403 protein-coding genes, 5 tRNA genes, 4 pseudogenes and 3 riboswitches (2 of these 415 only partly in view) are annotated in these 456027 nt (G+C 69.6%); of the genes and pseudogenes, 240 read left to right on the plus strand and 172 right to left on the minus strand.

The features are described 5' to 3' along the window. The 3 genes from CLV54_RS08630 to CLV54_RS08640 all read right to left on the minus strand — a co-directional run. Positions 1–1961, minus strand: the 5' portion of a protein-coding gene (locus tag CLV54_RS08630) for a cell wall-binding repeat-containing protein (RefSeq protein ID WP_245861605.1). The gene continues 1123 nt to the left of window position 1, outside the view; the window shows 1961 of its 3084 coding nt (coding positions 1–1961); its start codon is at positions 1959–1961; its stop codon lies off the left edge, out of view. A 475-nt stretch (positions 1962–2436) separates the two neighbouring features. Continuing rightward, entirely contained in the window at positions 2437–2928 is a 492-nt protein-coding gene (locus CLV54_RS08635; RefSeq protein WP_100344575.1) for a DUF1269 domain-containing protein, read from the minus strand. Between the two features lie 97 nt (positions 2929–3025). After that, positions 3026–3763, minus strand: coding sequence for a YoaK family protein (locus CLV54_RS08640; protein ID WP_100344576.1), 738 nt, complete (start codon positions 3761–3763; stop codon positions 3026–3028). Positions 3764–3879: 116 nt separating this feature from the next. Between CLV54_RS08640 and CLV54_RS08645 the strand changes: the two genes are divergently transcribed. Then, positions 3880–4887, plus strand: a complete 1008-nt coding sequence (locus CLV54_RS08645) for a DMT family transporter (protein WP_100344577.1) — start codon at positions 3880–3882, stop codon at positions 4885–4887. 93 nt (positions 4888–4980) lie between these two features. Next, the gene (locus CLV54_RS08650; protein WP_100344578.1) at positions 4981–5352 is read left to right on the plus strand and encodes an ArsR/SmtB family transcription factor; all 372 of its coding nucleotides are present in this window, start codon (positions 4981–4983) and stop codon (positions 5350–5352) included. 58 nt (positions 5353–5410) lie between these two features. Here the strand turns inward: CLV54_RS08650 and CLV54_RS08655 are convergent, their stop codons facing one another. After that, entirely contained in the window at positions 5411–5962 is a 552-nt protein-coding gene (locus CLV54_RS08655; protein ID WP_100344579.1) for a nitroreductase family protein, read from the minus strand. A 7-nt stretch (positions 5963–5969) separates the two neighbouring features. Continuing rightward, positions 5970–6407, minus strand: a complete 438-nt coding sequence (gene msrB / locus CLV54_RS08660) for a peptide-methionine (R)-S-oxide reductase MsrB (protein ID WP_100344580.1) — start codon at positions 6405–6407, stop codon at positions 5970–5972. 67 nt (positions 6408–6474) lie between these two features. Between msrB and CLV54_RS08665 the strand changes: the two genes are divergently transcribed. Beyond that, complete coding sequence (locus CLV54_RS08665) at positions 6475–6978, plus strand: GNAT family N-acetyltransferase (protein ID WP_100344581.1); 504 nt, start codon at positions 6475–6477, stop codon at positions 6976–6978. Positions 6979–7140: 162 nt separating this feature from the next. Next, positions 7141–11955, plus strand: a complete 4815-nt coding sequence (locus tag CLV54_RS08670; RefSeq protein ID WP_100344582.1) for an HtaA domain-containing protein — start codon at positions 7141–7143, stop codon at positions 11953–11955. A gap of 188 nt (positions 11956–12143) precedes the next feature. Here the strand turns inward: CLV54_RS08670 and CLV54_RS08675 are convergent, their stop codons facing one another. Continuing rightward, entirely contained in the window at positions 12144–13259 is a 1116-nt protein-coding gene (locus CLV54_RS08675) for a heme/hemin ABC transporter substrate-binding protein (RefSeq protein ID WP_100344583.1), read from the minus strand. A 173-nt stretch (positions 13260–13432) separates the two neighbouring features. On the opposite strand from CLV54_RS08675, the gene CLV54_RS08680 reads away from it, so the two are divergent. The 4 genes from CLV54_RS08680 (at position 13433) to groL (ending at position 16578) form a co-directional block, all read left to right on the plus strand. Beyond that, positions 13433–13729 (plus strand): DUF3263 domain-containing protein, encoded by a 297-nt coding sequence (locus CLV54_RS08680; RefSeq protein WP_100344584.1) that lies wholly within the window; start codon positions 13433–13435, stop codon positions 13727–13729. A 36-nt stretch (positions 13730–13765) separates the two neighbouring features. After that, on the plus strand, positions 13766–14329 hold the full coding sequence (locus CLV54_RS08685) for a LytR C-terminal domain-containing protein (RefSeq protein WP_100344585.1): 564 nt from the start codon (positions 13766–13768) through the stop codon (positions 14327–14329). 178 nt (positions 14330–14507) lie between these two features. Beyond that, entirely contained in the window at positions 14508–14711 is a 204-nt protein-coding gene (locus CLV54_RS08690) for a cold-shock protein (protein ID WP_100344586.1), read from the plus strand. Between the two features lie 247 nt (positions 14712–14958). Further along, positions 14959–16578: a chaperonin GroEL gene (gene groL, locus CLV54_RS08695; protein ID WP_100344587.1), complete on the plus strand. Its 1620-nt coding sequence runs from the start codon at positions 14959–14961 to the stop codon at positions 16576–16578. 330 nt (positions 16579–16908) lie between these two features. On the opposite strand, the gene CLV54_RS08700 is transcribed toward groL, so the two are convergent. The 3 genes from CLV54_RS08700 to CLV54_RS08710 all read right to left on the minus strand — a co-directional run bounded on the left by CLV54_RS08700 (position 16909) and on the right by CLV54_RS08710 (position 19828). Further along, positions 16909–17196, minus strand: coding sequence for a WXG100 family type VII secretion target (locus CLV54_RS08700; protein WP_245861523.1), 288 nt, complete (start codon positions 17194–17196; stop codon positions 16909–16911). A gap of 161 nt (positions 17197–17357) precedes the next feature. Next, a complete protein-coding gene (locus tag CLV54_RS08705) occupies positions 17358–19070 on the minus strand; it encodes a sensor histidine kinase (protein WP_100344589.1) in 1713 nt (570 codons plus the stop codon). Positions 19071–19129: 59 nt separating this feature from the next. Continuing rightward, positions 19130–19828 carry a response regulator transcription factor gene (locus CLV54_RS08710; protein WP_100344590.1) on the minus strand — a complete coding sequence of 233 codons (699 nt, stop codon included), beginning with the start codon at positions 19826–19828 and terminating at the stop codon, positions 19130–19132. Between the two features lie 227 nt (positions 19829–20055). Here CLV54_RS08710 and folP point away from each other — a divergent pair, with 227 nt between their 5' ends. Together folP and CLV54_RS08720 are read left to right on the plus strand one after the other, a co-directional pair. Continuing rightward, the gene (folP, locus tag CLV54_RS08715; protein WP_245861525.1) at positions 20056–20961 is read left to right on the plus strand and encodes a dihydropteroate synthase; all 906 of its coding nucleotides are present in this window, start codon (positions 20056–20058) and stop codon (positions 20959–20961) included. Next, positions 20954–21934 (plus strand): pyrimidine reductase family protein, encoded by a 981-nt coding sequence (locus CLV54_RS08720; protein WP_245861527.1) that lies wholly within the window; start codon positions 20954–20956, stop codon positions 21932–21934. Before folP ends, CLV54_RS08720 begins: the two co-directional genes overlap by 8 nt. Positions 21935–22139: 205 nt before the next feature. On the opposite strand, the gene CLV54_RS08725 is transcribed toward CLV54_RS08720, so the two are convergent. Genes CLV54_RS08725 through CLV54_RS08735 form a run of 3 tightly spaced genes read right to left on the minus strand, consistent with a single transcriptional unit; the run spans position 22140 to position 26036 of the window. Beyond that, a complete protein-coding gene (locus CLV54_RS08725; RefSeq protein ID WP_100344592.1) occupies positions 22140–23780 on the minus strand; it encodes a DNA repair helicase XPB in 1641 nt (546 codons plus the stop codon). 36 nt (positions 23781–23816) lie between these two features. Further along, entirely contained in the window at positions 23817–25691 is a 1875-nt protein-coding gene (locus tag CLV54_RS08730) for a helicase-associated domain-containing protein (protein ID WP_100344593.1), read from the minus strand. A 54-nt stretch (positions 25692–25745) separates the two neighbouring features. After that, the gene (locus CLV54_RS08735; RefSeq protein WP_100344594.1) at positions 25746–26036 is read right to left on the minus strand and encodes a hypothetical protein; all 291 of its coding nucleotides are present in this window, start codon (positions 26034–26036) and stop codon (positions 25746–25748) included. 227 nt (positions 26037–26263) lie between these two features. Between CLV54_RS08735 and CLV54_RS08740 the strand changes: the two genes are divergently transcribed. Beyond that, on the plus strand, positions 26264–26647 hold the full coding sequence (locus CLV54_RS08740) for a cold-shock protein (protein WP_100344595.1): 384 nt from the start codon (positions 26264–26266) through the stop codon (positions 26645–26647). Further along, positions 26640–27308, plus strand: coding sequence for a DUF3027 domain-containing protein (locus tag CLV54_RS08745; RefSeq protein WP_100344596.1), 669 nt, complete (start codon positions 26640–26642; stop codon positions 27306–27308). Before CLV54_RS08740 ends, CLV54_RS08745 begins: the two co-directional genes overlap by 8 nt. 89 nt (positions 27309–27397) lie before the next feature. Here CLV54_RS08745 and CLV54_RS08750 read toward each other — a convergent pair whose 3' ends face one another. Both CLV54_RS08750 and serC read right to left on the minus strand, forming a co-directional pair. Further along, a complete protein-coding gene (locus tag CLV54_RS08750) occupies positions 27398–27649 on the minus strand; it encodes a DUF2530 domain-containing protein (RefSeq protein WP_100344597.1) in 252 nt (83 codons plus the stop codon). A 13-nt stretch (positions 27650–27662) separates the two neighbouring features. Continuing rightward, positions 27663–28778, minus strand: a complete 1116-nt coding sequence (serC, locus tag CLV54_RS08755) for a phosphoserine transaminase (RefSeq protein WP_100344598.1) — start codon at positions 28776–28778, stop codon at positions 27663–27665. Between the two features lie 112 nt (positions 28779–28890). Here serC and CLV54_RS08760 point away from each other — a divergent pair, with 112 nt between their 5' ends. The 15 genes from CLV54_RS08760 to CLV54_RS08830 all read left to right on the plus strand — a co-directional run bounded on the left by CLV54_RS08760 (position 28891) and on the right by CLV54_RS08830 (position 45978). Continuing rightward, positions 28891–29583, plus strand: coding sequence for an iron-dependent transcriptional repressor DtxR (locus CLV54_RS08760; protein ID WP_100344599.1), 693 nt, complete (start codon positions 28891–28893; stop codon positions 29581–29583). A 420-nt stretch (positions 29584–30003) separates the two neighbouring features. Then, on the plus strand, positions 30004–30756 hold the full coding sequence (locus CLV54_RS08765) for a C40 family peptidase (protein ID WP_211294499.1): 753 nt from the start codon (positions 30004–30006) through the stop codon (positions 30754–30756). Positions 30757–31048: 292 nt separating this feature from the next. After that, positions 31049–32293, plus strand: a complete 1245-nt coding sequence (locus tag CLV54_RS08770; protein ID WP_157802885.1) for a CHAP domain-containing protein — start codon at positions 31049–31051, stop codon at positions 32291–32293. Positions 32294–32681: 388 nt separating this feature from the next. Next, positions 32682–33185: an HNH endonuclease gene (locus CLV54_RS08775; protein ID WP_100345016.1), complete on the plus strand. Its 504-nt coding sequence runs from the start codon at positions 32682–32684 to the stop codon at positions 33183–33185. Between the two features lie 134 nt (positions 33186–33319). Next, positions 33320–33391: transfer RNA gene (locus CLV54_RS08780), tRNA-Arg, on the plus strand. Between the two features lie 161 nt (positions 33392–33552). After that, positions 33553–34266 carry an MFS transporter gene (locus tag CLV54_RS08785; protein ID WP_157802886.1) on the plus strand — a complete coding sequence of 238 codons (714 nt, stop codon included), beginning with the start codon at positions 33553–33555 and terminating at the stop codon, positions 34264–34266. Positions 34267–34331: 65 nt separating this feature from the next. Next, a complete protein-coding gene (locus CLV54_RS08790) occupies positions 34332–36020 on the plus strand; it encodes a cation:proton antiporter (protein WP_245861529.1) in 1689 nt (562 codons plus the stop codon). A 199-nt stretch (positions 36021–36219) separates the two neighbouring features. Beyond that, complete coding sequence (locus CLV54_RS08795) at positions 36220–37569, plus strand: alpha-L-fucosidase (RefSeq protein WP_100344602.1); 1350 nt, start codon at positions 36220–36222, stop codon at positions 37567–37569. A 109-nt stretch (positions 37570–37678) separates the two neighbouring features. After that, entirely contained in the window at positions 37679–38926 is a 1248-nt protein-coding gene (locus tag CLV54_RS08800) for an ABC transporter substrate-binding protein (RefSeq protein ID WP_100344603.1), read from the plus strand. 7 nt (positions 38927–38933) lie between these two features. Further along, the gene (locus CLV54_RS08805; RefSeq protein ID WP_245861531.1) at positions 38934–39926 is read left to right on the plus strand and encodes a carbohydrate ABC transporter permease; all 993 of its coding nucleotides are present in this window, start codon (positions 38934–38936) and stop codon (positions 39924–39926) included. After that, the gene (locus CLV54_RS08810; RefSeq protein ID WP_100344604.1) at positions 39916–40803 is read left to right on the plus strand and encodes a carbohydrate ABC transporter permease; all 888 of its coding nucleotides are present in this window, start codon (positions 39916–39918) and stop codon (positions 40801–40803) included. Before CLV54_RS08805 ends, CLV54_RS08810 begins: the two co-directional genes overlap by 11 nt. Beyond that, on the plus strand, positions 40800–41939 hold the full coding sequence (locus tag CLV54_RS08815) for a mandelate racemase/muconate lactonizing enzyme family protein (RefSeq protein WP_100344605.1): 1140 nt from the start codon (positions 40800–40802) through the stop codon (positions 41937–41939). Before CLV54_RS08810 ends, CLV54_RS08815 begins: the two co-directional genes overlap by 4 nt. After that, positions 41936–42937, plus strand: coding sequence for an aldo/keto reductase (locus CLV54_RS08820; protein WP_100344606.1), 1002 nt, complete (start codon positions 41936–41938; stop codon positions 42935–42937). Before CLV54_RS08815 ends, CLV54_RS08820 begins: the two co-directional genes overlap by 4 nt. Before the next feature lie 94 nt (positions 42938–43031). Then, positions 43032–43745: a GntR family transcriptional regulator gene (locus CLV54_RS08825; RefSeq protein ID WP_100344607.1), complete on the plus strand. Its 714-nt coding sequence runs from the start codon at positions 43032–43034 to the stop codon at positions 43743–43745. Between the two features lie 55 nt (positions 43746–43800). Then, positions 43801–45978, plus strand: coding sequence for an alpha-galactosidase (locus tag CLV54_RS08830; protein ID WP_245861532.1), 2178 nt, complete (start codon positions 43801–43803; stop codon positions 45976–45978). A 10-nt stretch (positions 45979–45988) separates the two neighbouring features. Here CLV54_RS08830 and CLV54_RS08835 read toward each other — a convergent pair whose 3' ends face one another. Beyond that, the gene (locus CLV54_RS08835) at positions 45989–46981 is read right to left on the minus strand and encodes an aldo/keto reductase (RefSeq protein ID WP_100344608.1); all 993 of its coding nucleotides are present in this window, start codon (positions 46979–46981) and stop codon (positions 45989–45991) included. Between the two features lie 191 nt (positions 46982–47172). On the opposite strand from CLV54_RS08835, the gene CLV54_RS08840 reads away from it, so the two are divergent. After that, positions 47173–47388: a helix-turn-helix domain-containing protein gene (locus CLV54_RS08840; RefSeq protein WP_100344609.1), complete on the plus strand. Its 216-nt coding sequence runs from the start codon at positions 47173–47175 to the stop codon at positions 47386–47388. After that, on the plus strand, positions 47381–48649 hold the full coding sequence (locus CLV54_RS08845) for a type II toxin-antitoxin system HipA family toxin (protein ID WP_100344610.1): 1269 nt from the start codon (positions 47381–47383) through the stop codon (positions 48647–48649). Before CLV54_RS08840 ends, CLV54_RS08845 begins: the two co-directional genes overlap by 8 nt. 67 nt (positions 48650–48716) lie before the next feature. Here CLV54_RS08845 and CLV54_RS08850 read toward each other — a convergent pair whose 3' ends face one another. Continuing rightward, positions 48717–49073 (minus strand): L-rhamnose mutarotase, encoded by a 357-nt coding sequence (locus CLV54_RS08850; protein WP_100344611.1) that lies wholly within the window; start codon positions 49071–49073, stop codon positions 48717–48719. Between the two features lie 249 nt (positions 49074–49322). Between CLV54_RS08850 and CLV54_RS08855 the strand changes: the two genes are divergently transcribed. From CLV54_RS08855 to CLV54_RS08905, 11 genes are all read left to right on the plus strand, one after another. Further along, positions 49323–50117 carry a FadR/GntR family transcriptional regulator gene (locus CLV54_RS08855; protein ID WP_100344612.1) on the plus strand — a complete coding sequence of 265 codons (795 nt, stop codon included), beginning with the start codon at positions 49323–49325 and terminating at the stop codon, positions 50115–50117. Positions 50118–50258: 141 nt separating this feature from the next. After that, positions 50259–53609: a discoidin domain-containing protein gene (locus CLV54_RS08860; protein ID WP_211294500.1), complete on the plus strand. Its 3351-nt coding sequence runs from the start codon at positions 50259–50261 to the stop codon at positions 53607–53609. A 58-nt stretch (positions 53610–53667) separates the two neighbouring features. Further along, on the plus strand, positions 53668–54765 hold the full coding sequence (locus tag CLV54_RS08865; RefSeq protein WP_100344613.1) for an enolase C-terminal domain-like protein: 1098 nt from the start codon (positions 53668–53670) through the stop codon (positions 54763–54765). 85 nt (positions 54766–54850) lie between these two features. Continuing rightward, positions 54851–56230 (plus strand): ABC transporter substrate-binding protein, encoded by a 1380-nt coding sequence (locus CLV54_RS08870; RefSeq protein WP_100344614.1) that lies wholly within the window; start codon positions 54851–54853, stop codon positions 56228–56230. Next, complete coding sequence (locus CLV54_RS08875; RefSeq protein WP_100344615.1) at positions 56227–57162, plus strand: carbohydrate ABC transporter permease; 936 nt, start codon at positions 56227–56229, stop codon at positions 57160–57162. The genes CLV54_RS08870 and CLV54_RS08875 overlap by 4 nt, the downstream gene beginning before the upstream one ends. Continuing rightward, positions 57159–58073 carry a carbohydrate ABC transporter permease gene (locus CLV54_RS08880; protein ID WP_100344616.1) on the plus strand — a complete coding sequence of 305 codons (915 nt, stop codon included), beginning with the start codon at positions 57159–57161 and terminating at the stop codon, positions 58071–58073. Before CLV54_RS08875 ends, CLV54_RS08880 begins: the two co-directional genes overlap by 4 nt. Before the next feature lie 4 nt (positions 58074–58077). Further along, positions 58078–58950 (plus strand): fumarylacetoacetate hydrolase family protein, encoded by an 873-nt coding sequence (locus CLV54_RS08885; RefSeq protein WP_100344617.1) that lies wholly within the window; start codon positions 58078–58080, stop codon positions 58948–58950. After that, a complete protein-coding gene (locus CLV54_RS08890) occupies positions 58947–59705 on the plus strand; it encodes an SDR family NAD(P)-dependent oxidoreductase (RefSeq protein WP_100344618.1) in 759 nt (252 codons plus the stop codon). Before CLV54_RS08885 ends, CLV54_RS08890 begins: the two co-directional genes overlap by 4 nt. After that, positions 59702–60580, plus strand: a complete 879-nt coding sequence (locus CLV54_RS08895; protein ID WP_100344619.1) for an amidohydrolase family protein — start codon at positions 59702–59704, stop codon at positions 60578–60580. The genes CLV54_RS08890 and CLV54_RS08895 overlap by 4 nt, the downstream gene beginning before the upstream one ends. Beyond that, positions 60577–61557 (plus strand): aldo/keto reductase, encoded by a 981-nt coding sequence (locus CLV54_RS08900; protein ID WP_245861534.1) that lies wholly within the window; start codon positions 60577–60579, stop codon positions 61555–61557. The genes CLV54_RS08895 and CLV54_RS08900 overlap by 4 nt, the downstream gene beginning before the upstream one ends. Before the next feature lie 2 nt (positions 61558–61559). Further along, positions 61560–62543, plus strand: a complete 984-nt coding sequence (locus tag CLV54_RS08905; RefSeq protein WP_100344620.1) for an acetylxylan esterase — start codon at positions 61560–61562, stop codon at positions 62541–62543. Here CLV54_RS08905 and CLV54_RS08910 read toward each other — a convergent pair. Together CLV54_RS08910 and CLV54_RS08915 are read right to left on the minus strand one after the other, a co-directional pair. Beyond that, positions 62534–62809: a hypothetical protein gene (locus CLV54_RS08910; RefSeq protein WP_100344621.1), complete on the minus strand. Its 276-nt coding sequence runs from the start codon at positions 62807–62809 to the stop codon at positions 62534–62536. The two genes, CLV54_RS08905 and CLV54_RS08910, sit on opposite strands and share 10 nt — an antisense overlap. Next, complete coding sequence (locus tag CLV54_RS08915; protein WP_100344622.1) at positions 62806–63276, minus strand: hypothetical protein; 471 nt, start codon at positions 63274–63276, stop codon at positions 62806–62808. Before CLV54_RS08915 ends, CLV54_RS08910 begins: the two co-directional genes overlap by 4 nt. Positions 63277–63453: 177 nt before the next feature. Here CLV54_RS08915 and CLV54_RS08920 point away from each other — a divergent pair, with 177 nt between their 5' ends. Beyond that, the gene (locus tag CLV54_RS08920; RefSeq protein WP_100344623.1) at positions 63454–63942 is read left to right on the plus strand and encodes a MarR family winged helix-turn-helix transcriptional regulator; all 489 of its coding nucleotides are present in this window, start codon (positions 63454–63456) and stop codon (positions 63940–63942) included. Positions 63943–63946: 4 nt separating this feature from the next. On the opposite strand, the gene CLV54_RS08925 is transcribed toward CLV54_RS08920, so the two are convergent. Next, positions 63947–64414 (minus strand): heme-binding protein, encoded by a 468-nt coding sequence (locus tag CLV54_RS08925; protein ID WP_100344624.1) that lies wholly within the window; start codon positions 64412–64414, stop codon positions 63947–63949. 81 nt (positions 64415–64495) lie between these two features. Beyond that, complete coding sequence (locus CLV54_RS08930) at positions 64496–64858, minus strand: ArsR/SmtB family transcription factor (protein WP_100344625.1); 363 nt, start codon at positions 64856–64858, stop codon at positions 64496–64498. A gap of 87 nt (positions 64859–64945) precedes the next feature. Here CLV54_RS08930 and CLV54_RS08935 point away from each other — a divergent pair, with 87 nt between their 5' ends. Both CLV54_RS08935 and mgrA read left to right on the plus strand, forming a co-directional pair. Next, a complete protein-coding gene (locus CLV54_RS08935; RefSeq protein WP_100344626.1) occupies positions 64946–66184 on the plus strand; it encodes an MFS transporter in 1239 nt (412 codons plus the stop codon). Between the two features lie 35 nt (positions 66185–66219). Then, positions 66220–67245 carry an L-glyceraldehyde 3-phosphate reductase gene (gene mgrA, locus CLV54_RS08940; protein WP_100344627.1) on the plus strand — a complete coding sequence of 342 codons (1026 nt, stop codon included), beginning with the start codon at positions 66220–66222 and terminating at the stop codon, positions 67243–67245. Positions 67246–67339: 94 nt separating this feature from the next. Here mgrA and CLV54_RS08945 read toward each other — a convergent pair whose 3' ends face one another. Next, complete coding sequence (locus CLV54_RS08945) at positions 67340–68515, minus strand: AI-2E family transporter (RefSeq protein ID WP_100344628.1); 1176 nt, start codon at positions 68513–68515, stop codon at positions 67340–67342. 216 nt (positions 68516–68731) lie between these two features. On the opposite strand from CLV54_RS08945, the gene CLV54_RS08950 reads away from it, so the two are divergent. Continuing rightward, entirely contained in the window at positions 68732–69646 is a 915-nt protein-coding gene (locus tag CLV54_RS08950) for a DUF2252 family protein (RefSeq protein ID WP_100344629.1), read from the plus strand. Beyond that, complete coding sequence (locus CLV54_RS08955) at positions 69595–70260, plus strand: GAP family protein (protein WP_100344630.1); 666 nt, start codon at positions 69595–69597, stop codon at positions 70258–70260. The genes CLV54_RS08950 and CLV54_RS08955 overlap by 52 nt, the downstream gene beginning before the upstream one ends. 171 nt (positions 70261–70431) lie before the next feature. On the opposite strand, the gene CLV54_RS08960 is transcribed toward CLV54_RS08955, so the two are convergent. Beyond that, the gene (locus tag CLV54_RS08960; RefSeq protein WP_100344631.1) at positions 70432–70848 is read right to left on the minus strand and encodes a nitroreductase/quinone reductase family protein; all 417 of its coding nucleotides are present in this window, start codon (positions 70846–70848) and stop codon (positions 70432–70434) included. A gap of 91 nt (positions 70849–70939) precedes the next feature. Continuing rightward, positions 70940–71722, minus strand: a complete 783-nt coding sequence (locus tag CLV54_RS08965) for a hypothetical protein (RefSeq protein WP_100344632.1) — start codon at positions 71720–71722, stop codon at positions 70940–70942. A 169-nt stretch (positions 71723–71891) separates the two neighbouring features. Between CLV54_RS08965 and CLV54_RS17480 the strand changes: the two genes are divergently transcribed. Next, entirely contained in the window at positions 71892–72032 is a 141-nt protein-coding gene (locus tag CLV54_RS17480; RefSeq protein ID WP_157802887.1) for a hypothetical protein, read from the plus strand. 20 nt (positions 72033–72052) lie between these two features. Here CLV54_RS17480 and CLV54_RS08970 read toward each other — a convergent pair whose 3' ends face one another. Both CLV54_RS08970 and CLV54_RS08975 read right to left on the minus strand, forming a co-directional pair. Beyond that, the gene (locus CLV54_RS08970; RefSeq protein WP_100344633.1) at positions 72053–73519 is read right to left on the minus strand and encodes an MFS transporter; all 1467 of its coding nucleotides are present in this window, start codon (positions 73517–73519) and stop codon (positions 72053–72055) included. 29 nt (positions 73520–73548) lie between these two features. After that, positions 73549–75117, minus strand: a complete 1569-nt coding sequence (locus tag CLV54_RS08975; RefSeq protein ID WP_245861537.1) for a M20/M25/M40 family metallo-hydrolase — start codon at positions 75115–75117, stop codon at positions 73549–73551. Between the two features lie 138 nt (positions 75118–75255). On the opposite strand from CLV54_RS08975, the gene CLV54_RS08980 reads away from it, so the two are divergent. Continuing rightward, positions 75256–75762 (plus strand): cupredoxin domain-containing protein, encoded by a 507-nt coding sequence (locus tag CLV54_RS08980; RefSeq protein ID WP_100344634.1) that lies wholly within the window; start codon positions 75256–75258, stop codon positions 75760–75762. A gap of 59 nt (positions 75763–75821) precedes the next feature. Beyond that, positions 75822–76226: a RidA family protein gene (locus CLV54_RS08985; RefSeq protein WP_100344635.1), complete on the plus strand. Its 405-nt coding sequence runs from the start codon at positions 75822–75824 to the stop codon at positions 76224–76226. Positions 76227–76339: 113 nt separating this feature from the next. On the opposite strand, the gene CLV54_RS08990 is transcribed toward CLV54_RS08985, so the two are convergent. Next, complete coding sequence (locus CLV54_RS08990; protein WP_100344636.1) at positions 76340–76843, minus strand: methylated-DNA--[protein]-cysteine S-methyltransferase; 504 nt, start codon at positions 76841–76843, stop codon at positions 76340–76342. A 215-nt stretch (positions 76844–77058) separates the two neighbouring features. On the opposite strand from CLV54_RS08990, the gene CLV54_RS08995 reads away from it, so the two are divergent. From CLV54_RS08995 to CLV54_RS09015, 5 genes are all read left to right on the plus strand, one after another. Further along, positions 77059–78639 (plus strand): HNH endonuclease signature motif containing protein, encoded by a 1581-nt coding sequence (locus tag CLV54_RS08995; protein ID WP_100344637.1) that lies wholly within the window; start codon positions 77059–77061, stop codon positions 78637–78639. A gap of 152 nt (positions 78640–78791) precedes the next feature. Continuing rightward, on the plus strand, positions 78792–81668 hold the full coding sequence (locus CLV54_RS09000) for a helix-turn-helix transcriptional regulator (RefSeq protein ID WP_100344638.1): 2877 nt from the start codon (positions 78792–78794) through the stop codon (positions 81666–81668). Between the two features lie 237 nt (positions 81669–81905). Continuing rightward, on the plus strand, positions 81906–82541 hold the full coding sequence (locus CLV54_RS09005; protein WP_100344639.1) for a hypothetical protein: 636 nt from the start codon (positions 81906–81908) through the stop codon (positions 82539–82541). Positions 82542–82843: 302 nt separating this feature from the next. After that, entirely contained in the window at positions 82844–83263 is a 420-nt protein-coding gene (locus tag CLV54_RS09010; protein WP_100344640.1) for a BP74-related protein, read from the plus strand. Positions 83264–83422: 159 nt separating this feature from the next. Beyond that, the gene (locus tag CLV54_RS09015) at positions 83423–83857 is read left to right on the plus strand and encodes a hypothetical protein (protein WP_100344641.1); all 435 of its coding nucleotides are present in this window, start codon (positions 83423–83425) and stop codon (positions 83855–83857) included. Positions 83858–83873: 16 nt separating this feature from the next. Here the strand turns inward: CLV54_RS09015 and CLV54_RS09020 are convergent, their stop codons facing one another. Together CLV54_RS09020 and CLV54_RS17910 are read right to left on the minus strand one after the other, a co-directional pair. Next, positions 83874–84581 carry an NUDIX domain-containing protein gene (locus CLV54_RS09020; RefSeq protein WP_100344642.1) on the minus strand — a complete coding sequence of 236 codons (708 nt, stop codon included), beginning with the start codon at positions 84579–84581 and terminating at the stop codon, positions 83874–83876. Between the two features lie 168 nt (positions 84582–84749). Then, positions 84750–87137, minus strand: a complete 2388-nt coding sequence (locus CLV54_RS17910) for a PT domain-containing protein (RefSeq protein ID WP_245861539.1) — start codon at positions 87135–87137, stop codon at positions 84750–84752. 419 nt (positions 87138–87556) lie between these two features. Between CLV54_RS17910 and CLV54_RS09030 the strand changes: the two genes are divergently transcribed. Further along, positions 87557–91393: a DUF4011 domain-containing protein gene (locus CLV54_RS09030; RefSeq protein ID WP_100344643.1), complete on the plus strand. Its 3837-nt coding sequence runs from the start codon at positions 87557–87559 to the stop codon at positions 91391–91393. A gap of 176 nt (positions 91394–91569) precedes the next feature. Further along, positions 91570–92061, plus strand: coding sequence for a hypothetical protein (locus tag CLV54_RS17485; RefSeq protein WP_157802888.1), 492 nt, complete (start codon positions 91570–91572; stop codon positions 92059–92061). A gap of 25 nt (positions 92062–92086) precedes the next feature. On the opposite strand, the gene mscL is transcribed toward CLV54_RS17485, so the two are convergent. After that, a complete protein-coding gene (gene mscL / locus CLV54_RS09040; protein ID WP_100344645.1) occupies positions 92087–92521 on the minus strand; it encodes a large conductance mechanosensitive channel protein MscL in 435 nt (144 codons plus the stop codon). A gap of 49 nt (positions 92522–92570) precedes the next feature. Between mscL and CLV54_RS18185 the strand changes: the two genes are divergently transcribed. Beyond that, complete coding sequence (locus CLV54_RS18185) at positions 92571–92864, plus strand: hypothetical protein (RefSeq protein ID WP_342745278.1); 294 nt, start codon at positions 92571–92573, stop codon at positions 92862–92864. A gap of 14 nt (positions 92865–92878) precedes the next feature. Here CLV54_RS18185 and CLV54_RS18190 read toward each other — a convergent pair. Continuing rightward, positions 92879–93019 (minus strand): annotated as a pseudogene (locus CLV54_RS18190) (FmdB family zinc ribbon protein); the annotation flags it as partial. A gap of 100 nt (positions 93020–93119) precedes the next feature. Further along, positions 93120–93698 (minus strand): 5-formyltetrahydrofolate cyclo-ligase, encoded by a 579-nt coding sequence (locus tag CLV54_RS09050; RefSeq protein ID WP_100345023.1) that lies wholly within the window; start codon positions 93696–93698, stop codon positions 93120–93122. Between the two features lie 144 nt (positions 93699–93842). Here CLV54_RS09050 and galU point away from each other — a divergent pair, with 144 nt between their 5' ends. The 4 genes from galU (at position 93843) to CLV54_RS09070 (ending at position 96703) form a co-directional block, all read left to right on the plus strand. Continuing rightward, entirely contained in the window at positions 93843–94739 is an 897-nt protein-coding gene (gene galU, locus CLV54_RS09055) for a UTP--glucose-1-phosphate uridylyltransferase GalU (protein WP_100344647.1), read from the plus strand. Between the two features lie 18 nt (positions 94740–94757). Next, a complete protein-coding gene (locus CLV54_RS09060) occupies positions 94758–95414 on the plus strand; it encodes a GNAT family N-acetyltransferase (RefSeq protein ID WP_100344648.1) in 657 nt (218 codons plus the stop codon). A 151-nt stretch (positions 95415–95565) separates the two neighbouring features. Beyond that, on the plus strand, positions 95566–96552 hold the full coding sequence (locus tag CLV54_RS09065) for a hypothetical protein (protein ID WP_100344649.1): 987 nt from the start codon (positions 95566–95568) through the stop codon (positions 96550–96552). Positions 96553–96630: 78 nt separating this feature from the next. Further along, positions 96631–96703 (plus strand) — tRNA-Ala (locus tag CLV54_RS09070). A 218-nt stretch (positions 96704–96921) separates the two neighbouring features. Here the strand turns inward: CLV54_RS09070 and CLV54_RS09075 are convergent. Beyond that, a complete protein-coding gene (locus CLV54_RS09075) occupies positions 96922–97818 on the minus strand; it encodes a LysR family transcriptional regulator (protein WP_100344650.1) in 897 nt (298 codons plus the stop codon). 103 nt (positions 97819–97921) lie between these two features. On the opposite strand from CLV54_RS09075, the gene CLV54_RS09080 reads away from it, so the two are divergent. Beyond that, positions 97922–98788, plus strand: a complete 867-nt coding sequence (locus CLV54_RS09080) for an aldo/keto reductase (RefSeq protein ID WP_100344651.1) — start codon at positions 97922–97924, stop codon at positions 98786–98788. Between the two features lie 30 nt (positions 98789–98818). Next, entirely contained in the window at positions 98819–99754 is a 936-nt protein-coding gene (locus tag CLV54_RS09085; protein WP_100344652.1) for an aldo/keto reductase, read from the plus strand. Positions 99755–99775: 21 nt separating this feature from the next. On the opposite strand, the gene CLV54_RS09090 is transcribed toward CLV54_RS09085, so the two are convergent. The 5 genes from CLV54_RS09090 to CLV54_RS09105 all read right to left on the minus strand — a co-directional run bounded on the left by CLV54_RS09090 (position 99776) and on the right by CLV54_RS09105 (position 106769). After that, positions 99776–100309, minus strand: a complete 534-nt coding sequence (locus CLV54_RS09090) for a TetR/AcrR family transcriptional regulator (protein ID WP_245861607.1) — start codon at positions 100307–100309, stop codon at positions 99776–99778. Between the two features lie 194 nt (positions 100310–100503). Continuing rightward, positions 100504–101397, minus strand: a complete 894-nt coding sequence (locus CLV54_RS09095) for an SDR family oxidoreductase (protein ID WP_100344654.1) — start codon at positions 101395–101397, stop codon at positions 100504–100506. A gap of 52 nt (positions 101398–101449) precedes the next feature. After that, positions 101450–102193 carry an SDR family oxidoreductase gene (locus tag CLV54_RS09100; protein WP_100344655.1) on the minus strand — a complete coding sequence of 248 codons (744 nt, stop codon included), beginning with the start codon at positions 102191–102193 and terminating at the stop codon, positions 101450–101452. A gap of 165 nt (positions 102194–102358) precedes the next feature. Next, positions 102359–102481, minus strand: coding sequence for a hypothetical protein (locus tag CLV54_RS18130; protein WP_281258169.1), 123 nt, complete (start codon positions 102479–102481; stop codon positions 102359–102361). Between the two features lie 169 nt (positions 102482–102650). Further along, positions 102651–106769 (minus strand): SdrD B-like domain-containing protein, encoded by a 4119-nt coding sequence (locus tag CLV54_RS09105; protein WP_100344656.1) that lies wholly within the window; start codon positions 106767–106769, stop codon positions 102651–102653. 364 nt (positions 106770–107133) lie between these two features. Here CLV54_RS09105 and CLV54_RS09110 point away from each other — a divergent pair, with 364 nt between their 5' ends. Next, complete coding sequence (locus CLV54_RS09110) at positions 107134–110613, plus strand: family 78 glycoside hydrolase catalytic domain (protein WP_211294501.1); 3480 nt, start codon at positions 107134–107136, stop codon at positions 110611–110613. Positions 110614–110792: 179 nt separating this feature from the next. Here CLV54_RS09110 and CLV54_RS18135 read toward each other — a convergent pair whose 3' ends face one another. Further along, positions 110793–111941: an ice-binding family protein gene (locus CLV54_RS18135; RefSeq protein ID WP_281258170.1), complete on the minus strand. Its 1149-nt coding sequence runs from the start codon at positions 111939–111941 to the stop codon at positions 110793–110795. 345 nt (positions 111942–112286) lie between these two features. Between CLV54_RS18135 and CLV54_RS09120 the strand changes: the two genes are divergently transcribed. The 3 genes from CLV54_RS09120 to CLV54_RS09130 all read left to right on the plus strand — a co-directional run bounded on the left by CLV54_RS09120 (position 112287) and on the right by CLV54_RS09130 (position 114938). Further along, on the plus strand, positions 112287–112766 hold the full coding sequence (locus CLV54_RS09120) for a hypothetical protein (RefSeq protein WP_100344659.1): 480 nt from the start codon (positions 112287–112289) through the stop codon (positions 112764–112766). An 85-nt stretch (positions 112767–112851) separates the two neighbouring features. Next, complete coding sequence (locus CLV54_RS09125) at positions 112852–114300, plus strand: ice-binding family protein (protein WP_157802889.1); 1449 nt, start codon at positions 112852–112854, stop codon at positions 114298–114300. Beyond that, on the plus strand, positions 114297–114938 hold the full coding sequence (locus CLV54_RS09130; RefSeq protein ID WP_100344661.1) for a hypothetical protein: 642 nt from the start codon (positions 114297–114299) through the stop codon (positions 114936–114938). The genes CLV54_RS09125 and CLV54_RS09130 overlap by 4 nt, the downstream gene beginning before the upstream one ends. 6 nt (positions 114939–114944) lie before the next feature. Here the strand turns inward: CLV54_RS09130 and CLV54_RS09135 are convergent, their stop codons facing one another. Beyond that, a complete protein-coding gene (locus CLV54_RS09135) occupies positions 114945–115418 on the minus strand; it encodes a hypothetical protein (RefSeq protein ID WP_100344662.1) in 474 nt (157 codons plus the stop codon). A 53-nt stretch (positions 115419–115471) separates the two neighbouring features. On the opposite strand from CLV54_RS09135, the gene CLV54_RS09140 reads away from it, so the two are divergent. Then, on the plus strand, positions 115472–116581 hold the full coding sequence (locus tag CLV54_RS09140) for an AI-2E family transporter (RefSeq protein ID WP_100344663.1): 1110 nt from the start codon (positions 115472–115474) through the stop codon (positions 116579–116581). A 91-nt stretch (positions 116582–116672) separates the two neighbouring features. Here the strand turns inward: CLV54_RS09140 and CLV54_RS09145 are convergent, their stop codons facing one another. Next, the gene (locus tag CLV54_RS09145; RefSeq protein ID WP_245861542.1) at positions 116673–117350 is read right to left on the minus strand and encodes a DnaJ family domain-containing protein; all 678 of its coding nucleotides are present in this window, start codon (positions 117348–117350) and stop codon (positions 116673–116675) included. 147 nt (positions 117351–117497) lie between these two features. On the opposite strand from CLV54_RS09145, the gene CLV54_RS09150 reads away from it, so the two are divergent. Further along, positions 117498–118652 carry an acyltransferase family protein gene (locus CLV54_RS09150; RefSeq protein ID WP_100344664.1) on the plus strand — a complete coding sequence of 385 codons (1155 nt, stop codon included), beginning with the start codon at positions 117498–117500 and terminating at the stop codon, positions 118650–118652. A 26-nt stretch (positions 118653–118678) separates the two neighbouring features. On the opposite strand, the gene CLV54_RS09155 is transcribed toward CLV54_RS09150, so the two are convergent. Next, positions 118679–119569 carry a putative protein N(5)-glutamine methyltransferase gene (locus tag CLV54_RS09155; RefSeq protein ID WP_100344665.1) on the minus strand — a complete coding sequence of 297 codons (891 nt, stop codon included), beginning with the start codon at positions 119567–119569 and terminating at the stop codon, positions 118679–118681. A gap of 94 nt (positions 119570–119663) precedes the next feature. On the opposite strand from CLV54_RS09155, the gene CLV54_RS09160 reads away from it, so the two are divergent. Further along, entirely contained in the window at positions 119664–120914 is a 1251-nt protein-coding gene (locus tag CLV54_RS09160; protein WP_100344666.1) for an amidohydrolase, read from the plus strand. Positions 120915–120919: 5 nt separating this feature from the next. Here the strand turns inward: CLV54_RS09160 and CLV54_RS09165 are convergent, their stop codons facing one another. Next, on the minus strand, positions 120920–121162 hold the full coding sequence (locus CLV54_RS09165) for a hypothetical protein (RefSeq protein ID WP_100344667.1): 243 nt from the start codon (positions 121160–121162) through the stop codon (positions 120920–120922). Next, the gene (locus CLV54_RS09170; protein ID WP_245861544.1) at positions 121125–121643 is read right to left on the minus strand and encodes a winged helix-turn-helix transcriptional regulator; all 519 of its coding nucleotides are present in this window, start codon (positions 121641–121643) and stop codon (positions 121125–121127) included. Before CLV54_RS09170 ends, CLV54_RS09165 begins: the two co-directional genes overlap by 38 nt. A 64-nt stretch (positions 121644–121707) precedes the next feature. Here CLV54_RS09170 and CLV54_RS09175 point away from each other — a divergent pair, with 64 nt between their 5' ends. After that, entirely contained in the window at positions 121708–123978 is a 2271-nt protein-coding gene (locus CLV54_RS09175; RefSeq protein ID WP_100344668.1) for an LLM class flavin-dependent oxidoreductase, read from the plus strand. A 315-nt stretch (positions 123979–124293) separates the two neighbouring features. Here CLV54_RS09175 and CLV54_RS09180 read toward each other — a convergent pair whose 3' ends face one another. From CLV54_RS09180 to CLV54_RS09200, 5 genes are all read right to left on the minus strand, one after another. Continuing rightward, on the minus strand, positions 124294–124785 hold the full coding sequence (locus CLV54_RS09180) for a glutathione peroxidase (protein WP_100344669.1): 492 nt from the start codon (positions 124783–124785) through the stop codon (positions 124294–124296). A 135-nt stretch (positions 124786–124920) separates the two neighbouring features. Next, complete coding sequence (locus CLV54_RS09185) at positions 124921–126069, minus strand: DNA alkylation repair protein (RefSeq protein ID WP_245861546.1); 1149 nt, start codon at positions 126067–126069, stop codon at positions 124921–124923. 114 nt (positions 126070–126183) lie between these two features. Beyond that, the gene (locus tag CLV54_RS09190) at positions 126184–127701 is read right to left on the minus strand and encodes an MFS transporter (RefSeq protein ID WP_100344671.1); all 1518 of its coding nucleotides are present in this window, start codon (positions 127699–127701) and stop codon (positions 126184–126186) included. A 120-nt stretch (positions 127702–127821) separates the two neighbouring features. Next, a complete protein-coding gene (locus tag CLV54_RS09195) occupies positions 127822–129573 on the minus strand; it encodes a class I adenylate-forming enzyme family protein (RefSeq protein ID WP_100344672.1) in 1752 nt (583 codons plus the stop codon). 49 nt (positions 129574–129622) lie between these two features. Beyond that, complete coding sequence (locus tag CLV54_RS09200) at positions 129623–130489, minus strand: SDR family oxidoreductase (protein ID WP_245861547.1); 867 nt, start codon at positions 130487–130489, stop codon at positions 129623–129625. 173 nt (positions 130490–130662) lie between these two features. Between CLV54_RS09200 and CLV54_RS09205 the strand changes: the two genes are divergently transcribed. Next, positions 130663–131061 (plus strand): gamma-glutamylcyclotransferase family protein, encoded by a 399-nt coding sequence (locus CLV54_RS09205; RefSeq protein WP_100344674.1) that lies wholly within the window; start codon positions 130663–130665, stop codon positions 131059–131061. A gap of 22 nt (positions 131062–131083) precedes the next feature. Here CLV54_RS09205 and CLV54_RS09210 read toward each other — a convergent pair whose 3' ends face one another. Both CLV54_RS09210 and CLV54_RS09215 read right to left on the minus strand, forming a co-directional pair. Continuing rightward, complete coding sequence (locus CLV54_RS09210; RefSeq protein WP_100344675.1) at positions 131084–132247, minus strand: acyl-CoA dehydrogenase family protein; 1164 nt, start codon at positions 132245–132247, stop codon at positions 131084–131086. Between the two features lie 77 nt (positions 132248–132324). Continuing rightward, on the minus strand, positions 132325–133629 hold the full coding sequence (locus CLV54_RS09215; protein ID WP_100344676.1) for a DUF4349 domain-containing protein: 1305 nt from the start codon (positions 133627–133629) through the stop codon (positions 132325–132327). Positions 133630–133779: 150 nt separating this feature from the next. On the opposite strand from CLV54_RS09215, the gene CLV54_RS09220 reads away from it, so the two are divergent. Next, on the plus strand, positions 133780–133995 hold the full coding sequence (locus tag CLV54_RS09220) for a hypothetical protein (RefSeq protein ID WP_100344677.1): 216 nt from the start codon (positions 133780–133782) through the stop codon (positions 133993–133995). 234 nt (positions 133996–134229) lie between these two features. Further along, on the plus strand, positions 134230–135213 hold the full coding sequence (locus CLV54_RS09225) for an aldo/keto reductase (RefSeq protein ID WP_100344678.1): 984 nt from the start codon (positions 134230–134232) through the stop codon (positions 135211–135213). A gap of 103 nt (positions 135214–135316) precedes the next feature. Here CLV54_RS09225 and CLV54_RS09230 read toward each other — a convergent pair whose 3' ends face one another. Further along, complete coding sequence (locus tag CLV54_RS09230) at positions 135317–136147, minus strand: aldo/keto reductase (protein WP_100344679.1); 831 nt, start codon at positions 136145–136147, stop codon at positions 135317–135319. A 209-nt stretch (positions 136148–136356) separates the two neighbouring features. On the opposite strand from CLV54_RS09230, the gene CLV54_RS09235 reads away from it, so the two are divergent. From CLV54_RS09235 to CLV54_RS09285, 11 genes are all read left to right on the plus strand, one after another. Continuing rightward, positions 136357–136917 carry an NADPH-dependent FMN reductase gene (locus tag CLV54_RS09235; RefSeq protein ID WP_100344680.1) on the plus strand — a complete coding sequence of 187 codons (561 nt, stop codon included), beginning with the start codon at positions 136357–136359 and terminating at the stop codon, positions 136915–136917. Positions 136918–137168: 251 nt separating this feature from the next. After that, the gene (locus CLV54_RS09240) at positions 137169–138323 is read left to right on the plus strand and encodes an ROK family transcriptional regulator (RefSeq protein WP_170061973.1); all 1155 of its coding nucleotides are present in this window, start codon (positions 137169–137171) and stop codon (positions 138321–138323) included. A 166-nt stretch (positions 138324–138489) separates the two neighbouring features. Then, entirely contained in the window at positions 138490–140511 is a 2022-nt protein-coding gene (locus CLV54_RS09245) for a beta-galactosidase (RefSeq protein ID WP_100344682.1), read from the plus strand. Between the two features lie 127 nt (positions 140512–140638). Next, complete coding sequence (locus tag CLV54_RS09250; RefSeq protein WP_157802890.1) at positions 140639–141919, plus strand: ABC transporter substrate-binding protein; 1281 nt, start codon at positions 140639–140641, stop codon at positions 141917–141919. Positions 141920–142068: 149 nt separating this feature from the next. Further along, the gene (locus CLV54_RS09255) at positions 142069–142923 is read left to right on the plus strand and encodes a carbohydrate ABC transporter permease (protein ID WP_245861609.1); all 855 of its coding nucleotides are present in this window, start codon (positions 142069–142071) and stop codon (positions 142921–142923) included. Next, entirely contained in the window at positions 142920–143834 is a 915-nt protein-coding gene (locus CLV54_RS09260) for a carbohydrate ABC transporter permease (protein WP_100344685.1), read from the plus strand. Before CLV54_RS09255 ends, CLV54_RS09260 begins: the two co-directional genes overlap by 4 nt. Then, positions 143831–144610 (plus strand): hypothetical protein, encoded by a 780-nt coding sequence (locus CLV54_RS17680; RefSeq protein WP_100344686.1) that lies wholly within the window; start codon positions 143831–143833, stop codon positions 144608–144610. The genes CLV54_RS09260 and CLV54_RS17680 overlap by 4 nt, the downstream gene beginning before the upstream one ends. Then, the gene (locus CLV54_RS17685) at positions 144607–145530 is read left to right on the plus strand and encodes an aldo/keto reductase (RefSeq protein ID WP_211294503.1); all 924 of its coding nucleotides are present in this window, start codon (positions 144607–144609) and stop codon (positions 145528–145530) included. Before CLV54_RS17680 ends, CLV54_RS17685 begins: the two co-directional genes overlap by 4 nt. Next, positions 145520–148138, plus strand: a complete 2619-nt coding sequence (locus tag CLV54_RS09275) for a glycoside hydrolase family 2 protein (protein WP_157802892.1) — start codon at positions 145520–145522, stop codon at positions 148136–148138. Before CLV54_RS17685 ends, CLV54_RS09275 begins: the two co-directional genes overlap by 11 nt. 14 nt (positions 148139–148152) lie before the next feature. Next, the gene (locus CLV54_RS09280) at positions 148153–148902 is read left to right on the plus strand and encodes a ThuA domain-containing protein (protein ID WP_100345027.1); all 750 of its coding nucleotides are present in this window, start codon (positions 148153–148155) and stop codon (positions 148900–148902) included. Next, a complete protein-coding gene (locus tag CLV54_RS09285) occupies positions 148902–150113 on the plus strand; it encodes a Gfo/Idh/MocA family protein (protein WP_100344688.1) in 1212 nt (403 codons plus the stop codon). Before CLV54_RS09280 ends, CLV54_RS09285 begins: the two co-directional genes overlap by 1 nt. A 35-nt stretch (positions 150114–150148) precedes the next feature. On the opposite strand, the gene CLV54_RS09290 is transcribed toward CLV54_RS09285, so the two are convergent. After that, complete coding sequence (locus CLV54_RS09290; protein WP_100344689.1) at positions 150149–151357, minus strand: MFS transporter; 1209 nt, start codon at positions 151355–151357, stop codon at positions 150149–150151. A gap of 932 nt (positions 151358–152289) precedes the next feature. Here CLV54_RS09290 and nrdH point away from each other — a divergent pair. Together nrdH and CLV54_RS09300 are read left to right on the plus strand one after the other, a co-directional pair. After that, the gene (gene nrdH / locus CLV54_RS09295; protein WP_100344690.1) at positions 152290–152520 is read left to right on the plus strand and encodes a glutaredoxin-like protein NrdH; all 231 of its coding nucleotides are present in this window, start codon (positions 152290–152292) and stop codon (positions 152518–152520) included. Between the two features lie 109 nt (positions 152521–152629). Further along, positions 152630–153169, plus strand: a complete 540-nt coding sequence (locus CLV54_RS09300) for a GNAT family N-acetyltransferase (protein WP_100344691.1) — start codon at positions 152630–152632, stop codon at positions 153167–153169. A gap of 96 nt (positions 153170–153265) precedes the next feature. On the opposite strand, the gene hrpA is transcribed toward CLV54_RS09300, so the two are convergent. Further along, positions 153266–157525 (minus strand): ATP-dependent RNA helicase HrpA, encoded by a 4260-nt coding sequence (gene hrpA / locus CLV54_RS09305; protein WP_157802893.1) that lies wholly within the window; start codon positions 157523–157525, stop codon positions 153266–153268. 41 nt (positions 157526–157566) lie between these two features. Here hrpA and CLV54_RS17920 point away from each other — a divergent pair, with 41 nt between their 5' ends. Together CLV54_RS17920 and CLV54_RS09315 are read left to right on the plus strand one after the other, a co-directional pair. Further along, the gene (locus tag CLV54_RS17920) at positions 157567–158175 is read left to right on the plus strand and encodes a DUF805 domain-containing protein (protein WP_245861549.1); all 609 of its coding nucleotides are present in this window, start codon (positions 157567–157569) and stop codon (positions 158173–158175) included. Next, positions 158175–159383, plus strand: coding sequence for an Acg family FMN-binding oxidoreductase (locus CLV54_RS09315; RefSeq protein WP_100344693.1), 1209 nt, complete (start codon positions 158175–158177; stop codon positions 159381–159383). Before CLV54_RS17920 ends, CLV54_RS09315 begins: the two co-directional genes overlap by 1 nt. Positions 159384–159541: 158 nt before the next feature. On the opposite strand, the gene CLV54_RS09320 is transcribed toward CLV54_RS09315, so the two are convergent. Continuing rightward, a complete protein-coding gene (locus CLV54_RS09320) occupies positions 159542–160156 on the minus strand; it encodes a PadR family transcriptional regulator (RefSeq protein ID WP_100344694.1) in 615 nt (204 codons plus the stop codon). Between the two features lie 312 nt (positions 160157–160468). Then, positions 160469–161029 (minus strand): bifunctional (p)ppGpp synthetase/guanosine-3',5'-bis(diphosphate) 3'-pyrophosphohydrolase, encoded by a 561-nt coding sequence (locus tag CLV54_RS09325; protein ID WP_157802894.1) that lies wholly within the window; start codon positions 161027–161029, stop codon positions 160469–160471. 150 nt (positions 161030–161179) lie between these two features. Between CLV54_RS09325 and CLV54_RS09330 the strand changes: the two genes are divergently transcribed. Next, positions 161180–162073 (plus strand): hypothetical protein, encoded by an 894-nt coding sequence (locus CLV54_RS09330; RefSeq protein ID WP_157802895.1) that lies wholly within the window; start codon positions 161180–161182, stop codon positions 162071–162073. Between the two features lie 24 nt (positions 162074–162097). Here the strand turns inward: CLV54_RS09330 and CLV54_RS09335 are convergent, their stop codons facing one another. From CLV54_RS09335 to CLV54_RS09345, 3 genes are read right to left on the minus strand one after another with little or no spacing between them, the layout of a single operon-like run. Continuing rightward, positions 162098–162553 (minus strand): hypothetical protein, encoded by a 456-nt coding sequence (locus tag CLV54_RS09335; RefSeq protein ID WP_100344696.1) that lies wholly within the window; start codon positions 162551–162553, stop codon positions 162098–162100. Continuing rightward, positions 162543–165131 (minus strand): hypothetical protein, encoded by a 2589-nt coding sequence (locus CLV54_RS09340; protein ID WP_100344697.1) that lies wholly within the window; start codon positions 165129–165131, stop codon positions 162543–162545. Before CLV54_RS09340 ends, CLV54_RS09335 begins: the two co-directional genes overlap by 11 nt. After that, positions 165131–165469, minus strand: a complete 339-nt coding sequence (locus tag CLV54_RS09345) for a DUF6507 family protein (RefSeq protein WP_100344698.1) — start codon at positions 165467–165469, stop codon at positions 165131–165133. Before CLV54_RS09345 ends, CLV54_RS09340 begins: the two co-directional genes overlap by 1 nt. Positions 165470–165565: 96 nt before the next feature. Between CLV54_RS09345 and CLV54_RS09350 the strand changes: the two genes are divergently transcribed. Then, complete coding sequence (locus tag CLV54_RS09350) at positions 165566–166621, plus strand: DUF6177 family protein (protein ID WP_100344699.1); 1056 nt, start codon at positions 165566–165568, stop codon at positions 166619–166621. Positions 166622–166749: 128 nt separating this feature from the next. On the opposite strand, the gene CLV54_RS09355 is transcribed toward CLV54_RS09350, so the two are convergent. The 4 genes from CLV54_RS09355 to CLV54_RS09370 are packed head-to-tail and all read right to left on the minus strand — an operon-like array spanning position 166750 to position 169444. Further along, positions 166750–167502 (minus strand): ABC transporter permease, encoded by a 753-nt coding sequence (locus CLV54_RS09355; protein ID WP_100344700.1) that lies wholly within the window; start codon positions 167500–167502, stop codon positions 166750–166752. Then, positions 167502–168479 carry an ABC transporter ATP-binding protein gene (locus tag CLV54_RS09360; protein WP_100344701.1) on the minus strand — a complete coding sequence of 326 codons (978 nt, stop codon included), beginning with the start codon at positions 168477–168479 and terminating at the stop codon, positions 167502–167504. Before CLV54_RS09360 ends, CLV54_RS09355 begins: the two co-directional genes overlap by 1 nt. Then, positions 168476–168772 (minus strand): transcriptional regulator, encoded by a 297-nt coding sequence (locus CLV54_RS09365; protein ID WP_100344702.1) that lies wholly within the window; start codon positions 168770–168772, stop codon positions 168476–168478. Before CLV54_RS09365 ends, CLV54_RS09360 begins: the two co-directional genes overlap by 4 nt. Before the next feature lie 6 nt (positions 168773–168778). Then, on the minus strand, positions 168779–169444 hold the full coding sequence (locus CLV54_RS09370; RefSeq protein ID WP_100344703.1) for a hypothetical protein: 666 nt from the start codon (positions 169442–169444) through the stop codon (positions 168779–168781). Positions 169445–169731: 287 nt separating this feature from the next. Here CLV54_RS09370 and CLV54_RS09375 point away from each other — a divergent pair, with 287 nt between their 5' ends. Together CLV54_RS09375 and CLV54_RS09380 are read left to right on the plus strand one after the other, a co-directional pair. After that, positions 169732–170565, plus strand: coding sequence for an ABC transporter ATP-binding protein (locus CLV54_RS09375; RefSeq protein ID WP_425430274.1), 834 nt, complete (start codon positions 169732–169734; stop codon positions 170563–170565). Beyond that, positions 170547–172118, plus strand: coding sequence for a transporter (locus CLV54_RS09380; RefSeq protein ID WP_100344705.1), 1572 nt, complete (start codon positions 170547–170549; stop codon positions 172116–172118). Before CLV54_RS09375 ends, CLV54_RS09380 begins: the two co-directional genes overlap by 19 nt. 27 nt (positions 172119–172145) lie before the next feature. Here CLV54_RS09380 and CLV54_RS09385 read toward each other — a convergent pair whose 3' ends face one another. Both CLV54_RS09385 and CLV54_RS09390 read right to left on the minus strand, forming a co-directional pair. After that, positions 172146–172403: a hypothetical protein gene (locus CLV54_RS09385; protein ID WP_157802896.1), complete on the minus strand. Its 258-nt coding sequence runs from the start codon at positions 172401–172403 to the stop codon at positions 172146–172148. Positions 172404–172436: 33 nt separating this feature from the next. Continuing rightward, complete coding sequence (locus CLV54_RS09390; RefSeq protein ID WP_100344707.1) at positions 172437–173336, minus strand: DNA/RNA non-specific endonuclease; 900 nt, start codon at positions 173334–173336, stop codon at positions 172437–172439. A 120-nt stretch (positions 173337–173456) separates the two neighbouring features. On the opposite strand from CLV54_RS09390, the gene CLV54_RS09395 reads away from it, so the two are divergent. The 8 genes from CLV54_RS09395 to CLV54_RS09430 all read left to right on the plus strand — a co-directional run bounded on the left by CLV54_RS09395 (position 173457) and on the right by CLV54_RS09430 (position 182605). Continuing rightward, positions 173457–175142, plus strand: a complete 1686-nt coding sequence (locus CLV54_RS09395) for a CYTH and CHAD domain-containing protein (protein ID WP_100344708.1) — start codon at positions 173457–173459, stop codon at positions 175140–175142. Between the two features lie 181 nt (positions 175143–175323). Continuing rightward, positions 175324–175743: a hypothetical protein gene (locus tag CLV54_RS09400; RefSeq protein WP_100344709.1), complete on the plus strand. Its 420-nt coding sequence runs from the start codon at positions 175324–175326 to the stop codon at positions 175741–175743. Positions 175744–175975: 232 nt separating this feature from the next. Beyond that, complete coding sequence (locus CLV54_RS09405) at positions 175976–176239, plus strand: hypothetical protein (protein WP_100344710.1); 264 nt, start codon at positions 175976–175978, stop codon at positions 176237–176239. A gap of 275 nt (positions 176240–176514) precedes the next feature. After that, positions 176515–177339, plus strand: a complete 825-nt coding sequence (locus CLV54_RS09410) for an aldo/keto reductase (protein ID WP_100344711.1) — start codon at positions 176515–176517, stop codon at positions 177337–177339. A 91-nt stretch (positions 177340–177430) separates the two neighbouring features. Next, entirely contained in the window at positions 177431–178057 is a 627-nt protein-coding gene (msuE, locus tag CLV54_RS09415) for an FMN reductase (RefSeq protein WP_100344712.1), read from the plus strand. 121 nt (positions 178058–178178) lie between these two features. Next, entirely contained in the window at positions 178179–179648 is a 1470-nt protein-coding gene (locus CLV54_RS09420; protein WP_100344713.1) for an NtaA/DmoA family FMN-dependent monooxygenase, read from the plus strand. A 29-nt stretch (positions 179649–179677) separates the two neighbouring features. After that, a complete protein-coding gene (gene msuE, locus CLV54_RS09425) occupies positions 179678–180346 on the plus strand; it encodes an FMN reductase (RefSeq protein ID WP_245861552.1) in 669 nt (222 codons plus the stop codon). A gap of 72 nt (positions 180347–180418) precedes the next feature. Next, positions 180419–182605, plus strand: a complete 2187-nt coding sequence (locus tag CLV54_RS09430) for a thioredoxin domain-containing protein (RefSeq protein WP_170061974.1) — start codon at positions 180419–180421, stop codon at positions 182603–182605. Between the two features lie 128 nt (positions 182606–182733). Here the strand turns inward: CLV54_RS09430 and CLV54_RS09435 are convergent, their stop codons facing one another. The 3 genes from CLV54_RS09435 to CLV54_RS09445 form a co-directional block, all read right to left on the minus strand. Further along, the gene (locus CLV54_RS09435) at positions 182734–183621 is read right to left on the minus strand and encodes a sulfurtransferase (protein WP_100344715.1); all 888 of its coding nucleotides are present in this window, start codon (positions 183619–183621) and stop codon (positions 182734–182736) included. A gap of 142 nt (positions 183622–183763) precedes the next feature. Further along, a complete protein-coding gene (locus CLV54_RS09440; RefSeq protein WP_100344716.1) occupies positions 183764–185176 on the minus strand; it encodes an L-serine ammonia-lyase in 1413 nt (470 codons plus the stop codon). A gap of 71 nt (positions 185177–185247) precedes the next feature. Further along, positions 185248–185613, minus strand: a complete 366-nt coding sequence (locus CLV54_RS09445) for a DUF5997 family protein (RefSeq protein WP_211294521.1) — start codon at positions 185611–185613, stop codon at positions 185248–185250. A 164-nt stretch (positions 185614–185777) separates the two neighbouring features. On the opposite strand from CLV54_RS09445, the gene CLV54_RS09450 reads away from it, so the two are divergent. Continuing rightward, positions 185778–186554, plus strand: coding sequence for a LysR family substrate-binding domain-containing protein (locus tag CLV54_RS09450; RefSeq protein WP_100344718.1), 777 nt, complete (start codon positions 185778–185780; stop codon positions 186552–186554). Between the two features lie 21 nt (positions 186555–186575). Here the strand turns inward: CLV54_RS09450 and CLV54_RS09455 are convergent, their stop codons facing one another. Next, entirely contained in the window at positions 186576–186869 is a 294-nt protein-coding gene (locus tag CLV54_RS09455; RefSeq protein WP_100344719.1) for a hypothetical protein, read from the minus strand. 238 nt (positions 186870–187107) lie between these two features. Between CLV54_RS09455 and CLV54_RS09460 the strand changes: the two genes are divergently transcribed. Together CLV54_RS09460 and CLV54_RS09465 are read left to right on the plus strand one after the other, a co-directional pair. Continuing rightward, the gene (locus CLV54_RS09460) at positions 187108–188112 is read left to right on the plus strand and encodes an ATP-binding cassette domain-containing protein (RefSeq protein ID WP_100344720.1); all 1005 of its coding nucleotides are present in this window, start codon (positions 187108–187110) and stop codon (positions 188110–188112) included. Next, positions 188109–188954 (plus strand): ABC transporter permease, encoded by an 846-nt coding sequence (locus CLV54_RS09465; RefSeq protein ID WP_100344721.1) that lies wholly within the window; start codon positions 188109–188111, stop codon positions 188952–188954. Before CLV54_RS09460 ends, CLV54_RS09465 begins: the two co-directional genes overlap by 4 nt. A 76-nt stretch (positions 188955–189030) precedes the next feature. Here the strand turns inward: CLV54_RS09465 and CLV54_RS09470 are convergent, their stop codons facing one another. After that, positions 189031–192324, minus strand: a complete 3294-nt coding sequence (locus CLV54_RS09470) for an ATP-binding protein (RefSeq protein WP_170061975.1) — start codon at positions 192322–192324, stop codon at positions 189031–189033. 151 nt (positions 192325–192475) lie between these two features. Between CLV54_RS09470 and CLV54_RS09475 the strand changes: the two genes are divergently transcribed. Genes CLV54_RS09475 through CLV54_RS09485 form a run of 3 tightly spaced genes read left to right on the plus strand, consistent with a single transcriptional unit; the run spans position 192476 to position 196033 of the window. Then, positions 192476–193312 (plus strand): DUF1684 domain-containing protein, encoded by an 837-nt coding sequence (locus tag CLV54_RS09475; protein ID WP_100344723.1) that lies wholly within the window; start codon positions 192476–192478, stop codon positions 193310–193312. Between the two features lie 28 nt (positions 193313–193340). Then, positions 193341–194651 (plus strand): LLM class flavin-dependent oxidoreductase, encoded by a 1311-nt coding sequence (locus CLV54_RS09480; protein WP_211294504.1) that lies wholly within the window; start codon positions 193341–193343, stop codon positions 194649–194651. Continuing rightward, positions 194648–196033 (plus strand): NtaA/DmoA family FMN-dependent monooxygenase, encoded by a 1386-nt coding sequence (locus CLV54_RS09485; protein WP_100344724.1) that lies wholly within the window; start codon positions 194648–194650, stop codon positions 196031–196033. Before CLV54_RS09480 ends, CLV54_RS09485 begins: the two co-directional genes overlap by 4 nt. A gap of 105 nt (positions 196034–196138) precedes the next feature. On the opposite strand, the gene CLV54_RS09490 is transcribed toward CLV54_RS09485, so the two are convergent. The 4 genes from CLV54_RS09490 to CLV54_RS09505 form a co-directional block, all read right to left on the minus strand. Further along, positions 196139–196459, minus strand: a complete 321-nt coding sequence (locus CLV54_RS09490) for an acylphosphatase (protein WP_100344725.1) — start codon at positions 196457–196459, stop codon at positions 196139–196141. After that, positions 196449–196838 (minus strand): TraR/DksA family transcriptional regulator, encoded by a 390-nt coding sequence (locus CLV54_RS09495; protein WP_100344726.1) that lies wholly within the window; start codon positions 196836–196838, stop codon positions 196449–196451. The genes CLV54_RS09490 and CLV54_RS09495 overlap by 11 nt, the downstream gene beginning before the upstream one ends. A 363-nt stretch (positions 196839–197201) precedes the next feature. Continuing rightward, on the minus strand, positions 197202–197798 hold the full coding sequence (locus CLV54_RS09500) for a CoA-binding protein (protein WP_100344727.1): 597 nt from the start codon (positions 197796–197798) through the stop codon (positions 197202–197204). Continuing rightward, a complete protein-coding gene (locus CLV54_RS09505) occupies positions 197795–199090 on the minus strand; it encodes an O-acetylhomoserine aminocarboxypropyltransferase/cysteine synthase family protein (protein WP_100344728.1) in 1296 nt (431 codons plus the stop codon). Before CLV54_RS09505 ends, CLV54_RS09500 begins: the two co-directional genes overlap by 4 nt. A 103-nt stretch (positions 199091–199193) precedes the next feature. Beyond that, positions 199194–199258, plus strand: a riboswitch (guanidine-III (ykkC-III) riboswitch). 11 nt (positions 199259–199269) lie between these two features. On the opposite strand from CLV54_RS09505, the gene CLV54_RS09510 reads away from it, so the two are divergent. Then, positions 199270–199587, plus strand: a complete 318-nt coding sequence (locus tag CLV54_RS09510) for a DMT family transporter (RefSeq protein ID WP_100344729.1) — start codon at positions 199270–199272, stop codon at positions 199585–199587. Positions 199588–199701: 114 nt separating this feature from the next. On the opposite strand, the gene CLV54_RS09515 is transcribed toward CLV54_RS09510, so the two are convergent. From CLV54_RS09515 to CLV54_RS09530, 4 genes are all read right to left on the minus strand, one after another. After that, positions 199702–200574 carry a DUF1254 domain-containing protein gene (locus CLV54_RS09515; RefSeq protein WP_157802897.1) on the minus strand — a complete coding sequence of 291 codons (873 nt, stop codon included), beginning with the start codon at positions 200572–200574 and terminating at the stop codon, positions 199702–199704. Beyond that, positions 200499–200987, minus strand: coding sequence for a DUF1254 domain-containing protein (locus CLV54_RS09520; RefSeq protein WP_157802898.1), 489 nt, complete (start codon positions 200985–200987; stop codon positions 200499–200501). The genes CLV54_RS09515 and CLV54_RS09520 overlap by 76 nt, the downstream gene beginning before the upstream one ends. A 167-nt stretch (positions 200988–201154) precedes the next feature. Continuing rightward, positions 201155–202207, minus strand: a complete 1053-nt coding sequence (locus CLV54_RS09525; RefSeq protein ID WP_100345031.1) for a YeiH family protein — start codon at positions 202205–202207, stop codon at positions 201155–201157. Between the two features lie 41 nt (positions 202208–202248). Further along, positions 202249–204012: a dolichyl-phosphate-mannose--protein mannosyltransferase gene (locus CLV54_RS09530; protein ID WP_245861554.1), complete on the minus strand. Its 1764-nt coding sequence runs from the start codon at positions 204010–204012 to the stop codon at positions 202249–202251. A 39-nt stretch (positions 204013–204051) separates the two neighbouring features. Here CLV54_RS09530 and rsmI point away from each other — a divergent pair, with 39 nt between their 5' ends. Continuing rightward, positions 204052–204882: a 16S rRNA (cytidine(1402)-2'-O)-methyltransferase gene (gene rsmI, locus CLV54_RS09535; protein ID WP_100344732.1), complete on the plus strand. Its 831-nt coding sequence runs from the start codon at positions 204052–204054 to the stop codon at positions 204880–204882. A 220-nt stretch (positions 204883–205102) separates the two neighbouring features. Here rsmI and CLV54_RS09540 read toward each other — a convergent pair whose 3' ends face one another. Continuing rightward, positions 205103–205963, minus strand: coding sequence for an aldo/keto reductase (locus CLV54_RS09540; RefSeq protein ID WP_100344733.1), 861 nt, complete (start codon positions 205961–205963; stop codon positions 205103–205105). A 236-nt stretch (positions 205964–206199) separates the two neighbouring features. Here CLV54_RS09540 and metG point away from each other — a divergent pair, with 236 nt between their 5' ends. The 3 genes from metG to rsmA are packed head-to-tail and all read left to right on the plus strand — an operon-like array spanning position 206200 to position 209610. Then, positions 206200–207795, plus strand: a complete 1596-nt coding sequence (gene metG, locus CLV54_RS09545; RefSeq protein WP_100345033.1) for a methionine--tRNA ligase — start codon at positions 206200–206202, stop codon at positions 207793–207795. Between the two features lie 4 nt (positions 207796–207799). Further along, positions 207800–208747 (plus strand): TatD family hydrolase, encoded by a 948-nt coding sequence (locus tag CLV54_RS09550; RefSeq protein ID WP_100344734.1) that lies wholly within the window; start codon positions 207800–207802, stop codon positions 208745–208747. Then, the gene (gene rsmA / locus CLV54_RS09555) at positions 208744–209610 is read left to right on the plus strand and encodes a 16S rRNA (adenine(1518)-N(6)/adenine(1519)-N(6))-dimethyltransferase RsmA (protein WP_100344735.1); all 867 of its coding nucleotides are present in this window, start codon (positions 208744–208746) and stop codon (positions 209608–209610) included. Before CLV54_RS09550 ends, rsmA begins: the two co-directional genes overlap by 4 nt. Here the strand turns inward: rsmA and CLV54_RS09560 are convergent. Then, positions 209590–210111, minus strand: coding sequence for a hypothetical protein (locus CLV54_RS09560; protein ID WP_157802899.1), 522 nt, complete (start codon positions 210109–210111; stop codon positions 209590–209592). The genes rsmA and CLV54_RS09560 overlap by 21 nt on opposite strands. Before the next feature lie 4 nt (positions 210112–210115). Continuing rightward, positions 210116–210370 (minus strand): hypothetical protein, encoded by a 255-nt coding sequence (locus CLV54_RS17495; RefSeq protein ID WP_157802900.1) that lies wholly within the window; start codon positions 210368–210370, stop codon positions 210116–210118. A gap of 263 nt (positions 210371–210633) precedes the next feature. Between CLV54_RS17495 and CLV54_RS09565 the strand changes: the two genes are divergently transcribed. Next, positions 210634–211569: a 4-(cytidine 5'-diphospho)-2-C-methyl-D-erythritol kinase gene (locus CLV54_RS09565; RefSeq protein ID WP_245861556.1), complete on the plus strand. Its 936-nt coding sequence runs from the start codon at positions 210634–210636 to the stop codon at positions 211567–211569. A 113-nt stretch (positions 211570–211682) separates the two neighbouring features. On the opposite strand, the gene CLV54_RS09570 is transcribed toward CLV54_RS09565, so the two are convergent. Further along, positions 211683–212303: a TetR/AcrR family transcriptional regulator gene (locus CLV54_RS09570; RefSeq protein ID WP_100344738.1), complete on the minus strand. Its 621-nt coding sequence runs from the start codon at positions 212301–212303 to the stop codon at positions 211683–211685. Between the two features lie 119 nt (positions 212304–212422). On the opposite strand from CLV54_RS09570, the gene CLV54_RS09575 reads away from it, so the two are divergent. Continuing rightward, on the plus strand, positions 212423–213124 hold the full coding sequence (locus CLV54_RS09575) for an SDR family oxidoreductase (RefSeq protein ID WP_100344739.1): 702 nt from the start codon (positions 212423–212425) through the stop codon (positions 213122–213124). Between the two features lie 115 nt (positions 213125–213239). Here CLV54_RS09575 and CLV54_RS09580 read toward each other — a convergent pair whose 3' ends face one another. Then, a complete protein-coding gene (locus CLV54_RS09580; protein ID WP_100344740.1) occupies positions 213240–215054 on the minus strand; it encodes an ABC-F family ATP-binding cassette domain-containing protein in 1815 nt (604 codons plus the stop codon). Between the two features lie 114 nt (positions 215055–215168). Beyond that, positions 215169–215663, minus strand: a complete 495-nt coding sequence (locus CLV54_RS09585; RefSeq protein ID WP_100344741.1) for a MarR family winged helix-turn-helix transcriptional regulator — start codon at positions 215661–215663, stop codon at positions 215169–215171. A 159-nt stretch (positions 215664–215822) separates the two neighbouring features. On the opposite strand from CLV54_RS09585, the gene CLV54_RS09590 reads away from it, so the two are divergent. From CLV54_RS09590 to CLV54_RS09600, 3 genes are all read left to right on the plus strand, one after another. Then, a tRNA-Gln gene (locus CLV54_RS09590) sits at positions 215823–215894 on the plus strand. Between the two features lie 170 nt (positions 215895–216064). Continuing rightward, positions 216065–217489: a bifunctional UDP-N-acetylglucosamine diphosphorylase/glucosamine-1-phosphate N-acetyltransferase GlmU gene (gene glmU / locus CLV54_RS09595; protein ID WP_100344742.1), complete on the plus strand. Its 1425-nt coding sequence runs from the start codon at positions 216065–216067 to the stop codon at positions 217487–217489. Continuing rightward, a complete protein-coding gene (locus CLV54_RS09600; protein WP_100344743.1) occupies positions 217490–218467 on the plus strand; it encodes a ribose-phosphate diphosphokinase in 978 nt (325 codons plus the stop codon). Positions 218468–218714: 247 nt separating this feature from the next. Here the strand turns inward: CLV54_RS09600 and CLV54_RS09605 are convergent, their stop codons facing one another. The 4 genes from CLV54_RS09605 to gndA form a co-directional block, all read right to left on the minus strand. Continuing rightward, on the minus strand, positions 218715–219083 hold the full coding sequence (locus CLV54_RS09605; protein WP_100344744.1) for a hypothetical protein: 369 nt from the start codon (positions 219081–219083) through the stop codon (positions 218715–218717). Positions 219084–219325: 242 nt separating this feature from the next. Further along, on the minus strand, positions 219326–219658 hold the full coding sequence (locus CLV54_RS09610; RefSeq protein ID WP_211294505.1) for a DUF202 domain-containing protein: 333 nt from the start codon (positions 219656–219658) through the stop codon (positions 219326–219328). 31 nt (positions 219659–219689) lie between these two features. Further along, a complete protein-coding gene (locus tag CLV54_RS09615; RefSeq protein ID WP_100345035.1) occupies positions 219690–220046 on the minus strand; it encodes a YidH family protein in 357 nt (118 codons plus the stop codon). A gap of 147 nt (positions 220047–220193) precedes the next feature. Then, complete coding sequence (gndA, locus tag CLV54_RS09620; protein WP_245861614.1) at positions 220194–221597, minus strand: NADP-dependent phosphogluconate dehydrogenase; 1404 nt, start codon at positions 221595–221597, stop codon at positions 220194–220196. A 134-nt stretch (positions 221598–221731) separates the two neighbouring features. On the opposite strand from gndA, the gene CLV54_RS09625 reads away from it, so the two are divergent. The 4 genes from CLV54_RS09625 (at position 221732) to mfd (ending at position 227621) form a co-directional block, all read left to right on the plus strand. Next, positions 221732–222280, plus strand: coding sequence for a gluconokinase (locus CLV54_RS09625; RefSeq protein WP_100344746.1), 549 nt, complete (start codon positions 221732–221734; stop codon positions 222278–222280). A 186-nt stretch (positions 222281–222466) separates the two neighbouring features. After that, on the plus strand, positions 222467–223078 hold the full coding sequence (locus tag CLV54_RS09630) for a 50S ribosomal protein L25/general stress protein Ctc (protein WP_100344747.1): 612 nt from the start codon (positions 222467–222469) through the stop codon (positions 223076–223078). A 47-nt stretch (positions 223079–223125) separates the two neighbouring features. Then, positions 223126–223713: an aminoacyl-tRNA hydrolase gene (pth, locus tag CLV54_RS09635; protein ID WP_100344748.1), complete on the plus strand. Its 588-nt coding sequence runs from the start codon at positions 223126–223128 to the stop codon at positions 223711–223713. Between the two features lie 275 nt (positions 223714–223988). Next, the gene (gene mfd, locus CLV54_RS09640) at positions 223989–227621 is read left to right on the plus strand and encodes a transcription-repair coupling factor (RefSeq protein WP_100344749.1); all 3633 of its coding nucleotides are present in this window, start codon (positions 223989–223991) and stop codon (positions 227619–227621) included. A gap of 24 nt (positions 227622–227645) precedes the next feature. On the opposite strand, the gene CLV54_RS09645 is transcribed toward mfd, so the two are convergent. The 4 genes from CLV54_RS09645 to CLV54_RS09660 form a co-directional block, all read right to left on the minus strand. Beyond that, the gene (locus tag CLV54_RS09645; protein ID WP_211294507.1) at positions 227646–228686 is read right to left on the minus strand and encodes an ABC transporter permease; all 1041 of its coding nucleotides are present in this window, start codon (positions 228684–228686) and stop codon (positions 227646–227648) included. Next, entirely contained in the window at positions 228683–229801 is a 1119-nt protein-coding gene (locus tag CLV54_RS09650; protein WP_342745269.1) for an ABC transporter ATP-binding protein, read from the minus strand. The genes CLV54_RS09645 and CLV54_RS09650 overlap by 4 nt, the downstream gene beginning before the upstream one ends. Before the next feature lie 75 nt (positions 229802–229876). Then, positions 229877–231052, minus strand: coding sequence for a Na+/H+ antiporter NhaA (locus CLV54_RS09655; protein WP_100344750.1), 1176 nt, complete (start codon positions 231050–231052; stop codon positions 229877–229879). 135 nt (positions 231053–231187) lie between these two features. Further along, positions 231188–232102 (minus strand): SDR family oxidoreductase, encoded by a 915-nt coding sequence (locus CLV54_RS09660; RefSeq protein ID WP_100344751.1) that lies wholly within the window; start codon positions 232100–232102, stop codon positions 231188–231190. A gap of 133 nt (positions 232103–232235) precedes the next feature. Here CLV54_RS09660 and CLV54_RS09665 point away from each other — a divergent pair, with 133 nt between their 5' ends. The 9 genes from CLV54_RS09665 to CLV54_RS09705 all read left to right on the plus strand — a co-directional run bounded on the left by CLV54_RS09665 (position 232236) and on the right by CLV54_RS09705 (position 240994). After that, positions 232236–232982 carry a TetR/AcrR family transcriptional regulator gene (locus CLV54_RS09665; RefSeq protein WP_211294508.1) on the plus strand — a complete coding sequence of 249 codons (747 nt, stop codon included), beginning with the start codon at positions 232236–232238 and terminating at the stop codon, positions 232980–232982. Between the two features lie 84 nt (positions 232983–233066). Beyond that, positions 233067–233786 (plus strand): nucleoside triphosphate pyrophosphohydrolase, encoded by a 720-nt coding sequence (locus CLV54_RS09670; RefSeq protein ID WP_100344752.1) that lies wholly within the window; start codon positions 233067–233069, stop codon positions 233784–233786. Between the two features lie 344 nt (positions 233787–234130). Beyond that, complete coding sequence (gene hisS / locus CLV54_RS09675) at positions 234131–235429, plus strand: histidine--tRNA ligase (RefSeq protein WP_100344753.1); 1299 nt, start codon at positions 234131–234133, stop codon at positions 235427–235429. A 251-nt stretch (positions 235430–235680) separates the two neighbouring features. Next, the gene (gene eno, locus CLV54_RS09680) at positions 235681–236961 is read left to right on the plus strand and encodes a phosphopyruvate hydratase (RefSeq protein ID WP_100344754.1); all 1281 of its coding nucleotides are present in this window, start codon (positions 235681–235683) and stop codon (positions 236959–236961) included. Between the two features lie 81 nt (positions 236962–237042). Further along, positions 237043–237549 carry an FtsB family cell division protein gene (locus CLV54_RS09685; RefSeq protein ID WP_245861558.1) on the plus strand — a complete coding sequence of 169 codons (507 nt, stop codon included), beginning with the start codon at positions 237043–237045 and terminating at the stop codon, positions 237547–237549. Continuing rightward, positions 237546–238028 (plus strand): DUF501 domain-containing protein, encoded by a 483-nt coding sequence (locus CLV54_RS09690; RefSeq protein ID WP_100344756.1) that lies wholly within the window; start codon positions 237546–237548, stop codon positions 238026–238028. Before CLV54_RS09685 ends, CLV54_RS09690 begins: the two co-directional genes overlap by 4 nt. Before the next feature lie 26 nt (positions 238029–238054). Further along, positions 238055–239323, plus strand: coding sequence for a S8 family serine peptidase (locus CLV54_RS09695; protein WP_245861559.1), 1269 nt, complete (start codon positions 238055–238057; stop codon positions 239321–239323). A gap of 42 nt (positions 239324–239365) precedes the next feature. Next, positions 239366–240829 carry an NAD(P)/FAD-dependent oxidoreductase gene (locus CLV54_RS09700; RefSeq protein ID WP_100344758.1) on the plus strand — a complete coding sequence of 488 codons (1464 nt, stop codon included), beginning with the start codon at positions 239366–239368 and terminating at the stop codon, positions 240827–240829. 91 nt (positions 240830–240920) lie between these two features. Continuing rightward, positions 240921–240994: transfer RNA gene (locus CLV54_RS09705), tRNA-Leu, on the plus strand. A 40-nt stretch (positions 240995–241034) separates the two neighbouring features. Here the strand turns inward: CLV54_RS09705 and CLV54_RS09710 are convergent. Continuing rightward, positions 241035–242168: a tyrosine-type recombinase/integrase gene (locus tag CLV54_RS09710; protein WP_100344759.1), complete on the minus strand. Its 1134-nt coding sequence runs from the start codon at positions 242166–242168 to the stop codon at positions 241035–241037. After that, positions 242161–242820, minus strand: a complete 660-nt coding sequence (locus CLV54_RS09715) for a helix-turn-helix transcriptional regulator (RefSeq protein WP_157802901.1) — start codon at positions 242818–242820, stop codon at positions 242161–242163. Before CLV54_RS09715 ends, CLV54_RS09710 begins: the two co-directional genes overlap by 8 nt. Before the next feature lie 96 nt (positions 242821–242916). Between CLV54_RS09715 and CLV54_RS09720 the strand changes: the two genes are divergently transcribed. The 10 genes from CLV54_RS09720 (at position 242917) to CLV54_RS09765 (ending at position 250474) form a co-directional block, all read left to right on the plus strand. Further along, positions 242917–243150: a helix-turn-helix transcriptional regulator gene (locus tag CLV54_RS09720; protein WP_157802902.1), complete on the plus strand. Its 234-nt coding sequence runs from the start codon at positions 242917–242919 to the stop codon at positions 243148–243150. Positions 243151–243234: 84 nt separating this feature from the next. Further along, the gene (locus CLV54_RS09725) at positions 243235–243819 is read left to right on the plus strand and encodes a hypothetical protein (RefSeq protein WP_157802903.1); all 585 of its coding nucleotides are present in this window, start codon (positions 243235–243237) and stop codon (positions 243817–243819) included. After that, positions 243816–244739 carry a tyrosine-type recombinase/integrase gene (locus tag CLV54_RS09730; RefSeq protein WP_100344763.1) on the plus strand — a complete coding sequence of 308 codons (924 nt, stop codon included), beginning with the start codon at positions 243816–243818 and terminating at the stop codon, positions 244737–244739. The genes CLV54_RS09725 and CLV54_RS09730 overlap by 4 nt, the downstream gene beginning before the upstream one ends. A gap of 534 nt (positions 244740–245273) precedes the next feature. Then, positions 245274–245525: a hypothetical protein gene (locus CLV54_RS09735; RefSeq protein ID WP_157802904.1), complete on the plus strand. Its 252-nt coding sequence runs from the start codon at positions 245274–245276 to the stop codon at positions 245523–245525. Beyond that, entirely contained in the window at positions 245518–245763 is a 246-nt protein-coding gene (locus CLV54_RS09740; protein WP_157802905.1) for a hypothetical protein, read from the plus strand. The genes CLV54_RS09735 and CLV54_RS09740 overlap by 8 nt, the downstream gene beginning before the upstream one ends. Continuing rightward, positions 245760–245954, plus strand: a complete 195-nt coding sequence (locus CLV54_RS09745; protein WP_100344766.1) for a hypothetical protein — start codon at positions 245760–245762, stop codon at positions 245952–245954. Before CLV54_RS09740 ends, CLV54_RS09745 begins: the two co-directional genes overlap by 4 nt. A gap of 268 nt (positions 245955–246222) precedes the next feature. Continuing rightward, entirely contained in the window at positions 246223–247374 is a 1152-nt protein-coding gene (locus tag CLV54_RS09750) for a phage major capsid protein (protein WP_157802906.1), read from the plus strand. 187 nt (positions 247375–247561) lie between these two features. Next, positions 247562–248005: a terminase small subunit gene (locus tag CLV54_RS09755; RefSeq protein ID WP_100344768.1), complete on the plus strand. Its 444-nt coding sequence runs from the start codon at positions 247562–247564 to the stop codon at positions 248003–248005. Between the two features lie 83 nt (positions 248006–248088). After that, positions 248089–250215, plus strand: a complete 2127-nt coding sequence (locus CLV54_RS09760; RefSeq protein ID WP_100344769.1) for a phage tail tape measure protein — start codon at positions 248089–248091, stop codon at positions 250213–250215. 25 nt (positions 250216–250240) lie between these two features. Continuing rightward, positions 250241–250474, plus strand: coding sequence for a helix-turn-helix domain-containing protein (locus CLV54_RS09765; RefSeq protein ID WP_100344770.1), 234 nt, complete (start codon positions 250241–250243; stop codon positions 250472–250474). A gap of 138 nt (positions 250475–250612) precedes the next feature. Here the strand turns inward: CLV54_RS09765 and CLV54_RS09770 are convergent, their stop codons facing one another. The 4 genes from CLV54_RS09770 to CLV54_RS09785 all read right to left on the minus strand — a co-directional run bounded on the left by CLV54_RS09770 (position 250613) and on the right by CLV54_RS09785 (position 253188). Beyond that, positions 250613–251026, minus strand: a complete 414-nt coding sequence (locus CLV54_RS09770) for an arsenate reductase ArsC (RefSeq protein ID WP_100344771.1) — start codon at positions 251024–251026, stop codon at positions 250613–250615. A gap of 107 nt (positions 251027–251133) precedes the next feature. Further along, positions 251134–251787 carry a hypothetical protein gene (locus tag CLV54_RS09775; RefSeq protein WP_100344772.1) on the minus strand — a complete coding sequence of 218 codons (654 nt, stop codon included), beginning with the start codon at positions 251785–251787 and terminating at the stop codon, positions 251134–251136. Further along, positions 251780–252670, minus strand: a complete 891-nt coding sequence (locus tag CLV54_RS09780) for an ATP-binding cassette domain-containing protein (protein WP_100344773.1) — start codon at positions 252668–252670, stop codon at positions 251780–251782. The genes CLV54_RS09775 and CLV54_RS09780 overlap by 8 nt, the downstream gene beginning before the upstream one ends. Before the next feature lie 11 nt (positions 252671–252681). Further along, positions 252682–253188 carry a hypothetical protein gene (locus CLV54_RS09785; protein WP_100344774.1) on the minus strand — a complete coding sequence of 169 codons (507 nt, stop codon included), beginning with the start codon at positions 253186–253188 and terminating at the stop codon, positions 252682–252684. A 90-nt stretch (positions 253189–253278) separates the two neighbouring features. Here CLV54_RS09785 and CLV54_RS09790 point away from each other — a divergent pair, with 90 nt between their 5' ends. Continuing rightward, positions 253279–254589, plus strand: coding sequence for an MFS transporter (locus CLV54_RS09790; RefSeq protein WP_157802907.1), 1311 nt, complete (start codon positions 253279–253281; stop codon positions 254587–254589). Positions 254590–254623: 34 nt separating this feature from the next. On the opposite strand, the gene CLV54_RS09795 is transcribed toward CLV54_RS09790, so the two are convergent. Beyond that, on the minus strand, positions 254624–255079 hold the full coding sequence (locus CLV54_RS09795) for a DUF4440 domain-containing protein (protein ID WP_100344776.1): 456 nt from the start codon (positions 255077–255079) through the stop codon (positions 254624–254626). Between the two features lie 86 nt (positions 255080–255165). Here CLV54_RS09795 and CLV54_RS09800 point away from each other — a divergent pair, with 86 nt between their 5' ends. Further along, positions 255166–255372 carry a hypothetical protein gene (locus CLV54_RS09800; protein WP_100344777.1) on the plus strand — a complete coding sequence of 69 codons (207 nt, stop codon included), beginning with the start codon at positions 255166–255168 and terminating at the stop codon, positions 255370–255372. Positions 255373–255477: 105 nt separating this feature from the next. Here CLV54_RS09800 and CLV54_RS17500 read toward each other — a convergent pair whose 3' ends face one another. The 3 genes from CLV54_RS17500 to CLV54_RS09810 form a co-directional block, all read right to left on the minus strand. Beyond that, entirely contained in the window at positions 255478–255672 is a 195-nt protein-coding gene (locus tag CLV54_RS17500; protein ID WP_157802908.1) for a hypothetical protein, read from the minus strand. A 137-nt stretch (positions 255673–255809) separates the two neighbouring features. Continuing rightward, entirely contained in the window at positions 255810–256148 is a 339-nt protein-coding gene (locus CLV54_RS09805; RefSeq protein ID WP_157802909.1) for a hypothetical protein, read from the minus strand. 365 nt (positions 256149–256513) lie between these two features. Continuing rightward, positions 256514–258805: a hypothetical protein gene (locus CLV54_RS09810; protein WP_100344779.1), complete on the minus strand. Its 2292-nt coding sequence runs from the start codon at positions 258803–258805 to the stop codon at positions 256514–256516. Positions 258806–259025: 220 nt separating this feature from the next. On the opposite strand from CLV54_RS09810, the gene CLV54_RS09815 reads away from it, so the two are divergent. From CLV54_RS09815 to CLV54_RS09855, 9 genes are all read left to right on the plus strand, one after another. Continuing rightward, on the plus strand, positions 259026–259682 hold the full coding sequence (locus CLV54_RS09815) for a TetR/AcrR family transcriptional regulator (RefSeq protein ID WP_100344780.1): 657 nt from the start codon (positions 259026–259028) through the stop codon (positions 259680–259682). Next, the gene (locus CLV54_RS09820; protein WP_100344781.1) at positions 259679–260980 is read left to right on the plus strand and encodes an MFS transporter; all 1302 of its coding nucleotides are present in this window, start codon (positions 259679–259681) and stop codon (positions 260978–260980) included. Before CLV54_RS09815 ends, CLV54_RS09820 begins: the two co-directional genes overlap by 4 nt. Then, positions 260980–262224, plus strand: coding sequence for an alanine racemase (locus tag CLV54_RS09825; RefSeq protein ID WP_100344782.1), 1245 nt, complete (start codon positions 260980–260982; stop codon positions 262222–262224). Before CLV54_RS09820 ends, CLV54_RS09825 begins: the two co-directional genes overlap by 1 nt. Further along, positions 262221–263534, plus strand: coding sequence for a D-arabinono-1,4-lactone oxidase (locus CLV54_RS09830; RefSeq protein WP_100344783.1), 1314 nt, complete (start codon positions 262221–262223; stop codon positions 263532–263534). The genes CLV54_RS09825 and CLV54_RS09830 overlap by 4 nt, the downstream gene beginning before the upstream one ends. Before the next feature lie 44 nt (positions 263535–263578). After that, the gene (locus CLV54_RS09835) at positions 263579–264961 is read left to right on the plus strand and encodes a GH1 family beta-glucosidase (RefSeq protein ID WP_100344784.1); all 1383 of its coding nucleotides are present in this window, start codon (positions 263579–263581) and stop codon (positions 264959–264961) included. Positions 264962–265163: 202 nt separating this feature from the next. After that, positions 265164–265949 carry a hypothetical protein gene (locus tag CLV54_RS09840; RefSeq protein ID WP_157802910.1) on the plus strand — a complete coding sequence of 262 codons (786 nt, stop codon included), beginning with the start codon at positions 265164–265166 and terminating at the stop codon, positions 265947–265949. Between the two features lie 76 nt (positions 265950–266025). After that, a complete protein-coding gene (locus CLV54_RS09845; protein ID WP_157802911.1) occupies positions 266026–266562 on the plus strand; it encodes a DUF1990 domain-containing protein in 537 nt (178 codons plus the stop codon). A 114-nt stretch (positions 266563–266676) separates the two neighbouring features. Beyond that, the gene (locus CLV54_RS09850; RefSeq protein WP_100344787.1) at positions 266677–267243 is read left to right on the plus strand and encodes a LemA family protein; all 567 of its coding nucleotides are present in this window, start codon (positions 266677–266679) and stop codon (positions 267241–267243) included. Between the two features lie 12 nt (positions 267244–267255). Beyond that, entirely contained in the window at positions 267256–268131 is an 876-nt protein-coding gene (locus tag CLV54_RS09855) for a M48 family metalloprotease (RefSeq protein ID WP_100344788.1), read from the plus strand. 76 nt (positions 268132–268207) lie between these two features. On the opposite strand, the gene CLV54_RS09860 is transcribed toward CLV54_RS09855, so the two are convergent. Then, the gene (locus tag CLV54_RS09860) at positions 268208–269344 is read right to left on the minus strand and encodes a diguanylate cyclase domain-containing protein (protein WP_157802912.1); all 1137 of its coding nucleotides are present in this window, start codon (positions 269342–269344) and stop codon (positions 268208–268210) included. Positions 269345–269360: 16 nt separating this feature from the next. Then, positions 269361–270629, minus strand: a complete 1269-nt coding sequence (locus CLV54_RS09865; RefSeq protein WP_100344790.1) for a winged helix-turn-helix domain-containing protein — start codon at positions 270627–270629, stop codon at positions 269361–269363. Between the two features lie 159 nt (positions 270630–270788). Between CLV54_RS09865 and CLV54_RS09870 the strand changes: the two genes are divergently transcribed. The 6 genes from CLV54_RS09870 to ilvA all read left to right on the plus strand — a co-directional run bounded on the left by CLV54_RS09870 (position 270789) and on the right by ilvA (position 277407). After that, positions 270789–271916, plus strand: coding sequence for an ABC transporter substrate-binding protein (locus CLV54_RS09870; RefSeq protein ID WP_100344791.1), 1128 nt, complete (start codon positions 270789–270791; stop codon positions 271914–271916). 5 nt (positions 271917–271921) lie between these two features. Next, the gene (locus tag CLV54_RS09875; RefSeq protein WP_100344792.1) at positions 271922–272881 is read left to right on the plus strand and encodes an ABC transporter permease; all 960 of its coding nucleotides are present in this window, start codon (positions 271922–271924) and stop codon (positions 272879–272881) included. Next, positions 272878–273708 (plus strand): ABC transporter permease, encoded by an 831-nt coding sequence (locus CLV54_RS09880; protein ID WP_100344793.1) that lies wholly within the window; start codon positions 272878–272880, stop codon positions 273706–273708. The genes CLV54_RS09875 and CLV54_RS09880 overlap by 4 nt, the downstream gene beginning before the upstream one ends. Then, positions 273705–274766, plus strand: a complete 1062-nt coding sequence (locus tag CLV54_RS09885; RefSeq protein WP_100344794.1) for an ABC transporter ATP-binding protein — start codon at positions 273705–273707, stop codon at positions 274764–274766. The genes CLV54_RS09880 and CLV54_RS09885 overlap by 4 nt, the downstream gene beginning before the upstream one ends. A 99-nt stretch (positions 274767–274865) precedes the next feature. Further along, positions 274866–276173, plus strand: a complete 1308-nt coding sequence (locus CLV54_RS09890) for an AI-2E family transporter (protein WP_100344795.1) — start codon at positions 274866–274868, stop codon at positions 276171–276173. Beyond that, positions 276166–277407 carry a threonine ammonia-lyase gene (gene ilvA, locus CLV54_RS09895; RefSeq protein ID WP_100344796.1) on the plus strand — a complete coding sequence of 414 codons (1242 nt, stop codon included), beginning with the start codon at positions 276166–276168 and terminating at the stop codon, positions 277405–277407. Before CLV54_RS09890 ends, ilvA begins: the two co-directional genes overlap by 8 nt. A 42-nt stretch (positions 277408–277449) precedes the next feature. Here ilvA and greA read toward each other — a convergent pair whose 3' ends face one another. Next, on the minus strand, positions 277450–277941 hold the full coding sequence (gene greA, locus CLV54_RS09900; protein WP_100344797.1) for a transcription elongation factor GreA: 492 nt from the start codon (positions 277939–277941) through the stop codon (positions 277450–277452). Positions 277942–278017: 76 nt separating this feature from the next. Beyond that, entirely contained in the window at positions 278018–278419 is a 402-nt protein-coding gene (locus CLV54_RS09905; RefSeq protein ID WP_100344798.1) for a DUF4307 domain-containing protein, read from the minus strand. 102 nt (positions 278420–278521) lie between these two features. Here CLV54_RS09905 and mca point away from each other — a divergent pair, with 102 nt between their 5' ends. From mca to CLV54_RS09920, 3 genes are all read left to right on the plus strand, one after another. Then, positions 278522–279388: a mycothiol conjugate amidase Mca gene (mca, locus tag CLV54_RS09910; protein WP_211294509.1), complete on the plus strand. Its 867-nt coding sequence runs from the start codon at positions 278522–278524 to the stop codon at positions 279386–279388. After that, on the plus strand, positions 279385–279699 hold the full coding sequence (locus CLV54_RS09915) for a hypothetical protein (protein ID WP_100344799.1): 315 nt from the start codon (positions 279385–279387) through the stop codon (positions 279697–279699). The genes mca and CLV54_RS09915 overlap by 4 nt, the downstream gene beginning before the upstream one ends. Before the next feature lie 137 nt (positions 279700–279836). Continuing rightward, on the plus strand, positions 279837–281429 hold the full coding sequence (locus CLV54_RS09920) for a hypothetical protein (protein ID WP_170061967.1): 1593 nt from the start codon (positions 279837–279839) through the stop codon (positions 281427–281429). Positions 281430–281442: 13 nt separating this feature from the next. On the opposite strand, the gene trhA is transcribed toward CLV54_RS09920, so the two are convergent. Continuing rightward, positions 281443–282246 (minus strand): PAQR family membrane homeostasis protein TrhA, encoded by an 804-nt coding sequence (gene trhA / locus CLV54_RS09925; RefSeq protein ID WP_100344801.1) that lies wholly within the window; start codon positions 282244–282246, stop codon positions 281443–281445. A gap of 72 nt (positions 282247–282318) precedes the next feature. Between trhA and CLV54_RS09930 the strand changes: the two genes are divergently transcribed. From CLV54_RS09930 to CLV54_RS09945, 4 genes are all read left to right on the plus strand, one after another. Beyond that, a complete protein-coding gene (locus CLV54_RS09930; RefSeq protein WP_100344802.1) occupies positions 282319–283104 on the plus strand; it encodes an isoprenyl transferase in 786 nt (261 codons plus the stop codon). Positions 283105–283316: 212 nt separating this feature from the next. Further along, positions 283317–284441, plus strand: a complete 1125-nt coding sequence (locus CLV54_RS09935; protein WP_100344803.1) for an aminotransferase class V-fold PLP-dependent enzyme — start codon at positions 283317–283319, stop codon at positions 284439–284441. A 211-nt stretch (positions 284442–284652) separates the two neighbouring features. Further along, positions 284653–286077 (plus strand): RNA 5'-3' helicase PhoH2, encoded by a 1425-nt coding sequence (gene phoH2 / locus CLV54_RS09940; RefSeq protein ID WP_100344804.1) that lies wholly within the window; start codon positions 284653–284655, stop codon positions 286075–286077. 195 nt (positions 286078–286272) lie between these two features. Next, the gene (locus CLV54_RS09945) at positions 286273–286827 is read left to right on the plus strand and encodes a prepilin peptidase (protein WP_100344805.1); all 555 of its coding nucleotides are present in this window, start codon (positions 286273–286275) and stop codon (positions 286825–286827) included. Positions 286828–286916: 89 nt separating this feature from the next. Here CLV54_RS09945 and CLV54_RS09950 read toward each other — a convergent pair whose 3' ends face one another. The 5 genes from CLV54_RS09950 to xseA form a co-directional block, all read right to left on the minus strand. Beyond that, on the minus strand, positions 286917–288326 hold the full coding sequence (locus CLV54_RS09950; RefSeq protein WP_100344806.1) for a class II fumarate hydratase: 1410 nt from the start codon (positions 288324–288326) through the stop codon (positions 286917–286919). A 109-nt stretch (positions 288327–288435) separates the two neighbouring features. Then, positions 288436–289074, minus strand: a complete 639-nt coding sequence (locus CLV54_RS09955; RefSeq protein WP_100345040.1) for a carbonic anhydrase — start codon at positions 289072–289074, stop codon at positions 288436–288438. 5 nt (positions 289075–289079) lie between these two features. Continuing rightward, positions 289080–289721: a DUF4245 domain-containing protein gene (locus CLV54_RS09960; protein ID WP_100344807.1), complete on the minus strand. Its 642-nt coding sequence runs from the start codon at positions 289719–289721 to the stop codon at positions 289080–289082. Continuing rightward, positions 289718–289954 (minus strand): exodeoxyribonuclease VII small subunit, encoded by a 237-nt coding sequence (locus tag CLV54_RS09965; protein WP_100344808.1) that lies wholly within the window; start codon positions 289952–289954, stop codon positions 289718–289720. Before CLV54_RS09965 ends, CLV54_RS09960 begins: the two co-directional genes overlap by 4 nt. Before the next feature lies 1 nt (position 289955). Next, positions 289956–291197 carry an exodeoxyribonuclease VII large subunit gene (gene xseA, locus CLV54_RS09970; RefSeq protein WP_245861560.1) on the minus strand — a complete coding sequence of 414 codons (1242 nt, stop codon included), beginning with the start codon at positions 291195–291197 and terminating at the stop codon, positions 289956–289958. Between the two features lie 94 nt (positions 291198–291291). On the opposite strand from xseA, the gene CLV54_RS09975 reads away from it, so the two are divergent. Continuing rightward, positions 291292–292359, plus strand: coding sequence for a 4-hydroxy-3-methylbut-2-enyl diphosphate reductase (locus CLV54_RS09975; protein ID WP_100345041.1), 1068 nt, complete (start codon positions 291292–291294; stop codon positions 292357–292359). A gap of 42 nt (positions 292360–292401) precedes the next feature. On the opposite strand, the gene CLV54_RS09980 is transcribed toward CLV54_RS09975, so the two are convergent. Next, positions 292402–293091 (minus strand): DUF6264 family protein, encoded by a 690-nt coding sequence (locus tag CLV54_RS09980; RefSeq protein WP_100344810.1) that lies wholly within the window; start codon positions 293089–293091, stop codon positions 292402–292404. 3 nt (positions 293092–293094) lie between these two features. Beyond that, a complete protein-coding gene (gene fbaA, locus CLV54_RS09985) occupies positions 293095–294120 on the minus strand; it encodes a class II fructose-bisphosphate aldolase (RefSeq protein ID WP_100344811.1) in 1026 nt (341 codons plus the stop codon). A gap of 169 nt (positions 294121–294289) precedes the next feature. Between fbaA and glpX the strand changes: the two genes are divergently transcribed. Beyond that, positions 294290–295282: a class II fructose-bisphosphatase gene (gene glpX / locus CLV54_RS09990; RefSeq protein ID WP_425430275.1), complete on the plus strand. Its 993-nt coding sequence runs from the start codon at positions 294290–294292 to the stop codon at positions 295280–295282. A gap of 104 nt (positions 295283–295386) precedes the next feature. On the opposite strand, the gene CLV54_RS09995 is transcribed toward glpX, so the two are convergent. The 3 genes from CLV54_RS09995 to CLV54_RS10005 all read right to left on the minus strand — a co-directional run bounded on the left by CLV54_RS09995 (position 295387) and on the right by CLV54_RS10005 (position 298303). Continuing rightward, a complete protein-coding gene (locus tag CLV54_RS09995; RefSeq protein WP_100344812.1) occupies positions 295387–296775 on the minus strand; it encodes a DNA recombination protein RmuC in 1389 nt (462 codons plus the stop codon). A gap of 79 nt (positions 296776–296854) precedes the next feature. Next, positions 296855–297616, minus strand: coding sequence for a GntR family transcriptional regulator (locus CLV54_RS10000; RefSeq protein ID WP_100344813.1), 762 nt, complete (start codon positions 297614–297616; stop codon positions 296855–296857). Positions 297617–297700: 84 nt separating this feature from the next. Beyond that, the gene (locus CLV54_RS10005; protein WP_100344814.1) at positions 297701–298303 is read right to left on the minus strand and encodes an exonuclease domain-containing protein; all 603 of its coding nucleotides are present in this window, start codon (positions 298301–298303) and stop codon (positions 297701–297703) included. Between the two features lie 133 nt (positions 298304–298436). Between CLV54_RS10005 and ychF the strand changes: the two genes are divergently transcribed. The 3 genes from ychF (at position 298437) to CLV54_RS10020 (ending at position 300649) form a co-directional block, all read left to right on the plus strand. After that, positions 298437–299510, plus strand: a complete 1074-nt coding sequence (gene ychF, locus CLV54_RS10010) for a redox-regulated ATPase YchF (protein WP_100344815.1) — start codon at positions 298437–298439, stop codon at positions 299508–299510. Between the two features lie 96 nt (positions 299511–299606). Then, positions 299607–300251 carry a Pr6Pr family membrane protein gene (locus CLV54_RS10015; protein WP_100344816.1) on the plus strand — a complete coding sequence of 215 codons (645 nt, stop codon included), beginning with the start codon at positions 299607–299609 and terminating at the stop codon, positions 300249–300251. Positions 300252–300289: 38 nt separating this feature from the next. Next, positions 300290–300649 (plus strand): nuclear transport factor 2 family protein, encoded by a 360-nt coding sequence (locus CLV54_RS10020; RefSeq protein WP_100344817.1) that lies wholly within the window; start codon positions 300290–300292, stop codon positions 300647–300649. Positions 300650–300725: 76 nt separating this feature from the next. On the opposite strand, the gene CLV54_RS10025 is transcribed toward CLV54_RS10020, so the two are convergent. Continuing rightward, positions 300726–301991 carry a cell wall-binding repeat-containing protein gene (locus CLV54_RS10025; RefSeq protein WP_170061976.1) on the minus strand — a complete coding sequence of 422 codons (1266 nt, stop codon included), beginning with the start codon at positions 301989–301991 and terminating at the stop codon, positions 300726–300728. A gap of 194 nt (positions 301992–302185) precedes the next feature. On the opposite strand from CLV54_RS10025, the gene CLV54_RS10030 reads away from it, so the two are divergent. Then, complete coding sequence (locus CLV54_RS10030) at positions 302186–303673, plus strand: CoA-acylating methylmalonate-semialdehyde dehydrogenase (protein WP_100344819.1); 1488 nt, start codon at positions 302186–302188, stop codon at positions 303671–303673. A gap of 57 nt (positions 303674–303730) precedes the next feature. On the opposite strand, the gene CLV54_RS10035 is transcribed toward CLV54_RS10030, so the two are convergent. The 5 genes from CLV54_RS10035 to CLV54_RS10055 all read right to left on the minus strand — a co-directional run bounded on the left by CLV54_RS10035 (position 303731) and on the right by CLV54_RS10055 (position 309410). Then, positions 303731–304861, minus strand: coding sequence for a cysteine desulfurase family protein (locus CLV54_RS10035; RefSeq protein WP_100344820.1), 1131 nt, complete (start codon positions 304859–304861; stop codon positions 303731–303733). After that, the gene (gene nadC, locus CLV54_RS10040; protein WP_100344821.1) at positions 304858–305721 is read right to left on the minus strand and encodes a carboxylating nicotinate-nucleotide diphosphorylase; all 864 of its coding nucleotides are present in this window, start codon (positions 305719–305721) and stop codon (positions 304858–304860) included. Before nadC ends, CLV54_RS10035 begins: the two co-directional genes overlap by 4 nt. After that, positions 305715–307325, minus strand: coding sequence for an L-aspartate oxidase (gene nadB / locus CLV54_RS10045; RefSeq protein ID WP_100345043.1), 1611 nt, complete (start codon positions 307323–307325; stop codon positions 305715–305717). The genes nadC and nadB overlap by 7 nt, the downstream gene beginning before the upstream one ends. A gap of 17 nt (positions 307326–307342) precedes the next feature. After that, positions 307343–308614 (minus strand): quinolinate synthase NadA, encoded by a 1272-nt coding sequence (nadA, locus tag CLV54_RS10050; protein WP_100344822.1) that lies wholly within the window; start codon positions 308612–308614, stop codon positions 307343–307345. 67 nt (positions 308615–308681) lie between these two features. Further along, positions 308682–309410 (minus strand): NUDIX hydrolase, encoded by a 729-nt coding sequence (locus tag CLV54_RS10055; protein WP_100344823.1) that lies wholly within the window; start codon positions 309408–309410, stop codon positions 308682–308684. Between the two features lie 246 nt (positions 309411–309656). Between CLV54_RS10055 and CLV54_RS10060 the strand changes: the two genes are divergently transcribed. From CLV54_RS10060 to gcvP, 4 genes are all read left to right on the plus strand, one after another. Then, positions 309657–310835, plus strand: a complete 1179-nt coding sequence (locus tag CLV54_RS10060) for a hypothetical protein (RefSeq protein WP_211294510.1) — start codon at positions 309657–309659, stop codon at positions 310833–310835. 60 nt (positions 310836–310895) lie between these two features. Next, positions 310896–310996, plus strand: a riboswitch (glycine riboswitch). 1 nt (position 310997) lies between these two features. Further along, positions 310998–311131, plus strand: a riboswitch (glycine riboswitch). Between the two features lie 82 nt (positions 311132–311213). Next, positions 311214–312458: a glycine cleavage system aminomethyltransferase GcvT gene (gene gcvT, locus CLV54_RS10065; RefSeq protein ID WP_100344824.1), complete on the plus strand. Its 1245-nt coding sequence runs from the start codon at positions 311214–311216 to the stop codon at positions 312456–312458. Between the two features lies 1 nt (position 312459). Continuing rightward, positions 312460–312846: a glycine cleavage system protein GcvH gene (gcvH, locus tag CLV54_RS10070; protein ID WP_100344825.1), complete on the plus strand. Its 387-nt coding sequence runs from the start codon at positions 312460–312462 to the stop codon at positions 312844–312846. After that, positions 312847–315774, plus strand: coding sequence for an aminomethyl-transferring glycine dehydrogenase (gene gcvP / locus CLV54_RS10075; RefSeq protein WP_100344826.1), 2928 nt, complete (start codon positions 312847–312849; stop codon positions 315772–315774). Positions 315775–316085: 311 nt separating this feature from the next. Here the strand turns inward: gcvP and CLV54_RS10080 are convergent, their stop codons facing one another. Both CLV54_RS10080 and CLV54_RS10085 read right to left on the minus strand, forming a co-directional pair. Further along, positions 316086–316919 carry a CPBP family intramembrane glutamic endopeptidase gene (locus tag CLV54_RS10080; RefSeq protein ID WP_425430276.1) on the minus strand — a complete coding sequence of 278 codons (834 nt, stop codon included), beginning with the start codon at positions 316917–316919 and terminating at the stop codon, positions 316086–316088. Then, on the minus strand, positions 316901–317287 hold the full coding sequence (locus CLV54_RS10085) for a thiol-disulfide oxidoreductase DCC family protein (RefSeq protein ID WP_245861561.1): 387 nt from the start codon (positions 317285–317287) through the stop codon (positions 316901–316903). The genes CLV54_RS10080 and CLV54_RS10085 overlap by 19 nt, the downstream gene beginning before the upstream one ends. Positions 317288–317570: 283 nt before the next feature. Between CLV54_RS10085 and CLV54_RS10090 the strand changes: the two genes are divergently transcribed. From CLV54_RS10090 to CLV54_RS10115, 6 genes are all read left to right on the plus strand, one after another. Next, positions 317571–319190, plus strand: coding sequence for a peptide ABC transporter substrate-binding protein (locus tag CLV54_RS10090; RefSeq protein ID WP_245861562.1), 1620 nt, complete (start codon positions 317571–317573; stop codon positions 319188–319190). Between the two features lie 171 nt (positions 319191–319361). Further along, the gene (locus tag CLV54_RS10095; protein WP_100344829.1) at positions 319362–320291 is read left to right on the plus strand and encodes an ABC transporter permease; all 930 of its coding nucleotides are present in this window, start codon (positions 319362–319364) and stop codon (positions 320289–320291) included. Then, positions 320281–321282: an ABC transporter permease gene (locus tag CLV54_RS10100; RefSeq protein WP_100344830.1), complete on the plus strand. Its 1002-nt coding sequence runs from the start codon at positions 320281–320283 to the stop codon at positions 321280–321282. Before CLV54_RS10095 ends, CLV54_RS10100 begins: the two co-directional genes overlap by 11 nt. Further along, positions 321279–323063: a dipeptide ABC transporter ATP-binding protein gene (locus CLV54_RS10105; RefSeq protein ID WP_170061977.1), complete on the plus strand. Its 1785-nt coding sequence runs from the start codon at positions 321279–321281 to the stop codon at positions 323061–323063. Before CLV54_RS10100 ends, CLV54_RS10105 begins: the two co-directional genes overlap by 4 nt. Before the next feature lie 159 nt (positions 323064–323222). Next, a complete protein-coding gene (gene typA, locus CLV54_RS10110; RefSeq protein WP_100344831.1) occupies positions 323223–325124 on the plus strand; it encodes a translational GTPase TypA in 1902 nt (633 codons plus the stop codon). A gap of 67 nt (positions 325125–325191) precedes the next feature. Then, positions 325192–325629 carry a hypothetical protein gene (locus tag CLV54_RS10115; protein ID WP_100344832.1) on the plus strand — a complete coding sequence of 146 codons (438 nt, stop codon included), beginning with the start codon at positions 325192–325194 and terminating at the stop codon, positions 325627–325629. A gap of 40 nt (positions 325630–325669) precedes the next feature. Here CLV54_RS10115 and efeB read toward each other — a convergent pair whose 3' ends face one another. Genes efeB through efeU form a run of 3 tightly spaced genes read right to left on the minus strand, consistent with a single transcriptional unit; the run spans position 325670 to position 329187 of the window. After that, entirely contained in the window at positions 325670–327019 is a 1350-nt protein-coding gene (gene efeB / locus CLV54_RS10120) for an iron uptake transporter deferrochelatase/peroxidase subunit (protein WP_100344833.1), read from the minus strand. A gap of 44 nt (positions 327020–327063) precedes the next feature. Next, positions 327064–328251 carry an iron uptake system protein EfeO gene (efeO, locus tag CLV54_RS10125; protein ID WP_100344834.1) on the minus strand — a complete coding sequence of 396 codons (1188 nt, stop codon included), beginning with the start codon at positions 328249–328251 and terminating at the stop codon, positions 327064–327066. Positions 328252–328311: 60 nt separating this feature from the next. Continuing rightward, on the minus strand, positions 328312–329187 hold the full coding sequence (gene efeU / locus CLV54_RS10130) for an iron uptake transporter permease EfeU (protein WP_100344835.1): 876 nt from the start codon (positions 329185–329187) through the stop codon (positions 328312–328314). Positions 329188–329777: 590 nt separating this feature from the next. Between efeU and CLV54_RS10135 the strand changes: the two genes are divergently transcribed. From CLV54_RS10135 to CLV54_RS10155, 5 genes are all read left to right on the plus strand, one after another. Then, positions 329778–331166, plus strand: coding sequence for a glycosyltransferase family 39 protein (locus CLV54_RS10135; RefSeq protein WP_157802914.1), 1389 nt, complete (start codon positions 329778–329780; stop codon positions 331164–331166). Between the two features lie 266 nt (positions 331167–331432). After that, entirely contained in the window at positions 331433–332629 is a 1197-nt protein-coding gene (locus CLV54_RS17690; protein WP_170061978.1) for a DUF6113 family protein, read from the plus strand. Positions 332630–332764: 135 nt separating this feature from the next. Beyond that, positions 332765–333085, plus strand: a complete 321-nt coding sequence (gene fdxA / locus CLV54_RS10145) for a ferredoxin (RefSeq protein ID WP_100344838.1) — start codon at positions 332765–332767, stop codon at positions 333083–333085. Positions 333086–333098: 13 nt separating this feature from the next. Continuing rightward, positions 333099–334196, plus strand: a complete 1098-nt coding sequence (dapC, locus tag CLV54_RS10150) for a succinyldiaminopimelate transaminase (protein WP_281258171.1) — start codon at positions 333099–333101, stop codon at positions 334194–334196. A 232-nt stretch (positions 334197–334428) separates the two neighbouring features. Next, positions 334429–335763: a citrate synthase gene (locus tag CLV54_RS10155; protein WP_100344839.1), complete on the plus strand. Its 1335-nt coding sequence runs from the start codon at positions 334429–334431 to the stop codon at positions 335761–335763. 263 nt (positions 335764–336026) lie between these two features. On the opposite strand, the gene dapD is transcribed toward CLV54_RS10155, so the two are convergent. Beyond that, positions 336027–336992, minus strand: coding sequence for a 2,3,4,5-tetrahydropyridine-2,6-dicarboxylate N-succinyltransferase (dapD, locus tag CLV54_RS10160; protein ID WP_100344840.1), 966 nt, complete (start codon positions 336990–336992; stop codon positions 336027–336029). Positions 336993–337055: 63 nt separating this feature from the next. Here dapD and dapE point away from each other — a divergent pair, with 63 nt between their 5' ends. From dapE to CLV54_RS10175, 3 genes are all read left to right on the plus strand, one after another. Beyond that, a complete protein-coding gene (gene dapE / locus CLV54_RS10165) occupies positions 337056–338168 on the plus strand; it encodes a succinyl-diaminopimelate desuccinylase (protein ID WP_100344841.1) in 1113 nt (370 codons plus the stop codon). Next, entirely contained in the window at positions 338168–339343 is a 1176-nt protein-coding gene (locus CLV54_RS10170) for a hypothetical protein (protein ID WP_100344842.1), read from the plus strand. The genes dapE and CLV54_RS10170 overlap by 1 nt, the downstream gene beginning before the upstream one ends. 93 nt (positions 339344–339436) lie before the next feature. Beyond that, the gene (locus tag CLV54_RS10175) at positions 339437–339610 is read left to right on the plus strand and encodes a DUF3117 domain-containing protein (RefSeq protein WP_100344843.1); all 174 of its coding nucleotides are present in this window, start codon (positions 339437–339439) and stop codon (positions 339608–339610) included. 112 nt (positions 339611–339722) lie between these two features. Here CLV54_RS10175 and CLV54_RS10180 read toward each other — a convergent pair whose 3' ends face one another. Further along, the gene (locus CLV54_RS10180; RefSeq protein ID WP_100344844.1) at positions 339723–340355 is read right to left on the minus strand and encodes an O-methyltransferase; all 633 of its coding nucleotides are present in this window, start codon (positions 340353–340355) and stop codon (positions 339723–339725) included. A 108-nt stretch (positions 340356–340463) separates the two neighbouring features. Here CLV54_RS10180 and CLV54_RS10185 point away from each other — a divergent pair. Next, a pseudogene (locus CLV54_RS10185) lies at positions 340464–340751 on the plus strand (twin-arginine translocase TatA/TatE family subunit); the annotation flags it as partial. A gap of 381 nt (positions 340752–341132) precedes the next feature. Next, positions 341133–342737, plus strand: coding sequence for an MFS transporter (locus CLV54_RS10190; RefSeq protein ID WP_100344845.1), 1605 nt, complete (start codon positions 341133–341135; stop codon positions 342735–342737). A gap of 78 nt (positions 342738–342815) precedes the next feature. Here the strand turns inward: CLV54_RS10190 and CLV54_RS10195 are convergent, their stop codons facing one another. Next, the gene (locus tag CLV54_RS10195; RefSeq protein ID WP_100344846.1) at positions 342816–344366 is read right to left on the minus strand and encodes a succinic semialdehyde dehydrogenase; all 1551 of its coding nucleotides are present in this window, start codon (positions 344364–344366) and stop codon (positions 342816–342818) included. A gap of 140 nt (positions 344367–344506) precedes the next feature. Then, a complete protein-coding gene (locus tag CLV54_RS10200; protein ID WP_157802915.1) occupies positions 344507–345487 on the minus strand; it encodes a hypothetical protein in 981 nt (326 codons plus the stop codon). Between the two features lie 227 nt (positions 345488–345714). Here CLV54_RS10200 and CLV54_RS10205 point away from each other — a divergent pair, with 227 nt between their 5' ends. After that, positions 345715–346032, plus strand: coding sequence for a pyrophosphohydrolase domain-containing protein (locus CLV54_RS10205; protein ID WP_100344848.1), 318 nt, complete (start codon positions 345715–345717; stop codon positions 346030–346032). A gap of 28 nt (positions 346033–346060) precedes the next feature. Here CLV54_RS10205 and CLV54_RS10210 read toward each other — a convergent pair whose 3' ends face one another. The 3 genes from CLV54_RS10210 to CLV54_RS10220 are packed head-to-tail and all read right to left on the minus strand — an operon-like array spanning position 346061 to position 349095. Beyond that, positions 346061–347221 carry an Mrp/NBP35 family ATP-binding protein gene (locus CLV54_RS10210; protein WP_100344849.1) on the minus strand — a complete coding sequence of 387 codons (1161 nt, stop codon included), beginning with the start codon at positions 347219–347221 and terminating at the stop codon, positions 346061–346063. Next, positions 347211–347780: a DUF1003 domain-containing protein gene (locus CLV54_RS10215; RefSeq protein WP_100344850.1), complete on the minus strand. Its 570-nt coding sequence runs from the start codon at positions 347778–347780 to the stop codon at positions 347211–347213. Before CLV54_RS10215 ends, CLV54_RS10210 begins: the two co-directional genes overlap by 11 nt. Further along, entirely contained in the window at positions 347767–349095 is a 1329-nt protein-coding gene (locus CLV54_RS10220) for a magnesium transporter MgtE N-terminal domain-containing protein (protein WP_100344851.1), read from the minus strand. Before CLV54_RS10220 ends, CLV54_RS10215 begins: the two co-directional genes overlap by 14 nt. An 82-nt stretch (positions 349096–349177) precedes the next feature. Between CLV54_RS10220 and CLV54_RS10225 the strand changes: the two genes are divergently transcribed. After that, positions 349178–349711, plus strand: coding sequence for a YflT domain-containing protein (locus CLV54_RS10225; RefSeq protein ID WP_245861566.1), 534 nt, complete (start codon positions 349178–349180; stop codon positions 349709–349711). Positions 349712–349814: 103 nt separating this feature from the next. On the opposite strand, the gene CLV54_RS10230 is transcribed toward CLV54_RS10225, so the two are convergent. Then, entirely contained in the window at positions 349815–351356 is a 1542-nt protein-coding gene (locus CLV54_RS10230; RefSeq protein WP_100344853.1) for an aminopeptidase P family protein, read from the minus strand. 133 nt (positions 351357–351489) lie between these two features. Here CLV54_RS10230 and CLV54_RS10235 point away from each other — a divergent pair, with 133 nt between their 5' ends. Then, positions 351490–352359 carry a PHP domain-containing protein gene (locus CLV54_RS10235; RefSeq protein ID WP_100344854.1) on the plus strand — a complete coding sequence of 290 codons (870 nt, stop codon included), beginning with the start codon at positions 351490–351492 and terminating at the stop codon, positions 352357–352359. 444 nt (positions 352360–352803) lie between these two features. Here the strand turns inward: CLV54_RS10235 and CLV54_RS10240 are convergent, their stop codons facing one another. After that, complete coding sequence (locus CLV54_RS10240) at positions 352804–354255, minus strand: DEAD/DEAH box helicase (protein WP_100344855.1); 1452 nt, start codon at positions 354253–354255, stop codon at positions 352804–352806. Between the two features lie 196 nt (positions 354256–354451). On the opposite strand from CLV54_RS10240, the gene CLV54_RS10245 reads away from it, so the two are divergent. Further along, positions 354452–355168, plus strand: coding sequence for a ferritin-like fold-containing protein (locus CLV54_RS10245; protein WP_245861568.1), 717 nt, complete (start codon positions 354452–354454; stop codon positions 355166–355168). Positions 355169–355214: 46 nt separating this feature from the next. Here CLV54_RS10245 and CLV54_RS10250 read toward each other — a convergent pair whose 3' ends face one another. Together CLV54_RS10250 and CLV54_RS10255 are read right to left on the minus strand one after the other, a co-directional pair. Beyond that, entirely contained in the window at positions 355215–355523 is a 309-nt protein-coding gene (locus CLV54_RS10250) for a hypothetical protein (RefSeq protein ID WP_100344856.1), read from the minus strand. Between the two features lie 9 nt (positions 355524–355532). After that, the gene (locus CLV54_RS10255) at positions 355533–355757 is read right to left on the minus strand and encodes a DUF3107 domain-containing protein (RefSeq protein ID WP_100344857.1); all 225 of its coding nucleotides are present in this window, start codon (positions 355755–355757) and stop codon (positions 355533–355535) included. A gap of 150 nt (positions 355758–355907) precedes the next feature. On the opposite strand from CLV54_RS10255, the gene CLV54_RS10260 reads away from it, so the two are divergent. Both CLV54_RS10260 and CLV54_RS10265 read left to right on the plus strand, forming a co-directional pair. Then, complete coding sequence (locus tag CLV54_RS10260; protein ID WP_100344858.1) at positions 355908–359024, plus strand: ATP-dependent helicase; 3117 nt, start codon at positions 355908–355910, stop codon at positions 359022–359024. Further along, positions 359021–362449: an ATP-dependent DNA helicase gene (locus tag CLV54_RS10265; RefSeq protein WP_100344859.1), complete on the plus strand. Its 3429-nt coding sequence runs from the start codon at positions 359021–359023 to the stop codon at positions 362447–362449. Before CLV54_RS10260 ends, CLV54_RS10265 begins: the two co-directional genes overlap by 4 nt. Before the next feature lie 290 nt (positions 362450–362739). Here the strand turns inward: CLV54_RS10265 and CLV54_RS17925 are convergent. After that, positions 362740–363480 (minus strand): annotated as a pseudogene (locus tag CLV54_RS17925) (phosphotransferase); the annotation flags it as partial. A gap of 87 nt (positions 363481–363567) precedes the next feature. Here CLV54_RS17925 and nudC point away from each other — a divergent pair. Then, on the plus strand, positions 363568–364518 hold the full coding sequence (gene nudC / locus CLV54_RS10275) for an NAD(+) diphosphatase (RefSeq protein ID WP_100344861.1): 951 nt from the start codon (positions 363568–363570) through the stop codon (positions 364516–364518). Further along, positions 364511–366379 carry an ATP-dependent helicase gene (locus tag CLV54_RS10280; RefSeq protein WP_100344862.1) on the plus strand — a complete coding sequence of 623 codons (1869 nt, stop codon included), beginning with the start codon at positions 364511–364513 and terminating at the stop codon, positions 366377–366379. The genes nudC and CLV54_RS10280 overlap by 8 nt, the downstream gene beginning before the upstream one ends. Here the strand turns inward: CLV54_RS10280 and CLV54_RS10285 are convergent. Both CLV54_RS10285 and CLV54_RS10290 read right to left on the minus strand, forming a co-directional pair. After that, the gene (locus tag CLV54_RS10285) at positions 366327–367127 is read right to left on the minus strand and encodes a hypothetical protein (protein ID WP_100344863.1); all 801 of its coding nucleotides are present in this window, start codon (positions 367125–367127) and stop codon (positions 366327–366329) included. The genes CLV54_RS10280 and CLV54_RS10285 overlap by 53 nt on opposite strands. A gap of 322 nt (positions 367128–367449) precedes the next feature. After that, entirely contained in the window at positions 367450–368799 is a 1350-nt protein-coding gene (locus CLV54_RS10290) for a zinc-dependent metalloprotease (RefSeq protein WP_211294512.1), read from the minus strand. 124 nt (positions 368800–368923) lie between these two features. On the opposite strand from CLV54_RS10290, the gene CLV54_RS10295 reads away from it, so the two are divergent. The 3 genes from CLV54_RS10295 to CLV54_RS10305 all read left to right on the plus strand — a co-directional run bounded on the left by CLV54_RS10295 (position 368924) and on the right by CLV54_RS10305 (position 375169). Beyond that, the gene (locus tag CLV54_RS10295) at positions 368924–370045 is read left to right on the plus strand and encodes a YlbL family protein (RefSeq protein WP_100344865.1); all 1122 of its coding nucleotides are present in this window, start codon (positions 368924–368926) and stop codon (positions 370043–370045) included. A gap of 93 nt (positions 370046–370138) precedes the next feature. Continuing rightward, positions 370139–373072, plus strand: a complete 2934-nt coding sequence (locus tag CLV54_RS10300; protein ID WP_245861569.1) for a UPF0182 family membrane protein — start codon at positions 370139–370141, stop codon at positions 373070–373072. 111 nt (positions 373073–373183) lie between these two features. Continuing rightward, the gene (locus tag CLV54_RS10305; RefSeq protein ID WP_157802916.1) at positions 373184–375169 is read left to right on the plus strand and encodes a hypothetical protein; all 1986 of its coding nucleotides are present in this window, start codon (positions 373184–373186) and stop codon (positions 375167–375169) included. A 32-nt stretch (positions 375170–375201) separates the two neighbouring features. Here CLV54_RS10305 and CLV54_RS10310 read toward each other — a convergent pair whose 3' ends face one another. The 3 genes from CLV54_RS10310 to CLV54_RS10320 all read right to left on the minus strand — a co-directional run bounded on the left by CLV54_RS10310 (position 375202) and on the right by CLV54_RS10320 (position 381959). Beyond that, entirely contained in the window at positions 375202–377418 is a 2217-nt protein-coding gene (locus tag CLV54_RS10310) for an alpha-galactosidase (RefSeq protein WP_245861571.1), read from the minus strand. 72 nt (positions 377419–377490) lie between these two features. Further along, on the minus strand, positions 377491–380892 hold the full coding sequence (locus CLV54_RS10315; RefSeq protein ID WP_100344868.1) for a DUF5107 domain-containing protein: 3402 nt from the start codon (positions 380890–380892) through the stop codon (positions 377491–377493). A gap of 158 nt (positions 380893–381050) precedes the next feature. Next, complete coding sequence (locus CLV54_RS10320) at positions 381051–381959, minus strand: AraC family transcriptional regulator (RefSeq protein ID WP_100344869.1); 909 nt, start codon at positions 381957–381959, stop codon at positions 381051–381053. 157 nt (positions 381960–382116) lie between these two features. Here CLV54_RS10320 and CLV54_RS10325 point away from each other — a divergent pair, with 157 nt between their 5' ends. The 6 genes from CLV54_RS10325 (at position 382117) to CLV54_RS10350 (ending at position 387761) form a co-directional block, all read left to right on the plus strand. Then, the gene (locus tag CLV54_RS10325; RefSeq protein WP_211294513.1) at positions 382117–383073 is read left to right on the plus strand and encodes a carbohydrate ABC transporter permease; all 957 of its coding nucleotides are present in this window, start codon (positions 382117–382119) and stop codon (positions 383071–383073) included. A 13-nt stretch (positions 383074–383086) separates the two neighbouring features. Continuing rightward, entirely contained in the window at positions 383087–384025 is a 939-nt protein-coding gene (locus CLV54_RS10330) for a carbohydrate ABC transporter permease (protein ID WP_100344871.1), read from the plus strand. Positions 384026–384113: 88 nt separating this feature from the next. After that, entirely contained in the window at positions 384114–385460 is a 1347-nt protein-coding gene (locus tag CLV54_RS10335) for an ABC transporter substrate-binding protein (protein ID WP_100344872.1), read from the plus strand. A 93-nt stretch (positions 385461–385553) separates the two neighbouring features. After that, positions 385554–386555 (plus strand): hypothetical protein, encoded by a 1002-nt coding sequence (locus tag CLV54_RS10340; RefSeq protein WP_100344873.1) that lies wholly within the window; start codon positions 385554–385556, stop codon positions 386553–386555. Between the two features lie 63 nt (positions 386556–386618). After that, entirely contained in the window at positions 386619–387608 is a 990-nt protein-coding gene (locus CLV54_RS10345) for an NAD-dependent epimerase/dehydratase family protein (RefSeq protein ID WP_100344874.1), read from the plus strand. A 76-nt stretch (positions 387609–387684) separates the two neighbouring features. Further along, positions 387685–387761, plus strand: a tRNA-Met gene (locus CLV54_RS10350). A 177-nt stretch (positions 387762–387938) separates the two neighbouring features. Here the strand turns inward: CLV54_RS10350 and CLV54_RS10355 are convergent. The 4 genes from CLV54_RS10355 to CLV54_RS10370 all read right to left on the minus strand — a co-directional run bounded on the left by CLV54_RS10355 (position 387939) and on the right by CLV54_RS10370 (position 390328). Continuing rightward, positions 387939–388907 (minus strand): NAD(P)-dependent alcohol dehydrogenase, encoded by a 969-nt coding sequence (locus tag CLV54_RS10355; RefSeq protein WP_100344875.1) that lies wholly within the window; start codon positions 388905–388907, stop codon positions 387939–387941. Beyond that, on the minus strand, positions 388904–389128 hold the full coding sequence (locus CLV54_RS10360; protein WP_100344876.1) for a helix-turn-helix transcriptional regulator: 225 nt from the start codon (positions 389126–389128) through the stop codon (positions 388904–388906). The genes CLV54_RS10355 and CLV54_RS10360 overlap by 4 nt, the downstream gene beginning before the upstream one ends. Beyond that, positions 389122–389550 carry a hypothetical protein gene (locus tag CLV54_RS10365; RefSeq protein WP_100344877.1) on the minus strand — a complete coding sequence of 143 codons (429 nt, stop codon included), beginning with the start codon at positions 389548–389550 and terminating at the stop codon, positions 389122–389124. Before CLV54_RS10365 ends, CLV54_RS10360 begins: the two co-directional genes overlap by 7 nt. 154 nt (positions 389551–389704) lie before the next feature. Continuing rightward, the gene (locus tag CLV54_RS10370) at positions 389705–390328 is read right to left on the minus strand and encodes a TetR/AcrR family transcriptional regulator (RefSeq protein WP_100344878.1); all 624 of its coding nucleotides are present in this window, start codon (positions 390326–390328) and stop codon (positions 389705–389707) included. Between the two features lie 142 nt (positions 390329–390470). Here CLV54_RS10370 and CLV54_RS10375 point away from each other — a divergent pair, with 142 nt between their 5' ends. Further along, entirely contained in the window at positions 390471–390866 is a 396-nt protein-coding gene (locus CLV54_RS10375) for a zinc-binding dehydrogenase (protein ID WP_245861572.1), read from the plus strand. Positions 390867–390905: 39 nt separating this feature from the next. Here CLV54_RS10375 and CLV54_RS10380 read toward each other — a convergent pair whose 3' ends face one another. Next, entirely contained in the window at positions 390906–392279 is a 1374-nt protein-coding gene (locus CLV54_RS10380; RefSeq protein ID WP_100344879.1) for an MFS transporter, read from the minus strand. Between the two features lie 115 nt (positions 392280–392394). On the opposite strand from CLV54_RS10380, the gene CLV54_RS10385 reads away from it, so the two are divergent. Then, positions 392395–393135 (plus strand): hypothetical protein, encoded by a 741-nt coding sequence (locus CLV54_RS10385; RefSeq protein ID WP_157802917.1) that lies wholly within the window; start codon positions 392395–392397, stop codon positions 393133–393135. A 3-nt stretch (positions 393136–393138) separates the two neighbouring features. Here CLV54_RS10385 and CLV54_RS10390 read toward each other — a convergent pair whose 3' ends face one another. Continuing rightward, on the minus strand, positions 393139–393726 hold the full coding sequence (locus tag CLV54_RS10390; protein WP_100344881.1) for a PASTA domain-containing protein: 588 nt from the start codon (positions 393724–393726) through the stop codon (positions 393139–393141). 282 nt (positions 393727–394008) lie between these two features. Between CLV54_RS10390 and CLV54_RS10395 the strand changes: the two genes are divergently transcribed. Further along, the gene (locus tag CLV54_RS10395; RefSeq protein ID WP_100344882.1) at positions 394009–394287 is read left to right on the plus strand and encodes a hypothetical protein; all 279 of its coding nucleotides are present in this window, start codon (positions 394009–394011) and stop codon (positions 394285–394287) included. Here CLV54_RS10395 and CLV54_RS10400 read toward each other — a convergent pair. After that, positions 394284–394937 (minus strand): VOC family protein, encoded by a 654-nt coding sequence (locus tag CLV54_RS10400; RefSeq protein ID WP_100344883.1) that lies wholly within the window; start codon positions 394935–394937, stop codon positions 394284–394286. The two genes, CLV54_RS10395 and CLV54_RS10400, sit on opposite strands and share 4 nt — an antisense overlap. Positions 394938–395296: 359 nt before the next feature. Here CLV54_RS10400 and CLV54_RS10410 point away from each other — a divergent pair, with 359 nt between their 5' ends. Then, positions 395297–396094: a siderophore-interacting protein gene (locus tag CLV54_RS10410; protein ID WP_211294514.1), complete on the plus strand. Its 798-nt coding sequence runs from the start codon at positions 395297–395299 to the stop codon at positions 396092–396094. A 43-nt stretch (positions 396095–396137) separates the two neighbouring features. On the opposite strand, the gene CLV54_RS10415 is transcribed toward CLV54_RS10410, so the two are convergent. Together CLV54_RS10415 and CLV54_RS10420 are read right to left on the minus strand one after the other, a co-directional pair. Beyond that, complete coding sequence (locus CLV54_RS10415) at positions 396138–396731, minus strand: hypothetical protein (protein ID WP_100345049.1); 594 nt, start codon at positions 396729–396731, stop codon at positions 396138–396140. A 48-nt stretch (positions 396732–396779) separates the two neighbouring features. Beyond that, entirely contained in the window at positions 396780–397232 is a 453-nt protein-coding gene (locus CLV54_RS10420) for a MarR family winged helix-turn-helix transcriptional regulator (RefSeq protein ID WP_100344886.1), read from the minus strand. Between the two features lie 84 nt (positions 397233–397316). Here CLV54_RS10420 and CLV54_RS10425 point away from each other — a divergent pair, with 84 nt between their 5' ends. From CLV54_RS10425 to CLV54_RS10450, 6 genes are all read left to right on the plus strand, one after another. After that, positions 397317–397886: an isochorismatase family protein gene (locus tag CLV54_RS10425; protein WP_100344887.1), complete on the plus strand. Its 570-nt coding sequence runs from the start codon at positions 397317–397319 to the stop codon at positions 397884–397886. 41 nt (positions 397887–397927) lie between these two features. Next, positions 397928–399304: an MFS transporter gene (locus tag CLV54_RS10430; protein ID WP_211294515.1), complete on the plus strand. Its 1377-nt coding sequence runs from the start codon at positions 397928–397930 to the stop codon at positions 399302–399304. Positions 399305–399488: 184 nt separating this feature from the next. Further along, positions 399489–400787, plus strand: coding sequence for a cysteine desulfurase (locus CLV54_RS10435; RefSeq protein ID WP_100344889.1), 1299 nt, complete (start codon positions 399489–399491; stop codon positions 400785–400787). Then, positions 400784–401230, plus strand: coding sequence for a Fe-S cluster assembly sulfur transfer protein SufU (gene sufU, locus CLV54_RS10440; protein WP_100344890.1), 447 nt, complete (start codon positions 400784–400786; stop codon positions 401228–401230). Before CLV54_RS10435 ends, sufU begins: the two co-directional genes overlap by 4 nt. Positions 401231–401345: 115 nt before the next feature. After that, on the plus strand, positions 401346–401726 hold the full coding sequence (locus tag CLV54_RS10445) for a rhodanese-like domain-containing protein (RefSeq protein WP_100344891.1): 381 nt from the start codon (positions 401346–401348) through the stop codon (positions 401724–401726). Between the two features lie 8 nt (positions 401727–401734). Beyond that, positions 401735–402865 carry an FAD-dependent oxidoreductase gene (locus tag CLV54_RS10450; RefSeq protein WP_100344892.1) on the plus strand — a complete coding sequence of 377 codons (1131 nt, stop codon included), beginning with the start codon at positions 401735–401737 and terminating at the stop codon, positions 402863–402865. A 43-nt stretch (positions 402866–402908) separates the two neighbouring features. Here the strand turns inward: CLV54_RS10450 and CLV54_RS10455 are convergent, their stop codons facing one another. From CLV54_RS10455 to CLV54_RS10475, 5 genes are all read right to left on the minus strand, one after another. Further along, entirely contained in the window at positions 402909–403940 is a 1032-nt protein-coding gene (locus CLV54_RS10455) for an ABC transporter substrate-binding protein (RefSeq protein ID WP_100344893.1), read from the minus strand. Between the two features lie 104 nt (positions 403941–404044). After that, positions 404045–404881, minus strand: a complete 837-nt coding sequence (locus CLV54_RS10460) for an amino acid ABC transporter ATP-binding protein (protein ID WP_100344894.1) — start codon at positions 404879–404881, stop codon at positions 404045–404047. Further along, positions 404878–406035: an amino acid ABC transporter permease gene (locus CLV54_RS10465; protein WP_100344895.1), complete on the minus strand. Its 1158-nt coding sequence runs from the start codon at positions 406033–406035 to the stop codon at positions 404878–404880. The genes CLV54_RS10460 and CLV54_RS10465 overlap by 4 nt, the downstream gene beginning before the upstream one ends. Beyond that, on the minus strand, positions 406032–406547 hold the full coding sequence (locus CLV54_RS10470) for a GNAT family N-acetyltransferase (protein WP_245861574.1): 516 nt from the start codon (positions 406545–406547) through the stop codon (positions 406032–406034). The genes CLV54_RS10465 and CLV54_RS10470 overlap by 4 nt, the downstream gene beginning before the upstream one ends. After that, positions 406534–407655, minus strand: a complete 1122-nt coding sequence (locus tag CLV54_RS10475; protein WP_100344896.1) for an LLM class flavin-dependent oxidoreductase — start codon at positions 407653–407655, stop codon at positions 406534–406536. Before CLV54_RS10475 ends, CLV54_RS10470 begins: the two co-directional genes overlap by 14 nt. Before the next feature lie 160 nt (positions 407656–407815). Here CLV54_RS10475 and CLV54_RS10480 point away from each other — a divergent pair, with 160 nt between their 5' ends. Together CLV54_RS10480 and CLV54_RS10485 are read left to right on the plus strand one after the other, a co-directional pair. Then, positions 407816–409789 (plus strand): FAD/NAD(P)-binding protein, encoded by a 1974-nt coding sequence (locus CLV54_RS10480; RefSeq protein ID WP_100344897.1) that lies wholly within the window; start codon positions 407816–407818, stop codon positions 409787–409789. Between the two features lie 14 nt (positions 409790–409803). Continuing rightward, on the plus strand, positions 409804–411108 hold the full coding sequence (locus tag CLV54_RS10485) for an O-acetylhomoserine aminocarboxypropyltransferase/cysteine synthase family protein (RefSeq protein ID WP_100344898.1): 1305 nt from the start codon (positions 409804–409806) through the stop codon (positions 411106–411108). Here CLV54_RS10485 and CLV54_RS10490 read toward each other — a convergent pair. Further along, positions 411087–412349: a MalY/PatB family protein gene (locus tag CLV54_RS10490; RefSeq protein ID WP_100344899.1), complete on the minus strand. Its 1263-nt coding sequence runs from the start codon at positions 412347–412349 to the stop codon at positions 411087–411089. The genes CLV54_RS10485 and CLV54_RS10490 overlap by 22 nt on opposite strands. A gap of 238 nt (positions 412350–412587) precedes the next feature. On the opposite strand from CLV54_RS10490, the gene CLV54_RS10495 reads away from it, so the two are divergent. The 7 genes from CLV54_RS10495 to CLV54_RS10530 all read left to right on the plus strand — a co-directional run bounded on the left by CLV54_RS10495 (position 412588) and on the right by CLV54_RS10530 (position 420034). Beyond that, a complete protein-coding gene (locus CLV54_RS10495; protein WP_100344900.1) occupies positions 412588–413511 on the plus strand; it encodes a methylenetetrahydrofolate reductase in 924 nt (307 codons plus the stop codon). Continuing rightward, a complete protein-coding gene (metE, locus tag CLV54_RS10500) occupies positions 413508–415847 on the plus strand; it encodes a 5-methyltetrahydropteroyltriglutamate--homocysteine S-methyltransferase (RefSeq protein WP_100344901.1) in 2340 nt (779 codons plus the stop codon). Before CLV54_RS10495 ends, metE begins: the two co-directional genes overlap by 4 nt. Positions 415848–416299: 452 nt before the next feature. After that, positions 416300–416695, plus strand: a complete 396-nt coding sequence (locus tag CLV54_RS10510) for a DUF2255 family protein (protein ID WP_100344903.1) — start codon at positions 416300–416302, stop codon at positions 416693–416695. Between the two features lie 32 nt (positions 416696–416727). Beyond that, the gene (locus CLV54_RS10515; protein ID WP_100345051.1) at positions 416728–417579 is read left to right on the plus strand and encodes an aldo/keto reductase; all 852 of its coding nucleotides are present in this window, start codon (positions 416728–416730) and stop codon (positions 417577–417579) included. Positions 417580–417628: 49 nt separating this feature from the next. Beyond that, entirely contained in the window at positions 417629–418564 is a 936-nt protein-coding gene (locus tag CLV54_RS10520) for an alcohol dehydrogenase catalytic domain-containing protein (RefSeq protein ID WP_100345052.1), read from the plus strand. A gap of 107 nt (positions 418565–418671) precedes the next feature. Further along, the gene (locus CLV54_RS10525) at positions 418672–419112 is read left to right on the plus strand and encodes a VOC family protein (protein ID WP_211294516.1); all 441 of its coding nucleotides are present in this window, start codon (positions 418672–418674) and stop codon (positions 419110–419112) included. 205 nt (positions 419113–419317) lie between these two features. Next, the gene (locus CLV54_RS10530; protein WP_100344905.1) at positions 419318–420034 is read left to right on the plus strand and encodes a hypothetical protein; all 717 of its coding nucleotides are present in this window, start codon (positions 419318–419320) and stop codon (positions 420032–420034) included. 254 nt (positions 420035–420288) lie between these two features. On the opposite strand, the gene CLV54_RS17930 is transcribed toward CLV54_RS10530, so the two are convergent. Continuing rightward, positions 420289–420852, minus strand: a complete 564-nt coding sequence (locus tag CLV54_RS17930; RefSeq protein ID WP_245861578.1) for a hypothetical protein — start codon at positions 420850–420852, stop codon at positions 420289–420291. Here CLV54_RS17930 and CLV54_RS17935 point away from each other — a divergent pair. Continuing rightward, complete coding sequence (locus tag CLV54_RS17935) at positions 420842–421210, plus strand: hypothetical protein (protein WP_245861580.1); 369 nt, start codon at positions 420842–420844, stop codon at positions 421208–421210. The two genes, CLV54_RS17930 and CLV54_RS17935, sit on opposite strands and share 11 nt — an antisense overlap. Here the strand turns inward: CLV54_RS17935 and glmS are convergent. From glmS to CLV54_RS10550, 3 genes are all read right to left on the minus strand, one after another. Beyond that, positions 421197–423008, minus strand: a complete 1812-nt coding sequence (glmS, locus tag CLV54_RS10540; RefSeq protein WP_100344907.1) for a glutamine--fructose-6-phosphate transaminase (isomerizing) — start codon at positions 423006–423008, stop codon at positions 421197–421199. The two genes, CLV54_RS17935 and glmS, sit on opposite strands and share 14 nt — an antisense overlap. Continuing rightward, positions 423008–424066 (minus strand): dTDP-glucose 4,6-dehydratase, encoded by a 1059-nt coding sequence (locus CLV54_RS10545; RefSeq protein ID WP_100344908.1) that lies wholly within the window; start codon positions 424064–424066, stop codon positions 423008–423010. Before CLV54_RS10545 ends, glmS begins: the two co-directional genes overlap by 1 nt. Positions 424067–424133: 67 nt before the next feature. Then, positions 424134–425489 (minus strand): nucleotide sugar dehydrogenase, encoded by a 1356-nt coding sequence (locus CLV54_RS10550; RefSeq protein ID WP_100344909.1) that lies wholly within the window; start codon positions 425487–425489, stop codon positions 424134–424136. 230 nt (positions 425490–425719) lie between these two features. Here CLV54_RS10550 and CLV54_RS10555 point away from each other — a divergent pair, with 230 nt between their 5' ends. Next, the gene (locus CLV54_RS10555; RefSeq protein ID WP_245861582.1) at positions 425720–426991 is read left to right on the plus strand and encodes a glycosyltransferase family 2 protein; all 1272 of its coding nucleotides are present in this window, start codon (positions 425720–425722) and stop codon (positions 426989–426991) included. A gap of 94 nt (positions 426992–427085) precedes the next feature. On the opposite strand, the gene CLV54_RS10560 is transcribed toward CLV54_RS10555, so the two are convergent. Then, the gene (locus CLV54_RS10560; protein WP_100344911.1) at positions 427086–429734 is read right to left on the minus strand and encodes a helix-turn-helix transcriptional regulator; all 2649 of its coding nucleotides are present in this window, start codon (positions 429732–429734) and stop codon (positions 427086–427088) included. Positions 429735–430163: 429 nt separating this feature from the next. Between CLV54_RS10560 and CLV54_RS10565 the strand changes: the two genes are divergently transcribed. Beyond that, the gene (locus CLV54_RS10565) at positions 430164–432035 is read left to right on the plus strand and encodes a sensor histidine kinase (RefSeq protein WP_157802918.1); all 1872 of its coding nucleotides are present in this window, start codon (positions 430164–430166) and stop codon (positions 432033–432035) included. Positions 432036–432182: 147 nt separating this feature from the next. After that, positions 432183–432986 carry a carbon-nitrogen hydrolase family protein gene (locus CLV54_RS10570; RefSeq protein WP_100344913.1) on the plus strand — a complete coding sequence of 268 codons (804 nt, stop codon included), beginning with the start codon at positions 432183–432185 and terminating at the stop codon, positions 432984–432986. Positions 432987–433632: 646 nt separating this feature from the next. Here CLV54_RS10570 and CLV54_RS10575 read toward each other — a convergent pair. Beyond that, the gene (locus tag CLV54_RS10575) at positions 433633–434853 is read right to left on the minus strand and encodes an aminotransferase class I/II-fold pyridoxal phosphate-dependent enzyme (RefSeq protein ID WP_100345053.1); all 1221 of its coding nucleotides are present in this window, start codon (positions 434851–434853) and stop codon (positions 433633–433635) included. Between the two features lie 173 nt (positions 434854–435026). Between CLV54_RS10575 and CLV54_RS10580 the strand changes: the two genes are divergently transcribed. The 7 genes from CLV54_RS10580 to CLV54_RS10610 all read left to right on the plus strand — a co-directional run bounded on the left by CLV54_RS10580 (position 435027) and on the right by CLV54_RS10610 (position 443013). Continuing rightward, a complete protein-coding gene (locus tag CLV54_RS10580; protein WP_100344914.1) occupies positions 435027–435596 on the plus strand; it encodes a hypothetical protein in 570 nt (189 codons plus the stop codon). A 122-nt stretch (positions 435597–435718) separates the two neighbouring features. Next, positions 435719–436456 (plus strand): hypothetical protein, encoded by a 738-nt coding sequence (locus CLV54_RS17510; protein ID WP_157802919.1) that lies wholly within the window; start codon positions 435719–435721, stop codon positions 436454–436456. A gap of 131 nt (positions 436457–436587) precedes the next feature. Beyond that, positions 436588–438645: a S1C family serine protease gene (locus CLV54_RS10590; RefSeq protein ID WP_100344916.1), complete on the plus strand. Its 2058-nt coding sequence runs from the start codon at positions 436588–436590 to the stop codon at positions 438643–438645. A gap of 121 nt (positions 438646–438766) precedes the next feature. Continuing rightward, positions 438767–439822 carry a glycosyltransferase family 2 protein gene (locus tag CLV54_RS10595; protein WP_100344917.1) on the plus strand — a complete coding sequence of 352 codons (1056 nt, stop codon included), beginning with the start codon at positions 438767–438769 and terminating at the stop codon, positions 439820–439822. Positions 439823–439828: 6 nt separating this feature from the next. Further along, positions 439829–440689: a CDP-alcohol phosphatidyltransferase family protein gene (locus CLV54_RS10600; RefSeq protein ID WP_100344918.1), complete on the plus strand. Its 861-nt coding sequence runs from the start codon at positions 439829–439831 to the stop codon at positions 440687–440689. Between the two features lie 70 nt (positions 440690–440759). Continuing rightward, positions 440760–441623 carry a glycosyltransferase family 2 protein gene (locus tag CLV54_RS10605; protein WP_100345054.1) on the plus strand — a complete coding sequence of 288 codons (864 nt, stop codon included), beginning with the start codon at positions 440760–440762 and terminating at the stop codon, positions 441621–441623. Positions 441624–441732: 109 nt separating this feature from the next. Then, a complete protein-coding gene (locus tag CLV54_RS10610) occupies positions 441733–443013 on the plus strand; it encodes a CDP-glycerol glycerophosphotransferase family protein (protein WP_100344919.1) in 1281 nt (426 codons plus the stop codon). A gap of 142 nt (positions 443014–443155) precedes the next feature. Here the strand turns inward: CLV54_RS10610 and CLV54_RS10615 are convergent, their stop codons facing one another. After that, positions 443156–446095 (minus strand): DEAD/DEAH box helicase family protein, encoded by a 2940-nt coding sequence (locus tag CLV54_RS10615; protein WP_100344920.1) that lies wholly within the window; start codon positions 446093–446095, stop codon positions 443156–443158. After that, positions 446092–448152 carry a site-specific DNA-methyltransferase gene (locus tag CLV54_RS10620; protein ID WP_245861620.1) on the minus strand — a complete coding sequence of 687 codons (2061 nt, stop codon included), beginning with the start codon at positions 448150–448152 and terminating at the stop codon, positions 446092–446094. Before CLV54_RS10620 ends, CLV54_RS10615 begins: the two co-directional genes overlap by 4 nt. A 58-nt stretch (positions 448153–448210) precedes the next feature. On the opposite strand from CLV54_RS10620, the pseudogene CLV54_RS17940 reads away from it, so the two are divergent. Then, positions 448211–448372 (plus strand): annotated as a pseudogene (locus CLV54_RS17940) (helix-turn-helix domain-containing protein); the annotation flags it as partial. Between the two features lie 6 nt (positions 448373–448378). Further along, complete coding sequence (locus CLV54_RS17945; RefSeq protein ID WP_245861628.1) at positions 448379–448516, plus strand: hypothetical protein; 138 nt, start codon at positions 448379–448381, stop codon at positions 448514–448516. Between the two features lie 328 nt (positions 448517–448844). On the opposite strand, the gene CLV54_RS10630 is transcribed toward CLV54_RS17945, so the two are convergent. The 5 genes from CLV54_RS10630 to CLV54_RS17950 all read right to left on the minus strand — a co-directional run bounded on the left by CLV54_RS10630 (position 448845) and on the right by CLV54_RS17950 (position 453781). After that, complete coding sequence (locus CLV54_RS10630; protein ID WP_245861584.1) at positions 448845–449897, minus strand: hypothetical protein; 1053 nt, start codon at positions 449895–449897, stop codon at positions 448845–448847. 201 nt (positions 449898–450098) lie between these two features. Further along, positions 450099–450887, minus strand: coding sequence for an ABC transporter ATP-binding protein (locus tag CLV54_RS10635; protein WP_100344923.1), 789 nt, complete (start codon positions 450885–450887; stop codon positions 450099–450101). Next, positions 450887–451687 (minus strand): ABC transporter permease, encoded by an 801-nt coding sequence (locus CLV54_RS10640; RefSeq protein WP_245861586.1) that lies wholly within the window; start codon positions 451685–451687, stop codon positions 450887–450889. The genes CLV54_RS10635 and CLV54_RS10640 overlap by 1 nt, the downstream gene beginning before the upstream one ends. 38 nt (positions 451688–451725) lie before the next feature. Beyond that, a complete protein-coding gene (locus CLV54_RS10645) occupies positions 451726–452418 on the minus strand; it encodes a phosphocholine cytidylyltransferase family protein (RefSeq protein ID WP_100344924.1) in 693 nt (230 codons plus the stop codon). Between the two features lie 253 nt (positions 452419–452671). After that, positions 452672–453781, minus strand: a complete 1110-nt coding sequence (locus tag CLV54_RS17950; RefSeq protein WP_245861630.1) for a hypothetical protein — start codon at positions 453779–453781, stop codon at positions 452672–452674. Positions 453782–453797: 16 nt separating this feature from the next. Between CLV54_RS17950 and CLV54_RS17955 the strand changes: the two genes are divergently transcribed. Both CLV54_RS17955 and CLV54_RS10660 read left to right on the plus strand, forming a co-directional pair. Continuing rightward, on the plus strand, positions 453798–454493 hold the full coding sequence (locus tag CLV54_RS17955) for an ABC transporter ATP-binding protein (RefSeq protein WP_245861622.1): 696 nt from the start codon (positions 453798–453800) through the stop codon (positions 454491–454493). Beyond that, positions 454469–456027 carry the 5' portion of a hypothetical protein gene (locus tag CLV54_RS10660; RefSeq protein WP_100344927.1) on the plus strand. The gene runs 13 nt beyond the window's last position, so 1559 of the gene's 1572 nt are visible here — the first part of the coding sequence; the start codon lies at positions 454469–454471; its stop codon lies off the right edge, out of view. Before CLV54_RS17955 ends, CLV54_RS10660 begins: the two co-directional genes overlap by 25 nt.

Here is a 456027-nt window from a genome sequence, read left to right on the forward strand (position 1 = left end):
GCTCCGATCTTCGCGAGCCCCGAGATCACCGGCGTGCCGGGCGTGATCGTGCCGGGCGCGACCGTAGCGGTCGGCGTCGAGGTCGCCGTGGCGGTGGCGTAGCCGGGCGCCGAGCCGGTCACCCGCACCGAGACGGCGGTGGCGACGTCGGCCGGGGTGAGGGCATAGGTGGCGGATGTCGCGCCGGCGATGTTCGCGCCGCCCCGCAGCCACTGGTAGGCCAGGGCCGCCGTGGGCGGGGTCCAGGAGCCCGGTGCGGCCGTCAGGGTCGACCCGACCTTCGCGAGGCCGGAGATCGACGGCGTGCCCGGCGTGATCGTGCCCGCCGCGACGACCGCCGTGGGCAGCGAGGTCGCGGAAGCGGACGCCGGCACGAAGCCGGGCGCCGAACCGGTCACGCGTACCGAGACCGCTGCCGCGGCATCCTCGGCCGTGAGCGTGTAGGTGGCGGAGGTGGCGCCCGCGATGTCGGCCCCGCCGCGCAGCCACTGGTAGGCGAGCGTGGCCGTCGGGGGAGCCCAGGTGCCGGGAACGGCCGTGAGCACCGAGCCGACCTGCGCGGTTCCGGTGATCGTGGGGGTCGCCGGCACGAGGTCGCCCGGAGCGCCCACGGTGTCGTAGAGCGCGTAGTCGTCGGTGGTCAGCTGGCCGTTCTGGAAGAGGTTGAGCCCGAAGCTGATGCCGGTGGTGCCGGCGGGCACGGGGCCGGTCGTCCACACGGCCTGGGTGTATGCGGGGCTCGCGGCGAACCAGGGGCTCGAGGTCCAGTAGGTCCAGGCGCCGAGGCTGTTGCGGATGTGCACGTCGAACTGGGTGGGCACCGTCGAGGTGTACCAGGCGCGCAGCGAATAGCTGTGGCCGGGCGTCACCGTCGGGGCGCAGTCGCCCTGGTCGAAGGTGGGAAGGAGCTTGCCGTCGCCGCTGGCCCAGTTCGTCACGACGAGCTGCTCCGCGGCGTTGCCCGTGCGGCCGGGGGAGACGGTCGTGAAGGTGCGGGTATTGTCGCCGAAGCCGGCCGTCGACCAGCACTGCGGCACACCGTTCACGCCCGCCGTCTCGAGGCCCGGGTTGTTGACGCCGTTGACGCCGGGGCCGGGGGCCGGGGGCACGGGGGAGCCGACGAGATCCTTGACCGGGCCGCCGATCACCTGGCCGACCGTCTTGACCACCGTGTTCTCGGCCGCGGCGCGCGGCGCCAGCCAGGCGGCGAACTCCTGGAAGAGCTCCGGGGTGATGGCGAGCGTGTCGCAGCCTGCGGCGCACACCCGGTGGAAGGTGAGCTGCACCCAGCCGCCGCCGTCGTTCTCGGCGTTCATGACGGTGTTCTGCAGGTCGGCGAGGGTCCAGGTGGAATCGACCTGGTCGGCGGCCCGGGTGTAGAAGGGGTCTTCGGGGGTGAAGGACTCGGAGTAGCCGCAGCCGGAGCATCCGAACCGGGTGTCGAGATCTCCGAGGCCGCGGCCGCTGTTGTAGCCGCAGTTCTCGACGGCGGTCTCGGCGGCATCATTGATCGATGCATAGGGGTAGGCGAAGCTCGTGACGGATGTGAAACCCCAGTCGAACAGGGTCGCCCGGCTCATGCACGCCTCGCGCGCGGCCTCGGTGGGGGAGATGAGCGTCATGTCGGGGTGGGTGACGGTGTGGCTGCCGATCTCGTGCCCGCTCGCGGCGAGGCCGGTGAGCTGGGCCCTCGTGAAGTAGCCGGGGGCATCCACGTAGCCGGTGATCGTGTAGAACGTGCCCTTCATGCCGAAGTCGTCCATGATGTCGACGGCGGCCATCTGGTCTTCGTTGGAATCGTCGAAGGTCAGGCTCACGACGGTCTGCGGATCGGTGATGGCGGTTTTCACCACCGAGGTCGCGGCCTGGGCCGCCACGGGCGCGAGCGACATCGCGATGACGACTCCGGCCAGAAGTGCTGTGCTGCGCAGCAGGATGCCGCGTCCGTTTGACGATTGCATGTTCACGGGTCTCGCTCCTCGGCTGCCTCGGGTCGGGCTGCAGCGGGCCTGAGCGCACTGCGAGCCGGTCGGGTACCGGCTCCGTGCGTTCGGCATCAGTCTTGAACCTGGCCTCGGCACCGGCAACGATTCGTGACGACTGTGCGGCTTCGCGCAGGGCTGCGCCGTAAAGGATGCGGTTAACCGCGGCGGGCCGCTCGCGGCTCGCGGTTTGCCCCGGCCGGTGGTGTGCCCAGCACGAGGGTCACGGCCTCACCCCCTCGTGCTGGGCTCACAACGACGGAGATTCCGCCCGATTTCCGGGTTTTGAGGGCGAAAAGGTGCTCTGTGAGCGATTTCTCCGTCGTTTTGAGTGGAGGTGAGGTGGGGTGGGGTGGGAGCGGGGGTGGGGCGGGAGCGAGTGAGGAGAGCGGCCGGGACGACGAAGGGTGCGCTCCCCAGCGGGGAACGCACCCTTCGTGTGGTGCTCGAGGCTCTAGTTGCCCGAGAGGTCGTGCGCGAGCTCGCGCTCCTCTTCGGCCGAGAGCGAGGTCTTGATGACCTCTCCGCCGAACGGCGCGAGGGCCGCGGCGAACTTGTCCTCGGTGAGCTTGGTCGCGTAGACGACGACGGCCGACTTGCCGGCGCTGACGGTGCTCTTCACCTGGTTGCGGAACTCCGAGTCGACACCCGTCTTGTCGAGGCCGGCGAAGAGCGCGCCGAACGCGCCGCCGATGACGAGGCCGGCGAAGGGGATGAAGAACAGGAGGCCGAGCAGGGTGCCGAAGAGGGCGCCGGTGGCGGCGCTCAGGCCGATGATGCTGCCGGAGTTGGGGGTCGAGACGTGCGTCTTGCCCTCCGCGTCGACCTTGACGAGAGCGAGCCCGGCGAGCTCGACGACGAGATCGGTCTGCAGCTTCTGGATCTCGTTGTACGCGCTCTCCGCGTTGCTCTCCTCGTCGTAGGCGATGACGATCAGATCGGCCATGTGAGTGGTCCCTTCGTGGTTGATTCCCCTGTACTCGAAAGAGCATAGGCGAATCGCGAGCCCGCGTCAGGGGGCCTCGGGTGAATGTTTCCGTGCGCTACGGAGCCGTCGGAGGGGCCGTGTCCGGAGCCGTCGGGGAGGCGTCATCCGCGTCGTCGACGGTGTCGCGCCGCACGTGACCGACCACGGCGACGGTGAGGGTGATGGCGGCCGCGATGCCGAGGCCCAGGGCGATGTGCACGTGCAGCGCGGCGGCCCCGCAGAGCGCGCCGAGGCCGATCAGCAGGACGGCGGCCGCGCGGCGCCTCCACGGCTGCTTCTTGTCGCCGCCGAGCACCGAGTCGGCGGCGAGGCCGGTGAGGGTCGACGTCACGACGACGGTCGTGACATCCTTCACCGCGATGTGCCGCGCGGTGCCGGCCTGCATGCCCATCGCGAAGCCGAGCGCGCCCGTCACGATGTACTGCAGGGTCTGCGGCATGTCGCCGACGACTGCCGTCATGACCGTGAGTGCGAGGATGATGGCGGCCACGGCCGTGAAGAGCCAGGTCGAGTGGATGGTCCAGCCCGCGGCGATGGGCCGAAGCACCCGCCCGGCCACCGTCGCGCCCAGCATAAAGCAGAGCAGCGCGATGACCGGGCCGACGACGGGCAGGTCGTCGGCGCCGAGAAGGCCCATGCCGAGGATGACGACGTTGCCGGTCATGTTGCCGGTGAAGACCCGGTCGAGGCCGAGATAGCCGACCGCGTCGACGAGGCCCGTCGAGAAGGTCAGCGCGAGCATGAGCGTGAGGTGCAGCCGCTCGGGGGGCTTGACGGCAAGGGCCTGATCCATGCGAGTTTCCTTCCGGCCGGCGACACCGTGCCGTGCCCCGGCGACCGTAACGGGCGGGGCCGAGGGTGCTCCCCCTCGCGTCGAACCGCCTGTTCCGCCGACCTAAGCTTGAGGATATGACCAATCCCCCCTCCGCCGGGGCTTCGCCGGCGGCCCGGCGTCGGCGCGTGCCTTCGGCCTGGCTCGGCCTCGTGTTCGCCGTCGTCTGCGGAGCCCTCGTCGCCCTGCAGACGCGCATCAACGGCGAGCTCGGCGTGCGGCTCGACGACGGGTTCACGGCTGCGGTCATCTCGTTCGGCAGCGGTCTGCTCATCCTGGCCGTCGTGATGGCGTTCTGGCCGGCCGGTCGTCGCGGTCTGGGGGTCGTGGCGTCGGAGCTGCGCCGGGGCCGCCTGCCGTGGTGGTCGGTGCTCGGCGGCGGCGCCGGAGCGTTCCTCGTGCTCTCGCAGGGCATCGTGGCGGCGGCTCTCGGCGTCGCCCTCTTCACCGTCGCGATCGTCGCGGGGCAGACCGTGAGCGGGCTCGTGCTCGACCGTGTCGGCTTCGGCCCGGGTGGCCGGCGGCCTGTCACGCTGCCGCGACTGCTCGGCGCCGTGCTCGTGCTCGTGGCGGTCGGCTGGGCGGTCTCCGATCAGCTGCAGCACGACGTGCCGTTCTGGATGCTCCTGCTCCCGCTCATCGCGGGCGTCGGCCTCGCCTGGCAGCAGGCCGTCAACGCCCGGGTGCGCATCGTCGCCGACAGCGCCCTGACGGCGACGTTCATCAACTTCCTCGTGGGCACCGTCGTGCTCGTGATCGCGATGCTCGTGCACGCGCTGTCGGCCGGCTGGCCCGACGCCCTGCCGAGCGACCCCTGGTTGTATCTGGGCGGTGCGATCGGCACGGTCTTCATCGCGGGCGCGGCCGTGCTCGTGCGGTCGACGGGCGTGCTGCTCTTCGGCCTGGCCTCCGTCGCGGGGCAGCTCCTCGCGGCGCTGCTGATCGATGCGACCTCGCCGACGGCGGCGCAGGCGATCGATGGCGCGACGATCGGCGGCACCCTTCTCGCCGTCGTCGCGGTGGTGATCGCCGGCATCCGGTGGAGGCGGCGGGCGAGCCCCGCTGCCGGCAGTGCGCCTCGCTGATCCGTATGCCCCGCTGATCCTCGGGGAGCCCTTGACATGCCGCGGGCCTGCGCTAATCTATAACCATTCGCTTCCAAAACGAAATGGTTATGAATGTCGAACGATGAACTGAGCAGCGTCTTCGCCGCACTCGCCGATCCGACCCGCCGCGCCATCCTGCACCGGCTCACGCAGGGCGACGCGAACGTGGCCGAGCTCGCCGAGCCCTTCGCGATGAGTCAGCCCGCCGTCTCCAAGCACCTCCGGGTGCTCGAGGGCGCCGGGCTCATCTCGCGCAGCAAAGTCGCCACCGCCCGGTACAGCCACCTCGAGGCCCGGCCGCTGAAGGAGGCGACGGACTACATGGAACGGTTCCGCCGCTTCTGGAACAGCAGCTTCGACGAGCTCGACGCCGCCCTCGCCGCCCACACGGCCGACGAGGCCGAGCGCGCAGGGGCAACCGATGGGGAGAAGAACGACGACTGAGCAGGCCCCGCCGACGTGACCGACCGCGACGTCTACATCACCCGCCGGGGAGACCGAGCTAGTCGAGCACGGTCAGGAACTTGGCGGCGTCGACGGTCTTGACGCGCGTCTCGCGGTCGCGTTCGGGCACGCCGCCCACGTAGAGCCAGCCGAGCAGCTGCTCGTTCTTCGCGAGGCCGTGCATCTTCTCGACCGGCTTCGTGCGCGTGTACTCGCCGGTGCGCCAGAAGACGCCCCAGCCGGCCTCGTCGAGCAGCAGGCTCAGGGTGTGGGCGACGCCGGAGGCGACGGCCGACTGCTCCCACTTCGCCACCTTGCGGCTGGGGTGGTGCGAGACGACGATCGCGAGCAGGAGCGACGCTCGCAGCGGTTTCGCCGCGAGCTTCTCGGCCTCCGAGCCGCGGGCGTGGGCACCCTTCGCGAGCGCCGCGCCGAGACGATTGCGCGCGTCGCCGCGCAGCTCGATGATGCGCCACGGCTCGAGCGAGCTGTGGTCGGCGACACGGCCGGCCGCCGCCACGAGGGGCAGCAGCTCCTCGTGGCTCGGGGCGTCGTCTGTCACCCGCGAGTGCGAGCGACGGCGTGCCGCGGCATCCAGGGCCGATGTCACCGTGCGCCTACTCCGCCGGCGTGAAGCCGAGGGCGAGGGAGTTCATGCAGTAGCGGTCGCCCGTGGGGGTGCCGAAGCCGTCGGGGAAGACGTGGCCGAGGTGGGAGTCGCAGTTCGCGCAGCGCACCTCGGTGCGCACCTCGCCGAGCGAGTGGTCTTCGAGCAGGCGGACAGCGGTGGGGTCGACCGACTCGTAGAAGCTCGGCCAGCCGCATCCGGAGTCGAACTTGGTGCCGCTCTTGAAGAGCTCGGTGCCGCACGCCGCACACGTGTAGAGGCCGGCGCGGCTCTCGTCGAGCAGTTCGCCCGTCCACGGGCGTTCCGTCGCGGCCTCGCGCAGCACGGCGTATTGCTCGGGGCTGAGCTCTTCGCGCCACTGCTCGTCGGTCTTCGACGCGGGGCTAGCCTGGGCCACGGAGCTGTCCGGAGACACGGAGTCGTTCATCGGGGTTCCCTTCGGGAGACGTTTCGGACGCACGGCAGCGACCACCTATAAGACTAAACTCGCACGGGTGCCGCACAATTCCGTTTTTCGAAAGTCGTGGAGCGAACTCACGACCGACGAGGTCTACGAGATAGCCCGGCTTCGCACGAACGTGTTCTATCGCGAGCAGCACGTCGACGACGACGAGCTCGACGGCCGGGACCGCGAGTCGCACACCGTGCACGTCTGGATCGGCGACGAGCGCGGTGCCGCCGCGTATCTGAGGGTGCTGCGCGATGCGGTTCCCGAGCACCGGGACGCTCGCACCGTCATCGGTCGCGTCGTCGTCCGCGCCGATCGCCGAGGCGAGGGGCTCGCCCAACTCCTGATGGACGAGGTGCTGCGGACCATGGGGGAGTCGCCCATGCTCCTGCACGCCCAGGAGTACATCACGCCGCTCTACGCGAAGTTCGGCTTCGTGCCGTTCGGCGAGGTGTACGAGGAGGCGGGGATCCCGCATCTCTCGATGTACAGGGGCGGCGCGGCATCCGACGCGCGCGGTGCCGGAACACATACCGGGAAGCAACCCTAAGGTTAGCCTTACCAATTCTTTGACATCGGCCGAGGCTGTCGCATAGGGTCAGAGGTAAGCCTAGCCTTAGCTGGGTTGATCCCCCATTGTTCCTGCGGCCGTCTGCGCGGTCTGTTCTGCGCGCGCCCGTGAGGAACGCTCGACCTGGAGTGCCCCAGACCCGTGAAGAAGACCGCCACATATCGTTCCCTCGTCCGTCGTGCCGTCGCTGCGGTCGTCGCTTCGCTGCTCGTCGTGGGGGGCTCCGCTCTCGCGGCCCCCGCAGCGTTCGCCGACGAACTCGCCCCGACCGCGACATCCGCTCCTGCTCCCGACTCGGCCGTGCCCGACGAACCAGCGCAGGATGTCGCGGAGCAGCCCGCGCCCGAGGAGACGCCGGTAGCCGAGGCTCCGCCCGAGGAGACGCCGGTCGCCGAGGCTCCCGTTCAGGCCACCGAGGCCCCGATCGAGGCAGCCGAGCCCGAGGCTCCCGCTGCTGTCGAGGCGGCTCCCGCCCCGACCGTGCAGGCGCTCGTCGCCGATGCGGCTCCGGTTGCCGAGTTGACCGTGTCGAAGACGTCGGGTCTGGATCCTGCGGGTGAGGAGATCACCGTTTCGGGTACGGGTTATGAGATCAACACGGGTGGTATCTACGCGCAAATCGGGTGGCTGAAGGAGGGCGAGTGGACGCCCGTCTCCGCTGATGACACGCGTGCGGCGAACCGGACGAACGCTTATGCGGCTTTGGTGGGTTCCGGTTTCCCGGGTCAGCCTGAGTGGACGGTGGCGCCGGATGGTTCGGGTTCGTTCACCTGGACGGTGACGGTCACGAAGGCTGCGCTCGATGCGAAGAAGAAGGACGGCTACGTCCTGGCGGCGTTCACCTTGGGGTCGCATTCGAACTGGATTCAGCCGGCGAACGAGCGTTTCGTCGCGCTGAGCTTCGCCGAGCCGGCGCCGGTTGCCGAGCTCTCCGTGTCGAAGACATCCGGTCTGGACCCTGCGGGTGAGGAGATCACGGTTTCGGGTACGGGTTATGAGATCAACACGGGTGGTATCTATGCGCAGATCGGGTGGTTGAAGGCCGGCGAGTGGACGCCCGTCTCCGCTGACGACACGCGTGCCGCCAACCGGACGAACGCTTATGCGGCGTTGGTGGGTTCTGGTTTCCCGGGTCAGCCTGAGTGGACGGTGGCGCCGGATGGTTCGGGTTCGTTCACCTGGACGGTGACGGTCACGAAGGCTGCGCTCGATGCGAAGAAGAAGGACGGCTACACGCTCGCGGCATTCACCCTGGGTTCGCACTCGAACTGGGTCCAGCCGGCGAATGAGCGTTTTGTGCCGCTGAGCTTCGCCGATGCGGCTCCGGTTGCCGAGTTGACCGTGTCGAAGACGTCCGGTCTGGATCCCGCTGGTGAGGAGATCACCGTTTCGGGTACGGGTTATGAGATCAACACGGGTGGTATCTATGCGCAGATCGGATGGCTGAAGGCGGATGCCTGGACCCCGCTCTCGGCGGACGATACCCGTGCTGAGAACCGGACGAATGCCTATGCGGCTTTGGTGGGTTCTGGTTTCCCGGGTCAGCCCGAGTGGACGGTGGCGCCCGATGGTTCGGGTTCGTTCTCGTGGACGGTGACGGTCACGAAGGCGGCTCTGGATGCGAAGAAGAAGGACGGCTATACGCTCGCGGCATTCACCTTGGGGTCGCATTCGAACTGGATTCAGCCGGCGAACGAGCGTTTCGTCGCTCTGAGCTTCGCCGAGCCGGCCCCGGTTGCCGAGTTGACCGTGTCGAAGACGTCCGGTCTGAATCCTGCGGGTGAGGAGATCACGGTCTCGGGTACGGGTTATGAGATCAACACGGGTGGTATTTACGCGCAGATCGGATGGTTGAAGGCGGATGCCTGGACCCCGCTCTCCGCGGACGATACCCGTGCTGAGAACCGCACCAATGCCTATGCGGCGCTGATCGGGTCCGGCTTCCCGGGTCAGCCGCTGTGGGTGGTCGCTCCGGATGGTTCGGGTTCGTTCTCGTGGACGGTGACGGTCACGAAGGCGGCTCTGGACGCGAAGAAGAAGGACGGTTTCGTCCTGGCGGCGTTCACGCTCGGGTCCCACATGAATTGGATTCAGCCGGCGAACGAGCGCTTTGTGCCGCTGAGCTTCGCCGAGCCCGCCCCGACTGCCGAGCTCTCCGTATCGAAGACATCCGGCCTGAATCCTGCGGGTGAGGAGATCACCGTTTCGGGTACGGGTTATGAGATCAACACGGGCGGCATCTACGCGCAGATCGGGTGGCTGAAGGCGGATGCCTGGACCCCGCTCTCCGCGGACGATACCCGTGCTGAGAACCGCACCAATGCCTATGCGGCGCTGATCGGGTCCGGCTTCCCGGGTCAGCCGCTGTGGGTGGTCGCGCCGGATGGTTCGGGTTCGTTCTCGTGGACGGTGACGGTCACGAAGGCTGCGCTCGATGCGAAGAAGAAGGACGGCTACACGCTCGCGGCATTCACCCTGGGTTCGCACTCGAACTGGGTCCAGCCGGCGAATGAGCGTTTTGTGCCGCTGAGCTTCGCCGATGCGGCTCCGGTTGCCGAGTTGACCGTGTCGAAGACGTCCGGTCTGGATCCCGCTGGTGAGGAGATCACCGTTTCGGGTACGGGTTATGAGATCAACACGGGTGGTATCTATGCGCAGATCGGGTGGCTGAAGGCCGATGAGTGGACCCCGTTGTCCGCTGATGACACGCGTGCTGAGAACCGCACCAATGCCTATGCGGCCCTCATCGGCTCCGGTTTCCCTGGTCAGCCTGAGTGGACGGTCGCCGAAGACGGCTCCGGTTCGTTCTCGTGGACGGTGACGGTCACGAAGGCTGCGCTCGATGCGAAGAAGAAGGACGGTTTCGTTCTGGCGGCGTTCACGCTGGGTTCGCACAGCAATTGGATCCAGCCGGCGAATGAGCGTTTTGTGCCGCTGAGCTTCGCCGAGCCGGCTGCGACGCCCCGCATCACGGTCAGCCCGGCCACGGGTGTGAACCCGGCCGCCGCCACGACCTTCACGGTCACCGGCTCGAACTTCACGGGTCCGGGCGCCGCGAACGGCGTCTACGTCAATGTGGGCGCGAAGAGCGCGTGGCAGCCCGGGCAGGTGCCGGACGCCTCGGGCTTCCTCGCGACCACGTGGGTCATGCCGAACCAGGTCGTGGGCGGCTCGTTCACGACGACCGTCACGGTTCCCGCCGGCACCTTCGACAAGAACCTGAGCTACGGCGTCTCGACCTTCGCAGCTCACGGTCTGTCGATCACGAACCGCTCGCTGGACACCTACACGCCGATCTCCTTCCGCGACGTCACGCAGCCGACCGATCCGCCGACCACGCCTCCCACGACCCCGCCGACGGCACCGCCCGTGCCGCCGACCGACCCCGTGGTCAACCCGGTTCCCGTGCCGTCGGGCTCGCTGAGCTGGGGCGTCAAGGACAGCTTCCGCAGCTACATCCCGACGATCGCCAAGGGCACGATCACGGTGGGCAACGGCGCGACGAGCTCCGGCGACTCCTACCAGTTCGGCCAGATCGAGGGCGGCGACTACAACGCGGCCACCGGAACGGGCACCGCTCGCTACACCGGCTCCGTGCGCTTCTACGGCCACGCCGGTGCGCTCGACCTCACCTTCTCCTCACCGCAGGTGCGGGTGAGCTCGGCGTCGTCGGCCGATCTGCTCTTCACGGTCAACGGCTCGCAGGTCACGCTCGCATCCATCGACCTGTCGAGCGCGAGCAGGTCCGGCAGCGACGGCGCGGTGCGCTACTCGGGCGCGCCGGTCACGCTCACCGCCGCAGGCTCGACGGCTTTCGCGGGCTTCTACCCCGCGGGCCAGTCCCTCGACCCGATCAGCTTCACGATCGGCTCGCCGGGCGCCGCGCCCTCGGGCACGACCGGCACCGTGACATCCGCTGCGGTCGTCACGACCGTGACGCCCCCGGCGACCCCGCCCGCCTCGACCGGCATCGAACTGGATGCCGCGACGATGCAGACGCTCGTCACGGGTGGCGAGGTCACGATCAGCGTCGACGGCTTCCAGCCGAACGAGGAGGGCATCATGGTCGTCGTCTACTCGACGCCCACCGTGCTCGCCCGCGACCTCGTGGCCGACGCGAACGGCGTCGTGACCTGGACGGGCAAGCTGCCCTTCGACCTGAGCGGGCAGCACACGCTCACCTTCCAGGGCTCGATCAGCAAGGGCGTCGTGCTCGACATCCCGGTCAAGGTGCTCAAGAACGCGAGCGCCTGCGCCGTCACGGGCGGCACCCTCACCTGGGGCTTCAAGGAATCGTTCCGCTCGTACATCAGCGGCTCGATCGCCAACGGCGAGTGGACGGTCACCGACGGCGCGAGCTACGAGACGCCCGACTTCTCGTGGGCGAACGGCACGGGCGGCATCGACCCGGCCACGGATGCCGGCAACGTCGCGTTCACCGGCGCGATCACCTTCACCGGGCACGGCGGTGTGCTCAACACGACCGTCGCCAACCCGCGCATCGAGCTCGTCGACGAGAGCATCGGATACATCGTGCTCGACGTGACCGGAACGACCCAGGAGGGCGCCCCGGTCTCGGCGACCGGCGTGCGCTTCGTCGAGCTCGACCTCGCATCCGGCGAGCCCGGCGGCGAGGGCGAGGGCGCCACGTCGCTCTCGAACGTGCCCGCGACGCTCACGGCGGAAGGCGCCGCCGCGTTCGGCACCTACCCCGAGGGTGAGGCGTTCGACCCGGTGAGCTACACGATCGAGACCGCGGACTGCGCGACGACGGTCGTCGATGACGACCCCGAGGCACAGGATGCCGCGAGCAGCACCACGACCGCGTCGCCCGAGCTCGCCTCGTCGACCGATCTCAGCTGGCTGATCTGGCTCATCGTCGCCTTCGTCGTGGTGGTCGCCGCGATCGTGGCCCTGCTCGTGGTGCGCAACCGCCGCAAGGGCGCCGCCGAGTAGCACACGCACGGCGGAGGGCGGGCATCCATTCGGGTGCCCGCCCTCCGCCGTGCCCGCACTTCGACGCCGCGAGTCGCGCCACATCGTCCCAAACCGTCGCAACTTGCGAAGGTTTGGGACGATGTGGCGCGACTCGCATCGCGGAACGGAAACCGGCGCCGGAACCGGCGTCGCGACAGAGCCGCGTGCTACTGCGGGGCGTAGATCGCGCGGGCGAGCGCGTCGAGCACGGCGGGGGTGCGCGGGCCGAAGCTCAGGATGTCGCCGTCCGCCATGTCGACGAAGCGCTTGTTGACACCCGCCGTCGTGATGCCGATCGCCGGCTTCGTCTCGATGAGGCCGTCGACGCCGCCCGCGCTCTCGAGGCCGTCGGTCATCACGAGGATGAGGTCGGGGTCGGCCGCGACGAGCGCCTCGTCGGTCATGGGCTTCATGCCGTCCCAGCCGATCTCCTTCGCGACGTCGATGCCGCCGAGCGCGTCGATGAGCACGTCGGCCCCCGACTCCTCGCCGAAGAGGTAGTAGATGCCGGAGCTGCCGCGCAGGTAGAGGAAGACCATCCGCAGCCTGTCGGCCGGGTCGGTCGGAACGATGGCGGCGATCTCGGCGATCTTGTCGTCGATCTGCTGCTGCAGCGTGCCCGCGAGCTCCTCGCCCGCCTGGGGGGCGCCGAGCGCAGCGCCCACCTGCCGCGCGAGCTCGCCGACGCCCTCGATCGACGGCTCGTTCTGCACGTAGACCACGTCGATGCCGGCGTCGCGCAGCTGCAGCATCACGTCGAGCGGGCCGATCGTGCCGTCGGTGATCACGAGCGAGGGCTTGAGCGCGACGACGCCCTCGGCGTTGACCGAGTGGCCGCCCGAGGTCACGAGGGGCAGATCCTCGGTGCCCGGGAAGGTCGTCGACACGTCGCGGCCGACGACGCTGTCGCCGAAGCCCAGCCCGAAGATCGTGGCCGCGATCGAGCCCGACATGTCGAGGCCGAGCACGCGCGAGGTGTCGGCGACGGTCACCGGATGGTCGCCGTCGCGATCGTGGGAGACGACGGTGGCGGGGAGCGTCTGAGCGGTGTCGGAGACGAGCGGGGTGACCGCGGCATCCTGCAGCACGGCCGTGCTCGGGCCGACGAAGCTCTTGGGGTCGTCGAGCACGGTCAGGTCGCCGAGCGGGATCTGCCGGCCGGCGTTCGCGGCCGTGTGCTCGGGCTGCGTCGCCTGCGGGCTGCATGCGCTGAGAAGAATGGATGCCGCGACGGCGACGAGAGCGGAGGCGACAACGAGTCGCGGCGTGCGGGCGTGGTTCATCGGGGTCCGTATCCTGGCTGGGGATGATGCTTAGGCTATCCTAAGCTGATTGCCTGGGCACCCGCAGAGTCGCCCGGCGAGGCTGCGGTGCGCCTGGGCGAACACACAGCGCCTGCCACCTAGGATGTGATCACCAATACGGCCGCATGATCTGTCGAACGAGGAGGTAACTCGTGGAACACGCCAAGCGCGTGGGTTCGGAGCAGTCGTCCCTCGCGGACTCCCTGACCGAACGCGACATCCGCATCCTCGCCTTCGAGCGCCAGTGGTGGCGTCACGCAGGAGCCAAGGAGGAGGCTATTCGGGCCGAGTTCGGAATCTCCTCGGCGCGCTACTATCAACTCCTGGGCACGCTCATCGACTCGCCGGCCGCCCTCGTCCACGACCCCCTGCTCGTCAAACGTCTCCTGCGTATGCGTGACGCCCGCACCGCAGCACGAGCGGCCAGGTCGTTGCGCAACAACGACTGACCCGACAGCGACACGAGAGAACCCCCCGACACACCCATGGCAGCTTCCTTCCCGAAAGACCGATTCGACCTCCCCACCGAGCACGTGCTCCGCGTCGGGGCGCACCGGACTCCCCGTAAGAAGGGCCGTGGTTGGATCGCCTTCGCCTGGGCGGCCCTCGCGACCGTCATCCTCATCGCCGTGGGGGTCGTCGGCATCTTCGTCATCAACGACCGCGTGAGCTTCGACCTTCCGTTCACCGGTTCGGGCACGCCGACGCCCACCGAGAGCGCGACGCCGACGCCGACGATCGTGCCCGTCGTCGATCCGGCGCTCGCGGTCACGGTGCTCAACGGCACCGCGACAGAAGGCCTCGCCACCCGTGTCGGCGACACGCTCACGGCCGCCGGCTGGACCGTCGGCTCGCGCACGAACGCGAGCGCTCAGGATGTCGCGACCACGACCGTCTACTACTCCGATCCGGCCAACGCGGGCGCCGCTCTCGGGCTCGCCCAGTCCCTCGGGCTCAGCACGATCGTGCAGTCCGACGACTTCGCCGACTCGGGCGCGAACCTCGTCGTCGTCATCGGCGCCGACTACGTCGAACCGGTCACCGGATAGGCCCGTTTCCGTACCCCGATTTTCGGGAGTGTTACGCGCGTGTTTAATTCTCGATGCATTGGGCCGATTCCGCCCGAAAGCGCCGCTTTTGGGGGTTCACCGGGGTATCCGTCGAGCTAGTATCGGGCTGTCGCTTCGGCGGCACAGCCGCACTACACACAGCACTGGGGAGTAACACATGGCGAACGGAACCGTGAAGTGGTTCAACGCTGAGAAGGGCTACGGCTTCATCACCGTCGATGGAGGAGGGCAAGACGTGTTCGTCCACTACTCCGCCATCGAGATGGGCGGGTACAAGGTTCTCGAGGAAGGCCAGCAGGTCGTATTCGAGGTCGGCACGGGGGCCAAGGGCCCGCAGGCCGAATCGGTGCGCTTGGCCTGATTCAGCGCGATCCGAGGGTGCGCCCTCCCCGACGCCGCCCGGTTCGCCGGGCGGCGTCGGTGCGTCTACGGGGGCGGTTTCGAGTCGCGGTCGCCGCGACATCCTGTGCGGTTGTCGTGTGTGCGGTGCGGTGGCCCGCGCCCGCTTGCACTCAGCGGGGCAGAGTGCCAGAATCGTCTTAGCACTCTCTGTATTTGAGTGCTAACCAGAAATCTTTCAGGACGTCCGGGAGGGACGAGAAACACACATGTCTAAGATCATTGCTTTTGACGAGGAAGCGCGCCGCGGCCTCGAGCGTGGACTGAACATCCTGGCCGACACGGTCAAGGTCACGCTCGGCCCGCGTGGTCGTAACGTCGTGCTCGAGAAGAAGTGGGGCGCTCCCACCATCACGAACGATGGTGTGTCGATCGCCAAGGAGATCGAGCTCGACGACCCGTACGAGAAGATCGGTGCCGAGCTCGTCAAGGAGGTCGCGAAGAAGACGGATGACGTCGCCGGCGACGGAACCACGACTGCTACCGTTCTCGCCCAGGCGCTCGTTCGCGAGGGCCTGCGCAACGTCGCAGCCGGCGCCGACCCGATCAGCCTCAAGAAGGGCATCGAGAAGGCGACCTCGGCCGTCATCGCGGAGCTCATCGTCAACGCCAAAGAGGTCGAGACCAAGGAAGAGATCGCGGCCACCGCGTCCATCTCCGCGGGCGACACCGAGATCGGCTCGATCATCGCCGAGGCCATCGACAAGGTGGGCAAGGAAGGCGTCGTCACCGTCGAGGAGTCGAACACCTTCGGCACCGAGCTCGAGCTCACCGAGGGCATGCGCTTCGACAAGGGCTACCTGTCGGCGTACTTCGTGACCGACCCCGACCGTCAGGAAGCGGTCTTCGAAGACCCCTACATCCTGATCGTCAACGGCAAGGTCTCCAACATCAAGGATCTCCTGCCGATCGTCGACAAGGTCATCCAGACCGGCAAGCAGCTCCTCATCATCGCCGAGGACGTCGACGGCGAGGCTCTCGCGACGCTCGTCGTCAACAAGATCCGCGGCATCTTCAAGTCGGTCGCCGTCAAGGCTCCCGGCTTCGGCGACCGCCGCAAGGCGCAGCTGCAGGACATCGCGATCCTCACCGGCGGCCAGGTCATCTCCGAGGAGGTCGGACTCAAGCTCGAGAACGCCACCCTCGACCTGCTCGGCAAGGCTCGCAAGGTCGTCATCACCAAGGACGAGACCACGATCGTCGAAGGCGCGGGAGACCCCGAGGCCATCGCCGGACGCGTCGCTCAGATCCGTGGCGAGATCGAGAACACCGACAGCGACTACGACCGTGAGAAGCTCCAGGAGCGTCTCGCGAAGCTCGCCGGTGGCGTCGCCGTCATCAAGGCCGGAGCAGCGACCGAGGTCGAGCTCAAGGAGCGCAAGCACCGCATCGAAGACGCCGTGCGCAACGCGAAGGCAGCCGTCGAAGAGGGCATCGTCGCCGGTGGTGGCGTCGCCCTCATCCAGGCCGGCAAGACCGCGTTCGAGAAGCTCGAACTCGTCGGTGACGAGGCCACGGGCGCGAACATCGTCAAGGTCGCCATCGAGGCTCCGCTCAAGCAGATCGCCCTCAACGCCGGCCTCGAGCCGGGCGTCGTCGTCGACAAGGTGCGCAACCTGCCCGTCGGCCACGGCCTCAACGCCGCGACCGGTGAGTACGTCGACATGCTCGCCGCCGGCATCAACGACCCGGTGAAGGTCACCCGCTCGGCTCTGCTCAACGCAGCGTCGATCGCCGGCCTGTTCCTCACCACCGAGGCCGTCGTCGCCGACAAGCCCGAGAAGAACCCGGCTCCGGCCGGCGACCCCACGGGTGGCATGGACTTCTAGGTCTGAAACCGTTCTTCGGAACGGCTGTTCTTCGGAACGAGAACGATGGGCGTCTCCTGCGGGAGGCGCCCATCGGCGTTTCCGCAGGTGTGCGGTTGGGCACCCCGGCACCCGGATGCCGCTGCCGTATCTCGCTGCCGTATCTCGCTGCCGTATCCCGCTCTCGCATCCCGCGCTCGTGCCGGAGCCCGCCGAGCGCGGGTCTGTTCGCGAGCGCGGGTTTGTTCGCGAGCGCGGGTTTGTTCGCGAGCGCGGCTCTTCGGCGCTCGTCGCTCGCGAACAAACCCGCGCTCGACGCACAAGCCGCGCAGCGGCGCCGCGCCGCGGGGCTCAGCGCCCGAACAGGCGCGTGTTGGCGGCCTCGGCGTCGGCGTACTGGGTGCCCGCGCGGTCGAGGGCCTCGACGATCGAGGTGAGCGACTGCTCGACCTGCTGCTGGGTGGCCCGCCACTCCGAGACGACGCCCTGGAACGCAGTCGCGGCCTCGCCGCTCCAGCTCCCCTCCAGACTCGTCAGGAGGCTCAGCAGCCCGCTCACCTCGGACTGGATGCGCGGGATCAGGCTGCGCGCCGATGCCGTCGCATCCCACACCGCCTGACTGTCGACCTGGTAACGCATGACGTTCTCCTCTCGTGGTTGTGCTGAGAGGCTAGAGCCGGGCCGGCGAGCGGATGTCGCGGCATCCGGCATCCTGTCGGCGACGGCCGTCGGGCGGCCCCTGTGCAGGGCTCGAGGCGAGCTGCGCGTCGGATCGACTGCGCGCCGGGTGAAGGGACGAGCTACACGCCCTGGGGCGCCGCCGGGCTGCCGTAGAGGGGCAGGGAGACGCGGAAGGTCGCGCCTCCGCCGGGTGTCTCCACGACATCCACCGTGCCGTTGTGCGCGGCGACGATCGAGGAGACGATGGCGAGGCCGAGTCCGCTGCCGCCAGTCTCACGGGTGCGGGAGGTGTCGGCGCGCCAGAAGCGCTGGAAGATCTTCTCGCGGATCTGCGGAGGAATGCCCTCACCGTGGTCGATGACCTCGAGCAGGGCGCGCTGCGACGGCCGGTCGACGACGACGCCGATCTCGATGGGGCTGTCGTCGGGGGTGAAGCGCATGGCGTTGCCCATGAGGTTGGTGATGACCTGCCGGATCTTGTTCTCCTCGGCGTTCACCATGGCCGCCGTCTCGGGGCCGGAGGCCTTGAGAGCGACGGTGGTCATCGGGGACTCGGCGGTCGCCGGCTTCTTGGGGCGGCGCGAGCGCAGGCGGGCGAGAGTCGCGCCGGCGAAGGCGATGGGCCCCGTGGCGTTGGCCGAGGCGGCGTTCGCCGCGTCGCGGTCGTGAGGCGTCGGCAGGATGTCGAGTTCCTGCGTGTCGGGAAGCAGCTCACCCGGGTCGACGACCGCGTTCTCGATCACGGAGGTGACGACGCTCACGGTTCGCGCGGGGGAGGAGGCCATGGCGTCGAGGGCGGCGTCACGGGCGAGGGGCACGAGGTCGACGGGTGCGAGGGTGAGCGGCTTCGTCTCGTCGAGGCGTGCCAGCTCGAGGAGGTCCTCGACGAGGCCGCCCATGCGGATGGCCTCCTTCTCGATGCGCTCCATGGCCTGCGCGACGTCCTCGGGGGTCTGCAGCGCGCCCATACGGTACAGCTCGGCGTAACCGCGCACCGAGACGAGCGGGGTGCGGAGCTCGTGGCTCGCATCGCCCACGAAGCGCCGCATCTGGTCGATCGACTTCGCGCGGTCTTTGAAGGCGCGGTCGATGCGGCTGAGCATGGTGTTGAGGGAGCGGTTGAGGCGCCCCACCTCGGTGTTGGGGGTGGCATCCGGCATCCGCTGGCTGAAGTCGCCGTCGGCGATCGCGGCCGCCGTGCGCTCGACGTCGCGCAGCGGCCCGAAGGTCGTCGTCACGAGAAGCCGGGTGAGCAGGGCGCCGAGCACGACGATGCCGAAGCCGAAGCCGAGGTAGATCGAGATGAACGCGGCCATGATGTTCTCGGCCGGGCGCAGCGAGACCGCGAGGATCACCGTTCCGGTCTCGAACTGGTTGATCGAGACCGGGACGAAGACCGCGTGGAAGGAGGTCTGCTTCGAGGTGTCGTAGATGGGGAACGGCTGCGGGGCCTGGCTGAGCTGGATGCCCTTGGCGACCGTGAGGGTGGCCGGGATGATCGGCAGCGTCGAGCTCGCCCGATCGCGCCAGTTGTGGTCGATGAGCTTGCCGTTGCTGTCGTAGACGGCCATGAAGTAGTCGGAGCCGCCCGAGTCGTCCATGAGCGAGGTCGAATTGCCGTCGGCGTCGCTCTTGAGGATGTCGTTGAGCCGTTCGCCCTGGGCATCCTGCTTGAGCTGCGTGTCGATCTGGTCGATCAGGTACGGCTTCAGCAGCGCCATGGTCCCCACGCCCGTGATCGCGAGGCCGGCCGTGAGCACCAGCACCGTCACTCCCGTGATCTTGGTGCGGAGGGAGATCCCCGCCCACCAGGTTAAGAGTGACGCGTGCATTCAGTGATGATCTCAGATGACTCGGTGAAACGACTGGACGACTGCCGGGTGGCAGCCGACTACTGGGCGACCTTGGCGACCTTGAGCATGTAGCCGAAGCCGCGCTTGGTCTGGATGAGCGGCTCCGAGGAGTGCGCGTCCAGCTTGCGGCGCAGGTAGGAGATGTAGGACTCGACGATGCCGGCGTCGCCGTTGAAGTCGTACTCCCAGACGTGGTCGAGGATCTGCGCTTTGCTCAGCACCCGGTTGGGGTTGAGCATGAGGTAGCGCAGGAGCTTGAACTCGGTGGGGCTCAGCTCGATCGGCTCGTCGCCGACGAGCACCTCGTGGGTGTCCTGGTCCATCGTCAGCTCGCCGGAGCGGATGACGGCGTCCTCGTCGGCGTGCATCGTGCGACGCAGGATCGCCTTGATGCGCGCCACGATCTCGTCGAGGCTGAACGGCTTGGTCACGTAGTCGTCGCCGCCGACGGTGAGACCGGTGATCTTGTCCTCGGTGTCGTCCTTCGCGGTGAGGAAGAGGATCGGGGCCGTGTAGCCGGCGGAGCGGAGGCGCTTGGTGACGCCGAAGCCGTTCATGTCGGGGAGCATGACGTCGAGGATGATGAGGTCCGGCTCCTCCTCGAGTACTGCGGAGATGGCCTGGGCGCCGTTGCCGACGGCTCGCACGGCAAAGCCGGCGAAGCGGAGGCTCGTGGTGAGCAGGTCGCGGATGTTGGGTTCGTCATCGACGATGAGGATACGGGGGCCATCAGTCATAAAAGATATTATCTGCGCGTTAGCTGGAAGCAATCTGGGAGTTTTTGGCGTGCCACCCGACCGCGAGCTGGCGTTACCGTGCGCTGCGCCCCTCGATATGCCGCGAAAGCGTCGGTGCTTGCCGCGAAAGCGCCGGTGTTCTGTGGATTCGGATGAATTCTCGGGGGTTTCCCACAGGCGCGTGACCACGGGCGGATGCGGATGAGCGGGCGTGGGAGCATGGACGGGTGACCGGCTTCCTCCTGCCCCCGATCGTCGCCCCCGTGCGCCGGATCGCCGGGCGCAGCATCGACTTCTCGCGTCAGGTCGCCGTGATGGCGATCGTCAACCGCACCCCCGACTCCTTCTACGACAAGGGCTCCACCTTCGCCTTCGACAAGGCCGTCGCCGCGGGGGATGCCGCGGTCGAGCTCGGCGCCGACTGGGTCGACATCGGGGGAGCCCCCTTCGCGCCCGGGCCGGAGGTGCCGGTCGGCGACGAGGTCGAGCGGGTCGTTCCCGTCGTCGAGGCGATGCTGCGGCATCCGGGCGTCGTCATCTCGGTCGACACCTACCAGCCGGATGTCGCGGCGGCGAGCATCGCCGCCGGAGCCCACGTGATCAACGACACCACGGGCCTGCGCGACCCGCGGATGGCAGAGGTCGTGGCCGCGAGCGATGCCCAGATCGTGATCACGCACAGCCTCGCCGAGCCGCGCACGGTCTACCCGCGGCCTCAGTACGACGACGTGGTCGCCGAGGTAGCCGCCTTTCTGCGCGAGCGGGTGCAGCGGGCGCTCGACGCGGGCATCCCGTCGGAGCGGATCATCGTCGACCCGGGCCACGACCTCAACAAGAACACCCTGCACTCCCTCGAGATCACGCGGCGGCTCGACGAGATCGCGGCCATCGGCTATCCCACCCTCGTGGCGGTCTCGAACAAGGACTTCATCGGCGAGACGCTCGACGCCGAGCGCACGGAGCGGCTCGAGGGCTCCATCGCCGCGGCCGTGCTGTGCATCGCCCAGGGCGCGCGCATCGTGCGGATGCACAACGTCGCGGCCACCGTCGCGGCGGTGCGGATGACGGAGGCGGTGCTCGGGCTGCGGCAGCCGGCGTACCTGAGGCACAACATGGGGGAGCGCAATGCCTGAGGCACGGATCGAACGGCTGTGGGGCGCGGGGTGGGTCGGCGCGGGCGAGCCGGGTGGCTCGGGTGGCTCGGATGGTGCGTCCGGCTCGGGTGGTGCGGGCGGGCAGGATGGTGCGCCCGGCGCGGGTGTCTCGGATGGTGCGTCCGGCGCGGATGATTCGCGTGGCCCGGGTGGTGCGCCTGGCTCGGATGGCAACGGCACGGGTGCCGCCCGCGCCGCAGCCGGTTCGGGGTCGCTGAGCGATGAGCAGATCCTCGCGCTTTACGCCGCCGATCCGCGCGACATGAGCGGCCGGCGCGACACGGGCGAGCAGGGCGAGCCCTGGCTGCGGGTCAACTTCGTGTCGAGTCTCGACGGGTCGGCGACGCACGCCGGGCTCTCGGGCGGCCTCGGCACGCCCGCCGACAAACGCGTCTTCGACCTGCTGCGGCGGCTGTGCGACGTCGTCGTGGTCGGCGCGGGAACCGTGCGTGCCGAGGGCTACGGCGCCATGCGGGTGGATGCCGCGGCGAGCGCCTGGCGATCCGCCCACGGTTTCCAGCCGCAGCCGGTCTTCGCCATCGTCTCGGGCAGCCTCGATCTCGACCCGGCCGGCTCCGTGTTCGCCGAGGCTCCCGTGACCCCGATCGTCGTCACCGCGGCCAGCTCGTCACCGGAACGCCGTGCGGCGCTCGCCGAGGTCGCCGACGTCGTGGTGTGCGGCGACGAGGCGGTCGACACCGTGCTCATGCGGCAGTTGCTCGCCGAGCGCGGCCTGCTGCGGCAGCACGGGGAGGGCGGCCCCTCGCTCTTCGGGCGCATGATCGCGGAGCGCAGCGTCGACGAGCTGTGCCTGACGCTGAGCCCCCGGCTCGAGGCGGGCTTCGGCCCGAGGATCAGCGGGGCCGTCGCCAACTCCGAGGCGCTCGACATGCGCCTCGCGCACGTGCTGCACGGCGACGGCACCCTGCTGCTGCGCTACATCCGCGCCTGACGGGCGCCCGCCCTCGAGCGTGGGCGAACAGGCTCGACTCCGCGACATCCCGCCCCGGATGCCGCTGCGCCGGGGTGTCGGGTCGTCCGACCTGTTTCGCGCCGACGTGGCACGCCTGCCGTCGCGGAGGCTCACCGTCTGGCGCCATGCCGGTCTGCGCCCCGCGTGCGCGGCGGACGATCCCGCCGCGGCGGGCGACCGACCTCTACGCGGCGAGGGCGTGCGAGTCGAGGATCGTGTAGCTGTAGCCCTGCTCGGCGAGGAAACGCTGGCGGTTCTGGGCGAAGTCCTGGTCGACGGTGTCGCGCGCGACGAGCGTGTAGAAGTTCGCCGACAGCCCGGACTCCTTGGGGCGCAGCAGCCGCCCGAGACGCTGGGCCTCCTCCTGGCGCGAGCCGAACGAGCCCGACACCTGGATGGCGACGGTCGCCTCGGGCAGGTCGACCGAGAAGTTGGCGACCTTCGAGACGACGAGCACGGTGAGCGAGCCCTCGCGGAACGCCTGGTAGAGCCGCTCCCGTTCGTCGATGGGCGTCGAGCCGGTCAAGGCCGGTGCGTCGAGGGCCTCGGCGAGCTCCTCGATCTGGTCGAGGTACTGGCCGATCACGAGGATGCGCTCGCCCTCGTGCTTGGCGACGAGCCGCTTCACGACGTCGAGCTTGGCGGGGGCCGTCGCGGCGAGGCGGTAGCGCTCGTCGTCGGCCGCGGCCGCGTAGCTGAGGCGCTCCGACTGGGGCAGGTCGATGCGCACCTCGTAGCAGGCGGCGGGGGAGATGAAGCCCTGCGCCTCGATCTCCTTCCACGGCGCGTCGAACCGCTTGGGCCCGATGAGGCTGAAGACGTCGCCCTCGCGGCCGTCCTCGCGCACGAGGGTGGCGGTGAGGCCGAGGCGGCGCCGGGCCTGCAGCTCGGCGGTGAGCTTGAAGACGGGCGCGGGCAGAAGGTGCACCTCGTCGTAGACGACGAGACCCCAGTCCATGGCGTCGAGCAGCGCGAGGTGCGCGTATTCGCCTTTCCGCTTGGCGGTGAGGATCTGGTAGGTCGCGATCGTGATCGGCTTGATCTCCTTGACCTGGCCCGAGTACTCGCCGATCTCCTCCTCGGTGAGGGTCGTGCGCTTGAGCAGCTCGGCCCGCCACTGGCGGGCCGAGACGGTGTTGGTCACGAGGATGAGCGTGTTCGTCTTCGCGGTGGCCATGGCCCCGGCGCCCACGAGCGTCTTGCCGGCGCCGCAGGGCAGCACCACGACACCCGAGCCGCCCTCGAAGAAGTTCGACACGGCCTTGTTCTGGTAGTCGCGCAGAGCCCAGCCGTCCTCCACGAGGGAGATCGGATGCGGCGTGCCCGGCGTGTAGCCGGCGAGGTCTTCAGCCGGCCATCCGAGCTTCACGAGCTCCTGCTTGAGCTGACCGCGGGCCCACGCCGCCACGAGGAAGGTGTCGGGGGTGGGGTGGCCGACGAGCAGCGGCGAGATGCGCTTGGCGTTGGCGATCTCGGCGAGCACGGCCTCGTCGCGGCTGCGCAGGATGAGCTCGCCGTCATCCGTTCGCTCGATGACGAGCCGGCCGTAGCGGCCGACGGTCTCGGCGATGTCGACGGACACCGTCTGCGGGATCGCGAACTTCGAGTACCGTTCGAGGGTCGCGAGCATGTCGTCGGCGGTGTGGCCGGCCGCACGGGCGTTCCACAGGCCGAGTCGCGTGATGCGGTAGGTGTGGATGTGCTCGGGCGCGCGCTCGAGCTCGGCGAAGACGGCCAGATCGTGGCGGGCGTCTTCGGCGAGCGGGTGCGCGACCTCGAGCAGCACGGTGCGGTCGCTTTGAACGATCAGTGGGCCATCAGACACAGCGAGCCAGCCTACTCTCCCTCGCGATGAGGGCTCTCAGGATCGCGCCCCTGCCGGCGTGATGGAGCTGATGCTCGCGAGGGGCAGGGTGCGTTCGATGTCTGCTCGCCGGTCGCGTGCCCGCAGGCGCCCGCCCGCGACGCTCGTGGGCTCGAGGAGGTACTCGACGGTCGCGCCGCCGGGCATGAGCACGCTCACGACGAGCTCGACCTTGGCACGGATGGCGACATCCAGCTGCCGGGCCAGCCAGGCCTCGCTCGTGAGTTCGGGGCTGCTCTGCACGGCCAGGCGCAGACGCTCGATGAGGGTGCCGGTGCGGTCGACGGATGCCGCGACCACCCGCCGCACGGCGCTGCGACGGGCGAGGCTCACGGTCTGGCCGTCGTGGTCTTCCGCGGCGACCGGGTAGCGGGCGTCGCTCAGCGCCCAGAAGACGATGTCGGGCTCGAAGCGGCTCACGAGGCGGTGTACGCCCGTGCGTCGCAGGGAGAGCGAGGAGAGCGACTGGTCGACCTCGATGGTGCGCAGCAGCTCGCCGTCGTCGGAGCGCACATAGCTCTGCGCCCAGGCGTCGGCCGCGCTCGGGTCGGTCGAGACGAGCCGGCCGACGCGCACCCGGCCGTACCGTTCGGCGGCTTCGCCGATGAGGTAGTCGAGCGGCTGCGGGATGCCGGTGAGCGAGAGCTCGGTCAGGAACTCGCGGATGCTGGCCGCCGTCTCGCCGATCGCGAGCGCGCGGTTCACGCTCGAGGCCGAGATGCGGTAGGTGGCGGCGAGGCCGCGGCTCTCGGGGTCGGCGAGCATCCGCAGGCGCGCGTCGAGGGCCGGCTCGAGGGGGCCGGGGGAGACGACGGAGAGGTCGTGCTGCAGGTAGACCTTCTGCACTTCGGGCGGGAAGAGCCCGGCGGCCACGGCGGCCGCGGCATCCGCCCCCTCGGAGACGAGCGCGGCACCCGCGGAGCTGGGCACACCGCCCGCCGTGATGCCGAGCAGCTCGGCGTCGCGTGTGTAGCTCACGATGCGGTCGTCGATCCAGCGCCCGCCGGCCGGGTACAGCCAGCCGACGTAGGCGCGCAGCCCGTCGCCCCAGCTGGAGTGCTGGCGCTCGCGCAGCACCTCGAGCACGTCGCGGGGCAGCGTGCGGCGCCACGACTCGGCGAGCTCGGCCCAGCGGCTCGCCGTCGACAGGCGGGTCCAGGCGTCGCCGGTCTCACTCGTCGACCAGCGGCCGTCGGCGCGGGCGACGAGCTCGGCGCGTTTCGCGATCGCCATGAGCGCGGGCACCTCGTCGAGCTCGACCGACATCGTCGTGGCGAGGCGTTTGCTGTCGGGCAGGGCGAGGCCGCCTTTGGCGAGCTCCCGTGCGGGCTCGCGCGTCAGCTCGGTCGTGAGCTCGCTCATCGCGGCGACGACCGTGAAGCCGCGCTCTGCGGCGAGCCTGTCGGTGGTGAGCGCCTCGAGGTCGGCGACGACGTCGAGCAGCGCGGGCGGAGGGGAGGCCACGAGGTCGTCGCCGTCACCCGCCCAGCTCGCGAGCTGTTTCGTGACCGCCTCATAGGGCGAGATCAGGCCGTCGGCGTCGCTCACGAGGGCGAGGGATGCCGCGACCGCGAGCCGCTCGGCGATCGCGGCGTGCTCCAGCCGCGAGCCGTGCTGCTGCAGCCATTCGACGAGGTCGCCGATGCGCGTCGGGCGCCCCGCGAGCCCGCCCGCGGCCACGAGGGTCGCGAGGGTGTGCCGGTCGAGCCGGCTGAGCTGCGTCTGGATCGACGCCGGCTCGAGCAGGGCCTCGGCGAGGTCGAAGAAATCGGCGATCCCGGCCGGCGTCACACCGCGCTCGGTGATGAGCGCGCGCAGGCGGGCGTCGTCGAACTCGCGCAGCTGCGCGGCGAGGGCCAGTGTGTCGGTCATCGCCGGTCACCGCGCCCGATCACTCGAGAGCTCCGGTCTCGCGTCGTGCAGACGTCAGCCGTTGTTGTTGCCTCGGGTTTCTCTGCGCCGGCGCACGGCGCTCACGATGACGAGGGCCAGCAGCAGCAGGAAGCCGATGGGCAGGCCGAAATAGGGGAGCAGGATGACGCTGGGCCACAGGCCCTTGCTGAAGCCGTCGTTCGCTCCGGCTCCCGCCGAGGTGCCGATGAGGATGGCGATGAAGCACAGGATGGAGAGCGCGACGATCGAACCGGCCATGTAGGCGAGGGCGCGTTCGGCCCGGTTGACGGAGGGCGCAGGCGTCTGCGCGGGATCAGAGGTCACAACATCTAAGGATAGAGGCAGTGGAGGGCGCTCGCAGCCGGGACGGGGGACGGGCGATGCCGGGCGGTCGCGACATCCGCTCTCAGCCCGCCCTGCAGCCCGCTTTGCAGCCCGCCCCGCAGCCCGCCCTGCGACCCGTTCTGCAACCCGTTCTGCCGCCGGGGGATCGCCGGGGCGGCCAGGCGAATAAGCTAGTGGTTCGCAGTTGCAAGTGAAAGAGGTCCCGCATGCCAACCGGCAAGGTCAAGTTCTACGACGACGAGAAGGGTTTTGGCTTCATCAGCTCCGATGACGGCCAAGAGGTCTTCCTGCACGCGTCGGCTCTGCCCGCGGGAACCCAGGGGATCAAGGCGGGCACCCGTCTCGAGTTCGGGGTCGCAGAGGGCAAGCGCGGCGCTCAGGCGCTGTCGGTGCGCGTTCTCGACGCACCCCCGAGCCTCGTCAAGATGTCTCGCAAGCCCGCTGACGACATGGCCGTCATCATCGAAGACCTCGTGAAGGTGCTCGATGGCCTCGGCACCAACCTGAAGCGCGGCCGCTACCCCGACAACGCCCACAGCCGCAAGATCGCCGCGCTTCTGCGCAAGGTCGCGGACGAGCTCGATGCCTGACGACGACGGCGCCGACAAGGCGCTCCTTCAGGCGGTGGATGTCGCCCGCGCGGCGCTGCTCGAGATCACCCCGGCCGCCACCGTCGGCGAGCCCATCGGCCACGTGGTCGAGGGGGAGCACGTGCTCTCCCTGCTCTTCGCCAACACCCAGCCGGGCTACCGCGGCTGGCACTGGACGGTGACGATCGCCCGCGTCGACGAGGAGTCGGCCCCGTCGGTGCTCGAGGTCGAGCTGTTGCCGGGTGAGGACGCCCTGCTCGCACCCGACTGGGTGCCGTGGTCGGAGCGTCTCGCCGACTACCAGGCCGAGCACGCTGCCGACGGCGAGGACGCCGCCGAGAGCGACGACGAGGAGTCGGAGGAGGGCGACGAGCTCGACGACGACGATGACGACGACTCGCTCGACGACGACGTGCTCGACGTGATCGAGGACGACGTGCTCGACGGGGTGCTCGACGACGCGGATGACGACGACTCGGACGATGACGAGTCGGATGACGACGACGAGTCGGACGAAGAAGACGAGTCGGACGAAGAAGACGACGAGTCCGATGACGACGACGAGTCCGATGACGACGACGAGTCCGATGACGACGACGAGTCCGATGACGACGACGAGTCCGACGACCTCGACGAGGACGCGGACGAAGATGGTCGCTAGGCCTCAGGCGGTTGTGCGGTTCCCTGAGCGGGTCGGTCGCTCAGGGAACGACCGGCTCAGGGAATGACCGGCTCAGTGAACGAGCAGTCTCAGCGGCCCGCTCGCGCCCGGCGGCGGTTGCGCACGGCGACGAGCAGGCCGACGAGGCCGATGCCCACGCCGATGCAGCACACCCACAGCCACCAGCCGCGGCCGGCGGCGTCGAGTGCGCCGAAGACGATGAGCATCACGGCGCCGGCCACGAGCCACAGGATCGTTCCGACCAGCAGCGGCCAGCGGTCATCCGTCTGAGCCGGCTCCGGGTCGGGCAGCCGTTCGCCGTCTTTCACCCACAGGCGCATACGCGAGCCCGCCTCAGGCCATCCGCTCGACGACGTACTCGATGCTCGAGATGAGCGAGCGGATGTCGTCGGGCTCGATCGCCGTGAACGTCGCGATGCGCAGCTGGTTGCGCCCGAGCTTGCGGTAGGGCTCGGTGTCGACGATGCCGTTCGCGCGCAGCGTCTTGGCGACGGCCGCGGCATCCACGGTGTCGGCGAAGTCGATCGTCACGACGACCTGCGAGCGGTGCGCGGGGTCGGCGACGAAGGGGGTCGCGTACTCGACCGACTCGGCCCAGCTGTACAGGGCGTTCGACGACTCGGCGGTGCGGGAGGAGGCCCAGGCGAGCCCCCCGTTGCCGTTGATCCAGTCGACCTGGTTCTCGAGCATGAGCAGCGTCGCGAGCGCGGGGGTGTTGAGGGTCTGCTCGAGGCGCGAGTTGTCGATCGCGTTCTGCAGGCTCAGGAACTCGGGGATGTAGCGGCCGCTCGCCGCGATGCGGCCGACCCGCTCGATGGCGGCGGGGGAGAACAGCGCGAGCCAGAGCCCGCCGTCGGAGGCGAGGTTCTTCTGCGGTGCGAAGTAGTAGACGTCGGCCTGCGAGGCGTCGAAGTCGATTCCGGCCGCTGCGCTCGTCGCATCGACGACCGTGAGCGCGCCCTCGTCGCCGTGCACGCGGGTGACGGGGGCCATGACGCCCGTGGATGTCTCGTTGTGGGGCCAGGCGTAGACGTCGACGCCCTGGCGCACCGCTGGCTCGCTGCGCGATCCGGCGGGGGCGGCGATGATGTCGGGGGCCTCGAGGAACGGGGCGGCCGCGGCCTTGCCGAACTTCTGGCCGAACTCGCCGAAGGTGAGGTTCTGGCTGCGGCGCTCGATGAGCGAGAAGGCCGCGGCATCCCAGAACGCGGTCGAGCCGCCGTTGCCGAGCACGACCTCGTAGCCGTCGGGGATGCGGAACAGCTCGGCGAGGCCGGAGCGCACGGAGCCGACGAGGTTCTTCACCGGCGCCTGGCGGTGGGACGTGCCCATGATCGCGGCGCCCGCGGTGGCGAGGTAGTCGAGCTGTTCGGGGCGGACCTTGGATGGTCCGCAGCCGAAACGACCGTCGGCGGGCAGGAGTTCTGAGGGAATGATCACGTCCGGCATCCTGTAATTGTAGGGGCGCGAGCTATGAGGCCTGATCGAATTGAGTGTCGTTCTCGGCAGGTAGGCTTAGAGAGTCGTGTCGGCGGGCGCGCAGATGTTAAGGGAGGCCTCGATGACTGATCTCATTGACACCACTGAGATGTATCTCCGCACCATCCTCGATCTCGAGGAGGAGAACATCGTTCCCCTGCGCGCGCGCATCTCGGAGCGGCTCGGCCACTCCGGCCCCACGGTCTCGCAGACCGTCGGGCGTATGGAGCGCGACGGCCTCGTCGTCGTCTCGGGCGACCGCCACCTCGAGCTCACCTCGTCCGGTCGCGCCAAGGCCGTGCACGTCATGCGCAAGCACCGCCTCGCGGAGCGGCTCCTGAGCGACGTCATCGGGCTCGAGTGGGAGTTCGTGCACGACGAAGCATGCCGCTGGGAGCATGTGATGAGCGAGCAGGTCGAGCGCAAGATCCTGCAGATCCTCGACCATCCCACCGAGAGTCCCTACGGCAATCCGATCCCGGGTCTCGAAGAGCTCGGCGCGGAACCCGCCGTTTCTTTTATGACGGGGGTCGTCAACATCGTCGAGGTCGTCTCGGCAGCTGAGGGCCCCGTCACCGCCACCATCCGCCGGCTCGGCGAGCCGGTGCAGTTCGATCCCGAGCTGCTCGCGCAGCTTCGACAGTCCGGGGTCATGCCCGGCGCGGAGGCCGTCTTCTCGTCGGCCGGGTCGTACGTGCTCGTGCAGGTCGAGGGCTTCGGCGAGGGCCTGGAACTGCCGAGCGAGGTCGCCAGCCACATCTTCGTGGCGATCTGACGACGTTTGACCAACTTTTTTTGCCCCCTTTTCTGAGGGGTAAAACCCCTGGAATCCGGGGGGTTCGAGGGCTCACACCGTTATCAATTCGTTAGAAATGCGACGAATGGATGTGACAAAGGCCGGTCGGACCCGTATTCTCGAACACGCCCATGAGCCAGAAGCCGGTTCGGGGGCCCCGGTCAAGACGTCCCAACGCTCGTCTCTTGCCCGCGGAAACTTGCAATCGCAGCAGTGACGAGGCAACTACCTAGTGTTGTTAGGGCGCCGGAGGTTACAACTTTGGCCAACTTAGGTGAGAACAGCTCTTTCGAGAGCCATGATCCGAAACACACGCAACACAGACCCGGAAAAGACGTCAGCAGGCCGTCCAGCCGCCGTGAGCTCGCCGTACCGAGCACAGCGCCGCAGGGCCGCCCCGTGGCCGCCAAGCCCCCGACCCGCAAGCCGCAGCCGTCGAAGAAGAAGGCCGGCGTTCTCAGCGTCGCCGTCATGGCCCTCATCGTCCCGGGCCTCTTCGCGACCGTCGCACTGCCGGCCTACGCCTTCGACCCGGCCGGCGGCGACGCCCAATTCGGCACCTCTGCTGTCGACGGGCTCAAGAAGACCGACGCGCAGTCGATGACCGTCGACGAGGCGGCCACCGCCACCACGGTCACGCGCGAGAGCTACACCGCGACCACGCAGGAAGAGCTCGACGCTCAGAAGGCCGCAGCGGAAGCGGCCGCTGCGGCGGAGGAAGCCGAGAAGCAGCGCCAGGCGAACGCCGCGTCGTTCTCCTCTTTCTCCGGCCCCACCGCATCCGACCTCCTCGCCGCCCCGCCGTACCCGAGCTACAGCCTCGAGCAGCTCTACAACGTGGCGCTCAGCTACCAGGGCGTTCCCTACGTCTACGGCGGCGCGACACCGGCCGGCTTCGACTGCTCCGGCTTCACGCAGTACGTCTTCGCCCAGTTCGGCATCGGCATGGCGCACTCCTCCAACGCGCAGGGCGCGATGGGAACTCGCATCTCCGAAGCGGATGCCGTGCCCGGCGACCTCGTCGTCATGCCCGGCCACATCGGCTTCTACGCCGGCAACGGCAACATCCTGCACGCGCCCTACGAGGGCACCGTTGTGCGCATCCAGCCCATCTGGACGAGCGACTACTACATCGTGCGAATCGGCATCTGACCGGCATCCTCCACCGGTGTGCGAACGGCGCTCGACCTGCGGGTCGGGCGCCGTTTCTCATGCCCCGTTATGAATGTGTTACAAACTCGTTCCAGAACGTGACAAACGCCGTCCAGTTCCATAGTCTCTATGGTGTCCTTCCGACCAGAAGCCGGTCGAAGGGCACGGGTTGAGATGTCCCCCCGCTTTCCGTCTCGTCAACCCGTACGGTGCGCACGGTCCATGACGACGCGACGCGTGTGCCTGACATACGGAGGGTCGGGTCATCCGATCGGGGCCGGAGGTTGTATACGTGACCGCTTCGAGCGAATCGGGTGAAACCGAACAGCCGCTGAGCGCGTCAGACGACCACATCACACCTCCCGTGTACTCCTCCCGCCGCGAACGGCGTCTCGCCGAGAGGGCCGGGGTTCGGGCTCCCGCTGGTTTGAGTGTTCCCGCTGCCGCGTCGCCGATCGAGCGGATGCCGGCCGCCGCGAGCGAGACGGCCGTGACTGTTCCTCCCGCCGAGGCCGCCCCCGCCGCGGTTTCGCGCAGAGACGCCGTGGCTGCCGAGCGCGCGGCCGTCGTCCCCGTCACCACGGCCGTCGTGCCTGTCGTCGCGTTCCCGGTCGAGCGCACCGCCGCTCCCGCCTACCTCGCTCCCGCCGCCGATGCGGCTCCCGTGTATCTCGTCGCGTCCACGTCGGTGTCCGCTGCTTCCGCGGCTCCGGTCGTGAGGGCATCTGCCCCTTCAGTCGCTCCCGCCGCTCCCGCGGCCGAGAAGGCCCTGCCGTCCGGCTCGCCGAAGACCGTGCCCGATCACAAGCGCAAAGCCGGATGGCTCAACATCGCGATCGTGGTGGCCGTCGTGCCGGGGCTCTTCGCGACGTTCGCCCTGCCCGCCTACGCGTTCGCACCCGACGGCGAGTCGGGGTTCACGACATCCGCTCTCGACGGCTTCAAGGATTCGAGCGCCCAATCGGTGACGGTCGCGGCATCCGCCGACGCGGTCATCACGCGCGAGAGCTACACCGCGACCAGCCAGGAGGAGCTCGACGCCGCCAAGGTCGAGGCCGCCGAGGAGGCCGCGCGGCAGTCGCGCATCGCCTCGTACGTGGCGGGCGCCGTGACGGGGGTGCGGGCCGAGGGCGACGACTACCCGTGGGCGTTCGAGCTCCCCGACTCGGCGGGCGGCGGGCTCTCCCCGCTCGGCTACTACTTCCGCGAGTGCGTGGACTTCGTGGCCTGGCGCCTGAACCGCGACGCCGGCTCGCTCACGCCTCCCTACAAGTTCGTCTGGTCGAACCTCACCCCCAGCGGCGGCAGCGCCTACAACTGGGCGAACGCCTGGCAGCAGGCCGGCCGGATGACGGGTTCCACTCCGGTGCCGGGCTCGGTCGCGTGGTTCAACGGCAACCATGTCGCCTACGTGCAGAAGGTGAGCGAGGACGGCCAGCAGGTCACCCTCGAGGAGTACAACTGGGGCAACGACCACGCGTACCACACGCGCACGGTGGAGGCGTCATCCGTACCCCTCTATCTGTACGCGCCCTAAGGGCCTGCTGAGCCTTCACCGGGTGCCCGGGTGCCTTCTGCCCTGATTTCGCGTGAATTCTGTGTAAACGGGATCGGTCGCGGCGTGCCCCGACTTCGTAGATCGGCCGGAGTGGGTTAGCCTGATGCCCTGAACACCGTGAGAGATCCCGGGAGAGCCAATGGTCGAGCTTCGTAGCATCCACACCTCGGACGCGCGCGGCTTTGTGCAGTCGAAACTGCACTGGCACCTGCGGCACAGCAGTCGAACGATACTCGACCATTGTCTGGTCGTGAAGAGCGCCGTCATCTGACGGTGCTCTTTTTTGTTTAATTGCTCGTCCCTTGATCGGTGGTCTACCGACAGTCGAATATCTGGAAGCCGTCCAGAACGTTTCGTGGGAGACAACATGCGCACATTGGTCCTCAACGCCGGGTACGAGCCGCTCGCCGTCGTGTCGTTCAAGAGAGCCCTGGTTCTCGTGATGAATAGGAAGGCGTCGATCGTCGAGATCGACGCCGGACACCCGGTCTGGGGCTCCTCGGGCGCGTACGAGCGGCCGTCGGTGATCATCCTCACCCGCTACGTGCGCCTGCCGCACGGCCGCAACGTGCCGATCAGCCGCCGCGGCGTCCTCCGCCGCGACGACCACCGCTGCGGCTACTGCGGCAAGGCGGCCTCGACCATCGACCACATCCAGCCCCGCTCCCGCGGCGGCAAGGACACGTGGGAGAACCTGGTCGCCTGCTGCCTGCGCTGCAACAACATCAAGAGCGACCACACCCCCGCCGAGATGGGCTGGTCGCTGCGCTTCGAACCCCGGATGCCGCACGGCACCAACTGGGTCGTGCGCGGCGTCGAGCGGCCCCTCCCGCAGTGGAGCGAGTACCTCGCGACGGCTGTCGCGGCGTAGGGGAGTGCGGGGTCGTCGTACCTATTCCCTGCCAAGCCTCTCGCTCGCGAATCCGCAGGAGGTGCGCCAAACCTCGCCGTTTCGCGCACCTACTGCGGGCTCGCGCCCCCCTCTCCGCTAAACTTGTGCAGTCCGCCTCTGTAGCTCAGTGGAAGAGCAATTCCGTCCTAAGGAAATGGCCGGGGGTTCGAATCCCTCCAGGGGCACTTCTGTGTGAGCAGCGGAAGGATCTGGAACGACCGTTGCGCCGGCTGTGTCGGTGCTCTGCGTATTTCGGTTGGATCCTCGGTGATCGATTGCGAATATATCTCCATCGCTGAGATGCAACATGAGGCTGAGCCTCGGGACTCGGCGATCCCTTCTGCACGTGGCAGTACGACCTGCGCCCCTGTTCGCGGTCGCCGTGCTCGTCGGCGGACCGCTCGCCGCCGTGATCGCGGGGGAGCGCTCGAGTCGCGACCGACCGAGGGAGAGGTTCTCGGCATCCATGCTGCTCTCGAACTTCTCGTTCCCGCGCAAGCAGTCCCGCGACTTCCACTTCGCGCTCAGCGGCAAGCTGCTGTTCGTCGTCGGCTACTACTCGGTGACGGGGTACCAGCTCTACATCCTGACCGACTACATGAAGCTCGACCTCGCGGAGGCGGGAGCGCTCATCGGCACCATCGGCCTGGGCACCTCGCTCGTCTTCGGCTTCCTCGCCGGCCCGATCAGCGACCGGATCGGCCGGAGGAAGGTGCTCGTGATCGGCTCGGCGATCCTCGTCGCCGTCGCGACGCTCCTGCCCTTCGTGTTCCCCTATCCGTGGGCGATGCTGCTCTTCGCCCTACTCGGAGGCATCGGCAACGGTGTCTACAACTCTGTCGACCAGGCGCTCAACACCGAGGTGCTGCCCTCGCCGGACACGGCGGCGAAGGATCTCGGCATCCTCAACCTGGCCAACACGGGCGGCCAGATCATCGGCCCGGGCGTGACCTCCGGGATCGTCGGTCTGACGGGCGGCTACGGCGTGGTCTTCGTCGCGGCCGCCGGTGTGCTCGTGGTCGCGGCGTTCCTCATCGCGCCCATCAGATCCGTGCGCTGAGGCCGCCGCCGCGCCGCGCGGTTCGAACGCGCGGCGCGGCGCGCGCCGGTCAGTAGGGTGGTCCCGTGAACGGTGTGCAGCTGCTGTTGGTGATCGTGGGGGCGATCGCCGTCACGGGCCTGGCCCAGCGCAGGGGCCTGCAACCGGCGCTCGTCATCACCCTCGTGGGCTTCGCGGCCTCGTTCATCCCGGGTTTCACGCGTCTCGAGCTCGACTCCGAGATCATCCTCGGCATCGTGCTTCCGCCGTTGCTCTACTCGGCGGCGCTCAACTTCTCGTTCTTCTCCTTCGCGCGCAACTTCCGCCCGATCATCGGGCTCGGCGTCGGACTCGTCGTCGTGACCGCGCTCGTCGTCGGGGTGTTCGCGGCGTGGGTGGTCCCCGCGCTCACGGTCGGAACCGCGGTCATCCTCGGCGCGATCGTGGCGCCGCCGGATGCCGTCACCGCGGTCGCGGTCGGCCGCAAGCTCGGTCTGCCCAAACGGGTGATGTCGATCCTCACGGGCGAGAGCCTCGTCAACGACGCCGCTGCGCTCACCCTCTTCACCATCACGGTGGCGGCCGTCACCGGTGCTCACACCCTCGTCGAGAATCCGGTGCTGCTCTTCCTCTACAGCGCCGTGGTGGGGATCGTGGTGGGTCTGGTGCTCGCCGTCGTGGCCGTGCTCATCCGGCGGCTGCTGAAGGACTCGGCGCTGGAGACGGTGCTCGGTCTCATCGTGCCGTTCGCCGCCTACCTGCTCGCCGAGCAGTTCGAGGCGTCCGGAGTGCTCGCGGTGGTCGCAGCCGGCTTCGCGATCGGCGCGAGCTCGAGCGAGGCGGGCTACGAGACGCGTCTGCAGGAACGGCAGGTGTGGAGCTCGCTCGACGTGCTGCTCGAGGCCTTCGTGTTCGCCTACATGGGGTTGCAGCTGCGCTTCGTGATCCAGGATCTCCGCGACGCCGGTGAGTCGGTGTGGCTGGTGTTCGGTGTCGGCGCGCTCGTGCTGCTCGTGGTGCTGCTCATCCGGCCGGTCTGGGTCTTCCTGTCGTTCGGGCGGCATTTCCTGGCCGATCGGATCATGCGGCGCAAGATCGCGAGCGATGAGCGGCTGCGAGAGCGGATGCGGCGCGAGAACGAGGCTCGCATCGCCCGCGGTCGTCGCCCCCGGCGCTATCCCGTGTACCTGGGATGGCGCGAGAGCCTCGTCGTCTCGTGGACGGGGATGCGCGGGGTGGTCACGCTCGCCGCGGCCGCCGCCGTCCCGCTCGTGATCGCTAACGGCGAGCCGTTCCCGGGTCGCGCGGAGATCCAGGCGATCGCGTTCATCGTGGCTGTGGGCACGCTGCTCATCCAGGGCCTGACGCTCCCGGCCCTCATCCGCTCCCTCAAGCTCAGCGACCCCGGGCAGGAGCAGTACGACCGGGAGCAGGCCGAGCTCGCGCGCACCGTGGCGAGGGACGCCTCGGTGTCGGTATTCGCGGAGTTCCTCGCCGCCCCGCCGCCGGAGGTTCCGCCGGAGCTGCTGGTTCGCGTCACCGAGATGGTGGCCGAGCGCTCCGACGACGCCGAGCGCGACCCGGAACCCGACGACGCCTCGCGCTTCGGGGAGATGTTCGGAACCCTGTATCGCCGGGTGCTCCAGGCGCAGCGTGCGGCCGTGGTCGCCGAGCGCAATGCGAACCGGCTCGACGACGACGCCGTGCGCGGGTTCCTCGAGAAGCTCGACTACCAGGAGGCGGCGATCGTCTCGCGGCTGGGCAACCGCCTCTAGCTCGGAGTCCGTGCCCCGGGGAGGCTTCGCCCCGAGCTTCAGCCGCCCCGTCGGATGCGGCCTGATCGTCTCGCCCGATCGACGGCTGAGGCCCGTGCCGGCTGCGCACCTCCCTCGAGGTCACCCTGCGTCATTTGCTCCCGATTGCAAATATCCGATAGGATCAATGAAATCAGCTGAACTCAGGGAAGAGGGATAGATGAGCCAGGCTCAGACCGCTTTTGTCCGGTCCACCGCATTCGAGCTGCCGGGCGGCGAATGGTTCGACGGCGCCGGCCTCGGACTCTTCGTGCACTGGGATCAGGCCAGCCAGCAGGGGCTCGAGGTCTCCTGGCCTCTGGTCGCCCGCTCGATCATCCCCGGCGTCGACAAGGTCGAAGACAGCGTGACCATCGAGCAGTACCAGTCGACGGCGGCGACCTTCGACCCCGCCGAATGGGATGCCGCCGCTCTCGCGCGCCATGCCAAGGACGCCGGTGCGACGTACGTCGTCTTCACCGCGCGGCACCACGCCGGCTACAACATGTTCTTCACCGAGCAGTCCGAGTTCGGGGTCGAGTTCAGCCCGATCGGGCGCGACATCACCCGGGAGTTCGTCGACGCGGTGCGTGCGGAGGGCCTGCGGGTAGGCATCTACTACAGCCTGCCCGACTGGAACCACCCCGACTACCCCGCCTTCACCGTCGACGACCTGCCCTACGCCGAGGAGCACTGGCCCGCCGCCGGCGACCCCGCCTTCGCCGACAGCGAGGTGGCGACCGACAGGTTCCGCCGCTCGAGCCCCGAGGAGTGGAGCCGCTACCTCGACTACGTGCGCGCCCAGCTCACCGAGCTGCTCACCAACTACGGCACGATCGACCTGCTCTGGTTCGACGGCGACTGGGAGCGCTCGGCCGCCGAATGGACGGCACCGGGTCTCCGCCGTCTCATCAAGAGCCTCCAGCCCGACGTCATCATCAACGACCGCCTTCCCGGGCAGGGCGACTACCGCACCCCCGAGCAGGCGTTCCCCGCCACCGCGCCCGACGGGCCGTGGGAGCTCTGCCTCACGATCGGCGAGATGTGGGGCTGGCGTCCCGGCGACACCCGGCTGAAATCGTCGCACTCGCTCGCTGCGACTCTCGTCGACGTCGTCAGCCGCGGCGGCAACCTGCTGCTGAACGTCGGCCCGCGGGGAGACGGGAGCCTTCCCGAGACCCATGTCGAGCGTCTCACCGAGATCGCCGACTGGATGCAGAAGCACCGCGAGAGCGTCATCGGCGTCTCCCCGACGACCGGGATCGACTTCTTCGGGCCGAGCACGGCCCGCCCCGGAACCCTGTATCTGCATCTCGTGATGCAGCCGGTCGAGGAGATCGTCGTGCGCGGGCTGCCCGTGCGCGACATCAGCGGCATCCGCCTGTTGCAGACCGGTGAGCCGCTCGACCACAGCGTCTCTTTCGAGGTGCACTCCATCGAGATCGGCGAGGTGACCACCGGCGAGATCCGGATCCCCGCCCCCGCCCCCAGCGGCGCCGTGATCGACGTCATCGCCATCGACTTCAGCTGAGCCGCGCCCCGGCCGCCGACCGTGCGGCTCGACCGCGCTCGCGATCCACCGAAACACCAGCACCCAGCACCATCCCCACCCCACCACACACAAGACGAGGAAGTCAGCTATGAGAAAGTCCACGACCCGAACGGTCGCGCGCTACGCGTCGGCGTTCACCCTGGCCGGCGCGATGGTCGCGCTCGCCGGATGCTCGGCGGCGCCCGTCGCCGAGGCCGGCGACCCCATGACGATGTACGCGTGGATCAGCGGCGACACCGAGCGCGAGCAGTGGCAGTCGTTCGTCGACCTCGCCCGCGCCGACGATCCCGACCTGCCCGAGATCACCCTCGAGGGGCCGAGCTTCAGCGACTACATGACGAAGGTCAAGACCCGCCTCGCCGGCGGCGACACCGTCTGCATCGTCACCACCCAGGCGACGGGGGCCGAGTCGCTGAAAGACGTGCTGCTGCCGCTCGACGACCTGATCGAGTCATCCGGCACCGATCTCTCCGACTTCAACCAGTCGATGCTCGACGGCATGACGGTCGACGGCGACCTGCTCGCGCTGCCCTATGACGCCGAGCCGCTGACCCTGTTCTACAACAAGGACCAGTTCCGGGATGCCGGGCTCGCACTGCCCGGCACGACCTACACCCGGGAGCAGTTCCGCTCCGATGCCCAGGCGCTCACCACACCCGACCGCTTCGGCTTCGCGATGGCGCCGGGCCTGAGCGTGCCCAACGCGTGGGCACTGGCCGACGGTGTCCCCGCGGTGAAGGACGGCGAGCTCGACATCACGAGCCCCGAGTTCGTCGAACAGCTGCAGAGCTATTTCGACCTCGCGGCCGTCGACGGCGTGGCGCGCGCGCCCGAGGCGGCGGATGCCTCCGAGGTCTCCCAGCAGGCGTTCATCAACGGCGACACGAGCATGCTCATCGAGGGACCGTGGTGGTACACCCCGTTCCAGGAGCAGGCGAAGTTCGACCTCGGGATCACGGTCGTCCCGAGCACCTCTGGTGAGGCCCGCGGTATGACGGCAGGCTCGGGCTTCGGCATCGCCAAGATGTGCGACCGCCCCGAGGAGGCGCTGCAGGTGATCCTGGGCATGACCTCCGAGAAGGCCCAGCTCGCTCAGGCGTCCGCTCGGGGAATCGTCCCGGCGAGGGCTTCGGCTCTGCCCGCCTGGGCCGAGGGCAAGAACGAGGGCGCCTCCGACGTGATCAATGCGCTCCTGGGCAACGCCACCGCTCAGCTGACCACCCCCAACTGGAGCCAGGTCGAGACCCTGATGAGCCAGTACGGCGTCGAAGGCTACCGGGGCGAGCAGACCGCGGAAGAGATCACGACCACGATCAGCAACTCCGTCGGAAGGTAATCCGAGAATGACCACGCATGAGGCCGGCATCACCTCCCCCGAGGGGGTGGTGCCGGCCCGGCCGGCCCTCGCGACGACCGCCGCGGGCAGGGCCCGCCCCGTCGAGCCGAGCGGCCCTGGACGGAGGCCGCGGCGAGGGGTCGGCGGCTGGACAGCCGCGGCCTTCCTGGCGCCCGGGATGCTGGGCTTCGCCCTGTTCATCGTGCTGCCGTTGCTCGGCTCCGCGGTGATCAGCCTCTTCGAGTGGCCGCTCTACGGAGATCCGGTGTTCATCGGCTTCGACAACTACGCGAAGCTGTTCGGCGACCCGACGTTCTACACGGTGATGGTCAACACCCTGATCTTCGCCGTCGTCTACACCCTCCTCAACCTCGCCGTGGCCCTCGCGATCTCGCTCTGGCTGAACACCAACGTGAGGTTCCGGGGGTTCTGGCGGGTCGTCTACTTCCTGCCGGTCATCACGCCGATGGTCGCCAACGCCCTGGTCTGGCGTCTGATGTTCTCGCAGGACGGCCTCGTCAACTCCCTCTTGGCGGGCGTCGGCATCACAGGCCCGGCCTGGCTGTCGGATGCGAGGTTCGCGCTCCCCATCGTCATCGCGATGTCGGTCTGGCAGTCGTTCGGCTACAACGTCATCGTGCTCTCGGCCGGTCTCGGCGGCATCCCCCAGCAGATCCTCGAAGCCGCCAGGATGGACGGCACCAACGCGTGGAGCCGGTTCCGCTACATCGTGCTGCCGATGATCTCGCCGTCGCTGTTCTTCAGCTCGACGATGACGATGATCGGCGCCTTCCAGGTCTTCGTGCAGCCGCTCTTCCTCACCCAGGGCGGGCCCGGAGAGGCGACGAACACCTTCGTGCTGTACCTGTACCGCAACGGCTTCGTCTTCGACAAGCTCGGCTACGCCTCGGCGCTCGCGTGGATTCTGTTCTTCTTCGTCATGTTGATCACGGCCATACAGTTCGTGGGTCAGCGGAAGTGGGTCACCTATGACAACTAGCACTCTCGCCCCGGGCGCCTCGAAGCGCCGGCCGCGGCAGCGCACGGCGCAGCGGAGGTCGGCCGCTCTCGTCTGGCTCAACACGCTCGCGATGGCGATCGTCTCGCTGCTGTTCGCCTTTCCCTTCATCTGGATGTTCCTCACGGCCCTCAAGCCGGCCAACGAGGTCTTCACCAAGACACCCCAGCTGTTCGGCTCGCAGATCATGTGGAGCAACTTCGCCGACGCGTGGACGAGCGTGCCCTTCGGCATGTTCATCGTCAACAGCTTCGTGGTCGGTGTCGTCGGCGCCCTGCTGAGCGTCGTGGTGGCGATCCTGTCGGCCTACGCGTTCTCCCGGCTCCGGTTCCGGTTTCGCGACAAGCTCTTCCTGCTCTACGTCGTGACCCTCGTGCTGCCCCAGGAGGTGCTGGTCATCCCGTTGTTCATCATGTTCAACAAGGCCGGGCTGATCGACACCTACTTCGCGCTCATCATCCCCTTCGCCTTCACGGCCTTCGGCACCTTCCTCCTCCGTCAGTTCTTCCTGACGATTCCTGTGGAGTACGAGGAGGCCGCCCGGATCGACGGCGCCTCCCGCGTCAGGACCCTGTGGTCGATCCTGCTGCCGCAGCTGCGTGCGCCGATCAGCGTTCTGGCCGTCTTCTCGTTCATCGGCTACTGGAACTCGTACCTCTGGCCTCTCATCGTCATCAACAGCGAGGACAAAGCAACCGTGCCGCTTGGCCTCGGAATGTTCACCGGACAATTCGGCACGCAATGGAGTCTCCTTATGGCCGCGGCCACCATCGCAGTTATCCCTTCGCTGATCATCGTGGCGGTGTTGCAACGGCAGCTCGTCAAGGGTGTCGCCCTCGGCGGATTGGGTGGACGATGACCGCATCGACGGCCCTGTCCGCGGAGTCGCTGGACGCCCTGCGCTCGGGCACCGTGATCGTCGACGCACGGGCCTTCCTGTACGACATCCCCGTCGAGCAGGTGCGCACCGACTCGATGCAGTCCTTCCTCAAGCAGGAGACGATCATCGTCGAGCTCCGCACCGACGACGGCTCGACCGGGGTCGGATACTCGTACACGATCGGCACGGGCGGCGGCGCGGTGCTGAGCCTGCTGCGCAGCACCCTGCTCGACCGGCTCGTCGGGCTCAGCGTCGACCGGCCCGAGATGGTGTGGTCCGCCCTCTACGCGTCGACCCGGGCCACGGCCGTCGGCGTCATTACCTCACTCGCCCTGGCCGCGATCGACACGGCGGTGTGGGACCTCTCGTCGAAGATCGCGAACCGCCCGCTGTGGGTCGCCGCCGGTGGCGCGGCCGACAGCATCCGCCTCTACGACACGGAGGGCGGCTGGCTGCACTACTCCGCCGACGAGCTCGTCGAGCACGCCGTCGCGGCGAAACGACGCGGCATGAAGGGTGTGAAGGTCAAGGTCGGCAAGCCCCGTGGCCACGAGGATCTCGACCGTCTCTCCGCCGTGCGCGACGCGATCGGCTGGGACATGGACATCATGGTCGACGCCAACCAGTGCTTCACGGTCGCCGAAGCCCGGCGTCGCGCGGCGCTGTACGAGCGGGTCGGGATCTTCTGGTTCGAGGAGCCCCTGCCGGCCGACGACGTGGACGGCCACCGCCAGCTCGCGCAGTCGACGACCGTGCCGATCGCCGTGGGCGAGAGCATGTACTCGCTCGCGCAGTTCCGCGAGTATCTGCAGGTGGGCGCCGCCTCGATCGTGCAGGCGGATGTCGCGCGGGTCGGCGGCGTGACCCCGTGGCTGAAGATCGCGCATCTCGCCGAGGCGTTCAACGTGCAGGTCGCCCCGCACTTCCTCATGGAGCTGCACGTCTCGCTCGTCTGCGCCGTGCCGAACGCCCTGTACCTCGAGCACATCCCGCAACTGCGCTCGGTGACCACCACGGAGATGGTCGTCGACGACGGGATGGCGCTCGCGCCGACCGCCCCTGGGCTCGGCATCGACTGGGACCGTGACGCGCTCGACACCCTTCGTGTGCTGTGAGCGCCCCGCACACCGGTGCCCGATCGCCTGAACGGCAGCCTCGCGGGTGGGCGGATCACGCACCCCGGCTCGGCTACGGCGTGGCCGCGCTCGGCAACCTCTACGCGGCTCTCGACGAGGCCACCTGGCGCGCCTGCGTGCCCGCGGCGTGGGATGCCGGCATCCGATACTTCGACGTCGCGCCGCACTACGGGCTCGGGCTCGCCGAGGAACGGCTGGGGGAGTCGCTCGCGGCGTATCCGCGTGAGGAGTTCGTGCTCTCGACGAAGGTCGGGCGACGCCTCGAGGAACGCTCGGACTACGCGGGGGAGTCGGACCTCGAGAACCTGTTCGACGTGCCGGCCACCCGTCGCCGCATCGTCGACTACAGTCGCGACGGCGTTCTCCGCTCGATCGAGGAGTCGCTCGAGCGCCTCGGCCTCGACCGGATCGACCTCGTTCTCGTACACGACCCCGACGCCCACGAGCGCGAGGCGCTCGAGGGCGCGTTCCCCGCGCTCGACGAGCTGCGCTCGGAAGGGGTCATCGGGGCCTACGGCGCCGGGATGAACCAGTCGGCGATGCTGGCCCGTTTCGTCCGCGAGACCGATCTGGACACCGTGATGGTCGCGGGGCGGTACACCCTGCTCGACCAGAGCGCGCTCGTCGACCTCCTGCCGGCGGCGCGCGAGCGCGACGTCGCGGTCATCGCCGCGGCCGTCTTCAACTCGGGCCTTCTCGCCTCGGACTCGCCCACGACCGGGTCGACCTTCGACTACGCTCCGGCGCCCGCGGGCCTCGTCTCCCGCGCGCAGGCCCTCGCCAGGATCGCGGGGGAGCATTCGACCTCGCTTCGGCGGGTCGCGGTGCAGTTCGCGTTGCGGCATCCAGCGGTGAGCACCGTCGTCTTCGGTGCGGCCAGCGCCGATCAGGCCCGGGAGAACGCGCGGCTGCTGGCGGAACCCGTGCCCGAGTCGTTCTGGGCGGAAGCCGCCGAGCGGGGACTGCTCGATGGCTGAGGCGACATCGAAGGCCTCGGGCGCGGCTCGGGCCGTTCATTCCCGATTGTATATATCCTCGCTTATACCGACCGAACGAGCCAAGGAGGCGGCGATGAGTTCTCAGGACACCGGTAACGGCCGTGCTCTGCCCGCCCGGCGCCCGCTCGTCGACGATGTCTACGAGGCCGTGCTGTCGCTGCTCATGGACAACGTCATCGAGCCCGGTGCCAAGGCCAGCATCGACGGCATCGCTCGCACGCTCGACGTCTCGCCCACCCCGGTGCGCGAGGCGCTCGTGCGGCTCGAGGCCGAGGGTATGGTCACCAAGCGCGCCCTGCGGGGCTACGTGGCCTCCCCGATGCTCGACGAGGAGGGGCTCGTGAACCTCTTCGAGATGCGCCGGCTGCTCGAGCCCGTCTCGGCCCGCCACGCCGCCTCGAAGCTGACCCCCGAGGTGCTCGACGAGCTCGAGTCGTCGACCACTGCGATGCATGCGGCCGTCGAGGCCTCGTCGTCGGCCGGCGAGTCTTTCAAGGACTACAAGGACTTCGCCAACGAGGACGCGCGGTTCCACATGGTCATCGCCGAGCACTGCGGCAACTCCCTGCTCTTCGACGCGATCAGCCGGCTTCGCTCGCACATGCACCTCTACCGCCTGTACTTCCGCTTCGGCATCGCCGAGGAGACCTCGGGAGAGCACGAGGCCATCCTCGCCGCCCTGCGAGCAGGGGACGCGGAGCGCGCCGAGCAGGCGATGCTCGAGCACATCCAGCAGTCATACGCCCGGCTCTCGTCCACGATCGCCGGGGCCGAGTCCAACTCCTAGCGCATCCCGGCACCCTGACCGTGCTGCCGACCATCCCATCGAGAGTGAGACCCTGGTGACGATCACCGACCCCGTCGTCCATCTTGCAGCCGGAGGCACGAGCCTCGTCATAGCGACGGATGGCGGTGAGCTCCCCCGCATCCTGCACTGGGGCGAGTTCCTCGGCCCGCTGACGGCCGACGACCTGGCAGGGCTCCTCGCGTCGAGCCGACCCGTGCTCCGCGACAGCGTCGTCTCGGTGCCGCAGCCGGTGCCCGTGCTCGCGCAGCTCGCGACCGGCTGGCTGGGCAGGCCGGGTCTGCTCGGCGACAGCGGGGGAACGCGGTGGGCGCCGTGCTTCCGTCACGCCGTGTACACCGCGCAGCTCTCGGAGGCGGGCCAGTCGCTGAGCTGCACCGCGATCGATCCGGAGTACGCCCTCGAGCTCACCCTGACGATCGAGGTGCTCGAGGCCGGCGGCGTGGTGCGCCAGCGTGCCGAGCTGCGCAACACCGACGCGACCCCGTACGAGGTGCAGAGGATCGAGCTGGCCTTCCCTCTGCCGAACGACGCCACCGAGGTGCTCGACTTCACCGGGCGATGGGCGAGGGAGCGCTCGCCGCAGCGGCTCCCGCTCAACGTCGGCGAGTGGGTGCGGGAGTCCCGAGGCGGCAAGCCGGGCCTCGAGAACACCCTGCTGACCATCGCCGGAGAGAGCGGCTTCGGCGCGCGATCCGGCGTCGTCCGGGCGACCCATCTCGCCTGGAGCGGCAATCAGGTGCAGGCGATCGAGCGCACCCCCTCCGACGTACGGCGGCTGACCGGCGCCGAGACGCTCGCGCCCGGCGAGGTCGTGCTGGGCGCCGGCGAGAGCTACGCGACCCCCTGGTTCTACGGCTCGTGGGGTGTCGGGCTCGACGAGGTGCAGGCACGGTTCCACGCCTTCGTCAGATCGCGCCCGCAGCATCCGGGCACGCGTCGGCCGGTGATCGTCAACACCTGGGAGGCCGTCTACTTCGACCACGATCTCGACACCCTGCTGCGTCTGGCCGAGGCGGGCGCTGCGGCCGGGGCGGAGCGTTTTGTGCTCGACGACGGCTGGTTCACCGGGCGCCGCGACGACACCACCTCGCTCGGCGACTGGCAGCTCGACGACGGCCTCTGGCCGGCGGGTCTCAATCCGCTCGTCGAGAGGGTGCGAGAGCTGGGCATGGAGTTCGGCCTGTGGTTCGAGCCGGAGATGGTCAACCTGGATTCCCGGCTGGCTCGCGAGCATCCGGAGTGGATCTTCGACGCCGGGCACGGCGCCGGCCCGAGTTCCCGCTTCCAGCACGTGCTCGACCTCGGCCACGAGGAGGCCTACGAGCACGTCTTCGCCCAGATCTCGGGGCTGGTCGACCGGTATTCGATCGACTACATCAAGTGGGACCACAACCGTTACCTCCTGGATGCCGGGCACACCCCCTCCGGCCGCGCCGGCCTGAGACGGCAGACGCTCCAGGCCTATCGGATGATGGCGCAGCTGAAGGCGGAGCACTCGGGCCTCGAGATCGAATCCTGTGCGAGCGGAGGCGGCCGGGTCGACCTGGGGGTCCTCGAGTTCACCGACAGGGTGTGGCCGAGCGACTGCAACGACCCGCACGAGCGAGCGCAGATTCAGCGCTGGACGGGACTCCTCCTGCCCCCCGAGCTTCAGGGCACTCACATCGGAGCGCACGAGTCGCACACGACTCATCGAGCACATCCCGTCTCGTTCCGTGGCGAGAAGGCGATCTGGGGGCACCTCGGCCTCGAGGTCGACCTCCTCGAGCTCGGCGAGGCCGAGCTCGCCGCCGTCACCGGCTGGATCGCCTTCCACAAGGCGAATCGTGAGCTCCTGCACTCCGGCGTCGGCGTCCACGCCGATCTGGGCGACCCGGCCCTGCGCCTGGAGGGCGTCGTCTCGGCCGACCGCTCGGAGGCGCTCTACGGCTTCACCGCGCTCGACCGCTCCACGACCTGGCCGAACGGCCGCATCCGGTTCCCGGGGCTCGACGATGCGAGACGGTACCGCGTCTCGGTCGTCGCGCCGGGGGAGACCGCCGCTCATCGGGAGGGACTGCCGCCGTGGGCTCGCACGGATGCCGCGGGCGACGGGTTCGCCGAGGCATCCGCCGCCCTGGAGCTGCCCGGCGCCGTGCTGCGCGCGGTGGGGGTCGAGGCCCCCGCCCTCGACCCGGACCGCTCGGTGCTCATCCGCGTCGTCGCCCTCTGAGCCGTCGCCCTCAGCTCCAGGCGCGGGCGCCGCGCTCGGCCCAGTACCTCTCGGGCGGCTCGGCGAGTGAGGCCAGCCGGTCTGCGGGCAGCTGCGGCACCTTCGCGGCGAGGCTCTCGCGCAGCTGCTTGCGGGTGACTGCTCCGCTCAAGACGACGTCGGCCCACGGATGCGCGACGGCGGCGCCGATCGCGAGCCCCGAGAGCGGCTGGCCGTCGGCCGCGGCGAGGGCCGCGGCATCCGTCTCGGCGCCCCGGGAGGTGAGGCGGCCGTTCGCGAGCACCTCCTTCACGACCACGAGCCATCGTGCCTCGTTCGCCTGCGCGAGCGCGTCGGCGGCGGACTGCTCGAGCAGATTCCACGTCGTCTGCACGGCGGTGAAAGGGGAGTCGTCGAGCGCGAGCGCGGCCTCGATGACGGCGCCCTGGCTCGGTCCGCTCGTCGAGAAGCCGACCCGCACCCCGTCCGCGGCGAGCCCGCGGAGCCGGTCGAGGAGTGCTCCGTCGGCGAGCACGGGGCTATCGGGGGTGAGCGAGTGCACGAGGTACACGTCGGGAGCGGTGCCGAGCGCCTGCACCGATTGTGGCCACTGCCGGTCGAGCATCGCGAGGCTGTGCTCCTTGCGCTCGTGGGTCGCGGCATCCATGCGCCACTCGCCCACGTACTCGTAGCCCCACTTCGAGCCGATCGTGAGCTCGTCACGGCGACCCGGATGCGTCTCCAGCCATGAGCCGAGAAAATGCTCGGCGAGGCCGTACGACCGCGCGGCGTCGATGTAGCGGATGCCCAGCCACCACGCGGCATCCAGCAGGTTGTGGGCGCGCTCCTGCATCATCGCGACCGACCGGGCGGCGCCCTCGCCGAGGTCGTCGTCTCGCCCCTCGGTGATGTAGGCGGGGCGCCCGATCGCCGCGAGCCCCAGCCCGATGCGCGACTCGAGGCCGGTGCCGTCGTCGATGCCGTGGGTGTCCTGGCTGTCGTGGGTGTCGTGGCTGTCGCTCATCAGTGGCCTCCCGCCGCTCGATCGTGCGCCGCCGCGAAAGCGACGGCACCTCTAGCTTGGCGTGTGCTTGGCGTGTGCGAGGCGTGTCGTTGAAGTGTCGGGTCGCAGTGCGCGATCACGCACTTTACAAATTGTGCGCGATCACGCACAATGAAATAAGTGCGCGATCACGCACTTATCGAGAGGCCATCATGAGGGTGCACACGGCGCGAGAGCTCGGCGGGCTGGTTCGTGACCGCCGGGAGCGGTTGGGGATGACCCAGCAGGAGGTGGCGAAACGAGCAATGGTCACGAGGGAGTGGCTCGGGCGCTTCGAAAACGGGAAGGCCACGGTGCCGCTGGCGAGAGTCCTCGACGTGCTCACGGCACTCGGACTCGTCCTCGACGTGGAGGAGATCGATGGCTGACAAGGAACTCTTCGTCTACATGGATGGTGCGAAGGCAGGAATCGTCGCACAATCGGCACAGGGCAACACGACCTTCGACTATGACGAGGATTACCGGAGGTCGGCGAACCCGACCCCTTTGTCGCTCTCCATGCCTCTGACGCGGGAACGGCATCCATCTCGGGTAGTCGTTCCGTTCCTGCAGGGACTATTGCCCGACAACGAGGCGCGCCTCGCGCGGCTGGCAGCCGAATATCGTACGTCGACGAGTCCGTTCGCCCTGCTGAGCTATCTCGGGCGGGATGCCGCGGGAGCGATTCAGCTGTTGCCGCCGGGAGTCGACTCCGACGATGCCGCCGTGCGGCGGGGGAGAATCCAGCGGCTGAGTGCGGCCGACTTCTCGGAGCTGATCCGCGACGTCGTCGAGAACTCGGACACGTGGGGAAGCCGTTCCGGTGCAGAAGCCCGCTGGAGCCTGCCCGGCGCCCAGCCGAAGATCGCGCTCTTCCGGTTCGACGACGGCACCTGGGGTGTACCGGACGACTCGACGCCGACGACTCATATCCTCAAGCCTGCGGTCCGACCTTATGCAGACCACGACATCAACGAGCACGTCACCATGGGGGCGGCCGAGAGGCTCGGGCTCGATGTCGCCGATCATGGGATCGTGACCACACACGCTGGTGATCGTGTTTTCGTCACCCGCCGGTACGACAGGGTCGAGATCAACGGCCGTTGGGCGCGCTTGCACCAGGAGGACGTCTGCCAAGCGTTGTCCGTCCCGCCCGCCAAGAAATACCAGTCGGATGGCGGCCCCGGGGTTGCGCAGATCGCGGAGCTCCTCCGAGGCTCCATCCCAGACCTCGATGCGCGCAGACGAGCGCAGGAGCAGTTCTTCGGCGCGCTCGTGTTCTCGGTCTCCGCCGCCTGCACAGACGCCCACGCCAAGAACTACTCGTTGCTGCTCAGCGGGCGGAGTGTGAGACTTGCGCCCCTCTACGACCTCGGAACCCATGCGCCCTACCCGGCGTCGGCTCCGCTGAAGGGAGCCATGAGGATCGGTGGGGAGTATCGACTCGATGCGATCTCCAAACGGGATCTCGTCACCGTGGCACACAAGCTGTCGCTCGACGAGGACTGGGCCGAACGGCGAGTCGACGAGATCAGGAACGGTGTGACCGAGGCGTTCGCGGGCGCGGCGTCGCTGCTGGAGGCGCCTTTCGCCCAGACGGTCGCCGATGCAGTCGCTGCCATCGCCACGAGTCGAGGCTGGTCGAGCTGACCCGCCGGCCGTGCGCCACACGGCTTGTTCGGAGATCATCCTCGGCTCGGCTGTCGCATGGGCTCGGCTATCGCACCGGCCAGGAGAGGTCCCAGATCAGCGCGCCGGGCTCGTGCGGCTCGTGTCGCTCGTGCGGCTCCGGTGCCGGTCGTGCGCCGTCGTCGAGGAAGGGCGCCACCTCCTCCTGCCACCGGCGATTGACCGGATCGGCGTCGAGGGCGGCGCGCATCGCCTCGGCGTCGCGCGCGACCACCCGATGTGTGAGAACGGTGCCGTTCCGGAAGATCGCCCAGGCGAGCACTCCGGCGTCGCGCATGCTCGCGTCGAGGTCGCGGGGCACGGCGCGGTGGCACTCCTCGTATGCGCGTTCCCGGCCCGCCGCGAGGCGGGTCGTGAACTCGAACTCGTCGACGTCTGGGTGCATGGCGGGTCTCCGGCAGCTGCGAGGGGATGAGGGGGAGAAGGATGAAGCGGGCCGCTGAATCCAGGTTAAATCATATCTATTTCAATCAAACCGCCACCGATGAGGCCCGTTTTCCCTGATGATCGGCGATCGAAAGCCCGATTTCGCACACAGTGAGCAATTAAGAACTAGATCTATTTTGACAATTACGCCGCAGATGTCATACTGAATCCGGTTTAGATGAGATTCTTCAGAGACGAGGGCCCGGCGATGGCAGCACAGGAATCCCGCGCGGCATCCGCCGAGCGCGGCGTGGCGCCCGAGAGCGCCGCGCCCTACCGGCCGGGCTACGAGCTCGTCGCGGAGCGTCTGCTGCAGTACATCGCCGAGCAGGACCTGCGCCCCGGCGACCGGCTGCCCACCGAGCAAGGATTGGCCGACGCCTTGGATGCCACGCGCAACGTCACCCGGGAAGCCCTCAAGGTGCTCGCCGCCATGGGGCGGGTGAGCGTTCGCAAGGGCGCGGGGATCTTCGTCGCAGCATCGTCGAGTGTGCTGGCCGACGAACAGCTCGCGCACTTCCAGCCGACCGACATGGAGCACGTGCTCATGCTCCTCGACTACCGGCGCCTCATCGAGTCCGACACCGCGCGGCGTGCGGCGACGCTGGCCACGCCGATCGAGGTCAAGGCCATCCGCGAGAGCGCCGAGCGCTCGATCGTCGCCTCCACGGCCGACAACGTCGACGAGTTCGCCCGGGCCGACGCCCAGTTCCACGACAGCATCAGCGCGGCCTCCCACAACGTCTTCCTGCAGTCCGGGGTGGTCAACATCCGCCGTTTCGCCGCCCAGACCGACACCCTGCTCTTCCACGGCGACGTGCCCGGCTCGTTCGAGGTCGCCGGCCGCCAGCACCTCGAGATCGCGAACGCGATCGGCGCCGGCGACACCGACCTCGCATCGCGGCTGATGTCGGAGCACATCGACACGACCCAGCACCAGTTCGAGCGCAAGATCCGCGATCGGCTCTTCGCGTTCGTCCGCGATCCGGACACAACCCCCTAAACCCGCACTCGAGACATCCGAGCGAACCGTGCACCGGCACGGTGGCGCTGATCCGTCGCGCCCGCATCCGGCCGCGCCGGCCGGCGTCGTCATCCGCACAATCGTCATCCGCATCCATCCACAAGCAGAATCGAGATTTCAGTGTCGAAATACACGTCGCTTCTTCGCCTCGGAGGCATCAGGCAGCTCTTGGCGGGCATCGTCATCGCCATCCTCGGCATCTTCGGCATCGGCGGTGGCCTGCCGGGCGCGCCCGGGCACGGCGGGGGCGGGCCGGGCCACGGGGGCGGGCCGGGTCACGGCGGCGGCAACCCGCCCGCACCGACCACGGAGGTCTACGTCTCGCCCACGGGCAGCGACACCGCGGCGGGCAACGAGAACACGCCCTTCCGCACCCTCGAGCGGGCGCGCGACTACGTGCGGACCATCAACGACGACATGACGGATGACATCGACGTCGTGCTCCTGGGCGGCACGCACACCCTCAGCACCCCGCTCGAGCTCGACGAGCGCGACTCGGGCACGAACGGCCACACGATCACCTACCGCGCCGGCGAGGGCGAGACCCCCGTCGTCAGCGGCGGAACCACGGTCACGGGCTGGTCGGTCTCCGACGCGGCCCGCGGCATCTACAAGGCCCACGTCGGCGCCATCGACACCCGCCAGCTCTACGTCGACGGCGAGCGCGAGACCCGCGCACGCGGCCCGAAGGATCCGGGAGGCTTCTCGAAGACCGCCACGGGCTTCACCGCCCCCGACGCGACGATGTCCGCCTGGAACAACCAGTCCGACATCGAGATCACGAGCCGCTGGGGCTGGAAGCTCTACCGCTGCCCCGTGGCGTCCATCTCGGGCACCGCCATCACGATGCAGCAGCCGTGCTTCCACAACGCCAACCTGCAGCCCGGTCAGGAGATGCAGAACCCGACCTGGATCGAGAACGCCTACGAGCTGCTCGACACCCCGGGCGAGTGGTACCTCGACAAGGCCGCCGGCGACCTCTACTACATGCCGAAGGCCGGCCAGGATCTGTCCACGGCCTCGGTCGTCGTGCCGACCGTCGAAGGCCTCGTCGACGTCGAGGGCACCGTCGACACCCCCGTGCGCGACATCGCCTTCGAGGGCATCACCTTCTCCTACTCCTCGTGGCTCGCCCCGAGCTCCGACGACGGGCACGCGGAAGGCCAGGCCGGCTTCCGGATGGTGGGCGACGGCAACCCGACGTTCGACTCGACCCGTCTGCACTGGCTGAAGACCCCCGGGGCCGTGAACGTCGGCTACAGCGACGGCGTCTCCTTCCGCGGCAACGTCTTCACGCACCTCGGCGCCGTCGGGCTCAATCTCAACACGGGCGCGCAGGGCACGACCATCGTCGGCAACGTCTTCCGCGACATCTCGGCGACCGGCTTGCAGATCGGCGGCACCGACATCGTCGACCACCACCCCGACCACGACAGCCAGATCGTCAGGAACACGACGGTGAGCAACAACGTGATCACGAACGTCGCGGTCGAGTACACGGGCGGCACCGGCATCCTCGCGACCTACACCGACAGCACCGTCATCGAGCACAACAAGGTCTACGACCTGCCCTACAGCGGCATCTCGCTCGGCTGGGGCTGGGGGCTGACCGATCAGGGCGGCGACACGAACTACCCCGACAACTCGGGCGTTCCCGTCTACGACACCCCGACGCCGAGCAAGGACAATGTGATCCGCTACAACGAGATCAGCGACATCATGAAGCTGCAAGCCGACGGCGGCGCGATCTACACGATCAGCTCGAGCCCCGGAAGCATCATCACCGACAACTACATCAAGGGCGTGCCGACGCCGGCCTACGGCGCGATCTACCACGACGAGGGCAGCCAGTGGTTCCACACCACCCGCAACGCCATCTGCGACGCCGCGTACCAGTGGATCCTGTTCAACCACGGGCTCGACATCACGGCCGACGACAACTTCATCACCCAGCCGGCCTACACGGCGCAGGCGAACACGCTCCGCACGACGATCGCGAACAACACGACGGTGCCCGGCTGCGAGCAGCTGCCCGCCTCGATCGTGAACGCCGCGGGGCTCGAGGCCGACTACCGGCACCTCGACCCGGGGCCCGCTCCCACGGACACCACCGCTCCGACCGCTCCCGGCACACCCGTCGCGACCGCGGGCTTCCCGACCGTCGCCGACCTCAGCTGGCCCGCCTCCACCGATGACGTCGCCGTCACCGGCTACTCGGTCTACCGCGACGGCGAGCTCGTCTCGGCGTCGAAGAGCCCGAGCGTGCGGGTGAGCGGGCTCACCGAGGGCGCCGGATACTCCTTCACGGTGACGGCGAGGGATGCCGCGGGCAACGAGTCCCCGCTGAGCCAGGCCACGAGCGTGACGATGCCGAGCGGCACCGACCTCGCCCTCGGCAAGACCGTGACCGTCTCCTCGTACTCCGACCCGAACACCCCGGAGCTCGCCGTCGACGGCGACCTCGGAACCCGCTGGGCACAGGGGCTGGGGCTTCCCGACCCGTCGTGGATCCAGGTCGATCTCGGCGCCCGCTACGACCTCAGCGGCGTCATCACGACGTTCGAGAAGTCGAGCGGCTACAAGTACCGCATCGAGGTCTCCAAGGATGCCGCGAGCTGGACGCCCGTCGACGACCACACCTCGGCCGACACGACGACCGCCGCCAACTACTCGGTCGTCTCCGCGGGAGTGAGCGGGCGCTACGTGCGTCTCACGATCACGGGCTCCAACTACAACGGCGGCAGCATCTACGAGCTGCAGGTCTACGGCACCCCGAGCGCCGACACGACGGACACCGAGCCGCCGGTCGCGCCGGAGCAGCCGACCGCCGTCCCGCTCCTGCCCGGGGTGCTGAACCTCTCCTGGTCGCCGACGAGCGACGACACCGCGGTGGCGAGCTACTCCGTGTACCGGGACGGCACGCTCGTGCGCACGGTTCCGGCATCCACCCTCTCGGTTCGGATCGACGGCCTCACCCCGTCGGCCGGCTACTCCTTCACGGTGACCGCCCGCGACGACGCCGGCAACGAGTCGGCAGCGAGCCCCGCGGCGGCCGTCACGATGCCCGACGGCACCGATCTCGCCGTCGGAGCGGCGGTCACGGCCTCGTCGTTCTCCGAGGAGAACACCCCCGACCGGGTCGCCGACGGCGACCCCTCGACCCGCTGGGCGCAGGGCCTCGGCCTGCCCGACCCGTCGTGGGTGCAGCTCGACCTGGGGGAGGAGACGCAGATCAACAGCGTCGTCACGACGTTCGAGAAGCCGAGCGGCTACACGTACCGCATCGAGTACTCGAACGACGCGACCGCCTGGTCGACCCTCGACGATCACACGACGTTCTCGACGACGGGCTCCGACAGCGCCTCGATCCCGGATGCGCCGGTCACCGCCCGCTACCTGCGACTCACCGTCACGGGGTCGAGCGGCAACGGCGGCAGCATCTACGAGATCGCGGTCTACGGCGGGCTCTGATCCGCCGCCGATCACCCACGGCCGCTCCGGCGGCTCCACCCTCACACCGAAAGTCAGCATGAAGATCACCTCAGTCGAAACGCACCGGATATTCGTCCCGGCCGCCAACCCTCCCTTCGCGTGGAGGACGGGGCTCGGCGGGAGCGCTCCGGCCGGTTACGGCTCCGTTCTGCGGATCGGCACCGACGAGGGGGCGGAGGGCGTCGCGCTCTTCGCCCGCCCCGGGGCCGCCGTGATGCTCGAGGACATCGTCGACCGGGTGTTCCGCGAGGAGCTCATCGGCCAGGACCCGTTGCAGCGCGAATGGCTGTGGCACCGCATCTGGGAGCTCGACCGCATTCAGGAGCTGCCGCTGCCGGTGCTCGGCCTCGTCGACATCGCGCTCTGGGATCTCGCCGGGCGCATGAACGACCGCCCCGTCTGGCAGGAGCTCGGCGGCTTCCGCACGCAGATCCCCGCCTACGCCTCGACCGCGACGTTCGCGACGACCGAGGAGTTCCTCGACGTCGCCGACCAGTGCCTCGAGCTCGGCTATCCCGCCATCAAGCTGCACGCCTGGGGGGATGCCCGCAAGGACGCCGCGCTGTGCCTCGCCCTGCGCGAGCACGTCGGCGACGACATCCCGCTTATGTACGACGGCTCGGCCGGCTTCGACCTCCCCGACGCCGTCTACCTGGGCCGTGCGCTCTCGGACGCCGGCTACCTCTGGTACGAGGAGCCGATGCGGGAGTTCAGCATCTCGGCGTACGCGCAGCTCGCCCGCTCGGTGGACGTGCCGCTGCTCGTGGCGGAGACCTCCGACGGCGCCCACATGAACTCCGCCGACTTCATCCGCGCGGGTGCTGCGACCTTCGGGGTTCGTGCGGGCACGACCCTGCGCGGCGGAATCACGGGCGCGATGCGCACGGCCCACCTGGCCGACGCGTTCCGCCTGCGTGCCGAGGTGCACGGCTCGGACATCCCGAACCACCACCTCTGCATGGCCATCTCCAACACCACCTACTACGAGTCGCTCGTCACCTCGAGCACGGTCGTGCGCGAACGGCACGTCGACGCAGCCGGGCTCGTGCACGCGCCCACGGGGCCGGGCATCGCCCTGCCCGCCGACCTCGACTACGGGCCCGAACTGCAGCGGTTCGTCGAGGTCGCCGTATGACGACCTCCATTCCTCACCTCACTCCCTTCCCTCACCCAACCCCCTGTGCGAACATTCGCACGACAGCAGCTAGAAAGGCACGACGATGAAGTCACCACGTTCCCTCCCCGCACGATCCCGGCGCGCACTCGTGCGCAGCGCGGTCGCCGTGCTCGCCGTCTCGGCGATCGCGGCCCTGGCCGGCTGCGCGAGCGCCGACCAGTCGACCGACTCGGGCTCAGCGGAGTTCACCCCGGTCACTCAGGAGGAAGGCTCGACGATAACCGTCTGGGCCGACTCGACCCGGCTTCCCGCGGTGCAGCAGTACCAGGACTCCCACCCCGACGCCAAGCTCGACATCGTCACCTACGATGGCGGCGCCGACGGCTCGACCTACCTGCAGACCAAGGTGCAGCTCTTCGACCGCACGGGCGAGGGCTGGCCCGACGTGGTCTTCGCGCCCCCGGTCGACGTGACCTGGGCCTCGCAGCCGACGGGACCCGACGCGATCCCGTTCGCGGCGCCGCTCGACGAGGACCTCGTGCCGCAGGACACCCTCGACGACTTCGCCACCGGATCGCTCACCCCTTGCGAGTTCAACGGTCACACCTACTGCCTGCGCAACGACATCGCGCAGGTCGTGCTCTGGTACAACAAGACCCTGCTCGACCAGTTCGGCTACTCCGTGCCCACCACCTGGGAGGAGTACGAGGCCCTCGGCGAGAAGGTCGCCGCGGAGCACCCCGGCTACCTCGTCGGCTCGGTCGGCGACACCAACTCGCACGAGTCGTACTTCTGGTCGAGCCAGTGCCCGGCCTTCGACCTCGTGAAGCCCGACACCCTGCGCGTCGACCTGCAAGACGGCAACTGCACGCGCATGGCCACCCTGCTCGACAACCTCATCGCCAAGGGCGCCGTGAGCACCGAGGCGTTCTTCAGCCAGGGCTTCGCCAAGGACTCGGGCGCGAAGACCCTCGTGGCGGTCGGCCCGTCGTGGTACGGCCAGTACCTCTTCAACTCGGCCTTCGCCATCCCGGCCGGCCAGATCGCCGCGGCGCCGCCGCTCGGCTGGGAGGGCGAGTCGGAGAACTTCACGGGCAACGTCGGCGGCGGAACCTGGATGGTCTCCTCGCACAGCGCGAACCTGGATGCCGCGACCGACCTCGTCACCTGGATCACGACGTCCGACGACGTCCAGGCCGGCGCACCCACCTACCCGGCGTTCGCGCCGGCGGCCGATGCCTGGCTCGCCAACCCCGCCAACAAGGAGTACTTCGCGAACGACGTGAGCGACGCCTTCAAGACGGCGGCCGACGAGGTGTGGACCGGTTGGTCGAACACCCGCTTCAGCGACGCGACCGCCTGGTCGAGCGTCGTCCTCCCCGCCCTCACGGCGGGCAAGACGCTCACCGAGACCCTGCCCGCCTGGCAGACCGCGATCACGGACGAGGCGAAGTCGGTCGGATACACGGTCACGCAGAAATGACCTCGACCGCCACACAGGCGACCGGCCTGAAGCCGGCACGGCGCCGCGGAACCCCGCGGCGCCGTGCCGGCGGCGGTGCGGTCGGCTACCTCTTCGTCTCCGGGTACACGATCCTGCTCCTCGCCTTCGGGGTGTTCCCCACCCTGTACGCCCTCTACCTCTCGGTCACCAACGACCGGGGCGAGTTCACGGGTCTCGGGCAGTTCATCAAGGTCGTGCAGGACTACCGATTCCTGCCCGCGTTCGGCAACATCCTCGTCTACCTCGTCATGTGGCTCGTCACGCTCATCGTGCTCGTGGTCTTCGCGGCCGTCGTGCTGCGCACCCGGGTGCGCCCGGGCATGTCGGCGGTGCTGCGCTTCCTCTTCTACCTGCCCGGCGCCCTCGCCGGCGTCGCGAGCGTGCTCGTCTGGCTGTTTATGCTCGACCCCTCGGTGAGCCCCGTCTCCTGGCTGCTCGAGTCGCTCGGCTTCCAATCGTTCGGGAGCGTGCTCGCGCCGGAGAACCTGCCGATCATCTTCGTCATCATCGCGTTCTGGACGGGGGCGGGAGGCTGGATCGTCGTGATGTACGGCGCGCTCAACAACATCCCCGACGAGATCCTCGAAGCCGCGCGAATGGATGGCGCGGGGCCCTGGAAGTCGGCCTGGCACATCCAGATCCCCATGATCACCAAGTGGATCGCCTACATGACGATCCTCGCCTTCGCGGCGGGAACCCAGCTCTTCGTCGAACCGCAGCTGCTGCAGACCGCGAGCCTCGGGCGCGTGAGCCCCACCTGGTCGCCCAACCAGCTCGCCTACCTCTACGCCTTCCAGAAGGGCGATTTCAACGGTGCGGCGGCGATCTCGATCTTCCTGCTCGTGCTCGGCCTCATCTGCGCGGCTCTGCTCGTCACCCGCTCCGGACTCTTCAAGGTGGACGACGAATGACCGCTTCCCCTCTCGCACCCTCGCGAGCGAAGCCCGCACGCCGGGCGTCGCGCGCTCTCTCGGTGACGGTGCTCGTTCTCATCCTGCTGGCCCTCGTGATCTTCTTCGTGCTGCCCGTGCTCTGGCTGCTGTTCGCGCCGACCAAGACGGCCGCCGACCTCATCCACGAGGCGCCGCTCAGCTTCGGCTCCTTCGCCAACCTCGGCACCGCCTGGAACAACCTCATGTCGTTCCAAGACGGCGTGCTGCTCCTCTGGCTGAAGAACTCGGCCGTCTACTCGGTCGGCTCGCTCGTGCTCACGCTCGCGACGAGCATCCCCGCCGGCTACGGTCTCGCGCTCACGCGGTTCCGCGGGCGCAAGCTGCTGCTCTCGGTCACGCTCCTCGTGATGATCATGCCCTCGGCCGCGCTCGTGCTGCCGCTGTTCCTCGAGCTCAACCTCTTCGGGCTCATCGGAACCGTGTGGTCGATCATCCTGCCGTTCTCGTTCTTCCCCTTCGGCGTCTACCTCGTCTACATCTACTTCTCGACGAGCATCCCGCGCGACATGCTGGCGGCCGCCCGCATCGACGGCGCGAACGAGTGGCAGGTCTTCAGCAGGATCGCCCTGCCGCTCGCGAAGCCCGTGGTCGCGCTCGTCGCGTTCTTCAGCTTCACCGGCAACTGGAACAACTTCTTCCTGCCCTATCTCGTGCTGCCGAGCAGCGACCAGTTCCCGATCCAGGTGGGGCTCAACCAGCTGCTCTCCTCGACGCCCTCGTTCAACCCCGTCGCGGGCGCCGGCCTCAACATCACGAGCCCCGAGCTCGCGCTGTCGATCCTCATCGCGATCCTGCCCGTGCTCGTCGTCTTCCTCTTCTCTCAGCGCGCGCTCGTCTCGGGCATGCTCGCCGGGTCGACCAAGGAGTAACACCATGCTCAGATTCCTGCGTCTCGGCGCCGTGGGCCTCGAGAGGCCGGCCCTGCTCTCCGACGGGGAGGTCTTCGACCTCTCCGGGCTCACCCCGGACATCGACGGGGCGTTCCTCGAGGGCGGCGGCCTGGACCGGGCCGCCGAGGCGCTCGCGGCGGGCGCCCTGCCGCGAATCGACGACCCGGGCGACGGTTCGGGGCTCCGCGTCGGCGCACCGATCGCACGCCCGCCGGCGGTGATCTGCATCGGGATGAACTACGCCGCGCACGCCGCGGAATCGGGCTCCGTGCCGCCCGACGACCTCGTGGTGTTCTTCAAGCACCCGAACACCGTCGTCGGCCCCTACGACGATGTGCTCGTGCCGCCGGGATCGGCGAAGACCGACTGGGAGGTCGAGCTCGCCGTCGTCGTCGGCCGGCGTGCCCGCTACCTCTCATCACCCCAGGAGGCCCTCGCCTGCGTGGCCGGCTACACGATCTCGAACGACGTCTCCGAGCGGGCCTGGCAGATCGAGAGCTCGGGCGGCCAGTGGAGCAAGGGCAAGAGCGCCGAGACCTTCAACCCCCTCGGCCCGTGGCTCGTGCCGGCCGGCGAGATCGGCGACGGCTCGGGCCTGGCCATCCGCTCGGCCGTCAACGGCAGCACCCGCCAGGACTCGACGACCGACGACCTCATCGTGAGCGTCTCCCGCATCGTCTACGAGCTGAGCCTGCGGATGGTGCTCGAGCCCGGTGACGTCATCAACACGGGCACGCCCGCGGGGGTCGCCCTCTCGGGACGCTTCCCCTACCTGCAGCCCGGCGACGTCTACACGGGCGAGATCGCCGGGCTCGGCGTGCAGCGCCAGAACGTGGTGCAGGGGAGAGCCGAATGAGCGCGCCGCACGGCTTCGACGGTCTCGTCGCCGCCGTCACCGGCGGTGCCTCGGGCCTCGGCAAGGCGATCGCCGAGGAGCTCCAGGCCCGCGGCGCCGCCGTCTACGGGCTCGACCTCGACGCCGAGCGCGTGGAGGCCCCCGTGACGGGTGTGCTCTGCGACATCTCGGTCGACTCGAGCGTGCGCGCCGCGATCGAGAGCGTCGTGGCCGCGGCCGGGCGTCTCGACATCCTGATCGTGAACGCCGGGATCGGCGCCCAGGGCACGATCGAGGGCAACGACGACGCGGAGTGGCTGCGTGTGCTCGACGTCAACGTCGTGGGCTCCGCGCGCACGGTGCGCGCGGCGATGCCCCACCTCAAGCGCTCGCCGAGCGCCGCGATCGTCTTCACGACCTCGATCGCCGCCTGGTCGGGGCTGCCCGAGCGTGCGCTGTACTCCGCCTCGAAGGGCGCGGTCCAGGCGCTGATGCTCGCGGTCGCCGCCGACGGCCTGCCCTTCGGTGTGCGCTCGAACGCGGTCGCCCCGGGCACGGCCGACACCCCCTGGGTCGGGCGGCTGCTCGAGAGGGCGGCCGACCCGGAGTCGGAGCGCGCGGCCCTCGAGAGCCGTCAGCCGACCGGGCGGCTCGTCGCACCGCAGGAGGTCGCCGAAGCCGTCGCCTACCTCGCCTCCCCGGGCGCGCGCAGCACGAACGGCGTTGTGCTCGCGGTCGACGGAGGGATGCACTCGCTCCGGGCGCGGCCGCGGTGAGCACGGGGGCCGGCGTCGGGCCGGTCGAGGCGCCCTCGCGTGTCGTCGACGCCCATCAGCATCTGTGGGATCCGGCGCGCCGCGACTACGCCTGGATGGACGGGTCCACGGCTGCGATCAACGTCGCCTTCGGCGTGCGCGAGCTCGAGGCGGCTCTCGCTCCGACACCCGTCACGGCCACGATCGTGGTCCAGGCGGTTCCGGATGCCGCGGAGACCCGAGAGCTGCTCGCGGTCAGCGCGGGCGCCGGTCCCGTCGAGGGCGTCGTGGGCTGGGCCGATCTGACCTCGCCCGAGCTCGGCGATGAGCTCGCCCTGCTCGCCGAGCGGCCGGGGCGTCTCGTCGGCATCCGCCATCAGGTCCAGGCCGAGGCCGACCCGGACTGGCTCCTGCGCGACGAGGTCGTCCGAGGTCTCGCCGCGGTCGCCGAGGCGGGGCTCGCCGTCGACCTCCTCGTCGACGAACGGCAGTGGCCCGCGGCCCTCGCTCTGGCCGAGATGCTCCCCGGCCTCCCGCTCGTGCTCGATCATCTCGGCAATCCGCCGGCCGGGCCCGCGGGCCGGGAGCGGTGGCGGAGCTGGCTCGCCCGGCTGGCCCGGCGGCAGAACGTCTCCTGCAAGGTCTCCGGACTCCTCACCCAGCTGCGGGACGCCTCGCCGGATGTCGCGGCGTCGTACGCCGTCGAGGCGCTCGAGGTCTTCGGCCCGCAGCGCTCGATGTTCGGCTCGGACTGGCCCGTGTGCCTGCTCGCCGGCGACTACGCCGGCGGCTACGGGGTCGCGGATGCCGCGGCACGGGGCCTCTCGCCCGATGAGCGTGCCGCGTTCCTGGCCGGCACCGCCGATCGGGTCTACGGCCTGGGGGAGCGGCGGTGACCGGGAACGGGATGCGGCCGCTCGGCCGCGCCGGCATCGAGGTCGGGCCGATGTCGTACGGCGCAGCGGCCCTCGGCAATCTCGGCGGCCCGATCAGCGACGAGACCGCCGAGCGGATCGTCGACGCGGCCTGGGAGGGCGGCATCCGCTACTTCGACGTCGCCCCGCACTACGGCCTCGGTCTCGCCGAGGAACGGCTCGGCCGTGCGCTCGCGCGGCGTCCGCGCGACGAGTTCGTCGTCTCCACGAAGGTGGGCCGTCTGCTCGTCGAGAACCCGCGCGGTCCGCGGCCCGACGACGAGGGCGGCTTCGACGTCGTCTCGCCACTCGTGCGCCGCCCCGACTACAGCAGGGACGGGGTCGTGCGCTCCCTCGAGCAGAGCCTCGACCGGATGGGCCTCGACCGCATCGACATCGTTCTCGTGCACGACCCCGACGACCACTACGAGGAGGCGCTCGCGGGCGCGTTCCCCGCGCTCGAGGAGCTGCGTGCGGAGGGGGTCATCCGCTCGTACGGCGCCGGCATGAACCAGTCGGCGATGCTCGCCGACTTCGTGCGGCAGACCGAGCTCGACGTCGTGATGTGCGCGGGGCGCTACACCCTGCTCGACCAGCGCGCCGCGGAGGACCTTCTCGCCGCCGCCGTCGCCCGGGAGGTGTCTGTGGTCGCCGCGGCCGTCTTCAACTCGGGCGTTCTCGCGAGCGATCCGCCGCGGGCCGGCTCCAGCTACGACTACGGCGCGGTGCCCGACGAGATCCTCGACCGCGCTCGGGCGATCGCGGCGGTGTGCCACGAGCACGGGGTGCTGCTGCCCGCGGCGGCGCTGCAGTTTCCCCGTGGCCATACGGCCGTCTCGACGGTCTGCGTCGGCGCCCGCTCACCCGAGCAGCTCACGGCGAATCTGCGGCAGTCGGCCGTTCCCCTGCCGTCCGGGCTGTGGGCGGAGCTGCGCGAGCGGGGATTGGTGGCCGGCTGAGGATGGCGAGAACAGACCTCACCCGCGCGGAGCTCGAGCTCTACCGCCCCGAGGTGCGCGAGCCCCACGACTTCGACCTCTTCTGGGCCGAGACCCTGGCCGAGGCGGCCGCCCACGAGCTCGACGCCCGCTTCGAGCCCGTCGCCACGCCCTTCTCGACCGTCGAGGTCTTCGATGTGAGCTTCGGCGGCTTTGCCGGCGATCGCATCCACGCCTGGCTGACGATGCCCGCCGGCCGCTCGGAGCCCCTCCCCGCGGTCGTCGAGTTCCTCGGCTACACCGGGGGCCGCGGGCTGCCGGGGGAGCGCCTCGACTGGGCGAGCGCGGGCTACGCGCACCTCCTCGTCGACACTCGCGGACAGGGCGCGGGCTGGGGCGGCGGAGCGACCTCGGATCCGCACGGCAGCGGCGCGAGCGGCACCGGCTTTATGACGCGCGGCATCGAGTCGCCGCACAGCTACTACTACCGGCGGGTGTACACCGACGCCGTGCGCGCCGTCTCGGCCGTGCGTGCGCATCCGGATGTCGACGCCACGCGGGTGGCCGTGCACGGCATAAGCCAGGGCGGGGGGATCGCGCTCGCGGTGAGCGGTCTCGTGCCCGATCTCGTCGCGGCGATGCCCGACGTGCCCTTCCTCTGCCACATCGAGCGCGGCATGGAGCTGAGCGCCCGCGACCCCTTCGCCGAGCTGACCCGGTATCTCGCGGTGTACCGCTCGCGCGCGGAGCAGGTGCTCACGACCCTCTCGTACTTCGACGCCGTCAACTTCGCCGCGCGCGCGAACGCACCCGCTCTCTTCTCGGTCGCGCTCATGGATCCGGTCTGCCCGCCGTCGACGGTCTATGCCGCCTACCACCGCTATTCGGCCGCGGAGAAGGGCATGGTCGTCTATCCCTACAACGAGCACGAGGGCGGTGGCGCCCAGCAACGGTTCGCCCAGATCGGCTGGCTCGGCGAACGGACGGGCGCCTCGCGCTACCAGTAGGTGCCGGGCGGCGTCTCGTCGGGCGCACGGTCGCGGCTCGCGCGCAGCACGAGCAGGCCGCCGATTCCCGGGACGAGGCCGAGAAGGCGCTTGCCGACCGGGATCGGCTGCAGCAGCGACAGCACGACGACCACGAGGTAGAGGATGCCGTGGACGGGCCCCAGAACGGAGCCGACCGGGTCGAGGCGCACCGTGGCGAGGTTGCCGAGCATGATCGCGAGGGTCAGCACCTTGGCGATGCCGGCGACCCGCAGCACGGTTCTCATGCGCCGTACCGCGGAGCGCCCGGCTGCAGCACCATGAGCACCGCGACGACGACCCAGAGCAGGTTGAAGACGCCCGCGAGCATCGCCGCCCGGGTGGCCAGTGCGGGGATGCGCGTGGGCTCGTTCGCCCGCGCGCGTGCGAGAACGCGCTGCTGGACGGGCAGGATCCCGGCGGCGAGCACGATCGCCGCCACCAGGGTCAGCGCCAGCGAGATGAGCAGCCAGGCCTGCCCGAGCTTGCCGGTAGGAATGGCGATCGCGAGCCCCAGCGCGGGAACGGCGATCGCGACGATCGTGTAGATGCGGGAGACCCGGTGGAGCAGGGTCGCAGCCGCGCCGGCGCGCGGGTCGGCGGGGTCGGCGGCGAGGGCGCGTGCCGCTCGGGGGAAGAGGCTGGCGGCGACGGCGATCGGGCCGATCGCGAGGAGCGCGGCGACGACGTGCGCGGCGATGAGCACGCCGATCACAAGGGCGCGCTCTCGGCGAGGGCCGGCAGGAGGGGGAAGGGGCTCATGGGGGTCGCTTTCCGTCGGGACCGAGTTTCAGCTCGACTGAAACCTGAAGTTTCAGGTTAGCTTAAATCGGAGGAAAAGTAGACTCCGAGAGGACGGGATCTCCCCGTCATCCGAACAGCGAGGCGGCAGATGAGCGACGACGGGGTGCCGGGCGACTCCGCGGGCCGGGCCGGGCCGCCCGAGCCGAGCCCGACGATGCTCCTGCTCATCCAGGGCAGGCTCGTCGAGAGGCTCGTCGAGAGCGAGCTGGCGCCGTTGGGGCTCACGATCCGTCAGATGGGCATCCTGGGTCATCTGGCCCGCAGTCCGGGGCTGTCGTTCACCGAGCTCGCCGCGCGTGCGCAGATCACCGTCCAGAGCATGCACACCCTCGCCGCGGCGATGACGGCGAACGGGCTGATCGAGGCGGGGCCGGGAGTCGTTCGCGGGCGGGCCGCCTCGCTCTCGCTCACCCCGCTCGGGCACGAGCGCCTGCGCGAGGCGCAGCAGCGGATCGCCGAGCTCGACGAGAGGAGCTTCGGGAGCGAGTCGTCGGTGCTCCAGCGGCGGCTCGGCGCGCTGCTCTCCGAGATCGCGCGCCAGGAAGGGCCCTACTCCGGCGGTCGTCCGGCGCGGTGACGCGCTACGCGGAGCGTTCGGCGAGGTACCGCCGCACGGCCTCCGCGGTGGCCTCGTGGTCGACGACATCCGGCTCGCCGGAGGTCGCGATCGTGCCGACGAGCTCGCCGTCGACGAAGATCGGCACGCAGCCGCCCCAGAACTTGTAGCTGTCGTCGAGGCCCTCGGCGATGCTCGGGTCGGCCTCTTTCCTGAAGCGGCCGAGCAGCGAGCTGTGGCCGAACCGCTTCACGACCAGGATCTTGCCCTGGATGACGTCGGCGTTCGGCTGGCCCGTGCCGCCGAGCTGCGCGCGGTAGGCGAGCTCGTCGCCGATGTGCACGTCGACGGCGAGGTCGCGCTCCCATTCGCGGATGACCGCGACGGCGATCTCGCCGAGCCGCACCGCGTCATCCCGGGTGAAGGAGGGGAGGTCGGCGATCGGCTCGTTCTCGAGCTGCTCGATCGTGTAGCTGGGTTCCGGGCGGGTCATCGCGTCGTCCTTCGGTCATCTGTAGAGGGGTGGTTCGGGCAGGGGCGGTGCCGTCGCAGGGCCGCCGTCGGTCGCAGGCGCTCAGGCATCGTTCGTGTCGGCCGCGTCTTTCGGCCGGTGGAGGTCGGCGACCGCGTTCGTCGAGGTCAGGGCGTCGATGAGCCCGGGGAACCGTTCGTCGAGCTCGGCCTTGCGCAGGCGCACGTCGAAGTTGCGGCCCTGGATGCGCACTGTCGTCAGGCCCGCCTCGCGCATCGTCTTGAAGTGGTGCGAGAGCGTCGACTTCGACACATTGAGGCCGAACGCGTCCACGCTGCAGGGGTGGTACTCGCCGTCGGACAGCACCTCGAGCATCTTCACGCGCCCCGGATCGGAGAGCGCTCGCAGGATGTCGGTGAGCCGGATGTCGTCGGCCGCCGGCACGGGGTACTCCTTGCCGCTCATGCGCACCTCCCGTTGCTCGGATGCCTGTGCGCAGATGTCTGCGCACAATAGTTCGATGAACATCGAACTGTGTGTTACGGTCACAGTATGACGGATGTCGAACTATCTTACGTGAAGCACAGCCTCTACCCGCGGCTGGCCCTCCTGGCACTCAGCCTCTTCGTCGTCGGCACGAACGCCTTCGTCATCGCCGGCCTGCTTCCCGACATCGCCCGCACCCTCGGTGCGCAGCCCGGCGCGGTGAGCTACACGATCACGTTCTACTCGATCGTCGTCGCCGTGGCCGCGCCGGCGGTCTCGATCCTCGTGCCGCGTTGGTCGCGCACGAGCCTGATGGCCACGGGCCTCGTGCTCATCTCGGCCGGCACCGTCGTGGCCGCGGCATCCTCGAGCATCGAGCTCTTCACGGTGGGGCGCATCGTCGCCGCGCTCGGCGGGGCGGCGCTCGTTCCCGCCGCGACGGCCGCGGCGGCGGCTCTGGCCCCGCCCGAGAAGCGCGGGCGTGCGATCGCCTTCGTCGCTCTCGGCTTCACCGGCGCCATCGCCCTGGGCTCACCGCTCGGCACGGCTCTCGGAGCCCTGGGCGGCTGGCAGCTGCCCCTCTACGGCGTCGCGGGTCTCGCCCTGCTGCTGGCGGGCGCGCTCGTCGTCTTCGTGCGCGACATCCCCGTGGCCCCGCCCGTCTCGCTCGCGAAGCGCTTCGCGCCGCTGCGCGATCGGCGGGTGCTCATGACCCTCGGCACCACGCTCTTCGTCATCGCGGGCTTCAACATCGTCTACATCTTCAGCTCGTCGGTGACGGCGCAGGCCACCGGCGGCTCGGGCAGCCGGCTGGCCTTCCTCCTGCTCGTCGTCGGGCTCGCGGGCATCGTCGGCACCGTCGCGGCCGGCCATCTCAGCGACCGCATCGGCAATCGCCTCAACGTCACCGTCTTCCTCGGCGTCCAGGTGCTGGTGCTGCTCGCTCTCCCGCTCGTCGCGGCGAGCCTCGTCGGAACGGCCGTGCTCTTCGCGCTCTGGGGTGTGGCGGCGATGGAGGTGCTCGTGCCCGTGCAGCACCGTCTGGTCGACATCGACCCCGCGACATCCGGTCTCGCGCTCTCGTGGTACACGACGGCGATGTACGTCGGCATCGCTCTGGCACCGCCGCTGGGTGCCGCCGCGACCGGGCTCGGAGGTGCCGAGCTGATCCCCGTTTTCGGGGCGGTCGCGCTCGCGGCCGCCCTGCTCTGCTTCCAGATCGGCCACCTCGCACGACGCCCCAGAACGACGGATGCCGCCCGCTCGGCCTCGGCGGAGCTGCCGACGGTCGCGCACCAGAGCTGATCCCCGGCGCGTCTCGATGTGGAATCATTCAGAGGGTGAGCTACCAACCTGCTGAAGACCGTTACGAGTCCATCCCCTACCGCCGCGTCGGCCGCAGCGGCCTGCAGCTGCCGGCGATCTCGCTGGGGCTGTGGCAGAACTTCGGCGACGTCACGCCGATCGACACGCAGCGCGGCATCCTGCGCCGTGCCTTCGACCGCGGGGTGACCCACATCGACCTCGCCAACAACTACGGGCCGCCCTACGGCGCCGCCGAGACGAACTTCGGCAGGGTCTTCGCGGAGGACTTCCGGCCGTTCCGCGACGAGCTGGTCATCTCCACCAAAGCCGGTTACGACATGTGGCCGGGGCCGTACGGCAACTGGGGCTCGCGCAAGTACCTGCTCGCGAGCCTCGACCAGTCGCTCGAGCGGATGGGCCTCGACTACGTCGACATCTTCTACTCGCACCGCGTCGATCCCGAGACTCCGCTCGAGGAGACCATGGGCGCGCTGCACACCGCGGTGACCTCGGGCCGCGCGCTCTACGCGGGCATCTCGAGCTACTCGCCCGAGAAGACCCGCGATGCCGCCCGCATCCTGGGCGAGCTGGGCACCCCGCTGCTCATCCACCAGCCCTCGTACTCGATGTTCAACCGCTGGATCGAGGACGGCCTGCTCGACACGGTCGACGAGCTCGGCGTGGGCGTCATCGCCTTCTCGCCGCTCGCGCAGGGGCTGCTCACCGATCGCTACCTCGACGGCATCCCCGAGAACGCGCGCGCGGCCCGCGAGGGCTCGATGTCGCGCAGCATGATCAACGACGAGACCCTCGCCCGGGTTCGCGGCCTGGCCGAGATCGCGGCCGGACGAGGGCAGACCCTTGCCCAGCTGGCCCTCTCGTGGGCGCTGCGCGACGCGCGCGTGACCTCGGCGCTCATCGGCGCCTCGAGCGTGAAGCAGCTCGACGACAACCTCGACGCCACGAAGCGCCTCGACTTCGCTGCCGACGAGCTCGCCGCGATCGACGAGTTCGCGAAGGAGTCGGGCATCAACCTCTGGCAGGAGTCGAGCGACCGCTAGCCGGGCTCGCGGCGCCTGTCGCGGCGCACGATCATCGTCGGGGCGCACCCACGAACGTGCGCCGCGACGAGCAGCCTGCGCCGCGAGCGCACGCTCACTTGGCGGCCTTGCGCCGTGCCTGCTGCGCTTTGCGGGCGCGTTTGGCTGCGGCGTCATCCTCTTTCATGATCGTGCGGGTCTCGGTCGTGTCGCCGATCGCGGGGCGCCACCAGCGTGCGTTCGGGTCGGCGTCGATGAGCACGGTGCGGGCCAGGAGCGTCAGCGGCACGGCGAGGATCGCGCCGATCGGCCCGATGACGACGGCCCAGAAGAGCACCGAGAAGAAGGTGATGGTCTGGCTGAGCGAGACGGCGTTGCCGACCACGCGCGGCTGGATGATCGACTGCACGACCGCGTTGATGATGCCGTACACGATGACGACGGCGATCACGGTGGGCCAGCCGCCGACCAGGAAGCCGAAGACGAGCGGCGGGATGATCGCGAAGAAGTAGCCGATGTTGGGGATGAAGCTGCACAGGAAGGCGAGGATGCCCCACAGCAGCGCGGCCGGCACCTGCATGATCCACAGTGCGAGGGCGTTGAGCACACCCTGCGCGACCCCCAGGACCGTCGTGACGACCATGTACCGCCGAACGTTCTTCGCGTACTCGCCGATCGCCGCGACGAGCTGCGGCTTCCTCGTCGAGAGCTGGCGCATGATGGTCGGCACGTAGACGGCGTCGGCCGACATGAGGATGAGCATGGTCAGCACGATGACGAGCGCGCCGGTGATGCTGAAGACGCTTCCGAGCACTCCGGTGAAGAAGCTCAGGATGTTGCTGGGGTCGAAGCTGCTCACCATCTCCTGAACCTGCGCGGCCCCGATGCCGATGCTCTGCAGCCACGAGGAGATGGTCGCGCCGATCTCGCTCAGCTGCTGCGAGTACTGCGGAAGCATCGTCGCGAACTGGGCGAAGGCGATGATGACCGTGTAGGTGAAGCCAGCGAGCAGCACGAAGACGACGAGGATCACCGAGCCGGTCGCGAGACCGTGAGGCACGCCGCGCCTCTCGAGGCCCGTCCTGACCGGGTGCGCGCAGATCGTGAGGACGAGGGTGAGCAGCACGGGCGCCAGGATGCCGCGGATGCTGCTGAGCCCCGCCGCCGTGACCGTCGCGGCGGCGAGGGCCACGAGGATGACGGTGGCCCGCGGAAATCGGCGGGCGCCGCTCGGCGCGGGCGCGTCATCCGGTGACAGCGGCGATGATCCTGTCGACAGTGAATGTGACATCGCGGCACCTCTCGTGGCGCGGATCGGTTGCGACAACCATAGTGGCGTCGCAGGCCTCAGTCGAGGGTGGCCTGCCGCACCCTTTCCTCCGTTCGGCGTCGGTGCCATACTCAGTTCACCTCCGGGATCGACGACGACCGCAGGCTCCGTGCCTGATGCGCCGCGCGCGATACGAGAACTCGTGATGCCGGGAGACGACGGAGAAGAGGACACTCCATGGGCGCTGACCCGCTGGTGCCGACAGCGAGAGGCTCACTGGCCGATCGTGTGGAGACGGGCCGTGCAGCCCGCAAGGCCCTGCCGCGCACCGCCCTCGCCGAGGTGCCGCCGCCGGGGGCGCGCGCGGACCCGGTGCTGCTCATCGAGCGCCAGGAGCAGCGGCGCTATCAGCCGCTGATCCCCGTGCGGCACGAGCGGATGGCCGTGTCATCCTTCGGCTTCTTCCGCGGCACCGCGCTGCTGATGGGCGCCGACCTCGCGGCCCAGCCGAGCACCGGCCTCCTCACGCAGTTGTGCGGTGACGCGCACCTCGCGAACTTCGGCCTGTTCGCGAGTCGGGATCGTCGTGTGGTCTTCGATGTGAACGATTTCGACGAGACCTTCCGCGGCTCGTTCGAGTGGGATGCGAAGCGTCTGGCCACCTCGTTCGTGCTCGCCGCCCGCACCGCCGCGCTGCCCGACGTCGTCGCTCGCGAAGCCGCCTACGAGGTCGCCCGCGCGTACCGCACGAGCATGCGCGCCTTCGCGATGATGCCCGTTCTGGGCGTCTGGTACGAGCGGATGGAGGCCGATCAGGTGACGGCGATCATGGCGGCGGCGGGCCCGTCCGGCAGACGCGCCGTGCGGCGGGGCTTCGCGGCGGCCCGTGCGCGCGACAGCTGGTCGGCGATCAGGAAGCTCACCCGCGAGGTCGACGGGCGCCGCGTCTTCCGAGACGAGCCCGAGCTCACGCGCCTGGAGCTCGCAGGGCAGATGGCCGAGAGGGTGGATGCGACCTTCGCGAGCTACCGCTCGACCCTCGACGTCAGCCGTCGCGAACTGCTCGACCGGTTCGCCGACGAGGGAGAGGATGCCGAATCGTGTACCAGGCGCTGGGCCACATCCTGCCGATCGCGGTCGCGGTCGCGCTGAGCTCGGTGCCGATCATGGCGACGATCCTCATCCTGCTGTCGCCGAAGCGCGGCCGCTCGGCCGTGCCCTACCTCATCGGCTGGGTGCTGGGGCTCGTCGTCGTGGTGGTGCTGTGCGCTCTCGGCGCCCAGGCGATCCCCGACCCGCCGCCGCGGCAGCCTCAGCTCGTGGTCGGCGTCGTCGAGATCGTGATCGGCCTCGCGCTCGTGGTCTTCGCCGTCGTCTCCTGGCGGCGCTCTCTGCACAGCCCGGGTGGCGAGATCCCGAAATGGCTGCACGCGGTCGGCACCTTCGGGGCGCTCGCCTCCTTCGGCGTCGCCTTCGCCCTGAACTTCCGGCCGAAGGGACTGCTCCTCGGGGTGGCGGCCGGGCTGGCCGTCGCCGAAGGGTCGCTCGACGCCGGCGGGGCGACCATCGTCATCGTCGTCTACACGGCGATCTCGGCCTCGACCGTCGCGGCGCCGATCATCGTGACGCTCGCCGCGCCCCGGCGGATGCAGCCGCGGCTCATCGTCGCGCGCGACTGGATCACCCGCAACAACCGCGTCGTCACGGCCCTCATCATGATCATGATCGGTGTGGTGATCATCGGCTCGGGGCTCAGCCGGCTGTAGTCCGTGGGTCCGGCCGGACCCGCGGACGGGTCGCCGTCGAGGTCGCGCTCGGGCGGTGTCTTCGGGTCGCGCCGGCGGGTCGCGCCGGCGGGTTGCGCCGGCGGGTTGCGCCGGCGGGTCGGGGCTGCGGGTCGCGCCTATGGGTCGCGCCTATGGGTCGGGGACCGTGGGTCAGCTGCGGCGGGTCAGCCTCAGCACGGGGATGTGCCGCGCCCCGTTCACACGCTTCTTGTAGTCGTCGAAGCCCGGCGACCGCGAGACGAAGGCGTTCCAGGCGTCGTCGTACTCCGAGCCGGTCAGCTCGGTCGCGAGAACCTCGACGACGTCGGATCCAGACTCGATCGCGACCTCGGGGTTCGCCCGCAGATTGGAGTACCAGGCGGGGTTGCGCGGGGCGCCGGCCGCGGATGCGACGATGAGCCAGGATGCCGCGTCCGGCGCGATAGCCATGACCGGGCTGATCCGCTCCTCGCCCGTCTTCGCGCCGATCGTGTGCAGGAGCACGAGGCTCGACCCGAACCCGCCGGTCTCGACTCGGCCGCCGTTGGCGCGGAACTCGCTGATGATCTGGTCGTTGAAGCCGCTCATGCTCCCACGCTACCGGCTGTCGGCTGTCGGCTGTCGGCTGTCGGCTGTCGGCTTGCCGGCTGTCGGCTCGCGGGCCGCGGCCGAGACGATCTCAGCCCGTCTCGACCGTCTGCCCGTCGGAGAGCGCGACGCCGTCGCGGCGGCTCCTGCGGGTCTCGAAGCGCGCGCCGCGCTCGCCGCTGATCCCCGCTCCACCGGCCGCGCTGCCGGCTCCGGCCGAGACGCCGGTGCCCGGGCCGTTCGGAGCGGCCAGGCTGTCCGGAGCGGCTGAGCTGCCTGTTCCGTCCGGGCTGTTCGTGCTGACCGGGCTATTGATGTCGGCCGGGCTGTTCGTGCTGACGGGGCTGTTCGTGTCGGCCGGGCTGTTCGTGCTGACGGGGTTGTTCGTCGCGCCGAGAGTGATAGCGTCCGCTGGGCTCGCCGCCGCGACCGTACCGCCGCCCGCGAGCAGCGCCGCCGGCAGCGCGCTGCTTCGCCGGTACTGCGGTGCGCCCGCCGCGAAGACCGATCTCGGCTCCCGCTCCCGCATGAGCAGGGCGAACGGCCAGAGCATCAGTGCGACGAAGAAGCCGGCGTAGCCGTTGACGAGAAGGATGCCGGCGATGAAGGCCATGCCCGCGTCATCCGAGCTTCGCGTGCCGACCATCGCCCCGAGCTGCACGAGGGCGAGCGCGACGGCGATCGCGAGCAGCGAGACGCCGAGGCTCACGAGGTAGAAGAGCTTCTTCTGCAACAGCTGTCGGCGCAGTCCGGCGAGCACGGCCCAGGCCGCGATGATCAGGAGGGGAAGCGCGAAGAGCAGCAGGAGGGTCGGGATCATGGTGTCACCGTCCGCGGCCGCGCGCAGCACCGTCGGAAGTATCCGATCCGTCATCGCCCCGCTCCCCTGATCGGGCGCCCCCGCCCGTGTTTCTTCGTGCAGGACCAAACATAATCGTCGCCTTGGTTCATCGGGTAGTGGAATGGCGAGAAGATCGTGAACGGATCGCGATGGGCATCACGGATGCCTGTCGCACGAGGCCGGCCGGTGGGATGCTGGGAGGGTGGCCATTCTCCTTGTCATCGTTTTCTACGTCATCGTGCCCGCCGTTGTGCTGTGGGTGCTCTATCTGATCATCAAGACGGCCGTGAAGAACGCGCTCCGCGACCATCAGACCTGGCTGGACACCAGGATTCGTCCCTAGGCTGCGACGGGCCGAGCGGCTCAGCGCACCGCGGGGGTCTGCTCGACGGTCTCCGCGGCGTCCTGGAACGCGAGTTTCGGCACGAAGACCAGCAGCGCCGCGGCGACGAGCGCGGTGACGCCGCAGATCGTCCAGACGATCATGTAGCCCTCGAGCGAGCCCGCGGTGCCTTCCGCTCCCGTCGAGGTGGTGACGTAGCTCAGCAGGGCGATCCCGAAGACGCAGGAGGCGAAGGCGCCGCCGATCGTCTTCGTGGTGTTGGTGAGCCCGGTGGCGACACCCGTCTGGCCGTGCGGCGCTGCGGCGGCGGCCGCGGCCGGCAGTGCGGCGACGAGCGCCCCGGAGCCGATGCCCGCGACCGTCATGTTGACGAGCAGCTGGGGGAGGGTGTCGTGCAGGGGCAGGAAGAGGAGATACCCGAGCGCCACGAGGAGGGCGGCGCCGATCAGCGCCACGCGGGGTCGCACGACCCGGGTGACGAGCGGGAAGAGCAGGGCGCCGACGACGAGCGAGAGGATGTAGATGCCGATGAGGATGGAGGTCTCGCCGGTGCTCGCGCTCAGGCCATAGCCGTAGACCGAGGCATCCGTTCGCGCGAAGGTGGAGAGCGGCGCCTGCGCGCCCAGAACGCTCACCCCGAAGAGCCCCGCGGTGACCTGCACGGGCCACATCGCCGGCGTGCGGAACATACGGATGTCGATGAGCGGGTCGGCCTGTTTGAGCTCGTAGCGCACGAACGGCACGAACAGCAGGATGCCGAGGGCGATCGCCAGCCAGGGCAGCGGATTGCCGGGGCCGTTGAGCCGCATGAAGCTGAGGCCCGCCGTGAGCACGAGCAGCGCGGTCGTGATGAGCACGAGGCCGCCGCGATCGAGGGTGCCGCCGGTCTTCTCGGGGCTCTCCGTGACTCCGAAGAGCACGACGAAGAAGCAGGCGACGACGGCGAGCGCCGGTATCAGCAGGATGAGCCACAGCTGGCCGGCGAGCGCCACTCCGAGTGCTCCGGCGGCGAGCGCCCCGGCGATCGCGCCCAGCTCGAGGCCCGCCACGAGGTAGGCCGCCGATTTGCGGGTGAGCGCGGCGGCGTGGGGGTGCTGCCGGCTGCGGCTGTAGATGAGCGCGATCTCGAGCGGCAGCCAGACCACGTAGAAGCCCTGCAGCGACCACGCGATGAGGAAGATCCAGAAGTTGGGCGAGAAGGCGAGTGCGATGCTCGCCACGGCGGTGATCGCCGTCGAGATGAGCAGGATGCGTTTGTGGCCGACCATGTCGCCGAGCTTCGCGAGGGCCGGCACCACGAGGGCGCTCACCATCAGCTGCGTTCCCTCGAACCAGTTGACGTCGGCGTCGTGCACGCCCAGGAATCGCGCGATGTCGGTCAGCAGAGGGGTGTAGTACCCCTGCAGCACCCCGCTCGTGAACTCGACGATCACGAGGAAGCCGACGACCGCCGACACCGCGCCGAGTGGAACCTTGCTCGCCCGCATCCGTGCTCCTTTGCTGGAGAAAAGCTACCTCATTCGGATGCCGCGGCAGCACGACGCTCGGGAAGCGATCGAATCAGGGTCTGGACGAACCGCTCCCCGCGCTCGAGGCTGTCGATCGTCACGTGCTCGTCGACGCCGTGCACGCTCGCGCGCTGCTCGGCCGACATGACGAACGGGGAGAAGCGGTAGACGGCGGGAACGAAGCGGTGGAAGTGCCGGGAGTCGGTCGCGGCGTTGACCACATAGGGTGCGGACACGGTGCCCGGGTAGCTCGCCGTGACGGCCTCCGAGATGAGGGCGAACTGCTCGTTGACGCTGCTCGAGACGGGGGTGGGGTCGCTCTCCTCGAGAACGACGATCTCGACCGCGGGGTCGCCGATCGCCGCCCGCAGGGTCGTCACGACGGTGTCGACCGTCTCGCCGATCGCGATGCGCACGTTGAGGGTCGCGCTCGCCGCGGCCGGCAGCACGTTCGGCGCTGTTCCCGCCTCGAGCATGGTCACGGCCACGGTGGTGCGTGTCATCGCCTCCGTCTCCCCGCCTCGGGCCGCGAGAAGCCGGGCGACCGGTCGTGAGAAGAGCCCCATGTTGGCGAAGGCGAGCCGGTAGGCGAACGGCGAGATCGGGGCGAAACCGGTCAGCATGTCGTGCGTGGGGCGCGGCAGCGCGACCGCGAACGGGCTCGTGCCGAGCCTCAGGACGGCGCGCGACAGCCGGGTCGTCGCCGTGACGGCGGGCGGGGCCGAGGCGTGCCCGCCCCCGCCACGTGTCTGCAGGCGGATCGTCGCGACGCCCTTCTCGGCCACTCCCACCATCGCGAGGGGTACGGTGATGCCCGGGAACGGCGAGTCGATGATCGCACCGCCCTCGTCGAGAACGAGCCACGGCCGGATGTCGCGCCGCGAGAACTCTGCGGCGATCCGCTGCGCCGCCGTGCCGTAGCGCTCCTCGTTGCCGCCGAGCGAGACGTAGACGTCGTGCGCGGGTGTGAAGCCGTCGGCGAGCAGATTCTCCACGGCCTCGAGCACAACGAGGAGGTGGCCCTTGTCGTCGAGGGTTCCGCGGCCCCAGACCGCGTTCTCCCGCACCGCACCGGAGAACGGATCGTCGGCCCAGTCGTGAGGCTCGGCGGGCACGACGTCGTAGTGCGCCATGAGCACGAGCGGGTCGCTCTCGGAGAGGCCGCGCCAGCGGTAGAGGATGCCGAAGGGGGTGATCTTCTCCCGCTCCAGCCGGCTGTGCACGAGCGGATACTCCTCGGCGAGCAGAGCCTCGAAGCGTTCGAAGGGCTCCGGGTCGTCGTCGCTCGTCAGCCAGACGGTCGGGATGCGGACCATACGCGAGAGCCGTTCTGCGCTGCCGGGCCGTGCCGCCGAGAGCGGGAGGGAGCGGGCGGGCGACGACGCCTCGTGGCGGGCGGGGGAGGCCGCTCTCGGACGGCCCGCGGCGAGGGCCCGTGCGACGACGGTGCCCACGAGGGCTCCGAGCGCGACGGCACCGACGGCGACGACGCCGAGCACGAGGCGCGCCGGGCCCGCGCGGCCGATGTGCGTGGCGGCATCCGGGCCTGTTCGTATGGGTCGTCGTCGTTGGGTCATGCTCTCAATGATCGTCGTTTCTCGGACCGGAACGCCCGTGAGCGTCCGGGTCTGTGGATCCTACGCATGCGTCGGAGGACTGTGAATAAGTCGATACCCGCATAGACGCCGGACGCGTGGCGAACCTACGCTCCCGCTATGGGATCTCGAACGCTCGCCTCCGCCGCTCTCGCCGCCGTGCTGCTGCTCGGTCTTACCGCCTGCTCGGGCGGATCGGCGGCGGATGAGGCGGACGGCGTCTCCGGTTCGTCGGCCGGGGCGGGCGCGTCATCCGCCGATACGGGCTCCGATACGGGCTCCGACGCCGATTCGGGCGCGAACCCGGGCTCAGACTCCGACGGCGAGGCGGATGCCGGGGCCGGCGCGCCCGGTTCCGCCCCGGTTCTCGTCGACACGCCCCCGAGCCCCGCCGCGACCGTCGGCATGACCGCCGACGGCATGGACCCCGGCGCCGTCACCGTGCCCGCCGGCTCGATCGTCACCTTCACGAGCGCGGACGACGGCTTCCACGCGGTCATCATCGACGATATGGACGGGCTCACGGTCGCCAAGGGGATGCCGACCTCGCTCCGGTTCGACGCGCCGGGCAGCTATGTCGCGACGGACGAGCTGGGCTCCGGGACCGCGACCATCGAGGTCGACTAGCGGCGAATCGCCGAACGGGCACTCCGCTCGTTGTGGATCATGACGCATAGTTGTGGATCATGACGCACCGCCTCATCCGCAGCAGCACCCTGTCGACGCGAGCCGAGTACGCCTACGCGGCGGTCGTGGCACCGGCATCCGCTCTCGTCGTCACCGCGGGGGCCTGCCCGCTCGATGCCGACGGTGCCATCGTCGCGCCGGGCGATGTGCGGGCGCAGACTCAGCAGGTCATGGCGAATCTCGTCGTCTCGCTGGCGGAGGCCGGCGCATCGCTGACGGATGTCGTCAAGACGACGGTCTACGTGGCGTCGTCCGACCGGTCGGAGCTCGGTCTCGCGTGGGAGGTCGTGCGCGACGCCTTCGGCGACCACGATGCGCCGAGCACACTGCTGGGCGTGGCCGTGCTCGGGTATGAGGGCCAGCTCGTCGAGGTGGAGGCCGTCGCGGCGATCGCTGCGCCGTGAGCGCAGTGAGGTGAGCGCCGCGTCATGGGCGCGCTGTCGTGAAAGCAGCGTCGTGAGTGTTGTGAGCGCTGTGAGCGCGGTGAGTGTGGCGAGCGCCGGAGGCGGGTGCCGGATCAGAAGAGGGTCGCGGTGTCGCTGGGGGCCGAGTCGCGCTCGAGCTCCAGCAGCCAGAGCTTGCGCTCGAGTCCTCCCGCGTAGCCGGTGAGCGAGCCGGAGCTGCCCACGACCCGGTGACACGGCACGATGATCGAGATCGGGTTGCGGCCGTTCGCGAGGCCGACGGCCCGCGACGCACCCGGACTGCCGAGCGCGTGCGCGAGCTCGCCGTAGCTGCGCTTCTCGCCATAGGGGATGCGGGCGAGCTGGCCCCAGACGAGTTTCTGGAACTCCGTCCCGCGGGGTGCGAGGGGCAGATCGAAGGCGGTGCGCTCTCCTTCGAAGTACTCGTCGAGCTGCTCGACGACGGCCGCGAATGGCCCCGCGTCATCGACCGCGTCGTCGAGGCCCCTCGGAGGATGCGAGTGGTTCTCGAAATAGACGCCTGTGAGGGCCTCGCCGTCGGAGGTGAGCAGGAGCATCCCGACGGGGGTCGGAATCGAGTGGACGGCGGTTCTCATACGCTCCTCGTGGGTGGGTCTGCTGCGGCGGGTCATCTCGGTCTCTCAATCATGCCTCTGTCCGGGCGATGTCGACTGGCGGTAATCGGACATCGAGGTGTGGGCGCCCGTTCCTGTGCCGTGACCTCTCCTCCACAGGCTTGTCGTTCAGCAACTTATCCACAGAAATACCTGATCATGAGTGAAATGTCGGTGGTTCTCGGGATGATTGAGCCATGGAAACGACAGCTCCCGATGCGCTTGCCGAGTTGCGCGAGCAGCTCGAGGCGCTCGCCCTGCTCGATTCCGTCCACTCGGTGATCGGAGGCATCGGTGTCGCGTCCAGCGGTGGTGTCGCGCCCGGTCATGGTGTTATGCCCAGGGCTGACGTCTCGTCCGGCCTGGGTGTCTCGTCCGGCCTGGGTGTCTCGTCCGGCCTGGGTGCCTCGTCCGGCCTGGGTGTCGCGCCCGGCCTCGACGACGGCGCGTTCGTGCGTCTGGCGGAGACCGTGCAGCGGATGTCGGCACTGCTCGATGCCGTGAAGGTGCGTCTCGCCGGCATCGCGGTGCAGAACTCGCGAAGCAGCCTCGGTGCGGAGGGGTGGGCGAAACGGCGCGGGCACGGGTCGGCGGCGGCCATGCTGGCAGAGATGTGGCATCTTCCGCGCCAGAGGGCTCAGCTGTACTGCCTCGTGGGAGAGGCGACCGCTCCTCGCGCGAGCCTGACCGGGGAACCCCTTCCCCCGCGGTATCCGCTGCTGGGCACGGCCATCGATGCGCAACGGATGAGTGTGGATGCCTCGGCATCCGTGGTCCGGGAGCTCGAGCGAGCCCGGCAGCGCTGCGCAGACGATGTCGTGGCCATCGCCGAGGAGGCGATCGTGGCCGAAGCTCAGAGCCTCACCACCGAAGACGTGGCGGTGCTCGCGCGAGCGGTCCGCGATCGAATCGACTACGACGGCGCCGAGCCGCGAGACGAGGAACGCCGTCGGTCGCGACGTCTCTCCATGACGACTCTGCCCGACGGCACGATGCGAGTCGTCTGGGTGCTCGAGCCGGAGTCCGCCGTCTTCGTGCGATCCGGGATCGACGCCCTCGTGGGGCGCGACCTCCGGCAGGAGCAGCGTGGTCCCCGCTTCGACGGCCCTGCCGATGCAGCGGCGCCCGAGGCCGTTGCTCCTCCGGCTCCTCCGGCTCCCTCAGCTCCTCCGGCGGTCGTCGATCGGCGCAGTCTCGCGCAGATGAGGGCGGATGCCGCGTTCGAGATCTTCCGGCACGTAGCGGCGTGCTCCGATGCACGGCAGCAGCTCGCCCCCGTCACCGTCGTCGTGCGGATGAGTCTGGAATCGCTTCAGACGGGGCGGGGAACAGCCGAGCTCGACGGGATCGACGAGACGATCTCGGCTGCGACCGCCAGGCGGCTGGCTGCCGACGCGGAGCTCATCCCGATGGTGCTGGGTGGCCGCAGCGAGCCGCTCGACCTCGGTCGGGCGCGCCGTCTGTTCACCCGTGCCCAACGCCTCGCTCTGGTCGAGCGCGACGGCGGCTGCGGTTTCGGCGGCTGCGAGCACCCGCCGTCCTACGCAGAGGCCCATCACATCGAATGGTGGTCTCGATACGGCCCGACCGATCTCGCGAACGGGGTGATGCTGTGCTCTTTCCACCATCACCTCGTTCACGATCAGGGCTGGCAGATCACCGTGAGGGCGAATGTCCCGTACTTCATCCCGCCGCCCGACGTCGATCCATGCCGAAGGCCACGACGGGGCGGAAGTGTGCGGGCCTTGGCTCGCAGCGTGAACGGTGAGGTGACGTGAAGCGTCCGGGTGGCGTGAAGCATCCAGCGGCGTGAAACGCGCAGCGGCGTGAAGGGCGAATGGTCTGAAATCCAGGCGGCTTGGCCCGACGGCGTCAGATCCGTGCGGCTGAACTCGCGACGGCCGGCCCGACGACCGCTAGCATCACGGCTATGGGCAGACGGAACGCTCTGCGAGCGACGTTGGGGTACGTCATCGCGCTGGACGTGCCCGCCGCGATCGAATGGTGCCGGCGTGAATACACCACGACGGAGCGAGCAGGACGCGGCGACCCCTTCCTGCTCGGCCTGCAGGCCTACTGCGAGTACTGGGCGCGCGACTACGACGCGGCCGGCCGCTCGGCCGTACTCGCAACGAGACTCGCGGCGGATGCGACCGGCCACGACCCCGAAGCCGTGATGCTCGCCCGGGCTGCGTCCGCCTTCGCCATCGCCGGGCTGCTCGAGCCGCCCGAGCAGCCGCACCCGAGCTCTGCGGGCGTCGCGTCCGCGGGCGTCGCGTCTGGGAAGGCGGCGCCGGGAGAGAAGGAGCACGGAGAGAAGGAGCACGGAGAGAGGGAGCGCAGGGGGAGGGAGCGCAGGGGGAGGGAGCGCGGAGAGGCTTCCAGAGAGGGGCTCGGAGAAGGGGCGGGAGGGGCAGAGGAGTGCGATCCGCTCGTGCTCGCGGCGCGCGACATCCGCTCAGTGGATGCCGCGCTCGACGACGTGCGCAGCTTCATCGTCTATGCGCTGGCCGAGGCCGCCCTCGCCTGCGCTCGGCTCGACCTCGCGCTGGAGTTCACGCGCGAGCTCGTCCTCTCCGAAGACGGGCCTCGGCGGCCTCTCCGTTCGCAGCCTGCTACGCCCGACTCGTCCCTCCAGGGTGCACCCGAGCGGCACGTTCTCGTCGAGCATTTTCTCGACGAGGACGACGCCGGAGACGGCGTGCGTGCCGGGGATGGCGCGGATGGTGCGGTCGTCGGGGATGGCGTGCGTGCCGGACATCGCGTGCTCGACGGGGATGGCGGGGATGGCGCGGTCGTCGGGGATGGTGTGTTTGCCGGGGGTGGCGTGCTCGACGGGGATGCGCTGAAATCGGGCGCGCTCGACGAGGGTGTGTCTGACAACGGTGTGTCTGGTGGGGGTGTGTCTGACAGCGGTGTGTCTGGTGGGGGTGTGTCTGACAACGGTGTGTCTGGCGGGGGTGTGTCCGACGACGGTGTGCTCGGGGAGGCCGTGCTCGACGGGGGCTTGATCGGCGGGAGTGCGCTCGAAGGGCGGGGACGTCCGCATGCGTTCATCGACGTCATCCGCGTCATGCGGGTGCGGGTGCTCGGCTTCCAGGGGCGGATCTCGGAGGCGCTCGAGCTCGCCGACCGCGCGCTCGCCGCCGCGGGAAGCCCGGCGACCCGCCTGCTCATCGAGGCGACGCAGTGCCTGCTCACAGGCAACGCTGCCCAGCGCGGCACCGTGCGGGCGACGGCCGACCGCCTCGAACGCAGCCTGCCCGAGCCGAACGACGCCCTGTCGAGCGGGTGCTACCTGCTCGTCGCCTACGGTCTCATCGCGACAGCGGATGTCGCGCGCGCGGCGTCGTTCGTGCTCGCCGCGGGTCGCACGGCCGGCCTCGACGCGCTGCCCATCATCGACCGAGCCCTCGGGCTGGAACTGCTCACCGCGGCCGCCGTCGCCGTCGCCGACCTGGATGCCGCCGAGGCGTGGTCACTGCGTGCAGCCCCGCTGCTCGCCAATCCGATCTCCGCTCCGACCGTCGAGAGGCTCATCAGCCGGGTCGAGCTGCTCGCTGGACGACCCGAGAGCGCGGTCGTCTGGGCTCAGCGGTCCCGTGAGCATGCGGCGGCCGACGGGCGGCTCGTCGAAGCGGCGGAGGCCGAGATCGTGCTCGCTCGCGCCGACGTCGCCGCGCGCAGGAGCGGTGCGGCGACGTCGCGACTCGAGGCGCTCGCCAGCGCGGCTGTCACGACCGGCCATATCGCCGCACGACGATCGGCTGCCCGCGAGCTGCGCGCGGCCGGGCGCCGCCTGCGTCCCGTCTCCGGCAGCGGGTGGGAGGGACTCTCCGCCCGAGAACGCGACGTCGCACTGCTCATCGCCGACGGGCTCACCAATCGCTCGATCGCCGCACGGTTGCACCTCTCCGAGCACACGGTCCAGATCCACGTGTCTCGGGTGCTGGCCGCCTTCGGCGTGGCCTCGCGTCTCGAGGTCGCGACCCGCATGGTCGGCCGGATGCGCCCCCGCGCCGGCGCGCCTCGCAGAGACCCGGATGCCGGGAGTGCCGGGAGTGCCGGGGCTGTCGGATGCGCAGGCAGTGCTGGGGGTGCTGGGGGTGCTGGGAGCGGTGTCGGAGGTGCGGGGGATACCCGAGGTGTTGGCAGTGTTGGCAGTGTTGGCAGTGCTGGCAGTGCTGGCAGTGCTGGGAGTGCTGGGAGTGCCGAGGGTGCCGAGGGTGCTGGCAGCACCGGTATCGGGGGTGTTGTGGATGCCAAGGGCGCCGTGGGCGACGGCGGTGCTGGGGGTGCTGGGAGCGGGGTCGGAGGTGCGGGGGATACCCGAGGTGTTGGCAGTGCTGGCAGTGCTGGCAGTGCTGGGAGTGTCGCGGGTGCTGGGAGTGCTGGGAGTGCTGGCAGTGCTGGGGGTGCCGAGGGTGCTGGGGGTGCCGAGGGTGCTGGCAGCACCAGTATCGGGGGTGTTATGAATGCCAAGGGTGCCGTGGGTGACGGCGGTTCCGGGGGTATCGCGGGTGCTGGGGGTGCTGGGGGTGCTGGGGATGCTGGGGGTGCTGGCGGGTCTGGCGCCGCCGCGCTCGCGCCGATCACCGGTCGCCAGCAGCAGCTCGTCGAGCTCATCGTTCGGGGGCTGACCAATGCCGCGATCGCGGCCGAGCTCGGCATCAGCGTGAAAACCGTCGAGAAGCACGTCAGCGAGGTGCTGCGACGGTGGGGCCTCGAATCCCGGGTGGGGATCGCCTCGACGGCACGCGAGCGCGATATCGACGGATCCGTGGCGGCGATCGACGCATCGCCGTAGAGGCACAGCGCAGCAGGGGAACCCCGCAGCAGGGGCACAGCGCAGCAGGGGCACCCGCTGTAGACCTACACCGCTGTAGACGTACCCCGCAGCGGATGCACCAGCGGCAGACGCGCCAGCAGGCCCGCAGGCCGTTCGCTCGACGTGCGGTTCACGGGGCTCGCGATAGGCGCATGAACAAATGAATAAGCGAGAACCCCACTATGGCTCGTCCGTCTCGCCCGGGATCATGGGGGCATGACTGCATACGGCGCGGGGGACCGCCGAAACCTGATCGGCAGGATCGCCGTGGTCGCGGCATCCGCTCTGCTTCTCGCGGGATGCGCGACCGCACCGACCACCGCACCGACCACCGCACAGACAGGGGCGCAGGCGACCGCGGCGGATGCAGTCGAGGTGCCGGATGCAGAAGCGCCGGACACATCGGAGACGTCGGCGGGGGTCGACCCGGATGACGGCGCAGCCGGCTCGGACGCAGGCGGAGGGTGCGCAGGGGGCACCTCCGCCGGCTATGAGCTCTTCAGCGATCCGGCGATGAGCGTGCACCCCGACGACGGCGCGATCTTCGGCGACGGCACCCCGCTCTCGTTCGCCTACGACGCCCACGACGAGTCGCGCGCGCCCAGCTACTCGTACGACATCTCGTACATCCAGGATGACGGCAGCGCCGTGCCGCTCTCCGGTGGCATCTTCTTCGAGCAGGAGGGCGGCGTCTTCAGCACGACGGACTCGGTCTTCACCTCGGAGGCCGACGGCCGCTACGGGTTCTTCACCGTCATCATGGTGCAGGATGTCGCCTTCGACGGCGACTCGTACGATGCCGACACCGTCGAGCTCGGGCGGTACTGCGTGCTCTTCGCGACCGACGACTGACCGGGGGCTGACGCGCCGGCTGTCCGGGGGCTGACCCGCCCGACGGCTGACCCGCCCGACGACCGACTCGTCCGACGACCGATTCGCCCGACGGCTGCGGCGCAGCGCGGGTGCGGAGCTCACCTGCCGACGATGGTGCGGGGGATGCCCGGCCGGGATGCATATCGCGACATCGGGATGCGCTGCCGGGAGGCGCTGTGGGACCATGTTCTGTCTCGGTTCCGCTTCTCGATCCGTGGTTCTCGACGCTCGGGATCCGGAGCCCGATCTCACGCTCGACTCGACTCCCGGAGGATGTGCCCGTGTTCCGTAGAACCTGTTTCGCCGTTGTGGCCGCTGTGCTCGCGGCATCCACCCTGGCCGGATGCCAGAGCGGCGGTGGCTCGTCCGAGATCTCCGCCCCGGCCGTCGTCACCTTCGAGGTGGCGGGCTCGGAGCGCTACTCGATCGAGCTGGACACCGACGAGCTCGTCCAGCACGTCGTCGAGCTGCAGAACGGGGGCGAGGAGGGCCGGATCCCGAACGGAGAGATCGTGCGCGACGGCGACGGCGACGTGAACTCCCCGTGGACCTGGCACATCGATCCCGCGACGCTCGAGTTCGCCGACGCGACGACGGGGGTCTGCGACGGACTGCCGTCGGCCGTCGAGGACGGGAGCCTCACCTCCGACAACTACTGCCCCTGGGACGCGAAGGTCGTCGAGCTCAAGCCCCTCGGCTGAGCCGTCCGCTCCGCTGAGCCGTCCGCTCGGCGGAGTCGGAGGCTCTCACACGCGGGGACGGACCATCCCGAGCGGCCATCCCGTGCGGGTTTATACGCCCGCTCCTGTGATCCTGCAAGCCCCTGGCGACCCGCTCGACGAGTCGGGCAGAGTGGCACCATGAAACGTATCCTCTACGGCAGCGGCACGCTCCGGACGAGTGACGACGTTGCCGATGCAGTTCTGGCCTACGCGATGGCTCTGTCGCGGCGGTCGATCGCGGACTCGATCGACATCCCCATCGTCCTCGACGACGGGCGGGTCACCGAGGCCGCCCTCCTGCTGACGCCCCTGACCCCGCTCGTGGCGATCTCGGAGAGGCCGTACTCAGACAGGTCCCGCTCAGGCCGGTCGCCCTCGGGCAGTCCTGTCTCAGAGGGCCCGGTCTCGGAGGGTCCGGTCTCAGAGAGCCCGCGCTCCGACGAGCTCGACGGATCGGTCGCGGTCACCGACATCACGGCACGGCTGCGCCGGCTGTCGGAGTCGTCGATCGACTACGGCGTCTATCCGCACCACGTCGACGAGTACGGTTTCGGAGACTTCGAGAACATCTGAGGCGAGGCGCCCGGAGTCACGGGTGTCCGGCGTCGGTGTCGTCACGCGTTCCGGCCGCATCCCGTGGTCGGCTCGCGCCGAACGGCCCCGACAGCGCAGCCCACTGCAGCAGCATGATCGTCTTCGCGTCGACGATCGTGTCGCCGATCGCAGCGAGGGCGTCGTCGAGGCCGAGCTCCACGAGCTCGATGTCCTCGCCCTCGGCGACGAGGCCGCCGCCGGCCGAGGTGCGGGTGGCGCTGCTGAACGGCGCGGCGTAGAAGTGCAGCTTCTCCGTGACCGAACCGGGGCTCATGTAGACGTCGAAGAGGTGCTGCGGCTCGCCGATGTCGTGGCCGGTCTCCTCCATCGCCTCACGGCGGATGGCGGCATCCGGCTCGTCATCGTCGAGGAGGCCTGCGGGGGCCTCGAGGAGCACACCGTCGGGGTGGCCGTTCACGTAGGCGGGGAAGCGGAACTGGCGGATGAGCAGCACGACTCGTCGCTGCAGATCGTAGAGCAGGATGGTCGCGCCGTTGCCGCGATCGTGGGTCTCCCTGCTCTGCGTGCTCCAGTGGCCGTCGGCATGCCGGAAGTCGAAGGTCGTCGTGCGGGTGACGTACCAGTCGGAGGAGAGCACCTGCACGTCGCGCACCTTCACGCGCGGGTTGCCGGCGAGGTCTCGCCCGGTGAGGTGCAGCCCGGTGCGCCCGCGGGCATCCGGCTCGTCGATTCCGCGTGTCATCCCTCGACGCTAGCGCGTGCGCGGTGGGGTCGCCGTGGGATGTCGGACGGAAGCGGCGCCCGGGGTTCGGGTGAACTCCGGGCGCCGCTTCTGGGCCGCCGTGTCTCGGCCGTCGGTTAGGACACCCTGGTTGCAGCGTGTCTGTCTGGTTGCAGCGTGTCTGTCTGGTTACAGCGTTTCCGCGGAACGCCGTCTGCGACGCTGGACGGTGATCGTCGCGAGGATACCGCCGAGCAGGAGGAGGCCGAGGCCGCCCACCAGCGCGATCGGGAGCTCGGCGCCGACTCCGGTGCTCGCGAGAGCGCCGGAGCTCCCGTCATCCGATCCTGCGTCGGATCCCGTGTCGGCCGGCACCGTGGTGCTCGGATCGGTCGGCGCGTCGGTGGGCTCGTCGGTCGGCGCGTCGGTGGGCTCACCGGTGGGCTCGTCGGTCGGCGTGTCCGTGGGCACATCCGTCGGCTCGTCTGTCGGGACGGCCGCGGCCGTGATGACGCAGTCGACGGACTGGGTCTTGGTCGGGTCGTTCTCCGAGGTGGCCGTCACCGTCAGCGTGGCCGTCGACGCGGTGACGGCCCCGTGCTCGAGGTACACGGGAACCGTGATCGTCTCACCCGTCTCCGCGGTCACGATGCTGCTCGGCGTGGACGGCGTCCAGTTCCGGTCGTCGACGCTCGTCGTGATGCGGTAGATGTCGCTGTTCGCCAGCGCGTTGGTGACAGCACCGCCCGTGTTCGTGAGCGGGACCGTGCACTGCGCGATGTCGTCATCCGTCGTACCGGTGACGGTTCCTTCGCCGAGCGCGAGCCCTCGCACCTGGGGGCCGGGGTTGTCGAGCGAACGCACCGCCACGTCGTAGCTCAGCAGGCCGTCGTCGTCGCGCTTCATGTCGACGACGTAGAACTGCAGACGGTTGACCTCGTCGACGTACTCGTACTCCGAGCCCGAGTCGTTGCCGGCGTGGAACAGGCCGTCGTTGAGCTGACGTTGGTCGCCCCGCGTGATCATGATCGGCGTGCCGTCCGGGCGCACGTAGTCGACGGTGTCGATGTTCTCGGGGTTGGCGTCGATCGCCCAGATGAACGGGTTGCTGTCGGCGTTCTTCGTCTTCGAGATCAGGACGCCGTGGTCGGGAAGGAACGAGTCCGTGCCCATGCGGTCCAGCACCTCGAGGGTGTAGTTGTCGAAGTTGCCGCCGTCGCAGTCCCATTGGGCCGCGCGGGTGCAGCTGCCGTTGGAGTCGTCGCCGCTGAGCGGCCGTCCGCGGCTGTCGACCAGCACGTTGCCGAGCGCATCCTTGGGGCGCTCGAAGGCGATGTTGATGCCCGTCGGCTTTCCGGGGAGCATCACGGCGCGTGCGGTCAGGTTCGTCACGATCGACCCCTGGGCGTTGAGGCTCTCCTGCGTGAGCGTGATCAGGTTGCCCGTCGCCTCACCGGTCTGCGCGTCTTGCGTGTAGAGATCGATCAGGTCGAGGTTGATGCGGTTGCGCAGCGCCACGCCCGCGGGCTGCGAGCCGCCGGCGACCGAGGGGACGCCCCAGCGCTGGTGGGTGCCACCCGGGCCGCCGAACTGACCGCGGGCGAGCACGTCGAACGGCCCGCTCGTGTCGCGCAGAGGCCCGCCGTCGGCCGCTTCCGTGCCGAAGGGGTTTCCGTAGTTGTCGGAGATGCCGAGGATGTGGCTGAACTCGTGCGCGAAGGTTCCCATACCCGAGGACTCGGCCTGCGTCGAGTTGCCGGCGTTCCCCCGCGACGGGAAGTTGGCGTTCGGCCAGTGGTTGATGGCGGCCGACCACGAGGTCCACGGGATGTACCGGGTCTTGGCGGCATTGGCCATCGGCGCCCCGTTCTGGTCGAGTGCGACGCCGTTCTCGTCACGCGGCGGGCCGAAGGTGTCGGTCACGTCCTCCGGGTTCTCGAACAGCATGCGGCCGAACTCCTCCCACGTCGTGGACTCGTCGTGGCCGGCGGTGATGTAGAAGACCTCGTCGAACTCGGTGAGGGGGTTGGGCACCCCGATGTCGGCGGACCAGAGGCTGAGCGCGTCACGACGGATGTCTTTGTTGCAGCTCTCGCCCTGGGGGCAGAACGCCGCGTTGGGCTTGTTGAAGCTGTCGTTGAGGCCGTACTCCTCGATCTTGCCCGGGAGCTCGTAGGGGCCGAAGGCCTCCATCTGAACGCTCAGACGCCCGCCGGTCTGCTCCATCCAGTACTCGTTGATGGTGCGGCCGTGGTTCAGCTCGTTCGGAGTGTTCAGCAGATCGAGGTAGAACTGCGGCACGTCGTCGCGAGGGATGTTGTGCGCGAGCCCCGAGGGGTTGCCGAAGGTGTGGGAGCCCTGGTCTTGCGTGACGAGGAACGGCTGATTGGTGAAGTCGAGCAGCACGACCGCGCCGTGGAACGGACGCTCCGAGCCCTCGGTGTCGTTGGCCCAGTCGGTGTTGGGAACCGGGGTGTAGTCATCCCAGGTCATGTCGTCCATGTTCTTCCAGTCCTGAGGATCGACAGGATCGAGAACGCCGGGATCGATGGGTGTCGGATCCGCGGGCGCCGCCATAGCGACACTGCTGGAGGCGGCAGCCACAGCAAAGATGCCCGCCGCCGCCGCGATGGCGACTCCTGCTCGCCAGTGGCGCGCACGCCGTTGGCTTGGCTTCGATGTCAAGATTTCTCCTCTGCTCATTCACTTCTCTGATCTGGTTCACTTCACTGATCTGGAGAGAGCCGGATGGCTCGATTCCCCGGTTCGGCGCCCCGCACTCATGCCCCATGACACTCAGCTGATTCAGGGCATATCCTGGGCAGATTCAAACCAAGGTGTGATGTGTAGCATTGCACTGTTCGCGTTACGGACGTGTAACAAATGTGCGCGGTGTGCAGAACGGCGATGGCATCCTCGTGACGCCTCGCCCGCGAGTCGCGCGAAACTCGGCGGTGCTACCAGGGATTTCCCCGCGCCGCACGTAGGGTGGCCGTGTGTGGCGCCTGGATAGAAGAAATGACGACGACGAGCTCCTCTCCGAGCTCGATCAGCAGAACGACCCCGCGTGGCAGAACACGACGTCTCCCCATGCCCTGAGCCTGGGTGACCCGAGCCTCGTCGCCGGCAACATCGCGGAGCCGGCCTGGGCGCGCTGGCGCTCCGAGCTCGCGGCGGTCGGCGGCAATTCGCCGCTCCTGCACTTCGTCGACACCACCGCGACCCGCATCGAGCTCTCGACGACCCACCCGGGCGGGCTGCCCCAGTTCATCACGGGCCACACCGTGCTGCTGTCGAGCCTCATCCGCGACGAGGTCGCCCTGCGCAACGCCCGCCTCGCGGCCGGCAACATCACCTCGAAGGGCATCGAGCTGCGCTCGGTGCGCGGCATCGAGGCGGTGCATCTCGCGATCGGCCTCGCCCAGTGGAAGCACGGCGAAGGGCGCGAGGAGCGCGAGTACACGGCGCCGGTTCTGCTGCGCCCCGTCGCGATCCGCCGCTACGGCCGCGACTACGAGCTCAAGCTCAAGGGCAGGCCGTTCCTCAATCCCGCGCTCGCGGCGGCCCTGCACGAGCAGTTCCAGATCACGCTGGATGCCGAAGCCTTCGTCTCGCTCGCCCTCTCCAACGGCGCCTTCAAGCCGCAGCCCGTCATCGACCGCCTGCGCGGACTCACCTCGCACCTCGCCTGGTTCAACGTGCAGCCGCGTCTCGTCGTCTCGTCGTTCGCCGACGTCTCGCACGACATGCTCGCGGATGCCGGTGACCTCGAGCATCCCGTTCTCGACGCCCTCGCCGGCAACCCGCGTTCGCGCCGCCGCATCGAGGAGTCCTACGAGCCGGTCGAATGGGTCAGTCAGGACGCCCGCCCCCCGGTGACCGACAACCTGCTGCTCGACGCCGACAGCGAGCAGGAGAACGTCGTCGCGCAGGTCGCCGCCGGCAACTCCCTCGTCGTCAAGTCACTGCCCGGCACGGGCGGAACCCAGACGATCGTCAACGCCATCGGAGCCCTCACCTCGCAGCACAAGCGCGTGCTCGTCGTGAGCGCCCGCCGCTCGAGCCTCGACGGCATCGCCCACCGCCTGAGCCAGGTCGGCCTGCCCGGCCTCGCGGTCACGACGCGCACCCTGCGCCGCGACCTCGTGCACTCGATCGCGCGCAACGAGAAGGCCACGCAGCCGAAGGTCGCCGAGGTCGACGACGCCCTCGTGCGCCTGCGCAAGGTGCTGCTCGACTACCGTGCGGCGCTCACCCACCGCGACCCGGCGACCGGGGTCTCGGTGCTCGACGCGCTCGGAGAGCTCGCCCGCCTCGCCCTGCTCCCCACCCCTCCCGCGACGACGGCGCGCCTGCAACGGCACAGCGTCGAGGCTCTCGCGCACGACAGGGCCGGAGCCGCGCGCAACCTCGTGCAGGCGGCATCGCTGGGCGAGTTCCGCTACGGTCCGGGCGATTCGCCCTGGTACGGGGCATCCTTCAGCTCGACGGCGGAGGCGAGCGCGACCCACGAGCTCGCCAAGAAGCTCAACCAGATCGAGCTGCCCCGCCTGCTCGAGCGCGCCTACGACCTCATCGGCCAGACCCGGATGCGTCCCTTCGAGACCATCACGGAGCTCGGCATCTACCTGCGCCTGCTCCTCGACATCCGCGAGACGCTGGACCGGTTCTCGCCGTCGGTGTTCGACCGCTCGCTCACCGAGCTCATCGCCGCGACATCCTCTCGCCGTGACACACCCGACATGTCGTCGGTCAACCGCCGCCGCCTGCGCAAGCACGCCATGGAGTACCTGCGCCCGGGTGTGCACGTGAGCGATCTGAACGCGAGCCTGCGGCGCATCCAGCAGCAGCGCACGCTCTGGCAGCGCTACGTCGTCGCCGGGGCGACGCCCGAGGTGCCCATCGGCATCGCCGACGTGCAGGTCGCGTTCCAGCGGGTCTTCGAAGACCTCGCGACGCTCGACGCCCCGCTCGGCATCCAGGGAACCCCCGACCAGCTCGCCAACCAGCCGATCACGGAGTTGGTGAGCAAGGTGGCCGGCCTGGCCGCCGAGTCCGAGGTGCTCGCCAACCTGCAGGAGCGCGTCGCCCTGCTCGCACGTCTGCGCGAGCTCGAGCTCGACCCGCTGCTGGCCGACCTGTCGTCGCGGCACGTTCCGCCGGCGGATGTCGCGGCGGAGCTCGAGCTCGCCTGGTGGCAGTCCGTGCTCGAGCACGCGCTCGCGACCGACAAGGCGCTGCTCAACGCCAACACGGGTGTGCTCGACCGGCTCGAGGCCGACTTCCGTCTCGTCGACGAGGCGCACGCCTCGGCCGCGGGGCAGCTGCTCGCCTGGCTGCTCGCGGAGACCTGGAAGGTGGGCGTCATCGACTGGCCGCAGGAGGCATCCGAGCTGCGCCGACTGCTCAAGGCCGACAGCGCGCTCACAACAGACAAAGCGACGGCCGATGCCCTGCACGAGGCCGCGCCGCATCTCTTCCGAACCCTCGCGCCCGTGTGGCTCGCCTCGCCGTACGAGGTGCCCGCGATCTCGAGCGACATCCAGTTCGACGCCGTCTTCCTCGTCGACGCGGGGGCGACGACCCTCGCCGAGAACGTGTCGGCGATCCGTCGTGCCAAGCAGGTCGTCGCGTTCGGCGACCCGGTGACCCAGACCCCCTCGGCCTTCGAGGTCGGCATCGTCGACGGTTCGGGCGCCGGCGGCGCAGGTGCGGGCAGTGCAGGCAGTGCGGGCAGTGCGGGCAAGGATGCCGCGGCCCGCGAGCCGCTCGACGTCGACGCCCTGCACGCCGACTCCGCGCTCGGCCGTCTGGGCGAGCTGCTGCCCACCCTCACTCTCACCCGCAGCTATCGCGCGGGCGGCGAGGACCTCGCCGAGCTCGTCAACCGCCGCTTCTACGCGGGCAAGATCGACTCCCTCCCGTGGGCCGGGAGCTTCCTCGGGCACGGCAGCATCACGCTCAACTACGTGCTCGGCGGGCGTGGTATGCCCGACGAGAGCAGCGGCGCCGTCGAGAGCGTCGACGCCGAGGTCGACAAGGTCGTGGGCCTGGTCATGGACCACGCGATCAACCGGCCGCGCGAGTCGCTCATGGTCATCACCGCGAGCGCCCGGCACGCTGTGCGCGTGCAGCAGGCGGTGCTCGAGGCGTTTGCGAAGCGCTCCGACCTCAGCGACTTCATCCTCAAAGACCGGGCCGAGCCGTTCACCGTCGCGACCCTCGAGCAGTCGGTCGCGCAGAGTCGCGACCGGGTGATCTTCTCGATCGGCTACGGCCGCACACCGCACGGCCGGATGCTCTCCAACTTCGGCGCCCTCGCCGAGCCGGGCGGCGACCGCCTGCTCGCCGTGGGCATGACGCGCGCGCGTCGCTCGATGGACATCGTGTCGTGCTTCCGCCCCGAAGACATCGACGACGACCGCAAGAGGCACGGCCTGCTCGCGCTCGCCAACGTGCTCGCCGAGACCGAGGCGCGGGCCGCGATCGACCCGATGCCCGACGACAGCGAGCCCATGCTGCTCGACCTGGCCGCCCGCCTCGAACGGATGGGCATGATCGTGTCGCTCGGCTACCGCGAGAAACTGCAGCTCGTCGCGACGGTCGCCGGCCGGGCGGTGGTCGTCGAGACGGACTCCGCCGTGGGCCGCGCGAGCCTGCGCGAGTCGTTGCGTCTGCGCCCCGAGGTGCTGCGGCGACTCGGCTGGCACTACATCCGTGTGCACAGCTTCGAGCTGTTCAGCAATCCGGATGCCGTGGCACAGCGTGTCGCGACGGTGCTGGGCGTTCGCGACCAGCTCGCCGAGACGGCCCCGCTGCTCCCGCTGCGCTGAGCCCCTCCTCACCCACGCCCCACTCACCCTCCTCTCCTCCTCCCCCCCCCCGCTCAAAACCTCACTCAAAACGACGGACTTTCCGGCCCGAACGGCAGTTTTCGCGCCTGAAACAGCGGTATTGGCCGGAAAGTCCGTCGTTTTGAGTGGGAGCGGGCGCGTCTACGCTGGAAGGCATGGCTGAGACGGGCGACGGGACGGAACGGGGGGACGTGCAGGCGGACGCCCAGGGGGCGGGGCAGGCGGACGTGCGGGCGGCAGAGCAGGCTGGTCAGGACGTTTCCGGCGGCGAGCACGGACGTCGCCGCAGCCGCCGCGCGCAGCGTCCGGGCGTGCCCGGCAGTGACCCGACGCCGCACTCCATCCCGGCGGCGAGGCGGGATCCGCTCAGCGTCGGCGATCCGCGCACTGTCAGCGACCCGCGCGGCGCCGGCTCAGGCGGCGTCGGTTCAGGCGGCGTCGGTTCAGGCAGTGCCGCCTCGCGCAGCGCGGGTTCGGGTGGTGTCGGTTCAGGCAGTGCCGTCTCGCGAAGCGCGGGTTCGCGCAGTTCCAGCTCAGGCGGTGCCGACTCGCCCGTGAAGGCGAGCGAGGACACCGCGTGGGCCTGGGGCGACACCGACGACCCCAACGACGAGCGCCTGAAACGCGAGCGCCCGCCGCACTGGTGAGAGCCCGCTCAGGCCGTGGTCCCTCTCAGTCGGCGTGCTTGTGCTCGCGCGGTGCGGCATCCTTCGCCAGCAGGTCGCGGATCTCGATGAGCAGGTCGAGCTCGGTCGGGGGAGTGTCGGCGGGCTCCGTCTCGCCCGCCTTGCGGCGCTGCTCGGCTCGGCGCTTGAAATGGTTGATCGGCATGACGAAGACGAAGTACACGACCACGGCCACGATGAGGAACTGGATGATCGCGCCGATCACCGAGCCGTAGAGGATGACGGCATCCGGGCCGGGGCCGGGGATCGTCCAGGAGAGGCCGTCGAGGCTGTCGGCCTGGAAGATCGCCCCGATGAGCGGGTTGAAGATGCCGGTGACGATCGCATTGACGACCGCGGTGAAGGCGGCGCCGATGACGACCGCGACCGCGAGGTCGATGACGTTGCCTCGAACGATGAACTCTTTGAAACCCTGGATCATGGGTCTTCCTTTCCGGGACGCTTCCCTAGCTGCGTGGGCGGATCAGTGCGTGCTCACCATTGTCGGCGTGTTCGGTCAGCTGGACGAGGATGCCGCGCCCGAACTCGAACTCCCGCTCGAACCAGAACCCGAGCCAGAACCAGAGCCTGAGCTCGAACCAGAGCCCGACCCCGAGCTCGACGCCGCGGCCGGGGTGGCGCTCGGCGCCGGAGTGCTCGGCTTGTCGCTCGACGGCTTCTCACCGCTCGACGGCTTCTCGCCCGAGCCGCCGGACGCGCCCGAGCCGCTCGAGCCGGAGCTCCGGGATCCGCTGCGCGAGTCGGTGCGCGAGTCGGTGCGGTAGAAGCCCGAGCCGTTGAAGGTGACGCCGATGGTGTTGAAGACCTTGCGCAGGCGACCACCGCATACGGGGCACTCGGTGAGCGAGGCATCCGAGAAGGCCTGCTGGATGTCGAACGCGTTGCCGCACTCTGTGCACTTGTACGAATAGGTTGGCATGGTCACTCCGAGAGCTGGGTCGTGGGACTGGGTTGTCGTGGGACTGGGTTGTCATGGGGCAGAGGCGGCGAACGGGGCGCTGCGGGCCGCTGCGGGACTGCTAGAACGTGACGATTCTCGTGGGTGTCACGACGCCGTCGACGGGCTGGTCGTGCACCTCGCGGGGCACCGAGTCCACCAGTTCGCCGTCGAAGATGACGGCGTACACCGGAGGACATTTTTCCATCGAACCGAGGGTCTTGTCGAAATAGCCCCGGCCCCAGCCCATCCGCAGGCCGCTCTCGTCGATCGCCGCGGCCGGCACGATGATGAGGTCGACGTCGTTGATCGCGATCGGCCCGAGTGTGACCCCGGAGACCTCGGGCACGCCGAAGAGCCCCTCGACCTCGATGGCGTCCTCGCCGACCGTCCAGTCGAGCAGGCCGTCTTCTCGGGTCACGGGAAACAGGATGCGGATGCCCTGGTCGGCGGCCCACCGCAGGAACGGCCGGGTGTTCGGCTCGTTCTGCGCGGAGAGGTAGCACGAGATCGATCGTGCGGAGAGGTCGAGGGTGACCGCTTGGAGGTTCTGGGTGATGCCGACATCCGCCGCCTCGCGTTCGGAGGAGGTCATGTTCTGGCGTCGCTCTCGCAACTCGGCTCGGAGCGCGCGCTTCTGATGCGCGACGTCATGTGGCATGCGAGCCATTCTAGGCGCGCGGCCGGAGGGTGTTGTCAGGCAGCGGCCGAGCGGGGTGCGAGGACGACGTGAGGATCGCAAAAGTACCGGTCGTGAAACCCTTTCGTAACGCAAGAAACGATGCGGACCGATAATGTAGCGACCATGGCATTCACCATCACCAAGGCGGTCATCCCTGCAGCTGGACTCGGCACCCGATTCCTGCCGGCAACCAAAGCTCTTCCCAAAGAGATGCTGCCCGTCGTCGACAAACCGGCCATCCAGTACGTCGTGGAAGAGGCCGTGAACGCGGGGCTCGAAGACGTGCTGATGATCGTGGGCCGCAACAAGAACGCTCTCGCGAACCACTTCGACCGGGTCACCGAGCTCGAGGACACGCTCAGCAAGAAGGGCGACGTCGACCGCCTGCACCGGGTCACCTACTCGAGCGACCTGGCCGACGTGCACTTCGTGCGCCAGGGCGACCCGAAGGGTCTCGGCCACGCCGTGCTGCGCTCCAAGAAGCACGTGGGGCACGAGCCGTTCGCCGTGCTGCTCGGCGACGACCTCATCGACGCCCGCGACCCGCTGCTGTCGAAGATGCTCGACGAGCAGCAGAAGCGCAACACGACCGTCATCGCCCTGCTCGAGGTCGACCCCTCGCAGATCCACCTCTACGGCGCCGCCGCGGTCGAGCCGACCGATGACCCGGATGTCGTCAAGGTGATCGAGCTCGTCGAGAAGCCCGATCCCGCCGAGGCGCCGTCGAACCTCGCGATCATCGGCCGCTACGTGCTGCGCCCCGAGGTCTTCGGCATCCTCGAGAACACGGCGCCCGGGCGCGGTGGCGAGATCCAGCTGACCGACGCCCTGCAGACCATGGCGCACGACGTCGAGGGCACGGGCGGCGTCTACGGGGTCGTCTTCCGCGGCCGTCGCTACGACACCGGCGACCGTGCCGACTACATCAAGGCCGTCATCCAGCTGGCGTGCGACCGCGACGACCTCGGCGCGGAGCTCAAGCCGTGGCTGAAGTCGTTCGTGGCGGGCTTCGAGGACTAGAGAGAAACCGCCACCCTGTTGCCAGCCCTGATACCGACCCTGCAGCACGGCGACATCTCGATCCGGCCGATCCGGTTGCGGGATGCCCGTCAGCTCGAACGCGAGCTGCTCGACAACCGTTCGTGGTTGCGGCCGTGGGAGGCGACCAGCCCGGGGCGCTCCGTTCCGTTCGACGCGCGGGCCGGCATCCGCTCTCTGCAGCAGAATGCGCGTGCGGGTCTCGGGCTGCCGTTCATCATCGACTACGACGGCGAGCTCGCCGGGCAGCTCAACGTGTCGTCGGTGACCTACGGCTCGCTCGGCTCGGCGACGATCGGCTACTGGGTGTCGGAGCGTTTCGCCGGCAAGAACGTGACGCCCACGGCGGTCGCCCTCGCGACCGACTACTGCTTCACCCAGCTCGGCCTGCACCGGATGGAGATCTGCATCCGGCCCGAGAACGGCCCCTCCCTGCGGGTGGTCGAGAAGCTCGGCTTCCGCTACGAGGGGCTGCGGCGGCGCTACATCCACATCGACCGGGATTGGCGTGACCATTTCACCTTTGCGCTCGTCGCCGAGGAGGTGCGCGAGGGTGTGCTCAGCCGGTGGCTCGGCGGGCGGGTTCCGGCCGGTGTCGGCGTCGCGAGCGAAGCGGATCGGATCGCCGCGGCGCAACCGCTGCGCACCGAGCCCTGACGGGGCTCACCCGGCCGGGCTCATCCGACGGGCCGGGCTCATCCGACGGGCAGGGCTCATCCCACCGGTTCACCGGCGGGTTCGGCATCCGATCGCCGAACACGCCGCCGCAATCAGGGCCGGCGGTGGGCCGCGCTCCTACCGTGTGAGTATGAGCGCTGATTTTCTGGGTGGGGGCATCATCGTCGCCATCGCCGCGCTCCTGTGGATCGCGTACCTCATGCCCACCTGGTTCCGCCGGCGTCAGTATCTGGCGACCGAGCGCAACGCCGTGCGGCTGCAGCAGACGCTTCGGGTTCTCGCCGAGACGGCCGAGGTTCCCGACGAGGTCCACGTCGAGACGCGGGCCCGCGAGGTCTCCGAACAGCAGCGCGCACTGCGCAAGGCCGAGGCCCGCGCGAAGGCCGAGTCCCGTGCAGCAGCGGATGCCGCGGCCGCGGCGAGACTGCGCCTGAACACCCCTGCTCGTTCCGCGCGTCACCGCCGCACCCTCCGTGCCTGGGCATCCCTCCTGCTGCTCGCGAGCGTCGCCGCCTTCGTCGCCGGCCTCGTGATGCTCATGACCGGCGCGCCCGCCTGGCTGCTGCTCGGCTCGCTCGTGACCGGCACCGTCGCGTTCGTCTCGCTCGGCCGCCTCGCCGCCTCCGCGAGGGCGAACCGGGTCGCGGCCCCCGCGGCGCAGCGCGCCCCGGCGGCGGCCTTCGAGCCCGTGAGCCTCGGCTTCGAGCAGGAGCCGGCCGAAGCTCAGACCTGGACCCCGCAGCCGTTGCCCAAACCGCTGCACCTGTCGCGCGGAACGGTCGCCGCGGCTGCGATGGCCTCGGCCGACGCCGCCGCGGAGCTGCGCAAGGCCGCGGCCCTGGCGGCGCTCGAGGAACGCGCGCGCGAGGCCGAACGCTCGGACGGCGCCGTCGCCGCGCCACGACGTCTGCGGCCGGTTCAGCCCGTGCGGCCGATGCAGCCCCGCGTGGAGCGGCCGGCCGCGGCATCCGCCGCCTCTGTCTCTGCTGCGCCCGTCTCCGCTGCGCCCGCAGCGGTCACGCAGAGCCGCTTCGCGAGCATGGGCATCGTCGGCGAGACCGAGCCCGGTATGTCGGATCTCGACGACGTGCTGCGGCGCAGGCGGGTCGCCGGCTAGCCGGTCGGGCTGTCGCGTCGGCCGTCACCCCCGTGGCCGTCAGGTCCCTCGGCGGCGTGATATTCTTCATAGGCACTTGGGGCATTGGCGCAGTTGGTAGCGCGCTTCGTTCGCATCGAAGAGGTCAGGAGTTCGAATCTCCTATGCTCCACAATAAGAGGCTTGACTGAAACGGCACCCGCCGCGGAGCCGTCGAAGAGCGAAGCCAGGTCTGTATCGCACGTTGTGGGTCAAGAACAATGTCTGTCAAGAACAATGTCTGTCTTGAACAATGTGTGTCTTGCTGGGGATGGCTCCCCGCCCGAGCGTGGACGCGCTGGGGCGCGGTCAGGCATGGGCGTCGACAGCCCTCGGCTGTTACGGGGTTCGTCAAGCGTGCACGAGGTCGGACGAATGGTCGCTCTCGACGATTTCGAGGAGAAGCGAGGCCGATGCCTCAGCCTGGGTGGATGTGATCGCGGAGACGATCCATTCGGGTGTCGAGGCGGCGGGCAGATGAATAGTGGCAAGGCCCGTGGCTTGAGGTTTGGCCGCGACGTGCTGTGGGACGAGAGCAATGCCGAGGCCGCGGTGAATCAGGTCGAGGAGGGTGTGGATGTCATCGACGGTGCATCGCACCCGTCGTGCAACCGCGTGGGTCGCACACGCGGCATCGTTGAGGGAACGCACGCCCCAGGTTTCGCGGAAGTCGATGAAGTCGCGGTCGCGCAACTGCTCCCATTCCGCCTCGGGTGCGGCGGCGAGCGGATGGTCCGGTGGGGTCAGGAGGACCACGGGGCGGCGTCCCAGCTCGACGCTGTTGGCTGTCGCGAGGTGCTCGGTGGTCGCGACGAACGCGACATCCAGCTCCCCGGCCCTGACGTGACTGACGAGGTCGTGGGAGCCGGCTTGAGTGAAGTGGATGTCCACCAGCGGGTACCGGCGGTGGAACCGTTCCAGCAGCGGCGGGACATCGATCACGCCGAGACACTGTTCCGCTCCGACCCGGAGCCGCCCCGAGGGCGAGTTGGTCGCGCGGACGACCGCATCACGGCCCGCTGTCAGCTGGGCGAGGGCGGCGCGGGCGAAGGGGAGCAGCGCGAGTCCGGCGTCGGTGGGATCGACCCGGCGGGTGGTGCGGGTGAACAACGGGGTGCCGAGTTCGTCCTCGAGACTGCGGATCGCAGCTGACAGCCCCGACTGCGACACTCCGCACACGGCTGCCGCTCGGGTGAATTGCTGCTCGTCGGCGAGGGCGATCAGGTACTCCATCTGACGCACATCCATTGATCTACTCCGCTTCTGGATTGCATGACTGTCACTTGTTTTACTTCTAGTCCGTCGATCCCTAGCGTAGAAGCACATCCCCGTTTCGACGAAAGGCATCTTTGTGCAGCAGCGCACCATCGGAAACCGAGCTGTCAGCGCGATCGGATTCGGCGGGATGCCGATCTCGATCGAAGGACGGCCCGACGAGGCGAGGGCGATCTCCACGATCCACGCCGCCCTCGATGCCGGTGTGACACTCATCGACACCGCCGACGCGTACCACCGTGACGCGGCTGAGGTGGGTCACAACGAAGAGCTCATCGCCCGAGCGCTCCGTTCCTACGGGCACGACACGAGCGATGTGCTCGTGGCCACCAAGGGAGGGCACCTCCGGCCCGGTGACGGCTCCTGGACCGTGAACGGTGATCCGGAGTACCTGAAGCGAGCGGCGAAGGCCTCCGCGCGCCGTCTCGGCGTCGACGCGATCGGTCTGTACCAGTTCCACCGGCCCGACCCCGGCATCCCTTACGCCGACTCGGTGGGTGCGCTTCGGGATCTGCTCGACGAGGGCGCGATCGTCATGGCGGGTATCTCGAATGCGACGGTGGCGCAGATCGACCTGGCCAACGAGGTGCTGGGCGGCCGGTTGGCGTCGGTGCAGAACCAGTTCTCGCCCGCGTTCCGCTCAAGCCTCGACGAGCTGCGGCACTGCGCCAAGCTGGGCATCGCGTTCCTGCCGTGGTCGCCGCTGGGCGGCATTGGCCGCGCCGCGGCCGTCGGCGAACACCATGCCGCGTTCCAGGACGTCGCCACGAAGCACGGTGTGAGCCCGCAGCAGGTGACGTTGGCGTGGGAGCTGGCGCTTGCCCCGGTGGTCATCCCGATTCCGGGGGCATCACGGCCGTCGAGCGTCGAGGACTCCGTGCAAGCGGTGGACCTGAAACTCTCCGACGAGGAAATCGCCACCTTGTCGGACGCAACCGCATAGCCCGCACCGTCTTCGAAAGGACAAATCACTGTGAAGACCTTCACCCTGCCCGGCACCGAGATCGTCGCCCCTAATGTCATCCTCGGTCTCATGCGCATTGCTGACAAGACCGACGACGAAGTCCAGGAGCTCGTGCGGACGGCCCGCGACGCGGGCATCGACTTCGTCGATCACGCCGATGTCTACGGCACCGAGCTGCACGGCTGCGAGCGCCGCTTCGCCGAAGCGATGCAGTTGACCCCCTCGCAGCGTGACGAGATCACGATCCAGACCAAAGCGGGAATCGTGCGGGAGGGTCCGTACTTTGACTTCTCCTACGAGCACATCATCGAATCGGTCAACGGATCGCTGACCGCCCTGCAGACCGACCGGATCGACATTCTGCTGCTGCACCGCCCCGACGCCCTCGTCGAGCCCGAGGACGTCGCGCGCGCTTTCGATGAACTCGAATCCGCCGGGAAGGTGCGCGCCTTCGGGGTATCGAACCACACACCGCGTCAGATCGACCTCCTGCGGAAGCACGTGCGTCAGCCGATCGTCGCCAACCAGCTTCAGCTGTCGATCACCCACGAGCCGATCATCGCCCAGGGTGTCTCGGCGAACATGCTCGACGAACCCCAGTCCATCACCCGCGACGGCGGCGGCATCCTCGACTACTGCCGGCTGCACGACATCACCATCCAGGCCTGGTCGCCCTTCCAGGCGGGATTCTTCAACGGCGTCTTCCTCGGAAACCCCGATTATCCGGACCTCAACACGGTCATCGACCGGCTCGCCGCGAAGTACGACGTGCCGGCGATCGCGATCGCGACCGCGTGGCTCACCCGTCATCCCGCCCAGATGCAGGTCGTGCTGGGCACCACCAGCCCCGAACGGGTCGCCGGTGCCGCGCAAGGCTCCGAGATCCCGCTCACCCGTCCCGAATGGTACGAGCTATTTCGCGCCGCGGGGCACCGCGTCCCGTAAGGCTCTCACCTCCTCGCGGGTTCATGGGCGTGTGGTGATGCCCTCGAAGAGGTTGTCGATGAGCGCGTCGGCGAAGGCGAAATCGACGGGTTCGTCCGGGATGAGGAGCCGGTGATACACGGAACCCCAGAGCTGATCGACGAGGACTCCTGTGTTCACGGTGGAGCGGATCTGTCCGGCGTCCTGTGCACGCTGGAATCGTTCCGTTGCGAGTTCGCGTCGTTGGGATGAGTAGCGACGGCGGTACTCGGCGGCGAGATCCTTGTCGGTTTGGGAATAGCCGATGAGCTCGGTCAGCAGGCGTCCGGCGGGGGTCGTGGTCATAAGCTCGACGAAGTGGTGCAGTTGCGTGGTGATGTCGGCTCGGATGTCGCCGGTGTCGGGGAAGGCGAGCGTGTCCTCGACGGCGTGGAAGTAGCCGTCGAGCGCGAGGGCGCCGACGGAGGGCCACCACTTGTAAAGCGTGGTCTTGCTGACACCGGCCTCACGGGCGATTCGTTCGAAGGTGAGGTCGGCGAGACCCTCGGTGAGCAGAAGGCCGCCTACGGTGTGCATCACGTCGGTGCGTACTTCGTCGGCCGGTCGTCGACCGCGCCCTCGTCGAGTCGATTGGCTTTCCGCGGCTGTGATCGTGCTTCTGGTCATGGGGCTCCTTGAGCTGATGGTGAGTCGAGCGATGAGCCCGTCGCGGAGTTCGACGTGCACGGGCCCGGCGCCGCGGGCGTTTCCGCCCCCGGCACGCAGTGTCGCTACTTGCTGACGGTGAGCAGGTCGGCGAGGTCGACGCGGGTGAGGAACTCGCGGCGAATGCGGTCGGCGACGTCGGAGACTTCCTCGGAACCGTCGTTGGCCGGGTCGATGTGCACCCGGTATGGGCGGGTGCCTTCGGGCAGCGCGACGATGCGGGCGATCTCGTCGGAGACCTCTGATGCGTCAGTGCCTTCGGGGGCGAGAGCGGCGAGCTTGCCGGCGACCTGCTCCATGAGGCCTGCGTACTTGGTCTCGTACTCGGCTTCGACCCGGGTGTCGGCGGGGTGGCCGGAGTGGGCGAAGTGGTTGGTTCCGCTCGTGAATGAGCCGGGGACCACGATCGAGGTCTCCACGCCCCAGCGGGCGAGCTCGTCGGCGTAGGACACGGCGAGAGAGTCCATGGCGGACTTGGCAGCGAAGTACGGGGCGAGGTACGGCGGAGTGCCGCCCTTGACGCTCGAGCTGGAAACCCACAGAACGAGGCCCTTGCCGGCCCTGCGCAAGTGCGGGAGCGCGGCGCGGTTCACCCGTTGGGTGGAGAGCACGTTCACGTTGTACAGCTCGGCGAGCTGCTCCGGGGTGAATGCCTCGGCGGGGCCGGTGACCATGTGGCCGGCGTTGTGGATGAGGATGTCGATGCGTCCGTGCTCGGCGATCACCTGAGCGATGGCCTGGTCGACGGACTCTTGTGAGTTGACATCCATCTCGACCGCGCGGAGGTCCACGGAATGCGCTGCTGAGTAGTCGGCCGCAGCCTGGACTTGCGGCGCGTTGCGGCCCGTGGTCTCGCGCATACCGGCGTAGACGGTGTTGCCGCTGTCTGCGAGAGCGCGGGCGGTGAGGGCGCCGAAGCCGCTGGAGGCTCCGGTGATGACGACGATGTTGGTGCTCATGATGGTCTTCTCCTTGCTGATCGGCTGATTGTGACGAGCGGCTGGCGCGGGGTCAGGCCATGCCGCCGTTGGTGAAGATGGTCTGTCCGTTGACCCAGCGGGCGGGGCCGGCGAGGAAGGCGACGGTCTCGGCGATGTCCTCGGGCTGGCCGAGTCGCTCGAGTGGGGCCATCTTCGTGAGGCGTTCGATCGTGGCCTCGTCTTTGCCGTCCAGGAACAGCGGTGTCGCGGTCGGGCCGGGGGCGACGGCGTTGACGGTGATGTCTTTGCCGCGCAGCTCGCGCGCCAGGATGAGGGTGAGCGCTTCGACGGCGGCTTTGCTTGCCGCGTAGGCTCCGTAGCTCGGCAGTTCGGTGCGGGTGATGGAGGTCGAGAAGTTGATGATCGCGCCGCCTGTGCGGACCCGGTTCGCAGCCAGTTGTGAGACGACGAACGAGCCGCGGATGTTGGTGCGGTGCATCCGGTCGAGATCGTCGAGGCTCAGCGTCGCGATGGGGGACAGGAGCATGATGCCGGCGGTGTTGACGACGACGTCGATGCCGCCGAACGCGGTCTCCGTCTGGTCGAATGCGGCCTGCATGGCGTTTTCGTCGGCGACGTCGCCACCGATCGCGATCGCGGACCCGCCGCTCGCAGCGATCTTCTCGACCAGGGTCTCGGCCTTGGCCTTGTTGCCTGCATAGTGAACGGCCACCGAGTAGCCGTCTGCGATCAGTCGCTCGACGACGGCCTGACCGATGCCTCCGGAGCCACCCGTGACCAGGGCGACGCGACCGGTAGTTGTTGATGTGCTCATAAGATCCTCCGTGAGATATATAAAATGAACGCTAAGTCCATATAAGCATAAAATGAACGACCTGTCTATATCTAGCTCAGGCTTTCTGTGAGCTTGGCGGCAGCAGGAGCTCCACGACCTCCGCTCTTGTGCTGCCGGTGGGTCAGTCGTCGTGAGCAGCGGCGGTCACGGCCGTTTCAGCTGCCAACTGGCGAGGATGCGGATCGCGTCTGCGGAGGGTGCGTCTTTCTTGGCGGTGTAGAGGAACATCTGCTGGTCGGGCTCCGGCGCGCGACGTTCGTCCCGCACCTCGGCGATGCGGGTCTCGACGGCCGCGCCGAAGAGAGCGTCCCGGCTGCCGAAGTGGCGGAGCGCGCTCGTGCCCGATCAAGGCTCATCCCCCGAGTGGACGCAAATGGGCAGTGCGGGATGGCTCGCACTCCCCATTTGCGTCCACTCGCGGGTTTGAGGATCCTCGTCAGCGTGTGCGTCGGCGGCCTGCGAGAGTCAGGGCGAGGACGAGGACGCCGCCGGCGAGCAGCATCAGGCTGACCGTGATGAGCAATCCGGAGTCGCTGCCCGTCTGCGGCAGACCGCTCCCCGCCGCGGGAGACGCGGGAGAAGCCGGAGACGGTGCGGGCGCAGCGGTGGGCTGCTCGGTCGGTTCGTCCGTGGGCTCGTCTGTCGGCTGCTCGGTGGGCTCGTCCGTCGGATCGACGGGTGGCACCACGACCGCCACGATCGTCAGCGGCGCGGTCGACGTGTTGTTCTCGACCTCCACGTCGACGGTGGTGTCGGTGTCGGTGTCGGCGAAGGCGACCACCGCGGTCGCCGGGTCGGTGCCCGCCGCCGTTGTCGTGCCGGTGAGCGTGACAGGCGGCAGCGAGGCATCCGGCAACACAATGTCGGATGTCGTGCAGCCGGCCGTCTGATCGGACACCTCGCAGCTCCAGCCGTCACCCTCGCCGCCGTCGAACTGCACGCCGGCCGGCAGCGTGATGGTCAGCGTCGCACCCGTCGTCGGTGAGATGCCGTGGTTGGAGACCAGCGCTGTGAACCGCACATCGTCGCCCACCGTCACCGAGGACGGCGCCGCGGTGAGTGTGACGGCCAGATCGTCTGCGCGCTCGACGATGCCGGCGTCGATGCCGCCTCGGTTCGTGTTCACGCCGTCGTCGAGGCTCACGACGAGCTCGGAGCTCAGCCCGGTCAGCCAATCGACGACCGAGCCGGTCTCGTCGTCGGGCTGGGCGGGGACGGTGAGGGCCTGGCCCGTTCCGGGGTCGACGCCGATCCGGTAGGAGCCGGCCGGCAGGTCGAGGAACACGTAGTCGCCGTCGGCGCCGGTCACGACGGTGGTGACGGGGTCGGATGCCGATGCGCCGCCGTAGAGGGCGACCGTCACCCCTTCGACTCCGGCTTCCTCGGAATCCTCGATACCGTCGGTGTCGGCGTCGAGCCAGACCCGGCCGCTGAGCGAACCGCGCTTCTCGGCGAACAGATAGCCGGTCGCCGCCGTGCCGCCGGGCAGTTCGATCTGCGTGATCGAGTCGGGCGCTGTGAGGACGCCGCCGGCGGTGCCGAGGGTCTCGGAACCGTCGGCGAACCCGCTCGGCTGGGTCTCGGTGATCGTGTAGCTACCCGCGAGCAGTCCGGTGAATGCGTGGCCGCCGTCGGCGCTCGTCGTGGCTGCGATGTTCACGTCTGTGCCGAGGACGTCGGTTCCGCTCAGGGTGACCGAGACGCCCTCGAGGCCGGGATCGGCTGCGCCGCGCGTGCCATCGCCGTCGGTGTCGTGGAAGATGGCCAGGGAGATGCTTCCCGTGGTCTCGCCGAACAGATAGCCGGTGCCCGAGGTGCCGGCGGGCAGAGTGATCGCGGTGAACGAATCGCTTCCGACGGCGCCGCCGCTCGTGCCGAGGGTCTCCGTTCCGTCGCCGTATGCCGTGGGCTGAGTCTCGGTGATCGTGTAGGTGCCGGCCAGCAGCTGGGGGAACTCGTAGTCGCCGTTCGCCGACGTGGTGGTCGCAACGGGATCGAGCGCCCCCGCGGCATCCGTGCCTGTCAGGGTGACGGTGACGCCGCCGATCCCCGGTTCGCCGGCGTCACGGGCGCCGCTGCCGTCGAGGTCGTCGTAGACCGCACCGGACAGCGCGCCCGTGGTCTCGCCGAACAGGTAGCCGGTGGCCGTTGTGCGGTCTGGGAGGACGATCTGTGTGATGGTGTCGGGCGCCGCCGATCCACCGGCCGTGCCCGCCGTGTCGATGCCGTCGGCGTAGCCGGCGGGCTGGGTCTCGACGAGCTCGTACGTGCCCGAGCGCAGAGCGGAGAAGAGGTAGGCTCCGGTCGCGGAGGTCGTCGCGGTGAGAGAGACGGCGTTGTCCTCGGAGTCCACTCCGCTGAGTGCGACGACGACATCTGCGATTCCGGGCTCGCCCGCATCGCGGGTGCCGTCGGCGTCGAGGTCGTTGTAGACCTCGCCCGAGAGGCTGGAGGTCGGCCGCTCGGCGAAGAGGTTCCCGGTGCTGCTCTGACCGGGTTCCAGCGTGACCTCGATGACGTCGACGCCGGCCCCCGCAACCGCATTGGTGCCGGGTGTGCTGATGCCGGTGTCGAAGGCGGAGGGCTGGGCCTCCGCAACCGTGTAGGTGCCGCCGGGCACACCGGTGAAGACGTAGTCGCCCGTGGAGTTCGTCGAGGTGGTCAGGCTTATGGAGGAGCCGGTCGTCGGGAAGCCGGAGAGGGCGACGCTCACATCGCCGATGCCGGTCTCGCCGGGATCGACGACGCCGTCGTCGTCGCGGTCGGCGAAGACCCGCCCGCTCACCGTGCCGACGGTCGGGACCTCCACCGTCGAGGTGTCGTCCACGGTGCCGCCGACGTGGTCGGCCGTCACGGTCGCGGTGTTCGAGCCGCTTGTGATCGGGGCGAGAGCCGTGCAGTTGTAGACGATCTCCTCGTCGACGTCGAGGGTGGGCCTGGAGCTCGCGCACGACGGCACGGTGGGATCGCTGATCGTCACGTTGCTCAGTGGGACGTCGCCGGTGTTGTCGACGTGGATGGCGAAGGTGATCGTCTGACCGGAGGTGTAGGTGGGCTGATCCGCGGTCGCGGTGATCTCGACGGCCGGGTGGATGACATCGATGCCGATCGTGGTGCTGTCTCGGAGGTCACCGCCGGAGGCGCTCAGGCCCGTGACGGTGTTCGTCACCGTCGTGTCATCGGCCGGCGCCTGCACGGTGCAGGTGTAGCTGATGGACTGATTGGCGGACAGGTCTCCGATCGTCCTGTCGCACTCGTCGATAGGGCTGTCCACCACGACGTCGGTGGCCGGGGAGCCGGGGGAGGCCACCCTGATCGTGTAGACGATCGGTGCGCCGGCCAGGTACGGGCCCACGGGGCTCGCCGTGCTGGTCAGCTCCAGCGACGCGATCGGCACCGACAGCGCGAGACCGGTGGCGAGGAAGGTGTCACCGCTGGTCGCGAAAGACGCAGAGGCCGAGGTAGCTCCTGCCGGGATCGGAGCGTCGATCGCCCTGGCGTCGACGCTCATATTGTTGACCACGGCGGGATTCACCGAGAAGTCGGTGCGGGAGGTGAAGAAGTTGGTCGTCGTCCCCGACGCGGCGATGGCTGTTCCGTTGATCTGGAACTGATCGCCGCTGATGTTGAGATCGCCCTCGTAGCCCGTGACCCCGACCCGGGCGCCGGGTGCTATCGCGCGGAAGCCCGAGACGTTCACCGTGGTCGCAGGGTCCACCGATGACTGTCGCACGTGTCCGTCGTAGAGGAACACGCCTTTTTTGATCGGTGCATTGACGTCGGGGCCGTCGTAGCTGTATACCACGGACAGTGACCAGCCGGAATGGCATCCGAAGCCCTGCGGAGACCAGACGTTGCCGAGTGTGAGGGTGAGCGGGGAGCCCGTGGCGACGCCGGCGAAACGGGAGGTCACGTCGGCGTACGCGGCGTAGAACTGCGGTTGCGAGGCCGGGACGGTGGCCAATGCGTCGCGGGAGATCACCTGCGGCGTGATCGCGACCGGACTGCCGTCGCCGACGGTCAATCGCGTCGAGGTGCTCTCCGGGGTGCCGGCCGGCAGAACGGCCGTTCCGGCGCCGGCCAGGAATTGACGGGTGTTGCATCCGGGCTGTGCGGAGACCGTCCCGTCTGCGAGCCGTATGGTTCCGGTGTCGCCGCTCCAGCCCAGGCGGGCGAAGGCGACCGTCGCGCCGGCCGGGATGGTGATCGACGCCTGACTGGAGTTGTAGGTGGCGGCGTTGGAGTCGACATCCGCCCAGCGCATGTAATAGGAGTCGTTGAGGCCCGACGACGAGGCGTACGTGCCGGCTTGGGCCTGGCCGCAGCTCGCGATCGGCTCCCCGAACGGGTCGCTCGGGCTCGTGGGCCCGGGGCAGGAGGAGTTGCCGTTGCCGGTGAGGATGAAATCCCCGTACACCTCTGCGTTGTAGTTCAGGGTGAAAGGTCGTATCACGGCGGCCTCCGCGGGCTGAGCCGAGACGAGCACGGTCGTCGTCGTTCCGGTGAGGACCACGATCATCGCGCTCAGGAGTCGTGTCCAGCGTTTCGCGTTCACAGTTCTGTCCTCTGCCGTGGGGTACGTGGGAGTGGGTGCGCAGCGATCGGCTCGACACTGAACGCGGGAAGCGGACTCAATCTAACAGCCGGCCCGCCTCGATCCGCGCGCTGAGACGCCAAAACGACGCCTGGGAACGGATCGATGGCACCCCTATTTCTGGGGGATGTGGAGAGGGTGAGCGCCTGCGTCGGCTTGCGGTCTCGAGACGCCGGGTACTACGGTGTTCTTTGTCGAGGATTGAATCGTTTCAGAAATTGAAACGATTCAATCTTCGGTATTCCAGCAGATTCACGTATTTCGGCACACCAAAGACGGGCGCCGAAGAGATGGAGGCGCAATGTTGCGCGCGAAGGCCGTATTCATGATCGCTGTACCCTTGCTGGTCTTGGCGAGCGTGCCTGTCGGAGCTGCCGTCGCGGCCGACGCGGATTCCGATCTCGAGGTCGCCGGTCTGACCGTCGAGCAGGAGGTCAACCCGCTCGGTGTCGATGACGCGCAACCCGAGCTCGGTTGGACCCTGGACTCGTCGTCGCACGACGTTGTGCAGTCCGCATACGAGATCGAGGTCTCGACGACCCCCGGCGGACCGGCAGACGTCTGGGACAGCGGCGAGGTCGTCTCGTCGAGGTCCTTCGACATCGAGTACGCCGGCCCGGCCCTCGACTCCCGCACCCGCTATTTCTGGCGGGTCAAGGTCTGGGACGCCGTACACGAGGCCTCCGAGTGGAGCGCTCCGGCGTGGTTCGAGACGTCCTTCCTGAACCAGGACGATTTTGCGGGCGACTGGATCGGCTCGCCGAACCGGCCTCCTGCGGTCTCCCTTGCGGGATCGAACTGGATTTGGTATCCCGAAGGCTCACCCGCGAACTCGGCCCCCGTCGGTACACGCTTCTTCCGGACGGAGATCACGATCCCGGACGGCTCCGACATCAGCGTGGCGCAGGTGCAGATGAGTGCCGACGACCGGTTCGAGTTCTTCGTGAACGGCGAACCGGCTCTCAGCTCGCCCGATGTGCAGGATGCCTGGCGCACTGCACGCGTGACAGATGTCGCTACGTCTCTGCATCCCGGAACGAACACCCTCGCCATCGCGGCGACCAACGGGCTTCCCGGGCCAGCCGGCGTGATCGGCCAGCTGCACATCGAGACCGCTGCGGGTGATGTGCTCGATGTCACGACCGATGACAGCTGGGTATCCGCCGACGTCGAGAGCCCGGGGTGGCAGGGACCGGCCTTTGACGACTCCGCGTGGCCGGCCGCGACGATCGGGGCCGCCTACGGCTCCGGGCCGTGGGGCAGCGGGGTGAGCCCGTCAACGCCTCCGGAGCCGCTGTTGCGACACGCCTTCGATGTCGCCAAGGAGGTCGCGTCCGCGCGCGCGTACATTTCGGGCCTGGGCTACTACAAGCTCTTTCTCAACGGCGATCGTGTCGGAGACCACGAGCTCGACCCCGGCTTCACGCAGTACGACAAGACCGCCCTCTACGCCACTTACGACGTGACAGACGCGCTGAGGAACGGCGAGAACGCCATCGGCGTGAGCCTGGGTCGTGGTTATTTCGCACAGCTGCAGCCCGACGAATGGGTCAGCTCTCCCTGGCACGACGAGCCGAAGCTCAAGTTCGACCTCGAGGTCGTCTATACCGACGGCACCACGCAGACGGTCTCGAGCGGAACGGATTGGCTCGCCTCAGACGGCCCGACAACCTCGCAGTCGGTGTGGTTCGGTGAGGACTACGATGCGCGCCTCGAGCAGCCTGGATGGAACGCTCCCGGCTTCGACGACTCCGCCTGGCGCCCGGCCGTGCGGGTCGACGCCCCCGGCGGCGCACTCACCTCGCAGCTCTTCCCGGCCATCAAGGTCACCGACGAGCTCCCCGAGGTCGGCGTCACCCAATTGAGCCCCACGGTGAGCGTGCACGACTTCGGCGAGCCCACCGCGGGATGGGCGAACGTGCAGGTGGAGGGTCCGCGCGGCGGAACCGTGAAGATCGTGTACGGGGAGAAGCTGAAGGCCGACGGAACTGTCAACAACGACAATGTCTTCTTCACCGTGCAGAACTACAACTACACGCTGAAGGGTGGCGGGCCCGAGTCCTTCCAGCCCAGCTACAGCTACGCGGGCTTCCGCTACGTGCAGGTCACGGTCTCGGACGGTGTGACCCTGAACGGCGTCTCGGGCATGCGGCTGCACACCGACGTCGAGCAGACCGGTGGCTTCAGCAGTTCGAGCGAGCTGCTGAACGACTATCAGTCCGCGCAGGCCAACACGATCCTGAACAACCTCCACTCCGTGCCGACCGATACCCCGATGTACGAGAAGCGGCCTTACACGGCTGACGCGTTCCTCTCGGCCGACTCGGCGATCGCGATCTTCGACATGCAGAATTTCTACGAGAGCTGGATGCACACCCACCGTGACGACCAGAGCGCGGACGGCACCTTCGGCAACACGGTGCCCGGCACCGTGGGCTCGAAGAGCCAGACCGACCCCGTGTGGTCGTCGAGCTACGTGCTCATGAGCTGGGACCTGTACTGGTACTACGGCGACAAGAGCGTGCTGAGCGACAATTACGACGGCCTCAAGAAGTGGATGGACCACTACGAGCAGAACATCGCCGGCACGGGAGGCGTCTACACGGGCTTCAGCTACGCCGACTGGCTCTCGCCCGCCGGTGCGAACGCTCCGGAGGGCACCCGCCTGACCGCGACCGCATACGTGTACAAGGGCGCTACCACCATGTCGCAGATCGCGACAGCGCTCGGACTCGAGAGCGACGCCGCGCACTACGACGAGCTCGCCGCGCGCATCGCCGACTCGTTCAACACGGTGTTCTACGACGCGGAAGCCGGCGCCTACTTCGACGACAGGGCGGCGGGCTACCGGCAGACCTCCAACCTGTTGCCGCTCAGCTTCGGGATCGTTCCCGCCGCGCAGCGTGCGACGGTGCTCGCCAATCTCGTGAAGGACATCAAGGATCGCGGCAACCACTTGAACACGGGCGCGATCGGCACGAAGGAGCTGCTGCCCGTGCTCGCCGAGAACGGTGAAGCCGACCTCGCCTACTCCGTCGCGACCAACCCGAGCTACCCGGGGTGGGGCTACTGGTTCACCGAGCTCGGTGCGACGACCATGTGGGAGGAGTGGGGCGACCAGTCGCGTTCGCATGACCATGCGTTCCTCGGAACGGTCGTCGACTGGATGTACCAGGATGTCGCGGGCATTCAGCCGGCGGCTCCCGGGTACAGCTCCATCCGTATCCAGCCCCGTCCGGCCAGCGGGCTCACCCACGCGGAAGGCCACGTCGACTCGCCGTTCGGCGAGGTGCGTTCAGAGTGGACGAGCGCGGACGACGTGTTCACTCTGAACGTCAGAGTGCCCGTCGGGGCCACGGCGGAGGTCTACGTGCCCGCGAACGAGGGGGACGAGACCGACTCCGACCCGAACGCCACGTTCACGGGCATCCACGACGGCTTCGCCGTCTTCACAGTGGGCTCCGGGGACTACGTGTTCTCGACCGGCGCCGACCTGCCGGACGAGCCCACGACGGAGCCGACCGATCCTGGTACGACGGAGCCGACCGATCCTGGTACGACCGCACCCACGGACCCAGGAACGAGTGACCCGACCGATTCCGGCACCGACATCCCCGGAGCCGGCGCGGGCTCAGGTGACGGTTCCGGCACCTCTCCGGGCGACGCGAGCCAGAACGGCGACTCGTCGCTCGCGGCGACCGGTGTTCCGATCGCCCTGGGCGGATTCCTGGCCCTGCTGCTCATCGCGGCGGGGACGATGGCGGTCGTCGTCCGTCGCAGGAGCAAAGGAGCGTCGTCGAACTAGAGCACGACATGCACCAGTGGAAGGCCCCGGCACAGCTTCCCGGGGCCTTCCGCGAGGGCCGGTGGGACGGTCGAGTTCGAACTGCACCCCACGGTTGGTCGATTCGACGGTTCAGCGCAGGCGCGAAGGCGGGTCTCGCTGTTCGCAGAGCCCGACGCGGCTCCGATGTGCGCGGTGGTTCACGGACGGGGCGCAGCTCGGCGAGTGCGGCGCAGGCCCATGATGATGAGGCCGATGCCGCCGAGGATGATGACGACCGCCGCAGTCGTGAGCGGCGTGTTCACCTGCGGGCCGGTGTCGGGAAGCCGGGTGTTACGGGGAGCGTTGCCGCCCGGGCCCGAGGGCGTTCCGGCCGGAGCCGCCGTGTCCGTCGGGGTCGGCGTTCCGCTCGGGGCCGGCATGTCTGTCGGAGTCGCCGTGTCCGTCGGAGCGGGGGTGAACGGGCCCTCGGTCGGCGTGTCGGTGGGTACCGGGGTGTCCGTGGGAACGGGTGTGTCAGTCGGCACGGGGGTGTCCGTGGGTACCGGGGTGTCCGTGGGCACGGGGGTGTCCGTGGGCACGGGGGTGTCCGTGGGTACCGGGGTGTCGGTGGGAACGGGTGTGTCGGTCGGCACCGGGGTGTCCGTGGGCACCGGCGTGTCCGTCGGGACCACGGCACAGGTGCCGCCGGTGAAGGTGTTCGTGTCGAGAGTGACCGAGCCGTTGCGTGCCAGCGCACGCCCGTCGACGGTGCTGCCGGTGTTGGCGGTGACCGAGGTCAGGGCCATGATGGTGCCGACGAAGGTCGTGTTCGTGCCGAGGGTCGCAGAGCTGCCGACCTGCCAGAAGACGTTGCAGCCGCGCGCGCCGTTCACGACGGATACCGTGCTGTTCGAGGCCGTGGTCAGGGCCGAGCCGATCTGGAAGATGAAGACCGCGTTGGGGTCGCCCGCGGCGTCGAGGGTCAGGGTTCCGGTGAGACCGATCGTGCTGGAGGCGGCGTACACGCCGGGTGCGAGTGTGAGGCCGCCCAGATCCCCGGCGATGTTCGCATCGGGCGCCTGGCCGGCAGCGTTGTTGTAGGCGGTGGTGAGGTCTGCCTGGGCCTGGAGCGCGTGGGCATCCGTCTGATGCACCGTGCCGCCGACGAGTCCGGGCGGGAATCCGCTGATCGCGGTGCCCGGGCTCACGCCGAGGTCGTCGTCGAGCACGCTCGGCCCGGTGTTGGTGACCGACTGGCCGCCGAGAACCGAGTAGCTGCTCGCCGTGCCGAGATCGACGGCGGTGCCGATCGCGTAGGCGGACTGAGTCGCGAAGACGAGCACGACCACACCGGACACCGCGAGCACGGCGCCCGCCGAGACTCCCAGTCGTGACGAAAGACGTGTCGGCCGCACGGCCGTCAGCGAACGATGAGCTGGATGACGTTGCATCAGATTCCCCAAAATCCCCCGCCCCACGGGGGTGCGCCTCACAACTGTGAGCACTCCGACCATACGCGTCGCACACTCGATCACCTACGGAATCGGTGAAACTGGCAATATTACTTTTTCGCGCTTTTGTCAAATGGTTTGTGCTAGGTTCCGACTACTAACTCCCAATCGGGAGGCGGTCCCTCGGTGACGCGTTGTGGCTGCATTGCCAAATGCACATCAAACCAGTGCGCACAGTTGCGCGCAGACGAGGGGGCCGTCATGGCCAGAACATCTTCCCGGGGCAGAAAAGGCATCATCATCGCTCTCGCAGCGGTACTGACGATCACGGGGGCCGGGGTCGCGTTCGCGTACTGGACCTCGACAGGCACCGGTGTGGGCGAGGCCACGACCGGTGAGAGCGTCGCCTTCACCATCACCAGTGACCCCGCCGTCGGCACCATCGCGCCGGGCAGCGACGGCCAGACCGTCGACTTCACGGTCACCAACCCGGGCGAGGGCACGCAGAGCCTCACCGAGGTGACGGTCTCGCTGGCCACCGCCGACGGCACGCCGTGGGTGCCGACCGGTGACTGCCTGGTCGCCGACTACACGGCCACCATCAGCACGGCGCCCCCGGCCGGGGAGATCGCAGCCGGTGGCGAGGTGGACGGCACCGCGACGGTGACGCTCACGAACACCGCCGTGAACCAGGACGACTGCCAGGGCCAGGACGTCCCGCTGTACTTCGAAGCCTCCTAGGCCCTGGCGACCCACCCGAATGCTCGGGATGCGCCGCCGTCACGCGGCGCATCCCGGTTCTTCGGTCAACAGATTGCTGTCGATCATGAGCAAGACCACCGGTCGTGTTCGAGCCCGCGGTGATCGTCGCGTCACCCGCGGGGGAGGCCCGGCGACCGTCGTGCTCGCTCTGTTCCTGACCGTCGCGACCGGTGCCGCCTCGGCTTCCGCTTCGTGGAGCGCGAGCGGCACGGCATCCGTCGTCGCGGTGACGGGAACGCTGTCCCCGCCCCTCGACGTCACGGTGCCGTCGACGGCCATGAGCGACGTGCCGGTGAGCTGGACCGCGGCGAGCGTCGGCGTCGGCTCGTCGGGCTACTACGTCACGCGGCATCCGGTCGATCTCGGCGACCCGGTCGATCCCGGCGACCCGGCAGACCCGGGCGTCGCCGTCTGCGCGAGCAGCCCGGCCTCGCCGATCACCACCACCGCGTGCACGGACGCCGCGGTGCCCGACGGCTCCTATCACTACGTCGTCACCGCCGTCCACACCTCCTGGACCGCGACCAGCGCACCGAGCGAGCCCGTGACCGTGGTCAACGCCAGCGCGCTCGTCGTCACCACCCAGCCCACGGACACCCTCGAGGACGAGCCGATCTCGCCGGCCCCGACGGTCGCCCTCGTGACGGCCGCAGGAGATCCCTTCCCCTCGGCCGGCGTGCCCGTGACCCTCACGATCGGCAGCAACCCTGCCGGTGGAGCGCTGGCGGGGACGACGACGGTCGACACCGATGCGAGCGGCCTGGCATCCTTCGTCGGGCTGGCCATCGACGCCTCGGGGGCCGGCTACAGCCTGAGCGCCACCTCGCCCGGGCTGACACCCGCGAGCAGCGACCCGTTCACCGTGATCGAGCCGTTCCTGGGTGCGGCCCGGAGCTTCTCGGTGCTGGCGGGCTCCGTGATCAGCGGCGGGATGACGGCGCTCAGCGGCGACCTCGGCGTGAGCCCGGGCACGACGGTAACCGGCTTCCCTCCCGGCACGCTCGGGGGCGACATCCATGCCGGCGACCCGGCCGCGGCAGACGCCCAGCTCGCACTCACAGAAGCCTACGACGAGCTGCTGGCACGAGCACCGGATGCCGCGGTGAGCGGAGACCTGGGAGGTCTCACCCTCACCCCGGGCACCTATCACGCCACGGCCGCGCTCCTGCTCACGGGCACGCTGATCTTCGACGCCCGGGGCGACCCCGACGCGGTCTTCGTCGTGCGGACCGACGCCGAGCTCTCCACGGCCGCGGGCAGCGTCGTCGAGCTGGTCGACGGCGCTCAGGCATCCAACGTCTTCTGGGTCGTCGCGGCCGCCGCGGGTACGGGGGAGGACTCCGTGTTCGCCGGCACGATCCTCGCACTGGGCGCCATCACCCTCGGCGACGCGGCCACGCTCACCGGGCGCGCCCTGTCGCGCAGCCCCGTCACGCTGTCGGCGAGCGTCGTCACCGGTGTCGCGCCCGCTGCCACTCGGGCCGCCGAGCTCGGGCGGGCGGGGCCACCATGAACTGCGGACCGCTGCCCGGCACGGGCCTCGACGCGCATCCCGGCGTGCTGCTGCTCGTCGCGATCGCCTGCCTCCTCGTCGGCGCGATGATCGTGCTCGCCTCACGGGCGAGGGCGAAGAGGAGGGCGCAGATGACGGCGGGTCCGGGGTCGGGCGCGTCGTCTCCGGGCGCGGCCGTCGTGCTGCTGATGATCCTCGTCGTGGGCGGGGCCGTCGCGATCGGCCCGGCGCCGCCCGCTCAGGCCGCCGGCTCGGCGGGGTCGGCGAGCTCCGGCTGTGTCGCGGCCGACGACTTCCTGACCGTCATCCAGACCTCGACCATGGCGGGCCTCGCGCCCGGGGTCGCGCCCGTTCCCATCGCGGGTCTCGTCGTCAACAACAGCGCAGACAGCACGCACATCGTCGCGGTCGAGGTGGAGATCTCCTCGGTCGCCGTCGCGCCCGGATCGCCGGTCGGGAGCTGCGACGCGAGCGACTACGTTCTGCTCGACACGCGGATGCCGGTGGACCGCACCCTCGGCCCCGGGGCGTCCGCCTCGTTCGCCGGGGCATCCATCGGCTTCAGCGACAGCGCCGTGGATCAGGACGCGTGCCAGCGCGCCACCATCCACCTGCTCTACACGGCGAACCCGCGATGACACGGCTCAGCTCGTGCGCCCGAGGCTCCTCCGGATCAGCCAGGTGCGGATGATCCACGCAGTGGGGAGGTGGCCGACGGCGAGCACGACCGTCGCCGCAGCGAGCCACCAGGTTCCGAGCCATCCCGCCGTCGCGGCGAAAGCGAGCACCGGGAAGACCGCCATCGGAACGGGGATCGGGCCGAGCGGCTCGTAGAGGCGGGCGAAGCGGCGCCCCGTGAGGAGGTAGCGCAGCCAGAGCGCCCAGTAGGCGCCCACGAAGACGACGAGGAGCAGCAGCCACCCGTCGAGGTGCGGCGGGCCGCCAGTGAGCGCGGGCGCGACCAGACATCCGGCCTGACCCGCGCGCTCGGCGGCGCTGAGCGCGAAGCCGGTCGAGGGCACGGGCTTCGGCTGGTCTCTCGGAGGCCAGGCGAGCAGCAGCAGGTTCGGGGCGAGGATCGCGAGCGAGACGAGAAGACCGGCAACCGAGAACTCCATACCCACAGCATGGCGCACGTGCGGGTCGCCTCCCACCACTACAGTGAGCACACATGAGACGTCATCATCCCCAGGATCCGGCCACCGGCGACCCGGCGGCCGTCGCGGCTCCTGAGACGCCGCCCTCCCGTCCCGGCCCGTTCCTCTGGGGCTACATCGTCACCCTCGGCGCTGTGGGCGCGGTCATCACGGGTCTCGCCCTCTACGGCCTGCGGTCGATCATCTTCTCGATCTTCCTCGCGCTGTTCGCGACCGTCGCCCTCGACCCGCTCGTGCGCTGGTTCGAGCGCCGTCACTTCACCCGGGCCTGGGCTCTCGTGACCGTCATCCTGCTCATCGTGGCGTTTCTCGTGGCCATCATCTGGGTGATCCTGCCGTTCATCATCACCCAGATCCAGCAGCTCGCGGTCTCGATCCCGGCCGAGATCCAGAATCTCCGGGCGCAAGGATGGTTCGACCCGACCAATGAGGCGAGCAACGGGGTCGTGGGCACCGTGCTCAACTGGATCGCCTCGGAGATCACCGACCCGAAGGTGTGGGCGGCGGTCGGCTCGGGGGCCGTGGGCATCGGGCTCTCGATCATCGACGGCATCACCTCGGGGTTCTTCATCGCGATCCTGACCATCTACTTCATCGGCACCTACGACGCCACCAAGCAGGCCGCCTACAGGCTCATCTCGGCCTCCAAGCGCCCGACCTTCACGAGCTACGCCGAGCGGATCCTGCGCAACTTCGGCAAGTACCTGAGCGGCATGGTCATCCTCGCGTTCTTCAACGCCGTCTTCAGCACGATCCTGCTTCTCCTCGCGGGTGTGCCGGGAGCGTTCCTCATCGGCATCGTCGCCTTCTTCATCACCCTCATCCCGCTCATCGGCACGGTGCTCACCACCATCGGGATGACGATCTTCGCCTTCATCCACTCGCCGGTGTCGGGGCTCGTGGTGCTGGTGCTCATGCTCATCTACATGCAGGTGGAGGCATACGTGCTCACCCCGAAGGTCATGAGCAAGGCGGTGCAGATCCCCGGATCGGTCGTGCTCATCTCGGCCCTCGCCGGCGGCACGCTCTTCGGCCTGCCGGGAGCGCTCGTCGCAATTCCGATCTCGGCCGGCGTCATCCTGATCATCACCGACGTCGTGATGCCCCGCAAAGAGCGGTCCTGAGCCCGCGGGTCTGAGCTCTCGGAACTGAGTTCTCGGAACGGGGCTCTCGGAACGGGGCTCTCGGGGTCGCGGCTCCTGCGTGGCCGCGTGATCAGCCGGTCTCGGAGCCGTGGCGCCGCTCGCGGCGGGCGCGGCGGCGGGCGCGCCAGCTTCGCGCCTCGCGTTCGGCCTCCTCGCGCTCGCGTTCTCGCTGCTGCTCCTCGCGCCGGGCTCGGTAGCGTGCCGCCCGGCGCTCCCGCCAGCGCGCGATCTCGCGGTCGACGTCGCGCGTGGGCGTCACCACGGGCGGCCCGCCCTGGAGCTGCCGGCGTGCCTCGACGACCCGGCGGTTGAAGTCCTCGAGCAGTTCGCGGATGGCCTGCTCCGAGGGAGCGTCGTCCAGTCTCGCGTCGAGGGCGGCGTTCTCGGTTCGCAGGGTGAGGGCGGGCGGGCCGAGGCCGCTGAGCTGCTCGCGCTCGATCTTGCGGCGGATCCACCAGTCGGGGTCGTAGACCTGGTTCAGGCCCTCGAGCGGTTTGCCGGCGCCGGGCAGGTCGTCGAAGTCGCCGCGTCGCATCGCCTGCGCGATCGAGATCTCGACGAACTGGTCGAGCTGCTGCATAGTCGGCTGTCCGGCCGCGTTCGGCTGTCCGGCCGCGTTCGGCTCGGTCGCCTCTCCGTCTCGTCCCGTGCCCGTGCCCGCCGTGCCGTCGAGCTCGCTCGCGAGCTTGTCGACCTGGTAGCGGGCGACGTTGAGCCGGGAATCGCTCCGTTCCTTCCTGTCCGCCACGTCATCCAGCCTAGGTTTCTCGCACGCGAGTCGCCAAGAACCGGCCGATGTCGTGGGCCGACATCGTGGATCGGCAGACGGTTCTCGGCGACTCGGGGCGTGCGGGGCCGTGAGAGGCCGCGATAGATTGCGCGATAGATTGTGAGGATGGCGGATCTCCCCGTGCTCGCGTCGTCAGCGAGACCCGGTGCATCCGCCTCCGCGTCCCCTGCCGCTCTCGGCGCCGGCCGCCTGATCTGGGTCGACGCGGCGCGCGGACTGTGCGTCGTGGCCGTGGTCATGCTGCACTTCCGGATCTTCGTCTACGGCGAGCTCTCGCCGCCCAGCAACGGCATCGCGGTGTGGACCCAGTTCACCGAGTTCTTCGGCGGCTTCCGGCTGCCGCTGCTCTTCGCCATCTCGGGGCTCGTCGTCTCGCAGCGGGTGCGCAACGGCTGGTCCGACCGCCGCAACCTCGCGCGCGTGGCATCCACCTACTGGATCTACGCGGTCTGGCTGTGCGTCTTCGGCCTGATGTCCGCGATCGTGGTCGGGCACAACGTGCCGTTCCGGGTCAACTCGTGGGGCTCGTTCTTCTCCCAGCTCCTCGTTCCCGACACCACGCTCTGGTTCGTCTTCGCGCTCGTGCTCTACCTCGTGCTGCTCACCTCGCTGCGGCGGGTGCATCCGGCGATCGTGCTGGGCGGCCTCGCGCTCGTCTCGATCGTGTCCGGGCTCGTGCCGGAGGAGGACGCCGAGGCGCTCTGGCTGCACGTCGTGTACTACGCCGTCTTCTTCGCCGTCGGGGTGTATCTGCGGCCCGCCCTCGAATGGTTCGCGACGAACGAGCTGTGGGCGAAGAGCGTCGCCGCCCTGGGCCTGTTCATCATCTGCGAGAAGCTGTGGGAGCTGACCTCCCAGGGCGACATGGTCGAGAGCACCGCGCGGCTGTTCCGCGACGCCGCCGCGATCGTGCTGGCGACGACCGTCGTCGCGCTCGCCTCGAGGCTGCCCGTCTTCGCGCGCACGGCGTCGGCGATCGGCCGGCAGACGCTGCCCGTCTTCATCCTGCAGCTGCCCGTGATCTGGGTGCTCGTGCTGCTCCCGGTGGTCGAGGACTCCCTGACGATCCCGCTCGTGCGGTACACCGCGCCGATCCTCGGAACGATCGTCATCGTCGTGGTTTCGCTCCTCGTGCATCGGTTTATGCTGCGCACGCCGCTGCGTCACCTGTTCCAGCTGCCCGCGTCGTGGAGCGACCGCATCCGGCACGGGTCCCGGCGCGAGGCCCGAGCGGCAGCGGCGGCATCCGAGCAGGGCTGAGCCGGGGCGCGCAGCCGGCCGACGGGTCAGGATGCCGACATGGTGCCGATGACGACGGTCGCGTCGAGCTCCTGCGACCGCACGACGTGTGCCGTGAGCCCGCTGTCGATGAGGATCGCCACGGTCAGCGGAGCCTGACGCTCGCTCGTCTCGATGAGCAGGCGCCCGCCCGGAGCGAGCCACTGCGGTGCCTCGGCGGCGATCCGGCGCTGCACGTCGAGGCCGTCCGCCCCGCCGTCCAGGGTCACACGCGGCTCGTGGACGCGGGCCTCGGGCGGCATGAGCTCGATCGCCTCGGTGGGCACATAGGGGGCGTTGACCGCGAGGATGTCGACACGGCCGCGCAGCTCGGAGGGCAGCGGCTCGTAGAGGTCGCCCTCGACCACCCGCCCGCCGGCCGGGACGACGTTCCTGCGGGCCGTGCGCACCGCCGCGGGCTCGATGTCGGCGGCATACAGCTCGATGCCGTCGATGCGCGCGGCGAGAGCGGTTCCGACCGCGCCCGAGCCGCAGCACAGGTCGACGACGACGGCCCCGGGGCGGGCGAGCGCCGCGGCCTGCTCGACGAGGAGCTCGGTGCGACGGCGGGGGACGAAGACGCCGGGATCGACGAGGATGCGCAGGCCGCAGAACTCCGCCCAGCCGAGGATCGGCTCAAGCGGCAGGCCGGCGAGGCGTCGCCGCACCATCGTGGCGAGCTCGGCGGGTGTGCCGGCGGCCTCGATGAGCAGGCGCGCCTCGTCTTCGGCGAAGACGCATCCGGCGGCTCGCAGCCGCGCGACGATCTGCGCTTCAGCGAGCGGGGTTTCGGCGAGCGGGGTCTCGACGATCGGGGTCTCGGCGAGCTCCGTCTCGGTCGGATCCCCTTCGGCGGAGCCGGCTCGGGCGGCGTCGGGTTCAGGCGTGGTGTCGGTCATCGGAGGGCAATCGTATCCGAGCGGATGTCTGGGCGTGCACAGGGTCTCTCGGTATCGTTCTGTATCGTCCGTTGACTTGAAAGGCGCCCCCACGATGAACCCTCTGCTGCAGGATGTCGGGGCCGTCACAGCCCCGCTGGTCGAGCTCTACAAGGATCTTCACCGGCATCCGGAGCTCTCGTTCCAGGAGCACCGCACGGCGGGGATCGTCGCCGAGAGGCTGACCGCCCTCGGTCTCGAGGTCATCACGGGGATCGGCGGCACGGGTGTGGCCGGCATCGTGCGCAACGGCGAGGGTCCGACGGTGCTGCTGCGCGCCGACATGGACGCCCTGCCCGTGCTCGAGGACACCGGGCTCGACTACGCGAGCACCGACCGCGGCGTCGACCCCGAGGGTGTCGAGGTGCCGCTCATGCACGCGTGCGGACACGACGTGCACATCGTGAGCCTCCTCGGCGCGACGCAGCTGCTCGTGCAGCGCACGGTCGACTGGTCGGGCACGCTCGTCGTCGTCTTCCAGCCCGCCGAGGAGGCCGGCGGGGGAGCGCAGGCCATGGTCGCCGACGGCCTCTTCGACAGGATCCCCGCACCCGACATCGTGCTGGGGCAGCACGTCGCGCCCGCGCCGGCGGGCATCGTGGGTGTGCACCCCGGGCCGGCGTTCGCCGGAGCGGACTCCTTCGCGGTGCGGATGTTCGGCCGCGGCGGTCACGGCTCGCGGCCGGAGACGACCGTCGACCCCGTCGTCATGGCCGCCGCGACCGTCATGCGGCTGCAGACCCTCGTCTCGCGCCACATCGCCGGCAGCGACACGGCCGTCGTGACGGTCGGCCAGCTCCACGCCGGCACCAAGAGCAACATCATCCCCGACGAGGCGACGCTCGGCATCAGCGTGCGCTCCACCGACCCCGAGGTGCGGAGCACGGTCATCGAGGGCATCCACCGCATCGCGAAGGCGGAGGCCCTGGCCTCCGGCGCGGATCGCGAGCCGCAGATCGTCGCGCAGGAGTCGTTCCCCGTGCTCGTCAACGACGTGGATGCCACGGCCCGCACGGTCGGGGCCTTCCGTGCCGCGTTCGGGGAGCAGCGGGTGATCGATCCCGGAGCCGTCACCGGCAGCGAGGACGTGGGGGTGCTCTCGACCGCGGCCGGCGTTCCGCTCGTCTACTGGCTGCTCGGCGGGGTGGACGCCGAGCGGTTCGGTGCGGCGACTCTCGCGGGAACGGTCGAGCGCGACATCCCGTCGAACCACTCGCCGCATTTCGCGCCCCTCATCCAGCCGACGCTCGACACGGGCGTCGCAGCGCTCACCGTCGCGGCGCTCGAATGGTTCGCGCGCCCGTAGCGTGATCAGGCGGGGAGGTCGAGCGACTCCGCGATCTCGCAGGCCGACTCCTGTGTGCCGCCGTTCTCGGCCAGCCGGGCCGCGCGCGTGATGAGCGTGCGGAGCTGATTCGCCTCGGGCTCGCTGAAGCCGGCGAGGATGCGCTTCTCGACCTGGCCGACGCGGTCGGTGAGCTCGGCGAGCGGGTCGCCTGATCGCTGCCGGGCCCCGCTAGGCCTCGGCGGTGGGAGATGCGGATGTCGCGGCATCCGCCTTCACCCACCGCTGGCCGTGGGTCACGAGGGGCTGCAGTGAGCACATGAGGTCGGAGCCCCGGGCGCTCAAGCGGTAGCGCACCTGCACGGGGGTCGTCGCGATGACCCGTCGTTCGAGCAGGTCTGCGGCCTCGAGCTCTTTCAGGCGCTGGGCGAGCAGGCGGTCGGAGAGGCCGGGAACCAGGGCGACGATCTCGCTGAAGCGCGACGCCCCGCGGGCGATGGCCAGGAGGATGCCCGAGCTCCAGCGCTTGCCGACGAGCTCGAGGGAGTCGGAGAACAGCCGGCACTGATCGTCGTCGATGTGCTCCCACGTGGAATCCGTGCGTGCGGGGTGGCCGGAGGGCGGGTTGGCGCGGGTGCTGAGGCCGGGGGTGTGGGGGTCGGGGGAGGGAAGATCTCGCTGGGTGGGATTCCGGGTGGGATTCCGGGTGGGATCCAGGGCGGGTGCATCCGTCGTGTTCGCAATTGTCACTTACAAATAGTAAGTTACTTATGGGTGGTTTGTCACGTGAGCGGCGAGAACTCAGACTGGGAGCATGCCTGACTACGGACATCCCCTGATCTTCGGAACCTTCATCACCCCGACGAACAATCCGCCGCACGCCGCCGTCGCGCGTGCCCAGCTCAGCGAGCAGCTCGGCTACGACCTCGTCTCGTTCCAAGACCACCCCTACCAGCCGGCGTTCCTCGACACCTGGACGCTCATGGCCTGGGTCGCCGCGCAGACCGAGCGCGTGCACGTCTCGGCGAACGTGCTCAACCTGCCCCTGCGCCCTCCCGCGGTGACCGCCCGGGCGGCCGCGAGCCTCGACCTGCTCTCGGGCGGGCGCTTCGAGCTCGGCGTCGGGGCCGGCGGCTTCTGGGACGCGATCGAGGCCATGGGCGGGCGGCGGCTCACCCCCGGGCAGGCCGTCGACGCCCTCGACGAGGCGATCGACGTCATCCGGGGCATCTGGGATCTCGGCGACCGCGCCCCCCTGCGCGTCGACGGCGACTACTACCACGTGAACGGCGCCAAACGCGGGCCGGCCCCTGCGCACGACGTGCCCGTCTGGGTGGGCGCCTACAAACCGCGGATGCTGCGGCTCACCGGTCGCAAGGCCGACGGCTGGCTCCCCACCCTGGGCTATCTGCAGCCCGGCGATCTCGCGAAGGGCAACGCGATCATCGACGAGGCGGCGCTGGAGGCGGGGCGGGAGCCGCGGGAGATCCGCCGCCTGCTCAACATCGGCGGGAGGTTCTCGCCGGTGAACGGCGGGCCCCTCAACGGGCCCAGCGAGCAGTGGGTGGAGGAGCTGCTGCCGATGGCGCTCGACGACGGAGTGGGCACCTTCATCCTCGCCGCCGACGACCCGGCTGCCGTGCGCCGCTTCGCCGAGGAGGTCGCGCCCGCGCTGCGCGAGGCCGTGGAGCGGGAGCGCGGCTCCCGGGGCACCGCTCAGGGGTCGATCCGCAGCGCCGTCGCCCGGGCCAAACGGCGCGACGGCATCGACTACGACGCCGTGCCGGCCTCCCTCGCCGACTCCGCGATCGAGCCGGGGGACTCCGGGTATTCGCGGGTCAGGTCCACCTACATGCGCGGCGGGTCTCCCGGGCTCGTGCTGCGCGTGCACGGCACGAGCGAGGTCGTCGACGCGCTGGCCTATGCCCGCGCGCATCCGCAGACGCCTCTCGGAGTGCGCAGCGGCGGCCACGGCATCAGCGGCCGCTCGACGAACGACGGCGGCATCGTCATCGACCTCGGCGACCTCGACACGATCGAGGTGCTCGACGAGGCCACCCGGCGGGTGCGCATCGGCCCGGGCGCGCGGTGGGTGGATGTCGCGGCCGCCCTCGAAGCGCACGGCTGGGCGCTGAGCTCGGGCGACTACGGCGGGGTGGGGGTCGGCGGGCTCGCCACCGCGGGCGGGATCGGCTGGTTCTCCCGCGAGCACGGCCTCACGATCGACCACCTGCGCGCCGTCGAGATGGTGCTCGCCGATGGCTCGGTCGTGCGGGCGAGCGACGACGAGAACGCCGAGCTGTTCTGGGCGGTGCGCGGCGCCGGCGCCAACTTCGGCATCGTCACCGCGTTCGAGTTCGAGGCGGACGAGCTCGGCCACGACGTGGGCTGGGCGCAGCTCGTGCTCGACGCGAACGACCCGGCCTCGCTGCTCGAAGGCTGGGGCGCGGCCGTCGAGGCGGCCCCACGCGACCTCACGAGCTTTCTCATCCTCGGCGGCGCGCGCCCCGGCCAGCGGGTCGCCCAGGTGATGGCCGTCGTCGACTCCGACGACCCGGAGACGATCGTCGACCGGCTGCAGCCCCTCGCCGAGGTCGCGCCCCTGCTCGACCAGTCGGTGCAGCTCATGCCGTACTCGGGGGTCATGTCGAACGTGCAGGGCGGCGACCACAACGGGCAGGGCGAGCCGAACGCGCGCTCCGGCCTCGTCGAGCACATCACGCCCGAGTTCGCGGCGGCCGCGGCGGCCCTGCTCGAGACGGGTGCCGTGTACTTCTTCCAGCTGCGCGCGGTCGGCGGGGCGGTGGCGGATGTCGCGGACGACGCGACCGCCTACGGCAACCGTTCCGCGAACTTCTCGGTCGTCGCCTTCGGCTCGAACGCCGCGCGCCTCGACCAGGCCTGGGCGGGGTTGCGCGAGCACCTCACCGGGCTCTACATCAGCTTCGAGACAGGGGCGCACCCCGAGCGGATCGCGGACGCCTTCCCGGCGGCCACCCTGCGACGCCTGCGCGAGCTGAAGTCGCGCATCGACCCCGGCAACGTCTTCAGGGACAACTTCAACCTCGCCCCCGCGTCATCCTGACGGTCCCGTCCCGTCCCGTCCCCCGTCCCATCCCGTCCCGCCTTCCCCCTGACTTGCGCCATTTGGCCGTTCTCGAGTCGGGAAAGGGTCCAATCGGCGTATGTCGATGGGTTAATGCCGTGGTTCGACGGGTTTTGCGGATGACGGTGATTCGCGTGCGTATCGAGGCGCTGCGACATCCTCGATGCGTCGTTGTGCGCGCGATCCCCGACTCGCGCCATTGTCCTCACCGACATGCGCCATTCGGCCGCCTTCTGGCGGCGAGAACGGCCAAATGGCGCATGTCGGGAGGGAAAAGTCGCGACGAGGGAGGGGTCAGGCGGCCTGGGCGGGCAGCGACTGCTCGATGAGACCCACGATCTCGGGGGCGTCGGGCTCGACGGTGGGGCGGAAGCGGTGCACCTGGCCGTCGGGGGTCACCACGAACTTCTCGAAGTTCCACTTGACCTTGCCGGCTTTGCCCGCGGCATCCGGGGTCTTGGTGAGCTCGGCGTAGAGCGGGTGCTGCGACTTGCCGTTGACCTTGATCTTCTCGAACATCGGGAAGGTGACGCCCCACGTGGTCGAGCAGTACTCCTTGATCGCGTCTTCGGTGCTGAGCTCCTGCAGGAACTGGTTGCTCGGGAAGCCCAGCACCGTGAAACCGCGGTCGCCGTACTCCTTCTGCAGCTGTTCGAGCTTCTCGTACTGCGGTGCGAGACCGCAGCGGGATGCGACGTTGACGATGAGCTTCACCTTGCCGTCGTACTCGGCGAGTGTCGTCGTCTGGCCGTCGATGGTGGTGAGAGGGATGTCGTTGATGGTCATACTCGAAGTCAACGCCCTTGCGGCTGGGAAATCGACGTTTTTCTCTATGAAACCCTGTGAGCCGTCGATGTTCGGGATGTTCGGGATGTTCGGGCGCGGTGGCGAGGGTGGTGCCGCCGCGGCCGGTCTCGCCGCTCAGAGCACGACGTCGAAGCCCGTCTTGGCGTAGCGTCGCCCGTTGATCTGCAGCTCGAGGGCGTGCTCGCCGGCGTAGTGCACGCGGGTCGTCATGGGCCGGAAGGCGTGACGTTTCGCGACACGGAGGGTCGCTCCGGGCTCGATGAGCGCCGTCGTGAGCTTGAAGACCTTCTCGCTGTGGCTGCCGTTGCTCTTCACGTAGTAGACGACGTAGTCGATGCCGAGCCTCGTGGCCGTCTCGCCCTCGTTGGTCACCTCGAACGCGAAGCCGAGCTCGCCGGGCAGGGTGACGACGGCGGTGTCGAGGACGGGCTCCGACACCGAGATCGCCGCCTCCTCGAAGCCCATGAGCGCGAGGGCTCCGGGATGTGCCTTCTTCACGAGCGTGCGCAGGCCGTGCCGCACGACGCGCACGGTGTTCTCGTCGGGATGCCGCAGCCATCCGGCCGCGACGGCGGTCACGAGCTCCGGCTGCTCACGGCTCAGATCGTTGAGGTGGTTGGCGACGGATCGCCGCACGTACTCGCTCTCGTCGCGGTACAGGGCGTCGAGGATCGGTACCGTGCTCTCCGGGCTGGCGAGCACCGAGCGCACCCGGCGCGCCCAGGGCAGGAACGGCCGGGTGCCCTCGCTCGCGAGTCGCCGCACGTGCTCGTCGTCGCTGCTCGTCCAGCGCTCGACGGAGGCGAGGGATCGTTCGAGGTCGGCCTCGAGGAAGCGCCGGATCGCGAACTCGGCCGTGAGCCTGGGGGTGAGCTCGGCGAGCAGCGCGAGGCCGTCGTCGAAGTCCCTCGGATCGGGGGAGGCGAGTGCGAGGGTCGTCGTCGTCTCGGAGACCGGCCAGATCATCCAGTCGTCGAAGCCCGGGTTCTCGAGCGCCGCGCGGAACAGCCGCGAGACCGCCCGGTAGTCGTCGGGCAGGTCGGCTTCGAGTGCGGCGCTGACGAGGTCGCTGCGGGCGCGCAGGTTGAGGCCGTCGACGCCGTGCGCCGCCTGGCGCAGCGCGGGGAACGGGGGCTCGGCGAACGCCGGCGTGGCGAACGCCGGCTCGGTGAACGCCGGCTCGACCGACGCGACCCGCGCCGCGGCTTCGGTCAGGATGCCGCGCAGTCGGTCGACAGTGCCCCGGTCGATCAGCTCGTTCATCGCTCCCATGCGCGCACCTCTCGTCGCGGCCGGCCTCGTGGCCGCCCGGCGCCTTCCATCCTCGCGGATGCCACCGACGCCGGCCGAGGTGCGAGCGACGACGTGGGTACGGGGTCAGACGCTCGGCGCCGGGTTCGGGCTCCCGTTCGGGCTCGCGCTCGGCACGCGCTTCGGGCGCACGAGGAAGAACGAGATCGGCGAGGCGAGCACGACGATGAGGGCCGCCCAGCCGAACGCGGCGTGGTAGCCCGCGACGAACGATCCGAGCTGCGCGTCGGCGCCGCCCCCGTGGTCGGCGAGGTAGGCGGCGGCAGCGGCGGTGTACAGCGCGGTGAAGAGCGCCGTGCCGATCGACCCGCCGATCTGCTGGCTCGCCGTGACGGCGGCGCTCGCGGCCCCGGCGTCGTGCTGGTCGATGCCCGCGAGGGCGACGTTCTGCAGGGGGACGAAGAGCATCGCGAGCCCGAGGCCGAGCAGGATGAGCCCGGGCAGCACCTGCACGACGTAGTCGCCGTCGACAGTGATCTGAGTGAGGTAGAGCAGCCCCGCAGCTGCCACGAGCGGGCCGATCGTCATCGGGATGCGCACGCCGATCCGCGGCAGGAAGCGCGAGAGCACGGTCGCCGTGAGGATGATCGTGCCCGTCATCGGCAGGGAGGAGAGCCCGGACTGCAGGGGCGTGAACCCGAGCACGATCTGGAAGTAGAAGGTGAGGTAGAGCAGCCCGCCGAGGAGCGCGGCCCCCGACAGGAGCGCCGTGAGGAACGCGCCGCCGCGCACTCTGTTGGCGACGATGCGCAGGGGCAGCAGCGGGTTCTTCGACCGCGCCTCCACGAGCACGAAGAGCACGAGCAGCACGACGCCGGCGGGGAGGAAGGTCCACACCTCCCAGGTGTTCCAGCCGTACTCCGCGCGGGAGAAGCCGAAGACGAGCGAGCCGAGGCCGAGGGCCACGAGGACGGCGCCGGGGATGTCATAGCTCGTGTCGCCCTCCGCCCTGCTCTCGCGCACGAGCGGGATCGCGGCGAAGAAGGCGACGGCGGCGATGGGCACGTTCACGAGCAGGCACCAGCGCCAGTCGACGTACTCGGTGAGCACGCCGCCCAGCAGCAGGCCGACCGCCGCCCCGCCTCCGGCGATCGCCCCGTAGACGGCGAACGCCTTCACCCGGTCTCTGCCGCCGGGGAAGTTGACGGTCAGCAGTGCGAGTGCGGCGGGTGCGAGGAGCGCCGCGAAGATGCCCTGCAGCCCGCGCGCGGCGAGCAGCTGCCAAGTGTCCTGCGCGACTCCGCCGAGCGCGGAGGAGAGCGCGAAGCCGACCATCCCGACCATGAAGGAGCGCTTGCGCCCCCAGTAGTCCGCGATGCGCCCGCCGAGCAGGAGCAGCGAGCCGAAGGCGAGTGCGTAGATCGTGACCACCCAGGTGCGGTCGCCGTCGGTGAGGCCGAGCTCCGTCTGGGCGTGCGGGAGCGCGATGTTGACGATGGTCCCGTCGAGCACGACGGTGAGCTGCGCGAGCGCGACGACGCCCAGAAGCGCCCACCGGTGCCGGCTGGTCTCCGGCTCGGTGGTGCTCGTGGACGGTGCCCCCTCGGACGCGGACGATTCCGGCCCGGTATTCACATCCGACATACGAGAACCATAGTCTCCGGGCCGCACCAGGAGAACAGCTGGCGCGAGATGGGGGAGAACGGGGGAGAACGGTGCGCGGGGCGAGACCGGACGCGGCTCTCGGGCGGGACGCTCGGAGCCCTAGGGCCGGAAGAACACCCCCGCCTCGAAGTCGGCCTGCGACTGGTCCTGCAGCTTGAAGTGCTGCTTCTTGCCGGTCGCCGTGTAGGGCAGCTCCTCGACGAAGGTGTACAGCCGCGGGCGCTTGTAGTCGGCGAGGGCGGTGCTGTCGCGGCAGTAGCGGTCGAGCTCTGTGGCTGCCGCCGCGGCATCCGCCAGCTCGCCGGCACGGCGCACGACGTAGGCGACGACGAGCTGGCCCCACTCCGCATCGGGCTTGCCGACGACGATCGAGTCCGCGACACCCGGATGCCCCGACAGCACCTCCTCGACCTGCACGGGATGCACGTTCTCACCGCCCGAGATCACCATGTCGTCTTTGCGCCCGATCACTGTGATGACCTCCTGGTCGTTCCAGGTCGCGAGGTCGCCGGCGAAGAACCAGCCGTCGCGGAACTTCTTGGCCTCCTCCTCGGGGTTGTGGCGGTAGGAGTATCCCGACTTCACCGAGCGCACGGCCACCTCGCCGATCTCGCTGCCGTCTTTCGCGACCTGGTCGCCCGGGTCGCCGAGGCCCGTGCCGCGCACGGCGACCACGACCACGTCGTCGTCGATGCAGGCGCGGCCGGCGGCCCCGGCGAAGGTCGTGAGCTCGTCACCGGGCAGGAAGGTGTTCCAGAAGGCCTCGGTCGTGCCGTAGCCGTTGGAGATGTTCGGGGTGAGCACCTTCTGATAGCGCAGGGCGGCCTGGCGTTCGAAGGGCGCGCCCATCGTCACGATGCCCGTGAGGGTGGCGAGGTCTCGCGGCTGGGACTCCTGTGCGTCGGCGAGGCGCTCGAGGTTCGTGGGGGCGCCGATCACGAAGGTGATGCCGTGCTCCTCGACGAGGTCGAGCACCCGCCCGGCGTCGAAGCGGGGCAGCGTGACGGCCTCGGCGCCCACGTAGAGCACCGTGTTGGGGCCCGCGCAGTAGGTGCCGCCGCGGTGGAACCAGGGCGACATGTTCATCGTGCGATCGGCCGAGGAGAGCGGCATGTGCATGATCACGTCGTGCGCCGTGAGCACCTCGTTGAGGCTCGTGAGCGGCACGGCCTTGGGGCGTCCGGTCGTGCCGGAGGTGTAGAGGCGCGTCGTCTCGTCCCACACGCTCGCGCCCTCGGGGGCGCGGAAGCTCGGCGCGTCGGCGTCCAGGAGATCGTCGAAACGCAGGGAGCCTTCGACGAGCTCCCCGTCGCTCTCGCCGACGGCGACGAGAACCGGCGGTCGGAACTCCGCGAGCTCGAGCGCGGTCGCGACGTTCGCCGCGTCGGCCGCCTCGTAGACGAAGACGGCGGGGCGCGAGTCGTCGAGGATGTAGGCGGTCTCGCCGGGTGCGAGCCGGAAGTTCATGGGCGAGCCGACGGCCCGCAGGCCCTGCGTCGCCACATAGAGGAAGGCGAACTCCGGCCGGTTCATGAGCTGGTAGCAGACGACGTCGCCAACACCCACCCCGTGCGCGGCGAGCCCGCCGACGAGCTGCCCGGCGACCGCGCCGAACTCGGCGTAGGTCCACGACCGGCCGGTGTCGGAGTCCGTGAGCGCCCGTTTGCCCGCGAAGCGGTGCGTGTTGCGCTCGACCCCGGCCGCATAGGTGAAGTGCTGCTCGAAGATGCTCTTCAGCAGGCTCGGGTCGTAGTCGCTGTTCGGGGCGGATGCGGGCGCAGGAGTGGTCGCGGTCGTGGGCGCCGTGCCGCGGGTGCCGTCGGACGTGGTTTCGATGGTTGCGTTGCTCATGGCGTGCCTTTCGAGCTCGGCTGGGGCGGGTGTCTTTACAGGCCTCGTCTCAGTTCTGATGGGGTGTCGGGGTTGGCGGGGTGTTGTCGGCGGGGTTCGCCGGGCCGGCGGGCAGGGCGGCGCCGGCGGGGTCGGATGCCGGTGCCGGCAGGTGATCCGCGGCGAACGGCGGTGCCACCACGGTCAGGCCGCCGTCGACGACGAGGGTCTGCCCGGTGATGTACGAGGCCGCGGGCGAGAGCAGGAAGCGGATCGCCTGGGCGACGTCGTCGGCGGTGCCGAGGCGGCGCGCGGGGATGCGTTCGACCATGGCGTCGAGGGGCGGCATCCGCTCTCTGCCGTAGAAGTAGTGCAGCGAGTCGGTGTCGATGAGGCCGCCGTTGACGGCGTTGACGGTTATGCCCCGCGGGCCGAACTCGGCGGCCATGTGGCGCACCCAGGCCTCGAGCGCGGCCTTGTCGGCGCCGAGAGCGCCGTAACCCGGGAAGGCGCGCAGGCTGCCGTAGCTCGTGACGGCGACGATCCGCCCGCCGGGCCCCATCTGCGCAGCGGCGGCCTGCGCGAGCAGCACGAAGGAGCGCACGTTGGTGGCCCAGGACCGGTCGAGGTGGGCGGCGCGCAGCTCGGAGACGGGCTTGAAGGCGCTCGCGGCGGCGCTCGCGACGAAGGCGTCGATGTGCGACTCCGCGAGCTCGTCGGCCGTGCGCCGCAGATCGTCGTCGGATTCCAGCTCGAGCCGCACGGCCCGCGCCGATCCGCCGCGTTCGACGATCCCGTCGACGACCGCGCGCGCCGCCTCGGCGTCACGGCGGTAGCTGAAGAGCACCTCGGCCCCGTCGGCGGCGAGCGTCTCGACGAGGCGCCGCCCGATTCCGCGTGAGCCACCGGTGACAAAGGCGCGGTACTGACCGGTCAACGCGGAAAACCTGCGATTCGTCTTCGACGGGAGTGGACTGTTTCGACATTCTACGCGCGGCATGCACGCGGGTGGCGACACGGGCTGCGAGGCGTGCCTTGCGTGCGCCGTGTGCGCCGCGTGCCCGGAGTGCTCTGCGTGCCCGGCGTGCTCTGCGTGCCTATGCTCGGATCATGATCGAGACGACGGATGCCGCGGAGCAGCTCTTCTCCTACGGAACCCTGCGCCAGCCGGAGGTGCAGCTCACGACCTTCGGCCGGCTGCTCGAGGGGCGGGAGGACTCGATCGTCGGCTATCGGCTCGACGTCGTGGCGATCACCGACCCGCACGTCGTGGCCACGAGCGGCAGTGACGCGCATCCGATCGCCCGCCCGAGCGACGATCCCGCCGACAGCGTCGCGGGAACCGTCTTCTCGATCACCCCGCAGGAGCTCGCCGCCGCCGACGAGTACGAGGTCGACGACTACGTGCGTGTCGCCGTGCCGCTCCTGTCGGGCGGAACGGCGTGGGTCTACGTGGAGGCCGGCGCTGTGGAGGCCGGTGCTGCGGAGAGCAGGGTCGCGGAGGCCTGAGTTCAGCAGGCCCGAGTACGCGTCAGCGCTCGAGCGGGCCGAGCAGCGCGTTCGCGACGGTGGAGTGGGCGGACTCGTCATCCGAGGGGTGGAAGAGCCCCGCGAGCACGTCGCGGTAGAGGCGGCCGAGCTCGTTGCCCGCGAAGTAGCTGCTTCCGCCCGAGGCCCGGATCGCCTTGTCGACGACGACGCGTGCGGTCTCGGTCGCGCGAACCTTGAGCCCCACGAGCTTCGGGAACCACTGCGCACCGTGGTCGACGAGGGCGTCGAGGTCGGCGGCGAGGGCGTCGATCTGGGGGTTCATGGCGTCCTGGGCGATCGCGGCATCCGCGAGACGCCAGCGGATGTCGGGATCCTGCGCGTAGCTCGCGCCACCGGCCTTCATCGAGGTGCGGCGGTGCGCGGCCTCAACGCCGAGCTCGAGGGCGCGGCGGCCGACGCCCGTGTAGACGGCGGCCAGCAGGATCTCGAAGTTGGCGAAGATCGCGAAGACGAGAGGATCGGGGTTGGGCCCGGGATCGAGCCGTCGGAAGACCGTGGACGCGGGCGCGACGGCACCGTCGAGCACCGTCGTCTGGCTCTGGCTCGCGCGCATGCCGAGGGTGTCCCAGTCGTCGGCGATCGTGTAGCCGGGCTCGTCGCGGGAGATGAAGCCGTAGACGATCTTGGGCGCGTCGGGCGAGCTCGTGTCGAGGCCCATCGTGCCGAGCCGCGTCCAGGCGGGGGAGAGTGAGGTGAAGATCTTCGTGCCGTGGAAGCCGTAGCCGCCGTCGCCGAGCGGCCGGGCCTCGGTGCGCGAGCCGAACAGCACGAGGTCGTTGCCGGGCTCGCTGATGCCGAAGGCGAAGAGGTCGCCCGCCGCCGCGTCGCGCAGCAGGAACTCGAGCGCGTCGTCGCCGCGGTCGCGCAGGGTCTTGGCGACGCCCGTCCAGACGAGGTGCATGTTGACCGCGAGGGCGGTGGCCGGGGCCGCCGCGGCGAGCCGCTGCTGCTCGCGGGCGAGCTGGCGGAAGGTGAGGCCCGCGCCGCCGAGCTCGGCGGGCACGAGGGCCGTGAGGTAACCGGCATCCTTCAGCTCGTCGAGGTCGTCGTCGAAGAAGCTGTTGTCGCGGTCGTGGCCGGCCGCCCGCTCGTGGATGCGGGAGAGGAGCTCCTCGCTCAGGAATCCATCATTCACGTCTGTCACCCGTCCTTCCCCTCTCAAACGTACTCACAACGACGGAGATATGCTCCGAAACCGTTCGTTGTGCGCCGAAACGGCCGTTATCGGTGGCTTTCTCCGTCGTTCTGGGTCGCGGGAGGAGCGGGGGATGCGGATGCCGGGGTCGGAGCAGGGGTTGCGGAGGCAGGGGCTGAGCCGGGAGCTGAGGTTGAGCTGGGAGCAGGGGGAGAAGCCGGGGTCGGAGCAGAGGCCGGCGGGGGCGCGATGATCGGGTCGACCGTGGGGATCGTCGGGCCCGGAGCTCCGGGCGAGGTCGGCGACGAGGCCGACGACGCGTCGGATGAGGCCGACGAGGCCGATGACGCGCCGGGCGGGGTCGGCGACGAGGCCGACGGGGCCGATGACGAGGCCGACGGGGCCGCCGGCGCGCCGGGCGGGGTCGGAGCGCCATGCGGGGTCGATGACGGGCCGTGCGGGCCGCCACGACCGCGGCGGCGCCCGGAACGCGCAACGAACACGATGACCACGACGACCAGGGCGACGATCGCGAGCAGCACGAGCCACGGCAGCAGCACGCCGAGAACGACGAGGAAGCCGGAGCCCGCGGCGAGCAGGCTGTTCCAGCCGGCGACGAGCCCGCTCCAGAAGTCGTCGGGGCCGCTCTCGGCGACGACGCCCTCGCTGAACAGCTCGACGTAGATCGTCGACATCGCCACCTGATCGGAGAGGTAGTCGCGCTGCGACTTCAGGCTGTCGAGCTCGCCCTGCCGCTCCGACAGCGCGCTCTCGAGCGAGATGAGGTCGCTCGTCGTCGTGGCCTGCGCGAGCAGGGCGAGCAAGCGGTCGACCGAGGTCTGCAGAGCCGCGATCCGTGCGTCGACGTCGGAGACCTGGGTCGTGACATCCGAGGCGTTGACGGTCAGGGAGTTGACCTCGCCGAGATCCTCGATGTCGGAGAGGGCGGCGTCGAGCTCGTCGGCGGGGATGCGCACCGTGAGCCGCGCGCTCGCGCGCTGGGACTCGGTCTCCGGTTGCTCGGAGCGCTCGTCGACGCGCCCGCCCGCCGACTCGACGATCGACACGACCCGGCTCGCGGCATCCACCGGGCCGTCGACCGTGAGCGAGAGGGTGCCGGTGCTGATGACCTGACGATCGGATGCCGCGGCCGCGGCATCCTCGGCGAGCCCCCTCTCGGGCGAGGAGCCCGCGCTGCCGTCGGCCGCGCCGCCGTCGGCGCCGGGGACGCCGCCCACGATGCCGCCCGGAAGGCCCGGGGCCGGGATCGGCTCGCTCAGCCCGGCGCCGTTGTCGGCCGGGGCGACGCTCGACGAACCGCCGGCGGTGCACGCCGACAGGAGCGAGACAGCGAGGATGACAGCGACACCGGTGCCCAGGAGACGTCTCATGGCTTCACTGTAGGGGCGGGGTCGGACACGGTGTCTGGACGGAGTCTGGGAGTCGGGTCACAATCCGGTCTCGCCCTCGCGCACAGGCGTAGCGTTGGGTGCCAGACGTACCCCGTACGGGTTACGCCTCACAACTCGCAAGGAGGAATCATGGGACTCGCAGACGATGCCAAAGACGCGCTCAACGCGACGGGCAAGAAGATCGGTGAGGTCGTCGATGACACCAAGGAGCGTGTGAGCGACAAGGTCGACGAGCTGAAAGCCGACGCCGAGGTCAAGCGGGCCGAAGGCGACGTGAAGCGTGCCGAGGCGGAGCGCGATGCCACCCAGGCCAAGAACGACTACAAAGAGAAGCTGCGCGACTGACGCAGCACCTGAACGGCGGCCTCCGACCGGCGCGTGAGCGCCCTGACGGATGCCGCATCGAGCGCCGTCCCGTTCCGCGGGGCGGGCAACGGGGCCGCGGCGATCGACGTCGTGCACGACACGCGTGCTCCCGGTCACTTCGGGTGTGATCGGCGAGCGCGGCTAAGGCATGTCGTGTGCGACGCGTCGGCCGCGGCATCCGTACGCTCTGCCGGGCTCCCGTATCCTGACATCATGCAGACGAGAATCTTGGGCAGGACGGGCCGTGAGGTCTCCGTCATCGGGCTGGGCACGTGGCAGTTGGGTGCAGACTGGGGCGAGGTGCTCGAAGAGGACGCGATCGCCGTGCTCGAGGCATCCGTCGACGCGGGCGTGACCTTCTTCGACACGGCCGACGTCTACGGCGACGGCCGCAGCGAGCAGCTGATCGGCCGCTTCCTGGCCGCGAACCCGCAGCTCGACATCACGGTCGCCACCAAGATGGGCCGCCGAGAGGCGCAGGACGCCGCGAACTTCACCCTCGCGAAGTTCCGCGAGTGGACCGACCGCTCCCGCCGCAACCTCGGCACCGACACCCTCGACCTCGTGCAGTTGCACTGCCCGCCGACATCCGTGCTCTCCACCGATGCCGTCTACGACGCCCTCGACACCCTCGTCGAGGAGGGCGCGATCGCGAACTACGGCGTGAGCGTCGAGACCGCAGACGAGGCCCTCGCGGCCATCGCCCGCCCGCACACCGCGACGGTGCAGATCATCCTCAACGCCTTCCGGCTCAAGCCGCTCGACGCCGTGCTGCCCGCCGCCCGCGCGGCCGGGGTGGGCATCATCGCCCGCGTGCCGCTCGCCTCGGGGCTGCTCACCGGCAAGTACACCCGCGAGACGACCTTCGCCGAGAACGACCACCGCAACTACAACCGCGACGGCAGCCACTTCGACGTGGGCGAGACCTTCTCGGGCGTCGACTACGAGGAGGGCCTCGCCGCTGCGGCCGAGTTCGCCGCGCTCGTTCCCGAGGGCGTCACGCCCGCGCAGGCGGCGCTCGCCTGGGTGGCCGGGCTCGACGGGGTGTCGAGTGTCATCCCCGGCGCACGGTCGGTCGAGCAGGCGCGGGGCAACGCGCACGCCGGCACCGGCATCCCGCTCGGCGACGGCTTCGACGCCGCCGTGCACGAGATCTACGACCGCCACTTCCGCGCCGCCATCCACGGTCGCTGGTAGCTCGTTCGCAGCCAGCGCAGCGAGTCGCGCCGAATCGTTCCATCCCCGCGGGTTGTGCGACGATTCGGCGCGACTCGCGTGGTGGCGTCTGCCCCAGCCCGCCTCAGTCGGCGTCGTCGGGGTCGCGGCCCGTGCGCTCGCCCGATTCGAGGGTCGCGATCGCGGCGAGGTCGTCGGCGTCGAGGCTGAAGTCGAAGACGTCGAGGTTCTCGACGATGCGCGAGGGCGTCATCGACTTGGGGATCACGACGTTGCCGAGCTCGATGTGCCAGCGGATGACGATCTGCGCCTCCGACTTGCCGTGCTTGGCGGCCAGCCCGGCGAGCAGCTCGTTGCCGAGCATCCGCCCGCGCGCGAGCGGCGACCACGCCTCGGTGAGGATGCCGTGCGCCGCGTCGAACTCGCGCACCGCCGTCTGCGGCAGCCACGGGTGCAGCTCCACCTGATTGAGTGCGGGCACGACATCCGTCTCGCCCATCAGCCGCTCGAGGTGGTGGATGTGGAAGTTGGAGACGCCGATCGAGCGTGCCCGGCCGTCGCTGCGCAGCCGTTCGAGGGCGCGGTAGGTCTCGACGTATCGATCCTGCCGGGGCGCCGGCCAGTGGATGAGGTAGAGGTCGACGTAGTCGAGCCCCAGCTTCCCGATGCTCTCGTCGAAGGCGCGCAGGGTCTCGTCGAAGCCGTGGCGGTCGTTCCAGACCTTGGTCGTCACGAAGACGTCGTCGCGGGCGACCTCGCTCTCGGCGAGCCCGCGCCCCACGCCGGCCTCGTTCTCGTAGAGGGCCGCGGTGTCGAGATGACGGTAGCCCGCGGTGAGCGCGGTGCGCACGACCTCGGCGGCTTCCGGCTCGGGCACCTTGTAGACGCCGAGCCCCAGCTGGGGGATGCCGCGGCCGTCGTTGAGGGTCAGTATGGGTGAGGGTGCGAGCGTCATTGCTTTATTATCGGGCTTGTCGTCGGTGGATCTCCGGCGAATCTCGGCGGGATCGGCGAATCTCGGTGGGTCGGTGCGTCGGTGGGTCGGTGGGTCGGTGGGTCGGTGGGTCGGCGGGATCGGCGGCGATCGGGGAACATTCCGGGTCGAGCCATGGTTCGATGACATGACAACACTTAACGCTGATCAACTATCACCACAGGAGAGTCATGCCCAAGCTCATGATCATCGTCGGAAGCGTTCGGCCGGGGCGCGTCGGCCTCCCCATCGCGGAGTGGGTGCGCCACGCGGCCGAGGAGACCGGCGACTTCGAGGTCGACTTCGCCGACCTGGCCGAGATCGCCCTGCCCTTTATGGACGAGCCCAACCACCCCCGTCTGCGTCAGTACACGAAGCCGCACACCATCGCCTGGAGCGAGAGGGTGGATGCCGCGGACGCGATCCTCCTCGTGACCCCCGAGTACAACCACTCCTACTCGCCCGCGCTCAAGAACGCCCTCGACTATCTCAACGCCGAGTGGTGGCGCAAGCCGGTCGGCTTCGTGAGCTATGGCGGGGTCTCGTCGGGCACGCGCGGCGTCGTGGCGCTGACGGTCGCGGTCGTGGGACTGGGGCTCGTCAAGACGGGCGCGAACGTCGAGATCTCGTTCCCCGGCGCCCAGATCGGCAACGGCGTCTTCACCCCCGACGAGAAGCAGCGCACGATCCTCGGCAACGAGCTGCGCGAGCTCGCCCAGCTCGCCGAGGTGCTCAAGCCGCTGCGGAGCTAGCGCGTGGCGGCTGGCGGCGACTGACGGTCGCGCATCGACTCGGAGAAACCCTCGACGGGGATGGCTCGGGCCTTCGTGCGCTCCCGCACCTCGCTGAAGGATCCGACAACGTGATCAATCGTATGCGCGGGCGCTGGTGAGACGAGGGGAGGCGCTCGAGCATCCGAACGGATAACGTCGGGTCATGAGAAGTTGTCACGCAGAGAAACTTAACGGCTACGAGGGGATGCCATGTCACCCCGGTGGCACCCGTGATTGATACCTTCAGCAACTCGGGATGGCCTCGGCTGCACGACGGCCAGAAGCGGGTGCTCTTCGAGATCCTCGTGCACGGCCCGCAGTCGCGGGTAGAGCTGGCATCGCGGTTGGGGCTCTCACGGACGAGCCTGACCCGTCTCGCGCGCGAGCTCGTCGAGGTGGGTTTCGTCGAGGAGGGCGAGATGCTGCCGAGCGCGGCTCGCGGGCGGCCCCGGGAGATGCTCAGACTGCGCCCCGGCTCGGCACATTTCGCCGGGATCAAGCTCACGGGCGACGCCCTCTACGCTGTCGCGACCGACCTCTCTGCGCAGGTCGTCGGCAAGCGCGAGTACGTGCTCGGTTCGCGTGAAGTGCCGGATGTCGTCGAGCTCATCGGTCGCGTGGTGAACGAGATGCTCGCGGACCTCGAGCTGCCGAGCGCCGTGGGCGTCTCCCTCGCCGGCGACGTGCGGCGCGTCGACGGGCACGAGTTCGTCGATCGCTCCGTCTTCCTGGGCTGGGACGACGTGCCGCTCGCCGAGCTCGTGGCGGCCGAGTGCGGGCTGCCCGGTTTCGTCAGCAACGACGTGCTCGGACTCACGGCGGCCCATCACTGGTTCGGCGCCGGCGTGGGGCTCGATTCGATGGCGCTCGTCGGTGTGGGGGCCGGCGTGCGCAGCGGCCTCGTCTCGGGTGGCAGGCTCGTGGTGGGCGCCCACGGAACACCGGGCAAGGTCGGGCATCCCCGGATGCGCGGCACCGGGGCATCCTGCTGGCGGGGTCATCGCGATTGCGTGTACAGCTTCGTGACGACTCCTGCGATCGAGGTGAACGCGGGCGTCGAGCCGGGCGACTATGCGACAGCGGTGCGCCGCGCTCAGCTCGGCGACCCGCGAGCGATGCAGGCCTTCGACGACGCGGCCTCGGCGCTCGGGATCGTCGTCTCGCAGGTCATCAACGTCTTCGACCCGCAGAAGGTCGTGATCACGGGGGAGGGCACGGCGATGCTCGACCTCGCTTACGCCCGGTTCGAGGAGGCCCTCGGCGACACCTGCGACAGGATGCCGGCGGAAGGTGTCATCGAACGTCAGCCGTTCGACTTCAGCCACTACGCCCGCGGCGCGGCGATCAACGCACTGCGGGGGCTCACCGGCGGACTCGCGGGATGACGCGCGGGTGCTGCCCGGATGACGCGCAGAGAGTCGACGTGCAGAGAGTCGACGTGAGGGGGTCGATGTGCCGGGGGACAGCGATTCAGTTGCACCTGTGATTTAGTTTTGCCAAGGGACTAATCTGTTCGCGGGTGGTTTGCCCACGAATCGAAGGAGATCCCGGATGCACCGACAGCGCACGGCCTGGCCGACGAACCGCCTGAGCTTCGGCGGAGACTACAACCCCGAGCAATGGACGGAGGAGGTCTGGCGCGAAGACATCCGTCTGATGACCGAGGCGAGGGTGAACCTCGTGACCGTGGGCGTCTTCTCCTGGGGAAGCCTTGAGCCCGAGCCCGGGGACTTCGACTTCGGCTGGCTGGATCGGGTGCTCGGCATGCTCGGCGAGGCCGGCATCGGTGTGGACTTGGCGACGCCCACCGCGTCTCCTCCCGTCTGGCTGCTGCGCGAGCATCCCGACATCCTGCCGGTGACACGCACGGGTGAGCGGCTCGCGCAGGGCGGGCGACTCGGCTGGTGCCCGAGCCACCCGGTCTGGCGTGCCGAGGCGCTGCGCATCACCCGGACGGTCGCAGAACGCTATCGGGACAACCCGGCGCTGCGTCTGTGGCACATCGGCAACGAGTTCGGCGGCGGCAACCGTCGGTGCTACTGCGATATATCGGCCGTTCAGTTCTCCCGCTGGCTCGAGGGCCGATATGGCAGCATCGACGAGCTCAACCGGCGCTGGGGAACGGCCTTCTGGGGCCATCGCTATCGCTCCTTCGGCGACGTGCTGCCCCCGCGGGACAGCGGCAATCCCGGCAACCCGAGCCTCGTCCTCGACTTCGACCGGTTCAGCTCGAACGCGCTCCTGGAGCACTTCCGGGCCGAGCGGGAGGTGCTGCACGACGTCGCCCCCGACATTCCCGCGACCACGAACTTCATGGTCGGTCGCGGTCCGCACGTCGTCGACTATGCGCGCTGGGCCCCCGAGATGGACCTTCTCGCGAACGACCACTATGTGATCGCGTCCGCACGCTCGCCCGAGCAGGACCTGGCCTATTCCGCCGACAGGATGCGAGGCTTCGATCCTCGACGGCCCTGGCTGCTCATGGAGCACTCGACGAGCGCGGTGAGCTGGCAGCCGCGCAATCTCGCCAAGCGGCCCGGTCAGATGCTGCGCAACAGCCTGTCGCACATCGCTCGAGGCTCGGACGGCGCGATGTTCTTCCAATGGCGGCAGTCGCTCTCCGGCGCCGAGCAGTTCCACTCGGCGATGGTGCCGCATGCGGGAACCGGCACTCGGGTCTGGCGAGAGGTGCTCGAGCTGGGGCGCGCCGTCGAGGCGATCGCCGAGGTGCAGGGCGCCCCGAGCGGTCCCGCGCGAGTGGCGCTCCTCGTCGACGACGAGGCCGGCTGGGCGTGGGAGGCTGGCCCCAAGCCCCACCAGGATCTCGTGCTCACGGAGATCGCGCAATCGTTTCATCGTGCCCTCTGGCGGCGTAACATCGCGGTCGACGTCGTGCCGGTGCGCGGCGCGGCCGACGGCGCGGTCCTCGACGGCTACGAACTCGTGCTCGTGCCCGGGCTCTTCCTCGTCTCGGATGAGACGGCGGCGCGGCTCGCGGCGTTCGCTGCGAGCGGCGGGCGGGTGGTCGTGAGCTTTCTGTCGGGGATCGTCGACGGCGACAACCGCGTGCGGCCGGGCGGCTATCCGGGGGCCTTCACCGAACTGCTGGGGGTGAGCGCGGAAGAGTTCGTCGTCATTCCCGACGACGAGAGCGTCGAACTCGACGGAGGATGGCGCGCTTCGACATGGAGTGAACGGCTGTGTCCGGGCGAGGCGCAGACCGTCGCGGCCTACCGGTCCGGTGACCTCGCGGGCCTCCCCGCCGTCACCCGCAATGCCGTGGGCGAGGGCGCGGCCTGGTACGTCTCGGCGTGGCTGGATGACCTCGCGCTGAGCCGGTTCCTGGCCGGGGTGACCGAGGAATGCGGCATCCTGCCGATCGGTGAGGTGCCCGAGGGAGTCGAACTCGTGCGACGCCGCACGGCGAGCGCCGACATCCTCTTCGTGCTCAATCACCGCGACGACGCTGTGCGGATCACGACGCGTGGGCGGGAGCTTCTTCGCGGCCTGGAGGTGGATGGGGTGCTCGAGGTCGGAGCGGGCGGGAGCGCGGTCGTTCGAGAACAACCATGACGTCGTCATTTTGTTTCAGAGGTTGACAAAAAGATTGGAGAGAGGGAAACTGGCACGCAGAAGCTCCCAGGGGGCTCCGAGAGTGCACCGATCACTGCAAGAACCACTCACGAACAAGGACGTTCACATGACAAAAAAGCTCACTAGATCCGTCGTCGGTCTCGGCGCGGTCGTCGCGCTCGTCGCCACGCTGGGCGCCTGCTCCTCGCCTGGCGGAGACGGCGGCGAGGGAGGCGTGACCGATCTCACCTTCACCTGGTGGGGGGATGCGAAGCGCGCCGACATCACCAACGAGGCGCTGGCCATATTCAACAAGGAGCACCCCGACATCAAGGTGACGGGAACCTTCTCCGACTGGAACAGCTACTGGCAGAAGCGCGCCACCGAGGCGGCCGGCGGCGGCCTCCCCGACGTGATCCAGATGGACCTGTCCTACATCCGAGAGTACGGGCAGCGCGGGGTGTTGCTCGACCTCTCGCCCTACCTCGACAAGGGCATCGACATGAGCGGGTTCAACCCGACGCTCCTGCCGAGCGGTCAGATCGGGGATGCGACCTACGGCGTCCCGACGAGCACGACCGATCCCGCGTTCTTCTACAACCCGGCGGTGCTCGAGGCGACGGGCGTCGAACTGCCCCAGGCCGACCAGTCCTGGGCCGACTTCAAGAAGTTCATCGAAGACGTCACCGCGGCGGGCGGCGGCAGCTACTACGGTGCCGACGACTACACCGGGAGCTTCAAGCTCTTCACGATGTACCTGCTCCAGAACGGCAAGAAGGCGTTCACCGACGACGGCGAGCTCGGCTTCACAAAAGACGACATGGCCGCATGGTGGCACTCGGTCGACGAGCTGCGTGCCGAGAAGGCCTTCTTCCCGCCCGAGCGCGCCACAGAGGTGCAGCCCAACTCGCCGTTCCAGTCCGGAGAGGTCGCAGCGGGCTTCGCCTGGAGCAACTTCCTCGCCTCCTACACCGAGTCGACGAAGCAGGAACAGCTCGATGTGCTGCCCATCCCCTTCGACGATCCCTCGGACTCGGGTATGTACACCAATGCGGCGATGCTCATGTCGGCCGCCAAGACGACCAAGCACCCCGAGGCCGTGGCGACCTTCATCGACTTCTGGGTCAACAGCCCCGAGGTGAGCAAGCTCTTCGGAACCACCCGAGGGATGCCGGCCACCGAGTCCGCAGCCGCCGGAACCGAGTTCAACGCCATCGACACGCAGGTGCAGCAGTACCAGGAGTCGATCGCCGATCTCATCACGCCGGCGGGCGCTCCGCCCGCGATCGGCTTCGGAAGCCTCGAGACCGAGTTCATCAACTTGAACTCGGCGATCAACTACGGCACGGTCTCCGTCGAAGACGCGGTCGACCAGTGGTTCGCGAAGGCCGGGGCCACCCAACAGTGATCGACGCTCCAGTCACCTCACGAGGAGCGCGGCGGTCGGAGTTCCGGCCGTCCGCCTCCCACGGGAGCGGTCGCGGGCGTGCTGCCCGTGCGGCGGAACGAGGACGCCGAGGCTCCTCGTTCCGCCGCACGGAGAATCGTGCCGGCTATCTGTTCCTTTCTCCTTGGCTGCTCGGCTTCTTCGGCTTGACCGCGGGGCCGATGCTGGTCTCGTTGTATCTCGCCTTTACCGACTACAACTTGTTCAACCCGCCGCAGTGGGTTGGTCTCGACAACTTCGTCGAGCTCTTCCACGACCCGCAGTATCTTCAGTCCGTCGGCGTGACCCTCACTTACGTGGTCATCGGCACCCCGCTCAAGCTCGCCTCGGCGCTCGGCGTCGCGATGCTGCTCAACCGCAGCAGCAGGGTGCAGGGCTTCTACCGCTCCGCCCTCTACGTTCCCTCGCTCCTGGGCGCGAGCGTCTCGATCGCGATCGTGTGGAAGGCCATGTTCTCCAACGGAGGCGTCGTCGATGAGATCCTGAGCGCCGTCGGCATCCATCTCGGAGGATGGGTCGGCAGCGTCACCCTCGCGATGCCCATGATGATCATCCTCGCCTGCTGGCAGTTCGGAGCGCCCATGGTCATATTCCTCGCCGGGCTCAAGCAGATCCCCGGTGAGCTGTACGAGGCCGCCTCCCTCGACGGCGCGGGGGCGTTCCGCAAGTTCATCGGCGTGACCCTGCCCATGCTCGGGCCCGTGCTGCTGTTCAACCTCATCCTCGACACCATCGGGAGCTTCCAGATCTTCGCGCCGGCGTACATCATCTCCGGGGGCCAGGGCGGACCGGCGGGAGCGACCATGTTCTACACGCTCTACCTCTACATCCAGGGCTTCACCGATTTCCGTATGGGCTACGCCTCTGCGATGGCGTGGCTGCTCGTTGTGGTGCTGGGGATCGTGACCTACCTCTTCTTCCGCTCCTCGAAGAGCTGGGCGAACTACACGGGGGGCGAGGAATGACCGCCGCCGCGACATCCGCCTCGTCTGCCGCGGACCGTGCCGCCCGCACACGCCGCCCCGGATCCGCCTACCGGCGCAAGGCGACCCTCTCCCGCGTGCTCTTCCACATCGGCATGATCGTGCTCGTGGTCGTTGTGCTCTACCCAGGGGTGTGGCTGCTCGGAGCCTCGATCAAGCCGTCGAACGACATCGTGGGCAACGTCAGCGTGCTCACGAGCGAACCGACGTTCGACAACTTCGTGACGGCGCTCTCGGGCATCGCGGGTATCCCCTCACTCGTGTTCTTCTGGAACTCGCTGGTGCTCGCGGTGGGGTCGGTGGTCGGCATCGTGCTCTCGTCGACCGTCACGGCCTACGCCTTCGCGCGCATCCGCTTCGCCGGGCGCGGGGTGTGGTTCAACCTCATGATCGGCACGCTCCTGCTGCCCTTTCAGGTGGTCATCATTCCGCAGTACATCCTGTTCCAGAAGATGGGGGTGATCGACACCTTCATCCCACTGCTGCTCGGGAAGTTCCTCGCCACCGAGGCGTTCTTCGTGTTCCTGCTCGTTCAGTTCATGCGCAACATCCCGCGTGAGCTCGACGAAGCCGCGAGGATCGACGGCGCAGGCCACTTCCGCACCTTCTGGAGCGTGATGCTGCCGCTCACCCGGCCGGCCATCGTCTCGGCGTCGATCTTCGCGTTCATCTGGAGCTGGAACGACTTCCTCGGCCCCCTTCTCTATCTGAGCTCGCCGAGCAACTACACGGTGTCGCTCGCCCTGCGCACATTCGTCGACCAGACCGCGTACTCCGACTTCGGAGCGATGATGGCCATGTCTGTGCTCGCTATCCTGCCCGTGCTGGTGTTCTTCACCGTCTTCCAGCGTTACATCGTTGAGGGCGTCGCCACCCAGGGGCTGAAGGGATGAGCGCCGTGAGCCGCCCGGAGCGGGCGAGGCGACGAGCGCGCGAGCGGAGGGATCGCGGCCGGGACCGTTTCGCGCTCTTCGCGGAGGCCGGGCTCAGCGGCATCCTCGTGCTCGTCGTCTCGCTCGGAGTCGTGACCGCCCTGCCTGCGGTCGTCGTCGCCGTCGCGCACCTCGACGCCGTCGCGCGAGGCCGTGGCACGGGATGGGTTCCGGCGCTCGCCGCCTTCCGCGAGGCCGTCCGCGCACTGTGGGGCATCGGCCTCGTGGGCGCCGGCATCATCGCCGTGTGCCTGCTCGAGGCCCGGATCGCCGTCGTGCTGTCCGTGCCCGGCAGCGGCATCGTCGTGCTCGGTTGCGTGGTCCTCGCTCTTGGAGTCACCGTGCTCGGGCTGCGCATCGCGGCCATCCGACGACCCGGCGAGCGCGGAGCCGCGATCGTGCGCCGGGCGCTGCGCCGTTCGCGTACGGATGCCTCGGGCACCGTGCTGCTCGCCTTCGCAGTGGTCTTCGGTGCCGTGCTCGTGTGGATGCTGCCGGCCATGGTGGTCCTCGTGCCCGCTGTGCTGCTCGTGGCCGCACTCGCCGTGCGCCTGCGTGCCGTGCGCACGGGCGGGGACGGCGGGCGGACCGACCGGGGACCGGCGATCTCCCGCGGATCAGCAACCACTCGCCGATCAGCAACCACTCGCCGATCAGCAACCACTCGCGGATCAGCAACCACTCAGAGGTCCGCGACGACTCGCGGATCAGCAACCACCCATCAAGGAGAGCCGTGACCGACGCAGAAACCACAACACTCGAGCACCGTACGCTCGGACGCACCGGGCTGGACGTGACCAGGCTCGGCTACGGCGCCATGGAGATCCGGGGGGCGCGCACGGGGCGGCGCGAGGTCTCCGAGCAGCAGGCGGAGACGATCCTCGAGGCCGTGCTCGCCCAGGGCATCAACTTCATCGACACTGCGGCGTGCTACGGCGACAGCGAGGCCCACATCGGGCGGGTGCTCGCCGATCGGCGCTCGGAGTTCGTGCTCGCGACCAAGGCCGGCTGCTGGGTCGTCGACGCGGGCGACCACGACGACACCCCGCACTCCTTCGAGCGCGAGCATCTGCTCGAGAACCTCGAGGAGAGCCTGCGACGTCTGCGCACAGACCACGTCGACATCCTGCAGCTGCACAATCCGACGGTCGCGGCGATCGAGGAGCACGGTGTGATGGAGACCGTGCGTGAGATCAAGGAGTCGGGCAAGGCGAGCTTCGTGGGCATCTCCTCGCGTCTCCCCGACCTCGCCGACTACGCGATGTGGGAGATCTTCGACATCATCCAGATCCCCTATTCGGCGCTCGACCGCAAGCACGAGCGGCTCATCGGCGTGGCGCACGACCGCGGCGCCGGCGTGATCGTGCGCCCCGAGGCGCAGCGCGGCTCCGCGGGCGAGGGCCTCGGCTCCGACGCACGCCTCGATGTCTGGAGCCGTGCCCGGCTCGACGAGCTGCTCGAGCCCGGGGAGAGCCGCGCGCGCTTCCTCACGCGCTTCGCGATCAGTCATCCCGGCCTGGACACCTACATCATGGGCACCCTGCAGCCCGCCCACCTCGCGGAGAACATCGCCGACGTGAACGCCGGAGCTCTCGCGGCCGACGTCTACGCCGAGGCGAAGCGACGACTCGACGAGGCGGGCAGCCGTGCCGAATAGAGCAGAGCCGCACACGCGCACGGACGAGCGCTACCACGAGAAAGGACGACACGCCATGGCGCGTGAGCAGTTGCCGCTGCAGAGCGGCTGGGAGGTCTGCCGGATGGCAACGGTCGTCGACCGCGCGGCGTTCGCGAGCGGGGCCGCGCTCCCGGATGACGCCGAGAGCTACCCCGCCCGCGTGCCCAACAGCGTGCACGAGGTGCTGCTGGAGGCCGGGCGCATCAGCGACCCGCACAACGGCGACAACGCGGAGCAGAGCGCGTGGGTCGGCGACGAGGACTGGGGCTTCCGGGTCTCCTTCGACACCCCCGAGCTCGATGGCCGTTCGCCCTGGCTCGTCTTCGAGGGCGTCGACACGGTGGCCGAGGGCTTCCTCAACGGGCGAGCCGTGCAGTCCTTCGACGACATGTTCCTCCGCTACGAGATCGAGGTCGGTGCGCTCCTCGCCCCGGTCGGCGAGCCCAACCTGCTCGCCCTCGAGGTGCGCTCACCGTCGGCGGCGATCGCCGAGATCGTGCCGCCCGAGGAGCACGGCGGCCGGGTCATCCCTCATCGCTATCTGCGCAAGGGCTCGGGTGATTTCACCTCCTACCTCGGAGTGCGCCCGGAGTCGCTCAAGGTGGGCATCCCCGGCGAGGTGCGGCTCGAGCTGCGCCCCTCGTCCTGGATCGACGACGTGCGCATCCTGAGCCGCATCGGCGACGAGGACGGCTCGGGAACGGGCGTGGATGTCGCGGTCGAGGTCTCCGGCGGTGCGGCAGGCGGCTGGCACCTCGAATGGGCGCTCACGGGGCCGGACGGCGCGCTGCTCGTCTCCGGCGACGAGGCTCGGGGCTCGAGCGCCTGGAACATTCCGATCGTCGACCCACAACTGTGGTGGCCGCGCACACACGGGTCGTCGCCGCTTTACGCCCTCGCCGTTCGCCTCGTCGTCGAGGGCGCCGTCGCCGACGAGTCCGAGCAGCGCTTCGGCCTGCGCACGATCAGCCTCGACACCGACGACGCCGCGACGGGCGAGGAGCGGTTCCGGTTCAGTGTGAACGGCACGCCGATCTACATGATGGGGGCGAACTGGATCCCCGTCGAGGGCATCACGAACGCCTGGCGCGGCGACCGCGCCCGGCGCCTGCTCGACCTCGCGGAAGAGGCCGGGATGAATCTGCTGAGGGTGTGGGGCGGAGGGCTCGTGCCCGACGATGAGTTCTACGAGGAGTGCGATCACCGCGGCATCCTCGTGTGGCAGGACTTTATGTTCGGCTACGGGGTCTACCCCGCTGACCAGCCCGCCTTCATCGCGCGTGTGAGCGAGGAGGCCCGGGCTCAGGTGCGACGCCTGCGCAACCACCCCTGCGTGCTCGTGTGGGTGGGCGGCAATGAGAATTTCTTCGCGTGGGATCTCGAGTTCGGCGAGCCCTCGTTCGGTCAACAGCTCTTCGCGGAGGTGCTGCCCGCGATCTGCGCCGAGCTCGACCCGAGTCGGCCGATGCACGTGAATTCCCCGTGGGGCGGTGGCCCCTACTCCAACTGGCCTCTTTCGGGCGATTGGCACGACGACAGCACTCTCAAGTACTCGTACAAATCGTCGGTGCCGACCTTCACGGCGGAACTCGGACGCGTGAGCACACCCTCTCTGCAGTCGATGCGGCGTTTTATGTCAGAGGACGAGCTGTGGCCGGCCGACTTCGACCCGGCGGTCTCGCGTCCGGGCCTCATCGCGTGGCCGGAGATGTGGAGCCACCGGGCACCGGGAGGTGCGTGGGAGCGGATCGGCCGCATCGAGGATTTCTGCGAGCCCGCGGGCCCGGGCGACCTCATCCGCAGCCTCGGCATCGCCCATGGCGAATACCTTCGTGCGAGCGTCGAGCGGCACCGTCGCGGGCGCCCGAACGGCGATCGCGGCGCGACACGGCGCTCGTGGGGCGACATCGTCTGGCGGCTCAACGACACCTGGCCGACCATCTACTGGAGTGTCATCGACTCCTACCTGCAGCCGAAGATCGCCTTCCACTATCTGCGTCGTGCCTTCGACCCGGTGCTCGTCTCCTTCGAGCAGACCCCTGACGATCTGGGCGTCTGGGTGACGAACGACTCGACGGACGCCGTCGACGGCGAACTCGCGCTCGAACGGCTCCGTTTCGACGGCACCGTGATCGGCCGTCTCGCGGTGCCCGTCTCGGTGGCGCCCGGTCAGTCACTCCGGGTGGCCGATGCTGCGCCGCTCGGTCCGGTCTTCGTGCGCGACGAGCTTCTGAGGGCGCGGTTCCGCGGGCGGGACGTCACCTGGATCTTCACAGGAGAGCGTTATCTGAACCTCCTGGACGCCGCGCTCGACGTCACGCTCGACGGCGACGAGCTCGTCGTGACGACTGATCGTTATGCGCGTCAGGTGGTGCTCGACTTCGACGAGAGCCTTCCGATCTCGGTGTCGGACAACTACTTCGACCTCGCCCCCGGTGGGCGGGCGGTCGTGGGTGTGAGCGGACGGGCCGATGGGGACAGGATCCGGGTGTCGGCGCTCAACGCGTCGGAGCGGGAGGTCGGTGCCCAGGAGTCCGGTGCGCCCGCGGCCGAAACCGTGCTCGAGACGACTGCGGGCGCGGCGTGACGGGGCGCGGTGCGATGCATCGGAGCGGCCCGCTCCGAGTGACCGTGTGGGGCGAGAACGTGCACGAGCACGAGGACGACAATGTGCGAGAGCTCTATCCCCGCGGAATGCACGAGACTATCGCGGAGGGTGTACGGCGCCTTCTCGGCGATGACGCCAGCGTGCGCACGGCGACTCTCGGCGACCCCGACTGCGGCCTCGATGCGCAGACGCTCGCGACGACCGACGTGCTCACCTGGTGGGGTCATCGCGCCCACGCGGCGGTTCCGGACGAGGTCGTCGATCGTGTCCAGAACGCGGTGCTCGCAGGCATGGGCCTCGTTGTGCTCCACTCGGGTCACTTCTCCAAGATCTTCCGGCGGCTTATGGGAACCTCCTGTTCGCTGCGCTGGCGCAACGAACAGGATCGCGAGCTCGTCTGGACGGTGGATCCCGGCCATCCGATCGCGCAGGGCGTGCCAAACCCGATCGTGATCCCTCAGCAGGAGATGTACGGCGAGTTCTTCGACATCCCCCGCCCAGACGAGATCGTCTTCGTGAGCGGTTTCTCGGGCGGCGAGGTGTTCCGCTCGGGCATCACCTACCGCCGCGGTCTCGGGCGCATCTTCTACTTCAGCCCCGGCGACCAGGACTACCCGGTCTATCACCACCCCGACGTGCAGAGGGTCATCGCGAACGGGGCCGAATGGGCGGCGGGCGACCGCCTGACCCGGGCACTGCCGGAACTCGTGCGCACCCCCGCGCAGCTCTGGGGGACGAGATGATGTCATTCGAGACGATCGGGGAGCACGAGATCGTACGTATGCTCGTGGTGGGCGCCGGGCACATGGGGCGGCACTGGATCGAGCTCGTGGAGGCGTCGCCCGACTACGAGCTCGTCGGCATCGTCGACGTGGACGTCGCGGCTGCGCGTCGGGCGGCGGTCGAGGTCGGCCGTCCCGAGCTGCCGGTGGGTGCGGGCCTGCTCGAGGCCATCGAGCGCACCCGTCCGCATGCGATCGGCAACGCGACGATTCCCGAAGTCCACCACGCGATCACGACCACGTCCCTGCTGTCCGGCGTGTCGGTGCTGAGCGAGAAGCCCATCGCGGCGTCGCTCGCCGAGAGCCTGTCCATCGCGGCGGCTGCCGAGGTCTCCGGCCGTCTCACGATGATCAGCCAGTCACGGCGGCACAACCGGCAGCTCTCGGTGCTGCGGAGCCGGAGGCGCCGTCTCGGCGCCGCAGGGATCGCGTCGACCGAGTTCTTCCGGGCACCGAGGTTCGGCGGCTTCCGGGAGCAGATGGAGCATCCGCTGCTGCTCGACATGGCTGTGCACGCCTTCGATTCCGCACGATACCTCCTCGACGAGGAGCCGCTCGCCGTCTACTGCGAGGAGTACAATCCGCCCTGGAGCTGGTATCGCGGAGATGCGGCTGCGACGGCGCTCTTCGAGATGACGGGCGGGGTGCGCTACGCCTACACCGCGAGCTGGGCCAGCGCCGGGCTCGAGACCTCGTGGAACGGCAACTGGCGGGTGAGCTGCGAGAACGGCACTGCACTGTGGGACGGCGATCACGAACCCGTCTCAGAGCCTCGCGACAGCGGTGCGGTCGAGCCGGATGCCGCCGAGACGGGTTTCGCGGACGGCGATCCGGATGCCGGGACGGCGGACGAAGGGGTGGCGGCGTCACTCGGGCTCTTCGCGCGAGCCCTTCGCACCGGCATCCCGCCGTCGGGCGAGGTGCACGAGAACATCCTGAGTCACGTGATGGTGGAGGCCGCGATCGTCTCCGCCGACAGCGGTCGTCGAGTGCTCGTCGACGAGGTGCTGGAGCGGGCTCTGCACAGCGCGCTGCGAGCCGAGGTGCTCCCGTCCGTCGCCGAGCGGCTTCGCGGCTGGCCGGGGGCGGCCGCCGTGATCCGAGATGCCGCCTCGGCCGCCGCGGGCTTCGGCCGCGCATCGCTCGTATCGGGTCTCGACGACGCGGATTGACAGGAGACCGGGACGGCCGGGATCGCCGGCGGGCGTCAGGAGGGCTGGACGGGCACCGGCTGCGTGTCGGGGATGGGGCTCGCGTCGCGGCCGCGCAGGTCGGGCGACCAGCGGCGGCCGATGAACGCGGCCAGGAAGCCGAGCAGGGCGAAGCCGCCGGCGGCCCAGAACGCCCCGACCGAGCCCGAGTGGTCGATGAGGAAGCCTGCGATGGCCGAGCCGAGCGCGGCGCCGATCAGCTGGCCCGTGCCCACCCAGCCGTAGGCCTCCGCGGTGTCGCTGAACTTGACGCTCGACGACACGATCGCGAAGAGAACCGCGAGGGCGGGGGCGATGCCGATGCCGGCGACGAAGAGCGTGATGGCGAGCCACCAGACGTTGAGCGCGGCCGAAGCGGCGGCCATGCCCACGAAGACGATGAACATCCGGCGGGCGAGCGCCCACGGGCTGATCGGGATGTGGCCGAAGCTCAGACCGCCGACGAGGCTGCCGATCGCGAAGATCGCGAGCACGATGCCGGCCTCCGCTCCGCCCTCGCCGAAGACCGAGACGACCCCGGCCTCGATGGCCGCGCACGCGCCCACGAGCAGGAAGCCCGTGATCGTCGCGAGCAGCACCGTGGGCTTCGTGAGCACGACGCCGAGCCGGCGGCGGCTGCGCGGGATGCGCACCCGGCCGAGCTCCGGTGAGGAGAGGAACCAGATCCCGCCGCCGATGAGGAAGACGACGGCGAGCAGAATGCCGTAGACGGTGCCGATCTGCAGGGAGACGAACGTCGTGATCACCGGGCCGAGCACCCAGATGATCTCCTGCGCCGAGGCATCCAGCGAGAACAGCGGCGTGAGCTGCTGGGAGTTGACCATCTTCGGGTAGATCGTGCGCACGGCCGGCTGGATCGGCGGAGTCGTGATGCCCGCGATGAAGCCGACGACCATGTAGAGCGGAACGGGCATGCCGATGACGGCGATCGAGGTGACGGCGAGGGCGCAGACGATCATCGTGATCGTGATGACCCGGCGCATGCCCCAGACGCCCATCAGGCGACTCGTGAGCGGGCCGGCGATGGCCTGTCCGATGCTCGTCGAGGCGAGCACGAGGCCCGCTGCGCCGTAGGAGCCGGTCTGGTGCTCGATGTGCAGCAGAAAGGCGAGCGAGAGCATGCCGTTGGGGAAGCGGGCGGTGAGCTGTGCGGCGATGATCCGTGCGACGCCGGGCGTCTTCAGGAGTTCGGCGTAGCTGCTCACAACAGACCAGTCTATCCGGCGGGGGTTCGTGGAACTCGAGCCGGTCGACACCACAAACCACGATTCGCGTGCGACGACTAGGAAGGCCACCGGAATTCGCGGCGCTCGAATAGGGGGATCGAAAGGAGCTCAGTGAAGGCCAGACTCAAAAACGAAGTAAAGATGCATGGCCGGGCGCTCTCACCGACTGCACGGGGGTACTGCAGTATCAAGGTGCATATCGGCCCACCCTCGCGCAATCGCGAGGGTGGGTTGCGAACCCGACCGAGTGCTGGCGGTCAGGGGCACGGAAGTAGCGTCCCAGTGATCGTCAGCTGCCCTCATGGCACAGACCAACTCCCTCGTGGCCGATGTCAGCGATCGCGAACAGTCGACCCGGCGACAAACCTTTGCCGGATCAGCCCTGGGGCCGGGACCTTGCCATGTGCCGGAACGTTACAAAACCTACGGTCCCGAGTCCGATCGCCGTGTAGACAAGCGCGGTCGTCGTTGGGTCTCCGGAGTAGGTCGTTTGGCCCGTGTTGATGGACGTATCAGTCCACGCGCACTGTCGTCCCAACGGCCAAGCAACAACAGTCTCGGTCACGGACGCTTGATCAGGATGAGCAAGAGCTTGAGGAAACGGGCCTTCCTGGAAACAGGTGACTTTGTTGGCGGCAGCGAGGAGAAATATGCTCAGACAACACCCCAGAACCGCCACTCCGAACAATGCCCAAGCAAGGAGAGTCAACGCACTGTTCCGCCCGGCGTCAGCTCCCTGATTCTCGGCGTAGCCGCTCACAACTAACGAGTCTATCCGGCGGTATTCGGGAGCAAGCGGGTGGATAGGGAGCTCGGCGCGAGCACGGTGACGCCAGGCGGAATGTCGGTGGTCGCGCGTAGCGTGAGCGGCGTCCGCGAGACGGCGGAACGCGACATCCGGGAGGTCGGCCATGACGATCGTCTACAGCAAGCCCTCGTGCGTGCAGTGCACGGCGACGTATCGCGCCCTGCAGAGCGCGGGGCTCGACTACGAGGTCGTGGATGTCACGGCCGATCCGTCCGCGCTCGACTACGTGACCGGGCTGGGGTACCGACAGGCGCCCGTGGTCGTGGCAGACGGCGATCACTGGTCGGGTTTCCGCCCCGACAAGATCGGCGAGCTCGCGCTGCGCCTGAGCTGAGGAGACGCAGCTGAGGAGACGCAGCTGAGGAGATGCTTCGGTGGAGATGCTTCGGTGGATGGGCCGGGCTGCATTCGTGCGAACGCGCGCGGGTGTTTAGGATCGAAGGATGCCCAGCAGCGCCTCTTCGTCCGTGACCGTGCTCGACGTTCCGTGGTCGGACCCTCGAGCGAGCGCCCTCCGCGACTCCCTCGATGCCGAGATGTCGATCCGGTACGGCATCGGCGAGCGCAGCCCCGAGATGGCGGCGATCGCCGAGAAGGCGTTCTTCATCGACCCCGCGACGATGATCGAGACCGTGCTCCTGCTCGTGCCCGCCGAGGATGGTGCGGGCGATGGTGCGGGCGACAGTGTCGACGACGGCGTCCCCGTCGCGACCGCCTCCCTGCGCGACCTGAACGGCGTGCTCGAGGTCAAGCGGGTCATCGTGGCCGCGGAGCACCGGGGCCGCGGGCTCAGCCGGATGCTCATGGCGGCGATCGAGGAGCGGGCCCGCAGGCGCGGCGCCGGCAGGCTCATCCTGCAGACCGGCGACCAGCAGCCGGAAGCCGTCGCGCTCTACGAGAGCCTGGGCTACGTGCCCATCCCCGTCTACGAGCCGTACACGCTCATCACCCGATCGCTCTGCTTCGAGAAGTCCCTGCCCTGAGCCCCTGAGCCGCCCGTCGTCGAGCGCGGGGTCGTTCGCGAGCGCGGCCCCTCGGCGCTCGTCGCTCGCGAACAAACCCGCGCTCGACGCCCGAGCTCAGGCCGGGGTCGCGAGCACCTTCGTGATGCGCTGCAGCGAGACCGTCTCGGCCGTTCCGAGGGGCTGCGCGAAGAGGCTGATTCGCAGCTCCTCGAGCATCCAGCGGGCGTGCGCGAGGTTCGCGGGCGCGTGCCGTTGCAGGGGGATGCGGCCACCGGCATCCGTGTATCGGGCCGTCGCCGTCTGCACCTCGCTCATCCAGACCCTGTCGCGGTTGGCCGCCTCCGCGAGCCGCTCGACGCGGTACGTGATGCCGGCGAGGTAGCGCGGGACGTGCTTGAGCTGCGCGAGACCCGTGCGCGAGACGAAACCGTCGAAGACGAGCCCGGCGAGCTGCTCACGGGCGTCGGTGAGCGGTGCGAGCAGGTTCATCGAGGTCGTCGCCTTGATCGCCTTCTCGGCGGTGCGCGCCGCCCCGAGCACGCGGGAGACGAGCGAGACGATCTCGAAGAGCGAGTCCATGACCACGCCCTGGATGCGGTCGCGCGTCGACTCGAACTCGAGGCGCATGGTGATCTGGCCATCGGGGCGCACGCGCGTGAGCACGTCGTCGACACAGGCCGCGAGGCAGTCGTCGAAGAGCGCCTGGGTGGTGCGGTACGGACTCGTGGCGAGGGTGAGCTTCTCGGCGGTCGTGAGGTGCTGCTGCACGTAGGCGACGGGTGAGGGGATCGCGAGCAGCAGCATCCTGCGCACCCCGTCGCGGTGGGCCGCGGCCTGTTCCTGCGGGGTGCTCATCAGCCGGATGGCGACGCTCGAGCCCTCGTCGACGAGAGCCGGGTAGGCGCGGATGACGTTGTCGCCGTGCCGGGTGTCGAGAAAGCGGGGCAGCTCGTCGAAGTCCCAGCCGGTGAGACCCGATCGCTCGATCGCGTTGGGCACCCGCTGCTGGGTGACGTTCGCCACGCTCTGCCGCACACGCGAGCCGAGCTGCTGCTGCAGGGCGGTCAGCTCCTTCGAGCGGGCGACCTCGCGTGAACGCTCATCGACGACGCGGAAGGTCATGCGCAAGTGAGCGGGGATGCGTTCGGTCTCGAAGTCGGAGGCCGTCACGCGCACACCGGTGAGGCGCTGGATGGTCGCGGCGACCGTCGAGTCGAAAGGCTGCGGGTCGGCCGCATCGAGCTCGGGCAGCTCGGCGATGATCTTCGCCGCCCAGTCGCCGGCCGGCACGACGTTGCGGCGGATCGTCTTCGGCAGCGCCTTGATCATGGCCGTCACGAGCTGTTCGCGCAGGCCCGGGACCTGCCAGTCGAAGCCGCTCGGGGTGAGTCGCGCGAGCAGCGCGAGGGGAACCTGCACGGTGACCCCGTCGTCGTCGGCGCCGGGCTCGAAACGGTAGCCGAGCGCGAGCCGCTGGTCGCCCTGGCGCCACTCGCTCGGGAACTCGTTCTCGTCGACCACCGGGGCGTCCTCGGGCATGAGCGACTCGGGCGTCATGGTGAGCAGCTCGGGCGTGAGCGTTCGCGCCTCACGCCACCAGGTCTCGAAGGAACGCGTGCTCGCGACATCCGCGGGCACACGCTTCTCATAGAACTCGAAGACGGCCTCGTCGTCGTACAGGATGTCGCGGCGGCGCGTGCGCTCCTCGAGCTGCTCGAGCTCTTTGCGCAGGGCGCGATTGGCGCGGTCGAAGTCGAAGAGCCGGTCGCGGCCGCGCTCGACGGGCCACTCGCCCTCGACGAGGGCGTGCCGGAGAAACAGCTCGCGCGAGTAGGGCAGGTCGATGCGCTCGTACTGCACCCGGCGGCGCTGGACGATCGGCACGCCGAAGAGGGTCACCCGCTCGTAGGCGACGGCCGAGCCCTGCTTCTTCTCCCAGTGCGGCTCGCCGTAGCTGCGCTTGGCGAGCTCCCCGGCGATCGGCTCCGCCCAGGCGGGGTCGATCGCGGCGTTCGTGCGGGCGAAGAGCCGGCTCGTCTCGACGAGCTCGGCGCTCATCACCGCGGCGGGCTGCTTCTTGGCGAGGGCGGAGCCGGGGAAGACGACGAAACGCTGCTGGCGGGCGCCCACGTAGTCCTTCTTGGCGGCGTCGCGCAGGCCCAGGTGAGAGAGCAGCCCGGCGAGCAGGGAGCGGTGGATGCCGTCGGGGTTGACCGCGGGCTCGCCGAGGGTGAGCCCGAGCGGCTTGGCGAGCTGGCGCAGCTGCCGGTAGACGTCCTGCCACTCGCGCACCCGCAGGTAGTTGACGAACTCGCTCTTGCAGAGCCGGCGGAACGCGCTCGACGAGAGCTCGCGCTGCTTCTCCTCCAGGTAGTTCCAGAGGTTGAGAAGGGTGAGGAAGTCGCTCGTCGGGTCGACGAAGCGCGCGTGCTTCTCGTCGGCCTGCTGACGTCGCTCGAGGGGGCGTTCGCGGGGATCCTGGATCGTGAGGCCGGCGACGATCGCGAGCACCTCGCGGCTCGTGTTGTTGCGCTTCGACTCGACGACCATCCGCGCGAACCGCGGGTCGATGGGCAGCCGGGCGAGGTCGCGGCCGACGCGCGTGAGCGCCGTGCCGCCTTCTTTCGTCGTCACGACCGCGCCGAGTTCCCGCAGCAGGTCGACGCCGTCTTTGATGCCGCGCGAATCGGGCGGGGTGAGGAACGGGAAGTCTTCGATGTTGCCGAGCCCGAGCGAGATCATCTGCAGGATGACGGCCGCGAGGTTCGTGCGCAGGATCTCGGGCTCGGTGTACTCGAGCCGCCGGGCGAAGTCCTCCTCGGAGTACAGCCGGATCGCGATGCCGTCGCTCGTGCGGCCGCTGCGCCCCGAGCGCTGGTTGGCGCTCGCCTGCGAGATGGCCTCGATCGGCAGGCGCTGCACCTTGGAGCGCACGCTGTAGCGGCTGATGCGCGCCGTTCCCGCGTCGATGACGTACTTGATGCCGGGAACGGTGAGGCTCGTCTCGGCGACGTTGGTCGCGAGCACGATGCGCCGCCGCACCCCGGCCTGCTTCGAGGGCTCGAAGACCCGGTGCTGGTCGGCGGAGGAGAGGCGGCCGTAGAGCGGCAGCACCTCGGTGTCGGGCAGACGGCGCCCGTTGATGGCGTCCTCGGCGTCGCGGATCTCGTTCTCGCCGCTCAGGAACACGAGCACGTCGCCGCTCGACTCGCGGGAGAGCTCGTCGAGGGCCGCGTTGATGCCTTCGAGGTAGTCGCGATCGACGGATGCCGGTGCATCCTGCCCCTCGTCGGCGTCTGCCTGCTCGCCGCCGCCGGGCTCCTCCGCGACGAGCGGCCGGTAGCGCACCTCGACGGGGTAGGTGCGGCCGGAGACCTCGACGACGGGCGCCGGGGTGCCGTCGGGCTCGGCGAAGTGCCGGGCGAAGCTCTGGGGGTCGATCGTGGCCGAGGTGATGACGAGCTTGAGGTCGGGGCGCTGGGGCAGCAGCTGCTTGAGGTAGCCGAGCAGGAAGTCGATGTTGAGGCTGCGCTCGTGCGCCTCGTCGATGATGATCGTGTCGTAGTCGCTCAGCAGGCGGTCGTGGTTCATCTCGTTGAGCAGGATGCCGTCGGTCATGAGCTTGATGCGCGTCTCGGGCCCGACCTGGTCGGTGAAGCGCACCTGATAGCCGACGAGGCCGCCGAGGGGCTGGTTGAGCTCTTCGGCGACGCGCTCGGCGATCGTGCGCGCCGCGAGACGGCGGGGCTGGGTGTGGCCGATGCTCTCGCGCCCGAGCTCGAGGCAGATCTTCGGCAGCTGCGTCGTCTTGCCCGAGCCGGTCGCGCCGGCCACGATGACGACCTGGTGGTCGCGGATGGCGGCTGCGATGTCGTCGCGCTTCTGGCTGACCGGCAGCTCGGGCGGGAAGACGATGTTCAGGGCTGCGAGGTCGAGCGGGGTGCGCTCGCGCGGTGGGCGGGGTTGGCGCGGAGGACGGCGCTCGTCGGACTGACGGGGAGCGCGGGGAGCGCGGGGCTCGCGCGATTCGCGGGGCTCGCCGGTTCGGGGGTGCCGGGCCCCGCGCTCCTGGCGCGGTTGGGCGGGCTGACGGGGTTGGCCGGGCTGGCCGGGTTGGGCGGGCTGGCGGGGTTGGGCGGGCTGACGGGGTTGGCCGGGCTGACGGGGTTGGCCGGGCTGCTCGCTCCGCCCGTCCGACCCCGGCGTGGTGGGCTGCCCCTCGGGCTTCGGCTGCCCGGGTCGCCGGCCGCGGCGCTTGGTGCGCGAGCGCGGGGCTCCGGGCTGCGCCGGCTGCTGAGGGTGCGGGCCATCCCGGTGCGGCTCGCGCGGGGTCGCGTCGTCACCGTTCGGTGGGGTGGGGGTGCCGGAACTCATGAGCCCTCCATCGTACGACCAGCAGGCGGCATCCGCATGTCGTGCACCGGAACACCGGGTACGCCTTTCGCGCGATCGCCGCGAGCACCCCGTCGAGCGCGGGTTTGTTCGCGGGCGCGGTGCTTCGAGGCTCGTCGCTCGCGAACAGAGCCGCGCTCGCGCACCGGAGAACCGGCGAGGCGGGACCTTCGGCACTGTCACGAGCGTCCGAAGCCCAGTGGAATGGTCGTGATCCTCATCCGACACGGAGGGAAGTCCTCATGAAAATGCTTGCGGCCGTGCGTTCCGTGCTCCGTCAGTTCGATGATTTCACCGGAGTCTCGAGTCGCCCCGAGTTCTGGTGGTTCGTTCTGTTCTCGGTCGTCGCGCACCTGAGCGTGAACTCGTTGAACATCGTGACACCGCAGGGCACCGTCTATCTCGGTGCGAGCTTGTCCGGCGCATTCGGAATCGCCATTCTTGTTCCGACCATCGCGGTCACCGTTCGCCGGCTCCGCGACAGCGGTCGTTCTGCCCTCTATCTGTTGTGGCTGCTCCTGCCGGTCGCCGGTCCGGTCGTCGTGATCGTTCTGCTGGCTCAGCCGTCTCGGCCGCTCATCGCGGATGCGCCGACCGCCGCATCGGCTCCAGCGACGGCGGGGGCGAACTGATGAGCCCGAAGAAGGCCCGCACCGGTCGAAAGATCACGATGATCGTCGTCGGCTCCGTCATGGGCGTCGTGCTCATCTCCCTGGGCGCCGTGCTCACTATCGGCGGCATCTTCGTGCCCGCCGACTATCTGCAGCCGTGGGCGAGAACGTATGCCGATCAGTTCGGCGACCCGCGTATGAAGGTCGTCGCGCAGGCCGAGCTCGCTCCCAGCGGCCACAACATGCAACCCTGGACGATCACTCTCGACCCCGCCGACGCCGGGGTGCTGTATCTGTACGCCGACCCGACGCGGCTCACCCCCGCGGTCGACCCGTTCGCCCGCCAGACGCTGGTGTCGCAGGGCACCTTCCTGGAGTACCTGCGGGTGTCAGCCGCGAATCTCGGATACGCGGCCGACTTCACCCTCTTTCCGAACGGCCCTTATGACGAGGCCGACCTCACCGCGTCGATGAGCGCTCTACCGGTCGCGAAGATCACTCTCGCGCAAGACCCCTCGGCGAGCAGCACGGACTATGCGTCGCTGTTCCTCTCCGACACCAACCGTGCACCCTATGCAGACACGCCGTTGTCTGCATCCCAGATCGACGCGCTGGAGGGCGTGGCGGCTGATTCCGGCGCCGCGTTGCAGATCTTCACCGATCAGAAGGATGTGAAGACCTTCGGCGATCTCGGTATGCAGGGCACCGTCATCGAAACCGAGTACGCAGCGGCGACCGAGGAAAGCGATCGCCTGTTCTACGGGAATGAGGGCGCGAAGAACACGGCACGCTCCGGATTCGCGGTCGAAGGGCAGGGAACCAGCGGATTCATGAAATACCTCCTGCAGGGTCTCCTCGCCATCATCCCCTCGATCAACGACGACGCGGCGGGAGCGAGGAACGCGATCGCGATGACCGCCGCGGCCGTCGCGCATACGCCCGCATACGGCATGATCAGCACGCCGGCCAACAGTCGCACGGAGCAGGTGCAGGCCGGCATCCTCTACGCCGCTCTCTCGCTTCGTGCGCGCACGCTCGGTCTTGTGATGCAACCACTGAGCCAGGTGCTGCAGGAGTACCCCACCATGGCTGCTCCATACGCCGCGATCCATCGGCAGTATGCGCCCGCGGGACAGACGATCCAGATGCTCGTGCGGATCGGCACGCCGACCACCCAGTACCCCACCACCATGCGACGCGACGCCCATTCCCTCATACGCGAACCGTGAAGCCCTGGCGAAATCCTCGGGCCCTTCCGCTCGGTCGCGGAGCTGTGCTCGGCGTAGCGCGGGATGCAGGCGACCGGTTGACGCGGGCATGCCGAAGGGCCCGGCGCTCGGAAGCGTCGGGCCCTTCGGGGAACGAATGGTCGTGAAGCGGGTGCCGGTCAGTCGGCGAGGATCAGGTAGAGCGCGCGCCGCGCCTCGTCGAGCTTCTCGGTCGCAGCGGCTCGCTGCTCGTCGGTCGCCGCGAAGCGGAACTGCTGCACCACGCCCATGAGCTTGCCGATGCTCTCGAAGAGGTCGGTGGCCGCGGCGGAGCGCCCGGCCGTGGCCTCCCAGGCCTGGGCGAGCTCTTCGGCGTGCTCGGCGACGTAGCTCTCGCCCGTCTCGCTGAGCGTGTACTCGACGCGGCGGCCTTCGCCGACGGTCACGATGAGCTCCTCGTCGACGAGCTGCTGCAGCGTCGGGTAGACCGAGCCGGGGCTCGGGCGCCAGGCGCCCGCGGTCTTCTCGGCGATGGCCTTGATGAGGCCGTAGCCGTTCGAGGGCCCGTCGGCGAGGAGGGAGAGGATGGCGGCACGGATGTCGCCGCGGCCCGCGCGCTGGCGCCCGCGGGGCCCGAAACCCTGCTCGAAGCCGGCGCCGAAGCCGTGGCCCGGGCCGAAACCGGGGCCGAAGCCCTGGCCGCGCCCGTGACCGTGGGGCCCGCGGCGACCGAGGTCGCGGCCCCGCCGGGTGTGGCGTTCGGGCTGAGGGAAGTTGTCGAATGACGTGTTCATGATGGTGTCCTTACGAGTGTGAAAGTTATCGGTCGTCGATAGTCGACGATCAGTCGTGTGTATTCAACGACAATCTAAAGATATATCGGTAACTATCGCTTGTCAATCACTCGCCGGAACTCCCAGCGCGCGCTCAGAGTCGGGATGCGCCCGGGCGCGAGCGCGGTCAGTCCGCGTTCGCGTCCTCGTCGGCGAGGTCCTCCTGCGCCATCCGCGGCGAGGCGTGGATGCAGACGATCGTGTGCATGGCTGGACCCCTCGTTCGTGGTCGTTCGAACGAGGGTAGGCGACGGGTGCGCGCCCGTCGAGCCCCTACGGCTGCCCGGGCTCCTGCTCGGCTGGCTGCGTGGCCGGTTGCTCGGCGCCGGTGAGCAGCTCCAGCGTGCGGCGGTACTTCGCCAGAAGGCGGGCGCGGGTCTCGGGCGGCAGCGCGGCGAGCCGTTGCGCGTCGGAGTTGTCCGCGACATCCGCGAGCTTGACACGTGCGGCGAGGGGGTCGGCGACCACGCGGGCCATCGAGGCCTCGAGCGGTTCGCCGGGGCGTTTCGTGAGGGCATCGACGGCGGCCACGATCGTCTCGGAGAAGCCCTCGGCTCGCAGATCGTCGAGAGAGACGCCGCTGTCTTCGACGACGTCGTGCAGAACCGCGACGACCTTGGCGTCGTGCCCGTCGACGGCCGCCATCACCCGCAGCGGGTGACCGATGTACGCCGCACCCGACTTGTCGCGCTGACCCTCGTGCGAGCGGGTGGCGATCGCGATCGCCCGCTCGAGGTCGTCGTCGCCGACAGTGTCGTCGCGGGCAGTGTCGTCGCCGACAGTGTCGTCGCGGGCAGCGCCTGCGCCCGCGGTGTCGTCGCTCACGGTGTCCATGATCCGATTCCAGCACAGATCGGGCGGCGCGTGTGAGACCGCGGATGCCGCGGGGCCGCGGTAACGGCCCGTTCGCCGGTCGCTGACGGTAGTTTGGAATGCGTCCACCCGGCACGCGCGGTGCGAGAAGTGAAGGCGGTTGCGTTCAGGATGACCATTCTCCAGCGAGCGCTCACCCCGGCGAGAGTGCGCGGCTACCTCGGTCTCGGCGTCGATCAGGTCGCCGGCTACACGGTCGTGGCCGCGGATGTCGCGTGGGCGACCACCCCCGCGACGCTCATCGAGGCGCACGGCCTCGGCTTCCCGGGCACGCCCTTCCACCCCGGCGCGCCGTCGATCGAGGTGCTGCGCTTCGAGACGCCGCCGTTCGCGAGGCTCCTGGAGGCGACGGGGGCGAACAGCGCCGAGGGGCGCGAGCGCACCGGCGGTCTCCTCGTCGATCATCCGCCGTTCACGGGAACGGGGTTCGCCGCGACCCCCGACCACCTCGTTCCGCTCTGGTGGCTGGATGCCGCGCGCCTGCCCGCCGGCGCCGAGATCTGGCGCGTCCACTCCGACGGGCGCGAGGAGCTCCTGGCCGTCTACACGGATGTCTCGGCCGGCTGGTCGCCCGTCGTCGCCATGACCGGGCAGACCCACAGCCTGCCCTCCGACGTGCTCGGCGGCTTCGGCAGCTGGCGCGGCTCCAGCTGTCTCGTCGACACCCTTCCCGATGGCGCCGCGGTCGTCGCCTCCTTCACCGAGATCCCCGGCTCGGGCATGACGCTCGGCCCTCGTGGCGTCTGGTCGCGCACGGTCGCCGCGATCGAGCTCACCGAGCCGCACGGCGTGCGCCTGACGGCCGTCTGGCGGGGGGCGCCCTTCCTCGTCACGCATCGCTGGCGTCAGGACGACGGGCTCTGGGCGCGGCTGTTCTTCCTGGGCCGCGACGCGTTCGAGGCCGAGGCGCTCGGGCTCGAGAAGGTCGACGCGGGCGTGTACGAGGCGAGCGTGCCGATCGATCAGCTTGGCGACATCCGGGCCGCGGAGCTGACCACGGCATAGCCTGCGGCCGGGAGAACCGCGCGTTCAGCGAACGACGGCGAGCTCTGTCACGACCTCGTGGATGCCGGTGAGCTCGTGCACGGGGAGCAGGCCCTGGAAGGTGCCGAGGTCGGTGCGCTGCAGCTCGGGTTGGCGGAGTGCCCACTCGACGTCGCGACCGGTATAGCTCGACCAGGCCGACGAGCCGTCGGAGCCCAGGATGTCGAACGGCTCACCCCGCCACCGGCCGGTCGCGGTCACGGTGTAGAGGCGGTCGAGGGAGTCGCGGGGCACGATCCTCGTTCCTGCGATGCCCGGCGTGACGGAGCGTTCGAAGCCCGGGGGCGGGTCGCCCGCCCCGGGCTTCGTGAGCACGACGGTCGTCGCGGTCACTCCGCGAGCGGGGTACTCCTCGCCTTCCCAGACGGCATAGGTTCCGGGGGGTGTCAGCGCCTCCGTGCCCTCGGGCGCATCCGCTTTCTCGGGCGCATCAGGGGACAACGACCGACACCCATTCACGAGCATCGCTGAGAACGGCCACGAGCTCTTCGGTGCCGTCTGCGTCGAGGCGCCAGATCTCCGAGCCCGGGCGGATGCCGCCGCTGATGCTGTACTCCGGAACGAGGTCGCCCGTGGTGCTCGACGTGAAGCCCGTTCCCGTGAACGGGGCCGGATAGGCGTCGGGGGCGCCGTGCGACAGCCCCGCGGCCTCGGAGAGGTTCTCGTCGGGGATCCGCACGGTCGCGCCCTCTTCCAGCCGGCCGCGGAGGGTGTAGACGGAGTCGTCCGCCGCGGAGAAGGGCGTGCCCTGGTAGTCGAGGCGCAGGCCGTCGAAGATGTCCTTCGGCGTCGTGAGGCCGGCCGTGTCGGACGCGACCGTGGCCGAGCCGCGCACCGTGTCGGGTGCGAAGCCTCCCGCGGTGTCGTTGCCGAGCATCCTCTCGGCGATGTCGGGGCTGAGCACCTTCTGGAAGACCGTGTCGGCGTCGGGGCCGGGAACACCGTGGCGCAGATCGTAGAGCGCCTGGGCGTCGGCGGGCGAGAGCTGATCGGCCGGGGTCGACGCCCAGTCGCGCACCTGCTCGGGGCTGATGCCCTGCTCCGCGGCCTTGTCGAGGATGCTCTGCGCCACGGAGGGCTGCGCCTCGATCTGGGCGTGCGAGCCGCTGACCGTGTGGGTGCCGCCGTCTTCGGTGTGCACGACGCCCGGTTGCGCGGGGTCGGCGGGATGGCCGGGCTGGCCGGGTGTCGTGTCGCCGGGCGCGTCTCCCGGGGTTCCCTCACCGGGTGCGTGGTCTCCGGGCGTGTCGTGGCCGGGTGCGTGGTCGGGCGTGCCGTGGTCGGGTGTCGTGTCGCCGGGCCTCGTCTCGGTGGGCCCGGAATCGTGGGGTGCCGACTCGTGGGGCGTAGACGCGTGGGGCGTGCCGGGATCGTGGGGCGTGGACGCGTGAGGTGTGCCGGGGTCGTGGGGCGTGGACGCGTGGGGCGTGCCGGGATCGTGGGGCGTGCCGGGATCGTGGGGCGTGGAGACGTGGGGCGTGCCGGGGTCGTGGGGTGTGGAGACATGGGGTGTGCCGGGATCGGTTCCGTGTCCGGGGGTGAGGAAGTCGTCCGGGCCCTTCGGCAGATCGTCGAGCCCGGGCATGCCCTCGCCGGGACGGAAGGAGGGAAGATCGGGGTGCGGCATGGGCGGCAGCGCGTCGTCGAGGAAGCGTGTGGCGTCGAGGCCCAGGCCCTCTCCCTTCAGGAACTTGAGCGCACCGGCGCCCGGGATGAAGAAGGAGCCGATGTTCGCGACGCCCGTGCCGATCGATCCGCCGGGGTTCTCGGCCCACGGCTGGCCCGTGAAGACGTCTTCGCCGAATTTGAGCACGTTCGCGCGGTCGTCGTCCGTGAAGGGGATGAAGCCGCCGTCGGCGAAGAACTGCCAGCCCTCCGAGTTGTCGTCGTTGAGCCAGTCGCCCGCCCCGATGAGCCCCATGACGAGCTGCACGTTGGAGCCGCGCGCCTTGTCGTTGAAGTCGGTGACCGCGTCGAAGGGATTGACGGTGCCGAACGGGGTGTCGACGTCGTCGTCGAGGAAGCCGAGCCCCCACCGATCGAGGTCGAGCACGCCCGCGTCGGTCGCGTCGTCGAGGGCGGCGAGCCCCATGCTCAGGCCCGGAGGCACGAGCAGCCCGGCGGCCAGCCAGCCGAGCCCCGACCAGGCGGCGCCCGCCGTCTCGCCCATCTTCTCGAGCGAGGGCGGCGGCCAGGTGCCGTCCCAGCCCCGCTCGGTGCCGACGCTCGCGATGTCGTTGATGAGGCCGATCGTGGGCGGCGGCCACGACACGCCGTCCCAGCCGAAGAGCGAGGTGACGCCCGACCAGGTTCCCACCCCGAGCCCCATGACCACGCCGTCCCAGACGAAGTGCGGGCCGAAGAGCAGGCCTTTCGTCGCACAGGACTCGCTCTGATCGACGGGGGCGCCCCAGGGCATCTCCGCGTCGTCGGGGATCTCGCCGTAGCCGTAGCCGAGCGGGTCGTCGTCGGACCAGCCGGCGTGCAGGGGCTTGGCGCCGTAGCTCGCGCGGATCGCGTTCGCGCACGTGCGCTCGGCCGACTGCCAGGAGAGCACGGCCTCGGTGACGCCCGAGCGGATCGAGTTGTTCTCGCTCACGAGCACACGATCCTGATCCCAGGTCTCGCCCCAGACCGGCACGAAGAACACCGACTGCACGAGACCGGGCTCGAAGTCGTCGACCGTGCGGGTGAGGGAGGCAGCGCGCCGGCGCAGGCTGCGGAGCTCGGCGACGATGGGCTCCATCTCGGCCACGTAGCGGTCGAGCGCCGAGGCGACGGTGTGCAGATTGTCGCGTACGAGGGCCGCCGTCGAGACGACCGGGGTCATGACGTCGAGCAGCTGCGACGACTCGGGGGCCTGATAGACGAGGCTCAGCCCGCTCCACTCGCGCGCGGTGTCGTTCGCGCCGTCTTCGACGAGGGAGGCGCGACGGCGCAGATCGCTCGCGCCGCTCGTGATCGCGCCGAGGTCGAAGTCCGCTCCGGGGATGTCCTCCGCGGAGATCGGCCGCACCACTACCGCTCCTCCTCGAACGTCGGCGAGTCGGCCATGACCGCCGACGTCGCCTGCATGAGGGTCGCGGCCATCTCCTGGTCGCCCTGCTCGTAGGCCGCGGTCGCCGCGGACGCGCCGTAGACGCCGGCCGAGATGCGGTCGGTGATGGACTGCAGAACGGGCGACTGCGCCTCGAAGAACTCGACGACGGCCGAGGCGATGGCGGATGACTGGGAGCCGGTGATCGCGGGGTCGAGGGAGTCCGACAGGCCGTCGAAGGCGGTCACGACGGGGATGGCCGCCGAGCGCGTGCGATCGAGCACGGTCTTGATACCCTCAGGGTGAAGCTGCCACTGCACGGATCCGACTCCCTCCTGTCACCAATCCTGGCACGCCCTGCTCTGTCCCCCAAGCTAGGGTAGCGGTTCGGGGGAGGGCAGGTCGAAAGGAGTCCGGTGGACGAGGGTCTGACGGTGCCGACCGGGGAGCGGCATCCCGCCGTCTCGGAGTACGGCGACGGCTGGGTGGTCGTGCGCTCCGAGGCCCCGATCGTGCACCTGACCACGTGGTTCGCCGATCTGTGGACGCGCACGGCGGTCACGGGCGCCCGGGTCATCCTCGAGACCCCGCCGACGACCGTGCTCGGCGAGACCGTGCGCGCGACGATCGACGAGTCGCGCGGCGTCTGGCTCGTGCGCGGTCGGCACGGTCTCTACAACGGCCGCACCGGGCGGCTCGTCGGCTCCTATCCCGCCGCGCTCGAGCTGGGCCCGCCGCGCAACGCCTTCGAGATCTCCACCGACTTCCTGGTCGGCGAACGGCCGCAGGTCGTGCAGCTCATCACCACGGCCTCGACCCGGCATCGCGCCGGCGAGAGCGTCGTGCTCGGTCGCGACCTCGAGCACCTGGCCGCAGCGGCGGGCGTCGTGCCGGTCGGCTGGGGGCCGCACGAGCCCGCGATCGCCGCCTGGGATCCCGCACGCCTCACCGAGTTCGCACGGCGACGGATGCCGCGGCAGACCACGCTCGTCGTCGAAGGCTCCTCGTCCGACCCGCTCGCCGGAACCATCACGGCCCGCCGCACCTCGAACGGGGTCGAGGAGGTGACGACGCTCGTCACGGGCGCGGGCCCAGTGGGAGCGCAGCAGACCCGCGACCGCGTGACGGGTTTCGCGGCGGCGCTCGCCGAGCTCGCGGCCACCCGGCTGACGCTCTTCGCGATCACCCTCGCCCGCCAGGGCCGGGCCGACCTCGCGACCTCGCCCGTGCTCCAGCCTCCGGCCGAGCCGATCGCGCTGCTCATCGGGGCGCCCGCGGTCAAGCAGTTGCAGATCGACGTCGGCCGCCTCGTCGAGCGCTTCGGGGCCATCCGCACGGGCCGGGGGCGCCTGCCGGCGGTCGCGGTCCCGCTCGCCGCCCGCGACGTGCCCGAATGGACGGAGCTGGGGCGGGTGCTCGAGGCGGTGGGCTTCGACCGCCTCACGGAGGCCACCGGCATCCGCTGGAACTGATCCTGTGCCATCCCACGTGCAGGAGTTCTGACCGAATGCAGGAGTTCTGACGATGGAAGGCCGATTCGGGCGCTGAACTGTGACGGATGCGCCGGCACTCCTGCATTTGGGTTGCCACAAGCAGTCGCTCAGCGGTAGCGGCGGCCCTCGTCGCGACGGAACAGCACGAGAGCGAGCGCGAGGAACACGGCGGTCCAGGCCAGCAGGCCGCCCCACACCCAGGGCTCGATCGTCCCGCCCTGCACGGCCCAGATCACGAACTCGCGGGCCTCGCGCGACGGCAGGAACATCGAGAGCGTGTCGAGCCAGTCGGCGAAGAGGAACGGCGGCAGGAAGAGGCCGCCGCCGAAGGCGAGGCCGAACATCACGACCTGAACCACGGCGATCGCGGCCTTCGACGGCATCGAGTAGCCGATGCAGATGCCGATGAACATAAAGGGCAGCGCCGAGACGGCGAGGGCGAGGATGCCGGCGAGCACGCGCCATCCGTCGGCCTCCGCCGCGGTGAACAGCCCGCCGATCACGACGATCGGCAGGATCGACGCGAGCCCCAGCAGACCCGTCGAGAACACGTGCGCGAGCACTCGCGAGATCGCCGGCGCCGGGAGGGTGCGCAGGTACGGGTCCCAGGCCTTCTCGCGGTTCTCGGCGATCGTGAGACCGAAGCTGAAGAGCGAGTTGGTCATGATCGCGAAGACGCTCAGCGAGATGACCGCCTGGGTCGCCGCGAGCGGGTCGTCGGCGACCGCGCGCTGCGGCACGACGAAGAAGAGCAGCGCGAGCGCGGGGAACACGAGGCTTCCGATGATCGCGATCGGCACGCGCGCGGTCTCGATGAGGTTGTACTTCGCGTGCACGTAGGTGAGGGACAGGGCGGACATCAGACGGTCTCCTTGTTCGTGTCGGGCGCTGCGCTCGCGTCGGGCGCTGCGGACCCGTGGGGCTCGGTGAGCGAGAGGAAGGCCTCCTCGAGGGTCGCCCCGCGCACCGAGAGGCCGCGGAACGGCAGGCCCGCGTGCACGAGGCGCGTGATGAAGTCGTCGGAGTCCTGCACGACGAGGGTCTCGCTGCCGTCCTCCCCGGCCTCGCGGCGCACGACGCCGTCGAGCTCGGCGATCCGGTCGATCTGCGGGGACTCGAGCCGCACGAGGCGCTGACCCACCCGGCCGAGCACGGCCGGCAGGGAGTCGTCGGCGAGCACCCGGCCGTTGCCCATCACGACGACGCGCTCGGCGAGCGCTTCGATCTCCTCGAGATAGTGGCTCGTCACGACGACGGTCGCGCCGCGCTCGTGCTGGCGCCGCAGCGCGTTCCAGAGTGTGCGGCGGGCGTCGACGTCGAGGCCCGTGGTCGGCTCGTCGAGGAGCACGAGGCGCGGATTGCCCACGAAGGCGAGGGCAACGCTCAGCCGCCGTTTCTGGCCGCCCGAGAGCGAGCCGGTCTGACGCTTGAGCAGGGTCTCGAGCCCGAACTCCTCGGCGAGCTCCGCCGTCGGCACCCGCCGCTCGAAGTGGGCGCCCACGAAGTCGATGACCTCGCTCGTGCGCAGCGTCGGAGGCAGGGCCGTCTCCTGCGGTGTGCTGCCGAGCCCCTGGCGGCTGCGCGGATCGGCGGGGTTGCCGCCGAAGAGCTCCACACGACCGGATGTCGCCCGCCGCAGCCCCTGCAGCAGCGAGATGAGCGTGGTCTTGCCCGCGCCGTTGGGCCCGAGCAGGCCGAGGATCGTGCCCGGCTCGATCGTGAGGCTCACGTCGTCGAGCGCGGTCACGGAGCCGTAGCGGCGGGTGACGTGGTCGAGGGTGGCGAGGCTCGCGGATGTGCTCGGGGCTGTGCTCGTCGTCGTGCCGGCGAGGGTCATGGCAGTTCTCCTAGAACGCTTCGGAGGGTCTCGGTGTAGTCCTCGAAGGCGCGGCGGCCGGTCTTGCTCAACTCGAGGTAGGTGACAGGGGTGCGCCCCTGGTGGGTCTTCGTGACGGTGACGTAGCCGGCATCCTCGAGCTTGCGCACGTGGGTGGACAGGTTGCCCGCGGTCATGTCGAGCAGCTCCTGCAGCCGGGGGAACGACATCCGGTCACCGGAGGCGATCGCGGCGAGGGTCGCGGTGATCCGCAGCCGGGCGGCGGTGTGGATGACGGGGTCGAGCTCGTCCATCGCCGGTCACCGCGTCTTCCGCAGTTGCAGGGCCATGACGATCGCGGCGACGAGGAAGGCTCCGCCGCCGGCGAGGGACATCACGAGGTTGTTGCCGGGCTGACCGGCGAAGGGTGAGACCGCGCCGACGGCGAGCAGCACGACGCCGACCACGAGCTGGCTGATGCTGCGCCAGAGCGCCGCGCCCGCGATGTAGAGGGTTCCGACCATAAGCGCATAGGCCGAGGGGAAGTAGACGGAGGCGAGCTCGTCGCTCATGCCGTTGTAGATGAGCCCGACGCCGACGAAAGCGAAGGCGACGCCGCACACCGACCACGAGACGCCGTAGACGATGCCCTGGAACTCGGACGCCCCGCGCACACCGCGGTTGACGCGGGAGCCGAGCACGGCGGAGGCCACGATCGATCCGACCGTGAGCACCGCGAAGACCCAGCCCGCGATCACGCCGTCGACCTGGAACCAGGGGTTGCCGTCGGGCCACGACGACCAGAGCAGGATGAAGCCGACGAGCCAGGCGACCCCCCAGATCGCGTAGAGCCAGGGGATGGGCGCGAGGCTGGCGCGATCGACCTTGCGCTGCTGCTCCTGCAGAAGGGACAGCGTGGCGGCGGCATCGGCGGGGAGAGCCGCATCGAACGGGTCGTCGCCCTCGGGTTCCGTGGTGTGGTTCATATGTACTTTGTAACGCAAAGTACTCTGCGAGGTCAAGAGGTTTGCTGAATTGTCGGAGTTGCGCGCCTGCCGAGGAGCTTCCGCGGGGTCGCAGAGGCGATTCCCGGTTCACGGGCCTGCCACCGCCGGAACGGTCGGGTAGGGTGGCACGGAGCGGGTGGGCGCTGCGGGCAGAGACGCTCGGATTCGAATGACGAGATGCCACCCGACATCCACCACGATTCGTAAGGCAGGTACCGATGCCCGAGACCGAACCGGTTGAATCCGCACCACAGAACCCATCGGGGGTGCAGAGCCCGTCGGACGGGCAGAGCACGCCCGTCGTGCCGAGCCCCGCGAGCACGGTGAGCCCCGCTGCCGCACAGGGTGCCGCGGCGCTCGCGATCCGCGGCCTCGTCAAGCGCTTCGGCGACAAGGTCGCCGTCGGCGGGATCGACCTCGACGTGCCCACCGGCTCGTTCTACGGACTCGTCGGCCCCAACGGCGCAGGCAAGACCACGACCCTCTCGATGGCCACCGGGCTCCTGCGGCCCGACGCCGGCCAGATCTGGCTCCACGGCGTGGACGTCTGGCAGAACCTCGTCGAGGCGAAACGCCTCGTCGGCGTGCTCTCCGACGGCGTGCGGCTGTTCGACCGGCTCACCGGCGAGCAGCTCGTCACCTACTCGGGGCTCCTCACCGGCATGGATCGTGCGACCGTCGACGAGCGCGTCTCCGACCTCCTCGCGCTCCTCGACCTCGAGAGCGCGGGCGGAACGCTCGTCGTCGACTACTCCGCGGGCATGACCAAGAAGATCGCCCTCGCCTGCGCCATGGTGCACGCGCCCAAGGTGCTCGTGCTCGACGAGCCGTTCGAGTCCGTCGACCCCGTCTCGGCGGCGAACATCCGCGACATCCTGAAGAGCTATGTCGGCTCGGGCGGCACGGTCATCGTGTCGAGCCACGCGATGGACCTCGTGCAGAGGATGTGCGACCACGTCGCCGTCATCGCCGCCGGACGTGTGCTCGCAGCGGGCACCGTCGACGAGGTGCGCGGCGGGTCCACTCTCGAAGACCGTTTCGTCGAGCTCGTCGGCGGACGCCACCACGCGGAGGGGCCGGAATGGTTGCGCATCTCCTAGCCCTCCGCTTCCTCGTACTCAAGAACTCGCTCGCCCGCAGCGTCTGGCAGCTCGTCGGCTTCGTCATCGGCGCGCTGTACGGCCTCGGGGTCGTCGCGCTCATCGTCGTGGGGCTCATCGCCCTCAGCGGAGCCCCGGCCGAGATCTCCCGCACGGTCGTGATCCTGGCGGGCTCGGCGCTCATCCTCGGCTGGGTGATCATCCCCCTGCTCACCACGGGCATCGACCAGACGCTCGACCCCTCGAGGCTCGTGACCTTCCCGATCCCGCTCAACCGGCTCGTCGTGGGGCTCGCGGTGGCCGGGATGCTCGGGATCCCCGGCATCCTCTCGCTCATCGCCTCCATCGCGACCGCGGGAACCTGGTGGCAGCAGCCGCTCATCGCGATCGTGGCGGCGCTGTGCGGCATCGTCGGGGTCGTCATCGCGGTCGTCGCCTCGCGCATGATCAACGCCCTGAGCGCTGGCCTGACCTCGAACCGCCGGTTCCGCGAGGCGAGCGGCCTGCTCATCTTCATCCCGCTCATCCTGCTCGGGCCGATCATCCTCTTCGTGACCAGCGGGCTGCGCGACGCGGCCGGCGCCCTGCCGAGCTTCGCCGAAGGCCTGTCGTGGTCGCCGCTGGGCGCGATCTGGGCCGTGCCGTCGGCCGTCGCAGAGGGCAGCGTCGGGGGAGCGCTCGCGCGGCTCGCCATCGCGCTCGCCACGATCGTCGTGCTGTGGGTCATCTGGCGCTGGGCGCTCGGCCAGGCGCTCATCAGCCCGGCCCGGGACTCCTCGAAGACCCGCGCTCGCGGCAAGCTCGGCTTCTTCAACCTGTTCCCGGGAACCCCGACCGGCGCCGTCGCGGCACGCTCGCTCACCTACTGGCTGCGGGATCCTCGGCATTCGCGGCAGCTCATCATCGTGCCGCTCCTGCCCGTCCTCCTGGGCTTCTACACCGTCAACACGGGCAACGCGGGCCTGCTCAACGCCTCGGGTCCGCTCGTCGCCTTCTTCCTCGCCTTCTCGATCTACTCCGACATCTCCTACGACGGCACGGCCTTCTCGACGCATCTGTCCGCCGGGCTCCGCGGTGCCGCCGACCGCACCGGCCGGGTGCTCGCCCTCGCGGTCTTCGCCGTTCCGCTCACGCTCATCGTCGTGATCGTGTCTCTCGCGATCACCGACAGCTGGACGTTCCTGCCCGCCATCCTGGGCATCTCGATCGGCGTGCTGCTCTCGGGCTTCGGGCTCTCGAGCGTGACCTCGGCGAGGATCACCGTGCCCGTTCCCGAGCCCGGTGACAACCCCTTCAAGTCGCCGCCCGGCTCGGGTTTCGGCACGGCGCTCGCGACCTTCGCGACGTGGGGCATCATGATCCTGCTCGTGCTGCCCGAGCTCGTGATCGGCATCGTGGCCTTCGCGACCGGCGACCTCCTCTGGGGCTGGGCCACGCTCCTCGTGGGGATCGTGCTCGGTGCGCTCTTCCTCGTGCTCGGCATCCGCATCGGCGGCCGTGACCTCGACGCGCGCGGCCCCGACCTGCTCAGCCAGCTCAAGAAGGCGCGTTAGAGGCGGTCGGATGACGCGAGCCCGCCGTCACACGGGTACGACGTCGCACCAGCTGGCCGCCTCTCGCGCGAGCAGGCGGTCGGCCTCGTGCCGCTCGATGCGCATCGCACGGAAGATCTCGAGCGTCTCCCGGGCGTTGCTCACGGACAGCGTTCCCCGTGCTCGAAGGGTCTCGAGGATCTCGGCGTTGTTCTGGTACCGGATGAGACGAGTGAGCTCGTGCGCGAGGTAGTCGGACAACGACATCCGGGCCTGCGCGGCTCGTTCTTCGAGACGTGCGTGCACCTCGTCCGGGATCTGTGGATAACAGGACGGGTGTTACAGCTGGATGTCGGCGAGTGCGTCGAGCTCGAGCCAGCCGCGCGCTCCGGCGGTGAGCGCCCGCGCGACGCTGAAGCGGTCGGCGGTGGGCAGCGGCCCCAGGTCGAGACCGCTCAGCGACGCCACGTCGGCGACGGGAACCTGGAAGGTGCGGTACGGGCCGAGCAGCGGAACGTCGGGACGGGCGGCGACGGCCTGCTCGAGATCGATCTGCCCGAGCTGGGGCGTCTGGTCGAGCACGTAGGCGGTCGCGGCGAGGGCGGGTGCGGCATCCTGCGCGGTGTCGGTCGTCGAGCCGGTCGTGGCGTCGGCCGCGCCCTCCGTCGTGACCCACGCGGCGACCTTCCAGAACAGACGCGGCAGCTGCACGCCGCGGTACTCCTGGTCGTCGTCGGCGAGCACGGGCCCCGTGAAGACGCTCAGCCGCTCGCCGCTCGCCTGCGCCGTGTTCAGGATGTAGTCCTCGAGGCCGAGCCAGAGCTCCTTCGACTGGTTGAACCCGGCCGCCTGGGGCGCCGCGTTCGTGTACGAGAAGGTGTCGACGTTCGCGCGCCCGGCGACGGTCGCTGAGCCCCAGACAGGATCGCGGCGTCGCACGAGGTGCCCGCGGTCGAGGTCGTTGCGGGCGTAGACCTCGGGGCCGGTCTGCTGATCGGCCGGCACCCGCGGATCGAGATGCCAGTCGTCGCCGCGGCCCACGTCGAGAAGCGCCCCGCCGTCGATGTTGACGGCCGTGGCGCGGGCGAGGCGGCGATCGGTGTCGAGCAGCACGGTGAAATGCGTGTACGCGAGCTCGCGCACCGCGGTGGCGTCGTGCGGCGCGGGCAACGGCACCCGCACGGGAAGGAAGGCGTCGGAGTAGCCCGTGGGGCCGGTGGTCGCGCTCGAATCCGTCATGAATCGAGTCTGGCAAGGGCCTCCGACAAACACCACGACCGGCAGCTGAACAGCAGGAGGACGGGCGGCGTGCCCGCGCAACCCGTCGCAGTTCTCAGCAGGTGCGAGTAGACATGGACGATGGCCGCAACCGTGCAAGTCGAAATCGAACGCAAGTACGAGGTGCAGGAGGGCTCCGAGGTGCCGCCGCTCGACGGTGTGCTCGACGGGGTCGTCGAGACGCGGCATCCGGCCGCCCGCCTCACCGCCGTCTACTACGACACCGACGACGGACGACTCGGGCGGCACCTGATCGTGCTGAGGCGGCGCGAGGGCGGCTACGACGAGGGCTGGCACACCAAGTCGAGCGAGGCCGGGCACCGCCTCGAGACCCACTGGCCGCTCACCGCCGCGGATGCCGGGATCCCCGAGGAGGTGCTCGACACGGTGCGGGTGCACGTGCGCGATCGCGAGCTGAGCCCGCTCGCCCGCATCGAGACCGAGCGCACCGTCATCCGGCTCGCCGTCGACGGAGTGGATGTCGCCGAGATCGCCGACGATCTCGTGACCGCCACCGATGTCCGGGCCGGGATCGTGCGCAGCTGGCGCGAGTGGGAGGCGGAGCTCGTCACCGCCACGCATCCGGACGACGACGATCCGCAGCTCGACGGCCGGGTGCTGCTCGACGCTATCGAGAAGCGGCTGCGCTCGGCGGGGGCGACGCCCTCCCCGAGCCCGGCGAAGCTCGCGAGGGCGCTCGGGCTGGGTAGCCTCGACGCGTCGTCGAGCGCGGGGTCGGAGTCGGCGGTGATGGGGTCGTCGCACGGGTCGCACGGCGGGCACGGGTCGCACGGGTCTCATGGCGGGCACGGGTCTCATGGCACCTCGCACGGAACGCGCGGCCGAGCGGATGTGCAGCTGCCGCCCGAGCTCGCCCCCGGCTCGGCCGGCGCCGCGATCATGACGGCCTTCTCGGGGCTCGTCGACGCGCTCGTCGCCGCCGACCCGGCCGCGCGCCGCGACGACGAGGACGCCGTGCACGCCATGCGCACCGTCGTGCGACGGCTGCGCAGCCTGCTCGCGAGCTACCGGAAGCTCTTCGACGACGACACCGTCATCGAGCTGCGCCACCGGCTTCGGGTTCTCGGGGCGACGCTCGGCGATGTGCGAGACCTCGAGGTGCGGGCGGATCGCGCCCGCACGATCATCGGCGCCGCGCCCGGGGAGCTCGTCGACGACCCGGCGCAGCACCGCGTGGTCGCGGGCGATGCCCACGACGCCGCGCACGAGCGCCTGCGCGGCGCGCTCTCGGCCGACTACTACTTCCGTCTGCTCGACGCGCTCGACGCCGTGGTCGCGGCGCCGCCGTTGAGCCGGCGGGCCCGTCGGCCGGTGACGGGGGAGTTCCGCCGCGACATCCATCGCAGCGCTCGGCGGGTGGAACGGCGCATCCAGGCCCTCAGCTCACCGCTCACGATCGCCGCCTTCGAGGCGGCAGACCCGGCGACCCTGCACGAGCTGCGCAAGTCGGCTCGACGGTTGCGCTACGCGATCGAGGTCGCACTGGATGTCGCGCCCGACCATTTCGGTAAGAAGTACCGTCGCACGGCCGACGCCGCCGAGGCTGTGCAGGACGCCCTCGGCGGCCACCGCGACGACACTCTGCTGGCCGAGAGCGTGCTCATCGAGGCCCGGCGCTCCGAGGCGGCTTCGGAGCCGGCGTTCGCCTACGGGCTGCTTTACGCCGCGGCGACGGCGAGCGCGGCGGAGTCGCTCGGGGAGGCGCGCGGTGCCGTGCGGGAACTGGCGAAGCTGCTCGACTCCTGAGCGTGGGTGCGCGAGTCGCGTCACATCGTTGCATCCCGCGCGGTTTGGGACGATATGGCGCGACTCGCGACCGAGCTGGTGAGGCCTGGGCGCGTCCTGCACAGGGCAGCAGAGGGGCGGGTTGTCCACCGATCGGGCGGGCGGGACGGGCGGGCGGATGCGGTTCCACGACGATCGAGACATGGACATAGCACGCTCCGAGGAGCTACTCGAACGACCGATCGCAGACGACACCGAGCTCGAGGCGCGCGTCGCCGAGCTCATCGGCCGCGCCATCCGCCGGCAGTTGTGGATGCTCTTCCTCGACGGGGAAGACAGGCAGCTGCCCTTGATCATGCCCATGGACGACTACCCGAGCAGCCCCGCAGGAGGCCGTGCCGAACTCTTCGCGAGCCGGATCGGCGAGGTGCTCGAAGCAGCGGGTGCGGCGCGGGTGATCTTCGTCTGGGAGCGACCCTACGGGCCCGACCCCACCCCGGTCGACCGCGTCTGGGCGCACGCGCTCGCCGAGGCGTGCGAGGCGGAGGGCGTCGCGGTGCGCGCTCAGCTCCTGAGTCACCGCTCCGGCGTGCGGCTGCTCGCGCCCGAGGAGTACGCGTGAGCCGGCCGCGGGATGCCGGCTGCGATGACGGGATGCCGGCTGCGATGACGGGGTGATGAGATGCCGGGATTCGTCGATACGAGCAGCGTCCCGGGCGCGGCGGGCGGCAACGGGCATAGGCTCGGAGCAGGTTCTGAGGTGACGACCCCGGGTGGAGACCCCGGGACGGAGACCTGGGATGACGACCTGAGCTGACGACCTGAGACGACGACCTGAGCTGAGAGGCGCGAGGATGACCACGGAGATCACGACGATCGACTACACGGTGCCGGCCGAGACGTATGTCGCCTACGGCGCCGACTTCAACATGGAGGCGGTCAACGATGCCGTGCTCGCCGAGCTGAACGGCCTCGTGCCCGACGGCGTCACCGTGCTGCGGAACGGTCGTGTGGTGGCCGAGGGGTCCGCGGCCGCCGCGAAGGCGCGCGACCTCGACTGGGACAGCCTGGTGAAGAGCATCGACCTCGACCAGATCCTCGCCTCGCACGGCAAGTGAGGCCACGGCAGGTGAGGCCCACGGCAGGTGAGGCCCACGACAGGTGAGGCCCCACGACAGGTGAGGCCCCGCGGTGAGTGAGACTGCGCAGGCTCGGGCTCAGCCGCCCAGGAGAGCGGCGAGCACCTTCTCGACACGGCTCTGACGGGTCTCCGGGTTCGTGGTGCCCGTACCCCCGCCCCGCTTCCGCCGTCCCGCTGTTGCCCCGCTGTCGTCCCGCCGTCGCCCCGCGCAGCCACTGCCGAACGTCTGCACGGCTGGCTAGGCTGGGCGTCATGACGAACAACGTTCCGCCTCTGACGCTCAACAACGGCATCGACATCCCGCAGCTGGGTTTCGGCGTCTTCAAGGTCGACCCCGACAAGACCGGCCGTATCGTGCGCAACGCACTGGAGGTCGGCTACCGGCACCTCGACACGGCCGCGATCTACCGCAACGAGGAGGGCGTCGGCCACGCCATCGCGAAGTCGGGCATCGCGCGCGAGGAGCTCTTCATCACCACGAAGCTCTGGAACGCCGACCAGGCGAACGCAGAAGAGGCCTTCCAGAAGAGCCTCGGGCGCCTGGGCGTCGACTACGTCGACCTCTACCTCATCCACTGGCCGAGCCCCGCGAAGGGAACCTACGTCACGGCCTGGGAGTCGCTGCAGAAGATCTACGAGTCGGGTCGCGCGAAGGCGATCGGCGTCTCGAACTTCATGATCCCGCACCTCGAAGAACTGCTCGCCCACACCGAGATCGTGCCCGCCGTCAACCAGGTGGAGCTGCACGTCGACTTCCAGCAGGCAGAGCTGCGCGCCTTCCACGCCGAGCACGGCATCGCGACGGAGGCGTGGGGCCCACTCGGCCAGGGGCGCATCAACTCCTCGCCCGAGCTCGAGGCGATCGCCGCCGAGCACGGCAAGACGGTGCCGCAGACGATCCTGCGCTGGCACCTGCAGATCGGCAACATCGTCATCCCCAAGTCGAACGACCGCGACCGGATGGCTCAGAACTTCGACCTCTTCGACTTCGAGCTCTCGGCTCCCGAGCTCCAGACGATCGCCGGGCTCGACCGCGGCGAAGACGGCCGCAACGGCGGGCACCCGCTCGACAGCTGAGCTCGGCGACCGTCACTCCCGGGCATCCGTTTCTTACGCCGTGTGTCGGCGCGGCTGGCGGTCGCACGGGGTGCGGACGTAGCGTCGAGTCATGTCGCAGCCAATCGCACCGGGGTCGAACCCGTCCCGTCCGCTGAGTGTCGTCGCCGTCTCGGGCAGCCTCCACGAGCCGTCGAAGACCACCGCGCTCGTCGCAGAGATCCTCGCCTCCTTCGGCCGTGAGCTCGAGATCGACGCGCACCTCATCGAGATCACCGACATCGGCCCCGAGTTCGCGGGAACGCTGCGCAGGGACAGGCTGCCGGCATCCGTCGAAGCCGAGCTGCAGCGCATCGAGTCGGCCGACCTGCTCATCGTCGCGAGCCCCGTCTACCGGGCGTCGTTCACGGGGCTGTTCAAGCACCTCTTCGACTTCGTGGGCCAGTACGCCCTGGTCGACACCCCCGTGCTGCTCGCCGCGACGGGCGGCAGCGATCGTCACGCGCTCATCATCGAGCACCAGTTCCGGCCCCTGTTCGGCTTCTTCCAGGCGCTGACCCTGCCGATCGGCGTCTACGCGAACGACTCCGACTTCACCGACTACAGGGTGACGAGCCTCGACCTGCAGGAGCGCATCGACCTCGCCGTCGCGCGGGCGATCCCGCTCATCCGCAGCAACGTCGCCGAGGCCGACTCGATCGCCCGGTACCTGCAGGGCCAGCAGGTCCAGAGCCGCTGACCGAGGGCCCCGGCATCTGTTCCGTCAAGCTCGAACGGCCAAGGTTACGCCCGGTTTCGCTGTGTGAAGCGCCGGCCGTAACGAACGGGACGCTCCGCCGGCACTCGCCTAGCGTGCTGTTATGAGCGAGCACATCATCCTGGGTGCGATGTACCGGTCCCTCGGTGCGTATCCGTCGGGGTGGCGTCATCCCGGGGCGCACAAGAACCCCCGGCAGGATGCCGCGGTGCTGCGTCGCACGGCGCGACTGGCCGAGGCGGCCAAGCTCGACTACCTGTTCTTCGGCGACTGGCTCGCCACGGGCGCGGACTTCGAGTTCAGCGACCCGTATCTGCTCGCCCGGATCGACCCGCTGAGCGCCGTCGCGTACCTCGCGGGGCTGACCCGCAGGATCGGTCTCATCGCCACGGTCAACACGAGCTACTCCGACGCCTACGCGGTCGCCCGCACGACAGCGTCGATCGACCTGCTGAGCGGCGGTCGCGCGGGCCTCAACCTCGTGACCGGACTCGAGCCGCGAGCGGCCGGCAACTTCGGCCGCACGGGCCGCACGGGTTCCGACAACGGCTTCGACCGCGCAGCCGAGTTCGTCGAGGCGCTGCGCCTGCTCTGGGACAGCTGGGGCGAGGGCGCCTACCTCGGCGACGCGGCGGCGGGCCGCCTCCTCGACGCCACGAAGCTCTACCCGGCCGAGTTCGTGGGCGAGCACGTGCAGACGACAGGCCCGCTCAACGTCGAGCGCCCCGTGCAGGGGCACGTGCCGATCGTGCACGCGGGCACGGCGGTGCGGTCGCGGCAGCTCGTGAGCACACAGGGCGATCTCGCGCTCGTCGCCCTGCCGACGCTCGGCGACACGGTCGCCTTCCGTTCCGCGCTGCGGCACCAGGTCGTCGCGGCGGGGCGGCCTGCAGACTCGGTGAAGGTCATCACGCCGATCCTGCCCGTCGTCGCCGAGACGACCGAGGAGGCGTGGCGGATCGTCGACACGCTCATCGCCCTGCTGCCGCTCGACGAGGGGCCGGGTGCGGCATCCGCTCATCCGCCCACCGGCCACTCGCTGCCTCCGAACCGTTCGCTGCGCTCGCTCTCCCAGGTGATCGGGGTGGCTCTCGGCCCGCACGAGCTCGACGCCGCGGTGCCGGCCCGGCTCGTCGAGAAGTTCGGCGAGGCCGGCCAGCGGCTCGTCGCCCTCGTCGAGACCCGCACCGGTCGCCGAGTCGGCGGGGAGCGCCCCGTGACCTTCCGGCACCTCGTTGCGACCAATGCGATCCCCGGGCCCATGATCGTGGGCGACGCCGTGCAGGTCGCCGACTCGCTCGAGGAGTGGTTCCGGGCGGGGGCCGTCGACGGCTTCAACGTGCTCTCGGCCTTCCTGACCGAGCAGTTCGAGGCCTTCACGACCCTCGTCGTGCCCGAGCTGGTGCGTCGTGGGCTCTTCCGCGACGAGTACGAGGGGCGCACCCTGCGCGATCACCTGGGGCTGCCCGTGCCGCCGAACCGGCACACCACCGCGGCCGCCGGCGTGGCGGCTGCGGCGCAGGCCCCGTCATCCGCCGCCGCCTTCGACGCCTACTACCTGAGGACCTCATGACAGACCACACCTCGCCCGAGAAGAACGCAGTGCCCGAGCAGAACGCAGTGCCCGAGCAGAACGCAGTGCCCGAGCAGGATGCCGCGCCCGAGCGACAGGCTGCGTCCGGCCGCACGACGCCCGGTCAGAGCGGGCAGCGGCTTCGCGTCGTCGGCGTCTCCGGGAGCCTGCACAGCCCGTCGAAGACCACGGCGCTCGTGCGCGCGATCATCGACGCGCTGGGCGAGCGGGTTCCCGTCGAGGTGCATCTCATCGAGCTGAGCGCGGTCGGGCACGGGTTCTCCGGGGCCCTGCGCCGCGATCAGCTGCCGGCCGAGCTCGAGGAGGAGCTCGTGCGCATCGAGGCGGCCGACGTGCTCGTGGTCGCGAGCCCCGTCTACCGGGCGTCGTTCACGGGGCTGTTCAAGCATCTCTTCGACTTCGTGGGGCAGTACGCGCTCGTCGGCAAGCCGGTGCTCGTCGCGGCGACGGGCGGCAGCGATCGTCACGCGCTCATCATCGAGCACCAGTTCCGGCCCCTGTTCGGCTTCTTCCAAGCGCTGACCCTGCCGCTCGGGGTGTACGCGAGCGACTCCGACTTCACGGACTACGAGATCGTCAGCCCGGAGGTGACCGAGCGCATCTCGCTCGCGATCGACCGCGGGCTGCCGCTCATCCGGCGTCTTCAGCCCGTCTCCGACTACGTCACCGAGTGGTAGCGAGCACGCGCGCGCCCTGAGCCGGCCCGAACGGGCGAGCAGGGCGCCCGCAGGGGTCCTTAGGCTGGGACGATGACGAACCGTCTCGCGCAAGCCGTCAGCCCCTATCTGCGCTCCCACGCGCAGAACCCCGTCGACTGGCAGGCCTGGGGCGAGGAGCCGTTCGCGGAGGCCGCCCGCCGCGACGTGCCGCTCTTCGTCTCCATCGGCTACGCGACCTGCCACTGGTGCCACGTCATGGCGCGCGAGAGCTTCAGCGATCCGCAGCTCGCCCGCTACCTCAACGAGAACTTCGTGCCCGTGAAGGTCGATCGCGAGGAGCATCCCGACGTCGACGCGAGCTTCCTCGCCGCGGCGAGCGCGTTCACGGGCAACCTCGGCTGGCCGCTCTCGGTCTTCGTGACGTCGACGGGCAAGACCTTCTTCGCGGGCACCTACTTCCCGCCGGAGCCCGTGCGCGGTCAACCGGCCTTCCGCCAGGTGCTCGAGGCGGTCGTCGAGGCCTGGACGCAGCGCCGCGACCAGGTCGAGAGCACCTCGAGCCGCATCCAGGCCGCGCTCGCCGAGAGCTCGGCCGAATCCCGTGCCCAGCACGGACCGCTTCCGGATGCCGCGGCTCTCGCCCGCGTCGTCGACGAGTTCCTCGCACACGAGGACAATGCCCACGGCGGTTTCGGCGCAGCGCCCAAGTTCCCGGTCGCGCCCGCGCTCTCGTTCCTGCTCGAGAGCGGCTCCGAGGCGGGGGAGCAGCTCGCCCTGCGAACGCTCAAACGGATGGGGGCCTCGCCTCTGCGCGACCCCGTCGAGGGCGGCTTCTTCCGCTACGCGGTGCGGGCCGACTGGAGCGAGCCGCACTACGAGCGCATGCTCTACGACAACGCGCTGTTGCTGCGGGCCTACGCGCGAGCCGGGGTGCTGCTCGCGGGGGCGGATGCTCGGGCGGGTGCGGGTGCGGGTGCGGGTGCGGGTGCGGATTCGGGCGCGGGTGCGCCGAACGCCGAGTGGGCGCGCATCGTCGCGCGCGGCGTCGCGGGCTTCCTCATCGATGTGCTGCAGCAGCCCGACGGCGGCTTCGCCTCGGCGCAGGACTCCGAGAGCGTCGTCGACGGCGTGCGGGTCGAGGGCGGCTACTACGCGCTCGAAGCGGAGCGGCGCGCTCAGCAGACGCCGCCCGCGCTCGACGAGAAGATCCTCACAGGATGGAACGGCCTCGCGATCGAAGCGCTCGCGGCGGCCGGGTTCGCGCTCGACGAGCCGCAGTGGATCGTCGCCGCCCGGCGTGCCGCCGACCGCCTGATCGCGAGGCATCTGCGGGCCGACGGCACCCTCGTGCGGGCGTCGATCGGAGAGCGGGAGTCGGCGGCATCCGCGACTCTCGAAGACTACGGGATGCTCGCGAACGGGCTTCTGCAGCTCGGGCTCGTGACCGGCGAGGTCGGCTACGCGACGCTGGCACGTGCCCTCGTCGATGCGTGCCTGCTCGCCTCGCAGCAGAGCGGCACGACCGGGTTCGGCGTGCCGGGCGGCGTGGACCCGGTGCTGGCGCGGTTGAGGCTGGCGCTCGAGGTCGACCCGTCGGAAGGCGCCTACCCCTCGGGGCTCAGCGCGATCGCGCGCGCCTCGCACACCCTCTACCTGCTCACCTCGCTCGAGGCCTACCGGCTCGCGGCTCGCGCGGGGCTCTCGCTCGTGGCGGCGCAGGCCGTCGAGCGGCCGGTCTCCTTCGGCGCGGCCCTCGAGCTCGCCGCCGCTCTCGAGGCGGAGGTCACCCAGCTCGTCGTCGTGACGCCGGATGCCGTGGTGCCGGATGCCGTGGTGCCCGCTGCCGCGATACCCGCTGCGATGCCGGATGCTGTGACGTCGGATGCCGTGACGTCGGATGCCGTGGTGCCCGCTGCCGCGATGCCTGCTGCGGTGCCGGATGCCGCGGTGCCGGCCGCTGGGGTATCAGGCGCCAGGGCGTCGGGCGCTGAACCGCTGGGCGCCGAGGTGCCGGGAGCCGCGACGTCCACCGTGACCTCGGCGGACGGGGCGGCCGGAGCGGCCGGCGGCTCCGGCATCCTCGCCGCGGCCCGCACGAGCCGGGCGGGCGTCGTCGCGATCGTGCCGGAGTCGTGGGTGGCGGAGTGGGCCTCGGCGGGCTTCGAGCTCCTCGAGGGCCGCGGCACCCGCGACGACCGGCCGACCGCCTATTTCTGCCGGGCCTTCGTCTGCCGGCTTCCCGTCACGGACGCCGGCGCCCTCGCCGCGCGGCGCTGACCCGTCTGACCCGTCTGCGCTGACCCGCGTGCCTGTTTCCGCGAGTCGCGCCAAACCGTTCTTCTCGCGCACGAGAACAACGGTTTGGCGCGACTCGCGCGGTTGGGCGGTGCGGGCGAGCGCGCGACTCAGACCGCCGCCGTCTCGAGGGGCGCCTCGGCGTCGGCTGCCCACTCGTTGAGGGAGCCGTCGTAGACCGCGACATCCCGTTCGCCGAGCAGGGTGAGCGCGAGTGCCGCGGAGGCCGCGGCGATCCCGCCGCCGCAGTAGGTGACGATGCGATGGCCGCTGCCGGCGACGGGCGCGAACCGCTCGTGCAGGGTCGCGCCGTCGAGGTAGGCGTTGCTCTCGCGATCGATGAGCCGCCCGGCGGGAACGTTCACGCTGCCCGGGATGTGGCCGGCACGGGAGCGCGGGCTCGTCTCGCCCGTGAAGTCGGTGCGGGGCGAGGCGCAGACGAGCGCGGCATCCTCGGTGCCGGCGACGACGGACTCGACGTAGGCCTTGTCGGCCCAGAGCTCGGGGCGTTCGGCCGCCGTGAAGCTCGCCGAGCGGGGCTCGAGGTGGCCGAACTCGAGCGGGCGCTCCTCGTCGTTCCACTTGGCGAGACCGCCGTCGAGCACGGCGACGTTGTCGTAGCCGAAGGCCCGGAACAGCCACCAGATGCGCGACGCCCACTGGCCGACCGCCGTGTCGTAGACCACGACGGTCGTGTTGTTGTCGACGCCGACGGATGCCGCGGCCGCCTCGAACTGGGCGGCGGAGGGCTTCGCGAAGCCGAAGGAGCCCCGGGGGTCGCTGAAGACCTCGAGGATGTCGGCGAAGACGGCGCCGGGAACGTGGCCGGCCACGAGGTACTGGTCGTAGCCGCTCAGCCAGGACGAGCCGCCCGCCGGGTTCTGCACGAGGAGCACGGTCGCGTCGAGCACGACGAGCCCGTCGGAGCCCAGGTGGTCGGCGAGCCATTGCGTCGAGACGATCGGTTCGACGAGCTGGAGTGCGTTGGTTGAGGTCACGGCAGACACGCTACCCGCGGCCGCAGACAGAACCTACGCCGTGCGAAACCTGCGGTAACAACTCGCGAGACGACTCGGCTCCAGGGCGACGAGGCCCTGCGACCCTGGAATCACGTCGGTTCGGCATCCGCCGACGGGGCGCTCAGCACTCGACGACGTTGACGGCCAGCCCTCCCTCGCTCGTCTCCTTGTACTTGGTCGACATGTCGAAGCCGGTCTGGCGCATGGTCTCGATCACGGTGTCGAGGGAGACGAGGTGCGTGCCGTCGCCGTGCAGCGCGAGCCGTGCGGCGCTCACGGCGGTGGAGGAGGCGATCGCGTTGCGCTCGATGCAGGGGATCTGCACGAGCCCCGCGACCGGGTCGCAGGTGAGGCCGAGGTGGTGCTCCATGGCGATCTCGGCCGCGTTCTCGACCTGAGCGGGGGTGCCGCCGAGCACGGCGCAGAGCCCGCCGGCGGCCATGGCGCACGCCGTTCCGACCTCGCCCTGGCAGCCGGCCTCCGCCCCCGAGATCGAGGCGTTCGCCTTCACGAGCGAGCCGATCGCGGTCGCCGTGAGCAGATAACGCCGGATGCCGTCGGCCGACGCCCCCGGAACGAAGCGCAGGTAGTAGTGGCCGACCGCCGGCACGATGCCCGCCGCGCCGTTCGTCGGCGCCGTGACGACGCGCCCGCCCGCGGCGTTCTCCTCGTTGACGGCGAGGGCGAAGGCGTGCAGCCACTCGATCGAGGTGTCGCGCGCGCCCGCGTCGTCGGCCTCGCGCAGGCGCTCCCGCACGGCCGCCGCCCGGCGCTTGACGTGCAGGCCGCCCGGCAGCTCTCCGTGCTCGCCCAGGCCGTTGCGCGTGCACTCGGCCATGGCCGCCCAGATGGCGTCGAGCCCGGCGTCGAGCGCCTCTTCCGTGCGCGAGCTCAGCTCGTTGGCGCGGGCGAGCTCGTCGATCGCGAGGCCCGTGCTGTCGCAGAGGGCGATGAGGGCCTCGGCGGTGGCGAAGGGGTAGGGGTGCGCGATGACGGATGCCGCGGCATCCGCCCGCACGTCGGCGCGAGTCTCGCGGCCGCTCTCGCCCCCGCCGTCGCCGTCGCGCCGGATGAAACCGCCGCCGACCGAGTAGTAGGTCTGCTCGACGAAGGGCAGCGCGTCGCCCTCGGCCCAGGCGGCGAGGGTGAGCGCGTTCGGGTGGCCGGGCAGGCGGGTGCGCGGTTCGAGGGTGACGTCGTCGCGGTCGAGTTCGATGGGATGCCGGCCGGCGAGGCGCACGACCCCGCCCGTCTCGAGGCGCGACCAGGCTCCGCGCACGGCGTGCGGGTCGCAGCTCTCGGGTCGCATGCCCATGAGGCCCGCGACGACGGCGTCGGGGGTTCCGTGGCCGAGACCCGTCGACCCGAGCGAGCCGTAGAGCGAGCAGTGGATGCGGCTGACCCGCTCAAGATCACCCGCCTCGGCGAGGGAGGTCACGAAGGCCCGCGCCGCGCGCATCGGGCCGACCGTGTGCGAGCTCGAGGGCCCGATTCCGATCGAGAAGAGGTCGAGGGCCGAGACGTACGCTGTCACGACATCGAGCCTACGCTCGTGGCGGCGGCGTCGCGCGCATCCGTGTCACACGCGGCGGCCCGGGGGAGCCGCTATTCGCCGCGGGCCTGGCGCTCGGCGTTGCGGGCGTTGATGCGGGCGTTCTCGGCGCGCACCTCGGCCTGGGTGGCGCGCTCGCGCACGAGCCACTCGGGCGGGGCGGCGAGCAGCTCGGTGATCTGCGCTGTCGTGAGCGCCTCGGTCACTTCGCCGCGGGCGAGGCCGGAGGTGGAGACCCCGAGCTTGCGGGCGACGACGTCGCGCGGATGCGGGCCCTCGCGACGCAGCACGGCGAGCCATTCCGGCGGGTTCTCGAGCAGTTCGGCGAGCTCGGTGCGCGTCACCTCGGCGCCCTGGAAGGCCTCCGGCGCGGCCGGCAGATAGATGCCGAGCTTCTTCGCCGCCGTCGCGGGCTTCATCGTCTGCGGCGTCTTCGTTCGCCGCGGCGTGGGCGCCTCGTCGGTGTGCTCTGTCTCCGTGCTCATGGCTCCAGCGTATCCTGGCAGCACCGCGGCCTTTCCCACGCGGTCGGTCGGCGTCATCCTTCGCAGACGATCGTGAGCCTTCGCCGAGAGGATGACCCGTGAGCATCGATCCCGTGCAGCCCGCCCTGCGGGTCGCCTTCGTGCACGGCGTCACGCCCGCCAAGTGGGCCCGGATCTGGTCGGCGAGACGGCCGGATGCCGCGCTCCAGCTGATTCCCGGCGACGAGTCCGGCCAGCTCACGGCGTTGCTCGACGGTCGCGCCGAGCTCGCCTTCGTGCGCCTGCCCGTCGAGCGCGAGGGACTGCACCTCATCACGCTCTACGAGGAGACCCCCGTCGTCGTCGTGCCGAAGGATCACGCGATCGCGGCCGTCGACGCCGTGACCTTCGAGGATCTCGCGCACGAGAACCGCATCGACGGCAGCCATGCACTCGAGACCCTCGTCGAGCTCGTAGCGGCGGGAACGGGCGTCATCGTCGTGCCGCAGTCGATCGCGCGCCTTCACGCTCGCAAAGACCTCACCTACCGCCCCGTGAGCGACGCGCCGACGACGACGATCGCGCTCGCCTGGCGCACCGCGCGCGACGGGCAGGATGCCGCTGACGCCACCGAAGTCGGGCGCGACACCGCCGCCCACGACGTCGGGCGCGACACCGCCGCCCACGACGTCGAGCGCTACATCGAGGAGTTCGTGGGCATCGTGCGCGGACGCACGGAGCGCAGCACGCGCGGCGCCGACGCCGGGGCCCCCGAGAAGCCCGTCAAGAGGACGGCGGCCGCGAAGAAGGCCGCAGCCGAGCGGCGGGCTGCTGCCGCCCGCGGCGGCCCCAAGAAGCCGGGCGCCCCGCGCGGCAAGGGCTCGCGCCGCCGCTGACCGGCTCCGACCGGCCGCCCCTCAGTCCTTCGTCGCGCGCTTCGCGGCGTTGCTGACGGCATCCTTCGTGGCCGCGGCGACCTCGCCGACCTTCTCCTGCACGACGGGCGCCTTCTCGCGCAGGAACTCGCCGGCGTCGCGGGCGGCCTCGCGCACGAACTCCTGGGCGTCGTCGGCGGCCTTCTGCACCCGCGGGTCGTTCCAGACCTCGTCGACCCGGCGCTTGATCTGGTTGTACTTGGCTCTGCCCGCGCGGGTGCCGAGGATGTAGCCCACCCCGAGCCCTGCGGCGAACACGACGATCTTGCCGAACATACGCTCTCCTTCGTTCCGGTGCGGTCTTGCTCTGGGGCGGTCACCCTTGCTCTGGGCGGTCACCTCAGCCTGACCGTCACGTCCAGCCTGACCGCGACGAGGCCCGCGGGGAAGGGGCTTGCATCCCCGTGCTCGGCGTGTAAGCGGCACGCAAGCGCCCCGCAAGCGCGGGGGCGCACGATGGCCTGGTCGCGCAAAAACGACCACCACCCACCATCGCATCGATCGGGAGCTTCACATGGCATCCTCCAATCAGTGGGCCGTCGAGGCCCACGGACTCATCAAGAACTTCGGCGACAACCGCGCCGTCGACGGAGTCGACCTCAGCGTGCGCACCGGCACGGTGTACGGCGTGCTCGGCCCGAACGGCGCGGGCAAGACCACCACCATCCGGATGCTCGCGACCCTGCTGCGCCCGGACGGCGGCGAGGCGACGATCTTCGGCCACGACATCCGCAAGGAGTCTCAGATCGTGCGCCAGCTCATCGGGGTGACCGGGCAGTACGCCTCGGTCGACGAGACGCTCAGCGCGACCGAGAACCTCGTGCTCTTCTCCCGGCTGCACGGTCTCGGCCGCGCCGAGTCGCGCACGAAGGCCGAGGAGCTGCTCGAGGAGTTCGGCCTCACCGAGGCGGCCAAACGGCCGCTCAAGAACTTCTCGGGAGGCATGCGCCGCCGCCTCGACCTCGCGGCGAGCCTCATCTCGCAGCCGCCGCTCATCTTCCTCGACGAGCCGACGACGGGCCTCGACCCCCGTACGCGTGCGCAGATGTGGGACACGATCCGGCGGCTCGTGGCATCCGGCTCGACGGTGCTGCTGACCACCCAGTACCTCGACGAGGCCGACCAGCTCGCCGACCGCATCGCGGTCATCGACCGCGGCCGCGTCGTGGCCGAGGGCACGGCCGACGAGCTCAAGGCCTCCGTCGGCAACTCCGCCCTGCTGCTCAAGCTGCAGAACGAGGTCGACGGCGAGCTCGCCACGCAGATCGTCTCCGAGGCGATCGGCGTGCGGGCGACCCTCGCCGCCGACGGCCGCACCATCAGCGCCCCGCTGGCCGAGGCCGGCGCCGTGACCGACGCCCTCATCGCCCTGCGCGGGCAGGATGTCGCGGTCGACGAGATCTCGGTGCAGAAGCCGAGCCTCGACGAGGTCTTCCTCACCCTCACCGGCCACACCGCGAGCGACGACGAGGAGTCCCCGGACTCCGAGGGCTCGAAGAAAGAAAGGATCTCCGCATGACCACGGCAACCCTCCAGCCCGGCCGAGGCACGGGCCGCGACATCCAGCCGGGTGTCGACCGCAAGCTCCGCAACTACGTGAGCATCGAGCAGTCGCTGCGCAACTCGTTCACGATGGCCTGGCGCGGGCTCGTCAAGATCCGGCGCACGCCCGAGCAGCTCTTCGACGTGACGCTGCAGCCGATCATCTTCACGCTCATGTTCACGTACATCTTCGGCGGGGCGATCGCGGGCGACGTGCAGAGCTATCTGCCGATCATCATCCCCGGCATCCTCGTGCAGACCGTCATCACGACCTCGGTCGTCACGGGCGTGCAGCTGCGCGAGGACATGGACAAGGGTGTGTTCGACCGTTTCAAGTCCCTGCCCATCGCGCGCATCGCCCCGCTCGCCGGCGCCCTGCTCGCCGACACCGTGCGCTACGCGATCGCCACGACGCTCACCTTCGTGATGGGCTTCATCATGGGCTACCGCCCCGGCGGCGGCTTCGGCTTCGTCGTGCTCGCCGGCCTGCTCGTGATCGCCTGCTCGTGGGCGATCAGCTGGATCTTCGCCTTCTTCGGCGTGATCGGCCGCAGCGCCTCGGGTGTGCAGGGCGTGTCGTTCCTCATCCTGTTCCCGCTGACCTTCCTCTCCAACGCCTTCGTGTCGCCCGACACGATGCCCGACTGGCTGCAGTGGTTCGTGAACATCAACCCGGTCTCGCACCTCGTGACGGCGGTGCGCGACCTCGCGAACTCCGGCACCTTCGGAGCGGACGCCTGGCTCGCCCTGCTCGGGGCGGCGGTCGTGGTCGCGATCTTCGCGCCGCTCACCGTGCGCGCCTACATGCGCAAGGTCTAGCACCGCCTGCGCCGGCCCGGCTCCGTGCGCCGGCCCGGCTCTGTGCGCCTGGCCGGCTCCGCGCGTTGACGAGAGGTCAGCGCCAGAGCAGCCCGACGATCGCGGGATGCCGCAGCACCGTGAACGCCCGTTCGACGCTCTCCTCCCGCGTGAGGGGCGCCGTGCGGGCGTTCGCGTTCTCGAGGGCCTCCGCGCCGAGCAGCTCCGCGAACTCCGCGGCCAGCCGATCGCGTCGCAGGGAGGGCACATCCTGTCGCGCGGCCAGCCGGGCGCTGAGGGCGAGCGCCTCGGCGGCGAGGCGGCCGAGCTCGCCGCGAGGAGCCCCGCTCGCGGCATCCGCCTCGAGCACGAGCCAGGCCGCGATGCCGATGAGCGCGGAGCCGAGCACCGGCCGGTCGATGAAGTTCGGGCGCATCCGGTGGGTGACGACGACGGCTGTGCGGATCCGGCGGGCGAGCCGCCTCACCCGCGCGTGGTCGGGCTCGGGCGAGAAGACGTGCGCGCAGATCGCCGCGCCCCCGATGATCACGTACCAGGGAGCGGAGCGCAGCGGCGACCGGTCGTAGACGCCGAGCGCGACGTCGTAGAGGCGCAGCCCCTCGGCACGGTCGCCCACGCCGATCGCGATCTCGGCGAGACCCGCCCAGCCGATGCCGCGCAGGTCGATCGCGTCGACACCCAGCTCGCTCTCATCGACCGAGACGAAGACGTCGAAGACGGTGCGCGCCGTCTCGTAGTCGCCGAGCGAGACGTGGGCCATGCCCACGAGCCAGTCGAGCTGGCGGATGTCGCCCTCCGCCTTGAGCGCGCCGAGATGCCGTCGCGCGACCCTCGACCACTCGATCGTCTCGGCCGGGTGGCCGCTCTGGCTGTGCAGCTGGGCCAGGATCTGCCCGGAGGTTCCGCGCGACCAGACGTCGCCGGCGGTCTCGGCGAGCGCGAACGACCTCTCGGCGTAGCGCAGGGACGCCTCGATGTCGCCCTCGTTCTCGGCGAGCTGGGTGGAGATGAGGTGGCCGAAGGCCGACACGCTGTGCTGATCGGAGCCGCGCAGGCGCTCGAGAAGCTGCATGCCCTCCTCTCGCCGCGACACCGACATCACGAGCTGGGCCATGGCGTCGAACATGGGGGTCCTCGCCCTGACCCCGAGCGCGTACAGGCGCCGCAACTGCAGGATGGCCCGCACGGCCGTGCGCAGATCGCCGTAGAGCATCGTGCCGGCGATGATCGTGTGCGCCGTGATCGCGGCCGAGGCGGCGTCTCCCGTGGGCTCGTAGGAGCGCAGGCTCTCCTGCACCTCGGGCGCGAAGGTCACGACCTCCGAGTGCATCCCGCGCATCGACCAGTAGAAGCCGAGCAGTGCGAAGAGCGGTGTCACGATGTCGGGGCGCCCGGCGGTGAGCGCCTCGCGGAAGACGGTCACGAGGTTGTCATGCTCGGCGTCGATGCGGTGGAAGACCTCGACCTGGTCGGGGCCGAGCTCGTCGGCGAGGTAGTCGAGCGCGAAGCCGGCGGCCCAGCGGAAGGCGGCCTCGCGCACGAGCTCCTCCTCGCCCGCCGCCACGAGCTGCAGCTCGCCGAACTCGCGCACCGTCTCGAGCATCCGGAAGCGCAGCAGGCCCGTCTCCTCGTTCTCGACGACGTCGACGAGCGACTGGCTCACGAGGGCGTCGAGCTCGTCGGTGACCCCGCGCGGCGCGTCCGGGGCCCCGGCGACGGCCTCGGCGGCATCCGTGTTGAAGCCGTCGGGAAAACGCGAGAGCCGGCGCAGCAGCATCCGCTCGCCCTCGCCGAGCAGGTTCCAGCTCCAGTCGATGACGGCGAGCAGGGTGCGATGCCGTTCGGGCGCCGTGCGCGGGCTCTGGGTGAGCAGGGCGAAACGGTTGCCGAGCCTCCGCTCGATCTCCTCGACCGACATCGTGCGGGTGCGGGCGGCGGCGAGCTCGATCGCGAGCGGCAGGCCGTCGAGCCGCTCGCACAGGCGGGCGACGATGTCGAGGGGCAGCACGGTTCCGGGCCGGGCCGCACGGGCGCGCTCGACGAAGAGGGTGACGGCCGGGCCGCCGTCGCCGTCGACGCTCGAGAGGGGCGCGAGCGGGTAGAGGCGCTCGCCGGGGATCTCGAGCGGAGCGCGGCTCGTCGCGAGCACCCGCACCGACGAGGTGGAGTCGACGATGTCGGCGATCCAGCGTGCCGCGCCGTCGATGAGGTGCTCGCAGTTGTCGACGACGAGCAGGGTCTCGCGCTCGCCGAGCGCGACGAGGATCTTCGTGCGCAGATCGGTGCGCACGAGCGGCTCGTCGAGCTGCAGCCTCGTCGAGCGCGCCTCGCGGATGCCGAGCGTCGTCGCGAGGGCGAGAGTGATGTCGTCGTCGGTGCGCAGGCTCGCGAGCTCGACCACGATGACGGCGGGTGTGCGTTCGGATGCCGCGGCGACCGCCTGGGCGAGACGTGTCTTGCCCAGCCCGCCAGCGCCGAGGATCGTCGTGATGCGGGAGGCCCCGGTGGCTTCGAGCAGGGCGGCGACGTCTCCGTCGCGGCCGATGAGCTCGTTCGGCGAGCTGCGCAGGCCGATCCGCACCCGTGCCGGCCGGGGTGCGCCCTCCTCGCGCAGGAGCTGGGCGTTGAGGGCCGCGAGCTCGGAGGAGGGGTCGGAGCCGAGCTCGTCGGCGAGCCGGTCGCGCACCGCCGCGAAGGCGCGCAGGGCGTCGTTGCGGCGTCCGTCGCTCGCGAGGGCCCGCATGAGCACCGAGACGAATCGCTCGTCGACGAGACCGGATGACGCGGACTCTCCCGCGAGCTCGGCGGCGGCGCGCGCGTCCCCCGCCGCGAGCAGCGCCTCCGCCCGCACGAGCGTGAGCTCGCAGCGCAGGGCGTGGGCGGCGTCGGCGAGCTCGGAGGCGAGCTCCTCGTGGCCGAGGTCGGCTCCCGGCTCGCCCCGCCACAGCGCCAGGGCGGTCGACGCGAGTCGTTCGGCGGCGGAGGCGTCGCCCTGCTCGAGTGCGGCGCGCGCCTCGGCGTGCAGCTCGCGGGCGAGGCTCAGGTCGAGCTGCGCGGCGTCGACGGCGAGACGATAGCCGCCCGGCGTCGACTCGAGGACGCCGTCTCCGCTCGCCGTGCGCAGGCGCGAGACGAGCGTCTGCAGCGCGGCCTTCTCCTGCCGGGGCGGCTCGTTCGGCCAGAGCGCGTCGACGAGGGCGGGAACGCTCAGCGTCGCCCGCGGTGCGAGGGCGAGGGCGACCAGGAGCGCGCGCGAGAGCGCTCCGGTCGCGGGGCTCAGCGCGCGGTCGCGGCCCTCCACGAGCACGGGCCCGAGCACGGCGACGCGCACGGCGACGCTCGCGTCGGGGGTCTCGCTGGGCACGCTCACCTGCCCGAGCATAACGAGCGACGCCATCAGGCGTCTGAGGGCGATGTGCGCTCTGCGCGAACGTGCAAGCCCATTACGCCGTATGTCGTGGATTACGGTATGTTTCCGCCGCCTGTTCTCCCCGGCGCGGCCTGCGCCTAGCGTCGCTCCCATGACGACACAGACTTCGCCCCAGCCACAGGACGCCACCGTCGACCGCGAGCTCTTCGGCACGCAGTGGAGCGAGTGGCACGACCGCCACGAGCAGAACCGCGCATCGGAGCACGGCTTCCTCGCCGTCACCGGCCTGCACTGGCTCAGCGGGATCCCTGCACGTTTCGACGACGCGCCCGGCCTGTGGTCGACCTCCGACGACGGACCGGTCGTGGTCCTCGCGGAGGACGAGACCCTGGTGATCGACGGCGTGCCCGTGTCGGGGGAGCACCGTTTCGGCCCCATCGAGGAGCGGGGCGGCCGGCTGGCCTCGTTCGGCGACGCGGTCGTGGAGGTCGCGCGGCGCGGGGGCAACGACATCGTGCGGCCGCGGCATCCGGAGCACCCGCTGCGCACGCAGTACCGGGGCACGCCCGCCTACCTGCCCGACCCGCGCTGGGTGGCCGCCGGCCGCTTCGTGCCCTTCGACGAACCGAGGGCGGTGACGGTCGGCGCGGCCGTCGAGGGGCTCCAGCACGTCTACGACTCTCCCGGAGTGATCGAGTTCGAGCTGCGCGGCGAGCGGTTCAGCCTCGTCGCCTTCAACGGCTACACCCCCGGCGCCCTCTTCGTGCTCTTCACCGACGCCACGAGCGGGGTGACGACCTATGCCGCCAACCGCACGCTCTCCATCGACGCGCCCGACGACGACGGGCTCGTCACGCTCGACTTCAACCGCGCGGTCAACCTGCCGTGCGCGTACACCGACTTCGCGACCTGCCCGCTGCCTCCCGCGGAGAACCGTCTGCCGATCGGCATCGAAGCCGGCGAGAAGACCCCCTCCGAGCGCGGCTGAGCGAATCGACCGAAAGGACGTCATCGACATGACAGCACCCCTCCACCTCGCCGTCGCACTCGACGGCACCGGATGGCATCCCGCGGCCTGGCGCGACGCCGAGGCCAGGCCGGACGCGATCTTCGGCCTGCCCTACTGGACCGGGCTCGTGCGACGTGCCGAGGAGGCCGGCATCGACCTCGTGACCTTCGAGGACGCCGTCGGCCTGCAGACCGGCGGCTACGGCCCCGTCGAGAACCGTACCGACGAGGTGCGCGGCCGGCTCGACGCGCTTCTCCTCGCCTCGGCCGTCGCGCCGCGCACGAGCAGGATCGGGCTCGTGCCGACCGTGACGACCACCCACACCGAGCCCTTCCACGTCTCGACGGGCCTCGCGACCCTCGACCACGCGAGCCGCGGCCGGGCGGGATGGCGCGTGCAGGTCTCCGGCCGCGCGCACGAGGCCGCCCACTTCGGCCGGCGCACCATCCCCGCGCTCGACCCGCTCGCGGCCGCGACGGGCGATCCCGCCCACCGCGCCCTGCTGGAGCAGCTCTTCGGCGAGGCCCGCGACTCGGTCGAGGTCGTGCGCCGGCTGTGGGACAGCTGGCAGGATGACGCGGTCATCCGCGACACGCGCACGGGGCGCTTCATCGACCGCGACCGCCTGCACCACATCGACTTCGAGGGGGAGTCGTTCAGCGTGAAAGGCCCCTCGATCACGCCGCGGCCCCCGCAGGGTCAGCCGCCCGTCTACGTGCTCGCGCACCAGGAGGTGCCCTACCGGCTCGCCGCGACGAGCGCCGACATCGTCGGGATCACCCCGCACGACGATGAGCAGCTGGCCTCGGTCATCGCCGAGGTGCGTGCGGCCGAGGCGCAGGAGGGTCGCGAGGCGAATCCCGAGTTCGCGGGTCCGCTCCGGATCTGGGCCGAGCTCGTCATCCTCATCGAGCACAGCGAGCCCGCCGCCCGCGACGCGCTCGAGCACCTCGACGAGCTCCACGGCTCCCCGTACGCGTCCGACGCGCTCGTCGTCGCGGGAACGGCGGCCGCGATCGTCGAGCGCCTCGAGCGCTGGCAGGCCCTGGGCATCGAGGGTGTGCGGCTGCGGCCGGCCCGTCTTCCGCGCGACCTCGACGCGATCGCCGACGAGGTCGTGCCGCTGCTGGGGCGGGCCGGCCTGCTCGAACGGCCGGCGGACGCCACGACGCTGCGCGCCAGGCTCGGCCTGCCCGAGGCGCGGAATCGCTACGAGAGGCGGGGTGGCGCGGCATCCGCCGAGACCGACGCTGTATCCGACGACGCGACAGCCGAGACCGACACCGACCTCGAGACCGCTGGGAGCATCCGGGCATGACCGCCATCACCACGAGAACCGCCGCGAGAACGGCCACGGATGCCGCCACCGGCCGACCGCTCAAGCAGGTGCACCTCGCCGCCCACTTCCCGGGGGTCAACAACACCTCGGTGTGGAGCGACGGCGCGGCCGGCAGCCAGATCGACTTCTCCTCGTTCGAGCATTTCGCCCGCAACGCCGAGCGCGGCCGATTCGACTTCCTCTTCCTGGCCGAAGGGCTGCGGCTGCGCGAGCACAAGGGCCGCATCCACGATCTCGACGTCGTGGGCCGCCCCAACACCCTCGCGATCCTCGCCGCCGTCGCGGGCATCACCGAGCACATCGGGCTCGTCGGCACCCTGAGCTCCACCTTCAACGAGCCCTACGAGCTCGCGCGCCAGCTGGCGACCCTCGACTTCCTGAGCGGGGGCCGGGCCGGCTGGAACGTCGTCACGAGCTCGGACGCATTCCACGGCGCCAACTTCCGGCGCGGCGGCTTCCTCGACCACGGCCACCGCTACACCCGCGCCGAGGAGTTCGTGGGGGTCGCCCGTGAGCTCTGGGACTCCTGGCCGGCAGACGCCGTGATCGCCGACAAGGAGTCCGGGCGGTTCCTGGCCCACGAGCTCGACGCGGTCGACCACGAGGGCCCGCAGTTCTCCGTGCACGGCTACGGAACCCTGCCGCGCAGCCCGCAGGGCCGGCCCGTCATCGTGCAGGCGGGCGACTCCTCCGACGGGCGCGGCTTCGCCTCGCGCGCGGCCGACGTCATCTTCTCGCTGCACTCCGAGTTCGACGACGGCCGGCGCTTCTACGAGGATGTCAAGGGCCGGCTCGCGGATGCCGGGCGCGAGCGCGACTCCCTCGCGATCCTGCCCGCCGCGACCTTCGTGCTCGGCGACACTCCGCAGGAGGCGGCCGAGCGGTCCCATGAGATCGCCCTGCTCCAGGTGAGCCCGCAGGGCGCCATCGCCTTCCTCGAGCAGATCTGGGGCACCGATCTCACCGCCTACGACCCCGACGGGCCTCTGCCCGACATCGAGCCCGTGGTCGCAGACGAAGGCCTCACCCGCGGGCGGGTGCGGCACGGCGAGCCGCTCGCCGTCGCGAGGGCATGGCGTGAGAAGGCCGAGGCAGAGAAGCTGAGCATCCGCGAGCTCGTGATCCGCTTCGCCGCCCGACACGACTTCGTCGGAACGCCCGTCGCGGTCGCGGAGGAGATCAACCGCCACGTGCAGGAGGACGCCTCCGACGGGTTCGTCGTCATCGGGCACACGAACCCGACGGGCCTCGACGAGTTCGTCGACCGCGTCATCCCCGAGCTGCAGGAGCGCGGCGTCTACCGCACCGACTACGAGCCGGGCGCCACCCTGCACGAGACCCTCGGCCTCCGAACGGGCTGAACGGGGGCGTGCGCCGCATGCTCGTTCGCGGCGCACGCTCGTCGTCGTGGCGCACGAACGATCGTGCGCCACGACGAGTACTGTGCGCCGCGAACGACTGACGGCTCAGCGCCGGATCTCGAAGTCCCGTTCGCCGAGGGGCGGGATGTCGCGTGCCGTCAGCTCGGCGACCTCGGCTCCCGGCGGCCCCGTGCGCATCCACTCGACCACCGAGTCGACGTCGATGGCCGGCCCCTCCAGCTGCGCCTCCAGGCCGCCCTCGGCGGTGTTGCGAGCCCAGCCGCCGAGGGCGCGGTGCCGGGCCTCACGGGCGATCGAGTAGCGGAAGCCGACGCCCTGCACGAGACCTCGGACCGCGATCGCGCGGCGTACGGGAGTGGGAGTGGGAGTGGGAGTGGGAGTGGGAGCGCCGTCGTCAGCGGGCATGGGCGAGCTCCTCGCGCCGGGCGCAGTCGATGCAGAGCAGCGCGGTGGGGCGGGCGTCCAAGCGCTCGCGAGGGATCGGGCGCCCGCAGTTCGCGCAGAGACCGTATGCTCCGTCGGCGAGGCGCGCCAGGGCGGAGTCGACGGCTTCGAGGCGAGCCGCGGCATCCGCCGTCAGGCCCGCGAGCTGCGACCACTCGGCCGACATGGTCGAGCCGTCGGGATCGTGCTCGTCGTCGGCGGTGCCGTCGCTTCTCGCCTCGCGCACCTCGTGGAGGGCGGAGTCGAGCCGCGCGCTCTCGGCGAGCACGTCGTCGCGTTCGCGGTTCAGGAGCGAGCCGAAGTGCCGCAGATCGTTCGCGGAGAGCTCCGAGGTCGTCATGCCAGACGATGCTACCCCTGCCGGGTCGCGCCCGCCCCGCCCGCCTGCCCTGCCCGCCTGCCCTGCCCAAACCTCGTTCCTGCCCTGTTCCTGCCCCGCTCACAGCGTGCCCCCTACTCACGACGTGCCCCGCTCACAGCGTGCCCCCTACTCACGACGTGCCCCCTACTCACGACGTGCCCCACGTGAACGTGCCCCCACTCAAAACGACGGAGATTCTGGCCCGAACGCGGCTTTCCCGGCATTTCGGGGGCCTTACGGGCAGAATCTCCGTCGTTTTGAGTTCAGATGGGGCTGGTGAGAGAGAGGAGGAGCAGAGGAGGGGAGAAGCAGAGGAGGGGAGAAGAAGAGGAGGAGCAGAGGTCAGCGCAGGATCTTGCGCGCGCTGATCTGGCCGGTGTCGAAGCCGAGCAGGTGCAGCCCGCCGTGGAAGCGGGCGTGCTCGACCTTGATGCAGCGGTCCATGACGACGGTGAGGCCCTTGCCCTCGCCGTAGATCGCGGCATCCTGGTTCCAGATGCCGAGCTGCACCCAGATCGTCTTCGCACCGATGGCCACGACGTCGTCGATCACGCTCGGGATGTCGCTGCCCTTGCGGAAGACGTCGACGATGTCGGGCACCTCCGGAAGCGAGGCGAGATCGGGGTAGGCCTTCTCGCCGAGGATCGTGTCGGCGTTCGGGTTCACGAAGTACAGGCGGTAGTTCGACGACTGCTGCAGATAGGTCGAGACGAAATAGCTCGAGCGCGCGGGGTTCGGCGAGGCGCCGACGATCGCGACGGACTTGGCCTCGCGCAGGAGCTTGAGGCGGGCCTTCGCGTCGGGCCCCACCCAGGTGCGCTGCGACTTGAGCAGCTTGGCGAGGGGCGAGTTCGCGGGCAGCTCGCAGCTCAGCCCGTTGGTGAGCTGGGTCGGGACGAGCTGCTGCGCCTCGGTCGGTGAATCGGTTACGAGTGTCATGAGTGAGCCTCCACTGCTGCGCTGAGCGCCTGGTCGAGATCGTAGATGATGTCTTCAACGTCTTCGATGCCCACACTAATCCTCACGACGCCGGGCAATACTCCCGCGTCGAGCAGCTGCTGCTCGGTGAGCTGCGCGTGCGTGGTCGACGCCGGGTGGATGACGAGGGTCTTCGCGTCGCCGATGTTGGCCAGGTGGCTCGCGAGATTGACCGACTCGATGAAGGTCTGGCCGACCGCGCGCCCGCCCTTGACGACGAAGCTGAAGACCGATCCCGGGCCGAGCGGCAGGTACTTGTTCGCGCGCTCGTGGTGCGGGTGGCCCGGGAGCCCCGCCCAGTAGACCGCCTCGATGCGCGGATCGGCGGCGAGCCATTCCGCGACGGCGCGGGCGTTGTCGAGGTGCGCCTGCATCCGGTACGGCAGGGTCTCGACGCCCTGCGCGAGCAGGAAGGCGGAGTGCGGCGCGAGCGAGGGTCCGATGTCGCGCAGCTGCTCGGCGCGCAGGCGGGTGAGGAAGGCGTACTCGCCGAAGTTGCCCGACCACTCGAGGCCGCCGTAAGAGGGCACGGGCTGGCCGAAGAGCGGGAACTTCTCGCTGTGCCAGTCGAAGAGGCCCGACTCGACGACGACACCGCCGAGGGTCGTGCCGTGTCCGCCCAGGAACTTGGTCGCCGAGTGGATGACGATGTCGGCGCCCCACTCGATCGGGCGGTTGAGGTACGGCGTCGCGATCGTCGAGTCGATGATGAGAGGGATGCCGTGCGCGTGCGCGACCTCGGCGAGGCCCTCGATGTCGGCGATCTCGCCCGAGGGGTTCGCGACGGTCTCCGCGAAGATGAGCTTCGTCTTGTCGGTGATGGCCGCGGCGTAGTCGGCGGGGTCGGCGCTCTGCACGAAGGTCGTCTCGACGCCGAAACGGCGGAGGGTGACATCCAGCTGGGTGATCGATCCGCCGTAGAGGTTGGCGGAGGAGACGATGTGGTCGCCCGAGCCCACGAGCGACGCGAAGGTGATGTACTGCGCGCTCAGGCCGCTCGCGGTCGCGACGGCGCCGAGCCCGCCCTCGAGGCTCGCGATGCGCTCCTCGAAGGAGGCGACCGTGGGGTTGGCGAGGCGGCTGTAGATGTTGCCGTACTTCTGCAGCGCGAAGCGGGCCGCGGCGTCGGCGGTGTCGTCGAAGACGAAGGCGCTCGACTGGTAGATGGGGAGCGCTCGTGCGCCCGTCACTGCGTCGGGGATGTTTCCCGCGTGGATCGCACGGGTCTTGAAGCCATATTCGCGGTCTGCCATGGAATTACGGTACCGGCTGTTTCGAAGTGTTACGTGCGCCTCCGGTAACAAAGCGAGACATGTCAGGCTCGTTGCCATCGTTCGTCGAAAATGGTACATTTGTACCAAGATCGATCGATGATCTCCGGACGACGGATCAGTACCCGGCACGCGACAAGACTGGCCAAGGAGAAGTCGTCATGTCGTGGGTCGTCCTCATCGTGTCCGGTGTGCTCGAAGCCGTCTGGGCCACCGCCCTCGGCCGCTCGGAGGGCTTCACCAGGCTCTGGCCGAGCGTGATCTTCGGCGCCGCCCTGCTCGCGAGCATGGGCGGGCTCGCCTTCGCCATGCGCGAGATCTCCACGGGCACCGCCTACGCCGTGTGGGTCGGCATCGGCGCCTCGCTGACCGTGCTCTACGCCATGGTCTTCGGCGGCGAGACGATCTCGTGGATCAAGGTGCTGCTCATCCTCGGGCTCGTCGGCTGCGTGGTCGGGCTCAAGCTCGTCGACCATTAGCAGGCCGGGGCTCGACGACCCGGCAGAGCCGCGCCAAGGTGTGATGTCCGGGCGGCTCGCCGATCCTGCAGATGGGCGCCACGTGCCTCGGGAGCTCGACCCGCGTGGGCGCGGTCACGGAGCCTTCGTGACTGCGGGAAGTCGGTAGCCTCCGTCGAGCATGCTCTGCTGCGGCATGTACGCGCGTGCATTCAGATAGAAACCGCCGGGTGGGGCGGGCAGCCAGTTCGACTCGTGATCCGAGCCAGGCGATTCGTGCTGGATGTAGAGGGTCAACGATCCATCTGGGCCGTAGCGGAGCCCGGGCGTGCGATCTCCGATCGAATAGCGCCCGATGGGGTTCTCCGTCATCAACCGGCTTTCGGATTCGTACAAGGTCAATGACCAGAACGCATCGACGGGCGGCTGGGCGCCGGGCGCGAACTGCAGCAGGTACCGGTTCGAGCCGTGGAGCTGCTCACCATCGGAATCGGTCTCGGCGATCGGGTACAACGCCTCTTCGGGAGAGTTGGTGTAGATGAATTTCCAGGCGACCGCCGACCGGAACAGGTAATCGTCGCCGTAATGGCCCATACGCGGAATGTCTTGCCAACCGTCGACGACCGTGCCGAGTGACCGGCCGCGTTTCTCGATCGACCGGTGGGCCTCCTCGACGCCCTCCTGCAGAGCGGTTCGGATTTCCGAGTCGAAGTCGTCAATATCGAATCTCGAGTACGGCCCGACGTTGATCGCAGCGAGCCGCTGAAGCAGGGGTGCCTCGTTCAGCGGGATCGTGTGGAACGGCAGGAGGAAGTCGAGGATCTCGAAGAGAAGGGTGGAACCGTAGATATCCGGGGAATAGGGCGGGAAGTCGATGTCCGGTGCCGGCACGGGGGGTTCCGTGCCGAGGTGTGTGCTGAGCGGATGGATCGTCAACCGTTCTTGGATGGCGACCACACCGTCGAGGTCATCCGCTCCATCGATCGCGGTTCTGGTGGCCAGTGCCACGAACTCGCTCGGTGAGACGATGACGTCGCGGAACCCCCCCCGCCCGGCAGATCGCCCTTGTAGTGCGGTCCGACGAGGAGGAAGTCACCGCCGTCTCGGCCCGTCGTCCGGGTGCCGATGTAGGCAAAGTTGTCCGTGCCCATATCCACGAGTTGAATCACGAAATACCGGTCCCCGGTCGGCGGCACCGTGATGACGATCGGCTCGGCACGCAGATCGGCGAAGGTCGTGGAGTAGAGCGTGTCGTTGTTGGCGTTCACGACCGTGTCGTAGCTGGAGTCGAAGAGCACCCGCCCATGCAGATAACGATTGAATCCTGCGTACTGCGGCGACCCCTTCCACACGCACATCCCGTACAGGGCGCGGTAGTTCTCTACGATCGCGAACCCGTAGGTATAGGCCTCGGCCGCCAAGGATCGAGCCTCTTCTGCTGTCAGCCGCATCGACCCCATACCAAGCCACCCTTGATCCACACAGATGAATCCCCGCACCGGAAGCCTAGCAATCTCGAAACCCGCGCCGTCGAAGCAGCCCGACGAGATTCGCCCACGGAGCATCTGACCGGGTCATGCAACACACCCTAGGAGATCTGCACGGCCCCGAACGACAGCGCCGCGATGAGCACCCAGGAGATGAGCCCCACGAGCAGGGCGCGCCAGCCGGTGCCCACGAGCGTGCGCAGCCGCACGGCCGCGCCCAGACCGAAGAGCGCCATCGCGAGCAGCGCGGTCTGCACCGTGTCGGCGGCGTCGAGCACGGGCTCCGGCAGCGGGACGAAGGTGCGCAGCAGAGCGGCGGCGAGAAACCCCACCACGAAGAGCGGCACGATCGGGGGGCGTTTGGCCGCGGCATCCGTCGTGACATCTCTTCCGTCGGTCGGCGGCTCGACCGCCGAGACCGCGCCCGCCGACGCCCGCAGCTCGCGCTGCGCCCTGCGGTGCTCGACGACGCCCACCATCGCCACCATGGGCGCGAGCATGACCACTCGCGTGAGCTTGACCACGATCGCCACGGCGAGCGCCGCCTGCCCGGCGATCTGGGCGGTCGCGACCACCTGGCCCACGTCGTGCACGCTCGCCCCCACCCAGTGGCCGAACTGCAGGGCGTCCAGGCCCAGCGGATGCCACAACAGCGGCAGCACGCCGATCGCGAGTGTTCCGCACAGCGTGACGAGCGCGACCGGCGTCGCCGCCTCCTCGTCCTTCGAGCGCACGACCCCGCTCATCGCGCCGATCGCCGAGGCCCCGCAGATCGAGAAGCCCGTCGCGATGAGCAGCGGCTGATGGCCCGGGAGCCCGAACAGACGGCCCAGCCAGAAGGTTCCGGCGAAGGTCACGAGCACGATGGCCACGGTCGTCGCGATCGACACCCAGCCGAGGCTCGCGATGTCGATGAAGCTCAGCTTGAGGCCCAGCAGCACGATGCCGACGCGCATGAGCCTCTTCGCCGCGAGCGAGAGGCCCGGGGCCAGCACGCCCGTGAGCGCGCCGCGTGCGGCGGGGAGCTGACCGGCGACGATGCCGAGGGCGACAGCGGCGGTCAACAGCGGGATCGCCGGCACGACCGCGTGGACGCCCCACGCGAGCAGTGCCGCCGCGGCGGCCGCCGCGGCGCCGGGCAGCCAGCGCGGCAGGCCCGGTCGTTCCGCCGACGTCGGCGGGGTGCCCGGGCGGGCTACGTCCACGAGGGGATCCACATGTGGATCTGCCAGTACCAGAACGGGATCTGCATACCCGTCCAGATCGGATAGAAGAAGATCGTCACGATCGTCGAGACCACGAGGAAGACCCCCACGAGACGGATGCCGCGCACTCGCCGCCACGAGACATCCGTTCGTTTACCGAGCACGAGCCCGATCACGAAGACGAGCGCGAGGATCATGTACGGCTCGAAGGCGATCGAGTAGAACTGGAACACCGTGCGGTGCAGGTACATGAGCCATGGCACGTAGCCCACGAGCATGCCCATGAGGATGAGGCCGACCCGCCACTCGCGGTAGCGCACGAGCCGGTAGACGAGATACAGCACGGCGGCCGTCGCCGCCCACCAGATGATCGGGTTGGCGAGCCCGGTGATCGCCTCCGAGCAGTTCGAATAGCCGCAGCCGGCCTCGCCCATGCTCTGCGACTCGTAGTACATGCTCGTCGGCCGCACCATAAAGAGCCAGGTGAGCGGGTTCGACTGGTACGGGTGCGGTGTATCGAGGTTGACGTGGTAGTTGTAGGCGGCCACGTGGTAGTGCCACAGGTTCTGAGCCCACAGCGGCACCCAGCTGAGCGCTCCCGTCCAGGCCTCGCCGTCGGTCTGCGCCCACTGCCGGTAGTAGCCGCCCGCGGTCACGATCCACCCCGTCCACGAGCTGAGGTAGGTGACGAAGGCGATGGGCACCATGAGCAGGAACGTCGCGGGCCCCTGTTTGAGCACGCCGGCGCTGAACCAGAACGGCAGGCCGAGCCGACGGCGCTCGAGGATGTCGACGACGATGAGGTAGACGCCGAAGCCGGCGAGGAAGTAGACGCCCGACCACTTCACCGAGCTCGCGAGGCCGAAGGCGAGACCGGCGGCGATGAGCCACGGCCGCCACCACATGACGGGACCCCAGCCGGGCTCCCTGCCCGCCGCGCGGGCCGCGGCCACACGTTCGCCGAGCCGTCGCGCGTGCCACTGGCGGTCGAGCAGCACGGCCCCGAAGCCGAGCAGCGCGAAGAACATCAGGTAGCCGTCGAGCAGCGACACCCGCGACATGACGATCGCGTTGCCCTCGATCGCGAGGATGAAGCCGGCGATGACGGCGAGCACCGTGGAGCCGAAGAGCTTGCGGGTGATGAGCATGAGCAGCACGACGCTCAGCACGCCGATGAGCGCGGTGCTGAACCGCCAGCCGACGCTGTCGGCGGCGCCGAACGCGGCCATCCCGAGCGCGATGAGCCATTTGGCGAGCGGCGGATGCACGATGAACGAGGGGTCCGTCGTGAAGATGTTCGTCTCGCCCGCCTCGAAACGCGGGTTGGGGGTGTCGGGCCAGGCCGACTCGTAGCCGTTGTTGAAGAGGGTCCACGAGTCCTTGACGTAGAAGGTCTCGTCGAAGACGAGGGCGTGCGGGTTGCCGAGGTTCCAGAACCGCAGCACGGCGGCGAGGACCGTGACCGCTATCGGCCCTCCCCAATACCAGAGCCGCTGGCGCAGCGGGGTCGACAGCGTGCGCGCCCACCAGTCGTCGAGGCGGCTGCCGCGCGGCTCGTCGTCGTGCGGGCTCTCGGCGGTGCCGGCGGCATCCGCGGCATCCGCGACCTCCGTGGCGTTCGTGGCATTCGTGCTCTCGACCGTGGCGTCGGCGGTGTCGGCGACGCTGCCGTCCGTCTCTGCGGTCGGCTCGGAGGAGGGGCTCGACGGAGGCGCGGTCGGCGCGGCCGTGTCTGAGGGAGGCGTCAGGCTCACCTGCCCATCGTAGGACCTCGTCCCTGCCAGACTGGACCCATGATCATCCTCGCGGCCACACCCATAGGCAACTTGGGGGATGCCTCGAAACGGCTCGTCGACGCCCTCAGCACCGCGACCGTCATCGCGGCCGAGGACACCCGCACGACCATCAAGCTGCTCACCTCGCTCGGCATCGAGAACCGTCCGCAGCTGCTGAGCCTCCACGATCACAACGAGCGCGAGCGCAGCGGCGAGATCGTCGAGCTGGCCCGCGAGAGCGACGTGCTCGTGCTGAGCGACGCCGGCATGCCGACCGTGAGCGATCCCGGATACCACCTGGTGGATGCCGCGATCGCCGCCGGTGTGACCGTGACGGCCCTGCCCGGCCCCTCCGCGGTGCTCACGGCGCTCGCCGTCTCCGGACTGCCCACCGACCGGTTCAGCTTCGAGGGGTTCCTGCCGCGCAAAGGCGGCGAGCGCCGCACGCGGTTCGCCGAGCTCGCGACCGAGCGCCGCACCATGGTGTTCTTCGAGTCGCCGAACCGGCTCGCCGAGTCGCTCGCCGACCTCGCCGCTGCGATGGGCGACGACAGGCGCGTGGTCGTCTGCCGCGAGCTCACCAAGTTCTACGAAGAGGTCAAGCGCGGCACGGCGGCGGAGCTCGCCGCGTGGGCGGCCGGGGGTGTCCGGGGTGAGATCTGCGTGGTCGTGCACGGGGCCGCCGATGTGACGGTCGATCTCGACGAGGGGGTCGACCGCGTCGAGAGGCTCGTGGCGGGAGGCATCCGCCTGAAGGATGCCGCGACCGCCGTCGCGGACGACACGGGCCTCAGCAAGCGCGAGCTCTACGAGGCCGCGCTCGCCCGCCGCACCGCTCCCCGCCCCTGAGCTGCTCGCCCCCCCCGCCTGCCCTGCCCCTGCCCGCTCCTGCCTTGCCCCTCGTCAACTCAAAACGACGGAGATTTCCCTCGAAACCGACGTTTTCGGGCGGAAAAGCCGCGTTCTGCCCGAAATCTCCGTCGTTTTGAGTGGAGAGCGGCGTTTTGAGCGGGGGCGGGGCGGGGCGGAGAGGCCGGGCGAAGGGGGGGGCGAAGGAAGCAGGGGGGGATCAGGCGGCGCTGAGCCGGGCGACCGTCTCGGGCGCGAGCACGAGATCGGCGGCCTGCGCCGAGTCGACGATGCTCTGCGGCCGGCTCGCCCCGGGGATCGGGATGACGAGGTGCGACAGGTGCAGCTCCCAGGCGAGGGTGATCTGCTGCGGGCTCACGCCGTACTCCGCGGCCACCTCGCCGAAGACCTCGAAACGGTCGGCGAGGTCGGCAGCCCCGCGGATGCCGCCCAGAGGACTCCAGGGCAGGAACGCGAGCTCGTGCACGACGCACTCCTCGAGCTCCACGCCGCTCGAGCGGAAGGCCGGCGAGAACTGGTTCTGCACCGAGACGAGGGAGTGGCCGAGCACGCTCACGGCCTCGCGGATCTGCGGCACGTTCGCGTTCGAGATGCCGATGTGCCGGATGAGGCCCTCGTCGAAGAGCTCGCGCAGCGCGCCCAACGACTCGGCGTACGGCACGGCGGGGTCGGGGCGGTGGAACTGGTAGAGATCGATGCGCTCGACGCCGAGTCGGGCGGCCGAGGCCTTCGCGGCGGCCTTGAGGTAGTCGGGGTGGCCGTTGGTGGCCCACGGCCCGTTGTCGTTGTGCAGCAGGCCGCCCTTGGTGGCCACGAAGATCCCCGAGGTGTCGCCGCCGTAGCTCGCGAGCGCCTCCGCGATGAGCGACTCGTTGTGACCGACGCCGTCGGCGTCCAGGTGATACGCGTCGGCGGTGTCGATGAAGGTCACCCCCGCGTCGAGCGCGGCGTGGACTGTCGCGATCGAGGTCGCCCTGTCCTTCCGGCCCTGGATCGACATGGGCATGCCGCCCAGTCCGATGGCACTGACGTCGACGTTTCCGATCCTGCGCTGCTTCATGAACGGCAGTCTACGACCGCTCGCACCGATTCCCTCCCCAGTCTCAAAACGACGGACATTTTGCCCGAAACACGGGTTTCCGGGCAAAAAGGTCGCGTTCTGGGCGAAATGTCCGTCGTTTTGAGTGGGGTGAGTGGGGATGGTGAATGGGGGATGAGTTGAGGGCGAAGCAGGGGGAGCGGTCGTCATCCGTAACAGCGATAGGGCCGGTGCCGCGCGCGAATATGATGGTCACCATGTCCGACGGCTCTTCGTTCTACATCACCACGCCCATTTTCTATGTGAATGACGTGCCGCACATCGGTCACGCGTACACGGAGGTGGCCGCGGACCTCCTCGCGCGCTGGCATCGGCAGGCGGGCGACGACACCTGGTTCCTCACCGGGACCGACGAGCACGGCCAGAAGATCCTCCGCACCGCGACCGCCAACGGTGTGACCCCGCAGGAGTGGACCGACAAGCTCGTCGCCGAGGCCTGGGTGCCCCTGCTCGAGACGGTCGACATCGCCAACGACGACTTCATCCGCACGACCGACGAGCGCCACGAGTCGCGCGTCAAGCTCTTCCTCCAGCACCTCTACGACACGGGCTTCATCTACACGGGCGAGTACGAGGGCTACTACTGCGTGGGCTGCGAGGAGTACAAGCAGCTGAGCGAGCTCCTCGACGGCACGGGGGAGTACGAGGGGCAGCTGGTCTGCGCCATCCACTCGAAGCCCGTCGAGCTGCTGCACGAGCGCAACTACTTCTTCCGCATGAGCGACTTCACCCAGCCGCTGCTCGACCTCTACGAGACGAGGCCCGACTTCGTGCAGCCCGAGAGCGCGCGCAACGAGGTCATCGGCTTCGTCAAGAAGGGCCTCTCAGACCTCTCGATCTCGCGCTCGACATTCGACTGGGGCGTCAAGATCCCGTGGGACGACAGCCACATCATCTACGTCTGGATCGACGCGCTGCTCAATTACGCGACCGCGGTCGGCTACGGCGCCGACCAGGAGCAGTTCGACCGCCGCTGGCCGGCCACGCACATCGTGGGCAAAGACATCCTGCGGTTCCACGCCGTGATCTGGCCGGCCATGCTCATGGCCGCGGGCGTCGAGGTGCCGCACCAGGTCTTCGGCCACGGCTGGCTGCTGGTCGGCGGCGAGAAGATGTCGAAGTCGAAGCTCACGGGAATCGCCCCCCGGCAGATCACCGACACCTTCGGCTCGGACGCGTTCCGCTACTACTTCATGCGCGCCATCAGCTTCGGGCAAGACGGCTCGTTCAGCTGGGAGGACCTGTCGGCCCGCTATCAGGCCGAGCTCGCCAACGGCTTCGGCAACCTGTCATCCCGGGTGATCGCCATGGTCAACCGCTACTTCGACGGGGTCGTGCCGACGCCGGGCCCGTACGAGGAGGCCGACCTCGCGGTGCAGCGGACGGTCGCGTCGGCCGCCGTGAACGCGGATGCCGCGATCGAGACCCTCGCGATCCACGAGGCGATCGCGGCCGTCTGGACCATCGTCGACGAGCTCAACGGCTACATCACCGCGCAGGAGCCCTGGGCCCTCGCCAAGGACGAGGCCCAGGGCGAGCGCCTGCAGACCGTGCTCTACACGGCCACCGAGGGCCTGCGCGCCCTCGCCGTGCTGCTCTCGCCGGTTCTGCCGAAGGCGACCCAGAAGCTCTGGACCGCGCTCGGCGTGGAGGCGGCGCTCGGCGAGCTCACCACTCAGCCGATCCGCGAGGCCGGGGCCTGGGGTGTGCTCGCACCCGGAACGACCGTCGGCGCGCTCGAGGCGCTCTTCCCGAGGATCGAGGCCGGCGACACCTCCGCCGGAGCAGAGTAGGGCCATGGGCGACTCGAACGCGGGCTCCTCGAACTACGTGCGCCGGCGGGAGCAGACGAGTGGGCGCGACCTGAGCTACCCGCCGCTGCCCGAAGGCCTCGTCGTTCCCGTCTACGACAACCACACCCACCTCGAGATCGCCGACGGCGAGCAGCCGATCGACTACCGCGAGCACCTCGACCGCGCCTCGAGCGTGGGCGTGCGCGGCGTCATCCAGGTGGGCGGCGACCTCGAGACCTCGCGCTGGTCGGCCCAGATCGCCGCCATCGAGCCGCGGATGCTCGCAGCCGTCGCCCTGCATCCCAACGAGGCGCCCGTCTACGACGCCGCCGGAACCCTCGACGACGCGCTCGCCGAGATCGCCGAGCTCGCCACCCGGCCCCGCGTGCGCGCGATCGGCGAGACGGGCCTCGACTTCTTCCGCACCGCGGCTGACGGCCTCGCCGCCCAATACCGCTCCTTCGAGGCGCACATCCAGATCGCGAAGGAGAACGACCTCGCCCTGCAGATCCACGATCGCGAGGCGCACCGCGAGGTCATGGACACCCTGCGCCGGGTCGGCGCCCCCGAGCGCACGGTCTTCCACTGCTTCTCGGGAGACGCCGAGATGGCCCGCATCTGCGCCGACCACGGCTGGTACATGTCGTTCGCCGGCAACGTGACCTTCAAAAACGCGCAGAACCTCCGCGAGGCACTCGAGGTCGCGCCGCGCTCGCTCATCCTCGTCGAGACGGATGCCCCGTTCCTGACCCCCATGCCGCACCGCGGGCGGCCCAACGCGCCGTACCTCATCCCGCTCACCCTGCGTTTTATGGCCGACCACCTCGGCACCGACGCCTCGATGCTCGCCGCGCAGATCAACTCCAACACCGAGCTCGTCTACGGCCGTTGGGATTCCGAGCCGGTCGCCGAGCCGCCGCGCGAGGCGGCACCGAGCGGCGGCGTCGCATGAGCGAGGATGCCGCGGCCAGACTCCTGGGCCCCGCCGAGATCCGCGACCTCGCCGACCTGCTGGGCGTCACCCCCACGAAGAAGCTGGGGCAGAACTTCGTCATCGACGCGAACACCGTGCGCCGCATCGTGCGGGTCGCGAAGATCGAGCCGGGTGACGAGGTCGTCGAGGTGGGGCCGGGCCTCGGCTCGCTGACCCTCGGCCTGCTCGAGACGGGCGCGAGCGTCGTGGCCGTCGAGATCGACCGCCGCCTCGCCGAGCAGCTGCCGAAGACCGTCGAGCTCATGCAGCCGGGGGCGCCGCTCACGGTCGTGCACGACGACGCGTTGCGGGTGGTCGCCCTGCCGGGGCAGCCGACGCGTCTCGTCGCCAACCTGCCCTACAACATCTCGGTTCCCGTGCTCCTGCACTTCCTCGAGCACTTCCCCTCGATCGTCTCCGGCGTGGTCATGGTGCAGGCCGAGGTGGGCCAGCGCGTCGCGGCGGGTCCCGGGTCGAAGATCTACGGCAGCCCGAGCGTCAAAGCCGCCTGGTACGGGGAGTGGCACACGGCCGGCCAGGTGAGCCGGCAGGTGTTCTGGCCGGTGCCGAACGTCGACTCGATCCTCGTGGGTTTCACGCGGCATCCTGCGCAGCCGGGCACGGAGGCCGAACGGCTCGCAACCTTCGAGCTCGTGGACGCCGCGTTCCAGCAGCGCCGCAAGATGCTGCGCCAGTCGCTGTCGACCGTTCTCGGCGACACGCAGGCGGCCACGGCCGTGCTCGAACGGGCCGGGGTGGCGCCGACCGCCCGTGGCGAGGAGCTGGGCGTCGCCGAGTTCCTGGCCGTCGCGCGTGCCGCCCTAGCCCGCGGCTCTGAGTAGCGGACTCGCGGCGAACTCCGACGGACCAGCCACCGTAATGATCACTGCGCCACAATCCACGTAGAGGAAGGCCCAGCCCGCGTGCTCCCGGAGTTCTCCATCGGAGAGTTTTCCGTCTATGAGAATCGTCGTGCTCGTGCGAGTGAACGACTTGTATGTCTCGATCATCTGGTCGATTTCGGTGGAGTTCGGAATATTCGACCCGGATGCGAACCCTGGTAAGTGGTTGACAAGGTGAGTAATGGCATGGATTTGCATCGGATCAGTTCCGTGAAGCCTGTCCTTTCGCCACGTCCAGACCGATGGCTGCACGGTCGTATCTACGCGGTGGCCGCGGGTGCGGACATATGCCATCTCGATCACATCCATGACTCCGTCTCGCGACTGGGTTGAAAGTCCTACGCGGCTGGTGTTCGTGTTCCCTGATACGAAGGCCGGGAGGCCGAAGCTCGTGAGCTTCGACCTCTCGGCTTCGGTCAGGATCTCTCGACCCTCTTTCATCGGATCAGTCTCCGGGTGCATTGGAGATCGGAACTGAGACTTCCCGTCCCTGATCATCAACACGAAGTTCGTAACCGTGGGAGGCCGCCACCTCGGCGTCATAGCCAACGACGCTCAGCAGAGCTTCGAGAGACGTTTCGCCCGACTGTGGAGCAGCTTCATCTGCATACGCGGGGAGCGATGTTCCGAGGAGAAGAAAGGTGGCGAGAGTGAGGACGGTGACTTTTCTGCGAGTGGCGCGATGGGTCTTTTCGGACATCGATCGGTTTCCTTTCGAGGGAATCTTTCTATGCACAGGAGATGCATAGGCAAATAGATATTGCTTTTTTAAAAAAGTAAAGAGCCTTCACATTTTTATATGTGCAGGGTGCGTGCTGCGGTAGGTGTTTGGCTGTCGTCTGTTATCAAACGATCGACGGTTCTACGCAACGTCGCAGCGTCCGAAGTTCGCACGGGTCGGGGAGTGAAATGTGGTGGCGCCCGCAGTCAGCGGGCGTCCCCCGCCTGAGGTAGCTTGGAGGAATGACGACAGGGGCCGGCATGCAGGGGGTTCACGCTCGCGCGCCGGGCAAGATCAACGTCTTCCTGAAGGTCGGTCAGGTCATGGACGACGGGTATCACGACGTCGCCACCGCGTACCAGGCGGTCTCGCTGCACGAAGACGTCTTCGCCTACGAGGCCAGCGACTTCTCGGTCACGCTGAGCGGCAGCATCGACACGATCGACGTGCCCACCGACGGCTCCAACCTCGCGATCAAGGCCGCTCGAGCGCTCGCGCGCAAGACCGGCTACCGCGGCGGGGTGCGGCTCGAGATCGAGAAGCACGTGCCCGTCGCCGGCGGCATGGGCGGGGGCTCGGCGGATGCCGCGGCCACCCTGCTGGCCTGCGACGCGCTCTGGGGCACCGAGTGCAGCCGCGAGGAGCTGCTCGCGATCGCCGCGAAGCTCGGCGCCGACGTGCCGTTCGCCTTCACGGGCGGCACAGCCGTGGGCACGGGCCGCGGCGACCAGCTGAGCCCGGCCCTCGCGACGGGCCACTTCCAGTGGGTGCTCGCCTTCGCCGAGTTCGGCATGAGCACCCCCAAGGTCTACAGCGAGCTCGACCGTCACCGTGAGCGTCACGCCCAGGACATCTTCCCGACCCCCGCGCAGCCGACGGTCGACGCGAACGTCTTGCAGGCGTTGCGCTCGGGCGACCCGCGTCTGCTCGCCGAGTCGCTGCACAACGATCTCCAGGCCGCCGCCCTGCACCTCGCGCCCGGGCTCACGAACGTGCTCGAGCTGGGCGAGGAGAACGGCGCCCTCGCCGGCATCGTCTCGGGCTCCGGGCCGACGGTCGCGTTCCTCGCGGCCGACGTCGACGCCGCGCTCGAGCTCCAGGTGGCGTTGAGCGCTGCTCGCGTCACGGTCGCGCGCGCGACGGGCCCCGTGCACGGCGCCCGCCTCATCCACGACTGACGCACGCACGTGCACGTGCACGCGCGAGTCGCGGCACGTGCAAATCCCGGCGGCACGTGACTTTCCGCGGGCCCGCGAGACTTTCACGTGCCGCGATGCCGACAGCGCGCGGCCTACCCCACCCCGTGGGCGGTGAGCAGTGCGAGAACGGCGGCGTCGGCGGCATCCGGAAGCGGCTCGTCGCGCACCACGAGATAGGCGTTCGCCCCGTCGAAGAGCATCGTGAGCTGGATCGCGAGCGACGTCGGATCGACCGCGCCGGCCAGCCGGGCCTGCTGCTCGAAGTAGTCCTGCAGCCCGATCTTCTGCTGTTTCGCGAGCTGCGAGGCCGGGTGGCTCGGATCCCTGAGCTCGCTCGCCATCGAGACGAGCGGGCAGCCGTGGAAGTCGGGCCCGGCGCCGTGCTCGCGGAGCAGCGCGAACACGCCGAGGATCCTCTGCCTCGGCGTGCCCTCATCGCCCGCGGGAATCGCGAGCGCCGCGAGCTGAGGCCCGCGCTCGCGCATCGTCGCGGCCGCGATCTCGTCTTTGTTGGCGAAGTAGGCGTAGAGCGAGCGCTTGGAGACCTGTGCCTCGTGGCTCAGCTCGTCGACGCTCACGGCGTGCATGCCCTTCGTGTAGAAGAGGCGGGATGCCGCGTCGATCACGCGCTCGCGGGGCTTGGGCCGCACGGCGGCGGCCGTCGGGCCCGCCGTGCGCCGAGTGCTCCCGGAGGGCGTGCTAGCTGTGTCCATCGTCCCAGGATAGCCGGGAGCTTGCGGAAAGTAAACTAAATCGTTTACTCTGCTGAGAGCAAGGTAAACGAAACCGTTTACATCGAAGCCGCGGCAGTGCCGCAGGAAGCAGGATCACCATGGTCGACATCGCGGGACGAACCGTCATCGTCACAGGCGGCAGCCGAGGGCTCGGCAAGAGCTTCGTCGAGGGCCTCCTCGAGCGCGGGGCGGCGAAGGTCTACGCGACGGCACGCGTGCCCCGGCCGTCGACCGATGAGCGCATCGTGCCGCTCGCCCTCGAGGTGACCGACCGGGCCTCGATCGATCGGCTCGTCGCCCAGGTGCAGGATGCGACGGTCCTCATCAACAACGCGGGCGTCGCCGTCAGCGCCTCCTTCCTCGACGGAGACGTCGACGGGATCCGCCGCGAGTTCGAGACGAACTTCTTCGGACCCGTCGCCCTCACCCGTGCCCTCGCGCCGGTCATCGAGGCCAATGGCGGAGGAGCGATCCTCAACGTGCACTCCGCGCTCTCCTGGTACGCCGTCGGCGACTCGTACAGCGCCACGAAGGCGGCCCTGTGGAGCGCCACGAACTCGACGCGGCTCGAGCTCGCGCCTCGCGGCATCCACGTCGTCGGCCTGCACGTCGGCTATGTCGACACCGACATGACCTCGGGCGTCGACGCGCCCAAGTCGCAGCCGGCGGATGTCGCGCGCCAGGGCCTCGACGCCATCGAGTCGGGCGACTTCGAGGTGCTCGCCGACGACACGGCGCGCACCGTCAAGGCCGGCCTGAGCGCGGGCCTCACGGCGCTCTACCCGCAGCTCGCCGGCTGAGCGGTCGCATCCCGAACATCACCGTTCTCCGAAGGTCGAACCGTCAGCTCGTCGAAGGGGATCGCTCGACCCGGGCCCTCCGACGGGCTCAGGGAACGCGACCCCCGCCCGGCGCTCAGCCGATGCGCTCGGAGAGCTCCAGCCAGCGGGTCTCGAGCTCGACGACCTCGGCCTCGAGCCCGCGCAGCCTCTCGGTGATCGCGATGATGCCCTCGTAGTCGCTCTGGTCGTGCTCGGCGAGCGCGTCGTGGGTGCTCGCGATCTCGCCCTGCACGCGGCCCAGCCTGCGGTCGATGGAGGAGAGCTCCTTCTCGGCGGCGCGCAGCTCGGCGCCCGAGAGCGCGGGCGCGGCAGACGACGTCGGTGCTGCGGCGGCGGATGCCGCGGCGGCGGTCTGAGCCGACACCGCCGCCGCGGCATCCTGCTGCACGCCCTTACGCAGCTCGAGATACTGGTCGACACCGCCCGGCAGGTGCCGCAGGTGCGCGTCGAAGATGCCGTACTGCTGGTCGGTCACGCGCTCGAGCAGGTACCGGTCGTGCGAGACGACGAGCAGGGTGCCCGGCCAGGAGTCGAGGAGGTCCTCGATGGCGGCGAGCATGTCGGTGTCCATGTCGTTGGTGGGCTCGTCGAGCACGAGCACGTTGGGCTCGTCGAGCAGGATGAGCAGCAGCTGCAGGCGGCGTCGCTGGCCGCCCGAGAGGTCGCGCACGGGCGTCGAGAGCTGCGCGCTCGTGAAGCCCAGCCGTTCGAGCAGCTGGCCGGGGGTGAGCTCCTTGCCGCCTGCGACGTAGGTGGTGCGCTTGCGGCCGATGACGTCGCTCACCCGGTCGGTCCAGACGTCGCCGAGCTCGCCGAGCTGCTGCGAGAGGGTCGCGATCCGCACCGTCGTGCCGCGCTTGACCCGCCCGGTCGTGGGCAGCACCTCGCCGGTCACGAGGCCGAGCAGCGTCGACTTGCCGGCGCCGTTGACGCCCAGGATGCCGGTGCGCTCGCCCGGCGCGATGCGCCACTCGACGTCGCGCAGGATGGGCCGGCCGTCGTAGCTCACCGAGACGTCGAGCAGGTCGACCACGTCTTTTCCGAGGCGCGAGGTGGCCATCTGGGTGAGCGAGACCGTGTCGCGCACGGGCGGCTCGTTCTCGATGAGCTCGTTGGCGGCGTCGATGCGGAACTTCGGCTTCGAGGTGCGGGCCGGGGCGCCGCGGCGCAGCCAGGCGAGCTCCTTGCGCATGAGGTTCTGCCGGCGGGACTCGGACGCCGCGGCCATCCGGTCGCGCTCCACCCGCTGCAGCACGTAGGCCGCGTAGCCGCCCTCGAAGGGCTCGACGACCGCGTCGTGCACCTCCCAGGTCGTCGTGCTGATCTCGTCGAGGAACCACCGGTCGTGGGTCACGACGAGCAGGCCGCCGGCGCTCGCCGACCAGCGCCGCTTGAGGTGCTGGGCGAGCCAGGCGATGCCCTCGACGTCGAGGTGGTTGGTGGGCTCGTCGAGGATGAGGATGTCGTCGTCGCCGATGAGCAGGGCCGCGAGGGCCACCCGCCGGCGCTGGCCGCCGCTCAGCTCGGAGATCTGCGCCTGCCACGGCACGTCGGTGAGCAGGCCCCCGATGACGTCGCGGATGCGGGCGTCGCGCGCCCACTCGTGCTCCTCGGCCCCGCCGACGACCGCCTGCGCGACCGTGAGGCCGTCGTCGAGCACGTCGGCCTGGTCGAGCATGCCGACGCGCACGCCCCGGCGCATCGTGACCCGCCCCGAGTCGGGTTCGAGCCGCCCGGAGAGCAGGGAGAGCAGCGTGGACTTGCCGTCGCCGTTGCGGCCGACGATGCCGATGCGGTCACCCTCGTTGACGCCGACGGTGACCGATTCGAAGATCACGCGCGTCGGGAATTCGAGATGCAGCGCTTCCGCGCCGAGAAGGTGGGCCATGCACCCAGCCTAGGTCGGTGCGCGGCGCCCGCCCGCCGCCGGCCGTTCGGCACCCGTCGTCGGCCGCTGTCGTCCCAGCCTGCCTGTCCGTCCGTCCGCCCGTCCGTCCGCCCGTCAGTCGAAGTCGAGGCTCAGCTTGCGCAGCAGGGCGGCGAGGCGATCCTGGTCGGTGGAGGAGAGCACGTCGAGCAGCTCGGCCTCGGCGTCGACGAGACGGGTGATCGCGGCATCCACCCGGGTCAGCCCCTGGCCGGTCATGGTCACGAGGATGCCGCGGCCGTCGTTGGGGTCGGTACGCCGTTCGACGAGGCCGCGGCCGACGAGCCGGTCGATGCGGTTGGTCATGGTGCCGCTCGAGACGAGCGTCTGCTGCAGGAGGGCCTTGGGACTCAGCTCGTAGGGCGTTCCGGCGCGGCGCAGCGCGGAGAGCACGTCGAACTCCCACGACTCGAGCTCGGAGCGCTCGAAGGCCGTGCGGCGTGCGCGGTCGAGGTGCTTGGCGAGACGCGCGACGCGCGAGAGCACCTGCAGGGGCGAGAAGTCGAGGTCGGGTCTTTCGCGCAGCCAGGAGTCGACGATCCTGTCGACCTCGTCATTGCCCGCGTTCATCGGGCCATCTTATTCTCGTGCGCCGGCGTGCGCTGTCGCGGGGGAGCGATCCCGCCGTTTGGCAGCGTCGTCTCGTGGCCACCCCGACCGGCCTCGCGCCCCGGTTCGCGAGCTCGGAGGCATCTGGCAGACTTGATGGGTGCGTCCCGCAGGGCGCGGTCCGCCTTGGTGTAATGGCAGCACGACAGCCTTTGGAGCTGTTAGGTCTAGGTTCGAATCCTGGAGGCGGAGCTCGAAGCGCCGCAGGGGAACGCCGGAACACACACGCAAGACCACACGTGGGAACGCGCGGACGACACGCGAGGGAACGCGCACGACCACGCGGATCCGCGCAGGAGACATTGCACGAACACCGCACGAACGCCGCAGGAAACACGCACGAAAACACGAGGAGTGCCCAAGTGACCAATCCACAACTGGCCGTCGTGATCCTGGCTGCGGGCCAGGGCACCCGTATGAAGTCCCGTACTCCCAAGATCCTGCACGAGCTCGCCGGCATCCCGCTCGTCGTGCACGTGCTGCAGACGGCGCACGCCCTCGACGCGGCACACGTCATCGCCGTCGTGCGGCACGATCGCGACGCGGTCGTCGAGGTCATCGCCGAGCACGCCCCGAGCACGACGATCGTCGACCAGGACGAGATCCCCGGCACCGGCCGTGCCGTCGAGGCGGCGCTCGGCGGGCTCCCCGACGACTTCTCCGGGCGCCTCGTCGTGCTGAGCGCCGACGTGCCGATGCTGGATGCCGCGACCGTGCGCGCACTCGTCGCGACCCACGACGAGCACGCCAACGAGCTCACGCTGCTCAGCGCGATCTTCGACGACCCGACCGGCGCCGGCCGCATCCTGCGCGCGGCCGACGGCTCCTTCGAGGGCATCGTCGAGCAGAAGGACGCGACCGACGAGCAGCGGGCGATCACCGAGATCAACGCGGGTGTCTACGTCTTCGACGTGCCGAGCCTGCGCCGGGTGCTCGTGACGATCGGAACCCAGAACGCGCAGCACGAGAAATACCTCACGGATGCCGCTGCGGGCATCAAGCTCGCCGGTGGCCGCATCTCGGCGGTGCCCGTCTCCGACCCGTGGCTCGTGCAGGGCGTGAACGACCGGGTGCAGCTCTCCCAGGCCGCCGCCGAGATGAACGCGCGGATCATCCGCGCCTGGCAGCTCGCCGGCGTGACCGTGCAGGACCCCGCGACGACGTGGATCGACGGCGACGTCAAGCTCGCCGAAGACGTCACCATCCTGCCCGGAACCCAGCTCAAGGGCGCCACCCTCGTCGAGCGCGGGGCCACGGTCGGCCCCGACACGACGCTCGTCGACTGTGAGATCGGCGAGAACGCCGTGGTGAAGCGCAGCGATGCCACCCTCGCGGTCGTCGGGGCCGGGGCATCCGTCGGGCCTTTCGCCTTCCTGCGCCCGGGCACCTATCTGGGCGAGGACGGCAAGATCGGAACCTTCGTGGAGACCAAGAACGTGAAGATCGGGCGGGGCAGCAAGCTGCCGCATCTCTCGTATGCGGGGGACGCCGAGGTGGGCGAGCACTCCAACATCGGCGCCGGCACGATCTTCGCCAACTACGACGGGGTCGCCAAGCATTCCTCGGTCGTGGGCTCCCACGTGCGCACCGGCTCGCACAACGTCTTCGTCGCGCCGATTAGGATTGGCGACGGAGCGTATACAGGTGCGGGCACCGTCGTGCGAAAAGACGTTCCACCGGGCGCGCTGGCCATCAACGTCGCCCCGCAGCGCAACATGGCCGGCTGGGTTGAAGCCAACCGGCCGGGAACCGACGCGGCGAGAGCTGCTGCGGAGAGCGGAGAGTAAGTGTCCGGCATCAAAGTCACCGGAGAGAAGCGGCTCGTCCTGATCTCGGGGAGAGCCCATCCGGCCCTTGCCGAACAGATTGCCGAGGAGCTCGGATCCGAGCTCGTCCCGACCGATTCCCGTACTTTCGCCAACGGCGAGATCTATGCGCGGTTCGATGAGAGCGTGCGCGGAAGCGACGCCTTCGTCATCCAGTCGCACACCGCCCCGATCAACGAGTGGCTCATGGAGCAGCTCATCATGGTCGATGCGCTCAAGCGAGCCTCGGCCAAGCGCATCACCGTCGTCGCGCCGTTCTACCCCTACGCCCGTCAAGACAAGAAGGGCCGCGGCCGCGAGCCGATCTCCGCCCGTCTCGTCGCCGACCTGTTCAAAGCGGCGGGCGCCGACCGCATCATGTCGGTCGATCTGCACGCCGCCCAGATCCAGGGCTTCTTCGACGGCCCCGTCGACCACCTCTTCGCGATGCCCGTGCTGCTCAAGCACATGCGCGAGAAGCTCGAGCAGAGCACGCTCACGGTCGTCTCACCCGACATGGGCCGGGTGCGCGTCGCCGACATCTGGAGCGACAAGCTGGGCGCCCCGCTCGCGATCATCCACAAGCGCCGCGACCCCCTCGTTCCCAACCAGGTCTCGGTGCACGAGATCGTCGGCGAGGTCGAGGGCCGGGTCTGCCTCATCGTCGACGACCTCATCGACACGGGCCGCACGATCGTGAAGGCCGCCGAGGCGCTCAAGGCCGCCGGTGCGATCGGCGTCGTCGTCGCCGCGACCCACGCGGTGTTCAGCGACCCCGCCGTCGAGCTGCTGCAGAGCGAGGCGATCGACTCGGTCGTCGTCACCGACACCCTGCCCGTGCCGCCCGAGAAGCGGTTCGAGAAGCTCACGATCCTGCCGATCGCGCCGCTGCTCGCCCAGGCGATCCACGCGGTCTTCGACGACGGCTCGGTCACCTCGATGTTCGACGGAGCCGCGTAGCTCTTTCCGCTGCGCCGCCGCCCCTCATCCGTCTCACCGGCCTCGTGCTCGCCTCGCCTCGCCTCGCGCTCGCCTCGTGCCCACACTCACACTCGTGCCCACACTCAAAACGACGGACTTTCTGCCCAGAACTCGCGTTTTCGCGCCTTAAAGCCCATGAATCGGCGAAATGTCCGTCGTTGTGAGAACGATCCGTCGTTGTGAGAACGAAACGAGGGGAGAGGGGCGGGGCGAGACGGGAGGGCGGTCAGATCTGGCGCAGCGGCGTGCCCGGAAGCACCGGAGCGGCCGGGATGATGCCGAGGGGCATCAGGAAGTGCGCGCCCTCGCTGCCGTCGATCCAGTAGCACTGCCAGCCGAAGCCGCCGGGGCCCATGATCTCGAAGGCGGCCCTGCCGGCGATCGAGTCGGGCTTGTAATACGCGGAGTTGCTCGCGCAGGTGTTCGAGGCCGTGCTCGCGGCGACGCCCCAGGTCACGAGGATGCCGGGAACCACGAGAGCGACGAGCGCGAGCACCACGACGACGCGCATCATGACCACGACACGGTGGCTGCGCAGCGGCCGGTTGTGCGGCTCATAACCCGCGAGCTCGGGTTCGTCGTCGTAGAAACTCACAGTTCAGTGCACCACACGGCGTGCCTGCGCACAAACCGTTCCTGCCCGTGTCGGCGTTCTCGCAGGCGTGTCCGTGGGCGGCTCGCGCGTTCTTCCCACGGCGCGGCGCGCAGTGCGCAGCCCTGAACGCTCAGCGCTCAGCCCTCAGCCCTCAGCCCTCAACGCTTAACGCTTAACGCTTAACGCACGGCGCACGGCGCACGGCGCACGGCGCTCAGCCCTCAGCCCTCAACGCTCAGCCCTCAACGCACGAGCAGTACGGATGCGACGCCCGCAGCACAGGCCAGCAGCGTGACCCCCGCTGCCGCGAGCACCGCCGCGGGCGGCACCGGTCGCGTGGGCTCGCGGTCGAGCTCGCGCCGCCGGTGGGTTCCGTAGACGACGGCCGCGACCGCCGCGAGCAGCAGCACGGCCCCGACGACCGTGAAGCCGGCGAACCCGCCCACCCAGCCGCTGCGGATGGCGAGCAGCGCGTTCACCACGAGGGCGAGCGCCGTGCGGTTCCACGAGAGCGCGGTGCGCTCGGGCTGCACGCCGTGGTCGCGTGCGGGAGGAGTCGCGGCATCCATCGTCATGCCTGCTCGCCGGTCACGATCGCCGAGCCGCTCACCACTGCACGACGAGCAGAACGGCGATGGCGGCGGCGACGGCGAGCGTCACGGCCGAGATGAGGGGGATGGCGACGGTGCTCGGCAGGCGCCGGTGGTGCCGCATCGCGATCTCGTTGGCGCGCCATCGCAGGTAGGCGAGAACACTCAGCGTCGCCGCGAGCACCCCGAGCACGACGGCGAGCACGACCACGACGACGTGCGGGCCGAGGGTCGTCGAGAACTGCTCGAGCAGCACGCCGCCGGCGAGGATGGCGAGGGCGGTGCGGATCCAGGCGAGGAAGGTGCGCTCGTTCGCGAGGGTGAAGCGGTAGTCGGGGTCTTCGCCGTCGTTCCGCCACTGTGGTTCGCGCATGTGTGCCACCTCTCCGTGCTCCATTGTGCCCCGTCGGCGTGCTGCGCCCGCGTGCTGCGCCGGCGTGCTGTGCCGGCGTGCGCCGGACGAGAGAACGGGCCCGCCCGACAGGATGTCGGACGGGCCCCGTTCGCGAGACGCCGAACGCTAGTGCGTCGAGGGCTCGGTCTCGATCTCGCTGCGGTCGTCGCTCCACAGGGTGTGGAAGACGCCGGGCTTGTCGACGCGCTTGTAGGTGTGCGCTCCGAAGAAGTCGCGCTGACCCTGCACGAGGGCGGCGGGCAGGCGCTTCGACGCGAGCGAGTCGTAGTAGCTGAGCGCCGCGCCGAAGCCGGGGATCGGCACACCCGAGAGGGCCGCGGTCGAGACGATGCGGCGCCAGGCAGCCTCTCCGTCGGCGACGGCCTTGGCGAAGTACGGGTCTTCGAGCAGCGTCGTGATGCCGGGGTTGTTGGCGTAGGCGTCGACGATGCGGTTGAGGAAGCGCGCGCGGATGATGCATCCGGCCCGCCAGATCTTCGCGACGGCGCCCTTGTCGATCTCCCAGCCGTACTTGGCGGCACCGGCGATGATCTCGTCGAAGCCCTGCGAGTAGGCGACGACCTTTGAGGCGTAGAGGGCGGCGCGCACGTCGTCCTCGAAGCCCTCGTAGCGCTCGGCGGGCGTCGGACGCGAGGTCACGACGGCCTGCACGGCGGAGCGCTGCTCGGGGTGGCTCGACACGGCGCGCGCGAACACGGCCTCGGCGATGCCGCCGACGGGCGTGCCCAGGTCGAGGGCGTTCTGCACGGTCCAGACTCCGGTGCCCTTCGAGCCGGCCTCGTCGAGCACGATGTCGATGAACGGCTCGCCGGTCTCGGCGTCGACCTGCTTGAGCACCTCCGCGGTGATCTCGATGAGGTACGACTCGAGGTCGCCCTGGTTCCACTCGGCGAAGACCTCGGCCATCGCGGCGGGCTCGTAGCCGCCGATCGTGCGCAGCAGGTCGTAGGCCTCGGCGATGAGCTGCATGTCGGCGTACTCGATGCCGTTGTGCACCATCTTCACGAAGTGGCCGGCGCCGTCGGTGCCGATGTGGGTCACGCAGGGCTCGCCCTCCGCGACGGCGGCGATCGAGGCGAGGATGGGGCCGAGGGTCTCGTAGGACTGCTTCGAGCCGCCGGGCATGATCGACGGGCCCTTGAGGGCGCCCTCCTCACCGCCGGAGATGCCGGCGCCGACGAAGTGGACGCCGGTCTCGCTCACATCCTTCTCGCGGCGGATGGTGTCGTGGAAGTTCGCGTTGCCGCCGTCGACGATGATGTCGCCCGGCTCGAAGCGCTCGGCGAGCTGGCTGATGACGGCGTCGGTTCCCGCGCCCGCCTGCACCATGATGATGGCCGTGCGCGGCTTCGCGAGCGACGCGACGAACTCGTCGATCGTCTCGCTCGCGATGAAGCCCGCCTCGGGATGTTCTTCGATGAGCGTCTGGGTGCGCCCGTAGGAGCGGTTGTAGACCGCTACGGTGTTGCCCTCACGGCTGGCGAGGTTGCGGGCGAGGTTCGAGCCCATCACCGCCAGGCCTACGACACCGATGTTTGCGACTGGGGTTTCTGGCACGGTTCTCTCCTTAGAGACGTCGAGGTGTGTCTCCAGCGTAGTGTTTGAAGGCGAACCACGACCGAAACGTTCTGACAAGGATCGTCATGCCAGCTCCCTCGCCCTCCTCGCCCGCCGAGGCCTCGCACCGCCCGCCTCTCGTGATCGTCATGGGCGTCAGCGGCTCGGGCAAGTCGACCGTCGGCGAGGGTCTCGCGGCCGCCATCGGCGTGCCGTTCGCCGACGCCGACGACCTGCACCCTGCGGCGAACGTCGCCAAGATGTCGGCCGGCGTCCCGCTCGACGACGCCGACCGCTGGCCGTGGCTCGCGCGCGTGGGAGAAGAGCTCGAACGAGCGGATGCCGCGGCCACCGGCCTCGTGATCGCCTGTTCCGCGCTCAAACGCTCCTACCGCGACGCCATCCGCGCCGAGGCCCCGTCGACCTTCTTCCTGCAGCTCGACGGCTCGCCCGAGCTGCTCGCCGCCCGCATCGGCGCCCGCGCCGGTCACTTCATGCCGCCGGCCCTGTTGGCCTCCCAGCTCGCGACGCTCGAACCGCTCGCCGACGACGAGGCGGGGGCCACGATCTCGATCGACGACGATCCCGCCGGCGTCGTGCGCAGCGCAGTCGCGGCGATCGCCGTCGCCGTGTAAACTCATCCACTGAACTTCGGCGAGGGATCGTCATCCGCACCTTCACGGGCGCGGCAGCATCCGTGATCGACGCGGTGGAGCAGGCTTCGCACGTCTTTTCCTCACGCTTGATGCGTTCGAGTTGACACATTTCATTCAGACAGCGGGCCGCGCGCTCACTAACACCGTTCATCAAGGAGAACTCTCATGGCTGACGACGACATGACCATCGCCGCCGAGGTACGCAGCACATTCGGCAAGGGCGCTGCCCGCAAGCTCCGCGCAGCGGGCAAGACCCCGGCCGTGATCTACGGCCACGGCACCGACCCGCAGCACGTCGCGCTTCCCGCGCACGAGCTGCAGCTGCTGCTGCGCAAGGCGAACGCCGTGCTCGACCTCGACATCGAGGGCACGAGCCAGCTCGCCCTCGTCAAAGACGTGCAGAAAGACCCGGTGCGCCAGATCATCGAGCACATCGACCTCATCGTCATCCGCAAGGGTGAGAAGGTCCAGGTCGAGGTCGCCATCCACGTCGCGGGCGAGCCCGTCGCGGGAACCGTCGCAGAGCTCGACGCGAAGACCCTGCTGCTCGAGGTCGAGGCGACCAACATCCCCGAGAGCGTGACGGTCGACGTCGAGGGCCTCGAGGCCGGCACCCACGTGCTCGCGAAGGACGTGCCGCTGCCCAAGGGCGCGACCCTCATCACCGACGAGGAGACCCTCGTCATCGCGGTCAGCGTTCCCTCCGAGCAGGACCTCGGCGACTCCGAGTCCTCCGAGACCGAGGCGGAACCCGCCGCCGAGGCGGCTGCCGAGTAGTCATCGGCCTTCCCGCCTTCCTCGGCTTCCGCACACGGAGGATCCCCCTGGACGACAACGTCTGGCTCGTAGTCGGGCTCGGTAACCCCGGGCCCGGCTACGCCGGCAATCGCCACAACGTGGGCCAGATGGTGCTCGCCGAGCTCGCCGACAGGATGTCGGCACGCTTCACCTCGCACAAGACCAGCTCGACGGTCGCCGAGGGCCGCAGCGCCCCGGGTGGCCCGAAGCTCATCCTGGCCAAGCCGAACAGCTTCATGAACCTCTCGGGCGGCCCGGTCTCGCAGCTGCTGCGCTTCTACTCGCTCGAGCCGAACCGGCTCATCGTCGTGCACGACGAGCTCGACATCCCCTTCGACACGATCAAGCTCAAGTCGGGCGGCGGCCACGGCGGCCACAACGGCCTGCGCGACATCATCGCCGCGACCGGCGGAGGAGACTTCATCCGCGTGCGCGTCGGCATCGGGCGTCCCCCCGGCCGGCAGCCCGCCGCCGACTTCGTGCTCAAGGACTTCTCCTCCACCGAGCGCCAGAGCCTGCCGAGCCTGCTGAGCGACGCGGCGGATGCCGTCGAGCTCATCGCCTCGGACGGGCTCACGGCCGCGCAGCTCAAGTTCCACACCGCGGCGTCCTGACCCCCGCCCCTGCTCTCTCTCCTCCCCCTGCTCAAGCTGCCCCGTTCTTACTCAAGCTGCCCGTTCTTACTCAAAAGAACTCAAAACGACGGAGATTTCGTCTTTTTCGGCCCGGTTCCTCGCGTTCGGCCCGATTTTCGGTGGGATCTCCGTCGTTTTGAGTTCTCACTGGAGTGGGAGTGAGGGCGGGGCGGGGTGGGATGGGGCGAAGGAGCGCGGGAGCGGGGAGGCGCCGACCGGAGAGAGGTGTCGGAGCCCGCGCGTAGACTTGTGCGGTGATCCTTCAGGGCTTAATCGCGGCGCTTTCGCGCGCCTCCACCGTCGACAAAGCCCTCGCGCACGCTGCGCGTGACGCCGACTTCAGCGTGACCGACGGCCTGCGCGCCCCGCTCCTCGCGGCGCTGCTCGAGCAGCGCGTGCGCGACGGCAGACCGCCGGCGTTGCTCGTCGTGACCGCGACCGGCCGCGAGTCCGAGGCGCTGCGAGCCGCGCTCTCGAGCCTGCTGCCCCGGGCCGAGGTCGTCGAGTTCCCCGCCTGGGAGACACTGCCCCACGAGCGGCTCAGCCCGAGCGCCGAGATCGTGGGCAAGCGGCTCGCGGCTCTGCGCCGTATGACGACGTGGGCCCCGGATGCCGCGCAGACCCCGCTCATCGTCGTGGCCTCCGTGCGCGCCGCCCTCCAGCCCGTCGCCGACAATCTCGCCGACTACCAGCCGATCGTGCTCGCGCTCGGCGGGCGCGGGCACGACCTCGGCACGATCTCCCGCGATCTCGTCGACATGGCCTACTCGCGCGTCGACATGGTCACCCGCCGCGGCGAGTTCGCGGTGCGCGGCGGCATCCTCGACGTCTTCCCGCCCGTCGCCGACCATCCCCTCCGTGTGGACTTCTTCGGCGACGAGGTCGACCAGATCCGCCAGTTCGCGGTCGCCGACCAGCGTTCGCTCGCCGACCCCCTCGACGTCGTCGAGCTGCCGCCGAGCCGTGAGCTGCTGCTCACAGACCAGGTGCGCCAGCGCGCCCGCGAGATGCAGCACGAGTTCCCCTCGCTCTCGGGCATGCTCGAGAAGATCTCCGAGGGCATCCCGGTCGAGGGCATGGAGAGCCTCGCGCCGGCCCTGCTCGACCGGCTCGTGCCCGTCTCGCACTACCTGCCGGAGGGCGCCGCGATCGCCGTCATGTCGCCGGAGCGGGTCGCCTCGCGCGCCCTGAGCCTGAGCGAGACGAACCGCGAGTTCCTGATCGCGGCCTGGAGCGCCGCGACCGTCGGCGCCGAGGCGCCCATCGACCTGGCCTCGGGGGAGTTCATCACCCTGCGCGATCTCAAGGACGCCGCGCAGTTCAGCCGTCCGGGCGAGGCCGCCCCCGATCATCCGTGGTGGACCTTCAGCTCGTTCCAGGCCGGCCCCGCAGACGACGAGGTGCTGCCCGAGGAGCGCGAGCTGGACGAGCTGCTGACCGTGCGTGTCGCGGGCGAGGCGGTCCCCAGCTTCCAGGGTGCCGCCGACGGCGCGATCGACCATCTCTCCGCCCGCCTCGCCGAGCGGTGGGCCGTGGCGATCGTCGCCCCCGGCCAGGGCCTCGTCGAGCGCGCCGTCGACCTGCTCGTCGAGCGGGGGCTCTCCGCCCGGCAGACCGAGGACTTCCCGGCGCAGCCCGAGCCCGGCGTCGTCTACGTGCTGCAGGCCGCGGCCGAGAGCGGCTTCGAGCTGCCTGAGCTCAAGCTCGCGCTCCTGACCGAGACCGAGTTCTACGGCCGGGCGGTCGGCTACGACTCGCGTCAGGTCAAGAAGCTCGCGAGCCGGCGCAAGAACGTCGTCGACCCGCTGCAGCTCAAGGCCGGCGACTTCGTCGTGCACCAGACCCACGGCATCGGCAAGTTCGTGGAGATGAGCCAGCGCGAGGTGTCGTCGGGCGGCCGCAACCCCGTCAAGACGACGCGCGAGTACCTCGTGCTCGAATACGCGCCGTCGAAGCGGGGCTTCCCGGGCGACAAGCTGCTCGTGCCGACCGACCAGCTCGACCTTCTCACCCGCTACGTGGGCGGCGAGGCCCCCTCGCTCAGCAAGATGGGCGGCAGCGACTGGTCGGCCGCGAAGAGCAAGGCCCGCAAGGCCGTGCGCGACATCGCCGTCGAGCTCGTCAAGCTCTACTCCGCCCGTATGGCGAGCAAGGGCCACGCCTTCGGCCCCGACACCCCCTGGCAGCGCGAGCTCGAGGAGGCCTTCCCCTTCGCCGAGACGCCCGACCAGCTCACGACGATCGACGAGGTCAAGGCCGACATGGAGCGGCCCATCCCCATGGACCGCCTGCTCTCGGGCGACGTCGGCTTCGGCAAGACCGAGGTCGCCGTGCGCGCGGCCTTCAAGGCGGTGCAAGACGGCAAGCAGGTCGCCATGCTCGTGCCCACGACGCTGCTCGTGCGCCAGCACATGGAGACCTTCCAGGAGCGTTTCGCGGGCTTCCCCGTGCACCTGCGCGCCCTCTCCCGCTTCCAGACCGACAAAGAGGTCACAGAGACCCTCGCGGGCCTCGCCGACGGAACCGTCGACGTCGTCATCGGAACGCACCGGCTGCTCACCGGCGGCATGGTCTTCAAAGACCTGGGCCTCGTGATCATCGACGAGGAGCAGCGCTTCGGCGTCGAGCACAAGGATGCGCTCAAGAAGCTCAAGACCAACGTCGACATCCTCGCGATGAGCGCGACGCCCATCCCGCGCACGCTCGAGATGGCGGTCACCGGCATCCGCGAGATGTCGACGCTCGCGACACCGCCGGAGGACCGGCATCCCATCCTCACCTTCGTGGGGCCGTACTCCGATCGCCAGGTCGCCGCGGCCATCCGCCGCGAGCTCCTGCGCGAGGGCCAGATCTTCGTGGTGCACAACCGGGTCTCGAGCATCAACCGCATCGCGGCCCAGATCGCCGAGCTCGTGCCCGAGGCGCGCGTCGCGGTCGCGCACGGCCAGCTGCCCGAGCATGTGCTCGAGCAGGTCGTCGTCGACTTCTGGGAGCGCAAGTTCGACGTGCTCGTCTCGACGACCATCATCGAGACCGGGCTCGACATCGCCAACGCCAACACGATCATCATCGACCGCGCCGACAAGTACGGCCTGAGCCAGCTGCACCAGCTGCGCGGCCGCGTCGGCCGTGGCCGCGAGCGCGCCTACGCCTACTTCCTCTACGACGAGAACAAACCGCTGAGCGAGACCGCCCACGACCGCCTCGCGACGATCGCCGCCAACAACGAGCTCGGCAGCGGCATGCAGGTGGCGCTCAAAGACCTCGAGATCCGCGGCGCCGGCAACCTGCTCGGCGGCGAGCAGGCCGGGCACATCGCGGGTGTCGGCTTCGACCTGTACCTGCGGATGATCGGCGAGGCCGTGAGCACCTTCCGGGGCGATGTCGCAGAGGGCCAGACCGAGCTCAGGCTCGAGCTGCCCGTCGACGCGCACATCCCCGAGGACTACGTCGACAGCGAGCGGCTGCGGCTCGAGGCCTACCAGAAGCTCTCGACGGCGAGTGCGCCGACGGCCTCCGACGACCAGATCGACCTCGTGCTCGAGGAGCTCACCGACCGCTACGGCGAGCCGCCGGCCGAGGTGCGCAACCTCATCGCGGTGTCGCGCCTGCGCCGTCTCGCCCAGAAGGCGGGTCTCAGCGAGGTCGTCTCCGTGGGCCCCAACCTCCGCGTGGCCCCGGCCGATCTGCCCGACTCGATCCAGGTGCGCCTCACGCGTATGTACCCGGGCGCGCGGCTGTTCAGACAGACCAACTCGGTCTCCGTGCCGCTGCCGAACCGCGACGGCGAGCCGCTCGGCGACGAGGAGTTCATCGCCTGGGTGCTCCAGCTGCTCACGGCGATCTTCGCGCGCGAGTCGGCTCCGACGCGCGCCGTCGAGAGCTGAGCCACGGGCGAGCCGCTTCCTGCGCTATGCGACTCGTGAGCCCTTCGGCAGCCGCCCGGCCGGCGTGCGGGTGCGAGCCCAGGCCCAGAACAGCGCTCCGGCGGCGAGCAGCACGTGGATGCCGAGGCCCACGAACCACGACGGCACGGCGCCCTCGTACTTGTCTTCGGGCGTGCGGTAGTCGAAGTCGCTGTTCGTGCAGGCATCGAACTCCGCGTCGAGGTCGGGTGGCACCTGTGCTTCGCGCACGAGATAGCTGATGCCGACGAAGAGGTCTTCGGGGTTGCCGTTCGCGTCGAAGTGCGGGGGCACGGCGTCCGCGAGCACCACGTAGGGGTTCGCGGCGAGGATCGGCCAGTAGTAGTCGAAGCGGGGCACCGAATAGGTGTAGGTCTCTGCCGGCCCGCACTCCAGCTCGTTGGGGTCTTCCGTCTGCGAGTAGACGATCGTGCGGTTGGTGCTGTGCGCCTCCGACTGGGTGGCGATGCCGCCGAGGGTGAAGGCGATGAGCGTGCCGATGCTCAGCGCCGCGACGGCCAGGTAGGTCACGACCACCGAGAACAGCGGCCGTGCGATGATGCCCGAGAGGCCCACGCCGATCGCGGCGATGACGCCGAGCTCGACGGCGAGCACGGCCGTCGAGGCGAGGATCGTGTCGAGGCTGAGCCCGCCCAGGAGCGCCGCGACGAGCAGGAACGGCACCGAGGCGACGAGGAAGGCCAGCGCCGTGATCCATGCCGCGAGGAACTTGCCGAGCACGAGCTGCCCGGTGCGCACGAGCGTCACCTGAGTCGTGGCGAGCGTTCCGGCCTCGCGTTCGCCGTTGATCGCGTTGCCGCTCAGCGCCGGTGCGACGAGCGAGCCGAGCAGCAGCACGAAGTAGATGATCGTCGAGAAGAGCCAGCCGCCCGAGCCGTCGAAGGCGGATGTCGCGAGCCCCAGCAGAAGCGTGACGACGCCCACGAGCACCACGAAGATGCCGAGCAGCACGTACCAGGCGACTCCGCGCACGCGCTGGCGCAGTTCGAGGCCGACGATGACGCCGAGGCCGGTCCAGAAGCTCACGAGGCGTCTCCCGGGTTCGTCGGGGTCTGTTCCTGAGTCGGTGGCATCGGTGGCATCGGGGCCGTCTGGATCGGCGCCTGCGTGCTCCGCAGGTCGAGGAAGGTGTGCTCGAGGTCGCCGACCGCGGGCGCGAAGGCCGTCACCCGCACCCCCGCCGCGACGAGGGCGCCGAGCAGCCGGGCCGCGTGCTCCTCTCCGCCCAGGGCGACGAGCACGCCGAGGTTGTCGAGGGTCACCGCCTCACGGGGCACTCCCGCCGCCTCCAGCGCGGGCAGTACGCTCCGCGGGTCGAGGGCGCGGATCCGCCACGCGCGCAGGCTCGTGGTCGCGCGGGCGATGCGATCGGCGCTCACCGTTGCACCGGCCTCGAGGTAGACCGCGGCATCCGCCATCTCGTCGAGCTCGGAGAGCACGTGGCTGGAGACGAGCACCGTGCGGCCCTCGGCGGCGAGACGCTGCACGAGCAGCCGGAGGTCGACGCGGGCTGCGGGGTCGAGGCCGGAGGCGGGCTCGTCGAGCAGCAGCACGCTCGGGTCGTGCACGAGAGAGCGGGCGAGGCTGAGCCTCTGCTTCTGCCCGCGGGAGAGCACCCGCGAGGGCTGCCGGGCGAGGTCGTGGAGCCCGACGAGCTCGATGAGCTCGTGTGCGCGGGTGCGGGCGCGCTGCGGGCCGAGCCCGTAGAGCCGGCCGGTGGTCTCGATCGCGGTGAGCACCGTGAGGCTCGCCCACGAGCCGAGGATGTCCGGCATCCACCCCATAACGCTGCGCACGGCCTCCGGCTCGGTCACGGGGTCGTGTCCGCCGACGAGGATACTGCCGGTGTCGGGCTTGAGGAGCGTCGCGAGCATAAGCAGCAGGGTGGTCTTGCCGGAGCCGTTCGGCCCGACGAGGGCGGTGACGGAGCCCGGTCTGGCCTGGAGGGTCGCGCCCCGCACTGCGTGCACCGGCCCGAAGGAGCGGTGCACGTCGCGCACGACGATGCCGGCGTGCGGCGCGGGCGTCGTCGCACCCGCCCCGGTGCCCGCCACGCCTGCCACGTTCGCAGCACTCGCAGCACTCGCGGCACTCGTCGCGCCCGCGGCCCCCGCCGTCGGAGTCGTCTCCGGATAGCTCACATCGCCTCCCCGCCGTAGCTCGTTCGAGTCTAGGTGACGCCTCCGACGAGTCGCTGCATGTCGTTGCACGGCTGGTCAGGAGGCGTGTCCGGCCCGGCGGTAGTGCCGCGAACGCAGCCCGACGACGACCGAGGAGATCGCGATGGCCGCGCAGGAGCCGAGGATCACGGCGAGCGTGCCCTCGTCGGCGACCTCGGGCAGGGCCTCGAAGGCGAGCTCGTTCATGAGCAGCGCGACGGTGAAGCCGATGCCGCCGAGCGCGCTGACCGCGAACAGATCGGGCATCGACAGCACGGGCTTCGAACCGCGCGCGGTCAGCCGGATGGCGAGGCCTCCGGCGAGGGTGATGCCCACGATCTTGCCGATCGGCAGCGCGACGAGGATCGCCCAGAACGCCGGGCTCAGCTCGCTCACCCGCACGGCGGGGATCGCGACCATGGCCGCCGAGAACGCGAAGAGCGGCAGCACGATCGTGTTGGAGTACGGCTCGAGCACGTGCGCCGCGCGGCCCCCCGGCCGACGGGCCGCCAGCAGGCCGAGGGCGACTCCGGCGATCGTCGCGTGCACCCCCGAGAGGGAGGTGAGGTACCAGGTCGCGACGCCGAGCACGATCATCGCCGTGACGATCGGCCACGCCGGGCGGCGTGCGAGCACCCAGCGCGAGCGCGGCGCGAGCAGCCGGCTCAGCAGCCCGAAGGCGATGGCGGTGAGGGCCGCGAGGCCGACGAAGGCGAGGTTCGCGTCGGTCGTGAAGAAGAAGGCGATGATGAGGATGGCCACGAGGTCGTCGAGCACGGCGAGGGCCAGCAGGAACACCCGCACGCGCGTGGGCAGGCTGCGCCCCACGACGGCGAGGACGCCGAGGGCGAAGGCGATGTCGGTCGCCGTCGGGATCGGCCAGCCGACGGCGAGCCCCGAGCTCGCGGCGATCGCGAGGTAGATGAGGGCCGGCACGACGACGCCGCCGACCGCCGCGATCGCCGGCAGGAGCGCCTTCTTCGCGGAGTCGAGCTCGCCGATCGCGAGCTCCCGTTTGAGCTCGACGGCGACGATGAAGAAGAACACCGCGAGCAGGCCGTCGCTGATCCAGTGCCCGACCGAGAGGTCGAGGCCGATCGCCGGCAGCCCCACACGGGTCGCCGAGAAGGCGATCAGCTCGGGGCCGATGGCCGTGTTGGCGAGCAGGAGGCCGAGTGCTGCGGCGAACATCAGGATGCCGGCGGCGTAGCGCTCGGAACGGACAAAGCTCATGGGGCTCCTCTGTAGTCCGCGCCCGCGGGGTGGCGGAGGACTCGAGAGCGGCAGAGGGGTCTCGCCGCCCGCCGACCAGACTTCCCGGCGCACCGCGGCCAGTTTAGCGAGAGGGCGGGGTGCGCCGGGGCATGCTCAGTCGGGCAGTTGGGTTCCTGTGAGGTCCTCGGCCACCGACCACAGGGAGGCGGCCAGGTCGACGCCTCGTGCGCTGCGCGGAAGCCGGGTCTTGACGGTCGGCCCGACGAGTCCGAAGCTCCGACCGGGTCCGTAGTAGCCGCCCTGCTCGGCCTGCGGGCTGGTCGCCGCGTAGAGGAGCGGCTCGGTGCCCTGCTCGACGCCCTGGGAGGGCAGGATCGTCCGGTCGCCGAGGAGCCGGCGGCGCGGGGCCTCGCGCCCCAGGTTGGCGCCCGCGGTCTGCAGATTGGTCCGGGTGTAGCCGGGGTGCGCGGTCGTGCTCAGCAGATCCCAGCCGCGTGCGGTCGCGACGGCGGCGAGGTGCTGGCCCATGAGCATGTCGGCGAGCTTGGACTGCGCATACGACATCGAGGGGCGGTAGCCCTCCGCCCACTGCAGATCGTCGAAGTGGATCCGGCCGACGTTGGCGGTGCCGCTCGACATCGTCACGACACGGGGCCGTTCTCCCCGCAGCACGAGTGGCAGCAGCAGATTGGTGAGGGCGAGGGGGCCGAGGAAGTTGCTGCCGAACTGCAGCTCGAAGCCGTCTGCCGTGAGCATGCGCTTCGGCGGCGCCATGACGCCCGCGTTGTTGACGAGCACGTCGATGGGGCGGCCGTCGGCGAGGAGCCCGTCTGCTAAGGCGCGCACGCTCGAGAGGTCGGCGAGGTCGACGCGGCGCACCTCGAGCGCCGCCGTCGGGAACTCCCGCAGGATCTGCGCCTTGGCCGCCTCGCCCTTCTCGGGGGTACGTACGGCGAGAACGACCTCGGCGCCGGCGCCGGCCATCCTGCGCGCCGCCTCCCTGCCGGTTCCGCTGTTGGAACCGGTGATGATCACGCGGCGTCCGCTCTGGTCGGGGACTGTGTACATCGGGATGCTCCTTCTCGCGCTGTCCGCGTTATATTAGACCGGCGGTCTGTTCGAGTTCGATAGTAACAGACCATCGGTCTTTAAGAAAGCGGATGTGACATGGACGTGAGGATGCCGGGAGAGCGGGTGTGCGGTGACAGCTGAGACGAGTGGCGCCGCGGCCTTCCAACGGGCGAGAACCGAGGAGCAGCGGGCCGAGCGTCGTGAGGCGATCCTCGCGACGGCGCGTGAGATGCTCGACGGCGCACGCGTGGCCGAGCTGAGCCTCAACGAGCTCGCACGTCAGGTGGGGCTCGCCAAGTCGAACGTGCTGCGCTACTTCGAGTCGCGCGAGGCCGTGCTGCTCGAGCTCTACGACCGCGAGTACCGGGCCTGGCTCGACGAGCTCGCCGGCCGGCTCGCGAGCGTGCCGCGCCCCGCACCCGCGAACGCCGAGGCCACCATCGAGATCGTCGCCGCAGCGCTCGCCGAGACCGTCGCCCATCGGCGTGTGTTCTGCGAGCTGAGCGCGAGCGCCCCCAGCGTGCTGGAGCACAACGTCTCCGCCGACGTCGCGGCCGAGTACAAGCGCACGACGATCGCCAACTCGAACCGGCTCGTCGGGATCGTCGCTCCCCTCGTCGGCGGACTGCCGGGGCTCGCGGCCGTCACCTTCGTGGGCGGTGTCACGATCGCGATCGGCGGGGTCTGGTCGATGTCGCAGCCCTCACCCGGAATGGCGGCGGCCTATGCGGCGCACCCCGAGCTCCAGGCGCTGCGCCTCGATCTGCGCGTCGCCGTGCGCGAGCTCGTCGCGACCCTGCTCACGGGGCTCCGCCATCGGAGGACCGCTCTCTCGGAGGACGGATCGGACGGAGCCGCCGGTCTCATCGGGGAGTGACCGCGGCATCCCGGCCATGCGGGCGGCTCGGGCTCCTACGATGGACGCAGGCGGAAACGACCCCGCCGGAGCTGGAGCACGACCATGAGCACACCGCAGTTCTCCTCGGGTGAGACCGGGCGGCGTCCGGCATCCAACGACGCACTCGACGAGCTCGTGCAGGTCGTCGCCCGGCTGCGCGCGCCCGGAGGCTGCCCCTGGGACGAGGAGCAGACCCACGAGTCGCTCGTGCAGTACCTCGTCGAGGAGAGCCACGAGCTCATCGACGCGATCGAGGTCGGCACCCGTGACGACCTGCTCGAAGAGCTCGGCGACGTGCTCTACCAGGTGCTCTTCCACGCCGACATCGCCGCGCACACCGAGGGCGAGGGCTTCGACATCAACGACGTGGCCGCCCACATGACGAAGAAGATGGTGGGGCGGCATCCGCACGTCTTCGGAGACGCGCACGCCGAGACGGCCGACGACGTCGTCGCCGTATGGGACGACCTCAAGCGAGCCGAGAAGCCGGGCCGCACGAGCGTGCTCGACGGGATCCCGCAGGGCATGCCCGCGCTCGCGCTCGCCGACAAGCTCATCGGCCGCGCTCAGAAGATCGGTGTGCTCGAGGCGGATGCCACGGGCGGCATCCCCGTCGAGAGCGAGGACGAGCTCGGCCCCCTGCTGCTGGCGATCGTCGCCTCGGCGAAGTCGCGCGGGCTCGACGCCGAGCGCGCGCTGCGCTCGACGTTGCGCGGGCTGCAGGAGGAGATCCGCGACGCCGAGTCGGATGCGAGCGACGCGGGGATCATCGGGCTCGGTTGAGCGCGGCGGGCGGCTGAGCGGCCCGATATGGGGCCGACGTCGGGTCCGGGGGAGAAAAGCCCAGGGAGAAGCGACCGTACCCGAAACAATCGCTCTCGAACCGGAAGCCCGACGTCGGCCGGCGTGTGCGACGGTTGACCCCCTGAGCGATGGCCTGCACTGCAGCGCACACCGTCGAGTCCGTCGCGCCAACTCGCTGGCCACTCCTAGCTTGACCCCCGAACTGGTTACGCATGACCACCCTAGCAAATGTCACATCGAGCGCCACCCCCTTGTGCGTTTCGCGTCGGATCGGATGGTCGCGAGCCCGACGGAACCCGTGCGGCCCGTGCCAGAATTGCAGGATGGCCCGTGACATCAATCCTCCTCGCGGTATGCGCGACTTCCTGCCGAGCGAGAAGGCCAAGCGCGAGCACGCCCTCGGCGTCATCCGGCGCAGCTACGCCGCACACGGCTTCGACGAGATCGAGACGCCCGTCATGGAGGACATCGCGCGCCTGCACTCCGGGCTCGGCGGCGACAACGAGAAGCTCGGCTTCAGCGTGCTGCGCCGCGGCCTCGACGGCGACGAGGTGCAGGCGGCCGCGGCATCCGGCGACATCCTCTCGCTCGCCGACCTCGGCCTGCGTTTCGACCTGACCGTTCCGCTCGCGCGGTTCTACGCGAGCCACCGCGCCGAGCTGCCGGGCGTCTTCCGCGCCGTTCAGATCGCCCCGGTCTGGCGCGCCGAGCGGCCGCAGAAGGGTCGCTACCGGCAGTTCGTGCAGTGCGACATCGACATCATCGGCGAGGCGGGCCAGCTCGCCGAGGTCGAGCTCATCACGGCGACCGCCGCGACCCTCGACGCCCTGGGCCTCGAGGACTGCACGATCCGCATCAACGACCGTCGCATCCTCACCGGCATCCTCGAGTACTGCGGCTTCGACGAGAGCCGCTACGCGCAGGCCCTCATCTCGATCGACAAGCTCGACAAGATCGGCGCGGACGGCGTCGTCGCCGAGCTCGCCGAGCAGGGCCCGGATGCCGCGGCCGTGCTCGGCGGCATCCTCGCCGGTCTCGAGCCGCACCTCGCCGACGGCGGGGTCGAGCTCACGGTCGCGGCGATCACCGCGATCCTGCCGCCCGACATCGACTCCGACGCGGTCGCCGACCTCGACGGCCTCGCCCACGCCCTCACGGCGCTGCCCACGGGCGTGAAGCTGCGCTTCGACCCCACGCTCGTGCGCGGCATGGGCTACTACACGGGCACGATCTTCGAGATCGCGCACCCCGGCTCCGGCAGCTCGGTCGGCGGCGGCGGCCGCTACGACGGCATGATCGGCCGTTTCCTCGGCCAGGACGTGCCGGCCTGCGGCTTCTCGATCGGCTTCGAGCGGGTCGTCGACCTTCTCGAGACGGATGCCGCGACCGCGAGCGACTCGGTCGTGCTCGTGCACGAGCAGGCCACCGGCGACGCGCTCGCCCGGCTCATCGCGATCAAGGCGGAGCTCGTCGCGCAGGGACGGCGCGTGCGGCTCGAGAAGCGCGCCAAGAACCTGAAGCCCGTGCTGGAGCGTGCCGCGGCATCCGGTTTCGGCAGTTTCGCCCTCGTGCCCGCCGACGCCCGCACGGCCGCCGAGCTCGACCTCAAGCCCCTCGCCTGACCCGCCGCCCTGCTCTGCCCGCTCACAACGACCTCCCCCCACTCAAAACGACGGACTTTTTGCCCAAAAGGGCGCTTTCCGGGCCTGATGCGGCCGGAAAACGGGAAATCTCCGTCGTTTTGAGTTGCGCCATGGGTTAGATCGCGGAGTTGGGCCGCACGTCGTTCGCCGTTCGCGCTCACTCACTAGACTGGCCAGCGGATCGAACCCAGCCGGTTCTCCCACCACCAAACGAACCCAAGGAGATAGTTGTGGCTCTCATCGAGGCAATCGGCGCCCGCGAGATTCTGGACTCGCGCGGCAACCCCACGGTCGAGGTCGAGGTGCTGCTCGAAGACGGCATCGTCTCGCGCGCAGCAGTGCCCTCCGGCGCATCCACGGGAGCCTTCGAGGCCTACGAGCTTCGCGACGGCGACAAGTCCCGCTACCAGGGCAAAGGCGTGCTGAAGGCCGTCGACGCCGTCATCGACGAGATCGGCCCGGCGCTCGAGGGCTTCGACGCCGCCGACCAGCGTCTCATCGACGCCACCATGATCGAGCTCGACGGAACCGAGAACAAGTCCCGTCTCGGCGCCAACGCGATCCTCGGGGTGAGCCTCGCCTCCGCGCGGGCCGCCGCCGACTCGGCCGACCTCCCGATCTTCCGCTACATCGGCGGGCCGAACGCGCACGTGCTGCCCGTTCCCATGCTCAACGTCATCAACGGCGGCTCGCACGCCGACAGCAACGTCGACATCCAGGAGTTCATGATCCTGCCGCTCGGCGCCGAGAGCTTCTCCGAGGCCCTGCGCTGGGGCGTCGAGACCTACCACTCGCTCAAGAGCCTCCTGCACGGCAAGGGCCTCAGCACGGGTCTCGGCGACGAGGGCGGCTTCGCCCCCGACCTGTCGAGCAACCGCGCGGCGCTCGACCTCCTCGTCGAGGCCATCACGGCGGCCGGCTTCACCCCGGGAACCGACATCGCGCTCGGCCTCGACGTCGCCTCGAGCGAGTTCTTCGACAACGGCTCGTACACCTTCGAGGGCAAGCAGCTCAGCGCGCAAGACCTCTCGGCCTACTACGCCGAGCTCGTCGCCGCCTACCCGCTCGTCACGATCGAGGATCCCCTCGACGAAGACGACTGGGAGGGCTGGGCGCACCTCACGTCCGAGCTCGGCTCGAAGGTGCAGATCGTCGGCGACGACCTCTTCGTCACCAACCCGAAGCGCCTCGCCAAGGGCATCGAGCAGCACGCCGCCAACTCGATCCTCGTGAAGGTCAACCAGATCGGCACCCTGACCGAGACGCTGGATGCAGTGGCCCTCGCTCAGCGCAGCGGCTACACCGCCGTGCTCTCGCACCGTTCCGGCGAGACCGAGGACACGACGATCGCCGACCTCGCCGTCGCCACGAACTCGGGTCAGATCAAGACCGGAGCGCCTGCCCGCAGCGAGCGCGTCGCTAAGTACAATCAGCTTCTGAGGATCGAAGAGGAGCTCGGCGACGCGGCGGTCTTCGCGGGTCGCAGCGCTTTCCCACGTTTCCAGGCTTAGCTGGTTCGGTCGAACCCAGACGCAACCAGGGGAGGACTCTTGCCCACGTCACGAGTTCCCCCGCGCACCCGAAAGGTGCCGGTGCGCTTGGGTTCGACCGAGACCCCGACCGGAAGCTGGCTGCGCGGCATCCGTCTCTCGGGTTTCTCGCTGCTCGTCATGGGCATGCTCGTGCTGGCGATCGTCATCCTGGCGCCCGGCCTGCGCGTCTACGTGGAGCAGCGGCAGGAGATCTCGCAGTTGAACGACGCCGTCGCCGCCCAGAAGGCCGACGTCGCCCAGCTTCAGGCGCAGCGCGAGCGCTGGAACGACAAGACCTTCATCGTCTCCCAGGCGCGTGAACGTCTTTACTACGTCATGCCTGGTGAAGTGAGTTTTCTCGTGATCAACGACCTGCAGGCGCCCGTCGCGCCCGCCGACGCGGCGCCGGTGAGCTCCGAGCTGCAGAAGACCTCGGTCGACTGGGTGCAGACCACCTTCCAGTCGCTCATGGCGGCCGGTCTGGGGGCCGTCGCGAGCGACGAGCCGGCCGATGCGCCCGCCCCGGATGCCCCGCCCGCACCACCGGCGGAAGGCGGCGCGCAATGACGACCCCGCCGTTCGACCCCGTCACCCAGCTCGACATCGACACCGTCTCGGCGCAGCTGGGCCGCCCCGCTCGTGGAGTGCTCGGCATCGCCGCGCGCACCCGCACGGGCGAGCCGACCGTCGTCGCCACCGCACCGCGGCTCGACGACGGCACGCCGTTCCCGACCCTCTACTACCTGAGCCACCCGGGTGCCGTCGCGGCGATCTCCTTCCTCGAGGCGACCGGCGTGATGAACGAGCTGAACGATCTGCTCGCCGATGACGAGGAGCTGCGGGCGGCCTACGCGCGGGCGCACGAGGCCTACCTCGCCGATCGCGGCACGATCGAGGACATCCCCGAGATCGACGGCATCTCGGCCGGCGGCATGCCCACGCGCGTCAAATGCCTGCACGCCCTCGCGGCTCACGCCCTCGCGGCGGGCCCCGGGGTCAATCCGATCGGCGACATCGCCCTCGAACGGGCCGACTGGGCGCCCTAGTGAGCGGCGCGTGCGGGTCGGGAACGGTGTCACGGACGCGCGGCCGCGGTCGTGTCATCCGGCTCGCCCTGGCGGGTGCCCTGGGGCTCGCAGCCGCTTTCGCCGGGGCCTCTCCCGCCGTCGCCGACCCGGTTCGCGATCGCGAGTACTGGCTGAACGACTACGGCTTCACCGAGGCCTGGAACACGACGAAGGGCGCGGGCGTGACCGTGGCGGTCATCGACACGGGCGTCGACGCGAGCGTGCCCGACCTGGCCGGCGCGGTCGTGGGCGGCACGGATGTCTCGGGGATCGGCTCCCCGAACGGCCAGACCCCCGTCGGCGAGAACAGCGACCACGGCACGCTCGTCGCCTCGCTGCTCGCCGGCCGCGGCACCGGCCCGGGCAACGGGGTCATCGGCGTCGCCCCGGAGGCCTCGCTGCTCGCCGTCTCGGTGGCGCTCGGGCAGTCGGATGCGACGAAGAGCACCGACGACCAGATCGCCGAGGCCGTGCGATGGTCGGTCGACAACGGCGCCGACATCATCAACATGTCGCTCACCCGCAACAGCCTGCAGTGGCCGGAGAGCTGGGACGACGCCTTCCTCTACGCCTTCGAGCACGACGTGATCATCGTCGCGGCCGCCGGCAACCGGGGGAGCGGCACGACCGAGGTGGGTGCGCCCGCCACGATCCCGGGGGTGGTCACGATCGCCGGGGTCGACCGCAGCCGGGGGGCGAGCTTCGACGCCTCCTCGCAGGGCATCACGATCTCGGTGGCCGCGCCGAGCGAGGAGCTCGTCGGCGTGCTCCCGGGCGGCTCCTACGGCATCTGGGAGGGCACGAGCGGCGCCGCGCCCCTCGTCTCCGGTCTCTTCGCGCTCGTGCGAGCGGCGTACCCCGACCTCGACGCGGGCAACGTCATCAACCGCGTGGTGGCCACGGCGACGCCCGTCGGCGACCAGATCCCGAGCCCGATCTACGGCTACGGCCTCATCAACGCGCAGGCGGCCGTCACCGCCGAGGTGCCTTCCGTCACGACGAATCCCACGGATGCCCTCGCCGAGTGGATCCGGGTCTACCGGCGTGCCGAGGCGCCCGAGACGCCGTCCACGGAGCCGCCCAGCACCGCCGTGGCCACACCTCTTCCCTCTCCGCCCCCGGAGCGGGTCAACGCCGGGTCGTTGCTCGTGGTGCCACCAGCACTCGTGCGCGACGTGAGTATTCCCCTCGCAGTTCTGATGGGTTTCCTGACTCTCGGAACCCTCGCTGGAATCGGCGCGACCCGCCATTTCAGACGAGTGCGGGGCAAGTAGTAGATTGTTCGCATACTCAGACGTAATTGGAGACGCATTACCGTGCCCAAAATCTTGATTGTCGGAGGCGGATACGCCGGTTTCTATACCGCGTGGAAGCTCGAGAAATGGCTGCGCCCGGGCGAAGCCGAGGTCACCGTTGTCGACCCCCTGCCCTACATGACCTACCAGCCGTTCCTCCCCGAGGTGGCCGCGGGCTCCATCGAGCCGCGTCACGCGGTCGTCGCGCAGCGCCGGCACCTCAAGAAGACCGAGGTCATCACGGCGAAGGTCACCTACATCGACCACGCGAAGAAGACGGCGACGATCACGCCGTCCGTGGGCGAGCCGTGGGAGTTCGAGTACGACATCGTCGTGGTCACGGCGGGCGCCGTCTCGCGCACCTTCCCGATCCCGGGTGTCGCCGACCAGGCGATCGGCCTCAAGACGATCGAGGAGGCTGTCGCGATCCGCGACCGTGTGCTCGGCAACTTCGACAAGGCGGCATCCCTGCCCGCCGGCCCCGAGCGCGACCGCCTGCTGACCTTCACGGTCGTCGGCGGCGGCTTCGCCGGCATCGAGATCTTCGCCGAGCTGCGCTCCTTCGCGAGCGCGCTGCTGAAGTTCTACCCGCAGCTGAGCTTCGACGACACGCACTTCCACCTCATCGAGGCGATGGGCCGCATCATGCCCGAGGTGTCGCTCGAGACGAGCCACTGGGTGCTCAAGAACCTCGCGCAGCGCGGGGCCGAGGTGCACCTCGACACGCAGCTCAAGTCGGCCGTCGACGGCGTCATCGAGATGTCGACCGGCGAGACCTTCGAATCCGACCTCATCGTCTGGACCGCCGGCGTCATGGCCAACCCGGGCGTCGTGCGCAACACCGACCTCCCCATCGAGGAGCGCGGCCGTCTGCAGGTGCGCGCCGACCTGCGCGTGGGCACGGCCGACGAGTTCATCCCCGACGCCTGGGGTGCCGGCGACGTCGCGGCCGTGCCCGACCTGACCGGCGGCGGTGTGGGCGGCTTCACGGTGCCCAACGCCCAGCACGCCGTTCGCCAGGGCAAGCTGCTCGCCAAGAACCTCGTCGCCGTTCTCCGCGGCGAAGGCCCCAAGGAGTACTTCCACAAGAACATGGGCGCGGTCGCCGGCCTCGGCCTCGGCGTGGGCGTCTTCCAGTCGGGCAAGATGTCGTTCAAGGGCCTCATCGCCTGGTTCATGCACCGCGGCTACCACGGCCTCGCGATGCCGAGCTGGGAGCGCAAATGGCGCGTGATCTGGGGATGGATCCTCAACTTCTTCCTCGGCCGCGACATCGTCTCGCTGCCCGGCCTGCAGTCGCCGCGCGCCGTCTTCGAGGAGTTCGCCTCCCGCCCGAAGCCCCCGGCCGAGGCGGCCCCTGCCGCTCCCGCCGCCCCGGCGAAGAAGGCTCCGGCCTCCACGAAGAAGGACGCCCCCGTCGGCCACGAGGCCCCCGAGGGCGCACCGCAGCCGATGGCCGGCGATCCGGTGCCGAGCAGCAAGTAGTTAGTTTTTCGTCAGAAGAGCCCCGACATCCCGCTGCGGATGCCGGGGCTCTCTGTGCATCGGGCGACCCGCGATTAGGGTTGACCCGTACGCCCCCGTAGCCCAATCGGCAGAGGCAGACGACTTAAAATCGTCCGAGTGTGGGTTCGAGTCCCACCGGGGGTACCGACGATAGGGCCGCTCGCCGACCGGAATCACGCGGATGTCAGCGGATCTGTAGCGCCTTCGCTGGCCGCTGTGACAACAGTTCGACAACAACCGTGCTCATCTTCACCTGATTGAGTGCGGTCGCAACGGCGTCTAGATCGTCGTCGAAGAGGTCCGCGTAGGTGTCGAGGGTCATCGCGGCCGACGCGTGTCCGAGCATTCTCTGAACGGCTTTCACGTTCGCGCCGGCGCTGATCGCGAGGCTCGCCGCAGTGTGTCTTAGATCGTGGATCGTGAGCGTTGGAAAGTCCTTGTCGGTGAGCTTTGCGCGAGCGATCGCATTCACAAACCATCCGTCGCGACTGTCTGGGGATCGCAGGTGTCGCTCGCCGTCACCAAAGACGAGCTGCTCAGGCTGCTTCCCTGCGCTCTCGCCCGCGAGCAGAGACGCGAGGAATGCGGGGAATGGCACGGATCGCACCTCGTGCGATTTGGGAGTCCCAACGATGATCCGGCCGCCCACGTTCACGGCGTTCTCGTTGACCGTCAGTCGGCGCCTCAGGGGGTCAACGTCACGCACAGGGAGTCCTGTTGCCTCACCCCATCGAAGTCCCGTGTAGGCGAGTGTGTAGACCAGGGTGCGTTTATCGCCGGCGCTGTCGGCGAGGATCTGGACCTGAGTGTGGGTGAGGTAGACGCGGCGCTTCTTCGTCCTGCGTGGGAGGGACGCGCCGCGTGCCGGGTTGCGGGGGAGCCTGCGATCGGTCACGGCGTCGTCGAGGATGCCAGCGAGGACTCCGTAGTTCCTCGACACCGTTGTTGAGGAGTGCGAGGCCGCGAGCTTGCTGACCCACGCCTGCACATCGGTGAACTGGATGCGGCCGACCGGGAACTCCCCCCACGTCGGTTCTACGTGCACGCGCCACGCCGACTCGAGGGATCGGTAGTAGGACGCCTTGAGATGCCTCCTCCGAGCGAGCCACGCCGGCCCGAGCTCAGCGATCGTCGTTCTAGCTGCAGCCGGATCGACGAACTCGCCACGCGCTTGAGCGACATCGACGGATGCGAGAAAAAGCCTTGCCTCACGCTTCGTTGTGAAGCCCCGTTTCGATCCTTGGGAGTGGTCTGGCTTACGGTAGGCGACTCGGTAGCGTTCGCCTTGAGACGTCGTATAGGCGTGGATGCTACCCATGCTGATCGCCCACCCATTTGTCCCACTGATCAGTCCGCTTCAGATAGTCGATATGGTTGGCGAGTTCCTGAACGTAGTACCTCGTCTCGTGGCCACGCGCCTGCGGACTCGCACCAGGCCCAGCGCTCTGGCTCACTACTTGGTCGAGGGTGTCGCCCGTGAATCGATCTCTTGCGAGGCGCTGCAATGTGGACACGTCGATTCCCAGCTTCTTTGCCGCCCTCGATTCAGCAAGCGATGGTGGCGTCTTTGGCCCTCCGAGCATTCGGAGGTGCTCATCTAGTCCGTCGTCCAGGCTCTCCAGAACGTTCGTATCACCCAGGAAGCGTCTGAGGCGAGCAGCCGGAACCACGAACCCTGTGGCAACCTCGAGATCTCCCTCCGTTGGGAGCAAATCGAGCAGGCCGAAAGTTTGGTCACGTGACAGGTAGGTCAATGCCCGGCAGAGCACGTACAGGGTGGGGATAGTGGGCGCGAAGCGACCTGCCTCGATGTTTTCGATCGTCGTGATGCCCCAGCCGACTCCGAATTGGGCGCCTGCACGCGCTAGCGAGTCGCGGCTGATGCTGTTCTCTCTCCGCAGTCGCCGAACAACGATACCTATCGCAGCGGCGACGGACACGGGACTGCTCGAATCGGTAGTCACAGTCATCAAGTATCCATGATCAGTGTCCTTGACGTAAATCACAATCCGCGTTAATGTTCGAGTACCCCGAATTCGGGTTACTTCATTTGAGAGGAACCGTGTATGTCTGTCACTCATCCAGACGTGTCGCCCGAGCAGCGCGCCGTCTACCTCACTCCCGATCAGGTTTGCGACTTGGTTCCGGGCATGACGAAGTCGAACCTGTCGCAGCTGCGGTTCAAGGGGAGGGGCCCGAAGTTCCTCAAGCCGACGGCGCGCACTGTGGTCTATCGGGAGCGTGACGTCATCGAATGGCTGGAAGCTTCTGAACGCATCAGCACTGCGTCAGTTCAGTGACCGGGCGAAAGACCAAGCCAAGCAGAAGAAAAATGCCCGGTGCGGGAACACCGGGCCAGATTTCACCATGAAGGAGAAATGATCATGAGCAATTCTACGCATTCCAACGACACGATGCTGACTGGATGTCCGTCCTGGTGCACGATCACTGCCAGGGGGCTCGTGCATGGCGTTGACGAGGTGATGGCGGAACCTGGGGTTCTGACAACAAGCCACAGCACGAACACGGCGACCTTGAACTGCGATGCCTCGTTCGAGGTGTGGATCGCTCGCGAAGACATCATCCGTGATGGCGAGGCCGAGATCGGCTCACCGAAGGTCGAAGTCTTCGGGGAATTCGACAAGCTAGATCCGGACGACGCTCGCGCAGCTGCGTGGATTCTGCTCGCGGCGTCCGCCGAGGTCGACCGGATTAGGGGGGTCGTACCGCAACCCGTTGTCGAAGACGTGACGGACACCGACGGGTCATTTTGGTTCCGGAGGGTCGACATCTCGGGGCGATTCGCCGGCGCTTTTGATCTGAACGACCTCGAGGGCGAATGGAGGCTCTATATCGATCACCTTGCTCGTGAGATCGAACTGGGCGATGCGAGGCGCTTTGTCGAGGCGATCGCGGCACTAGTGGTACTGGGCGAGACCATGAACGCGGGAACCGAGGTGTCTGCGTGAACGGCAACGTGACCGCTCTCCGCGCCTACGCAGAGGCAATCGACGACGACGCGGTCTTCGAGGTGTGGCGGACCGAGATGCTCGCCGCTGGGTGTCGGCCGCGCACTGTTCGAGAACGAGAGATCATGTACCGCCACTACGTGCGGCACATCGGGAAACCCGCAATCGAAGCGTCCCGACAGGATCTGATGAGCTGGCTCTCACGCCCCGATCTCAGCCCGAAGACACGACAGGGATATAAGAGCTTTCTCCACACCCTGTACACGACGCTGCAGGACGCCGGCTTGCGAGCTGACAACCCGGCCACGCGCCTCCCGCGCAGTCGTGTGCCGCGGACGGAAGCGAACCCGTTCACGACAGCTGAGCTCGAACGCATCCTGGCGCAGCCGATGTACAGGCGCACACGCATGATGGTTCTCCTCGCCGCCTATCAAGGGTTTCGGGCAGTCGAGATCGCAGCTGTCGCCGGCGACAACATTGACTGGGTGGAGCGGCGGATCATCACCCGGGAAGCGAAAGGCGGCGTGGAGGTGTGGCGGCCTCTGCATCCGATGGTCTGGGATCTCGCGCAGTCATTCCCGCGTGAGGGGTGGTGGTTCCCGGGCACGAAGTCCAGGAAGGGCACTCATCTCAAGCCGTCATCGGTCTCGAACACCGTGGGGCAGCTCATCGATCGAACGGGGATCACGGGTCATCGGCCGCACAACCTTCGTGCGTGGTTCGCTACTGAGCTTGTGGAGGCTGGGGCTGATCTGTTGACGGTGCAGCAGGCGATGCGGCATGCGTCTCCGGCTACGTTGCGCCACTATGTGCGTCCGTCGATGGGGAACATCGAGAAGGCGATGAGTGCCCTACCGATCGTCGCCACACCGAGCACGCCGATCGCGAGCCGTGCTTCCAGCGGTGCCCGCGGTGACTGACGCACGACTCCCGGCCGAGTGGCTGACTGACCCAAGATTCGACGCGCTCAGCGATCGCGCCTACCGGACATTCTGCGGCTCGCTCATGTGGTCGAACGAGCAGGGAACGGATGGTCTGTTGAATCGCCGTTCCCTGCGGTTCTTTCATCCTGAGGGGGTCGATTCCGCGACGCTGAGCGAGCTGATCGACATGGGGTTGTGGGCGAGGGTTCCAAGTAGCGATTCCGTGTGCGTTCCTGACTGGGAGGCGATGGGCCAGGAACTCGCATCCACCATTGAGCACCGCAAGAAGCAGGCAAGGGAGCGCCAGCAGAAGTGGCGTGAGGCTCAGGGTCGGAAGGGCAAGAAAGAGCGCCCCAGATCGGAAGTCGTAACTGACGACGTAACGGATTCCGTTACGCGTGACGTAGGACAGGAAAGGACAGAGACAGTGACAGGTACAGAGACAGATGACAGGACAGCCGATGATGGCGAAGCTCCACGAGTGGTGAGCTGGCCTGTTCGAAAGCCGGGAAGCGGAAGGAAGGCATCGTAGTGAGTAGATATGTGCCGGTGTCGAAGGTGATGGAACTGGTGATCGCGGTGAACAATCTCGATCAGAAGCGGGTGAGTCGGATCGTGGCGGAGTGCTCGAAGCGTGCGGATGGTCTCGATATGGTCGAGTTGATTGCTGGCGTGTGCGCGATGACGTCTACGGTGCTGCGTGAGGTGCATGGGGAGAACTGGAAGGTGGGACTGGTCGCCGCGGCGAAGCAGATCCGAGAGCACGAGGCGCGACGTGGCTGAGCTTGGTCGGGACGACTTCGATGCGGCACGATCGGCAGTGGCGTTCGTTCGAGCGTTCGACGCGCAGGACGCCGAGGGAGTGAACGCGGTACTCATGTCGTTGCCCGTCGATGAGATCCCCGCCTTCGTATCCGTGATGGCGACGATGGTGCTCAGCGCAATCGAGGGTGGTCAGGTCCCGGCGGAGGCGTTCTGGCTGGCGATGAATGAGCGGATCGACTCGTTGGAGAACCGATGACACGGCCGTGGTGGTGGCGCCCGGCTCGCGACGACGATGAAGGTGAACGCATCGTCGGCGAGCCGGGCGATGGCCGCATCCTGATGGTGACGCGGCGCGACGATCAGGGGTATCCGGTCGAGCGGGCGTGGGTCGCGCCCGCTGACGCCGATCAGTACGACGAGACACGCTGGGGACCTCTGTCGCGCTAACGCATCACCGGAGTATTGTGTAGCTCAGGTACACGATCTGCCCGGATCAACGAGGAGGAACCCGCAAGGGTCAACTCGGAGGAATCCCATCGGTGAGGTGCCAGCAGAAGGCCAGCGGTCAAGCTGCGGAGAGCGACGAGGAGCCTCACGGCCAAGTCGAATGCCCGCAGCGTCAGCCCGTCCGCCTGTAGCGACTCTCCCGCCTCACTCTGCCCCGACGCTCGCGGCACCGCGGGGCTCCTTCGATTCAGGCTATGGAGGCCACATCATGAATCTCCTCGAGAAGATCGAGTACTACAAGACCCGCACCGAACAACTGCTGAAGACGTGCATGGACGAAGGCCGCGACCTCACAGAAGCTGAGCTCGCCGAGGTCGAGAAGATGAAGACCGAGGGCGAGGCCGCCGCCGCGTCCATGAAGCGGGCCGCCGAGAGCAAGAAGCTCTTCGACAGCATCGCCGGCACGGTCGACTCCGAGGTCGCCAACGAGAACCGCGGCGGCTTCCTCGCCTTGACGGGCGCAGGCGCCAAGAGCGCGTCGAAGCGGATGGTCTCGCAGCTCGTGCAATCACACGGGCAGAAGGCATTCCTCACGCCCGGTGTCGTCGACTTCCAGGTGCCGCTGGAGTCGACGAGTCCGCTGGAGATCCAGCGCATCCCGCAGTCCATCCTCGAGGTGCTCAAGACCACGGAGCGGGCCGTCCCGAAGTGGGAGTACCTGCGGCAGACGGTGTTCACGAACAACGCCGCGATCGTCGCCCCTGGCGCCACGAAGCCCACCTCGGTCGTGACCGTTGACAAGGCCGACGGCGAGCTGTTCGTCTTCGCTCACCTGTCCGAGGCGATCGACAAGTTCCTTCTCGAAGACAACGACTCGATGGCCGCGTTCCTGCAGTCGCAGCTGCTCTACGGCCTGGCCCGCAAGCTCGAGGCCGAGGTACTCTCCGGAGACGGCACCACGGGACACCTCACGGGCCTGTTGAACACCTCCGGCATCCAGACGCAGGCATTCGGCGACGACCGCATCACGACTCTCCGTGCGGCCGCCACGAAGCTCGAAGTGCTCGGCCATGAGACCGACGTCTACATCCTCAACCCCAACGACTGGGCAGCCATCGAGACGACCCGCGCCGGCACCTCCGGCACCTTCGACCTCGGCGGCCCCATCGACCGCGCACAGCGCAAGGTGTGGGGCTCCCAGGTAGTCACCTCCCCGGGCCTGCCCCAGGGCACCGCGCTCGCGCTCGACCTCGACGCAGCCACCGTCGACCGCGACACCCGCGGAGTGCAGGTCGACTGGGACCGCTCCGGAGTGCTCTTCGAGAAGAACCAGATCAAGGCCCGCGTCGAAGGACGCTTCGGCCTGTCCGTCTACCGCCCCGAAGCGATCGTCAAGATCACTCTCGACGACGACGAGTAGCAAGCTGCTGCACCGGGTGTTCTCTGGATGAGCTGACGGTGCAGCACGCGGGCGACAGATCACGCCTGGTCTCGGATCTGTCGCCCGCACCCATAGGGGGTTCGAATCTCTACGACCACCACCCCAGAACATTCCACCGGCAGTGATCTCCCCCATCCGAATCTGAACTGAACGAAAGCGGCGTGAGATGCGTGAGCAGTCCGAGGAACGGCGCGCGAAGCAGCGCGAGTACTCACGGGCCCACCGTGAACGGAAGAGGGCCGCGGAGCGCGAGGCCGTGGCCGCCGCGTTGGCATCCACCGAGCCGCCTGGCCCGCTCTCTGAGGCGCTCGACGCGGCGATCGCGGCTATGAAGTGGCTGGTGCCCTCGGACGGCGCTCTGGTCGCTCTGGCGCGTGAGCAAGCCCGGTACGCCGATGGACTGAACGCGATTGGCACGGCGGAGGCGCGTAGCCGCGGGCTTCGATTCATGGTGGTCCTGCAGCGCACACTCGCCGATCTCGGTGGCACCCCTCGCGTGCGGATGCAGCTCGAGCTTCGATCCGCTCGGGCGAAGGAGGCGCTGCAGGCGCAGCAAGTGAAGCGCTCCGACAATGTCACCTCGATCAGGCCGGCAAAGCGTCGACGCTGATCACCCTCAACTGAACATCTCGCACACGATCACAGGTTCCCACCAGATCGCCCGCCCTAGACGGCGCGCTGAAGGGAACCGTCATGGCAGCAGAAGGCTACGAGCTCGCGACGACCTGGATTCGGGTAGTTCCGACTCTTGAGGGTGTCGAGAAGAGCGTCGCTGACCAGTTTGTGGGTGCGTCGTCCACTGTCGAGAAGGAAGGCGACAAGGCAGCCGGCCGGTACTCGAAGGCTGCCAAGGCGGGACTGGCTGCCGCCGGTATCGGTGTCGCGGCCGGGGCGGCGTTCAAGGGCCTCTACGACGTCGGTGCGACTTTCGATGACCTGACTGACACGATCCGCACGGAGACCGGCGCTCAGGGCGACGCGCTCGACGGGCTCGTCGACATCGCGAAGGACGTCGGCTCGACGGTGCCGGCGGAGTTCGACAAGATCGGGCCCGTCGTCTCTGGACTGAACCAGCGGCTCGGTCTGTCGGGCGACGCCCTGGAGACGGTCGCGTCGCAGTATCTCGAAGCGGGACGCATTCTCGGCGAGGACGTCGACATCGACTCGACGTCGGCCGCGTTTAACGCGTTCGAGATCTCCGGCGACGGCGTCTCGACCGCGATGGATACCCTCTTTCAGGTGTCGCAGGCGACCGGTGTGGGGCTCAACCAGCTCGCGTCGGGAGCGCAGGCCGTCGCGCCCGCGATGCAGACCCTCGGTTTCAGTTTCGAAGACACCGTCGCGATGGTCGGCACGTTCGACAAGGCTGGCCTGAACTCCAGCGCGATCATGGCGTCGATGTCCAAGGGTATGGTCACGCTCGCGAAAGATGGTGAGCAGCCAGCCGAGGCGTACCGGCGGGTCGTCGGCGAGCTGCAGGGCTTCGTTGACACGGGGGATCAGGCGTCCGCGCTGGACCTCGCCTCCCAGGTGTTCGGTACGAAGGGTGCCGCGCAGTTCGTTGGCGCGTTGCAGTCCGGCGTGCTGAACATGGACGAACTCATGGCGTCCACCGGTGCGACCGGGGACACGATTCTCGGTGTTGGTGAGGACACGGCTGACTTCGCTGAGAAGTGGCAGATGGTCATGAACCAGGCCATGGTCGCGATCGAACCGCTCGCCACCGCGATCTTTACCGGACTCGGCGACGCCCTCACCGGCATCATGCCGTTCCTCGAAGACATCGGCGAATGGGTCGGCGATAACCAAGGCCTCTTCGGCATCATCGCCGTTGGAGTGGGTGCTCTGGCTGCTGCGTTCGTCGTCCTCGCGGTGACTCAGTGGGCCGTGAACGCTGCGATGTACGCCTCGCCAGTCACCTGGATCATCCTCGCGGTGATCGCGCTCGTGGCCGCGATCGTGCTCCTGGTCATGAACTGGGACACCGTCGTCAACTTCCTCACCGACACATGGAACGGATTCGTCGGCTGGATCGTCGGCGTGATGGAAGGCTTCGCCGGCTGGTGGAACGGTGTCTGGTCGGGCTTCCTCGGATTCGTCACCGATGTCTGGAACGGATTCGTCGGCTGGATCACAGACGGATTCAACCTTTTCCTTCTCGGCATGCAGATCATCGGCGCTGCGATCGCCGCATGGTGGAACGGGCTGTGGCAGGGCATCGCTGACTTCGTGATGGGGATCTGGAACGGGATCGTTGCCTTTGTCACCAGCTATATCACCACGGTGCAGAACGTGATCGCTGCCGTGGGGGCCGCGATCGCCTCGGTGTGGAACGGAATTTGGTCCGGGATCTCGTCGTTCTTTAGCGGGATATGGGACGGCATCATCGGCACGATCAACACGATTCGGGGCGCGTTCTCTTCGGCTTTCAACGGGATCGCGGACATCGTAGCCAGCGCTTTCAACGGCGTGGTCAACGTAGTGCGCGGGGTGATCAACAGCATCTCATCGCTCGTGAACGGGATCATCGACGGCATCAACGGAGTGGCCGGCGCGGTCGGTGGGGCGATCGGTATCGACCTGTCGATTCCGAACATTCCGATGCTCGCAGACGGTGGCAGAATCACTGGCTCTGGTATCGCGATCGTTGGTGAGAACGGTCCGGAGCTCGTGCATCTGTCGGCGGGCGCTGTTGTTGATCCTGACATTGGAAAGCTCGAGGAGGGCCGCGTCTCCTCGGACTCGCAGCCTATTCAGTTGTTCCTCGATGGCCGTCTCGTGTTCGAGTGGTTCCGCGATCGTCAGAGGAGCTTGAAGTGAAGTTGCAGGTGGGTACCGTTGAGCTATGCGACTCCTGCGGAAAGGCCCTATATTAACCACCCGCCGTGCTGCGGAGTACTGCGGACTTGCCGAGCAGACGTTGCGGAACCTGCTGCACGAGCGGCGTGGGCCGAAGGCGTACAAGCAGGGCCGGCTGAATGCGTTCTACGCAGACGACTTGGACGAGTGGTTGGCGACGCGCATCAGCGATCCCGATGCGCCGGTCGGCAAAAAGTCCGCCCGCGCGACAACAATTTGACAACACTCGGGCGAGTAGTGACATGATCCGGGTCTATCCCAGTGATTCAAAATAGCTCTATAACCAGCCACTTAAGTGTTGGCTCGTGCTAGTCCGGGGGGAGGTAGGAGGGTTCGAGTCCCACCGGGGGTACCGGATTCATCGAGGCGGGTTGTTCAGCAGCCCTCGGAGAAGCAGCTCGACGCGGCGCTTGATCTCGTCTCGGATCGGCCGCACGCGATCGATCGGGAGCCCGCTCGGGTCGGTGAGATCCCAATCCTCGTACCGTTTTCCCGGGAAGATCGGGCAGACGTCCCCACAGCCCATCGTGATGACGACATCGGAGTCGCGCACCGCCTCCGTCGTCATCAGCTGCGGCACGCCCTCGGAGATGTCGATGCCCTCCTCGGCCATGGCCGCGATCGCGACCGGATTGATCTGGTCGCCCGGCTCGGAGCCGCCCGACCGCACCTCGACGGCGCCGTCGGACAGGGCGCGCGCGTAGCCGGCCGCCATCTGGCTTCGCCCGGCGTTGTGGACGCACACGAACAGCACTCTCGGTCTCTCGGTCATGGGCGCTCCTCGTCTGGCATCGGCAGTCGTAACGAGTCTGCACGACTTTCCCTCAGTACTCGATGCATCGGTCGACGCGCCGCTGTGCATGCCGATCCGTCGCGGCCTCAGCTACGGCGCTTCGCGAGGATCGAGGTCCACCACCAGAGCAGGCCGGCTGCGACAGCGGTGGCGAGGGTGACGAGCACGGCGACGAGCAGCTCGGGCGCACCGGCATCCGGGGTCTCCAGCAGTTCGATCGTGAGCCGCAGGGGCGGAAGGTGCGGGATCGTGATCAGGGCGAGGACGATCAGGAGCGCCCAGACGAGTGTGAAGCCGATTCGTTGGACGAGGGGGCGGGAGAGCGCGGCGGCGATGGTCACCCCCGTGATGCACGCGACGAGGTGAGCCAGGATGGCGAGCATCAACCCGCCTGCCTGCAGCCCCGACGGGTCGTGGAGGTAGGCGTAGACGATCGAGAGCGGCGCCAGGGCGAGAGCGGCCAGAAGCGCCCCGAGGAGCAGTGCGATCCGGTGACGGACCGGTCCGCCCTGAGCAGCGCCGAGCGACGCCTTCTGCGAGGCGGGCTCGCTGTTGAGGGTCGCCAGCGCGAGCCAGGCGGAGACCGGCAGGAGCAGAATCGCACCGAGGCTGAGCGAGTCGACCGCCGGCGCCTGAGGCGGGTAGGCGATTGCGATCGCGAGCAGGAAGACGAGCCACGGCGGCACCCAGAGCTGCGAGAGGCTGCAGCGGGTGACCGTGTACCGGACGTCGCTAAGCATCGCCGTCCTCTGAGCGCACGTCTGTCACACTCCAGCCGCTCTGCAGGAGCTCGAGGAGGAGGGCGTCCTTCTCGGCGGCCTCGACGCGGATGCGCACCTCGTCGGAGTGGAGGTCGGCGCTCGTGCGCGCATCCGTGGGCGCGTCGACCTGTGCTGTGCGGAATTCGCTGAGCGGGGGCAGGCGCCCAGCGGGATCGGTCCCGGTCGGCCGGGCCAGGATCCGGAAGCGTCGGGACCGGGGTGTGCGTTGGCGCGCCTCCGCAGTCGCGACCCGTCCCTCGTTCACCCGGAGGAGGTTCTGCGCATCGTCGATCACGCCGGGCTCGTGCTCGGTCGAGACGACGAGGCCGCCTTGCGCGGCACGATCACGGATGAGCTGCGAGAGCGTCGGCCAGGCCGAGATCTCCAGGCCCGTCCTCGGCTCGTCGAGCACGATGAGCTCGTGGTCGGCCACAAAGACCTGTGCGATCCCGACCTTCTGCAGATTGCCCTTGCTCAGTGTGCCGAGTCGATGCCGCGGGGTCGGCCGGATGACGAGCAGCTCCATCAGCTCCTCGGTGCGAGCACGGGCCCGAGCCGTGGTCAGGCCGCTGATCCGCCCGATGTGTCTCAGATACGCATCCGCCCGCATGAGCGGTGGGGGAGTGAAGCGCTCCGGCAGGTAGCCGACACGTCGGGGGATACCGCGCAGCCGCCCCGACGTCGGCTGCGCGACTCCGGCGATCAGGCGGAGCAGCGTGGACTTTCCCGAGCCGTTGGCCCCTTCGATGACGAAGGACGTTCCAGGTGCCAGGGCGAGGTCGACCTCGCGAAGCACCGTGCGGTCCCCGTATCGCTTCGTCACCTGATCGAGCTCGATGGGCAGCACTGCTTCTCCGGTCATCGGGCGGTCGCTCAGGATGCCGGGGAATCAGCGGGCGCGGCATCCTCCGCCCTTTTCAGAGCCCGATCGGTCAGCACCAGCCGGAAGGTCGCGTGCCCCACGCACAGCAGCGAGATGAGCACAACGAGCACTGCGAAGACCCACCACGGCCACTCGAAGAGCTCCGTCGTCTCCCAGGTCTCCTTGAAGGCGATGAGAAAGGCTCCGAAGGCGACGATGAGCCAGCCGGTCGCTTTGTTGACGAAGCTGAGCGCCTGCATCCGCTGCTCGGGTTTGAGAGCGCGCATAAGGGCCTCGCTGTGGTCGCGGGCCCTCCGCCGCTGGAGCACGTAGGCCACGGGCGGAAGCAGCCACCACCACGGCGAGAGCCTCGGCGGCGATGCGACTGCGGATACCGCCTGCTCGATCTGATCCCTGTCGAACTCCTGCTCCCTCAGCTCGATCGCGGCCTGGTAGATCGGGCCGGCCACGAGCAGCCAGCCGCCGACGGCCCCGCAGATCGCGATCACATAGTCCATGGATGTCACTCTCCCAGAAGAACACGGATGCCGCGACAAACGCCCTGCCCGCGTGCGACGTGCGGGGAGCCGGTCACCCGCAACGGGCTCGTGGATGGCACAATGTGGACCGTGCGGGCGATCGAGGCGAGGGGCTGGGGGCTGCTCGTCGGCCTCGCCGTCGTGAGCGTCGCCCTGTTCGCGCTGTACTCGGGTGTGCTGTCGGTGCTGCTTCCCGCTCAGCTCGCCGAGATCGATCCGGAGGGCAAGGTCGCCGCGCTCGCCGTGGTGACCTCGGTCTCCTTCGCCGTGACCGCTCTCGCCCAGCCCGTCTTCGGGGCGCTCAGCGACCGCACCAGGACGCGCTGGGGGCGCCGCGTGCCGTGGATGCTCGCCGGTGCGGTGGTCGGCGGAGCGACCGTCGGAGCCATGGGCGGCGCCGAGACCGTGGCCGCTCTGACCGTGCTGTGGGCGGTCGGCCAGTTCTCGCTCAACGGGCTCGACATCGCCTCATCCGTATATCTGGTCGATGCGTTTCCGGCGCGCCGACGGGGGAGCGTCGCCGGTGTCCTCGGGATGTCGGCGATCGTCGGCGGCGCGATCGGCGTCGTGGCGGTGGGACGGTTCTCCGCAGAGCCTGCCGCGGGGTATTGGCTGCTGGCGGCGGCCGTCATCGTGGCCGTGGTGCTGTTCGCGGTGATCCTCCGGGAGCCGGAGGGGCGCGAGCCGTCGGGGGCGCGCGAGCGCGAGCCGTTCCGGCTGAGGGTGTTCCTCGGCGGGTTCCTCGTCGATCCGCGGCGTCACCCGGACTTCCTCTGGGTCCTCCTGTGGCGCCTCGGCTTCGCCATCGCCTACGGCAGCGTCTACGGCTACCTCCTCTACGTCCTGACCGACTACGTGGGCGTCGGCCCCGCAGAGGCCGCCGAGCTGGTCGGCCGTGCGACCGTCGTCGGCGGTGCGGGTGTGGTCGTCGCGGTCCTGGCCGGCGGATGGCTCAGCGACCGGCTCGGTCGTCGCAAGCCGTTCATCCTCGTGGCCTGCGCGCTCGTCGTCGGGGCGAACGTGATCCCGCTGGTCATGCCCACGACCGAGGGCATCCTCGTGCTGGCGGCCTGCATGGGCGCGGCCATGGGTCTGGCGATCGCGTGCGGCACCGCGCTGGCGAGCCAGGTGCTGCCCGCACCGGACGAGCACGCGGCTCGTGGCCTCGGCATCGTCAACTTCGCGACGAACGTGGGGCAGGCGATTGCGCCGCTCGTCGCGGCATCCGTGATCGCGGTGAGCGGCTACCCGGCGCTCTTCGTGGTGAGCGCGGCGGTGATGCTCGTGTCCGCGGCCGCGATCCTCCCCGTGAAGGAATCCGGGCGAGCGGCCGCGACCGATGCGGTCGCGCTGTCGGGGCGCTCCGGCTCGCAGCAGTAGCCGCGCCGGGGCTCGTCAGAGCGGCCGGGCCCGCTCAGGGCTCGTCGGTCCAGGCGACGGAGAGGATCTTCCAGACGCCGGCGTGCTTGATGAAGCTGGATGCCTTGACGCCGCTGCCGCTGTTGGGCTCGCCGTCGAGCAGGCCCTCCTTCGAGTAGCTGCTCCAGCGCTGCGCGATCGTGCCGGCGATCGTCGTCGTGGCGGAGGTCTCCCACTCGGAGAATCCTCGGAGCCTGCCGTTCGTGAGGAGCTCGCGGCGTGGGGCGATGAACTCGTCGACGGTGTAGACCAGCGGCGTGCCGGCATCCATCTTGACGATTCTCGCCTCGGGGGTGAAGAGACGTGCGAGCCGCTCGAAGCGGTCGGCGCCGGGCTCGACGGCTTCGGCGTGATCGGCGGCCCGATCGACTCGCACATCCGCACTGCGGAACGCCGCGAAGAACTCGCGCGTGATGTCGTCGATGGCCGCGCGGTCGTGCTCGTCGCTCATTCCTCGATCCTATCGACGTCGTGCTCGGTGGGGCTCAGCCGACGATCGCGCTGGGCAAGCCCGCCGGTGCGACGTAGGCTGCAAGCATGGACGCCGAGAAACCGGACTACCGCTCCCTGCCGCCGCAGATCACGTCCGAAGACCTGGTCGTCGAGGTGCAGGCGCTCCCCGACGAACAGGATGCCCCTCAGCAGGAGTTGATCTTTCGTGTCGTCACGCCGCGTCTCGATCGGATCCATCTGCCGGGAAAGCCACCGCACGGCGCGGGGCACGGGGGCGACAAAGAACTCTGACGGGTGCTTCGGGTGCTGTGTCAACCCCTTTCCCGCGGATCGGCCACCGTGCTTGTGTGGGGTCTCGCGGTCGGGGGACCGCGGTGGGCGGAAGCCGTGGGGACACTACCGCGGCTTCCGCCTCTCCTCGGAACCGGCTCGCGGAGTCAACTCGTCGCGGCCGGCGTCGACGACGGTGACCACGGTGCCGATACGGTCGGCGATCTCGGCCGGGTTGCCCGCGAAGAGCATCCGCGAGCCGGCCGTAATGGTCGTAGTCCGCTCGCGACGGGATGCTCCAGCCGCGGGCCTTCGCACCATACTCCATCATGCGGTTCCAGTACGGGTAGAACGAGTCCTTCGCATCCTGTGACCGGGGGCGAGCATGCCGATGCCGCCCATCGTCACGTGGAGATCGGTGTCGTGGCCGTTCGTCCGGCCCGCCCGACGGTAGAGGATCAGGCCGACTCGTGGTTGCGCAGGTACTCGACGACTGCCTCGCGGGCGACCCGCGAGAGGCTGACCTGCCGCTCCTCGGCGATGGAGCTGAGGGCCTCGCGCACACCCTCGGGAACGCGGAACTGCAGCAGCGGCGAATGCGAGCCGTTCCGGCTGAGCGATTTCCCTCCCGGAACCAGATTCGCCGCCGATCTGGCGCGAAGGCCTTCGACGATCCCCTCGACTCGTGCCTCGTTCAGCGGCTCGCCTCTGTAGAGCACCTCGTGGGTCTCGACATCCACCAGCCGAGTGTCGGCGTCGAAAGCGGGAGGGCGCCGGGTCCTCGGTTTCGCTGTCATCGATTCCTCCTGAGCCTCGTCGGCATGGTGTGGATGATCGTCCACCCGTCACCCCGATCGTTCGGCAGCAGTACCAACTCGGTTTCAACTCCGCGATCATCGGACCCGACGTACCGATACGCGTCGCCGTCATGTGCGATGGGTGTTCCCGCATCGATCAGTGCCGCGAGCATGTGAGCGTTGCCAACGCGATGTCTTCGCACCGAACGGGCGACTCTGATGGGTTCCACAAATCGAGTATGTATGACACCACCGACAGTCTATCTCGCTCGACCGTAGAGCGACAGTGGCGAGCGCGGCTTTGTCGCCGAGCGCGGGATTTCGGCGAGGCGCGCTCGGCGACAAAGCCACGCTCGGCGACCGAGCTACTCCCGGTTCGGCTCCACGAAGGTGCGCCAGACCCAGAACGACACGCACACGGCCGCGAAGCCGATCGCGCAGAGGATCGTCGTGAGGGCCGCGCCGGTCTGCTGCCAGACGTCGATCGCGGGGCTCATGATCGCGAACAGCAGCGTGTAGACGACGATCGCTGAGACGATCCACGCGGTGCGCGACCAGTGCAGCACCGCACGCCCGCTCAGCGCCCCGATCGGCAGGATGACGACCGCCGCCGAGCCGAGGCCGCCGAGCGCGATGGCGGTGAGGGTCTCGCTCGCGAGGGAGGAGAGGAAGCCGTCGGGTGCCGGGATGAGGGGCAGCAGGCCCCAGGCGAGGGAGCCCACGACCACGAGGCCCGCGATCTGTCCGAGGGCGACGAGTCCGCGGGTGCGCACGCCGGCTCCATCGGCGATGCTCACGCCCACGACGAGCCCGAACAGCAGAGCCGGCTGCAGGTCGAAGAGGCGGGTCGCGAGCGAGGCGGCGGCCACGAGAAAGAGGAATCGCGGTGCGAAGGCGACGGATGCCGCGACCTTCCCCCATCGCCGCCCCACCCAGGCCGGCACGACGGCGGCCACCGCGTTCACGATCACGAGGGCGAGCGCGACGCCGCCGAGCAGCCGCAGGTAGGCGGGCTGGCTGTCGACGGGGCCGGAGAGGGTGATGAGCGCCGCTGCGGCGATGAGCGCCGCGATGCGGGTCACCCAGCGATTGGTGATGGAGAGCTCGGGGAAGTGCTCGACGTCGCGGCGCGGCCGGTTTCGCCCGGTGAGGCTGGCCCGCAGCCGGGGCAGCGCGAGCGGCCCGGCCGTGCGCAGGGCGAGTGCTGCGGGAACGGCGACGAGCACGAGTGCGGCGAGCGCGAGGAGGAGGGAGCGCAGCCAGGCCGGGAAGCCGGCGCCCTCGTCTCCGTAGCGGATGGCGGAGGCGAACGGGGTCGCATCCGTCCAGCCGCGGAACGCGCCGGGAGGTGGCGGCGCGGCCTCGCCGCGGGGCGGGGCGGACCCGGGTGCTCCCGGCGTGCCGGGAGCCGGCGAGCCCGGATCGGAGGGCGGCGCGCCCGCACCGGGAGGGGACGTGGGGGGCTGGCTCGGGTCATCCGTGGCACTCGGCGACGGCGTGCTGCCGGGCGAGGACGACGGGGTGGGCGTCGGTGCGGGGTCGGGGGTGGCAGGGCCGGAGACGACGACGGGGAAGGCGGGGCTCCCCGAGCTGGCATTGCCCGCGACATCCAGCTGCAGGGCGGTCACCGAGTAGTCGCCCGGGGGCAGCTCGCCGGCGGTGCAGCTCCAGACACCGCCCGTGACGGGCGCCGAGCACAGCGAGTACGCGCCCGCGAACACGGTGACGGTCGCGCCTTCTTCGCCGGTTCCGGAGTAGACCGCGCCCTGCGCGGGCAGCGTCGAGCCGGGCACGGGGGAGCTGATGACGGGCGGGGCGGGCGACTCCGAGTCGATCAGGAGGGTCACGCTCTCGCTCGGATCGCTGGATCCGCCGTCGGCCCAGTCGGCGGTCTGCTGCGCGGTGATCGTGTAGCTGCCGCCGGGCATGGGGCCGGGCAGGGCGCACTGCCAGGCGCCCGCACGATCCACGTTGGAGGTGCAGCTCGCCCCGTTCGAGGCCGTCGCGGTGACCCGCGCACCGGGGTAGGCCGTTCCGCGGATGGCGCCGGCCGAGACCACCTCGCCGCTCTCGTTCTCGTCGATCGTGGGCGGCAGCAGCACGTCCACGCTCGTGGTCGTCTCGAAGCGGGAGCCGTCCGCGGCGAGCTCGATGGCCCGGAAGGTGATGTCGGGGCCGCTGTCGACGGGCACGTCGGCACAGCTCCAGCTCGTGCTGCCGGAGTCGATCACGCACTCCGGGTGGCTCGTGTCGGGCCCGTAAAGCTGCACGGCGCTGCCCGAGTCGCGTGAACCGCTCACGGTGACGGATGCCGCGGTGACGAAGTCTCCGTCGGCGGGCGAGTCGATCGTCACCGACGGCACGGCGGGCGTCGTCGTGGGGCTGTCGGTCGGGCCGGGCGTCGTGACCTCGTCGGCTGCGCTCGGGCTGCTCGCATCGACCTGGCTGCTCGGACCGGCCAGATCCTGACCGGCCGCATCGACCGAGGAGGGCTCGCCGGAGGCCTGCGCGGAGGACGGCGCCGAGGTGAGGGCGCCCGCGAGCGCGAAGGCGGTGACGAGTGACGCGATCGTGGCGATCGTCCAGAATCTGCGAGACGACCCGGCCGAGAGTTTCGGCTGAGTCGACGGTGCGGAACGCGCTGCTGAAGGAGACACCCTGTCTTCCATTTAGATGGGCGGGGCCGCAGATGTCAAACCTTCTGCGGGGCGTGGCGGGGTTGTCGGAGGAAGCTCCCAGCCGGTGCAGACTGTACGGCGAGGTCGTCGTGGTGCATACTGGCCCGACTGGGTCAACCGTCCCAGTTCTCTTTCCGGTTTCTTGCGCATCGACGAGCGAGGAGGCGAACGTGCCCGCACCACTGCGCCGCGTGCGCGCATGACCCGCCTGCCCGCCGCCGAGCGTCGCACCCGACTCGTCGACGCCGCCGTGAGAGTCGTGGCCGAGCGCGGCGTCGCCGGTGCGACCACACGGGCGATCGTCGCCGAGGCGGGGATGTCGCTCGCGAGTTTCCACTACGCCTTCACCTCGCGCGACGAGCTCATGGCCGAGCTCATCACGACGGTCGTCGCCCACGAGCTCACCGCTCTGCGCCCCGAGCTGCCGACCGGCCGGACGCTGCACGACACCCTCCGAGAGGGGTTCATGCGCTACTTCGACCACCTCGTCGCGGCGCCCGAGCGCGAGGCCGCGATGCTCGAGCTCACCCACTACGCACTGCGCACCCCCGGCCTCGAGGCGCTCGCCGAACGGCAGTACGAGAGCTACGCCGAGCTCGCGACCCTCTCGCTCGCCTCCGCGGCCGCCGCGCACGGCGTCCGCTGGACCCGGCCCGTGCCCGAGCTGGCCACGACCCTCGTGGCCCTCACCGACGGCATCACGATCGCCTGGCTCGTGAACAGGGACGGGGAACTCGCCGCCGCGGCCTTCGATCTCGCCGCGGCATCCATCGCCCGTTTCGCGGAGCCCGTCGCGGAGCCCGTCCCGTCCGCGCACTCCTCCCGCCCCGCGCACTCCCTGGAGGCCACCTCATGACCGCACCCGACGCAGGCACCGGCACCGATGCCAGCACCACGACCGACACGGCGACCGTGGGCGTCTTCGCCGAGCCCACCCGCCGTGTGACCGGCGGCTGGATCGCCGCCTTCGCCACCGCCTGGCTGGGCATCTGGATGGCGCAGCTCACGCCCGTGCAGCTGCTGCTTCCCCGCCAGATCGAGGAGCAGCTGCAGGCGGGCTACTGGGTCGACAACGTCGTCGCCTTCGGCATCGTCTCGGGCATCGCGGGGGTGTGCGCGATCGTCGCCTACCCCCTCACCGGCGCGCTCTCCGACCGCACGACCTCGCGGTTCGGCCGGCGTCGGCCGTGGATCGCCGGCGGCGCGGTGCTCTTCGCCGTGGGCCTCGCACTGCTGGGCCTGCAGTCGACCATGGTCGGCATCGGCGTGTTCTGGTCGGTCTCGCTCATCGGCTTCTGCGTGCTCACCGCGGCGCTCACCGCCATGATCAGCGACAGGGTGCCGGTCGACCAGCGCGGCTACGTCTCGGGCTGGCTGTCGGCGCCACAGGCGATCGGCACGATCCTCGGCCTCGTTCTCGTGATGACGCTCTTCACGGGCCAGTTCTTCGGATACCTCGGGGTCGCCGTGCTGCTGCTCGCGCTCGTCGTGCCGTTCCTGCTCGTGACCCCCGACGCCGTGCTCTCGCGCAAGGACCACGAGCGGCTGACGGCGAAGCACATCGTCGAGAGCCTGTGGATCAGCCCGCGCGAGCACCCCGACTTCGGCTGGACGCTGCTGAGCCGCGTGCTCGTCAACTTCGGCAACGCCTTCGGCACGACCCTGCTGCTCTACTTCCTGATGTTCGGCCTGAACGACGCCAACGCCGAAGACGACCTCATCGTGCTGACCCTCGTCTACATGGTCTTCGTGATCGTCGCGGCCCTCGGCCTCGGCAAGCTCTCCGATCGGCTGGGCCGGCGCAAGGCCTTCGTCTTCCTCGCCTCGACCCTTCAGGCGGTCGCCGCGGTCATGCTCGCGGTCTTCCCCGATCTGACGGTCGCGATGGTCGCCGCCGGAATCCTCGGCCTCGGCTACGGCTGCTTCCTCTCGGTCGACCAGGCCCTCGCGACCCAGGTGCTCCCCGATCCGGCCGCCCGGGGCAAAGACCTCGGCATCATGAACATCGCGACGGCCGTGCCCCAGGCCATCGCACCCCTCATCGGCGCTCTCGTGGTGGCGATGCTGGGCGGCTTCCAGGGGCTCTTCATCACGGCGGCGGTGTTCGCCTTCGCAGGGGCGCTGGCCGTCTCCCGAGTTCAGGCGGTGCGCTGATGTCTCTCACCCTCCTTTCCCGAGCGGATGCCGCGGCCCACCGCGACTGGATGACGCCGTCGCGCTACTGGCCCGCCCTCACCCGCGCCACCGCCCACCTCGACACCCCCGTCGCCGCGCTCGACCTCGCGGCGCTCTCGTACAACGCCTGGGACATGCACGCGCGCGCCGCCGGCACGACCATCCGGGTCGCGTCGAAGTCGGTGCGCATCCGCAGCGTCGTCGAGGCCGTGCTCGCCCTGCCCGGCTACCGCGGGGTGCTCGCCTACACGCTCGCCGAAGGCCTCTGGCTCGCCGAGACGGTGGACGACGTCGTCGTGGGCTATCCGACGGCCGACCGCGCGGCGCTCGCCGCCCTGGCGACCTCGCCCGAGCTCGCCGCGCGCGTCACGATCATGGTCGACTCGATCGCGCACCTCGACGTCGTCGACAGCGTGCTGCCGCCCGGCGAGCGCGAGACCGTGCGGGTCTGCCTCGAGCTCGACTCCTCATGGGAGGCCCCCGTGCTCGGCCACCTCGGGGTCTGGCGCTCGCCCGTGCACACGGCCGAGCAGGCGCGGGCGCTCGCCGAGCACATCGTCGGCCGCCCAGGCTTCGCCCTCGTGGGCATGATGGGCTACGAGGCGCAGATCGCGGGGGTCGGCGACCGGCCCGCGGGCCGGCCCGTGATGGGCGCGGTCAACACCTGGATGCAGCGCCACTCGGGCGCCGAGCTCGTCGAGCGCCGCGGCCGCGCGGTCGCGGCGGTGCGCGAGATCGCCGAGCTCGAGTTCGTGAACGGAGGCGGCACGGGCTCGCTGGAATTCACCGCGGCCGACCCCTCCGTCACCGAGATCGCGGCCGGAAGCGGCCTGCTCGGCGGCCACCTCTTCGACAACTACTCGAGCTTCACCCCCGCACCGGCCGCGGCCTTCGCCCTCTCGGTGGTGCGCAAGCCGAGCGCCCTCACCGCGACGGTGCTCGGCGGCGGCTGGGTCGCCTCCGGCCCGCCCGCGGTCGACCGGATGCCGCGGCCCGTCTGGCCCCAGGGCCTCGACTACGCGCCGCGCGAGATGGCCGGCGAGGTGCAGTCCCCGCTCTCCGGCCGGGCCGCGTCGCGCCTGCGGGTCGGCGACCGGGTCTGGATGCGGCACACCAAGTCGGGCGAGCTCAGCGAGCACGTCAACGACTTCCACGTCGTGCACGCGGGGGAGGTCGTGCAGACCGTGCCCAGCTACCGCGGCGAGGGGAAGGCCTTCCTGTGACAGCGGCGAACGGGCAGTGGCGCAACTGGTCCCGCGGAGAGAGCGCCCGGCCGAGCAGGGTCGAGCGGCCGGCGAGCGCCGGCGCCGTGCAGCGCGCGGTGCAGGCGGCCGTGCGAACGGGCGAGCGGGTGAAGGCGGTGGGGGCGGGTCACAGCTTCAGCGGCATCGCGGTGCCCGCCGGCATCCTGCTCGAACTGACCGAGCTGAGCGGGCTCGTGGGAGTGGATGCCGCGCGCTCGCGCGCCACTCTCGCCGCCGGCACCCGGCTGCGCGATGTGCCGGCCCTGCTCGCACCCCACGGCCTCGCCATGCAGAACCTGGGCGACATCGACGCGCAGACGATCAGCGGGGCGATCTCGACGGGGACCCACGGCACGGGCACGCGTTTCGGCGGGATCGCGACCCAGGTCGTGGGCCTGGCCCTCGTCGACGGCACGGGCGGGCTCGTGCGCATCAGCGAGGAGGAGAACGCGGAGCTGCTGCCCGCTGCGGCGCTCGGTCTGGGGGCGCTCGGCATCATCGTCGAGGTGACCCTGCAGTGCGTGCCGGCCTTCGTGCTGCACACACTCGAGAGCCCCGAGCCGCTCGAGCAGGTTCTCGAGTCGTTCGACGAGCGGGCCGAGACGAGCGACCACTTCGAGTTCTACTGGTTCGCGCACACCGATCGCGCCCTCACCAAGACGAACACGCGGCTGCCCGTCGACACGCCCCTCGCGCCGCGCTCGACGATGGGCCGGCTCATCGTCGACGAGTTCCTCTCCAACGGCCTGTTCCGCGTCACCTGCAACCTGGGGCGGTTCCTCCCCGCCGCGGTCGTGCCCGTCAACCGCATCGCCGAGCGCGTCTGGTCGGACCTCGACGTGACCGACCTCTCGCACAGGGTCTTCGTCGCCGACCGCTCCGTGCGCTTCCGCGAGATGGAGTACGCGCTACCCCGGGAGGTCGTCGTCGATGCGTTCCGCGAGGTCGTCGCGCTCGTCGAGCGCAGGCGCTGGCGCATCTCCTTCCCCATCGAGGTGCGGGTCGCCGCGGCCGACGAGCTGTGGATGTCGACGGCGAGCGGGCGGGCGAGCGGCTACATCGCCGTGCACCGCTTCTTCCGCGAGAGCCCCCACGAATACTTCCGGGCGGTCGAGGAGATTATGCTCGCCTACGACGGACGCCCGCACTGGGGCAAGATGCACTACCGCGACGCGGACTCCCTGCGCGCCGTCTACCCGAGATTCGACGAGTTCCTCGCCGTGCGCGACCGGCTCGACCCCGGACGCCTGTTCTCCAACCGCTATCTGAAGGGAGTGCTGGGGTCGTGAGCGCACGCGCCGAATGGCTGGGCAGGGAACGGGAGCTCGCGGGCATGATCCCTCGCGGCTTCGAGGTGGGCGTGGCGACATCCGCGTTCCAGATCGAGGGCGCGACACGCGAGGGCGGCCGGGGCCCCTCGGTCTGGGACGTCTTCACCCACGAGAACGGCCGGATCCTCGACGGCTCGACGGCGGATGTCGCGACCGACCACTACTCGCGGTTCGCCGACGACGTGGCGCTCATGCGCGAGCTCGGCGTCGACTCCTACCGTTTCTCGATCGCCTGGCCGCGCATCCAGCCGCGCGGGCGAGGGCAGCTCAGCCAGGACGGCCTGGCCTTCTACGACCGCCTGCTCGACGCGCTCCTGGTCGCCGGCGTCTCGCCCATGGCGACGCTCTACCACTGGGACACCCCCGCGGCGCTCGCCGGGTGGCTCGACCGCGACACCGCCTACCGTTTCGCCGACTACGCCTTCTCGCTCGGCGAGGTCTTCGGCGACCGCATCGACTCCTGGGTCACGATCAACGAGCCGGCGACGGTGACCCTCAACGGCTACGCCCTCGGTCTGCACGCGCCCGGATCGACCCTGCTCTTCGACGCGCTGCCCGCCGCCCACCATCAGCTGCTCGGCCACGGGCTCGCCGTCGACGCGCTCCGCTCGGCGGGGGTGCGCGGGCGGGTCGGCATCACGAACGTTCACTCTCCGGTCGAGCCGGCCGGTGACCGAGAGGATGACGCGGCCTACGCCGCGCTCTTCGACCACGTCCACAACCGGCTGTTCGCCGACCCCGTGCTGCTCGGCCGGTACCCGGAGCCCCCCGAGCCGTTCCAGGGGCTCTTCGCGTCGTTGCGCGAGGCCGACCGCGACGACGCGGCGACGATCGCGCAGCCCCTCGACTTCTACGGGCTGAACTACTACTTCCCGTCGCGCATCGCGGCGGGCCCGGGCGACGGCTCCTCGCCCGACGGCCACGCGAGCGCCATGAGCTCGCTGCCCTTCCATCTCGCTCCGTGGCCCGAGCTGGGGCGCACGGGGTTCGGCTGGCCCATCGCTCCGGGCTTCCTCGCGGTGGCGCTGCGCGAGCTCGCCGAGCGCTACGGCACGGCGCTGCCGCCCGTCGTCATCACCGAGTCGGGCGCGAGCTTCGTCGAGACGGCGGACGGCGGCGACGGCGCTCGTGTCGACGACGGCGCCCGCATCGACTACCTCGCCGATCACCTCAGCGCTGCCCTCGCCGCGACCGGTCCCGGCCGCGCGGCGGAGGGCGTCGACCTGCGCGGCTTCTTCGTCTGGTCGTTGCTCGACAACTTCGAGTGGGCGGCCGGCTACACGCAGAAGTTCGGGCTCGTGGGGGTCGACCCGCGCACCCGCGACCGCACCCCCAAGGCCTCGTATCACTGGCTGCAGACAGTGCTGGGCGACCGCGAGCGGTAGACGAGGGGGCGGCGGCGACGGTCGGGGCATCCGGGGCGTGAGACGGGCGGAATCCGAACGAATCTCATTTTTACCCCCCATTCGGGTGTCTCGTCACATGCGCCGCACCTGACATGATGGTGGGGCAACCCGAAGTTGGCACAAGAGTTTCGCACGAGCGCCGAACCGTTTAACCGAACTCCGTGAAATTTGGGGGTTTGCCATGTCAATTTTCTGGTATCGGGATGACGTTCCGGGGTCCACGAAGCCGAGGGCTCGGCGGATCCTGGGAGTGGCCGCGACGGCCGCACTGATCGTGGCGGGCACGAGCTTCGCCCTGTCGGCTCACGCTGCCGGACGCAGCGCGGCGCTCACCGAGCAGAAGACGGCGGCCATCGCGGAGGTCGGCGGGAGCGTCGGCATCGGAGGCTTCGGCGCCGACATCGCCGGCAGCCGGCTCTCGAGCGCCCGGGGGCTCGCCTCCGCGGAGCTCGCCCGCTCGGCCGACGTGCTCACGCTCGGCACGGGCAGAGCCGGGGCCGCCGAGCTCGCGGCGCTGGCCGGAGCCGTCGACTCCACTCGTTTCGCGCTCGCCTCGACGGGCAGCTGGGAACCGCTGCTCGACACGGTCTACGAACAGCGCGCGGCGCAGAAGGCCGTGACCGAGTCCGTCGCCGCGTGGGAAGCCCGGGAGCAGGCTCGCATCGCCGCCGAGGCCGCCGCGCAAGCCGCCGCAGCGCAGTCCGCGGCGCAGCAGAGCGGCACGTCCTTCTCGAGCGACGACTCGTCCGACTACTCCGACTCGTCCGACTACTCCGGCGACGCCGGCTCCGGCGTCGCCTCCGCCCCGTCGGAGTCCGCCTCCCCAGCGCTCGCGTCACCCGCGGCCGCCGGTGAGACGTACTACGCGCCGGGCGTGACCTCGACTCCTCCGGCCAACGACAGTTGCGGCCCCTGCCCGGGCGCGACTCTCGTTCTGATCGACGGGTATTGGGGGTGCCCGCTCTAGTCGCCGAACCGACTGGGATGGCCGGTTGCGGGGGTGGCGACCGGCCATCGATCTGTTAATCAGACAAGATGTGCGGGTGGGGGTCGTGCATGCAGAGTCGTTGGAGCCGAACTCGAAGGAGTTCCGCGGCGTCTCGGCCGACGCCCCGCCGGGATTCACCGTCACCGTCCGCTCGCGAGGCATCGGCGAGGGCGAGGAGTGCTTCCGGGTCGCCCGGCGGCTGCTGTTCAGCTGGCAGGTGCAGCTCGGCTCCGGGTTCCGCCCCATCGAGGTTCCGCCGGAGGTGCGGGTCGGCGCGTCATCCGTCTTCACGATCCCCTTCGGTCCGCTCGCGCCGCAGGTGGCCTGCCGGGTCTTCGAGGTGATCGACGAGCCCCGTCGCGCCGAGTTCTCGCACGTCGCGCTCGAGGGCCATCCCCAGGCCGGGTGGGAGAGCTTCGGCGTCATGCACGAGCCCGACGGCCGCGTGCGGCTGACCGTGCGCGTGGTCTGGCGGCCCGCCGTCTGGTGGATGAAGGCGCCCGGCCCGCTCACGGGGGAGGCGCTCGCGCTCGTGCTGCGCCGCAACCTGCGCTCCCTCGACGTCGGGCTCCGAGCTGCACGTTCGTCCTGAGCCGCCTGCGCCCTAGCTTGGAGTGTCCCGACAAGCCCATCCGCGCCGCAGACGCGCGGATAGTATAAATGCGTGCACACAGCTGCACCCCTTCACAGCCAAGGAGTTCTCGCCATGGAATGGCTCATCCCGGTTATCATCGTCGTCGCGCTCGTCGTGATCGTCGGCATCTACCTGTGGGCGACCTACAACTCCCTCGTCACGCTCAACGTGCGGGTCGATGAGGCGTGGAGCGACATCACCGTCCAGCTCAAGCGTCGTGCAGACCTCATCCCGAACCTCATCGAGGCGGTCAAAGGCTACGCGGCACACGAGAAGGGCGTCTTCGAGTCCGTCACTCAAGCGCGCGCCGAGACTCTGTCGGCGCAGGGCCCGGCCGAGGCATCCGTGGCCGAGAACCACATGCAGAACGCCCTCAAGAGCATCTTCGCCGTGGCCGAGGCCTACCCGCAGCTCCAGGCGAGCCAGAACTTCCTGCAGCTGCAGGCCGAGCTCGTCGACACGGAAGACAAGATCCAGGCCTCGCGTCGCTTCTACAACGGCGGGGTGCGCGAGCTCAACACCAAGATCAAGGTCTTCCCCAACACGCTCTTCGTGCGCAACCTCGGCTTCACCGAGCGCGACTTCTTCGAGGTGTCGGATGTCGCGGCGATCGCCGAGCCTCCGCGCGTGCAGTTCTAGCGACCGGCACCGATGTACAGCGCGATAGCCCGCAACAAGCGCAACACGGTCTTCATCATCCTGCTCTTCCTGCTGATCATCGGCGGGCTCGGCTGGCTGGCGAGCTTCGTCTACGGCGGCAACTGGTCGATCGTGATCGTGACGCTCGTGATCGCGGGCGGCTACGCCCTCATCCAGTACTTCGCGGCGAGCGGCCAGGCCATCGCGATGTCGGGCGCCGTGCAGATCCAGAAGGCCGACAACCCCCGCCTGTGGCGCATCGTCGAGAACCTCTCGATCACGACCGGCACGCCCATGCCCAAGGTCTACATCATCAACGACCCCGCGCCGAACGCCTTCGCGACCGGCCGTGACCCCCAGCACGCGGTCGTCGCCGCGACGACGGGGCTGCTCGACATCATGACCGACTCCGAGCTCGAGGGCGTCATGGCGCACGAGCTCGGCCACGTGCGCAACTACGACATCCGGGTGTCGATGATCGTCTTCGGCCTCGTCGTGGCCGTGGGCTTCATCGCCGACATGTTCCTGCGCATGGCGTTCTTCGGCCGCAACAACAACAACGGCAACCCGATCGTGCTGGTCTTCGGCCTCGTCGCGATGATCATCGCGCCGCTCGTGGCCACGATCGTGCAGCTCGCGGTGTCCCGTCAGCGCGAGTACCTGGCCGACGCGACGGGAGCGCTCACCACGCGGCATCCGGACGCCCTTGCGAGCGCCCTCATCAAGCTCGGCGAATACGGCAGGCCCATGCGCAAGCAGGCCTCGACGATGTCGCACATGTGGATCGCCGACCCGCTCAAGCCGGGCGTCATCACCCGCCTGTTCAGCACCCACCCGCCCATCCCCGAGCGCGTCGCCCGTCTCGAGAAGATCGGCCGCGAGTTCTGAGCGATCAGCTCTAGCCGATCCCCCTGAGCCCCACGAACGTTGTGCGGGAGCGCAGATCCTGCGGTCGTGCGGTGTGTCAGGGCGCCGTGGCCGGAGTGTCGCCGGAATCCGTGCGCTCGGCCTCGGCCGACGCGCGGCGCACGAGCCGCCGGAAATCGCCGGGGCCGGGCGGCTGCTCCGCGATGCCGATGCTCACCGTCGGCCCGACGGGCGCGTCTTCGGGCGCGGCCGTGCGCGCGAACTCCTCCTGAACGCTCGCCGCGACCGCGCGGGCGTCGTCGAGCCCGGCCTGCGACAGCAGGAGGCCCAGCCGGTCGCCGGCGATCCTGCCGAGCTGAGCCTCCGGGGCGGCCGTGCGCAGCGCCGAGGCCAGGCGGTCCATGAGCACCATCGAGCGCTCGCGCCCGTGGGTGACGCGGATGGTCGCGATCGAGTCGACGGATGCCGCGAGCAGCACGCACTCGGAGCCCTCGCGGTCGAGCGCCTGCGCCCCGGCCCGGAGGAAGGCGCGGCGGTCGAGCACTGCGTTCTCCGACCCCGCGCCCTCCGCCCCGATGCCCTCCGACCGTCGCCGGGTGTCCTGGGCCCGGAGCGTGATCATCGAGACGGCCGTGACGACGACGAACACGATGTTCATGACCGTTGTTGTCTGGGTGCTGTAGACCGTCGAGAACAGCTGGTCCCGCGGGCCGACGACCCAGAAGGCGATCAGCCGGGTTCCCGAGTAGAGCGTCTCGAGCCACAGCACGGCCGAGAGCAGGCGCGCGCTCGAGTACCGGCCCATGGGCGCGCGGAGCGCCTCGCAGGCGATGAGAGCCGAGAAGGCCGTGAGCGCGATGAGCTTCTCGGGGGTTCCCGCCCACTTGCTGCCGTCCGGAGAGGGCAGCGACGACGCGACCCCCACGATCACGGTGACGGCGAAGGCCAGGAGGAGGAAGGAGCGGCGCCGGCCGTTGAAGACCCGGCAGCCCGCCCAGACGGCGCCCAGGGTGAAGACCATGCCCGCGTTGCCCACGGCGACCGACCACCAGACGTCGTCCGACTGGCCGGAGACGAAGAACGCGAGGGTCGTGAGCGCGGCCGACACGAAGGCCAGCCCCCAGTAGCGGGCCGAGGTCTCGCCGAGCGCCCGGGTGCTGTCGAGGAAGTAGACGACACCGGTCGCGCAGACCACGAGCGCCGAGAGCCCGAGGAGCGTCGGTAGATCGAACACCACGCCGTTCCCCCGATCAGTCGACCACCGACTCTATAGCCTCCTCGACCTCGTCGGTAGTCGTGAACTCGGTCGTGCGCACCCCGAGGGCGAGCGCCACCTCGCGGGCCAGGGTGCCGCGGTCGACGACGGCGATCTCGCCGAGCCCCTGCCACGCGGCCGTCTGCCGCAGCACCTCGGCGAGGCGCTCGGCCGTCTGCGGCGGGGCGCCCTCCTCTCGCCAGGCGGCGCGCACGCGCAGCACCCCGGCCTGCCTGTCGTTCTTGAGGTCGACGCGGCCCACGACGCGGTCGTCGACGAGCAGCGGCAGCACGTAGTAGCCGAAGACGCGTTTGGGCGCCGGAGTGTAGATCTCGATGCGGTAGTGGAAGTCGAAGAGCCGCAGCGCCCGATCCCGCTGCCAGACGACCGGGTCGAACGGGGTGAGCAGGGCCGTCGCGTCGATGCGGCGGGGGAGACGCGCCTCGCGGTGCAGCCACGCCGGCAACGGTCTTCCGCCGCGCTCCCAGCCCTCGACGACCACGGGAACGAGCTGGCCGCCGTCTTCGAGATCGCGGATGGCGCGGCGGGCGTCGCTCGCGCCGATGCGGTAGTAGTCGGCGAAGTCGCCGGCCGTGCCGATGCCGTGGGCACGCGCCGAGCGCAGGACGAGCTCGCGCACGGCGTCGTCTTTCTCGACGTGGGCCTCGATGAGCTCTGCCGGCAGGACCTGTTCGGGCAGGGCGTAGCGGCGCTCGAACCGGGTGCGGCCGGCCGTGACGACATCGCCCCAGATAAAGAGGCTCTCGAGCCCGCGCTTGGCATCGGACCAGCCCCACCACGGCCCGCGCCGCCGAGTGGCCTCGTGCTCGATCTCGCTCGCGGCCATGGGCCCCTTCTCGGCGAGCTCGGCGCGCAGCCAGTCGAGCATGGACGCGTTCGCGTTGGCCCAGGAGCCCGGGTCTGCCGCGTCTTTGCGCCGGTACTCCTGCATACGCCAGCGCAGCAGCGCGAGGTCGTCGCGGGGGATGATCGCCGCCACGTGCGCCCAGTACTCGAGATAGCGGGTCTTGGGCGTGAACGTCAGCGCGTCGAGAAGCGCCTTGTCGTAGCCGCCGAGACGGGCGAAGACGGGCAGGTAGTGGCTGCGCTCGAAGACGTTGACCGAGTCGATCTGCAACAGGTTGATGCGCTCGATGAGCGTGTTGAGCTGCCGGGTGCCGATCGTCTCGGGGCGCGGGCGGCCGAAGCCCTGTGCTGCGAGCGCGATGCGCCGGGCGAGTGCTGACGAGATTCTCTGAGCCATCGATGGACACACTAGTGCCGACATCCGACGTTCACGCCGGGTTAACCGTCGCTCTGCCACCCATTCGGGCCACGCGGATAGCTTTGCCTGGTCCGCACGAGGGACGACAGAGCCCGTACACAGCAGGGCGGCCGTCGTGCGATCACTATGGAGGAATTTATGTTCACCAAGCGAACTGCAGCGGCCGGCATCGCCGTCGCAACGGCTCTCGCGCTCTCGCTGAGCGCGTGCGCCTCGTCCACCCCGAGCGACGAGGGCAGCGCCGGCGGCACCGACGCGGCCACCGCGACGAGCGCAGCGGACTTCGGCGGCCTCGACGCCCTCGTCGAGGCGGCGCAGGCCGAAGGCCAGCTCAACGTCATCGCGCTTCCCGACAACTGGGCCAACTACGGCCAGATCATCGCCGCGTTCGAGGACAAGTACGACATCACGGTCAACTCGGCCGACCCCGACGTCTCGAGCGCCGAAGAGATCCAGGCCGCAGACAACCTCAAGGGTCAGGACACGGCTCCCGACGTCTTCGACCTCGGCACCGCGGTCGCGCTCGACAGCCTCGACTACTTCGCGCCGTACCAGGTCGAGACCTGGGACGACATCCCCGCCGAGAACAAGGAGGAGACCGGGCTCTGGGTCAACGACTACACGGGCGTGATGTCGGTCGGCTACAACTCCGACGCCGTGCCCGAGCCCACCTCGCTCGACGACCTGCTGGGTGCTGACTACAAGGGCAAGGTCGCCATCAACGGCGACCCGACCCAGGCCGGTGCCGCGTTCGCGGCCGTCGGTCTCGCGGCCGTGCAGAACGGCGGGAGCGTCGACGACTTCCAGCCCGGAATCGACTTCTTCTCCGAGCTCAACAAGGCGGGCAACTTCCTTCCGCTCGACCCGACCGAGGCGACCATCGCCTCCGGCGAGACCCCGGTCGTCTTCGACTGGAGCTACACCAACCTCGCCGCCGCGACGACGCTCCCCAGCTGGAAGGTCGCGATCCTCCCCGGCACCGCCTACGGCGCGTACTACAACCAGGCCATCAGCGCCGACGCGCCGCACCCGGCCGCCGCCCGCCTGTGGCAGGAGTTCATCTTCAGCGATGAGGCGCAGAACCTGTACCTCGCCGCCGGCGCCTTCCCGGTGCGCTACGCCGCCATGACCGACGCCGGCACGATCGACGCGGATGCCTCTGAGGCGGCCGGCTCGCTGCCCGAGAAGCTCGTCTCGCCCGACGCCGACCAGACCGAGGCCGCGAACGCACTTCTCGCAGCCAACTGGGCGACGGCGATCCAGTAGCACGCATGACAATCGCGACTGACGCGTCCGCGGCAGGCGCGAGCCCGGCCGGCGTCGAGACCAGTTCTCGGCGCCGGCCTTCGGCTCGTTCCGCGGGAGGCGGGCGCTCTGTTCGTGCTCGGAGCCTCATCCGCTATCTGGGGCTCACCCCCTTCGCCGCCTACATCCTGCTCTTCCTCGCCGTTCCGACGGTGCTCGCGCTCCTGACCGGGTTCTTCACCGAAGACGGCGCCTTCACCCTCGACAACGTGCTCGCCCTCGGCGACCCCGTCATCCTCTCGACCTTCGGCAACTCGCTGTGGGTCTCCGCCGTCACGGCCGTCGTCGGCGCGATCATCGGCGCGGTGATGTGCTACGCGCTGCTGGGCTTCTCCCACACCTCGGGCCTGCGCTCCGTCGTCGACTCGGCGAGCGGCGTGCTGGCCCAGTTCGGCGGTGTGATGCTCGCTTTCGCGTTCATCGCGACGATCGGCATCCAGGGGCTCATCACCGTCTTCCTGCGGGACACGCTCGGCTTCGACATCTTCGCGAACGGGGTCTGGCTCTACCAGGTTCCCGGGCTGCTGCTGCCCTACCTCTACTTCCAGGTGCCGCTCATGATCATCACCTTCATGCCGGCCATGGAGGGCCTCAAGCGCTCGTGGGCGGAGGCGAACGCCATGCTCGGCGGAACCCGCCTCACCTACTGGACGAAGATCGCGTTCCCCATCCTCGCCCCCTCGTTCTTCGGCAGCCTGCTGCTGCTCTTCGCGAACGCCTTCTCCTCGTACGCGACGGCCGCCGCGCTCATCAGCCAGGGATCGCAGATCGTGCCCCTGCAGATCCGCGGCGCCCTCATCTCGGAGACGATCCTCGGCCGCGAGAACCTCGCGGGAGCGCTCGCCCTCGGCATGATCATCGTGATGGTCGTGCTCATGACGGCCTACTCGGCGCTGCAGTCGCGCACCGAGAGGTGGCAGCGATGAGCGCGGGAGCGTCACGGCTGGGCGCCGAGCCCGGCGTCGTCGCCCGCTGGCTCATCGTGGGCGTCGTCGGCCTCGTCTTCGCCATCCCGATCGTCTCGATGATCGTCTTCACCCTCAAGGAGCCGACGGGCGGCTACACCGTCGACAACTGGCTGGGGCTCTTCGACCCCGAGAACGCGCGCAAGTACCAGAATCTCTTCACGGGCGTCGTCAACTCGCTCGTGCTCGCCGTCGTCACGGTCGCGATCATGCTCGTGTTCCTCGTGCCGACGATGATCCTCGTCCAGCTGCAGTTCCCGAAGCTGCGACGGGTGCTCGAGTTCATCTGCATCATCCCGATCACGGTGCCCGCGATCGTGCTCGTCGTGGGCCTGGCGCCCGTCTACTCGGTCGTCGCGCAGATCTTCGGCAGCGCGACCTGGACGCTCGCCTTCGCCTACGGCGTGCTCGTGCTGCCCTACGCCTACCGGGCGATCCAGTCGAACCTCTCGGCGGTCGACGTCGTGACCCTGAGCGAGGCGGCGCGTTCGCTCGGCGCCGGCTGGGGCACCATCCTGTTCCGGATCATCGTGCCCAACCTGAGGCGTGGTCTGCTCGCGGCCTCGTTCATCTCGGTGGCGGTCGTGCTCGGCGAGTACACCCTCGCCTCGCTGCTCAACCGCACCAACCTGCAGACCGCGCTCGTGCAGGTCTCGAAGAGCGACCCCTATGTCGCGGTCATCTTCTCCCTGCTCGCGCTCGCCTTCGCGTTCGTTCTTCTACTCGTCATCGGCAGGCTCGGGGCACCGCGCCCCCGCAGGCGCCGGGCTCCTGGAGGTCAGTCATGACACAGCTTCTCGCCGGCACCGGCGCACCCACGACGAACGCCGGGGTCACCGTGCAGTTCGACTCCGTCGTCAAGGAGTACTCGGGCCAGCGCGCCCTGACCGGGGTGAGCTTCACAGCCCAGCCGGGGGAGTTCATCGCGCTGCTCGGCCCCTCGGGCTGCGGCAAGACGACGGCCCTGCGCTGCCTCGCGGGCCTCGAGGAGATCGACGACGGGCGCATCCTGCTCGACGGCGACGACGTCTCGACGGTGCCGGCGAACAAGCGCGACATGGGCATGGTCTTCCAGTCCTATTCGCTCTTCCCCCATCTCACGACGGGCCAGAACGTGGAGTTCGGGCTGCGGATGCGCAAGGTCGCCGCCGACGATCGCCGACGTCGCGCGCGCGAGGCCCTCGAGATGGTCGGCCTCGGCCACCTGGAGGGGCGCTACGCCCACCAGCTCTCGGGAGGTCAGCAGCAGCGCGTGGCGCTCGCGCGCGCCCTCGTGACCGAGCCCCGGGTGCTGCTGCTCGACGAGCCGCTCTCGGCGCTCGACGCCAAGGTGCGGGTGCAGCTGCGCGACGAGATCCGCCGCATCCAGTCGGATCTCGGCATCACGACGCTCTTCGTCACACACGACCAGGAGGAGGCGCTCGCCGTCGCCGACCGGGTCGCGGTCATGAAGGCGGGCAACATCGAGCAGATCGGCACCCCCGAGGAGCTCTACGTGCAGCCGCGCTCGGCGTTCGTCGCCGAGTTCATCGGCCTGAGCAACCGGGTCGACGGCATCGTGAGCGGCGGAGCGGTCGAGGTCCTCGGCCAGCGCCTGCCCCTCGTCGATCCCACGACCGCCGACGGGGCCGTGCGGGTCTTCCTGCGGCCGGAGAACATCGAGTTCGCGGCGGACGGCCTGGAGGCGACGGTCGTCACGACGAGCTTCCTCGGATCGCTGCGCCGCACGACCGTGCGGGTCGGAGACGGGCTCCTGCTCTCGGTGCAGCACAGTGTGAGCGACCAGCCCGCTCCCGGCGCAGTCGTGCGCCTGGCCCTGCGGCCCGTCCCCGTGCCCGTCGAATAGAGCCGTGCCCGTCGAGCAGGGAACGAGCAGCAAGCAGGGAACGAGCAGAGAATCCGGCGCATACCGCCACGAGAATACGAGCGGACATAGACTGAGTCGATGGCGGAGTCGACGGGCAAGTCACGAAGGTTCTCGCTCTTCCCGAAGCGACGGGACGAGGACGCGCCTGCGCCTGTGCCCGTGCCGGAATTCGACGAGAACGAGTCGGTGACGCCGGGGGTCCGGCTGGCCGCGGCCTGGTCGTGGCGTCTGCTCCTCGTCGGCGCGCTCATCGCCGTGGTGATCTTCCTGGTCATCCAGCTGCGGCTCATCGTCATCCCGGTGCTCATCGCGGTTCTGCTCTCGGCGCTGCTCGTGCCCTTCTCGAACTTCCTGCAGCGGCACGGCTGGCCCAAGGGCCTCGCGGTCGCCGCTGCCCTCCTGAGCGCGATCGTCGTCGTCTCCGGTCTCGTGGTGCTCGTGGTCTTCCAGATCCGCTCGGGCCTGCCCGCCCTGCAGGAGCAGAGCATGCAGGCCTACGAGGAGTTCCGCGACTGGCTGCTCAACGGCCCGCTGCAGATCAGCGACGACCAGTTCCAGTCCTACCTCGACCAGGCCTGGGCGGCCATCCAGCAAGACAGCCAGGTGCTCGTCTCGGGCGCCCTGTCGTTCGGCTCGACGCTCGGCCACGTGCTCACCGGCCTGCTGCTCGTTCTCTTCAGCACGCTCTTTATGCTCATCGACGGCAAGGGCATCTGGGCCTGGATCGTGCGGGTCTTCCCGCGCAGGGCCCGGGCGGCCGTCGACGGCGCGGGCAAGGCGGGGTGGACGACGCTCGGCAACTTCGTGAAGGTGCAGATCCTCGTCGCCTCCATCGACGCCGTCGGCATCGGCGTGGGCGCCGCCCTGCTCGGCGTGCCGCTCGCGCTGCCCATCGGCGTGCTCGTGTTCCTCGGCTCCTTCATCCCCATCGTCGGTGCCGTCGTGACGGGGGCCGTCGCGGTCATCATCGCCCTGGTCTTCAACGGATGGATCATCGCCCTCGTGATGCTCGGCATCGTGCTGCTCGTGCAGCAGGTCGAGGGCCACGTGCTGCAGCCGCTCATCATGGGCTCCGCCGTGAAGGTGCACCCGCTCGCGGTCGTGCTCGTCGTGGCCGCCGGAACCCTGCTCGCCGGCATCCCCGGCGCCCTCTTCGCGGTGCCCTTCGCCGCCGTGCTCAACGTGATCGTCCACTACATCTCCAGCGGAGCCTGGCGCAGTGCAGCGCCACCGGCGGATGTCGCCGTCTCGCCGCTGTGGCAGACGGTTCCCCGCAACCTCGGCCAGCGCCGATCCGTCCGCCAGGTGCGGCCGGTTCCGCCCGCGCCGGCGGCGGGATCGACGGCCCAGACGAACCCCGCCAGAGAAAGCACCACGGATGACTGAAACAACCCTCGCAGGCCCCACGCTCGCCGACTTCGAGGCCGCCCGGGAGGTCGTCGCGCGGGTCGTGCAGACCACGCCGATCGAGAACTCGCGGCACCTGAGCGAGGTGCTCGGCTCACCCGTGCTGCTCAAGCTCGAGAACCTGCAGCGCACGGGCTCCTACAAGATCCGCGGCGCGTACAACCGGCTGGCCAAGCTGAGCGCGGAGGAACGCGCGCGCGGTGTCGTCGCCGCATCGGCGGGCAACCACGCGCAGGGCGTCGCCTTCGCCGCGCGTGAGCTCGGCATCCACGCGACCATCTTCATGCCGCTCGGCGTCGCCCTGCCCAAGCTGCAGGCCACCAAGAGCTACGGAGCGGATGTCATCCTCCGCGGTCACACGATCGAGGAGCTGCTCGTCGCCGCGGAGGAGTTCGCCTCGGCGACGGGTGCGATCTTCATCCCGCCCTTCGACCACCCCGACGTCGTCGCCGGCCAGGGCACCCTCGGCCTCGAGATCTTCGACGAGGTGCCCGATCTCGACACCATCATCGTGCCGATCGGCGGTGGCGGCCTCATCTCGGGCATCGCGAGCGCCCTCAAGCAGAAGGCGGCGAGCCTCGGTCGCACGGTGCGCGTGATCGGGGTGCAGGCGGCGAACGCGGCCGCGTACCCGCCCTCACTCGTGGCAGGGCATCCCGTCGACATCACCGTGGGCGCGACGATCGCCGACGGCATCGCGGTCGGACGGCCCGGAGCCCTCAACTTCGCGATCATCCGCGACGCCGTCGACGAGGTCGTCACCGTCAGCGAAGACGACATCGCGAAGGCCATGGTCGTGCTGCTCGAGCGCGCCAAGCAGGTCGTCGAGGCGGCGGGAGCCGTGGCCTCGGCCGCGATCCTCGCGGGAGCCATCTCTCCCGCGGCGGGGCCGACGGTCTCGCTGCTGAGCGGCGGCAACATCGATCCGCTGCTCATGCAGCGGGTCATCAGCCACGGGCTCGCGGCATCCGACCGCTATCTCAAGCTGCGCATCATGCTGCCCGATCGCCCGGGCCAGCTCGCGCGCACCTCGCAGATCGTGGCGGAGGCCAACGCGAACGTCGTCGAGGTGCTGCACACGCGGCACGGCCGCGGCCTGCAGATCAGCCAGGTCGAGCTCGAGATGAGCATCGAGACCCGGGGGCCGGATCACCGCGCCGAGGTCGTCTCGAAGTTGCGTGAAGCCGGCTACGACCCCATCGTCGACGAGTAGGGCTCTCGCCCGCTCAGCGGCCCGCCTGTCGGCTGCGGAGCTCTACTGGCCCGCGTAGGTCTCCACGGCGACGATCTCGACCGGGATGTCGCGACCGTTCGGTGCCGTGTACCCGCCCTTCTCGCCGACCTTCATGCCGATGATGGCGGCACCGAGCGGGCTCGCCTCGCTATAGACGTCGAGGTCGCTGTCGCCCGCGATCTCGCGGTTGCCGAGCAGGAACACGCTCTCGTCGCCCGCGATGAGCGCCGTGATGACCATGCCCGACTCGACCACGCCGTTGCTCTCGGGGGATTCGCCGACCTCGGCGGTGCGCAGCAGCTGGGTCAGCTGGCGGATGCGGGCCTCGATCTTGCCCTGCTCCTCCTTGGCCGCGTGGTAGCCGCCGTTCTCCTTGAGGTCGCCCTCCTCGCGGGCCAGCTCGATCTTCTTGGCGATCTCCTCGCGACCGCTTCCGCTGAGGTGGTCAAGCTCCTTGGTCAGACGGTCGTAGGCGTCCTGGGTGAGCCAGGTGACCGATGGGTCCTGAGACAATTGCACCACTCCTTATTCGCGCGACGCCTTATATGCATCGACGCCCTGACGAAGACGTCAGGGCGAACACAACATGCTAAGTGAGCCAGCAGCGGTAAATCAAGCCCGTGTTGCTCGGCTGCATGGTGCGCAGCACCTCGGTGAAGCGCCGGGTGTGCACATCGGAGGGCGGCAGGTCGATGACCTTCCAGCCGACGACGGTGAAGTTCTCGTCGAGAGCCTGCACGGCGCAGCTCGTCGCCGTGCCCGTGGGCACCGACACCTCGAACTCCACGCTCACGGTGTGCTCGTCGACGACCGTGTGCCCGATGTCCTGCGCCTCGACCGTGGGAGTGGAGCCGTCGAGACCCGCCCAGACCACCCAGACCGCGACCACCACGACGATGACGGCCCCGAGCGCGCCGAGCAGCCACCGGTCCCGGCGCGCGCGGGAGGGGGTGCGGCCGTAACGGCTCGCGATCTCGTCGGTCACAGCCACAAGAACTCCACAGAAGAAACGATTACGCTTGAGGTTCCAAGGCTATTGGCATTCCCTGTGAATTGATGACCGGGACGAGCGACCGGAGAGTTGAGAAGGCACGTGACACTGCGATTGCTGGCGGTGCATGCGCATCCCGATGACGAGTCGAGCAAGGGCGCGGCCACCTACGCCTATTACCGCAGCCGCGGGGCGAGCGTGATGGTGGTCAGCTGCACGGGCGGCGAGGGCGGCGACATCCTGAACCCGGCCGTCGACGCCGTCGCGATGGCGCACCGCGACCTGCCCGGGCTGCGACGCCGCGAGATGGCCGCGGCGCAGGCCGTCCTGGGCATCGAGCACCACTGGCTCGGCTACGTCGACTCGGGCATGGCGCGGGAGGACGGCACGCTGCCGGCCAACTCCTTCGCGGCGATCCCGCTCGAGATCTCGACCGCGCCGCTCGTGAACCTCGTGCGCGACTACCGGCCGCACGTGCTCGTCACCTACGACGAGAACGGCGGCTACCCGCATCCCGACCACATCCGCTGCCACCAGGTCTCGGTCGAGGCCTTCCGTGCGGCGGCCGATCCGACGCGGTACCCGGATGCCGGGGAGCCCTGGCAGATCTCGAAGCTGTACTACGACCGCATCCTCAACGCGCAGAAGGCCACGGCCGTGCACGCGATGCTCTCGGAGCGGATGCCCGGCTCGCCCCTCGTCGAGCGTCTCGAGGAGATCGCCTCGTGGATGTCGGAGCGCCCGCAGACCGCCACGACGCGGGTTCCGGTCGGCGAGTTCTTCGAGGCGCGCGACGCCGCCCTGCGCTCCCACGCGAGCCAGGTCGCGCCCGACAGCGAGTTCTTCTTCTGGCCCAACGAGCTGCAACGCGAAGCGTGGCCCTACGAGGACTTCGAGCTCGTAGAATCGAGTGTGCAGACCAGCATGCCCGAGAGCGATCTTTTCGCCGGAATCGAGGATGAGGCATGACCATCGTTCAGGGAGCGCTCCCGGCACTCGCCCGTTTCGCCGACGAGGAGTTCAACCCCGACACCGTCACCCCGGGGGTCATCGGGTTCTTCAGCATCTTCTTCATCGCGGTCGCGACCGTGCTGCTCATCCTCGACATGGTGCGTCGCATCCGGCGCACCAACTACCGGGCCGAGGTGCAGGAGCGTCTCGCGGCCGAGGTCGCGGCGCAGGCGGCGGGGGCGGGTTCCGCGGCCGGTTCGGCGTCGGGTGCGGGCACGAGCTCGCCATCGGGTTCGTCACGCGATTCCGGCGCTCCCTCGAAAGGCTGAGCGCCGCTCATACGGCCGTGCCCTAGCATTGCCCGGTGACGGTCGCCTCGAACGCAGCCGGCGGGGCTGATCCCGTGGAGGGCTCTGCGTCCGCGGGTTCTGCGTCTGAGGGTTCTGCGTCTGAGGGCTCTGCGTCCGTGGGCTCTGGGTCAGCGGGTTCTGTCGGGGCGGTCGTCGGGGCCACCGTCGCCATCGGCCTTCTCACCGCCCTCGTCTTCCTCGTGCGGGCGGGGGATGCGGGCGGGGCCAACTGGCCCGTCGGCTGGGAGCTGCGCAGCAGCGACAACGGCGTTCTCTTCCAGGTCGTGCAAGACGTCTTCGCCGGCCGCGACCTGGCCTGGAGCTTCTCCCCGCAGGTCTACGTCTTCCCCGAGCTGCCGATCAGCTTCGCGGCCTATCTGCTCGGCGCGGGCGACGTCTACCTCTACTACCTGTTCGTCGCGGTGATCAACAACTGTCTGCTCTTCCTGGCCCTTCTCGGGGTGCTCGGGCTGCTCCACCCCCGCGAGCGGATCTCGTCGTGGCTCGCCCGCGCGGCCGTCGCCACGACGCCCCTCCTGATCCTCCCGCTCATCGGAACGAGCTGGCTCGTCTCCTACCACCTGGCGCCGAGCTACTACTTCGGCATGTACCTGATGGTCGTGGCCGCTCCCGCGCTCTTCCTGGTGCGCAGTCGGCGGGCCCGCACGCTCATCGGGGTCGGCCTCGCGTTCACGGCCGCGTCCAACCCGCTCGCCCTCGTGTTCGCCGTTCCCGCCTTCGTCTGCGCGCTCCTCGTGCGCGGGCTGCGCCGGGGCATCCGCGCGACGGGGCGACCGATCGCGACCGCCGCTCTCGTGCTGCTCGGCGCCCTCGCCCTGCGGCTGCTCCTCCTGGCGCCGTTGCAGGGCACCTCGCCGCTCAGCTACATCGACCCCGAGGTGTTCCGCAGGAGGCTGGAGGCTTTCGGCCCCTACCTCGACTACCTCGCCTACGACACGAGCACGAGGGTCGTGCTCGTGCTCGGCGTCATCCTGTCGATCGTGTGCCTCATCGGGGCCGTGACCGCCGCCGCTGTGTACCTGCGGCGGACGCGCACACCCGACGATCGCCTGCTCGTCGCCGTGTATCTGGGGCTCGTGCCGCTCACCGGGCTCGCAGGAACCGCCGTGCTCATGGTCACCAACTACCTCTACCTCTGGCCCGTGCTCATCGCCCCCTTCGTCTTCGTGCTCATGGCGCTGCCGCGCGGCTGGGCGGGGCGGGCGCTGCCGATCGCCGCCACGGCTGTCGTGGCGGTGGGGCTGTTCGTGGGCGCCGTGCCCAACCTGGCGCACGGCGAGCGCTACTTCGGCTACCGGAGCGCCGAGACGCAGTGCCTCGACGAGGGTCTCCCCGAGGGCGCGCTGACCGGCTACGCGACCTTCTCCGACGCCCGCCGGATGTCGCTCACCTCCGAGCGCGGCTTCCGGCTCGTCCAGGTGACGGATGCCGGCGAGCTCTCCGACTGGCTCACCAACCGTGACTACGCGCTCGAGGCGGGGAGCTTCTTCTACGTCAACGGACGGGGCGACGAGCTCGCGATCGACACCGGCTTCCTCACGGGCGAGTTCGGCGAGCCCGACAGCGAGTTCAGCTGCGGGGACGACCAGAGGGTGCTCGTGTACACCGAGCCGCGGAAGCTCGCCGCGATCGCCGAGTACTACGGCCCCGCGGCATCCGCTGCCCGCATGGCCGGCCGGCCGGGCTAGGAGCGCGCCCGGGTCAGCCGAGGATGGGCGGGTCGATCGCCACGAGGAAGATGCCGACCCACTGGCACAGGAAGGCGAGCACCGTGAAGGTGTGGAAGATCTCGTGGAAGCCGAAGACGCCCGGGAACGGGTTCGGCTTCTTGATGCCGTAGAAGACGGCACCCGCCGTGTAGAGCAGGCCGCCCACGAGGATGAGGATCATCATGGCCGCGTTGGCCTGGAAGAAGTCGACGATGAACATGATCGCGCCCCAGCCCATGAGCACGTAGATCGGCGTGTACAGCCAACGGGGGGCGCTGATCCAGAAGACACGGAAGCCGATGCCGAGGATCGCGCTCGCCCAGACGAGGCTCAGCAGCAGCACGGCCTTGTCGGTCGGCAGGCTCAGCACGGTGATCGGCGTGTAGCTTCCCGCGATGAGCAGGAAGATGTTCGCGTGATCGATGCGCTTGAGGATGACCTTCGTGCGCGGCTTCCAATCGAAGCGGTGGTAGAGCGCGGAGTTGCCGAAGAGCAGCAGCGAGGTCAGCATGTAGACCGCGCTGCTCCACTTCGCGGCCGGGCCGTCGGCGAGGGTGATGAGCACGATGCCGAGCGCGATCGCGACCGGGAAGGTCGCCGCGTGGATCCAGCCGCGCCAGGTCGGTTTGATCTCGCCGACGTAGGGCTGCGCGGCGTCGATGAGGGGCAGATGGGGGAGCTCGGGGCCGGCGTCGGCGGCACGGTCGACCGCGGCATCCGTTGCGGCATCCGTCGCTGCATCCGACGCGGGCGCGGCGACGGGTTCGCGCGTGTCGGGGGACTCCGGGGCGATCATGCAGCAAGACTACGGGAGGCCCGCCGGAGCCAAGCTGTGAGTCTTGCGCCCGCGGTGGACTAACGTAGGCCTGTGAGCAAGCGGCAAGTCCCCCTCGGGCGGGGTCTCCTGTATGAGCTCTACCAGAAGCGTTTGCGGCAGAGCCTCGCCCCCCAGACCCTGCCACACCATGTGGCCATGATCATCGACGGCAACCGGCGCTGGGCGCGCCAGCTCGGCTTCGAGACGGCAGCCCACGGCCATCGGGCCGGGGCCGCGAAGATGCGCGAGTTCCTCGAGTGGTGCGACGACCTGGGCATCTCGGTCGTGACGCTCTACCTGCTCTCGTCGGACAACCTCAGCAACCGGTCGAGCGAAGAGCTCGACGCCCTCATCGAGATCATCGCCGAGCTCGCGGAAGACCTCTCGCACTACCGCGACTGGCGCGTCAAGCACGTCGGCTCGGTCGAAGGGCTGCCCGTACCGCTCGTCGAGGCTCTCAAGGCCGCTGAGGCCCGTACAGCGGGCAACACGGGGCTGCACGTCAACCTCGCGATCGGCTACGGCGGCCGCACCGAGATCGCGGATGCCGTGCGCAGCATCATCGCCGCCCACCACCTGCAGGGCGGCACGATCGAAGACCTCGCCGCCGTGCTGACCCCCGACCTCATCGGAGAGCACCTCTACACGGGCGGCCAGCCCGACCCCGACCTCGTGATCCGCACCTCGGGGGAGCAGCGGCTGAGCGACTTCATGCTCTGGCAGAGCGCGCACAGCGAGTTCTACTTCATGGAGGCGCTCGGCCCCGATCTCCGCGAGGTTGACTTCCTCCGCGCGCTCAGGGACTACTCGCGTCGCAACCGGCGCTTCGGCGGCTAGCCACGCCCCCAGTCGCCACGCTCCCAGCTGCCCCGCCCCGCCCGCACCAGCTGCCCTGCCCGCCCGCACCCCATATGCAGGAGATCCGGGTGCCGGTTGCCCGATCGGCACCCGGATCCGCCCCCTTGACCGCGCGGGCTCCTGCATGTGGGAGGGTGCGAGTCGAGGAGGTGGTGGCGGCTCTGTCAGAATGAGCGCTGGGAAGGGAGACGATGACCACCGTCGACGAGTTCGCGAGCCGGTTCAGCGATGAGCCGGGATACCTCGATTTCGGCCGCATCGGGCCCCTGGCGACATCCGTTCTCGATGAGATCCAGGTGCAGACCGAGCTTCTCGCCCGCGCCCGCTTCGGCAGCCTCGCGCACCTCGAGGAGCAGGACCAGCGCGTGCGCGACGCCGTCTCGGCCCTCACCGGCTTCCCCTCCGACCACGTCGTCTTCCAGCCGAACGCGAGCTCGGGGCTCATGCACGCGATGTTCGGGCTCACCGGTGGGGTGCTCCTCTCCGCCGCCGAGTTCCCGAGTCTCACCTTCGCAGCCGTGCGCGCCTCGGAGCACCTCGGCGTCGTGACGCCGCTGTGGCTCGAGACCGACCACGGCCGGGTCACCCCGGGCCAGATCCGCGACCAGATCACGCCCACGACCGCCGCGGTCGCCGTGAGCCTCGTGGACTCGCGCACGGGCTACCTCGCCGACATCGAGGGCATCCGCCAGGTCATCGGCGATCGGCTGCTCATCGTCGACGCGATCCAGGGCTTCGGCGTCGTCGACGCCCCTTACGAGGTCGCCGACGTCGTCGTCTCGGGCGGCCAGAAGTGGACGCGCGCGGGCTGGGGCACCGGGTTCATGGCCCTGAGCGACCGTGCTCTCGAGCAGCTCGACCCTGTGATCTCCGGATTCTCGGCGACGGATGTCGAGGGCACCCCCTTCGACGACGTGCCGCCGCCCTCGCACTCCGCCCGGGCGTTCTCCATCAGCAACCCCGACCGCGTCGCGCAGGCGCGGTTCGCCGCGGCGCTCGAGGAGATCCACAGCGTGGGCGTCGCCGACATCCAGGCCGACATCGCCGAGCGCGTGTCGCGGGTCATCGACCTCGCCGACGAGTTCGCCCTCACCGTCACCTCCTCGCGCGACGAGAGCGAGCGGGCCGGCCTCGTTGTGCTCGAACCGCCGACCGGGCAGCTGACGGTGCTCGCGGCATCCCTCTTCAACCACGGGATCACGGCGACGACCAGGACGTCCTCGGTGCGGCTGAGCGTGCACGTGTCGACGGGACAGGACACCCTCGACATGCTCCAGGCGGCGCTGACCTCCTTCGCGACGGCCTCCAACTACTGAGCCCGGCGGGCTCGACCGCACCACCCGACGGCCCCCGGAATCCGCACGCCGGGCGCCCGTGTGAACGCCGTATAAATGTGCGTGTCGTTCACGCGAGATTCGTTTCGTGTGCGTAGCGTCGTGCTCATCAGGTATGGCGCCTGATCGAGACGGCCACGTAAGTTCGTTCTCGCATCGTATGTGGCCGGCTCGCCAAGAATCCGAGAGCGCAATGCGACTCGGGGTGGGAGTGGTTGTGGCCTCACTGCATATTCAACAGCCGGAGAAAACTCAACAGCCAGAACGTCGGCAGGGCGACGGAACCCGTTACGGGGAGTCGCAGCAGACGGCCGACAGGATCGAACAGACCGAGCGTACCTACGTACTGGATACCTCGGTCTTGCTGTCCGACCCGAAGGCGATGTTCCGGTTCGCTGAGCACGCCGTCGTACTGCCCGTCGTCGTCGTGAGCGAGCTCGAGTCGAAACGCAACGACCCGGAGATCGGATACTTCGCCCGGCAGGCGCTCCGCAACCTCGACGAGCTGCGCATCCAGCACGAACGCCTCGACTTCCCGATCCCGGTGGGGGAGGGCGGTTCGCTGCGGGTCGAGCTCAACCACTCCAACATGTCGGTTCTGCCCTCGGGCCTGCAGCTCGGCGACAACGACTCGCGCATCCTCGCCGTCGCCCAGAACCTCGCCAACGACGGGCTCGCGGTCACGGTCGTGTCGAAAGACCTGCCGTTGCGGGTCAAGGCCGCCTCGATCGGCCTCGCCGCCGAGGAGTACCGCGCCGAGCTCGCCGTCGACTCCGGCTGGACCGGGATGGGCGACATCACGCTCGGCTCCGGTGACATGGCCGACCTCTACGAGCACGAGACCATGGAGTCGGCGCTCGTCGAGGACATGCCCGTCAACACGGGTCTCGTCATCCACTCGGATCGCGGCTCGGCCCTCGGCCGGGTCACGGGAAAACGCGAGTTCAAGCTCGTGCGCGGCGATCGCGACGTCTTCGGGCTGCACGGACGTTCGGCGGAGCAGCGCCTCGCCATCGACCTCCTGCTCGATCCGGAGATCGGCATCCTGTCGCTGGGGGGTCGAGCTGGTACGGGGAAGTCCGCTCTGGCCCTGTGCGCGGGGCTCGAGGCCGTGCTCGAACGCCAGCAGCACAAGAAGATCATGGTCTTCCGCCCGCTCTACGCGGTCGGCGGCCAGGAGCTCGGCTACCTTCCCGGCGATCAGGCGGAGAAGATGAACCCGTGGGCACAGGCGGTGTTCGACACGCTCGGGGCCATCGTCTCCGACAACGTGCTCGAGGAGGTGCTCGACCGCGGCATCCTCGAGGTGCTGCCGCTCACGCACATCCGCGGCCGGTCGCTGCACGACGCCTTCGTGATCGTCGACGAGGCGCAGTCGCTCGAGCGCAACGTGCTGCTGACGGTGCTCAGCAGGGTCGGCCAGAACTCCCGCGTTGTGCTCACCCACGACGTCGCCCAGCGCGACAACCTGCGGGTCGGCCGGCACGACGGGGTCGCCTCGGTGATCGAGACGCTCAAGGGGCACCCGCTCTTCGGGCACATCACCCTCACCCGCTCGGAGCGCTCGGCGATCGCCGCCCTCGTGACCGAGATGCTCGAGTCGAACGAGGTCGCCTGACAGCCTGATCGGATCGCTCCGGCATGGCTCCGTGACGGCAACTCTGGCTGCAGCGCCGTATCGACCGCTGAATCCCGGCGTGTCGGATGACGCGGTGCTCTGCGGCATGAGTTGCCGTCACTCGCCTGTGCGTTCGCGCGTCCAGCCTGTGGACAGCGTGCGCGAGCGATCGCGCGCGCTGTCTAGGCTGCGGGGATGTCACGTCGAGACCCCTGGCGGATCGCCCTCTTCTCGGGGCTCGCCGTAGCTCTCGCGGCTCTCGCGGTCGCCGCCGTGGGAGTCGCCCCGGCCCTGCCCCCGCTCCTCTACCTCGCGGCGGTCACGCCGGAACTGTGGCGCGTCGACGTGGCCCGGCACCGGCTGCCCAACGCACTCGTGCTGCCGGGCTATCCGGTCGTCGTCACGGGCCTCGTCTGGCAGGGCGTGCAGGATGCCGCGGCCCTTCCGCTCGCGCTCGCCTGCACCCTGGGCTACCCGCTGTTCCTGCTGCTGCTCCACGCGGGCGGCGGCATGGGCATGGGCGACGTCAAGCTCGGCCTGCTGATCGGCGGCGCGCTCGGGCTCGTGGGGGTCGGCGCGACGGTCGTGGGCGTGGTGCTCGCGTTCCTCGGGGGAGGGGTGGTCGCGGCATCCGCTCTCGTGCTCGCGCGCCGCAGACGGTCACCGGCGGCGCGGATGCCGTTCGGGCCCTTTATGCTCGCCGGCGCCTGGCTCGCACCGGCGCTCGACGGTCTTGTTCTTGTGCCCTGAGAAACACCGAGCGCGGGTTTGTTGCCGAACGACGAGCGCCGGTGTGGCGCGCTCGGCAACAAACCCGCGCTCGGCGCGTCGTGGGGATGTCAGCCCTGGGGCGGGCGGGTCATCGAGAGCACGTCGAGCGCGGAGTCGAGCAGCTCGAGGCTGACCTCGCCGCGCTCCACGAAACCGAGGTCGATGACCGCCTCGCGGATCGTGATGCTCCGCGACACGGCGTGCTTGGCGACCTTCGCGGCCGCCTCGTAGCCGATGACCCGGTTGAGCGGCGTGACGATCGAGGGGGAGGACTCGGCGAGGGCGCGTGCGCGTTCCAGGTTCGCCTCGAGGCCGTCGATCGTCTTGTCGGCGAGCACGCGGGAGGCCTGGCTGAGCAGGCGGATCGACTCGAGCAGGGCGGTGCCCATGACCGGGATCGCGACGTTGAGCTCGAAGGAGCCCGAGGCGCCCGACCAGGCGATCGTCGCGTCGTTGCCGATGACCCGCGAGGCGACCTGCAGCACCGCCTCGGGGATGACCGGGTTGACCTTGCCGGGCATGATCGAGGAGCCGGGCTGGAGGTCGGGGATGTGCAGCTCGCCGAGACCCGTGTTGGGCCCGGAGCCCATCCAGCGCAGGTCGTTGCTGATCTTGGTGAGGCTCACGGCGAGCACACGCAGCGCGCCGGATGCCTCGACGAGGGCGTCGCGCGCGCCCTGCGCCTCGAAGTGGTCGCGGGCCTCGGTGATCGGCAGCTCGGTCTCGAGCGTGAGCAGCTCGATGACGAGCTGGGGGAATCCCGCGGGGGTGTTGATGCCGGTTCCGACGGCCGTGCCGCCGAGCGGCACCTCGGCGACGCGGTTGATCGTGCTCCGCACACGTTCGATTCCGTAGCGCACCTGGGCCGCGTAGCCGCCGAACTCCTGCCCGAGGGTCACGGGGGTCGCATCCATGAGGTGGGTGCGGCCGGCCTTGACCGCTCCGGCCCACAGCTCGGCCTTCGCCTCGAGGGCGACGGCGAGATGGTCGAGCGAGGGGATGAGGTTGTCGATGAGCGCGCTCGTGACCGCGATGTGAACGGATGTCGGGAAGACGTCGTTCGACGACTGCGAGGCGTTCACATGGTCGTTGGGGTGCACGGGGCGGCCGAGGCTGCGGCTCGCGAGGGTGGCGAGCACCTCGTTCATGTTCATGTTCGAGGAGGTTCCGCTGCCGGTCTGGTAGACGTCGATGGGGAACTCGCTGTCGAGCGCGCCCGTGATGACCTCGTCGGCGGCCTGGGCGATGGCGGCCGCGACGTCGTCGTCGAGCACGCCGAGCCGGGCGTTGGCCAGCGCGGCCGACTTCTTGATGCGTGCGAGCGCCGCGATCTGGGCCGACTCCAGAACGGAGCCGGAGATCGGGAAGTTCTCGACGGCTCGCTGGGTCTGTGCGCCGTAGAGGGCGTCTTTCGGCACCCTCACCTCGCCCATCGTGTCGTGTTCGATCCGGTACTCGGGGTTCGAGTTCTCCACCACTGTGTGACTGTCCTTAAGGCTGGTTGGGGCGATTCGTTGGTGTTGCGTTGATTATTCGGTGTCGAGGCGGTTGATCCGGTGTTCGTGCTTCTTCGGCGACCCGCGGGTCTCAGACGTTTCCGACGACGATGTCGGGCACGGCACGGCCCTCGAGAAGCCGATAGTTCGCACCGACGATAGCCAGGGTACCTTCTGCGATGGCGCTCGTGATCATCTCGGAGCTTTCCAGGAGCTCGGCGACCGTGTCGCGCAGATGCTCCCGGCCGACCTCGGAGGCATCGACCGTCGCGGGGTCGATCACGCCGTCCACGGGCGTCTTGACCCGGCGCACGGCGGGAACGATCCTCTGGATGAGGTTGTCGATGTGCGGGGGCAGCGGCGCGGCATCCGCCCCCTGCGAGTCGATCGCGGCCCGGACGGCACCGCATTCGTCGTGGCCGAGCACGATGATGAGCGAGACGCCCAGAACGCCCACGGCGTATTCGAGCGAGCCGATGACCGACTCCGAGATGACCTGGCCGGCGTTGCGCACGACGAAGAGGTCGCCGAGACCCTTGTCGAAGATGATCTCGGCGGCCAGGCGGGAGTCGCTGCAGCCGAAGAGGGCGGCGAGAGGCGCCTGGGCGGTGGCGAGCTCGTGGCGGCGTTCGACGTCTTGCCGAGGATGCTGCGGCGCGCCCACGATGAATCGCTCGTTGCCGCTCAGCATCTCCTGCCACACGTGCTCCGGGGTGCGGTCGTCGTTCATCGTGCTCATCTCTGCTGGTCGAGCTGCGCGGACACGGCGCTCGCGAGCGTCTCGAACTCGGCGTCGCCGGCGGTGCCGAAGAGCACGATCGTGTCTGCGCCCGTCTGCGTCACGAGCGCGTATTCGACGTTGCCGACGTCGTCGGAGCCTCGGTTGTCGTAGACATCCCACTGGCGGCCGTCGATGGTGGTCGTGGCGCTCGGCAGGGTGCCCGCCACCTGCTCGTCGAGCCAGGTGGGGTTGGTGTCGAAGCCCTGAGTGAGGCCAACGAACTCGTCTTTCGGGGTGATGAAGCCGATGTACCAGTACTCGATGCCGTCGGCACCGCCCGTGCGCACCTCGGCGGCGTTCGCGCTCCAGCCGCCGGGCAGCTCGGGGCTCAGCGCGGTCTCGTCGACCGTGCGCTGGGCGTCGACGGCGACGGCCGCGTAGTCGACGGAGCGGTCGATCGGGTTGTCGTTGCGCGGCACGAGCAGCACGATGACGATTGCCAGGCCCACGGTGGCGAGAAGGGAGGCGACGAGGTTGTTGAGAGTCTGCCGGTTGCGGTGGTTGCGCGAGTTCTCGGCCTTGCGTGCCGCCGTCTCCTCCGGCGTCTCGGGGCGCCCGAGCTCCGCGACGATGCGCGGTGGCTTCGTGGGGCTCATGGGCGGTCGGCGGAGGGCTGGGCGGCGCGGGCTGCGTCGAGGCGCGCCTTCGCACCGATGAGCCATTCCTCGCACCGCCGGGCGAGGGCCTCCCCGCGCTCCCAGAGGGCGAGGGACTCTTCGAGAGTCGACGAGCCCTGCTCGAGCTCGTTCACGACGCGAACGAGCTCATCGCGGGCCTGCTCGTAGCTGAGCGCCGCTATGTCGTCGGTGGTCGGGGGCATGGCATCCATTCTATTTGCTCTGCCCGCCGTCGTGCGGGTCTGCGACCGGGCCTGTGGATGTCGCGCGAATCGAGCCCTCGGCGAGGGTGAGCAGCAGCTCGGTCGCCGCCGGCGCCTGGCCTGCCGCCCGCAGGACCGAGCCCGAGGGCAGCTGGGCGATCGCGTAGCCGCGGTCGAGGGTGCGCTGCGGGGAGAGCGCGCGCACGTGGGCCCGCAGCTCGGCGACCTGGTTCTCGGCGCGCTCGAGCATCCGGCCCGTGAGCTCGACGCCCCGGGCGACGTAGCGCGTGAGATCCTCGGCGCGTGAGTCGACGATCCAGCTCGTGGTCGCGAGGGCGGGGCGTGACCGCAGCTGCTCGACCCGGTCGATCTCGTTCGCGAGAAAGGAGGTGAGCCGCATGCCGAGGCGCGCCCGGGACTGCTGCACGCGAGAGAGCTCCTCGGAGACGTCGGGCACCACGCGCTTCGCGGCGTCCGTCGGTGTGGAGGCCCGCAGGTCGGCGACCTCGTCGAGCAGCGGCCGGTCGGCCTCGTGCCCGATCGCGCTCACGAGCGGCGTGCGGCAGGCCGCGGCGGCGCGCACGAGCGACTCGTCGCTGAAGCCGAGGAGGTTCTGGAAGTCGCCGCCGCCGCGCGCCACGATGATGACGTCGACCTCGGGGTCGGCGTCGAGCTCGTGGATGGCCGCCGTCACCTCGCTCACGACCCTCTCGCCCTGCACGGCGGCGTGGATGACACGGAACTCCACGGCGGGCCAGCGCAGCTGGGCGTTGCGCAGCACGTCTTTCTCGGCGTCGCTGTCTTTGCCCGTGATGAGGCCGATGCGCTGGGGCAGGAAGGGGAGGGGCTTCTTGCGGGCCGGGTCGAAGAGCCCCTCGCTCGCGAGGAGGGCGCGCAGCCGCTCGAGCCGCTCGAGCAGATCGCCGAGCCCCACGTGGCGCATCTCGAAGACCTGCATCGTGAGCGTGCCGCCCTTGACCCAGTAGTTGGGCTTCACGAGCGCGATGACGCGGTCGCCCTGCTTGAGGTCGTCGGGGATCTTGCCCCGCACCGACGACCAGATGGTGAACGAGACCGTCGCGTCGGCCGTGAGATCTTTGAGCTTGCCGTAGACGTTGCCGCCGCTCACACCCCACTGGGTGATCTCGCCCTCGATCCAGGCCGTGCCGAGACGGTCGATGTAGCCCTTGATCTTGGCGGAGAGCAGCCCGACTGACCACGGGGCGTCGAAGGTCGGCGCGTCATCCGTCACGTGGTGCTCCCATCGGGTCAGTGAGTGCTCAGCGCACGCGCCGTAGAATTGCTCTGTGACTGACATCGCGCATCCACCGGCCATCGGCATCGGCATGCCCCGGGTTCCCGGTGCTCGCAACAGGCTAAAGGATACCCCCGTCACCGGGCCCAAACGTGTGCTGCTCGCCGCCCCGCGCGGCTACTGTGCAGGAGTGGACAGAGCGGTGGTCGCCGTCGAGAAGGCCCTCGACCACTACGGCGCCCCGGTCTACGTGCGCAAGCAGATCGTGCACAACATCCACGTCGTGAGGGAGCTCGAGAAGAAGGGCGCGATCTTCGTCGACGAGGTCGACGAGGTGCCGGCCGGCTCGCACATCGTCTTCTCGGCGCACGGCGTCTCGCCCGCCGTCGTGAACGCGGCGGCCGAGCGGGGGCTCCGGGCGATCGACGCGACCTGCCCCCTCGTCACGAAGGTCCACCGCGAGGCGGTGCGCTTCGCGAGCAAAGACCTGCAGATCCTCCTCATCGGCCACGAGGGTCACGAGGAGGTCGAGGGCACAGCCGGTGAGGCGCCGGAGCACACGACGCTCGTCGGCAGCCCCGAGGAGGCCGACACCGTCGTCGTGCGCGACCCCGACAAGGTCGTCTGGCTGTCGCAGACCACCCTCTCGGTCGACGAGACCATGGAGACCGTCCGCCGTCTGCGCGCGCGGTTCCCCAACCTCCAGGATCCGCCGAGCGACGACATCTGCTACGCGACCCAGAACCGCCAGGTCGCCATCCGCAAGGTCGCGGAGGACGCCGATCTGGTCATCGTCGTGGGCTCGGCGAACTCCTCCAACACGATGCGTCTCGTCGACGTCGCGCTCGAGTACGGCGCCAAGGCGGCCTACCGGGTGGACTACTCCTCCGAGATCAAGCAGGAGTGGCTCGACGGCGTGAGCACCGTCGGCGTCACGAGCGGCGCCTCCGTGCCCGAGGAGCTCGTGCAGGAGGTGCTCGAGGATCTCGCCGGAGCCGGATACGGCACCGTGCAGCAGGTGAAGACGGCCGAGGAGGACCTGATGTTCTCCCTGCCGAAGGAGCTGCGCACCGACAGCAGCGGCGCGCAGGACGCCCGTGCGCTCGGCGGCCGCACACGTCTGCTCGACTGGCAGCGCGCAGACGCGGCGGGCGAGTAGCCTCGCCCGCCCCGCTACGACTTCAGCGCTAGCGCTTCAGCCTCAGATGCCGCTCTGCTGCTGCACGTAGTCGGCGAAGGCCGGATCGGCGAGCACCAGCGTGGCGAAAACGGACCAGAAGATGATCGCCGCGACGATCCCGATCACGAGCGGCAGCCAGAAGGCGATCCTGCGTCTGCGCAGCAGCAGGATCGAGCCGGCCACCGCGATCAGGTAGAGAACGACATGGGTCACGACGATCGTGGTGATGAGGGCGCCGGCGTTGGAGGGCGTGACGTAGTCGGGAAGGCCCTCCTGGCTGTAGAACTGTGCCAGCGTGGTGGGTGAGCTGAGGGCGCTCACGGAGCCGAAGAAGGCTCCGAAGAGGCCGAAGACGAGCAGGATGATCGTGAGGATGAGATCCCAGGTGCGCGGCTTCTGCGCGGCCGGGGGCTGGGTCGGATAACCCATCGGGGGGCCTGCGGAGTAGCCCGGCGGCGGGTAGCCGGGCAAGTTGCCTCCGGGGGCGATCGGGCCGGGCGCCTGGCCGGAAGGCGCCGCGGGGGCCGGCGGCACGGCCGGGCCGGGGGCGGGCGGAGGCTCTGGAGGGGTGACGGGCGACACGTAGCCCGGGGGAGCGTACTCGCCGAAGCGCGGCCGCGGCCGGTTGTCGCTCGGCTGCTCGGCCGGCTGCTGCGTCGGCGGTTCGGCGCCCGGCTGCCCGGAGTCGTCGGGGTCGTTCGTGTCCGTCATCGTCTACTGTCCTGAATGCCCGGCGGAGCCGAGCTGTTGTGTCGCCTCGACCACGCGGGCCGCGAGGGCGCTTTCGGCGAGTTTGCCCCACGAGCGCGGGTCGTAGACCTTCTTGTTGCCGACCTCGCCGTCGACTTTGAGGAAGCCGTCGTAGTTGCGCAGAACGGTGTCGGCCACCGAGCGGCTGTAGGCGTACTGGGTGTCGGTGTCGATGTTCATCTTGACGACGCCGTTGCGCACGGCCTCGGCGATCTCCTCGTCGGTCGAGCCCGAGCCGCCGTGGAAGACGAGGTCGAAGGGCTTCTCGCCCGTCGAGTACTTCGCGGCGATGCCGTCCTGGATCTCCTTGAGCAGGTCGGGGCGCAGAACCACGTTGCCCGGCTTGTAGACGCCGTGCACGTTGCCGAAGGTGAGGGCGGCCATGTAACGCCCCTGCTCGCCCAGGCCGAGGGCCTCGACCGTCTTGATCGCGTCATCCAGGGTCGTGTAGAGGTGCTCGTTGATCTCGTGGCTCACGCCGTCCTCCTCGCCGCCGACGACGCCGATCTCGACCTCGAGGATGGCGTTGATCGCCTTCGTGCGGCGCAGCATGTCTTTCGCGATCTCGAGGTTCTCGTCGAGGGGGATGGCCGAGCCGTCCCACATGTGCGACTGGAAGATCGGGTTGCGGCCGGCCTTGACCTCTTCTTCCGAGGCGGCGATGAGCGGCAGCACGAAGTCGTCGAGCGCGTTCTTCGGGCAGTGGTCGGTGTGCAGCGCAACCGTGATCGGATAGTTCTTGGCGACCTCGGTGGCGAAGCGCGCGAAGGCGAGGGCTCCGGAGGCGCGGGCCTTGACGCTCTGGCCTGCGAAGAAGTCGGCGCCGCCGGTCGTGACCTGGATGATGCCGTCGGAACCGGCCTCGGTGAGGCCCTGGAGCACGCCGTTGATCGTCGACGAGGAGGACACGTTGACGGCCGGGTATGCGAATCCGCGGGTCTTGGCCTTGTCGAGCATCTCTGCGTACTGCTCGGGGGTGGCGATGGGCATGACTTCTCCTCAACGAGTGCGTGCGTGGTTGCTTCGAGTCTAGCGATTCGGGGCCGTTCACTCCCCTGTTCACAGGCTTGGCCTAGGCTCGGAGAAGGGCAGCGTCACGACCGTGAGCCCTGTTCTCGTCTTTGATTCCCGACCCACCACGTCCCGGAAGGACACGATCGTGATCTCCACGGATACCGCCTCTCTTTTCCTCCACCCCGACCGCAACCTCGCGATGGAACTCGTTCGAGCGACGGAGGCCGCGGCGATCCGCGCGACCCCGTACATCGGCAAGGGCCGCAAGAACGATGCCGACGGCGCGGCCGTCGACGCCATGCGGGCCTTCCTCGGAACCGTCAACTTCGACGGGATCGTCGTGATCGGCGAGGGCGAGAAAGACCGGGCTCCGATGCTCTTCAACGGTGAGCGCGTCGGCAACGGCCACGGCCCGGCGTGCGACATCGCCGTCGACCCGATCGACGGCACGAGCCTCACGGCGGCGGGCCGCCAGAACGCCCTGTCGATGATCGCCGTCTCCGACCGCGGCACGATGCTCGACGCCTCGAGCGTCTTCTACATGGACAAGATCGTGACGGATGCCACGGGCTACGGGGTCATCGACATCGAACGCCCCATCGGCGACAACATCCGCGCCCTCGCCAAGGCGAAGGGCAAAGACGTCGGCGAGATCACCGTCGCGGTGCTCGACCGGCCGCGGCACGAGCAGCTCGTCGACGACATCCGTGCGGCCGGTGCGGCGACGCGCATGATGCTCGACGGCGATGTGGCCGGCGGCATCAACGCGGCGCGCTACGGCACGCGCGTCGACATGTGCGCGGGCATCGGCGGCAGCCCGGAGGGCGTCGTCACGGCGTGCGCTCTCAAGGCCCTCGGCGGGTTCATCCAGACGAAGCTCCACCCGCGCACCGACGACGAGCGCCAGAAGGCCATCGACGCGGGTCTCGACGTCGACAAGGTGCTCAACGTCGACGATCTCGTGCGCGGCGACAACACCTTCTTCGTCGCGACCGGTGTCACCGACGGCCAACTGGTCAACGGCGTGCGCCGCCTCGGGCCCATCATCCGCACCGAGAGCATCGTGCTGCGCAGCAAGTCGGGGACCATCCGCCGCGTCGAGGCCGACCACCTCGCCGCGAAGTGGCTCGACGAGTAGAGCCGGTTCAGTCGCCCGGCAGCTCAGCCGTTCGGCAGCTCAGCCGTTCGGCAGTTCAATCACTCAGAAGTTCAATCACTCGGCAGTTCAATCACTCAAGCAGTTCAATCACTCAGACGCGCCCGCACCGGGTCGTGCCTGAGCTCTGCGGCCGGCGCCTCGAGCGCCGCGGCGTCTTCGAGTTCGGCGACGAGCTCGTAGGCCGTGAGCTCGCGCGGGGTCTCTTCGATGCCGGCGAGCGGGCTCAGCACCTTCGACTCGTCGAGCTTCGTGAGCTTGCGGGCCGTCGGCAGCACCTGGCGTTCGAGTGAGCCGACGAAGCCGTTGTAGTCCTTGACGGAGCGCTCGATCGAGCGGCCCAGCTTCTCGATGTGGGTCGCCGTCGTGGCGAGCCTCGAGTGCAGCTCGCGGCTCAGATCGAAGAGCTCCTTGGCCTCGTTCGTGAGCACGTCTTGCTGCCAGCTGAAGGCGACGGTCTTGAGCACCGACCAGAGGGTGACGGGGGAGGCGAGAGCGACCCGCTTGCCGAAGGCGAACTCCATGATCGAGGGGTCGGCCTCGAGCGCCGACGACACGAGCGACTCGCTCGGGATGAACGCGATGACGAGCTCGGGGGATGCCTCGAGCCCCTGCCAGTAGGCCTTGCTGCCGAGCGTCGTGATGTGGTCGCGCACGGCCTTCACATGCTGTTTGAGGTAGCTCTCGCGACGCGCGCCCTCCGCGCCCGTGGACGAGGCCGGGATCTGGCTCGCCTCGAGGTAGGAGTTGAAGGGCACCTTCGCGTCGACGGCGATGTTCTTGCCGCCCGGGAGGTGGATGACCATGTCGGGCCGGCCGGATCCGGCGTCGGAGACGATGCTCGACTGCACATCGAAGTCGACGCGTTCGATGAGCCCGGCGGCCTCGACGACGCTGCGCAGCTGGGTCTCGCCCCAGACGCCGCGGGTGCTGTTGGCCCGTAGGGCCGAGGCGAGGGACTCCGCCGTGCTGCGCAGGCGCTCCTCGGACTCCGTGGCGGAGCGCAGCTGCTGCGTGAGCTCGCCGTGCTGGGTGCTGCGCTGCGTCTCGAGCTCGGTGACCTTCTTCTGCATGCTCTGCAGCGTCTCCCGCACGGGCGCGAGCGCCTGCAGCACCTTGCTCTCGGCGCGCTCGCGCTCGCTCTGGGCGAGCTGCTCCGAGCGCTGACGCTCGACGAGCTCGCGGTACTGGCTCTGGTGCACGAGCAGCTGCTCGCGCAGCGCGTCGGCCGTCGCGTCGAGCGCGGCCAGCTCGGCGCGCAGCTCGGCGCGCAGCTGGGCCTCGTCGGCGCGCAGCTCCGAGAGCTCGGCCACGTGGCGCGCCTCGACGAGCGCGGGGTCTTCGGCCGCGGCATCCGCCTGAGCCGTCTCGTTCACGCGTCGTGCGCGCATGAGCAGAGCGACGGGCACGCCGATCGCCGCGCCGACGATCGCGCCGATCACGATGCCGATGAGAAGAGCGAGGATGGGATCCATGCCTTCAGTGTCGCAGCAGCCTCCGACACCGGCGGGAGCTCGCTCGGCGGTGCGCGACGCGACGTGATGCGGCGCCGCATCACTTGTCGACGAGCGTGACCTCGATCGTGTACATGTCGGGCCGGTAGCTGTGGTTGCCGTAGTCGATGGCCCGACCGGAGTCGTCGAAGACCGTCCTCTGCATCGTGAGCACGGGGGAGCCCGCGTCGACCATGAGCAGCCGGCACTCCTCCTCGCTCGCGAGCCGTGCGCTGATGCCCTGCCGCGCGACCCGGATCGCGTTGCCCCGTGCCCGCAGCACCTGGTAGAGCCCGTGCTCGACGAGGTCGTGCTCGTCGATGTCGTTCAGGTCGCCGGGCAGGAAGTTCTCCATGACGGCCACGGGAACGCCTTCGGCGAGGCGCACGCGTTTGAGGCGCAGCACGGGTGTCGCGGCATCCACCCCCAGGCCTTCGGCGACCGTCTCGCTCGCCGGCACCATCTCGCGCGCCAGCATGACCGTCGTCGGGTGCTTGTTGCCCTTGGCGAGGGCCTCGAAGAGGCTCGTGAGCTGCAGCTCACGAGAGGCCGTGCCCTGCACGACCTGCGTGCCGATTCCCCGGCGGCGCACGACGAAGCCCTTGTCGACGAGCTGCTGGATGGCGCGGCGCACCGTGGGGCGCGAGAGCCCCACTCTCTCGCCGAACGCGATCTCGTTCTCGAGCCGCGCGCCCGAGGGCAGGTGGCCCTCGGCGATCGCCCTCTCGATACGGTGGGCCACCTGCTCGTAGAGAGGATCGGCGCCCCAACGGTCGAGGTCGGCGAAGAGCTCGGCGGGCAGCAGGTACTCAACCCGGTTCATGGCCCTCCCAACGTCGACGGTGGTGGCTTGACGTCGCCATGCTCCGACCCTAGCGGAGGGCCGGCGGCGGGAGAACCGGGTCGCTCATCGTGCTGCCGCGGTCGCGACCGCGGCAGCGGCCGGCCCGATTGACTTGACACTCACCCGCGCGGCCGCGGCGAGCTCGGCGAGGTCGCCGGCGCCGTGCCGGCCCGCCGCGTGCACGACGATCGCCGCGCAGGCCTCGGCGTCGGCGAGGGCGTCGTGGTGCCGGAAGTCGTCGAAGCCCGCGGCCATCGCGGCGACGGGCAGTCGGTAGGAGTCGAGCTCGTAGGTGCGGCGGGCCACCTGCAGGCTGCACACGTAGTCGAGCTGCGGGCAGTCGAGGTAGGTCGCGGCGCACGCCGAGCGGATGACGCCCATGTCGAAGGCCGCGTTGTGCGCGACCATGACGTCGCCGTCGGCGAAGGCCAGGAGGTCGGGCAGCTGCTCGGGCCAGGTGCGGGCGTCCGCGACATCCTGCGCCCTGATGCCGTGGATGCGGGTGTTCCACTCGAGGAAGAAGTCGTGCCCGAGAGGCGGCCGGATGAACCAGCTCGCCCGGTCGACGACACGCCCCTCCTTCACCTTGACGAGCCCGACCGAGCACGCGGAGGCGCTGCTCGAGTTGGCGGTTTCGAAGTCGATCGCGGTGAATTCCAATGGCACGCCCTCATCGTCTCACCCCCCTCCGACTCTGCCTGCCACGCCTCGCGAGTGGACGCGAAACGGGGGTCCTCGGGCATCCGCACACCCGTTTCGCGTCCACTCGCGAGATGGGCCCCGGGTAGGATCGGGGAACGTGGCACTCACTATCGGAATCGTCGGCCTGCCCAACGTCGGCAAGTCAACCCTCTTCAACGCGCTCACCAAGAACCAGGTGCTCGCCGCGAACTACCCCTTCGCGACCATCGAGCCGAACGTGGGGGTCGTCAACCTGCCCGACACCCGGCTCACGAAGCTCGCCGAGATCTTCGGCAGCGAGCGCATCCTGCCGGCCGCCGTCTCGTTCGTCGACATCGCCGGCATCGTCGCCGGCGCGAGCGAGGGCGAGGGCCTGGGCAACAAGTTCCTCGCCAACATCCGCGAGGCCGACGCGATCGCGCAGGTCGTGCGCGGCTTCGTCGACCCGGATGTCGTGCACGTCGACGGCGCCGTGAACCCGGCGAGCGACATGGAGACCATCAACACCGAGCTCATCCTCGCCGACCTGCAGACCCTCGAGAAGGCGGAAGCCCGCTTCGAGAAGGAGGTCAAGGGCAAGAAGCTCGACCCCAACGTGCTCGTCGTGGCCAAGGAGGCGCGCGCGGTGCTCGACTCGGGCAAGCCGCTCTCGTCGTCGAACATCGACTTCTCGCCCATCGCCGAGCTCGGCCTGCTCACCGCGAAGCCGTTCATCTACGTCTTCAACGTCGACGAGAGCGTGCTGACGGATGACGCGCAGCTCGCCGCGCTCGCGGCCCTCGTCGCCCCCGCCAAGGCGATCTTCCTCGACGCCAAGCTCGAGTCGGAGCTCATCGACCTCGAGCCGGAGGACGCCGCCGAGCTGCTTGCCTCCACCGGCCAGACGGAGAGCGGCCTCGACCAGCTCGCCCGCATCGGCTTCGCCACCCTCGGCCTGCAGACCTACCTGACCGCGGGCCCCAAGGAGTCGCGCGCCTGGACGATCCCGCAGGGCGCCAAGGCCCCGCAGGCGGCCGGCGTCATCCACACCGACTTCGAGAAGGGCTTCATCAAGGCCGAGGTGGTCTCCTTCGACGACCTCGTCGAGACGGGCTCCATCGCCGAGGCCCGGGCCCACGGCAAGGCCCGCATCGAGGGCAAGGACTACGTCATGCAGGACGGCGACGTGGTGGAGTTCCGCTTCAACGTGTAGACGTGTAGAGCAGCACCCGCGCGACCAGGCGCGACGCGGCGTCCGGCCGGCGCAGAATGATCGCCCCGTTCCGACCCCACCCGCTAGGGTGACCCCGTGAGATACATCTTCGCCGTTCTGCGGCTGACGGCGGCCGCGGCGATCCTCATCGCCGTGATCGCCCAGTGGCAGGCCAGCGTGCAGTCGCCGGTCTACAACTTCTTCAACTTCTTCGGCTATTTCACGATCCAGAGCAATCTGATCATCATGGCCGTGTTCGTCGTCGCGGCTGTGTGGGCGTTCCGCAGGCCGGAGCAGCCGCCGTTGCTCGTGACGCTGCGCGGCGCCTCGACCACCTACATGGCGACGACGGGTGTGGTCTACAACACGCTGCTGGCGGATGCCGCGCTCGCCGGCTCGTTCAACGTGCAGTGGTCGAACGACATCCTGCACAAGTGGATCCCGCTCTACGCGGTCCTCGACTGGGTCTTCTTCGGGGATCGTTCGCGCATCGCCTGGAAGCGGCTGTGGCTCTTCCTGATCTACCCGCTCGTGTGGGTGGTCGTGATGCTCATCCGTGGGGCGACCGACGGCTTCGTGCCCTATCCGTTCCTCAGCCCGACGCTCGGCTACGGCGTCGTCACGCTGTACTGCCTGGGCATCGCGGTGTTCATCGCCGGGATGAGCGCGGTGGTCATCGCGCTCAGTAGAACGCGCATCCTGGTGCCCACGTCCCGGTTCGACGCGAGTCGCAGCTCGTAGCCTGGCAGGGCCGCCGCGACTCGGCGTAGAGTCCGGACATGGACGAGACGCAGGATGACGCGACGCAACCCGCGAACGCCGAGCTGGTGAGGCGGCTCCTGTCGAGCTTCCAGAGCCAGGATCAGGCGACCGCCGCCTCGCTCCTCTCCGCCGGCTTCCGCTTCACGAGCCCGCAGGACGACCACATCGACAAGGCCGAGTACCTGGCGGTGTGCTTCCCGACCGCCGACCATTTCGCCGAGCACAGGCTCATGGAGGTCGTCGAGGCGGGCGACGAGGTGCTCATCCGCTACGAGTACGTGCTCCACGACGGCAGGCGCTTCCGCAACATGGAGGCGATCACCGTGCGCGACGGCCTCATCGCCGAGGTGCAGGTCTACTTCGGCGGCGCCGTCTGACGACGCGAGTCGCGCCAAACCGTCGATAAAACGCACAGATAGGACGGTTTGGCGCGACTCGCGTAAGGATGTCTGCCTAGAGGTGGCCGGGGAGCGTCTCGCAGGCGATGCGGTCGTTGTCCTGGTCGAGCTTCGCGACGTCGCCGTAGAGCGGGTAGTACCGGTCGAACCACTCCTGCGCCTCGCGCCAGGTGGCGAAGTCGCCGCAGTTCTTGGTGTCGCCCGGGTTCGCCGGGGGCGCGGGCGGGGTCGGAGGCGTGGGCGGTGCCGGCGGGGCGGCACACGGGGTGAGCGACTCGACCGCCGAGCTCAGGGAGACGGGGCCGCCGAGGAGCACGTGCTTCGTCATGCCGAGCGATCGCATGTCGGCGATGTCGTAGTCGGGCACGCAGGTGCCGGGGATCACGTAGAGGGCCGCATGGTGCCGCCCGGCCAGGGCGGCACCGGCGAGAGCGTCGGCGAAGCCGTTCCCGCTCGCCAGGTAGACGGTCGGCGATGCGTCGAACGAGCCGCGGTTGACGGCCTGCGAAGTGCGATAGCGGTCGTCTCCCGCCAGCCGCCGAACGTTCGACGACCCCACCGCGTTCGACAGCTGGTTCTGGATGCCCGACGAGACGACTGCGGTTCCTCCGGCGATCGTGATGCTCGTCACACCCAGCTGGTCGATCAAGGCAAGGGTTTGAGAGTCGATGGATGGGGCTCCGCCGTTGACGAGCAGCACGGGGCTGCCGGTTCCTCCGGCGACGGCTGAGGCGCTGAGCGCGTCGGGGAAGTTGCTTGCGGCGGCGATGAAGGCGGTGTCGGCTCCGTCGGCGAACGCTGCGGTGTTGACGGCTCGGGATGTCGCGAAGCGGTCGGCTCCGGCATCCCGTCGAATGGCGGGGGCCAGGGTGGCGAGCTCGTTGTACACGGCCTCGGACACGGAGGCCGTTCCGCCGGGCACGACGATGAGCGACGGGGCGAGATCTTCGATCGCCTGTCGGACGATTGTCGGCAAGGAGTCGCGAGCGGTCAGCAGCAGCGGGCCGCCCTGGAGCGCAGCCGCGGGAGCGGCGCTCAGAGCGTCGGGAAAGTTCTCGCCCGAGGCGACGTAGACGACGGGCACTCCCGAGGAGTACTCCCTGGAGACGGCGACGGCGGTTGCGAAACGGTCGGTGCCGGCCAGACGCGACCAGCCTCCGGCCGCGAGCGCGTCGAGCTCGACGGGTGCTTCGACTGTGGGAGCCGCGGGGGAGTCCGGAGCGACGTCTGCGGGAAGGCTCGCGTATGCGGGCGACGAGAGCGCCGTGAGTCCGGCGACGACGAATGCACCGATGAGGGTGCGGGTGGCAAGACGGGGCATGGGGTCCGATCGGTTGTGGGAGTCGGCACCATCCTGATCGAAGCCGAGTCGCCCCACTAGACCTCGAAAGAGGGTCATTGACCCGTTTGTTTTTGCAGGGACACCGCGGCGGGAGCGGCGCAGGAATCCCGGAGGAATGTGTATTGGAAATGTCCACGGGGTCGCACGGCAGGCCCCGGCAGTATCGTCGTGGCATGGACACTGTCGAACACTGGGTCAGCGGCGCGGGTTTCATCGGCGAATCCGAGCGCACAGCACCCGTCTACAACCCGGCCGAGGGGGTCGTCGCGCGCGAGGTGCGCCTGGCGTCGGCGGCGGATGTCGCCGCAGCCGTCGCCGCCGCGAGAGCAGCGTTCCCCGCCTGGGCCGACACCTCCCTCGCCAAGCGCCAGCAGATCATGTTCGCCTTCCGCGAGCTGCTGAGCGCCCGCAGGCAGGAGGTCGCCGAGATCCTCACGGCGGAGCACGGGAAGGTGCTCTCCGATGCCCTGGGCGAGGTGGCCCGTGGTCTCGAGATCGTGGAGCTCGCGACATCCGTGCCGCAACTGCTCAAAGGCGAGTACAGCCAGAACGTGTCGAACGGCGTCGACGTCTACTCGGTGCGCGAGCCGCTCGGCGTCGTGGGCGTCATCACGCCCTTCAACTTCCCGGCGATGGTGCCGTTGTGGTTCTTCCCGCTCGCGATCGCGGCCGGCAACACGGTCGTGCTCAAGCCCAGCGAGAAGGATCCGTCGGCGTCGGTGTGGATGGCGCGGCTCATGCAGGAGGCGGGTCTGCCCGACGGCGTGCTCAACGTCGTGCACGGCGACAAGGTGGCCGTCGACGCGCTGCTCGATCACCCCGATGTCGCCTCGATCTCGTTCGTCGGCTCCACCCCGATCGCCCGCTACGTCTACGAGACGGGCACCTCCCGCGGCAAGCGGGTGCAGGCCCTGGGCGGCGCGAAGAACCACATGCTCGTGCTGCCCGACGCCGACCTCGACCTCGTCGCCGACTCGGCGGTCAACGCGGGCTTCGGTTCGGCGGGGGAGCGCTGTATGGCGATCAGCGTCGTCGTGGCGGTCGAACCGGTCGCCGACGAGCTCGTCGCGAAGATCTCCGAGCGGATGTCGCGGCTCACGGTCGGCGACGGCCGCCGCGGTTGCGACATGGGGCCGCTCATCACCCGCGAGCACCGCGACAAGGTGGCCGGCTATCTCGACATCGCGGCGGAGGACGGCGCCGAGCTCGTGGTCGACGGACGCGGCATCCGGGTCGACGGGTCGAGCGACGGGTTCTGGCTCGGCCCGACCCTCGTCGATCGTGTGCCGACCTCCTCGCGCGTGTACAGCGACGAGATCTTCGGCCCCGTGCTCTCGGTTGTGCGCGTGCACTCCTTCGAGGAGGGCGTCGCGCTCATCAACTCGAGCCCGTACGGCAACGGCACGGCGATCTTCACGAACGACGGCGGGGCGGCGCGCACTTTCCAGCGCGAGGTGCAGGTGGGGATGATCGGCATCAACGTGCCCATCCCCGTTCCGGTCGGCTACTACTCCTTCGGCGGCTGGAAGGCCTCGCTCTTCGGCGACACAAAAGCATACGGAACCGAGGGCATCACCTTCTTCACCCGAGCGAAGGCGGTCACCTCCCGCTGGCTCGACCCCGCCCACGGAGGCATCAACCTCGGCTTCCCCCAGAACTGACGCCCGCGAGTAGACGCGAATCGGGGGTCGAACGCCGGTTCGACCCCCGATTCGCGTCTACTCGCGGGAAGAGAAGATCTGGGTGAGGGATTGGAGGGTCGCGGCGAGGTCGGCAGGGGTGGTCGTGGAGGCGAGGGTGAAGCGCACGGCGGTCTGGGCGACCTCGGGTGCGTAGCCGAGCGCGACGAGCACGTGCGAGGGCTCGTCGCTGCCCGCGGCGCACGCCGAGCCGCTCGACGAGACGATTCCCCGCTCCTCCAGGTCGAGCAGCACGGACTCGCCGCTCGTGCCGGGGAAGCAGAACGAGGCCGAGTTCGGCAGACGCTCGTGGCGGGCGCCCGTGAGCAGCGCCCGGGGCACGGCGGCCAGCACGGCGTCGATGAAGTCGTCGCGCAACGCCGTCACGCGGGCGGCGACATCCGCTCGTTCCGCCTCGGCGAGCCGGGCGGCCGCGGCGAGGGCGACGGCTCCCGCGACGTTCTCGGTGCCGGAGCGGGCGCCGCGCTCCTGCCCGCCGCCGTGCAGCAGGGGCTCGAGGGCCAGGCGGCCGCGCACGTAGAGCACGCCGACCCCCTTCGGCGCCCCGAGCTTGTGGCCCGAGAGGCTCAGCGCGTCGACGCCGAGCTCGCGCACCGAGAGGTCGAGCCATCCGGCGGCCTGCACGGCATCCGTGTGCACGAGCGCACCGCTCTCGTGCGCGACGGCGGCCAGCTCGGCGATGGGCTGCACCGTGCCGACCTCGTTGTTGGCGTAGGCGAGGGTCACGAGGGTCGTGTCGGGGCGGATGACGCGGCGCAGGGCCTCGGGGGTCACGACGCCCTCGTGGCCGACCTCCGCCATCGTCACCTCGAAGCCGTGGAAGCGCCGCAGATAGTCGACCGACTCGAGCACGGCCTCGTGCTCGATGGGGCTCGTGACGAGGTGCCGGCCGCGCGGGGCGCCGAGCGCGAGGCCCTTGATGGCGAGGTTGTCCGATTCGGTGCCCCCGGAGGTGAAGACCACCTCGGACGCCCGGCTGCCGAGCCAGGAGGCGACGGCGCGACGGGCGTCGAGGAGCGCGGCGGCCGCGGCCTCGCCGATGCGGTGGTGGCTCGACGGGTTGCCGAACTCGCCGGTCAGGTACGGCCACATGGCCTCGATCGCCTCCCGGCGCACCGGGGTCGTCGCGGCCGAGTCGAGGTAGATCATGAGCTCGTGTCGATGCCGACGTCGAGCCCGAGGTCGAGGCCCCGGGCGCTGTGGGTGAGCGCGCCGACCGAGATGACGTCGACCCCGGTCTGCGCGATGGCCCGCACGGTCTCGAGAGTGACGTTGCCGCTCGCCTCCACGATCGCACGGCCGCCCACGAGGGCGACGCCGTCGCGCAGCTGCTCGACGGTGAAGTTGTCGAGCATGATCGTGTCGACGCCGGCCGCGAGCACGGGCTCGATCTGGTCGATGCGGTCGACCTCCACCTCGAGGTGGGTCGTGTGCGAGAGCTGCTCGCGCACGGCGAGCAGGGCCTCCGTGATCGTGGCGCCCGTGTGGGCGGTGAGGACGGCGAGGTGGTTGTCCTTCGCCATAACGGCGTCGCTCAGCGAGAAGCGGTGGTTGTGGCCGCCGCCGGAGCGCACGGCGTGCCTCTCGAGCGCCCGCAGCCCGGGCGTGGTCTTGCGGGTGTCGACGATGCGCGCGCGGGTGTCGGCGACCTCGGCGACGTAGCGGGCGGTCATCGTGGCGATGCCGCTCATCCGCTGCACGAGGTTGAGGGCGACGCGCTCGGCGGTGAGCACCGCGCGGGCCGGGCCTGTGACGATCGCGAGGGTGTCGCGTGTCTCGAAGCCCGCGCCGTCGTCGACGAGCAACTCGACGACGATCGCCGGGTCGGTGAGGGCCATGGCGGTGGCGAACACCCGCCCGCCGCTGAAGACGCCGGGTTCGCGGGCCACGAGCCGCGCGCTCGCGACCGCCTCGGCCGGGATGAGCAGTTCGCTCGTGAGGTCGCCCCACGGGGCGTCCTCGTCGAGGGCGTTGCGGACGACGCGGTCGATGGCACTCTGGGTCAGCATGGAACGGGCACCTCTCGGGCTGGCGTGGTCTGGCGTGCTCTGGTGTTGTGTGCCGCGGCGCGCGCGGTCGTGAGGTGCACGGCCAGGGCGGGGTCGGTCAGCGGGAAGTCGCTGCGCTCGTGCGCGCCGCGCGACTCCTCGCGGGCGAGGGCGGCGGTCACGAGCACCCGGGCGAGGTCGAGCAGGTTGGCGTCCTCGAGCTGGGCGGTGGTCGCGGTGGCCGGGTCGGCTCCGCGCCAGCCGGCGAGGCGGGCGGATGCCGCGAGCAGGCCCTCAGCGGAACGGCTCAGCCCCGCGGCATCCCACAGCACCCGCTGCAGCTCGGCCCGGTCGACGATCGGGCGGATGCCGCCCTCGGCCTCGGTCGCGGCATCCGTTCGCGGGGTCTCGAAGCCCGCCGGAAGCCCGGCCTCAGCAGAGAGCGTCCCAGCGGGGAGCGCCGCCCCGTCGAGGTCGTCGGCCGCGCGCCAGGCGAAGACGATCGACTCGAGCAACGAGTTGGAGGCGAGGCGGTTGGCGCCGTGCGCGCCCGTGCAGGCGACCTCGCCGACGGCCCAGAGGCCGGGCAGGCTCGTGCGGCCGTTCACGTCGGTCGCGACGCCGCCCATCCAGTAGTGGGCGGCGGGGGTCACGGGCACGGGCTCGACGGTCCAGTCGATGCCGCGTGCGAGGCAGGCCGCGGTGATGCCCGGGAACCGCGCGGCGAGCCCGGCGCCCAGCACGGTCGCGTCGAGCACGACGGGCCGGCCGCCCTGGCGGGCCATCTCGGCCGCGATCCCGCGGGCGACGACGTCGCGGGGTGCGAGCTCGGCATCCGGGTGCACGGCGAGCATAAACCGCTCGCCGGCCTCGTTGCGCAGCACGGCGCCCTCGCCGCGCACGGCCTCGGAGACGAGGAAGGTGTCGCCGATCGCGAGGGCCGTGGGGTGGAACTGGTAGAACTCGCTGTCGGCGATCGCCGCTCCCGCGCGCAGAGCCGCGGCGGTGCCGTCGCCCGTCGCGACGGTCGGGTTCGTGGTGTGCGGGAAGAGCTGGCCCGCGCCGCCCGTGGCGAGCACGACGGCGTCGGCGAGCAGCCGGGACCGTCGCCCGTCGGCGCCGATGACGTCGACCCCCGTCACCCGCCCGTCGGCCACGACGAGCTCGCGCAGGAAGGTGTTCTCGAGGATCCGCACGGCCGTCTGGCGCACGGCGGCGACGAGCGCCGTCTCGATGGCCGAGCCCGTGGCGTCCCCGCCCGCGTGCAGCACCCGGGCGCTCGAGTGCGCCGCCTCGAGGCCGCGGGCGAGGGAGTCGCCGTCGCGGTCGAACTCGACGCCCCAGCGGATGAGGTCGCGCACGCGTTCCGGTCCCTCCCCGCACAGCACCTCGACGGCGGCCGGAGTGCACAGCCCGGCCCCCGCGCGCAGGGTGTCGGCCACGTGGGACGCGACGCTGTCGTCGTCGAAGAGGGCCGCGGCGATTCCGCCCTGGGCATACCGCGTGTTGCTCTCGGCGAGCTCGGCCTTCGTCACGAGCGTCACCTCGTGGTGACGGCTCGCGCGCACCGCCGCGACGAGGCCCGCTATGCCGCTGCCGACGACGATGACCGTGCCGGTGCTCATGTCGGTGTCGCCGCCGCTCACGGCTTGGCCGCCAGCATCCGTTCGAGGGCGATGTGCGAGGTCGCGACGACCGTCTCGGGCACGCTGATCCGGTTGACGACACGCCCCGCCACGAGCTCCTCGAGCACCCAGGCGAGATAGCCCGGGTGGATGCGGTACATCGTCGAGCAGGGGCAGACGACCGAGTCGAGGCAGAAGATCGTGTGCTGCGGATACTCGTTCGCGAGGCGCTGCACGAGGTTGATCTCGGTGCCGATCGCGAAGGTCGAGCCGGCGGGCGCCGCCGCGATCGCCTTCGTGATGTAGTCGGTCGAGCCGTACTCGTCGGCCGCGTCGACGACGGGCATGGGGCACTCGGGATGCACGATCACGCGCACGTCGGGGTGCTCGGCGCGTGCCTTCTCGATCTGGGCCACGGTGAAGCGCTTGTGCACCGAGCAGAAGCCGTGCCACAGGATGACGCGGGCGTCGGTGAGCGTCTGCTCGTCGGTGCCGCCGAGCGGCTTGCGCGGGTTCCACAGGGGCATCTGGTCGAGTGGCACGCCCATGGCCTTCGCCGTGTTGCGCCCGAGGTGCTGGTCGGGGAAGAACAGCACGCGCTGGCCGCGCTCGAAGGCCCACGTCAGCACGGTCTCGGCGTTCGAGGAGGTGCAGACGATCCCGCCGTGCTCGCCGCAGAAGCCCTTGAGCGCTGCCGAGGAGTTCATGTAGGTCACGGGGATGACCGGCACGCGGCCGTCGGCGTCCGGCTCGGTGCCGTAGAGCTCCTCGAGCTGCTCCCAGCACTCCTCGACCGAGTCGATGTCGGCCATGTCGGCCATCGAGCAGCCCGCGGCGAGGTTCGGCAGGATGACGGCCTGCTCAGGGCGCGAGAGGATGTCGGCCGTCTCGGCCATGAAGTGCACGCCGCAGAAGACGATGGCCTCGGCATCCGCCTTGGCCTTCGCCGCGTTGGCGAGCTGGAAGGAGTCGCCCACGAAGTCGGCGTACTGCACGACCTCGTCGCGCTGGTAGAAGTGCCCCAGGACGACGACCCGATCGCCGAGCGTCTTCTTCGCGTCGAGGATGCGGTGGTGCAGCTCGTCGCGGCTCGCGGTGCGGTAGACCTCGGGGAGCTCGCCCTGGCGCGGCGTGCTCGCCGGGATCGGGTCGGCGACGGATGCCCCGGGGCCGTAGCTCGGGGCCTGCAGGTCGAAGACCCAGGGGCCTTCCGCGAGCTCGGGGCCGCAGGTCTCGCCGGCGGCCTCGCCGCGGGTGATGAGCTGGATGGTGGTGTCGACGGATGACACGGGTACTCCTCGGTGGTGGTTTCTGTTGTGCTTCTGCGTGCTCTGCAGGTTCTCTGCGGGGACGTCCCTAGATCGACGAGAGGGGGCCGACGTCTGCGAGGTCGATCGAGCTGTCGTAGCGGTAGAGGCGGGGTGGCCGATGGCGTGTTCCTGTCACGCGCTGCCCGGTGTCGACCACGGTCTTGGAGGCCTCGATCATGCGGCGGAAGTTCGCCGGATCGAGCGGGCGCTGCAGCACGGCCTCGTGGACCTCGCGCAGCTGGGCAAGTGTGAAGGTGTCGCCGAGGAATGCGTGCGCGATGCGGCTGTACTCCATCTTGGTGCGCAGGCGCCACAGCGCGTAGGCGACGATCTCGTTGTGGTCGAAGGCGAGGGTGGGCAGCTCGTCGGTGGAGAACCACCGCACGTTCTCGCTCTCGGTGGCCTTCGCGGCCTCCTCGCTGCGCACGAGCGCCCAGTAGACGATCGAGACGACCCGGGTGCCGGGTGCGCGGTCGACCGAGCCGAAGGCGTAGAGCTGCTCGAGGTAGCGCGGGGTGAGGCCGCTCGTCTCCTCGAGGGTGCGGCGTGCTGCGCTCGCGAGATCCTCGTCGGCGCGGAGCGCGCCGCCCGGGATCGCCCAGAGGCCCTCGAAGGGCTCGCGGATGCGGCGCACGAGCGGGATCCACACGGTGGCGGGGCCGGTCTCGTTGGGGCGCAGAGCGAAGATGACGGTCGAGACGGCGAGGATCACGGGGGCGGAGATGGGAGTCTCGCGCGTCTCGTGCGTTGCGGCGCTCGCGGTCGTGCCCGGCATCCTTCTCGCCTTCCTGCGTCTCGACCCTGCGTCTCGACCCTGTAAAAGTCACAATGACACTAACTATGGAATCATCTTAGTGTCACTCTGACCCGAACGCATAATCGCTTCCCATGCGTCGCGGCGCACCTTGTTCGTCGGGGCGCATGTTCTTTGGTGCGCCGCGACGAACAAGGTGCGCCACGAGAGAGGCTTCTCGCTACACTCTGGGCAAGTGCAGGGCGAGCGGAGGGGGGGGGGAGAGACATGTCTCGTGCGGGAGCGGTGGAGAGGTTCCGGGAGCGGTTCGTGCGCAGCGCGAGCTCGACGGAGTCGTTCGCGCTCCTCGTGGGCGCCGCCGGGTTCGTGCTGGCCTCGCTCGTCGCCCTGCTCGTCTTCGGAGGGCGCGACATCCCGATCTCGGGAGTCGGGTCGCTCGGCCAGTTCGTGGCGATCACGGGTGGGATCCTGGCGTTCCTGACCTTCGTGGGAACGCGTGTGATCGTCGACCGCGCCCCGGCTCTGTCGCTCTTCGAGCCGGGTGGCGTCACCACTCCGCGCATCCCGTCGTCGAGCGGCGGGCACGCGCATGCCCGCCTCGCCTCGCGGGTGCTCGACGTCGTGGCGATCGGCTTCGCGCACGCCATCATCTGCCTGCTGCTGTGGACGGCGATCGCCGACATCCTCGAGAAGTCGTTCCAGGACGCCGTCGTCTACAGCATCCCCGCGCTCGTGCTGACGGGTGCCGCGGCCGCGGTGACCACCTACTTCGTCTGCCTCTCGGCCCTCACCATCACACCCGTGCGGCTCTCCGCCGTGCTCGCGGGCTTTCTCGTGATCGGCGCCGTCACGAGCATGCTCACGGCGAAGGATCCGCACTGGTGGAAGGAGAACCTGAGCGCCCTCGGCATGACCGACGACCTCTCGGCGATGACCTTCAACCTCACGCTCATCGTCGCCGGCGTCATCGTGACGACCGTCGCGCGCTACGCCACGGCGGGGCTCGTCGCTCCGGGCGCCCCGGTCGGCGCGGGCGCCCGGATCGTGCGCTGGGGCCTCGTCGCGATCGGGGCCCTGCTCGCCTGCGTCGGCGTCTTCCCCGTCGACCGCTTCCTGCTCGTGCACAACACGGTCGCGACCGGCATGGTCGTCGTCTTCCTCGGCATCGTGATCGGCCTGCCGTGGCTCCTGCCCACCATGCCCCGCGTCTTCGTCGCGATCGGCTACGTGTTCATCGTCGTGATCGTGCTCACGGCGGTCTTCTTCGCGATCGGCTACTACAACCTCACGGCCGTCGAGCTCGTGGCGGCCGTGCTCATCTTCAGCTGGATCATCGTCTTCCTGCGCAACGCCTCCGCGCTCAGCACCGATCGGGCAGACCGGGCGGATGCCGCGGCGTCGGTCACACGCACGAAACAGGAGAGCGGTAGGCTGGCCGCACAGTAGTACAGCACGGCACAGCAGTACAGCACAGCAGCACCACCCACAACCGAACACCGGGCCATATAGGTCGATGCGGGAGAGTCCGCCGCCGCGTGAGCGTCGAAGGACACCGAAGGAGCAATCCTCCCCGACAATCTCTCAGGTGCGCGTACCGCGTCGAACTGGCCACTCTGGAAAGCAGCAGTCCCGGCATCCGTGCCTGCGTACTGCTCGCCCACGGTGAAAGCCCGCATCCGCGGTCGACGAGCTGTCGAAGCGGATGTCGCGGTGAAACTCTCAGGCCGGATGACAGAGGGGGAGTTCTCGACCGGCACCCGCCCGGGTGTCGTGCCACTCTCGCTCGGCCCGTGCGGCCGGCGCAGACTTGGAGAACTCGATCCCATGTCAGACCCGTCAGAACCCGCAGGCCCGCTGGACCCCGCAGGCCCCCTGGACTCCGTAGACTCCGCAGCTCCTGCGGAAGCCGCCTCGCAGCGCTTCTCCCCGCTTCACGAGGCGCACCTCGCCGCCGGGGCGAGCTTCACCGATTTCGCCGGCTGGCAGATGCCCGTGCGCTACACGAGCGATCTCGCCGAGCATCACGCCGTGCGCACCGCGGCCGGGCTCTTCGACCTCTCGCACATGGCCGAGATCGTCGTGCTCGGGCCCGCCGCCGCGCAGGGCCTCGACTACGCGCTCGCCGGCACGCCGTCGGCGCAGGCCGTGGGCCAGGCGAAGTACACCCTCATCCTCTCGGCCTCGGGCCGCGTCGTCGACGACGTCGTCGTGTACCGCACGGGCGACGACCGCTTCCTCATCGTGGCCAACGCGGCCAACCACGAGTCCGCTGCCGACGCGCTGCGGGAGCGGCTCGCCGATTTCGACGCGAACGTGTACGACGAGAGCGACGACGTCGCGCTTCTCGCGATCCAGGGCCCCCGGGCGCAGCAGATCCTGCTCGAGACGCCCGGGTTCCAGATCGAGGGCGGCCACCCCGACGGCTCGGATGTCGCCGAGCGCCTCGGCGCCCTCAAGTACTACTGGTCGCTCGCGGGCCTCTTCCGCGGGCAGCCCGTGCTCGTCGCGCGCACCGGCTACACGGGCGAAGACGGGTTCGAGCTCTACACGAGCCCCGACCGCGCGCCCGAGCTCTGGGACGCACTGCTGGAGGCCGGCGCCCCGCACGGCCTCGTTCCCGCCGGCCTCGCGAGCCGCGACACCCTGCGCCTGGAGGCGGGCATGCCGCTCTACGGCCAGGAGCTCGGACTCGGCACCTACCCCGTGCAGGCCGGGCTCGGGCGCGTCGTCAACCTCTCCAAGACCGGGGACTTCGTGGGCCGGCAGGCGACCGAGGAGGGCCCGGCGGCCGACGCCTGGGTGCTCGTGGGCCTCGTGGCCGAGGGCAAGCGCGCTGCCCGCTCGGGCTACGACATCTTCGGGGATGCCGCGCCCTCGGATGCCGCAGCGCCCCCGATCGGCATCATCACCTCCGGCGCCCTCTCGCCGACCCTCGGCCACCCCGTCGCGATGGGCTACCTCGGCCCGCGTCACGCGCGCATCGGAACGGTCGTGAGCGTCGACATCCGGGGCAAACGACTCGACTACACCGTGACAGAGCTGCCCTTCTACCGCAGAAAGAAGAACTGAGATGCCCGAACTGAGCGAACTGAAGTACACCGCCGAACACGAGTGGATCCGTGTCGAGGAGGTCGACGGCGAGCAGCTCGCGACGGTCGGCATCACCGACTATGCGGCCGAGAAGCTCGGTGACGTCGTCTACGTCGACCTGCCCGCCGTGGGCAGCGAGGTCGCGGAGGGCCGGGTCGTGGGCGAGATCGAGTCGACGAAGTCGGTCGGCGAGCTCTTCGCGCCGGTCAACGGCACCGTGCGGGCGATCAACGACGCCGTCGTCTCGAACCCCGAGCTCGTCAACAGCGACCCGTTCGGCGAGGGCTGGCTCATCAGGGTCGCGTTCACCGAGCTCGGCGGCGTGCTGCTGAGCCATGACGAGTACACCGCGCTGGTGGGGGAGTAGATGTCGGACGCCTTCGTCACGCGGCACATCGGAACCGATGAGGCCGCCCAGCAGACCATGCTCGCCCGCCTCGGCTACGAGTCGGTCGACGCCCTCGTGGATGCCGCCGTCCCGGCATCCATTCACGTCGACGGCTTCCGCGCGGCGACGCAGAGCGTGCTGCCGCCCGCCGCGACCGAGCGCGAGACGCTCGCCGAGCTGCGCTCCTTCGCCGCGCGCAACCGGGTGAACCGCTCGATGATCGGCCTCGGCTACTACGACACGATCACGCCCTCGGTCATCAAGCGCAACGTCTTCGAGAACCCGAGCTGGTACACGGCCTACACGCCGTACCAGCCGGAGATCTCGCAGGGCCGTCTCGAGGCGCTCATCAACTTCCAGACGATGATCGCCGAGCTCACGGGCCTCGACACGGCGAACGCCTCGATGCTCGACGAGGGCACGGCCGTCGTCGAGGGCATGATGCTCGCACGCCGGGCCTCGAGGTCGCAGTCGAACCGCTTCGTCGTCGACCACGACGCCCTGCCTCAGACGAAGGCGCTGCTGACCGCGCGCGCGGCGGCCGTCGGCATCGAGATCGTCGAGGTGCAGCTCGACCGGCTCGACCACCCGACGGCGCACGGCCATCCGCTCGAGGACGCCTTCGGGGTCTTCGTGCAGTATCCGGGCGCGTCCGGGCGGGTCTGGAACCCGAAAGACATCATCGAGGTCGCCCACCACTGCGGCGCGCTCGCCGTCGTCGCGGCCGACCTGCTCGCCCTCACCCTGCTCGCCTCGCCCGGCGAGCTCGGCGCCGACATCGCCGTGGGCACGAGCCAGCGCTTCGGCGTTCCGATGGGCTTCGGCGGCCCGCACGCGGGCTACATGGCCGTGCGCGCAGGCCTCGAACGCCAGCTGCCCGGCCGCCTGGTCGGAGTCAGCGTGGATGCCGCGGGCCACCCCGCCTACCGGCTGAGCCTGCAGGCGCGCGAGCAGCACATCCGCCGCGAGAAGGCGACCTCGAACATCTGCACCGCCCAGGTGCTGCTGGCGATCATGGCCGGCATGTACGCGGTCTACCACGGGCCCGACGGCCTGCGGCACATCGCCGAGCAGGTGCACGGCACGACGGCCGCTCTCGCCGACGCCCTCGAAGATGGCGGCCTCGACCTCGAGCACGAGGACTACTTCGACACCATCCGCGTGCGTGTGCCCGGCCGGGCGGCGCAGATCGTCGACGCGGCCCACGCGGCCGGCGTCAACCTGCACCTCTCGAGCGAGGACTGCGTGGGCATCTCCGTCGACGAGACGACGAGCGACGACGACATCGCGACCGTGCTGGCCGCCTTCGGCGTCGAGGAGGCCTGGGACTACGCGATCGCCCGCAACTTCCCCGTGGAGCTCGCGCGGCAGAGCGCCTATCTCACCCACCCGGTCTTCACCACGCACCGCTCCGAGACGAGCATGATGCGCTACCTCAAGTACCTCGCCGACAAGGACTACGCGCTCGACCGCGGCATGATCCCGCTCGGCTCCTGCACCATGAAGCTCAACGCGGCCACCGAGATGGAGGCGGTGAGCTGGCCCGAGTTCGCCGGCATCCACCCCTTCGCACCGGCGCAGGATGTCGCGGGGTACCTCGATCTCATCGGCCAGCTCGAGACCTGGCTCGCCGACGTGACCGGCTACGACTCGGTCTCGCTGCAGCCCAACGCGGGCAGCCAGGGCGAGCTCGCGGGGCTCCTCGCGATCCGCGGCTACCACCTCTCGCGCGGCGACGCCGGGCGCACGGTGTGCCTCATCCCGTCGAGCGCGCACGGCACGAACGCGGCATCCGCCGTCCTGGCCGGCATGCGCGTCGTCGTGGTGGCATGCGACGAGCTCGGCAACGTCGACCTCGACGACCTGCGCGCGAAGATCGCCGAGCACGCCGACGCGCTCGCGGCGCTCATGATCACCTACCCCTCGACGCACGGCGTCTACGAGCGCGAGGTCGGCGCGATCTGCCGGGCCGTGCACGAGGCCGGCGGACAGGTCTACGTCGACGGCGCCAACCTCAACGCGCTGCTCGGCTTCGCGCGTTTCGGCGACTTCGGCGGCGACGTGAGCCACCTCAACCTGCACAAGACCTTCTGCATCCCGCACGGCGGGGGCGGGCCGGGTGTCGGGCCGGTCGCCGCGAAGTCGCACCTCGCGCCGTTCCTGCCGGGTCATCCGCTCGCACAGTCGGCCGAGCACTACCTGCGGGCAGACGCGGGCGACGCGGGGTCGGACGCCGCGACTCCGGATGCCGCGACCGTCGTGCACGCGGGTGGGCCGGTCTCGGCCGCGCCCTACGGCAGCCCCAGCATCCTGCCCATCTCGTGGGCCTACGTGCGGATGATGGGCGCCGGCGGGCTCAAGCGCGCGACGGGCGCGGCGGTGCTCGCGGCCAACTACGTCGCCTCACGCCTCGGCGAGCACTTCCCGGTGCTCTACACGGGCGACAGCGGGCTCGTCGCGCACGAGTGCATCCTCGATCTGAGGCCGCTCACGCAGGCGACCGGCGTGACGGTCGACGACGTAGCAAAACGCCTGATCGACTATGGTTTCCATGCGCCGACGATGAGCTTCCCGGTTGCGGGGACGCTGATGGTCGAGCCGACCGAGAGCGAGGACCTCGCCGAGATCGAGCGCTTCATCGAGGCGATGATCGAGATCAAGGCGGAGGCGGACGCCGTGGGCGCGGGCGTCTGGCCCGTCGACGACTCTCCGCTGCGGGGAGCGCCGCACACCGCCGAGTCGATCGTGATGGGGGAGTGGGCGCATCCCTACGACCGCGAGCGCGCCGTGTACCCCGTGCGCTCGCTCGTGCGGAACAAGTACTGGCCGCCCGTGCGCCGCATCGACCAGGCGTACGGCGACCGCAATCTCGTGTGCGCCTGCCCGCCGCCGGAGGCGTTCGAGTAGCCGCGGTCTCGTCGAGCGCGGGCCTGTTCGCGACCGCGGGGTTCGAGGCGCCGCGCCCGCGAACGGACTCGTGCTCGGACTCGTGCTCGGCGGTGTGGGGGTGGAGCGGGTCGTGCGAGGAGGTTTAGGTGCCGCACGCCATTGTGCAGCGCGCACCACCCTGCCACCGTCGAGCGGGCGATGCAAGCCGCACCGGGCCCGCTCGGCGCAGTCGTGACCCGTTCGTGATCATCCCGGTTGCGCCTTAGCTTCCGGACAGGCGCCCCACGGCGCACGGTGGGGCGCCTGTCCGGAAGCTAAGGCGCAACCGGTCAGGAGGGGCCGAAGAGGGTGGGCCACCAGGCGAGGGCGAGCGGGTAGCCCACGAACGACGCGATGTCGATGATCCAGTGCGCCACCACGAGGGGCATCGTGCGCCCCCAGCGCGCGTAGCACCAGCCGAAGACGACGCCCATGGCGACGTTGCCGACGAAGGGCCCGATGCCCTGGTACAGGTGGTAGCTGCCGCGCAGCACGGCGCTCGCGACGATGATCGGCCAGTCGCGCCATCCGAGTTCCCGCAGGCGTGTGAAGAGGTAGCCGACGACGATGATCTCCTCGGTGGCCGCCGCGCGGAAGGCCGACAGCACGAGGATCGGGATCGTCCACCAGTGCGTGTCGAGTGGGGAGGCGACCACGGCGACCGTGATGCCGAGCGCCCGCCCGAGTGCGTAGAGGGCGAGGCCGGGGATGCCGATCACGAGCACGAGGGACACGCCGCCGAGCAGGTCGCGGCCCGGCCGCGTGAGGTCGAAGCCGATCCGCCGGAACGGGCTGCGGCCGGGCTGCCAGAGCAGGTACAGCACGAGCGCCACGGCGAAGAGCGCGAAGGCGATGTCGAGGAACTGGTAGGTGAAGTCGAGCCACTCGCGCGGGCTCTGCGAGGTGTTGAGGCTCGCCGACTGGTCCGAGAGCGGCGTGACGTCGGTGAGCCTCGCGATGATGTTCACGATCGAATAGACCGCGGACGCCCCGAGCGAGAGCCCGAGCACGAGAACGATCTCCGTCCAGATCCGCGCTCTGCTCGGCGCGGTCGGCGGAGGCGGTGCGCTCGGCGCGGTCGGCGGAGGCGGCGAGGTCGGCGAGCTCAGCGGCGAATCTGACACGCGGGGGTCCCTCCCGGGAGGCGGTGGCGGTAGCGCGCCACGAGCGAGTAGGCGGATGCCGCAGCCCACGACCAGGGAGGCACCGTGCCCAGCCAGCCGAGGGTCCGCATCCAGGCCACCGGCTGATGGCGCAGGATCGCGGCGACGGCGAGGTGCCCGCCGTACTGGTGACTCGGGGTCACGAGCCACACGCGCGACGCGGCATCCGCCGTCGTCAGGCCCGCGGAGTCGAGATCGGCCCACTGGTAGGGAACGGCTTTCGGCATCACCGGCAGCACGCGCTCGAGCCAGCCGACGGCTGTCGTGCAGAAGCCGCAATCGCCGTCGAAGACCAGGCGAATGCGCCCGTCGAGCCTCTCTGAGTCCATGTCGGCCATCCTCTCAGCACGGGTCAGATGCTTCCTGACGAATCGCTCGGAGGAAACGATGAGGCGCGCTCGTTTTTTGCATCTCGGTGAGGAATGAGCTTTAATTCAAGACTTGAACGCAAAGAATCTGCGGCTTTGATTACCAGTATGTAACTTTTGCGCCAAAGATTTGGAGATGTGTCAACCCCCATTTAGGGTCGGTAGCTATCCAACGCGCGCGCCCGTCACAACGGGCTGCCCGCGCGCACTTTGCACACCTTGCACACCTTGCACAGGAGGAAAATTGAAGATCAGAAGACTGGGTCTCGGGGCTTTGGCCCTCGCGGCCGCCGGAGCACTCGCACTCACAGGATGCGCGACCGGAAGCGGGGATTCCTCATCCTCGTCGGCCTCGACGAGCGCGGTCATCACGACCAACGGCTCCGAGCCGCAGTTCCCGCTCATCCCGACCAACACGACCGAGGTCGGCGGCGGAAAGATCGTCGACGCGATCTTCGCCGGGCTGGTCTACTACGACGAGGACGGCAATCCCGTCAACGATCTCGCCGAGTCGATCGAGTCCGATGACGCCCAGAACTACACGATCAAGATCAAGCCCGACCAGACCTTCACCAACGGGGAGCCGGTCGACGCCGACTCGTTCGTGAAGGCCTGGCAGTACGGCGCGCTCACGAGCAACGCCCAGGGCGGCCAGTACTTCTTCGAGCCCATCCAGGGCTACAGCGCGACCGAGGACAGCGAGCTGAGCGGCCTCACGGTCGTCGACGACCTCACCTTCACCGTCGCCCTCACGACCCCGCAGGCGGACTTCCCGCTGCGCCTCGGCTACTCGGCCTTCTACCCGCTGCCGGCCTCGGCGTGGGACGACCTCGACGCCTTCGGTGAGAACCCGGTCGGCAACGGACCCTACAAGCTCGACGGCGAAGGCGCGTGGAAGCACAACGAGCGCATCAGCCTCGTGACCAACCCCGACTACACCGGCGGACGCAAGGCCCAGAACGGCGGCCTCGACATCGTCTTCTACGCCGACCAGGGCGCCGCGTACTCCGACCTGCTCGGAGGCAACCTCGACGTGCTCGACGCCGTCCCGGACAGCGCGTTCTCGACCTACGAGAGCGACCTCGGCGACCGCGCGGTCAACCAGCCCGCCGCGATCTTCCAGTCCTTCACCATCCCGGACCGCCTCGCCCACTTCGGTGGCGAGGAGGGCAAGCTCCGCCGCGCCGCCATCTCGATGGCGATCAACCGCGACGAGATCACCGACGTGATCTTCGAGGGCACGCGCACGCCGGCCAAGGACTTCACCTCGCCGGTCATCGCGGGGTACTCCGACAGCATCCCCGGCTCCGAGGTGCTCGGCTACGACCCCGACAAGGCCAAGGACCTGTGGGCCCAGGCCGACGCCATCTCGCCGTGGGACGGCACCTTCCAGATCGCGTACAACGCGGACGGCGGGCACCAGAGCTGGGTCGACGCGGTCAGCAACAGCATCAAGAACACCCTCGGAATCGACGCATCGGGCGCTCCCTACCCGACCTTCGCCGAGCTCCTGACCGCCGAGGACGACCGCACGATCCAGACGGCCTTCCGCTCGGGATGGCAGGCCGACTACCCGGGTCTGTACAACTTCCTCTCCCCGCTGTACCAGACGGGCGCCGGCTCGAACTACGGCGACTACTCGAACCCCGACTTCGACGCCCTCCTCGCCGAGGGCTCGTCCGCGGCCGATGAGGATGCCGCGAACGAGAAGTACCAGGCCGCACAGGAGATCCTGTTCCAGGACCTCCCCGTCATCCCGCTGTGGTACTCGAACGTCACGGGCGGCTCCTCCGAGGCCGTCTCGAACGTCAAGTTCGGCTGGAACTCGGTGCCGCTCTACTACGAGGTGACCAAGAACGAGTAGTCCGTCGGATCCGTCCGAAACAGGCCTCTCGTGAACGATGTGGGGCGGCAGCCCTCAGGCTGCCGCCCCACATCATGCCGCCGTCGGCGGCCTCTTGCCCCCTCCAGTTAGGTTCCTCGAATGCGCAATCCCGTATTTTCGGTATTTTCGGCAGTTCCGGCGGCGTAGAGAATGACCAGATACATTCTCATCCGCCTGGCACAGGTCATCCCGGTCTTCTTCGGGACGACCTTCCTCATCTACTTCATGGTCTTCGCGATGCCCGGCGACCCGATCCTCGCCCTCTTCGGCGACAAGACGCCGAGCCCGGCCGTGCTCGACCAGCTGCGCGCGCAGTACCACCTCGATCAGCCCTTCATCGTCCAGTACCTGATCTACATGGGCGGGATCTTCCGGGGCGACTTCGGGATCTCCTACTCCGGCCAGCCGGTGAGCGAGATCCTGGCCCAGACCTTCCCCGTCACGATCCGCCTCGCGCTCCTCGCGCTGTTCATCGAGACGGTCGCCGGAATCGGGATCGGCCTGGTCTCGGGCCTGCGCAAAGGAAAGCTCTTCGACGCGAGCTCTCTCGTCGTGAGTCTCATCCTGATCTCGCTGCCGATCTTCGTGATCGCCTTCGTCGCGCAGTTCGTCTTCGGCATCCAGCTCGGCTGGGCGAGGACGACGGTGGGTGCGGGCGCACCGATCCAAGACCTCATCCTGCCCGCCTTCGTCCTGGCGAGCATCAGCTTCGCGCAGATCATGAGGCTCACCCGCTCCTCGGTCATCGAGACCTCGGGCATGGACTTCGTGCGCACGGCCTACAGCAAGGGCCTCAGCCGGCGTCGCATCGTGCCGGTGCACATCCTGCGCAACTCGCTCATCCCCGTGACGACCTATCTCGCCACCGACTTCGGCGTGCTGCTCGTCGGCGCGACCGTCACGGAGGGCATCTTCAACGTGCCCGGCGTGGGGCGAACGCTCTACCAGGCCATCATCCGGGGCGAGGGGCCGACGGTCGTCTCCTTCGTCACCGTCATGGTGCTCATCTACGTGGTGGTCAACCTCGTCGTCGACCTGCTCTACGCCGTGCTCGACCCAAGGATTCGTTATGTCAAATGATTTCACCGGTGGTCCCACCGGGTCCGACCGACCGGATGACCCGCAGCGGAGTGCGACGCCGTCGAGCACGCACTTCGTCGCGCCCATCGACGAGACCTCGCTGGTCGCCGTCGACTCCGTGAGGGTCGGCGAGAAGCCGAGCAACCTCTGGATCGACGCCTGGCGCGACCTGCGGAGACGTCCGTTCTTCTGGATCTCCGCAGCGATCATCCTGCTGGTCGTCATCGTGGCGCTCTTCCCGGGCCTGTTCACGCAGACCTCCCCGGTCGACGACTGCCAGCTCTCGAACAGCAACGCGGGCCCCGCTCCCGGCCACCCCCTCGGCTTCACCAAGCAGGGCTGCGACATCTACTCGCGCATCATCCACGGCACATCGACATCGGTCTCGGTCGGGTTCATCGTGATCGTGCTGACGAGCGTGCTCGGGATCGTCTTCGGCGCCTTCGCGGGCTTCTACGGCGGATGGCTCGACGGCGTGCTCTCGCGCGTCGGCGACATCTTCTTCTCGATCCCCTACATCCTGGCCGCCGTGGTCGTCATGTCGGTGCTCTCGGCGTATCGGAACGTCTTCGTGCTCTCCCTGGCCATCGGCATCTTCGCCTGGCCGGCGACGGCGAGGGTCTTGAGATCCGAGATATTGAGGGTGAAGACATCCGACTTCGTGATGGCCTCCACCGCCATCGGGGTGTCGCGGTTCCGCATCCTCGTGAGTCACGTGCTGCCCAACTCGATCGCGCCGGTCATCGTCGTCACCACGATCTCGCTGGCAGCGGCCATCACGGCGGAGGCCACCCTGTCGTTCCTCGGACTCGGGATCCCGAACGTGATGTCGTGGGGCAACGACATCAGCCAGGCCCAGGGCGATCTGCGCACGGCGCCGCAGACCCTCATCTATCCGTCGATCGCGCTCTCGATCACCGTCTTCGCGTTCATCGTGATGGGCGAGGTCGTGCGCGACGCACTCGACCCGAAGGCGAGGGCACAGCGATGAGCGAGCAGGCAGCGCAGACAGAGCAGGCAGAGCAGGCAGCGAGGGGCGGGCAGACGGCGATGGGCGAGCGGCCACTGCTCGAGATCACGGATCTGCACGTGGGCTTCCAGACGCAGACGGGCCTCGTGCCCGCCGTCAACGGCGTCAACCTCACCCTCGGCGCGGGCAAGACCCTCGCGATCGTGGGGGAGTCGGGGTCGGGCAAGTCCACCACGGCGCACGCGATCATCAACCTGCTCCCCGGATCGGGCAAGATCACGGGCGGCCGGGTGCTCTTCGACGGCCAGGACCTCACCACCTTCTCGGAGAAGCAGCTGCAGGACGTGCGCGGCCGGCTGATCGGCTTCGTGCCGCAGGACCCGATGGCGAACCTCAACCCGGTCTGGAGCATCGGCTTCCAGGTCGAGGAGGCGATCCGCGCCAACGGGCTCGCCAGCGACCGCAAAGACGTCAAGAACCGCGCCATCCAGGTGCTGAAGGATGCCGGCCTCGCCGACGCCGACAAGCGGATGAAGCAGTTCCCCCACCAGTTCTCGGGCGGCATGCGCCAGCGCGTGCTCATCGGCATGGGCCTGGCGTCGCGCCCGAAGCTCCTGATCGCGGACGAGCCGACCTCCGCCCTCGACGTCACGGTTCAGCGGCGCATCCTCGACCACCTCGAGACGCTCACCCGTGACATCGGCACCTCGGTGCTCTTCATCACGCACGACCTGGGGCTCGCCGCCGAGCGCGCCGAGCAGCTCGTCGTCATGTACAAGGGCAAGGTCGTGGAGGCGGGGCCGTCGGCCGAGATCCTCCAGAATCCGATGCATCCCTACACGCAGCGCCTGGTCGCCGCGGCTCCCAGCCTCGCGTCGCGGCGCATCCAGTCGGCCTCGCAGCACCTCGTCGACATCGACTACGAGGCGCCGAAGGTCACGGAGGGCATCGACCTCATCCAGGCGGCCGAGGCCCGCGCCGAGGCCCAGGCCTCCGCTGCGGCCCGCGAAGCCGCGATCGTCGTGGAAGACCTGACGAAGGTCTACAAGATCCGCGGCGTCAAGGGTGCGGCGAGCTCGCTGACCGCAGTCGACAAGGTCTCGTTCTCCATCGAGCGGGGCACGACCATGGCCCTCGTCGGAGAGTCGGGCTCGGGCAAGTCGACGGTCGCCAAGATGCTCCTCAAGCTCGAGGATGCCACGAGCGGGCGCATCGCGATCGGCGGAGTCGATCTCGCACCGCTCACAGGCAAGCCGCTCCTCGAGCTGCGCAGCCGGATGCAGCCCGTCTTCCAGGATCCGTACGGCTCGCTCGACCCGCTGCGCAACATCGGCAACACGATCGCCGAGCCTCTCAACACCCACAAGGTGGGCGACCGCGCCTCCCGCCGCGCGCGGGTGCGGGAGCTGCTCGACCAGGTCGCGCTGCCGGAGGCGCTCGTCACCCGGTACCCGAACGAGCTCTCGGGCGGTCAGCGCCAGAGGGTCGCGATCGCCCGCGCGCTCGCGCTCAAGCCCGAGATCGTCGTGCTCGACGAGGCCGTGTCAGCGCTCGACGTGCTCGTGCAGGCGCAGATCCTGCGACTGCTGGCCGACCTCCAGGCCGAGATGGATCTCACCTACCTCTTCATCACGCACGACCTCGCGGTCGTGCGGGTGATCGCGGACAGGGTGGCGGTCATGCAGCGGGGCCGGATCGTGGAGGCGGCGACGACCGACGAGGTCTTCGACAACCCCCGCGAGAAGTACACGCAGGATCTGCTCGATGCGATCCCCGGGGCGGGCATCGCGCTCGGGATCTGAACGGATGAGGTAGAGGATGCCGGGCGGCCCCTGGAAAGGGTTCGCCCGGCGTTCGCAGCCGATCCCAGCTGTTCACAGCGAGACGCGGCATCCGTGCGGTAGAATGGGTGGTTGGGCCACGTCTGGCCCCCACTCCCTTCATCTTCAAAGGAACCCTTCATGGCGCGTGCCTCCCGCAACGACCTGCGCAATGTGGCGATCGTCGCCCACGTCGACCACGGCAAGACGACTCTCGTCGATGCCATGCTCAAGCAGACGAACTCCTTCGCCGAGCACTCGCACGTCGAAGAGCGCGCGATGGACTCCAACGAGCTCGAGCGCGAGAAGGGCATCACGATCCTCGCCAAGAACACGGCGATCTCGTACAAGGGCAAGCACGCGACCGAGGGCCCCATCACGATCAACGTGATCGACACCCCGGGCCACGCCGACTTCGGCGGCGAGGTCGAGCGCGGCCTGTCCATGGTCGACGGCGTCGTGCTGCTCGTCGACGCGAGCGAGGGCCCGCTGCCGCAGACCCGCTTCGTGCTGCGCAAGGCGCTCGAGGCGAAGCTCCCCGTCATCCTGCTCGTCAACAAGACCGACCGCCCCGACGCACGCATCGACGACGTCGTGGCCGAGAGCCAGGACCTCCTGCTCGGTCTCGCGAGCGACATGGCCGACGACGTTCCCGATCTCGACCTCGACGCGATCCTCGACGTTCCCGTCGTCTACGCCTCCGGCCGCAACGGCGCCGCGAGCCTCAACAAGCCCGAGAACGGCACGCTGCCCGACAACGACGACCTCGAGCCGCTCTTCGAGGCGATCCTCCAGCACATCCCCGCGCCCGAGTACGACGACGAGCACCCCCTGCAGGCGCACGTCACCAACCTCGACGCCTCGCCCTTCCTCGGCCGTCTCGCGCTCCTGCGCATCTTCAACGGAACGCTCAAGAAAGGCCAGACGGTCGCCTGGGTGCGTCACGACGGCAGCAGCTCCAACGTGCGCATCACCGAGCTGCTCATCACCAAGGCCCTCGACCGCTACCCGGCCGAGAGCGCCGGCCCCGGCGACATCGTGGCCGTCGCGGGCTTCCCCGACATCACGATCGGCGAGACCCTCGCCGACCCCGACGACATCCGCCCGCTGCCGGCCATCACGGTCGACGACCCTGCGATCTCGATGACGATCGGCACCAACACCTCGCCGCTCGTCGGCAAGGTCAAGGGCCACAAGCTCACGGCGCGTATGGTGCGCGACCGTCTCGACAGCGAGCTCGTCGGAAACGTCTCGCTCAAGATCGTCGACATCGGTCGCCCCGACGCATGGGAGGTGCAGGGCCGTGGTGAGCTCGCGCTCGCCATCCTCGTCGAGCAGATGCGCCGCGAAGGCTACGAGCTCACGGTCGGCAAGCCCCAGGTCGTCACGCGCAAGGTCGACGGCAAGACCCAGGAGCCGTACGAGCACCTGACGATCGACGCGCCCGAGGAGCATCTCGGCGCCATCACCCAGCTGCTCGCAGCCCGCAAGGGCCGTATGGACAACATGGCCAACCACGGAACCGGCTGGGTGCGCATGGAGTTCATCGTTCCGAGCCGCGGCCTCATCGGCTTCCGCACGGAGTTCCTCACGATCACCCGCGGAACCGGCATCGCCAACGCGATCTCGCACGGCTACGACGAGTGGGCCGGCCCCATCGTCACACGCAGCAACGGCTCGATCGTCGCCGATCGCGCGGGTGTCGTCACCCCCTTCGCGATCATCGCGCTCCAGGAGCGGATGACCTTCTTCGTGAACCCCACGGAAGAGGTCTACGAGGGCATGGTCATCGGCGAGAACTCGCGCTCCGACGACATGGACGTGAACATCACCAAGGAGAAGAAGCTGACCAACATGCGTCAGTCGACCTCCGACACCTTCGAGTCGATGACGCCGTCGCGTCAGCTCACCCTCGAGGAGAGCCTCGAGTTCGCCCGCGAGGACGAGTGCGTCGAGGTCACCCCCGAGATCGTGCGCATCCGCAAGGTCGAGCTCGACCAGACCGCGCGCGCACGCTCGATCTCGCGCCTCAAGAAGCAGTAGGGTCTGTCGTAAGCAGCAGCACGGCTCAGAACCACACAGCACGGAACAAGACCGAGGAGACCCGATCATGGCCGTCCGACGCACACGACTCACGCTGACACTCGCGCTCGCCGGAGCGCTCGTCATCGCGCCTCTGCTCTCCGGTTGTATCGGCAACCCGCTCGAGGGCGGGATCGAGCAGGTCATCAAAGACCAGACCGGTGAAGACGTCGATCTGAACATCGACGGCGGGGTGCCGGAGGGCTTCCCCGCCGAGGTCGTGCTCATCGACGGAACGGCGTCCGGGCTCGGCTCGACCGTCGAGGGCAAACAGGGCTGGGTCGTGACCGTCGAGGCCGCGAATGCCCTCGACGCCGCCAAGGAGAAGCTCGTCGCCGCCGGTTTCACCGTCGACAACGACCTGTCGACAGACGGTGGCGGTATCGTGCAGCTGAGCAACGGCACCTACACGGTCGGGCTCCTGGGCTCGGCCGACGGCGTCGTGTACACGGTCACCCCGCAGTAGCAGCGGTCCAGGCGGCAGGTCACCGCGCCGGCGCGATCGTTCAGCGACCCTCGAACAGCCCCGACCCGATGTAGCCGCCCTCGCTCGCCCCCGGCGGAACCGCGAAGATCCCCGAGCCGACGTGACGGATGTACTCGTTCATCCTGTCGTTCTTGGCGAGGTTCAGCTGGATCGGCACGAACTGGGTTGCCGGGTCGCGCTGGAAGCAGATGAAGAACAGCCCCGCGTTGAGCCGGCCGAGGTCGTCGTTGCCGTCGACGAAGTTGTAGCCGCGGCGCAGGATGACTGCACCGTCGTTGTGGTCGGGGTGGGCGACGCTCAGATGCGAGTCGGCGTCGATGAGCGGCGCGTCGTCGCGCCCCGTGGTCGCGAAGTCGGGCTCGTGGAACTCGGTGCCGCCCGAGAGCGGTCCGCCTTCGCCCTTCGTGCGGCCGATGAGGGTCTCCTGCTCCCGCAGCGACTGCCTGTCCCAGGTCTCGATGGTCATGCGGATCTTGCGGGAGACGAGGTAGCTGCCGCCCGCCATCCAGGCCGCCCCGTCGTCGGGGTGTGCCCAGACGTGGTCGGTGACCTGCGCCGTGTCCTCCGCTTTGAGGTTCGCCGTGCCGTCTTTGAAGCCGAAGAGGTTGCGCGGGGTCGTCTGCGCGCGGGTCGTCGACGAGGTGCGCCCGAAGCCGAGCTGCGACCAGCGCACGGATGCCCGCCCGAAGGCGATCCGCGAGAGGTTGCGGATGGCGTGAACGGCGACCTGCGGGTCGTCGCTGCAGGCCTGGACGCAGAGATCACCGCCCGTGAGCGTGTCGACGAGGGCGTCTGCGGGGAAGTGCGGAAGCTCGATGAGCGCCGGGGGCCGACGGGAGGCGAGACCGAACCGGTCCGTGCCGTCCGCGGTCTGGAAGAGCGTGGGGCCGAAGCCGAAGGTGATCGTGAGGCCGGCGGCGGGCAGGTCGAGGGCTTCACCCGTGTCGTCCGGGGGTGCGTCGTAGGGGCCGCTCGCGGGGCCGAACTCGCCCGCGGAGCCGCCCTGAGTCATCCGTGCCGCCGCGACCGTCCAGTCCTGCAGCAGTTCGACGAGCTCGTCGCGGCTGATGTCGGCGACGTCGAAGGCGGCGAAGTGCAGGCGATCCTGAGCGGCCGTGACGATGCCGGACTGATGCTCGCCGTAGAAGGGATAGACGCCGGCGGCTCCGGATGCCGCGACCGCGGGCTGCACGAGCAGCCGGTCGGCCGCGACCCCGACTCCCGCACCGACCACCCCGGCCCCGGCGATGCCGAGGCCGAGGAGGGCGCGTCGCGAGAGCCCACGGCGTTCCACGGGCGCGTCGCTCGGCGTGGACTGCTCGCCGTGCCCTGACTGGTCGCCGTGCCCGCTGTGGTCGTTGTTGTGCATTGGTTCAGCCTAGGAGTTCTCGTCGTGAGAACACTGGTGAAGGACTACTGCACGAGCACCGCGGTCAGCTGGCTGAGCGGCTCGCTGAGGGCGTTGACGCCGTCGGCGAGGTCTTTGACCTGGGCGGTCGTGAGCTCGTTGTAGTAGGTGAAGCCGGAGTCGAGGCTGCCGTAGGCCGAGAGCTGGTCTTCGAGCGACGAGAACTGCTCGTCGATCTGTGAGACGAGGTCGGCGTCTTTGGTCTCGACGATGTCGCGCACGCCCTCGTAGGCGACGCGTGCGCCTTCGAGGTTCGCCTGGAAGTCCCAGAGGTCGGTGTGCGACCAGATCTCCTCCTCGCCCGTGATCTTGCCGGACGCGACCTCTTCGAGCAGGCCGATGGCGCCGTTGGAGATCGCGTCGATCGTGACCGTGTAGTCGTCGGCGTGCACGGCGTCGTAGAGCTCCTGCGTGTTGGCGACGAGCTTGTCGGCGTAGTAGCTGCGCTCCGTGGGGGTCAGCGCGACGTACTCGGTTCCGCCGTTGTCGGCGGCGGCCGGGGGCCAGAGATCCTTCTCGATGCGGTGCCAGCCGGTCCACTCGTCGCCTTCCGCGACGTCGGCCTCACGGAAGTCGATCTCGGGGTCGAGGTCGCCGAACGACTCGGCGACGGGCTCGATGCGCTCGTAGTCGGCGCGTGTGGTCGGGTAGAGGCTGCGGGCGGTCTCGTCGTCGCCGGCGAGATAGGCGTCGAGGAAGGCCTGGGTCGCCGGCACGAGCTGCGCGACCTGGTCTTTCACGTAGGCGACGTAGTTGGTCGCGGCGGCCTCGCCCTGCTGCTGCAGGTCTCCGGCCAGCTCGACCGGCTTGCCGCTGTCGGTGACGGTGAACGCCGCGCGCCCCACGCCGTCGCCGACCATCCCGGGCTTGCAGACCGTGAAGTAGTCGCCCGGCTTGGCCTGCACGACGAGGTCTCGGGTGACGCCCGGCCCGACGTTCTCGACCTCGCCGACGATCCGCAGACCGTCGTCGGCGAGCAGGTAGAACTCGGAGACCTGATCGCTCGAGTTGCTCACCGTGAAGGCGATGGTGCCGCTGGGGGCCTCACCCGACGAGACGACGCAGTCGTCGGCCGTGCTGTCGACCGTGAGCTTGGTGGCATCGCTCGAGCTCGAGGCGTTGGCGACGCAGCCGCTGAGGGCCAGTGTGCCCGCGACGGCGGCGGCCGCGAGCAGGATGGCGCGCTTGTTCATGCTTCTCCTTGTGATGGTGCTGTGTGGTGGTGCTGTGGTGGTTGGACTCGGTTGATGGACTCAGTGCCCCGCGGCGACGGATGCCGCGGCATCCGTCGTCTGTCGGCTCGGGGCGTCACGACGCGGTGTGCCTTTCTTCTGTCGCGACAGTGCGATGAAGAAGGTCATGGTGGGGACGACGTAGAGCAGCCACACGATGAGTTCGAGCCAGGTGGTGGCGGGGGAGAAGTTGACCGTTCCCTTGAGCAGGGTGCCGTACCAGCTGTCGGGCGGGATGGCGCCGCTCACGTCGAAGGCGAGGTTGCCCAGCCCGGGCAGGATGCCGGCCTCCTGCAGGTCGTGCACGCCGTAGGAGAGCACTCCCGCGGCCACGATGATGAGGATGGCACCCGTCCAGGTGAAGAACTTGGCGAGGTTGATGCGCAGCATGCCGCGGTAGATGAGCCAGCCGAGGGCGACGGCGGTGAGGATGCCGAGGCCTGCGCCGAGCAGAGGCAGGGTCGTCTCGCCCGTGGCCTGCACGGCGGCCCAGATGAAGAGCGCGGTCTCGATGCCTTCGCGGCCGACGGCGAGGAATGCGACGAGCACGAGGCCCCATGCCGCCCCTTCGAGGGAGCGGTCGACGGACGCGTGCAGGTGGCCTTTGAGGTCTTTCGCGGTGCGCACCATCCAGAAGACCATCCAGGTGACGAGGCCGGTCGCGACGATGGAGAGGCTGCCGCCGATCGCCTCCTGGGCCTCGAAGCTCAGGCCGTAGGTGCCGAAGGTGAGGATGGCGCCGATGCCCAGAGCAAGGAGCACGGCGAGACCGATCCCGATCCAGAGCCGGTGCAGCACATCACGGCGGCCGACCTTCATGACGTAGGCGATGAGGATGGTGACGACGAGAGCCGCTTCCAAGCCTTCACGAAGGCCGATGAGGTAATTTGCGAGCACCGAGTGTCTTCCGGGAGTGACGGGGATGAATGGCGGGGATGAGTGGCGATGAGTGCCTGGCTGAGTAAGGCTAGCCTTGCCTAGCTTCATCGACTCTAATGCGCGATCGGCCGATCTGTCTATCTGCGTTTCCTATGAGCGTTGCGGTCAGGAGGATGGGGCCTGGTGCGAGGATCATGATGTGCGCGACTGTGGTCTCCTTGGGCTGAGCGACGTTGGGCTGAGCGAGGTCCACTCCTCGTACAGGCACGAGACGACATGTGTCTATTCGGTCGCTAAACTCGGCATCGCACAATTCGGTGCCCCTCTGCGCATCGGTATCCCTCTGTGAAGCGGAACCCCGTATCGTGTCTGGATGGGCGGGTCGAACAGCTTCGACTCGCTGCGGTCGTGGGTGCCGTCGGTCCTGATCGGGCGCCGTTCCGTCTCACTCAGCCGCTTCGCTCCACGGCCATCAAGGTTTCGATTCATTCGATCGGGGTATCGATCTTCTTTTCGGGCACTGGATTCTTCATCGCGGTCGCGGCCATGCGTGCCTCGGTCTCCCGCCCATCGAGTCCTTCCAGATGAACAGGCGCCAGACCGCAGCGGTGTCCGCGACTATCGGGTCGGTCGCGGCTCTAGTGACGGCGATCGGGTCGTGGCTGCCGTCGTTCTGGAACGATGAGGCGGCGACGTTGCGGCTCGCGCGCCTTTCCTGGGGGCAACTGCTCGCCTTCGTGGAGAGCAAGGACGGCGTTCATTGTGTCTATGCGGCTTTTATGCACGTGTGGATTCAGATATTCGGAGAGTCTGAGCTATCTGTGCGAGCGCCATCGATCATTGCCATCGGTGCGGCCGCCGCGGGCCTCTACCGACTCGGTCTGCACGTGGCGAGCTCGGCAGTGGGACTGGCGGCAGCAGCCATCTTCACGGTCCTGCCCCGTACCGCTTTCAACGGGATCGAGGCCAGGTCATATGCCATCGCGACCGCCCTTGTCATCTGGTCGGCGGTCTGTCTTCTGTCCGCCATCAGGTCTCGCCGGAGGTGGTGGTTCGCCTACGTGATCCTGATGACACTGTCCATCTACGTGTTCCTCTATTCAGTGCTCGTCCTTCCGGCGTTCCTGGTGATCGCGCTCTGGGGAGCGCCTCAGGGCCGGACGAGACGTCTGCGTGTCGCCCTCGGCGTGTTGTTCCCGGGTGTGCTTGCCGTGCCGATAGCCGCAATCGCGGTCTATCAGAGCGAACAGCTCGCTTGGCTGCAGAATCAACTGCTCAATCCCTACACGATTGGCGTGGAGACGTTCTTCGGCTCCGCCTGGTGGATGACCCTCATCGTCCTCGGCATCATCGTCATCTGCATCGTGCTCACAAGGCTTGCGATCGATCGCACCGTGGTGTTTCTGCTCGTGTGGTTGCTGGCCCCACTGCTGGTGCTGGTCACGGCGAGCCTGATCTTTCAACCTGTGTTCACTCCTCGATACGTGTCGACGTCCGCGCCCGCGCTGGCATTGCTCACCGCCATGGCCGTGGTCTCGTTTCCCCGTCGATTCGCGGTCGGGGCCCTTGCCGTGATCCTCGCGGCGGGAGCGCCCTACTTCGTGGCTGTTCGCGCCGATACGGCCAAGCCCGGCGGTCAGAATCTCCGAGCGGTGGCTAATGCCGTAGGGAGTGAGGCGATGCCCGGAGATGCTTTCCTCCTCGGTGACCTGGGCATCGTGTCTCTGCGGCCGCGAGTCGCTCTTGCCGCCTACCCGACGGCGTTCGCTGACCTCGTCGATCTGGCATTGCGAACGCCATACTTTTCCACCGGCTCGTATTCGGATGAGCTGGTGACCCGCGATGAGCTGAAAGAACGGATCCGGACCGCCCGTCGAATCTGGGTCGTGAGCAATGACGATGCCTCCGCAGAGGTCGACCTCATGCGTGCAGCTCGATTTGACAGACTCAAGAAAACCGAGATAGGGGATATGACGGTCACGTTGTGGCGACGTTAGCCGATTGCGGAACGTGCAGATGCGCCGGCGAGCTTCACCACCGAGCGTGCCGATGACCCGGTGCTGCCGGTGATCTGCGACCAGAAATCATCGACAACACCAGGTCAGGGCACCTTGAGCTGTGGACGACCCCAGCATGAGACATCCTGTGCAGGGGAGGTGGGCGAATGGTCGCTCACATGCTCCGCCTCGCACACCGCCCCTGAATCCCGGATGCATCTAAGCTGTTTCAGGCGCCGCTCGGCGCGGAGAACGAGGAGTGGCGAGTGGTCGTGCAGCATGTCACCGAGCGTGTGCTCTTCGTGCACGCGCACCCGGATGACGAGAGCATCGCCACGGGCGGAACCCTCGCGAGGCTCGTGCGCGAGGGCGCGCAGGTCACGGTGCTGACGGCGACCCGTGGCGAACGGGGCGAAGTCGTTCCCGGGCCACTCAAGATCCTCGAGGGCACCGCGGAGCTCGCGGTCCACCGTTCCCACGAGCTCGCGATGGCGATGGCGGCGGTCGGGGTCTCCGATCAGCGTTTCCTCGGCTCGGCGGAGGCTCGGGCGCACGGCCTGCCCGAGCGGATCTATCGCGATTCGGGTATGCAGTGGGGCGGCGACGGCCGGGCGCAGGCCCCCGACACCCTCGGACCGGACGACCTGTGCGCTGCCGACCTCGACGAGATCGCGGCCGACGTCGTGAGCGTCATCGACCAGTTGCGCCCGACGGCCGTCGTGAGCTACGACGCGGACGGCGGCTACGGGCATCCCGACCACGTGCGGGTGCACGAGGCGACGACGCTCGCCGCCTCGCTCACGGGCGCCCCCCTTTACCTGATCGAGGGCTCCGACGCACACACGGCAGCCGGTGCGCACACGGCCGAGGATGCCGCGAGCCGCCGCATCGTCGACCTGCGACCTGCACCCGAGAACGACCCCCGGGACTTCGCCGCCAAACGCGCCGCCATGGCCGCCCACGCGAGCCAGCTCACGGTCGAGGACGACGAGTTCGTGCTCTCGGGCGGGCAGCGGCATCCGATCGGCCGGGTCGAGTCCTTCCGCCGCTGGTCGCCTCCTCCGCTCCCTGTCGTCGAGGACGTCGCCCCGACCCTCCCGCAGCGGATCACCACCTACGTCGTCTCCTTCGTCATCGGAGCGGTCTTCGGCCTGCTCGGCACGGTCGCCCAGCAGAAGATGGTCATGATCGGCGACACCGCCGTTCCGATCGGGCTCGTGCTCTCCCTCCTCGGTGTCACGGCGCTGCTCGTGGGATTGCGGCTCGTGCTGCACGACCGGCTCATCGTGCTCATCGCGGCGATCGGCATCCTCGCGGTCATCGCCCTGCTCTCGCTGCCGGGCCCCGGCGGCTCGGTGCTCATCCCGCAGGGCACGATCGGGCTCGTCTGGACGATCGCCCCCACCCTCGTCGCGACGATCGTGGTCGCCTGGCCGCGCATCCCGCCCCGACCCGAGCGCTGAGCCGAGCACCCGGGGGCACCGAGGCACAACCCGGACGCTCACGCTCGCGCTCATCCGCAGAGGGGCCCTGCGAGCGGTCGCCGTGCATCACTGGCGTAGGATGAAAAGACATCGTTCGAAGGAATTCTCACCACTGTGACCTACGTGATCGCGCTTCCCTGTGTGGATGTCAAAGACCGCGCGTGCATCGACGAATGCCCCGTGGATTGCATCTACGAAGGTGAACGGTCGCTCTACATCCACCCCGACGAGTGCGTCGACTGCGGGGCGTGCGAGCCCGTGTGCCCCGTCGAGGCGATCTACTACGAAGACGATCTGCCCGAGCAGTGGGCCGACTACTACAAGGCCAACGTCGAGTTCTTCGACGACATCGGCTCGCCCGGCGGAGCCGCCAAGGTCGGCGTGATCAAGAAGGATCACCCGGTCATCATGGCCCTGCCCCCGCAGGCGCACTGAGCCGGCTGAACTCGTGCTGCACCAGCTTCCCGACTACCCCTGGGACCTGATGGGTCCTTTCGTCGAACGTGCGTCGCGGCATCCACACGGCGTCGTCGACCTGTCGATCGGCTCGCCCGTCGACCCGACCCCGCTCATCATCCGCGAGGCCCTGGCCACGGCGACGGACGCGCACGCCTACCCCACGACCGCGGGCGCCCCGGCCCTGCGCGAGGCGATCGTCGGGTGGTTCGAACGCCGCCGCGGCGTCTCCGGGCTGGGGGCGGATGCCGTTCTGCCGACGATCGGCTCGAAAGAGCTCGTGGCGTGGCTGCCGTTTATGCTCGGGCTCGGCGCGGGCGACGTGGTGGTGCATCCGCGTGCCGCCTACCCGACGTACGCCATCGGCGCCGCGATCGCGGAGGCCACGGCCGTCGCCTCCGACGACCCGGCGGAGTGGCCGCGGAACACGAAGCTCGTCTGGCTCAACAGCCCCGGCAACCCCGACGGGCGGGTGCTCGATGTCGAGCAGCTGGCCGCGGCCGTCGCCCGCGCGCGCGTGCTCGGCGCGGTGCTCGCGAGCGACGAGTGCTACGCGGAGCTCGGCTGGGAGGGCGAGTGGATGTCGCGGCCCATCCCGAGCGTGCTCGACCCGCGTGTGGTCGGCGACGATCTGCACGGCGTGCTCTCCGTCTACTCGCTCAGCAAGCAGTCGAACCTGGCCGGCTACCGGGCGGCCTTCGTGGCCGGCGACCCCGAGGTCATCGCGCGCCTGCTCAACGTGCGCAAGCACGCCGGCCTCATCGTGCCGGCTCCGCTCCAGGCGGCGATGATCGTGGCGCTGGGCGACGACGCTCACGTCGACGCCCAGCGTGAGCTCTACCGCGCCCGCCGCGCGCTTCTGAAGCCCGCGCTCGAGGGGGCGGGCTTCCGCATCGACGCGAGCGAGGCGGGGCTGTACCTGTGGGCGAGCGAGGACCGCGACTCCTGGGAGTCGATCGGGCGACTGGCCGACCTCGGAATCCTTGCCGGGCCGGGGGTCTTCTACGGCGACCACTTCACGCGCCACGTGCGGCTCTCGCTCACGGCGAGCGACGAGCGCATCGAGGCGGCCGTCTCCCGTCTCGCCTGAGCACGTCGGGCGGGGTGCGGGTCGCCGCGAGTCGGGCGTCGCGCCAGGGCTGAGTTCGATTGGCCAGGCGGTACAACGGATTCCGTTTCTTATTGGATGGTGCAACAGTAGCCTTGTCGAGCGAATAGGCTTGCTCTCGGTTCACAGGCACCGCCACGAGTGGTGTGCTCGAATCGGCTGAGTAATCCGCGGAAGAACTCGAGGAGGCGTTGTGACGGCAATCGGTGAGGAAATGGGCGCTCCGGAGCCCCGGACGGCCCCAGCGCAGGCGGGCACGGTGCAGCCCGACGCACCGCAGACGGCCACACTGACCTTCCCCGGGGGCAGCGCGGAGTTCCCGCTCCTGAAGGCGGTCGACGGCGCCGACAGCATCGACGTGTCGACGCTCACCAAGAAGACCGGCCTGACCACGCTCGACTACGGTTTCGTCAACACGGCCGCCACGAAGTCGGCGATCACCTACATCGACGGCGATCAGGGCATCCTGCGCTACCGCGGGTACCCGATCGAGCAGATCGCCGCCAACTCGAGCTACCTCGAGACCGCGTGGCTGCTCATCTACGGCGAGCTGCCCTCGGCGAGCGAACTCGAGGAGTTCGACAACCGCATCCGCCGTCACACCCTCCTGCACGAAGACCTCAAGCGCTTCTTCGACGCCCTGCCGCACAACGCGCACCCCATGTCGGTGCTCGCAGCCGGCGTGTCGGCCCTCTCGACCTACTACCAGGACTCGCTGAGCCCCAAGGATCCCGAGCAGGTCGAGATCACGACCGTCCGCCTGCTCGCGAAGCTCCCCGTGATGGCGGCCTACGCCCACAAGAAGAGCCTCGGCCAGGCGTTCCTCTACCCCGACAACTCGCTGAGCTTCGTCGACAACTTCCTGCGCCTCAACTTCGGCACCCTCGCGGAGCCCTACGAGGTCAACCCCGTCGTGAGCAAGGCCCTCGAACGTCTGCTCATGCTGCACGAAGACCACGAGCAGAACGCGTCGACGTCGACCGTGCGTCTCGTCGGCTCGACGGAGGCCAACCTCTTCGCCTCCGTCTCTGCGGGCATCAACGCCCTCTTCGGCCCGCTGCACGGCGGGGCCAACGAGGCCGTGCTCGAGATGCTCGCGAAGATCCGCGACTCGGGCGAGGGCGTGGCCCGCTACGTCGAGCGTGTCAAGAACAAGGAAGACGGCGTGCGGCTCATGGGCTTCGGCCACCGCGTCTACAAGAACTTCGACCCGCGCGCGCGGCTCGTGAAGCAGAGCGCCGACGAGGTTCTCGAGGCGCTCGGTGTGCAGGACCCGCTGCTCGACATCGCCAAGGAGCTCGAGGCCGTGGCGCTCGCCGACGACTACTTCATCGAGCGCAAGCTCTACCCCAACGTCGACTTCTACACGGGCGTCATCTACAAGGCCATGGGCTTCCCCACGCGGATGTTCACGGTGCTGTTCGCGATCGGCCGCCTGCCGGGCTGGATCGCCCACTGGCGCGAGATGAACAACGACCCGCAGACGAAGATCGGCCGCCCGCAGCAGCTGTACGTGGGCTCGCCGGCACGCGACTTCCCCGCCCGCTGAGTCGCGGGGTGGTGCGTGGGGCGGTTCCCCCTCCTCCACGCCCGCGGTTCGCCCCACTTGCGCCAAATGGCCGTTTTCGACGCCCGAGAACGGCCATATGGCGTAAGTCGGTGGATTTTGGGCAGGCGCGTTCCCCTGCGGATCGAATCACGTCATCGCGCCCACCGATTGCGGCCAAATGGCCGGTTTCGACCCCCCCCACTTCGGCCGTTTGGCGCAAGTGATGGGGTGGGCGGCCGAACAGCTCGGCCGGGCGGAGCAGCTCAGGCGTGCAGGGCGGCGTTCAGCTCGATGCCGGAGCCGCTGCGTGCGAGCACCTCGACCGCGCCGGTGAGCGAGTTGCGGCGGAACAGCAGGTTCGGCACGCCGCTCAGCTCGACGGCCTTGATGGTGCGCGGGGTCGGCGAGCCGTCGGCGACCACGACCTTGGTGCCCGCCGTCACGTAGAGGCCGGCCTCGACGACCGAGTCGTCGCCGATCGAGATGCCGATGCCCGAGTTGGCGCCGAGCAGGGCGCGGGCCCCGATGCTCACCCGCTGGGTTCCGCCGCCGGAGAGGGTGCCCATGATCGAGGCGCCGCCGCCGATGTCGGAGCCGTCGCCCACGACGACGCCCTGCGAGATGCGGCCCTCCACCATCGAGGTTCCGAGCGTTCCCGCGTTGAAGTTGACGAAGCCCTCGTGCATGACGGTCGTGCCGGGGGCGAGGTGGGCGCCGAGACGCACGCGCGAGGCATCCGCGATGCGCACCTTCGCGGGGCTCAGGTAGTCGAGCAGGCGCGGGAACTTGTCGATGCCCGTCGCATGGATGCCGGCCCGCTGCAGTGTCGGCCGCAGCCGGTCGAAATCGGCCGGGAGCACGGGGCCGGCGTTCGTCCAGACGACGATCGGCAGGAAGCCGAAGATGCCGTCGAGGTTGATCGTGTTGGGCCGCACGAGCAGGTGCGAGAGCAGGTGCAGGCGCAGGTAGGCGTCGGGGGTGTCGACGGGCGGCGACTGCAGGTCGATCTCGACGGTCACGATGTCGATGCGCACGTTGCGGCGCTCGTCGGGGGTGGCGAGCGCCTCGAGCTCGGCGGGGGCGATCCAGCGGTCGCGGCCCGCGGGCAGGGTGCCGAGCTGCGGCTCCGGGTACCAGGTGTCGAGCACCGTGCCGTCTCCGGCGATCGTCGCGAGGCCGTAGCCCCAGGCGTTGGCGGGCGCGGTCGATTCAGGGGAAGCACTGGACATGCCTCCAGGGTAGCGGCCCCGCCCGCAGGCGTGCAGCAGCGCGACGACCCATAGAATCGAGGAATGCCACCCAGCGAGCAGCCCGAGAACGGGCATCCGGCGCCGAGCCTCGACCTCGCGGCATCCGCTGTCGAGCTGACCCGTCAGATCTGCGACATCGAGTCGGTCTCGGGCGACGAGACACCGCTCGCCGACGCGATCGAGGCGGCGCTCGCGGGCCTCGATCACCTCGAGATCCTGCGGGACGGCGACACGATCGTCGCCCGCACCCGGCTCGGCCGCCCGCTGCGGGCCATCATCGCCGGGCACATCGACACGGTGCCGCTCAACGGCAACCTGCCGACCCGCTTCGAGACGATCGACGGCGTCGACTACCTGTGGGGGCGCGGCACGGTCGACATGAAGTCGGGCACGGCCGTGCAGCTCAAGCTCGCTGCGGAGCTCACCGATCCGAGCATCGACGTGACGTGGATGTGGTATGACCACGAGGAGGTCTCCGCCGAGCTCAACGGTCTCGGCCGGCTCGCGCGCAACAGCCCCGAGCTGTTCGCTGGCGACTTCGCGATCCTCGGCGAGCCCAGCAACGGCCGGGTCGAGGGCGGATGCAACGGCAATCTGCGTGTGGAGGTGCGAACCCGGGGCCTCCGTGCCCACTCCGCGCGTTCCTGGGTGGGCGACAACGCCATCCACAAGCTCGCCCTCGTGCTGCAGACCCTCGCCGAGTACGTTCCGCGCGAGGTCGAGGTCGAGGGGCTCGTGTACCGCGAGGGTCTCAACGCCGTGGGCATCAGCGGGGGAGTCGCGGGCAACGTGATCCCCGACGAGGCCATGGTGCACATCAACTACCGCTTCGCGCCGAGCCGCTCGGGCGCCGAGGCCGTCGCCCACCTCGAGGAGCTCTTCGCGGGCTACGAGGTCACGGTCGTCGACCTCGCCGAGGGCGCTCGCCCGGGGCTCACGGCGCCGATCGCCCAGGGCTTCCTCGAGGCCGTCGGCGGCGAGGCGCGGCCCAAGTACGGGTGGACGGATGTCGCGCGCTTCTCCGCGCTCGGCATCCCCGCCGTCAACTACGGCCCCGGCGACCCGCTGAAAGCCCATGCCGACGACGAGCGGGTGCCGCTCGATCAGATCGTCGACTGCGAACGCGGCCTGCGGGCCTGGCTCACCGCCGGCTGATGGTCGAGCTGTACCGCCGCACACCCTGGTGGGCGAAAGTCCTCGCGATCTTCGTGATCGCCCGCGCCCTGACGACGGTCATGCTCCTCGTGCTCGCGAGCGTGCAGGGCGAGAACGCGTGGACGGGCGCGAGCCCCGGGTACTTCGACTACGCGACTCTCTGGGACGGCCGCTGGTACAACATCGTCGCCGGCTGGGGCTACCCGAGCGAGCTGCCGATGACCGACGACGGGCACGTCGCCGAGAACGCCTGGGCGTTCATGCCGGCGTACCCGGGGATCGTCTCGGCGCTCATGTTCCTCACGGGCCTGCCCTGGGGGGTCGCCGCGGTTATCGTCTCGGTGGTCTTCGGGCTCGGCACGGCCCTCCTCTTCTACAAGCTCATGGCGAAGGTGCTCGAGCCGCAGGCGGCGCTGTTCTCGGTCGTGCTCCTGTGCGTCGCACCGGTGTCGCCGCTCATGCAGCTCGCCTACGCCGAGTCGATGTTCCTCTTCCTCATCGCGCTCGCCCTCTACCTGCTGCTCGAGCGCCGCTACTGGCTGCTGTTCCCGGTGCTCGCGGTGATGGCCTTCACCCGGCCGGGGGCGCTCGCCTTCGCTCTCGCGCTCGCCCTGCACGTCGTGTACCGGTGGTTCACGAGGGCGCGCGACCCCTTCCCGGTGCGGGAGCGGGTGGCCGCGGCATCCGCCACCGTGTTCAGCGGCATCATGGGGGTGGCCTGGCTGCTCATCGCGTGGGCCGTGACCGGCGACTTCTCGGCCTACACCGACACCGAACTCGCCTGGCGCTCGGCGTACATCGGCTACGTCGATCTGGTGCCTTTCACGGCCTGGTTCCAGGGAGGCAACTGGTGGCTGCACGGCCCGCTCGGGTCGGTCGTCGTCGCCGTGCTGATCCTGGGCTTCGCGGCGTTGCTCTTCACGCCGATCGTCAAGCGCCTCGGCGTCGACCTGAGATTCTGGATCGCGAGCTACGCGCTCTACCTGCTGGCCGTGTTCTTTCCGCAGTCGAGCACGTTTCGCCTGCTCGCGCCGCTTTTCCCGCTGCTCGGCGCGATCGCGCTGCCCAAGTCGGCCGTCTATCGCGTGGCTGTCGTGATCGTGAGCCTCGCACTGCAGCTGGGCTGGCTCCTCATCTGCTGGGGCGTCGACGGACGGGACTGGACCCCGCCGTAAAGCCCGGCCGCAGCCGTGGCCGGGCCGTGCACGATTTTCCGGATGCCCTTCTCATAGAGGATAATGAGAGAACATCCACGAAAGGGGACCTGCATGGCGGCCATGAAACCGAGGACTGGAGACGGACCAATGGAGGCCGTGAAGGAGGGTCGGCTCATCATCGTTCGAGTTCCGCTCGAAGGCGGCGGCAGGCTCGTCGTATCGGTGAACGACGACGAGGCCAAAGAGCTTCACGACGCCCTTGCCGGAGTCGTCACGCCCGCATAGACCGGGCTCACTTCAATCCTGACGAACGCGTCTCGCAGATCCTGCGGGGCGCGTTCCGTTTGCGCCCCGGGTTCCGGTGGGCTCAGGCGTGGTGGGCTCAGGCGTGGTGCGCTCAGGCGTGGATCTTGGTCATCTGCAGTAGGCCGTCGCCCACGGGGGAGAGGGCGCTGATGACCGCGCTCGACGACGCGATCTCGCTCAGCAGCGTGCGGTAGCCGGTGGAGATGTCGTCGCGTTGGGCGGGGTTGGCGACCCGTCCGCGCCACAGGGCATGCGCGACGAGCACCGTTCCGCCGGGCCGTGCCATCCGCAGGCCGTGCTCGACGTATTCGATGACCTGAGCGGGGTCGGCGTCGATGAAGACGATGTCGTAGGAGTTGTCGTTCATACGCGGCAGCACATCGAGCGCGCGGCCCGTGATGAACCGCGCCCGATTGGTGCTGATGCCGGCGTCGCTGAAGTTGGTGCGGGCGTGCTGCTGGTGGTCGAGCTCGGTGTCGATCGAGGTGAGGGTCGCGTTGCGGGCGCCCATCAGCAGCCAGAGGCCGGAGACGCCGACACCCGTGCCGATCTCGATCATGGTGTTCGCGCCCGTGGCGGCGGCGACCACGGCCGCCTGGGCCCCGACCGCCGGCGAGACCGGGTCGATGCCGAGTTCGAGGGACTGCTGACGGGCCCGGGTGATGGCCTCGGGCTCGACGATGATCTCCTCGGAGAACTTCCAGTTCGCGACTTTGTCTGACACATGGCTCCTAACGCATTCCAGGGTAAGGCCAGTGGATGCCGCGGCAGGGCAGGCGCGCTGGGCTCCGCTCACGGCTGCGGCACGGCGGCCAGCGGTTATCCTTGGAGCATGTTCGGTCTGACGTTCGAGAAGCTCCTCATCATCGGGGTCATCGCCGTCTTCCTGCTCGGCCCCGAGAGGCTGCCGCACTACGCCGCGCAGCTCGCCCGCTTCGTGCGCTCCCTGCGCGACATGGCCAACGGCGCGAAAGACCGGATGCGCGACGAGATGGGCCCCGAGTTCGACGACGTCGACTGGAAGAAGCTCGACCCGCGCCAGTACGACCCGCGGCGGATCATCCGCGAGGCGCTGCTCGAGGATCCGGCGTCCCCGACGATCTCGCCGCCGACCCTGAGCCCGGTGTCCTCGCCGAGTGCATCGACGGGGCCGAGCGCATCGACGGGGTCGAGTGCGCGGGCGGGGTCGAGCACGACGGCGCCGGCGACGGATGCCGCGGCCGCGGCATCCTCGGCCGGGATCGTTGCCTCGTCTGCCGCGAACCCCGTCGTGAGCGCTCCGATGACCCCTGCCACCGGCACCCCGTTCGACTCCGAGGCCACCTGAGCCCACGAGCTCGGTGCGGTTGAGGCGTTCACCGTGTTCGCCGTGTTCAGGGCGTTCGCCGTGTTCGCCGGGGGTCCTCGCCCGACGAGCCTTGTGATCGTCCTGCGGCGGTGGCCGCCGATGTGCTAGAACGATGGTCTAGGACAAACGGCGGCACGCCCTGGACGGAGCGAGATGAGACAGAGCGGCAGCAGATCCGGCGGCCCCGGCAGCCCGAGCCGACGCTGGCTCGTGCTCGTCTCAATGACCGTGGCCAACGCCATGGTGCTGGTCGATCAGACGGCCGTGCCGCTGATCCTGCCCGACGTCATGAACGAGTTCGGCGTCGGATCGCAGATGGTCCAGTGGGTTCTCAACGGCAGTCTGCTGCCGCTCGCCGGCCTCCTGGTGCTGGGCGGCCGGCTGGGCGATCTCTTCGGGCACCGGCGGGTGTTCATCATCGGGGCCGCGCTCTTCGCCGGCGCGTCGGCGTGCGCGGGATTCGCGCCTGACTTCGGCATCCTCATCCTCTTCCGTGTGCTGCAGGGCGCCGGCGGCGCACTTATGCTGCCGACGACGATCGCGATCGTGAGCGCGGCCTATCCGGGCCAGGAGCGGGGCAGGGCTCTCGGGCTCATGGGCGGTGCCGCGGCGATCGCGGGCGCGTTGGGCCCCGCGCTCGGCGGCATCCTCACCTCGGTTCTCGACTGGCGCGCCGTGCTGCTCATCAACGTGCCCCTCGCGATCCTCGCGATCGTGGCGGCGTTCCTCGCCGTCGGCCCTGACCGCGAGGGCAGCGGCCCCCGGCGCGTCGACCTCGCCGGCACCCTCCTGCTCTCCCTCGGCATCATCGGCCTCGTCTTCGGCCTCTCCCAGTCGCAGGCATGGGGATGGTCGTCGCCGGGGGTGTACGGGCCGGTCATCCTCGCCGTCGTCGCGGCGGTGCTGTTCGTGATCGTCGAGCGCCGGGTGAAGGAGCCCCTCCTGGACTTCGCACTGCTGCGGAGGCATCCGAACTATCTGGGCGCCACCATCAGCCAGACCCTCGCCGGGATGGCCGAGATGGGGCTCGGCGTGCTGTTCCCGCTCCTGCTCATCCTCAACCTCGGGATGGATCCCGGGCTGGCCGGGCTCGCGCTCATCCCGGCGACGCTGCCGATGATCTTCGTCGCGCCGATGGCCGGGCGCTGGTACGACAGGGTGGGAGGCCGCAGGCCCCTCGCGACGGGGTTCGCCGTGCTCGCGCTCTCGGGCCTCGTGCTCGCCTGGGGTGTGCACTCCTCCGACTACTGGTTCATCTTCCCCGGCTTCCTCGTCTACGGAATCGGGCTCGCGCTCGTGCTGACCGTCAACGACCCCGTGAGCCTCGATACCGTGCGGGATCGCGATCAGGGGCAGGCCTCGGGGGTGTCCGCCACGGCGGAGCAGTTCGGCGGGGCCCTGGGCATCGCCCTGCTCTACCTGGTCTTCCACACGACCTATGTGGGCAGGCTGCACCAGAACATCGACGCGGCGGCCGTCGCAGACCTCACGGACGCGCAGTACGCCAAGCTCCGCGACGACATCATCGCCGCCGAGCAGACCGGCCTGCACTCGAACACCTTCGACCCGACCTTCAGCGCCTACCTGCAGAGCGCCCTCGACGCCTCGCAGTGGGGCATGTCCGCCGCCTTCATCGGGGTCACCCTGCTCTCGCTCGTCGGTCTCGTCGCGGTCGTGCGGCTCGTGCGGAAGCCGGCTCTCGAGGCCGAGGGCACGGAGAACACCGAGAGCGCGGATTCGAGCGACACGCCGGCGTGACGGTCGGGGCACGCCGACCACGCCCCGGATCTGTGCCGTCGCGCGATCGGCGGGGAACCCGATGCCGAGGAGGCGCCCTCAGCGGCGGCGCACGGCCTTGAGCGCCCGCACGAGAAGGCGCATGATCCCGGTCATCGCCTGGAACTCGGCGCCCGTGCGCGGCAGCGTGAGGAGGCCCGTCGTCCGGGCGATCGTCACGGGCTCGACGAAGCGCAGGAGCCCCTCGGGGCCGTTGCGGCGGCCGAGCCCCGACTGCTTGACGCCGCCCATGGGCGCGTCGATCGAGGAGAACGTCGCCCGGTAGCCCTCGTTGACGTTGACGCTCCCGGCCTCGATCTGGCGCGCGACCCGCATGCCCCGCACCGAGGAGCCGCTGAACACGGCGGCGCTCAGGCCGAACTCGCTCGCGTTCGCCGCCCGCACGGCCTCGTCGACGCTGTCGACGACGTACACCGAGACGACCGGGCCGAAGGTCTCCTGCGCGAAGCAGAGCATGCTCGGGGTCACGTCGGTGAGCACCGTGGGGGCGTAGAAGTACGGTCCGAGCTCCGGCCGCGCCTCGCCGCCCGTGAGCACCGTGGCGCCCTTGCCCACGGCGTCGTCCACGTGGCGTTCGACGCGGGCGAGCTGGGCGGGGCTCACGAGGGTTCCGACATCCGTCGACCAGTCGTAGGCGGCGCCCTGCACGAGGCTCTGCGTCTTCGCGACGAAGGCGGCGAGGAAGGCGTCGGCAACCCGGCGCTGCACGTAGATGCGCTCGATCGAGACGCACAGCTGCCCCATCGAGGAGAAGCACGCGTAGACGGCGTTCGCGGCGGCCTCGCGCGGGTCGACGTCGTCGAGCACGAGAAGCGGGTTCTTGCCGCCCAGCTCGAGGGAGACGCCCGTGAGGTTCTGCGCGGCCAGCGCCGCCACCTTCGTGCCGGTCGTCGTCGAACCCGTGAAGCAGACATAGTCGGCGCCCGTCGTGACGGCGTTGCCGATCCCGTCGCCGTCGCCGGTCACCACAGCCCAGAGCTCCGCGGGAACACCGGCCTCGATGAAGGCGCGCCGGGCGGCGAGCACCGAGAGGGCGCCCTGTTCGTCGGCCTTCTGCACGACCCCGTTGCCGGCGGCGAGGGCCGGTACGACATCCATGATGCCGAGGCTGAGCGGGTAGTTCCACGGGGTGATGACGCCGACGACGCCCTTCGGCCGGTAGCGCAGCTGCGTGCTCACGACGGTGGGGATGCCGGCCCTGCGCCGGCGCGCGCGAAGCACCGGGCGCGCCGCGAGGGCGTTGTACCGCACGACGCCCGCGCACTGGAAGAGCTCCTCGAAGGCCTGCCCCCGGGTCTTGCCCGTCTCGCTCTGCACGACGTCGAGCAGCAGCTCCTCGCGGGCGAGCAGCAGGTCGTGGGCCCGCAGCAGCACGGCACGGCGGTGGGCGAAGCCCGAGCGTGCCCAGGCGAGCTGGGCGAGGCGCGCACGGGCGTAGGCCCGGTCGACGTCGTCGGCGCTCGAGACGGGCAGCTCGTGCAGCGCCTCGCCGGTGTACGGCTGGAACACGGTGACCGTTGAGCCGGTCGAGGTCGAGATGTCGTGGTCGAGGTCGGCGATGATCTCGGAGTCCAAGGGTGTGCCCGTCATGGAGTCATTCTAAGAGCCGAAGCAGGGGGTGTCGCGGAGAACATCTCGCTGAGAACGGGCTCGATCTCCTGACATCCCGGGCAGGATGCCGCGACGCCCCGTGTGTCGGACTCTGCGTCCTATCGCGGGGTCGCCGCTCCTCAGCCCAAGCCGCAGCTGAGCGCCACGAACTCGTAGAGGCGGTTGCGCAGCGCCGTGTCGACCGCGAGCTTGTAGCCGCTCGGCTCGCCGCCGTCGAGCGATACCGCGATCGGCAGCACCGTGCCCACCTTGTCCTCCGCGATGGCGTGCGGGTCGCAGCGTGCAGGGCGCAGAGGGAGCTCGACGGTGAACGGGGCGGTCGCGGCATCCGCCGTCTTCTCGATCTCCCAGCGCTCGCCCGACACGGGAGCCAGGAGCGTCGTGGGGCCGATCGAGTCGAGCAGCAGCTCGCCCGGGCCGCCGCTGGGGGTGACTTCGAGCTCGAGGGCCGCCGTCGCGCCCGGCCCGGAGCCGTCGATGCTGAGCTCACCGGGCACGATGCGCGCGATCGCCTCGACCGCGGCGGCGAGGCAGTCCTCGCGCTCGATGCGGGACATGGTGTCCTTGCTGTCGGTGGGAGTGACGGCCAGATCGGTGGCGGCATGGGAGGGCGCGTCGATGGGGGCGGTGTCGGGGGAGGACGGCGCGGATGCCGCAGCCAGCCCGAGAGTCACGAGCTCGTGGCCCGCAAGGGCTCCCCGCTTGCACACGCTCGTCGCGAGGTCGACCCTCAGATCCTTGGTGAGGCCGGGCCCGATGGCGACGTCACCCGTCCACGTGCTCGGGGCGGCGAAGTGCTCGGAGTCGAACCGCGCGGAGACGACCGTCACCTCCTGCGTCGTGCCGTTCGTCACACGCAGCTGCAGGGTGCGCCGCGCGTAGTCGGGCCGGGTCTGCAGGATCTCGACCGAGATGCCGGATGCCGTGGCCGGCTCGTGCGCGTCGCCCGTCGTCGTCGGGTCCTCCGGGCCGTCGGGGCGCTCGGAGGCGCCCGCTGAGGTGTGCGGAGACTGCGAGGGAGCGGCATCCGCAGTGCACCCGCCCAGGCCGACGAGCGCGAGCAGCGCGATCGCGCCCGCCGCGGCCATCCCCGTTCTCATGAGGACACGTTAGCCGCCCTCGCCCATCCCCTCGCCCCCTTTCCCCTCTCGCCCAAATCTCCCCCTCCCAAATGCAGGGCCCCCGTCGGTCGGAGCGGCGATCCGTCCGCCGCACACGCCGGGTGACCGTGGAACTTCCTGCATTTGCGACGAGGAAGGGGCGGGTCGCGACGTCACATTCGTTCAGTTTGCGAGCGCGACAGGCTCCGGAACCTAGGGTCGAAAGCATGCACATCGAAGAGATCAGCTCGTCGGTCGAGGACGTGTCACAGGGTTACGCCGCGAAGTTCGCCATCGAGCGGTCGGAGGTGTGGTTTCTGCTCAAGCTCCAGGAAGAGCTGGGCGAGCTGACGCAGGCCTTCGTGAATCTGAAGGGAATGAGCAAGGACCGTGGGCAGTCGGACGAGGAAAGACGGATCGCGTTCGCGCACGAGTGCGCCGACGTCCTTGCCCATCTCCTCCTCCTGGCTCGGCACGAGGGAGTGGACGTGGAAGCGGCGATCACAGACAAGTGGCTTCGATGGGCTGTGACGCGAGACGAGTGATCCGGACGACGTCCGGCTCGGGTCGGGCTCAGCGCGGCGAGAGGCCCAGCTTGCGGCCCGCGAGGTCGCGCCCGCGGCTCGCGATGCGGTCGGCGACGCTTCGGATGGCGCGGCTCGCCGGGTCGTCGGGGGCGCCCAGCACGATCGGCGCCCCGGCGTCGCCGCCCTCGCGCAGCGCGACGCTCAGCGGCACGGAGGCGAGCAGCGGCACCGGCCTGCTCTGGCCCTCCGAGAGCCGGCGGGTGACCTCCTCGCCCCCGCCCGTGCCGAAGAGGTCGAGAACGCTGCCGTCGGGCTGCACGAGCCCCGCCATGTTCTCGATGACCCCGAAGACGCTCTGGCCGGTCTGCCGGGCGACGACCCCCGACCGCTCGGCGACGTCGGCCGCCGCCGGCTGCGGCGTCGTGATCACGAGCACCTCGGCGTGCGGCAGCAGCTGGCCGATCGAGATCGCGATGTCGCCCGTGCCGGGGGGCAGGTCGAGCAGCAGCACGTCGAGGTCGCCGAAGTACACGTCGGTGAGGAACTGCGAGATCGTGCGATGCAGCATGGGCCCGCGCCAGGCGACGGCCGCGTTGCCGTCGACGAACATGCCGATCGAGATGACCTTCACGTCGAAGGCGACGGGCGGCAGGATCATGTCGTTCACGCGCGTCGGCTTCTGCGCGATGCCCGCCTCGTCGACGAGACCCAGGATGCCGGGGATCGAGAAGCCGTACACGTCGGCGTCGACGATTCCCACGGCGAGGCCCTTCTGCGCCAGCGCGACGGCGAGGTTCGCCGTGATCGTCGACTTGCCGACCCCGCCCTTGCCGCTCGTGACGGCGTAGACGCGTGTGAGCGAGTCGGCCGTGAACGGGATGCCGCGGGTCTTCGAGCCGCGCAGGCGCTCCGTGAGGGCGCGGCGCTGCTCCGGCGTCATGACGCCCACCTCGACGGTCACGCCCGTGACCCCCGGCACCGAGGCGACCGTCTCGCGCACGTCGCGCTCGATGGCGTCGGCGGCGGGGCAGCCGACGATCGTGAGGCTGATCGCGATCGTCGCGGCTCCGGCATCCGTCACCGTCACGGCGTCGACCATGTCGAGCTCGGTGATGGGCTTGCGGATCTCGGGGTCGATCACCCGGACGAGCGCCGCCCGCACGGCGGCCTCCCGGGCGGCGGCCTCCCGGGCGGCGTCAGCCACCAGGGCGCTCCCCGCGGGGCGCGGGGGTCGCGGCGTCCTCCGCCTCCGCGTCCTCCTCGCGTGCCTCGTCGCGCCGGTCGAGCTCCTCGAGCATCGAGCGCAGCTCGGCGCGGATGAAGTCCTTCGACGCCATGTCTTTGATCGCGAGCCTGAGCGCGACGACCTCGCGTGCGAGGTACTCGGTGTCGGCGAGGTTGCGCTCGGCGCGCTGGCGGTCCTGCTCGATCTGCACGCGGTCGCGGTCGTCCTGGCGGTTCTGGGCGAGCAGGATGAGCGGCGCCGCGTACGAGGCCTGCAGCGAGAGGATGAGCGTGAGCGCCGTGAAGCCGATCGCGGCGGAGTCGAACCGCCACGACTCGGGCGCGACGGTGTTGAAGACGATCCAGGCTGCGCAGAAGACCGTGAGCCCCAGCAGGAAGACGGGGGTTCCCATGTTGCGGGCGATCCACTCCGTGAACCGGCCGAAGCGGTCGCGGCTCACGCGCTGGCGTATCGGGAGGACCGTGCTGCGGAGGCCCTTGGGGGCGTCCAGCCGGATGTCGGCTCTGTTAGCTCGTGCCATTGCCGGTCCTCCTTCCTCGGATCACGGGGATAGCTCCTGTGGGGGTCTGATAGCGGGCGGCCGCACGTTTTCGCGTGTCGCCGCCGTCGTTACTTCGCCAGTCGTCGGGCAGGAGGTAGTCGAGGACATCGTCAATGGTCACCACCCCGACGAGACGGCCGTTGTCGTCGACCACGGGAACCGAGACGAGGTTGTAGCTCGCGAGGATGCGCGAGACCTCGGCGGCCGAGGTGTCGGCGGTGACGGGGTCGAGGCCCTGGTCGAGCAGGGTTCCGAGCCGCTCGTGCGGCGGGTAGCGCAGCATCCGCTGGAAGTGCACCATGCCGAGGAAGCGGCCCGTGGGCGGCTCGTACGGCGGCAGGGTGACGCACACGGCCGCGCCGAGGGCGGGGGCGAGCTCGTGACGGCGGATGAGGGCGAGGGCCTCGGCGACGGTCGCATCGGCCGAGAGGATGATGGGCTCCGTCGTCATGAGGCCGCCCGCGGTGTCGGGGGCGTAGCTGAGCAGCATACGCACGTCGTCGGCCTCTTCGGGCTGCATGAGCTGGAGCAGGTGCTCGCCGCGGCCGTCGGGCAGCTGCGCGATGAGGTCGGCCGCGTCATCCGGCTGCATCTGATCGAGCACGTCGGCCGCGCGGTCGTCGTCGAGGGTCGCGAGGATGCGCACCTGCTCGCTCTCGGGCATCTCCTCGAGCACGTCGGCGAGACGGCCGTCGGGCAGCTCTTCTGCGACCTCGAGGCGGCGCTGGCGGGGCAGGTCGAGCAGGGTGTTGGCGAGGTCGGCGGGCTTCAGCTCGGAGTAGGTCGCGATGAGCTGCTCGGCGGACTGGGCCTGGCCGGCCGTCGTCTTCTCCCTGACCTCGCGCCAGGTGGCGAAGACCGTGGGGCCCTTGCCGAAGGGCGAGGAGCCGGTCTTCGGCTTGCGCACGAAGAGCTGGCTGATCTCCCAATCGCTCGGGCCCACCTCTTCGATCGCGACGTCTTCGATCGTGCCCTCGCCGGAGCCGTCGGCGAAGACGACCTTGCGGCCGAGCATCTCGGCGATCACCCGCACCTCGCCGCCGCGCTGCTCGAAGCGGCGCACGTTGATGAGGCCCGTCGTGATGACCTGGCCGGCGCCGATGCTCGTGACGCGCCCGATCGAGACGAAGACCCGGCGCTTGCCCGGGATCTCGACGATGAGGCCCACGACGGTGGGCGCATCGCTGCGGCGATAGACCACGAGGACATCGCGCACCTTGCCGACCCGGTCACCCGCGGGGTCGAAAACGGTGCATCCCGCCAATCTGGCGACGAAGATTCTGGTGGCGCTCACATGTATAACTTAGTCCGCATGCACCCCCGCAGCCTGAGGGCTTCTGCGATGAAGCCCAGGTGGACATGGAAGAATGAAGCCTGTGAGCAACCAGAGAGCATTCGGTGGACGTGGCCGGGGACTGTTCCCCACCCTGCCCACGGGGGAGGTGCTCGAGACCTACGAGAGCTACGCGCAGGCGCAGGAGAGCGTCGAGAAGCTCGCGAAAGCCGACTTCCCGGTCAAGCAGCTCTCGATCATCGGCAGCGATCTGAAGACCGTCGAGCGGATCACGGGCAAGCTCACCTACGGCCGGATGGCCCTCGCGAGCGCCGCGACGGGCGCCTGGATCGGGCTCTTCCTGGGTCTTGTGCTCGTCATCTTCTCGCCGACCCTCACGAGCTTCGCGGTGCTCGGCGCGGCCCTGCTCATGGGCGCCGGCTTCGGCATGCTCTTCGGCGTCGTCACCTACTCGGTGAACAGGCGTCGCCGCACCTTCACCTCGGTGACCCAGGTCATGGCCTCGAGCTACACGGTTCTCGTCGACCCCGAGCTGCTTCACAAGGCCCGCAACGTGCTGCGCGGCGTCGACGACGCGCCTCCGCACCCCTCGGACCCACCCGCGCCCTTCGGATAGCGCCCTCGCTTGACGGGCGACGGGCCCGCCGGCAGGGGTTCTGCCGACGGGCCCGCGTCTCGTTCGTTGCTCAGCCGTCTCGTTCGTTGCTCAGCCGGCTCGCTCAGCCCTGGATGCGCGCGATCCAGGCCTCGACCTCGTCGGCCGAGCGCGGGATGCCGGCCGAGAGGTTCTCGCCGCCGTCCGCGGTCACGACGATGTCGTCTTCGATGCGCACGCCGATGCCGCGCAGCTCCTCGGGAACCGTGAGGTCGTCGGGCTGGAAGTAGAGCCCCGGCTCGATCGTGAAGACCATGCCCGGCTCGAGGATGCCGTCGATGTACAGCTCGCGGCGCGCCTGCGCGCAGTCGTGCACGTCGAGGCCCAGGTGGTGGCTCGTGCCGTGCACCATGTACCGGCGGTGCTGCTGGTTCTCGGGCAGCAGGGAGTCCTCGGCGCTCACGGGCAGCAGGCCCCACTCTGCCGTCTTCGCGGCGATGACGTTCATGGCGGCCTGGTGCAGCTCGCGGAACCGGATGCCGGGGCGCACGATCGCGAACGCGGCATCCGCTGCCTCGCGGACGGCCTCGTAGACCTTGCGCTGAGCGTCGGTGTAGCGCCCGTTGACCGGGAGCGTGCGGGTGATGTCGGCCGTGTAGAGGCTGTCGACCTCGACGCCGGCGTCGATGAGGATGACGTCGCCGTCGACGACGGGGCCGTCGTTGCGGGTCCAGTGCAGCACGCAGGCGTGCGGGCCGGATGCCGCGATCGTGTCGTAGCCCGGAGCGTTGCCGTCGAGGCGGGCCCGCGTGTAGAAGACGCCCTCGACGATGCGCTCGCCGCGCTCGTTCTGGCTGATGCGGGGCAGCTCGCGGATGATGTCGTCGAAGCCGCGCGAGGTCGCCTCGACGGTCAGACGCATCTGCGCGATCTCGTAGGCGTCTTTGACGAGGCGCAGCTCGGAGAGGTCGCGGGCGAGCTGGGCGTCGGGGTCGTGCTCCGCGCCGAACTCGATGCTGAAGGGTGCGTCGCTCGCGTTGGTGCCGAGGGCGCGCTCGGCGGAGGAACGGATGCGCGCGGCATCCACCCGCTCGGTGAGCGCGGGATCGGCCTCGCGCAGCAGCAGGGTCTCGGTGCCGACCGTGCCGAGCACGGCCTCGAACTCGGCGATGCCGCGGGTGGCGAGGGCGAGATCGCTCGCGACCTGGGCGCGCGAGGGGCGCGCGCCGATCCAGAACTCGCCGATCTCGGGGTTGGCGTAGAACTCGTCGGAGTCGCGGCCGGCGCGCTCGCGGAAGTACAGGGTGGCGTCGTGGCCTTCGGCTGTGGGCTCGAGCACGAGCACGGCGCCGGGCTCGGAGTCGGAGCCCCAGCCGGTGAGCCAGGTGAAGCTCACGTGGGCGCGGAACTGGTAGTCGGTGTCGTTCGAGCGCTGCTTGCGGCTGCCGGCCGGGATGATGATCCTCTGGCCCGGGTAGCGGGAGGAGAGGCGCGAGCGCCGGGCGGCCGCATAGACGGCCTGTTCGCGCGCGGGGGGCAGCACCTCCTCGCGTTCGGCCCAATTGGTGCCGATGTACTCCTTGAAGCTCTCTGAGCTGGGGGTCGTCGAACGGTTCTCGGTAGCCCGGATCGTCGCTGATGTCGTGGTGTCGGTCGAGTTCGCCATAGGGCCATTGTCCCACCCCGGCGGGCCGAATGTAGCATGTGACATTTTTCACGGATCATCGTCGGGCGCTGGTCGGGATCGACCCTCGGAGCGGCTCGTGCCGGGCCCCCGGCGACGCGCATACACTGAGAGGATGTCCTCGGCGCTGCCCTTCCGCACCCCGATCGACCTGCACACCCACAGCAGCGTCTCGGACGGCACGGAGACGCCCACCGAGCTCATGCGCTCGGCGGCGGCCGCCGGTCTCGGAACCGTCGCGATCACCGACCACGACTCCACCTCGGGCTGGGCGGATGCCTCGGCGGATGTCGCGCTCACCGGAGTCACCTTCGTGCCCGGCATGGAGCTCAGCACCCGCCACGGCTGGAGGAGCGTGCACCTGCTCGCCTACCTCTTCGACCCCACCGACGCCGCGCTCACGGGTGAGATGGCCCGCATCCGTGACGCCCGGCTCACGCGCGCCGAGAACATCGTCAACCGCATCGCCGTCGACTACGCCCTCACCTGGGACGACGTGCTCGCCCAGACCACCGACGGCGCCACCGTCGGCCGCCCGCACATCGCCGACGCCCTCGTGGCACGCGGCTACGTGCCCGACCGCAGCGCCGCGTTCGAGAGCATCCTGCATCCGCGCAACGGCTACTTCGAGCCGCACTACGCACCCGGCCCGCTCGAGGCCGTGCGCCTCGTGCGCGGCGCCGGGGGAGTGCCCGTGATCGCGCACCCGGCCACCCGCGGGCGCGACGGGGTCGTGCCGACCGACTACCTCGCGAAGCTCGTCGACGCCGGACTGTTCGGGCTCGAGGTCGACCACCGTGAGAACACCCCCGACGGCAAGGAGCGGCTGCTCGAGCTCGCCGCCCAGTTCGGGCTGCGGGTCACGGGGTCGAGCGACTACCACGGCGCGGGCAAGCCCAATCGGCTCGGCGAGAACACGACCGCGCCCGAGGTGCTCGAGGCGATCATCGCCGAGGGCCGGGGCTCGGCGCCCGTCTACGCCTGACCGGTCTCCTTGCGGCCGTGCCTAGCCCGCCCTGCCTAGCTTGCCCCGCTCTGCCTATCCCGCCCCGCCCTCGCCCGCCCCGAGTCACTCAACAGTTACTCAAAACGACGGAGATTCCGTCCTTTTCGGCCGAAAACGACGTGTTCAGGGCCGATCCGGGCGGAATCTCCGTCGTTTTGAGGAGGGAGGGAGGAAGCGAGGGCGGAGGGCCGAGGGCGGGAACGTTGAACAGGATGATCGCGCGACACGTGGGCGTGGCGGCATCCTGCTCAGGATGTCGCGGGGTCGACCCTGTTCCGTGCCGACGCAGCCGCCCCTGAACTCAAAACGACGGAGATTCTGCCCGAAATCGGCCCGAACACGGTGGTTCGGGGCGAAAAGGGGCGGAATCTCCGTCGTTTTGAGTGATGACGAGGATGAAGGGAGGCGGGTTGCGCGGGGCGGCTACTCAGGGGCGGCGGCGCGGCGGCGGGTGCGGTTGCGGCGGCGCGGGGCGCTGTTGCCGTCGCGGTGCTGCGAGCCGGTGCCGTCGTGCACGCCCGTGGCGCTCGCGACGTTCTCCTCGCCCGAAGGACGGGCCTCGGGCGACGAGCCCTCGCCGCGGCTGCGGTTGCGGTTGCGCGGAGGGCGGTCGCCGGAGCGCTCACCCGAGCGCTCACTCGAACGATCACCGGAGCGCTCGCGCGGCTGACGTGCGGCCGGCTCGATGGAGGACGGCTTGAGCCGGCCCTTCGTGCCCTCGGGGATGCCGAGCTCGGCGAAGAGGTGAGGCGACGAGGAGTAGGTCTCGACGGGCTCGGGGCGGCCGAACTCGAGGGCGCGGTTGATGAGTGCCCACTTGTGCAGGTCGTCCCAGTCGACGAAGGTGACCGCGATGCCGGTCTTGCCCGCGCGGCCCGTGCGGCCCACGCGGTGCAGGTAGGCCTTGTCGTCTTCGGGGATGGTGTGGTTGATGACGTGGGTCACGTCGTCGACGTCGATGCCGCGTGCCGCGACATCCGTGGCGATCAGGATGTCTTTCTTGCCGGCCTTGAACGCGGCCATGGCCCGCTCGCGCTGGTCTTGGTTGAGGTCGCCGTGCACGGCAGCGGCGTTGAAGCCGCGGTCGTTGAGCTCTTCGACGATCTTCGCCGCGGAGCGCTTCGTGCGCGTGAAGATCACGGTCTTGCCACGGCCCTCGGCCTGCAGGATGCGCGAGATGACCTCGTCTTTGTCCATCGGGTGCACGCGGTAGATGAGGTGTTCGATGTTGGCCTGGGTGAGGCCCTCGTCGGGGTCCGTCGCGCGGATGTGGATGGGCTTCGACATAAAACGACGGGCCAGGGCGACGATGATGCCCGGCATCGTGGCCGAGAAGAGCATCGTGTGGCGGCCGGCCGGGGTCTGCGAGAAGAGCTTCTCGATGTCGGGCAGGAAGCCCAGGTCGAGCATCTTGTCGGCCTCGTCGAGCACCATCTCCTCGATGTTGGAGAGGTCGAGGAGGTGCTGGCCCGCGAGGTCGAGCAGGCGGCCCGGGGTGCCGACGACGATCTGCGCGCCGGCCTTGAGCTGGGCGATCTGGCCCTCGTAGGCCTTGCCGCCGTAGATCGAGACGATCTTGGTGGGCCGGTTCATGGTGGCGAGCTCGAGGTCCTCGGTCACCTGCACCGCGAGCTCTCGCGTCGGAACGACGACGAGGGCCTTGACGCCGGGCGCCGGATCCGGGCCGAGGCGCTGGATGATCGGGAGGCCGAAGCCGAAGGTCTTGCCGGTTCCCGTCTTCGCCTGGCCGATGATGTCCTGGCCGGCGAGGGCGAGGGGGATGGTCTGGGTCTGGATGGGGAAGGGCTCGATGATGCCCTTGCTCGCGAGGGCATCGACGATGTCCTGCTCGATATCGAGTTCACTGAAAGTCACTGACGTACCTTGTACCTGTCGTTGGGAGAGAGTTCTACGCCTCTTTCATTCGCCAGGCGTAGGGCCGCCGATCCATCGCCGGGGCGCGCCCAGCTTACGGCACGAGTCCGGGAGCCCGCCGATGACTGGCCGGTGACTGGCCGGTGACGGCATCCGGAGACGTCTCGCGCGCCGCCGCACGCTCTAAGCTGGCCTCGTGGTTTCCTGGTTTCGACGACGCGGCGCTCTGTCCGATTTTCCACGTCTGCGACCTCGTGGCGAGCAGACCGCGACGCTCCGGGTGAGCTTCGACGAGCTGACGCCCGAGCCCATGAGCTACCTCGGCCAGGTCGCCTACCTGCAGCTCGACCAGTTCGAGTCGATCGCCCGCACCGTGTCGATGGCGCCCGATCTCGCGTCGAAGGAGCGGCTGAGCCCCGCGGCGTCCGCGGCTCTCGCGAAGCACCAGGGCGTGATCGCCGAGATCCGCCGCCGTGGTGCCGAGCCGGATGCCGTCATGGCGCCCTTCGCCGAGGCGATCGACCGCTACCAGCGCGCCACCCAGGGTGCGCGCTGGCACGAGGCGCTTCTCAGCAACCACCTCACGGCCGGCCTGCTCGACGACTTCTTCATCAGCCTCGCCTCGGGTCTGCCGGGCGATTTCGGCCCCCGGGTCGCGAGTGTGCTCGCGGCCGACTCGGGCCGGGAGCAGATCGTCGAGATGCTCGGCGAGGCGATCGCCGCAGACCCCGTGCTGGGCTCGCGCCTGGCCATGTGGGGGCGCAGGCTCGTGGGCGACACGCTGCTGCTGGCACGCAGCGGCCTGAGCCTGTCGGGGGATGCCGCCTCCGACGAGTCGCGCATCGAGCCCGTCTTCACCGAGCTCATCGCCGCCCACACCCGTCGTATGGACGCGCTGGGCCTCACCGCCTGACTCCCGCGCCGGATGCCGCGACTCGCGAATCCGTTCGAGAACCGGTCTAGCGAGTGGCGGGAACGCCGGCCTTCATAAGCCGCGAGAGCATCTTCTGGTCGCTCTCGCTGCGGCGGCGGCCGATGAGGAACGCGGCGGCGAGGCTCACGAGGGCGGACGCGATGAGGGTGATCCACCAGATCCAGCCGCCGTCGTAGGGCATGCCCGCCCAGGTCAGGATGACCCAGAGCACGGATGCCACGGCGGTTCCGATCGCGGGGATCAGAACGACCCCGTGCTCGGAGCGGTGAGGCAGGAGGTAACGGACGGCGAGGCCGATGATGGCGCCACCGAGGGCGACGAAGAGCAGTTCCACGCTGCGACCCTAGCCGACGAATCCGATGCGGCGCGACTCCTCGCTGCCGATCTCGACGTAGGCGATGCCCGCGGTGGGCACGAGGTAGACCTTGCCCTTGTCGTCGCTGAGCTTGACGAAGGTGGTCTTGCTCTCGAGCGCCTGCGTCACGGTGGACTCGATCTCGGCGGACGACTGGGAGGTTTCGAAGCTGACCTCGCGCGGCGAGTTGACGATTCCGATGCGGATTTCCACGAGCAGAGCCTTTCGTTGGTGCCTCAGGGTACGTGCCCAGAGTACGGCAGATTCCCGCGGCGGACGGCCCGTCTGCACTCGCCATGAGCGAACACGGCGCAGGGCGCGGCGGGAGCCCCGATGTCGGTGGCGGCGACTATTTTTGCTCACGTGATCTTCCGCGGTTTCCAACGCCTCCAGGCCTCCTCCACGGCCGTCCGAGAGCTCGAGCTCGACGATTCGCAGAAGGCCGTGCTCGCCCTTCCCGGTGACGCGACGGCGGCCGTCCTGGGTGCGCCGGGCACGGGCAAGACCACGACCCTCGTCGAGCTCGTCGCCGACCGCGTGCAGCGCCTGGGGCTCTCGCCCGACGAGATCGTCGTGCTCGCGCCGACGCGGCAGGCCGCCTCGAGGCTGCGCGACACCCTCTCCCTGCGCCTCGGCGTGCCGACCAACGGGCCCATGGCGCGCACGGCGAACTCACTCGCCTTCCGCATCCTCTCGGAGCGCGCGGCCGCGAACGGCGATCCGGAGCCGCCCCGGCTGCTCACGGGCAGCGAGCAGGACACGATCATCTCCGAGCTGCTCGACGGCCATGAGGCCGAGGGCACCGGGCCGCAGTGGCCCGAGTCGATCCCGGCCGATGTGCGCCGCCTGCGCGGCTTCCGCACCGAGCTGCGCGAGCTCATCATGCGGGTCTCCGAGTCGGGGCTCCTCCCGGCCGAGCTGAGTGAGCTCGGCCGCCTCCACGGCATCCCCGAGTGGGTCGCGGCCGGCGAGTTCATCGCCGAGTACCACGAGATCGTGGACTCCTACCGGGGCGACCACCTCGACTCGGCCGAGCTCCTCGCCGAGGCGTCCCTCGTCGTGCGGCGCGGCGAGGCGCTCGGCGGCATCCGCCTGGTCGTGGTCGACGACCTGCAGGAGGCGACGCTCTCGGTCGTCACCCTGCTGCGCCAGCTCGCGGGGCGGGGCGTGCCCGTCATCGCCTTCGGTGATCCGGATGTCGCGACGAGCGCGTTCCGCGGGGCCCAGGCGAGCGCCCTCGGCACCCTCGCCGCCCGGCTCGGCGTCGAGCACGCCCACACGATCGTGCTCGAGGCCGCCCACCGCCAGGGCCCGGCCCTGCGGGAGCTCACCGCGGGCATCACCGAGCGCATCGGCACGGCGGCGGCCGGCCGGCAGCGCCTCGCCCGGCCCGGTGCGGAGCTCGGGGCCCAGACCTCGCCGGTCGTGGCTGTGCAGGCCGCCTCGCCCGCGCTCGAGTTCGCCGAGATCGCCCGACGTCTGCGCGAGCACCACCTCATGCACGGCGTGCCGTGGTCGCGTATGGCCGTGATCGTGCGCTCGGGCGCGCAGATCCCCGCCCTCTCGCGTGCTCTCGCGCTCGCGGAGGTTCCCACGACCTCGCCCGTCGGCGGGCACGCGCTGCGCGACGACCCGGCGGCGAGCCAGCTCGTGAGAGCGGCGAACCTCGCGACCGGCCGGCAGCCGCTGACCCCCGAGCTCGCGACCGAGCTGCTGCTCGGGCCGCTCGGCGGCCTCGACGGGGTGGGGCTGCGTCGGGTGCGGCTGGCGCTGCGGCACGAGGAGGTCGCGGGCGGCGGCAACCGCCCCGCCGACGAGCTGCTCGTCGAGGCTCTCGACGACGCGGGCCGGCTCGCGACGATCGACTCCGGGCCGGCCCGCCGCGCCGCACGGCTCGCGACCCTGCTGGCCGCGGCTCGCGACCTGGCGGCCGCCGGTGCGACGATCGAAGAGCTGCTGTGGCTCATCTGGGAGCGCAGCGGTCTCGCCCCGCTCTGGTTCGACCAGGCGCTCGGCTCGGGCATCGTCGCCGACGAGGCCAACCGCAACCTCGACGGCGTCGTCGCGCTCTTCACCTCGGCGAAACGCTATGTCGAGCGGGTGCCCGACCGCCCGGCCTCCGAGTACCTCGCCGACTTCCTCGAGTCGGAGGTGCCCGAAGACACGCTCGCCCCGCGCTCGGCCGGGGAGTCGGTGCTCGTGAGCACGCCCAACGGAACGATCGGGGCCGAGTTCGAGATCGTCGCGGTCGCGCGGCTGCAAGAGAGCGTGTGGCCGAACCTGCGCCTGCGCGGCTCGCTCCTGCACCCGCAGCGGCTGGCGGGGCTCGCGGCGGGCATCCCGGAGTCGCCGGTCGACGAACGCGCGCAGGTGCTGAGCGACGAGCTGCGGATGTTCGCGCTCGCGGCCTCGCGGGCGACGAGACAGGTCATCCTGAGCTCCACCGCCAACGAAGACGAGCAGCCGTCGCCGTTCACGCGGCTGGGCCCGGCGCCGCAGACGCCCGACGCGCGGCATCCGCTCTCGTTGCGGGGCCTCGTCGGCTCGCTGCGCCGTCGACTCGTGCTGACCCAGTCGCCCGAGGCCGCCGCGGCGCTCGCGCGCCTCGCCGCCGAGGGCGTGCCCGGCGCCGACCCGCGCAGCTGGTACGGACTGACCCCGCCCTCGACGGAGGCGCCGCTCGTCGATCTCAGCGACCCCGACGCCGTGGTCCCCGTCTCGCCCTCGCGGCTCGAGACCTTCGAGAAGTCGCCGCTCGCCTGGTTCATCGACAGCATGGCGGCCTCGCCGAGCGGCGCGGCCGCGGGCATCGGAACCCTCGTGCACGCCGTGATGGAGGAGGCGGGCACGACCCCCGACGCCGATGTGAGCGTCGAGGGGCTGTGGGCCGGCATCGAGCGGCGGTGGGAGGAACTGCGCTTCGACGCGCCGTGGCTCGCCGAGCGGGAGCGCCGGCGCACCCGGCAGCTCGCTCTCGGGCTCTCCGAGTACCTGGGCGACTTCGAGCGCGAGGGCAAGGTGCTGCTCGGCTCGGAGGGCCGGTTCAGCATCACGCTCGGCCGCGCGCAGCTCAACGGCTCGATCGACCGCGTCGAGATGACCCCGGAAGGAGCGATCGTGATCGTGGACCTGAAGACCGGCCGCTACGTGCCCTCCGCGGCGGCCGTCGCGACGCACGCTCAGCTCGGCAGCTATCAGCTCGCCGTTCGGGAGGGGGCGATCGAGGCGGTGCCGGGCGACGCCCGGAGCGGGGGTGCGAAGCTCGTCTTCGTGGCCGGGGGCATCCGCGGCAAGTCCTATCGCGACGTCGAGCAGGGGGCGTTCGACGAGGAGGCGATGGAGGTCTTCCGCGACCGCATCGCCGACGCCGTCGAGGGTATGGCCGGAGCGCGGTTCGAGGGCGTCCTCAACCTGGGGGAGCGCGATCCGCACGCCTCCTGGGCGCATCGCATCCACCTCGTCGCGGCGGTGTCGGCATGAGCGCCCTGCTTCCCGACGCCGAGCTCACGGGCGCGTCGCAGAACGTCGCCGGGTCGGCCGCACCTGCCTCGCCGGCGATCTCGGCGCTCGAGATCGCGCACGCGCTGCACCTGCCGCCGCCGACCCCGCAGCAGCAGGCCGTCATCGAGGCGCCGCTGAGTCCGAGCATCGTCGTCGCGGGGGCGGGGAGCGGCAAGACCGAGACCATGGCGAACCGCGTCGTCTGGCTGCTCGCGAACGGGCACGTGCGCGTGCCGCAGATCCTCGGGCTCACCTTCACCCGCAAGGCCGCGGGCGAGCTCGCCGAGCGCATCCGCAAGCGGATCACGGAGCTCGTCGACACGCAGCTCGTGAGCCTCGAGTTCGACCCCTTCGACGCCCCGACCGTGGCGACCTACAACTCCTTCGCCAACAGCATCTTCCGCGAGCACGCCCTGCGGCTCGGCCGGGAGCCGGATTCCGCGATCCTGAGCGAGGCCTCGGCCTGGCAGCTCGCCCGCTCGCTCGTCGTGGCGAGCACCGACGAGCGTCTCGTCGACCTCGACAAGAGCGTCGACGCCGTCACGGCCGCCGTGCTCGAGCTGAGCCGGGCGCTCGGCGAGAACGTCGCCGAGGCGAGCGCCGTCGACGCCATGGCCCGAGAGTTCCTCACCCTCCGCGAGCTGCCCACGGGCAGCGCCCGGGTCAAGGAGATGTACCGCTACGTACGGTCGTCGACCGAGGTGGTCGCGGCCATCCCGCCGCTGCTCGAGCTCGCGACCCGGTTCGCCGAGGAGAAGAAGCGCCGCGGCTACGTCGAGTACTCCGATCAGGTCGCGCTCGCGCTCGCCGTCTGCGAGAGGGTCCCCGAGGTCGTCGACGACTACCGGGAGCGCTTCCGGGTCGTGCTCCTCGACGAATACCAGGACACCTCGGTCGTGCAGACCCGCCTGCTCAAGACCCTCTTCGCGGGCGGCGCGGTCATGGCCGTCGGCGACCCGCACCAGTCGATCTACGGATGGCGCGGCGCCAGCTCCGCGAACCTCGACGAGTTCTCACGCGACTTCACCGGCCGCGACACCGGGGCCATCGAGTACGCGCTCTCGACGAGCTGGCGCAACCCGCGCACGGTCCTGCAGGCCGCGAACACGCTCGTCGCCCCGCTCACGGCCGCCTCGGCGGTGCACGTCGAGCAGCTCGGCGCGCGCCCGGGAGCGAGCGATGGCGTGCTCGACACGGTCTTCCCCGAGACTGTCGACGACGAGGCGCGCGCGATCGCGCGCTGGCTCCACTCCGAGCTGCGCCGGCCGAACGCGAAAGACGAGGCGCGCTCGGCGGCGATCCTCTGCCGCTCCATCAAGCGCATCGACGCCTTCACGGCGGCGCTCGACGAGCAGGGTGTTCCCTACCACGTGCTCGGGCTCGGCGGGCTGCTCGAGCAGCCGGTCATCGCCGATCTCGTGAGCGCGCTGCGCGTCATCCACTACCCGACGGCGGGCTCGGAGCTCATCCGCCTGCTGGCGGGGGCGCGCTGGCGGATCGGCGCTCGCGACATCCGCAGCCTCAACGGTCTCGCCTCCTGGCTCGCGGCCCGTGACCACCGCTACCGTCCGCTCGAGACGGAGGTGCGCGACGGGCTGCGCCGCTCGGTGGTCGACGACGAGGGCAAATCGCTCATCGACGCCCTCGACTTCCTCGTCGAGGCCCCGGCCGGCCACACGGCGCTGAGCGACTTCTCGGCCGATGGCCTCGACCGGATGCGCCAAGCCGGCCGGCAGCTGGCCTGGCTGCGGTCGCGGGTCGGGCTCGACCTGCTCGACCTCGTGACCCTCGTGCAACAGGAGCTGCTGCTCGACGTCGAGGTCGCCGCCAACGAGTCCTCGCCGCTCGGGCAGCCCAGCCTCGTCGCCTTCGGCGAGCAGGTCGCGGCTTTCGTCGCGTCCTCCGAGAGCAGCACCCTCGGCGCCTTCCTCGGCTGGCTCACAGAGGCCGAGCAGCGCGACAACCTCGCCCCGCGGCAGGAGGAGCCCGAGCCGGGCACCGTGCAGATCCTCACGATCCACGGGGCGAAAGGCCTCGAATGGGACACGGTCGTCGTGCCGCGGATGGTGGAGGGCGAGCTGCCGGGGGCACCGCGGAGCAAACGGGGCTGGCTGAGCCTCGGAGCCCTGCCCTACGAGTTCCGGGGCGACGCGAGCGAGCTGCCGAAGCTCGACTGGCGCGGTCTCGACACGCAGAAGGAGTTCGACGAGGCCTTCGAGCTGTTCATGACGGAGGTCGAGGCGAGGCACGCCGAGGAGCAGCGCCGTCTCGCCTACGTCGCGATCACCCGGGCGCGGGAGAGCGTGCTGCTCAGCGGATCGTTCTGGTCGACGCAGACGAAGCCGCGCCCGCCGGGAGCCTTCCTCCACGAGCTCGCGCGGGCCGGCGTGATCGATCCGGCCGCCCTCCCCGAGGCGAGCGAGTTCGAGCAGAACCCGCTCGAGTCGGCGACCGCGACCCGGCTCTGGCCGCTCGACCCGTTCGGCACCCGGCGGGGCAGGGTAGAGTCGGCGGCGGCGCTCGTGCGCTCGGCCGATCCGCTCGCGCACACCCCGTGGTCGCACGACATCGAGCTGCTGCTCGCCGAACGCCATCAGCGGCAGCGCGCGAACGAGACGGTCGTGGCGCCCGCCCGCATCCCGGCCTCCCGTTTCAAGGACTACGTGAGCGCACCCCAGACCGTCGCCGCCTCGTTGCGCCGACCGATGCCCGAGAGGCCGTTCCGGCAGACGCGCACGGGAACCCGCTTCCACAGCTGGGTCGAGCAGCGTTTCGGGCACGGTGCGGTGCCCGACACGATCGACGCGGATGCGAGCGAGCTGGACTTCGACCTCGATCTCGGCCCGGGTCCGAGCCCGGATCCCGACCTCGGCGAGCCGAGCGCGGAGGCCCAGGAGCTCGAGAGGCTGCAGGCGAATTTCGAGCGCTCGGAGTGGGCCGGCCGCAGGCCCGAGTTCGTCGAGGTGGAGATCCACCTGCGGCTCGGCGGGCACATCGTGATCTGCAAGCTCGACGCCGTGTACGTGCAGGGCGGCGGGGCGGACGGTGGCGGGGCGGACGGCGGTGGTGGCGGCATCCGTTACCAGATCGTCGACTGGAAGACCGGCAAGGCCCCGAAAGACGCGGACGACCTCGAGCTCAAGCAGTTGCAGCTCGCGCTCTACCGTCTCGCCTTCGCACGCTGGAAGGGCGTCGACCCCACCCTCGTCGACGCCGTGTTCTACTTCGTGGGCGACGATCTCGTGGTGCGGCCGGAGCGGCTCTACTCCGAAGACGACCTTCTGTCGGCATGGGGATCCGTGTTCGTCGACGAGGAGCCGTCGGACGCGGCGTCGTCGGGGCGCTCGGAGTCGAACTCGCTCTCGAAGGCGGCGAGGCCGTTCTCGAACTCCGATCTGTCGTAGGAGTCGGTGTGCAGGTGCGATGCGTCGGGCGCCGTGCGGCCGCGCGGGGTGCTGTCGAGCAGTGCCTCGACGGCGTCGACCGTGAGCACGGGGCCCGTCGGCGGCGAGAGCGGGTTCATGACGTCGCTGTGCACCGTGTCGACGAGGCCGTCGAGCATCTGGACCGCGTCGTCGACGATGCCCTCGTTGTGGGTGTCGAGGCCGTGCAGCAGCCAGCGGGCCAGCTCCAGCTCGGCGTAGAGCATCGCGCGCTGCGAGACCTGGGCGTCGCTTCCGAGCCCTCGGCCGGCGAGGTAGGAGCCCATCGCGCTCTCCGTCGACTCGGGATGCGCGGCGAGCAGCCAGTGCAGGTCTTTGGCCGGGTCGCCGACCTGCAGCGAGCCCCAGCCGATGATCCCGGCCACGGTCGCCCCCCTCACGAGGAAGGAGTCGGCGGAGAGGGCGCCGTTGACGACGGTCGGCGTGAACTGCCACAGCCCGTCGTCATCCGTCGCCTGCTCCCAGCGGCGCACGAGACTCGCGGGCACCCGGCCGGTGTCGGCGGCGCGGCCGACGAGGGTCACCGTCGACTGGCGGCACTCGGCGGCCGAGCGGCTGGGCAGGCCCGCCTCGGCGACGAACGCCGTGGTGAGACCGTGGATGGCGGCGATCGACGTGCCGATCGAGGCGGCGAGCCCGTCGGCCGCGCCGATGCTCTGCACCGAGACCTTGTCGCCGGGCAGGAAGTCGTAGACGACGGCCCGGGTGCCCGAGATGGGCGCCTGGCCGAGATAGCCGGGCACGTCGAAGGGCAGGCGGCTGCGCACGCCCGTCGTCAGCGCGCGCAGGGCGATCAGGTCGGCCGACTGCTCCGTCTCCGCCGACTGCGAGGTGGGGACCCGGATGACGAGCTCGCGCCCGTCGCGTGTGGTGAGCAGCGCCGAGTCGAAGTCGCCCTGTTCGCCGAGCGAGTACGTCCTCGCGGCGACCACGTCGACGCCGGGGACAGCCGCGGTAGCCAACGCGGCTAGAGTGAGATGGGATCTGGCCATGCCATCTAGGTTAGGTTGACTCGTCTCGACCGGGCCGTTCGCCACGCCTCCGCCTGAGCTTCCGCTCGCACGACCGTAAGGGTGCCCATGTCACGCTCCGTCTTGGCCCGCCTGCCCTTGTCCCGTCACGATGTCGACCGGGATGCCGCGACTCGCGCCGATCCGGAGCTCTTCGAGAAGCTCGCCGCCGACCCCGCGACCCGCTACCTCGTGCTCTGGCAGGGCAAGGCGCTGCTCGCCGCCCGGACCGCCGGCGCCCCCGCCGAGACCGCGCTCGCGCTCCTGACCGCCGCTGAGGCGCCCGAGGCGCAGCAGCGCGTGTACCTGGGCCGCTCGCTCACCGCCGGTGCGGAGGAGCACGTCGCGACGCCGTACGTCGCACTCGATCTCGCGGATGCCGCGGCATCCGCCCTCGAAAGCGACGAGTCGCGCTGGGTGAACCTGCGCCTCGTCGCCACCGAGCTGAGCGACCGCGACGCGGGGCTCTTCACCGAGGCGCTCGCGATCCTCAACTGGCACGCATCGCACGGCTTCTCGCCGCGCAACGGATCGCCGACCGTCGTCGAGATGGGCGGCTGGGTGCGCCGGTCTCCGGTCGACAACTCGGAGGTCTTCCCGCGCACCGACCCCGCGATCATCGTCGCGATCCTCGATGCCGACGACCGGCTGCTGCTCGGCTCGAACGCCATGTGGGAGAGCAACCGCTTCTCGCTGCTCGCCGGTTTCGTGGAGCCGGGGGAGTCGCTCGAGGCGGCCGTCGTACGCGAGGTCTTCGAGGAGTCGGGCATGCGCGTCGTCGACCCCGTCTACCTCGGATCGCAGCCGTGGCCGTTCCCGGCCTCGCTCATGCTCGGCTTCCGCGCTCAGCTGGCGCACGATCAGGACGCGATCGAGCTGCGGCCCGACGGCGAGGAGATCCTCGAGCTGCGCTGGTTCACGCGCGAGCAGCTGCGCCGTGAGGCCGACGACATCCTGCTGCCCGGCCCGTCGTCGATCGCGCGGTCGATCATCGACGATTGGCTGAACGACGGTGACTGAGCCGTCCGCTCTTCTGCGCGGCCTCGACGACGAGCAGAGGATCGCCGCGACGACCGTGCTGGGGCCCGTCTGCATCCTCGCCGGTGCGGGCACGGGAAAGACGCGGGCCATCACCCACCGCATCGCGTACGGTGTGGCGACGGGGGCGTACGCGCCCAACCGGGTGATGGCGCTGACCTTCACGAGCCGTGCCGCCGCCGAGCTCCGTTCGCGCCTGCGCCTGCTCGGGGCCGCGGGGGTCACCGCCCGCACCTTCCATTCGGCGGCGCTCAGCCAGCTCAGCTACTTCTGGCCGCAGGTGATCGGCGGCCAGGTGCCCCGGCTCATCGACTCGAAGGCCCGGCTGCTCGGTCACGCGGCGGAGACGATCAAGCTGCGCGCCGACACCGCGGCGCTGCGCGACCTGGCGACCGAGGTCGAGTGGCGCAAGGTCTCCAACCTGACGATCGACCAGTACGCGGCGAAGGCCCGCACGCGCAGCCTGCCGGTCGGGTTCGGCGTCGAGCAGATCGTCGACCTGCAGCTCGCCTACGAGAAGCTCAAAGACGAGCGCCGGCAGATCGACTTCGAAGACGTGCTGCTCGCCAACGCGGGCATGATCGAGACGGAGGCCTCGGTCGCGTTCCAGGTGCGCGAGCAGTACCGCTTCTTCGTCGTCGACGAATACCAGGACGTCTCGCCGCTGCAGCAGCACCTGCTCGAGCTGTGGCTGGGCGATCGGCGAGACCTGTGCGTCGTGGGCGACGCGAGCCAGACCATCTACTCCTTCGCGGGCGCCCGCAGCGACTACCTCCTCGGCTTCGCCTCCCGCTACGACGACGCGACGGTCGTGCGGCTGGAGCGCAACTACCGTTCGACGCCGGCGATCGTCGACACCGCCAACCGGCTCATGCGGGGGCGGCAGGGGGCGCTCACGCTGCAGGCCGTCGAGAGCGCGGATGCCGCGGCATCCGCTGCTCGTGCGCTCACTGCGCCCGCGGCCGCACCCGCCGGCCCCCCGCCGCTGCCGCCCGAACCCGCCGGCACGCCCTCGTCTGCACCCGCCGCGCCGCCGCACGTGCCGAGCGCCCTCGACGTGCCGCTGCTCGAGGCCGACACCGACATCGCGGAGGCCCGGGCGGTCGCGCAGAGCATCATCCTCGAGCTGGCGGCGGGAGCGAAGGCGCAGGACGTCGCCATCCTCTATCGGGTGAACGCGCAGGCGGCCGCGCTCGAGACGGCGCTCGCCGAAGCCGGGGTGAGCTATCAGATCCGGGGCGCCCGCCGTTTCTTCGACCTGCCCGAGGTGAAGCAGGCCGTGATGCAGCTGCGGGCCGCGTCGGTCTCCATCTCGGGCGAGCCGCTCTTCAAATCGGTGAGCGATGTGCTGCGCTCGCTCGGCTGGAGCCAGAGCGCACCCGAGGCGAGGGGCGCCGTGCGCGACCGCTGGGAGTCGCTCAACGCGATCATGTCGCTCGTCGACCAGGCTCCCGCCGAGCTGACCTTCCGGCAGTTCACCGACGAGCTCATGGAACGTCAGGCCGCCCACCACGAGCCGACCGTCGACGCCGTCACCCTCGCGACCCTGCACTCGGCGAAAGGCCTCGAGTGGGAGTCGGTCTACCTGCTGGGGCTCAGCGAGGGGCTCGTGCCCATCAGCTATGCGAGCGGGTTCGAGCAGATCGACGAGGAGCGCCGGCTGTTCTACGTGGGCATCACCCGTGCCCGCCGGCGACTCACCCTGTCGTGGGCGACGCGGGGCCAGGCGGCGACGGAAGGCTACTCGGCGAACCGCGGGCGCTCGGCCGAACGCGAACGGTCGCGTTTTCTCACAGAGATCGGCATGCGCACGACGCGTGCGGGCGGCACTCCGCGCGGCTGATCCTGCCGCTCGTCGCGTCGATGGCCTCGATCGCGGAATGCAGGGGGTTCTCGCCGTGACGCAGGCGGCGTTCGAGAAGGCGCCCGGCCCGCACGGCCGTCTCGAGGGCCAGCACGGGGGTCTCGGTGGGGGCGGTGCGCGTCACGAGCTGTGACGCCATCGCGGGCCACGCGGCATCCTCGTCGACCTTCCCGCGATCGACGCAGTAGAGGCAGGGGCCGTCGCCGGGCTCGACGAAGGGCCCGATGCGCACCTCCGTGTCGCTGAAGACGATCGGCAGATGCGGGATGTCGCGGCGCAGCCAGCCGCCGTATCGTGCGGGTGCCACGGCGTAGTGGGCGACGATCACGGCGAGGTCTGCGGTGACGTCGGAGGGGTGCGCGGTTCGGATGCCGAGATCGGGGGCGAGCGCGGCGAGTCTGCGCAGGGTGCCGCCCGTGCCGTCGAGCGCGACCGCCCCGAGCGGCGGCGCGGTCGGCGGGGACTGCGCGGCCGGTGCGCCCGGCACCTCGACGACTGCGGGGCCGAGCTGCACGAGCAGGGCGGCCGCGTCGAGCTCGCTGCCTCCGCCCTCGCTCGCGACGAGGCTGAGGCCGGAGCGGCTGATGCCCCGGGTGAGGGCGGCGAGCATCCGCTCGATGGGGCGCGAGACCGGATCGATCACCGCCAGCGGGCGGTCCACGCCGATCTGCAGGGAGTCGGGGCTGCGCCAGACGAGGGGGAAACGCGAGTCGAGTGCGAGAACCATGCGCCGATGATGCTCGATCGCGCGGCCGGCGCGCGCGAGTCATCCACAGGTCACCGCCTCGCCGCCGCCTGCTCGCCTGCTCACCTATCTCGCCTGCTCACTCAAAACGACGGAGATTCTGCCGTTTTCGGGCGAAAACGGGCAGAAAGGGCGCGTTTCGGCGCAAAAGTCCGTCGTTTTGAGCAGGGAACGGGAACGGGGAGCAGGCAGGAAACGGGAACGGGAACGGGGAGCAGGCAGCGAACGGGGAACGGGGAGCAGGCAGGAAACGGGGGAAGAGGAAGCGGGGGAAGGGAGGAGCGGGGGAGGAGCGGAGCCGAGCTCAGCGGGCCTCGGTCGGGCGCTCGCCGCCGTCGTCGCGCAGCAGGTCTTCGAGGGCCTGGTCCATCTCGTCGAGCTCGGGTTCCCCGCCCTCGGCGACGATGGTGAGCCGGGCGACGAGGGCCTGCGGGTCGTCGAGGTCGTCGGATGTCGGCAGCAGGTCGGGATGCGACCAGAGCGCGTCGCGCGCCTCGGAGCCCACGGCATCCGTCACCGCCTGCCACAGCGCCGCGGCCTCGCGGAGCCGGCGCGGGCGCAGCTCGAGGCCCACGAGGGTCGCGAAGGCCGACTCGGCCGGGCCACCGGAGGCGCGGCGTCGCCGCACGGTCTCGGCGACGGCGTCGGACTTCGGCAGCCGTTCGCTCGCCTGCGCGGTCACGACGTCGACCCAGCCCTCGATGAGGGCGAGGATCGTCTCGAGGCGGCCGAGGGCCTGCAGCTGGGCCTCGTTCTTCTCGGGAATGAGCGCGCCGCTCACGACCGCCTGCCGCAGCTCCTCGGGGTTGGAGGGGTCGAAGTTCTCGGCGAGCTCTTCGAGGCGGGCGGTGTCGATGCTGATGCCGCGCGCGTACTCGGTGATCGAGCTGATGAGGTGCAGGCGCAGCCAGCGCGAGTGCTTGAAGAGGCGGGCGTGGGCGAGCTCGCGGATGGCGAGGTAGATCTGCACCTGGTCGGCGGGGATGTCGAGGCCGTTGCCGAACTCGTCGACGTTCTGGGGGATGAGCGCCGCCTGCTGCTCGTCGAGCAGCGGGATGCCGATGTCGCCGCCCGAGACGACCTCGGTCGAGAGCTGGCTGACCACCTGGCCGAGCTGCATGGCGAAGAGGGTGCCGCCGAGGCTGCGCATGAGCTGGCTGGCTCCCGCGATCATGCCCTGGAACTCCTCGGGGGCCTGCTCGGTGAGCACACGGGTGAGCGAGTCGGCGATGCTCGTCGCGACCGGCTCGGCCAGCTGCGTCCACAGCGGCATGGTCTCGCGGATCCACTCGGTGCGCGAGATGAGCCTCGGCTCGGTGGTGATGTCGGTCACGTAGGTGACCTCGTTGAGCCACAGCGCGGCGATGTGGAAGGCCTGGCCCATCGCGGCGCGCTGCTCGTCGGTCACGTCGAGCGTGGCCGGGGCGGCGGTCTGGGTCGCCTGGTCGAGCGCGAGCTTCCAGTTGATGCCGCCGTCGCCGTCGCGCAGGGCGTTCTGCAACTGGCTCACGAGCGCCGCGATCGTGGCGGGATCGTTGGGCAGTCCGGCCGCTCCGGCCAGCTGGCCCGGGTCGACCGATGAGTTGCCCGAGAGGAACTCGCGCAGCATGTCGCGGAATTCGTCCTCGGGGTTGTCACGTGGTTCGTCGGTCACTTCAGCCACCTCTCAGTTGCGTGCATCTACGCTAACCCGTGAACCCGAGCAGCAGTCGTGAATTGGCCTAGGCTGGGTGGTTGCGCTGTCCGCTGGTCGCGAACATGCTCGAAAGGACCCCGTCGTGGCACTGTTTTCCGACGATTCGAACGTCGACCCCTACCTTCGTCACGGGCGCCGTCCGAGCCGCGGCTGGATCGGGTGGCTCATCCTCTTCATCGCGATCGGCATCGGCATCCTCCTCGCGATGACGCCCTCGCCCTACGTGATCGAGCAGCCCGGGCCGGTCTACAACACGCTCGGAACGGCGCCGCACGAGGGCGAGGAGGTTCCGCTCATCTCGATCGACGGCGAGGAGACCTTTCCCACCGCCGGCAGCCTCGACATGCTCACCGTCTCGGTCGTCGGCAATCCGTCGAGCCTGCCCAACTGGCTCGACGTCGCGCTCGCCTGGGGCGACTCGAAGAAGGCGGTCGTGCCGGTCGAGTCGGTCTACCCGGCGGGCACCACGAGCGAGGAGCGCGACGCCGAGAACGCGACCCTCATGGTCGACTCCCAGCAGGATGCCGTGGCCGCCGCACTGAGCAACCTCGGCTACGACTTCCCCGAGAAGGTGACCGTCGTCGACACGATCGACGACACCCCCGCCTCGGGCGTGCTCGAGAGCGGCGACATCATCACGACGGTCGACGGCCAGGCGATCGCCGACGTCGACGCGCTGCGGGCGAGCCTCGCCGACAGCGGCGCGGGTGTCGCCATCGAGCTCGGCATCGAGCGCGCCGGCGAGCAGCAGACGGTCACGATCACCCCGGCGGAGATCGACGGCAGCGTCGCGATCGGCATCAACGTGACCATGAGCTACGACTTCCCCTTCGACGTGAGCATCCAGCTCGACAACGTGGGCGGCCCGAGCGCGGGCATGATGTTCGCACTCGGGATCATCGACAAGCTCACCCCGGGCGAGCTCAACGGCGGCCAGAACGTGGCCGGAACGGGAACGATCGACGCGGCGGGCGAGGTCGGCGCTATCGGCGGCATCCGTCAGAAGCTCTACGGCGCGCGGGATGCCGGGGCCACGTGGTTTCTCGCACCGGCATCCAATTGCGACGAAGTCGCCGGGCATATTCCCAGCGGGCTGACAGTGTTCTCGGTCGAAACTCTCGACGACTCCCTGACAGCCTTGGAAGCGATCAGCACGGGAGCGGACACAAGCAAGCTGCCGACGTGCTCTACGCCCGCAGCGTAACGCGGGCGGAGCGTTTCCCGAACGGGCATCTCACAGCAGGCACTGCCTAGGATGGGAAGCTGACCCTTACTGAGCTGAGCAAGAGGCCTAATCGTGTCATCCGCAGAAACAGAGCAACCCGCCCGACGAAGTCGTGCGCCCATCGCGATCACGATCGGCATCGTCGTCGCTCTCGTGATCCTCTTCTTCATCTTCGCCGGCTTGTACGCCGACGTGCTCTGGTACAACCAGCTCGGCTTCCTCTCCGTCTTGACCACGCAGTGGATCGCCGCAGGATCGCTCTTCTTCGTCGGCTTCTTCGCGATGGCGATCCCCGTGTGGCTGAGCATCATGCTCGCCTACCGGCTGCGCCCCGTGTACGCGAAGCTCAACTCGCAGCTCGACCGCTACCAGCAGGTCGTCGAGCCGCTGCGCAAGTTCGCGATGATCGCGATCCCCATCGTCTTCGGCATCTTCGCGGGCGTCTCGGCGGCCACCCGCTGGCAGACGGCCGTCATGTGGCTCAACCGCACGCCCACGGGCCAGACCGACCCGCAGTTCCACATGGACATCTCGTTCTACCTCTACGACCTGCCGTTCTGGCACAGCGTCCTGGGCTTCGCCTCCGCGGTCGTCATCATCTCGCTCATCGCGGTGCTCGCCACGAGCTACCTCTACGGCGCGGTGCGGTTCGCCGGCCGTGAGGTGCGCATCTCCAAGTCGGCGCGCGTGCAGATCGCGGTCACGGCCGCCCTCTACCTCGTGCTGCAGGCCCTGAGCATCTGGCTCGACCAGTACTCGACGCTCACCGAGCAGAACGACCCGATCACGGGGGCCGGGTTCACGGCGGTCATGGCCACGATCCCCGGTCGCGCCATCCTCGCCGGCATCGCCGTCTTCGTCGCGCTGCTCTTCGTCTTCGCGGCCTTCAGCGGCCGCTGGCGCTTCCCGATCGTCGGAACCGCGCTGCTCATCGTCGCGAGCATCCTGATCGGCTCGCTCTACCCCTGGGTGGTGCAGCGCTTCCAGGTCGACCCGAGTGCGAAGTCGCTCGAGGCGCCCTACATCCAGAGGAACATCGACCTCACCCGGGACGCCTACGGGGTCGCCGACGTCGAGGAGATCCCCTACAACGCCACGACCGACGCCGAGCCGGGCGCTCTGCGCTCCGACGCTGAGACGACGGCGAGCATCCGCATCATCGACCCGTCGATCGTGTCGGACGCCTTCTCGCAGCTCGAGCAGTTCCGTCAGTACTACCAGTTCCCGAAGAGCCTGGATGTCGACCGCTACACGATCGACGGGCAGTCGCAAGACACCGTGGTCGCCGTGCGCGACCTCAAGCTCAGCGGCCTCAACGACGCCCAGAACTGGGTCAACTCGCACATCGTCTACACCCACGGCTACGGTGTGGTCGCAGCGTACGGCAACCAGCGCTCGGCCGACGGCCAGCCCGTGTTCCTCGAGTCCGGCATCCCCACGAGCGGTGCGCTGGGGCAGTTCGAGCCGCGCATCTACTTCGGCGACAGCTCGCCCGACTACTCGATCGTCGGCGGTCCGTCGGACGGCACGCCCGTCGAGCTCGACTACCCGTCGAGCGGCGAGGACTCCAACCAGACCTACACGACGTTCTCGGGCGACGGCGGGCCCAAGCTCGACAACATCTTCAACAAGCTCGTCTACGCGCTCAAGTTCCAGTCGGAGCAGATCTTCCTCTCCGACTCGGTCAACAACGACTCGCAGATCCTCTACGATCGCGACCCCATCCAGCGGGTGCAGAAGGTCGCGCCGTACCTCACGCTCGACTCGAACGCCTACCCGAGCGTCGTCGACGGCCGGGTCAAGTGGATCGTCGACGGCTACACGACCTCGGCGAACTACCCCTACTCCACGAAGGTCGGCCTGAGCGACGCGATCGCCGACTCGGAGACGCCGCCGCAGCCCTACGCGATCGACCAGATCAACTACATCCGCAACTCGGTGAAGGCCACCGTCGACGCCTACGACGGCTCGGTGACCCTCTACGCCTGGGACGACCAGGATCCGCTGCTCAAGACCTGGCAGAAGATCTTCCCCGCGACGGTCAAGCCCATGAGCGAGATGTCGGGCGACCTCATCAGCCACGTGCGCTACCCGGCCGACATGTTCAAGGTGCAGCGCACGATCCTCGGCAAGTACCACGTGACCGACCCGGGCTCGTTCTTCTCCAGTGACGACGCCTGGATCACGCCCGACAACCCGACCGACGACAACGCCTCCACGGCCTCGCTGCAGCCGCCGTACTACCTGACGATGCAGATGCCGGGCCAGAAGACCCCGTCGTTCTCGTTGTACTCGACGTTCATCCCCGATGCGCGGGAGGACAGCCGCAACGTGCTCACGGGCTACCTGGCGGCGGATGCCGACGCGGGCTCGACGGCGGGCGAGAAGTCCGACAGCTACGGCACGCTCCGATTGCTCACCCTGCCGAAAGACGACACCGTGCCCGGCCCCGGCCAGGTGCAGGCCAACTTCGACTCCGATCCAGGGGTCTCGCAACAGCTGAACCTTTTGAGACAGGGGCAGACGAGCGTCGAGAACGGCAACCTGCTGACCCTGCCGGTCGGTGGCGGCCTGCTCTACGTGCAACCCGTCTACGTGCGGTCGACGGGTGGCACGAGCTACCCGCTGCTGCAGAAGGTGCTCGTGGCCTTCGGTGATCAGATCGCCTTCGAGGACACGCTCGACGAGGCTCTGGACGTGCTCTTCGGCGGCGACTCGGGGGCGGATGCCGGTGACACCGGCGTGACTCCGACGACGCCTCCCACGACTCCGCCCACCACCTCGCCGACCGATCCCGGCACGCCCACGTCGACACCCACCCCGTCGCCGACGTCGACCTCTCCTCCCTCGGACAATCCGGAGCTGCAGAGCGCGCTCAACGACGCCCGGCAGGCGCTGACCGACAAGCAGAACGCTCTGCAGGCCGGTGACTGGACGGCGTACGGCATCGCCGACGCGGCACTCGCCGACGCGATCGCGCGAGCTCTCGAGGCCTCGGGGCAGTAGCCCGTCGACCGACCACGAGCCCGGCTTTCCACAGCCGGGCTCGTGGTCGGGTCATCCACAGATCGGCGTCTGAGCCGACGAGCGGATGCCGCCTCGCCCGACGATGGCTGCATGACACGCCAGCCTGCTCCCGCCAACCGCGCCCTCCCTGCTCGCCCCGCTCGTTCCTCTCCTGCTCGTCGCCGCACCCTCGGCGGCGTGATCGCCGCGGCCGTGCTGCTCGCCCTCGCCGCCACGGGTCTCTCCGCCCTGCTCGCCCCCGAGTCGGCCTCGGCCGCGATCGCCGGGCGGCACGCGGGTCACGTCTGGAACGGCGACGGGCAGAGCTTCCTCGGCAGCTACCGCCTCGACGATGGAACCGTCGCCTACTGCATCGACCAGCCGTCGGGGCCGCCCGTCGGCGTCGACTACTCGGGGCCCGACACGGCCGCCCGGGTCGCCGACGGCGACAGCCAGGCCACGCTCGCCTACCTCATGCGCCAGTGGGGCGGCACGGGCGATGCCACGGAGGCGGCGGCCGTCGCCCTCAACGTCTGGCGGATCACCGGCCTCGGCGGCCACGACGCCTCCTATTACGCGGCCCGGGCCAACGAGCAGGCCGGCGCCGTGCTCGCCGCCGCCGATGCCCAGCTGGCCGAGGCCGGCTCCCGGGCGAGCCGGGGCGCGGCGGCGAGCGTGATCGTCGAGGTCGGCGCCGACGGCCTGAGCGGCAGCGTGCGGGCCGACCTCACCGTCGATCGTCTCGGTGGCGCCGAGCTGCTGCCCGCGGGCTCACACACGGCGACAGTGACCCTGCAGGGCGCGACCTTCGCCGACACGGCCAGCGCGACGTCGACGATCGCGAACGGCGTCTCCGTGGCGATCGTGCCCGACGCGACCCCGGTCGTCACGGTGTCGGCGTCCGCGCGTTTCGCGGATCTGCCCTACGGCTCGGCGCTCGCCGTGCGCCACCCCGACGATCCCTCGCGGCAGCGGCTCATCGCGGCGGGCACGCTCACCGTCACCGCGGAGGGCGGCGCCTCGGCGCCTCCCGTCCTCCGCTCGGTGCCCTTCCAGCCCGTCGTCGTGACCCGCACGAGCGACGAGCGGGCGGAGGCCGGGGCGCAGCTGAGCGATCACCTCCAGGTGAGTGCGCAGCAGACGGCCGAGAACCCGGATGCCCTCTGGGGCGTCTTCGGGGATGCCGCGAGCCCGAGCCCCGTGCCCGTCGTCGTGCGCTCGACCCTCTGGGGCCCGTTCTCCGCCCGCCCGCAGCAGCAGGCGCAGGTGCCCGAGGGCGCCCCGAGCGTCTGCGAGGTCGAGGTGACGGTCACGGCTCCGGGAGACTACGAGACGCCGCCGTGCACGATTCCCGGCCCCGGCTACTACGTGTGGAGCGAGCGGATCGATCCCGACGACACTCCGAACGAGCAGGGCGGCGCGCTCGTGCGGGAGTGGGCGGGGGAGTTCGGGGTCACCTCCGAGGTCACGCTCGCCCCGTGGCATCCTGCCGTCTCGACGGTGACCTCCCACCCCGTCGCCGAGCCGGGCGTCTGCCTCGCCGATGTGCTCTCGGTCTCGGGCATGCAGCCGCAGAGCGAGCTCCTCGTCGTCGCGCGGCTCTGGGGTCCGTTCGCCGAAGCGCCCGAGCCCGGTTCGCAGCTCGACCCTGCGGCGGGGCCCGTCGGCTCGGTGGAGATCCTCGTTCCGGGCGACGGCGAGCACGTCAGCCCCTGCCTCGAGCTCGCGGAGCCCGGTCACTACGTGTGGACCCACGACTCCGCCGGCACCGATGAGATGCCCGCCTTCGAGTCGCTCGAGGTCTTCGCCTCCGAGTCGACCGTGATCGAGGCGCCCGCGCCGCCCGCCGTGCCGACTCCCAGCCCGACGCCGACTCCTGAGGTGACTCCGGCGCCGAGCCCGGAGGCGACACCCGAGGCTACCCCTGAGGCCGCTCCGGTGCGCCTCCTGCCCGCGACGGGAGCCGACCTCGGCCCCGTGCTCGTCGCGGCCGCTCTCGGGCTCGCGATGGCGCTCATCGGCGCGGCGAGCTCACTGCTCGCGCGGCGTCGATCGGCTGCTCCGGCCGTTCACGGTCGTCGACGCACCAGCCGATAGGGCGGCGGAGCATGCCGCTCGAGCAGCTGCTGTCAGACCGCCACGACGTGGAGCAGGTAGGCATCCTCGGGCCACAGCGGAACGATCTGCACACCCGCGTTCTCGAGGGCGCGACCGCTCAGCACGATGGGCTCCTCGATCCAGTCCGGCGACGGGCCGTGACCGGCGCTCGCCGCGAACGGCGGCACCACGGAGACCCGGTACCGACGATCGGGGTCGAGCCCCGGCAGGCGCAGCAGCCCGGGCGGCCATGCGGTGGAACGAGTCATCGCCGCCACCCCGAAGAGGGCCTCGCTGCCGTCGGCGGCGACCACGCCGTTCACCCAGATGCTCTCATCCGGGTGGTCCGCGTTGACGACGGTGCCGCTGTGCAGCAGCTCGCGGTGCTCGCGGTAGAACGCGATCCACTCGGTCGCGCCCGTCAGCTCGTCCTCGGCCAGGGTGCGCAGGTCGATCTCGATGCCGAGGTGGCACCAGGCGGCCACGAACGCGCGGAACTGCATGCTCTGGGTGCGCCCCGTCGTGTGCGATGGCGAGGAGCCGATGTGCGCGCCGATGAGCTCCGGCGGCACGAGCAGCTTGGTGTAGCGGTGGATCTGCTGGCGCTCCAGCGGATCGTTGCAATCGCTGCCCCAGACCCGGTCGGTGTGCTCGATGATGCCGAGGTCGATCCGTCCGCCGCCCGACGCGCACGACTCGATCTCGAGACCCGGATGCCGCGCCTTGAGCTCGTCCATCATGCGGTAGACCGCGAGGGTCTGATCGTGGATCGCGGGCTCGCCTCCCGGCGTGTGGCCGGCCTCGACGAGCAGGCGGTTGTGGTCCCACTTCAGATAGGCGATGTCGTATTCGTCGAGAAGCGCGTCGAGCGCGCCGAGGATGTGGTCGTAGGCACCCGGATGCGTGAGGTCGAGCACGTGCTGAAAACGCGAGGAGGAGCCCGTGCGCCCGCCCGCCGAGAAGATCCACTCGGGGTGGGCTCGGGCGAGGTCGGAGTCGAGGTTGATCATCTCGGGCTCCACCCAGAGGCCGAAGTCGAGCCCTGCGCCCGTGACGTGGTCGATGAGCGGCCCGAGCCCCTCGGGCCAGACCTCGCGAGAGACCGACCAGTCGCCGAGGCCGCTCGTGTCGTCGCGACGCGAGCCGAACCAGCCGTCGTCGAGCACAAAACGCTCCACGCCGATCGCGGCCGCCCGATCGGCCAGTTCGCTGAGAGTCGCGAGATCGTGCTCGAAGTAGACGGCCTCCCAGGTGTTGATGACGACCGGGCGCGGGGAGCGAGGGTGGCCGGCGCGCGAACGCAGGTGCTGGTGGAAACGACCCGAGAGGGCGTCGAGCCCCACTCCGTACGACCCGTAGAACCACGGGGACTCGTACTTCTCGCCCCCGTCGAGCACGATCTCCGAATGCTGCAGCAGCTCGCCGCCGCCGAGCACGCGGGCGCCGTTGTAGATGCGCTCGCCGTAGAGGGCCTGGTTGCCGCTGAATGCGACATGGGTTCCCCACACCTCGCCGGAACGGAAGCCGAAGCCGCTCTCGCCCGCGATCAGCAGGTAGGCCGCGTCGAGCCCCGTGCGCCCGCCGCGCATCTCCCGCGAGTGCGTTCCGATCGTGAACTCGCTGCGCTGCGGCACGCGCTCCATGATGTGACGGCCCGTGAAGTCGAGGAGCTCGCCGGCGACGGCGGGAACGGGGAACACGATCCTGAGCGCCCCGACCGTGTACGGCTGCTGCTCAAAGCGGTTGGCGATCGTCGCGCGGGCGCGAAGCAGTCCCGACTCGAGCAGCGCTGTCTCGACGGTGAGATCGAGGCCGGCCACGGGGTCGGATGCCTCGACCCGCAGAAGATCGCCCCGGTATCCGTCGTCCATCGTGCTGTCGAGAAGCAGGGACTGCGTCACCACCCGGAACTCGGGCGACCACGCCGTGCCGTGCCGTGAGCCTTCGACGCCGGGCCTGCCCAGCCAGCCCGCCTCGAACTCGGGAAGGATCGAGATGTCGTGCACCTGATCGTTGAGGTTGTGGCCGATCGGCGGCTTCGCGGCTCGGGCGATCGACTGCAGCACGGCTTCGTCGGTCTCTCCCAGATCCGCGCCCCAGTGCACGATGCGGGGCAGACGCCCGGCACCGGTCGAGAGCACGAGGCTCACACCGTTGCGGCGCAGGTGGACGAGGTCTGGAGTGGTTCCTGCGGTCGTGGAATCCATGGGGGAGTTCTCCGGTCGGTGGTCGTGGTGATCGATGGTCACGATGCGATGCTGCGGAACGAGCTGGTCAGGAGCCGCTGGTGTCAGCAGCCCGGGTATCGAGAGGCCTGGGCATCAGGACGCGCTGAGCAGACGCGCGCCCAGGTGGTCACGGAGCGTCGGCACGAGGATGTTGGCCGGGTCGTCGGCGATCGCGCTGTCGAGAAGCACGCGGGCGGTGCCCGGATCGCGACGGAAGAGGGCGATCTGCGCCTCGACGACCGTGACCGTGACCCGCTGCCGCAGCGACAGATCCTCGCGGAACAGCAACATGCTCGGCAGCGAGGTCGCGAAGTAGTCGATCGTCGCAGGAGTCTCACCGAGCGTCGTGATGTACTGCTCGAGCCGGTCGACGAGCCGCGCGGCGGCGTCGGGGTCTCCCAGCCGTTCCAGTGCGAGGGCCGAGAAGTAGGTCATCTCCGAGTAGGGCACGCTCGCCATCGTCTGGAAGTCGCCCACCGAGTGAGCGGCGGCCTCCCAGGCGCTCAACGCGTTCGCCGTGTCTCCGGCGGCATGGAGTGCGTCGCCGTAGGCGAGGTACAGGTCGGAGCAGTTCGCGAGAGGATGACGAGCCTCGCCGAGGCTCGGCGGGGAGTCGAGCGCGCTGCGGAGGAGATCGGCTGCCTCGGAGGGCCGTCTCTGTGCCATGGCCTCCCGTGCGAGGGCGGCGTGGGCGAATTCCCAGATGGAGAGCACCCGGCCCTCTCCGCCCTCCCACGGCTGGAATCGCCGTTCCCGGAGAAGGCTCCGGGCTTCGTGCGCTCGCTCGGTGACCACGAGCAGCTCGGCGAACTCCACCGTGAGATCGTCGCGCTCCGCGACGAGCTCGAGGTCGTCGGCGAGCGCGTCGAGACGTTCCTCGGGGGCCACTCGAGCGCGTTTCGCGAGCTGGTCGGCCTCGTAGCGCAGCTTCGCGTCGCGGGGCGAGAGGGCGAGGGCCTTCGCGTAGTGCCGGGCGGCCGCGGCGGGGTCGTCGTCGACGTTGAACGCCGCGATCGCGAGCCCGCGCCACACCACCGGATCATTCGGGTCGAGCGCCGCGGAGGCCTCGAGGAGAGCCACGGATGCCTCGTAGCGTCGCTGGAAGTAGAGCCAGTGTCCGAGGAGCGCTGCTGCTCGGGCGTCCCGGCCGTCGCGTGCGAGGGCGCGGGCGAGCAGGTCGGCGTCCGCGATCCGCCCCGGCAGGCAGCGGGTGGCGTCCACCGTCTGCGCGGCCCGGAGCGCCGCGGCCGCCCCTTCCTCGTCTCCGAGCTCCAGGAAGGCCTCGGAGCGGTAGTAGTGGATGAGCGGAGCCGGGTTGCTCTCCCCGATCGAGGGGGCGCTCCTGTGCTGCCGGGCCGCCGCGTCGAGCACACGGAGCGCGCTGTGAGGCAGACCGACCGAGATGTACTCGAGCGCGACATCCATCATCGTCTGGGCGCCGCACTCGAGCGGGTCTCCCGCCAGGTCGATCGACCACCAGTCGAGGGGATCGATCGCCCGTGTCGAGGCGATCGATGCCTCCGCCTCCTGCGCCCGGCCGAGTCGGCCGAGCGCGATCGCGGCGATGTTGCGGGCCTGGAGGTTCTGCGACTCCGAGTCGAGGGCCGAGCGGGCGTGAGCGAGAGCCGGGGTCCAGCGCCCGGCCCGGGCGTCGAGCCGGGCGAGCGCGGTGTGAGCGGGAGACCGCCAGGCGGCGTTCCAGAGGCTCTTCGAGAGGGCGTCATAGGCCTCGTCGAACCGTTCGAGATGCGTGAGGACGATGCCGAGCCGGTAGTGGGCCTCGCCGTCGGACGGGTTGGGGTTGCGGCGGGTCTGCCGGGCGATGGCGGTGCGCAGAAGCGCCTCGGCCGCCTCATGGTCGCCGCTGCGGTAGCGCCTCGCCGCAAGGGCGACGTTCGCTCGCGAGTCGTGCGGGTCGCGTCTCAGCAGCTCCTCCCAGTACGGCTCGGGCGAGCGCGACGCGTGGCGGTACTGCGCGAGGTGGATGCCGGCGAGATACAGCTCGTCGGCCGACTCGATCTGCTCGGGGAGCGGGAGCTCCGTCGCGGCCTCGGGAAGCGGTGCCTCGGCATCCGCGTCGTTGTAGCTCCAGCCGAGCAGCTCCTCGCCGTCGTGCTCGACGACGATCCGGAGCGAGGAGCGGGCCCACTCGCCCGGCAGCTGGACGATTCGATGAAGCGCCGAGCCGGGAGCGATCGTCGCCGTCTCGCTCACGAGGGTCTCGCCGGTCGTGGACTCGATCCGAACCCGCACCCCCTCGCGCCGCGTCGTCGTCGCGACCCCGAACTCGACGGTCGTGCCGGCCGGTCCCGCGTCGGAGAGCTTCTCGACATCGAGCCTCACGGCCGCCTCCGTCGTCGCCTGGTGCACGATCCCGATGCTCTGGTACGGGTACCAGAACTGGCTGAAGGCCTTCGTCTCGCCCGGGGCGAGATAGGAGAAGTCCGGCTGGTTGTCGGTGTAGACGCCCGCCATGAGCTCGATGTACGGGCCGTCGCCGTCGGTGAGGTTGTCGTCCCAGGCCCAGCCGAAGGGAGCGTTGCCCCATGTCCACTGCTTCTTGCCCGGCGCGATGTGATGGTCGGCGACGTGGACGAAGCCCGCGCGCTTGCCGTGGTCGTAGCCGCCGAAGAAGTCGTCGTCGCTGCCGAGGCACATGTACGAGGTGGGCACGGGGATGTTGCGGTACCAGTCGAGGCGGTCGGCGTCGGGGCGGTCGGCGCTCCGGCGCGCCGGGTAGTCGACCCCGTAGTAGCTGCCGGTCGCCTCGGGGAACGTCGTGATCGCGCGCTTGGCGTGATCGGCCACGACGTGCACGTCGGTGGGGAAGAACGACTGGTAGTCGTCGTTCACCGAGGCCGCGACGTTGGCCCACCACAGGAAGGTCTGCACGTCTTCGGTGCGATTGAAGAGGCGCACCCGGGCCTCGATGAGCGCGCTCCCCGGCCGGATCCGGATGCCGTGCATGCCCTTCATCCGGGCGAACGGGTCGTGGTCGGAGCACCACACGGTGACGGCGCCGTCGTCTTCGCGCTCGATGACGGCATCCGTCGGCAGGTAGGTGCCGGGACGGTGGTGCTGCGGCCAGTTGAACTCGACGCCGCCGGAGATCCAGGGGCCGGCGAGCCCGACGAGGGCGGGCTTGATGACGTTGTTGCGGTAGAAGAAGTCGGTGCCCGTGGTCTTGTCGTAGCCGACGTGGATCCGGCCGCCGAGCTCGGGCAGCACCATAAGCCGCAGGTACTCGTTCTCGAGGTGGATCGCGTCCCAGGAGTGCGGATGCGACTCCGGCTCGATCCTCTCGAAGAAGGGCAGCGGGAAGACCTGGCCCGAGGAGCCCTGGTAGACCCGGGTCTCCAGATAGGCGGGATACCGGTCGGGCTCCCCCGGGGAATAGCTCGCGATCTCCACCGGCTCGCGCCAGGCGGCGACGCCGTGGAGACGTTGATCGGAGGGGATCTCTGGAAACTCGAGTCGGGGCTCAGCGTCGAACATGTTTGAATGCTAGGCAGGGCCGGCGGCACTGAGGAATATCACTTTCCGCGAAAGAACTGGACGAATCGACGACAAGCTCATTCCGTGAAGAGAGCACGAGCAGTGCTTTCCTGGACGAAACCGCCACCTCGTGGGTGCATCCCGAAGCCCCGCCGACGCTACTGGGGGATGCCCTGCGCCTCGGCCTTCGTGCGCGCCCGGTACTCGCTGGGGCTCATGCCGTGGATGGTGCGGAACTGCCGGGAGAAGTAGAAGGAGTCCGGATAGCCCACGGCTCTCGCGGTCTGCTCGATCGTCCTGTCGGTCATGTCGAGCAGCTCCCGTGCCACGCCCATCCGCAACCGGGTCTGGTACTCCACCACCCCCGTTCCCGTCTTCGCGCGGAACAGGGCCGAGAAGTGCGAGGGGCTCAGCCCGACGAGCGCGGCGAGCTCGCCGACGGAGATCCTGGTTCCGATGCGCGCCCGCAGATAGTTCTGCGCCTCGCTCACCGGATCGCTGCGGGAGTCGAGGGGCGCCTGGTCCGCTCCGAGCAGCGCGAGCAGGTGCCAGGCCGCGCCGCTCGCCCCGAGCAGCGTGCGCTCCGTCTCATCCTGCTCCAGACGGCCGATGATCTCGTCGACGAGGCCGGCGACCCGGTGGATGTCGGGCACGGCGAGCAGCGGGCGCTCGGCGGTGACGCGGGCGCTCCCCAGGAGGTCGGCGACATCGCTGCCGGCGACGTGAATCCACCAGATCGTCCAGGGATCGTCTTCGTCCGCTCGATAGGAGTGCGGGGTGTCCCGAGGGATCACGAGAACCTGGCCGGCCGTCACCGGGTGCTCCTCGCCCGAGATCCGGTAGCTGCCGCGCCCCGCCGTGCAGGCGATGATGACGTCGGTCTTGAGTCCGTGACGCCGGATTCTCCCGTGCTTGGCCGCGTGCGGAAAGTATCCGCAGTCGGTCACGAGCAGCCGCGACGAGGTCGGGCGACCGAGCGCCGTCTGCACGAGCGGGCGGGGGACGACCCGCATCCGCTGCCCGGGGAAGCCGTCGGCCGTGTATCCGTTGTCGCTCGGAGTGATCATCGATTCATCCAGATGTTTCGCGGAAAGTGATATTCCTCAGGCTAAACCAGCCTGCCTACCATACATACATGTTCGACGTTGAGCCCGGTGACGGACGCCTCCCGCAGGTGCTCCCGAGCCGATCGCCGCGTCGATCGCTTACCCCGAGGAGATCGACTTGGCTGTAGACACATCGCTGATTCGTCCGGCTCGCACTCCCGTCGCCGATGGAGTCCCCGCGAGCAGAAGGCGCAGGAGCTCGGCCGCCCACCGCGGCGATCGAACGCTCGCCTGGATCCTCATCGCGCCCGCCGTGCTCGGCTTCGCGGTGTTCGCGGCCTATCCCACACTCAGGGGCATCTACCTGAGCTTCACCGACTTCCGGGTGCTCAGCGATCCGGTCTGGACCGGGCTCGACAACTACAAACGGCTCCTCGGCGACGACGTCTTCTGGCACTCCGTCGGCGTGACCCTCTACTTCGTCGCCCTCGCGGTGATCGGATGCGTCGTGCTCTCGCTCGTCACGGCCGTGATCCTGCACCGGCTCACGAGCTCCACCGTCGTGCGGGGCCTCATCATCCTGCCCTTCCTCATCTCCAACATCGTCGCGGGTGTCGTGTGGACCTGGATGCTCGACTCGCAGCTCGGCATCGTGAACGTGGTGCTCAAGGCGATCACCGGCCAGTCGGTGCAGTTCTTCACCGATCCCGCCTGGGCTGTGCCGAGCCTCGCGGCCGTCACCATCTGGAAGGGCCTCGGCTATACGACGATCCTCATCTTCGCGGGGCTGCAGACGATCCCCGAGCCCGTCTACGAGGCCGCGAGGCTCGACGGCGCGAGCGAGGTGCAGATGTTCCGGAGGATCACCGTGCCGCTACTGCGCCCGGTGCTCGCGATGGTCGTGATCCTCACGGTCGTGAACTCGTTCCAGGTCTTCGACATCGTGCAGGTGACGACTCGCGGCGGCCCCGAGAACGCCACGAACGTGCTGCAGCTCTACATCTACAGCAAGGCCTTCGGCCAGTTCGACTTCGGCTACGCCTCGGCGATCTCCATCGCGCTCTTCGCGATGCTGATCCTCATCACCTTCGCCCAGATGCGTCTTATGCGCATCAACGAGACCGACACGGATTGAGGGCGACGGCCACATGACACGTGCAACTGCTCCCGCACCGGCCCAGACCCGGATCGCCTCCCGTCGTCCGAAGCGCAAGCGCGGCGTCGGCCGGGCGATGGCCTGGACCTACCTCATCGTCGTGCTCGCGGTGACGATCTTCCCGTTGTACTGGATCCTGCGCACGGCCCTGTCGAACAACAAGGCGCTCGCGACCGATCCCTCGTCCTTCCTGCCCGTCGACTTCACCTTCGGCGCATTCCAGCGTGTGCTGGGGCTCGCCACGACGGCAGAGGCGCAGCTGCAGGGAGGCTCAGGGGCATCCTTGGACCTCGGCATCTTCGTGCGCAACTCGATCATCTACGCGACCGTGTGGACGGTGCTGGTGGTCTTCTTCTCGGCGCTCGCCGCCTACGCCTTCTCGCGGCTGCACTGGCGGGGCCGCAACCTGGTGTTCGCCGTCCTCATGACCGCCCTGATGGTGCCCGGCATCATGACCCTGCTGCCGAACTTCCTGCTCATCAAGCAGCTGGGGCTCATCAACACCTTCGCGGGTCTCATCCTCCCGGGCGCGTTGTTCTCGGCGTTCAACATCTTCTTCCTCCGGCAGTTCTTCCTCGGGATGAGCTCGGAGATCGAGGAGGCGGCGCTCATCGACGGCGCGGGCCGGGTGAGGGTGCTGTTCCAGATCATCCTGCCGAACGCCCGCGGACCGATCGCGACCCTCTCGATCCTGGGGTTCATCGGAGCCTGGAACGACTACTTCTGGCCACTCCTCGTCTCGACGTCCGGAGACGAGGTGCGCCCGCTGACCCTCGCGTTGGCGGTCTTCAAGCAATCGGCGCCCGGCACGACGACGGACTGGGCGGGTCTTATGGCCGCAGCCCTCGTCGCCGCGTTCCCGATGTTCATCCTGTTCATGGTGTTCGGCAAGCGCATCGTGAATTCGATCGGGTTCACCGGGATCCGATGAGCCGGGGGCGGGCCCGGAACGCGATGCGCACGGGCTGCCCGCGGCTTTCTCAAGCACCACATCACATCCATACCGAGAGTGAGAAACAATGAAGTTCAAGACCAGTCTGAGGGCGGCCGCGGTCGTCGCTCTGGTTGCGCCGCTTGCGGCCTGCTCGGCGACGGGAGGCGGCGACGCCGCCGGCCCCGTTCCCATCCAGTGGTGGACCTGGGATGCCAACCAGGCCGTCTCCTACGAGAAGTGCGCGACGGCGTTCAACGAGGCCAATCCCGACATCGAGGTCACCGTCTCCAACTACGGCTGGGACGACTACTGGACCAAGCTGACTGCCGGCTTCGTCGCCGGCGACGCTCCCGACACCTTCATGGACCACGTCAACAACTACCCGGAGTATGCCGACCAGGGGCAGCTCCTCCCGCTCGACGACTACGTCGCGAAGACCGATTTCGACCTCGGCAAGTACAGCACGGGCGTCGACACCTGGAAGTACACCGACGGCAAGCTGTACGGCCTGCCCAAGGACTGGGCCACGATCGCCTTCTTCTACAACAAGGACATGGTCGCCGCAGCAGGCCTCACCGACGCCGATCTCGCGAACATGACCTGGAACCCGGATGACGGGGGCACCTTCGGCGAGATCGTCGCCAAGCTCTCGGTCGACGCCAACGGCGTTCACGGCGACCAGCCCGGCTTCGACAAGGACAACGTCGTGACCTACGGAATCGGACCGATGGGCACGAGCGGCAACAACGGGCAGGACACCTGGAGCGGCTTCCTGTCGACGACGGGCTGGACCCTCGGCGACGAGCCCAACTGGCCCACCCAGTTCGAGTACTCGCAGCCGGTCTTCAAGAAGTCGCTCGACTGGATCCGCGATCTGAGCGCCCAGGGCTTCAGCCCGAAGCAGGGTGCTTTCACGAACGCCGTCGAAGACCAGCTCGGCTCCGGCAAGGTCGCGATCGTCTCGACGCCCTCGTCGAACGTGGTCGCGCTGTCGACCCTGCAGGGTGTTCCCGTGGGTATCGCCCCCTCGGTGGTCGGACCGGACGGAACCCGTTCGAGCCTGTCGAACGCGAACGGCGACTCGATCTGGGCGGGCACCAAGCACCCGGACGAGGCCTGGAAGTGGCTCTCGTACCTCGGCTCGACCGACTGCCAGAGCCTCGCGGGTGCCGACGGCACCTTCTTCCCGTCGATCCCCGAGTCGATGGCCGTCACCCAGGCGTCGATGAAGGAGAAGGGCATCGACCTGTCGGTCTTCACGGAGCTCTCCGACAACAAGGAGCTCTTCGTGACGCCGGCCTTCCAGAACGGCGCCGAGCTCGACGCCACCTTCAAGCCGCTGTGGGAGTCGTTCTTCAACTTCACGGTCGGCGACGAGGTCTTCGACCAGATGACCGAGCAGAGCAAGGAGATCCTGAGCCGCAACGGCTAGCGGCCCCGTTCACGGTTGGGGCGCCCGGCTTCCGGGCGTCCCAACCGTCATGCCGCCGCCCTCGCCGTTTTCGCCGTCTTCGATTGGACCCCTGTGAACCAGACCTCGGTCGCCGCTCTCACCGTCACCCGCACGGATGCCGGCGGGCTCGCCCTCCTCGTCGTCGACACCGGTGCCGTGCGCGCCGTGTTCGTGCCCTCGGTCGGCGGCCGGCTGCTCTCGCTCACGGCCGGGGGAGCCGAGTTCCTCTGGCGCAACGAGCGGTACCTCGACGCCGGGATCGCCCCGCGCGTGCCTCTCGCCGGCTGGCCGCAGGCGGGCGCGGGGATGGGGAGCTGGCTCAACCTCGGCGGCGCCAAGATCTGGCCGGCGCCCCAGGGCCAGGGCGGCCCGGGGGAGTGGGACGGCCCGCCCGACCCTGTGCTCGACGGCGGCCCGTGGAGCTGCACGGTGTCGGGCGACGATCGCGCCGTCACCGTCGTGCTCACGAGCGCGGATGACTCCCGCTCCGGTCTGCGGATGTCGCGCGCCTTCCGGTTCACGGCCGGCAGCGCGCAGTTCGAGGAGACCGTGTCGTTCACGGCCGCCCTCGGCCGCGCCGTTCGCTGGGCGATCTGGGAGGTCGTGCAGATCGACACGGCCGCTGCGGTGGGCTCGACCGACCCCCGGGTCGGGATCTTCGTGCGCGACACCGGCGCAATCCCTCCTCTCAGCCTCCTCCCCGCGAGCCGAGGCCGGGCGACCGTCGCCGTGACGGAACGTCCCGGGGGCCGTGCCTACCGCATCCCCGTGACCGAGGTCGTCGACAAGCTCGGCTTCCCATCGGCCACGGGCGAGCTCAGCTATCGCAGACCCGACGGCGGCGAGCTCATCCTGTCGTTCGACGTCGACGGGAACGCGGAGTACCCGGATGGCGGCTCCCGCGCCGAGATCTGGATGCAGCACCCGCTGCCGGAGCCGATCGCCGAGCTCGGCGGCCTGCATCCCGACTCGCACCTCGTCGAGCTCGAGGCGCTGGGGCCCCTCCGCGCGCTCCCGCCCGGCGAATCCTCCACCCTGACGGTCCGCTGGACCGTCGTGCCACCGCGGCACTAGCTTTGTCCCGCCCTCTGCTCGCCTTCTACCCGCATCTACCGCCCTCCACGAACGGAGCCTCCCGTGTCCTCTCTGTCCCTCCTCCTCATCGGCGGCACCGGTGTCATCAGCTCGGCGTGCGCGCGGCGCGCGGTCGACGCGGGTCACGAGGTGCACCTGCTCACGCGCGGCGAGTCGTCCTTGCGTCCTGCGCCGGAGGGAGCGTTGCTCCACACGGCCGATGTGAGGGATCGGCGGGCTGTGGAGAGCGCTCTCGACGGCCTCTCCTTCGACGCCGTCGTGAACTTCGTGGCGTTCGAGCCCGCGCACGTGCAGGCCGACATCGAGCTCTTCGCGGGGCGCACCGGGCAATACGTCTTCATCAGCTCGACCTCCGCGTACCAGAAGCCGGCCGCCGTGCTGCCGATCACCGAGTCGACGCCGTTGCGCAACCCGTACCTCTCCTATTCGCGCGCGAAGATCGAGTGCGAGGACGTGCTCGTGCAGGCGTATCGCCGTTCGGGCTTCCCCGTCACGATCGTGCGGCCCTCGTTCACCTACGATCACACGATCTTCCCGATCGATGGAGGCTGGACGGTGGTCGATCGGATGCGCCGGGGCCTCGAGGTGATCCTGCCGGGCGACGGCAGCTCGCTGTGCTCGCTCACCCACGCCTCCGACTTCGCCGAGACCTTCGTCGAGCTGCTGGGAGACCCGCGCACGATCGGCGACAGCTACCACATCACGACCGACGAACGCCTCACCTGGAGGCAGGCCTTCGAGGCGATCGCGGCGGCTGCGGGCGTCGAGCCGCGATTCGTCTCCGTGCCCTCCGAAGCGATCGCCGCCGCCGATCCCGAGTGGGGAGCGGTGCTGCTCGGCGACAAGACGCATTCGGCGTTCTTCGACAACTCGAAAGTACGAGGGATCGTGCCGGGCCATCACGCCCGGATCCCCTATTGGAAGGGCGCTCGCGAGACGGTCGCCTGGTACGACGCGAACCCGCAGGAGCGCCGGATCGACGACGCCCGGTCGGCGGTCATGGACGAGCTGGCCGAGCGTTTCCGCCCCTGATCCGCCCCAGACCCGCCCCTGGTTCGACTCCGCGTTCACCTGCTGTTCGCACCTGTGATAGTGTTATCTCTTGTGCCGCGGGGTGGAGCAGTTCGGTAGCTCGCTGGGCTCATAACCCAGAGGTCGCAGGTTCAAATCCTGTCCCCGCAACCAAACGCAGTACGAAAAGTCCCGGAAACCCAAGGTTTCCGGGACTTTTTCTTTGTATACACGTGTGCTCGGCGATGCCTCGGCACCGCTTGCGGCCTCAAGCGAGGAAGAGCCTTGCGTCGAGGCGGGTCGTCCCGCGCCGTAGGACTTACGAGTTCTGAGTTGAGAGCAGCGAGGTGATCATGAGCTCTCGCCCATCGTGACCACTACGGTGCCGGTCTTGCGGCCGGTGTCGACCCGGGCGTGCGCCTCGACGATCCGCTCCAGCGGGTAGCGGCCATCGATCACCGCGACGATGTCTCCAGCGTCCGCGAGTGCCATCACGAGGTGCAGGTCCCTGGTCTTCTCGGCGGTCGGCCGCAGTCCCGTGAATGCGACTTTCGCTCGCCGGCTCCCGAACCAGGGCAGCCGGAGCATGAGCGGCAGGGACGGGACCGTGGAGAGGTAGACCCCGTCGGGAGCCAGGCAGCGCCGACACCGGGCGAAGGAGCTCTTGCCCACGGCGTCGAAGACGACGTCATAGCTCCGATCCTCCCGTGTGAAATCCTGCCGTGTGCGGTCGATGACCCTGTCGGCGCCGAGCCGCGTCATGGCGTGAACGCTCCCAGTGCTGCAGACCGCCGTGACGGTCGCGCCGACGTGCTTGGCCAGCTGCACGGCCATGCTGCCGACGCTGCCGGCGGCACCGTTGATCAGGATGCTCTGCCCGGGCCGGAGTCCCGCCTCATCGCGCAGGAATGCCAGTGCGGTGCCGTCGGCGAGGGCCGCGGCATCCGTGTGGGCGATGCCGGCCGGCTTGCGCATCACGGCACCGGCCTCGCTCACGGTGAGGTACTCGGCGTGCCCGCCGAAGTCGGGGCCGGTGATGCCGACGATCTCGTCGCCGATCCGGAATCGAGTGACGGCGGGGCCGACGGCCGCGACCTGCCCCGCGAACTCGGACCCGAGTATCTGCCACCTGGGACGTCTCAGGCCGAAGAACAGGCGGGAGAAGAGCGGGACTCCCCGGCGGGCGGCGCTGTCGGCCGCCCCAATCGTGGAGGCGCGGTTGCGCACGAGGATCTCGTCGGCCGCCGGGGTCGGCGTGGGGACTTCCTCGACGCTCACCACGTCGGGAGAGCCGTAGCGGCGGTAGACGGCGGCCCTCATGAGTCGGTGTCCGGATACTGGAAGACCTGCTCGAGCGGAACCTCGAAGGTCCGGGCGATCTGGAACGCCATCTCCAAAGACGGCGAATAGCGGCCCTGTTCGATGGCGATGACGGTCTGCCGGGTGACGCCGATGCGGTCGGCGAGCTCGGCCTGGGTCATCTCACCGCGATCGAACCGCAGCCGGCGGATCGAATTGGTGACGCTCGTCGGCTTCACCATGACTGGATGCCCCGGCGGTAGGCGACGATCTTCGCGATCGAGGACAGGATCATGGACAGCACGAATGCCAGGTAGATGATGTTGGCGATCCAGAAGTGGTCGGCCTCGACGAGCGCCAGGACCAGTGCCGCCAGCGCGCCGAAGACCAGGAACCAGCTGCCCGTCCTCTCCCCGAACCGGTAGATCTGCTTGTCGCGCTGATCCTTCTTGCCAGCGTCCTTCGGTGAGAACATCCCCACCACGATGGTGATCACGATCGAGGCGACGATGGAGCCTCCGATGCACCAGAGGAGGATGGGCGCGTAGTCCACCTCGGTCAGAGGCGCGTCCGACGACTGTCCCAGCACAACGGCCAGGTAGATCCCGTACACGACTATGGCCAGCACCAGCTGGACCCAGACGCTCTTCTCTTCTGACGACATCGGTTCCCCTCCTCGCTGTGTCAAAGATCATTGACATTGCGAATGTATGGCGGAGATATACACCATGTCAAGTATTTCTGACATTCCGTAGGAAGGGCTCCACCGGCTGCGTCCGCATCCGCGGTGGTCGACGCCGATGATCCACCGGTCGGGCTCAGCGCCGTGAGAGCGGCAACCGGACGGCGGGCGGGAGCGGCATCCGCACTGGCTCCGCCTGGAACGACTGGATCATCAGCGCGGCGAAGCGTCGCGAGGCGGCCGCCCTCAGCTCGGGGGAGTCGGCGCGGATGCCCTCGTTCGCCATGAGCGCCAGGCTGACGTCCTCCAGCACGAAGTCGCTCCGCATCGTGCCCGTCGCCTTCGCGCGCCGCACCAGCTCGAGCATGAGGAGCAGGGAGCGATCGCGTTCCGCGACGAAGCCGGTCGCATCGGGAAGCTGCGAGGTGAACGCGCGGGCGAAGCCGCGGTCGAGGGCGTGGAGCACCATGAGCTTCTCGATCGCCCGACAGAAGCCGTTCCACGGGTCGGATTCGGCGAGACCCTCCTCCACGATCTCGACGCACGAGGCCATCTGCTCGGCGAACGCCTCGGCCAGCAGGGCGTCCTTGGTCGGGAAGTGCCGGTAGACGGTCGCGACGCCGAGCTCGGCCCGCCGCGCGATCTCGCGGATCGGCACGTCGATGCCCTCCGCGGCGAAGGCGCCGCGGGCGACGGCGAGGATGCGCGCCCGGTTGTCGCGGGCATCCGAGCGCCGCTGCGTTATCACTTCGATCGCCATCGCTCTCACTTTAGTCAAGCGGACGGGGTGTTCCGTTACGGTCGCGGTATGAGAGCAATCCAGTTCGAAGAATACGGTCCGCCGAGCGTCGTGCACGTCGCCGAGGTGGAGGAGCCGCACGCCGGAGCGAACGAGATCCGGCGTGCGGGCCTCCGGGGTCTCGCCGGGGGAGACCCGCATACGCTCCGGCGAGCTGCGGGAGGCGATGCCCACGACGTTCCCGTATCGCACCGGGTTCGACGCAGCCGGGGTCGTGGCCATCGTCGGCGACCCGGCGCGCGTTGTGACGATCGCCGACGTCACGGCGCCGGAACACGGCGTGCACCTGTCGTACGGCGCGCCGACCAGCGACCCCGACGCGACCCTCGTGGCCGCCGATCCGCTCGCGGTGCACGGCCTCGCGATCGCGGTCGCGCTGGCCGACGAGGGGCGGCTGCGGATGCCGGTCGCCGCCGTCTTTCCCTTCACCGAGGCCGCGGCCGCCCACGAGCTGAGCGAGACCCGTCACGCCCGCGGGAAGATCGTGCTCGTGAGCTGACGGCGGAGGCGTCATGCAGAGCGGCGTGACGCAGCCGCGTCACGCAGCCGGACGGAGCTCCTGCACGCGGAACGCCACGGGAACCGCCGCGACGGCGATCCCGGCCGACAGGGCGAGGGCCACGCCGAATCCGCCTCCCGCAGCGCCGAAGGCGGTGAAGAGCAGGCCGGCGAAGGCGATCGCGGTGGCTCCGCCCGCGGCGTCCGTGATGGAGACGGCGGCGCTGTTGAAGCCCTGATCTCGCTCCGTCGAGTAGCCGAGCACGAGGGTGGAGATCCGCGGGAAGACGAGCCCCATGCCCGCGGCGGCGACGAGCCAGCCCGCGGCGGCGACGGGCACGGGGAGAAGCAGCCACGCGTTGACGAGCTGGACGATCAGCCCCGCCATGAGCAGGAGGGTGCCGACTCGCATGACAGCGGCGTGCGGGATGCTCTCGCTGAGCCGCCCCTGCACCGCCGATGCGCCCGCCCAGGCGAGCGCGCCGATCGTGAGGATGAGGCCCGCGAGCCAGGGCGGGAGGTCGTAGCGATCCTGCAGCAGGTAGGGCAGGTACACCTCCGTGGAGAAGAACGCGGCGGCGACGAGACCGCGCAGCAGCACCGTCGCGGGCAGGCCTCGACGGGCCGTGAGGGTTCCGCGGGGCACGAGCGTGCGCAGTGCGACCACGACGATGACGAATGCGCCCGCCGCGAGCACCCATGCGAACGGGCCGCCCGTCTCCCCTCCGAGGCTGATCGCCACGATCGCGGCGGAGACCACGACCGCCCAGAGCAGGGTCCAGCGGCTGCTGAGCACCCCGCCCGCCTCCTGGCCCATCGCGTGGAGCTGCCGGAGCGCCGGGATCATCGCGAGCGCCGAGACGACGAGCAGAGCGGCCACGCCGTAGAAGACCCAGTGCCAGCCCACGCCCTCGGCCACGACGCCGGCCACCGGAGGGCCGACGAGCGAGGGCAGCACCCAGGCCGCCGCGAACGCGCCGAAGATCTTCGGATGCATCGCCGCAGGGTAGATCCGGGCGACCATGACGTACAGGGCGACGTTGATCGCGCCGGAGCCCAGCCCCTGCAGGATCCGGCCGCCGATGAACGTGTACATGTCGAGCGCGATGCCCGCGAGCAGCAGGCCGACCACGAAGACGACGACCGCCGTGATGAGCGGCCGGATCGGCCCGACGCGGTCGGCCCACCGCCCGGAGACCACCATGCCGATGACGCTCGCGGCGAGCATCCCCGAGAAGGCCACCGAGTAGAGCGACTCCCCCTCCAGGTCGCGGCTGATGGCCGGCATGATCGTGGTCACGGCCATCGCCTCGAAGGCCCCGAGGAAGATGAGGGCGTTCGCCCCGATCGTCGTCCAGAGGTACCGACGGGAGAAGATGCCCGGCGTGGCCGCGCCGGTCGTTCTCGTGGTCATGGTGATCGTTCCGTTCCGCAGCCGCGACAGGGCAAGCCTTACAGTCTTCCACGTCCGGCGCACGGGCCGGAGGACTTCACTGTGCGGTGCGTGGTTTTGCCGATACGATTCCGGCATGACACGACGACCGCCGGTGATCCTGGGAGGCTCGGCCTCCAGCAGTGCGCTCGAGCTCAACTGGGAGGTCGACTCGTTCTTCGGCGACTCGGAGGCGCCCGAGAGGGTTCTCGTCTCGCTCAACGGGCGGCTCTTCACCAACCTCGACGGCGATGACACGACCGTGTCGATACCCGCGGCTGCGATCGGCTCGCTGGGATCGACCGTCATCGCGGTGGGGGTGTCGTTCTGGTGGTCGGGGTCGCCTCCCGAAGAGCTGCAGAGCGTCTTCACCTTCGCCATCCCGGGCGCGAACAACGGCGGCGTCTTCCCGGCGGCTCCTCCCAGCCTCTCACTCGTGCGGAACGTTCCCCCGACGAGCAACGGCCCCGCTGTCATCACGATCTCGTGGCGGTCCAACAACTACAACGACGGCAACATCTTCTGGGGTCCCACGAGCAACCCGCGGGCCTTCAGCCGCAGCATCAAGCCGAAGGGCGAGATCTACAGCGGGGAGTTCCCGACCGACCGGCCGTTGAGCCCGGGCACCGCTTACTCGTTCCGCGTCGAGGTGCGCAATACCCTGCACAGCACCGAGTGGCTCGCATCGACGCTCATCGTCGTCGCGGCCGTCGCGACTCCGGCGGCCGCGAGCTGGTCTGTGCGAGCTCGCCTGCTCGCGAGCGGGAAGCCGCTCACCGCCGGGATCTCGGCGTTCGTCGGCCCGAGCCGGAGCGTGCGCACCTGGCTGAGGGGCTGAGCGTCACTCCTCGAGGTTCATCCGCACCACCACGGTGATCCCGCGCATCACCACGGTTCCGGGCGCCGGGGAGATGCTGATGACCTCTTCGTGCTCGTACTTCGGGTTCCGGTATTCGTAGTGGTACTCGATGGTCAGCCCGAGCTCCTCGGCGGGCTCGTTGACGAGCCTCATGTCGTCGCCCTCGAGGATCTCGGTCCGGTTCGGCCAATTGGGGATGACGACCGCTCCCACGAGCGCGAGCAGCGACTCGAGCGTCTGCTCCAATGTCTGGATCCGTCGCACCGCGTTGTCGAGGGCGGAGGTGGAAGCGAGACCGGAATGATCGGCGACGAGCCTGCCGTTGAGCCTGAGGTCGCCGGTGACCTGGAGTCCGCCGTGCACCGTGACCCCGCCCGGGTAGTCACCCGCGTAGTTGAGAGTGAGTCCGTCCTCGAAGTCGTGTACGAGGGCCCGGCGATACGGACTGGAGCCGCCCTTGCGCCGTGAGGGCGCGTCCAGCATGATGTCGGTCGCGGTGGACTTGAAGATCGAGCTCTCGGCGACCAGCCAGTTGCCGCCTTGCTGGTCGAGTTTGATATCGGTGGACATGGCACTCCTTCGTCGTATGGCGGCGGACGCCGCGTGGGTGATGCGCGGGAAGGGCATGGTGGGTCGCGGGGAGGCTGCGACACCGATTTCCAGCATGGCACGACGGCTCTCGCTCCGCGCGCCCGATATCGCTCGGAATCCGCCTCCGGCACGGCTCCTCCGCACCGGAGCGCCGGCTGCGGCGTTCCCCGTCTGATCGGGTTCGTCCACCCTGCCCTGTCGTGCTCGCGACCACCGCGGCTCTGCCCAGCGTCACCTGATCTTCTGTGATAGAGAGGGTCTATGACTGAACGCATCGACGTGTGGGCCTCGCCGTCCGTTCTCGTGAGCTTCGACGGCCGGGTCCTCGAGGTGTTCGGCTTCGCCGACGCCCAGCGCTTCCACATCGCGTTCCTTCCCCGGATCGTGTTCGTCGGCAAGTCCAGGATGTCGATCCGGCCGCAGGGCGGCGGCGGTCAGTACACCTTCTTCTACGCGGTGGAACGCCGGGCCGCACTCGAACGTCTGGCCGAGCACGTGCACGCGGCGCACGGCGCCTGGCAGCCGAGCTTCGGCGACTAGCCGGCCTCCGGGTCGGGGTTCTGCGCCGCGGCGAGCTCGGCGGCCGAATCGAGATCGTCCGAGGCATCCAGCCCCAGTCGGGCTTTGAGCTCAGCGCGGTAGAGGAGCGCTTCGACGAGCTCGGCCACGGGGGCGTCGGGATGCCGCAGGATCCCCGCGTCGAGCACGGCGATCGCCTGCGCGTCGTCGCCGCGGGCGTCGCCCTGCCGGGCGGCCACGTCGACCACGCGGCCCAGGCCCGATCGTGCGGGCTCGTCTTCGGAGGCGCCGCTGCGGTAGAAGCGCAGCCAGTTGCCGCCCACATCGACGACCGTGAAGCCCGTCGCCGTGCCGGCCTTGCGGCGCGGCGGGAGGACGCGCGGGATCCCGCGACGGGGAGCCGAGCCGAAGCGGGCGCGGAGGCCGTCGCGGAAGGAGGAGTGCAGTCCTTCGGGGTCGGGCACGGTGATGATGACGCTGCCGTAGGAGCCCGCCGGGTCGAAGCCCTCGATCGCGGCCAGGTGGATGCCGAGGTCGTCGAGCTCCACGACTGCGGATGGGTTGGGGCGGCGCTGCTGGAAGGTCACGGTGAATCCGAGCGCCGTGTAGAAGTCGAGTGCCTCGTCGAGATCGGCGCACGGCAGTACCGCGTAGCTGCGTTCTCCCGTCATGGGGTCCCCTCCTCCGCCGGGTCTCCATCATGGCAGCACGGGCATCGCAGCACGACCGCCGGACGGCGTGCCCGGCGGACCAGCGGGCCGATGGTGCGCCGGGCACGAGCAGCGACAGCGTGCTGCATGCCCTGCATCCGACCCCGCATCTGATGCCCGTGACGAGACCGGCGACGACCGCGGCGACGAGGCCGGATGCCCCGAAGGGCTCCGCGGGCACGGCGGCAAGGAACGGCACCGTGAACGAGATGACGGTCATCCGCCGGTCGTTGACGGAGGCACGATCCGCGATTAAGCTCAGTTTTAGGTAAGCCTTGCCTAATCAATTTCCAGGCCAGTGTGGTCAGAGAGGCATCACCATGCCCAGAGCAGGAGCACCCGCGCAGCGTCGGATGCTGACCACGGCCGTGCTGCGCACGCGCCGGCTCAGCCCCAGCTTCATTCGCGTCACCGTCGGCGGCCCCGAGCTCGCCGATTTCGACTACCAGGGCCTCGATCAGTGCATCCGGCTGTTCTTCCCGCGACCCGGCCAGGCCGCGCTGCGGATGCCGACGGCGGCCAACAACGGCTGGGTCGCACAGTTCTATCTCACGCCGTCGAGCGCGAGGCCCCATGTGCGCAACTACACGGTGCGGGCCTTCCGCCGTGAGCCCTTCGAGCTCGATGTCGACTTCGTCGTGCACGGCGACGGACCGGCCGCGAGCTGGGCTGCTCGGGCGGTCGCCGGCGATCCGGTCGGGATCTTCGACGAGGGGACCATGTACCGCCGCCGAACCGACGCGGACTGGCAGCTCGTGGTGGCCGACGAGAGCGCCGTGCCGGCTGCGCTCTCGATCGCGGAGCAGTCACCGCACGAGCTGCGCACGCTGCTCTATCTCGAGGTGCCGCACGATGACGATGTGCTGGAGACCGAGCTCGGCGACGCCGTCACGGTGCGCTGGCTGCCCCGCGGCGAGAACGAGGGCATTCCCGGGCGCCTCGCGCTCGATGTCGTCGCCCGCGCCGAGTTGCCCACGGGGAGGCCGAGCGTGTTCGTCGCGGGAGAGAGCGGGCTCGCCACCGGGCTGAGGCGGTATCTGGTCACCGAACGGGCTGTCGCGAAAGCGGATGTGACGTTCTACGGGTACTGGCGTCACGGCCGGGCCAGCATCGGCTGAGCCGCATCCGCCGGTTCGTGGGCCGTCTGAGGTGGACCGGAGGTCAGGGCAGCACGGCCCCTTCCCGGGCGGCGACGGCGAGGCCCGCCGCCCATCCCGGCGCGCGGCCGTTCGGCGGATGGAGCTCGGCCGGGATGCCGACGCCGGCGAGAAGCCAGGAGATCAGCGAGTTGGAGTTCCACATGTCGCCGGTCGGGCGCACGATGCGTCCCCAGGTGAGGGTCGGCACCTGCGGCACGCGCTCGAGGAGTCGCCGGACGGTGTCCGCGTCGCGGGTGAGCACGGCGGGCTCCCCGACCGCCCATTGGCGATCGGGGATGATCCCGTCGGGCCAGCAGCGCACCTCATAGCGGAAATACCGCGATCGCCCCAGCCAGCGGATGCCGACCGGCCCGTTTGCGACGACACCGCGCTCGGCGGCGGGCACGCCCCAGGCGGGTGTCATCTCGATCACGAAGCGCTCGCCGCGGTCGACGACCTCGAGCGCGGCGTGGAAGAGCGGCTGGGGGCGGCGGTGTTCGATCATCGCCTGCAGGAGCTCCCACCATCGGCTGGTGTGCACGACGACGTGGCCGCCCGCGCCGACAGGCAGCCAGAGCAGGATGACGCGGGACCCGCCGTCGAGGTCGGGATTCACGGTCGGCTCTCCTCCTGCCACTGTTCTGCTCGTCGTCTCGGGAGGGCGTCAGGAGTCGGCGATCTGCTGGAGCAGGGCGGCCGCGCGGGCGAGGGCGGCACGATCGTCGGCGCTCAGCTCGGCGAGGTGCGAGTCGAGCCAGGCCTGGCGTCGGGCGCGGTCGGCGTTGACGAGCTCGGCGCCCTCGGGGGTCGCGGCGAAGAGCACCCGTCGACCGTCGTCGGGGTCGTCGTTGCGCGTGGCGTAGCCGGCGGCGGTGAGCCGGTTGACGATCTGGCTCATGGACGCCGGGGTCACCCGATCGTAGTCGCTGAGGGCTTTCAGGGTCTGCGGCCCGTTCTTCTCGAGGCGTGTCAGCACGCCCATCGCGGCGTCCCCGAGCTGGCCGTCGGCGCGTTCGGCGCGGAACCTGCGGTAGAGGCGTCCGACGGCCCCGCGGATCGCCGTTCCGAGCTCGTCGCCGGCCGGCTGGGCTGTGTGCGGGGTTGCCGTGTCATCCATGACTGGTTAGTATAGCTAATGAAATCGTTAGTATAGCTAACAAAAAACCCGATGTGGACGAAGCCGCGCCATCCAAGGAGAACCATGACCCTCACGACCCTCGACCCCGCAACCGCCCTCGTCGTCATCGACCTGCAGAACGGCGTGCTCGCGATCCCGAAAGCTCATCCCAACGAGCAGATCGTCGCCAACGCGGCCGCGCTCGCCGATGCCTTCCGCCACCACGGCCTGCCGGTCGTGCTCGTGCGGGTGGCCGGCGGATCGGCCGGGCGCACCGAGCAGCCGCCGCGCGCGGGGCAGGGAGAGCTGCCCGCCGGCTGGGCCGATCTGATCCCCGAGCTGAACCAGCAGCCGAGCGACCACGAGATCGTCAAGCGCGCCTGGGGCGCCTTCCACGAGACAGATCTCCATGAGCACCTCACGGGTCTGGGCGTTACCCAGCTCGTTCTCGCGGGGGTGTCCACGAGCATCGGCGTCGAGACGACCGCCCGGCACGCCTACGAGCACGGCTACAACGTCACCCTCGCCGTCGATGCCATGACCGACAGCGCCGCGGACGCCCACGAGCACACTGTCACCCGCATCTTCCCTCGCCTCGGCGAGACCGGGACGACCGAGGAGATCATCGAGCTCCTCGGCACGATCCGTCCATGACGACGCCGTCTGCACCGGGCCCGTCCACGACGGAGCCCGGTATGACGGCAGCGCCGCGCACCCCCTTCGGCTGGCGCTTCACGGCGCCCCTCCTGCTCGGATCGGCCCTCAACCCGATCAACAGCTCGATGATCGCGACCGGGCTCGTCGGCATCGGCGTGGACTTCCACACCGGCCCGGGCACGACGGCGAGCCTCATCTCCGTGCTCTACCTCTGCAGCGCGATCATGCAGCCGACCATGGGCAAGCTCTCGACCCTGTTCGGCCCGCGGCGGGTGTTCCTGGCGGGCATCGTGATCCTGTTCGTCGGGGGAGTGGTGGGCGCGGCCGCGCCGGCGTTCGGGTTCCTGCTCGTCTCGCGGGCCCTGATCGGCATCGGCACCTCGGCCGCGTATCCCACGGCCATGGCGATCGTGCGCCGCCGGGCCGACGAGGCGGGGATCGGCGTGCCGAGCAGGGTGCTGGGCAACTTCTCGATCGCCGCCCAGGTGACCGTGGTGTTCGGGCTGCCGATCGGAGGGGTGCTCGCGGGCGCCTTCGGCTGGCGCGCGCTCTTCTTCGTCAACATCCCCTTCGCGGTCGTCGCCTTCGTGCTCACGCTGATCGGCGTCGCGAAGGATGGACCGCTGTCACGTGAGCGGACGAAGGGCGGCCTGCTCTCCGCGATCGACGTGCCCGGCATCCTGCTCTTCGCGGGCACCGTCACGACTCTGCTCGTCTTCCTCTCCGATCTGTCGTCGCCCCTGTGGTGGCTCCTGCCGGTCGTCGTCGCGCTCGGGGCGGGTCTGTTCCTGTGGGAGCGCCGGGCGGCCAGCCCGCTCATCGACTTCCGGATGCTGGGCCGCAACCGGCCGCTGCAGCGCACCTACCTGCGCCAGGCGCTCGTCGGCCTCGGGGTCTACACGGCGCTCTACGGCGCCAGCCAGTGGATGGAGCAGAGCGCGCACCTCAGCGCCTCCGCCGTGGGGCTCATCCTGCTGCCGCTCTCGGGGCTCAGTATCGTGATCTCGCGGGTCGTCTCCGGGCGCGGCTGGATCCGGTGGCCGCTGATCCTGGCGGGCGCCGCCCTCATCCTCACCGCGGGCGTGATGCTCCTCATCACGGCGGGCTCGAGCGTGCTCGTGCTCATCGGCATGTCGCTGCTGTTCGGCTTCGCCAACGGCTTCAGCGGCTTCGCGAACCAGGCGGCGCTCTACGGCCAGACCTCGGCGGACGACATCGCGGTCGCCTCCGGGCTCTATCGCACCGTCTCCTACATCGGGGCGATCTTCTCGGCGAGCCTCATCAGCATCACCTTCGGGCAGGCCGCGACCGACAGCGGCTTCCACACCCTCGCCTGGGTCATCGGCGGCATCGGCGCGGCCGTGCTGCTGCTGACCGTGTTCGACCGCAGCGTTCCGCGCACCGCGGCCCGCTGAGCGACCGCACGTGGCCGCGTGCGGCACCACGCGGCATCCCGTCTGGAGGTCGCGCCCAGGTATCCCCGGCCTCATCGCCGAAACACGGCTTAGGCTCGTAGTGGACGTCTGCGGGATGTCGGGCCCGGATGTCGGGATGCCGGATCATCCGAGCGGGCGTCACGGAACAAGGAGCAGCTCGGCAATGAATTCGTATGCAGTGGCGACGCCGTTGGAGGAGTCCCGGGTCAGGAGCCTGAGAGAGGACTTCCCGATCCTGCGTGAGCTCGTTCACGGCAAACCGCTCGTCTACCTCGACTCCGGCGCGACCTCTCAACGGCCCCAGCAGGTGCTGCTCGCCGAGCGCGACTTCCTCGTGCACACGAACTCCGCCGTGCACCGCGGCGCGCACACCCTCGCCGCCGAGGCGACGGAGCTCTTCGAGAGCGCGCGGGCGGGTGTCGCGGCCTTCGTCGGCGCGCGTGAGAACGAGATCGTCTGGACCTCCAACGCCACCGAGGCTCTCAACCTCGTCGCGTACTCGATCTCGAACGCGAGCCTCGGCCGTGGAGGCGTCGCGGCCGAGCGCTTCCGCCTGGGGCCCGGCGACGAGATCGTCGTCACCGAGATGGAGCACCACGCCAACCTCGTGCCGTGGCAGGAGCTCGCGGCACGCACCGGGGCCACCCTCCGGGCGATCGGGCTCCACGACGACGGCACACTGCGGATGGACCAGGCCGCCGAGCTCATCGGCGACCGCACCCGGCTGGTCTGCCTGACCCACGTCTCCAACGTGCTCGGAACCATCAACCCGGTCGCCGAGATCGCGGCGCTGGCCCACGCCGTCGGAGCGCTCGTCGTCCTCGACGCGTGCCAGTCGGTGCCGCACCGGCCCGTCGACGTCGTGGCCCTCGGGGTCGACTTCGCCGCCTTCTCGGGTCACAAGATGCTCGGGCCCACCGGCATCGGCGTGCTGTACGGGCGGGCGGAGCTGCTCGACGCCCTGCCGCCCTTCCTCACCGGCGGCTCGATGATCACGACCGTCACACTCGAGAAGGCCGAGTACCTGAACGCGCCGCAGCGCTTCGAGGCGGGCACCCAGCGCGTCTCCCAGGCGATCGCCCTCGAGGCCGCGGTCGGCTACCTCGAACGGCTCGGCATGCAGAACGTGCAGGCGTGGGAGGAGGCCCTCGGGCAGCGGCTCGTCGCCGGTCTCGAGCAGATCGACGGCATCCGCGTGCTCGGCCCGGCATCCGGCGTGGAACGCGCGGGACTCGCGAGCTTCGTCGTCGACGGGGTGCACGCGCACGACGTCGGGCAGTTCCTCGACGACCGCGGGATCGCCGTGCGGGTCGGGCACCACTGCGCCCAGCCCCTGCACCGCCGCTTCGGGGTGACGGCGACGACCCGCGCGAGCGCCTACGTCTACACGACCCCCGACGAGGTCGACGTCTTCCTCGACGGCGTGCGCGAGGTGCGCTCCTTCTTCGGAGTCGGCCGATGACCGGGGAGGCCCTCTCGGGGCTGTACCAGGAGATCATCATGGACCACTCCCGCCGCCCGCACGGGGTGGGGCTCAAGCCCTCGGCCGCGGCCGAGTCGCACCAGATCAACCCCACGTGCGGCGACGAGATCACCCTGCAGCTGCAGGTCGACGGCGGCAGGATCGTGCAGGCGAGCTGGGAGGGTCACGGATGCGCCATCTCCCAGTCATCCGCCTCGATGCTCTCCGATCTCGTGGTCGATCTCGACCCCGCAGAGGTCACCGAGAAGATCACCGCGTTCCGCGAGCTCATGCACTCGAAGGGCACCCTGGAGGGCGACGAGGAGGTGCTCGGCGACGCCGTCGCGTTCGCGGGCACGGCCCGCTACGTCGCCCGGGTCAAGTGCGCGATGCTCGCCTGGGTGGCGCTCGAGGACGCCCTGACGAGAGTCGGGCCTCGGTGACCGGTATCGGGAGCCGGTGACCGGTATCGGTAGTCGGTAACAAATCGATACACGGCGGCGGCGTTCCGTGCCGGTCGTCGAGGATGGGAGGACCACGAGAATCAGGAGTCAGCCCATGTCAGAAGCAACGACCTCCGAGCCGCCGCTCGTCGACCCGCAGGATGCCGCGACCCGCGTCGACGCGGGCGCCCTGTTCATCGACGTGCGCAGCCAGCCCACCCGCGAGCGGGTGGGCGCGATCCCCGGCGCGATCATCGTGGACCGCGACCGTCTGACCGAGCACTTCGACGATGCATCGCCCGAGCGCATCGCCGGAACGGGCGACCCGGAACGGCCGATCGTGGTGATCTGCGGCAGCGTCGACGGCTCACGTCCCGTCGCGCAGTGGCTGCTCGACTCCGGCCGGCCGAACGTCGTGCACGTCGAGGGCGGCTTCCCGGCCTGGAAGGCGGCGGGGCTCCCGACGACTCCCGGCACCGAGACCGACGCGCTCTAGGCGCCCGGATGACGACCCGGGTCGACACCGTCGTGATCGGCGGCGGTGCGATGGGCTCCTCAGCCGCCTGGCAGCTGGCCCGCCGCGGCACGGAGGTCGTGCTGCTCGAGCGTTTCGCTCCGGGGCACGCCAACGGCGCCTCGCACGGGGCCTCGCGCAACTTCAACGTCTCCTACGACGACCCGAGCTACCTGGCGATGATCGTCGAGTCGCTGCGGCTGTGGCGCGAGCTCGAAGACGAGACCGACGCCCGGCTGCTCGACCAGGTGGGCATCGTCAACCACGGCCGGGGCGGGCGGCTCGACGCGGTCGCGTCCGCGCTCGAGGGCGTCGGCTTCGCACCCGAGCTGCTCGACGTCGCAGAGGCCACGACGCGCTGGCCCGGCATCCGCTTCGACACCCGGGTGCTGCACACTCCCGAGGCCGGCCGGCTGAACGCGGATGCCGCCGTCGCCGCCCTCCAGCGCAGTGCGGCGCAGCACGGGGCCCGCGTCGAGCACAGCACGCCCGTGACGCGCGTCGAGGTGCTCGACGACGAGCGGGTGCGCGTGACCACGGGCGGCGCAGGGGGAGGCTCCGCGGGCGAGGTGTTCGAGGCGCGGCGCGCGATCGTGACCGTCGGGGCGTGGACGCAGAAGCTCCTCGGCCCGGTCGTGGACCTTCCGCGCCTCGTCGTCACCCAGGAGCAGCCGGCCCACTTCGCCGCGACCGACGAGAGCTTCGTCTGGCCCGGCTTCAACCACGGCTTCGAGCCCGGAGCCCCCGGCTACGACTACTGGTACTCGGGCGTCTACGGCATGTACACGCCGGGGCAGGGCATCAAGGCCGGATGGCACGGGGTGGGGCCGGTCGTCGATCCCGACGCGCGCGACTTCACCCCCGAGCCCGTGCAGCTCGAGGCCCTCCGGCGCTACGTGCGCGAGTGGCTGCCGGGCGCCGATGCCGATCGCTTCGTCGACATCAGCTGCACCTACACGACCTCGCCCGACTCGAACTTCGTGCTCGACCGGGTGGGGCCCGTCGTCGTGGGCGCGGGGTTCTCGGGGCACGGCTTCAAGTTCACTCCCGCGGTGGGGCGCATCCTCGCCGACCTCGCTGCCGGGCTGCCCGCGCCGCGGCTCTTCGCGCTCGGCCGCTGAGCGGCGCCGTCGTCCTGCCGGCGCCGCCCAGAAGCCGTGGGGCCTACGACTTCGGCAGCCCCGGCGGGTTGATCTCCGACTTCTCGACGCGCTCGGAGTCCAGCCCCCAGCGGTCGAGGATCTCGTCGTACTGGCCGTTCTCGATCGCGTAGTCGAGCACGATGTTCACGGCGTCGATGAGTCCGTTGCCCTTCTTGGTCGCCGCGGCGATGTCGGCGGTCGCCGGCCATCCGCCGCTCACCGTTCCCACGAGCTTGGTCTCGCCCGTCGCCGCAGCCGCATAGGCGCCGCTGGCGTTGGGCTCGAAGTTGGCGTCGGCCCGTCCGGACTGCACGGCGAGGTTGGCCGCGGCCGTGTCGTCGTAGTACACGAGCGTGGCGGGCTCCTTGCCGTCGGCCTCGAGCTCCTCGTTCCAGGTCAGGAGGATCTTCTCCTGGTTGGTGCCCGAGCCGACGATGATCGTGAGGCCCGCGATGTCCTCAGGCCCGGCGATCGACTCGATCGCGCTGTCGCTCTTCACGTAGAAGCCGAGCAGGTCGACGCGGTAGCTCGCGAAGTCGTACAGCTCCTTGCGCTCCTCGGTGACCGTGACGTTGTTGGTGATCAGGTCGTATTTGCCCGACTGGATGCCGAGCGGCCAGTCGGCCCAGTCCACGGCGACGGGGTTGTACTCGAGTCCGAGCCCGTCGGCGATGAGCTGCGCGAAGTCCGCCTCGCTGCCGAGCGGGGTCGTGTTGTCGTCGGATGCCGCGAACACGAGCGGCGGCTGGCCGCCCTTCACCGTCTGGGCGACGGTCAGCTTGCCCGGCTCGACGGGGGTGAATCCGCCGGCCTTCAGCGCCGCCACCGCCTCGGGCACGGGGTCGAGCTGCGGGCGGCCGTCGACGTTCTTCGAGGTCAGGTCGAACTCGACCGAGGCGGCGAGCTGCTCTTCCGTCGAACCGTCCGGCGTCGCCTCCGCCGACGCGGTGCCGTTGTTCGCCACGGCGACCGCGACGCCGATCCCGCCGCCGACGAGCGCGAGCACGACGACTCCGCCGATGATCACGCCCAGCTGTCTTCTGTTGATTGCCATGAGTTGCCTCTCTTAGGGTTGTGCTATCCGATGTACCGGGATTGGTTGTCGGGTCATGCCCGGTGCGGCAGTTCAGATGCCGCACCGGGTCTTCCGCAGACGAGTCACAAGACCTTGCTGAGGAAGTCCTGGGTGCGCGGGTGGCGCGGGTTGAGCAGCACCTGAGCGGGAGGGCCCTCTTCGAGGATCTCTCCGTGCTCGAGGAAGGCGACGCGGTCGGCGACCTCGCGGGCGAAGCCGATCTCGTGCGTCACGATGAGAAGCGTCGTGCCGTCGCGGGCGAGCCCGCGGATGACGTCGAGCACCTCGCCGACGAGCTCCGGGTCGAGCGCGCTCGTCGGCTCGTCGAAGAGCAGCACCTTGGGGGCGAGCGCGAGTGCCCGGGCGATGGCCACCCGCTGCTGCTGGCCGCCCGAGAGCTGGCGGGGGTAGTGGTCGGCCTTGTCGGCGAGACCGACCCGGTCGAGCAGGGCGAGGCCCTGCGCTCGCGCCTCCGTCTTGCTCGCCCGCCGCAGGGCGATGGGCGCCGCGACGACGTTGCCGATCGCCGTCAGATGCGGGAAGAGGTTGAAGTTCTGGAAGACGATCCCGATCTGGGTGCGCCGTTCCAGCACGTCCTTCTCCGGGAGCTCGTGCAGCCGGTCGCCCCGTCGCTCGTAGCCGATGTACTGGCCGTCGACGGTCACCGAGCCGCTGTCGACGGTCTCGAGGTGGTTGATCGTGCGCAGGAGCGTCGACTTGCCCGATCCCGACGGGCCGATGAGCGCGAGCACCTCGCCGGGCGCCACGGTGAGCGAGACATCGCGCAGCACCCGGGTGCCGCCATAGCTCTTCGAGACGTCGGCGATCTCGACGAGGCCGACGGTGCTCTCCGCGCGAGCGGTGCGGGCGGGCACGTGCTGCTCGTCGAAGGAGGGGGCCAGTGATCGTGGGGTGCTCATGCTCCGCCTCCGAAGGTGTTGTCGGTACGGGAGAGGGTGACGGCCGGCGGAAGAGGCGCGGCATCCGGCAGTGCGGGCACGGGGGTGTTGTCGCCGAGCCGGGACCACTGCGTGCGCGTCCAGTGCACGAGCCGCTGCACGGGGGTCGGCGGCAGCTCGCGATGAGCGCCCTTCGCGTAGTGCCGCTCGACGTAGAACTGCACGATCGAGAGCACGGTCGTGATGATCGCGTACCAGACGACCGCCACGAGCAGCAGCGGGATGACCCGCTGGTTGCGGTTGTAGATGACCTGAACCGTGTAGAAGAGCTCGGGCAGCGCGACGACGAAGACGACCGAGGTGCCCTTCACGAGGCCGATGATCTCGTTGAAGGCGTTGGGCAGGATCGCGCGGGCGGCCTGGGGCAGGATGATGCGGAAGAATCGCACCCGCCGCGGGAGGCCGAGCGCCGCCGAGGCCTCGAGCTGACCCTGGTCGACCGAGAGGATGCCACCGCGGATGATCTCGGCGGCGTAGGCGGCCTGGTGCAGCGTGAGGCCGATGACGGCGGCGGCGAAGGCGGTGATGAGGGTCGTGGTCGAGAACTCGGCGAGCCAGAAGTCGGTCGTGAACGGCGTGCCGAGGCCCAGTGTGGGGTAGAGATAGCCCAGGTTGTACCAGACCAGGATCTGCACGAGCAGCGGCACCGAGCGGAAGAACCAGATGTAGCCGTAGGCCGCAGCGTTCAGGAGCGGCGACTTCGAGAGCCGGAAGACGGCGAGGAGGCCGCCGAGCAGGAAGCCCCCGATCGCCGAGATGACCGTGAGCCAGAGCGTGACGGCGAGGCTGTTGAGAACGGCCGGCGCGAGGAAGTACTCGGCGAACACGTTCCACTCGTACTGCGGGTTGGTCACGAGCGACCAGAGGAACTGGGCGAGCAGGAAGGCCACGAGCACACTCAGCACCCAGCGCCACCAGTGCCGCACCCGTACGACGGGCAGGGCGGCGACGGGGATGCCGGCGGGCCGGCCGGCCTCGGGCGTGGTCTCGGGCGGTGCGGCCGCGCTCGCCGCAGGCCCCGCCTGCGGGGATAGTGCTCGTGAGGAGACGGTCTCCGGCGCCGCGGAAGCGGTGCCGGCGGGCTCGGTGCCGGTGGTTCCGACGGTGTGCGTCATGACCGTGCCTCTCGTTCGGGGAGGATCTTCTCGAAGGCGTGGATGCCGACCTCTTCCGCGGGCAGCTCGGTGTCGTAGAGGGGCGTGTAGCCGGTCGCGAGGTAGAGGCGTTTCGCCTCGGGCTGGCGCGGCCCGGTCGTGAGGAAGATCCGCGAGTAGCCCTGCTCGGCGGCCCGGATCTCGAGCTTGACGACGACGAGCCGTGCGAGGCCCTGATTGCGGAACTCCGGATGGGTCCAGATGCGTTTGAGCTCGGCCGTGCGCTCGTCGTAGCGTTTGAAGGCGCCGCCGGCGATGGGGCGTTCGTCGCGGAGCAGCAGCAGGAAGGCCCCGTGCGGCTCGGCGAAGTCCTCGACCGGGTAGCGGTGCAGCTCGACCGCCGCGGGCTCGGGCAGGATGTCGCTGTAGCGCGTGTTGTACTCGTGCTCGAGGTCGTCGATGAGCGGCTTCGCGATGTCGTCGGTGTAGCGCACCGACACGAAGCGGTCGTAGGGGGAGTCAAGCAGCGTCACGATCGGCCTCCTCGGCTCGGGCGGCGTCACGCCGCGCGACCTCCTCGCGCACGATCGGGATGACGTAGCGCCCGAAGTCGATCGTGTCGTTGATGAAGTCGTAGCCGCGGGCCGACAGGATGTCGACACCGAGGTCGACGTAGTCGAGCAGCGCGGCGGCCACGGTCTCCGGTGTGCCGACGAGGGCGTTGGAGTTGCCGCGGCCCCCGCTCGCCTTCGCGGGTCTCGTCCAGAGCGCCCGGTCGTAGCGGTCGCCCTGCTCGGCGATCGCGAGAAGCCGCTGCGAGCCCGCGTTCTCGGGCTCGGAGAGCGTGCCGACGAAGCTGCTCGGCAGGGCGTGGGCGGCGCGCAGCTCGATCGCCGAGAGGATCCGCTCCGCCTTCTCCCAGGCGAGCTCCTCGGTCGGCGCGATGATCGGCCGGAAGGCCACCTGGATCTTCGGCCTCGTCGTGCGACCCGCCGCCGCCGCGGCATCCGTGATCGTGCGGATCTGCTCGGCCGTGTCGACGAGCGGCTCGCCCCAGACGGCGTAGACGTCGGCCTCGGCCGCCCCGATCCTGTAAGCGGCGGGGGAGGAGCCGCCGAACGAGACCTCGGGCCGGTGCCCGTCGGCGGGGAAGATGTCGGAGACGAAGTTCTCGAAGCGGTAGTGCTCGCCGTCGAAGCCGAACGGCTCCGTGCTCGTCCAGGCCTGCTTGACGATGCGGATGTACTCGCCCGTTCGCGCGTACCGCTCGTCTTTCGTGAGGAAGTCGCCCTCGGCGGCCTGGTCGGCCGTGGAGCCGCCCGTGATGAAGTGCACGTTGAGGCGTCCGTCGCTGATCTGGTCGAGGGTCGCGAAGACCTTGGCCGCGTAGGTCGGGTACGCGACGTTCGGCCGGTGGGCGAGCAGGATCTGGATGCGGTCGAGCTTGGAGGCGATGTACGCCGCAGCGGTCGCCGGGTCGGGTGCGCCGGAGTGGTAGGCGAAGAGGATGCGGTCCCAGCCGTTCTCCTCGTGCGCCCGGGCGAAGCGCAGGGTGTAGTCCTTGTCGAAGCTCGCTCCCGAGCGGGCTTGGGTCTCTCCGCCGTCGTTGAGGCCGGCGATGCCGAGGAATTCGATGGGCATTGTGCGCTCCTGATCCTGTTCGTGGTGTCCGTGCTCGTGTGCTGGCAGACGCTACGGGGCGGCGGATCGGGCGGTCAACGAAATCCGTTCACAGTTCGTCATGTCGTCACCGCAGGTAACATTCCGTGTCTTCGCTGGCTTCGACGGTGAGAGTTGTGGCATGACTGCCATCGATCCACGCACGCAGCCGCTCCGCCTCGCCGTTCTCGGCGCAGGTCCCCGCGGCGTCGGCTTCCTCGAGCGGCTCGCGGCCAGCCATCCGCTGCTGGGCGAGGGGCGAGATGTCGTCGTGCACCTCGTCGACCCGTATCCCGCCGGCCCCGGGCGGATCTGGCGGCTGGATCAGTCGCCGCTGCTCAAGCTCAACTCGATGGCGCAGGACGTCACGATGTTCACCGACGAGTCCTCGACGATCGACGGGCCCGTGATCCCCGGCCCCTCGCTCATCGACTGGGCGCGCGACGTCGTCTCGGGCCGGATCGCGGATGTCGCGGTGCCCGACGACCGGCTCCTCGCCGAGCTGCGCGCCCTGGAGGGCACGAGCTTCCCGACCCGGCGCCTGCAGAGCCTGTACCTCGACTGGTTCCACCGGCGCACGGTCGAGGCGCTGGGGGAGTCGGTGGTCGTGCGCGAGCACCGCGAGGCGGCGTCACGCGTGGTCGAGGCATCCGACGGCGAACAGCACGTCCTGCTCGAGAGCGGCAAACGCCTCGACGTCGACGTCGTGCTCTACGCGCTCGGGCACAACGGCCGCGAGCCGAGCGAGGAGCATCGTGGTCTGCAGGCGTTCGCGGCCCGGCACGAGCTGCTCTACGTGGCCCCCGCCTTCACCGCCGACGCCGAGCTGCGGGCGATCAACCCGGGCCAGCGGGTGCTCGTGCGCGGTCTCGGGCTCGCGGCCGTCGACCTCGTGGTGCTGCTCACCGAGGGCCGGGGCGGCCGTTTCGAGAGAGACGCCGAAGGGCGGCTCGAGTACCGCGCGTCCGGCCGCGAGCCGCACCTCGCGATCGGCTCGGGCCGAGGCGTGCCGTACCACTCCAAGATCGGCTCGACGCTGCACGCCCCGCGCCCGGAGCCGCGTTTCTTCACGACGGATGCCGCGGCACGCCTCGTCGCCGAGCACGACCCGCTCGACTTCCGCCGCCGGGTCTGGCCGCTCATCGCGAAGGAGATGCTCTGGGGCTACTACTGGGAGCTCTTCCACGGCCATCCCGAGCGGGTGGGCGCTCCGTGGAGCGAGTTCGCCCGGGTTCTCGAGTCGTACGAGTGGAACAGCGCCGAGCTCCGCGCCGTGGTCGACACGGTCGTGCCCGACCCTCTCGACCGCCTGCACCTGGACGAGTTCGACCGGCCCCTCGACCGCCGCCGCTTCGCCGACGCCGGCGAGCTGCAGGAGGCGCTGCGCGAGTACATCGAGACCGATCTGGCGCTGCGGACGCGCCCGGAGCACAGCGCGACGCTCGGCCTCTTCCACTCCCTCCTGCAGAGCATGTTCGTGCTGGGCGAGATCGTCGACACCGCGAGGTGGTCGGCGCGGTCGCGTGTGCACGACCTCGGGGAGTCCTGGATCCGCTACTTCAGCTACGTCGCGAGCGGGCCTCCCGCCCACCGTCTCGAGGAGCTGCTCGCCCTGTCGCGAGCAGGGATCGTCGAGTTCCTCGGCTCGGGCATGACGGTCGTCGCCGATGAGACGGCCGGCGTCTTCCGCGCCCGGGGAGCCAACACCGACGCCGAGACGGTCGCGAGCGCGCTCGTCGACGCCCGGCTGCCGGCCGAGAACGTCTCGCTCAGCGACAACCCCGTGCTGCGCGCCCTCGTCGAGTCGGGGGTCGGCGTCGAGGAGCTCGTGGCCGACGAGGAGTACGCGGGGACGACGGGCAGGCTCGCGGTGAGGGTGCAGGACGCCCGCATCCTGGCCGCCGCCGGAGGCGCCCACGAGCGCCGCTTCGCGATCGGCCCCTACACGACCGCCCCCTTCGTCGGCGCCTTCGCCCGGCCCCGCACCAACGCCGTGTCGTTCCGCGAGAACGATCGGGCGGCGCGCGCCGTCCTGCTCAGGCTCGTGGAGATCGCCCGGGAGCGCGAAAGCGCGTCCTCGGCCTCCGCGGCCGTCTTCGAACCCGCAACGATCTGATCGGACCCCAGCACATGACATCGAAGCCCACACCCGTCCACGACTTCGAGACCCGGCAGATCCACGCCGGCGCGATCGTCGACTCGCAGGTCGGAGCGCGGATCGGTCCGGTCTACCAGACGGCCGGCTACCTGTTCTCCTCCTTCGACGACGCGGAGGCCCGGTTCGCGGGCACGACCGCGGCGAACGTCTACTCGCGCAGCGACAACCCCACGAACGCCGCCGCGGCCCGGCGGCTGGCCGATCTCGAGGGCGGGGTCGCCGGAGTGCTCGTCGGCAGCGGTCAGGCGGCGATCGCGGCCACGCTGTTCGCGCTCGCCTCCCAGGGCGACCACATCCTGGCCACCGCGAACCTCTACGAGGGCACCCGGCAGATGTTCCAGGGCAGCCTCGCGCGACAGGGCCTCGTGGTCGAGTACGTGCCGGAGTCGGCGAGCGACGAGGAATGGGCCTCGAAGGTCACCGAGCGCACCCGCGCGATCTACACCGAGACGATCCCGAACCCCAAGAACACGGTCGTCGACCTCGAACGGCTCGCGGGCGTCGCCCACCGGGCCGGCGTTCCCCTCGTGGTCGACAGCACGGTCGCGACCCCCTACCTGTGCCGGCCTCTCGAATGGGGCGCCGACATCGTCATCCACTCGACCTCGAAGTGGCTCGCCGGCCACGGCTCGGTCATCGGCGGGGCCGTCATCGACGGCGGCCGTTTCGACTGGGCGGCCAACGCCGAGCGCTTCCCGCAGCTGACAGAGTCGCCGCGACCGGGCGTGGGATCGTTCGTGGAGCGGTTCGGGGCATCCGCGTTCTCGGTCTACCTGCGCAGCGTCATCGTGCTCGAGTACGGCCCGACCGTGCCGCCCACGAGCACCTTCCTGCTGCTGCACGGTGTGGAGACCCTCTCGGTGCGGATGGACCGCCACGTGGCGAACGCCCAGGTCGTCGCGGAATGGCTCGACGCGCATCCCGCCGTCGCCGGTGTGGACTACCCGGGCCTGCCGTCGAACCCGTACCACGAGCGCGCGAAGAAGTACCTGCCCAAGGGGGCTGGCTCGATCGTCTCCTTCGACCTCGCGGGCGGGCGCCCCGCCGCGCGCCGGTTCATCGACGCGCTGTCGCTCATCAGCAACATGACCCACATCGGCGACGTGCGCACGCTGGCCCTGCACACGGGCAGCACCATCCACGGCCGCCTGACCGAGGAGGAGCGGCTGGATGCCGGCATCACACCCGGTCTCATCCGTCTGTCGATCGGCCTCGAGAGCGCCCGGGACATCATCGGAGACCTCGAGCAGGCGCTTCAGCGCGCGACGGAGGAGTGAGCGGCATCCGCTCGGATCCCGGCGGCTGCGGGAGCGGCTGCACCGGCGGGAACAACGGCGGGAGCGGGAACAGCGGCGCCCGCCGGCGCGGGTGACGCGACGAGCCGGGCGATGCGCGCCACGGCCTCGCGCAGGGTCTCGGGCGCGCAGGCCAGGTTGAGCCGCACGAAGCCGCGGCCCTCGCTGCCGAAGGTCGCCCCGTCGTTGAGGGCGACCCGGGCCTCGTGCAGGATGCGCTCGTGCGCGGACTCCCCGAGGCCCAGCCCGCGGATGTCGAGCCAGGCGAGGTAGCTCGCGTGCGGGCGGTGGTAGACGACCGCGGGCAGCTGCGCCCGCAGCAGCTCGTCGAGCAGCCGGTCGTTGGCGACGATGTGCTCGACGGCGTCGTCGAGCCAGTCGGTACACGAGAAGGCGACGACGTTGGCGTGCAGGCCGAGGATGCTCGTGCGGTTGGCGACCTCCTCGGGCAGGGTGTCGAGCAGCTGGGCCGAGAACTCGTCGCCCGCCACGAGCAGCGCGCACTTCGTGCCGGCCAGGTTCCAGCCCTTGCTCGCCGAGGTCACGCACACCGACCGCGCCCCGGCGTCGCGGGCGAGCGGGGTGAAGGGGGTGAACTCGACACCGGGGTGGGTGAGCGGCGCGTGGATCTCGTCGCTCACAACGAAGACCCCGTAGCGGGCCGCGAGCCGGGCGACGGCGGCGAGCGTGCGAGCGTCGTGCACGAGACCGTGCGGGTTGTGCGGGTTGCACAGCAGGAAGGCGTGCGCACCCGCGGCGAAGGCGCGCTCGAGGCCCTCGAGGTCGAGCGCCCAGCCGCTCGCGGTCTCGAGCAGCGGCACGCCGGCGACCACCGCCCCGGCCTCCTCCACGAGCTCGAAGAACGGCGGGTAGACCGGGGGAGTGACCACGACCGTTCCGCCGGAGGGCACGACGAGCCGCAGCGTCTCCACGATCCCCACGCTGACATCCGTCGCGACGTGCACGTGGCGGGGATCGACGGCCCAGCCCCAGCGCTCGGCGGCGAAGGCGCCGAAGGCGGGCGCGAGCGGGCCGGCGGCGTCGACGTATCCCGTGTCGGAGGCCCGGATGCGCTGCACGAGCGTCTCGACGATGGGCGTGGCCAGCGCGTAGTCCATCTCCGCCACGAAGAGAGGCAGCACGTCAGGGGGGAAACGCGTCCACTTTATGCTGCTGCGCTCGCGGCGGATGGTGTCGACAGGCCGGGCGTGAATGAGTGCCATCGACTCAGGATGAGGTTCATCCCGCCTCCGCGTCGACGGGCCCCGTCACGAATCGTCGCGCACCGTCATCCGGGGTAACACTGGCGAACGGGGGTTTCGCGCGCTCCCGGCAGGAGCCTAGGCTCCCTCATAACCGTTCGGCCGCTCAGGCCGCACGACGAGCGACAGCCGAGCCCGGCACCCGCCCGAACCGATCGACACGTCATCGAGAAGACACCGTCACGGGAAGGGATGTGCCATGCCGACGTTCTCCTTCGAGCTCTACCCGCCGCGCAGCGCGGCGGCCGAGCTCGCCCTCGTCGACTCCCTCGTGCACCTCGCCCGGGTCGATCCCGAGTTCATCTCGGTCACGTACGGCGCGAACGGCTCCTCGCGGGGCGCGTCGCTCGCGGTGCTCAAGGAGCTCCTCGTCCTCGGCATCCAGCCGATGGCCCACCTCACCTGCGTCGGCTCCTCGTACTCCGAGGCCACCCGGCTCATCCGGGAGTTCCTCGACTCGGGGGTTCGGAGCTTCCTGGCCCTCCGAGGCGACCCGCCGGAGGGCACGAGCGAAGACGACGTCTTCCTCGGCGACCTCCGCAGCGCGGGCGAGCTCGTGCAGCTCATCCACCACGTGCAGGCGGAGCGGGAGCCCTTCAGCGAGCAGGACGTCGAGGGCTTCCCGGGCGTCAAGCGCCTGCGCACGGGCGAGAGGGTGACGATCGCCGTCGCCGCGTTCCCGAACGGGCATCCGCGCTCCCGCTCGGTCACCCAAGACCTCGACACCCTGCTCGCGAAGGAGGCCGCGGGGGCGAACCTCGCGATCACCCAGCTCTTCTTCCACGCGGAGGACTACCTGCGCTTCGTCGACCAGGCGCGCGCCGCCGGAGTGACGATGCGCATCCTGCCCGGCATCATGCCGGTGCTGAGCTCACGCAGGCTCGAGCGCATCCTCGAGCTCACGGGCGAGGCCGCACCAGTGGAGCTGCAGCGGCGGCTGAGCGTCCACGCGTCCCCGGCCTCCCAGGCGGCGGTCGGCCTCGACTACGCGACCGAGCTGAGCGCCGAGGTGCTCGACGGGGGCGCCCCCGGCCTGCATCTCTACACCTTCAATCGTTCCGGCCCCGTGCTCGCGATACTGCGCGAGCTCGGACTCATCACCACAGTTAGGGAACCAGCATGACATCCATCTCTCCTTTCCCCGGCGGCACGATCCTCGGTTACCCGCGGATCGGCCGGCGGCGCGAGCTCAAGAAGGCCGTCGAGGCGTTCTGGGCCGGGAAGATCTCGGCCGACCAGCTCGAGACGGCGGCCGCAGAGCTGCGAGACGCCACTCGTGCGCGGCTGCTCGGCCTCGGGCTCGGCGCGGCCGACTCCTCCATCCCCGGGGACTTCTCGTTCTACGACCAGGTGCTCGACGCGGCCGTGACCGTCGGTGCGGTGCCCGCGCGCTTCGAGCGACTGGTGAAGGATGACGGCACCATCGACCTGGCAGGCTACTTCACCATCGCCCGCGGCGAAGGCGACGACGTTCCGGCCGAGATGACCAAGTGGTTCGACTCGAACTACCACTACCTCGTTCCGGAGATCGCGCCGGAGACCCCGTTCCACCTCGCCTCCGACCGCCTGGTGCGCGAGTTCGAGGAGGCGCTCGCCGCCGGCGTCGTCACCCGGCCGGTCCTCGTCGGCCCGCTGACCTTCCTGCTGCTCGCCAAGGCCGGGGTCGGCGCGCCCGAGGGCTACCTGCCCTTCGACCGCCTCGACGACCTCGTGCCGGTCTACGAGCAGCTGCTCGCCCGCCTGAGTGCCGCCGGTGCGGACTGGGTGCAGCTCGACGAGCCGGCCCTCGTGAGCGAGGCCGTCGACGTTCCCCGCGAGCGTGTGCTCGCCGCCGTCTCCGCGGTGTACTCGCGGCTGACCTCGGCGGCGGAGCGCCCGCAGATCTTCGTCGCGGCGCCCTACGGAAGCCTCGACGACGCCCTTCCCGTCCTGCTCGGCACGGGCGTCGAGGCGATCGGCCTCGACCTCGTGCGCGGCTCGGTTCCGCAGCTCGACGGCGACGCCGCGGCGGCTGCGGCTCGGACGGTCCTCGTCGGCGGCGTCGTCGACGGCCACAACATCTGGCGGGGCGACCTCGGCGCGGCCCTGTCGACGCTCGAGTCGCTCAGGGAGCTCAGCCCCCGCGTCTCCGCCTCGACCTCCACCTCGCTCTTCCACGTGCCGCACGACGTGCACGACGAGACCCTGCTCGGCGAGCAGCTGACGAGCTGGCTCGCCTTCGCCGACCAGAAGGTGCAGCAGGTCGCGACGTTGGCCCGCGGGCTGGCCGAGGGCGCGGCGGCGATCGAGGAGGAGGTGGCCGCGGCATCCGCTGCCCTCGACGACCGTCGCCGGGCGACCGGCGTGCACGACGGCTCGGTGCGCGAGCGGGCCGCCGCCCTCACCGCCGCCGACTTCTCGCGCGGCGACTACGGGGTGCGGCTCGCGGCGCAGAGCGCTGCGCTCGACCTGCCCCTGCTGCCGACGACGACGATCGGCTCCTTCCCCCAGACCGGCGACATCCGCACCTCGCGGGCCGCCTTCACGAAGGGCGAGATCACCGAGGCCGAGTACACCGACTACCTCAAGGCCGAGATCGCCCGGGTCATCGCCCTGCAGGAGCAGATCGGACTCGACGTCATCGTGCACGGCGAGCCCGAGCGCAACGACATGGTGCAGTACTTCGCCGAGAACCTCGACGGCTTCGCGGTCACCCAGAACGGCTGGGTGCAGTCCTACGGCTCGCGGTGTACGCGGCCGTCGATCCTCTGGGGCGACGTGTCGCGGCCCTCGCCGATCACGGTCGAGTGGTCGAGCTATGCGCAGAGCCTCACCGAGAAGCCCGTCAAGGGCATGCTCACCGGCCCCGTGACGATCCTCGCCTGGTCGTTCGTGCGCGACGACCAGCCGCTGCGCGACACCGCCAACCAGGTCGCGCTCGCCCTTCGCGACGAGATCGCCGACCTCGAGGCGGCCGGCATCAGCATCATCCAGGTCGACGAGCCGGCGCTGCGCGAACTGCTGCCCCTCAAGAAGAAGGATCACGCCGACTACCTCGACTGGTCGGTCGGCTCCTTCCGGCTCGCGACCTCCGGGGTGCGCGACGAGACCCAGATCCACACCCACCTCTGCTACTCGGAGTTCGGCGTCGTCATCGACGCGATCGACCGCCTCGACGCCGACGTCACCTCGATCGAGGCGGCCCGGTCGAAGATGGAGGTCGTGCCCGACATCCAGCGCAGCGGTTTCGGGCGCGGCATCGGGCCGGGCGTCTACGACATCCACTCGCCGCGTGTGCCGAGCGTCGCCGAGGTCACCGAGCTCATCGGCACGGCCCTCGGCTCGATCCCCGTGCGCCAGGTGTGGGTCAACCCCGACTGCGGGCTCAAGACCCGCGGCTACGCCGAGACGGTGGAGTCGCTGAGCAACGTGCTCGCGGCCACCCGGGCGGTGCGGGAGACGCTGGCGGTCTCGGCGTAGTTGTTGTCAGTGTTCGGCCGGAACAGGATGGTTACGCGGCACGCCGCGATCGGATGCCGCATTCCGCGGTGATCCGCGAAGCCATCCTGTTCCGGCCGAGCCGACGGCAGCGGCGAGCACACCCGGATCGTCCCTCCGCTCGGGCTGCTCTACGTGGGCCGGACGTCGCCGGGCAACTGGCTGCGCTACGCGGTCGGAGCACTTTCGACGCCGCCGACGAGGTGCCGTGGCATCAGGCGCATCACTGGGATCGCCTCGAGCTCCCGTCGCCGGAGCTCGAGGCCGGCATCCGCGTGCTCAGGCTGCACACCGTGCGAGAGGGCGGCATGAACTACGCCACCCTGGACTTCACCCTCCGCTCGCCTCTCGGCAGGCCTCGCGAAACGGCGCCGCCTGAGCGAGGATGAGGTGAAGCGGGTCTTCACCGAAGACCGGGTCGAAGGGAATCGAACATGACCGAATGGACCACGTCTGAGCTCGACCGCATCGGCGGTGCCGAGGAGCTGCACATCGCCTCACGGCGCGAGGACGGCACGCTGCGCCCCTCCGTGACCATCTGGGCGGTGCGCCTCGGTGACGGCGTCTTCGTGCGCTCCGCCTACGGGCCCGAGAACCCCTGGTTCGTGCGCGCGCAGCGGGCCGGAACCGGGCGCATCCAGGCGGGCGGGGTCGAGCGCGACGTCGTCTTCGCCGCGGCCGACCCGAGCGAGCAGGAGGCCATCGACGCGGCCTACCACGAGAAGTACGACAGCCACGGGCAGGACATCGTGGGCACCGTCGTCGGTGAGAAGGTGCACGCGCTCACACTGCGTCTGACCCCCGCCGACTCCTCCGAGGGGGAGTCGTGACCATCACCGTCGCGCTGAACGACGGCGTCGTTATGCCGGCGCTCGGCTTCGGCGTCTTCCAGAGCCCGCCCGAGGAGACCGCGAGCGCCGTCGAGACCGCGTTGCGGACGGGCTACCGGCACATCGACACGGCCGCCGCGTACGGCAACGAGCGGCAGGTCGGCGAGGGGCTGCGCCGGTCGGGCATCCCCCGTTCCGAGGTGTTCCTCGAGACGAAGGTCTGGGTGAGCGACTACGGCTACGACGAGACCCTGCACGCCTTCGAGAAGGCGACAGGCAAGCTCGGCGTCGAGCAGCTCGACCTGCTGATCCTGCACCAGCCCGCGCCGGACCGGTTCGAGCAGACCATCGCCGCCTACAAGGCGCTCGAAGTCCTCCTCGCCGACGGCAGGGTGAGGGCGATCGGCGTCAGCAACTTCATGCCCCACCACCTGGAGCGACTGCTCGACGAGACCGATGTCGTGCCGGCCGTCAACCAGGTCGAGCTGCATCCGTACTTCACCCAGCCTGAGGTGCAGAGGGCGGATGCCGCGCACGGCATCCTGACCCAGGCGTGGTCCCCGATCGGCGGCATCACCTTCTACCCGGGCTTCGGCGATGAACGCCGCAGCGTCCTGGACGACCCGACCCTGCAGGCCATCGCCCGGGCGCACGGCAAGACGGCCGCGCAGGCGATGCTGCGCTGGCATCTGCAGGAGGGCCGCTCCGCGATTCCGAAGTCCACGAATCCCGCGCGCATCGCCGAGAACTTCGACGTCTTCGATTTCGAGCTGAGTGCCGAGGAGCTCGCGCGCATCAACGCCCTCGACACGGGCGTGCGCAACGGCCCCGACCCCGACCTGCCGCGGATCGAGGCCTTCGCCCGGGTCATCCCCGAGGCCTGATCCGAGGCTCGGCCCGAGGTCTGATCCGACGCGGAGAATGAGAGAGATGATGAAGGCAGCTGGTTTCAGCCGGTTCGGCGGCCCGGAGGTGCTCGAGATCATGGAGCTCGCGGAGCCGCGGCCGGGCCCCGGCCGGGTTCGGATCGCGGTGCGCGCCGCCGGTGTCAACGCGAGCGACTGGAAGAAGCGCCAGGGCCTCATGGATCCGGAGCTCCCGCAGACCATGGGATACGAGGCGGCGGGCGTCGTCGACGAGCTCGGCGAAGGGGTCACGGATGTCGCGATCGGCGACCGCGTCTTCGGCTTCTGCGTCGACGGCGCGGCACAGGCCGAACTGGCCGTGCTGTCGTACTACGCGCCCATCCCGCCGTCGCTCGACTTCGCGGCCGCGGCCGCGCTGCCGTCCTCCGTGGAGACGGCGGCGCGGGCGCTCGACCAGCTCGGCATCGGTGTCGGCGGCGTCAGCGGCAGCGGCGGCGGCAGTACGGTGCTCATCAACGGCGCCTCCGGAAGCGTCGGCGCCGCCGCCGTTCAACTCGCGGTTGCGCGCGGCGCACGCGTGATCGGCACCGGCAGCCCCGCCACCCACGACTACCTGCGCTCGCTCGGCGCGGAGCCCGTCGTGTACGGCGACGGCATGGAGGAGCGGGTGCGCGAGCTCGCCCCCGACGGCGTCGACCGGGCGCTCGACGTCGCGGGGAGCGGCATCCTGCCCGAGCTCATCGACCTGGCGGGCGGCGCCGAGCACGTCATCACGATCGCCGACGTCGCCGGCGCGCAGCAGTACGGCGTGCGGTTCAGCAGGGGCGACTCCGGGCGCGCGCTCTACGCGCTCGCCCAGGTCGGCGAGCTGATCGAGTCCGGGCGTTTCGCGCTCCCGATCGGGCAGGCCTTCCCGCTGGCCGACGTCGCGGAGGCGCACCGCGTCGGCGAGACGGGCCGGGTGCGCGGCAAGCTCGTGCTGGTGGTCGGCTCCGCTGAGTGAGACCCCGGGCGTCTGAGGGCAGGATGCCGCCACCACGGTAGCTGTCGGTGAGCTCTGCCGGCCGTCGTCCCCGGGCTGTCGGGGCGTGGCGGATTATGCTCGGAGACATGGCAATCCAACGGATGGACAATGTCGCCATCGTCGTCGAAGACCTGGACGCCGCCGTCGCGTTCTTCACCGAACTCGGCATGGAGCTGGAGGACAGGGCCTCCATCGAGGGCTCGTGGGCCGACCGCGCCGTGGGTCTCGCCGGCATCCGGAGCGAGATCGCGATGATGCGCACCCCCGACGGCCACGGCAAGGTGGAGCTCACCGCGTATCGGCTCCCCGTGGCATCCCGTGCCGAGCCGGCGATCCCGCCGCCCAACACGCTGGGGCTGCACCGCATCATGTTCGCCGTCGACGACATCGACGACACCGTCGCGCGCCTGCGCGCCCACGGCGCCGAGCTGCTCGACGAGGTCGCGCAGTACGAGAGCATCTACCGGCTCTGCTACCTCCGCGGCCCTGAGGGGATCATCGTCGCCCTGGCCGAGCGGATCGGATGACGCGAGCCCGCCGCCGCGCTACGGAAGCGAGCTCACCCATCCACCTCAGCTCGCTCCGTTGCGTCTTCGCGGTGCCTCGAGCCCGCCGAGAGGTGGTCACCGGGGCGGACACCTCTCGATCGGCTCGACGCAAGCCACCGTTCACACCCCATTCATAGCGGCTCCCTAGCCTGGCGGTCCGGAGCCGAGGGGGATCCTTCTGACCATGCGCACACTCCACGTTCTGCCTCGCTCGATCGCCCGTCGCTCCATCGCCGCCGGGATCGCCTCGGTCGTCGTGCTGCTGAGCTCGCTCGCGGCCGCCGCTCCCGCTCGGGCGGACACCCCGATCCCGGGTTCGGGCCCGGGTCCGGCAGACGCGCAGAGCGCTGTCGATCTCTGGCGCCGCGCGGACCCGGACGCCCTGGCGGAGAGTGCGGAGTCGCCGGATCCGCTGTCCCCGGGTTTTGAGATCGGTCTGTACGCCACGACGATCCCCGCCGTCGACGGCCCGCTCAGCTTCGAGTCGGCGGTCGGCGAGACCGCGGAGCTCGACGAGCCGGAGCGCGTGAACGGCTTGTCGGTGACACGCGGAGTGCTGCCCGAGGTGACTGTCAGCGATGATCGTGTGGTGAGTCGGCCCGGCTGGGACATCACCGCCGACGTGACCGACTTCGTCAACGACGCCGACGCGAGCATTGTGATCGGCACGGTGCAGCTCGGCTTGCGGCCGCTCGTGATCAGTGCGACGGATGCCGGCATCGACCCCGCGGCGGAGCAGCACGCGGGCGACGCGCACTACCCGGCGCCCTTCGCCTCGGCGGCCTCGGGCGGGGGAGTGGGCGACACCGTGCTCGGCGGCGAGCTCACGCTCGTCTCGCCCGCCGACAAGCCCGCCGGGACCTACAGAGCCACGATGACGCTCACGATCGTCTCGCGCTAGCCGCGCGGGGTCGCGAGACGCGGGTCGCGAAACAGGAGCGTTTCGCGGCACGCCGCGGTCGCGGCATCCGCTCGCCGTGGGGCACGGAGTTCATCCTGGGCGAGTGCGCGAGGGCGCAGATACGGGCAGCGCGCGGTGTGTTCGTGCAGCGGCAGCGGCGTTTCGCCCCGAGACTGCGCCATCGCGAAACGAGAGAACCGGCGAAAGCGGCACGGGCACAGGCACGGGCACGAGCGCAGGCACGGGCGGGCCCGCTACTGCACGCCGCTCGTGGTGACGAGGCGCAGCCACGGGCCGTCGGGCACCGCGGAGTCGTCGACGAAGGCCCAGTCGACGCGGTCGCTGTCGCCGTCGAGCTCGGTGAAGCCGAGGCATCCGTTGAGGGCGGGGGAGACGTCGAGGCCCGCCCCGCCGTATCGGGTGTTGGCGGGGCGGGCGTCGTTGGCGCCGAAGACGTAGGCGGCGTCGTGGTACTCGCCGGGGCCGGCATCCTCGATCTGGCCGTAGCAGACGCGCGAGCCGTTGCGCAGCTGCACCCAGCGGTTCTTCATGAGGCTCACGTCGGGGTCGTCGACGGAGCCCGCGTACTGCGGCTGCCCGGCCCACGGGATGACCGAGCCGCGCATCGCGAAGGCCTCGGGGTCGTTGACGTCGTCGAACGGCAGGTCGAGGTAGAAGGGGTTCTCGCGCGGCGACATGTGGCGGGGGAAGTAGCCGTCGGCGGCGAAGCGCTGCTCGGTCTCGCAAGTGTCGCCGTCGACGACCCCGTCGCAGCCCCCGTAGCTCTCGAACCACTGCGAGTCGTAGGTGGAGAGCATCTGGCTGCCGTCCTCGGCGCCGGGATCGAAGATCTCGCCGACCCAGAACGTCGTCGCGGCGATGTCGGTGTGCCACGGGTACCCCGATCCCGCGGGCGGCGGCGGCACGGCGGGTGCGGCCGGCGGCGGCGGGGTGGCCGTGCCGGTGGCGGATGCCGCGGGCACGGGTGTCGCGGTCGTGGCGGGTGTCGGCCGAGCCGCCGCCGCCGGGCGCGACGGCGTGGGGCTGCCCGAGCCGAGCGGCGGGGGCGGAGCCGTGCACGCGGCCGCGCACACCCCCACGGCGCAGGCGATGCCCCCGCACAGCACCGCTCGCAGCACCCCCCGCAGCCGCTGCATCGTCGTCAATCGACAGTGACCGACTTGGCGAGGTTGCGCGGCTTGTCGACGTCGCGCCCCAGCTCGAGCGCGAGCTGACGGGCGAAGACCTGCAGGGGCACGACGGACTCGAGCGGCCCCCAGGCCTCGATCCCGCCGCGTCGCGGCTCGGCGATCCCGCGGCCGAGCGCCGGGATGTCGCTGCCGATGCTGCCGATGCGCAGCACCTCGCCGCCCCGGGCACGCACCTCCGCGATGTTGCCCTCCAGACGTGGATCGTCGTTGTCGATCACGATCACGGGCGTGCCCGGTTCGACGAGGGCGAGCGGGCCGTGCTTGAGCTCGCCGGCCGGGTAGTGCTCGGCCCAGCGGTAGCTGAGCTCCTTGAGCTTGAGCGCGCCCTCCGCGGCGTAGACGACGCCGGCCCCGCGGCCGAGGAACAGGTAGCCCGTCGCGGCGTGGAGGCGCGCGACGAGGGGCGGCACCGACTCGAGGCTCACCGCGAGCGACTGCGCGAGCAGGTCGGGGATGAGCGCGAGGTCGTCGGCGAGCCAGCGTGCGTGGTAGCGGTCGACCCGATCGGTCGCGACGAGCGCCGAGAGCGCGAAGCACACCCCGGTGACGATCTGGGCGACGAAGGTCTTCGTCGCCGCGACCCCCACCTCCGGCCCCGCGTGCGAGTCGATGACCGAGTCGGCGCGCCGGGCGAGCGTGGAGTGCGGGTTGTTGGTGATCGCGACGAGCGAGCTGAGCCCCAGGTCGACCTGGTCGATCGCGCGCAGCACGTCGGCGGTCTCGCCCGACTGGCTGATCGCGAGCACGAGGGTGCGCGGCTCCACGATCGTCGAGCTCGCCTCGCTCGCCACGATCGCGCTGTGCGGCACATGGCCGTGGCGCGAGAACGCCGTGCCGATCACCCGGCCGGCGTTGAGCGAGGTCCCGCAGCCGACGATCGCGATGCGGTCGAACGGCGGCAGCTCCAGGGCGCGCCACAGCGAGCCGTCGGCGATGCCCGGGGTGAGCTCGTCGAGGATGCGCGCGGCGACCTCGGGCTGCTCCCCGATCTCCTTGCTCATGAAGTCGGCGTGGTCGGTGTGCGCGAGCTCCGTTCGCAGCCAGGGCGACGCGATGGGCTCGGGGGCGGATGTCGCGACACCGTGGTTCTCCCACAGCAGCGTGTCGGCGATCTCGACCACGTCGCCGTCGCGCATGGTGCGGAAGTCGTCGACCCACTCCGCGATCGCGGCGACGTCGCTCGAGACGAAGTCGCCGTGGGGGGAGTGGGCGATGAGCAGCGGCGAACGGTGGGCGGCCGCGACGAGGCGGCCGGTCGCGGCATCCATCGCCACCAGGGCCCAGGAGCCTTCGAGCCGGTCGACGGAGAGCCGCACGGCCGTGAGCAGGTCGTCGGTGACGACGATCGCCTCCTCGACGAGGTGGCTGATCACCTCGCTGTCGACCTCGGAGGCGAAGACGTGCCCGCTCAGCTCGAGCTCCCGGCGCAGCGCCGTGGCGTTCTCGATGATGCCGTTGTGCACGACGCTGAGCCTGTCGTGGCAGTCGCTGTGCGGGTGCGCGTTGCCCTCGGTGACCGAGCCGTGGGTGGCCCAGCGGGTGTGGCCGATGCCGACGCCGCTGAGGGCGGAGTCGTCCCAGCCGGCGAGCTGCGTCTCGAGGTCTCCGACGCGTTTGACGGTGCGCAGGCGCGCGGCGATCCCGTCGCCGGTCTGCACCGCGATCCCGGCGGAGTCGTAGCCGCGGTACTCGAGCAGGCCGAGCGCGCGAACGAGGTAGGGGGCGGCCGGCTCCGCGGTGCGGCACGCCACGATGCCGCACATCACGACTCCACGAGGGCGTGGGCGGGCCGCGTCCGCAGCGCGGGGTCGGGATGGCGCCCGCTCTCGAACGGTCGCGTCGTGTGCACGCCCTCGCCGGCCCGCGCGGCGAGATCCTCGGCGACGACGCCGATGATCTCCTCGAGCCGCGTAGTGGGGGTGAAGCCGACGAGGGCGTGGGCCCGGGAGTTGTCGGGAACCCGGCGGAGCATGTCTTCGAAGCCCTCCGGGTAGGCGTCCTCATAAGGCACGAAGGTGATGGTGCTGCGGCTCTTCGTGATCCTCAGCACACGGTAGGCGAGGTCGGCGATCGCGACCTCTTCCGCGCCACCGAGGTTGTAGGCGTTGCCGATGCTGCGGGGCTCCTCAGCGATCCGCACGACGGCGGGCACGATGTCGCCCACGTACGAGAAGCAGCGGGTCTGCTGCCCGTCTCCGAAGACCGTGAGCGGCTGGCCTCGCAGCGCCTGGCCGACGAGGTTCGGCACGACCATGCCGTAGCGGCCGGTCTGCCGGGGCCCCACGGTGTTGAAGAGCCGCACGATCGACACCCGCAGCCCGTGCTCACGCCAGTAGGCGTGGGCGAACGACTCGTCGATGCCTTTCGCCGCCGCGTACGTCCACCGCGATTTGAGCGGTGAGCCGAGGATGCGGTCGGCGTCCTCCCGCAGGGCGTCCGCGGTGTTCTTGCCATAGATCTCGCTCGTCGAGGCGAGCAGCAGGGCCACGTCGTGCTCGGCGCAGGCGTCGAGCACGTTCTCGGTGCCGTGGATGTTGGTGCGCAGGCTCGAGAGGGGTCTGTCGACGATGAGCCGCACACCGACAGCGGCCGCCAGGTGGTAGACCCGGTCGACTCCCCGCACGAGGGCTCCGACGAGGGCCCGATCCAGGATCGAGCCGACGGTGACGGACAGCCGATCATTGTCGCGAAGAGACCCGAGATTCGCTAGAGAACCGGTCGAGAGATCGTCGAGGACGATCACCTCGTCCCCTCGTGCGAGGAGGTATTCGACGAGATGGCTGCCGATGAAGCCGGCTCCGCCGGTGACGAGGATTCTCATCGTCCCGCTCCCGTCGTCTCGTTCTGCCGCGCGTCCGCCGCGTCGTGCCGCGCGTTCTGCCGCGCGTTCACAGGAGCACCCGCTCGGGGAGGTCGGCGCTGCGGTAGGTGGCGTCGACGATCAGCTGGCCGGGCTCGAGCCACGACAGGTCCTCCGCGGTATGGCGGGTGTGCACGAGCACGAGATCCGGCGAGAAGGAGACGGGGTCGATGAGCCCGTCGACGATCTGGCCGGTCGCGAGCGTGACGCTGGCGAAATGCGGGTCGAGGTAGCCGACGGCGGCGCCGCGCGCGGTCAGGCTCGCGAGGATCTCGAGGGCGGGCGACTCGCGCAGGTCTTCGACATCCGCCTTGTACGAGACGCCGACGACCAGGATGCGGGCCCCCGCGATCCCGATCCCGCGCTCGGAGAGCACGGTCTGCACACGGTCGACGACGTGCGTCGGCCGGCCGGCGATCTGCGTCATCGCCTGGGTGATGACGGGGGCGTCGATCCGCTGCTCGCGCAGCTGCCAGAGCAGGTAGTGCGGATCGCAGGGGATGCAATGGCCGCCCACCCCGGGCCCGGGATAGAACGGCATAAAGCCGTAGGGCTTCGTGGATGCCGCGTCGATCACATCCGTCACCGAGACGTCGAGGGCGCGGCAGATGTCGGCGAACTCGTTCGCGAGGGCGATGTTGACAGCGCGAAACGTGTTCTCCAGGAGCTTGGTCATCTCGGCCGCCGCGAGCGAGCTCACGCGGTGCACGTCGGCCGCGTAGCGACGCAGGAGCTTGTCGGCCTCCTCCTCGCACTGCAGCGTCGCGCCGCCCATCACCCGGGTCACGTCCTCCTGGGCGAAGCCGCTGCTGCCCGGGTCGATGCGCTCGGCGCTGAACGCCACGAAGACGTCGGTGCCGATCGTGAAGCCGCGGGCGCGCAACGGCGCCAGGAGCAGGTCGTTCGTGCAGCCGACGTAGCTCGTCGAGGTGAGCATGAACAGCTGGCCCTCGGTCGCGTGGGCGACGACGGTCGCGCACGCCGACCGCAGGATGGCGAGGTCGGGGATGAGGTGGTGGTCGACGGGTGTCGGCACGCACACGACGACGGCCGCCGCCGAGCGCAGCAGCGTCGAGTCGCCGGTGAGGCGGAAGGAGTCGTCGCCGAGGGCGTGCGAGAGCCGTGCGTGGTCGGCGTCCGAGATGTCGGGCGTCTGGGCCTGGATCGTGGCCCGCCGCGCGGCGGAGCTGTCGAGGGCGAGCACGCGGGCTCCCGCATGGTGGAACGCGAGCGCCGTGGGGAGCCCGACATAGCCGAGCCCGACGATCGCCACGTCGTAGTCGAACACGGGTGCCGGCTCGGGTGGCGCGTCGACGATCTCGGTGCGCCATTCGGAGCGCCGTGGAATGGTCAGGGGTCGGGTGGTTGGTCTGAGAGTGGTCATCGGGGGTCTCCTGCTGTCAGCCGTTCGGGTAGCTCACACTGTCGCGCCGCGGATCGGCGAGGGTCAACGACCATTCGCGTCTCATGCGGTTCGCCCCCGAGAGGCCGCTCGGACGTGCGGTTTCCACCCACCCCCGAGCGGGTGACAGTGCGGGGAACCAAGCTCGGGTGTGCGGGTTCCCGCGAGCGCATACGGTGCGCGCCGAGCGGCGCCCGTTTAGCGTGAGGAACGTGCAGACCTTCCTGACCTTCCTGCTCGTGGTCGTGCTCGTGCTGGGCGTGAACACGATCCTCTGGTCGTCGGTCGGGGTCGTCCGCCTGATCCGGGCGCGGATGTCGCGAGACCTCCCGCCGTCGGCCCCGATCCCCTTGCGCACCGACGTCGCCGTCATGATCGCGGCGAAGGACGAGGCGCTCGTCATCTCGGAGACCCTGCGCTCGGCCCGGCGGCAGCTTCCGGCCGCCAACCTCTTCGTCGTCTCCGACGGCTCGACCGACGACACGGCGGCGATCGCACGGCTGTTCGGCGCCTCGGTGCTCGAGCTGTCGCCGAACCGCGGCAAGGCCGGCGCGATCATCGCCGGTCTCGAGCACTTCGAGATCGCCCGGCGGTTTCCCCTCGTGCTGCTGCTCGACGCCGACACCCAGCTCGCGCCCGACTACTTCGACACGGGGCTGCCGCTCTTCGACAGCCCGGAGGTCGTCGCCGTCGCGGGCTTCGCGTCGACGACGGATGAGCCGAGAGACCAGACGCTCGTCGGCAAGATCCTCGGCGCGTACCGTCAGCGCGCCTACATCGCCGTGCAGTACCTGCACAAGTTCGGGCAGGCGGCGCGGGCGGTCAACGCGATCTCGATCGTGCCGGGCTTCGCGAGCATGTACCGCACCGGCATCCTGGCACACATCGACATCGCCGCCGACGGCCTCACGATCGAGGACTACAACATGACCTTCGAGGTGCACGCCAAACGCCTCGGCCGCATCGCCTTCCGTCCCGGTGCGGCCGTGGCCTACACGCAGGATCCCGAGACCGTGCACGACTACGTGAAGCAGCTGCGGCGCTGGAACCTGGGCTTCTGGCAGACGGTGCAGCGGCACGGCTTCCACCTGCGCACCTTCTGGGTGGCGCTCACCCTGCTCATCGTCGAGCTCGTCACGAGCAGCCTGCTCATGATCCTGTTCCTGCCGATCCTGATCGTGCTGCTGTCGTCGACCGTCGTCGGCGGCTCGGCGATCGACCCCGGCGGGGTCACGCTGGTGTTCGCGGATGTCGTGCCGCCCGGCCTGCTCGTGCTCGGCGTGCTGCTGCCCGACTACGCGCTCACCGTCTTCGCGGCCGTCGCGGTGCGCCGGCCGCTCTACCTGCTGTGGGGACTCGCCTTCCCGCTCGTGCGGATCGTGGACGCCGGCATCTGCCTGCGCTCGCTGGCCGACGCCTTCTTCCACACCTCGAGCGGCGTGTGGCAGAGCCCGTCGCGCCGGGAGGCGCACCGGCAGTCCTGAGCGGGGGATGCCCCGTGGCGGCTCGCGGCGGCGGCGTCTACGGCCTCGACGGCGTCCACAGCGTCCAGGGCCTCGACGGCCTCGGGCGAGAGCCTCAGGACAGCAGCGCGGCCAGGTGCGAGCGCGAGCGGGCGCCCACCTTGCGGAAGATCTTCGTGAGCCGCAGCTCGACGGTGCGCAGGGAGACGAAGAGCGTGTCGGCGATCTCCTTGTTGCGATAGCCCTGGCGCACCATAAGAGCGACCGTGCGCTCGGAGTCGGTGAGGAGCTTGAGCAGCGGATGATCCTCGCTGTCGTGGGCGGGCAGAGGGGTCTCGCGCACGGGGGAGAGCCAGGAGTGCGCCCCGGCGTCGTCGAAGGCGGCGGCCGCCGCCGCCCGCGTGGTCTCGCTCTCGTGCTCGAAGCCGAGACGGTTCAGCCGGGTCGCGAGCGCGTTGAGGGTCTTGGCCCGCTCGAACGGCGAGTCGTCGGCCTCGAAGAGCTCGAGGGCGGCGGTGAAGAGCTCGAGCGTCGACTCCTCCGGCGCCACGAGCGCCCGGGTACGGGCGAGCACCAGCTCGAGCCAGCGGCTCGGATAGCGCTCCCGCTGCTGCTCCAGCTCGGTGAAGGCGAGCTGCGCCTCCCGCATCCTGCCGGTGAGCGTGTACGCCTCGATGAGGTCGCCGGTATGGCGCAGCAGGCCCGGATTGCGCACGTTCGGGATGGCCGCCTCGGCCCGTCGCAGCAGACGGACGGCCTCCTCTCCGTCGCGACGGGCGAGGGCCAGGCTGCCGCGGAAGGCGAGCAGCTGCGCGACGACCGAGTGGTTGCGCTCGTGCGCCGACTCGTCGAGGGCCTCGGTGAAGAGGGTGTCGCGTTCGCTCGCGCGGCCGTGCAGGTGCGCGTCCCAGGCGAGCAGCAGGGTGCGCGACGAGCGGCTCGGCTGGCTCTGATCGGATGTCGCGCGCCAGATGTCGAGCGTCGTGCGGGCGCGGAAGAAGCTGCCGGCCCGGATCTCGACGTCGGCGAGCAGGCCCTGTGTGGCCTCCTCCCAGATCGGCTCGAGCCCGCGCGGACGGTTGAGCACGATGCCGCAGACCCGGCGCGCCTCCGCGAAGCGGTCGGCGAGGCTCAGGCTCCTCGCGAGCGCTGCGAGCACCGCGGCCGGCAGCTCGGCGAGCACCCGGCTGTTGAGATCGTCGAAGAGCTCGGCGTTGGGCGGGAGGTGTCCGTCGATCGAGTCGGCGAGCATCCGCGCCGCCGACACATACGACTCGGTCTCGATCGAGGGGGCGATGGAGGAGGCCTGATCGAGAAGGCGGCGTGCGGCATCCAGATCCCAGCGGTCGGCGTGGAAGCTCGCGGCGATCGCGAGCAGGCGCACGGCGCCGTGCGGGTCGTCTTCGGAGTAGATGCCCGCCCACATGTCGACGTCGCTCAGCGCGACCTGCTGGTCGCGGGCGAACTCGATGCTCGCCTCGAGCGCGGCGAGCCGCAGCAGCGCCGGGCCCTTCGTCTCGTAGCGGGCGCGCACGAGATAGCGGGCGGCATACGACAGCTCACCGTGCAGGAGGAAGGCTTCGACGAGATCGAGGAGCCGCCAGGGGTTGCCGGTGTCGCCGTCCTCCTCATGAGGCGCGCGGTCGCCGAACTCGATCGCCGCGTCGGAGAACCCCTCGCGCTCGAAGGCGACGGCCGCGCTCAGCAGCCCGCAGCCCGCCGGAGGCGCCGTGCCCGGAAGAAAGCTCCTGTGCCACTCCGACAGCCGGTCGTCGACACCGGCGTGGGCGTCGGCGAGCTCGTGATGCAGTTCCCGGCGGCTGCGCGCATCCAGGCTCCACCACAGATACGAGCGGATGAGGGGATCGCTCAGCTGCACGAACGGCCCACGGGCGACGATCCAGTCGTCGGTGAGCAGATCGTCGGTCACGTCGGCGTCGTCCTCATCGCCCCGGGTCAGCGCGGCGAGGCTCGTGAGCGGGGCGAGTGCGATCCGTTCGAGCACCGCGCGCTGCGCCATGCCGAGCTCGCTCAGCCGGGCGGCCGCCGACGACTCGGTGATCGAGCCCAGATGCGGGGGGAGGCTCAGGGCGGCGTGGCCGCGCAGCTGATCGTCGTTGAGCACCCGGAGGTTGTCGATCAGGGCGAGCGGGATGCCGGCGCTCTGCCAGGCGAGCACCCGCAGCGTGCCCTCGTCGCGCACGGGGCCGCTGAGCGAGAGGGCGAGCTCGAACGACTGCGCCGTGTCGAGCGGCGCGAGCGTCAGCAGCGGCATGCCGGCGAGCGGGCTGCGCTCGTCGACGGATGTCGCGGTCACCACGAGCCGCAGGCCCGTGCCCGCGAGCCGGCCCGCCATGAATCCGATGAGCACCTGGCTCGCGGCATCCATGTGATCGATGTCGTCGACGAGCACGAGGATGGGCTCGAGCGAGAGCCCGCGCAGCACCGAGAGCAGATCGCGCGCGGCCGAGAACATGTGCTCCTCGTCGGTGGAGCGGAGGGTGAATCGCCCGCCGAACTCCGCGGCCCGGGCGTCGTCGATCGAGGCGAACACCGAGGAGAACCCGGAGAGCGGCCAATCCGCCTCGTTGGGATTGGTGCGCAGGATCACGGCCGGGATCGAGGAGCTCGCGTGCGCGGCCTCGAGCAGGAGGCTCTTGCCTGCGCCCCGGTCGCCCAGGATGAGCAGCGCGCTCTCCTTCGGGGCCTCAGCGAGAGTGGTTATCCGCTGAAGCTCGGCTTGTCGTCCGAAGATCTCGACCATTGCACGTGCCGGCTACCGGGGGGATGGGTCGTCATCCATCGCGGTGTCGGCCGGAGTCCGGCCGGGACGGGGGCGCACACGAAGCCGGCTCCCGGGGAGGGAGCTCACACGAGCATTCGGGTTGAGCGTGCGCATCGAGAGGTCGTCTTACTCAATGCACAGCGGCAGACGTCTTCATTCGGGTGATCCGTTCCACTGAGGCCGCTAGGGAGGCCTACCTGAGGTTTACCGCACTTGCGGGGGTGAGCGCAAGGTTTCCGCGCGCGATATATCACCCCTGATGAGGGAATCCTGTTAGGTACCCCAGTTCACGTCAACTGTCGGGCGCGAGGCGGAATGACCTCTAGAGTGAATTCCACTGGCGATGGCGGCCTCCAGAGCCGCCGCGGTCACTGAGAGCTTTCGCTGGATCGAAGGGGGTAGTCGACCGTGGCGGTAGCGCGCTTTATGGAGCAGTTCGACATCGACTCGCCTCCGCCCTCGATCAAGCAGGCCCCGATCGCGATCGCCTTCGCCGTCGGCCTGTTCCTGACGCTCATCCCGGGCATCGGCATCCAGGATCTCGGCTGGGCCGTCTCGGGCATCGCGCTGCTCGTGATCGCCACCATCGCCTCCGTCATCGTGCCGTGGGAGCGCATCCCGCACTTCTGGGGCCTGCTGATCCCCGTGGTCTCGCTCCTGGCCATCGGTCTCTTCCGGATGGGCACGGGCGGCTTCACCTCCATCTACAGCGCGCTCATCCTGCTGCCCGTCGTCTGGATCGCGGCGGAGGAGGGCGTGCGCTTCGTCGTCTTCGCCATGCTCGCGGTCGTCGCGACCCAGGCCCTGCCCTTCCTGCTGCAGCCGGGGCTGCTCAGCGTCGACGGTCAGATCTTCCGCGCCTTCTACACCCCGCTCGTCTTCACGCTCGCCGCCGGCATCATCAACGACCTCTCGCATCGGCTGCGCTTGCGGGTGCGCTCGGCCGAAGCCCTGCGCGACGAGAAGCAGACCCTGCTCATCGAGAGCGAGCAGCGGGCCGCGGCCCTCGAGATCCAGGAGGCGAGGCTGCTCGAAGAGCAGGCCTTCCGGGTCAGCATCTGGAACTCGATCACCGGTCAGGCCGTCATCGAGACGGATCTCTCCGGCGTCGTGCGCGCCTTCAACCCGGGCGCCGAGCTCATGCTCGGCTACACGGCCGCCGAGGTCGAAGGCCGGATGTCGGCGCTGAAGCTCATCAGAGAGGGCCAGTTCGAGGAGCGGTCGCTCGGCGCCCGCACCCGGCTCGCCCTCGAAGGCAACGAGACGCCCTCCGGCGCCCAGGTGATCGACGCCCTGCTCGAGATCGTCGACCCCGCCACCCTCTGGCACTACGTGCGCAGAGACGGCAGCGAGCTGCCCGTGCAGTTGCGGGTCTCGCCGCACGTCGACTCCGACGGCAACCGCGTCGGGTTCATCCTCATCGCGATCGACATGACCGCCTCGCTCGAGGTGTCGCGGCTCAAAGACGAGTTCATCGCGCTCGTCTCCCACGAGCTGCGCACCCCGCTGAGCTCCATCCTCGGCTACCTCGAGGTCTTGCGCGACGAGCTCGAGCCGCTGGGCGAGCAGCAGCGGCGCTACCTCGACATCACCGAGCGCAACGTCGGGCGCCTCGACCGGCTCGTGGGCGACCTGCTCTTCACGAGCCAGTTCGCCGCCGGCACGATCCTGATGGATGCCACGACCGTCGATCTCGTGACCGTGCTCGAGGCCTCCGTCGAGGCGGCCCTCCCCGCGGCGAACGCCGCCGGCATCGTGCTCGAGCTCGCCGTCGACGGCGAGATCCCCGCGGTGCTCGGCGAGGCGCTGCGCCTCGGGCAGGTCTGCGACAACCTCATCTCCAACGCCATCAAGTTCACCCCGCACGGCGGCACCGTGACGACGGGGCTCGTGCTGCGCGACGGCTCCGTCGAGCTCTTCGTGAGCGACACGGGCGTCGGCATCTCCGACGAGGATCTCGAGCAGATCTTCACGCGGTTCTTCCGCAGCGCGGCATCCGCCCGCAACGCCGTGCAGGGCATCGGGCTCGGCCTCAGCGTCACGCATGCGATCGTCGCGGCCCACGAGGGCGTCCTGGGCGTCGAGAGCGAGGAGGGCGTCGGCTCGACGTTCCGCGTGACGCTGCCGGCGGCGGACGCGAGGGGTGCTGATGCGGGCGGTGCTGCTGGTGCTGCTGATGCCGACGGTGGTGTCGAGGGCGTCGAGGGTGGTGGTGCCGGTGGTGTCGAGGGCGTGGGGGCGGATGCCGGTGCCGCCGTTCGTGGAGCGGGTGCCGTGTAGGCGGATGCGGGCGCTGCTACCGGCGCTCCGGTCGCCCGTGATCCCGAGGGCTCCCTCGCCGGTGCCTGCGGGACCGCGGACATGGCTTCGGCCGAGGCCGCCGACGTCGCCGAGTAGGCGCGAGTAGGGTTGCCTCGAGGTGATGGAATGACCGAGATCGGGGTGGCCGTCGCGCAGTTCGCGCCCACGGACGACAAGGCGGCGAATCTGGCCGCGATCCGCGCGCTCGTGAAGACCGCGGCGCAACGGGGTGCGCGACTGGTCGTGCTGCCCGAATACGCCTCCCATTTCGCGAATCCGCTGGGCCCGGCATCCGTCGAGGCCGCCGAGTCGTTCGACGGGGCCTTCGTCGCCGCGCTCACCGACCTGGCCGTCGAGTTCGGCGTCTACCTCGTCGCGGGAATGCTCGAGACGAGCGACGACCCCGAGCGCTTCTCGAACACCCTCGTCGCCGTGTCGCCGGCCAACGCCGTCGTCGCGAGCTACCGCAAGATGCACCTCTACGACGCCTTCGGCCAGCGCGAGTCCGACTGGGTCGTGCCCGGCCCGGTCGCGGAGCCGGAGACCTTCACGGTCGACGGCGTGGTCGTGGGGCTGCAGACCTGCTACGACCTGCGGTTCCCCGAGGTCACCCGGCGGGTCGTCGACGCCGGGGCGCAACTCGTCGTCGTGCCCTCCGAATGGGTTCGCGGACCGCTCAAAGAGCACCACTGGCGCACCTTCGTCACCGCGCGGGCACTCGAGAACACCGTCTACGTGGCCGCCGCCGACCACGTGCCGCCCGTCGGCGTGGGCAACAGCATGGTCGTCGACCCCATGGGCGTCGAGCTCGTGACGATCGGCGACGAGACGGATGTCGCGGTCGCCCACATCCGCGTCGACCGCATCGAGCGCGTGCGCGCGGTCAACCCCGCCCTCGCCCTGCGCCGCTTCACCGTCGTTCCCCGCTGAGCCGCGGCCGCGCGGGCGGCCGGGCTGCTCCGGGCGCCTCGTCGCTGCAGCCCCCGCCGTCGTGCCCTCTCGCTGAGGCTGCCCCGCTGTCGTGCCCTCTCGCCGACCGTGGGCTCTCGGTGCCGTCCCATTCCGTCGAGCCCGGGTTTTCGCGACCCCGGGTTTTCGCGAGCGCGGGTTTGTTCGCGGGCGACGAGCTTCGGTGCACCGCGGTCGCGAACAACCCCGCGCTCGGCGTCGCCCCATTTCGTCGACCCCGGGTTTTCTCGCGAGCGCGGGTTTGTTCGCGGGCGACGAGCCTCGGTGTGGCGCGCTGGCGAACAAACCCGCGCTCGGCGAATGGCTTCGCCCGTGCTCGGCGCCGAACGACCGGCGCGTGCACAGGCGGGCGGGGCGGCGGAAGGGCGCGACGGCGGGGCGGCGGAAGAGCGGGGCGGCGCGGGGCGGCGCAGGGCGGCGAGCGGGACGGGGCGGGTGTGACAGCGGGGCCGCGGAAGGGCAAGGCGGCGCAGGGTGGCGGAAGAGCGGGGCGGCGCGGGGCGGCGCAGGGCGGCGAGCGGGACGGGGCGGGGTGGTGGGGTGTGACGGCGGGGCCGCGGAAGGGCAGGGCGGCGGAGGGCGGCGAGCGGGACGGCGGAGGCGGGCGTCAGAGGCCGGCGAGCTGGACGGCGGCGCGCTCGAGCACGTCCACGCGCTTGCAGAAGGCGAAACGCACGAGGGATGCCGTCTCGGCCGCCATACGCGGATGGCAGAACGCCGAGAGCGGAACCCCCACGACACCGGCGAGCTCGGGCAGGCGGCGGCAGAAGTCGGCGGCGTCTGCGTAGCCGAGGGGTGCGGCATCCGCGATCACGAAGTAGCCGCCCTGCGGACGCGAGACGGTGAAGCCCGCTGCGCTCAGACCGGCCGAGAGGATGTCGCGCTTGCGCTCCAGCGTCGCCGCCGCCGAGACGAAGAACTCGTCGGGCAGGCCGAGCCCGAGCGCGGTCGCCGGCTGGAACGGCGCGCCGTTCACGTAGGTGAGGAACTGCTTGACGGCCAGGATCGCCGTGATGTGCTCGCTCGGGGCGATGGCCCAGCCGATCTTCCAGCCGGTCGTGCTGAACGTCTTGCCGCCCGAGGAGATCGTGATCGTGCGCTCCCGCGCGCCGGGGCGGGACGCGATCGGCACGTGCGCGACCCGGAAGGTGAGGTGCTCGTAGACCTCGTCGGTCACGATGATCGCGTTGTGGCGGTGGGCGAGCTCGACGATGAGGTCGAGCGTCTCGACCGGCAGCACGGAGCCGGTCGGATTGTGCGGCGAGTTGATCAGGATGAGCCGCGTGCGGTCGGTCACCGCCGCGCGCAGCTCGCCGTGGTCGGGCAGGAAGTCGGGGGAGCGCAGCGGCACCGTGGTGTGCACGCCACGAGCCAGCTCGATGAGGGCTCCGTAGGCGTCGTAGAACGGCTCGAGGGTCAGCACCTCGTCGCCCTCCTCGACGAGGCCGAGGATCGTCGCGGCGAGGGCCTCCGTGGCGCCGGCGGTCACGAGCACCTCGCGCTGCGGATCGACGTCGAGCCCGTAGAAGCGGTGCTGGTGGGCGGCGATCGCCTCGAGCAGCACGGCCGACCCTCGCCCGGGCGGGTACTGGTTCACCCCCTGCGCGATCGCCTCGCGGGCCGCGTCGAGCACCTCGGCCGGCCCGTCTTCGTCGGGGAAGCCCTGCCCGAGGTTGATCGCACCCGTGCTGCTCGCGAGCGCGCTCATCTCGGCGAAGATCGTGGGCCTCACCGCACCGTCGGACCCGAGGAGGCCTGCGCCGGCAGCGGCGCGCCGCCACGGGCCGGAGAGTGACGGACCGATGGGTGACGGACCGGAGAGTGACATGGTGCCTCCGTCGCGAGAGTGGATGTGCTGTGCGACCACGCTAACGGATGCCGGAGTCGCCGGACGCGGGCCGCGACACGGATGTGAGTCGTCGTCTGCGAAGGCGACGGTTGTGGACAACAGGGTGTGGAGAGAAACAGCGGCATGACGGCCGGCTGTTCTAGCGTTGAGGCATGTTCGAACGAATCGTCGCCCGGGTGGGGGCTGCCGCCGTTGTCGTCGTGCTGGGCGCGATCACGCTGAGCGGATGCACCGTGCCGCCGGATCCGCCGAGCAGCACCTCCTCGGCCCCGACCGATTCCGCCGTCTTCGCGACCGACGAGGAGGCGCTCGCCGCAGCCACCGAGGCGTACGCGGCGTATCTGGCGATGAGCGATCTGATCGCAAACGAGGGAGGCGCCAATCCCGAGAGGATTAAGCAGGTTGCGAGCGGGGCGTGGGCGGGGAGGGAGATTCAGTCGTTCCAAACCCTTCGAGATCAGGGCATCTACCAGGAAGGAAACTCAACATTTGACACTGCTTCGATCCAGAAGATTGAAGAGAAAGGCGATGAGCTGCAGGTGAGTCTCTACGTCTGCTCTGACGTGGCTGCGATAACAATTCGGGATGCAAATGGTCTGGACATTACGCCGAAGGATCGAATAACTCGTGTCGCGCTGGAAGTGCTCCTCGAATCGAGCGAGCAATCTAGGACTCTTAGGGTTAGTCAGAGTGAGCCATGGTCCGGCGAGAGCTTCTGCTAATCGTTTCGATGTCGATGAGTTTGGGTGTGCTTCCAGCTACGCCGGCCTCAGATGGCTGCACTCAGTTTGAGATTGCGAGCGGGTTTTGTTCGGGAGCAAAACCGCCAGCGCACAGCGGCACCGTGCGGGGCGATGAGGTCGAGCTGTGGGCGGGTGAGGGTGGCGGGGCATCCGGGAGCGACGGAGGGGTCGCCGGCGGACCCGGGAGCGACGGAGCGGGCCGGGGCGGCTCGGGCGGCGACACGGGTGACGGCTCCGGTGCGGGTGCGGGGTCGGGCGGTGCGGGTGCTCCGGCGGTTCCCGACAACTGCGTCGCGGGGCGCGATGGCAGGGCGCTCGTGTGCGTCGACTACGAGGCGCCCGATCCGGCGGAGCTCACCGTGGAGCTGAGCGATCTGGTGGGCTTCCGTCCGCAGCCGCCGGTCGCGGCGATGGAGCCGAACGGCTGGGGCGTGGCCGGGCTCGAGACGAACCTCGTCTCCTCGGCGGGCACCCACGAGCAGAGCGGATCGCTGCTGGGCTTCCCCGCCGAGGTGCGGTTCGTGCCGGTCGGCTACGCGTGGGACTACGGCGACGGCGAGACACGGCGGTCGGGGACGGGCGGCGCGCGCTGGGCTGAGCTGTCGCTGCCCGAGTTCTCCGCGACATCCACGAGCCATGCCTTTCACAATGCTGGGAACTTCACCATCACCCCGACGGCCGTCTACCGCGCGGAGTATCGTTTCGCAGGGATGACGTGGCGGCGTATCGAGGGCACCCTCGACAGCGCCGGCACCCCCATCGCAGCCGCGATCCGGCAGGCCGGAACCGTCGTCGTGACCGGGGAATGCGGCGTCGTGCGCACAGCGCCGGGCTGCTGAGACGGCGGCAGAAAACGGGCTGGGCAGGCACCCGGGCAAGGTCACCGGAACCATCAGGTCGGCTCCCAGTTATCGCAGAGACAACGTACAGCTTCGAGTTGGAAGCTAGCCTTGCTTGGAAGGAGCACCCCATGACTGAGACTTCGCACGAACCCGAATCCACCTCCGACGAGAACGCGGCATCGGCTCAGGCCGGCGCTCCCGAGACGACCCCGACCCCGGCGTCTCCGACACCGGCCGCCGAGACCACTCCGGCCGCCGAGCCGACCGCGACACCGAGCCAGCCGGCCGCAGAGACGCAGCAGGCAGCAGCGACGCAGCAGGCGACAGGAACGCAGCCGAGCGAGACGCTCGCGAGTGCTCACACCAGCGCTCAGCCGGTCGCCGATCAGTCCGTCGCACCGCAGCCCGTCACGCCTCCGGCCGCGCCCGTCGAGGCACCGGCTCCGTCTCCGTACGTCGCGCAGCAGCCCGTCACGCCTCCGGCCGTGCCGGCACCCGCGCCGGTCGCGCAGACTCCCGCAGAGCAGACGCCGGCGGCGCCCGTGCAGGCTCCTGCCGCGCAGGCTCCCGTCGCCCACACCCCTGCCACGCAGGCTCCTGCTGCTCCCGCGGCTCCCGCGCCCGCTGCGCAGACCCCCGCTCCGCAGACCCCCGCTGCGCACACCCCGGCGGCGCACACCCCCGCTGCGCCGACTCCCGTCGTGCCGCCCGTGGTCCCCGTCATCCCGCCGACCGTCGCCGGCCCCTCCGCTCCCAACCACGCGGCCCCCAACCACACCGCGCCGTACGGCGCCCCCGCGCAGGCCCAGCCGACCGCCGACTACGGTCACGGGTCGTTCGGCCAGCCCGCCGCCGGCACACCGGGCTACGCCCCGCACGCCGCGCAGCAGAACTATGCGACCGCGCCCACTCAGCCCCTTCCCCCGACCCTCGGCGCCAAGGCCCCCAAGAAGAGCGGCAGCAAGGGCGGCGTCGCCGTCATCGCGGCCCTCGCGGTCGGCGCACTGCTCGGAGGCGCCTCGGGCGCCGGCGTCGCGGTCTGGGCGTTCAGCCAGAACCCCACGGTCGTGAGCAGCTCCAACACGGGCTCGGGAACCGTCGTCGTCAACAACACCGACGACGTCAACACGATCACCGCGGTCGCGGCCAACGCATCGCCGAGCGTCGTCACCATCTCGGTGCAGGGTGACGGCTCCGCGGGCACCGGCTCCGGCGTCATCCTGACCGAGGACGGCTACGTGCTCACCAACACGCATGTCGTGACGCTCGACGGCCAGATCGCCAACCCCACCATCTCGGTGCAGGCCAACGACGGCAAGCTCTACACGGCCACCGTCGTGGGAACCGACCCGGTCGCCGACATCGCCGTCATCAAGCTCGACGACGCGAAGGGCCTCACCCCGATCACCTTCGCGGACTCCTCGAAGCTCAACGTCGGCGACACCGCCATCGCGATCGGCGCTCCGCTCGGCCTCTCCGGCACCGTGACCAACGGCATCGTGAGCGCGCTCAACCGCAGCATCACCGTCGCCTCCTCGGCTGCCCCGAAAGACACCGAGCAGGCTCCCGACCAGGGCGACCAGGGCCAGGGCGAGCAGGGCGGTCAGAGCCCGTTCGACTTCTGGAACTTCGACATCCCCGGCCAGGAAGGCCAGCAGCAGCAACAGCAGCAGCCCCAGTCGAGCATCTCGCTCTCGGTCATCCAGACGGATGCCGCGATCAACCCGGGCAACTCCGGTGGCGCGCTGCTCAACTCGAAGGGCCAGCTCATCGGCGTCAACGTCGCCATCGCGGGCGCCGGCAGCAGCGGAGAGACCGCCGGCAGCATCGGCGTCGGCTTCGCGATCCCGTCGAACCTCGCCAAGCGCATCTCGGATGAGCTCATCCAGAACGGCACGGCCAGCCACGGCCTGCTCGGCGCCGGAGTGACCGACGCCTCCTCCTCCGGCACGAGCGACGTCGCCGGCGCGCTCCTCGGAGACCTCACGCAGGGCGGGGCGGCCGAGAAGGCCGGCCTGAAGTCGGGCGACGTCATCACCAACTTCAACGGCGTGCCGATCACCGACAGCATCGACCTGACCGCGCAGGTGCGCTACCTGGCCGCGGGCAGCGAGGCCGACGTGACCTTCGTGCGCGACGGCAAGACCCAGACCGTCACGGTCACCCTCGGCGAGTTCGCAGGATAAGCCCGCTGCGCCCCGCCACCACGTCGCTGCGCCGCCGGACACGTTCCGGCGGCGCAGCGTCGTCGTGCGCCCCAGACCCGCTGATAGGCTCGACCGACCTGATCAGTGAGTAGTGGACCGCATGGCGCAACAGAAACCCGGCGACGACGCCAACCCGCTTCCCGGGGTCTCCTACGTGATGCCCGTGCTCAACGACGTGACCCACGTGCGCGCGGCCGTCGACAGCCTGCTCGGTCAGCGGTACGACGGCCCCTTCGAGGTCACGATCGCCCTCGGCCCCAGCATCGACGGCACCACGGAGCTCGTCGCAGAGCTCTCGGCGACCGATGAGCGCGTCCACGTGATCGACAACGAGGTGGGATCGACGCCCGCGGGCCTCAACATCGCCATCCGCGCATCCCGGTATCCGATCGTCGTGCGGGTCGACGCCCACTCGGTGCTGCCGCCCGACTACACGGCTCTCGCGGTCGAGACCATCCTGCGCACCGGAGCCGACAACGTCGGCGGGGTCATGGCCGCCGAAGGCACGACGGCGTTCGAGAAAGCCGTCGCCCGCGCCTACGGCTCCCGGGTCGGCCTCGGCGGCACGCCCATCCACGTGGGCGGCGCCGAAGGGCCCGCCGAGACCGTCTACCTCGGCGTCTTCCGGCGCGAGAGCCTGCTGAGGGTGGGGCTCTTCGACGAGGAGATCAAGCGCGGCCAGGACTGGGAGCTCAACCGCCGCCTGCGCAGGAACGGCGGAACCGTGTGGTTCACGCCCGCGCTCACGGTCGTCTACCGCCCCCGTGCGAGCCTGCCCCGTCTCGCCCGGCAGTTCCTCTCCACCGGCCTCTGGCGCGGCGAGCTCGCGAACCGCTTCCCGGCCTCCAACTCGGTGCGCTACTTCGCGCCCCCGGCGATGGTGCTCGTGGTCGTGCTGGGCACCCTCCTCGGCCTCGCGGGCGTCGTGCAGGCGGCATCCGGGGTCGCGCCCTGGCTGCTCATCGGCTTCGCGGCCCCCGCGTTCTACGCGCTCATCGTCATCGTCGCGATGCTCGCGGTCGGCGTGCGCGACGGACTTCGCTCCTCGCTGTGGTTTCTCATAGTCTTGCCGTGCATCCATTTCAGCTGGGGGATCGGCTTCGTGCTCGGTTTCTTCAAGCTCACGAAGAACATCACGGCTCACACGGGGAGGTGACGCGACATGACCTCCCCGCATCAGCCCCATCAGCGCCGGCCTGACGCGCCGGGCCCGGCCACGCCCACCGCGCACGCCGGCCGGCCCACGAGCATCGCCGAGCTGCGCTCCGTCGCCCAGCCGGATGCCGTTCGCCAACGCCGCAACGCCGAGCACTGGACGGCCTCGCTCTACCTGCGCAAGCTCTCGCCCTACCTCACCTGGCTTCTGCTCAAGACCTCGATCAGCGCCAACGGCGTCACCGGGCTCATGATCCTGGTGGGCTGGTCGACCGCCGCGGCGCTGCTCGTGCCCGGCATCACGGGCGCGGTGCTCGCGCTCGTGCTCGGCCAGCTGCAGATGCTCGTCGACTGCTGTGACGGCGAGGTCGCGCGCTGGCGCGGAACCTCCTCGCCCGCCGGCGTCTTCCTCGACAAGGTCGGGCACTACACGACCGAGGCGCTCATTCCGCTCGCCCTCGGCATCCGCGCCGCCGGGTATCCGCTCGACTTCCCCGACGACTTCCTCTGGACGACGCTGGGCGCGCTGCTCGCCCTCGTGATCGTGCTCAACAAGGCGCTCAACGACATGGTCCACGTGGCGCGGGCCAACGCGGGCCTCACCAAGCTCGCCGACCGCCGCGGGGAGTCCGAACCGACCGGCGGCCTCGTCGCGCGGGCCCGCCGGCTCGCCCGGTTCCTGCCGTTCCACCGCCTCTACCACTCCGTCGAACTGACCATCCTCGCGTTCATCACAGCCATCGTCGGCGTCTTCGTGGGCGGCGAGCTCGCCGACCGAGTGCTGCTCGTGGCCCTCGTTCCTCTGTCGATCCTCGCCGTGATCGGCCACTTCGTCGCGATCATGGCCTCCAAGCGTGTCCGGGCCTGAGGGGCCGGCCGAGCCTGCGCCCGCCGAGCCTGCGCCCGCCGAGCGTGAGCCCGCGGGGCCCGACGCGCGGCTGCCGCGCGTCGGGGTCGTGGTGCTCACCCAGGGCACGCGCGAGCAGGATCTGGCTCGCGGCATCCGGAGCCTGCTCGACCAGCGCGGCGTCGTGCTCGACATCGTCTGCGTGGGCAACGGCTGGGACCCGACCGGCCTGCCCGCCGGTGTGAAGACCCTGCACCTGCCCGAGAACCTGGGCATCCCGGCAGGGCGCAACCGAGGGGTGCGGCTCGTGGAGGGCGAGTACGTCTTCTTCCTCGACGACGACGCGAGCCTCGCCCATCCGGGGTTCCTGCGCACCGCGATCGGGCTCATCGAAGCCGACCCGGGCATCGGTCTCGTGCAGCCGCGGGTCGTCGACCCCTCGGGCACGACGGCGCCCCGGCGATGGGTGCCGCGCATCCGCAAAGGGGATGCCGCCCACTCGAGCAACGTCTTCTCGGTGTGGGAGGGCGCCGTGTTGTTGCCGCGCGCGGTATTCGACGCGACCGGCGGCTGGGCGGATCCGTTCTTCTATGCCCACGAAGGCATAGAGCTCGCATGGCGGGTCTGGGATCAGGGGAAACGCACCTGGTACGCGGGAGAGCTGGAGGCCAATCACCCGGCCATCGAGCCCACGCGGCACAGCTACTACTACCGCCTGAACGCCCGCAACCGGGTCTGGCTGGCCCGGCGCAACCTGCCGGCGGCGCTCGTTCCGCTCTACGTCGGGTCGTGGACGGGGGTGCAGATCCTGCGCTGGGCACGTCGCCCGCAGGCGTTGCGCGCCTGGTTCGGCGGCTGGCTCGAGGGCTGGCGCAGCGACCCGGGTGAACGACGGCCGATCAGCTGGCGCACCGTGTGGCGCATGACCGCCGCCGGCCGCCCGCCCGTCATCTGAGCGGATGCCGCCGACTCGCGGATGCCGCCGCCATAACGATTGGCTACCGGTAGCCGCCGCCGCCACCCCATCGGCGGCACCCGACCGGGGCTCTCGGTAGCCTGGAACCGTGGGTGTCGTGAACGATGTGAAGCTCGGCTGGCGTGTGGGCATGGATCTTCTCGCCTCCCGCCGCTCGCAGCGGTCGCTGAGGGGCAAGCTGGCCGGCCGCTCGCCCTTCCGGCCGCATACCTTCCGCATCGGCATCTACTTCGCCGACGACGACGTGAACATGTACCAGATCCGCCAGTGGTACAAACCGCTCGCCGAGCTCGCGAAGACCTGGCCCGTCGTCATCCTGTCGCGCAATGCGACGGCCGCGAACGTGCTGCTCGACGAGTCGCCGGTGCCGGTCGCGTATGTGCGCAAGGTCGTCGACCTCGAGACGTTCATCGCCGAGCAGGATCTGCATCTCGTGCTCTACGTCAACCAGAACACCCGCAACTTCCAGATGATGCGCTACGGGCGCCGCTGGCACGTTTTCATCAACCACGGTGAGAGCGACAAGATGTATATGACGACCAACCAGTTCAAGGCCTACGACTACGCGTTCGTCGCGGGCGACGCCGCCGTCGAGCGGCTCGGCCGCGTGCTCTGGGACTACGACTTCGACAAGCGCGCGATCCGCATCGGCCGCCCCCAGGCCGACCACTATTCGGGCGCCCTGCCGTACACGCCCGACGACCGCGGCGTCGTGCTCTACGCGCCCACCTGGGAGGGCGACCGCGCGGCGGCGGCCTACGGCTCGATCGCGACCCACGGCGTGGCCCTCGTGCGCGATCTGCTCGCGAGCGGAGCCTATCGGGTGATCTACCGCCCGCACCCGCGCAGCGGCGTCGTCGACGGCGCGTACGCCGCTGCCGACCGCGAGATCGTCGCGCTGCTCGCGGCCGCCAACGCGAGCGACCCGAGTGCGCAGCACGTGCACGACACCGGCGCCGAGCTCGGCTGGCAGCTGCAGGCGGCGGATGTCGCGATCGTCGACATCTCGGCGATGGTCTATGACAGGCTCGCGGCAGGCAAGCCGCTGCTCATCACCCGTCCGGTGAACCCGCAGGCGCAGATCGACTCCCACGGCTACCTGTCGGACTGCGAGTGGCTGGACGCGGCGGACGCCCCCCGCATCGTCCGCCGCATCGACGCGCTCAGCCACGACCCGCAGAGCGCCGCCCGCTTGGCGCACTGGGTCGCGCACTACTTCGGCGACACGACCCCCGGCGCAGCCACTGCGCGCTTCCACAGTGCCGTGGAGCATCTCTTGGAGGAGTGGGAGCGGTTCGCGGCTCTGCACGCGGCAGACGGCGATGTCGACGAGCGCGACGAGGATCCGGACGACTCCGACTCGGACTGATCGCCGAGGCCGGCGGGTTCTGGAATGTAGCGTCGAGAGAGGATGCAGGTTTCCCCGTCATCCTTCCGACGCCGGGCGTGCCCCCAATCGCCTCCGGCAACGACGATCATCACCGACGCGGAGCATTCGCTGCACGCGATCCTCATGAGAAGAGCGGTACGTCGGTCGGCCCGTTGTCTCGGCGGAGTCGCGCGAAGGCGAGCAGCCGCGACGCCTGCTCGCCTTTCGAATGCCAGTCGCGCGCGGTCGACTCGCCGAGCAGCACATAGTGCCAGAGCCGGTCGTCGCGGTGCTCCGGCGCGAGCTCGTTGAGCTGCTCGCACCAGGCGAGCGCCGCGCGCTTCTTGCGCTGCACGTTCTCGTCGCTGAGGGCCGACTGCGCTTTCGTCTCAACGACATAGACCTCGTGCGCGGTTCGCACGAGGAAGTCGGGGGAGTACTGCGCGGGCATGCCATCGGCTTTCAGGTAGGGGCGGTGCAGATAGTCGTGCCGGAACTCGTCGATCTTGAGGAGGGCCTCGACCGCGGCATCCGTGTCGGCCCACTCGATGAACAGCCGTTCGAGGCCACCGCCGCGTGCGGGAACACGAAGCTTCGGGTAGATGCACTTGGTGACTGCGACCGCTGCGCTTGTTCGCACCGTGATCGTCGAGACCTCGGATGCGAGGCGATGATGCACGATCGCTTCGCGGACGGCCACGCTCTGCTGAGACTCGAGCAAAGCCGTCGCGAAGACGCCCGCGATGTCTTTCGAGACATCGGCGAGGAGGAGCACACGCCAGTTCTCGGCGTCGAGAGGGTCGAATGCCCGCCCGAACAAACGGCTTCGGATGTAGCGGTCGATCCAGCCGAGGAGGAGGGGTTTGTGGGTCTGCAGGATCGGGAACTCGCTGAGCCTGTTGTACTGCTGGGTCGTGTTCACGAAGGTGCGTCCGAGTGCTTCGGTGATGCGGTTCGTGATGCGTGAGAGATAGTCGTTGTAGCCGGTCGCCGTCATCACACCGCCGTCGACGCGGAAGTCGCCGTACTGGGTGCCCGTCTCGAGGTCGTGGGAGGCGAAGCGATCACCTGTGCCGATCATGGCAAGAAGATCGTCGAGCGGATACTTGCCGACCTCGAGCGACAGGGGATCGATGCTCGGCCTCACGAGCTCCTCTTCGACATCGCGGATGATCGCGGGCACGCGGAAGTCGTAGCTCTCGTAGCCGTCGCGGAGCTCCACGGTCTCCAGATCGCCGGTCGCACTCGTGGAATCCGACGCGTCGTCGACGGCCACAGCCACCCCGGTGCCGACGAGGTCGTCGTAGAAGCCCTCGAACGCGGGGTGCTCGACGACGAAGAGCACATCGAAGTAGTTGGTCGGAGCCTTGTGCAGTTGCATCCGCTGCCGGGTCTCGAGTTTGAGCTCGTCGATGGCCTCGTCGCCGCGCCACATCAGTCGAAGCCCGCGTCCGATGGTCTGCTCGAGCAGGATCCCGGAGGCCGAGCTCCGCAGAGGAACGATCACGCAGATGTTGTTGACGTCGAAGCCTTCACGCAGCATCAACACGCTGATGATGACTGTGGGGTCGGAGTGGCGGTCGATGTCGAAGAGCCGTTCGCGCATCGGCTCCCACTCCTTCGGGCCGAGTTCGGTTTTTCGCCCCGAGTCCACACGCAGGAACTCGTCGTCGGAGAGCCCGCTCTCGCGGAGGAAGTCTTCGACGAAGGGCGAGACCTTGGTGTCTTCTGTGACGATGAGGAGCTTCGGGTGTTTGACCTCGTTCGTCTCGACGAACTTCTGCTCGAGAATCTGCAGCTTCTTCACGCCGGCGCGGATCATCGTGCGCTGGCCGTCGGAGAGGCCGATGATCTGGTTGCGCTCGTCGCGCTCGGCCGTGAAATCGAGCGGCAGTGACGCGATCTCGGTGCGCTTGTCGAGCGCCAATGACTTCACGAGGCCTTGCCGCATCGCGGCGAAGAGCGGGAAGTCGACGACGATGTGCGGGAACCACTTCTTCCTACGTTTCGATCCCGAGCCGGTCTCGTTGTAGGGAGTCGCCGAGAAGTCGACCTGCACGAAGCGACGGCCCTTCGGCTCGGCGATCGCGCTCAGGCTCTTCTGCCACTCGACGTCTGTCGTCTCATCCGCATTGGCGATCTGGTGCACGTGGTGGGCCTCGTCGTTGAAGACGACGAGGTTCGACAGCCCGACGAGATGGTCGAGCGGGCGGCCGCGGGCGAAGCGCCGGTCGAGCGTCTCGAGGGAGTTGCCGGTCGACGTTCCCGGGGTCAGCGGAAAGAAGCTGCCGATAGCGGCGGCGACGTCGATCTCCTCGCCCGGCGCGAGGATGCGCTCCTCATCGTCGTCGAGGAAGTCGGGGTCTTCGACGCCGGCCAGCAGGTGCCAGTTGGTGATCGCGATCATGCCCGTGCCGGTGACCTTGCTGCCGATCTCCTTCTTGGTGACGACGGATGTCTGCAGAAACGAGAAGAGCGCCGGTCGACGGTCGTCGGGCACGAAGAGCTCCCGCTGCGCATAGATGTCGCTCGTGGCGAAATCCCGCTCGCTCGCGCCCTTCGTGCCGAGGAACGAGTCGAGCAGGCGGTCGTAGACGATGAGCCCGGGTGCCACGATGAGGAAGTTGCTACTGAAGCGCGGATCCGTCGGATCGGCCCGGTTGTTGAGGTGCTGCCAGATCAGGAGGGCGTTGAGCACCCAGGTCTTGCCCGTGCCGGTCGCCATCTTGGCGGCGTACTTCGGATAGCCGTGACGTTCGGATGTCACCTCGCCGAGCATCCCGTTGTGCAGGAGCGCCTCGCGCCGTACTTTGTCGTAGAGATCTTTGAGGCTCGTCGACTCGAGGATCTCGTGCGCATAGATGATCGCGAGGATCGCGTCGCGCTGCCCGTTGTGGAAGTTCGCGGTTCGACGCTCGCGGGCGTCATCCTGGAACCACCAGCGCAGGAGCGCGGCGGTCGTGGGGGTGACGCTGTCGATGAAGTCGTTCGCGACGCCCGCGTGGATGAGCGGGATGTCATCGGCGATCCTCGCGTGGATTCCCTCGGCGAGCGGGAACAGCTCCGGTTCGGTGGTGCTCACAGCGCGGGCTCCGGGATGTCGAGAATGACCTCGGATTCGAAGCCGAAGACGTCGACGGCGCGCACGCAAATTTGCCGCGGTCCATCGTGTCGCGGAGCCGTGACGGTCGCTTTCGTCACCACTCGGAGAGCGTCGCCATCGTTGGCGGTGTTGCCGCGGTAGTCCTGCCAGGACGAGCGGAAGACCTCCCCGTCGTAGTCGGGATCAACGGCCCAGTACTCGATGAGGGCGAGAGGTTCGCGGTTCATCACCTCCAGGACCTTGCTGCGATCTTCGGGCTTGAGGCTGATCGCATCAGGGGAGAGGAGCACGTAGTTGTCGAGTTCGACGGTGAACTCCTCCGACTCCGGGCTGGGGAACCGTGCCGCGATGTGCGCGTCGAGATACTGGAGAGTCGCGAATCGCACGGAATCGGTGAGCCGATCCTTTCCCGACTTCTTGAGCTGGTCGATCAGATGAGGCGGGATGACCCGCACCTCGAGTCGCGGGTCGCCGAGCCGTTCGATCTCCTGACCGATGCCAGTGGGGAAGTTCCAACCGAGTACGACGACCTTGTCGAATCCGCCGAGTTTCGCCTCGCGCCAGTTCTGTGCGCGTTTGAGAGTCGTCAACGACGTCAAGCGAGATGGGCTGTCTGCGAAGACGAGAGTGCGGTCGCCATCCGTGCGGCCGAGGGAGCCGTTGACGTTCTCCTCAGCCGGGAGAGGGAGCGCGCCGTAGATGGAGAGGATCGTCTGCGCCAGGTCGCCGACACGAAATCCGCTGCCGAAACTGCTGCGCGCCTGTTCTATCTGGTAGTCGCCGATCTCCTGTTGTAAGAACGGCTTGGCATGCTGATCGATGAGTCTCTTCCGGGAGATCATGACGGCGGGTTTCCCGAGGTCGGTCGCAATCCATCGGCGTCCCATACGCTCAGCCACCGCTGCCGTGGTTCCAGATCCGACGAAGAAGTCGGCGACGAGGCCGTCCACAGGACATGCCATGTCGATGAGTCGCTCGATGAGCTTCTCCGGCTTCTGGGTGCCGTAGTCGAGCCTCTCGGATCTGGACATGTGCATTGCATCGGGAATGTCGGCCCACACATCCCCTTGCAGAGCGTTTTCGTAGATGAACTCGTCGTCGGAGTCCACGAAGTATTTGATTCGGATTCCGCCTGATCGCGTCTCGTAGACCCGATTCTCTGCTCTGAGCCGCGCGATGCTCGCGTCCGTGTAGTCGCCGCGCGGGGATGTCTTGAACCATCTGCCATCGTCGTCGCGATAGAAGCCGGGGGCGTTGCCGATCGGGATCGACCGTCGTTCGAAGACTCTGTTGTAGAAGGCAGACGGGTTTTTCCCGTAGACGAAGAGGGTGTCGTGGTTTCGCGGCAGCTGCCCCGAGACGGCTTTCGCGCCGCGGCCTCCGTAGCTCCAGACGATCTCGTTTCTGAAGTTCTCCTTTCCGAAGATCTCATCGAGGAGCACCCGCACGTATGAGCCGACGTGCCAGTCGAGATGCACGACGATCGAACCCGTTTCGGAGAGAAGCTCTCGCATCAGGAACAGGCGCGGAGTCAGCATCTCGAGATACGAGGCCGTGCCGTCCGCCCAGGTGTCCGAGTAGGCGAACTGCTCCATCACATTCGGACGTTGCTCGAGATCTGCTCCCGGAAGCGTGATTTGTGTGCGGTAGTCGGCTTTCGAATCGAAGGGCGGGTCGATGTAGATGAGATCGACCGCGTTCCGCATCGTGGGTGTGCGGTCGTCTCCGGACAGAAGCGCGGCCATTGCGAGGAGGTTGTCGCCGTAGATGAGCCGGTTGGGAGCCGCGCCGAGGCTCTCGGGGTCGAACTCGGCATCGAGTGATGCGAGATCCAATCCGGACGAGCTCTTGTTGGGAAGGACGAATTCCCGCGTCTGCAGAGTCAGCTTCGTTCGGCTCTCCAGCTGCTCGAGGATCTGCGCGGCCTGCCGTTTTCCTTCGGCCACGATCTTCGGGAGCTGCTCGAGCAGAGACTTTGCCATCGGCGCGGGTTTCCTGTCTGTCGATCCACGGGAGTCCGTGGAGGCATAAGGCATTAAAGCATTAGCCACAGACTCTCTGGTCGCTGACTCTTGCGGCGGCTGTGATTGCTCTATGGTCGCCCCGCTGTCCCGAGCCTCGAAGACGTTCGGGGAACGCGTGCGGGCCGAGCGGGCCGTCCTCGGCGCCAGCCAGGAGGAGCTGGCCGAGGGAACGGGTCTGCACTGGACCACGATCGGCAAGATCGAGCGGGGCGAGCGCAACCTCAGCCTGCACAACATCGTGCGCATCGCGGCCGGCCTGGGGGTCAACCCGGGCGATCTCGTGGCGGATCTGAGCGACGACGACCTGCCGGAGCGCCCGCCGACCGTGAGCGGTATCGAGCGGCTGAAGATGCTCCGCGAGCAGCAGGGGCGCTAGGGGCGTCCGTCCGGGGTCGTGCTTCGACGCGGGTGGCCCGCGTGGCGCGGGTGCGCGCGGAACAGGGCGGGTTCGCGGAACGCCGCATGCCGGCATCCGTCTTCTGGGCGTGGCGCTGAGCGGTCCTGTTCAGCGAATGGGACGGGGCGCGTCGGATGACTCGCGGCGGGCCAGACGCCTGCGAACCTCGTTCGGCCGCGTCGTTCGGTGCGAAATGGAGGAGTCTCGCGGGTCAGCGTGGGAAAACACGGGTGAATCGACCCTCTGCGCCCAGGATCTCCTGCATTCGGGAGGTCTCCCGGGAGGGGGTGTCTAGCAGAGGTGCGGGCTAGTCGTGAGTCGGCGCTTCGGGGGCGGAAGCCGACGCCGGGGACGCCGGAGAAGAAGCGGGGGAAGCCGGGGGCGCGGGGCGGGACGCACGACGGGGGAGCGCCTTGCGGGCGGTGCTGCCGACGTTCTTCGCGGTGCTGCCGACGGTGCCGCTGAGGCTCTTCGCCGTGCTTCCGACGCCGCGCGCCGTGCTGCGACCGGCCGAGCCCGCGAGCTGGGCGACCGAGGAGGCGGCGCCGGTGACGGCCGTGCCGATCGAGGTTCCGAAGCGCGCGATGGCGGGGGTCGCGGCATCCACTCGCACAGTGCGTGGGCGGGGCTCGAGCACCTCGGGCAGCACGAAGGGCGGCTGGCCGAACGCGAGTCGCGAGTTCTCGAGCACCTTGCGCCCGAGCAGGTGGTTGCCGGTGCCGCCGATGACGGCGCCGATTCCGAAGGGCACGGCCTTGGCGAGGAAGCTCGCTCCGCCGCGTGCCGCGAACTGGCGAATGAAGGCGCCCTTGAGCCTGTCGACGAGCGGGCCGATAACGGCCTTCGGCAGGCTGTTGGTGACGAGCTCGCCCCAGTAGACGTTGCGTGCGGCGCCCGAGCCGGTCACCTGGCCGGCGAGCTGGCGCACGAGGTCGGTGCCCTCCCTGCCCAGCATGAGGGTGAGCACGAGTGCACGGGCGCGGTCGGGGTTGTCGACGGCGATGCCGTGGATCTCGGAGACCGATTGCGCGAAGAGGGCCGTCGCCTCGAGGAAGCCCGCCGTCTCGACGCCCGAGAGCACGAGGGTCACGCCGGTGCCGATGCCCGGGATGACCGCGGTGGCGCCCACGGCCGCTCCGCCCGTCGTCACGGCCGCGAGGTAGCGGCGCTCGACGATGCGGATCAGCTCGGCCGGGCTCGCCTGCGGGTGACGCCGGCGGATGCCGCGGATGTGAGCCAGCACGACCGGTCGCTGTATCGCGAGCATCCGGTCCACGCCGCGCGCGACGGCGCTCGGAAGCTCCGCGCCTGTCGCGCTCGCTCCCGTCGACCCGATGATCGGCTTCGGTTTTCTCGCCATTCCGTCGATCCTATGCGTGCGGGCTGCGAGAATGCCGACGCGCACCCGGCATCCTCACCCCTCCCGTTCGCCTCCGCTGACTCAAAACGACGGATATTTTGCCCTGGGGAGCCGGTTTGTCGCTCAAACCCCTCGATCCGAGCGAAATCTCCGTCGTTTTGAGTGGCGGGGCGGGGCGGGGCGGGGCGGGGGGAGGCGGGGTCAGTGCTTGGGCGGGATGCCGTAGTCGGCGTTGTAGCGGTCGAGGATCTCGGAGATCGGGCCGTCGACCACGAGTGCGCCCTTGTCGAGGTAGAGGCCGCGCCGGCAGAAGCGGCGCAGGTCTTTCTCGTTGTGGGAGACGAAGAAGAGGGTGCGGCCTCCCGCGAGCAGCTCCTCGATGCGGCGGTAGCACTTCTCGCGGAAGGCCTTGTCGCCTACGGCGAGCACCTCGTCGACGAGGATGACGGGCTCCTCCAGCCTCGAGATCACGGAGAAGGCGATGCGCACCTTCATGCCGCTCGAGAGGTGCTTGTACGGGGTATCGAGGAAGTCGTGGATCTCGGCGAAGTCGATGATGTCGGTGAACCGGTCGTCGATCTGGCGTTTTGTCATGCCGTGCAGGCCGGCGGTCAGGTAGACGTTGTCGCGAACCGTCAGGTCGTCGACGAACCCGCCGGTGATCTCGATGAGCGGGGCGACGCCCTCGCGCACGCGCACGGTGCCCTCATCGGGCAGCACGACACCGGCGACGAGCTTGAGCAGTGTCGACTTGCCCTGGCCGTTGCGACCGACGACGCCGATAGCCTCGCCGCGCTCGACACGGAAGCTCACGTTCTTGAGCGCCCAGAACTCGCCCGGCCGCGCGCGGCGGTTGCGGCCCGCGAAGAGGTCTTTGAAGTTGCGGCGGCCGCGTTTGTTGCGACGGAACCGGATGCCGACATCCTGCAGCTCGATGACCGGGGTCGTCGCCCGTGCGCCCGTCGTCGGGCGGTCGACGGCGCTCACCATCAGATCTCCTTCAGCACGGCGCGCTCCGTGCGTGTGAAGACGAGCAGACCGACGGCGAGGAAGGCGAGCGACATCACGGCGCTCACGAGAACGAGGAACCAGTCGAGCTGCTCGGGGAAGAATCCGGCGCGGTAGAGGCTGAAGATGCCCGAGAGCGGGTTGAAGGCCGCCCAGAAGTGCAGGTTCTCGGGCAGGTCGCTCGTGCCGTAGATGATGGGGGAGGCGTAGAACAGGAAACGCAGCACGAGCTTGATCGCCCGCTCGAGGTCGCGGAAGAAGACGACGAGCGGCGCCACGATGAGCCCGATGCCGACGGTGAGCGCCAGCTGGATGAGGATCGCGAGGGGGAAGAGCACGAGGTCGGCGTTGACGGTCGCGCCGGCGAGGATCGCGAACAGCGCGAGCACGGGAAGGCTCGCCAGGAACTCGATGCCTTTCGAGAGCACGAGCCGGTTGACCCAGATGGTGCGGGGGATCTTGGTGGAGCGGATGAGCTTCGCCTCGCGCAGGAATGCGCGTGTGCTGTCGGAGACCGAGCCGTTGAACCACATCCAGGGCAGCAGGGCCGAGAGCAGGAAGACGATGTACGGCTCGGTTCCGACCGGTTTCTGGAACACCTGGGTGAAGACGAACCAGTAGATCCCCGCCATCACGAGGGGGTCGAGGATCGACCAGAAATAACCGAGAGCGGATGTCGAGTACCGCACCCGCAGGTCGCGGCGGGTCAGCAGCCAGAGTGAATGCCGGTACCGCGCGAACGGCGTGCGCTGCTGTGGGCGCACCTCGGCGTAAACACTCACGGGGTCTCTCTCAGTGTGGCGACACCCCGAGAGCCCTCTCAGACGAAGAGATTTGCCCTCTCGAGGTCTTCCGCGAAGTCAATCTCCACCGCATAGAGATCGGAGATGTCTACCGGCTCGATGAGCAGTTTGTCCTGCTCAATGGCCAACTCTATGCCACGTTCGAAATAGTCCTGATCGCCCACGCGAGCCAGCTGGCGCACGAGCGTCGCCTTGTCTGCCGCCGAGACGTAGTTGATGCCGACGGCCTCGCCCAGCCCGCCCACGACGATCTTGGAGAGCTCCTTGATGTAGCCCTCGGCGCTCGTCGTGTACTTGACCTCTTCGTCGGACACCTTCGAGGTGTTCACGGTCACGAACGACTGCTCACGCGCGATCATGGCGGCCGCGCGGTCGAGGACGGCCGGGTCGAACACGACGTCGCCGTTCATCCACAGCACTCCTCCGCTCGACGACGCCTGGAGGGCGCGGAGCAGGCTCTTGGAGGTGTTGGTCTGGTCGTACTGCTCGTTGTAGACGAAGGAGGCGTCGGGGAAGGCCTCGATGATGTGCTCGAGCTTGTAGCCGACGACGAGGGTGACCTTGGCCGCGGTGCCGAAGGCGTGGTGGATGTTGTCGAACTGCTGCTGCATGATGGTGCGGCCGTCGCTCAGCTCGGTGAGCGGCTTGGGCAGCGAGCGGCCCAGACGGCTGCCCATGCCGGCTGCCAGAATGACTACTTGGGTGGTCACGATTATCTCCTCACGTGTGCTGGGTGTCGTTGCCGCTCAGGCGCCTCGCCAGCGAGGTTTGCCTAGGGTTAACCCAGAAGTTGACTAGTGGACACACCGTTATGCCATTATCACCATATCTTGTGCCCTGCTCGCGGGGCAGGCCTTTGTGCGCTCTCGTTGTGGTTTTGTAATACGCCTGTCTTTCTTTGCGCCCGTTTCGCGCAACGCAGGGCGTGCAACGGGACACTCGCGCACCCTTCGAATAGGTTGGCTATGTGACTTCCGTACCGCCTTCTCCGCCCGACGATTCTTCGACGAGCGGGGCAGACGGCTCGGTCGAGTCGACCCCGCAGCCGCCCGGATCCGCGGGGGAACGGGGCTCGGCCCAGCTGCCGGCGGCACCGCGCGCCGGGGCGAAACCGACGGGGCGCCCACCCGCCGCGAAGAAGCCCGCGGCACGTTCGGCGGCCGCATCGCGCTCGACGGCGGCATCACGAGCCGCGGCTGCGGCGTCGGCCGAAGCTGAGAATACGCAGGATGCCGCGGCCGACGGCTCCTCGCCGGCGAAGACCACCCCGGCGAAGCCCGCACCCGCCCGCCGCCCCGTCTCCTCGCGCTCACGGACCACGCGGAGCACCTCGGCGGCAGGCGCGTCGGCCTCGAGCGATTCCTCGACGGATTCGCCGGGCTCGACGGATTCGCCGGGCTCACCGGTGCGACCGAGCCGCACGCCGGCCGCCTCGACGGCGAAGGCCGCGGCGCCGGGCTCCGGGGCGAAGACCTCTGCGGCGAAGACTCCCGCGGCACGGGCATCGGCGACGACTGCCGCGAAGACGTCGGCCCGGTCCGCCACGGCGAAGGCGGCGGCGTCATCGACCGCGAAGCCACCGACCGCGAAGCCGGCGACGAAGGCCCCCACCGCGAAGCCGGCGACGCCGCGTGCGCCGAGCTCGCGCACGACGGCGAGCCGCACCGGCAAACCCGCCGCGACCTCAGCCTCCGCCTCGGCGGCCAAGGCTCCGGCCACGAAGGCTCCGGCGGCGAAGGCTCCGGCGGCGAAGGCCGCGACGGCCGCGGCCGCGACGACCCCGACGACGGAGGCCCCCGCGAAGCCCCCGGCAGGCACTGCGCCCGCCGCCGCCCCCGCGGCTCCGGCCGCTCCGTCCACGAAACCGCGCACCCCCGTCCCGCCGGCGAGCCCTGCTCCGGCGAAGACCCCGCCGACGACAGCGCAGCCGACGCCAGCGCCGACGAAGGCCGCCCCCACGAAGGCTCCCGCCCAGACCGCGGGCGCACCGGCATCCGCACCGTCGTCGACGCCCGCGGCGGGCGCGCGCCCGGCCCTCGAGTTCCACGGACTCACCAAGAGCTTCGGTGGCACGATCGCCGTCGACGGGATCGACCTCGTCGTTCCCGTCGGCTCGTTCTACGGCATCGTCGGGCCCAACGGCGCGGGCAAGACGACTACGCTGTCGATGGTCACGGGCCTCCTGCGCCCCGACGCCGGATCGGTGACCGTGCACGGCATCGACGTCTGGGCCAAACCCGTCGACGCCAAGCGCAGCACGGGCGTGCTGCCCGATCATCTGAGGCTCTTCGACCGCCTCACGGGCGCGCAGTTCCTGCACTACGCCGGAACCCTGCGCGGCCTCGACGCCGCGACGGTGCGCAAGCGCTCCGCCGACCTCGTCGCCGTCTTCGGGCTGGAGGACGCCGTGAACCGTCTCGTCGCCGACTACTCGACCGGCATGCGCAAGAAGGTCGCGCTCGCGGCGGCCATGATCCACTCGCCGCGGCTGCTCGTTCTCGACGAGCCCTTCGAATCGGTCGACCCCGTCTCGGCGGCGACCGTCATCGAGATCCTGCAGCGCTACGTCTCGGCGGGGGGCACGGTCGTGCTCTCGAGCCACGGCATGGACCTCATCCAGAGGGTGTGCGACAGGGTCGCCATCATCGTGAGCGGCAGGGTGCTGGCCCAGGGCACGGTCGACGAGGTGCGCGGCACGGGAACACTCGAGGAGCGCTTCGTCGAGCTCGCGGGCGGGCGCACAGTGGCGGAGGGCATGGAGTGGTTGCACAGTTTCTCGGACTGAAGCTCCGGCAGATCGGAGGCACCTTCCGGCGGAGCGTGTGGCAGTCGGTGGGGGTCATCGTCGCGATCGTCGCGGGGCTTGCACTCGTGACGGTGCTCGCCGCCAACCTCGTCGATCTGCGGGATGTCGCGGTCGGCACCGTCGGCACGGCGCTCACGGTCGCGGGCTCGGTCGTCGTGCTGGGGTTCACCGTCATCCCCCTCTTCTTCGGCTCGAGCGACACCATGGATCCGCGCGGTTTCGCGCTCTTCGGCATCCCGAATCGCACGCTCGCCCTGGGTCTCCTGGTCTCGGCGTTCATCGGCATCCCGGTGCTGCTGCTCGCGGTCGTCGCCCTCGCCACGGTCGTCGCCTGGGGCCGCGGTTTCGGCGAGGTCGTCTTCGCGATCCTCGGGGCCGTCGTCGGGGTCGTGACCTGCGTCGTGCTCTCGCGGGTGACGACCTCTCTCGCGGCACTCGGGCTGTCGGCATCGCGCTGGCGCGACATCCTGCGGGTTCTCGGCACGGTGCTGCTCTTCGTCGTGGCGCTCGTGCTCGTTGTGCTCATGACCGTCGACTGGTCGGCGCGGGCCGTCGGCTCGCTCGACGACCTGGCTGAGATCCTCGGTTGGACGCCTCTCGGCGCGGCCTGGTCGATGCCCGCCGCCGCCGCGGCCGGCGACTACGGCGGGGCGTTCCTCAAGCTCCTCGAATCTGTGGCGGTCGTCGTCGTGCTCTGGTTCGCGTGGCGGGGGCTCGTCGCGCGGATGATCGTGACGCCCGGCCGCGAGGCCCGCGTGCGCTCGTACGCCGGGCTCGGCTGGTTCGGCGCCTTCCCCAGCACCCCGACGGGCACGATCGCCGCCCGCAGCCTCACCTACTGGGCGCGCGACCCGCGCTACGGCGTCTCGCTCGTCGCGCTCCCCATCCTGCCGATCTTCATGATCGCCGCGCTCACCCTGGCGGGGGTGCCGTGGCCCGTGATCGCGCTGACGCCGCTTCCGCTCATCTGCGTGTTCCTCGGCTGGACGATGCACAACGACGTGGCCTACGACAGCACGGCCATCTGGCTGCACGTCGCCTCCGGGACCCGCGGGTTCTCCGACCGGGTCGGGCGCATCATCCCCGTGCTCCTCGTGGGCATCCCGATCATCGTGGCCCTGGCCTTCGCGAGCATCGCGCTCAACGGCGACTGGCGACTGCTGCCGAGCATGCTCGGCGTGTGCGCGAGTCTCTTCCTCTCGGGTCTCGGCTTCGCGAGCTTCACCTCGGCCCGGTTCCCCTATCCGGCCACCCAACCGGGCGAGAGCCCGTTCTCGGCGCCGCAGGCCTCGGGAACGGCCGCGGCCGCCGTGCAGAGCCTGAGCTTTATCGGGTCGATCGCCGTGAGCATCCCCGTTTTTATGCTCGCGTGGATGGGCGTCGACGACGACCCGTCATGGCACCTCGTGGCGCTCGGGGCGGGAGTCGGCATCGGGCTCGTGGTGCTCGTCGGGGGTGTGGCGTGGGGCAGCTGGGTGTTCAACCGCCGTGGTCCCGAAATGCTGGCCGCCGC

Source organism: Compostimonas suwonensis, from assembly GCF_002797855.1.
In the GTDB taxonomy this organism is placed as follows: domain Bacteria; phylum Actinomycetota; class Actinomycetes; order Actinomycetales; family Microbacteriaceae; genus Compostimonas; species Compostimonas suwonensis.

Excerpts from the sequence above, each read along its gene's own strand:
- CLV54_RS09220 (WP_100344677.1), top strand. The coding sequence starts at position 133,780 with ATGGGACTCGCAGACGATGCCAAAGACGCGCTCAACGCGACGGGCAAG.
- CLV54_RS10420 (WP_100344886.1), bottom strand. The coding sequence starts at position 397,232 with ATGGATGACACGGCAACCCCGCACACAGCCCAGCCGGCCGGCGACGAG.
- CLV54_RS09150 (WP_100344664.1), top strand. The coding sequence starts at position 117,498 with ATGGCGGATCTCCCCGTGCTCGCGTCGTCAGCGAGACCCGGTGCATCC.
- CLV54_RS10620 (WP_245861620.1), bottom strand. The coding sequence starts at position 448,152 with ATGCCTTATGCCTCCACGGACTCCCGTGGATCGACAGACAGGAAACCC.
- groL (WP_100344587.1), top strand. The coding sequence starts at position 14,959 with ATGTCTAAGATCATTGCTTTTGACGAGGAAGCGCGCCGCGGCCTCGAG.
- CLV54_RS08775 (WP_100345016.1), top strand. The coding sequence starts at position 32,682 with ATGCGCACATTGGTCCTCAACGCCGGGTACGAGCCGCTCGCCGTCGTG.
- CLV54_RS10315 (WP_100344868.1), bottom strand. The coding sequence starts at position 380,892 with ATGTTCGACGCTGAGCCCCGACTCGAGTTTCCAGAGATCCCCTCCGAT.
- CLV54_RS08870 (WP_100344614.1), top strand. The coding sequence starts at position 54,851 with ATGAAGTCACCACGTTCCCTCCCCGCACGATCCCGGCGCGCACTCGTG.
- CLV54_RS09175 (WP_100344668.1), top strand. The coding sequence starts at position 121,708 with ATGCCTGACTACGGACATCCCCTGATCTTCGGAACCTTCATCACCCCG.
- CLV54_RS10530 (WP_100344905.1), top strand. The coding sequence starts at position 419,318 with ATGCGCACACTCCACGTTCTGCCTCGCTCGATCGCCCGTCGCTCCATC.
- CLV54_RS09780 (WP_100344773.1), bottom strand. The coding sequence starts at position 252,670 with ATGACCGGAGAAGCAGTGCTGCCCATCGAGCTCGATCAGGTGACGAAG.
- CLV54_RS08995 (WP_100344637.1), top strand. The coding sequence starts at position 77,059 with ATGGAAACGACAGCTCCCGATGCGCTTGCCGAGTTGCGCGAGCAGCTC.
- CLV54_RS10200 (WP_157802915.1), bottom strand. The coding sequence starts at position 345,487 with ATGAGAACGGGGATGGCCGCGGCGGGCGCGATCGCGCTGCTCGCGCTC.
- phoH2 (WP_100344804.1), top strand. The coding sequence starts at position 284,653 with ATGCGACTCGGGGTGGGAGTGGTTGTGGCCTCACTGCATATTCAACAG.
- CLV54_RS09225 (WP_100344678.1), top strand. The coding sequence starts at position 134,230 with ATGCAGACGAGAATCTTGGGCAGGACGGGCCGTGAGGTCTCCGTCATC.
- CLV54_RS10600 (WP_100344918.1), top strand. The coding sequence starts at position 439,829 with ATGACCTCCCCGCATCAGCCCCATCAGCGCCGGCCTGACGCGCCGGGC.
- CLV54_RS08740 (WP_100344595.1), top strand. The coding sequence starts at position 26,264 with ATGCCAACCGGCAAGGTCAAGTTCTACGACGACGAGAAGGGTTTTGGC.
- CLV54_RS08885 (WP_100344617.1), top strand. The coding sequence starts at position 58,078 with ATGCTCAGATTCCTGCGTCTCGGCGCCGTGGGCCTCGAGAGGCCGGCC.
- msrB (WP_100344580.1), bottom strand. The coding sequence starts at position 6,407 with ATGAACGACTCCGTGTCTCCGGACAGCTCCGTGGCCCAGGCTAGCCCC.
- CLV54_RS09890 (WP_100344795.1), top strand. The coding sequence starts at position 274,866 with ATGGCGGAGTCGACGGGCAAGTCACGAAGGTTCTCGCTCTTCCCGAAG.
- CLV54_RS08800 (WP_100344603.1), top strand. The coding sequence starts at position 37,679 with ATGAGAAAGTCCACGACCCGAACGGTCGCGCGCTACGCGTCGGCGTTC.
- CLV54_RS10100 (WP_100344830.1), top strand. The coding sequence starts at position 320,281 with ATGTCAAATGATTTCACCGGTGGTCCCACCGGGTCCGACCGACCGGAT.
- CLV54_RS09825 (WP_100344782.1), top strand. The coding sequence starts at position 260,980 with ATGTCTCTCACCCTCCTTTCCCGAGCGGATGCCGCGGCCCACCGCGAC.
- CLV54_RS10285 (WP_100344863.1), bottom strand. The coding sequence starts at position 367,127 with ATGGTTCTCGCACTCGACTCGCGTTTCCCCCTCGTCTGGCGCAGCCCC.
- gcvH (WP_100344825.1), top strand. The coding sequence starts at position 312,460 with ATGCCCGAACTGAGCGAACTGAAGTACACCGCCGAACACGAGTGGATC.
- CLV54_RS09320 (WP_100344694.1), bottom strand. The coding sequence starts at position 160,156 with ATGAACACGTCATTCGACAACTTCCCTCAGCCCGAACGCCACACCCGG.
- CLV54_RS08970 (WP_100344633.1), bottom strand. The coding sequence starts at position 73,519 with ATGCGGGCGAGCAAGGTTCCACTCGGCGCGGTGTCGGCGGTCGTCGGC.
- nadC (WP_100344821.1), bottom strand. The coding sequence starts at position 305,721 with ATGCTGACCCAGAGTGCCATCGACCGCGTCGTCCGCAACGCCCTCGAC.
- CLV54_RS09495 (WP_100344726.1), bottom strand. The coding sequence starts at position 196,838 with ATGACGACCTCGGAGCTCTCCGCGAACGATCTGCGGCACTTCGGCTCG.
- CLV54_RS10205 (WP_100344848.1), top strand. The coding sequence starts at position 345,715 with ATGCACATCGAAGAGATCAGCTCGTCGGTCGAGGACGTGTCACAGGGT.
- CLV54_RS09390 (WP_100344707.1), bottom strand. The coding sequence starts at position 173,336 with ATGACGGATTCGAGCGCGACCACCGGCCCCACGGGCTACTCCGACGCC.
- CLV54_RS09570 (WP_100344738.1), bottom strand. The coding sequence starts at position 212,303 with ATGGACACAGCTAGCACGCCCTCCGGGAGCACTCGGCGCACGGCGGGC.
- CLV54_RS10400 (WP_100344883.1), bottom strand. The coding sequence starts at position 394,937 with ATGACGGGAGAACGCAGCTACGCGGTACTGCCGTGCGCCGATCTCGAC.
- CLV54_RS09765 (WP_100344770.1), top strand. The coding sequence starts at position 250,241 with ATGCGACTCCTGCGGAAAGGCCCTATATTAACCACCCGCCGTGCTGCG.
- hrpA (WP_157802893.1), bottom strand. The coding sequence starts at position 157,525 with ATGAGTTCCGGCACCCCCACCCCACCGAACGGTGACGACGCGACCCCG.
- CLV54_RS09580 (WP_100344740.1), bottom strand. The coding sequence starts at position 215,054 with ATGGCCCACCTTCTCGGCGCGGAAGCGCTGCATCTCGAATTCCCGACG.
- CLV54_RS09575 (WP_100344739.1), top strand. The coding sequence starts at position 212,423 with ATGGTCGACATCGCGGGACGAACCGTCATCGTCACAGGCGGCAGCCGA.
- CLV54_RS10190 (WP_100344845.1), top strand. The coding sequence starts at position 341,133 with ATGAGACAGAGCGGCAGCAGATCCGGCGGCCCCGGCAGCCCGAGCCGA.
- gndA (WP_245861614.1), bottom strand. The coding sequence starts at position 221,597 with ATGGGCTCGAACCTCGCCCGCAACCTCGCCAGCCGTGAGGGCAACACC.
- CLV54_RS08990 (WP_100344636.1), bottom strand. The coding sequence starts at position 76,843 with ATGAGAACCGCCGTCCACTCGATTCCGACCCCCGTCGGGATGCTCCTG.
- CLV54_RS09690 (WP_100344756.1), top strand. The coding sequence starts at position 237,546 with ATGACGACCCCGCCGTTCGACCCCGTCACCCAGCTCGACATCGACACC.
- CLV54_RS08650 (WP_100344578.1), top strand. The coding sequence starts at position 4,981 with ATGTCGAACGATGAACTGAGCAGCGTCTTCGCCGCACTCGCCGATCCG.
- CLV54_RS08835 (WP_100344608.1), bottom strand. The coding sequence starts at position 46,981 with ATGAGCGACAGCCACGACACCCACGACAGCCAGGACACCCACGGCATC.
- rsmA (WP_100344735.1), top strand. The coding sequence starts at position 208,744 with ATGAGCGAGGATGCCGCGGCCAGACTCCTGGGCCCCGCCGAGATCCGC.
- CLV54_RS10390 (WP_100344881.1), bottom strand. The coding sequence starts at position 393,726 with ATGTCCACCGATATCAAACTCGACCAGCAAGGCGGCAACTGGCTGGTC.
- CLV54_RS09140 (WP_100344663.1), top strand. The coding sequence starts at position 115,472 with ATGAGACGTCATCATCCCCAGGATCCGGCCACCGGCGACCCGGCGGCC.
- CLV54_RS08795 (WP_100344602.1), top strand. The coding sequence starts at position 36,220 with ATGAGCCAGGCTCAGACCGCTTTTGTCCGGTCCACCGCATTCGAGCTG.
- rsmI (WP_100344732.1), top strand. The coding sequence starts at position 204,052 with ATGATCATCCTCGCGGCCACACCCATAGGCAACTTGGGGGATGCCTCG.
- CLV54_RS09020 (WP_100344642.1), bottom strand. The coding sequence starts at position 84,581 with ATGACACGCGGAATCGACGAGCCGGATGCCCGCGGGCGCACCGGGCTG.
- CLV54_RS09935 (WP_100344803.1), top strand. The coding sequence starts at position 283,317 with ATGACCACCGTCGACGAGTTCGCGAGCCGGTTCAGCGATGAGCCGGGA.
- CLV54_RS09795 (WP_100344776.1), bottom strand. The coding sequence starts at position 255,079 with ATGAGCGACGAGCACGACCGCGCGGCCATCGACGACATCACGCGCGAG.
- CLV54_RS09285 (WP_100344688.1), top strand. The coding sequence starts at position 148,902 with ATGTCATTCGAGACGATCGGGGAGCACGAGATCGTACGTATGCTCGTG.
- CLV54_RS09670 (WP_100344752.1), top strand. The coding sequence starts at position 233,067 with ATGAGCACACCGCAGTTCTCCTCGGGTGAGACCGGGCGGCGTCCGGCA.
- CLV54_RS09130 (WP_100344661.1), top strand. The coding sequence starts at position 114,297 with ATGAACTGCGGACCGCTGCCCGGCACGGGCCTCGACGCGCATCCCGGC.
- CLV54_RS09180 (WP_100344669.1), bottom strand. The coding sequence starts at position 124,785 with ATGACCATCAACGACATCCCTCTCACCACCATCGACGGCCAGACGACG.
- CLV54_RS10515 (WP_100345051.1), top strand. The coding sequence starts at position 416,728 with ATGCCGGCGCTCGGCTTCGGCGTCTTCCAGAGCCCGCCCGAGGAGACC.
- CLV54_RS09400 (WP_100344709.1), top strand. The coding sequence starts at position 175,324 with ATGGACATAGCACGCTCCGAGGAGCTACTCGAACGACCGATCGCAGAC.
- CLV54_RS08690 (WP_100344586.1), top strand. The coding sequence starts at position 14,508 with ATGGCGAACGGAACCGTGAAGTGGTTCAACGCTGAGAAGGGCTACGGC.
- CLV54_RS09000 (WP_100344638.1), top strand. The coding sequence starts at position 78,792 with ATGGGCAGACGGAACGCTCTGCGAGCGACGTTGGGGTACGTCATCGCG.
- CLV54_RS08730 (WP_100344593.1), bottom strand. The coding sequence starts at position 25,691 with ATGACCGACACACTGGCCCTCGCCGCGCAGCTGCGCGAGTTCGACGAC.
- CLV54_RS08675 (WP_100344583.1), bottom strand. The coding sequence starts at position 13,259 with ATGAACCACGCCCGCACGCCGCGACTCGTTGTCGCCTCCGCTCTCGTC.
- CLV54_RS08950 (WP_100344629.1), top strand. The coding sequence starts at position 68,732 with ATGGGCGCTGACCCGCTGGTGCCGACAGCGAGAGGCTCACTGGCCGAT.
- CLV54_RS09110 (WP_211294501.1), top strand. The coding sequence starts at position 107,134 with ATGATCGCTGTACCCTTGCTGGTCTTGGCGAGCGTGCCTGTCGGAGCT.
- CLV54_RS10355 (WP_100344875.1), bottom strand. The coding sequence starts at position 388,907 with ATGAGGGCCGCCGTCTACCGCCGCTACGGCTCTCCCGACGTGGTGAGC.
- CLV54_RS08825 (WP_100344607.1), top strand. The coding sequence starts at position 43,032 with ATGAGTTCTCAGGACACCGGTAACGGCCGTGCTCTGCCCGCCCGGCGC.
- CLV54_RS08930 (WP_100344625.1), bottom strand. The coding sequence starts at position 64,858 with ATGAGCGGCAAGGAGTACCCCGTGCCGGCGGCCGACGACATCCGGCTC.
- CLV54_RS17680 (WP_100344686.1), top strand. The coding sequence starts at position 143,831 with ATGAGCGCCGTGAGCCGCCCGGAGCGGGCGAGGCGACGAGCGCGCGAG.
- CLV54_RS09100 (WP_100344655.1), bottom strand. The coding sequence starts at position 102,193 with ATGAGCACATCAACAACTACCGGTCGCGTCGCCCTGGTCACGGGTGGC.
- CLV54_RS08945 (WP_100344628.1), bottom strand. The coding sequence starts at position 68,515 with ATGTCACATTCACTGTCGACAGGATCATCGCCGCTGTCACCGGATGAC.
- CLV54_RS09585 (WP_100344741.1), bottom strand. The coding sequence starts at position 215,663 with ATGAACGCGGGCAATGACGAGGTCGACAGGATCGTCGACTCCTGGCTG.
- CLV54_RS08925 (WP_100344624.1), bottom strand. The coding sequence starts at position 64,414 with ATGACCCGCCCGGAACCCAGCTACACGATCGAGCAGCTCGAGAACGAG.
- CLV54_RS10550 (WP_100344909.1), bottom strand. The coding sequence starts at position 425,489 with ATGACCACTCTCAGACCAACCACCCGACCCCTGACCATTCCACGGCGC.
- CLV54_RS10370 (WP_100344878.1), bottom strand. The coding sequence starts at position 390,328 with ATGGCGATCGAAGTGATAACGCAGCGGCGCTCGGATGCCCGCGACAAC.
- CLV54_RS10450 (WP_100344892.1), top strand. The coding sequence starts at position 401,735 with ATGACGACCCGGGTCGACACCGTCGTGATCGGCGGCGGTGCGATGGGC.
- CLV54_RS10425 (WP_100344887.1), top strand. The coding sequence starts at position 397,317 with ATGACCCTCACGACCCTCGACCCCGCAACCGCCCTCGTCGTCATCGAC.
- CLV54_RS10365 (WP_100344877.1), bottom strand. The coding sequence starts at position 389,550 with ATGTCGTCAGAAGAGAAGAGCGTCTGGGTCCAGCTGGTGCTGGCCATA.
- CLV54_RS17930 (WP_245861578.1), bottom strand. The coding sequence starts at position 420,852 with ATGCTCTCCACCTACGACTCGCAGTGGTTCGAGAGCTACGGGGGCTGC.
- CLV54_RS08760 (WP_100344599.1), top strand. The coding sequence starts at position 28,891 with ATGACTGATCTCATTGACACCACTGAGATGTATCTCCGCACCATCCTC.
- CLV54_RS09615 (WP_100345035.1), bottom strand. The coding sequence starts at position 220,046 with ATGCGCGAACCACAGTGGCGGAACGACGGCGAAGACCCCGACTACCGC.
- CLV54_RS09280 (WP_100345027.1), top strand. The coding sequence starts at position 148,153 with ATGCATCGGAGCGGCCCGCTCCGAGTGACCGTGTGGGGCGAGAACGTG.
- dapD (WP_100344840.1), bottom strand. The coding sequence starts at position 336,992 with ATGTCCAGTGCTTCCCCTGAATCGACCGCGCCCGCCAACGCCTGGGGC.
- gcvP (WP_100344826.1), top strand. The coding sequence starts at position 312,847 with ATGTCGGACGCCTTCGTCACGCGGCACATCGGAACCGATGAGGCCGCC.
- CLV54_RS10545 (WP_100344908.1), bottom strand. The coding sequence starts at position 424,066 with ATGAGAATCCTCGTCACCGGCGGAGCCGGCTTCATCGGCAGCCATCTC.
- CLV54_RS08750 (WP_100344597.1), bottom strand. The coding sequence starts at position 27,649 with ATGCGCCTGTGGGTGAAAGACGGCGAACGGCTGCCCGACCCGGAGCCG.
- msuE (WP_100344712.1), top strand. The coding sequence starts at position 177,431 with ATGTCGCAGCCAATCGCACCGGGGTCGAACCCGTCCCGTCCGCTGAGT.
- CLV54_RS08975 (WP_245861537.1), bottom strand. The coding sequence starts at position 75,117 with ATGACCCAACGACGACGACCCATACGAACAGGCCCGGATGCCGCCACG.
- CLV54_RS10630 (WP_245861584.1), bottom strand. The coding sequence starts at position 449,897 with ATGGCGAGAAAACCGAAGCCGATCATCGGGTCGACGGGAGCGAGCGCG.
- CLV54_RS10175 (WP_100344843.1), top strand. The coding sequence starts at position 339,437 with ATGGCGGCCATGAAACCGAGGACTGGAGACGGACCAATGGAGGCCGTG.
- CLV54_RS09510 (WP_100344729.1), top strand. The coding sequence starts at position 199,270 with ATGTCGTGGGTCGTCCTCATCGTGTCCGGTGTGCTCGAAGCCGTCTGG.
- CLV54_RS10380 (WP_100344879.1), bottom strand. The coding sequence starts at position 392,279 with ATGACCACGAGAACGACCGGCGCGGCCACGCCGGGCATCTTCTCCCGT.
- CLV54_RS09880 (WP_100344793.1), top strand. The coding sequence starts at position 272,878 with ATGAGCGCGGGAGCGTCACGGCTGGGCGCCGAGCCCGGCGTCGTCGCC.
- CLV54_RS09460 (WP_100344720.1), top strand. The coding sequence starts at position 187,108 with ATGGCATCCTCCAATCAGTGGGCCGTCGAGGCCCACGGACTCATCAAG.
- CLV54_RS09485 (WP_100344724.1), top strand. The coding sequence starts at position 194,648 with ATGACCGCCATCACCACGAGAACCGCCGCGAGAACGGCCACGGATGCC.
- CLV54_RS10360 (WP_100344876.1), bottom strand. The coding sequence starts at position 389,128 with ATGGTGAAGCCGACGAGCGTCACCAATTCGATCCGCCGGCTGCGGTTC.
- CLV54_RS10485 (WP_100344898.1), top strand. The coding sequence starts at position 409,804 with ATGACATCGAAGCCCACACCCGTCCACGACTTCGAGACCCGGCAGATC.
- CLV54_RS09245 (WP_100344682.1), top strand. The coding sequence starts at position 138,490 with ATGCACCGACAGCGCACGGCCTGGCCGACGAACCGCCTGAGCTTCGGC.
- CLV54_RS09805 (WP_157802909.1), bottom strand. The coding sequence starts at position 256,148 with ATGACAGCGAAACCGAGGACCCGGCGCCCTCCCGCTTTCGACGCCGAC.
- CLV54_RS10395 (WP_100344882.1), top strand. The coding sequence starts at position 394,009 with ATGACTGAACGCATCGACGTGTGGGCCTCGCCGTCCGTTCTCGTGAGC.
- CLV54_RS08920 (WP_100344623.1), top strand. The coding sequence starts at position 63,454 with ATGAGCGACGACGGGGTGCCGGGCGACTCCGCGGGCCGGGCCGGGCCG.
- CLV54_RS08645 (WP_100344577.1), top strand. The coding sequence starts at position 3,880 with ATGACCAATCCCCCCTCCGCCGGGGCTTCGCCGGCGGCCCGGCGTCGG.
- CLV54_RS09800 (WP_100344777.1), top strand. The coding sequence starts at position 255,166 with ATGGACGCCGAGAAACCGGACTACCGCTCCCTGCCGCCGCAGATCACG.
- CLV54_RS10115 (WP_100344832.1), top strand. The coding sequence starts at position 325,192 with ATGGCCGTCCGACGCACACGACTCACGCTGACACTCGCGCTCGCCGGA.
- CLV54_RS09430 (WP_170061974.1), top strand. The coding sequence starts at position 180,419 with ATGACGAACCGTCTCGCGCAAGCCGTCAGCCCCTATCTGCGCTCCCAC.
- CLV54_RS09610 (WP_211294505.1), bottom strand. The coding sequence starts at position 219,658 with ATGACGATGGATGCCGCGACTCCTCCCGCACGCGACCACGGCGTGCAG.
- CLV54_RS17910 (WP_245861539.1), bottom strand. The coding sequence starts at position 87,137 with ATGGCGGCGCCCGCGGATCCGACACCCATCGATCCCGGCGTTCTCGAT.
- CLV54_RS09330 (WP_157802895.1), top strand. The coding sequence starts at position 161,180 with ATGACCATTCTCCAGCGAGCGCTCACCCCGGCGAGAGTGCGCGGCTAC.
- CLV54_RS10025 (WP_170061976.1), bottom strand. The coding sequence starts at position 301,991 with ATGCCCCGTCTTGCCACCCGCACCCTCATCGGTGCATTCGTCGTCGCC.
- CLV54_RS09215 (WP_100344676.1), bottom strand. The coding sequence starts at position 133,629 with ATGAGACGTCTCCTGGGCACCGGTGTCGCTGTCATCCTCGCTGTCTCG.
- CLV54_RS10035 (WP_100344820.1), bottom strand. The coding sequence starts at position 304,861 with ATGATCTACCTCGACTCGGCCGCGACGACCCCGGTGCGCCGGGAGGCG.
- CLV54_RS09185 (WP_245861546.1), bottom strand. The coding sequence starts at position 126,069 with ATGAACGAGCTGATCGACCGGGGCACTGTCGACCGACTGCGCGGCATC.
- CLV54_RS10560 (WP_100344911.1), bottom strand. The coding sequence starts at position 429,734 with ATGGTCGAGATCTTCGGACGACAAGCCGAGCTTCAGCGGATAACCACT.
- CLV54_RS08890 (WP_100344618.1), top strand. The coding sequence starts at position 58,947 with ATGAGCGCGCCGCACGGCTTCGACGGTCTCGTCGCCGCCGTCACCGGC.
- CLV54_RS09135 (WP_100344662.1), bottom strand. The coding sequence starts at position 115,418 with ATGGAGTTCTCGGTTGCCGGTCTTCTCGTCTCGCTCGCGATCCTCGCC.
- CLV54_RS10435 (WP_100344889.1), top strand. The coding sequence starts at position 399,489 with ATGAATTCGTATGCAGTGGCGACGCCGTTGGAGGAGTCCCGGGTCAGG.
- CLV54_RS09560 (WP_157802899.1), bottom strand. The coding sequence starts at position 210,111 with ATGAAAGAGGGTCGAGAGATCCTGACCGAAGCCGAGAGGTCGAAGCTC.
- nudC (WP_100344861.1), top strand. The coding sequence starts at position 363,568 with ATGTCACGCTCCGTCTTGGCCCGCCTGCCCTTGTCCCGTCACGATGTC.
- CLV54_RS09230 (WP_100344679.1), bottom strand. The coding sequence starts at position 136,147 with ATGACGCTCGCACCCTCACCCATACTGACCCTCAACGACGGCCGCGGC.
- nadB (WP_100345043.1), bottom strand. The coding sequence starts at position 307,325 with ATGAGCACCGGCACGGTCATCGTCGTCGGCAGCGGCATAGCGGGCCTC.
- CLV54_RS10520 (WP_100345052.1), top strand. The coding sequence starts at position 417,629 with ATGAAGGCAGCTGGTTTCAGCCGGTTCGGCGGCCCGGAGGTGCTCGAG.
- CLV54_RS08640 (WP_100344576.1), bottom strand. The coding sequence starts at position 3,763 with ATGGATCAGGCCCTTGCCGTCAAGCCCCCCGAGCGGCTGCACCTCACG.
- efeB (WP_100344833.1), bottom strand. The coding sequence starts at position 327,019 with ATGCACAACAACGACCACAGCGGGCACGGCGACCAGTCAGGGCACGGC.
- CLV54_RS10305 (WP_157802916.1), top strand. The coding sequence starts at position 373,184 with ATGACACGCCAGCCTGCTCCCGCCAACCGCGCCCTCCCTGCTCGCCCC.
- CLV54_RS08840 (WP_100344609.1), top strand. The coding sequence starts at position 47,173 with ATGAGGGTGCACACGGCGCGAGAGCTCGGCGGGCTGGTTCGTGACCGC.
- CLV54_RS10105 (WP_170061977.1), top strand. The coding sequence starts at position 321,279 with ATGAGCGAGCAGGCAGCGCAGACAGAGCAGGCAGAGCAGGCAGCGAGG.
- CLV54_RS09420 (WP_100344713.1), top strand. The coding sequence starts at position 178,179 with ATGAGCGAGCACATCATCCTGGGTGCGATGTACCGGTCCCTCGGTGCG.
- CLV54_RS09160 (WP_100344666.1), top strand. The coding sequence starts at position 119,664 with ATGAACCCTCTGCTGCAGGATGTCGGGGCCGTCACAGCCCCGCTGGTC.
- CLV54_RS10575 (WP_100345053.1), bottom strand. The coding sequence starts at position 434,853 with ATGTCACTCTCCGGTCCGTCACCCATCGGTCCGTCACTCTCCGGCCCG.
- CLV54_RS10490 (WP_100344899.1), bottom strand. The coding sequence starts at position 412,349 with ATGGCACTCATTCACGCCCGGCCTGTCGACACCATCCGCCGCGAGCGC.
- CLV54_RS08875 (WP_100344615.1), top strand. The coding sequence starts at position 56,227 with ATGACCTCGACCGCCACACAGGCGACCGGCCTGAAGCCGGCACGGCGC.
- CLV54_RS08960 (WP_100344631.1), bottom strand. The coding sequence starts at position 70,848 with ATGAGCGGCTTCAACGACCAGATCATCAGCGAGTTCCGCGCCAACGGC.
- CLV54_RS09855 (WP_100344788.1), top strand. The coding sequence starts at position 267,256 with ATGTACAGCGCGATAGCCCGCAACAAGCGCAACACGGTCTTCATCATC.
- CLV54_RS10465 (WP_100344895.1), bottom strand. The coding sequence starts at position 406,035 with ATGACGCACACCGTCGGAACCACCGGCACCGAGCCCGCCGGCACCGCT.
- ilvA (WP_100344796.1), top strand. The coding sequence starts at position 276,166 with ATGACTGAAACAACCCTCGCAGGCCCCACGCTCGCCGACTTCGAGGCC.
- hisS (WP_100344753.1), top strand. The coding sequence starts at position 234,131 with ATGGCCCGTGACATCAATCCTCCTCGCGGTATGCGCGACTTCCTGCCG.
- CLV54_RS09050 (WP_100345023.1), bottom strand. The coding sequence starts at position 93,698 with ATGCCACATGACGTCGCGCATCAGAAGCGCGCGCTCCGAGCCGAGTTG.
- CLV54_RS17495 (WP_157802900.1), bottom strand. The coding sequence starts at position 210,370 with ATGTCCGAAAAGACCCATCGCGCCACTCGCAGAAAAGTCACCGTCCTC.
- CLV54_RS10455 (WP_100344893.1), bottom strand. The coding sequence starts at position 403,940 with ATGGCAATCAACAGAAGACAGCTGGGCGTGATCATCGGCGGAGTCGTC.
- mscL (WP_100344645.1), bottom strand. The coding sequence starts at position 92,521 with ATGATCCAGGGTTTCAAAGAGTTCATCGTTCGAGGCAACGTCATCGAC.
- CLV54_RS10445 (WP_100344891.1), top strand. The coding sequence starts at position 401,346 with ATGTCAGAAGCAACGACCTCCGAGCCGCCGCTCGTCGACCCGCAGGAT.
- CLV54_RS09965 (WP_100344808.1), bottom strand. The coding sequence starts at position 289,954 with ATGGATGCCATGCCCCCGACCACCGACGACATAGCGGCGCTCAGCTAC.
- CLV54_RS08880 (WP_100344616.1), top strand. The coding sequence starts at position 57,159 with ATGACCGCTTCCCCTCTCGCACCCTCGCGAGCGAAGCCCGCACGCCGG.
- CLV54_RS09655 (WP_100344750.1), bottom strand. The coding sequence starts at position 231,052 with ATGAGCTTTGTCCGTTCCGAGCGCTACGCCGCCGGCATCCTGATGTTC.
- CLV54_RS09360 (WP_100344701.1), bottom strand. The coding sequence starts at position 168,479 with ATGACCCTCGCCGGCACGACGACGAGCACAGCCCCGAGCACATCCGCG.
- CLV54_RS10570 (WP_100344913.1), top strand. The coding sequence starts at position 432,183 with ATGACCGAGATCGGGGTGGCCGTCGCGCAGTTCGCGCCCACGGACGAC.
- CLV54_RS10030 (WP_100344819.1), top strand. The coding sequence starts at position 302,186 with ATGGACACTGTCGAACACTGGGTCAGCGGCGCGGGTTTCATCGGCGAA.
- CLV54_RS09205 (WP_100344674.1), top strand. The coding sequence starts at position 130,663 with ATGATCGAGACGACGGATGCCGCGGAGCAGCTCTTCTCCTACGGAACC.
- CLV54_RS10595 (WP_100344917.1), top strand. The coding sequence starts at position 438,767 with ATGGCGCAACAGAAACCCGGCGACGACGCCAACCCGCTTCCCGGGGTC.
- CLV54_RS09190 (WP_100344671.1), bottom strand. The coding sequence starts at position 127,701 with ATGTCGGATGTGAATACCGGGCCGGAATCGTCCGCGTCCGAGGGGGCA.
- CLV54_RS10085 (WP_245861561.1), bottom strand. The coding sequence starts at position 317,287 with ATGGACTCAGAGAGGCTCGACGGGCGCATTCGCCTGGTCTTCGACGGC.
- CLV54_RS09445 (WP_211294521.1), bottom strand. The coding sequence starts at position 185,613 with ATGAAGCCCGCGACGGCGGCGAAGAAGCTCGGCATCTATCTGCCGGCC.
- CLV54_RS09395 (WP_100344708.1), top strand. The coding sequence starts at position 173,457 with ATGGCCGCAACCGTGCAAGTCGAAATCGAACGCAAGTACGAGGTGCAG.
- typA (WP_100344831.1), top strand. The coding sequence starts at position 323,223 with ATGGCGCGTGCCTCCCGCAACGACCTGCGCAATGTGGCGATCGTCGCC.
- CLV54_RS09540 (WP_100344733.1), bottom strand. The coding sequence starts at position 205,963 with ATGAAGCAGCGCAGGATCGGAAACGTCGACGTCAGTGCCATCGGACTG.
- CLV54_RS09850 (WP_100344787.1), top strand. The coding sequence starts at position 266,677 with ATGGAATGGCTCATCCCGGTTATCATCGTCGTCGCGCTCGTCGTGATC.
- CLV54_RS09815 (WP_100344780.1), top strand. The coding sequence starts at position 259,026 with ATGACCCGCCTGCCCGCCGCCGAGCGTCGCACCCGACTCGTCGACGCC.
- CLV54_RS10020 (WP_100344817.1), top strand. The coding sequence starts at position 300,290 with ATGGACGAGACGCAGGATGACGCGACGCAACCCGCGAACGCCGAGCTG.
- metG (WP_100345033.1), top strand. The coding sequence starts at position 206,200 with ATGTCCGACGGCTCTTCGTTCTACATCACCACGCCCATTTTCTATGTG.
- CLV54_RS10430 (WP_211294515.1), top strand. The coding sequence starts at position 397,928 with ATGACGGCAGCGCCGCGCACCCCCTTCGGCTGGCGCTTCACGGCGCCC.
- CLV54_RS09015 (WP_100344641.1), top strand. The coding sequence starts at position 83,423 with ATGAAACGTATCCTCTACGGCAGCGGCACGCTCCGGACGAGTGACGAC.
- CLV54_RS17500 (WP_157802908.1), bottom strand. The coding sequence starts at position 255,672 with ATGGTGCGAAGGCCCGCGGCTGGAGCATCCCGTCGCGAGCGGACTACG.
- metE (WP_100344901.1), top strand. The coding sequence starts at position 413,508 with ATGACATCCATCTCTCCTTTCCCCGGCGGCACGATCCTCGGTTACCCG.
- CLV54_RS09480 (WP_211294504.1), top strand. The coding sequence starts at position 193,341 with ATGACAGCACCCCTCCACCTCGCCGTCGCACTCGACGGCACCGGATGG.
- CLV54_RS09410 (WP_100344711.1), top strand. The coding sequence starts at position 176,515 with ATGACGAACAACGTTCCGCCTCTGACGCTCAACAACGGCATCGACATC.
- CLV54_RS09660 (WP_100344751.1), bottom strand. The coding sequence starts at position 232,102 with ATGTACACAGTCCCCGACCAGAGCGGACGCCGCGTGATCATCACCGGT.
- CLV54_RS08705 (WP_100344589.1), bottom strand. The coding sequence starts at position 19,070 with ATGCACGCGTCACTCTTAACCTGGTGGGCGGGGATCTCCCTCCGCACC.
- CLV54_RS09490 (WP_100344725.1), bottom strand. The coding sequence starts at position 196,459 with ATGCCCGCTGACGACGGCGCTCCCACTCCCACTCCCACTCCCACTCCC.
- CLV54_RS09005 (WP_100344639.1), top strand. The coding sequence starts at position 81,906 with ATGACTGCATACGGCGCGGGGGACCGCCGAAACCTGATCGGCAGGATC.
- CLV54_RS09720 (WP_157802902.1), top strand. The coding sequence starts at position 242,917 with ATGTCTGTCACTCATCCAGACGTGTCGCCCGAGCAGCGCGCCGTCTAC.
- CLV54_RS09315 (WP_100344693.1), top strand. The coding sequence starts at position 158,175 with ATGAGCCCGAAGAAGGCCCGCACCGGTCGAAAGATCACGATGATCGTC.
- CLV54_RS10000 (WP_100344813.1), bottom strand. The coding sequence starts at position 297,616 with ATGAACCGGGTTGAGTACCTGCTGCCCGCCGAGCTCTTCGCCGACCTC.
- CLV54_RS10060 (WP_211294510.1), top strand. The coding sequence starts at position 309,657 with ATGTCTCGTGCGGGAGCGGTGGAGAGGTTCCGGGAGCGGTTCGTGCGC.
- CLV54_RS09355 (WP_100344700.1), bottom strand. The coding sequence starts at position 167,502 with ATGTCCGCCCTGTCCCTCACCTACGTGCACGCGAAGTACAACCTCATC.
- CLV54_RS10495 (WP_100344900.1), top strand. The coding sequence starts at position 412,588 with ATGCCGACGTTCTCCTTCGAGCTCTACCCGCCGCGCAGCGCGGCGGCC.
- CLV54_RS09820 (WP_100344781.1), top strand. The coding sequence starts at position 259,679 with ATGACCGCACCCGACGCAGGCACCGGCACCGATGCCAGCACCACGACC.
- CLV54_RS09075 (WP_100344650.1), bottom strand. The coding sequence starts at position 97,818 with ATGGATGTGCGTCAGATGGAGTACCTGATCGCCCTCGCCGACGAGCAG.
- CLV54_RS10635 (WP_100344923.1), bottom strand. The coding sequence starts at position 450,887 with ATGGTGAGCGCCGTCGACCGCCCGACGACGGGCGCACGGGCGACGACC.
- glmS (WP_100344907.1), bottom strand. The coding sequence starts at position 423,008 with ATGTGCGGCATCGTGGCGTGCCGCACCGCGGAGCCGGCCGCCCCCTAC.
- CLV54_RS09065 (WP_100344649.1), top strand. The coding sequence starts at position 95,566 with ATGAGCGCTGATTTTCTGGGTGGGGGCATCATCGTCGCCATCGCCGCG.
- CLV54_RS09325 (WP_157802894.1), bottom strand. The coding sequence starts at position 161,029 with ATGGACACCGTGAGCGACGACACCGCGGGCGCAGGCGCTGCCCGCGAC.
- CLV54_RS09500 (WP_100344727.1), bottom strand. The coding sequence starts at position 197,798 with ATGACACTCGTAACCGATTCACCGACCGAGGCGCAGCAGCTCGTCCCG.
- CLV54_RS09760 (WP_100344769.1), top strand. The coding sequence starts at position 248,089 with ATGGCAGCAGAAGGCTACGAGCTCGCGACGACCTGGATTCGGGTAGTT.
- CLV54_RS10265 (WP_100344859.1), top strand. The coding sequence starts at position 359,021 with ATGAGCGCCCTGCTTCCCGACGCCGAGCTCACGGGCGCGTCGCAGAAC.
- CLV54_RS09120 (WP_100344659.1), top strand. The coding sequence starts at position 112,287 with ATGGCCAGAACATCTTCCCGGGGCAGAAAAGGCATCATCATCGCTCTC.
- CLV54_RS08745 (WP_100344596.1), top strand. The coding sequence starts at position 26,640 with ATGCCTGACGACGACGGCGCCGACAAGGCGCTCCTTCAGGCGGTGGAT.
- CLV54_RS08685 (WP_100344585.1), top strand. The coding sequence starts at position 13,766 with ATGGCAGCTTCCTTCCCGAAAGACCGATTCGACCTCCCCACCGAGCAC.
- CLV54_RS09380 (WP_100344705.1), top strand. The coding sequence starts at position 170,547 with ATGGTTGCGCATCTCCTAGCCCTCCGCTTCCTCGTACTCAAGAACTCG.
- CLV54_RS09365 (WP_100344702.1), bottom strand. The coding sequence starts at position 168,772 with ATGGACGAGCTCGACCCCGTCATCCACACCGCCGCCCGGCTGCGGATC.
- CLV54_RS09865 (WP_100344790.1), bottom strand. The coding sequence starts at position 270,629 with ATGGCTCAGAGAATCTCGTCAGCACTCGCCCGGCGCATCGCGCTCGCA.
- CLV54_RS10335 (WP_100344872.1), top strand. The coding sequence starts at position 384,114 with ATGAAGTTCAAGACCAGTCTGAGGGCGGCCGCGGTCGTCGCTCTGGTT.
- CLV54_RS09565 (WP_245861556.1), top strand. The coding sequence starts at position 210,634 with ATGACGACAGGGGCCGGCATGCAGGGGGTTCACGCTCGCGCGCCGGGC.
- CLV54_RS09550 (WP_100344734.1), top strand. The coding sequence starts at position 207,800 with ATGGGCGACTCGAACGCGGGCTCCTCGAACTACGTGCGCCGGCGGGAG.
- CLV54_RS08855 (WP_100344612.1), top strand. The coding sequence starts at position 49,323 with ATGGCAGCACAGGAATCCCGCGCGGCATCCGCCGAGCGCGGCGTGGCG.
- CLV54_RS10385 (WP_157802917.1), top strand. The coding sequence starts at position 392,395 with ATGACACGACGACCGCCGGTGATCCTGGGAGGCTCGGCCTCCAGCAGT.
- CLV54_RS09785 (WP_100344774.1), bottom strand. The coding sequence starts at position 253,188 with ATGGACTATGTGATCGCGATCTGCGGGGCCGTCGGCGGCTGGCTGCTC.
- CLV54_RS08635 (WP_100344575.1), bottom strand. The coding sequence starts at position 2,928 with ATGGCCGATCTGATCGTCATCGCCTACGACGAGGAGAGCAACGCGGAG.
- CLV54_RS10170 (WP_100344842.1), top strand. The coding sequence starts at position 338,168 with ATGGTCGAGCTGTACCGCCGCACACCCTGGTGGGCGAAAGTCCTCGCG.
- CLV54_RS08720 (WP_245861527.1), top strand. The coding sequence starts at position 20,954 with ATGCCTGAGGCACGGATCGAACGGCTGTGGGGCGCGGGGTGGGTCGGC.
- CLV54_RS09745 (WP_100344766.1), top strand. The coding sequence starts at position 245,760 with ATGACACGGCCGTGGTGGTGGCGCCCGGCTCGCGACGACGATGAAGGT.
- sufU (WP_100344890.1), top strand. The coding sequence starts at position 400,784 with ATGACCGGGGAGGCCCTCTCGGGGCTGTACCAGGAGATCATCATGGAC.
- CLV54_RS10460 (WP_100344894.1), bottom strand. The coding sequence starts at position 404,881 with ATGAGCACCCCACGATCACTGGCCCCCTCCTTCGACGAGCAGCACGTG.
- CLV54_RS08815 (WP_100344605.1), top strand. The coding sequence starts at position 40,800 with ATGACCGCATCGACGGCCCTGTCCGCGGAGTCGCTGGACGCCCTGCGC.
- CLV54_RS09465 (WP_100344721.1), top strand. The coding sequence starts at position 188,109 with ATGACCACGGCAACCCTCCAGCCCGGCCGAGGCACGGGCCGCGACATC.
- CLV54_RS09870 (WP_100344791.1), top strand. The coding sequence starts at position 270,789 with ATGTTCACCAAGCGAACTGCAGCGGCCGGCATCGCCGTCGCAACGGCT.
- CLV54_RS08910 (WP_100344621.1), bottom strand. The coding sequence starts at position 62,809 with ATGAGAACCGTGCTGCGGGTCGCCGGCATCGCCAAGGTGCTGACCCTC.
- CLV54_RS09875 (WP_100344792.1), top strand. The coding sequence starts at position 271,922 with ATGACAATCGCGACTGACGCGTCCGCGGCAGGCGCGAGCCCGGCCGGC.
- gcvT (WP_100344824.1), top strand. The coding sequence starts at position 311,214 with ATGTCAGACCCGTCAGAACCCGCAGGCCCGCTGGACCCCGCAGGCCCC.
- CLV54_RS09960 (WP_100344807.1), bottom strand. The coding sequence starts at position 289,721 with ATGAGCCCCACGAAGCCACCGCGCATCGTCGCGGAGCTCGGGCGCCCC.
- CLV54_RS09770 (WP_100344771.1), bottom strand. The coding sequence starts at position 251,026 with ATGACCGAGAGACCGAGAGTGCTGTTCGTGTGCGTCCACAACGCCGGG.
- CLV54_RS09755 (WP_100344768.1), top strand. The coding sequence starts at position 247,562 with ATGCGTGAGCAGTCCGAGGAACGGCGCGCGAAGCAGCGCGAGTACTCA.
- CLV54_RS09945 (WP_100344805.1), top strand. The coding sequence starts at position 286,273 with ATGTCACGTCGAGACCCCTGGCGGATCGCCCTCTTCTCGGGGCTCGCC.
- CLV54_RS08810 (WP_100344604.1), top strand. The coding sequence starts at position 39,916 with ATGACAACTAGCACTCTCGCCCCGGGCGCCTCGAAGCGCCGGCCGCGG.
- CLV54_RS09710 (WP_100344759.1), bottom strand. The coding sequence starts at position 242,168 with ATGGGTAGCATCCACGCCTATACGACGTCTCAAGGCGAACGCTACCGA.
- CLV54_RS10330 (WP_100344871.1), top strand. The coding sequence starts at position 383,087 with ATGACACGTGCAACTGCTCCCGCACCGGCCCAGACCCGGATCGCCTCC.
- CLV54_RS09625 (WP_100344746.1), top strand. The coding sequence starts at position 221,732 with ATGCCAGCTCCCTCGCCCTCCTCGCCCGCCGAGGCCTCGCACCGCCCG.
- CLV54_RS09750 (WP_157802906.1), top strand. The coding sequence starts at position 246,223 with ATGAATCTCCTCGAGAAGATCGAGTACTACAAGACCCGCACCGAACAA.
- CLV54_RS09195 (WP_100344672.1), bottom strand. The coding sequence starts at position 129,573 with ATGAGCAACGCAACCATCGAAACCACGTCCGACGGCACCCGCGGCACG.
- dapE (WP_100344841.1), top strand. The coding sequence starts at position 337,056 with ATGCCACCCAGCGAGCAGCCCGAGAACGGGCATCCGGCGCCGAGCCTC.
- CLV54_RS09840 (WP_157802910.1), top strand. The coding sequence starts at position 265,164 with ATGTCAATTTTCTGGTATCGGGATGACGTTCCGGGGTCCACGAAGCCG.
- CLV54_RS09775 (WP_100344772.1), bottom strand. The coding sequence starts at position 251,787 with ATGCTTAGCGACGTCCGGTACACGGTCACCCGCTGCAGCCTCTCGCAG.
- CLV54_RS10510 (WP_100344903.1), top strand. The coding sequence starts at position 416,300 with ATGACCGAATGGACCACGTCTGAGCTCGACCGCATCGGCGGTGCCGAG.
- CLV54_RS10095 (WP_100344829.1), top strand. The coding sequence starts at position 319,362 with ATGACCAGATACATTCTCATCCGCCTGGCACAGGTCATCCCGGTCTTC.
- CLV54_RS17485 (WP_157802888.1), top strand. The coding sequence starts at position 91,570 with ATGGCTGAGACGGGCGACGGGACGGAACGGGGGGACGTGCAGGCGGAC.
- CLV54_RS09165 (WP_100344667.1), bottom strand. The coding sequence starts at position 121,162 with ATGCCGCGACATCCGCATCTCCCACCGCCGAGGCCTAGCGGGGCCCGG.
- CLV54_RS09725 (WP_157802903.1), top strand. The coding sequence starts at position 243,235 with ATGAGCAATTCTACGCATTCCAACGACACGATGCTGACTGGATGTCCG.
- CLV54_RS09885 (WP_100344794.1), top strand. The coding sequence starts at position 273,705 with ATGACACAGCTTCTCGCCGGCACCGGCGCACCCACGACGAACGCCGGG.
- CLV54_RS08980 (WP_100344634.1), top strand. The coding sequence starts at position 75,256 with ATGGGATCTCGAACGCTCGCCTCCGCCGCTCTCGCCGCCGTGCTGCTG.
- CLV54_RS08845 (WP_100344610.1), top strand. The coding sequence starts at position 47,381 with ATGGCTGACAAGGAACTCTTCGTCTACATGGATGGTGCGAAGGCAGGA.
- CLV54_RS09235 (WP_100344680.1), top strand. The coding sequence starts at position 136,357 with ATGCCCAAGCTCATGATCATCGTCGGAAGCGTTCGGCCGGGGCGCGTC.
- CLV54_RS10480 (WP_100344897.1), top strand. The coding sequence starts at position 407,816 with ATGACTGCCATCGATCCACGCACGCAGCCGCTCCGCCTCGCCGTTCTC.
- CLV54_RS09505 (WP_100344728.1), bottom strand. The coding sequence starts at position 199,090 with ATGGCAGACCGCGAATATGGCTTCAAGACCCGTGCGATCCACGCGGGA.
- CLV54_RS10195 (WP_100344846.1), bottom strand. The coding sequence starts at position 344,366 with ATGACGGGCACACCCTTGGACTCCGAGATCATCGCCGACCTCGACCAC.
- CLV54_RS09300 (WP_100344691.1), top strand. The coding sequence starts at position 152,630 with ATGCCCAGCAGCGCCTCTTCGTCCGTGACCGTGCTCGACGTTCCGTGG.
- fbaA (WP_100344811.1), bottom strand. The coding sequence starts at position 294,120 with ATGCCCATCGCCACCCCCGAGCAGTACGCAGAGATGCTCGACAAGGCC.
- CLV54_RS10320 (WP_100344869.1), bottom strand. The coding sequence starts at position 381,959 with ATGATCACTCCGAGCGACAACGGATACACGGCCGACGGCTTCCCCGGG.
- CLV54_RS10580 (WP_100344914.1), top strand. The coding sequence starts at position 435,027 with ATGTTCGAACGAATCGTCGCCCGGGTGGGGGCTGCCGCCGTTGTCGTC.
- CLV54_RS08700 (WP_245861523.1), bottom strand. The coding sequence starts at position 17,196 with ATGCGTTACCAGGTCGACAGTCAGGCGGTGTGGGATGCGACGGCATCG.
- CLV54_RS09370 (WP_100344703.1), bottom strand. The coding sequence starts at position 169,444 with ATGAACCACACCACGGAACCCGAGGGCGACGACCCGTTCGATGCGGCT.
- CLV54_RS09090 (WP_245861607.1), bottom strand. The coding sequence starts at position 100,309 with ATGCACACCGTAGGCGGCCTTCTGCTCACCGAGGGTCTCGCCGACCTC.
- CLV54_RS10055 (WP_100344823.1), bottom strand. The coding sequence starts at position 309,410 with ATGCCGGGCACGACCGCGAGCGCCGCAACGCACGAGACGCGCGAGACT.
- CLV54_RS09955 (WP_100345040.1), bottom strand. The coding sequence starts at position 289,074 with ATGAACGACGACCGCACCCCGGAGCACGTGTGGCAGGAGATGCTGAGC.
- CLV54_RS09975 (WP_100345041.1), top strand. The coding sequence starts at position 291,292 with ATGCCCCGGGTTCCCGGTGCTCGCAACAGGCTAAAGGATACCCCCGTC.
- serC (WP_100344598.1), bottom strand. The coding sequence starts at position 28,778 with ATGCCGGACGTGATCATTCCCTCAGAACTCCTGCCCGCCGACGGTCGT.
- CLV54_RS10215 (WP_100344850.1), bottom strand. The coding sequence starts at position 347,780 with ATGGCACGAGCTAACAGAGCCGACATCCGGCTGGACGCCCCCAAGGGC.
- CLV54_RS08805 (WP_245861531.1), top strand. The coding sequence starts at position 38,934 with ATGACCACGCATGAGGCCGGCATCACCTCCCCCGAGGGGGTGGTGCCG.
- CLV54_RS09260 (WP_100344685.1), top strand. The coding sequence starts at position 142,920 with ATGACCGCCGCCGCGACATCCGCCTCGTCTGCCGCGGACCGTGCCGCC.
- CLV54_RS09155 (WP_100344665.1), bottom strand. The coding sequence starts at position 119,569 with ATGACCGACACCACGCCTGAACCCGACGCCGCCCGAGCCGGCTCCGCC.
- CLV54_RS09995 (WP_100344812.1), bottom strand. The coding sequence starts at position 296,775 with ATGGATCCCATCCTCGCTCTTCTCATCGGCATCGTGATCGGCGCGATC.
- nrdH (WP_100344690.1), top strand. The coding sequence starts at position 152,290 with ATGACGATCGTCTACAGCAAGCCCTCGTGCGTGCAGTGCACGGCGACG.
- CLV54_RS08710 (WP_100344590.1), bottom strand. The coding sequence starts at position 19,828 with ATGACTGATGGCCCCCGTATCCTCATCGTCGATGACGAACCCAACATC.
- efeO (WP_100344834.1), bottom strand. The coding sequence starts at position 328,251 with ATGAACAAGCGCGCCATCCTGCTCGCGGCCGCCGCCGTCGCGGGCACA.
- CLV54_RS09095 (WP_100344654.1), bottom strand. The coding sequence starts at position 101,397 with ATGAGCACCAACATCGTCGTCATCACCGGAGCCTCCAGCGGCTTCGGC.
- CLV54_RS09715 (WP_157802901.1), bottom strand. The coding sequence starts at position 242,820 with ATGACTGTGACTACCGATTCGAGCAGTCCCGTGTCCGTCGCCGCTGCG.
- CLV54_RS08905 (WP_100344620.1), top strand. The coding sequence starts at position 61,560 with ATGGCGAGAACAGACCTCACCCGCGCGGAGCTCGAGCTCTACCGCCCC.
- CLV54_RS10235 (WP_100344854.1), top strand. The coding sequence starts at position 351,490 with ATGTCCTCGGCGCTGCCCTTCCGCACCCCGATCGACCTGCACACCCAC.
- CLV54_RS09835 (WP_100344784.1), top strand. The coding sequence starts at position 263,579 with ATGATCCCTCGCGGCTTCGAGGTGGGCGTGGCGACATCCGCGTTCCAG.
- CLV54_RS10230 (WP_100344853.1), bottom strand. The coding sequence starts at position 351,356 with ATGGCGAACTCGACCGACACCACGACATCAGCGACGATCCGGGCTACC.
- CLV54_RS09980 (WP_100344810.1), bottom strand. The coding sequence starts at position 293,091 with ATGACGGACACGAACGACCCCGACGACTCCGGGCAGCCGGGCGCCGAA.
- CLV54_RS10525 (WP_211294516.1), top strand. The coding sequence starts at position 418,672 with ATGGCAATCCAACGGATGGACAATGTCGCCATCGTCGTCGAAGACCTG.
- CLV54_RS08850 (WP_100344611.1), bottom strand. The coding sequence starts at position 49,073 with ATGCACCCAGACGTCGACGAGTTCGAGTTCACGACCCGCCTCGCGGCG.
- CLV54_RS09630 (WP_100344747.1), top strand. The coding sequence starts at position 222,467 with ATGGCTGACGACGACATGACCATCGCCGCCGAGGTACGCAGCACATTC.
- CLV54_RS10410 (WP_211294514.1), top strand. The coding sequence starts at position 395,297 with ATGCCCAGAGCAGGAGCACCCGCGCAGCGTCGGATGCTGACCACGGCC.
- CLV54_RS09125 (WP_157802889.1), top strand. The coding sequence starts at position 112,852 with ATGAGCAAGACCACCGGTCGTGTTCGAGCCCGCGGTGATCGTCGCGTC.
- galU (WP_100344647.1), top strand. The coding sequence starts at position 93,843 with ATGGCATTCACCATCACCAAGGCGGTCATCCCTGCAGCTGGACTCGGC.
- CLV54_RS09915 (WP_100344799.1), top strand. The coding sequence starts at position 279,385 with ATGACCATCGTTCAGGGAGCGCTCCCGGCACTCGCCCGTTTCGCCGAC.
- CLV54_RS10475 (WP_100344896.1), bottom strand. The coding sequence starts at position 407,655 with ATGCCCATCGAATTCCTCGGCATCGCCGGCCTCAACGACGGCGGAGAG.
- CLV54_RS08965 (WP_100344632.1), bottom strand. The coding sequence starts at position 71,722 with ATGACGGATCGGATACTTCCGACGGTGCTGCGCGCGGCCGCGGACGGT.
- CLV54_RS09405 (WP_100344710.1), top strand. The coding sequence starts at position 175,976 with ATGACCACGGAGATCACGACGATCGACTACACGGTGCCGGCCGAGACG.
- trhA (WP_100344801.1), bottom strand. The coding sequence starts at position 282,246 with ATGATCGCCCCGGAGTCCCCCGACACGCGCGAACCCGTCGCCGCGCCC.
- CLV54_RS08985 (WP_100344635.1), top strand. The coding sequence starts at position 75,822 with ATGACGCACCGCCTCATCCGCAGCAGCACCCTGTCGACGCGAGCCGAG.
- CLV54_RS09475 (WP_100344723.1), top strand. The coding sequence starts at position 192,476 with ATGACGACACAGACTTCGCCCCAGCCACAGGACGCCACCGTCGACCGC.
- CLV54_RS09250 (WP_157802890.1), top strand. The coding sequence starts at position 140,639 with ATGACAAAAAAGCTCACTAGATCCGTCGTCGGTCTCGGCGCGGTCGTC.
- CLV54_RS08935 (WP_100344626.1), top strand. The coding sequence starts at position 64,946 with ATGACGGATGTCGAACTATCTTACGTGAAGCACAGCCTCTACCCGCGG.
- CLV54_RS10155 (WP_100344839.1), top strand. The coding sequence starts at position 334,429 with ATGGGCGCTCCGGAGCCCCGGACGGCCCCAGCGCAGGCGGGCACGGTG.
- CLV54_RS10590 (WP_100344916.1), top strand. The coding sequence starts at position 436,588 with ATGACTGAGACTTCGCACGAACCCGAATCCACCTCCGACGAGAACGCG.
- CLV54_RS09455 (WP_100344719.1), bottom strand. The coding sequence starts at position 186,869 with ATGTTCGGCAAGATCGTCGTGTTCGCCGCAGGGCTCGGGGTGGGCTAC.
- CLV54_RS08865 (WP_100344613.1), top strand. The coding sequence starts at position 53,668 with ATGAAGATCACCTCAGTCGAAACGCACCGGATATTCGTCCCGGCCGCC.